This is a genomic window from Achromobacter sp. 1L-A-4-B-C2, assembly GCF_057291955.1.
The window spans coordinates 286,327-694,299 of record NZ_JBXAWP010000005.1 but is presented as its reverse complement, the minus strand read 5'-3'; the positions used below and the strand labels follow the sequence as shown (position 1 = coordinate 694,299).

347 protein-coding genes, 1 tRNA gene and 4 pseudogenes (1 of these 352 only partly in view) are annotated in these 407,973 nt (G+C 64.1%); 198 read left to right on the top strand and 154 right to left on the bottom strand.

Annotated features, from left to right (window positions below):
* From AC0Z35_RS25115 to AC0Z35_RS25095, 5 genes are all read right to left on the bottom strand, one after another.
* A partial coding sequence (locus AC0Z35_RS25115; protein WP_485132725.1) for a toxin VasX occupies positions 1 to 329 on the bottom strand: 329 nt, incomplete at its 3' end.
* Positions 326 to 1,222, bottom strand: a complete 897-nt coding sequence (locus AC0Z35_RS25110) for a DUF4123 domain-containing protein (protein WP_485132726.1) — start codon at positions 1,220 to 1,222, stop codon at positions 326 to 328. The genes AC0Z35_RS25110 and AC0Z35_RS25115, both read right to left, overlap by 4 nt.
* Positions 1,223 to 1,274: 52 nt before the next feature.
* Positions 1,275 to 3,332 (bottom strand): type VI secretion system Vgr family protein, encoded by a 2,058-nt coding sequence (locus tag AC0Z35_RS25105; protein ID WP_485132727.1) that lies wholly within the window; start codon positions 3,330 to 3,332, stop codon positions 1,275 to 1,277.
* A gap of 286 nt (positions 3,333 to 3,618) precedes the next feature.
* Positions 3,619 to 4,302 (bottom strand): GntR family transcriptional regulator, encoded by a 684-nt coding sequence (locus AC0Z35_RS25100; RefSeq protein WP_485132728.1) that lies wholly within the window; start codon positions 4,300 to 4,302, stop codon positions 3,619 to 3,621.
* Between the two features lie 80 nt (positions 4,303 to 4,382).
* A complete protein-coding gene (locus AC0Z35_RS25095; RefSeq protein ID WP_162941188.1) occupies positions 4,383 to 6,158 on the bottom strand; it encodes an IlvD/Edd family dehydratase in 1,776 nt (591 codons plus the stop codon).
* 221 nt (positions 6,159 to 6,379) lie between these two features.
* On the opposite strand from AC0Z35_RS25095, the gene AC0Z35_RS25090 reads away from it, so the two are divergent.
* Both AC0Z35_RS25090 and pdeR read left to right on the top strand, forming a co-directional pair.
* A complete protein-coding gene (locus tag AC0Z35_RS25090; RefSeq protein ID WP_104144889.1) occupies positions 6,380 to 7,375 on the top strand; it encodes a Bug family tripartite tricarboxylate transporter substrate binding protein in 996 nt (331 codons plus the stop codon).
* Between the two features lie 311 nt (positions 7,376 to 7,686).
* On the top strand, positions 7,687 to 9,684 hold the full coding sequence (pdeR, locus tag AC0Z35_RS25085) for a cyclic di-GMP phosphodiesterase (RefSeq protein ID WP_046807875.1): 1,998 nt from the start codon (positions 7,687 to 7,689) through the stop codon (positions 9,682 to 9,684).
* A gap of 48 nt (positions 9,685 to 9,732) precedes the next feature.
* Here pdeR and AC0Z35_RS25080 read toward each other — a convergent pair whose 3' ends face one another.
* Both AC0Z35_RS25080 and AC0Z35_RS25075 read right to left on the bottom strand, forming a co-directional pair.
* Positions 9,733 to 10,617, bottom strand: a complete 885-nt coding sequence (locus AC0Z35_RS25080; RefSeq protein WP_104144890.1) for a crotonase/enoyl-CoA hydratase family protein — start codon at positions 10,615 to 10,617, stop codon at positions 9,733 to 9,735.
* 694 nt (positions 10,618 to 11,311) lie between these two features.
* Positions 11,312 to 12,067 carry an SDR family oxidoreductase gene (locus AC0Z35_RS25075; RefSeq protein ID WP_485132729.1) on the bottom strand — a complete coding sequence of 252 codons (756 nt, stop codon included), beginning with the start codon at positions 12,065 to 12,067 and terminating at the stop codon, positions 11,312 to 11,314.
* A 144-nt stretch (positions 12,068 to 12,211) separates the two neighbouring features.
* On the opposite strand from AC0Z35_RS25075, the gene AC0Z35_RS25070 reads away from it, so the two are divergent.
* Entirely contained in the window at positions 12,212 to 13,123 is a 912-nt protein-coding gene (locus AC0Z35_RS25070) for a LysR family transcriptional regulator (RefSeq protein ID WP_219990478.1), read from the top strand.
* Here the strand turns inward: AC0Z35_RS25070 and AC0Z35_RS25065 are convergent.
* From AC0Z35_RS25065 to AC0Z35_RS25040, 6 genes are all read right to left on the bottom strand, one after another.
* Positions 13,102 to 14,496, bottom strand: a complete 1,395-nt coding sequence (locus tag AC0Z35_RS25065) for a GntP family permease (RefSeq protein WP_104144893.1) — start codon at positions 14,494 to 14,496, stop codon at positions 13,102 to 13,104. The genes AC0Z35_RS25070 and AC0Z35_RS25065 overlap by 22 nt on opposite strands.
* A gap of 246 nt (positions 14,497 to 14,742) precedes the next feature.
* Positions 14,743 to 15,156 (bottom strand): NUDIX hydrolase, encoded by a 414-nt coding sequence (locus tag AC0Z35_RS25060; RefSeq protein ID WP_046807877.1) that lies wholly within the window; start codon positions 15,154 to 15,156, stop codon positions 14,743 to 14,745.
* A gap of 242 nt (positions 15,157 to 15,398) precedes the next feature.
* Positions 15,399 to 16,661: an ABC transporter substrate-binding protein gene (locus tag AC0Z35_RS25055; protein ID WP_485132730.1), complete on the bottom strand. Its 1,263-nt coding sequence runs from the start codon at positions 16,659 to 16,661 to the stop codon at positions 15,399 to 15,401.
* Positions 16,662 to 16,820: 159 nt separating this feature from the next.
* A complete protein-coding gene (locus tag AC0Z35_RS25050) occupies positions 16,821 to 17,564 on the bottom strand; it encodes a GntR family transcriptional regulator (RefSeq protein WP_046804777.1) in 744 nt (247 codons plus the stop codon).
* 4 nt (positions 17,565 to 17,568) lie between these two features.
* Positions 17,569 to 19,188: an AMP-binding protein gene (locus tag AC0Z35_RS25045; RefSeq protein WP_485132731.1), complete on the bottom strand. Its 1,620-nt coding sequence runs from the start codon at positions 19,186 to 19,188 to the stop codon at positions 17,569 to 17,571.
* Between the two features lie 3 nt (positions 19,189 to 19,191).
* A complete protein-coding gene (locus AC0Z35_RS25040; RefSeq protein WP_485132732.1) occupies positions 19,192 to 20,232 on the bottom strand; it encodes a cyclase family protein in 1,041 nt (346 codons plus the stop codon).
* Between the two features lie 146 nt (positions 20,233 to 20,378).
* Between AC0Z35_RS25040 and AC0Z35_RS25035 the strand changes: the two genes are divergently transcribed.
* Both AC0Z35_RS25035 and AC0Z35_RS25030 read left to right on the top strand, forming a co-directional pair.
* Positions 20,379 to 21,374: a Bug family tripartite tricarboxylate transporter substrate binding protein gene (locus AC0Z35_RS25035; protein ID WP_485132733.1), complete on the top strand. Its 996-nt coding sequence runs from the start codon at positions 20,379 to 20,381 to the stop codon at positions 21,372 to 21,374.
* Complete coding sequence (locus tag AC0Z35_RS25030) at positions 21,371 to 22,093, top strand: SDR family oxidoreductase (RefSeq protein WP_485132734.1); 723 nt, start codon at positions 21,371 to 21,373, stop codon at positions 22,091 to 22,093. The genes AC0Z35_RS25035 and AC0Z35_RS25030 overlap by 4 nt, the downstream gene beginning before the upstream one ends.
* A gap of 68 nt (positions 22,094 to 22,161) precedes the next feature.
* On the opposite strand, the gene AC0Z35_RS25025 is transcribed toward AC0Z35_RS25030, so the two are convergent.
* Both AC0Z35_RS25025 and AC0Z35_RS25020 read right to left on the bottom strand, forming a co-directional pair.
* On the bottom strand, positions 22,162 to 22,608 hold the full coding sequence (locus AC0Z35_RS25025; RefSeq protein ID WP_485132735.1) for a hypothetical protein: 447 nt from the start codon (positions 22,606 to 22,608) through the stop codon (positions 22,162 to 22,164).
* Entirely contained in the window at positions 22,605 to 23,492 is an 888-nt protein-coding gene (locus AC0Z35_RS25020) for a GlxA family transcriptional regulator (protein ID WP_485133021.1), read from the bottom strand. Before AC0Z35_RS25020 ends, AC0Z35_RS25025 begins: the two co-directional genes overlap by 4 nt.
* Before the next feature lie 90 nt (positions 23,493 to 23,582).
* On the opposite strand from AC0Z35_RS25020, the gene AC0Z35_RS25015 reads away from it, so the two are divergent.
* Positions 23,583 to 24,260, top strand: a complete 678-nt coding sequence (locus AC0Z35_RS25015) for a DJ-1/PfpI family protein (protein WP_485132736.1) — start codon at positions 23,583 to 23,585, stop codon at positions 24,258 to 24,260.
* A gap of 12 nt (positions 24,261 to 24,272) precedes the next feature.
* Here the strand turns inward: AC0Z35_RS25015 and AC0Z35_RS25010 are convergent, their stop codons facing one another.
* Complete coding sequence (locus tag AC0Z35_RS25010; RefSeq protein WP_046804771.1) at positions 24,273 to 24,755, bottom strand: Lrp/AsnC family transcriptional regulator; 483 nt, start codon at positions 24,753 to 24,755, stop codon at positions 24,273 to 24,275.
* Positions 24,756 to 24,897: 142 nt separating this feature from the next.
* On the opposite strand from AC0Z35_RS25010, the gene AC0Z35_RS25005 reads away from it, so the two are divergent.
* A complete protein-coding gene (locus tag AC0Z35_RS25005; RefSeq protein WP_240434072.1) occupies positions 24,898 to 25,521 on the top strand; it encodes a LysE family translocator in 624 nt (207 codons plus the stop codon).
* Between the two features lie 69 nt (positions 25,522 to 25,590).
* Here AC0Z35_RS25005 and AC0Z35_RS25000 read toward each other — a convergent pair whose 3' ends face one another.
* Positions 25,591 to 27,489 (bottom strand): ABC transporter ATP-binding protein, encoded by a 1,899-nt coding sequence (locus AC0Z35_RS25000; protein WP_046804769.1) that lies wholly within the window; start codon positions 27,487 to 27,489, stop codon positions 25,591 to 25,593.
* Between the two features lie 353 nt (positions 27,490 to 27,842).
* Positions 27,843 to 28,775, bottom strand: coding sequence for a LysR family transcriptional regulator (locus AC0Z35_RS24995; RefSeq protein WP_485132737.1), 933 nt, complete (start codon positions 28,773 to 28,775; stop codon positions 27,843 to 27,845).
* 153 nt (positions 28,776 to 28,928) lie between these two features.
* On the opposite strand from AC0Z35_RS24995, the gene AC0Z35_RS24990 reads away from it, so the two are divergent.
* On the top strand, positions 28,929 to 31,580 hold the full coding sequence (locus AC0Z35_RS24990) for a penicillin G acylase (protein WP_485132738.1): 2,652 nt from the start codon (positions 28,929 to 28,931) through the stop codon (positions 31,578 to 31,580).
* Here AC0Z35_RS24990 and AC0Z35_RS24985 read toward each other — a convergent pair.
* Positions 31,552 to 35,307 carry an ABC transporter ATP-binding protein/permease gene (locus tag AC0Z35_RS24985; protein ID WP_485132739.1) on the bottom strand — a complete coding sequence of 1,252 codons (3,756 nt, stop codon included), beginning with the start codon at positions 35,305 to 35,307 and terminating at the stop codon, positions 31,552 to 31,554. The two genes, AC0Z35_RS24990 and AC0Z35_RS24985, sit on opposite strands and share 29 nt — an antisense overlap.
* A 93-nt stretch (positions 35,308 to 35,400) precedes the next feature.
* On the opposite strand from AC0Z35_RS24985, the gene AC0Z35_RS24980 reads away from it, so the two are divergent.
* Complete coding sequence (locus tag AC0Z35_RS24980; RefSeq protein ID WP_485132740.1) at positions 35,401 to 36,405, top strand: LysR substrate-binding domain-containing protein; 1,005 nt, start codon at positions 35,401 to 35,403, stop codon at positions 36,403 to 36,405.
* Between the two features lie 107 nt (positions 36,406 to 36,512).
* On the top strand, positions 36,513 to 37,037 hold the full coding sequence (locus AC0Z35_RS24975) for a DUF4952 domain-containing protein (RefSeq protein WP_485132741.1): 525 nt from the start codon (positions 36,513 to 36,515) through the stop codon (positions 37,035 to 37,037).
* A gap of 138 nt (positions 37,038 to 37,175) precedes the next feature.
* Here the strand turns inward: AC0Z35_RS24975 and hutG are convergent, their stop codons facing one another.
* A complete protein-coding gene (gene hutG / locus AC0Z35_RS24970; protein ID WP_485132742.1) occupies positions 37,176 to 37,979 on the bottom strand; it encodes an N-formylglutamate deformylase in 804 nt (267 codons plus the stop codon).
* A 397-nt stretch (positions 37,980 to 38,376) separates the two neighbouring features.
* Between hutG and AC0Z35_RS24965 the strand changes: the two genes are divergently transcribed.
* Both AC0Z35_RS24965 and AC0Z35_RS24960 read left to right on the top strand, forming a co-directional pair.
* Positions 38,377 to 39,060 (top strand): MarC family NAAT transporter, encoded by a 684-nt coding sequence (locus AC0Z35_RS24965; protein WP_046804762.1) that lies wholly within the window; start codon positions 38,377 to 38,379, stop codon positions 39,058 to 39,060.
* Between the two features lie 25 nt (positions 39,061 to 39,085).
* Complete coding sequence (locus AC0Z35_RS24960; protein WP_485132743.1) at positions 39,086 to 40,057, top strand: Lnb N-terminal periplasmic domain-containing protein; 972 nt, start codon at positions 39,086 to 39,088, stop codon at positions 40,055 to 40,057.
* Positions 40,058 to 40,582: 525 nt separating this feature from the next.
* On the opposite strand, the pseudogene AC0Z35_RS24955 reads toward AC0Z35_RS24960, so the two are convergent.
* Positions 40,583 to 40,837 (bottom strand): annotated as a pseudogene (locus tag AC0Z35_RS24955) (porin); the annotation flags it as partial.
* Positions 40,838 to 41,234: 397 nt separating this feature from the next.
* On the opposite strand from AC0Z35_RS24955, the gene AC0Z35_RS24950 reads away from it, so the two are divergent.
* The 3 genes from AC0Z35_RS24950 to AC0Z35_RS24940 all read left to right on the top strand — a co-directional run bounded on the left by AC0Z35_RS24950 (position 41,235) and on the right by AC0Z35_RS24940 (position 43,641).
* Entirely contained in the window at positions 41,235 to 42,488 is a 1,254-nt protein-coding gene (locus AC0Z35_RS24950; protein WP_046804759.1) for an Hsp70 family protein, read from the top strand.
* A 201-nt stretch (positions 42,489 to 42,689) separates the two neighbouring features.
* Positions 42,690 to 43,286 carry an NUDIX domain-containing protein gene (locus tag AC0Z35_RS24945; protein WP_104144388.1) on the top strand — a complete coding sequence of 199 codons (597 nt, stop codon included), beginning with the start codon at positions 42,690 to 42,692 and terminating at the stop codon, positions 43,284 to 43,286.
* Between the two features lie 22 nt (positions 43,287 to 43,308).
* Positions 43,309 to 43,641, top strand: coding sequence for a 2Fe-2S iron-sulfur cluster-binding protein (locus AC0Z35_RS24940; RefSeq protein WP_485132744.1), 333 nt, complete (start codon positions 43,309 to 43,311; stop codon positions 43,639 to 43,641).
* 214 nt (positions 43,642 to 43,855) lie between these two features.
* Here the strand turns inward: AC0Z35_RS24940 and AC0Z35_RS24935 are convergent, their stop codons facing one another.
* The 8 genes and pseudogenes from AC0Z35_RS24935 to AC0Z35_RS24900 all read right to left on the bottom strand — a co-directional run bounded on the left by AC0Z35_RS24935 (position 43,856) and on the right by AC0Z35_RS24900 (position 50,092).
* Entirely contained in the window at positions 43,856 to 44,239 is a 384-nt protein-coding gene (locus AC0Z35_RS24935) for a hypothetical protein (protein WP_485132745.1), read from the bottom strand.
* Between the two features lie 52 nt (positions 44,240 to 44,291).
* Positions 44,292 to 44,990: a DUF899 domain-containing protein gene (locus tag AC0Z35_RS24930; RefSeq protein ID WP_485132746.1), complete on the bottom strand. Its 699-nt coding sequence runs from the start codon at positions 44,988 to 44,990 to the stop codon at positions 44,292 to 44,294.
* Positions 44,991 to 45,040: 50 nt separating this feature from the next.
* Positions 45,041 to 45,403, bottom strand: a pseudogene (locus AC0Z35_RS24925) (SRPBCC family protein); the annotation flags it as partial.
* Positions 45,391 to 45,909: an ArsR/SmtB family transcription factor gene (locus tag AC0Z35_RS24920; RefSeq protein WP_485132747.1), complete on the bottom strand. Its 519-nt coding sequence runs from the start codon at positions 45,907 to 45,909 to the stop codon at positions 45,391 to 45,393. The pseudogene AC0Z35_RS24925 and the gene AC0Z35_RS24920, both read right to left, overlap by 13 nt.
* Positions 45,910 to 45,975: 66 nt before the next feature.
* Positions 45,976 to 47,286 (bottom strand): MFS transporter, encoded by a 1,311-nt coding sequence (locus tag AC0Z35_RS24915; RefSeq protein WP_485132748.1) that lies wholly within the window; start codon positions 47,284 to 47,286, stop codon positions 45,976 to 45,978.
* A 287-nt stretch (positions 47,287 to 47,573) separates the two neighbouring features.
* Entirely contained in the window at positions 47,574 to 48,812 is a 1,239-nt protein-coding gene (locus AC0Z35_RS24910) for a hypothetical protein (protein ID WP_485132749.1), read from the bottom strand.
* Positions 48,813 to 48,826: 14 nt separating this feature from the next.
* Positions 48,827 to 49,555 carry a helix-turn-helix domain-containing protein gene (locus tag AC0Z35_RS24905; RefSeq protein ID WP_046804751.1) on the bottom strand — a complete coding sequence of 243 codons (729 nt, stop codon included), beginning with the start codon at positions 49,553 to 49,555 and terminating at the stop codon, positions 48,827 to 48,829.
* A 99-nt stretch (positions 49,556 to 49,654) separates the two neighbouring features.
* Positions 49,655 to 50,092, bottom strand: a complete 438-nt coding sequence (locus AC0Z35_RS24900; RefSeq protein WP_314358714.1) for a gamma-glutamylcyclotransferase family protein — start codon at positions 50,090 to 50,092, stop codon at positions 49,655 to 49,657.
* Between the two features lie 136 nt (positions 50,093 to 50,228).
* Between AC0Z35_RS24900 and clpB the strand changes: the two genes are divergently transcribed.
* Entirely contained in the window at positions 50,229 to 52,835 is a 2,607-nt protein-coding gene (gene clpB, locus AC0Z35_RS24895) for an ATP-dependent chaperone ClpB (protein ID WP_046804749.1), read from the top strand.
* Between the two features lie 74 nt (positions 52,836 to 52,909).
* On the opposite strand, the gene AC0Z35_RS24890 is transcribed toward clpB, so the two are convergent.
* Together AC0Z35_RS24890 and AC0Z35_RS24885 are read right to left on the bottom strand one after the other, a co-directional pair.
* Positions 52,910 to 54,571 (bottom strand): CehA/McbA family metallohydrolase domain-containing protein, encoded by a 1,662-nt coding sequence (locus AC0Z35_RS24890; RefSeq protein WP_485132750.1) that lies wholly within the window; start codon positions 54,569 to 54,571, stop codon positions 52,910 to 52,912.
* Between the two features lie 112 nt (positions 54,572 to 54,683).
* Positions 54,684 to 55,385: a TetR/AcrR family transcriptional regulator gene (locus AC0Z35_RS24885; protein ID WP_240434156.1), complete on the bottom strand. Its 702-nt coding sequence runs from the start codon at positions 55,383 to 55,385 to the stop codon at positions 54,684 to 54,686.
* Positions 55,386 to 55,550: 165 nt separating this feature from the next.
* Between AC0Z35_RS24885 and AC0Z35_RS24880 the strand changes: the two genes are divergently transcribed.
* The 3 genes from AC0Z35_RS24880 to AC0Z35_RS24870 are packed head-to-tail and all read left to right on the top strand — an operon-like array spanning position 55,551 to position 58,122.
* Positions 55,551 to 56,765 (top strand): Tm-1-like ATP-binding domain-containing protein, encoded by a 1,215-nt coding sequence (locus tag AC0Z35_RS24880; RefSeq protein WP_485132751.1) that lies wholly within the window; start codon positions 55,551 to 55,553, stop codon positions 56,763 to 56,765.
* 42 nt (positions 56,766 to 56,807) lie between these two features.
* Complete coding sequence (locus AC0Z35_RS24875) at positions 56,808 to 57,638, top strand: phosphoenolpyruvate hydrolase family protein (RefSeq protein ID WP_046804745.1); 831 nt, start codon at positions 56,808 to 56,810, stop codon at positions 57,636 to 57,638.
* Between the two features lie 7 nt (positions 57,639 to 57,645).
* Complete coding sequence (locus tag AC0Z35_RS24870) at positions 57,646 to 58,122, top strand: SRPBCC family protein (RefSeq protein ID WP_485132752.1); 477 nt, start codon at positions 57,646 to 57,648, stop codon at positions 58,120 to 58,122.
* 21 nt (positions 58,123 to 58,143) lie between these two features.
* Here AC0Z35_RS24870 and AC0Z35_RS24865 read toward each other — a convergent pair whose 3' ends face one another.
* On the bottom strand, positions 58,144 to 59,157 hold the full coding sequence (locus AC0Z35_RS24865; RefSeq protein WP_485132753.1) for a LysR family transcriptional regulator: 1,014 nt from the start codon (positions 59,155 to 59,157) through the stop codon (positions 58,144 to 58,146).
* Positions 59,158 to 59,246: 89 nt separating this feature from the next.
* On the opposite strand from AC0Z35_RS24865, the gene AC0Z35_RS24860 reads away from it, so the two are divergent.
* On the top strand, positions 59,247 to 60,719 hold the full coding sequence (locus AC0Z35_RS24860; protein WP_485132754.1) for an N-acyl-D-amino-acid deacylase family protein: 1,473 nt from the start codon (positions 59,247 to 59,249) through the stop codon (positions 60,717 to 60,719).
* A complete protein-coding gene (locus tag AC0Z35_RS24855; RefSeq protein WP_162941235.1) occupies positions 60,716 to 61,675 on the top strand; it encodes a tripartite tricarboxylate transporter substrate binding protein BugE in 960 nt (319 codons plus the stop codon). Before AC0Z35_RS24860 ends, AC0Z35_RS24855 begins: the two co-directional genes overlap by 4 nt.
* A gap of 189 nt (positions 61,676 to 61,864) precedes the next feature.
* On the opposite strand, the gene AC0Z35_RS24850 is transcribed toward AC0Z35_RS24855, so the two are convergent.
* The 5 genes from AC0Z35_RS24850 to AC0Z35_RS24830 form a co-directional block, all read right to left on the bottom strand.
* A complete protein-coding gene (locus AC0Z35_RS24850) occupies positions 61,865 to 63,262 on the bottom strand; it encodes a sulfite reductase subunit alpha (protein ID WP_485132755.1) in 1,398 nt (465 codons plus the stop codon).
* Between the two features lie 4 nt (positions 63,263 to 63,266).
* Positions 63,267 to 64,274 carry an FAD:protein FMN transferase gene (locus AC0Z35_RS24845; RefSeq protein ID WP_485132756.1) on the bottom strand — a complete coding sequence of 336 codons (1,008 nt, stop codon included), beginning with the start codon at positions 64,272 to 64,274 and terminating at the stop codon, positions 63,267 to 63,269.
* 180 nt (positions 64,275 to 64,454) lie between these two features.
* On the bottom strand, positions 64,455 to 65,255 hold the full coding sequence (locus AC0Z35_RS24840; protein WP_485132757.1) for a DUF4198 domain-containing protein: 801 nt from the start codon (positions 65,253 to 65,255) through the stop codon (positions 64,455 to 64,457).
* Positions 65,256 to 65,284: 29 nt separating this feature from the next.
* Complete coding sequence (locus AC0Z35_RS24835) at positions 65,285 to 65,800, bottom strand: DUF2271 domain-containing protein (RefSeq protein WP_046804739.1); 516 nt, start codon at positions 65,798 to 65,800, stop codon at positions 65,285 to 65,287.
* Between the two features lie 42 nt (positions 65,801 to 65,842).
* Positions 65,843 to 66,469: a PepSY-associated TM helix domain-containing protein gene (locus AC0Z35_RS24830; RefSeq protein ID WP_046804738.1), complete on the bottom strand. Its 627-nt coding sequence runs from the start codon at positions 66,467 to 66,469 to the stop codon at positions 65,843 to 65,845.
* 269 nt (positions 66,470 to 66,738) lie between these two features.
* On the opposite strand from AC0Z35_RS24830, the gene crcB reads away from it, so the two are divergent.
* Positions 66,739 to 67,131: a fluoride efflux transporter CrcB gene (gene crcB, locus AC0Z35_RS24825; RefSeq protein WP_485132758.1), complete on the top strand. Its 393-nt coding sequence runs from the start codon at positions 66,739 to 66,741 to the stop codon at positions 67,129 to 67,131.
* Positions 67,132 to 67,335: 204 nt separating this feature from the next.
* Here crcB and hpnE read toward each other — a convergent pair whose 3' ends face one another.
* The 3 genes from hpnE to hpnC are packed head-to-tail and all read right to left on the bottom strand — an operon-like array spanning position 67,336 to position 70,365.
* Positions 67,336 to 68,658: a hydroxysqualene dehydroxylase HpnE gene (gene hpnE, locus AC0Z35_RS24820; protein WP_485132759.1), complete on the bottom strand. Its 1,323-nt coding sequence runs from the start codon at positions 68,656 to 68,658 to the stop codon at positions 67,336 to 67,338.
* Positions 68,655 to 69,518 carry a presqualene diphosphate synthase HpnD gene (hpnD, locus tag AC0Z35_RS24815; RefSeq protein ID WP_046804735.1) on the bottom strand — a complete coding sequence of 288 codons (864 nt, stop codon included), beginning with the start codon at positions 69,516 to 69,518 and terminating at the stop codon, positions 68,655 to 68,657. Before hpnD ends, hpnE begins: the two co-directional genes overlap by 4 nt.
* 16 nt (positions 69,519 to 69,534) lie before the next feature.
* Positions 69,535 to 70,365 (bottom strand): squalene synthase HpnC, encoded by an 831-nt coding sequence (gene hpnC / locus AC0Z35_RS24810; protein ID WP_046804734.1) that lies wholly within the window; start codon positions 70,363 to 70,365, stop codon positions 69,535 to 69,537.
* Positions 70,366 to 70,516: 151 nt separating this feature from the next.
* Here hpnC and alr point away from each other — a divergent pair, with 151 nt between their 5' ends.
* Both alr and AC0Z35_RS24800 read left to right on the top strand, forming a co-directional pair.
* Positions 70,517 to 71,644 (top strand): alanine racemase, encoded by a 1,128-nt coding sequence (alr, locus tag AC0Z35_RS24805; protein WP_046804733.1) that lies wholly within the window; start codon positions 70,517 to 70,519, stop codon positions 71,642 to 71,644.
* Between the two features lie 161 nt (positions 71,645 to 71,805).
* Positions 71,806 to 72,525, top strand: a complete 720-nt coding sequence (locus tag AC0Z35_RS24800) for an SDR family oxidoreductase (RefSeq protein ID WP_046804732.1) — start codon at positions 71,806 to 71,808, stop codon at positions 72,523 to 72,525.
* A gap of 78 nt (positions 72,526 to 72,603) precedes the next feature.
* Here the strand turns inward: AC0Z35_RS24800 and hpaI are convergent, their stop codons facing one another.
* The 4 genes from hpaI to AC0Z35_RS24780 are packed head-to-tail and all read right to left on the bottom strand — an operon-like array spanning position 72,604 to position 76,054.
* Positions 72,604 to 73,404, bottom strand: a complete 801-nt coding sequence (hpaI, locus tag AC0Z35_RS24795; protein WP_046804731.1) for a 4-hydroxy-2-oxoheptanedioate aldolase — start codon at positions 73,402 to 73,404, stop codon at positions 72,604 to 72,606.
* A gap of 15 nt (positions 73,405 to 73,419) precedes the next feature.
* Positions 73,420 to 74,223: a 2-oxo-hept-4-ene-1,7-dioate hydratase gene (gene hpaH, locus AC0Z35_RS24790; RefSeq protein ID WP_046804730.1), complete on the bottom strand. Its 804-nt coding sequence runs from the start codon at positions 74,221 to 74,223 to the stop codon at positions 73,420 to 73,422.
* A gap of 18 nt (positions 74,224 to 74,241) precedes the next feature.
* Positions 74,242 to 74,997: a fumarylacetoacetate hydrolase family protein gene (locus tag AC0Z35_RS24785; RefSeq protein ID WP_104144404.1), complete on the bottom strand. Its 756-nt coding sequence runs from the start codon at positions 74,995 to 74,997 to the stop codon at positions 74,242 to 74,244.
* A 10-nt stretch (positions 74,998 to 75,007) separates the two neighbouring features.
* On the bottom strand, positions 75,008 to 76,054 hold the full coding sequence (locus AC0Z35_RS24780) for a fumarylacetoacetate hydrolase family protein (protein WP_485132760.1): 1,047 nt from the start codon (positions 76,052 to 76,054) through the stop codon (positions 75,008 to 75,010).
* 186 nt (positions 76,055 to 76,240) lie between these two features.
* Between AC0Z35_RS24780 and hpaE the strand changes: the two genes are divergently transcribed.
* Positions 76,241 to 77,707, top strand: coding sequence for a 5-carboxymethyl-2-hydroxymuconate semialdehyde dehydrogenase (gene hpaE / locus AC0Z35_RS24775; protein WP_485132761.1), 1,467 nt, complete (start codon positions 76,241 to 76,243; stop codon positions 77,705 to 77,707).
* Between the two features lie 22 nt (positions 77,708 to 77,729).
* Positions 77,730 to 78,581 (top strand): 3,4-dihydroxyphenylacetate 2,3-dioxygenase, encoded by an 852-nt coding sequence (gene hpaD / locus AC0Z35_RS24770; protein ID WP_046804726.1) that lies wholly within the window; start codon positions 77,730 to 77,732, stop codon positions 78,579 to 78,581.
* A gap of 27 nt (positions 78,582 to 78,608) precedes the next feature.
* Here the strand turns inward: hpaD and hpaR are convergent, their stop codons facing one another.
* Both hpaR and AC0Z35_RS24760 read right to left on the bottom strand, forming a co-directional pair.
* Complete coding sequence (gene hpaR / locus AC0Z35_RS24765) at positions 78,609 to 79,079, bottom strand: homoprotocatechuate degradation operon regulator HpaR (RefSeq protein WP_104144408.1); 471 nt, start codon at positions 79,077 to 79,079, stop codon at positions 78,609 to 78,611.
* Positions 79,080 to 79,221: 142 nt separating this feature from the next.
* Positions 79,222 to 79,851 carry a hypothetical protein gene (locus tag AC0Z35_RS24760; RefSeq protein ID WP_319305386.1) on the bottom strand — a complete coding sequence of 210 codons (630 nt, stop codon included), beginning with the start codon at positions 79,849 to 79,851 and terminating at the stop codon, positions 79,222 to 79,224.
* 351 nt (positions 79,852 to 80,202) lie between these two features.
* Between AC0Z35_RS24760 and radA the strand changes: the two genes are divergently transcribed.
* The 3 genes from radA (at position 80,203) to AC0Z35_RS24745 (ending at position 82,889) form a co-directional block, all read left to right on the top strand.
* Complete coding sequence (gene radA / locus AC0Z35_RS24755) at positions 80,203 to 81,564, top strand: DNA repair protein RadA (protein WP_046804723.1); 1,362 nt, start codon at positions 80,203 to 80,205, stop codon at positions 81,562 to 81,564.
* Between the two features lie 48 nt (positions 81,565 to 81,612).
* Positions 81,613 to 82,452, top strand: a complete 840-nt coding sequence (locus AC0Z35_RS24750; protein ID WP_485132762.1) for a sulfite exporter TauE/SafE family protein — start codon at positions 81,613 to 81,615, stop codon at positions 82,450 to 82,452.
* Positions 82,453 to 82,652: 200 nt separating this feature from the next.
* A complete protein-coding gene (locus AC0Z35_RS24745; RefSeq protein WP_046804722.1) occupies positions 82,653 to 82,889 on the top strand; it encodes a hypothetical protein in 237 nt (78 codons plus the stop codon).
* A 172-nt stretch (positions 82,890 to 83,061) separates the two neighbouring features.
* Here AC0Z35_RS24745 and AC0Z35_RS24740 read toward each other — a convergent pair whose 3' ends face one another.
* The 3 genes from AC0Z35_RS24740 to AC0Z35_RS24730 all read right to left on the bottom strand — a co-directional run bounded on the left by AC0Z35_RS24740 (position 83,062) and on the right by AC0Z35_RS24730 (position 86,224).
* Entirely contained in the window at positions 83,062 to 84,018 is a 957-nt protein-coding gene (locus tag AC0Z35_RS24740) for a 2-hydroxyacid dehydrogenase (RefSeq protein ID WP_485132763.1), read from the bottom strand.
* Between the two features lie 158 nt (positions 84,019 to 84,176).
* Positions 84,177 to 85,148, bottom strand: a complete 972-nt coding sequence (locus AC0Z35_RS24735; protein ID WP_104144410.1) for a Bug family tripartite tricarboxylate transporter substrate binding protein — start codon at positions 85,146 to 85,148, stop codon at positions 84,177 to 84,179.
* Positions 85,149 to 85,222: 74 nt separating this feature from the next.
* Complete coding sequence (locus AC0Z35_RS24730) at positions 85,223 to 86,224, bottom strand: Bug family tripartite tricarboxylate transporter substrate binding protein (RefSeq protein WP_046804719.1); 1,002 nt, start codon at positions 86,222 to 86,224, stop codon at positions 85,223 to 85,225.
* Positions 86,225 to 86,390: 166 nt separating this feature from the next.
* On the opposite strand from AC0Z35_RS24730, the gene AC0Z35_RS24725 reads away from it, so the two are divergent.
* The 5 genes from AC0Z35_RS24725 to garL all read left to right on the top strand — a co-directional run bounded on the left by AC0Z35_RS24725 (position 86,391) and on the right by garL (position 91,318).
* Positions 86,391 to 87,320 carry a dihydrodipicolinate synthase family protein gene (locus AC0Z35_RS24725; RefSeq protein ID WP_046804718.1) on the top strand — a complete coding sequence of 310 codons (930 nt, stop codon included), beginning with the start codon at positions 86,391 to 86,393 and terminating at the stop codon, positions 87,318 to 87,320.
* Between the two features lie 104 nt (positions 87,321 to 87,424).
* The gene (locus tag AC0Z35_RS24720; protein WP_485132764.1) at positions 87,425 to 88,198 is read left to right on the top strand and encodes a FadR/GntR family transcriptional regulator; all 774 of its coding nucleotides are present in this window, start codon (positions 87,425 to 87,427) and stop codon (positions 88,196 to 88,198) included.
* A gap of 53 nt (positions 88,199 to 88,251) precedes the next feature.
* Entirely contained in the window at positions 88,252 to 89,364 is a 1,113-nt protein-coding gene (locus AC0Z35_RS24715) for an Ldh family oxidoreductase (RefSeq protein WP_485132765.1), read from the top strand.
* Positions 89,365 to 89,461: 97 nt separating this feature from the next.
* Entirely contained in the window at positions 89,462 to 90,460 is a 999-nt protein-coding gene (locus AC0Z35_RS24710) for a Bug family tripartite tricarboxylate transporter substrate binding protein (protein ID WP_162941234.1), read from the top strand.
* 90 nt (positions 90,461 to 90,550) lie between these two features.
* Complete coding sequence (garL, locus tag AC0Z35_RS24705; RefSeq protein ID WP_485132766.1) at positions 90,551 to 91,318, top strand: 2-dehydro-3-deoxyglucarate aldolase; 768 nt, start codon at positions 90,551 to 90,553, stop codon at positions 91,316 to 91,318.
* A gap of 180 nt (positions 91,319 to 91,498) precedes the next feature.
* Here garL and lysA read toward each other — a convergent pair whose 3' ends face one another.
* Complete coding sequence (gene lysA, locus AC0Z35_RS24700; RefSeq protein ID WP_485132767.1) at positions 91,499 to 92,731, bottom strand: diaminopimelate decarboxylase; 1,233 nt, start codon at positions 92,729 to 92,731, stop codon at positions 91,499 to 91,501.
* A 114-nt stretch (positions 92,732 to 92,845) separates the two neighbouring features.
* On the opposite strand from lysA, the gene AC0Z35_RS24695 reads away from it, so the two are divergent.
* On the top strand, positions 92,846 to 93,754 hold the full coding sequence (locus AC0Z35_RS24695; RefSeq protein ID WP_046804783.1) for a LysR family transcriptional regulator: 909 nt from the start codon (positions 92,846 to 92,848) through the stop codon (positions 93,752 to 93,754).
* 180 nt (positions 93,755 to 93,934) lie between these two features.
* On the opposite strand, the gene rpsT is transcribed toward AC0Z35_RS24695, so the two are convergent.
* From rpsT to AC0Z35_RS24645, 10 genes are all read right to left on the bottom strand, one after another.
* Positions 93,935 to 94,198 (bottom strand): 30S ribosomal protein S20, encoded by a 264-nt coding sequence (gene rpsT, locus AC0Z35_RS24690; protein WP_025135824.1) that lies wholly within the window; start codon positions 94,196 to 94,198, stop codon positions 93,935 to 93,937.
* A gap of 289 nt (positions 94,199 to 94,487) precedes the next feature.
* On the bottom strand, positions 94,488 to 95,459 hold the full coding sequence (locus AC0Z35_RS24685; protein WP_046804712.1) for a FecR family protein: 972 nt from the start codon (positions 95,457 to 95,459) through the stop codon (positions 94,488 to 94,490).
* Between the two features lie 193 nt (positions 95,460 to 95,652).
* Positions 95,653 to 97,212: a murein biosynthesis integral membrane protein MurJ gene (gene murJ / locus AC0Z35_RS24680; protein WP_485132768.1), complete on the bottom strand. Its 1,560-nt coding sequence runs from the start codon at positions 97,210 to 97,212 to the stop codon at positions 95,653 to 95,655.
* Between the two features lie 184 nt (positions 97,213 to 97,396).
* Positions 97,397 to 98,155: a 3-hydroxyacyl-CoA dehydrogenase gene (locus tag AC0Z35_RS24675; RefSeq protein WP_485132769.1), complete on the bottom strand. Its 759-nt coding sequence runs from the start codon at positions 98,153 to 98,155 to the stop codon at positions 97,397 to 97,399.
* A 135-nt stretch (positions 98,156 to 98,290) separates the two neighbouring features.
* Complete coding sequence (adk, locus tag AC0Z35_RS24670; protein ID WP_046804709.1) at positions 98,291 to 98,947, bottom strand: adenylate kinase; 657 nt, start codon at positions 98,945 to 98,947, stop codon at positions 98,291 to 98,293.
* 91 nt (positions 98,948 to 99,038) lie between these two features.
* Positions 99,039 to 99,803, bottom strand: coding sequence for a 3-deoxy-manno-octulosonate cytidylyltransferase (kdsB, locus tag AC0Z35_RS24665; RefSeq protein ID WP_104144415.1), 765 nt, complete (start codon positions 99,801 to 99,803; stop codon positions 99,039 to 99,041).
* A 10-nt stretch (positions 99,804 to 99,813) separates the two neighbouring features.
* Positions 99,814 to 99,993 (bottom strand): Trm112 family protein, encoded by a 180-nt coding sequence (locus tag AC0Z35_RS24660; RefSeq protein ID WP_120156251.1) that lies wholly within the window; start codon positions 99,991 to 99,993, stop codon positions 99,814 to 99,816.
* Positions 99,994 to 100,057: 64 nt separating this feature from the next.
* Positions 100,058 to 101,161 carry a tetraacyldisaccharide 4'-kinase gene (gene lpxK, locus AC0Z35_RS24655; protein ID WP_485132770.1) on the bottom strand — a complete coding sequence of 368 codons (1,104 nt, stop codon included), beginning with the start codon at positions 101,159 to 101,161 and terminating at the stop codon, positions 100,058 to 100,060.
* Positions 101,158 to 101,571 carry an ExbD/TolR family protein gene (locus AC0Z35_RS24650; RefSeq protein ID WP_046804705.1) on the bottom strand — a complete coding sequence of 138 codons (414 nt, stop codon included), beginning with the start codon at positions 101,569 to 101,571 and terminating at the stop codon, positions 101,158 to 101,160. The genes lpxK and AC0Z35_RS24650 overlap by 4 nt, the downstream gene beginning before the upstream one ends.
* A complete protein-coding gene (locus tag AC0Z35_RS24645) occupies positions 101,568 to 102,233 on the bottom strand; it encodes a MotA/TolQ/ExbB proton channel family protein (RefSeq protein WP_046804704.1) in 666 nt (221 codons plus the stop codon). The genes AC0Z35_RS24650 and AC0Z35_RS24645 overlap by 4 nt, the downstream gene beginning before the upstream one ends.
* 353 nt (positions 102,234 to 102,586) lie before the next feature.
* Between AC0Z35_RS24645 and xseA the strand changes: the two genes are divergently transcribed.
* The 6 genes from xseA to pcaF all read left to right on the top strand — a co-directional run bounded on the left by xseA (position 102,587) and on the right by pcaF (position 112,932).
* Positions 102,587 to 103,954, top strand: coding sequence for an exodeoxyribonuclease VII large subunit (xseA, locus tag AC0Z35_RS24640; protein WP_219990442.1), 1,368 nt, complete (start codon positions 102,587 to 102,589; stop codon positions 103,952 to 103,954).
* A gap of 94 nt (positions 103,955 to 104,048) precedes the next feature.
* Entirely contained in the window at positions 104,049 to 107,240 is a 3,192-nt protein-coding gene (locus AC0Z35_RS24635) for an ankyrin repeat domain-containing protein (RefSeq protein ID WP_485132771.1), read from the top strand.
* A gap of 162 nt (positions 107,241 to 107,402) precedes the next feature.
* Positions 107,403 to 107,981 (top strand): superoxide dismutase [Fe], encoded by a 579-nt coding sequence (gene sodB / locus AC0Z35_RS24630; RefSeq protein WP_046804702.1) that lies wholly within the window; start codon positions 107,403 to 107,405, stop codon positions 107,979 to 107,981.
* 279 nt (positions 107,982 to 108,260) lie between these two features.
* Complete coding sequence (locus AC0Z35_RS24625; RefSeq protein ID WP_485132772.1) at positions 108,261 to 109,973, top strand: methyl-accepting chemotaxis protein; 1,713 nt, start codon at positions 108,261 to 108,263, stop codon at positions 109,971 to 109,973.
* Between the two features lie 178 nt (positions 109,974 to 110,151).
* A complete protein-coding gene (locus tag AC0Z35_RS24620) occupies positions 110,152 to 111,579 on the top strand; it encodes a chloride channel protein (protein ID WP_485132773.1) in 1,428 nt (475 codons plus the stop codon).
* Between the two features lie 147 nt (positions 111,580 to 111,726).
* The gene (gene pcaF / locus AC0Z35_RS24615; RefSeq protein ID WP_046804699.1) at positions 111,727 to 112,932 is read left to right on the top strand and encodes a 3-oxoadipyl-CoA thiolase; all 1,206 of its coding nucleotides are present in this window, start codon (positions 111,727 to 111,729) and stop codon (positions 112,930 to 112,932) included.
* 134 nt (positions 112,933 to 113,066) lie between these two features.
* Here pcaF and AC0Z35_RS24610 read toward each other — a convergent pair whose 3' ends face one another.
* Positions 113,067 to 113,522, bottom strand: coding sequence for a DUF192 domain-containing protein (locus AC0Z35_RS24610; protein WP_223264891.1), 456 nt, complete (start codon positions 113,520 to 113,522; stop codon positions 113,067 to 113,069).
* Positions 113,523 to 113,669: 147 nt separating this feature from the next.
* Positions 113,670 to 113,915 carry a cold-shock protein gene (locus AC0Z35_RS24605; protein ID WP_006220277.1) on the bottom strand — a complete coding sequence of 82 codons (246 nt, stop codon included), beginning with the start codon at positions 113,913 to 113,915 and terminating at the stop codon, positions 113,670 to 113,672.
* 227 nt (positions 113,916 to 114,142) lie between these two features.
* Between AC0Z35_RS24605 and clpS the strand changes: the two genes are divergently transcribed.
* The 13 genes from clpS (at position 114,143) to AC0Z35_RS24540 (ending at position 137,236) form a co-directional block, all read left to right on the top strand.
* Positions 114,143 to 114,457: an ATP-dependent Clp protease adapter ClpS gene (gene clpS, locus AC0Z35_RS24600; protein ID WP_006220276.1), complete on the top strand. Its 315-nt coding sequence runs from the start codon at positions 114,143 to 114,145 to the stop codon at positions 114,455 to 114,457.
* Positions 114,458 to 114,608: 151 nt separating this feature from the next.
* Positions 114,609 to 119,837, top strand: a complete 5,229-nt coding sequence (locus AC0Z35_RS24595) for an alpha-2-macroglobulin family protein (protein ID WP_485132774.1) — start codon at positions 114,609 to 114,611, stop codon at positions 119,835 to 119,837.
* Complete coding sequence (gene pbpC / locus AC0Z35_RS24590) at positions 119,834 to 122,053, top strand: penicillin-binding protein 1C (RefSeq protein WP_046804780.1); 2,220 nt, start codon at positions 119,834 to 119,836, stop codon at positions 122,051 to 122,053. Before AC0Z35_RS24595 ends, pbpC begins: the two co-directional genes overlap by 4 nt.
* A gap of 55 nt (positions 122,054 to 122,108) precedes the next feature.
* The gene (gene clpA, locus AC0Z35_RS24585; protein WP_039884291.1) at positions 122,109 to 124,421 is read left to right on the top strand and encodes an ATP-dependent Clp protease ATP-binding subunit ClpA; all 2,313 of its coding nucleotides are present in this window, start codon (positions 122,109 to 122,111) and stop codon (positions 124,419 to 124,421) included.
* Positions 124,421 to 125,764 (top strand): paraquat-inducible protein A, encoded by a 1,344-nt coding sequence (locus AC0Z35_RS24580; protein ID WP_104144422.1) that lies wholly within the window; start codon positions 124,421 to 124,423, stop codon positions 125,762 to 125,764. Before clpA ends, AC0Z35_RS24580 begins: the two co-directional genes overlap by 1 nt.
* A gap of 41 nt (positions 125,765 to 125,805) precedes the next feature.
* Positions 125,806 to 127,470 carry a PqiB family protein gene (locus tag AC0Z35_RS24575; protein WP_485132775.1) on the top strand — a complete coding sequence of 555 codons (1,665 nt, stop codon included), beginning with the start codon at positions 125,806 to 125,808 and terminating at the stop codon, positions 127,468 to 127,470.
* Positions 127,471 to 127,476: 6 nt separating this feature from the next.
* Complete coding sequence (locus tag AC0Z35_RS24570) at positions 127,477 to 128,142, top strand: PqiC family protein (RefSeq protein WP_485132776.1); 666 nt, start codon at positions 127,477 to 127,479, stop codon at positions 128,140 to 128,142.
* Positions 128,143 to 128,302: 160 nt separating this feature from the next.
* A complete protein-coding gene (gene putA, locus AC0Z35_RS24565) occupies positions 128,303 to 132,124 on the top strand; it encodes a trifunctional transcriptional regulator/proline dehydrogenase/L-glutamate gamma-semialdehyde dehydrogenase (RefSeq protein WP_485132777.1) in 3,822 nt (1,273 codons plus the stop codon).
* A gap of 256 nt (positions 132,125 to 132,380) precedes the next feature.
* Entirely contained in the window at positions 132,381 to 133,526 is a 1,146-nt protein-coding gene (locus AC0Z35_RS24560; protein WP_485132778.1) for a branched-chain amino acid ABC transporter substrate-binding protein, read from the top strand.
* Between the two features lie 158 nt (positions 133,527 to 133,684).
* The gene (locus AC0Z35_RS24555) at positions 133,685 to 134,614 is read left to right on the top strand and encodes a branched-chain amino acid ABC transporter permease (protein ID WP_006220267.1); all 930 of its coding nucleotides are present in this window, start codon (positions 133,685 to 133,687) and stop codon (positions 134,612 to 134,614) included.
* Positions 134,611 to 135,699, top strand: coding sequence for an ABC transporter permease subunit (locus tag AC0Z35_RS24550; RefSeq protein ID WP_485132779.1), 1,089 nt, complete (start codon positions 134,611 to 134,613; stop codon positions 135,697 to 135,699). Before AC0Z35_RS24555 ends, AC0Z35_RS24550 begins: the two co-directional genes overlap by 4 nt.
* Entirely contained in the window at positions 135,696 to 136,499 is an 804-nt protein-coding gene (locus AC0Z35_RS24545; RefSeq protein WP_046804691.1) for an ABC transporter ATP-binding protein, read from the top strand. The genes AC0Z35_RS24550 and AC0Z35_RS24545 overlap by 4 nt, the downstream gene beginning before the upstream one ends.
* The gene (locus AC0Z35_RS24540; protein WP_219990435.1) at positions 136,496 to 137,236 is read left to right on the top strand and encodes an ABC transporter ATP-binding protein; all 741 of its coding nucleotides are present in this window, start codon (positions 136,496 to 136,498) and stop codon (positions 137,234 to 137,236) included. Before AC0Z35_RS24545 ends, AC0Z35_RS24540 begins: the two co-directional genes overlap by 4 nt.
* Before the next feature lie 115 nt (positions 137,237 to 137,351).
* On the opposite strand, the gene AC0Z35_RS24535 is transcribed toward AC0Z35_RS24540, so the two are convergent.
* Positions 137,352 to 138,635: an MFS transporter gene (locus tag AC0Z35_RS24535; RefSeq protein ID WP_046804689.1), complete on the bottom strand. Its 1,284-nt coding sequence runs from the start codon at positions 138,633 to 138,635 to the stop codon at positions 137,352 to 137,354.
* A gap of 155 nt (positions 138,636 to 138,790) precedes the next feature.
* On the opposite strand from AC0Z35_RS24535, the gene AC0Z35_RS24530 reads away from it, so the two are divergent.
* Entirely contained in the window at positions 138,791 to 139,408 is a 618-nt protein-coding gene (locus AC0Z35_RS24530) for a TetR/AcrR family transcriptional regulator (RefSeq protein ID WP_485132780.1), read from the top strand.
* Between the two features lie 181 nt (positions 139,409 to 139,589).
* Positions 139,590 to 139,811, top strand: coding sequence for an XRE family transcriptional regulator (locus AC0Z35_RS24525; protein WP_104144431.1), 222 nt, complete (start codon positions 139,590 to 139,592; stop codon positions 139,809 to 139,811).
* 66 nt (positions 139,812 to 139,877) lie between these two features.
* On the opposite strand, the gene AC0Z35_RS24520 is transcribed toward AC0Z35_RS24525, so the two are convergent.
* Entirely contained in the window at positions 139,878 to 141,167 is a 1,290-nt protein-coding gene (locus AC0Z35_RS24520; protein WP_104144432.1) for an Nramp family divalent metal transporter, read from the bottom strand.
* A 133-nt stretch (positions 141,168 to 141,300) separates the two neighbouring features.
* Complete coding sequence (locus tag AC0Z35_RS24515) at positions 141,301 to 141,726, bottom strand: OsmC family protein (protein WP_046804685.1); 426 nt, start codon at positions 141,724 to 141,726, stop codon at positions 141,301 to 141,303.
* Positions 141,727 to 141,949: 223 nt separating this feature from the next.
* On the opposite strand from AC0Z35_RS24515, the gene AC0Z35_RS24510 reads away from it, so the two are divergent.
* The 6 genes from AC0Z35_RS24510 (at position 141,950) to AC0Z35_RS24485 (ending at position 147,510) form a co-directional block, all read left to right on the top strand.
* Entirely contained in the window at positions 141,950 to 143,104 is a 1,155-nt protein-coding gene (locus tag AC0Z35_RS24510; protein WP_104144433.1) for an ABC transporter substrate-binding protein, read from the top strand.
* Positions 143,105 to 143,282: 178 nt separating this feature from the next.
* Positions 143,283 to 144,197 carry an ectoine/hydroxyectoine ABC transporter substrate-binding protein EhuB gene (ehuB, locus tag AC0Z35_RS24505; protein WP_104144434.1) on the top strand — a complete coding sequence of 305 codons (915 nt, stop codon included), beginning with the start codon at positions 143,283 to 143,285 and terminating at the stop codon, positions 144,195 to 144,197.
* A gap of 9 nt (positions 144,198 to 144,206) precedes the next feature.
* A complete protein-coding gene (ehuC, locus tag AC0Z35_RS24500; RefSeq protein WP_485132781.1) occupies positions 144,207 to 144,860 on the top strand; it encodes an ectoine/hydroxyectoine ABC transporter permease subunit EhuC in 654 nt (217 codons plus the stop codon).
* Positions 144,857 to 145,528, top strand: coding sequence for an ectoine/hydroxyectoine ABC transporter permease subunit EhuD (gene ehuD, locus AC0Z35_RS24495; RefSeq protein WP_046804682.1), 672 nt, complete (start codon positions 144,857 to 144,859; stop codon positions 145,526 to 145,528). The genes ehuC and ehuD overlap by 4 nt, the downstream gene beginning before the upstream one ends.
* The gene (gene ehuA / locus AC0Z35_RS24490; RefSeq protein WP_104144436.1) at positions 145,525 to 146,295 is read left to right on the top strand and encodes an ectoine/hydroxyectoine ABC transporter ATP-binding protein EhuA; all 771 of its coding nucleotides are present in this window, start codon (positions 145,525 to 145,527) and stop codon (positions 146,293 to 146,295) included. Before ehuD ends, ehuA begins: the two co-directional genes overlap by 4 nt.
* Positions 146,296 to 146,397: 102 nt before the next feature.
* Complete coding sequence (locus AC0Z35_RS24485; protein ID WP_485132782.1) at positions 146,398 to 147,510, top strand: NADH:flavin oxidoreductase/NADH oxidase; 1,113 nt, start codon at positions 146,398 to 146,400, stop codon at positions 147,508 to 147,510.
* 77 nt (positions 147,511 to 147,587) lie between these two features.
* Here the strand turns inward: AC0Z35_RS24485 and AC0Z35_RS24480 are convergent, their stop codons facing one another.
* The 3 genes from AC0Z35_RS24480 to AC0Z35_RS24470 form a co-directional block, all read right to left on the bottom strand.
* Entirely contained in the window at positions 147,588 to 148,241 is a 654-nt protein-coding gene (locus tag AC0Z35_RS24480) for a dUTPase (protein WP_104144437.1), read from the bottom strand.
* A 97-nt stretch (positions 148,242 to 148,338) separates the two neighbouring features.
* Positions 148,339 to 148,854: a hypothetical protein gene (locus tag AC0Z35_RS24475; protein WP_120156233.1), complete on the bottom strand. Its 516-nt coding sequence runs from the start codon at positions 148,852 to 148,854 to the stop codon at positions 148,339 to 148,341.
* Positions 148,855 to 148,867: 13 nt separating this feature from the next.
* Positions 148,868 to 149,506, bottom strand: a complete 639-nt coding sequence (locus AC0Z35_RS24470; protein ID WP_104144439.1) for a DedA family protein — start codon at positions 149,504 to 149,506, stop codon at positions 148,868 to 148,870.
* 121 nt (positions 149,507 to 149,627) lie between these two features.
* Between AC0Z35_RS24470 and AC0Z35_RS24465 the strand changes: the two genes are divergently transcribed.
* The 6 genes from AC0Z35_RS24465 (at position 149,628) to AC0Z35_RS24440 (ending at position 155,062) form a co-directional block, all read left to right on the top strand.
* Positions 149,628 to 150,668 carry a metal-dependent hydrolase gene (locus AC0Z35_RS24465; RefSeq protein ID WP_319305289.1) on the top strand — a complete coding sequence of 347 codons (1,041 nt, stop codon included), beginning with the start codon at positions 149,628 to 149,630 and terminating at the stop codon, positions 150,666 to 150,668.
* Positions 150,669 to 150,821: 153 nt separating this feature from the next.
* The gene (locus AC0Z35_RS24460; protein ID WP_046804675.1) at positions 150,822 to 151,589 is read left to right on the top strand and encodes an IclR family transcriptional regulator; all 768 of its coding nucleotides are present in this window, start codon (positions 150,822 to 150,824) and stop codon (positions 151,587 to 151,589) included.
* A 35-nt stretch (positions 151,590 to 151,624) separates the two neighbouring features.
* The gene (gene pepE / locus AC0Z35_RS24455) at positions 151,625 to 152,329 is read left to right on the top strand and encodes a dipeptidase PepE (RefSeq protein WP_104144442.1); all 705 of its coding nucleotides are present in this window, start codon (positions 151,625 to 151,627) and stop codon (positions 152,327 to 152,329) included.
* Positions 152,326 to 153,255: a DUF1177 domain-containing protein gene (locus AC0Z35_RS24450; RefSeq protein WP_485132783.1), complete on the top strand. Its 930-nt coding sequence runs from the start codon at positions 152,326 to 152,328 to the stop codon at positions 153,253 to 153,255. The genes pepE and AC0Z35_RS24450 overlap by 4 nt, the downstream gene beginning before the upstream one ends.
* The gene (locus AC0Z35_RS24445) at positions 153,252 to 153,941 is read left to right on the top strand and encodes an AroM family protein (protein ID WP_219990427.1); all 690 of its coding nucleotides are present in this window, start codon (positions 153,252 to 153,254) and stop codon (positions 153,939 to 153,941) included. Before AC0Z35_RS24450 ends, AC0Z35_RS24445 begins: the two co-directional genes overlap by 4 nt.
* Before the next feature lie 116 nt (positions 153,942 to 154,057).
* Positions 154,058 to 155,062 (top strand): Bug family tripartite tricarboxylate transporter substrate binding protein, encoded by a 1,005-nt coding sequence (locus AC0Z35_RS24440; protein ID WP_219990426.1) that lies wholly within the window; start codon positions 154,058 to 154,060, stop codon positions 155,060 to 155,062.
* 89 nt (positions 155,063 to 155,151) lie between these two features.
* Here the strand turns inward: AC0Z35_RS24440 and coaBC are convergent, their stop codons facing one another.
* From coaBC to AC0Z35_RS24420, 4 genes are all read right to left on the bottom strand, one after another.
* The gene (gene coaBC / locus AC0Z35_RS24435) at positions 155,152 to 156,348 is read right to left on the bottom strand and encodes a bifunctional phosphopantothenoylcysteine decarboxylase/phosphopantothenate--cysteine ligase CoaBC (protein ID WP_485132784.1); all 1,197 of its coding nucleotides are present in this window, start codon (positions 156,346 to 156,348) and stop codon (positions 155,152 to 155,154) included.
* A 163-nt stretch (positions 156,349 to 156,511) separates the two neighbouring features.
* Positions 156,512 to 157,045, bottom strand: coding sequence for a signal peptidase II (gene lspA / locus AC0Z35_RS24430; protein ID WP_046804669.1), 534 nt, complete (start codon positions 157,043 to 157,045; stop codon positions 156,512 to 156,514).
* A gap of 2 nt (positions 157,046 to 157,047) precedes the next feature.
* Positions 157,048 to 159,909 (bottom strand): isoleucine--tRNA ligase, encoded by a 2,862-nt coding sequence (gene ileS, locus AC0Z35_RS24425; RefSeq protein ID WP_485132785.1) that lies wholly within the window; start codon positions 159,907 to 159,909, stop codon positions 157,048 to 157,050.
* On the bottom strand, positions 159,899 to 160,864 hold the full coding sequence (locus AC0Z35_RS24420; RefSeq protein WP_046804667.1) for a bifunctional riboflavin kinase/FAD synthetase: 966 nt from the start codon (positions 160,862 to 160,864) through the stop codon (positions 159,899 to 159,901). The genes ileS and AC0Z35_RS24420 overlap by 11 nt, the downstream gene beginning before the upstream one ends.
* Positions 160,865 to 161,027: 163 nt before the next feature.
* Between AC0Z35_RS24420 and purN the strand changes: the two genes are divergently transcribed.
* Together purN and AC0Z35_RS24410 are read left to right on the top strand one after the other, a co-directional pair.
* Positions 161,028 to 161,693: a phosphoribosylglycinamide formyltransferase gene (gene purN / locus AC0Z35_RS24415; protein ID WP_120157530.1), complete on the top strand. Its 666-nt coding sequence runs from the start codon at positions 161,028 to 161,030 to the stop codon at positions 161,691 to 161,693.
* Between the two features lie 1,234 nt (positions 161,694 to 162,927).
* Positions 162,928 to 164,403 (top strand): RsmB/NOP family class I SAM-dependent RNA methyltransferase, encoded by a 1,476-nt coding sequence (locus AC0Z35_RS24410; RefSeq protein WP_485133022.1) that lies wholly within the window; start codon positions 162,928 to 162,930, stop codon positions 164,401 to 164,403.
* 78 nt (positions 164,404 to 164,481) lie between these two features.
* Here the strand turns inward: AC0Z35_RS24410 and AC0Z35_RS24405 are convergent, their stop codons facing one another.
* Positions 164,482 to 164,877 carry a hypothetical protein gene (locus AC0Z35_RS24405; RefSeq protein ID WP_046804664.1) on the bottom strand — a complete coding sequence of 132 codons (396 nt, stop codon included), beginning with the start codon at positions 164,875 to 164,877 and terminating at the stop codon, positions 164,482 to 164,484.
* Between the two features lie 358 nt (positions 164,878 to 165,235).
* On the opposite strand from AC0Z35_RS24405, the gene AC0Z35_RS24400 reads away from it, so the two are divergent.
* The 3 genes from AC0Z35_RS24400 to AC0Z35_RS24390 are packed head-to-tail and all read left to right on the top strand — an operon-like array spanning position 165,236 to position 169,043.
* Positions 165,236 to 166,444, top strand: coding sequence for a DesA family fatty acid desaturase (locus AC0Z35_RS24400; protein WP_485132786.1), 1,209 nt, complete (start codon positions 165,236 to 165,238; stop codon positions 166,442 to 166,444).
* Positions 166,441 to 168,735, top strand: a complete 2,295-nt coding sequence (locus AC0Z35_RS24395) for a UvrD-helicase domain-containing protein (protein WP_104144452.1) — start codon at positions 166,441 to 166,443, stop codon at positions 168,733 to 168,735. The genes AC0Z35_RS24400 and AC0Z35_RS24395 overlap by 4 nt, the downstream gene beginning before the upstream one ends.
* 2 nt (positions 168,736 to 168,737) lie before the next feature.
* Positions 168,738 to 169,043 (top strand): chorismate mutase, encoded by a 306-nt coding sequence (locus tag AC0Z35_RS24390; protein WP_046804661.1) that lies wholly within the window; start codon positions 168,738 to 168,740, stop codon positions 169,041 to 169,043.
* Between the two features lie 107 nt (positions 169,044 to 169,150).
* Here AC0Z35_RS24390 and AC0Z35_RS24385 read toward each other — a convergent pair whose 3' ends face one another.
* The 5 genes from AC0Z35_RS24385 to dapC all read right to left on the bottom strand — a co-directional run bounded on the left by AC0Z35_RS24385 (position 169,151) and on the right by dapC (position 175,259).
* Positions 169,151 to 171,085 carry an ABC-F family ATP-binding cassette domain-containing protein gene (locus AC0Z35_RS24385; protein WP_104144453.1) on the bottom strand — a complete coding sequence of 645 codons (1,935 nt, stop codon included), beginning with the start codon at positions 171,083 to 171,085 and terminating at the stop codon, positions 169,151 to 169,153.
* Positions 171,082 to 171,978: a 50S ribosomal protein L3 N(5)-glutamine methyltransferase gene (prmB, locus tag AC0Z35_RS24380; protein ID WP_104144454.1), complete on the bottom strand. Its 897-nt coding sequence runs from the start codon at positions 171,976 to 171,978 to the stop codon at positions 171,082 to 171,084. Before prmB ends, AC0Z35_RS24385 begins: the two co-directional genes overlap by 4 nt.
* Before the next feature lie 102 nt (positions 171,979 to 172,080).
* Positions 172,081 to 173,217, bottom strand: a complete 1,137-nt coding sequence (gene dapE, locus AC0Z35_RS24375) for a succinyl-diaminopimelate desuccinylase (RefSeq protein ID WP_046804658.1) — start codon at positions 173,215 to 173,217, stop codon at positions 172,081 to 172,083.
* Complete coding sequence (gene dapD, locus AC0Z35_RS24370) at positions 173,217 to 174,038, bottom strand: 2,3,4,5-tetrahydropyridine-2,6-dicarboxylate N-succinyltransferase (protein ID WP_314359129.1); 822 nt, start codon at positions 174,036 to 174,038, stop codon at positions 173,217 to 173,219. The genes dapE and dapD overlap by 1 nt, the downstream gene beginning before the upstream one ends.
* 24 nt (positions 174,039 to 174,062) lie before the next feature.
* On the bottom strand, positions 174,063 to 175,259 hold the full coding sequence (dapC, locus tag AC0Z35_RS24365) for a succinyldiaminopimelate transaminase (protein ID WP_046804656.1): 1,197 nt from the start codon (positions 175,257 to 175,259) through the stop codon (positions 174,063 to 174,065).
* A gap of 47 nt (positions 175,260 to 175,306) precedes the next feature.
* On the opposite strand from dapC, the gene AC0Z35_RS24360 reads away from it, so the two are divergent.
* Positions 175,307 to 175,393, top strand: a tRNA-Leu gene (locus AC0Z35_RS24360).
* A gap of 267 nt (positions 175,394 to 175,660) precedes the next feature.
* On the opposite strand, the gene AC0Z35_RS24355 is transcribed toward AC0Z35_RS24360, so the two are convergent.
* Positions 175,661 to 175,897 carry a hypothetical protein gene (locus AC0Z35_RS24355; protein WP_046804655.1) on the bottom strand — a complete coding sequence of 79 codons (237 nt, stop codon included), beginning with the start codon at positions 175,895 to 175,897 and terminating at the stop codon, positions 175,661 to 175,663.
* A 490-nt stretch (positions 175,898 to 176,387) separates the two neighbouring features.
* Here AC0Z35_RS24355 and AC0Z35_RS24350 point away from each other — a divergent pair, with 490 nt between their 5' ends.
* Genes AC0Z35_RS24350 through AC0Z35_RS24330 form a run of 5 tightly spaced genes read left to right on the top strand, consistent with a single transcriptional unit; the run spans position 176,388 to position 183,205 of the window.
* Entirely contained in the window at positions 176,388 to 177,845 is a 1,458-nt protein-coding gene (locus tag AC0Z35_RS24350; RefSeq protein ID WP_485132787.1) for an MFS transporter, read from the top strand.
* On the top strand, positions 177,842 to 179,383 hold the full coding sequence (locus tag AC0Z35_RS24345) for an FGGY-family carbohydrate kinase (RefSeq protein ID WP_485132788.1): 1,542 nt from the start codon (positions 177,842 to 177,844) through the stop codon (positions 179,381 to 179,383). Before AC0Z35_RS24350 ends, AC0Z35_RS24345 begins: the two co-directional genes overlap by 4 nt.
* Positions 179,380 to 181,059, top strand: coding sequence for a glycerol-3-phosphate dehydrogenase/oxidase (locus AC0Z35_RS24340; protein ID WP_104145003.1), 1,680 nt, complete (start codon positions 179,380 to 179,382; stop codon positions 181,057 to 181,059). Before AC0Z35_RS24345 ends, AC0Z35_RS24340 begins: the two co-directional genes overlap by 4 nt.
* A complete protein-coding gene (locus AC0Z35_RS24335; RefSeq protein ID WP_485132789.1) occupies positions 181,056 to 182,618 on the top strand; it encodes an FAD-binding oxidoreductase in 1,563 nt (520 codons plus the stop codon). The genes AC0Z35_RS24340 and AC0Z35_RS24335 overlap by 4 nt, the downstream gene beginning before the upstream one ends.
* Before the next feature lie 2 nt (positions 182,619 to 182,620).
* Positions 182,621 to 183,205, top strand: a complete 585-nt coding sequence (locus tag AC0Z35_RS24330; RefSeq protein WP_104145005.1) for a glycerol-3-phosphate responsive antiterminator — start codon at positions 182,621 to 182,623, stop codon at positions 183,203 to 183,205.
* Positions 183,206 to 183,230: 25 nt separating this feature from the next.
* Here AC0Z35_RS24330 and AC0Z35_RS24325 read toward each other — a convergent pair whose 3' ends face one another.
* Positions 183,231 to 184,448 (bottom strand): DUF1444 domain-containing protein, encoded by a 1,218-nt coding sequence (locus AC0Z35_RS24325; protein ID WP_485132790.1) that lies wholly within the window; start codon positions 184,446 to 184,448, stop codon positions 183,231 to 183,233.
* A gap of 177 nt (positions 184,449 to 184,625) precedes the next feature.
* Here AC0Z35_RS24325 and AC0Z35_RS24320 point away from each other — a divergent pair, with 177 nt between their 5' ends.
* The 3 genes from AC0Z35_RS24320 to AC0Z35_RS24310 all read left to right on the top strand — a co-directional run bounded on the left by AC0Z35_RS24320 (position 184,626) and on the right by AC0Z35_RS24310 (position 186,524).
* On the top strand, positions 184,626 to 185,189 hold the full coding sequence (locus AC0Z35_RS24320; RefSeq protein ID WP_485132791.1) for a cytochrome b: 564 nt from the start codon (positions 184,626 to 184,628) through the stop codon (positions 185,187 to 185,189).
* A gap of 99 nt (positions 185,190 to 185,288) precedes the next feature.
* Complete coding sequence (kdsA, locus tag AC0Z35_RS24315; protein WP_485132792.1) at positions 185,289 to 186,146, top strand: 3-deoxy-8-phosphooctulonate synthase; 858 nt, start codon at positions 185,289 to 185,291, stop codon at positions 186,144 to 186,146.
* A 69-nt stretch (positions 186,147 to 186,215) separates the two neighbouring features.
* Positions 186,216 to 186,524, top strand: coding sequence for a carbohydrate isomerase (locus AC0Z35_RS24310; protein ID WP_485132793.1), 309 nt, complete (start codon positions 186,216 to 186,218; stop codon positions 186,522 to 186,524).
* On the opposite strand, the gene AC0Z35_RS24305 is transcribed toward AC0Z35_RS24310, so the two are convergent.
* Positions 186,521 to 187,015: a GNAT family N-acetyltransferase gene (locus tag AC0Z35_RS24305; RefSeq protein ID WP_046805839.1), complete on the bottom strand. Its 495-nt coding sequence runs from the start codon at positions 187,013 to 187,015 to the stop codon at positions 186,521 to 186,523. The two genes, AC0Z35_RS24310 and AC0Z35_RS24305, sit on opposite strands and share 4 nt — an antisense overlap.
* 98 nt (positions 187,016 to 187,113) lie before the next feature.
* Here AC0Z35_RS24305 and AC0Z35_RS24300 point away from each other — a divergent pair, with 98 nt between their 5' ends.
* Both AC0Z35_RS24300 and AC0Z35_RS24295 read left to right on the top strand, forming a co-directional pair.
* A complete protein-coding gene (locus tag AC0Z35_RS24300; protein ID WP_485132794.1) occupies positions 187,114 to 188,745 on the top strand; it encodes a PqiB family protein in 1,632 nt (543 codons plus the stop codon).
* A 106-nt stretch (positions 188,746 to 188,851) separates the two neighbouring features.
* The gene (locus AC0Z35_RS24295) at positions 188,852 to 189,109 is read left to right on the top strand and encodes a hypothetical protein (RefSeq protein ID WP_046805812.1); all 258 of its coding nucleotides are present in this window, start codon (positions 188,852 to 188,854) and stop codon (positions 189,107 to 189,109) included.
* Between the two features lie 46 nt (positions 189,110 to 189,155).
* On the opposite strand, the gene AC0Z35_RS24290 is transcribed toward AC0Z35_RS24295, so the two are convergent.
* The 3 genes from AC0Z35_RS24290 to AC0Z35_RS24280 all read right to left on the bottom strand — a co-directional run bounded on the left by AC0Z35_RS24290 (position 189,156) and on the right by AC0Z35_RS24280 (position 191,792).
* On the bottom strand, positions 189,156 to 189,599 hold the full coding sequence (locus tag AC0Z35_RS24290) for a hypothetical protein (RefSeq protein WP_255593212.1): 444 nt from the start codon (positions 189,597 to 189,599) through the stop codon (positions 189,156 to 189,158).
* 6 nt (positions 189,600 to 189,605) lie between these two features.
* Entirely contained in the window at positions 189,606 to 191,054 is a 1,449-nt protein-coding gene (locus AC0Z35_RS24285; protein WP_485132795.1) for an MFS transporter, read from the bottom strand.
* A 150-nt stretch (positions 191,055 to 191,204) separates the two neighbouring features.
* A complete protein-coding gene (locus AC0Z35_RS24280; RefSeq protein WP_104145008.1) occupies positions 191,205 to 191,792 on the bottom strand; it encodes a TetR/AcrR family transcriptional regulator in 588 nt (195 codons plus the stop codon).
* Between the two features lie 96 nt (positions 191,793 to 191,888).
* Between AC0Z35_RS24280 and AC0Z35_RS24275 the strand changes: the two genes are divergently transcribed.
* Both AC0Z35_RS24275 and AC0Z35_RS24270 read left to right on the top strand, forming a co-directional pair.
* Positions 191,889 to 193,079 (top strand): MFS transporter, encoded by a 1,191-nt coding sequence (locus AC0Z35_RS24275; protein WP_485132796.1) that lies wholly within the window; start codon positions 191,889 to 191,891, stop codon positions 193,077 to 193,079.
* A gap of 65 nt (positions 193,080 to 193,144) precedes the next feature.
* A complete protein-coding gene (locus AC0Z35_RS24270) occupies positions 193,145 to 193,543 on the top strand; it encodes a RidA family protein (protein WP_485132797.1) in 399 nt (132 codons plus the stop codon).
* A gap of 12 nt (positions 193,544 to 193,555) precedes the next feature.
* Here AC0Z35_RS24270 and AC0Z35_RS24265 read toward each other — a convergent pair whose 3' ends face one another.
* A complete protein-coding gene (locus AC0Z35_RS24265; RefSeq protein ID WP_104145011.1) occupies positions 193,556 to 194,467 on the bottom strand; it encodes a LysR family transcriptional regulator in 912 nt (303 codons plus the stop codon).
* Positions 194,468 to 194,588: 121 nt separating this feature from the next.
* On the opposite strand from AC0Z35_RS24265, the gene AC0Z35_RS24260 reads away from it, so the two are divergent.
* Positions 194,589 to 195,743 carry a DSD1 family PLP-dependent enzyme gene (locus AC0Z35_RS24260; protein WP_485132798.1) on the top strand — a complete coding sequence of 385 codons (1,155 nt, stop codon included), beginning with the start codon at positions 194,589 to 194,591 and terminating at the stop codon, positions 195,741 to 195,743.
* A gap of 65 nt (positions 195,744 to 195,808) precedes the next feature.
* Positions 195,809 to 196,081 carry a hypothetical protein gene (locus AC0Z35_RS24255; protein ID WP_485132799.1) on the top strand — a complete coding sequence of 91 codons (273 nt, stop codon included), beginning with the start codon at positions 195,809 to 195,811 and terminating at the stop codon, positions 196,079 to 196,081.
* Between the two features lie 22 nt (positions 196,082 to 196,103).
* Here the strand turns inward: AC0Z35_RS24255 and AC0Z35_RS24250 are convergent, their stop codons facing one another.
* The gene (locus tag AC0Z35_RS24250) at positions 196,104 to 196,406 is read right to left on the bottom strand and encodes a DUF2513 domain-containing protein (RefSeq protein ID WP_046805836.1); all 303 of its coding nucleotides are present in this window, start codon (positions 196,404 to 196,406) and stop codon (positions 196,104 to 196,106) included.
* A gap of 124 nt (positions 196,407 to 196,530) precedes the next feature.
* Here AC0Z35_RS24250 and AC0Z35_RS24245 point away from each other — a divergent pair, with 124 nt between their 5' ends.
* The 5 genes from AC0Z35_RS24245 to AC0Z35_RS24225 all read left to right on the top strand — a co-directional run bounded on the left by AC0Z35_RS24245 (position 196,531) and on the right by AC0Z35_RS24225 (position 199,124).
* Positions 196,531 to 196,929: a hypothetical protein gene (locus AC0Z35_RS24245; protein ID WP_046805805.1), complete on the top strand. Its 399-nt coding sequence runs from the start codon at positions 196,531 to 196,533 to the stop codon at positions 196,927 to 196,929.
* Between the two features lie 95 nt (positions 196,930 to 197,024).
* Complete coding sequence (locus AC0Z35_RS24240) at positions 197,025 to 197,345, top strand: hypothetical protein (RefSeq protein WP_485133320.1); 321 nt, start codon at positions 197,025 to 197,027, stop codon at positions 197,343 to 197,345.
* A gap of 370 nt (positions 197,346 to 197,715) precedes the next feature.
* The gene (locus AC0Z35_RS24235; protein ID WP_006220190.1) at positions 197,716 to 197,919 is read left to right on the top strand and encodes a cold-shock protein; all 204 of its coding nucleotides are present in this window, start codon (positions 197,716 to 197,718) and stop codon (positions 197,917 to 197,919) included.
* A 131-nt stretch (positions 197,920 to 198,050) separates the two neighbouring features.
* Positions 198,051 to 198,614: a DUF924 family protein gene (locus tag AC0Z35_RS24230; RefSeq protein WP_104145014.1), complete on the top strand. Its 564-nt coding sequence runs from the start codon at positions 198,051 to 198,053 to the stop codon at positions 198,612 to 198,614.
* Between the two features lie 303 nt (positions 198,615 to 198,917).
* Positions 198,918 to 199,124 (top strand): cold-shock protein, encoded by a 207-nt coding sequence (locus tag AC0Z35_RS24225; protein WP_046805802.1) that lies wholly within the window; start codon positions 198,918 to 198,920, stop codon positions 199,122 to 199,124.
* 138 nt (positions 199,125 to 199,262) lie between these two features.
* Here AC0Z35_RS24225 and AC0Z35_RS24220 read toward each other — a convergent pair whose 3' ends face one another.
* Positions 199,263 to 199,808 (bottom strand): TIGR00645 family protein, encoded by a 546-nt coding sequence (locus AC0Z35_RS24220; protein WP_104145016.1) that lies wholly within the window; start codon positions 199,806 to 199,808, stop codon positions 199,263 to 199,265.
* A gap of 263 nt (positions 199,809 to 200,071) precedes the next feature.
* Between AC0Z35_RS24220 and loiP the strand changes: the two genes are divergently transcribed.
* The 5 genes from loiP (at position 200,072) to lon (ending at position 207,020) form a co-directional block, all read left to right on the top strand.
* Positions 200,072 to 200,827 (top strand): metalloprotease LoiP, encoded by a 756-nt coding sequence (gene loiP / locus AC0Z35_RS24215; RefSeq protein WP_006220185.1) that lies wholly within the window; start codon positions 200,072 to 200,074, stop codon positions 200,825 to 200,827.
* Between the two features lie 164 nt (positions 200,828 to 200,991).
* The gene (gene tig / locus AC0Z35_RS24210; RefSeq protein ID WP_046805800.1) at positions 200,992 to 202,302 is read left to right on the top strand and encodes a trigger factor; all 1,311 of its coding nucleotides are present in this window, start codon (positions 200,992 to 200,994) and stop codon (positions 202,300 to 202,302) included.
* 4 nt (positions 202,303 to 202,306) lie between these two features.
* Positions 202,307 to 202,960: an ATP-dependent Clp endopeptidase proteolytic subunit ClpP gene (gene clpP, locus AC0Z35_RS24205; protein WP_006220183.1), complete on the top strand. Its 654-nt coding sequence runs from the start codon at positions 202,307 to 202,309 to the stop codon at positions 202,958 to 202,960.
* Between the two features lie 101 nt (positions 202,961 to 203,061).
* Entirely contained in the window at positions 203,062 to 204,360 is a 1,299-nt protein-coding gene (clpX, locus tag AC0Z35_RS24200; protein WP_046805799.1) for an ATP-dependent Clp protease ATP-binding subunit ClpX, read from the top strand.
* 209 nt (positions 204,361 to 204,569) lie between these two features.
* Positions 204,570 to 207,020 (top strand): endopeptidase La, encoded by a 2,451-nt coding sequence (gene lon, locus AC0Z35_RS24195; protein ID WP_485132800.1) that lies wholly within the window; start codon positions 204,570 to 204,572, stop codon positions 207,018 to 207,020.
* A 176-nt stretch (positions 207,021 to 207,196) separates the two neighbouring features.
* On the opposite strand, the gene lexA is transcribed toward lon, so the two are convergent.
* Both lexA and AC0Z35_RS24185 read right to left on the bottom strand, forming a co-directional pair.
* Positions 207,197 to 207,844, bottom strand: a complete 648-nt coding sequence (gene lexA, locus AC0Z35_RS24190) for a transcriptional repressor LexA (protein ID WP_046805797.1) — start codon at positions 207,842 to 207,844, stop codon at positions 207,197 to 207,199.
* Between the two features lie 157 nt (positions 207,845 to 208,001).
* Positions 208,002 to 209,201: an amino acid aminotransferase gene (locus AC0Z35_RS24185; RefSeq protein ID WP_104145018.1), complete on the bottom strand. Its 1,200-nt coding sequence runs from the start codon at positions 209,199 to 209,201 to the stop codon at positions 208,002 to 208,004.
* A 76-nt stretch (positions 209,202 to 209,277) separates the two neighbouring features.
* On the opposite strand from AC0Z35_RS24185, the gene uvrB reads away from it, so the two are divergent.
* From uvrB to AC0Z35_RS24130, 11 genes are all read left to right on the top strand, one after another.
* Complete coding sequence (uvrB, locus tag AC0Z35_RS24180) at positions 209,278 to 211,407, top strand: excinuclease ABC subunit UvrB (protein WP_319305195.1); 2,130 nt, start codon at positions 209,278 to 209,280, stop codon at positions 211,405 to 211,407.
* A 264-nt stretch (positions 211,408 to 211,671) separates the two neighbouring features.
* The gene (locus AC0Z35_RS24175) at positions 211,672 to 212,163 is read left to right on the top strand and encodes a low molecular weight protein-tyrosine-phosphatase (protein ID WP_485132801.1); all 492 of its coding nucleotides are present in this window, start codon (positions 211,672 to 211,674) and stop codon (positions 212,161 to 212,163) included.
* Between the two features lie 192 nt (positions 212,164 to 212,355).
* The gene (iscR, locus tag AC0Z35_RS24170) at positions 212,356 to 212,898 is read left to right on the top strand and encodes a Fe-S cluster assembly transcriptional regulator IscR (RefSeq protein WP_006220176.1); all 543 of its coding nucleotides are present in this window, start codon (positions 212,356 to 212,358) and stop codon (positions 212,896 to 212,898) included.
* A 21-nt stretch (positions 212,899 to 212,919) separates the two neighbouring features.
* Positions 212,920 to 214,131, top strand: coding sequence for an IscS subfamily cysteine desulfurase (locus AC0Z35_RS24165; RefSeq protein ID WP_046805794.1), 1,212 nt, complete (start codon positions 212,920 to 212,922; stop codon positions 214,129 to 214,131).
* Between the two features lie 33 nt (positions 214,132 to 214,164).
* Entirely contained in the window at positions 214,165 to 214,569 is a 405-nt protein-coding gene (iscU, locus tag AC0Z35_RS24160; RefSeq protein ID WP_006220174.1) for a Fe-S cluster assembly scaffold IscU, read from the top strand.
* 2 nt (positions 214,570 to 214,571) lie between these two features.
* On the top strand, positions 214,572 to 214,895 hold the full coding sequence (gene iscA, locus AC0Z35_RS24155) for an iron-sulfur cluster assembly protein IscA (RefSeq protein WP_314358940.1): 324 nt from the start codon (positions 214,572 to 214,574) through the stop codon (positions 214,893 to 214,895).
* Between the two features lie 3 nt (positions 214,896 to 214,898).
* Entirely contained in the window at positions 214,899 to 215,411 is a 513-nt protein-coding gene (gene hscB, locus AC0Z35_RS24150) for a Fe-S protein assembly co-chaperone HscB (protein WP_104145020.1), read from the top strand.
* Positions 215,412 to 215,483: 72 nt separating this feature from the next.
* Positions 215,484 to 217,346, top strand: coding sequence for a Fe-S protein assembly chaperone HscA (gene hscA, locus AC0Z35_RS24145; protein ID WP_485132802.1), 1,863 nt, complete (start codon positions 215,484 to 215,486; stop codon positions 217,344 to 217,346).
* Between the two features lie 9 nt (positions 217,347 to 217,355).
* Positions 217,356 to 217,697: an ISC system 2Fe-2S type ferredoxin gene (fdx, locus tag AC0Z35_RS24140; protein WP_046805791.1), complete on the top strand. Its 342-nt coding sequence runs from the start codon at positions 217,356 to 217,358 to the stop codon at positions 217,695 to 217,697.
* Entirely contained in the window at positions 217,697 to 217,891 is a 195-nt protein-coding gene (gene iscX, locus AC0Z35_RS24135; protein WP_046805790.1) for a Fe-S cluster assembly protein IscX, read from the top strand. Before fdx ends, iscX begins: the two co-directional genes overlap by 1 nt.
* A gap of 132 nt (positions 217,892 to 218,023) precedes the next feature.
* The gene (locus AC0Z35_RS24130) at positions 218,024 to 218,914 is read left to right on the top strand and encodes a methylglyoxal synthase (protein ID WP_104145022.1); all 891 of its coding nucleotides are present in this window, start codon (positions 218,024 to 218,026) and stop codon (positions 218,912 to 218,914) included.
* A gap of 8 nt (positions 218,915 to 218,922) precedes the next feature.
* Here the strand turns inward: AC0Z35_RS24130 and AC0Z35_RS24125 are convergent, their stop codons facing one another.
* On the bottom strand, positions 218,923 to 219,858 hold the full coding sequence (locus AC0Z35_RS24125) for a LysR family transcriptional regulator (protein WP_485132803.1): 936 nt from the start codon (positions 219,856 to 219,858) through the stop codon (positions 218,923 to 218,925).
* 128 nt (positions 219,859 to 219,986) lie between these two features.
* Between AC0Z35_RS24125 and AC0Z35_RS24120 the strand changes: the two genes are divergently transcribed.
* The 3 genes from AC0Z35_RS24120 to AC0Z35_RS24110 are packed head-to-tail and all read left to right on the top strand — an operon-like array spanning position 219,987 to position 223,005.
* Positions 219,987 to 220,958 carry a Bug family tripartite tricarboxylate transporter substrate binding protein gene (locus AC0Z35_RS24120; protein WP_104145023.1) on the top strand — a complete coding sequence of 324 codons (972 nt, stop codon included), beginning with the start codon at positions 219,987 to 219,989 and terminating at the stop codon, positions 220,956 to 220,958.
* 5 nt (positions 220,959 to 220,963) lie between these two features.
* Positions 220,964 to 222,235 carry a CaiB/BaiF CoA transferase family protein gene (locus AC0Z35_RS24115; RefSeq protein ID WP_485132804.1) on the top strand — a complete coding sequence of 424 codons (1,272 nt, stop codon included), beginning with the start codon at positions 220,964 to 220,966 and terminating at the stop codon, positions 222,233 to 222,235.
* Entirely contained in the window at positions 222,232 to 223,005 is a 774-nt protein-coding gene (locus tag AC0Z35_RS24110) for an enoyl-CoA hydratase/isomerase family protein (RefSeq protein WP_485132805.1), read from the top strand. The genes AC0Z35_RS24115 and AC0Z35_RS24110 overlap by 4 nt, the downstream gene beginning before the upstream one ends.
* 74 nt (positions 223,006 to 223,079) lie before the next feature.
* On the opposite strand, the gene AC0Z35_RS24105 is transcribed toward AC0Z35_RS24110, so the two are convergent.
* Positions 223,080 to 223,880: an enoyl-CoA hydratase/isomerase family protein gene (locus tag AC0Z35_RS24105; protein ID WP_485132806.1), complete on the bottom strand. Its 801-nt coding sequence runs from the start codon at positions 223,878 to 223,880 to the stop codon at positions 223,080 to 223,082.
* Between the two features lie 283 nt (positions 223,881 to 224,163).
* Here AC0Z35_RS24105 and AC0Z35_RS24100 point away from each other — a divergent pair, with 283 nt between their 5' ends.
* The 8 genes from AC0Z35_RS24100 (at position 224,164) to AC0Z35_RS24065 (ending at position 232,652) form a co-directional block, all read left to right on the top strand.
* On the top strand, positions 224,164 to 224,988 hold the full coding sequence (locus AC0Z35_RS24100) for an ABC transporter ATP-binding protein (protein WP_162941222.1): 825 nt from the start codon (positions 224,164 to 224,166) through the stop codon (positions 224,986 to 224,988).
* Positions 224,988 to 225,866, top strand: coding sequence for a branched-chain amino acid ABC transporter permease (locus AC0Z35_RS24095; protein WP_046805786.1), 879 nt, complete (start codon positions 224,988 to 224,990; stop codon positions 225,864 to 225,866). Before AC0Z35_RS24100 ends, AC0Z35_RS24095 begins: the two co-directional genes overlap by 1 nt.
* Before the next feature lie 3 nt (positions 225,867 to 225,869).
* A complete protein-coding gene (locus AC0Z35_RS24090) occupies positions 225,870 to 226,907 on the top strand; it encodes a branched-chain amino acid ABC transporter permease (protein WP_485132807.1) in 1,038 nt (345 codons plus the stop codon).
* Between the two features lie 49 nt (positions 226,908 to 226,956).
* Positions 226,957 to 228,138, top strand: a complete 1,182-nt coding sequence (locus AC0Z35_RS24085; protein WP_485132808.1) for an ABC transporter substrate-binding protein — start codon at positions 226,957 to 226,959, stop codon at positions 228,136 to 228,138.
* Positions 228,139 to 228,202: 64 nt separating this feature from the next.
* Positions 228,203 to 228,997, top strand: coding sequence for an ABC transporter ATP-binding protein (locus AC0Z35_RS24080; protein ID WP_485133023.1), 795 nt, complete (start codon positions 228,203 to 228,205; stop codon positions 228,995 to 228,997).
* Positions 228,998 to 229,008: 11 nt separating this feature from the next.
* Positions 229,009 to 230,850, top strand: a complete 1,842-nt coding sequence (locus AC0Z35_RS24075; RefSeq protein WP_485132809.1) for an AMP-dependent synthetase/ligase — start codon at positions 229,009 to 229,011, stop codon at positions 230,848 to 230,850.
* On the top strand, positions 230,847 to 232,001 hold the full coding sequence (locus AC0Z35_RS24070) for a thiolase family protein (protein ID WP_046805783.1): 1,155 nt from the start codon (positions 230,847 to 230,849) through the stop codon (positions 231,999 to 232,001). Before AC0Z35_RS24075 ends, AC0Z35_RS24070 begins: the two co-directional genes overlap by 4 nt.
* 6 nt (positions 232,002 to 232,007) lie before the next feature.
* A complete protein-coding gene (locus tag AC0Z35_RS24065) occupies positions 232,008 to 232,652 on the top strand; it encodes a TetR/AcrR family transcriptional regulator (protein WP_219990404.1) in 645 nt (214 codons plus the stop codon).
* Here AC0Z35_RS24065 and AC0Z35_RS24060 read toward each other — a convergent pair.
* The 6 genes from AC0Z35_RS24060 to AC0Z35_RS24035 all read right to left on the bottom strand — a co-directional run bounded on the left by AC0Z35_RS24060 (position 232,649) and on the right by AC0Z35_RS24035 (position 239,210).
* The gene (locus AC0Z35_RS24060; RefSeq protein ID WP_104145032.1) at positions 232,649 to 232,969 is read right to left on the bottom strand and encodes a preprotein translocase subunit TatB; all 321 of its coding nucleotides are present in this window, start codon (positions 232,967 to 232,969) and stop codon (positions 232,649 to 232,651) included. The two genes, AC0Z35_RS24065 and AC0Z35_RS24060, sit on opposite strands and share 4 nt — an antisense overlap.
* A 36-nt stretch (positions 232,970 to 233,005) precedes the next feature.
* Positions 233,006 to 234,529, bottom strand: coding sequence for a lysine--tRNA ligase (gene lysS / locus AC0Z35_RS24055; RefSeq protein WP_120156156.1), 1,524 nt, complete (start codon positions 234,527 to 234,529; stop codon positions 233,006 to 233,008).
* Positions 234,530 to 234,539: 10 nt separating this feature from the next.
* The gene (locus tag AC0Z35_RS24050; RefSeq protein ID WP_104145033.1) at positions 234,540 to 235,295 is read right to left on the bottom strand and encodes an SDR family oxidoreductase; all 756 of its coding nucleotides are present in this window, start codon (positions 235,293 to 235,295) and stop codon (positions 234,540 to 234,542) included.
* Between the two features lie 43 nt (positions 235,296 to 235,338).
* A protein-coding gene (prfB, locus tag AC0Z35_RS24045) for a peptide chain release factor 2 (RefSeq protein ID WP_100856261.1) occupies positions 235,339 to 236,443 on the bottom strand; the annotation gives its coding sequence in 2 pieces (ribosomal slippage) (positions 235,339 to 236,361 and positions 236,363 to 236,443; 1,104 coding nt in all).
* A gap of 140 nt (positions 236,444 to 236,583) precedes the next feature.
* Complete coding sequence (recJ, locus tag AC0Z35_RS24040; RefSeq protein WP_046805778.1) at positions 236,584 to 238,284, bottom strand: single-stranded-DNA-specific exonuclease RecJ; 1,701 nt, start codon at positions 238,282 to 238,284, stop codon at positions 236,584 to 236,586.
* Complete coding sequence (locus AC0Z35_RS24035) at positions 238,266 to 239,210, bottom strand: hypothetical protein (RefSeq protein ID WP_319301891.1); 945 nt, start codon at positions 239,208 to 239,210, stop codon at positions 238,266 to 238,268. The genes recJ and AC0Z35_RS24035 overlap by 19 nt, the downstream gene beginning before the upstream one ends.
* Positions 239,211 to 239,388: 178 nt before the next feature.
* Here AC0Z35_RS24035 and AC0Z35_RS24030 point away from each other — a divergent pair, with 178 nt between their 5' ends.
* The 4 genes from AC0Z35_RS24030 to AC0Z35_RS24015 all read left to right on the top strand — a co-directional run bounded on the left by AC0Z35_RS24030 (position 239,389) and on the right by AC0Z35_RS24015 (position 244,674).
* Entirely contained in the window at positions 239,389 to 240,621 is a 1,233-nt protein-coding gene (locus AC0Z35_RS24030) for a lipoprotein-releasing ABC transporter permease subunit (protein WP_046805776.1), read from the top strand.
* Positions 240,614 to 241,318, top strand: a complete 705-nt coding sequence (locus AC0Z35_RS24025) for an ABC transporter ATP-binding protein (protein ID WP_485132810.1) — start codon at positions 240,614 to 240,616, stop codon at positions 241,316 to 241,318. The genes AC0Z35_RS24030 and AC0Z35_RS24025 overlap by 8 nt, the downstream gene beginning before the upstream one ends.
* Positions 241,319 to 241,366: 48 nt before the next feature.
* Positions 241,367 to 242,185 (top strand): TatD family hydrolase, encoded by an 819-nt coding sequence (locus tag AC0Z35_RS24020; protein ID WP_485132811.1) that lies wholly within the window; start codon positions 241,367 to 241,369, stop codon positions 242,183 to 242,185.
* A 209-nt stretch (positions 242,186 to 242,394) separates the two neighbouring features.
* Positions 242,395 to 244,674: a TonB-dependent receptor domain-containing protein gene (locus tag AC0Z35_RS24015; RefSeq protein WP_485132812.1), complete on the top strand. Its 2,280-nt coding sequence runs from the start codon at positions 242,395 to 242,397 to the stop codon at positions 244,672 to 244,674.
* On the opposite strand, the gene AC0Z35_RS24010 is transcribed toward AC0Z35_RS24015, so the two are convergent.
* Both AC0Z35_RS24010 and AC0Z35_RS24005 read right to left on the bottom strand, forming a co-directional pair.
* Positions 244,664 to 246,106, bottom strand: coding sequence for a sensor histidine kinase (locus tag AC0Z35_RS24010; protein ID WP_485132813.1), 1,443 nt, complete (start codon positions 246,104 to 246,106; stop codon positions 244,664 to 244,666). The genes AC0Z35_RS24015 and AC0Z35_RS24010 overlap by 11 nt on opposite strands.
* Positions 246,106 to 246,819 carry a response regulator transcription factor gene (locus tag AC0Z35_RS24005; RefSeq protein WP_104145039.1) on the bottom strand — a complete coding sequence of 238 codons (714 nt, stop codon included), beginning with the start codon at positions 246,817 to 246,819 and terminating at the stop codon, positions 246,106 to 246,108. The genes AC0Z35_RS24010 and AC0Z35_RS24005 overlap by 1 nt, the downstream gene beginning before the upstream one ends.
* Before the next feature lie 211 nt (positions 246,820 to 247,030).
* Between AC0Z35_RS24005 and AC0Z35_RS24000 the strand changes: the two genes are divergently transcribed.
* The 5 genes from AC0Z35_RS24000 (at position 247,031) to AC0Z35_RS23980 (ending at position 252,828) form a co-directional block, all read left to right on the top strand.
* Complete coding sequence (locus AC0Z35_RS24000; RefSeq protein WP_485132814.1) at positions 247,031 to 249,052, top strand: ligand-gated channel protein; 2,022 nt, start codon at positions 247,031 to 247,033, stop codon at positions 249,050 to 249,052.
* A gap of 61 nt (positions 249,053 to 249,113) precedes the next feature.
* Positions 249,114 to 250,064 (top strand): siderophore ABC transporter substrate-binding protein, encoded by a 951-nt coding sequence (locus AC0Z35_RS23995; protein ID WP_485132815.1) that lies wholly within the window; start codon positions 249,114 to 249,116, stop codon positions 250,062 to 250,064.
* Positions 250,065 to 250,095: 31 nt separating this feature from the next.
* Positions 250,096 to 251,088: an ABC transporter permease gene (locus tag AC0Z35_RS23990; protein ID WP_046805768.1), complete on the top strand. Its 993-nt coding sequence runs from the start codon at positions 250,096 to 250,098 to the stop codon at positions 251,086 to 251,088.
* Positions 251,089 to 251,113: 25 nt separating this feature from the next.
* Positions 251,114 to 252,073 (top strand): iron chelate uptake ABC transporter family permease subunit, encoded by a 960-nt coding sequence (locus AC0Z35_RS23985; protein WP_485133024.1) that lies wholly within the window; start codon positions 251,114 to 251,116, stop codon positions 252,071 to 252,073.
* Positions 252,070 to 252,828 (top strand): iron ABC transporter ATP-binding protein, encoded by a 759-nt coding sequence (locus AC0Z35_RS23980; RefSeq protein ID WP_485132816.1) that lies wholly within the window; start codon positions 252,070 to 252,072, stop codon positions 252,826 to 252,828. Before AC0Z35_RS23985 ends, AC0Z35_RS23980 begins: the two co-directional genes overlap by 4 nt.
* 27 nt (positions 252,829 to 252,855) lie before the next feature.
* On the opposite strand, the gene AC0Z35_RS23975 is transcribed toward AC0Z35_RS23980, so the two are convergent.
* From AC0Z35_RS23975 to AC0Z35_RS23950, 6 genes are all read right to left on the bottom strand, one after another.
* Complete coding sequence (locus AC0Z35_RS23975) at positions 252,856 to 254,073, bottom strand: MFS transporter (protein WP_046805766.1); 1,218 nt, start codon at positions 254,071 to 254,073, stop codon at positions 252,856 to 252,858.
* A gap of 88 nt (positions 254,074 to 254,161) precedes the next feature.
* Positions 254,162 to 256,288 (bottom strand): 5'-nucleotidase C-terminal domain-containing protein, encoded by a 2,127-nt coding sequence (locus AC0Z35_RS23970; RefSeq protein ID WP_485132817.1) that lies wholly within the window; start codon positions 256,286 to 256,288, stop codon positions 254,162 to 254,164.
* Positions 256,289 to 256,493: 205 nt separating this feature from the next.
* Positions 256,494 to 257,321: a hydroxyethylthiazole kinase gene (gene thiM / locus AC0Z35_RS23965; protein WP_485132818.1), complete on the bottom strand. Its 828-nt coding sequence runs from the start codon at positions 257,319 to 257,321 to the stop codon at positions 256,494 to 256,496.
* A gap of 97 nt (positions 257,322 to 257,418) precedes the next feature.
* Positions 257,419 to 258,135, bottom strand: a complete 717-nt coding sequence (locus AC0Z35_RS23960; RefSeq protein WP_485132819.1) for an IclR family transcriptional regulator — start codon at positions 258,133 to 258,135, stop codon at positions 257,419 to 257,421.
* Between the two features lie 17 nt (positions 258,136 to 258,152).
* The gene (locus AC0Z35_RS23955; protein WP_485132820.1) at positions 258,153 to 259,049 is read right to left on the bottom strand and encodes an NAD(P)-dependent oxidoreductase; all 897 of its coding nucleotides are present in this window, start codon (positions 259,047 to 259,049) and stop codon (positions 258,153 to 258,155) included.
* A 69-nt stretch (positions 259,050 to 259,118) separates the two neighbouring features.
* A complete protein-coding gene (locus tag AC0Z35_RS23950) occupies positions 259,119 to 260,573 on the bottom strand; it encodes an aldehyde dehydrogenase (protein WP_485132821.1) in 1,455 nt (484 codons plus the stop codon).
* A gap of 171 nt (positions 260,574 to 260,744) precedes the next feature.
* Here AC0Z35_RS23950 and AC0Z35_RS23945 point away from each other — a divergent pair, with 171 nt between their 5' ends.
* From AC0Z35_RS23945 to AC0Z35_RS23820, 26 genes are all read left to right on the top strand, one after another.
* Positions 260,745 to 261,713: a tripartite tricarboxylate transporter substrate binding protein gene (locus AC0Z35_RS23945; RefSeq protein WP_046805761.1), complete on the top strand. Its 969-nt coding sequence runs from the start codon at positions 260,745 to 260,747 to the stop codon at positions 261,711 to 261,713.
* A 99-nt stretch (positions 261,714 to 261,812) separates the two neighbouring features.
* Positions 261,813 to 262,793 carry a Bug family tripartite tricarboxylate transporter substrate binding protein gene (locus AC0Z35_RS23940; RefSeq protein ID WP_485132822.1) on the top strand — a complete coding sequence of 327 codons (981 nt, stop codon included), beginning with the start codon at positions 261,813 to 261,815 and terminating at the stop codon, positions 262,791 to 262,793.
* Positions 262,794 to 262,838: 45 nt separating this feature from the next.
* A complete protein-coding gene (locus tag AC0Z35_RS23935) occupies positions 262,839 to 264,386 on the top strand; it encodes an acyl-CoA carboxylase subunit beta (RefSeq protein WP_485132823.1) in 1,548 nt (515 codons plus the stop codon).
* Positions 264,383 to 265,768, top strand: coding sequence for an acetyl-CoA carboxylase biotin carboxylase subunit (locus AC0Z35_RS23930; RefSeq protein WP_485132824.1), 1,386 nt, complete (start codon positions 264,383 to 264,385; stop codon positions 265,766 to 265,768). Before AC0Z35_RS23935 ends, AC0Z35_RS23930 begins: the two co-directional genes overlap by 4 nt.
* 72 nt (positions 265,769 to 265,840) lie before the next feature.
* Positions 265,841 to 266,053, top strand: a complete 213-nt coding sequence (locus AC0Z35_RS23925; RefSeq protein WP_104145050.1) for an acyl-CoA carboxylase biotin carboxyl carrier protein subunit — start codon at positions 265,841 to 265,843, stop codon at positions 266,051 to 266,053.
* A gap of 7 nt (positions 266,054 to 266,060) precedes the next feature.
* Positions 266,061 to 268,148, top strand: coding sequence for a 3-hydroxyacyl-CoA dehydrogenase NAD-binding domain-containing protein (locus tag AC0Z35_RS23920; RefSeq protein ID WP_485132825.1), 2,088 nt, complete (start codon positions 266,061 to 266,063; stop codon positions 268,146 to 268,148).
* 64 nt (positions 268,149 to 268,212) lie between these two features.
* Positions 268,213 to 268,611 carry a Zn-ribbon domain-containing OB-fold protein gene (locus AC0Z35_RS23915; RefSeq protein ID WP_485132826.1) on the top strand — a complete coding sequence of 133 codons (399 nt, stop codon included), beginning with the start codon at positions 268,213 to 268,215 and terminating at the stop codon, positions 268,609 to 268,611.
* Positions 268,611 to 269,783: a thiolase gene (locus AC0Z35_RS23910; protein WP_485133025.1), complete on the top strand. Its 1,173-nt coding sequence runs from the start codon at positions 268,611 to 268,613 to the stop codon at positions 269,781 to 269,783. The genes AC0Z35_RS23915 and AC0Z35_RS23910 overlap by 1 nt, the downstream gene beginning before the upstream one ends.
* Positions 269,784 to 269,819: 36 nt before the next feature.
* Positions 269,820 to 270,512 carry a 3-oxoacid CoA-transferase subunit A gene (locus AC0Z35_RS23905; protein WP_485132827.1) on the top strand — a complete coding sequence of 231 codons (693 nt, stop codon included), beginning with the start codon at positions 269,820 to 269,822 and terminating at the stop codon, positions 270,510 to 270,512.
* The gene (locus tag AC0Z35_RS23900; protein ID WP_120156136.1) at positions 270,502 to 271,173 is read left to right on the top strand and encodes a 3-oxoacid CoA-transferase subunit B; all 672 of its coding nucleotides are present in this window, start codon (positions 270,502 to 270,504) and stop codon (positions 271,171 to 271,173) included. The genes AC0Z35_RS23905 and AC0Z35_RS23900 overlap by 11 nt, the downstream gene beginning before the upstream one ends.
* A 111-nt stretch (positions 271,174 to 271,284) precedes the next feature.
* Positions 271,285 to 271,680 (top strand): hypothetical protein, encoded by a 396-nt coding sequence (locus AC0Z35_RS23895; RefSeq protein WP_219990386.1) that lies wholly within the window; start codon positions 271,285 to 271,287, stop codon positions 271,678 to 271,680.
* Positions 271,677 to 272,525 (top strand): alpha/beta fold hydrolase, encoded by an 849-nt coding sequence (locus AC0Z35_RS23890; RefSeq protein WP_046805753.1) that lies wholly within the window; start codon positions 271,677 to 271,679, stop codon positions 272,523 to 272,525. Before AC0Z35_RS23895 ends, AC0Z35_RS23890 begins: the two co-directional genes overlap by 4 nt.
* Before the next feature lie 48 nt (positions 272,526 to 272,573).
* Positions 272,574 to 273,746, top strand: a complete 1,173-nt coding sequence (locus AC0Z35_RS23885) for an ABC transporter substrate-binding protein (protein ID WP_314358844.1) — start codon at positions 272,574 to 272,576, stop codon at positions 273,744 to 273,746.
* 18 nt (positions 273,747 to 273,764) lie between these two features.
* Positions 273,765 to 274,634: a branched-chain amino acid ABC transporter permease gene (locus AC0Z35_RS23880; RefSeq protein WP_104145056.1), complete on the top strand. Its 870-nt coding sequence runs from the start codon at positions 273,765 to 273,767 to the stop codon at positions 274,632 to 274,634.
* Between the two features lie 3 nt (positions 274,635 to 274,637).
* A complete protein-coding gene (locus AC0Z35_RS23875) occupies positions 274,638 to 275,612 on the top strand; it encodes a branched-chain amino acid ABC transporter permease (protein ID WP_485132828.1) in 975 nt (324 codons plus the stop codon).
* A complete protein-coding gene (locus AC0Z35_RS23870) occupies positions 275,609 to 276,391 on the top strand; it encodes an ABC transporter ATP-binding protein (RefSeq protein WP_485132829.1) in 783 nt (260 codons plus the stop codon). The genes AC0Z35_RS23875 and AC0Z35_RS23870 overlap by 4 nt, the downstream gene beginning before the upstream one ends.
* A complete protein-coding gene (locus AC0Z35_RS23865) occupies positions 276,378 to 277,091 on the top strand; it encodes an ABC transporter ATP-binding protein (RefSeq protein WP_104145059.1) in 714 nt (237 codons plus the stop codon). Before AC0Z35_RS23870 ends, AC0Z35_RS23865 begins: the two co-directional genes overlap by 14 nt.
* A gap of 14 nt (positions 277,092 to 277,105) precedes the next feature.
* Complete coding sequence (locus AC0Z35_RS23860; RefSeq protein ID WP_046805824.1) at positions 277,106 to 277,921, top strand: N-acyl homoserine lactonase family protein; 816 nt, start codon at positions 277,106 to 277,108, stop codon at positions 277,919 to 277,921.
* Positions 277,922 to 278,102: 181 nt separating this feature from the next.
* Positions 278,103 to 278,543: a nuclear transport factor 2 family protein gene (locus AC0Z35_RS23855; RefSeq protein WP_104145061.1), complete on the top strand. Its 441-nt coding sequence runs from the start codon at positions 278,103 to 278,105 to the stop codon at positions 278,541 to 278,543.
* A gap of 129 nt (positions 278,544 to 278,672) precedes the next feature.
* Positions 278,673 to 279,632, top strand: a complete 960-nt coding sequence (locus tag AC0Z35_RS23850; RefSeq protein ID WP_104145062.1) for a Bug family tripartite tricarboxylate transporter substrate binding protein — start codon at positions 278,673 to 278,675, stop codon at positions 279,630 to 279,632.
* A 59-nt stretch (positions 279,633 to 279,691) separates the two neighbouring features.
* Positions 279,692 to 280,456, top strand: a complete 765-nt coding sequence (locus AC0Z35_RS23845) for an SDR family NAD(P)-dependent oxidoreductase (RefSeq protein WP_485132830.1) — start codon at positions 279,692 to 279,694, stop codon at positions 280,454 to 280,456.
* A gap of 9 nt (positions 280,457 to 280,465) precedes the next feature.
* Complete coding sequence (locus tag AC0Z35_RS23840; RefSeq protein WP_485132831.1) at positions 280,466 to 280,996, top strand: VOC family protein; 531 nt, start codon at positions 280,466 to 280,468, stop codon at positions 280,994 to 280,996.
* A gap of 60 nt (positions 280,997 to 281,056) precedes the next feature.
* Positions 281,057 to 282,085 carry a LacI family DNA-binding transcriptional regulator gene (locus AC0Z35_RS23835; RefSeq protein ID WP_485132832.1) on the top strand — a complete coding sequence of 343 codons (1,029 nt, stop codon included), beginning with the start codon at positions 281,057 to 281,059 and terminating at the stop codon, positions 282,083 to 282,085.
* Positions 282,086 to 282,110: 25 nt separating this feature from the next.
* Positions 282,111 to 282,617 carry a 2,4'-dihydroxyacetophenone dioxygenase family protein gene (locus AC0Z35_RS23830; RefSeq protein WP_046805743.1) on the top strand — a complete coding sequence of 169 codons (507 nt, stop codon included), beginning with the start codon at positions 282,111 to 282,113 and terminating at the stop codon, positions 282,615 to 282,617.
* Positions 282,618 to 282,633: 16 nt separating this feature from the next.
* Positions 282,634 to 283,428 (top strand): SDR family NAD(P)-dependent oxidoreductase, encoded by a 795-nt coding sequence (locus AC0Z35_RS23825; protein WP_120156128.1) that lies wholly within the window; start codon positions 282,634 to 282,636, stop codon positions 283,426 to 283,428.
* Between the two features lie 65 nt (positions 283,429 to 283,493).
* Positions 283,494 to 284,426, top strand: a complete 933-nt coding sequence (locus AC0Z35_RS23820) for a ComEC/Rec2 family competence protein (RefSeq protein ID WP_485132833.1) — start codon at positions 283,494 to 283,496, stop codon at positions 284,424 to 284,426.
* Positions 284,427 to 285,126: 700 nt separating this feature from the next.
* Here the strand turns inward: AC0Z35_RS23820 and AC0Z35_RS23815 are convergent.
* Together AC0Z35_RS23815 and AC0Z35_RS23810 are read right to left on the bottom strand one after the other, a co-directional pair.
* Positions 285,127 to 289,914 carry a hypothetical protein gene (locus tag AC0Z35_RS23815; RefSeq protein WP_485132834.1) on the bottom strand — a complete coding sequence of 1,596 codons (4,788 nt, stop codon included), beginning with the start codon at positions 289,912 to 289,914 and terminating at the stop codon, positions 285,127 to 285,129.
* Positions 289,911 to 296,648, bottom strand: coding sequence for a hypothetical protein (locus AC0Z35_RS23810; RefSeq protein ID WP_485132835.1), 6,738 nt, complete (start codon positions 296,646 to 296,648; stop codon positions 289,911 to 289,913). Before AC0Z35_RS23810 ends, AC0Z35_RS23815 begins: the two co-directional genes overlap by 4 nt.
* A gap of 508 nt (positions 296,649 to 297,156) precedes the next feature.
* Between AC0Z35_RS23810 and AC0Z35_RS23805 the strand changes: the two genes are divergently transcribed.
* Complete coding sequence (locus AC0Z35_RS23805; protein WP_485133321.1) at positions 297,157 to 297,408, top strand: integrase core domain-containing protein; 252 nt, start codon at positions 297,157 to 297,159, stop codon at positions 297,406 to 297,408.
* A 446-nt stretch (positions 297,409 to 297,854) separates the two neighbouring features.
* Here the strand turns inward: AC0Z35_RS23805 and AC0Z35_RS23800 are convergent, their stop codons facing one another.
* Both AC0Z35_RS23800 and AC0Z35_RS23795 read right to left on the bottom strand, forming a co-directional pair.
* Positions 297,855 to 298,196 carry a DDE-type integrase/transposase/recombinase gene (locus AC0Z35_RS23800; RefSeq protein WP_485133319.1) on the bottom strand — a complete coding sequence of 114 codons (342 nt, stop codon included), beginning with the start codon at positions 298,194 to 298,196 and terminating at the stop codon, positions 297,855 to 297,857.
* A 414-nt stretch (positions 298,197 to 298,610) separates the two neighbouring features.
* Positions 298,611 to 299,243, bottom strand: a complete 633-nt coding sequence (locus tag AC0Z35_RS23795) for a hypothetical protein (RefSeq protein ID WP_485132837.1) — start codon at positions 299,241 to 299,243, stop codon at positions 298,611 to 298,613.
* Positions 299,244 to 299,808: 565 nt separating this feature from the next.
* Between AC0Z35_RS23795 and AC0Z35_RS23790 the strand changes: the two genes are divergently transcribed.
* On the top strand, positions 299,809 to 301,167 hold the full coding sequence (locus AC0Z35_RS23790; RefSeq protein ID WP_485132838.1) for a hypothetical protein: 1,359 nt from the start codon (positions 299,809 to 299,811) through the stop codon (positions 301,165 to 301,167).
* Positions 301,168 to 301,302: 135 nt separating this feature from the next.
* Positions 301,303 to 302,268, top strand: coding sequence for a hypothetical protein (locus AC0Z35_RS23785; RefSeq protein WP_485132839.1), 966 nt, complete (start codon positions 301,303 to 301,305; stop codon positions 302,266 to 302,268).
* 224 nt (positions 302,269 to 302,492) lie between these two features.
* On the opposite strand, the gene AC0Z35_RS23780 is transcribed toward AC0Z35_RS23785, so the two are convergent.
* A protein-coding gene (locus AC0Z35_RS23780; RefSeq protein WP_485132840.1) for an IS3 family transposase occupies positions 302,493 to 303,634 on the bottom strand; the annotation gives its coding sequence in 2 pieces (ribosomal slippage) (positions 302,493 to 303,382 and positions 303,382 to 303,634; 1,143 coding nt in all).
* Positions 303,635 to 303,939: 305 nt separating this feature from the next.
* On the opposite strand from AC0Z35_RS23780, the gene AC0Z35_RS23775 reads away from it, so the two are divergent.
* The 5 genes and pseudogenes from AC0Z35_RS23775 to AC0Z35_RS23755 form a co-directional block, all read left to right on the top strand.
* The gene (locus AC0Z35_RS23775) at positions 303,940 to 306,522 is read left to right on the top strand and encodes a hypothetical protein (protein WP_485132841.1); all 2,583 of its coding nucleotides are present in this window, start codon (positions 303,940 to 303,942) and stop codon (positions 306,520 to 306,522) included.
* A 1-nt stretch (position 306,523) separates the two neighbouring features.
* A complete protein-coding gene (locus tag AC0Z35_RS23770; RefSeq protein WP_485132842.1) occupies positions 306,524 to 307,552 on the top strand; it encodes a ComEC/Rec2 family competence protein in 1,029 nt (342 codons plus the stop codon).
* A gap of 163 nt (positions 307,553 to 307,715) precedes the next feature.
* Positions 307,716 to 309,047 (top strand): hypothetical protein, encoded by a 1,332-nt coding sequence (locus AC0Z35_RS23765; RefSeq protein WP_485132843.1) that lies wholly within the window; start codon positions 307,716 to 307,718, stop codon positions 309,045 to 309,047.
* A 296-nt stretch (positions 309,048 to 309,343) separates the two neighbouring features.
* Entirely contained in the window at positions 309,344 to 310,993 is a 1,650-nt protein-coding gene (locus tag AC0Z35_RS23760) for a hypothetical protein (RefSeq protein ID WP_485132844.1), read from the top strand.
* Between the two features lie 277 nt (positions 310,994 to 311,270).
* Positions 311,271 to 311,963: pseudogene (locus AC0Z35_RS23755) on the top strand (transposase); the annotation flags it as partial.
* A gap of 364 nt (positions 311,964 to 312,327) precedes the next feature.
* On the opposite strand, the gene AC0Z35_RS23750 reads toward AC0Z35_RS23755, so the two are convergent.
* Genes AC0Z35_RS23750 through AC0Z35_RS23725 form a run of 6 tightly spaced genes read right to left on the bottom strand, consistent with a single transcriptional unit; the run spans position 312,328 to position 317,035 of the window.
* On the bottom strand, positions 312,328 to 313,125 hold the full coding sequence (locus tag AC0Z35_RS23750; protein ID WP_485132845.1) for a TIGR02391 family protein: 798 nt from the start codon (positions 313,123 to 313,125) through the stop codon (positions 312,328 to 312,330).
* 5 nt (positions 313,126 to 313,130) lie between these two features.
* On the bottom strand, positions 313,131 to 313,946 hold the full coding sequence (locus AC0Z35_RS23745; protein ID WP_485132846.1) for a hypothetical protein: 816 nt from the start codon (positions 313,944 to 313,946) through the stop codon (positions 313,131 to 313,133).
* 45 nt (positions 313,947 to 313,991) lie between these two features.
* A complete protein-coding gene (locus AC0Z35_RS23740; protein WP_485132847.1) occupies positions 313,992 to 315,737 on the bottom strand; it encodes a DUF2326 domain-containing protein in 1,746 nt (581 codons plus the stop codon).
* Positions 315,734 to 315,961 (bottom strand): ABC-three component system middle component 6, encoded by a 228-nt coding sequence (locus tag AC0Z35_RS23735; protein ID WP_485132848.1) that lies wholly within the window; start codon positions 315,959 to 315,961, stop codon positions 315,734 to 315,736. The genes AC0Z35_RS23740 and AC0Z35_RS23735 overlap by 4 nt, the downstream gene beginning before the upstream one ends.
* Positions 315,958 to 316,701: an HNH endonuclease gene (locus AC0Z35_RS23730; RefSeq protein WP_485132849.1), complete on the bottom strand. Its 744-nt coding sequence runs from the start codon at positions 316,699 to 316,701 to the stop codon at positions 315,958 to 315,960. The genes AC0Z35_RS23735 and AC0Z35_RS23730 overlap by 4 nt, the downstream gene beginning before the upstream one ends.
* Positions 316,691 to 317,035, bottom strand: coding sequence for an XRE family transcriptional regulator (locus tag AC0Z35_RS23725; RefSeq protein ID WP_485132850.1), 345 nt, complete (start codon positions 317,033 to 317,035; stop codon positions 316,691 to 316,693). Before AC0Z35_RS23725 ends, AC0Z35_RS23730 begins: the two co-directional genes overlap by 11 nt.
* Before the next feature lie 622 nt (positions 317,036 to 317,657).
* Between AC0Z35_RS23725 and AC0Z35_RS23720 the strand changes: the two genes are divergently transcribed.
* Together AC0Z35_RS23720 and AC0Z35_RS23715 are read left to right on the top strand one after the other, a co-directional pair.
* Positions 317,658 to 321,041 carry a DEAD/DEAH box helicase gene (locus tag AC0Z35_RS23720; protein WP_485132851.1) on the top strand — a complete coding sequence of 1,128 codons (3,384 nt, stop codon included), beginning with the start codon at positions 317,658 to 317,660 and terminating at the stop codon, positions 321,039 to 321,041.
* Positions 321,042 to 321,543: 502 nt separating this feature from the next.
* Positions 321,544 to 321,876 (top strand): hypothetical protein, encoded by a 333-nt coding sequence (locus AC0Z35_RS23715; RefSeq protein WP_485132852.1) that lies wholly within the window; start codon positions 321,544 to 321,546, stop codon positions 321,874 to 321,876.
* Positions 321,877 to 323,311: 1,435 nt separating this feature from the next.
* Here AC0Z35_RS23715 and AC0Z35_RS23710 read toward each other — a convergent pair.
* The 5 genes from AC0Z35_RS23710 to AC0Z35_RS23690 form a co-directional block, all read right to left on the bottom strand.
* Positions 323,312 to 324,418, bottom strand: coding sequence for a TniQ family protein (locus tag AC0Z35_RS23710; RefSeq protein ID WP_485132853.1), 1,107 nt, complete (start codon positions 324,416 to 324,418; stop codon positions 323,312 to 323,314).
* Positions 324,419 to 324,420: 2 nt separating this feature from the next.
* Entirely contained in the window at positions 324,421 to 325,851 is a 1,431-nt protein-coding gene (locus AC0Z35_RS23705) for a TniB family NTP-binding protein (RefSeq protein ID WP_485132854.1), read from the bottom strand.
* Between the two features lie 56 nt (positions 325,852 to 325,907).
* Positions 325,908 to 328,001, bottom strand: coding sequence for a hypothetical protein (locus tag AC0Z35_RS23700; protein ID WP_485132855.1), 2,094 nt, complete (start codon positions 327,999 to 328,001; stop codon positions 325,908 to 325,910).
* A complete protein-coding gene (locus tag AC0Z35_RS23695; RefSeq protein ID WP_485132856.1) occupies positions 327,998 to 328,822 on the bottom strand; it encodes a TnsA endonuclease N-terminal domain-containing protein in 825 nt (274 codons plus the stop codon). The genes AC0Z35_RS23700 and AC0Z35_RS23695 overlap by 4 nt, the downstream gene beginning before the upstream one ends.
* Before the next feature lie 562 nt (positions 328,823 to 329,384).
* On the bottom strand, positions 329,385 to 330,656 hold the full coding sequence (locus AC0Z35_RS23690) for an AAA family ATPase (RefSeq protein WP_485132857.1): 1,272 nt from the start codon (positions 330,654 to 330,656) through the stop codon (positions 329,385 to 329,387).
* 824 nt (positions 330,657 to 331,480) lie between these two features.
* Between AC0Z35_RS23690 and AC0Z35_RS23685 the strand changes: the two are divergent.
* Positions 331,481 to 333,430: pseudogene (locus AC0Z35_RS23685) on the top strand (ComEC/Rec2 family competence protein); the annotation flags it as partial.
* Between the two features lie 76 nt (positions 333,431 to 333,506).
* Here AC0Z35_RS23685 and AC0Z35_RS23680 read toward each other — a convergent pair.
* The 5 genes from AC0Z35_RS23680 to AC0Z35_RS23660 form a co-directional block, all read right to left on the bottom strand.
* The gene (locus AC0Z35_RS23680; RefSeq protein ID WP_485132858.1) at positions 333,507 to 335,090 is read right to left on the bottom strand and encodes a four-carbon acid sugar kinase family protein; all 1,584 of its coding nucleotides are present in this window, start codon (positions 335,088 to 335,090) and stop codon (positions 333,507 to 333,509) included.
* On the bottom strand, positions 335,087 to 336,364 hold the full coding sequence (locus AC0Z35_RS23675; protein WP_485132859.1) for a ribulose-bisphosphate carboxylase large subunit family protein: 1,278 nt from the start codon (positions 336,362 to 336,364) through the stop codon (positions 335,087 to 335,089). The genes AC0Z35_RS23680 and AC0Z35_RS23675 overlap by 4 nt, the downstream gene beginning before the upstream one ends.
* Before the next feature lie 151 nt (positions 336,365 to 336,515).
* Positions 336,516 to 337,055: a VOC family protein gene (locus AC0Z35_RS23670; RefSeq protein ID WP_046807840.1), complete on the bottom strand. Its 540-nt coding sequence runs from the start codon at positions 337,053 to 337,055 to the stop codon at positions 336,516 to 336,518.
* A 74-nt stretch (positions 337,056 to 337,129) separates the two neighbouring features.
* Positions 337,130 to 339,010 carry a TRAP transporter large permease gene (locus tag AC0Z35_RS23665; RefSeq protein ID WP_485132860.1) on the bottom strand — a complete coding sequence of 627 codons (1,881 nt, stop codon included), beginning with the start codon at positions 339,008 to 339,010 and terminating at the stop codon, positions 337,130 to 337,132.
* A gap of 9 nt (positions 339,011 to 339,019) precedes the next feature.
* A complete protein-coding gene (locus tag AC0Z35_RS23660; RefSeq protein ID WP_046807842.1) occupies positions 339,020 to 340,039 on the bottom strand; it encodes a TRAP transporter substrate-binding protein in 1,020 nt (339 codons plus the stop codon).
* A gap of 112 nt (positions 340,040 to 340,151) precedes the next feature.
* Between AC0Z35_RS23660 and AC0Z35_RS23655 the strand changes: the two genes are divergently transcribed.
* From AC0Z35_RS23655 to AC0Z35_RS23645, 3 genes are all read left to right on the top strand, one after another.
* Positions 340,152 to 341,213, top strand: a complete 1,062-nt coding sequence (locus tag AC0Z35_RS23655) for a LacI family DNA-binding transcriptional regulator (RefSeq protein WP_485132861.1) — start codon at positions 340,152 to 340,154, stop codon at positions 341,211 to 341,213.
* A gap of 113 nt (positions 341,214 to 341,326) precedes the next feature.
* A complete protein-coding gene (locus tag AC0Z35_RS23650; RefSeq protein ID WP_046807844.1) occupies positions 341,327 to 341,788 on the top strand; it encodes a MarR family winged helix-turn-helix transcriptional regulator in 462 nt (153 codons plus the stop codon).
* Between the two features lie 157 nt (positions 341,789 to 341,945).
* On the top strand, positions 341,946 to 343,496 hold the full coding sequence (locus AC0Z35_RS23645) for an MFS transporter (RefSeq protein WP_485132862.1): 1,551 nt from the start codon (positions 341,946 to 341,948) through the stop codon (positions 343,494 to 343,496).
* Between the two features lie 201 nt (positions 343,497 to 343,697).
* On the opposite strand, the gene AC0Z35_RS23640 is transcribed toward AC0Z35_RS23645, so the two are convergent.
* The 9 genes from AC0Z35_RS23640 to AC0Z35_RS23600 all read right to left on the bottom strand — a co-directional run bounded on the left by AC0Z35_RS23640 (position 343,698) and on the right by AC0Z35_RS23600 (position 354,189).
* Positions 343,698 to 344,975, bottom strand: a complete 1,278-nt coding sequence (locus AC0Z35_RS23640; RefSeq protein ID WP_485132863.1) for a nitrate- and nitrite sensing domain-containing protein — start codon at positions 344,973 to 344,975, stop codon at positions 343,698 to 343,700.
* A 16-nt stretch (positions 344,976 to 344,991) separates the two neighbouring features.
* The gene (gene cobA, locus AC0Z35_RS23635; RefSeq protein ID WP_485132864.1) at positions 344,992 to 345,765 is read right to left on the bottom strand and encodes a uroporphyrinogen-III C-methyltransferase; all 774 of its coding nucleotides are present in this window, start codon (positions 345,763 to 345,765) and stop codon (positions 344,992 to 344,994) included.
* A 25-nt stretch (positions 345,766 to 345,790) separates the two neighbouring features.
* On the bottom strand, positions 345,791 to 347,554 hold the full coding sequence (locus AC0Z35_RS23630; protein WP_485132865.1) for a bifunctional protein-serine/threonine kinase/phosphatase: 1,764 nt from the start codon (positions 347,552 to 347,554) through the stop codon (positions 345,791 to 345,793).
* 24 nt (positions 347,555 to 347,578) lie between these two features.
* Positions 347,579 to 348,391, bottom strand: coding sequence for a formate/nitrite transporter family protein (locus AC0Z35_RS23625; protein WP_046807848.1), 813 nt, complete (start codon positions 348,389 to 348,391; stop codon positions 347,579 to 347,581).
* 43 nt (positions 348,392 to 348,434) lie between these two features.
* On the bottom strand, positions 348,435 to 348,821 hold the full coding sequence (gene nirD, locus AC0Z35_RS23620; RefSeq protein ID WP_485132866.1) for a nitrite reductase small subunit NirD: 387 nt from the start codon (positions 348,819 to 348,821) through the stop codon (positions 348,435 to 348,437).
* Positions 348,821 to 351,394: a nitrite reductase large subunit NirB gene (nirB, locus tag AC0Z35_RS23615; RefSeq protein WP_219990371.1), complete on the bottom strand. Its 2,574-nt coding sequence runs from the start codon at positions 351,392 to 351,394 to the stop codon at positions 348,821 to 348,823. Before nirB ends, nirD begins: the two co-directional genes overlap by 1 nt.
* A gap of 339 nt (positions 351,395 to 351,733) precedes the next feature.
* A complete protein-coding gene (locus AC0Z35_RS23610) occupies positions 351,734 to 352,357 on the bottom strand; it encodes a low affinity iron permease family protein (RefSeq protein ID WP_485132867.1) in 624 nt (207 codons plus the stop codon).
* 61 nt (positions 352,358 to 352,418) lie between these two features.
* On the bottom strand, positions 352,419 to 353,501 hold the full coding sequence (locus AC0Z35_RS23605; RefSeq protein ID WP_485132868.1) for a flavodoxin family protein: 1,083 nt from the start codon (positions 353,499 to 353,501) through the stop codon (positions 352,419 to 352,421).
* 52 nt (positions 353,502 to 353,553) lie between these two features.
* Positions 353,554 to 354,189 carry a helix-turn-helix domain-containing protein gene (locus AC0Z35_RS23600; protein ID WP_104145077.1) on the bottom strand — a complete coding sequence of 212 codons (636 nt, stop codon included), beginning with the start codon at positions 354,187 to 354,189 and terminating at the stop codon, positions 353,554 to 353,556.
* 139 nt (positions 354,190 to 354,328) lie between these two features.
* On the opposite strand from AC0Z35_RS23600, the gene AC0Z35_RS23595 reads away from it, so the two are divergent.
* Entirely contained in the window at positions 354,329 to 355,492 is a 1,164-nt protein-coding gene (locus tag AC0Z35_RS23595; RefSeq protein WP_485132869.1) for an NAD(P)/FAD-dependent oxidoreductase, read from the top strand.
* A gap of 97 nt (positions 355,493 to 355,589) precedes the next feature.
* Here AC0Z35_RS23595 and AC0Z35_RS23590 read toward each other — a convergent pair whose 3' ends face one another.
* On the bottom strand, positions 355,590 to 356,477 hold the full coding sequence (locus tag AC0Z35_RS23590; RefSeq protein ID WP_485132870.1) for a LysR family transcriptional regulator: 888 nt from the start codon (positions 356,475 to 356,477) through the stop codon (positions 355,590 to 355,592).
* 187 nt (positions 356,478 to 356,664) lie between these two features.
* Between AC0Z35_RS23590 and AC0Z35_RS23585 the strand changes: the two genes are divergently transcribed.
* On the top strand, positions 356,665 to 358,323 hold the full coding sequence (locus AC0Z35_RS23585; RefSeq protein ID WP_485132871.1) for a GMC family oxidoreductase: 1,659 nt from the start codon (positions 356,665 to 356,667) through the stop codon (positions 358,321 to 358,323).
* A 19-nt stretch (positions 358,324 to 358,342) separates the two neighbouring features.
* Here AC0Z35_RS23585 and cfa read toward each other — a convergent pair whose 3' ends face one another.
* Positions 358,343 to 359,530, bottom strand: coding sequence for a cyclopropane fatty acyl phospholipid synthase (cfa, locus tag AC0Z35_RS23580; RefSeq protein ID WP_104145080.1), 1,188 nt, complete (start codon positions 359,528 to 359,530; stop codon positions 358,343 to 358,345).
* Positions 359,531 to 359,861: 331 nt separating this feature from the next.
* Between cfa and AC0Z35_RS23575 the strand changes: the two genes are divergently transcribed.
* The 3 genes from AC0Z35_RS23575 (at position 359,862) to greB (ending at position 362,343) form a co-directional block, all read left to right on the top strand.
* Positions 359,862 to 360,797 carry an alpha/beta fold hydrolase gene (locus AC0Z35_RS23575; protein ID WP_219990366.1) on the top strand — a complete coding sequence of 312 codons (936 nt, stop codon included), beginning with the start codon at positions 359,862 to 359,864 and terminating at the stop codon, positions 360,795 to 360,797.
* Positions 360,798 to 360,867: 70 nt separating this feature from the next.
* Entirely contained in the window at positions 360,868 to 361,713 is an 846-nt protein-coding gene (locus tag AC0Z35_RS23570) for a 3',5'-nucleoside bisphosphate phosphatase (protein WP_046806948.1), read from the top strand.
* An 81-nt stretch (positions 361,714 to 361,794) separates the two neighbouring features.
* Entirely contained in the window at positions 361,795 to 362,343 is a 549-nt protein-coding gene (gene greB / locus AC0Z35_RS23565) for a transcription elongation factor GreB (protein ID WP_046806947.1), read from the top strand.
* Between the two features lie 305 nt (positions 362,344 to 362,648).
* Here greB and AC0Z35_RS23560 read toward each other — a convergent pair whose 3' ends face one another.
* From AC0Z35_RS23560 to AC0Z35_RS23550, 3 genes are all read right to left on the bottom strand, one after another.
* Positions 362,649 to 363,677: a DctP family TRAP transporter solute-binding subunit gene (locus AC0Z35_RS23560; RefSeq protein ID WP_219990365.1), complete on the bottom strand. Its 1,029-nt coding sequence runs from the start codon at positions 363,675 to 363,677 to the stop codon at positions 362,649 to 362,651.
* Positions 363,678 to 363,763: 86 nt separating this feature from the next.
* A complete protein-coding gene (locus AC0Z35_RS23555) occupies positions 363,764 to 365,062 on the bottom strand; it encodes a TRAP transporter large permease (RefSeq protein ID WP_046806945.1) in 1,299 nt (432 codons plus the stop codon).
* The gene (locus tag AC0Z35_RS23550) at positions 365,059 to 365,592 is read right to left on the bottom strand and encodes a TRAP transporter small permease (RefSeq protein WP_104145083.1); all 534 of its coding nucleotides are present in this window, start codon (positions 365,590 to 365,592) and stop codon (positions 365,059 to 365,061) included. The genes AC0Z35_RS23555 and AC0Z35_RS23550 overlap by 4 nt, the downstream gene beginning before the upstream one ends.
* A gap of 363 nt (positions 365,593 to 365,955) precedes the next feature.
* On the opposite strand from AC0Z35_RS23550, the gene purL reads away from it, so the two are divergent.
* Positions 365,956 to 370,005 (top strand): phosphoribosylformylglycinamidine synthase, encoded by a 4,050-nt coding sequence (purL, locus tag AC0Z35_RS23545; protein WP_485132872.1) that lies wholly within the window; start codon positions 365,956 to 365,958, stop codon positions 370,003 to 370,005.
* A 122-nt stretch (positions 370,006 to 370,127) separates the two neighbouring features.
* On the opposite strand, the gene AC0Z35_RS23540 is transcribed toward purL, so the two are convergent.
* Positions 370,128 to 371,036: a LysR substrate-binding domain-containing protein gene (locus AC0Z35_RS23540; RefSeq protein WP_485132873.1), complete on the bottom strand. Its 909-nt coding sequence runs from the start codon at positions 371,034 to 371,036 to the stop codon at positions 370,128 to 370,130.
* Between the two features lie 285 nt (positions 371,037 to 371,321).
* Between AC0Z35_RS23540 and AC0Z35_RS23535 the strand changes: the two genes are divergently transcribed.
* Complete coding sequence (locus AC0Z35_RS23535; RefSeq protein WP_046806942.1) at positions 371,322 to 372,950, top strand: methyl-accepting chemotaxis protein; 1,629 nt, start codon at positions 371,322 to 371,324, stop codon at positions 372,948 to 372,950.
* Between the two features lie 132 nt (positions 372,951 to 373,082).
* Here the strand turns inward: AC0Z35_RS23535 and AC0Z35_RS23530 are convergent, their stop codons facing one another.
* Both AC0Z35_RS23530 and AC0Z35_RS23525 read right to left on the bottom strand, forming a co-directional pair.
* Positions 373,083 to 374,069: a Bug family tripartite tricarboxylate transporter substrate binding protein gene (locus AC0Z35_RS23530; protein WP_485132874.1), complete on the bottom strand. Its 987-nt coding sequence runs from the start codon at positions 374,067 to 374,069 to the stop codon at positions 373,083 to 373,085.
* Between the two features lie 19 nt (positions 374,070 to 374,088).
* Positions 374,089 to 375,042 carry an alpha/beta hydrolase gene (locus AC0Z35_RS23525; protein ID WP_485132875.1) on the bottom strand — a complete coding sequence of 318 codons (954 nt, stop codon included), beginning with the start codon at positions 375,040 to 375,042 and terminating at the stop codon, positions 374,089 to 374,091.
* Between the two features lie 121 nt (positions 375,043 to 375,163).
* Between AC0Z35_RS23525 and AC0Z35_RS23520 the strand changes: the two genes are divergently transcribed.
* From AC0Z35_RS23520 to AC0Z35_RS23460, 13 genes are all read left to right on the top strand, one after another.
* Positions 375,164 to 376,081, top strand: coding sequence for a LysR family transcriptional regulator (locus AC0Z35_RS23520; protein ID WP_485132876.1), 918 nt, complete (start codon positions 375,164 to 375,166; stop codon positions 376,079 to 376,081).
* A gap of 155 nt (positions 376,082 to 376,236) precedes the next feature.
* Positions 376,237 to 377,706: a M20 family metallopeptidase gene (locus tag AC0Z35_RS23515; RefSeq protein ID WP_485132877.1), complete on the top strand. Its 1,470-nt coding sequence runs from the start codon at positions 376,237 to 376,239 to the stop codon at positions 377,704 to 377,706.
* Positions 377,703 to 378,260, top strand: a complete 558-nt coding sequence (locus tag AC0Z35_RS23510) for a DUF1415 domain-containing protein (protein ID WP_104145087.1) — start codon at positions 377,703 to 377,705, stop codon at positions 378,258 to 378,260. The genes AC0Z35_RS23515 and AC0Z35_RS23510 overlap by 4 nt, the downstream gene beginning before the upstream one ends.
* 131 nt (positions 378,261 to 378,391) lie before the next feature.
* A complete protein-coding gene (locus tag AC0Z35_RS23505) occupies positions 378,392 to 379,285 on the top strand; it encodes an alpha/beta hydrolase (RefSeq protein ID WP_104145088.1) in 894 nt (297 codons plus the stop codon).
* A 166-nt stretch (positions 379,286 to 379,451) separates the two neighbouring features.
* Entirely contained in the window at positions 379,452 to 380,750 is a 1,299-nt protein-coding gene (locus AC0Z35_RS23500; protein ID WP_485132878.1) for a class I SAM-dependent methyltransferase, read from the top strand.
* The gene (locus AC0Z35_RS23495; protein ID WP_485132879.1) at positions 380,747 to 381,580 is read left to right on the top strand and encodes a DUF1295 domain-containing protein; all 834 of its coding nucleotides are present in this window, start codon (positions 380,747 to 380,749) and stop codon (positions 381,578 to 381,580) included. The genes AC0Z35_RS23500 and AC0Z35_RS23495 overlap by 4 nt, the downstream gene beginning before the upstream one ends.
* A 2-nt stretch (positions 381,581 to 381,582) precedes the next feature.
* A complete protein-coding gene (locus AC0Z35_RS23490) occupies positions 381,583 to 382,668 on the top strand; it encodes an SAM-dependent methyltransferase (protein WP_120156106.1) in 1,086 nt (361 codons plus the stop codon).
* 15 nt (positions 382,669 to 382,683) lie between these two features.
* A complete protein-coding gene (locus tag AC0Z35_RS23485; protein WP_485132880.1) occupies positions 382,684 to 383,256 on the top strand; it encodes a lipocalin family protein in 573 nt (190 codons plus the stop codon).
* Positions 383,257 to 383,647: 391 nt separating this feature from the next.
* Complete coding sequence (locus tag AC0Z35_RS23480) at positions 383,648 to 384,742, top strand: TRAP transporter substrate-binding protein (RefSeq protein WP_046806934.1); 1,095 nt, start codon at positions 383,648 to 383,650, stop codon at positions 384,740 to 384,742.
* Positions 384,743 to 384,894: 152 nt separating this feature from the next.
* The gene (locus tag AC0Z35_RS23475; protein WP_104145092.1) at positions 384,895 to 385,557 is read left to right on the top strand and encodes a TRAP transporter small permease subunit; all 663 of its coding nucleotides are present in this window, start codon (positions 384,895 to 384,897) and stop codon (positions 385,555 to 385,557) included.
* A gap of 2 nt (positions 385,558 to 385,559) precedes the next feature.
* Positions 385,560 to 387,221, top strand: a complete 1,662-nt coding sequence (locus tag AC0Z35_RS23470) for a TRAP transporter large permease (RefSeq protein WP_485132881.1) — start codon at positions 385,560 to 385,562, stop codon at positions 387,219 to 387,221.
* A 229-nt stretch (positions 387,222 to 387,450) separates the two neighbouring features.
* Positions 387,451 to 388,446, top strand: coding sequence for a Bug family tripartite tricarboxylate transporter substrate binding protein (locus AC0Z35_RS23465; RefSeq protein ID WP_485132882.1), 996 nt, complete (start codon positions 387,451 to 387,453; stop codon positions 388,444 to 388,446).
* Between the two features lie 9 nt (positions 388,447 to 388,455).
* A complete protein-coding gene (locus AC0Z35_RS23460) occupies positions 388,456 to 389,763 on the top strand; it encodes an acyl-CoA thioester hydrolase/BAAT C-terminal domain-containing protein (protein ID WP_485132883.1) in 1,308 nt (435 codons plus the stop codon).
* 19 nt (positions 389,764 to 389,782) lie between these two features.
* Here AC0Z35_RS23460 and AC0Z35_RS23455 read toward each other — a convergent pair whose 3' ends face one another.
* Positions 389,783 to 391,084 (bottom strand): UDP-N-acetylglucosamine 1-carboxyvinyltransferase, encoded by a 1,302-nt coding sequence (locus AC0Z35_RS23455; RefSeq protein WP_046806929.1) that lies wholly within the window; start codon positions 391,082 to 391,084, stop codon positions 389,783 to 389,785.
* Between the two features lie 207 nt (positions 391,085 to 391,291).
* A complete protein-coding gene (locus AC0Z35_RS23450) occupies positions 391,292 to 392,437 on the bottom strand; it encodes an MFS transporter (RefSeq protein WP_485133027.1) in 1,146 nt (381 codons plus the stop codon).
* Positions 392,438 to 392,742: 305 nt separating this feature from the next.
* On the opposite strand from AC0Z35_RS23450, the gene AC0Z35_RS23445 reads away from it, so the two are divergent.
* The gene (locus AC0Z35_RS23445; protein ID WP_104145095.1) at positions 392,743 to 393,363 is read left to right on the top strand and encodes a TetR/AcrR family transcriptional regulator; all 621 of its coding nucleotides are present in this window, start codon (positions 392,743 to 392,745) and stop codon (positions 393,361 to 393,363) included.
* Between the two features lie 121 nt (positions 393,364 to 393,484).
* Here the strand turns inward: AC0Z35_RS23445 and AC0Z35_RS23440 are convergent, their stop codons facing one another.
* The 4 genes from AC0Z35_RS23440 to AC0Z35_RS23425 all read right to left on the bottom strand — a co-directional run bounded on the left by AC0Z35_RS23440 (position 393,485) and on the right by AC0Z35_RS23425 (position 397,472).
* Positions 393,485 to 395,605 carry a DUF4034 domain-containing protein gene (locus tag AC0Z35_RS23440; protein ID WP_485132884.1) on the bottom strand — a complete coding sequence of 707 codons (2,121 nt, stop codon included), beginning with the start codon at positions 395,603 to 395,605 and terminating at the stop codon, positions 393,485 to 393,487.
* Positions 395,606 to 395,711: 106 nt separating this feature from the next.
* On the bottom strand, positions 395,712 to 396,188 hold the full coding sequence (locus AC0Z35_RS23435; RefSeq protein WP_104145097.1) for a hypothetical protein: 477 nt from the start codon (positions 396,186 to 396,188) through the stop codon (positions 395,712 to 395,714).
* Positions 396,189 to 396,259: 71 nt separating this feature from the next.
* Positions 396,260 to 396,742, bottom strand: a complete 483-nt coding sequence (locus tag AC0Z35_RS23430; protein ID WP_314355728.1) for a nucleoside deaminase — start codon at positions 396,740 to 396,742, stop codon at positions 396,260 to 396,262.
* Positions 396,743 to 396,842: 100 nt separating this feature from the next.
* On the bottom strand, positions 396,843 to 397,472 hold the full coding sequence (locus tag AC0Z35_RS23425) for a hypothetical protein (RefSeq protein WP_485132885.1): 630 nt from the start codon (positions 397,470 to 397,472) through the stop codon (positions 396,843 to 396,845).
* A 264-nt stretch (positions 397,473 to 397,736) separates the two neighbouring features.
* Between AC0Z35_RS23425 and AC0Z35_RS23420 the strand changes: the two genes are divergently transcribed.
* Positions 397,737 to 398,378: a glutathione S-transferase family protein gene (locus AC0Z35_RS23420; RefSeq protein ID WP_485132886.1), complete on the top strand. Its 642-nt coding sequence runs from the start codon at positions 397,737 to 397,739 to the stop codon at positions 398,376 to 398,378.
* A 120-nt stretch (positions 398,379 to 398,498) separates the two neighbouring features.
* Here the strand turns inward: AC0Z35_RS23420 and AC0Z35_RS23415 are convergent, their stop codons facing one another.
* Positions 398,499 to 399,092, bottom strand: a complete 594-nt coding sequence (locus tag AC0Z35_RS23415) for a BPSL1445 family SYLF domain-containing lipoprotein (RefSeq protein ID WP_104145100.1) — start codon at positions 399,090 to 399,092, stop codon at positions 398,499 to 398,501.
* A 145-nt stretch (positions 399,093 to 399,237) separates the two neighbouring features.
* Between AC0Z35_RS23415 and AC0Z35_RS23410 the strand changes: the two genes are divergently transcribed.
* Positions 399,238 to 399,507, top strand: coding sequence for a hypothetical protein (locus AC0Z35_RS23410; protein ID WP_104145101.1), 270 nt, complete (start codon positions 399,238 to 399,240; stop codon positions 399,505 to 399,507).
* A gap of 235 nt (positions 399,508 to 399,742) precedes the next feature.
* Here AC0Z35_RS23410 and AC0Z35_RS23405 read toward each other — a convergent pair whose 3' ends face one another.
* Entirely contained in the window at positions 399,743 to 400,960 is a 1,218-nt protein-coding gene (locus tag AC0Z35_RS23405) for an MFS transporter (protein ID WP_485132887.1), read from the bottom strand.
* A 111-nt stretch (positions 400,961 to 401,071) separates the two neighbouring features.
* Here AC0Z35_RS23405 and AC0Z35_RS23400 point away from each other — a divergent pair, with 111 nt between their 5' ends.
* The 3 genes from AC0Z35_RS23400 to AC0Z35_RS23390 all read left to right on the top strand — a co-directional run bounded on the left by AC0Z35_RS23400 (position 401,072) and on the right by AC0Z35_RS23390 (position 404,198).
* Positions 401,072 to 402,016, top strand: coding sequence for a GlxA family transcriptional regulator (locus AC0Z35_RS23400; RefSeq protein WP_046807794.1), 945 nt, complete (start codon positions 401,072 to 401,074; stop codon positions 402,014 to 402,016).
* A 142-nt stretch (positions 402,017 to 402,158) separates the two neighbouring features.
* Positions 402,159 to 402,917, top strand: coding sequence for an SDR family oxidoreductase (locus tag AC0Z35_RS23395; protein WP_104145319.1), 759 nt, complete (start codon positions 402,159 to 402,161; stop codon positions 402,915 to 402,917).
* A 72-nt stretch (positions 402,918 to 402,989) separates the two neighbouring features.
* Entirely contained in the window at positions 402,990 to 404,198 is a 1,209-nt protein-coding gene (locus AC0Z35_RS23390; protein ID WP_485132888.1) for an MFS transporter, read from the top strand.
* 74 nt (positions 404,199 to 404,272) lie between these two features.
* Here AC0Z35_RS23390 and AC0Z35_RS23385 read toward each other — a convergent pair whose 3' ends face one another.
* Both AC0Z35_RS23385 and AC0Z35_RS23380 read right to left on the bottom strand, forming a co-directional pair.
* The gene (locus tag AC0Z35_RS23385; protein ID WP_104145317.1) at positions 404,273 to 404,602 is read right to left on the bottom strand and encodes a YciI family protein; all 330 of its coding nucleotides are present in this window, start codon (positions 404,600 to 404,602) and stop codon (positions 404,273 to 404,275) included.
* Positions 404,603 to 404,789: 187 nt separating this feature from the next.
* Positions 404,790 to 405,290: a hypothetical protein gene (locus AC0Z35_RS23380; RefSeq protein ID WP_104145316.1), complete on the bottom strand. Its 501-nt coding sequence runs from the start codon at positions 405,288 to 405,290 to the stop codon at positions 404,790 to 404,792.
* Between the two features lie 269 nt (positions 405,291 to 405,559).
* Here AC0Z35_RS23380 and AC0Z35_RS23375 point away from each other — a divergent pair, with 269 nt between their 5' ends.
* The 3 genes from AC0Z35_RS23375 (at position 405,560) to AC0Z35_RS23365 (ending at position 407,493) form a co-directional block, all read left to right on the top strand.
* The gene (locus tag AC0Z35_RS23375; protein WP_485132889.1) at positions 405,560 to 406,147 is read left to right on the top strand and encodes a TetR/AcrR family transcriptional regulator; all 588 of its coding nucleotides are present in this window, start codon (positions 405,560 to 405,562) and stop codon (positions 406,145 to 406,147) included.
* A 137-nt stretch (positions 406,148 to 406,284) separates the two neighbouring features.
* Positions 406,285 to 406,800 (top strand): hypothetical protein, encoded by a 516-nt coding sequence (locus AC0Z35_RS23370; RefSeq protein ID WP_485132890.1) that lies wholly within the window; start codon positions 406,285 to 406,287, stop codon positions 406,798 to 406,800.
* A 66-nt stretch (positions 406,801 to 406,866) separates the two neighbouring features.
* The gene (locus AC0Z35_RS23365) at positions 406,867 to 407,493 is read left to right on the top strand and encodes a hypothetical protein (RefSeq protein WP_485132891.1); all 627 of its coding nucleotides are present in this window, start codon (positions 406,867 to 406,869) and stop codon (positions 407,491 to 407,493) included.
* Between the two features lie 23 nt (positions 407,494 to 407,516).
* On the opposite strand, the gene AC0Z35_RS23360 is transcribed toward AC0Z35_RS23365, so the two are convergent.
* On the bottom strand, positions 407,517 to 407,973 hold the 3' portion of the coding sequence (locus AC0Z35_RS23360; RefSeq protein WP_485132892.1) for a LysR family transcriptional regulator. 443 nt of this gene lie beyond the right edge of the window; only the last 457 of its 900 coding nucleotides appear in the window; its start codon lies beyond the right edge, outside the window — the gene reads right to left on this strand; the stop codon is at positions 407,517 to 407,519.

Genomic DNA, 407,973 nt, shown 5'->3' with positions numbered 1-407,973 from the left:
GTGTCATAGGTGCGATAGGCACTTTCGCAGAACCAGTCCTTCATGTAGCGCTTCGTGAACAGGTACAGATAGCCTCTGCGCATCGTGCGTACGGCATAGCGCGCGTGCTTGCCCTGTAGCGGCGGAAAATCGGCGCCAAGGTGGGACGGTAGCGCAGGCGCCAAGGTATCCAGGCCCGGGCCGGCGTCGGTCACAACGGCATAGCGCAGGGGCAGGATGGCGACTTCGCTCTTGCACGCGACCACGGCGCTGGGGCCCGCGTCGCAGCGCGTCTGATCAGCGATGCGGAGAATTTCCGGCACCAGGGACGCAAGGGTCGGCATCGTCATCGGGAAGTCCTGTTGCGCGGAGTAGGGATCGAGGTGGCGACGGCTAGGGGTGTTCCTCCAGCGACGGCATGCTGCAGCGCCTGCTGCCATGCGCGGTCGGCGTGAAGGCTGGCGGCCGGCCGCGACAAGGCCGTGAATACGAAGGCGATCAAATCGTCATGGCGGCGCAGCCCGATCTGATGGGCCGACGCAAGGTGGGTCCGAATATGCGCCAAACGCACCCCGCGGCATGGGGAAGAGAACAGGTCAGCCGAGGCTCGTTCGAGCGCGTCAAGCAAGCGGTGCTCAAGCGGATCCGCCGCCAGGGCCGTCCACAGCGCCTCCGTCAACACCAGGGGCGTGGGCGGACGGCATTGGGCATTTGCACCGCCCGGAATGCGGTGCCATTGCGGATGCTTGAGATCGGCACCGGTAAACCACCATGAAATGATGGGTGCAAACAAGCCGTCTACCCAGGCAGCGTCGGCTTGCCTGTGCAAAACGGGGGTGATCAACGGGTCGTAGAAGCGCAGCAGGTAACGTTCGCCGTTTTGATCGACCGCGAAGCTGGCCTGGCTTAAATGGACGGCCAGGTCGGCCGGACTGAGGGTGCTGGTGATCCAGGCTTGGGCGATGTCGGTGTCGTAGGGGCTCGCTACGGATACCAAACCGTTTAGCGAAGAAAGACCGCCTTCGCCCGGGCCAGCCAGCATCGCGCCCAGCGGCCGTAAGACCGCGAACTCATGGTCCAGCAACAGCGGATGGAGCTTGCCAGCCATGTCGCGCTGGACCTTGTCGCGTTGCGCGTCGGATAACGCCGCCATATCGATCAACACCATCGAATAACGCGCGTGCCCGGGCGGTGCGCCGTGTATGTCTTCCGCCAGAGCCCGTTGCAGTTGGGACGGAATCATGGGCTTACCTTCATCAGCGCGGTGCGCTCTTTCGCCGCTTTGAGCCAGCAGCTTAGGCAAATGGGTTCGTCGGCGTTTGGCGTGCCGTCAATGTTGAGCGCGACGCCCGCGCCCCCGAGCCTCGCTGATTAAGCGGGCCCTTGATATTGACGGCGACACCGTCCAGCGTGATGCCGCCTTCATCAAGCGTGATCGAGCCACCGGGGCTTTGCAATACGATCCGCTCGCGGGTTTGAAGGCGGTAGACGGTGGTGGCGCGTTCAATCGCCTGCCCGGCTTCGATGCGGTGATGCCCTTGAATCCGGTGTTCGACGTGACCGCCGGTTTCAATCCAGTGATGGGCAAACGTCTTGTCGCGACGATTGTTCCCCACTTCGTCTGTTCGGTCCTTGCCAGTGATGATGCTGTGGTCCCGTACGACTTCCAGCACCTCGTCCTGGCCGATCCGGTGCCGGCGATCCCGGCCAATGTCGGCGCGTTCATCGTTGCCCACCGTTTCCTCGCGGTCATGGCCGATCACGATGGTTTCGTCGTTTTCCACTTTTTCGCTGCGGTCATGGCCGACAAACGTGTTCTCGTCGTGGTTGACGTGAATGTTCTGGTCCTTCTGCGCGTGGACGTATATCTCTTCTTGGTCCCGCTCATCTTCAAATCGCAGTTCGTTGTAGCCCTGGCCCTTGTGGGTCTGGCTCTTGATCGTCATGCGTGTCTTGTGGCGGGGCAGCTCATACGGCGGCAGCTGCAGCGCCATGTGCGTTCTGCCGGTGATGACCGGCTGGTCCGCATCGCCGTCCAGATAGTTCACGATGACTTCCTGTCCGATCCTGGGTATTGCCATGTGACCCCCCGTGGCGCCCGCCCAGTTTTGCGATACCCGGATCCAGCATGAGCTGTGCTCGTCATGCTTGCCCAGGCGGTCCCAGGGGAATTGCACTTTGACCCGTCCGTAGTTGTCGCAATAGATCTCCTCGCCTGCGGGGCCCGTCACCGTGGCGACCTGCGGCCCGTCGATCCGAGGCTTGGGCAACGGTTCGGCTCGCCATTCGGCGTGCTTTGACACGAGTTCCGCGGTGTAGCGGTATTGCGTGCCGCGTTGCGCATCGGCGCCGTCTTCTTGTTGGCTGGTGTGCTGGACGCCATGATGGCGCATGCGTATCGGACGCCAGCCTTGGTTCAAGTCGTTGCGCGGATGGCCGACCAGTTCGAACGAAAGTCCTGGCTCCAGGCGAGGGTCGTCGCCCTCGACAGTTGCGACGCGCGCGTCACGCCGCAGGCCGCGCAACCGGTTTTCTGTGTAGGGTTTGCCCGCTTCGTCGCGCTTGTAGCGACCGGGGTAGTCGTAGCGTTCGTAATGGGCGTGCTGATGTTGCAGGTCGCTGCCGTCGTGACTGTGTTCCTGGGCGTATCGCGGATGGGTGTAGGTGTAGTCGCGCTGGGTTTGCCGGGCGGTACGGACTTGTTCGGCATAAGAGAACCGGCGCAGCGCGGGTTCAGTTTGGTCACCCCCGGGTGCCGGTTGATAAAGCACGGGATTCCCGTCGATACGGCCGTGTATGTGCAGGCGGTCGCTGTGTATCAGCCGGTGACCCTTGGCGTGGTGGTGAAAGGCGTAGAAGAATCCTTCTTCTCGGGCCAGACGTTCAACAAAGTGCAGGTCCGTGTCGCCGGCCTGTACACAGTATTCACGTGTCAGGTGCTCGTGCGTGATCGTCTGCTCGTAATCAAGGATGCCGTGCTCTTTCAGGACGCTTTGCAGAATTTCGGGCACGGACAGGTGCTGGAAGATGCGCCAATCGGAACACAGGCCCGCGCGGGCCAGCTGCGGTTCGACGGTGGCGCGGTAGCGCGTGCGGCGAAAGCCGGTCGTGCCTTGTTCGAAACGGGACACGACGCCGTGGATGTACCGCAACGGGGCATCGTCGCGCCAAATGGTCAGCAGCGCGGGTTGATCCAGGATTCGGGCAAAGTCGATCGACGCATCGGCGCTGGCCAGTTCCAGCTCCAGGCGAAACGGTTCGGAAAGCGCTTCGTCAAACGTGAACTCGACAAGCTCGAAATCCAAGCCGCCAACGACGCCAAAGGTAAAGCGCAGGTCGCACAGATGAGTCACGATAGCCCCCCGGGACGCGAGATGCCGACATGGTCGGCCACATCGCCGGGACGGGGCTATAGGACGATTACGAAAAGCGCATTGCCTTTCAGACAGTGGCTATAGGGCGAATAGGAAAGTCAGCGGACTGGTTTCTGAACCTTACCCTTGGGCATCATGGATAGACTTCTTATCCGTATATCCAAAGAGGGCTTGCGATGCGAGTCGCCAAATTGGGTAACAGTCAGGCCGCGCGTCCTGGCCGAACCCGGGGCTTTTGCCGCATCGGCCCTGCCTGCGGCGCGCATCACGCCCGCAGCCGCGTTTGTTCCGACGCCAGATACGCGTCGCGCGAAGGCAGCAAATGGTCCCGGCAGACTGTCATCAAGGCCTTGCGATCGCCGTCGCGCAGTGCGTGGATCATGGCCCAGTGTTCTTGTCTGGCGCGTTCGCGAGGGCCGGCGGCGACCAGGGTGCCGAAGCGGATCGGGTGGGTGCGGCGGGCGTATTCCTCGATGGCCTGGCCCAGCACCGCGTTGTCCAGCAGGCCGAAGAATTCGCGGTGAAAGCGTTGGTTGCTGCGGAACACGCGGCGTGCGTCGCCGTCGGCCACGGCGGCGTCGTGTTCGCGTTGGACCGTGATCAACGCCGCCAGCCGCGCTTCGGCAACGGGTAGCGGCATCTGGCTGGCGGCGTGGACTTCCAGCACCTCGCGCAACGCGTACAGCTCCACGACTTCACGTGCGGAAAATGTCCGCACCACGGCGCCGACGTTGCGCTTTTTTTCGACCACGCCCAACAGTTCCAGCTCGGTAAGCACCTGGCGCACCGCATGGCGCTTCATGGAAAAGCGCGCCATCAGCTCGTCTTCGGTCAGGCGTTCGCGCGGGTGCAGCCGGCCGAAGACGATGTCTTCTTCCAGGGCTGCCACCGCGGATTGCGTGGCGTCGGGGGCCTCTGCTTGCAGGGCGTCGGGCGTGATGGCGTTCATGTCGGAAGGTTGCCGGGTCGGTTTGCTTTACGGCGATCTACGCCAGGGGTTTCAAGCCAGGTAATTGACGCCGGGCCCACTTATTTCTTCGGCACGGTGTCATGCGTAACGCCGGCGCGCAGGAAGTCGAAATCCACGCCCTGGTCGGCCTGCGTTACGGTTTGCAGGAACAGCTTGCGGTAGCCGCGGTCGGCGGTGGGCCGGGTGATGGGCTTTTCCGCCGCGCGGCGCGCCAGTTCGGCATCGTCCACCAGCAGCGCGATTTCGCGGTTGGCCACCGACAGGCGGATGCGGTCGCCATTTTGCACGTAAGCCAGCGGGCCGCCGATCGCGGACTCGGGCGTGACGTGCAACACGATGGTGCCGGCCGCCGTGCCGCTCATGCGGCCGTCCGAAATGCGCACCATGTCTTTGACGCCGGCGCGCGCCAGCTTTTTGGGGATCGGCATGTAGCCGGCTTCCGGCATGCCCGGCGCGCCGGTGGGCCCAATGCGCTTGAGCACCAGGATGTCGTCAGCGGTCACGTCCAGCGCGTCGTCGTCGATGCGGCGCGCCATGTCCTCGGCGTCTTCGAACACCACGGCGCGGCCTTCGTGTTCCATCAGCTTGGGGTTGGCGGCCGACTGCTTGATGATGGCGCCGCCCGGGGCCAGGTTGCCGCGCAGCACGGCCAGGCCGCCCACCGGGTAGATGGGGGCAGCCGCCGTGCGGATCACGTCCTGCTTGAAGGGCGCCGGCGCGTCATCCAGTTCCTGGCCCAGCGTGCGGCCGGATACCGTCATCACGTCCAGGTGCAGGAATGGACGCAACTCGCGCAGCAGCGCCAGCATGCCGCCGGCGTCGTGGAAGTCTTCCATATAGTGCTGGCCCGACGGCTTCAGGTCGACCAGCACGGGGGTTTCGCGGCTGATGCGGTCCAGCCCGGCCAGGTCGATGTCGATACCCAGGCGGCCGGCGATGGCGGTCAGGTGCACGATGCCGTTGGTGGACCCGCCGATCGACAGCAGCACGCGCAAGGCGTTTTCGATGGACTTGCCGTTGATGATCTGGTCGGGCGTCAGGCGCGATGCGGCCATGGCCACGGCGGTGGCGCCGGTGCGTTCCGCCACGCGTACGCGGTCGGCGGTCACGGCGGGGGCCGACGCGCCGCCCGCCACCATCATGCCCAGCGCTTCGGTGATGCAGGCCATGGTGCTGGCCGTGCCCATTACGGAACAGGTGCCCACACTGGCCACCAGCTGGTTGTTGACGTCGGCGATTTCCGGCGCGTCGATCTCATCGGCGCGGTAGCGGCCCCAGTAGCGGCGGCAGTCGGTGCAGGCGCCGACCCGTTCGCCACGGTGCGAGCCAGTCAGCATCGACCCCGTGACCAATTGAATGGCGGGCACGCCGGCCGAGGCCGCGCCCATCAGCTGCGCGGGCACGGTCTTGTCGCAGCCGCCGATCAGCACCACGGCGTCCATGGGCTGCGCGCGGATCATTTCCTCGGTGTCCATCGACATCAGGTTGCGCAGGTACATGCTGGTGGGCTGCGAGAAGCTTTCGTGCACCGAGATGGTCGGGAAGTCCATCGGCAGGCCGCCCGCCAGCATGACGCCGCGCTTGACCGCTTCGATCAGTTGCGGGGCGTTGCCGTGGCACGGGTTGTAGCTGCTGCCGGTGTTGACGATGCCGATGATGGGACGAGCCAGTGCGTCATCCGACAGGCCGGCGCCCTTGATGAAGGCCTTGCGCAAGAACAGCGAGAAACCCTTGTCGCCGTAGTTGGTGAGCCCGCGCGCCACGCCCTGCGCGGTGGCGCTGTCGCTGTCAAAAGGGCCCATCACGGGCTTGGCGCCCTTGGTCTCGTCCGTCATTTTCAGTCCCGATAATATTATTGATAATCCAGGTCCAAGATCATAGCCAGCCTTTGAAAGGGGCTGCAAGCGGTTTTCGCGCCGACGAATATTGATCGTTATTAGCGATCAGTCGATAGAAAAATTCTGATTCTTCAATCAAGTTTCGGCTCCTACACTGGCGCGGTTGACGAGCCGGGCGTCCGTCCATTCCTATACTCATCCCGGCTGGAGAGACCTATATGTCAGACCTGCGTCTGCGGCCGCGCCGTGCCGTCCTGTTTTCCCTGCTGGCTCTGTGCGCCGGCGTGTCCGCCCCGGCTCTGTCCGCCGATGCCTATCCCGACAAGCCCATCCGCCTGATCGTGCCGTACCCGCCCGGAGGCGCCACCGACGTGATCGGCCGCGTGCTGGCTCAGGAACTGACGGGCGCGCTGGGCCAATCGGTCATCGTGGAAAACCGCGCGGGCGCGGCGGGCAACATCGGCGCGGACCAGGTTGCCAAGGCGCAACCCGACGGCTACACGCTGCTGATGGGCGCGCTGACCAGCCACTCCATCAATGCCGCGCTGTATCGCGGCCGCGTCACGTATGACGTGGAAAAGAGCTTTGCGCCGGTGTCCATCGTGGGCACCGTGCCGCTGGTGTTCGTGGTGAACCCGTCGGTGCAGGCCAAGACGCTGTCCGAATTCATCGCGCTGGCCAAGTCCAAGCCCGGCTACATCACCATGGCCTCGGCCGGTAACGGATCGCCGCAGCATCTGGCCGGCGAAATGTTCAAGCGCACGGCGGGCGTCGACATCCTGCACGTGCCGTACAAGGGCAGCGGCCCCGCCATGACCGACCTGATGGGCGGGCAGGTGCTGAGCATGATCGAAACCGTGCCCGCCGCGCAGGCCAACATCAAGGCGGGCAAGCTGCGCGCGTTGGCGGTGACCTCGCCCAAGCGCGTGGACGCGCTGCCCGACGTGCCGACCGCCGCTGAAGCCGGCTTGAAGGACTTCGAAGTCAGTTCCATGTTCGGCATCGTCGCGCCCGCCAATACGCCGGCGCCGGTCATCGACCGTCTGAATGGCGAACTGAAGAAGATCCTGGCCAAGCCGCAGGTGCAGGCCTCGTTGCTGAACCAGGGCGCCATCGCCACCTGGACCACGCCGGCCGATGCCGGGGCCCGGATCTCGGCCGAACTGGCCCGCTGGACCAAGGTCATCGACGAGGCAGGTGTGAAGGGGGACTGATCCCGCTTCATAGACCGGGACATTGACCTGGTGTCGCCTTACTGTTTTTGATCGCACGCCGAAGATTCTCGCGAATCTTCGGCGAAATTTTTTGTGCAACGCCACCCGGCCTCGCGCAACAACACGTTCGTGGAAGGGGGAAAGCACGCATTAATTCCGGGCGGGAAGTCCTTCGTGCGCCGTGCCGCCGGAAAAGCCGATGCAATAATTCGCAATACAGGATTTGTGCGCTGCACCCGGGTATTGACCCTGTTCGGACTAGGCCGTAATGTTCTTTGCGGTCCAGCCTAGGACAGTGGGGGGATACCACGATGACAGAGAATCAAGACGAAAAGTCGATCCTGTACACGCACTTCGGTACGCACAGCCCTTATTGGCGCGTGTCGGCCGATAGCGACGCCATGGAATTGGCCGCCATCAAGGGGGCGACGAATGTCGCGATGGCGCTCAGGCCGGATCAGGCCGACATGATTCGGTCGCTGACGGGGATTACCTCCAGCGTGCGCATCGACATTTCGCTATACGGTGATCTGCTGCGCCTGCACCTGGTAGGGCGCAAGATCAATCCGAATGAATGGGCCGGTACCGCGTCCGCCCATTCCGATACCGAGTCGGTAGCCAAGGACCTGGTTGAAGGCTTGTCGTTTGCCGAAACCGTGGTGTCCGAGGCCAATTCGGTGATCGTCATCGTGGACCAGAACGGCCGCGTGCAGCGCTTTAACAAGCTTAGCGAGGAATACACGGGCAAGCGCGAACAGGACATCGTCGGACGCAGCGTGTTCGAAATGTTCATGACGCGCGAAGAGGCCATTGCCTCGCGTCGCAATATCGCCGAGTTCTACAAGCGCGGGCAGTCTTACGAAGTGGAACGCCTGATCAACACGGTCAAGGGTCCGCGCCTGTTCCTGTTCCGCAATAAATTCGTCACCAGCGGCAGCGGTGAAAAACGCGTCTACCTGATCTGCTCTGGCACCGACATCACCGAAGAACGCGCGGCGCAGGAACGCCTGCGCGTGCTGGCCAACACCGACATGCTGACCAACCTGCCCAACCGCCACGCGATCACCGCGCGCCTGAAGGCGGCGTTGGCGGCGGGGCAAGAGGGGCGTGGCGGCGTGCTGTTCCTGGACCTGGATAACTTCAAGCGTATCAACGACCACTACGGCCATGGCTTTGGCGACCGCCTGCTCAAGGCGGTATCGGTGGCGATTTCCACCTGCCTGTCACCCGGCCAGACGCTGGCCCGGCTGGGGGGCGACGAGTTCATCGTGTTGCAGGAACAGGCGCAGGCCTGGGAACTGGAATCCACCGCCGAGCGCATCATCGAACGCTTGCGCGAGCCCTTCCGGCAAGGCCTGATCGAGGTCTACACCAGCTGCTCGATCGGTATCGCGATGTACCCGGACCACGGCGCCGATCTGGACAGCGTGGTGCGCAGCGCCGACATCGCCATGTACGTGGCCAAGGAAGCGGGGCGCCACACCTACCGTGTGTTCCAACCCGACATGGACCGGCGCAACGCCGACTACGTGTGGCTGGACACCAACCTGCGCAAGGCCTTGGCCGAAAATCATCTGATGCTGTACTACCAGCCCAAGCTGGTCGGCCGCACCGGCGAAGTGCACAGCGTTGAAGCCTTGCTGCGCTGGCGCTCGCCCGAGCGCGGCATGGTCTGCCCGGGCACCTTCATCCCTTACGCCGAGGAATCCGGCCTGATCTCGCCGTTGGGCGTGTGGGTGATGCGCGAAGCGGCGCGTCAGGCCGCGGCGTGGAAACGCGACGGCTTGAACATCCGCATCGCCATCAACATGTCGGCCCGCCAGCTGGATGACAAGGGCGTGGTCAGCGACTTCATGCGCGCGATCGGCGACGCGGGGCTGGACCCGTGCATGCTGGATATCGAGCTTACCGAAAGCTGCCTGATTGAAGACGAGGGCGCCGCCATCGACCTGATCAAGCAGTTCCGGCAACTGGGCGCGCGCGTGCACCTGGACGACTTCGGCACGGGCTATTCGTCGCTGTCGCAGCTGGCGCGCATACCGCTTGATGCCATCAAGCTGGACGCCAGCTTTGTGCGCGGCGTGAACGAAAACCCGGTGTCGCAGGCCTTGGCCCGCGCCATCGTGGCGGTGGCGCGCACGCTGGAACTGAAGGTGATCGCCGAAGGCGTGGAAACCGCCGAAGAGGCCGGTTTCCTGGACACGCTGGGCGTGGACGCCAAGCAGGGTTATCTGTACGCCAAGCCCATGCCCGCGTCCGAATTCGTCACCTGGCTGGCCCAACGGCGCCGGCTGCATCTGATCGCCTGATGCGGCCCGCGCCGGGAGCAGGCTTGCCGGGTCCGTGGGCAGCCGCGCTCAGTGCATGGTGGCTTCCTGCGCGGCGTCGCTGCTGACGGCGCTGCGACGGTTCTGCGCCAGCACCAGGCGTTCCATGTAGGCACGGTCCTTCGGGTCGATCGAGAATGCGGCTTCGACCCAGTCTTCGGTAATGTCCATCAATTCGGAACGCGACAGGTTCAGCACGCGCTGGCGGGCGCGCAACATGGCGCGCATGCCGTTCAGCTTGGGTCGCATCACATCGATGAACGTGCGGGTGGCGCGATACGCCTCGCCCGGCTCGAACAGCGTGTCCACCAGCCCCTTGCCGTGGAACCATTCAGCCGTGTGCGATTCGCCCGAACTGATCAGCTCTTCGGCCAGCTTCATGCCGGACCGGCGCGCCACCAGCGAATAGCCACCCATGCCCGGAAACAGGTTGAACGCCATTTCTGGAAAGCCCATGCGCGCATTGTTCTGCGCCAGCACAAAGTGGTGCGCCAGCGCGGCTTCAAAGCCACCGCCAAGCGCCGTGCCTTCGATCATGGCCAGCGAGATCGCGCCGGTGTCGAAACCGCGCGAGGCGGCGTGTACGCAGTCCACGCAGGCTCGGGCGTAGGCACGCAGCGCTTCGCGCTTGCCGGTGCGGATGGCCTCGGCAAAGAAGTTCAGGTCGCCGCCCACGTTGTAGATCTGCGGCACCAGCGAGCCCGTGACCCAGAAGTCGATCGGCAGCCCGGAGTCCTTGGCGGCGCGCGCCAGGGTCATGATTTCGTCGATAAGTTCGTGGTTGAAGCACGGCCGCGGTTGCGCACGCAGCATCATCCACATGACTCGGCGTCCCTCCTCATAAAAGGCGGATATCTGCTTCATGTTTCCCGCGGCGGTGAAGGGATGGCAGTCTGTATGAATGAGTTGATTCATTTGCTTTCGTCCAATCGATCAAGGTGAGTCGGAGTACTGCCGGGTCAGCCTAAACCAGACCTTCCGGGTGCCGTCTCATGCAAATCTCGTCCGGCTGGCCAGACTTGGCCGTAGGTCGAACTCCCGAGTGAAGAAAGCAAAATCCACAACAACGCATGGTTGGTCTCGCCCTCACGGGCGAGGGCCCGCATCGCCGCAACGGATGAGCAAGCTCGCAAATTCGCGACGTTCCGGGCGGTGCGGGGCGGGGGCGTGTCGGCGTCGTGCGTCATGCAGACGGATGAGCTGGTTGCCTTTGGGCAACGGAAAATAATTCTTATTGGTAAATGAAATCGATGCTCGACAGCATCGGCTTTCGTCAACCTGAATCGAACAAGGGCTTTGCGATGTATCCGCCGTTTATCCCCGCCGCCTGTCCTGGGCACTTGCCTTAGCCCTGTCATCCGCCTTGCCGCAGGCCCTAGCCCAGACGGCGCAAGGTCGAAAATGTGCAGAAACCGCGTCAGCAACGTGGCGCGGCGCAACGGCAGCGTGTTCCTGACCTACAAGCCGGCCGACGGTCGCGACCGCGCAGTGTCGGTTCTGAAAGGCACGGTTCTGAAAAGGCACGGTTGGCGCGGGGCAGGGCGGCCATATATCGGCGCGCGCATCATGACGATGCACGCGCCTGACCACCGCCCGCGCAGGCGCATCGCTATGCCAGCCCGCCGTTGGCGCGCAGGACCTGCCCGTTGATCCAGCCGCTATCCGGGCCGGCCAGGAACGACACGATGCCTGAAATGTCGTCCGGCTGGCCCAGCCGTTCCAGCGGCGGCATCTTGGCAAAGTGCTCGATCAATTCGGGGCTTTTGCCTTTCAGGAACAGCTCGGTGGCAACGGGGCCGGGGGCCACGGCGTTGACCGTGATGCGGCGGCCGCGCAGTTCCTTGGAGAACACGCGCGTCAGGCTTTCGACTGCCGCCTTGCTGGCGATGTAGATGGCGTAACCCGGCAGGTTGGTTGCCACGGTGGTGCTGGACACGTTGATGACGCTGCCGCCGTCCGCCAACCGCGTGGCGGCTTCGCGCAGCGTGTTGAAGGTGCCGCGCGTGTTGATGTCGAACGTCTGGTCGTAGGCCTCGTCGGTGGTTTCCGCCAGCGGCTGCACCGTCAACACCCCGGCGCAATTGACCAGCGCGTGTACCGTGCCCAGCTCGGCTTCCACTTTGTCGTACATCGCGCGCACCTGGTCGGCGCGCGCCACGTCCGCCTGCACCGCCAACGCGCGCCCGCCGGCCTGGCGAATCTCGCTGACCAGGGTGTCGGCGTGCGCCGCGCTGGAGGCATAGTTGATGGCCACGGCGTACCCGTCGGCGGCCAGGCGGCGCACGATGGCGGCGCCAATGCCGCGCGACCCGCCAGTAACCAGGGCGACGCGTTGCGATGCTTGTTCGGGGGCTTGCTTGTTCATTGGGAATCTCCGGTTCAAAAAGGGCGTAGGGCGCAGGCCGCAGGGCGTACGGCTTGAGACGAATCATGAACTATTCCAAACCGAAAATAATTACCCGATAATCGCTAACATCATTTCATTTGCATTAACAATCTCCGCCTAGGCATGGACCGATTCCAGGAAATGCAGGTGTTCGTGCGCATCGCCGAGCGGCGCAGCTTTTCACAGGCGGCCGAAGACCTGCGCATCCCGCGCGCCACCGTCACCAACCTGATCAAGCGCATGGAACAGCGGCTGGGCGCGCGGCTGCTGGAACGCACCACGCGGCAGGTCCGGCTGACGCACGACGGCGAGGCTTACTACCAGCGTTGCGTGCGCCTTTTGGCCGACCTGGAAGAGGCCGACGGCGCGTTCCTGAACACCGCGCCCAAGGGCTTGCTGCGGGTCAATGCGCAGGGCACGCTGGCCAAGTATTTCGTGATGCCGGGGCTACCCGGCTTTCTGGAACGCTATCCCGATATCGTGCTTCACCTGGGCGAAGACGACCGTCTGGTGGACTTGGTGCGCGAAGGCGTGGACTGCGTGCTGCGCGCGGGCGCCTTGCAGGATTCTTCGCTGGCGGGCCGCCAGATTGCGCTGATGCCGCAGGTAACCGTGGCCAGCCCGGCCTACCTGGCGCGCTTTGGCACACCCGCCGGCCTGGACGATCTGGCGCACCACCGCGCGGTGGATTACGTGTCCAGCGCCAGCGGGCGGGCCATTGCGCTGGATTTCATGGTGGACGGGCGCAACGTCACGGCGCGCCCGGCGTCGGTGGTCAGTGTGACGGGTGCCGAGCTCTACACCAGCGCGGCGCTGGCCGGGCTGGGCTTGGTGCAGGTGCCGCGCTATCGCGTCGAGCGCGAACTGGCGGCCGGCCATCTGCGCATCGTGCTGCCGCATCTGCCGCCCGCGCCCATGCCGGTGTCGGTGCTGTATCCGCAGAACCGGCAGGTGTCCGCGCGGGTGCGCGTCTTCACGCAGTGGCTGGTCCAGGTGTTCGCCACCGCGTTCGATCAGACGATGCCGGTCAGGTAGTACACCGCAATCACTACGAACACCGACATCGTAGATATCAGCGTGATGGCGAAGATGTCGCCGTACGACTGGCGGTGCGTCAGGCCGGTAACCGCCAGCAACGTGATGACGGCGCCGTTGTGCGGCAAGGTGTCCATGCCGCCGCTGGCCATTGCGGCAACGCGATGCAGCACGTCCATGGGGATGCCGGCGGCCACCGCGCCATCGATAAACGTCTGCGCCATGGCGGCCAGCGCGATGCTCATGCCCCCCGAGGCGGACCCGGTGATGCCCGCCAGCGACGTCACCGCCACGGCTTCGCCCACCAGCGGATCGGGGATGGCCTTGAGCGCATCGGCCACCAGCAAGAAACCCGGCAGCGCCGCGATGACGCCACCAAAGCCGTATTCGGCGGCCGTGTTCATGGACGCCAGCAGCGCGCCGGACACGGCGCTTTTGCTGCCTTCGGCAAAATGCGCCTTGATGGTCGAAAACGAGAACAGCAGGATGGTGGCAATGCCGGCTATCAGCGCACCCATGACGGCCCATAGCGCCACCTGGTCATCGGCGTTGACGGGCATGGGCTTGGCCAGGCCGGGCAGGTCCACTTCGGAACCGGCGGGATACCAGCCCGGAATCCAGCGCGTCAGGAGGAAGTTCATTACCCCCACGACCACCAGCGGCAGCAACGCGATCAGCGGGTGGTGGTTGCGTTCCGTGGCCGGGGTGGCGGGTTCGTTGCGCAGTTCGGTGCCATAGGTTTCCCCGGCCGCCGCCGCGCGCTTGCGGCGCCATTCCAGATACGTCACGCCCACCGTCAGCGTGAAGGCAGCGCCGATCAGCCCCAGCCATGGCGCGGCCCACGTCGTGGTTTCAAAGAAGGTGGTGGGAATGATGTTCTGGATCTGCGGCGTGCCCGGCAGCGCGGTCATCGTAAAGGTGAACGCGCCCAGCGCGATGGCGCCCGGCATCAGGCGCTTGGGGATGCCGCCCTGGCGGAACATCTCGGCCGCGAACGGGTAAACGGCAAACACCACCACAAACAGCGATACGCCGCCGTAGGTCAGCACCGCGCAGACCAGCACGATGGCAATGATGGCGCGTTCGGCCCCGATCATGCGCAGCACGGCCTGCACGATGGCGCGCGAAAAGCCCGAGAGCTCGATCAGCTTGCCGAACACCGCGCCCAGCAGGAACACGGGGAAATACAGCTTGGCAAACCCCGCCATGCGCTCCATGAAGATGCCCGAAAACACCGGGGCCAGCGCGGAAGGGTCCGTCAACAGCACCGCGCCCATGGCCGCGATGGGCGCGCACAAAATGACGCTATAGCCTCGATACGCCGCCAGCATCAGAAACGCCAGCGCCGCCACCACGATAAACAATCCGGTCATTCAGGACTCCAGGAATGAAGAGATAAGGGGTGAAGGGCATACACCTTACCCGATCATCCCGGCCGGCATGTGACGCGGGCGCGGTTCAGGCGCGCAGCAGCGCGTGGGCCTGGTGGGCGATGTTCAGGTCGACCGCCGCGTCGTCACCGTCGGCCAGATACCACGCGGCAGACAAGCCGCACCACGCCACCACCCATTGCAGCAAGCGGCGCCGGTCCAGCCAGCATCGGCATGGACACCCCGGGGTCACAACATAGACATCAATGCCGCCGCGTTGCGTGCCAGCCGCGCCACGCCGAAGCTGGTGGCCAGGCGGTGGCCTTCCAGGTCCGACAGCGGGACCCAGCGCGCGTCGCGTGCGTCGTCGCCCGCGACGGGTTCGCCGGACTGCCAGCGGCACAGCATGGCGATCAAAATGAAATGGCGGCGCAGCACGCCGGCGTCGTCGCGATCGAAGACGTCGACGGCGTCGAACACGTGCAGCGGCTCGGCCACCACGCCGGTTTCTTCCAGCAGTTCGCGGGCGGTGGCGATTTCCAATGGCTCGCCGGCGTGGATCTTGCCGCCGGGGAAAGCCCAGCAATTTTCGTCGGGCGGGTTGGCGCGGCGCACCAGCAGCACGTGGCCATCTCGGATGACGGCGGCGATGGTGGCGGCGATCGGGCCGCGCGCCGGCTCGGGCGCAGCGGCGGCGGGATCGGATGGCGTGGTCGCCGTGGATGACTCCGAGGCCGCGCTTGCACGCTTGGCAGCGGATGAAGGCGGGGCGGCGTTGGAAGGGAAGTCGGGGGGCGGCGCGGCGGTGGGCATGCGGAAATCTCCAAGCGGTGGCGCTCATCCTAGCGTATTCGGATGCGGCACCGCCTGGAGCGGGTTTGCTACTTCGTTTGCTACTTTGTTTGCTACTTCTTCACCAGCGGGCAGGTCGACTTCGACAAGGGCATGAACGCCTGATCCCCCGGCAGCGTTGCGACCAGCTTGTAGTAGTCCCACGGCCGCTTGGATTCCGACGGCTGCTTGACCTCGAACAGGTACATGTCGTGCACCATTCGCCCGTCCTCGCGGATGCGGCCATTGGTGGCGAAGAAGTCGTTGATGGGCATGGACTTCATCTGCTTCATCACGGCTTCCGGCGCGTCGGTGCCAGCCGCCTGCACTGCCTTCAGGTAGTGCATCACCGACGAATACGTGCCCGCCTGGCTCATGTTGGGCATCTTCTTGAGCTTGTCGTAATAGCGCTGCGACCAGGCGCGCGTCTGGTCGTTCATGTCCCAGTAGAACGCCTCGGTCAAGGTCAGGCCGGCGGCAGCGTCCAGGCCGATGGCGTGGATGTCGTTGATGTACAGCAGCAGGCCGGCCATTTTCTGGCCGCCCCTGGTCAGGCCGAATTCGCTGGCCGCCTTGATGGCGTTGACCGTGTCGCCGCCCGCGTTCGCCAGCCCGATCACCTGTGCCTTGCTGGCCTGCGCTTGCAGCAGATACGACGCAAAATCGCTGGAGCCCAAGGGGTGGCGTGACGCGCCCAGGACCGTGCCGCCGTTGGCCTTGACCACCTCGGTGGCGGACGCTTGCAGCGTGTGGCCGAAGGCGTAGTCGGCCGTCAGGAAGTACCAGCTCTTGCCGCCTTTCTCGACAGTGGCGCGCGCCGTGGTGTTGGCCAGGGACCAGGTGTCGTAGGTGTAGTGCACCGAATAGGGCGAGCACAAATCGTTGGTGATGCGTTCGGTGCCAGGGCCGCTGAACACCACGATCTTCTTCTTTTCCCGGGCCACTTCCAGCACCGCCAACGCGGGCGCGGACCCCGCCACGTCCATGATGGCGTCCATTTTCTGCGTGTCGTACCACTCGCGCGCCTTGGCGGCGGCGATGTCGGCCTTGTTCTGGTGGTCCACCACCATCAGGTCGATCTTTTTGCCCAGCACCGTGCCACCGAAGTCGTCGATGGCCATCTGGGCGGCGGTGGCGCTGCCCTTGCCGGTCACGTCGGCGTAGACGCCGCTCATGTCCAGGATCAGGCCCAGCCTGACGATATCGTCAGAGATGGCGGCCGGCTGCTGCGCCCAGGCAGGGGTGGCGGCGGCCGCTGCCAGGGCGGAAGCGGCAAATAAACGGGTAATCGTGCTGCGGCATTGCATGGAAATCCGGGGCATCTTGGCGTAAGCCATGGTTTGTCTCCTCTTGTGCCGGATCATGTGAAAACCTGCTGGCGCCTTGATGGCGCTCTGGCTTTTTGGGGCGGGCCGCGAAAGTGGCGTGGACGGGGATGGGCTCCTTGGGCGATGGGGCGGGGGCGGGGTGGTCGTGGGCGTGGGGGCGTTGACCCGTCAGCGCTGGGCCAGCAAATCGAATTCCATCCGCACCTTGCGAAACGGAAATTCCAGCCGCGCGAAATACACCACGCGGCCGTCGATGCAGGCGTAGCGACGCAGCTCCGCCACCGGGGACGACACGGGAATCTGCAAGGATTCGGCCGACTCCTGGCCGGCTTCAATCACGTTCAACACCTGGCGCGCTTCGGTGATGCGGGTGCCGTAGAACTGGTCCAGCACGGGCGCCACGGTGCTTTTCTGAATGCGGGTGCGATGCTTGCGAAACAGTCCGCTTTCCAGGAACACCTCGCTGTAGCAAAAGGGGCCGGCATCCGTCGTGTGCACGCGCCGCAAATACTGGAACAGCCCGCCGCGGTCGGCCTCGCAAGGCATGCCCAGCGTGTCGGGCAGTGGCGAGTCGGCGCTGGATTCCACCAGCGACACCGTGCCCAGCTGGTTGCTCAGTTCCACGGTTTCGGCCCAGGTCTTGGGTATCAGCAGCGTGGGCGTTTCCGGTAGTTCGGCGTTGACGAAAGTGCCCGAGCCGCGTGAACGCCGGATCAACCCGTCCTGCTCCAGCAGGCCGAACGCCTGCCGGATGGTCGCCCGCGAAATGCCATAGGTTTCCATCAGCGATTCCAGCGGTGGAATCTGTTGGCCCGGCCGCCAGGTTCGATTCTGGATATGGCTGCGAAACAGCGCCGCCGCTTGCAGGTAAAGCGGCTGGGGGCTGCGCGAAAAAAGCTTGCGGGCGGGCATGGGGTCAGGGCGCGGGCGGTGAGGAAGGATCCGAGAGCATAGCGTTTGCCATGTCGCGCAGCCGATGTTTCTGGATCTTGACCGAATTGGCGCTTTCCACCGAGGGAAAGGCGTCCAGCACCGTGTAGCCCACCGGCACCTTGAAGCCGGCCATCGCCGCCTTGCAGGCAGCGGTCCAGGCGGCGGGATCGGCGTGCGCGCCGTCTTGCAGCAGCACAAAGGCGTAGGGCACGAACTTGCCGTGGCGCGTGGCGCCCACCACCTGGCACGCGCGCACGCCGGGCAGCGTTTCAACCACCTGTTCGATTTCCACCGGGTTCACCAGAAAGCCCGATAGCCGCAGCGAATCGCCCATGCGGGTCTGGAACACAAACTGGCGCTCGGTCAGGGTGTAGCCCAGGTCGCCCGTCTTGAAATAGCCGTCGACGGTGACGGCGTTGCGCGTTGCATCCGGGTTGTCCAGATAGCCTTGCATCAGGCTGGGCGACAGGATTTCGATCTCGCCCGATTGGCCGTGCGGCAACACCTGGCCGCTGTCGGGGTCGCGGGCGCGCACGCGGGCGTCCCGATAGATCAGGGTGCCGCCGGGCTGATGCCGCGCGGCCACGTCGCCTTCGGCCGGATCGCGGGGCTGGCCCGCCACCAGCGCGATCAGCTCGCTGGAACCGTACAGGCCGGTCAGCGGCACGCCCGCCTGGCGCGCCAGGTCCAGCATGTTGTCCAGCGCGGGGGTAAAGCTGGCAAAGCCGAACAGCCGCGCGGACGTGAAAGCGCTGGCCGGCGCCGCCTGCATCATGCCCACCAGCGCCTCGTTGTTGGCATAGGTGTGCGTGACGGCATGGCGCGCGATGGCGTCGGCCGATTCGGCCGCGTTGAACACGGGCGCGCACACGACCGGCACGCCGCGCGCCAGGCCGCCCACCAGCGTGGCAAAGCCGAACGCGCCGCAGAACGGTGCGCTGGCCAGGATGCAGCTTTCGTCGTCGTATTCGAAAGCGTCGGCCACCGTCGCGCCGTGGCGCAGCAACGTTTGCTGGTCGTGCAAAACAAATTTGGGTTTGGACGTGGTGCCGGACGTGGTGAAGCAAAGCACCCCGGCGTTGCCGTGCGGGCAAGGGAGCGGGGCCTGGGTGGCGAGCAGGTCGGCATAGCGATGCGCGGGCTTGCCGTGCAGGGACGCCGAGCGGGCGCCCGCGTCGGATTCGGCAATGGCCACGACCCCTTGCAGGCGCGTCAATTCCTGTGGGGGCACATCGGCCAGAATGCCCGCGAAATCGATGCCCTTGAATCCCGGCCAGAACACCAGCCAGTCGGCCTGGCCTCGTCCCAATATGTCGGCCACTTCCAGCGCGCGAAAGCGCGTGTTGACGGCCAGCACCAGCGCGCCCAGATGCGCGCACGCCAGGAAGGACTCTACCCAGGCGGCGCAGTTGGGCAACCACACCGCCACCCGGTGGCCGGGGCGCACGCCGATATGCGCCAAGCCCGCCGCCAACGCGCGGCTTTGATCGCGTAGCTGGCGCGCGCTGATTGGCACGTTCTGGTCGATCAGCAGTGGGGACTCGGGGCGGCTGCCAACCAGCGCGTCCAGGTGCGCGGCAAAGGTCGAAAAAGGCGGCGTCATGGCTTACACCGTGGCAATGGGCGTCACCGGCGAGCCCACCGCGCCGGGCATGCGCAGCGGCGGGGCGGTCAGCAGGAAACGGTTGCGCCCGTTGGCGTGCAGCCAGTCGGCCAGGTCCTTCAAGTACCAGAGCTCGGCCAGCGGTACGCCAAGCTTGAAGAGGCAATGGTGATGCAGCGGCAGGATGGAATGGCCGGGGCCGGACGTGCGCGCCGGATACGATTCCACGGCGTAGTTGTCGGCGCAGATGGCGGCTACGCCGCTGGCGCTGATCCAGTCCAGCAAGGCGCTGTCGGTGCCGTCCAGCACCGCGCCGGTCTGTTCCAGCGCGTGCGGGTCGGGCTGGCCGTTCATCTCGATTAAACGGTCGGCAAAACCGGTGCGCAGCACCAGCATGTCGCCCGTTTCCACCTGCACCTTTTGTTCGCGCATGGCCGCTTGCAGCTGCTCATGGCCGACCAAGGTGCGACCCGGGCCGAACGCGCGTTCCAGGTCCACCAGCACGCCACGCCCCTGCATGCCCTTTTCGGCATAGCGGCTGACGCTGAGCTTGCGCGCAAACGAGCCGCCCGGCGGGCAGCAGGCATCGGCAGCCGTATCCGGGTCAGCGCCGCCAAACACGTCTACGCCCGCGGCGTAGCCGTTGTAGTAGACGCGGCGCGCTTCGCCGTCGCCCTGGATGTCGAACAGCGCGCCGACGTGGCACAGGCCATCCCACTGCGTGGAATATTGCATCGACAGCGTGACCTGGTCGTCGGACAGCACGTCGACGGCCTCGGGCTGCAACTGCGACATCGCAAAGTTCAGGTACGGCGTGCCTTCACGGAACGTGGGTTTCAGCGTGGGCGCATGGCGGCGGGGATTGAGCACGTTGCCGCCGGGCAGGTCCAGCGGCAGCGACAGGCAGAACACCTTGCCCGCGCGCACTTCGCGCACCGCCTGCAAGACCTTTTCCTCGGTCAGCAGGTTCAGCCGACCCAGCTCGTCGTCCGGGCCGAAGTCGCCCCAGGTGGATCCTTCCGGGCGTTGCGTCCAACGTTTCATTGCTTGTCTCCTATCCGATTTCTATGTTTTTATAACTATAGTACGTATTTACGTACTTTGAGCAGGCGCCGTCACTAGCTGCCGTTTTCGCCGCCGTTCAATTCAAAAGAAATCCGCAAACAGCGGGTTCGACAGGAGACAAGTTCATGACCCAATCCGCTTCCCCGCGCGCCGGGCGGCGCCGTCTGGCGCTGGCCGCCCTGGCGTTGTTGGCGTTGCCCGTGGCGCATGCCGCCGGCTATCCCGACCACCCCGTGACCGTGGTGGTGCCGTATCCCCCGGGCGGCGGCGCCGATATCTTCGGCCGTGCCATCGCCAACGCCTTGCAGCCCGGGTTGAAGCAGACAGTGCTGGTGGAAAACAAGCCCGGCGCGGGCGGCAACATCGGCATGGCTCATGTGGCGCGCGCCAAGCCCGACGGCTATACGCTGGGCCTGGGCACCATCGGCACGCAGACCATCAACCAGTTCCTGTACAGCAACATGGCGTTCGATCCGGAGCGCGACCTGGTGCCGATTGCCCTGGTGTCCACTACGCCCAATGTGATTGCCGTCAGCGCAAAGTCGCCTTACAAGACGGTGGCTGACGTTATCCGCGCCGCCAAGCAATCGCCCGACAAAAAGCTGACCTACGCATCGCCGGGCATCGGCTCGTCGGTGCACCTGACCGGCGCCTATTTCGAAGCGATGGCGGGCGTGACGATGTTGCACGTGCCGTTCAAGGGCACGTCGGCGTCGCTGCCGGCCGTGGCGGGCGGGCAGGTGGACCTGCTGTTCGACAACCTGCCCGGCGCGCTGGCGCAGATCAAGGACGGCAACCTGGTGCGCGGCGTGGCCGTGACGTCGGCCGAACGCGACGCGTCGGTGCCTGATCTGCCGACCGTTGCCGAATCCGGCCTGCCCGGTTTCGACGTGACGGCGTGGTTCGCCTTGTATGCCCCGCGCGACACACCGGCGCCGGTGGTCAAGCAGCTGATCGAGGCCGCGCGCAGCGGATTGCAAAGCGCGGCCGTGGCCACGAATTTCGCCACCATGGGCGCAAAACCCGGTACGCTTTTCGGCGCCGACCTGGCCGCCTTCGAACGCGCCGAGCGCAAGAAATGGGGCGGGCTTATCAAAGACCAAGGAATCACCGCGCAATGAACACGCCCATCGCACTTGTCACCGGCGGTAGCCGCGGCATCGGCCGCGCCATCGTGGCCCGCCTCCTTAATGACGGGTATCAGGTCGTCAATTTCAGCCGCCGTCCGCCCGATGCGGTGCTGCCGGGCGAGACTTTCCGTTCGGTCGACCTGGGCGATGCGGCCGCCACGCGCCAGGCCGCGCAAGCGCTTGCGGCCGAGCGCCGCGTGCTGCATCTGGTGAACAACGCCGGCATGATCCAGGTGGCGGATATCGCGGACGTGACCGAGGCCGATCTCCAGCGCACCCTGGCCTTGAACCTGACCGCGCCCGTGCTGCTGCTACAGGCGCTGCTGCCCGCGATGCGCCAGGCGAAGTACGGGCGCGTGGTCAATATCGGCAGCCGCGCGGCGCTGGGCAAGGGCGGGCGCACGGTCTATGGCGCGTCCAAGGCCGGGCTGGCCGGCATGACGCGCACCTGGGCACTGGAGCTGGCGGCCGACGGCATCACGGTCAACACGGTGGCGCCCGGGCCGATCGCCACCGAATTGTTCAACCAGTCCAACCCCCCGGGGGCGCCGAAGACGCTGGCCCTGCAAGCCTCCATTCCCGTGCAGCGGGTGGGCCAGCCGGAAGAGGTCGCGCACAGCGTCGCGATGTTCCTGGATCGGCAGGCCGGGTTCATGACCGGGCAACTGCTGTATGTCTGCGGCGGGATGTCGGTGGGCCTGGCGGGCTGACGCGGGTCGGGACGTCGGGGCCGTCGGGGTCGCGACGCTGCGCGGCATCCGGCAGCGGTGCGCGCAGCCTACTGCGGCTTCCATACGCGGCCATCCGTGGAACGGAAGCGGCCGCCGGTGGCGCAGCATCCGCCCGCGCCCATCGCCATTTCGCCGATCTCGGCTTCCACCATCTTGCCCACGCGGCTTAACGACTGCCGCTGGCAGTCCATGAACGATGGGTAGAACTCGGGTTCCAGCACCTTGGTCCAGCGGCGCCCGCCGGATGCACTTTCCGGATCGGCTTCGTTCAGGTAGACCTCGCAATCGTTGACGATCAGGTGCACCGGCTGGCCGTTAAGGTCGCCCTTGAACTCGCGGTTGGGCGTCAGGTCTTTGAACAGGCGCTGTTCCAGGGTCAGCTTGGGCGGGCCGGCGGGGTCGTCGCAACCGGCCAGCAGCGGCAGGGCAAGGCCCACGGCCAACAGCGCAAGGGCACGACGCAAGGGCTTGCAAGGGACAGCGGGTGTGGTCATGGAGCGGGCCTGTTGTGGAGTGGCCCGACAAATCGTCGGACCGATTTTTTCGACATCTTACCGGTCGCCTGCAACGCGTCGGCGCGCTCTTGGCGCAGCCGCCGCAGCACTTCGGTGGGCGCCACGCCGAAGTGCGCGGCAAATTTTCGCTGGAACGTGCGGCGCGACATATGGCAGGCATCGGCCATGTCGTCCACCGTCCAGCGCGCCGACAGCTTTGCCTCGATCTTCTCGACCAGGTCCCGGAACGGCGCGGACACGCGATCCTGCAAGCGCAGCGTTTGGCTGTATTGGCGCTGATCGCCATCGCGCCGCATGAAGACGACCAGGCGGCGGGCCACTTGCTGCGATAGCGCGGCGCCAAAGTCGCGTTCGATCAGCGCCAGCGCCAGGTCGATACCCGCCGTCACCCCCGCCGACGTCCAGTACTTGCCGCTTTCGATAAAGATGCGGTCGTCTTGCACGCGCAACGCGGGGTACATCAGCCGGAGCCGGTCCGCGGATCGCCAATGCGTGGTGACCGCGCGGCCATTGAGCAGGCCGGCGGCGGCCAGCACGAAGGCGCCCGTGCAAACGCTGCACGTACGCGGGGCAAGGGCGTCGCGGCGTCGCAGCCAGGCCATGGTTTCGGCGTGCGCGCTGGCGCGATCCACCCCCGGGCCGCCCGGCACGAACATCATGTCGATCGGTGCATCGGCATCGTGTTCGAAGGTGCCGTCCACCTGCATGCGCAGCCCCTGTTCCCAGGTGGCGACCACCGGCGTTGCCGCGATGGTGCGCAGTTGGTAGAGCGGTTTGCCGGCCTCTTCGTTGGCGGACGTGAATGCCTGCCACGGGCCGGCCAGGTCCAGCGGCTGAAAGCCGTCGTACAGCAGGAACAACACGCGTTGTGGCGCAAATTCATCCGCTTCTGGCGCACCGGCGCGGGCGCGTCCGCCTATGCTGGACGCTGGCGTTTTCAAGGGAGCATCGTCATGCATGTGAATTTTCTCTTGTTCGAAGGGCTGACCCAGCTGGATATGACCGGGCCCTACGAGGTCTTGGCGAACGCGCCGGGCTTCACGGTGGATTTTGTCGCAAAAACGCGTGATCCGGTACGGTGCGATCGCGGCTTGCAGTTCGTGCCCACGCAAACGCTGGCGTCGGCGCGGCAATGCGATCTGCTGGTGGTGCCGGGCGGGCCGGGCACGGATGATGCCATCGTGGACGCCGATTGGGTGGCCTTCACGCGGCGGCAGGGCTTGGCGGCGCGCTATGTATTCGGCATCTGCACCGGTTCGTTGTTGCTGGGCGCGGCGGGGTTGCTGCGCGGCAAGCGGGCGTCCAGCCATTGGCGCGCGCGCGAACTGCTGTCGCGGTTTGGCTCGATTCCCAGCGAAGAACGTCTGTGCGTGGACGGCAACACCTATACGGCCGGTGGCGTCACGTCGGGCATCGACATGGGCTTGAAGGTGGTGGCGGCGCTATGCGGCGAAGACGTCGCCAAGCTGATCCAGTTGCAAATCGAGTACGACCCCAAGCCGCCGTTTCCCGGCGGCACGCCAGCCACCTCCGAGCCCGCCGTGGTCCAGCGTTATTTGTCGATGTCGCAGGCGCGCTTTGACCGTCGCGCCGCCCGGGTGGATCAGGCGGCGGCGAACATGCCGCCGTGAAAACAGGCGGGGCTACTTGCTCAGGTGGTCCAGCGGAAGCGGGCTTTGCGGTTTAACGGTTTGAATGGCGAAGTTGCTGCGGATGTCTTTCACGCCGGTCAGCTTCAATAGCGTGCCCAGCAAAAAGCGCTCGTAGCCGCGCAGGTCCGGCACCACCACTTGCAGCAGGAAGTCGGACTCGCCCGATACCAGGTGCGCCGCAATGACTTCGGGCAGGGCGCTGACTTCCTTGCGGAACTGCTCGGCGTCGCGCTCGTGGTGTCGCTCGACCTTCACCCCGACGAACACCGTCAGGCCCAGGCCCACTTCGTCAGGCGCCAGCCGCGCTTCGTAGCCCTGAATGACGCCTGATTCTTCCAGCATGCGCACGCGCCGCAGGCAGGGCGATGGCGACAGGCCAATCTGCTCGGCCAGCTCTACATTGGTCAGGCGGCCGTTCTTCTGCAAGGCCTCTAGAATGCGGCGGTCGTAAGCGTCCAGTTCGTGTTTTGGCATAGGTGATGGAAATGGGGGGACGTATTGGCTTGATATGCCAATCATCATAATTCCCTTGGCATGAATCGCAAGCACATGCCAGCCCGATTTCCCTAGAATCACCGCGTTAAACAGCATGCGTGGGAGCGCGGATATGGCCGATATGGCGTTGTTTCTTGGGGCTTTGCTGGTTGTATACGTGGTGCCCGGCCCGGACATGATCCTGTTGCTGGAAACCGGCGTGCTGCGCGGGCGCGGGCAGGCGCTGGCGGTGGCGGTCGGGCTGGCCATTGCACGCGCCGCGCACGTTACCTTGGCCGCGCTGGGCCTGGCGGCCTTGTTCAAGACCCATCCCTGGGCCTTCGACGCCGCGCGCACGGTGGGCGGGTGTTATCTCATGTGGCTGGGCGTGAAGCTGTTGCGGGCCAAGCCGGTCGTGCTTGACGCCACTGGCCCGCAGGCGGCGCGCGGCAAGGGCCTGGGCGCCGCCTTGCTAAGCGGCGTGTTGACCAATGTGCTCAACCCGAAGGCCCTGCTGTTTTGCTCGGTGCTGTTGCCGCAATTCGTGTCGCCCGCGCAGGGGTCCATCGGGCAACAATTTGCGGTGCTGGGCGTCATTCTCGTCAGCTTGGGGCTGACGTTCGATGTGATCTGCGCCTTGGCGGGCGGGGCGGTGGGGCGCTGGATGTCTGCCAGCCCCCGCGCCCAGAAAGTGCAAAGCGTGGTCTTCGGCACGGCGCTGATCGCCTTCGGCCTGCGCCTGACCTTCGCGCAGCGCCCGGCGTGATGCCGGCAGGGGCGGACGCCAGGCATTGGCCAGACGCCCATCCCCAACCGCACGCCGCGTCCTGCTCGTTTACTTGCCGAACGCAAACTCCCCGGCGTCCACGTCGTCGTTGTCCACCTGCTCTTTCACGGGCGGGGGCGTGGCGCCGTCTTGCAGCATTTCGGCCGGCGTCATGCCCTTGGTCAGTTCCAGGGCCTGGCGTTCGAACAGGCGCCGGTACAGGCCACCCTTCAAGCGGATCAGCTGGTCATGGCTGCCTTCTTCAATGATGCGGCCATGGTCCATCACCAGCAGTCGGTCCAGCGCGCGCACCGTCGACAACCGGTGCGCCACCACCAGCGTGGTGCGGCCCACCATCAGGCGGTCCATGGCCTGCTGGATCAGTACCTCGCTTTCGCTATCCAGGCTGGAGGTGGCTTCGTCTAGGATCAGGATGGGCGAATCCGCCAGGAAGGCCCGCGCAATGGCCACGCGCTGGCGCTCGCCACCCGACAGCTTCACGCCGCGCTCGCCCACCAGCGTGTCGTAACCCTTGGGCAGCGACATGATGAAATCATGCGCGCTGGCCAAGCGGGCGGCCTTCTCGATCTCGGCCTGCGTGGCGCCCGGGCGGGCATAGGCGATGTTTTCGGCCAAGGTGCGGTGAAACAGTACCGGGTCCTGCTGCACGATCGCGATCTGGCTGCGCAGCGACGCCTGCTTCACTTGGGCAATGTCTTGCCCGTCGATCGTGATGCGGCCTTCGTTGACGTCATACAGGCGCTGGATCAGCTTGATGAACGTGGTCTTGCCCGACCCGGAATGCCCCACCAGCCCGACGCGTTCACCCGGCGCGATGCGCGCCGAGAACTTGTCGTACAGCGGCGTGTTGTGCGCGCCATAGCGGAACGTCACATCCTCAAAGCGGATCTCGCCCGCGCTGACGCGGATGGCGCCCGCGCCCGGCCGGTCGGCCACGCCCAGGGGCTGGCGTTCCATCGCCACCAGTTCTTCCATGTCGTTGACCGAGCGTTGCAGGTTGCGGATGTGCATGCCCACGTCGCGCAGATAGCCTTGCAGCACGAAGAACATCGTGAGCGTGAACGTGATGTCGCCCACCGTGGCCTGGTTGCGCGACCACAGCAGCAAGGAGGCGCCCAGGATAGCTGCCTGCATCGCCACCAGCATCGCGCCCTGGATGCCGCCGTTCAGCGTGGCGCGTACCCAGGTGCGGCGCGTGCGGTTGCGCCACTTGTTCACCACGCGGTCCAGGCGTACTTCTTCGCGCGTTTCGGCGCCGAATGCCTTGACCACCGCGTTGCAGCTGACGGCGTCCGCCAGCGCGCCGCCCATGCGCGTGTCCCAGGCGTTGCCCAGGCGCGCGGCCGGCGCCACATAGCCCAACGACAGCGCCACGGTAACGGCGATGTACAGCACCGAGCCCAGCCCAACCACCAGCCCCATCACCGGCCAGTGCGCGCCCAGCAACGCCGTTGCCCCCACCAGCATCACCACCGACGGCAACAGCGCGATCAGCAGCGTGTCGTTCAGGATGTCCACGGCCCACATGCCGCGCGTGATCTTGCGCACGGTGGAACCCGCGAAGCTGTTGGCGTGCCAATCCGTCGAGAAGCGCTGTACCCGATAAAAGGCGTTGGACACGATGCCGTTCATCATCTTCAACGTAAACGTGATGATGTTCTGGAACACCGCCTGACGCAGCAGCGTGCCGCCCACGCCCAGCGCCACCAGCAGCCAGAAGGCGGTGATGGCGGCGCTCCAGGCCAGCGCATCGCCGGACGAGCCGGACGCCACGGCGTCGACCAGGCGGCCGGCATACATCGGCGTCAGGATGTCGGCGACGGCCGACAGCAAGGCCAGCAGCACGATGACCAGCGTGCGCCACGGCTGGAAGGCCCAATGCCGAAAGGTAAAGCCCAGGACGTCCTTGAAGGCCTGTCCTCGTAAGTCGATTTTTTTTCTAGCCATAACAATGGCCTGGCGGCACAAGACACGCCAGGATGTCCTTGTGATGAAAGCGGGGATGACATGCCGGGCGCAATGAGCGCCGGCGACTGCGTTTATGTTTTTGGGGCGGGCACGGAGGACCAGTCGCTAGGTAACGGTCTAGCGATGGGTCCGCGCGGGCGACGACTTAATGGCGTCGCGGGGACACGCGCGGGACGGCGTACGGCATGGGGTGATACATCATGCGGCCTCCCTGGCGGTAAGTGAAGTGAGTGAAAAAGAAATGGGCAAACGCCCGAATTGCTGATTCTATAGAGATGAGTTAAGGGAATCAACGGGGCGCCGCGCGCGCGGGCCGCCGATGTGGGTTTTTTTCAACGCGGGCGGCTGCGTGGCCGGAAGGAGGCGAAGCCGGCCCAGCATTGCTGCGTGAAGTCGTACAGCGCATCTTGCGCCGTCAACGGCGTGCGCCCGGCCAGGCGCGCCAGCACGTAATGGCCTTGGCGCTGCGGGTCGGACGGCAAGGTCACTTCGACAAGCCGCCCGGCCTCTTGCTCGCGCTGCGTCACGCAGATCACGCCCAGCAGCAGCGTGTCGGTATGCAGCGCCAGATCCACCAGCGGCTCCAGGTTTTCGCAACGCAAGGTGACCATCTGCTCGGGCGCGCCACCCGGACCCAGCGTCTCCGCTAGTCGCAGCGAGACCTCGGGGCTCAGCGTGCTGGACGCCACCGGGTACTGCCGCACGTGCTCGATACCAACCTGCTTGTGCGCCAGGATGGGGTGGCCGGGGCGGCACACCATGCCGGCGCGCAGCGGCGCCAGCGGGCGGGTGTCGATGTCGGCGGCGTCATACAGCATGCGCGCATCGCACACCATGGCGTCGATGCGTTCCCCGCGCAGCATGTCCAGCAACGCGGCGGTGGCGCCCAGTTCGACACCGACGCGCACCTGCGGGCGATTGGCCGCCATGTGCGCCAGAAAAGGCGCCAGCAGCAACGAGGCCGGCGTGGGGCTGAGCCCGATGGTCAACGTGCCGGAATCGCCACTGTGCAGCGCCTTGAGTTCGCGTTGCAGCTCGGCTTCTTCGAAGCGCATGCGACGCGCGCGTTCGGCCACGCAAGCGCCATAGGGCGTCAGGTGGACCTGGCGGGTGCCCCGGTCCAGTAGCGGCAAGCCCAGCTCGGCCTCCAGCGCCTGGATGCTGCGGCTTAAGGCGGGCTGCGACAAGTTCACCTTTTGCGCCGCCAGCGAAAAAGTGCCGTATTCCACCACCGCCAGCAGGTGTTTAAGCTTTTGAAAATCCATAACCTTTCCGCATCAAAGTCATGACATAAATGCATTGGCATTATAAGTAATGCCTTCTTATCATGGTCCCCGACGGCGCCCGACAGAGGCGCCGCGTCCCGCGCCTGGGCACTCGCACGATGGGCGCGGCTTATCAATTCGGAGACAGATTCAATGAAGCAGCATTTGTTGTCGGCCGCCATCCTGGCGGCCTGCGCCAGCGTGGGCGCGGCCCCGGCCCTGGCCTTGGAAACATCCCGGAACGCGAATTCCGCCCAGCCTGCCATGCAAGGCTCGGCGCCCGTATCCGCCACCGGCGGCCAGGCGTCCCCGGCTGCATCCAAGGCCGTCACCATCCGCCGCGATGGCTACGGCATGCCCCACGTGTACGCCGACACGGTCTACGGCCTGTTCTATGGCTACGGCTACGCGGTGGCGCAAGACCGCTTGTTCCAGATGGAGATGGCGCGCCGCAGCACGCAGGGGCAGGTCGCTGAAGTGCTGGGCGAAAAAATGGTGGCGTTCGACAAGTCCATACGCGGCAATTTTTCGCCCGAACGCATCCAGCGCCAGCTGGCCGCGCTGCCCGATTCCGAACGCCAGATTCTGGACGGCTATGCCGCCGGCATGAACGCGTGGATCGCGCGCGTGCGCGCCCAGCCCGACACGCTGATGCCCAAGGAATTCAACGACCTGCAATTTCAGCCGATCAACTGGACAGCCTATGACGTGGCCATGGTGTTCGTGGGCACCATGGCCAACCGGTTTTCGGATGCCAACAGCGAGGTCGACAACCTGGCCCTGCTGACCGCCTTGAAGGACAGGCACGGCGAGGCGCGCGCGATGCAGATCTTCAACCAGCTGCGCTGGATGACCGATAGCCGCGCGCCTACCACCGTGCCCGAAGAAGAGGGCGTGTATCGGCCGGGAGCCCCGTCGGCCTCGGCGCCGGCACCGGCCAAGCTGTCGTATGCCTTGCCGCGCTACGACGGCACACCGCCCATGCTCGAACGCGTGGCGCGCGACCCGCAGACGCGCGGTGTGCTGTCCGATACGCCCACCGACAACGCCACCGACCCCGCCGCCGATGCACCTGCCCGCATGCTGGCGCAGTTCGCCGAATCAGGCCAACCCGGCATCGCCGGCTTTCCCACCACCAGCAATATGTGGATCGTGGGTCGCGAGCACGCCAAGGACGCCAGGTCCATCTTGCTGAACGGCCCGCAATTCGGCTGGTGGAACCCCGCCTACACCTACGGCATCGGCCTGCACGGCGCCGGGTTCGACGTGGTGGGCAACACCCCGTTCGCCTATCCCAGCATCCTGTTCGGCCACAACGCCCATGTCACCTGGGGCTCGACGGCCGGCTTTGGCGACGACGTGGACGTCTACGCCGAAAAGCTCGACCCCGCCGACCGCACCCGTTATTTCCATGACGGCCAGTGGAAGACGATGGAAAAGCGCACCGAGCTGATCCCGGTCAAGGGCGGCCAGCCGGTGCTGATGGACGTGTACCGCACGGTGCACGGCATCGTCACCAAGTTCGACGACAAGCAGCATGTGGCCTACGCCAAGGCGCGCGCGTGGGAAGGGTACGAGCTGCAATCGCTGATGGCCTGGACGCACAAGGCGCAGGTGCGCAACTGGGACGAATGGAAGCAGCAGGCCGCGCGCCACGCGTTGACCATCAACTGGTACTACGCCGACGATCGCGGCAATATCGGCTACGCCCACACCGGCTTTTATCCCAAGCGCAAACCCGGCCACGACCCGCGCCTGCCCGTGCCGGGCACCGGCGAAATGGACTGGGACGGCATGCTGCCGTTTGCCACCAATCCGCAGGTCTACAACCCGCGCCAAGGCTTCATCGGCAACTGGAACAACCAGCCCATGCGCGGCTATCCGTCCACCGACCTGTTCGCCATCGTGTGGGGCCAGGCCGACCGCTACGCCGAAATCGAAACGCGTCTGATGGCCATGACGGCCAACGGCGGCAAGGTCAGCGCGCAGCAGATGTGGGACCTGATCCGCACCACCAGCTACGCCGACGTGAACCGCCGCCATTTCCTGCCATTCCTGCAACGCGCGGTGGCGGGCCTGCCGGCCGATGATGCCCGCGCCAAACTGGTGGCAGGGCTGACCGCCTGGGACGGCATGGGCACCAGCGATAAGCAGCCGGGTTACTACGACAACGTCGGCCCGGCGGTGATGGACGCGTGGCTGCGCGCCATGCTGCGCGCGACCTTGGCCGACGACATGCCGGCCGATTTCTTCAAGTGGTACAGCGCCACCGGCTATCCCACACCGGCCGCGCCGGCCGTGGGTTCGCTGAACCTGACGGTGGGCGTGAAGGTGTTGTTCAACGCGCTGGCCGGCCCCGATGCCGGCGTGCCGCAAACGTACGACTTCTTCAACGGCAAGCGCCCCGAATCCGTCACGCTGGCCGCGCTGGACGATGCCCTGGCCACCTTGCAAAAGACCTATGGCCAGGACCCAGCCGCGTGGCGCATTCCGGCCGCGCCGATGGTGTTTGCGCCCAAGAACTTCCTGGGCGTGCCGCAGGCGGATGACAAGGCGGTGCTGAGCTTTCCGTCCACCCAGAACCGGGGCACCGAGAACAACATGACGGTGTTCGACGGCAAGGGCGTGCGCGCGGTGGATGTGGTGGCGCCGGGGCAAAGCGGCTTTGTCGCCCCGGACGGCACAGCGTCCGTCCACTCGCGCGACCAGTTCGACATGTACCGGGACTTCGGCAGCAAGCGTGTCTGGTTCACGCCCGCCGAAGTGCGCGCCAACGCTAAGTCGGTAGAGACGTTGCGCTACTGACCGCGTAGCCGCCCTGGTGGCTGGCCAGGCGCGCATAAGCCCCTTGCCTGGCAAGCAATTGGTCGTGCGTGCCGGCCTCAGCCAGCGTGCCCCGGTCCAGTACCAGGATCAGGTCGGCGTTGCGGATGGTGGACAGGCGGTGCGCGATGACCAGTGTCGTGCGGTGCTGCATCAGCGCATCCAGCGCGCCTCGCACCTGTAGCTCGGACAAGGTGTCCAGGTGCGAGGTCGCTTCGTCCAGAATCAGCACGGGCGCATTCTTCAAAAAGGCGCGCGCAATCGAGATGCGCTGGCGCTGGCCGCCGGATAACTGCATGCCGCGCTCGCCGACGGGCGTTGCCAGGCCGTCGGGCAGTTGCTTCACGAAGTCGGTCAGCGCCGCCTGGTCCAGCGCGCGCGCTACCTCGTCGGGCGTGGCCTCGGGGCGCGCCAACCGGATGTTTGCCTCCAGCGTGTCGTTAAACAAATACGTGTCCTGCGTGACCAGCGCCACGCGTTCGCGCAGGCCGTCCAGTTGCAGTTGGCGCACGTCGATGCCGTCCAGCTTGACCGCGCCCAGGCGGGGGTCCCAGAAGCGCAGCAACAGGCTGGCCACCGTGCTTTTGCCCGCGCCCGATGCGCCCACGATGGCCACCGTGGCGCCGGCCGGCACCTTGAAGCTAAGGTCGTTCAGCGTGTCTTCCTCTTTGCCCGGATACGCGAAGGTCACGTGTTCAAACGCCAGCGCCAGACCGTGCGTGGCCACGGGCGGCGACAGCGGTCCGTCGGTCACGGGCTCGGGTTCGTTGCTGACCACATGCAGCCGGCGCGTGGCCGCGATGGTGTCCGCCAACTGGCGGCTGACTTGCGAAATTTCGGAAACGGGCAGGAAGGTCGCCATGGCGATCAGCACCAGCAGGGGCAGCATCCCGGCCGACAAGGCGCCGGCCGACACCTGCAACGCGCCCACCACCGCAACCGCCAAGCCGCCCAGCCCCATCGCCACTTCAAACCAGGCGTTCTGCTTGGATAGGTCGCGCAGGATGGCAAGGCGCCGGACGCGGTAGGCGTCGGCCACTTTCAGGAATTCTCCACGGCGGCGGCCGGTGGCCTGGAACGCGGTCAGGTCGGCCAGCCCCTGGATGGTGTCCGTGGCGTGCGCGCTCATTTCGCCCAAGGCCTGGCGCGCCTTGTCGCCCAGGGCGTCCACATGACGGCGGCCGCGCACGGGCGAGACCAGCGCGTACGCCAGAAAGGGCAGCAGCGCCAGCGCCACGGGCCAGCTGTAGACGGCCAAAAAGCCCAGCACCGACAGCGGCACCAGCACCGACACGATGGCCGGGGCGATGGTGTGCGCGTAGAAGTACTCGACCATTTCGACGTCCTGCGTCGCCAGCGCTACCAGGTCGCCAGAACGGCGCTGCAACAGATAGGCGGGCGCCAGCCGTTCCAGCTTGTCGAAAAGCTTGACGCGCATGTCGGCCAGCAACTGATACGCCATCGCATGCGCCAACCACGACTCCAGCCAGTGGAACAGCGCGGCCAGCGGCGCGCAGACCAGCAGGCCGGCGACCAGGCCGCCAATATCGCGGCCATCGCGGATAGCGGCCACGATCAGGGCGCTGAATACGCCGACGCCAATAAAGGCCGCCACGCGCGCCACGCCCAGCAAGATGGTGGCGGTCAAGGTGCCACGCCATGGCCGGACCACGGACAACAAGGTGCCCAGCGTGGCGCGCCAGCCGACCTGTTCGGCGTCGGCGTCCAGCGGGCGCAGGGCAGGGCCCTGGGCGCGGTCGTCGTTGTCTTGCAGGGATTTGGCGGCGTCGGCCGTGCGGGTGTTGGTGGCGTCGACGGGGGCGTCAGCGGGTGCGTTGATGGATGCGTCGTTCAGCGCGTTGAGGGGCGTGTTGAGCGATGCCACCGCCACCCCGGCCGACGGATTCTCATGCGCTTCGGCCTGTTCGTGCATCAGCCGGTAATACAGCCCGCGCTGCTGCATCAACTGCGCGTGTGGGCCGGCTTCGACAATGCGCCCGTGGTCCAGCACCAGGTTGCGATCGGCCCCGATCACGCTGGCCAGCCGATGCGCCAGGATCAGCGTGGTGCGGCCCGCCATCAGGCGGTCCAGCGCCTGTTGGATCAGCGCTTCGTTTTCGGTGTCCACCGACGACAGCGCTTCGTCCAGGATCAGGATGGGCGCGTCGCGCAGCAGGGCGCGGGCAATGGCCACGCGCTGGCGCTGGCCGCCCGACAATTGCAGGCCGCGCTCGCCGATGCGCGTGGCATATCCGGCGGGCAGCGCCATGATGAAGTCATCGATATTGGCGGCGCGGGCGGCGGCGCGCACCTGTTCATGCGTGGCGTCCGGCCGACCCAGCCGCAGGTTGTCGTCGATGGTGCCGTGAAACAGCGTGATGTCCTGGCTGACCAGCGCGATCTGCGACAGCAGCGTTTGCGTGTCCAGCGTGTTCACGTCGTGCCCGCCGACGCGGATAACGCCCGCCTGCGGCACGCATTCGCGCAGCAGCAGGCGCACGATAGTGGACTTGCCCGCGCCGCTTGGACCGACCACGCCAACGCGTTCGCCCGCCGCGATGGTGAACGCCAGCCCCTGATGCGCGCGGCGTTCGGGCGTGTAGGCAAACGCCACGTTGTCGAATTCGATGGTGGGCGCCAGCTTGCCGGATGTGGGCGGCGCGGCAACAGCGTGGCCACCTTGTGCGCCGTCTCGGGCCACGGACGCGGGCACGGAAGCCGACACGGAAGCCGACACGGACACAGGCACGGGCGTAAGCGGTTGCGCATCCATCAGCGCATGGATGCTGACGGCGGCGGATTGGCCCAGCATGCCGCGATGCAAGACCGAGCGCAGGTCACGCAACGGCCGGAAGATCTCGGTGCCGGCCATCAGCACGATCAGCAGCGCTTCCACGCTCATGTCGCCAGCGGCCACGCGCCACGCGCCCAGGGTCAGCGCCAGCGCGGCGCCCAGCGCCACGCCCAGATCGCTGATGCCGCGCGTCAGCAAGCTGACGGACAACACCCAGAATGTGTTGTCGGACAAGCTGCGGGCGCGCGCGGCCAAACGCCGGCCCCACGCCTTGCCCTGACCATAGGACTTCAAGGTGGGCAGGCCTTGCACCGCATCCAGGAAGTCTTCGCCGAACGCATTCAGCGCGCGGGTGCGCGCCTGGCTGGCGCGCCGGTCCAGCATGTGCACGGCCATGGGGCCGAACAGGGCGAACAGCGCCGCCGCCAGAAACACCAGCGCCGTGGGCACGTCCCAGAATGCAATCACCGCAAAGATCGCGAAGGGTGCGACGGCCGCGATGGCCACTTGCGGCAGGTACTGGCCGAAAAACGTTTGCAGCTGCTCGACGCCATCGACCACCGTCAGCATGACGCCGCCGGTGCGCTGGTTGGCAAACCACGCGGGTCCGAGCGCGACGATACGGTCATACAGCTTGCCGCGCAGGCTTTGCTGGATCCGGGCCGATGTGTGGTTGGCCTGCACGGTGCGCCAGTGGTCGAACAGCGCGCGCAGCAGCACCATCGCGCCCACGCACAGCGCGGGCGTGATCCAGTCTTGCCAAGGGGCGCCGTTGAACACGCGGGCCAGCAGTTGGCCCAGGAAGACATAACGGGCAATGCCCGCGCCCAGCGCCAACAGGCCCAGGAAAATGCCGCCCGCCATGCCGGCGCGCAACCCCGCCGTCATTCGCCACAATCGAGAGTCGAAATACATATCAGTGCTCCATCCAGAGCCAGCATGGTCGCTGATCCGACGGCTTCGCGATAGCGAGTGTTTTTCAATCATGGGTTGAGATAAACTCAACCGATGCCCGATCAGCCCAGCCACACGCCACCCCTGGCGGCCCTGCGCGCCTTTGAAGCCGTTGCCCGCCTGGGCAGCCTGAGCCGCGCCGCCGCCGAACTGCATGTCACCAAGAGCGCGGTCAGCCATCAGCTGCGGTCATTGGAGGCGGATCTGGGCGTGCCGCTGTTGCGACGGGGTGGCACCGTGCGCCGCGCTGAAACCACCCCGGCGGGCAGCGAGCTTCTGGTTTCCGTACAACAGGCCTTGACCCTATTGGACTCCGCCTGCCGCCAGGTTCGCGCCACGGCGCGAGGCAAGCGCCGCTACACGCTGAACGTGTCGGCCAACCCGTCGCTGGCGGCGCTGTGGCTCGCGCCGCGCATCGGCCGCTTCATCGAACTGCACCCGGACATCGGCGTGCAGGTCTATCTGCACGCCAGCCAGGATCCCGCCTGGAAAAGCCAGGATATCGACCTGGCTTTTCTACACGTGCGCACCGGCGGCCCGCATGTGGCCGAGACCGGCGACATCGCGCTGATGACCGAAACCGTGGTGCCCGTGTGCAGCCCGGCCCTGATCCCCGAAGCCGACCGCAACGACCCGCGCGTGTTCCTGCGGCATCGCTGGCTGGAGGAAAAGCACATCGATAGCCCGGAAACAGACTGGCGAACCTGGAGCCCGCGCCTGGGGCTGGCTGATTCCGATTGGCAGGAACCGATGGTGCTAAGCGGGCTGAGCACCGTCGTGGCCGCCGCCGCCGCGGGCGTGGGCATCGCCTTGGGACGCGCGCCGCTGATCGACGAAGACCTGGCCAGTGGCCGGCTGGTGCCGCTGGTGCCGCAATTGCGGATGCCGGGGTCGTGGGGCTATGTCATGCGCGTGCACGCCAACCGTCCCATGGACGCATCGCTACCCGCGCTGGTGGAATTCCTGGCCGAGGAAGGACGCGGCAAGGTGGACGCGCAGAATCATGGTGTTCCGCCCGGCTCGCGTGCGGGGGATGTGGCGGACGCCGCAAGGACATGACGATGAGATGGAATGGGTATGGGACCGGGCCGGGTCGCGCGGGTGTGGCAGGCGTGGGTCTGGGGTTATGGCTGAGCGTTACGGCGGGCGGGGCAATGGCTGCGGGGGTGACGGCTGCCGCAGCATCGGCTGCCGCAGCGTCGGCTGCCGCAGCATCGGCTGCCGCAGCACCGGCTGCCGCAGCATCGGCTGCCGCAGCATCGACCGCGGGGGCTTCCGGGGCCACGCTGGCACGGTGGGAAGCCGATGACCGGGCTGCCGGCATCGCGCCACCCGACACGCCGTGCCAGGACTTTCTGCAAACCCTGGGCAGAAAGCCCGACTATCTTGAGTACCTGGGCTGCGAGCAGGACGACGATTCTTACATCCAGCCGATGCGGGCGAACTACCGCGTCAGCGGTTCATCCGCCGTCAAACTGGAAGCCTATCTGATGCACGAATTCGGCATGCCCGCGCTGGAATACGTCTGCTGCGGCTGGGCCAGCCCGGCGCCGTTCGCCTGGCGCGCGGGACGCGGCGGCGTTGCCTACGACATCGGCATGGGCGTCGAAACGCCACGCTTGCCGCGCGCACAGTGGGACCAGATTCCCAGCTTCAACGTCAGCGTCGGCATCGTCCGCAAAAGCCCCTAACGCCGGTCCGACGTCGGCGTCAGGCGCGCGCACCCCGCGGCGCCACATCCCGTGCATGGGATGGGCCGGCTGCGCACGCCGGCCAGGCGCGCGGGCCGGGGCTGATTGCGCTGCTTTAGTTAGTAGGGCTCTTGGGGCTCATCCCCGGCGCGCCGTCGTCTGCTTGAGCGCAGCGCCGACCATCGCCTGCACCACCGGGATGACCTTGTCGGCCAGATCCGGGCGGTAGCCGTAGGGGTACGTTTCGTCCATGTAGGTGGACTGGCACATTTCCAGTTGGATGGCATGCACGTTGTCGGCCGGCGAACCGTAGCGGCGCGTGATGTACCCGCCCTTGAAGCGGCCGTTCACCGCCCAGGTGTAGTCCTTGCAGGTGTCCAGTTGCGCCTGCACGGCGGCCAGGATGTCGGGCGCGCAGGCCGCGCCGTCGGACGTGCCGATGTTCAGGTCCGGCAGCTTGCCTTCGAACAGGCGCGGCAGCACGCTGGCGATGGAATGCGCTTCCCACAGCAGCACGGTGCCGTGCTCGGCCTTGATGCGATCCAGCTCGCTGCGCAGCTGGGCGTGATACGGCTGCCAATAGGCTTGCAGGCGGTGTGCGCGTTCGGCGTCGGTCAGCACGCCGTCGTTCTGGTACAGCGCTTCGCCGCGAAAGGTCTGCGTCGGGCACAGGCCGGTTTTGGTCTGGCCGGGATACAGGCTTTCATCGTTGGGCGGGCGGTTCAGGTCCACCACGTAGCGCGAATAACGCGCGCCCAGCACCGACGCACCCAGCGCCTGGGCAAATTGGTACAGCGTGTCCAGATGCCAGTCGGTGTCGCCGGACTGCAAGGCCAGCGGCGTCATCTGCGGGCGCTGCGCGTCGGGAATCTGGCTGCCAAGGTGGGGAATGGAGATCAGCAGCGGGGCGGTGCCACGGCTGAAATGGAAAAGATCGCTCAAGGGAAAACTCCGGGTCACAAAATAAAGGTGCGGCAAATGCGTCGGCCGCGGCGTGGCGCCTATATGCAGGGCGCTTTGGTGTGGCGCCCTTGCGTTGCGCCTGTGTTCAGCGCCTGTGTTCAGCCCATGTGTTTAGCGCCTGTTTAGCGCCTGTATCCTGGGCAACGCACGCCACCGCGACAATTGCAGCAGTTTAATAGACGTTGATAATCAGAAAGTCGTGAAGCAGATCGGTGTGAGGCGGGCTGCCATCGCGCCCGGCATTGCGCCCGGCATCGCGCCTGGCATCGCGCCGAACGCGGCAGGAAGTGTGTAAGGTAGCGGGCATTGCATGATTGAACCGTCGCGCCCGGCAAGGCGCCTGTCGCGAATTGCGCGTCCTTTTATCGGGAGTTCCATGATTGATGACCTGATCCAACTGGGCAAGCTAATCAGCCTGGGTCTGGCGCTGATGCTGCCGTTGGCCAATCCGCTGACTTCCATGACGCTGCTGCTGTCGCTGGGCGCGCAGATTCCCTACAAGGAACGCGAACGCCAGGTTACGCAAGCGGCGTTTTACGTGGTGGGCGTGATGCTGGTCACCTACTACGCCGGCGCGTGGATCATGCATACCTTTGGAATTTCGATTCCCGGATTGCGCATCGCGGGCGGGCTGATCGTGGTCAGTATCGGCTTCAGCATGCTGTTTCCGCCCGCTGAGCCGCGCACGCTGGCCGCCGAAGCCGCTGCCGACGCACAGACACGGCAGACGCCCAACATCGCCTTCGTGCCGCTGGCCTTGCCGGGCACGGCGGGGCCCGGCACCATCGCCATGATCATCAGCGGCGCGGCCTCGGTGGACGCAACCATCACGCCGCAATACGCGCCGTGGGTCGTTGCCGTGACGCCGGTCATCGTGTTCGCGCTGCTGGGCCTGTTGTTCTGGGTGTGCCTGCGATCAGCGGGCCGTATCGTCGCCGTGATCGGGCAAAGCGGCGTTGAGGCCATTTCGCGCGTCATGGGCTTTTTGCTGGTGTGCATGGGCGTGCAATTCGTCATCAACGGCGTTATGGAAATCGTGGGCGTTCATGCCGGTGGCTAAGAGGGCGGTGCGCAGGGCGGCGGCCATGGCGGGACGTGTGTTGCTGACCTTGCTGTTGGCGGGGTCAGCGTTGTGGGGATGCCTGGCGCTGGCCTATCAGGCGCCCGGCGGCAACTGGGGCAAGGGCGCTGCGGGCGTCGCATGGACGGCGCTTTGCGTGATGGCGATGGTGGCCGTGTGGCGGGCAGCACCGTGGCGACGGCGCGCGGGCTGGGCCTACGTAGTGGGGCTGGCGTTGCTGTGCGCCTGGTGGCAAACGCTGGCACCCTCCAACGACCGCATCTGGGCCGACGACGTGGCCCGCATGTTGCGCGGGTCCGTGCAAGGTTCCGTCGTCACCCTGCAAAACGTCCGTAATTTCGATTGGCGCGCGGACGACGACTACACCGTCCGCTGGGAAACGCGCCAATACGATCTGGACCAGCTGGTGTCCGTTGACATGGTGCTGTCGTACTGGGACGGCCCGACCATTGCCCATACGCTGGTGTCCTTCGGCTTTGCCGACGGCCGCCATGTTGTTTTCTCGGTTGAAATCCGCAAAGAACGCGGCGAGCAATTCTCGGAAATCGGCGGCTTCTTCAAGCAGTTCGAACTCAGCGTCGTGGCCGCCGAAGAACGCGACATCCTGTATGTCCGCGCCGGGCCGCGTGGCGAAAACGTCTACCTGTACCCGGTCCACATGCCCCCGGACGCCATGCGCCGGCTGTTCCTGTCCTACGTGGACACGGCCAACTCCCTGACCACCACGCCGCGCTTCTATCACACGGTCACCGCCAACTGCACCACGCTGGTCTATCACATGGTCAACGCCATCGTGCCCGGCCTGCCACTGGATTACCGCCTGCTGCTGTCGGGCTACCTGCCCGAATACCTGTACGAACAGGGCGGCCTGGACACCAGTGTGCCGCTGGACGCGCTGCGCAAGCGGGCGGCGGTGGGGGCGCTGACGACGCCGGAGGAGGATCCGGTGGCGTTTTCCAGGCGGATTCGGCGCTGAGCCGCTGGCTGCAACCAGAACGATCACTTTCCCGGCAGATGTTTCCCAGCGTTACGGAACAGTGTTTTCCATCCCCCATTTCACGTTTACTTCACGGTTCGTGCGGTACATTTGCTTCCGAGTGTTATTTTCTGCATGCAGTTTTTCATCCGGTTTCCGTGCCGGAGCGTCTTATAAGGAGGGCGTCAGATGTTTTGGCTGGCCCTGTTCATGGCGGTTGTTTTGGTCTTTCTTGGCGCGGTCCTGCTGCGCCAGCCCGGCGTGGCACTTTACGACTGGGCTGCCACGCGCCGAGCTGTTCGTCGTTCTGTCGCCGCTGCGCCTGTCCCGCGCGCGCATGCTCCTGCCGTCAAGCATCCCGCCGCAGCCACATTGAGCGGTTAAACGCTTTCTTTGCGCCGCACCGGTGCTTGTTGCCGTCGATGTGATCTGCCACAGAAGTCGAAAAAAAACGCCACCCTTTAAAGGATGGCGTGAATAAAGGCAGCCGCCCGACTCTGCTCAGTTGGGCGGCCCGCAGCCCGCTTAGAAGCGGTGGCGAATGCCAGCGCCCACGGTGCTGATCTTGTTGCCATTGATAAAGGCGGCGCCGTCGGCGTAGGAAGCCAAGGCGTACAAGTTCGTGCGCTTAGACAAGTCGTAGGTGTAGCCGACGCTGTAGATGTCCATCGCGTACAAGTTCTTGTTCGGGTCAGCGCGCTGCCACGAAGCGAAGATGTTGCTGGCAGCGCCGATCGGAGCGCTTACACCAACCATGTACGAGTTGATGCGCAACCCATCCCACGTGAAGCGGCCGTTGGTGAAACCCTGGCCTTGCGCGGAGCCGTGAAAGCAGCCCCGGCATCAACAATAGGCAAGACCGTCCGGATAGATCAAACTGAAAACGACGTAATGGTTCCAGATATACAAATAAGGGCCATATTCGACAGTCTCCCCGGGACGAGGCTAGGATTTTTCAAATATTCGGTTACCCGAGACACATATAAAAACTCACGTTTTATTGCTGCCGTACAACAGTTTCCTGCTTGAAGGCGCGATCGACGGCAGCGGGCGGTGTGGGCAGACGCAGGTGGCACCAGCAGTCGAATGGACCAAGATAGGGACGGACCATGACCGCTGCGTCCGGGCGAAGCGAGTACACTTGTCCGCCGTTTTGCTTTCAGCCCCAGAATTCTCCATGATCTCCACCGCATGCGGCGTCGACTTCGGTACGTCTAACTCCACCGTCGGCTGGAGCCGCCCCGATCAGCGCGCGCTTCTCGCCCTGGAAGACGGCAAGACCACCTTGCCGTCGGCCATTTTCTTCCATGACGAAGATGCCGAGGTCAGCTACGGCCGCGCGGCGATTTCCGATTATCTGGCGGGTTACGACGGACGCTTGATGCGTTCGATGAAAAGCTTGCTGGGCAGTTCGCTGATCGACGGGTCCACGGAAGTGCAGGGGCGTTCCATTCCGTTCCGCGTGCTGCTGACGCGCTTTATCGCCGAGCTGAAGCGGCGCGCCGAAACGGCTGCCGGCCGGGACTTCACGCGCGCCGTGCTGGGCCGGCCGGTGTTCTTTGTTGATGACAACACCACCGCCGACCAGACCGCGCAGGATACGCTGGGCGAGATCGCGCGCAGCGTCGGGTTCACCGATATCGAATTCCAGTTTGAGCCGCTGGCCGCCGCGTTCGACTACGAATCGCAGATTGACCGCGAAGAGCTGGTGCTGGTCATCGACATCGGCGGCGGTACGTCCGACTTTTCCTTGATCCGCCTGGGTCCGGGCCGCGCCGCCAAGGCGGACCGGCGCGAAGATATCCTGGCGTACGGCGGCGTGCATATCGGCGGGGTGGATTTCGACAAGCAACTGAGTCTGGCGCACGTGATGCCCTTGCTGGGGCTGGGCAGCCAGTTGCGTAGCGGCAAGGATGTGCCGTCGACCCAATACGGCAACCTGGCCTGCTGGCACACCATCAACCAGGCCTACACGCGCAAGGCGGCAGAGCACTTTGCGTACATCCGTGCCGAAGCCGGCGACCGTGACAAGATCGACCTGCTGTTGAACCTGGTGAAGCAGCGTGCCGGCCACTGGGTGGCGGTGCAGGTGGAAGAGGCCAAGATCGCGCTGTCTGAAAATCCGGCCGCGCGCATTGATCTGTCGCGCGTGGCCCCGGACTTGGGCGTGGACGTGACGCGGGCCTCGTTTGACGCCTGCGTCAGCCGCCTGATTGAAAAGGTGGAAATCACCGTTGGGGCCTTGCTGCGCGACGCGGGCGTGGCCACGGCCGATGTGGACACGGTGTTTTTTACTGGCGGCTCCAGCCGGGTGCCGCGCTTGCGCGAGACCGTGTCGGCCCTGGTGCCGGGCGCGCGCAGCGTGGAAGGCGACCTGTTCGGCAGCATCGGCGCCGGCCTGGCGCTGGACGCCAGGCGCAAGTTCGACTAAGCCTCTTGCCGTTGCTGGACGCCGGGGGCAGGGATGCCTTGCTTCAGTCCGGCGCTGCACGCCTGAGACAGGCGCGTTCAAGCGCGGGCGCAACCCGCGGGCGCAACCCGTTAATGCGCCGCGCCCGTCGGCGATGGTAAGCTGCAAAGCTTGCCCGGGGCGGCACGCCGCCCGCTTGTTTCAACAGACCCAGTTGCCGTCATGACCCGCCCATCTTCCGTTAGCGATACGCATCTTGTCGAAACGCTGGTGACCAGCGAAGCGCCGTTCGAAGGCAGCTTTTTGAAGGTTCGCCGCGATACCGTCAGCCTGCCCAACGGCCACACCGCCACCCGCGAATACATCGTGCATCCGGGCGCTGTCGTGGTGATTCCGTTGCTGGACGACGGCCGGGTTCTGCTTGAACGCCAGTTCCGCTACCCGATCGGTCGCGTCATGACGGAATTCCCCGCCGGCAAGCTTGACCCGGGCGAAGACCCGCTGGTGTGCGGCAAACGCGAATTGCTTGAAGAAACCGGCTATACCGCCGACCAGTGGGCGCATGCCGGCGCGTTGCATCTGGCGATTGCCTATTCCACCGAGATCATCCACATCTTTTTTGCGCGCGGCCTGCGCGCCGGCGACAGGCAACTGGACCAGGACGAATTCCTGGATGTGATCAGCGCCGAACCCAGCGAACTTCTGGCTGCATGCAGCCGTGGCGAAGTCACCGACGCCAAGACCTTGACGTGCGTGTTGTGGATGCAAAACGTCTTGTCGGGCGCGTGGAAGCTGGACTGGCAAGACAACGCCGCCTAGCCGTCACGGCAAGCCAGTCGCCATGGCCGCATTCCCTGTCCTGATCCAGCCGTCCGGCCTGCGTTTCGATGCCGAGGCGGACAGCTCGGTGCTGTTGGCGGCCCAGGCGGCCGGCATCAAGCTGCCCAGTTCGTGCCGCAACGGCACGTGCCGGGCCTGCATGTGCCTGATGCTGGATGGCTCGGTGACGTACGCGGTCCAGTGGCCCGGGTTGTCGCGGGACGAAAAGGAAGAGGGTTGGATCCTGCCATGCGTGGCCCGCGCGACCTCGGCGCTTGAGATCCAGGCCCCGCTTGCCGAGCCGCTTGCGCCCACGGCGCTGGTCGCGCGCCCGTTGACGGGGGCGCGGCGCTGAAGGCGGCCCAGGAAGCCCGAGCGCCCTGAGCCCGTCTATACGCGCCCTAAGTCCGTCTCTGCGCGCCTTAAGCCCGTCTCTGCACGCCCTAAACCCATCTCTGCTCGCGCTAAGCCCGTCTCTGCGTGCCCTAAACCCATCTCTACTCGCGCTAAGCCCGTCTCTGCGCGCCCTAAACCCATCTCTGCACCCCCTAAGCCCCTCTCTGCACGCCCTAAGCCCATCTTTGCGCGGCCAAAGGCAGTACCGCCATCGCCATGCCTGCCGCCATGCCCAGCACCAAGCCTGCAAACGGCGCGGCGCCTGCCGCTAGCGCCATCCCCACGCCCAGCCGTGCGCCGACCACCATGCCGGCAGCCATCAGCGCGGCGCACAACATACGCGCCGCGGCCGACGGCGCGCCGGGCCAGGGTGCCAGCGCCGCCAGTGCCATCGCGACGCTGGTGGCGGGCATCAGGACGGCATGCCGCCACGCCAACTCCCACCAGGTGCCCGGCGCGCCGCATTCGCTGGCGAGCAAGGGCGCGGGCGTCTGGCGTGTGTCGATGGCCAGCCCGATGAGCATGGCCGCCACGCAAGCCAGCCATAGCCATGCCATGGCGCGCGCTGCCCGCGTAGCCGCCCGCGCCGTGCTAGCCGCCCGCGCCGCGCTAGCCGCACGCGTGGCAGGCCGACGGGGCGTTGTCGTACCGGTCATGGTGGCGCACCCAGTCGCCCAGGTTGAAGTGCGGGCCGGATTCGTTGCGGCCCAGTGGCGCGAATTCCAGGTAGTTGTAGGCGCCCGCCAGGCGTTCCACGCCGCGTTCGAACGTTGAATAGGTGTGGAAAATCTCACCGTCCGGGTCACGGAAAAACGCGCTGATGCCTGATCGCTCTTGCACGCTGCCGTCAGCCTGGGCCACCGAGGCCTGCATGTCGAAGTTAAAGTCGCAACCTTCGGACGACACCCATGGAAACTGCCAGCCCATCCGTTGCTTGAACGCTTGCAGCTTGCCCAGCGGCGCGCGCGATACGGCAACTACCGACACGTCGTGATGGCGCAGATGCATCAATGCCGCCTCCAGATGGTCGACCAGGAACGAGCAACCTACGCAGCCTTCCTGCCAATCCGGGCCATACATGAAGTGGTAGACCAGCAACTGGCTGTTGCTGGCGAACAGATCGGCCAAGCCCATCGGCCCGTGCTCGCCTTGAAACTGGTAGCGTTTGTCCACCTGTACCCAGGGCAGCTCAAGGCGTTCGCGGGCCAGCGCGTCCTGGTTGCGGGTCAGTGCTTTTTCGCGGGCCAGCAGCGCCAGGCGCGCGGCTTCCCATTCGGGGCGTGATACGACGGCGTGATTTGTATGCATGATGCGGCTCCTGATGGCGGGCCGGTCCGGCCCGCGGGCGGCAAGGCAACTCAGACGGCGCTTGCCAGGTGATCCGCCAGCCGATCCATGGCGCCCGCCCAGCCGGCTTCGTGGCCGTCTCGGGTTGGCTGATCGACAAACGGGGTTTGCAGGAAGGCCAGTTCGGTGCCGCCCTGCGCGGGGGTGAATTCAAGGGTGATCAATGAGGTTTCGTCGGGCGTGTCGCGCCATGCCCAGGTGAACACCAGGCGGCGCTGCGGTTCGACTTCCTGGTACACGCCGCTGGCGTAATGCGCCTGGCCGTCCGCGGTCACAAAGCCCACTTCATAGGCGCCGCCTACGCGCACGTCGGTGTCGGCCTGCAACACGCGCTGCGTGCCGGCCGGGCCGAACCATTGCATTAGCGCTTGCGGGTCGGTCCACGCGCGCCAGAGGCGTTCGGCCGACGCGGTGAAGCGTCGGGTGAGTCGGAGTTCAAGCGGGGCGCTGGCGTTGTCGTCGCGGTCGGCGCTGCGGCGTTGGTCGCGGCCGGAAGTTGCGGCGTTGTCGCCGGGCTTGTTTGGGGTGGGGTCGGGGGGCATGGGTGGATCTCCTCGTCGTGATACAGGTATCGGGCCAGTGAATCCAGTTGCCCGGTCCAGAACTTCTCGTAGCGCGCCAGCCAGTCGGATGCGGCCCGCATCGGCTCGGGCGACAAGGTGCAGCTGACCACGCGCCCGTCCTTGGCCCGTGCGATCAGCCCCGCGTCTTGCAGCACCCGCAGATGCTTCAGGAAGGCGGGCAAAGACATTGCGTGCGGGCGCGCCAGTTCGCTGACGGACGCGGTGCCGTGTTCCAGGTCGGCCAGCACCCGGCGCCGCGTGCCGTCGGCCAGGGCGGAAAAGACGCTGTCCAGCGTGTCATCGTTTAAGTTAACCATAAGGTTAAGTATCCGCCCGGAAAAAAGCCGGCGTCAAGCCGGCGGTGATTGGGAATTTCCCTGACGTCAATCGTGGCGGTGCATGGCGGATTGATGCTTGGTGTCTCGCATCGAGGCATACACCAGCAGGGACACGAAGATCACGCCCGCCAAGTAGTAGTAGAACCATTGCTCGTGGCCTTGCTGCTTGAAGAACAGCGCGATGGCCGGCGCCGTGCCGCCGAAGATCGACACGGTAATGGCGTAGGGCACGGCCACGCCCGTGGCGCGGATGTTGGTGGGAAACAATTCCGCCTTCACGACGGCGTTGATCGATGTGTAGCCCGCCGTGAAAACCCAGGCGCCGCAGATCAGCAGGAACGCGATGAAAGGGGACCGGGTGTGCGACAGGGTCATCAAAATGGGCACGGTCAGCGCCGCGCCCGCAACGCCGAAGAAAATCAGCAGCGGCTTGCGGCCTACCTTGTCGGACAGCGCGCCATACAGTGGCTGAAGGATCAAGGCAAAGATCAACGAGCCGGCGATGATGTAGGTGGTGGTGATGTCGGTAAAGCCCGCCGTCTGGCGAACAAAGGTCTGCATATACGTGGTGAACGTGTAGAACGCAGCCGTGCCGCCGGCTGTCAGGCCAACCACGATGGCGACCTCGCGCGGGTACTTTGTCAGGCCGCGCTGCAAACTCGTTCTGGGCTTGGCTTTTTGTGCCTCTTGCGCCGCTTTATACGAATCGGTTTCCGGCATGTCGCGCCGCATCAGCGCCGTCACGATGGCCAGCAATGCGCCGATCACGAACGGAATGCGCCAACCCCATTGCACCAGTTCTTCATGCGTCAGGAACACGTTCTGCAACAGCAGCAATACCAGGATGGCGCAAAGCTGGCCGCCGATCAGCGTGACGTATTGGAAGCTGGAATAAAAGCCGCGATGTTCGGGGTCGGCAATTTCGGTCAGGTAGGTAGCGCTGGCGCCATACTCGCCGCCCAGGCTCAGGCCTTCGACCACGCGTGCCAGCGCCAGCAGGGCGGGCGCGGCCAAGCCGATCGTGGCGTAGGTGGGCGTCAGCGCGATGATCAGCGAGCCCACGCACATCATCCCCACCGATACCATCAACGACAGGCGCCGCCCGTGCCGGTCTGCAAGGTGGCCGAACAGCCAACCGCCCAATGGCCGCACGATGAAGCCGGCCGCGAACAGCGTGGCCGCATTCAGCTGCTGGACGACGGGATCGTGCGAAGGAAAAAAGGCGGGCGCGAAATACAGCGCAAAGGCGGTGTAGGCGTAGAAGTCGTACCACTCGACCAAGTTGCCCATAGACCCGATGAAGATGGCCTTGATGCGGCGTTTTGCGTCGGGCATGGCCAGATACGTTTGCGTCATGACTGTTCTCAAGGTGAGCTTGTCGGGGAGTCGCCGGACACGCGAGCGCGCCTAGTCCTCGCCCGTCAAAATCGCAAGGTCAGCCGCGAAATGGAACACGCATGGGCAATATCTTGCGCCTGGCCGCCGCGAAATGCACGCGTCGGCAAGGGCGCTTCTTTAAGGATGTAGTCAGGTGTGCCGCTTGCGGCCAAGGCACATTCCGCCCCATTGCCGTGCATCGGTACGCATCGCACAGCGCGGCGGCAGGCACGCTATAGAGGCTGTTGGCCGCCTCTGTTTGCCACCTATTTGCCGCGCGGCTTGATGATGTCGCACGCGGCGGCGCGATCGTCCGTCTGGGCGTCGCTGCCCAGCAACGCCTGGGCGCCGCAGACCGATGTGAACATGCCCTTGTTGTCATGCCCGACGCCGCCCACCTCGAAGCTGCTGCGATGCAAAGGCACGGGTTTCGGGCCACGGCCGGCCAGCACATATTCGTATTGGATATAGCCCGTGCCACGGGCCAGGCGCGTGGCGCCCTGCGCTTCGGCGCCGCAGGTCTTGTCCAGCAGCCGGTGTTCGGGGTTGTTGTCGGCGCCGCCCAACAGATAGGTGACGTCGCGCGCCGCGTAGCGCACGAACAGCCGGGTATCGTCGGTTTCGCGGGCGTAGGCGGGCAGCTTGTCGGTGCCGTACTTGTACTGGTTGTAGGTGGGGCAGATGCCGCGTTCGTAGGGCGCGTAGCCCTTGCCGTCGGCGCGGGGGCGCTCGTTGGTCAGGTACAGGTAGGACGACGGGTTGGCGATGACGTAGCGCAACGCCAGGCCATCGCGCCGCAGCGCGCCGTCAACGTTGTTCAGGATGGCGTAGCGTTGCACCAGCTGCGCACCGGCGGAGTGGCCGGCCAGCACGATGCCTGCCAAGGCGGGCAGGCGCTTGCGGTCGTCCAGGCTGCGCAGCAGGTCGTCCAGCACCTGGAACGAGGCCACCGGCGCGGGGCGGCCGCTGGCCTGGATGCTGTCTTCGCCGTCTTCCCAGCTGGATTTGCGCCACGCGGCCATGCCGCCAAATCCCGAGTCGATCGACCCCGAAAACCGGGGCGCCAGAATCAAGGTGTCGCGGGCGCGGTCGGGGTTGTGCGACAGCAGCTGCGCGGCGGTGTCGTAGTAGCGGTCGGCGTCGCGCTTGACGCCGTGCACCACGATCAACACCTGCTTGATGTCGCGCAGGTCGTCCTTGGTCAGGTTGCGGTTGGCGTAGACGGGAATCTTGTAGCGATGGCCCGGCTTGCCCAGTTCAACGGGCTGCCAACGCACGGGTGCGACGCGTTTGGGCGCGGGCACCGTTTCGTCGTAGTCGTAGGGGTCGGGCAAGGGGGTCTGCGCGGGGGCAAGCCTTGGCGCAAGCAAGGCAGCCAGGGCCAGCGACACGCCCAGCGCTACCCCAAGCGCCCGCCAGGAGGCGGGGCGCGTGGTGGAGCCGACGGCGGCACGAACGCTGGCGAGCGCGGCGTGGGCAGCGGAAGGGGCAGGCGCGCATCGCATGGCGCGGCGGGCGTTCAGCAGGCCTCGTGGCCCAGCAGTTGCTTCAGGGCGGGCAGGTCCAGGATGCGGACCTCGCGCTGGTTGATCTTGATCAGGCCTTCGCGCGCGAATCGGGAGAACAATCGGCTGACGGTTTCCAAGGTCAAGCCCAGGAAGTTGCCGATTTCTTCGCGGCTCATGCGCAGCACGAACTCGGTCGACGAATAGCCCAGCGAGGCATAGCGTTGCGACAGATTCAACAGGAAGGCGGCCAGGCGCTGCTCGGAACGCATCGAACCCAACGAGGCCAGCATCTGGTGCGACCGCGTGATCTCGCGGCTCATCAGGCGGCGAAACTGCTGTTGCAGCGAGGGCAGGTGCGCAGCCACGCGATCCACTTCGTTCAGGCGGATGACGCAAACCTCGGAGTCTTCCAGCGCGACGGCGGCGGACACGTGCTTGCCTTCAAGCATGCCGTCCATGCCGACGATTTCGCCCGGCAGGTGAAAGCCGGTGATCTGGATCTGGCCGGTGGCGTCTTCCAGCTGCGTCTTGATGCTGCCAAAGCGCACGCCATAGACAGCATCAAGCGGGTGGTCCAGCGAGTACAGCATCTTGCCTTTCTCAAGGCGTACGCGTTCTTGCACCAGCTCGTCCAGCTTTTCCACTTCGGCGGCTGCCATGCCCACGGGCACACACACGTGGCCCAACATACACGTGGAACAGTGGGCGGCATCCGGGGCGACGGGAACCCGTTTTTGCATACGATGACCTTTATAGTGCCCGCCGCGCCAGGAATGGCGCGTACGGGTGTACAAGCGTGAAGACAAAAAGCATTGTAGTCGGTTGTTACTACGGGCGTCTTACGTGCCCTTGGTTGCCGGACGCGATTGCCGATAGGCGATCCAGTCGTCTGCCGGGATATCCACGGCCAACGCTCGCAGCGACGGATCAATGGGATAGTACTGGCAGTGCACGTCCCGCGCGCCGTTCAGGGGCGAATCCAGGCGCGCGATGGTCTCCCGGCGCACGAAACAGCAGGCTTGCCCCGGTACGTATTCCTCGATCTCGTCCATCAGCGCGATCAGCGCCGGGTCGACCCGATACACGTCGCCGCGCACCCGCCGCCCGTCATCCACCGGGATTAGACCGGGCCATGAGCCGAAGTCGACCAGCATGCCGGGCACCGTGGCCGGGCCTACCCAATGGGCCTCGGGCAGGCCGCGCCGGGCGGCGGCTTGCGCCAGATCATTGATTTCGCCCGTGCGTAGGGTGCCGTAGACGAAAACGTATATGCTCATAAATCGGTTTATCTCGCACGTCGAAGCAGTGAAGTGGGCGGCAGGGTGTTGAAATTTTGTCATCCGGCCACATATTCAGGGTATCGAGCCAGCCGGCACGTATCGGTCAGGCTCTCCAACAAGCCAAACGACCATTATGCGATTCGACAAACTAACCACCAAGTTCCAGCAAGCCCTGGCCGACGCCCAAAGTCTGGCCGCGCGCAACGACCACCCCTATATCGAGCCCGTGCACGTGCTGTCGGCGCTGCTATCCGACCCGGACAGCGGCGCGGGCAGCCTGCTGGCGCGAGCGGGCGTGGCGGTCAACCGCCTGACCCCCGCGCTTGAAGCAGCGATGAAGTCGTTGCCGCAGGTGCAGGGCGACGACAACGTGCAAGTGGGCCGCGACCTGAACGCGGTGCTGACCCGCACCGACAAGGAAGCCGCGCGCCGTGGCGACACCTACATTGCCAGCGAGCTGTTCCTGCTGGCGCTGGCCGAAGACAAAGGCGAGGCCGGCCGCATCCTGCGCGAAGCGGGGTTGCAGAAGAAAGCCCTGGAAGCCGCCATCGACGCCGTGCGCGGGGGCGAAAACGTGTCCGGCGCCGAAGGCGAATCCAACCGCGAAGCCCTGTCCAAGTACACCCTGGACCTGACCGAGCGCGCGCGCCAGGGCAAGCTGGATCCCGTGATCGGCCGCGATGATGAAATCCGCCGCACCATCCAGATCCTGCAACGCCGCACCAAGAACAACCCCGTGCTGATCGGCGAACCCGGCGTGGGCAAGACCGCCATCGTCGAAGGCCTGGCGCAGCGCATCGTCAACGACGAAGTGCCCGAAAGCCTGCGCGGCAAGCGCGTGCTGTCGCTCGACCTGGCGGCGCTTTTGGCCGGCGCCAAGTTCCGTGGCGAATTCGAAGAACGCCTGAAGGCCGTGCTCAAGGAATTGGGCCAGGACGACGGCAGCAACATCGTCTTCATCGACGAGCTGCACACCATGGTCGGCGCGGGCAAGGCCGAGGGCGCGATGGACGCGGGCAACATGCTCAAGCCCGCGTTGGCACGCGGCGAGCTGCACTGCATTGGCGCGACCACACTGGACGAATACCGCAAGTACATCGAAAAGGATGCCGCGCTTGAACGCCGCTTCCAGAAGGTGCTGGTGGACGAGCCCGACGTGGAATCCACCATCGCCATCCTGCGCGGCCTGCAAGAGCGCTACGAGATACACCACGGTGTTGAAATCACCGACCCGGCCATCGTCGCGGCCGCCGAGCTGTCGCACCGCTACATCACCGACCGCTTCCTGCCCGACAAGGCCATCGACCTGATCGACGAAGCCGGCGCGCGCATCCGCATGGAAATCGATTCCAAGCCGGAAGTGATGGACAAGCTTGACCGTCGCATCATCCAGCTGAAGATCGAGCGCGAAGCCGTCAAGAAGGAAACCGACGACGCCTCCAAGCGACGCCTGGGCGTCATCGAAGACGAGCTGGAAAAGCTGCAACGCGAATACAACGACTTCGAGGAAATCTGGAAGGCCGAGAAGGCCGCCGTGCAAGGCACGCAGGCCATCAAGGAAGAGATCGACAGCGTGCGCGCCGAAATGGCGGAATTGCAGCGCAAGGGCCAATTCGACAAGCTGGCCGAACTGCAATACGGCAAGCTGCCTGACCTGGAATCGCGCCTGAAGGCCGCCGAAGTGGGCGCCGCGCAGGCCGCGGAAAACGCCGAGGGCGACAATGGCCGTCCGCGTCTGTTGCGCACGCGTGTGGGGGCGGAAGAAATCGCCGAAGTCGTCTCGCGCGCCACCGGTATTCCGGTGTCCAAGATGATGCAGGGCGAACGCGAAAAGCTGCTGCACATGGAGGAATTCCTGCACAAGCGCGTGGTCGGCCAGGACGAGGCCGTGCGCCTGGTGTCGGACGCCATCCGCCGTTCGCGTGCGGGCTTGGCGGACCCGGCTCGGCCTTATGGATCGTTCCTGTTCCTGGGCCCCACCGGGGTAGGCAAGACCGAACTGACGCGTGCGCTGGCCGAGTTCATGTTCGACTCTGAAGAGCACCTGATCCGCATCGACATGAGCGAGTTCATGGAGAAGCATTCGGTGGCGCGGCTGATCGGTGCGCCGCCCGGATATGTGGGCTACGAAGAGGGCGGCTACCTGACCGAAGCCGTGCGTCGCAAGCCGTACAGCGTGGTGCTGCTGGATGAAGTCGAAAAGGCGCATCCGGACGTGTTCAACGTGCTGCTGCAAGTGCTGGACGACGGTCGCCTGACCGATGGCCAGGGCCGCACGGTGGACTTCCGCAACACGGTGATCGTGATGACGTCCAACCTGGGTTCGCATCACATCCAGAGCCTGGCGGGCCAGCCGTACGACGTGGTCAAGGAAGTGGTGTGGGGCGAGCTCAAGCAGACCCTGCGTCCTGAGTTCCTGAACCGTATCGACGAAGTGGTGGTGTTCCATGGGCTGGAAGCGCAGCACATCGAGTCCATCGCCCGGATCCAGTTGCGCCGCCTTGGCGCCCGGCTGGAAAAGCAGGAGATGCGGCTGGAAGTCACCGAGGCCGCGCTGGCGGAACTGGCGCGTTCCGGCTTCGATCCGGTGTTTGGCGCACGCCCCTTGAAGCGTGCCATCCAGCAGCAGATCGAAAACCCGGTCGCGCGCCTGATCCTGGAAGGCAAGTTCGGGCCGCGCGATGTCGTGCCGGTGGATTGGCGCGACGGGGAATTCGTGTTCACCCGCACGTTGCAGTAAACCGGTAGCGTTGCGGTAAACAAAAAGCCTGGCATTGAAAAATGCCAGGCTTTTTTTTACGCTCTGTGCAGGACTTACTGCGCAACCGTCACGAACACCGGGTTCGAATAGAACCACAGGTCGTTGTAGTTGCGCGCGTTGATCGCGTTAAAGCGCGCGACGTTGTCGGCCAGGTCCACCTTGGCGTCGGGCAGCGGTTCACCGGCCGCCGTCTCGCCGGTAACGTCAACGCCAAGATTGGTGCCGCGCAAACGCAGGTACTGGCTCTTGTCTGCCGTGATCGTGGTCTTGATGACGTTGTAGCCGTCGGCGTCCACCGTCCAGTCGGCGCGTGTGTAGCGGGCCAGCACACGGGTGGACGGGTTGGTGTCGGCGTCATATCCCGGGGTGCCGACGGCGGCGCGTGCCCCGACGTCGCCCACGATCAGGTCCACGTGGTTGACGGTGGGCTTGACGTAGGTGGGGTTGCCGCTTTCGATCGGGTATTCGTAATGGTTGCTGTCCGGGCTGCGAAAGCGGATGGTGACTTCCACCTTTTCGCCCTTCGTGGCTTGCAGTTCGCCGCCCATGTGCACGACGCCGGCCGCGCCTTGCGCCTGGAAGTCCAGCGCATCGATCAGGTCGCCGAACACGCCGAAGACCCGGCCGCTTTTCAAGCCGGCCACCACCGCCTTCATGTCGTCGCCGTCCTTCCACACATGCGTCTTGGCGTATTCGCCCGGCGCGTAGCCCGAGCTGTACAGCCCTGAGGCGGTGCGGAAGTGGAAGTCGGAATCGGCCACCGTCCAGATGCGTCGGCCTTCGCCCAGCAGCGCGTCCCAGGTGCCGCCCAGGTGCGCCACCAGATAGTCCACGCCGCCGTACGTGCGGTTGGGCAGGAACGCGTTGGTGTAGGTCGTGGCGTAGCCGCCGCGATCCGGTTCCATCTGGTTGCCGACCATGCCTTCGATGGCGAAGAAGATGCCGGGCGCCAGGTCGTTCATTTCGCGCAGCTGCGCGGCGGTGTACTTGCCCGCGTAACGCGACGGGTGGTTCAGCAGCATGTAGCTGTCGGGATGCTTGTCGCGCAGCCACGCCAACGCCGCCAGCGAATCGGCATGCGTGGTGTAGGCGCGCGTCTGGCCCGCCAGGCGCGACACCAGCAAGGGGTCGAACAGGGCAGGGGCGCGGTTGGTGAACAGGTATTCGAATTCGGCCACGGCTTGCAGCGACTTGTCCGACAGCGGGTCGTCGGTGCCGATGCCGATGTTCACGTGGTCATGCGTCGGCATGTCCCATTCGAACGACGAGAAGATGATCTTGTCGGCATAGCGCCCGGCGGCCTGCGCGGTCTTGATGAACGGCACTTCATACTGCGCCATGCCGGTGGAAAACGGGATGGCGCCGCCTGCCAGCGTAGTGCCGGTATGGTCGCGTCCCGAAAGCCGTAGGTGGTTTGAAATGGCCGCCCAGTCCAGCTTGTAGCGGTCAAAGGCCTGGTCCAGCGCGCTTTCCAGGCTGACCTGCGCGTCGTCGGACTGATAGGTGTGCACGTGCAGGTCGCCCGTGGTCCAGGCGCCGGTTTCGACGGGCTTGGTGGGCTCGACCGGCGGGGCCGGCTCGGTGACCACAGGCGGGGTGGGGGGCGCGATGGGTTCATCGTCGTCGTCGCTGCCACCGCAAGCGCTCAACAAGGTGACGCAAGCCAGCGACAGGGGCAAGATGGCCCGCCGCACGCGGGATACTTCGAACTGCATGGACACACTCCAACGTCTGGCGACCCGCAACGGCGGGCCGCAAAACGCCGAACTATGCCCACGACGAGTGACGCGGGCATGACAGCAGGCCACCGCGATACGACGCGGGTGCCTAACGCTTGCGCGTGCTGCCGCCCTTGGCCTTGCCCACGCCCGAGCCCGCGCCGGTGCCCGCGCCGGTGCCCGCTTCGGCGAGCGCCTGCGTGATGATGGCGTTGGCCGTCCAGCGCACCACGTCCGTGACGGCGGGCAGGTCCAGTTGCCAGATGTCTTTCAACACCAGGAACACTTCGGTGCCATACACCAGCGAAAGCGCTTGCGCCACGCGGTCCTGTTGCGCGGATGTCAATGTCTGCGCCAGCGGCGCGATGGCGCGCTTGAGGATGTCGACGCGATGGCCGCGCACCAGTCGAGGCTCGGCGGCGTCCTTGCCGGCGCTGGCTTGCGCATGCTGCTGTAGCGACACCATGATGGCCGCGCGCAGCGGCGCTTCGTGGGACGCCAGCCGGGGGTAGGCAAAGCGCAGCAGTTCGTCGACACGGGCGGCTGCGTCGGACGAGTCGGAATCCCAGGCGAGGATGGGGCCCAGGCTTTCGTCCACCACGGCCGCGATCAACGCGCTTTGGCTGGGAAAGTAGCGGTATGCGGTTGCGCGCGACACCTTGGCATGTTCCGCCAATTCCGCTACCGACGGGGTGATGCCCTGGGCCATCAGCTGTTGCGCTGCGTCCAGCAAGGTCTTGCGCATGCGGGCGCGCGGCCCGTGCGGCGGTTCGCCGCTGGCCTCGGCCTGGCGGCTGGCGGGCGCGATCAGCCGGGCTGTGCCGCTCGTGGCCGAACGGCTGGCCGGGACGGCGGGAGTTTGACGTGAGACAGGCGTCTCAGTATGATTCTTTCGTCTCATTTCTTGATTCTACACAGGCCTTCAGGGCCTCACATATCGAGGCGCGCACCGAGTGTAGCCGCCCGCGGAGGAGCCATGACGCATTCGAACCGGCGGGTATTTGTTGCCGCCACCTATGACACCAAGGGCCAGGAAGCCGAGTACGTGGTGGACCTGCTGCGCCGCGACGGCGTGGACGTGGTGTCGGTGGACGTGTCCACCACGGGCGCGCCCAGTGCCGCGCAGATTCAGGCGCGCGACGTCGCCGCCAGCCACCCGGGCGGGGCGGACGCCGTGTTCACCGGCGATCGCGGCACGGCCATCGCCGCCATGGCGCTGGCGTTCGAGCGTTACGTGGCGGGCCACGCCGGCATCGGCGCGCTGTTGGGCCTGGGCGGCTCCGGCGGCACGGCGCTGATCGCGCCGGCCATGCGCGCGCTGCCTATCGGTACGCCCAAGCTGATGGTGTCCACGATGGCATCGGGCAACGTCGCGCCCTATGTCGGCCCGTCCGACATCGCGATGATGTATTCCGTGACGGACGTGGCCGGGCTGAACCGCATTTCGCGCCGCGTGCTGGCCAATGCGGCGGGCGCCATTGCCGGCGCGCATCGCATGGCCGCGGCCAGCGCCACCGCCGATGATGGCCGCCCCGCCGCGGGCATCACCATGTTCGGCGTCACGACGGCCTGCGTGCAGCAGGTGACCCCGCTGCTGGAATCGCGCTATGACTGCCTGGTGTTCCACGCCACGGGCACGGGCGGGCAGTCGATGGAAAAGCTGTTGGACAGCGGCTTGCTGGCCGGCGTGCTGGACCTGACGACCACCGAAGTCTGCGACTTTCTTTTTGGCGGCGTGCTGGCCTGCACGCAAGACCGCTTCGGCGCCGTGGCTCGCACGGGCGCGCCCTATGTGGGGTCTTGCGGCGCGCTGGATATGGTCAATTTTGGCGGCATGGATACCGTTCCTGAACGCTATCAGGGCCGCCAGTTCTATCCGCACAATCCGCAGGTGACGCTGATGCGCACCACGGTCGAGGAAAATCGACGGCAGGGCGAGTGGATCGCCGAGAAGCTGAACCAATGCAATGGACCCGTGCGCTTCTTGATACCGGAAGGCGGCGTATCAGCGCTGGATGCACCGGGCCAGGCGTTCTGGAACCCCGAGGCCGACGCCGCCTTGTTCGCGGCGCTTGAGGCCAATGTGGTGCAGACCGCCGACCGCCGCCTGGTGCGCGTGCCGTGCCATATCAACGACCCGCTGTTCGCCAGGACGGCGGTGGACCAATTTCTTGACATCGCTACCCGTTGAATTCGCTATCCGTTGAATTCGCTACCCATTAAGGAAGGCCCCATGCCGCGTTTTGACCGTAACGAACTGCTGGACAAGTTTCGCGCCATGGTGCGCGCCCGCACGCCTATCGTCGGCGGTGGCGCGGGCACGGGCTTGTCGGCCAAGTGCGAGGAAGCGGGTGGCATCGACTTGATCGTCATCTATAACTCGGGCCGCTATCGCATGGCGGGACGCGGCTCGCTGGCCGGCTTGCTGGCCTACGGCAACGCCAACGAGATCGTGGTCGACATGGGCCGCGAAGTGCTGCCGGTGGTCAAGAAGACGCCCGTGCTGGCCGGCGTGAACGGCACCGATCCGTTCTGCGATTTCGATGTGTTCCTGGATGACCTGACACGCCAGGGCTTTGCCGGCGTGCAGAACTTTCCCACCGTCGGGCTGATCGACGGCACGTTCCGCGCCAACCTTGAAGAAACCGGCATGGGCTACGCGCTGGAAGTCGACATGATCCGCCTGGCCCATCAAAAGGGCATGCTGACCACGCCGTACGTTTTCAACGAGGACGACGCCGTCGCCATGTCGAAAGCGGGCGCGGACATCATCGTGGCCCATATGGGCCTGACGACGGGCGGGTCCATCGGCGCGGAAACGTCGCAGACGCTGGACGATTGCGTTGCCGCCATCGACCGCATTGCCGATGCCGCGCTGGCGGTGCGTCCGGATATCATCGTGCTATGCCACGGCGGGCCCATCGCCACCCCCGAGGACGCCGCTTACGTGCTGCGCCACTGCAAGCAATGCCATGGTTTCTACGGCGCCAGTTCGATGGAACGCCTGCCCACGGAACTGGCCTTGACCGCCGCCACCCGCGAATTCAAAAACCTGACCTTCTGAGGTGCTCATGTCGCATACCGTCTTCGTCAGTGCCGTTATCCACGCACCGCTTGAACAGGTGTGGCCGTGCTTTCGCGATTTCAACGGCCTGGCCGCCTGGCATCCGGGCGTGGCGCAAAGCCGCCTGGAAGCGGACGGGCGCCATGACGCGGTGGGCAGCGTGCGGTATCTGGCGCTTGAACCATCGGGCTTTGTGCGCGAACAGTTGTTGATGCTGGACGACCCCAACGCGGCGCTGCGCTATTCGATCATTGAAACCGACCTGCCCATGCGCGACTACACGGCGGGCGTGTCCTTGCATCGCATCACGCAGTCTGAGCAGGCATCGGGGCAGCCATCGGGCGAACACACGCTGGTGCAATGGTGGGCGGACTTCCGTGTCGAAGGCGCGGAGCTTGCCGATGTGGCCCATGCCGTGGGGCAGAATGTGTTCGCGGCGGGCCTGGCGGCGCTGGACGAAAAGCTGCGCGCCGGCCAGGCATAGCGGATAGCGCAGTCGCCTCCGCTAGGTCAGCGGCATCTCGGTCAGCGGCATGTAGGTCAGCGGCATTTCGGCCAGCGTCTTGCGGCTTGCCGGCACGCGCTTGCAACCGGCGGGCAGTGGCGCGCCGCGCAGGTAATCGTGGATCGCGCGGATCAACGCCTGCGCCGCCGGGCTTGTCGGGTATTCCTTATGGCGGATGACGCACACCGTGCGCACCACCGTCGGGCGCGCCAGCAGCGCATAGGCCAAGCCGGGTTCCTGTACCCGGGCGGCGGCCAGCGCCGGCAACAGCGCCACGCCCAGCCCGGCCTTGACCAGCGCCGCCTGCGACGTGGTGCTGGACGCTTCGTAGAACGGTGCGCCGGCCTCGATCGGCAAGTCGGCGCGGGCGCGCAGCAGCGCCATGATGCCGGTTTCGTCCACCACCCCCACCAATTTGCGCCCCGCCAGATCCGACCAGCGCATCGTTCCGTCCCGCCCCGGCTTCAGATGCGGGTCATCGGCCCGGTACAACACGCCGAAGCGGTCTTCCAGCAAGGGTTCAAAGTGCAGACCGGGCGCATCGGCCCACCGGCTGGTCAAGCCGAAGTCCACTTCGCGCGCCGCCACCTTGCGCTGGATGCGGCCGGAATTGTCGTCGCTCAGGTATAGGCGCACGGCGGGATATTGGGCTGCGAATGCGGCCGCCGCCGGCGCGATGATTTCGGTGATGGCCGATGGCGCGGCGGCCACGCCCACGCGCCCGCGCTCCAGCGCGCCATAGCGCACCACGTCTTCGATCACGCCATCAAAATCGGCCAGCAAGCGCATCACGCGCGGCAAAAATTCTTCGCCCGCCGCGGTCAGCAGCACGCGCCGGCTGGTGCGCGCGAACAGCTGCGTGGCCAGCGCGTCTTCCAGCTGGCGCACCAGGCTGGTCACGGACGATTGGGTCTGGAACAGCCGCTTGGCGGCGTGCGTGAAGCTGGATTCCTGGGCCACCGCGACAAACGCGGTCAGGTGTTTCAAGGTGACATGCTTGGGCAGGCGATTCATTTCAAACCACGATAGATGGATCAATAAAAACAATTTTTCCAGATTGATCGGCCGGACGATACTAGGGGCTTCATCCAGGCAGGACGAACATGCAACACGGAAAATTGGATCTGATCATTGAAGGCGGCTGGGTCATCGATGGCCTGGGCGGCCCGCGACGGCTGGCGGACGTAGGGGTGAAAGACGAACGCGTGGCGGCCATCGGCGAGCTGGCCCAGGTCCAGGCCACGCGCCGCATCGATGCGCGCGGCAAGATCGTGGCGCCCGGGTTCATCGATTCGCACGGTCACGATGACTTGATGTTCGTGGAAAAGCCCGGCTTGCCGTGGAAGACCAGCCAGGGCATTACGTCGGTGGTGGTGGGCAATTGCGGTGTCAGCGGCGCGCCCGCGCCCTTGCCGGGCAATACGGCGGCGGCCTTGGCGCTGCTGGGTGAAACGCCGCTGTTTGCCGACATGCACGCCTATTTCGATACCCTGCGCGCGCAGCAACCCATGATCAACGTCGCGGCGCTGGTGGGCCACGCCAACCTGCGCCTGGCCGCCATGCGCGACCCGACCGCCACGCCAACGCCGGATGAGCAGGACACCATGCAGCGCATGCTGGACGATGCGTTGACGGCCGGCGCGGTGGGTTTCAGCACCGGGCTGGCCTACCAGCCGGGCGGCGCCGCGCAACAAGATGAACTGGACGGCCTGGCCCGCGTGGCGGCCGCGCACGGCGCGCTGCACACCAGCCACATCCGCAACGAAGGCGACGAGGTTGAAGCCGCCGTGGACGAGGTGCTTTCCGTCGGGCGCAACACGGGCTGCGCCACGGTGCTGTCGCACCACAAGTGCATGATGCCGCGCAACTGGGGCAAAAGCCGCGTCACGCTGGCCAACATCGACCGCGCGCGCGCCGAGGGCATCGACGTGGCGCTGGACATCTACCCGTATCCCGGCAGCTCGACGATCCTGATTCCCGAACGCGCAGACAGCATCGACGACATCCGCATTACGTGGTCGGTACCGCATCCGGAATGCAGCGGCGAATCGCTGGCCGACATTGCCGCGCGCTGGGGCTGCGACAAGACGCAGGCCGCACAGCGGCTGTGCCCGGCAGGCGCCATTTACTTCGCTATGGACGAGACCGAAGTGCAGCGCATCTTTCAACACGAATGCTGCATGGTCGGGTCGGACGGCTTGCCCAATGATGCGCACCCGCATCCGCGCCTGTGGGGCAGCTTCACGCGGGTGCTGGGCCGCTATGTGCGCGAGGCCGAATTGCTGACGCTTGAAGCCGCCGTGGCCAAGATGACGGCGTTGCCCGCGCGCGTGTTCGGGCTGTCCGGGCGCGGCCAGCTCAGCGTGGGCGCCTGGGCGGACATCGTGGTGTTCGACGCGGACACCGTGGCCGATTGCGCCACCTGGGACGCGCCGACGCTGCCGTCCATTGGCGTTGAACACGTGCTGGTCAATGGCCAACCGGTATTCCCGGAAACGCCGGGCATGAACCGCCCCGGCAAGATCTTGCGGCGCGAAGCCACATACAAAAACCCCAAGGAGACAAACCCATCATGATGCAAAAGACATTGATTGCCCTGGCGCTGGCGGCGCTGTTGCCCACCGCCCACGCCGCGTTCCCGGACCATCCCATCACCCTTATCGTGCCGTTCCCGGCGGGTGGCCCCACCGACATCGTCGGCCGTGTCGCAGCGGCCAAGGCGGGCGAGATCCTGGGCCAGCAGATCGTGGTGGAAAACCGTACCGGCGCGTCCGGCACCATCGGCATGGCGGCCACGGCGCGCGCCAAACCCGACGGCTACACCGTGGGCCTGGCCACCGTCAGCACGCACGGCACCGCGCCGCACTTGTTCCCCAACCTGGCCTACGACCCGGTCAAGGATTTCACGCCGATCAGCAACCTGGTCACCAGCCCCAATATTCTTAGCGTCAACCCGAGCTATCCGGCACGGACGCTGGCCGATTTTGTGGCGCACGTGCGCGCCAATCCGAACAAGGACGGCTACGCCAACGCGGGCGCGGGCGGGGTGAACGACTTGGGCATGATCTGGTTCTTGCAGATCATCGGCGGCAAGATGAACAGTATTTCGTACCGGGGCTCGGCGCCGGCGTTAACCGATACGGTGGGCGGCGTGGTGCCGGTCATCTTCGATAATTTCCCGTCGTCGCTGCCGTACGTGAAAAGCAAGCATCTGCACGCGCTGGCCATCACGGGCACCGAGCGCAACCCGCGCCTGCCCGATGTGCCGACGTTCGCCGAGCAGGGTTACAAGGACTACGACGTCACGGCCTGGTACGGCGTGGTGGGCCCGGCCGGCATGCCCGCCGATGTGCGCGACAAGCTGGCCCAGGCGTTTGCGCAAGCCGTGCGCGACCCGGCCACGGCGGCGAAGATGGAGGAAACGGGCGCCTTTGCACTGGGCAATACGCCAGCGGAATTCGCGGAACAAATTCGCACGGAACGCGACCGCTGGAAGACGGTGATCGACCGCGCGCAGATCAAGCTGCAATGAGATCTGGCTGTGATGCGGGCCGGCTGTGATGCGATCAAGCTGCGATGCGATCAAGCTGCGATGCGATCAAGCCGCGATGCGATCAAGCCGCGATGAGATCGATCCGCGCGAGATCAAGCCGCAATCAGCAACTGGGGCCGGGCTGCGGCAGGTCCCGGCTGCGATAGTGTCGGGCGCAGCGCCGTAGCCTTAGTACACGTCGCGCCGGTAACGGCCGGCGTGCAGCAACGCCTGCAAGGCGTTGTCGCCCAGCACGTCTTGCAGTGCCGCGTCTACCCCGGACGCCATGCCTTGCAGGCTGCCGCAGACGTAGATGGCGGCGCCGTCCGCCACCCAGGCGCGTAACGCATCGGCTTGCTCGCGCAGCACGTGTTGCACGTAGCGGCGCTGGGCTTGGTCGCGCGAATAAACGGTGTCCACGCGTTCCAGCGTGCCGTCGGCTTTCCAGACGTCGATGTCGGCGCGGCAAAATGCATCGTGCGCGGCGTTGCGTTCGCCGAAGATCAGCCAGTTGCGTCGATGCCCCGCCGCGCGTCGCGCCTTGATCAGCGCGCGCAGCCCGGCCAGCCCGGTGCCGTTACCCACCAATATCATCGGACGGCCATCGTCCGGCGCATGGAAGTTGCGATTGGTGCGTACGCGCAGATCGATCTGATCGCCCTCCTGCGCCACCTGTGTCAGCCAGCCGCTACCTACGCCCAGGCCGCCGTCTGCCCCGGGCATCTGGCGCACCAGCAGGTCGATGGCCCCCTCTTCCGGCAACGACGCAATGGAATATTCGCGGTGTGCTTGCAGCGGCCCGTCGCGTTCCAGCCGGGGGCCGATTTCCGCGATATCGCCAGCCAGCCAACTTGGCTTGCCGTGGGCCGGCGGGGTTAGCGTCAACAGGTAGCATGGACCGCCCGCGCTGCCGGGGTTTTGCAGCGTGCGCGCTGCGAGCCGCCACGGTTCGTAGTCCGGCGCCTGCCAATCGGGCAGGTCGCTGCGGCCGGTCAACAGGCTCAGGTGATGTTGCCAGTGGCGCAGCGCAGCGGGGTCGCCGTTGTCCACTTCCACCATGTCGAACAAGGGGGTGGCGCCCTGGGCGTGCAGCCAGTCGTTCAGCCGATGCCCAAAACCGCAGAACCGCGTGTATTCGCTATCGCCCAGCGCCAGCACCGCAACCTGCACACCGGCCAATGCCCGCGAGGGCGCGGCCTGCATCTGGCTGGCAAAGGCGGCCGCGGCGTCGGGCGGATCGCCTTCGCCATAGGTGCTGACCACGAACAGCACGCGGCGGTAGGCGGGCGATTGTCCCGACAAGCGCGCCACATCCAGCTGCCCCAGCGACGCCACATGCACCGTCAGGCCGCCCGCGCGCAGTGATTGCGCGGTTTGTTCGGCCAGGGCCTCCGCATAGCCGGTCTGGCTGGCATATGCGATCAGCACGGCATCGGAATCAGAACCCCCGTCGGCGTTCAGGCTCAAGGCGGCCAGCGCCCGCGCCTGGCTGGCCTGATGCCGCCGCGCGCGGCGCCACGCCCACAGGCACAGCAGTAGCCACACTGCCACCACGCACGCTGCGGCAAACAATCGGGTAGGGCTCATCGGGTCAGGAAGTTTGGGCCAGCGCCTGAAACGCCGGGGTGGCGACGACGCGGTAATCGTGGGCGTCGCGCAGGATGAACAGGGCCGCCAGGTCGTGGCGGCGGGCGTAGGCCAGGCCGTCGGCCTCGCCCAGCACCGTCAAGACCGTGGCCAGCGCGTCCGCCTGCATGCATTCGGCGTGCAGCACGGACACGGACGCCACGTTGTTGCGCACCGGCTGCCCGCTACGCGGATCGATGGTGTGGGCATAGCGTGCGTCGCCGCTGCCAGCGTGTCGCCGATAGTCGCCGGACGTGGCGATGCAAAGGTCTTGCAGGGGCAAGGCCAGCGCGTGCTTGTCGCTGGCATCCGGCACCTCGATCGCGACGCGCCAGGCTTGGCCATCGGGCCGCCTGCCGCGCGCGCGCAGCTCGCCGCCCACTTCCACCAGGTATTGCGAGATACCGAGCGCGTCCAGCGCCAAGGCCGCGCGGTCCACGCCATGGCCTTTGGCAATGGAAGACAGATCCAGGTACGTGCCGCCGGGCTGCATCGCGGCTTGCCGTGCCACGTCCAGCGGCACGCGGCGCCAACCGCAACGCGCGCGCGCCGCGTCGATGGCGGCAGGCGAGGGTGGTTCAAACGCGCGCTGGTGCGGGCCAAAGCCCCAGGCGTTGACCAGCGGCCCCACCGTGGGGTCATACGCGCCGCCGCTGTCCTCGGCCAAGGCCAGGGCATGGCGCAGCACGTAGAAAAAGCCGTCGGGCAGCACCTGCCAGCCTTCTGGGGCCCGGTTGAACCGCGTGATATCGGAGGCCGATTCCCAGGTACTCATCTGCGCCACGACGTCGTCCAGCGCCGCCTGGATAGCGCGGCGCGCGGCGTCACTGTCGATGCCGGCCGGCAGCGCCATGCGTGCGGACCACGTTGTGCCCATGGTCGCGCCCGCCAACGCCGCCAGCGCGGGCAGTGCGGGCGGGGCAGGCAGCGCGGTCGGCGCGGACCACGTGGCCACGGCGGGCGACGCTGACAAGGCTGGCAATGCTGACAAGGCTGACAAGGCTGGCAATGCTGACAAGGCTGGCAACGCTGACAACGCTGACAACGCTGGCGATGCGGGGCGCGCCGCCGGCATGGCGCCATAGCTCACGCGCACGGCGGGGGGCGCCGTGCCGCGAGGCGCATAGGACCGGGCTGCCGACACGCGCGCGCCTCAGGGTTGCAGCACTTCGACGGTGCCGGCGTAGGACAGGCGGCGCTTGGTTGCCTTCGGCACGCTGACCTTGGCGTCTTCCATGCCGGCCTCGATCCAGTACAGGCCGGGCTGCGGCCACTTGACCGAGAACTTGCCGTCCTTGTCGGTGGTCAGCTTGATCTCGCCGACCTTGTCGCGATAGCGGCTGCCGCCGGGCACCACGTTCACTTCCAGGTTGGCGGCGGGCTGGCCGTCCAGCAGCATCTGGAAGCTGGCCGCTTCGTCCGTGAATAAATCGTTCGGGTGCGTGACCGGCGCCAGCTCCAGGCCACGGCCCACCGGCTTGATGGTCGACGGCTTGCCCGCCGTCACGAACGTTTCGACTCGGCCCAGGCTTTGGGACACTTCCAGTTCTTGCGCGTTGGCGGGTACCGCCTGCGCCATGCCTTCGACCTTGCCGAAGTAGCGCTTGTTCTTGCCGTCTTCCTTCCAGCGCGCAAACACGCCGTCGTTGACCACGGCCACGCGATACGTGCCGCTTTGCTTCAGTTGCAGGTCGAACGTGCTGCGCAGCTTGCCACGGTTCAGGTTTTCGGCTTCGGCAAGGTTGCCGTCCGGCGCGATGACGGCCAGGCCGTCCAGGCGCATCGGCGCATGGTTGAAGTAGAACTTGTCGTTGCCGACGGCGGCGTCAACGGTGATCCAGCTGTCGGTGCCCGACAGCACGGTGGACGACGGCACGATCCACACGTCATGCGCGTGGGCGGCAAAGGGCAGGCACAGCGCCAGGGCGGCGGCCAGTTTGGCGGCGGATTTCATGGTTGCGGTCCTTGAAGGCATGCGGGGCATCAGGGTTTGAGGTTGAGCGCGATGGCGCCCAGTTCGTGTTCGCCTTGCGCGGTCAGTTGTTCGGCCTTTTGCGCGGGCCACTGGAAGGGAATGCGCACCAATTCACGGCCGCCGACTTCACGCGCCGCTTCCACCACGACCGCGTACTGGCCGGGTTTGAGCGATGCCAAGGGCTTGGAGGCCGCGTCAAAGCTCAGCGTGTGCTTGCCCACGGGCTTGGTCGCGCCGCTGACCCCGTCCACCGGGAACTGCTGGTTGCGGCCGCTGCGGCGCCACCATTGGCGCATGTCCTTGAGCCACTCGGTGCCTTCGTTGTTCTTCTTGGCCACGTCGTACCAGACGGCCAGGTCGGCGGCCACGCTCTGGTCGGGGTTTTCGATCCAGATCGCGACGTACGGGCGGTGGTATTCGGCCACATCCAGGCGCGGCACCTCGATGGACAGGCCGATGTCGGCCGCATTGGCCGTTCGGGCGATCGCGCCGGCCAAGAGGGCCGACAACAACAGTTTGCGCATGGAAATCTCCAGGGGCGGATCGAAGGAATCAGGGGACGAGCATCAGTGGATGAAGAGCAGCGCCAGGACGACGGGAATCACGACGCCCAGCCCCACCATGGGCCAGGTGGCGCTGCGGTTGCCGGCGTGCATCTTCAGCAGCACCAGCCCGGTCAGCGAAAAGACCAGACAGGCAACGGCGAAGATGTCCAGGAACCAGCTCCAGGCCAGGCCGGTGTTGCGGCCCTTGTGCAAATCGTTCAGGTAAGACACCCATCCGCGATCGGTGCGCTCGTATTCGACATCGCCGCTGGCGCGGTCGATGGACAGCCAGGCGTCGCCGCCCGCGCGGGGCAATGACAGGTAGACCTCGTCGGCGGACCATTCGGCGGCCTTGCCCGCGGCCCCGGCATCCAGCGTATCGTCCAGCCACCGTGCGACAGGGGCCGGCAACGGCGCCTTTTTCTGGCCGGACGGCGCGGTCAGTTGCTTAAGGACGGGGCCGGGCAATTGCGCTTGCCGGCTCGTTACCACCGCACGGGATTCGATGTGCGACGCGTTGTTCAGCGTGAGGCCGGTGACGGCAAACAGCAGCATGCCCAGCAGGCATAGCGCCGAGCTGATCCAATGCCATTGATGCAGCGTCTTGAGCCAGTAGGCCCGGCGCCGTGGAGTGGGTTGACTGTCCATGCGGGATTCGGTTTGAAGCGGCGGATTCTAACATTTAATGAGAATTACTCGTATAAAAGACCGGGCGGTTCACGGACGCTGATTTCAATCGATTTCGAAGGCGGCGCGGGGGCAAAGCGGGTGGCGCGTTGACGGTTCCCACGCGCCGGCGCGTTCACGATCCCTACGCCGCTGCGCGTTGACGGTTGTTGCGCGGCTGCGCCTTGGGCGCGTTATGCTGCTGCTGGTCTTTTGCCTTGCGCGCCGGCCGATGTCAGGCGCCCCGACTTATGTCTGCCTATCAAACCCTGATCCCGTTGAATTTCCTGGCCGTGGGCCTGGGCGCCGTGCTGGGTGCCTGGACGCGTTGGCTGGTCAGCCTGTGGCTGAACGTCGAGTCGTGGCCCTGGGGCACGTTCACGGTGAATCTGGCGGGCGGTTATTTCGTGGGCGTGGCGCTGGCGCTGGTGGCCGGGCACCCCGAATGGCCGACGTGGATCCGGCTGGGCGCCATCACCGGGTTCATGGGAGGCTTGACGACGTTTTCCACCTTCTCGTCGGAAACCGTATCGATGCTTGAACGCGGCGCTTATGGTACGGCCCTGGGCTATGCGGGGGTGAGTCTGGCGGGGTCCTTGGCGCTGACGGCGGCGGGCATCGCCACGGTGCACTGGCTGCGCTAGGGGCAAGGCGCGATGCGCGAGGCGCAAGGCGTCAGGCGTTAGGCGTAAGGCGGTAGGCGTCAGGCGCCACGTTTAACTGCCGCGGCAAAACGCTGGGGTTAGGTGCTACGGCCAAGCGCTACGGTCAAGCGCTACGGCCAAGTGCTACGGCCAAGCCCTGCCGCTACGCGCGGGCGGCGGGCTTGCGCCCGCCGCGTTCACGCGTTAATCGGCGCGGGGGTTCAACACGCGAGCGGCTTGCAGGCCGCTGCGCACCGCGCCTTCCAGCACGCCGGGGTAACCGGTATCGGTCCAGTCGCCCGCCAGGGCCAGCGTGCGCCATGGGGTGGTGTTCAGCGGGCGCGTCACGCCCGGCACCGCCGCGAAAGTGGCGCGCTTTTCAATGAGCAGTTCGGCCGCCGTCACTTCCGGCATGGCGGGCAAACGCGCGGGATGGCGCGCCGCCTGTTCGGCCACCTGGTCGATCAGCGCTTCGATCACCTGGCGCCGGTTGCGTTCGGCGATGCTGGTGGCGGCGCTGGCCACCACGGCAAATTCGCCCGCCTTGGCGTCACCCGCCAATTGCGCACGGTCAAAAACCCATTGCCCCACATGCCCGCGCGCGGCTTCCTCGCGCAGCATCATCATGGGTTCGGGCAGCCGCCAGGGTTCGGCCAGCCGCACGTTCAGGGTGGCGATGGGCAGGTAGTCAAAGGCCTTCAGCGCTTCCAGCAGGCCGGTCGCGCCGGCTTGGCGCAAGGGCGCGTCCAGCAAGCGAGCCGCGTACGTCGGGGGCACGGCCAGCACGGCGGCGTCAAAGCGTTCCTGGTTGACCACAATGCCGTCGTCCGACGGATGCAGCTGGCGCACCGTGTTGCCGTAGCGCATGGTGACCTGGCGCGCCGCGGCGTCGGGCCACAGCGCCGACAGGTCGGTGCACGGCAGCAGCAGATCGCTGTCTTCGCGCGTGCCAGCCAGGCTGTCGCGCAACACGCGCGCAAACAGCGTGGCGCTGGCGGTGGCGCATGGGGTGTTCAGCGCCGCCAGGCACAGCGGTTCCCAAAGCTGCCGGATCAGCGCATCGGACTGCGCGTGATAGTGCAGCAGATGCAGCACCGTCCAGTCGCGCGGCGGTGACCAGGACATGGCTTTCAAACCGCGCATCAGGCGCAGCGACGCATAGCGGTCGGCCCAGCTCAGGCCGCGTGCAAACAGCAAGGCGGCGGCCATGTGCAGGGGCGCGGGCAGCCGGGGCGCGGACAGGCGAAAGCGCCCGTCCAGGCTGGCCAGCCGCAGCGGCCGGCGCATCAGCAGCGCATCGGGGTTGCGGCCCACGCGGCGCATCAGCGCCAGCGTATGCCGGTAGGCGCCCGACAAAACGTGCTGGCCGTTGTCCAGCGGCGCTTCAAACGATTCATGGAAGACGCGGCGCGCGCGGCCGCCGGGCGTGTGGCCGGCTTCAAACACCGTGACCTTGGCGCCGGCTTCGCGCAGCGCGATGCTGGCCGCCAAGCCGGCCCAGCCCGCGCCGATTACCGCCGCCTTCACCGCGCCAGCCGGCGGACCAGTCCGCGTCCGCCGCCCACCCACGTTTTCCAGGCCAGCCACAGCTTGCGCAGTGGCGTCAGCGAGATGCGCTGGTGCAGCACCTGCCAGTTGTCGCGCTCGATTTCATCAAGCAGCGCGTAATAGATGGCCGCCATCATCAAGCCCGGCCGCTGCGAACGGCGGTCGACCTCGGGCAGGTTGCTCATGGCTTCGCGATAGAGTTCGCGGGCGCGATCGGCCTGGAACTTCATCAGCGCGCTGAAGCGTTCGGAGTATTCGCCATTCAGGATGTCCGAGGCCTTGACCTCGAATTGCTGCATGTCGTTGACTGGGATGTAGATGCGGCCCCGGCGCGCGTCGTCGCCGACGTCGCGGATGATGTTCGTCATCTGGAACGCCAGGCCCAGCTTTTCGGCATAGACCAGCGTCTTGGGATCGCTATAGCCGAACACGCCGGCGGACAATTCGCCCACCACGCCGGCCGCGTGCCAGCAGTATTTGCGCAGGCCGGGCCAGTCCAGGTAGCGCGTCTGGTCCAGGTCCATTTCCATGCCGTCCACCACGGCCAGCAAGCGTTCGCGGGTGATGGAACAGGTTTGCAGGTGCGGTTGCAGCGCGCGCGTCACGGGGTGATCGGGCTTGCCGTCGAACATCTGGTCGACCTGCGTGCGCCACCAGGCCAGCTTGATGCGGGCCAGCGACGGGTCGGTGCATTCGTCGACCACGTCGTCCACTTCGCGGCAGTAGGCGTAAAGCGCAGTGATCGCGCGGCGGCGTTCGGGCGGCAGGAACAGGAATGAGTAGTAGAAGCTGGAACCGCTTTTGGCGGCTTTCTCCTGGCAATATTCGTCAGGGGTCATAGATAGGCAGGGCCTGTTACTTGATAGAGCGCCACAGCATGATGGCCCAGTCTTTGGCGCCCAATTCGGGGCGGTTCATGAATACATCGTAGCCGCTCGCCTCGATACGCTCCAGCACGCGCAGCCCGCCTTGTACCACCAGGCGCAGCTCCAGGCCGATGCGGCCGGGCAGGCGGCGCGCCAGCGGAGCGCCGAAGTGTAGCAGTGCACGCGTGCGTTCGACCTCGAAGGCCATCAGCTCGCGCCATTGCGGGGTCAGCCGGCACGCCGCCAGGTCTTCTTCGGTAATGCCGTGGCGGCGCAGGTCTTCTTGCGGCAGGTACACGCGCTGCTTGTGCCAATCGACCCGCACGTCCTGCCAAAAGTTCACCAGCTGCAAGCCGGTGCAGATGGCGTCGCTTTCGGCCACGTCCTGGGGGCTGCACGCGTCGAACAGATGCAGCATCAGGCGGCCCACCGGGTTGGCCGAGCGCGTGCAGTAGTCGGCAAGCGTGGCGTAGTCTTCGTAGCGCTTGACGGTGATGTCCTGCTCGAATGCGGACAGCAGGTCGTAGAACGGCGTGATGGGCAGTTGATGGCGCGCGATGGTCTTGGCCAGCGGCGTAAAGATGTCGGCCAGCGGCGGCAAGCCCGGCGCGGGCGTCACGCCCGGTTCGGCGCCGATGCGGTGCAGTTCGGTGCGGAAAGCCGCCAGTTGCGCCAGCCGTTCTTCGTCGGACGCGCTGCCTTCATCGGCAATATCGTCCGCGGCGCGGGCAAACCGGTAGATATCGGTCACGGCGCCGCGCAGCCTGCGCGGCAACAGCAGCGAGGCGACGGGAAAGTTCTCGTAGTGATCGATGGACATGGATAACGGTACAGAGGGCGGTCCCGGGACGGGATCGCACCATTTTAGAGTAGTCGCCTTTGGGGGCGCGATGCCATCAGAGATGTCATTGCAGATGCCCTCCCTCTCGGGCGGCGATCAGTTAGACTTAAGCGCCACAGGATCCCACACCATGCCGCGCCCCATATCCGCCACCGTCTCCGTCTCCGCGCTTGCGCACAATCTAGCCACCGTGCGCCACCATCTTGAACAGACCGCCGCCGCCGCGGGCGGGTTGCCGCCGTCCATCTGGGCAGTCATCAAGGCCAATGCCTACGGCCATGGCATCGAGCAGGCAGTGACGGGGTTTTCCAAGGCGCAGGGCCTGGCCATGCTGGACCTGGACGAGGCCGTGCGCTGCCGCGAGGCCGGTTGGGGCGGCCCGATCCTGCTGCTGGAAGGGTTCTTCAAACCCGCCGACCTGGATCTGGTCGACCGCTATCACCTGAGCACCACGGTACACAATCGCGAGCAGCTGGACATGCTGTCGCGCGCCCGTTTCACCCGGCGCGTGGATGTCATGCTCAAGCTCAACAGCGGCATGAACCGCCTGGGTTTCAGCCCGGCTTCCTACCCCGCTGCCCATGAACGCGCCATGTTGCTACAGCAGCAGGGCACGCTGGGGTCGGTGGGCAAGATGACGCACTTTGCCTGCGCCGACGGCCCCCAGGGCGTGAGCGAGCAGCTGGCCCTGTTTAATTCGGTGACGCATAAGATGCCCGGCACCATCAGCGTCTGCAACTCGGCCGCCACGCTGCGCTTTGCCGACATCGCCGTTAGCTCGCCCACGCAGACCCATTGGGTGCGCCCGGGCATCTGCCTGTACGGCGCGTCGCCGTTCGCGGATGCCGAAGCCGCATCCTTCGGCCTGAAGCCGGCCATGACGCTGGCCTCTGAAATCATCGCCGTGCAGGAACTGAAGGCGGGCGATTCCGTGGGCTACGGTGCGATTTTCCGCGCCGAACGCGCCATGCGGATCGGCATCGTCGCCTGCGGCTACGCCGACGGCTACCCGCGCCACGCCACCACCGGCACGCCCGTGGTCGTGGCGGGCATCCGTACGCAATTGGTCGGCCGCGTGTCGATGGACATGCTGATCGTCGACCTGGACCCGATTCCCGCCGCCGGTGTCGGCGCGCCCGTCGTGTTGTGGGGCGAAGACGGCCCCTCGGTGGACGAAGTGGCACAGGCCGCCGGCACCATCGGCTACGAATTGCTCTGCGCCCTGGCGCCACGCGTGCCGGTCAGCCGCGACGCCTGAGCGTATCGCCGCCCGACCTGGCCGATTTTGGCCGGGTGTCCGGTGGGCAGAAATTGCTACGCAATTTACAAGACAGCCATCCCCGGATGGTGTCTACTTGGAACACCGGGCGCCCACGCGCCCGTTTTTGACCCAGCAATCTGACGACGAGGTTTCAATCCATGAAGGACAAATGTGTGCTCATTACGGGCGCCACCAAGGGCATAGGCTGGGCGCTGACGCAGCGTCTGTCCGACATGGGCTGTCATGTGGTAGGCATTGCGCGCAACACCACCGACGTGGACTTTCCCGGCTATCTGTATGCCTGTGACCTGGCTGACGCCGGCCGCACCGAGGAAGTGCTGCGCGAAATCCGCGAGAAGTTTCCCGTGGACGCCGTGGTCAACAACGTGGGCATTGCGTCGCCGCAGCCGCTGGGCGAAATCGACCTGGCCACGCTGTACAACGTGCTGGACCTGAATGTGCGCGTGGCGGTGCAGGTCACCCAGGCGTTCATCGAATCCATGAAGGTGCGCCGCGCCGGCCGCATCGTCAACGTGGTCAGCCGCGCCATCCATGGCGGGTTGGACCGTACGGCGTACTCGGCCGCCAAGAGCGCACTGGTGGGCTGCACCCGCACGTGGGCCCTTGAACTGGCCGAATACGGCGTGACCGCCAACGCGGTCGCGCCCGGCCCGATTGAAACGGAAATGTTCCGCGCCACCCGCCCGGCAGGTAGCGATGGCGAAAAGCGCGCGCTGGCCTCCGTGCCCATGAAGCGCCTGGGCACGCCGGCCGAAGTGGCGGCCGCCATTGCCTTCCTGCTGTCGGACGACGCGGGGTTCATTACCGGCCAGGTGCTGGGCGTGGACGGCGGCGGCAGCGTGGCCGGCCGATCCTGATCACGGTCAGGCCCAAACAAAAAGCGCACCGGAATTAGTCGGTGCGCTTTTTTTCTGCCCGTTTGATGCGTCGCGGATTCAGTAGGGGCCTTTGCCCGCCGCCACCGGCCGCACGTCCTTGAATTCGCCGGCCAGGTTTTCCGCCGCGCGCGCCAGCAACACGGCATCCACGCCGACTGCCACGAAGGTCGCGCCCAACGACAGGTAGTGCTTGGCCTGCGCCACGCCGCTGTGCAGGATGCCCGCGGCCTTGCCAGACCGCACGATGCGCGCAATGGCCTGGTCGATGGTTGCCAGCACCTCGGGGTGATCCGGCTGCCCCAAAAAGCCCATGCCCGCGGACAAATCGGCCGGGCCGATGAAGGCCCCGTCCACGCCATCCACCGCCAGGATGTCGTCCAGCGCGTCGATGCCGGCCGGCGTTTCAATCTGCACCAGCACGCACATCTGATCGTTGGCGCGTTCCAGGTAGTTGGGGATGCGGTTCCAGCGCGACGATCGCGCCAGCGCGCTGCCCACGCCCCGGATGCCGGCCGGCGGATAGCGCACCGCCGCCACGGCCGCGCGCGCTTCGTCGGCGGACTGGATCATCGGCACCAGCAAGGTCTGCGCGCCGGTGTCCAGGATCTGCTTGATCTGCACCGGGTCGTTCCACGCCGGGCGCACCACGGGCGCCACCGGATAGGCGGCCACGGATTGCAATTGCGACAAGGTGGTCTGCAAGGTGTTCGGCGCATGTTCGCCGTCGATCAGCAGCCAGTCGAAGCCGGCCCCCGCAATGATTTCAGATGTGTAGGCGCTGGCCAGGCCAGCCCACAGGCCGATCTGGGGTTGGCGGTCGCGCAAGGCTTGCTTGAAGGTATTGGTCAGGATGTCCATGGACGGCGTGCCGTGTTAGTTGAAATGACAGTTGACGGAACCCAGCGCCCCGTAATCGACGTGGAAGGTGTCGCCCGGCCGGGCGGCAACGGGGCGGGTGAAGGAACCCGACAGAATGATCTCGCCCGCTTCAAGCGCCACGTCGTGGGCGGCCAGCTTGTTAGCCAGCCATACTACGCCATTGGCCGGGTGATTCAAGACGCCCGCCGCAACGCCGGTTTCTTCGATCACGGCGTTGCGCGACAAAATCGCGCCGACCCAGCGCAGGTCGAAATCGCCCATCTTTATAGGCCGCCCGCCCATCACCACGCCTGCGTTCGCCGCATTGTCGGCGATGGTGTCGAATACCTTGCGCGGCCGCTTGGTATCGGGGTCGATGCCGTGCGAGCGCGCGTCGATGATCTCCAGCGCGGGGATCACGTAGTCCACCGCGTCATACACCTGGAACAGCGTCACGCGCGGGCCTTGCAGCCGCTTGCCCAGCACGAAGGCCAGCTCGACTTCCAGACGCGGCAGGATGAAGCGGCCGGCGGGAATGGTGCCGCCGTCCTCGAAGAACATGTCGTCCAGCAGCATGCCGAAATCGGGCTCGTCGATCTGCGATGACTGCTGCATCGCGCGGGACGTGAGACCGATCTTGTGACCGCGCCGGGTGCGGCCTTCGGCCAGCTTGATGTCCATCCAGGCGCGCTGGACGGCGTAGGCGTCGGCGATATCGATGTCGGGATGGTCCAGCGAAATCTGGCGGATCTGCGTCCGCGTGCGTTCTGCTTCATGCAGGCGCGCGGCGATGCTGCGTACGGTTTGGGTGTCTAGCATGGAAGGTCCGGATTAGGGTTAAGACGGGAAGGGCGCCAGCGTGTTGACCAGCCTTCCGACGCCTTCGATTTCCGTCACGACCACGTCGCCGGGCATGACGTTGACGATGCCGTCCGGCGTGCCGGTCAGGATCAGGTCGCCGGGGGACAAGGTCATGAAACTGCTGAAATATTCAATCAGCGCGGGCACGTCGAACACCATGTCGCGCGTGTTGCCAAGCTGGGTCTGAACGCCGTTGACCGTGGTGCGCAGCGTCAGGTTCATGGGGTCGGGCACATCGTCGCGGTCCACCAGCCAGGGGCCCAGCGGCGTGCAGGTATCGCGGTTTTTCACGCGCAGGTTGGGGCGATACCAATTTTCAAGGTAGTCGCGCAGCGCATAGTCGTTGGCCACCGTGTAGCCCGCGACATAGTCGTACGCCTGCCCGCGCGTGACGTTGCGCGCCGTCTTGCCGATGACCACGGCCAGCTCGCACTCGTAGTGCATGAAGGCCACGTCGGCCGGGCGCAGCGTGTGCGCGCGATGGCCCACGAACGTGTTGGCGGCTTTCAGAAAACCCAGCGGCTCGTCGGGCGCCTTGAACGCCAGTTCCTTGGCGTGATCCGCGTAATTGATGGCCAGTGTGAAGGTGGTGCGCGGTTCGATGGGCGGCAACCATGTCACCGCGTCTTCGGCCAGGACGCGCCCGTCCGGCAGCCGTACGCTGCCCGGCGCGCCGTCGGCTTCGGTGACGGAGTGGATGACGCCTTCGTAAGCGATGCGTGCGTGTTTCATGGTGATGTCCTCAGGTTGCGGCCAACGTGTTGCCCAGCGTGCCGACCTGCGCGATGCGGATGTCATAGCGTTGCCCCGCGCGCACGCGTGGCGTATCGTGCGGCGTACCCACCAGCAGGATGTCGCCGGCGTCAAAGCTCATGAATTCGGTCACATCGGCGATCAGCCGCGCAACGGGGCGGAACAGGTCGGCCGTGCTGGCGCGCTGCCTGACGACGCCGTCCACCAGCACTTCGATGTCCAACGCATCCGGATTGATTGCCGGCGATACCGGCGCCAGCGTGTCGCCGATGGGGCAGAACCCATCGCGGCACTGTTGTTTGAGGGCGGGCCGGAAATAGCTGTCGTGCGGCACGCAAAGGTCCGCCACCACGCGATAGCCCGCCACGTAGTCCAGCGCATCCGCCTGGCTGACACGGCTGGCGCGGCGCGCGAACACCACGCCCAGGCAGGCGCCTACCTGCACCTCTTGCACATCGGCGGGCAGCGTGATGGTGTCGCCGTCGAGCGCATAGGTGTTGGCGGGCTTGATGTACAGCACGGGTGCGCGCGGGGCGGCCTTGTAGGGCGGCGCGTTGACGGCGTCGCCCAATGCGTCAAGCGACTGGCGCGTGTTGAGCGCCACGCCGACCACGGTGCGCGGCGGCTGCGCCAAGGCCGCGCTGGCCGCTTCGGCGCGCTGCGCAAGATAGTGGCGGTAGTTGTTGTGCTTGTAGTTCAGCACCGGGTCCGCTTCTTCGATCTGCATCGAAATGCCCAAGGGCCGCATCGCCAGGTGCGGCGCCAGCGCGGTGTTCAGCGCCAGGAACACCCGCTCGCCCAACGCGGCCTTTTGCGCGTCGGTGCGGCCGTGGCCGATGCGCAGCACCACGTGCACGAACGCGTTGTCGGGGTGGCCGTCCACGATCAGGCAGTCGTCCACACGCAGTGCCCGGGTGCGGGCGCCTGCCAGCGGAAACAAGCTGCCGTCGCCGACGGCGGCGCCTTGCACCGCGCGCATCAGCGCACGGGTATCCAGGGCAAGGTTGCCTGAATACTCGATCCAGATATGGGGCATGGTGTCTCCGCCAAAATAGTTAGCATGTTAATTAGAATAGCGGGAAAGCGGATCGACGGCAATGCGCCAGACGCGCGATGCGACCCGGGAATCCCGCCGTTGACAGCGCCATCCCGGCAGCATAAAGTTAACGTGTTAATTAAATGGGGCGACGCATTGCGCCGCGATAAGAACGAGGAGCCGCACGTGAGCATCAAGCATTGGATCAACGGCCAGCAGGTCGATAGCGCTGACCGCTTCGTCACCTACAACCCCGCCACGGGCGAGGCCATTGCCGAAGTGGCGGCGGGCGGGCAGAAAGAAATCGACGCGGCCGTGGCGGCGGCGGCGGACGCGTTTCCCAAGTGGGCCAGCACGCCCGCCAAGGAGCGCGCGCGGTTGATGCGCCGCCTGGGCGAACTTATCGACGCCAACGTACCGCACCTGGCCGAACTGGAAACGCAGGACACGGGCCTGCCCATTTCGCAAACGCGCAAACAGCTGATTCCGCGCGCGTCCGAGAACTTCAATTTCTTTGCCGAAGTCTGCACCCGCATGAACGGCCACACCTATCCGGTGGACGATCAAATGCTGAACTACACGCTGTATCAGCCGGTGGGCGTGTGCGCGCTGGTGTCACCGTGGAACGTGCCTTTCATGACGGCCACGTGGAAGACGGCGCCGTGCCTGGCGCTGGGCAATACCGCCGTGTTGAAGATGTCTGAATTGTCCCCGCTGACCGCCGACCAATTGGGCCGGCTGGCGCTTGAAGCCGGCATTCCCGCCGGCGTGCTGAACGTGGTGCAGGGCTATGGCGCGGACGCGGGCGATGCGCTGGTGCGGCACCCGGGCGTGCGCGCCATCTCGTTCACCGGCGGCACGGTCACCGGCAAGAAAATCATGGCCAACGCGGGCGGCATCAAGAAATATTCGATGGAGCTGGGCGGCAAATCGCCCGTGCTGATTTTTGACGACGCTGATGTCGACCGCGCGCTGGACGCGGCGCTCTTCACGATTTTTTCGCTGAACGGCGAACGCTGCACCGCGGGTTCGCGCATCTTCGTGCAGCAATCCATCTACGACGATTTCGTGCGAAAGTTCGCCGCGCGCGCCCAGCGCCTGGTGGTCGGCGACCCTGCTGATGAGGCCACCCACGTGGGCGCGATGATCACGCGTCAGCATTGGGAAAAGGTTACCGGCTACATTCAGCTGGCCGAACAGGAAGGGGCGCGTATCCTGGCGGGCGGCGCGGGCAAGCCGGAAGGGTTGCCCGCCCATCTGGCGCGCGGCAATTTCGTGCGGCCCACGGTGCTGGCCGACGTGGACAACCGCATGCGTTGCGCGCAGGAAGAAATTTTCGGGCCGGTCGCCTGCCTGATCCCGTTCAAGGACGAAGCCCACGGGCTGGCGCTGGCCAACGATGTCAAATACGGCCTGGCCTCGTACATCTGGACGAGCGACATCGGCCGCGCGCACCGCTTGGCGCGCGGCATCGAAGCAGGCATGGTGTTCATCAACAGCCAAAACGTACGCGATCTGCGCCAGCCGTTCGGCGGCACCAAGGAATCCGGCACGGGACGCGAAGGCGGGGAATACAGCTACGAGGTGTTCGCCGAAATCAAGAACGTGTGCGTGTCGATGGGCAGCCACCACATCCCCAGATGGGGCGTGTGAATGCAACAAGGAGACAACCATCATGGGTAAGCTTGCACTGGCCGCCAAGGTGACCCACGTGCCGTCGATGTACTTGTCGGAGCTTCCCGGCAAGCATCACGGTTGCCGCGAAGCCGCCATCGAGGGCCACCGCATCATCGGCCAACGCTGCCGCGAGCTGGACGTGGACACGATCGTGGTGCTGGACGTGCATTGGCTGGTGAACGCGGGGTATCACGTCAACGCCAACCGCGCCTTCAAGGGCTGCTACACCAGCAACGAACTGCCGCATTTCATCAAGGACATGCACTACGCGTACGACGGCAACCCCGACCTGGGTCGCCGCATCGCCGAAAGCGCCAACGCGGCGGGCGTGGGCACGCGCAGCCACGAAATCGACAGCCTGGAACTGGAATACGGCACGCTGGTGCCCATGCGCTACATGAACGCCGATGGCCGCTTCAAGGTGGTGTCGGTAGCGGCATGGTGCGCCTGGCACGGCCTGGACGAAAGCCGGCGCTTCGGCGCGGCGTTGGGCCAAGCCATCCAGGCCAGCGACAGCCGCGTTGCCGTGTTGGCCAGCGGGTCGTTGTCGCATCGCTTTAACGACAACAACAGCCCCGAAGCCGCGATGCACCAGATCAGCCGCGAATTTTTCAAGCAGGTGGACTTGCGCGTCGTCGATCTATGGCGCCAGGGCGACTGGAAGACGTTTTGCGCCATGCTGCCCGAATACGCCGATTTGTGCGTGGGCGAGGGCGGCATGCACGACACCGCCATGCTGCTGGGCCTGCTGGGGTGGGACGGCTACGACAGGCCGGTGGAAATCGTCACTGACTACTTCACCAGTTCGGGCACGGGGCAGATCAACGCGATCTTTCCGGTGCCGGACTAAGTTCCGGCAGGTGGCGGGCCGATGCTGCTACGCGTCGGCCGTTTCCTTGGCGTCGGCCGGGGGCGGGTCACGGCGTATCAGCTCGACCATTGTGTCCACGTCCTGATACAGGCGGTCGAGCAATTCCTTGCCGATCTTGGCCTCGATTTCCTGATACTTCGCGTCCACCTGCGGGCGCATGCGGTCGATCAGCTTGTGGCTTTTGGGCGTCAGGGATATTTCCTGGCGACGCTGGTCCGCGCTGGAGCGGGCGCGCTTGATCAGGCCCTGTTCTTCCATGCCGGCCAGCATCCGGGTCAGGCTGGGGCTGAGGATCTGGCAACTGCGCGCAATCTGGTTGGGCTCCATCGCGCCCGTTTCGCTAAGGGTGCGCAACACCCGCCATTGTTGTTCGGTGACGCCGGCCGCGTGCAGCACGGGGCGGAAATGCGCCATCAGGGTTTCGCGCGCGTATAGCAGCAGGTGGGGAAGATTGCGGTGGTGGAAGCTGGGACTCATGGCGGCTATGTTAGCAAGAAGCCGCCCATTTTTTGACCACAAATTTTGATGCGTCATGCGCGCAACACCGCCGCCGGCGGCGCCTGATGGGCGCGGCGGGCGGCGGTGCGGGCAAGCAGTGCGGCGTCGCTATGCCCTGCCGTCAGGCGGGATTCTGCTGCGCCAATTCCTGCAAGTCGTCGGGCAAGGTCAGGTCGGGCGCGCCTTGTTGCAGTTCGTGCAAGGCCTGCACGGCATCGGCTTGCTGGTCGTCTTGCACCAACTGCCGGATGTGCGCCACGCGGGCTTCGATATCGGCTTCGCTGAACGCCACGACCTCGGTGGCGGTGGCGTCGCCTTCCTGTGCAACGCCCGCGGGGGCGGCTTGCGGTTGCGGTTCGGCGGTCGCTGCCGGTAGCGGCGGGACAGCGGCAGGTTCGTTTTGGGGGGCAGAGACGCGTTGGGCCACAGTGGCCGACTTGCCCACCAGTGCTTCCGTCAATGCAATGGGGGCGGGGTTGCGGTCGGTGCTGCTGTCATGGGAGGCGGTCAGCGGCGAATTCTGCTCGTGCATGTCCGCGGCTTCGCGCATGTCCGTCCAGGCGAACAAGCCGGCGACCATGGCGGCGCAGGCGGCGGCTGCCCAGCCGGGGTGCCAGCTGTGGCCGGGGTGCCAGGCACGACGTACCGCCGCGTCCAGTTCGGGACTGCTGCCGGGGCCGGGCTTGCGGTACAGGGCGCGCAGATCCCGTTCGTCGTCTTCGTCGAAGGGGGGCCGATAGGTAATGCTCATGCGCGTACTCCTCGCGACGGCGTCTGGTGGCAAGACGCCTACGCGTTTGACCTTGCTGGGCGCCGCGCCGGTGGTCCGGCGGTCTCGTCGTGGCTAGGGTCGTGTTCCGGTTTATGCGGCCAGGGCCGCAGGGCGAATGCGCCGCGATTCCCGTTGCCGCGCCCTGAGGGGCGTTCGGCGCCGGGTATGCCGCCCTGGGCTGGGCGGTTCGACAATGCGCTGCACTGGACGATTATGCGCGATTTGCGCGATTCCGGGCGGGGTTTTCTTGCACGGTGGCGATGTTATTTTGGCCCGGCCCTGTTATTGAAAGCGGATTGAAATCTTGCGCTTGCCGGTACACTTTCGCGCATGGCCAAATCCCGAACCGTATATGTGTGCGCCGACTGCGGCGGCACCACCCCGAAGTGGCAGGGTAAATGCCCGCATTGCAACGCCTGGAACACGCTGGAAGAAACCGTCGAGTCCTCGACGCCCGCCGCCGCCGCGCACCGTTACGCGCCGCTGGCCTCTGCCAGCCCGGTGCGCAGCCTGTCTGAAATCGAAGCCCGCGAAACACCACGCCAGCCCACCGGGCTGGACGAATTCGACCGCGTCCTGGGCGGCGGCCTGGTCGCCGGCGCCGTGGTGCTGATCGGCGGCGATCCGGGGATCGGCAAATCCACGCTGTTGTTGCAGGCGCTGGCCTCGCTGTCCGAAACCACCAACGTGCTGTATGTGACGGGCGAGGAATCGGCCGAACAGGTCGCCTTGCGCGCACGCCGGCTGGACTTGCAGACGGGCAACGTGAACTTGCTGGCCGAGATCCGCCTGGAAGCGATCCAGGCCGCCGTGTCCGAACAAAAGCCTACCGTGGCCGTCATCGACTCCATCCAGACCCTGTACAGCGGCGAACTCAGCGCCGCGCCGGGGTCGGTGTCGCAGGTGCGCGAATGCGCGGCGCAATTGACGCGCCTGGCCAAGCAGACCGGCATCGCGATCGTCATGATCGGCCATGTCACCAAGGACGGCGCGCTGGCCGGCCCGCGCGTGCTGGAGCACATTGTGGACACCGTGCTGTATTTCGAAGGCGACACGCATTCCTCGTTCCGGCTGGTGCGCGCATTCAAGAACCGCTTTGGCGCCGTCAACGAGCTGGGCGTTTTTGCGATGACCGACCGTGGCCTGCGCGGCGTGGCCAACCCGTCCGCGCTGTTCCTGTCGCAGCACGAGCAGCAGGTGGCCGGGTCCTGCGTGATGGCCACGCAAGAGGGCACGCGCCCGCTGCTGGTTGAAATCCAGGCTTTGGTCGACAGTTCGCATTCGCCCAATCCGCGCCGCCTGACGGTGGGCCTTGAAGGCAACCGGCTGGCCATGTTGCTGGCGGTGATGCACCGGCACGCGGGTGTCACCACGTTTGACCAGGACGTGTTCGTCAACGCCGTGGGCGGCGTGCGCATCACCGAACCGGCCGCCGACTTGCCGGTGCTGCTGGCCATCATGTCTTCGTTGCGAGACAAGCCCTTGCCGCGCGGCCTGATCGCGTTCGGCGAAGTTGGTCTGGCCGGCGAGATCCGTCCCGCGCCGCGCGGCCAGGAACGCTTGCGCGAAGCCGCCAAGCTGGGTTTTTCAATTGCGCTGATCCCCAAGGCCAACGCACCGCGCCAACCCATTGAAGGGTTGGAGATCTGGGCGGTGGACCGGCTGGACGCCGCGTTGGACAAGTTGCGCTGACGCGCTGTTTTCCCCTTGCCGCGCAGGCAAGGGCTGTTGGAGCAAGACGTGAGTCTGTTAGTGATTGCCGCGTGCCTGGCCGCGGGTAGCCTGATTGGTTTCATGGGCGGCGTGCTGGGCATCGGGGGCGGGCTCATCGCCATTCCGGCGCTGGTGCTGTTGATGGGCATGTCGCAGCAGTTGGCGCAGGGCACCGCGCTGATCATGGTGCTGCCCGCCATCACCATGGCGGTGCGGAAATACAACCAGCAAACGCGCATCGACAAGCGCGTGGCGGCTGCCGGGGCGGCCGGCGCGGTGGTGTTCACGTGGGTGGGCGCGCGGCTGGCGCTGGGCATTGATTCCAGCGTGCTGCGTCGAAGCTTCGCCGTGTTCCTGTTCTTTATCGCGCTGTTCTACGTCTGGCAGACCTGGCGTGCGGGCCGCCTTGCCGCGCGCCGTGCAGCAGGGCAAGCGCCGTCCAAAGCGCAGTCCGACCACAAGCCGCAGTCCGACCAGAAGCCGCACTCCGACCACAGGCGTGCGCCGGTCTTCACCCCGCGCCGCGCCAGCGTGCTGGGTATGCTGTGCGGCACGTTGGGTGGCTTCTTCGGCGTGGGCGGTGCGGTGCTGGCCGTGCCCATCATCACCACGGTGTTCCGCTTGCCGCAGACGGTGGCGCAGGCCTTGGCCCTAAGCATGGTGATCCCCGGATCGACCATCGCGCTGATCACGTATGCATGGGCCGGCCAGGCGGACTGGACGGTGGGCGTGCCCTTGGCCATCGGCAGCCTGCTGTTCGTGCCGGTCGGTGTGCGCCTGGCCTACAAGCTGCCTGAACGCAAGCTGAGAGTCTGCTTTGCGTTGATGCTGTTCGCCACCGTGGCCTTGCTGGCGTTTGAGTCGTAGGCATAACCGTAGGCATAACTTCAAGCCATATCCTTAAGCCATATCCTCAAGCCATATTTCCAAGCGTTAGCAGCCGAAATTTTCTGGTTCCGCGTTGAACCTTCGCAGCCGGTGAACTTCAAACGGAGTACGGGGTAAGCGGCGATGTTGCCGCCCCGTGTCGGTTAGGCTTCGGCCTTGCACATTCAGGAGTTCATGTAATGACGACTCACTCCCGTATCGCTGCGTTCTTATCCACCTCGGCCTTGTGCCTCGGTCTTGCTGCTGCGCCTTCGGCGTTCGCGGCGGGCGCCGATGCCACGACCAAGGCGGGTGATACCAAGACCCACGCGCAGCATAAGCATCACAAGTCTGACAAAACGTCCGCCAAACCGGCGGCCGCGAAATCAGGCGCATCAAAGATGGACCATTCCGGCGCCACGACGCCGGCGAAGTAGGCAGGGGGCTGAAAAGCCCGATGTAGTTCCTTTGCAGGAAGACTACCGACCTCTTGGGGCCGGAAAGTCGAAAGCCTCTCGGTATGGGCACCGAGAGGCTTTTTCATTTTTGCTTTCTGTTTTTTGCTTTCTTTTTTGCTATCTGCTTGGCCGCGCCATCGCGCGGCCGCGTTCATTCCACCGGCGTAATCACGCGGCCCGTGTCGAAGTACGCCTTCAGGTTGTCCAGCATCAGGTTTTCCATGGCCAGGCGGGTCTCCAGCGTGGCGCTGCCGATGTGCGGCAGCACGACGGCGTTGTCGCTGGTCTTCAGCGCGTCCGGCACCTTGGGTTCGTGCTCGAACACGTCCAGCGCCGCGCAGCCCAGCTTGCCCGCTTCCAGTGCGGCCACCAGCGCGGCCTCGTCAATGACCGGCCCGCGCGCGATATTGACGATGATGCCCTTGGGACCCAACGCTTCCAGCACGGCCTGGTTGACCAGATGGCGCGTGCTGGGCCCGCCCACGGTGGCGACCACCAGGAAGTCCGCCCACGCGGCCAGGTCCACCAGCGATGCTTCGTAGCCGTACGCGATGTCGTCGCGCTTTCTGCGGTTGTGATAGCGCACGTCCATGTCGAAACCCGTGCCACGCTTGGCGATGGCTTCGCCGATGCGGCCCAGGCCCACGATGCCCAGCTTCTTGCCGCTGACGCGCTGGCCCAGCGGGATGCTGCCGTGCACCTGACCCCATTGGCCGGCGCGCACAAAGCGTTCGCCCTGGCCCATGCGGCGCGCACCCGCGATCAACAAGCCCCAGGCCAGATCCGCGACGCAGTCCGTCAGCACGTCCGGCGTGTTGCTGACCTGCACGCCACGTTTTTTGGCGGCGTCCACGTCGATGGTTTCATAGCCCACGCCCCAGCTGCAAATGGCTTTCAGGTCGGGCAGCGCGTTGATCAGTTCGGCGTCCGCGCCAAAGTTGGCCGACGTGACGACGGCAGCGATGCCCTTGCCATGTTCAGCCAAGGCCGCCTTGCGGTCGGGGAATTTCCATAGCTCCACGACGTCATAGCGCTCGGCTAGGTTCTTGTTGGCGGAAGGCGAGCCGGCCAGCGAGCCGACCTGGATGATGCGATGCTTGGTGGTCATGTTGTCGTACGGATGGGTGGCAAAACGGTCATGCTACTTGATTCGACCTTGAAAACCGCTGAGGGGATGCCCGTAGGCATCCCCTCGCGGTTGCCTGGCCCTGGCCCTGGTCCTGGCCTTGGCGCTGGCCTTGGCCTTGATCAGGCGTGGCGGCTTTTTCACTCCAGCTGGATGTTCGCCTTCTGGATGACGTCCTTCCAACGCTTGACCTCGCCTTGCTGGAAGGCGGTGAACTGCTGCGGAGTATTCGCCACGACTTCAAAGCCCAGGCCTTGCAGCGTCTGCTCGGTCTTCGGGTCGCGCAGCGCCGTCTGCAAAGCCTTGGACAACTGTTCAACGACTGCCGGCGGCGTGTTCTTGGGCACGGCAAAGCCTTGCCACGAATACACCACCATGTCCTTGATGCCGGCTTCGGCCAAGGTCGGCACGTTGGGCAGGTCGGTCGCTCGGGCATCGCCGGTGATGGCCAGCGCCTTGAGCTTGCCGGCCTTGATGTGGTTTTGCACCGCGCCCAGGTTCTGGAACGACACGTTCACCTGTCCGCCGATCAGGTCCGCGATGGCAGCGCCGCCGCCCTTGTAGGGCACGTCCACGCCCGTGCTGTCCGTGCGCTGGCGAAACAGCACCGCCGACAGGTGGTCGGACGACCCGGTGCCGGACGACGCGTACGACACGCTGCCCGGATTCTTCTTGGCATAGGCCACCAGTTCGGCCACCGTGCTGGCGGGAAAGTTGGGAGACGCGACCAGCACATTGGGGTTGCGCACCGCCTGCGTCAGGTAAGCAAAGTCCTTGCTGGGGTTGTAGGACAGGTTCTTGTACAGCGCCTCGTTGATGGCGAAGGTGCCGATCGAGCCCACCATCATCGTGTAGCCGTCGGGCGTGCTGCGGGCCAGCGCCTGTGCACCGATGGCGCTGTTGGCGCCGGGCTTGTTCTCGACCACGAAGGTCTGGCCCAGGATCTTGGTCAGCGCGGGCGTGACCGAGCGCGCGGTGATGTCGGACGAGCCGCCCGGCACGAAGGGCACGATCATGGTGACCGGCTTTTCCGGATAACCGGCGGCCTGCGCCGCGGGTCCGGCAAGTAGAACGGCGCCCGCCGCGGCAGCCGCGCAGAACAGTTTATTCATGTTGTCTCCTGGTTCGCGTGGTGATGAAAAGCCCGGCGCTCACGCGTTGCGCACGGGCCTGAATCTGCGTTGGTTCAGTCGACTTTCGCGCCCGAGGCTTTCACCACCTCGGCCCACTTGACGGTCTCTTGCGCCATGAACTGTTTGAACTGCGTAGGCGTGTTGCCCGACGGCGTGGCCCCTTGCGCCTGCAACTGCGCGCGCACCGGCTCTTGCTGCAAGGCCGCGGCCACGTCGCGCTGGATTTTTTCCACGATGGCGGGCGGCGTGCCGGCAGGCGCCAACAGGCCAAACCAGCTGGATGCCTCGTAGCCCTTCACGCCGGCTTCGGCCATCGTGGGCACGTCGGGCAGCGCGGGTGAGCGGGCCGCCGTGGTGACGGCCAGCGGGCGCAGCTTGCCGCCCTTGATGTAGCCCATGGACGAAGGCAGGTTGTCGAAGATCAGGTCGGCCGAACCGCCCATCACGTCGGTCAGCGCGGGGCTGCTGCCCTTGTAGGGCACGTGCGTCATGCGCGTGCCCGTCATTGTCTGGAACAGTTCGCCCGACAAGTGCGTGGACGTGCCGTTGCCGGTGGACGCCATGTTGACGCTGTCGGGATTGGCCTTCAGGTATTTGATCAGGTCCGCCACCGTGCGGATGCCATGCTTGTCCGCGAATTTGGGATTCAGTTCAAGAATGTTCGGCACCGGGATGACCAGCGTGACCGGTACGAAGTCCTTCACCGGGTCGTACGGCAGCTTGCTGTAGACGGACTGGTTGATGGCGTGCGTGCTGACGGTGCCCATCAGCAAGGTGTAGCCGTCGGCCGTGGCGCGCGCGGCTTCGGCCGTGCCCACGTTGCCGCCCGCGCCGGCCTTGTTGTCGACCACCACTGATTTGTTCCAGCTTTTGCCCAGTTCCGCAGCCACCACGCGCGCGGCGATGTCGGCGGTGCCGCCGGCAGGGAAGGGCACGATGATCTTCACGTCGCGTTCGGGATAGTCGGCGTGGGCCTGCGCGGCGGGCAAGGTCAAGGCGATGGCCGTGAGGCTGGCGGCAGCGAGCAGCCGGCGTCGCGCGAATAGGGCATGCATGGTGTTGTCTCCTCGGTGTGCGCGTGGCCGCGCATCGTTTGTGGGATGTTCTGGTGATGCCGTTTCACTTGTCAAACAAATATAGGTATTGAGAATATGCTTGTCAACCAAGTATACTTTTTTCACCTTACTTATCTGACAACTGGATCAGCCAGGAGCCCCGTCCATGAAAACTTCCCCGGTCACCGCGCAGGACTTGCAACGCTCGGTCATTGCCGTGCCGCCTCTGGCGCGCCACGACGATCTTTCGCTGAACGAAGCCGCCAACAAGGCCCTGCTTGGCCATCTGGAAGCAGGCGGCGTGCGCAACGTCATGTACGGCGGCAACGCCAATTTCTACAACGTGGGCGTCAGCGAATACGCGCGCATCGTGGACATGCTGGCCGGCCTGGCCGGCGCGGACACATGGATCCTGCCCTCGGTCGGCCCTGACTACGGCAAGATGATGGACCAGGCCGCCATCCTGCGTTCGCGCGCGTTTCCCACCGCCATGCTGTTGCCGATGTCGTTCCCGTACACGGACGCCGGCCTGGCCGACGGCGTGCGCCGCTTTACCGATGCGCTGGGCAAGCCGGCCGTGGTCTATATCAAGTCGGCCGACTACCTGGCCCCCGAGACCGCCGCGCGCTTGATCGAAGAAGGCCGCATCGCCGCGTTCAAGTACGCGGTGGTGCGCGATGAACCGGCCAAGGACGCGTACCTGTCGTCGATGCTGCAAGCGGTGGACGCGCGCTGGATCGTCAGCGGCATCGGCGAACGCCCCGCCATCGTGCACTATCGCGATTTCGGCTTGAAGAGCTTCACGTCGGGCTCGGTCTGCATCGCCCCGCGCGGGTCCATGCGCTTGCTGCATCTGCTGCGCGATGGCCGCTACGACGAAGCGGAATCCGTGCGCCAACATTATCTGGGCCTGGAAGACTGCCGCGACGGCATCAGCCCGATCCGCGTGCTGCACGACGCGGTGACCTTGTCCGGCGTGGCGAACATGGGCCCCATGTTGCCGCTGCTGACCGGCATTTCCAGCGCCGAACGCGAACGCGTGGCGCCCGTCGCGCGCGAGTTGGCGGCCTGGGACCGGGAAGCCGTGGCGGCCTGAACGTGAACGGCTCGGCCGCGCATCGCCCGTCTTGCCGCCGGTTGGCGGTACGATGGGCGCTGTCCGCGTAAAGGCGGGCAGGCCTTACGCATTCAGGAGGTTTCGTGGCCCGATCCAAAGCAACAACATCATCCGAACCGCAGGCGCCGGCCGAGGCCGAAACCGTCGGTTCCCATGTGCTTGAACGGGGACACCGGGTGCGGCTGGCGGACCAGGTCTACGGGCAAATCTTCGAACAAATCGTGTCGGGCGGGCTCAATGTCGGCGACAAGCTGCCGTCCGAAAACGAGATATCGGAACGCTTCGGGGTCTCGCGGCCGGTGGTGCGCGAAGCGCTGCTGCGGCTGCGCGCCGATGGCCTGATCACCGCGCATCAGGGGCTGGGCACCTTCGTCAGCCACCAGCCCGCGCCACGCCTGAAAACGTTCAACGATGTGCAGAACGTCAGCGCGTACCTGCGCGCACAAGAGGTGCGCGTGGCGCTGGAAGGCGATGCCGCGCGGTTGGCGGCGTTGCGCCGCACCGACGAACAGCTCAAGAAGATCACTGACGCGCACGCGGCCTTTGCGGACAGCCTGACGCATGGCCAGGTCTCGCCCGAGGCCGACCTGGCTTTCCACGCCAGCATCGCCGAAGCCAGCGGCAATGATTTTTATCTGGGCGTGCTGGAAAGCATCCACGAATCCATCAACGGTTTCATGCGCCTGACGTTGAGCCTGACCCGCACCGGCTCGCGCCAGCGCGCGCAGCGTGTCGTGGACGAGCACGCCACCATCCTGGACGCCATCCGCGAACAGGACAGCGAGCGCGCCCGCGTCGCCATGCAGTTTCACCTGGGGCAGGCGCGCCATCGGCTGGTGGACCGCGAACGCGACTGATCCATCCCGCGTGGCGCGCCGCCGCCCTTCACCACATCAAACGGAGACAACCCGTGCAAGGCAATGGAGCAACAGCGAGAAACGTGCCGGTAGAGCAGGTGCTTGAACAGATATTGCAGGTCTTGCAAGCGTGGGGCATGGACGAAGACCTGGCCCACACCACCGCCGGCCTGATGGCGGGGACGGATCTGCTGGGAATTGATTCGCATGGCATTTCGATGCTGCCTTCGTACGAGGAAAAGTGGCGTGCCGGGTCGTTGCGGCTGGATGCCCGCGCGCGCGTGGTGCGCGACAGCGGCGCCAGTGCACTGATCGACGGCATGGGCGGGCTGGGCTATCCGGTGGCGGCGCAGGCCATGCATCTGGCCGTGGACAAGGCGCTGGAACACGGGGTGGGCGCGGTGTCCGTCTGCAATTCGCATCACTTCGGCGCGGCCGGCGTTTACGCGCGCATCGCGGTGGAACGCGGCGTGGTCGGCCTGGTGACCAGCAGCGCCAACGGCATCATCATGGTGCCCACGCGCGGCGCCATGCCCATGCTGGGCACCAACCCCATTGCGTTCGGCGCCCCGGCCGCGCACAACGAGCCTTTCGTGCTGGACATGGCCACCACGACAGTGGCCGCGAACAAGGTCAAGGTGTATGACTTTTTGGGCAAGCCCTTGCCGCCCGGCTGGGCGGTGGACGGGCAGGGCGCGGCGGTGACCGATGCCGACGCGGCCATGCAGTACATCTTCAAGCAGCCCGAAGGCGGGCTGACTCCCTTGGGCGGCACACCCGCAATGAGCAGCCATAAGGGCTACGGCCTGGCCATGATGGCGCAGATTCTGGGCGGCACGCTTAGCGGCAGCGCGTTTGCCGCGCGCCGCGCGCCTACGCGCAAGGCCGGTGAACCGGATGACGTGGGCCACTTCTTCCTGGCGCTTAACCCCGATGCGTTCCGCGCGGCGGGCTCGTTCGAATCCGATATGGACGACATGATCGACGCGCTGCACGACACGCCGCCCGCCAATCCCGACGAACCCGTGCTGGTGGCGGGCGAGCCCGAAGCGGCCGAGCGCGCGCGTCGGTTGCGCGCGGGCATACCCATTTCGGCAGCCCTGGCCGAACGCCTGCGCGGCATCTGCGAGCGCGCGGGCACGCCCTATCTGCTGGACGATATCTGATCGCACGGCGCTTGTTGCACTGATTTTGTTGTACCCAAAACAGCAGACCCGGCCACCGGGCTCATTCCCCAAGAAAAACCATACGGAAGAGACAACCATGCAACAACCCAAACCTTCGGCGCGCAGACGCCTTGCCGTGCTCGCGGCGGCCACGCTTGGTGCCCTGACGCTATTGCCCGGGGCGGCCATGGCGCAGGCGGCCTGGCCCGCCAAGCCGGTCAAGCTGATCGTGCCTTTCCCGGCCGGCGGCAGCACCGATTCGGTCGGCCGACTGCTGGCCGCCGAGCTGTCCAAAGAGCTGGGCCAAAGCGTCATCGTCGAGAACAAGGGCGGCGCCAACGGCAACATCGGATCGGACGTCGTGGCCAAGGCAGAGCCTGACGGCTATACCTTGCTGCTATCGGGCGTGGGCTCCAACGCCATCAGCTACGCGGTCTACCAGAACATGCCGTATCGCAACAGCGACTTCGCGCATATCTCCTTGCTGGCCACCGGGCCCAATGTGCTGGTGGCCAACATGGAATTTCCCGGCAAGACGTTCGCCGATTTCATCAAGTTGGCGCGCGAAAATCCGGGAAAGTACACGCATGCGAGTTCGGGTAGCGGCTCGTCCGGCCATCTGGCCATGGAGATGCTCAAGCAAGACGCCAAGATTGATTTGGTGCACGTGCCCTACAAAGGCGGCGCGGCCGCGATTACCGACATGATCGGCGGGCGTGTGTCAGTGATGTTCTTGAATCAGGACACGCTGCTGCCGCAAGTCAGGTCGGGCAAGCTGCGCGCGTTGGCCGTGGCCAGTGCCAAGCGCAACCCCGCTTATCCCGACACGCCCACGGTGGCGGAATCGGGCTATCCCGGTTTTTCGGCTGAATCGTGGTTCGGCTTGTCGGCGCCCGCCAAGACACCGCCTGCCGTGATCCAGCGCTTGAACCAGGCGACGGTAAAGGCCCTGGCGTCGCCCGAGATCCGTCAAAAGCTCGAAAGCGTGGGCTTTGTGGTGGTGGGCGACGACCCGAAGTCGTTCTCGGCGTTTGTCGATAACGAAATCGCCAAATGGGGCAAGGCGGCCAAGGCATCGGGCGCGCGCATGGATTAATACGGGCGCGCGCATGGATTAATACGGGCGCGCCGGGTCATGGCCCGGCGCGTTGTTTCTGGTTTTTATTTTGCGACATTGGACGTGGCAATGAACTCACCTTTACCCAACCGTTTCCGCCAACGCATCCTGGCGCGCGAGCGGCTCATCGGCTTTTGGATGTGTATGTCCAGCCACATCACGGCAGAGCTCGTCGGCCTGGCGGATTTTGACTGGCTGCTGCTGGATGGCGAACATTCGCCCAACGAAGTGCCGATGTTCCTGCAGCAGCTACAGGCGTTGCAGGGCAGCGCCAGCGCGGCCGTCGGCCGTCCGTCGTGGAACGACCCGGTGCAGATCAAGCGCTTGCTGGATATCGGCTTCTACAACCTGCTGATCCCGTTCATTGAATCGGAAGCGGACGCGCGTCTGGCCGTGGCCGCCACCCGTTATCCGCCCGAGGGCATACGCGGGGTGGCCGGCGCGCAGCGCAGCAACCGTTACGGCACGGTGCCCGATTACCTGCAAACCATCAACGACAACATCTGCGTGCTGCTGCAAATTGAAAGCCGTCCGGGCATCGATGCGGTGGACGAGATTGCGGCGGTGGAAGGCGTGGACGGCGTGTTCATCGGCCCGTCGGACCTGGCGGCCGCGTTGGGCCACATCGGCAACCCGAGCCACCCCGAAGTGCAAGAGGTCATTCGGCATCTGCACGAACGCGTGTCGGCCCAGGGCAAGGCCGTCGGAATCCTGTCGCCGGTGCAGGCGGACGCGCGCCGCTATCTGGACATGGGCATGCACTTTGTAGCGGTGGGCACGGACCTGGGCGTGTTCAAGCAGGCCACGTTTGCCTTGCGGGAAACCTTTCCCAGCTGATTGCGCCGGCCGGCGTTGATATGCAAAAACGCCCCGCGACGATGCGGGGCGATTTGCATTGCGCGCGCTGTTTGCAGTGCTTTGTTGGTGGTGCGTTGCGTTCAGTGCTTTGCTTTCAGTGCTTTGCTTTCAGTGCTCTGGTGTGGCGCTTTGAGCGTTGTGCCGGGTGTTGCCCGGCGGTCAGTCTTCCAGCGCCAGCAGTTCGCCCACCGTCTGGCGGCGACGGATCAGCCGCGCCTGGCCGTTGTCCAGCAACACTTCCGGCGCCAGCGGCCGGCTGTTGTAGTTCGATGACATCGACGAACCGTACGCGCCCGCGTTGTGCAACACCATGAAGTCGCCAATGCGCGGCTGCGGCAGCAGCTGGTCCGACATCACGCCGCCTTCTTCCTGCGTGAACACGTCACCCGATTCGCACAACGGCCCGGCGACGGCAATGCGCGTTTGGGGCGCGCCCTGCGGGTCGGAACCGTCCGGCGCATGCACGGAAATGCGGTGGTAGCTGCCGTACATGGCCGGGCGCATCAAGTCATTGAAGCCCGCATCCACCAGCGCGAAGTCGCGCTCGGGGCGGTGGTTGACGGCGTGCACTTCGGTTACCAGCACGCCGGCCTCGGCGACCAGGAAGCGTCCGGGTTCGATCTCCAGGCGGATCGGGTGTTGCAGAAACTGTTCGATGCGCTTGCGGGCCGCGTCCCATTGTTCGAAGTAGTGGTCGCAGTCGATGCGCGGCTCGCCATCGCGGTAGGGAATCGACAGGCCGCCGCCGGCCGAGATCGCTTCGATGTCGTGGTCCAGCGAGCGCACCACGTCGACCATGGCGTCGCAGACGCTGGACAGGTGGCCGTAGTCCACCCCCGAACCGATGTGCATGTGAATGCCGACCAGCTTCAGGCCGTGGCGGCGCACGATGGATACGGCCCGGGCCACGTCGTCGATCCAGATGCCGTGCTTGCTTTGCGGGCCGCCGGTGTTGGTCTTGTTGCTGTGGCCATGGCCGAAGCCGGGGTTGATGCGCAGCCAAACGCGGTGGCCGCGCGAGGCCTGGCCCACGCGGTCCAACATGTCCAGCGAGCCGGCGTTCACGGTGATGCCGTGCCGAAGTACGGTGGCCAGCGTGGCGTGGTCGATCAGGTCGGCCGTGAAGACCATGCCTTCCGGTTCACCCTTGGGGTCGAATCCGGCGGCCAGGCTGCGCTCGATCTCGCCTAGCGACACGGCGTCGACCACCGCGCCTTCCTCGCGCATCAGGCGCAGGATGTGCAGGTTCGAGCACGCTTTCTGCGCGTAGCGGATGGTGTCGAAGCGGCGCAGCTGCGCGATGCGTTCGCGGATGACGCTGGCGTCGTACACCCACAGCGGCGTGCCATGTTGCGTGGCGAGTTCGGTAAGTTGGCGCGGATCAAAAGCCATGAAGCATGAACCTTGAAAAAGGAAAGGAAACCAGGCGGCATGATGCCGGGTTCGTGTCATCCAGTAAAATGCTTATATGTTGAAGGGTCATTCATTCCTGATATGGAGCGCACCGTGTTGACGCATCGCCATATCGAAGTATTCCGCGCGGTGATGATCGCGGGCAGCGTCACGCGCGCGGCGCAGCTCTTGAGCACGTCGCAACCGACCGTCAGCCGTGAATTGGCGCGGATGGAGCAGGGCATCGGCTTTGCCTTGTTTGAACGCGTGCATGGGCGTTTACGGCCCACCATGCCGGCGCTGGCGCTGTATGACGAGATCCGGCAATCGTATGCGGGGCTGGAGCGCGTTGTGTCGGCGGCGGCCCGCTTGCGCGAATTCCGGGGCGGGCAGCTGTCCGTGATCGCTTTGCCGGCGTTCTCGCATTCCATCTTGCCGGATGCGTTTCGGCGTTTTCACGATCTTCATCCTGGCGTCAGCCTGTCCGTGGAGACGCAAGAATCGCCCTTCCTTGAAGAGTGGCTGACGGCCCAACGCTACGATCTTGGGTTGACCGAGCGGGATGCCGCGCCGGCCGGCACGCGCTTGCAGCTGTTGCTGCAAGTGGACGAGGTCTGCGTGTTGCCCGATGGGCATCCGCTCTTGGCGCGCCAGGAAATCGATCTTGCTGATTTCGAAGGGCATGCCTTTGTCAGCCTGTCCGCCCACGATCCCTACCGGGTACAGATTGACGAAGCCTTTGCTGAAGTCGGCGTGTTGCGGCGCTCGGTGGTCGAAACGCCCACCGCCGTGTCGGTCTGCACTTTTGTCAGGCAAGGGCTGGGGCTGGCCATCGTGAACCCGCTGACGGCGCTGGACTTCGTCGGCAGGGGCCTGCATATCCGCCCGCTGCGGCGTTCGCTGCCCTTTCGCGTGAATGCAGTCTTTCCTGAACACCGGCCCGCCAATCCCTTGGTGCAAGCGTTCGTGGCATCCTTGACCGACGCCGCCAAAGCGATCAAGGCCCGGCTGGCCGGCGGATGATGGCTCTGCTTGTTCTATCGTTCAGGCAGCGAAACGACTCAGGCAGCCCGACTCAGGCAGCCCGACTCAGGCAGCCCGACTCAGGCAGCCGATCCGTTCAGGCAACAAAAAAGGATGCCCGAGGGCATCCTTCTTTATTTGCCGTATTCATGACGCCCCAGAAAGCGGGGCGGCAGAATCTTAGGCCAGCGCCTTGATAGCGGCAGCCAGGCGGCTCTTGTGGCGAGCAGCCTTGTTCTTGTGGATGATGTTCTTGTCAGCCACGCGATCGATCACGCTCGAGGCCTTCTGGAACACGTCGCCAGCCGCAGCTTTGTCGCCAGCGGCGATAGATTGGCGAACGCGCTTGATGGCGGTGCGCAGCATCGAGCGCAGGCTGGAATTGTGCTTGTTGCGCTCAACGGATTGGCGAGCGCGCTTGCGGGCTTGGGCGGTATTGGCCATGTTGCTATATAAGTTGAATTCGGCAAAGTCGAACATTGTAGCAAGTCCCGATGGGATTGCAAGCTTTTAATGTCAGATCTGTCGATGGAGCGCCCGTCAACCGGGCGGGGGGCGCTGGGGGGAAATGTTCCCGGGCTAAAGAGCCCTGGCTAGAGAACCCTTTCGGATGATCCCCTGCTAAAGCCTGAAACACAGCCTTGAGGAAAACCCGCGGCGCCTACTGGATAAAAACACGGTGCTGAGTATACAACGAAGCGGGCGCCAGGCACAGGCGCGCGGCATAGCGTTGTCAGGTCGCGACGTTGATAGAGACAAACCACGGGGTAAAGCGGCGGACATGGATGGGCATCATCTCTTGCAACGTGTCCAGCGCGGCGTTGGTGTCGTCCAGGGGGAAATGCCCCGAGACGGGCAGGCCGCCGGCCGCCATCGATACGCGCAGCGTACCCGTGCGATAGGGGCGCAGCGCCGCAATCACTTCCGCCAGGGGGCGGCCCCGGGCGTCGACCCAGCCGGATTCCCATGCGGCTTCCGCCATCAGCTCGGCGCGCGGGATATCCATGCGTGACACGTCGAACCGCGCGCCCGTTCCCGCACGGACGGTGCCGTGCGCGCCGGCCATCGTTTCGACTTCGACCTCGTGTTCATGCACCACGACCACGGTGCGCTGCGCTTGCTGGCGCACCATGTACCGGGTGCCCAATGCGCGCACGGTGCCTTCGGCGGTCTGTACCAGGAAGGGGCGGCGCGCGTCGGGCGCCACCGAGACTGTTACGGCGCCGTCCAGCAGGCGAACCTGTCGGTAGGCGGGCGTGAAATCCAGGTTGACGCGGCTGCGGGCGTCCAGCAGCAATTGGCTGCCGTCGGACAGCAGGTAGCGGCGGCGTTCGCCGGTGGCCGTGGCCGCATCGGCGGCAACGTTGCTCAGCGGATAGAAGGCGTTGCCGACATAGGCGGCGCCGGCTGCCGTACTGGCGAGCGCCAGCGAGCCGGCCAGAAATCGGCGGCGTGGCGGCACGATGGCCGGGGGCGGAGGGATCAGCGGCTGCGACGTGGGGGCGGCTCCGGCGGCGTACCCGGCTGCGGGATAAGCGTCGCCTAACCGTCCAAACGTCGAACCTGCCAATGAGCCCGTCAGCTGTTGCCAGGCGTTCTCATGGACAGGGTCAGCCGCACGCCACGCCAGGAAGTCGTTGTAGTCCTGCGCTGTCGCTTTACCTGAGCGCAGCAGTAGCAACCAATTGATCACCTGGTCCGCCATGGGTTGTCCTTGGGCGTACTTCACTTCATGTTCCCGCCCGTGAATCGGCGGGGGTTCCTCTTGATGGCAATTTGTAAATAATAAAGGTTTTTTACCAAAGATTACCGGGCTGTTGGCATTTCTTGACGAATCTAGTGCAAAAAGCCGGCGGGAAGCCGGCTTTTTGGTGGGATTGTCTGCGCAACGGCCGAAATCAGACTTTTGGCCGACGTCCAAAGTCTTTAAGCCGGAAGCCAAAGAGTAACAACGTTCCGAAGTACACCACCCCGCTTGCCACCAAAACGCCACCCAGCAAGCCGGCGCGCTGTCCCGCATGGGCCTGCATGCCGAGCCAGTCGATTTTGCCGTCGGCGTACCACAGCAATGCGGCCAACGCCGCCAGGGCCGGCAGCAGGCGCAGCACGAACACGGTCCAGCCCGGCCCCGGCTGGTACACGCCCCGGCGGCGCAAGCCGATCAGAAGCGCCAAGGCGTTCAGGCAGGCGCCCAGGCCAATGGCCAGCGCCAGGCCGGCATGCGCCATGAACGGTACCAGCACCAGGTTCATCAACTGTGTCAAAACCAGCACGCCGATGGCGATTTTGACGGGCGTGCGGATGTCTTGCTTGGCATAGAACCCCGGGGCAAGAATCTTGACGGCCAACAGGCCGATCAAGCCGGCGGAGTACGACATGACGGCCAGGCGCGTTTGCAGCACGTCTTGCGCGGCGAAGGCGCCATAGTGGAACAGGGTGGCTACCAGGCCGTCCGACAGCAGCGCCATGCCCACCGCGGCGGGCACGCCCAGCAGCAGCACTAGACGCAAGCCCCAATCCAGCAGGCCGCTGTAGCCGCCGTGGTCATCGCGGGCGTGGGCGGCGGACAGGCTGGGCAGCAGCACGGTGCCTAGCGCCACGCCCAGCAAGGCGGTGGGAAACTCCATCAGCCGGTCGGCGAAGGACAGCCACGTGACGCTGCCCGGCGTGAGCCAGGTGGCGATGTTGGTGTTGATCAGCAGGGATATCTGCGCCACCGACACACCCAGCGTGGCGGGCGCCATTTGCTTGAGGATGCGCTGCACGGTGGGGTCGGCCCAGGCTTGGCGAAAGCGCAGCGAAAAGCGCGGAGTCAGCCCCAGGCGGGCCAGGGCCACCCATTGCACGGCCAGTTGCGCCACGCCGCCGATCATCACGCCGACGGCCAGTGCGTAAACGGGCACATCCATGCGCGGCGCCAGCCAAATGCACGCGGCGATCATCGACAGGTTGAGCAGCACGGGGGTGAAGGCCGGCACGGCGAAGCGGCGCCAGGTGTTCAGCACGCCGGAGGCGAACGCAATCAGAGACATGCAGAAGATGTAGGGAAACATCATCCGCGTCATCCAGACGGCAGCGCCGAACTCGGTATCGCGGGCAGCGCCACGCAGGCCACTGGCCATGGCCGACACCACCCAGGGCGCGGCGACGATGCCGATCAACGTGATCAGCATCAGCGTGGCGGTCAGCAGCAGCGCCACGCGGTCCAGCAAGATGCGGACTTCTTCTTCAGACCGCTTGTTGCGCGCGGCGCCGAGTATGGGCACGAACGCCTGGGCAAACGCGCCCTCGGCGAACAAGCGGCGCAGCAGGTTGGGAATGCGGAAGGCGACCCAGAAGGCGTCGGTGATAGGGCCGGCGCCAAAGGCGCGCGCGACCAGGATGTCGCGAATCAGACCGGAAATGCGGGACAGCAGGGTGAAGCTGCTGACGGTGGCCGCCGAACGAAACAGGCTCATGGATGGGACTACGAAAAATTGGGGCGGACTGGCCCCGCAAACACAACGCCTGTTGAAAGGACCGGTGCGCTCCCCGCCCACGCACTACGCAAGAATGCCCTTTCCCCGCCGGGCCGCCCCAAGGGGAAAGACGCCCCCTCGGGGGGCAGCAAGCGTGCGAAGCATGCGCGGCGTGGGGGCATTCTTACTTCGGCGGCATGCGGATGGCGCCGTCCAGGCGGATGGTTTCGCCGTTCAGCATGTCGTTCGTGATGATGCTGTAGACCAGCTTGGCGTAGTCCTCCGGACGGCCCAGGCGGGCGGGGAAGGGGATGCTGGCGGCCAGCGAATCCTGCACTTCCTGCGGCATGCCGAAGATCATCGGCGTGCCGAAAATGCCCGGGGCGATGGTCATGCAGCGGATGCCGGTCTTGGCCAAATCGCGCGCGATCGGCAGGGTCATGCCTGCCACGCCCGCCTTCGATGCCGCGTAGGCAGCCTGGCCGATCTGGCCGTCGAAGGCGGCAACGGACGCCGTGTTGATCATGACGCCACGTTCGCCCGTGGGTTCCGGGGTATTGGCGCTCATGGCTTCGGCGGCCAGGCGCATCATGTTGAAGCTGCCGATCAGGTTGATCGACACGACCTTCTGGAACAGTTCCAGCGGGTGCGCGCCGTTCTTGCCGACGATCTTTGCGGCAGGCGCGACGCCCGCGCAGTTCACCAGCCCAAACAACGCACCCAGTTCCAGCGCGGCCGCCACGGCGCTTTTGCCGTCGGCTTCCTGCGTGACGTCGCAATGCACGTAGCGCTGGCCCAATTCCTTGGCCAGGGCCTGGCCCGGCTCGTCCTGCACGTCAGCGATGACGACCTGGGCGCCGTTTTCCACCAGCATGCGCACGGTGCCCGCGCCCAGTCCCGATGCGCCACCCGTAACGATGAATACCTTGTTCGCGATTTCCATGTCTCTACCACCAGTTCAATTCAAAGGGGATGAAAGCGGCGCGGCAGGCGCCGAATGCGACAAGGCCTTCGGGCCGATGCTGGAGCGCAGTGCGTCCAGCCGGCGCCGAAGGCCTTTGGGCCGACCAAGCGCCTATCAGCTGTTGACAGCCTCGAACAGGCGCGACTTGATTTCGTCGACGGCGCCCACGCCCGAGATCTTCCGGTACTTCGGGGCTTCGGCGGCGTTCTGCTGTGCCCAGGTCGAGTAGTAATCAACCAGCGGACGGGTCTGTTCGCGGTACACGGACAGGCGATGGCGCACCGTTTCCTCGCGATCGTCGTCGCGCTGGATCAGTTCTTCGCCGGTGAGGTCGTCGCGGCCTTCAACCTTGGGCGGGTTAAAGCGCACGTGGTAGCTGCGGCCGCTGGGCTGGTGCACGCGGCGCCCGCTCATGCGTTCGATGATGTCCTCTTCGGGCACTTCGATTTCCACCACGTAGTCCAGCTTGACGCCGGCGCTTTTCAGCGCGTCGGCTTGCGGGATGGTGCGGGGGAAACCGTCGAACAGGTAGCCGCCGGCGCAGTCGGGCTGCTTCAGGCGGTCCTGGACCAGGCCGATGATGATCTCGTCGGAAACCAGACCGCCGGCGTCCATGACCTTTTTGGCTTCAATACCCAAGGGCGTGCCCGCCTTCACCGCGGCTCGCAGCATGTCGCCGGTGGAGATCTGGGGAATGCCGAAGTGTTGGGTGAGAAACGCGGCCTGGGTGCCTTTGCCGGCGCCGGGAGGTCCGAGCAAGATGAGACGCATGAGTGCTCCTGATGGGGTTTATTTTTTGTGATCCGGGGGATTATGCCGCAACGCAGCAGCCAATGCGGGGCTGCGCCATGGGAAATAACCCTTACATCTGTTTGCTGTAGACCAAGCGCACGCGTTCCAGATCCGCCGGGGTATCTACGCCCGCTGCGGGAGGGTTGAGCGTACGGTGTACGACGATTTGATGGCCATGTTCCATGGCGCGCAGCTGTTCCAGCGCCTCGAAGCGTTCCAGCATGCCTTGCGGCAGCGTCGGGAAGCGGCGCAGGAACGACACGCGGTAGGCGTACAGGCCGATGTGATGCCAGGCGGGCAGCCCGTCGGCCAGCACACGTTCGCCGCTGGCGAGCGCATCGCGCGCCCAGGGAATCGGGGCGCGCGAGAAATACAGGGCGCGATCGTCGGCGGTGCACACGACTTTCACGACATTCGGGTTGAACAGCGCCTCGGCGTCGGCCAGCGGGCAGGCGGCGGTGGCGATATCGGCGTGGGGGCAGGCTTGCAGCTTGGCCGCCACGGCGTCGATCAGTTCGGGTTCGATCAGCGGTTCATCGCCTTGCACGTTCACGACGATGGCGTCGTCCGGCAAGCCCAGTTGCTGGACGGCTTCGGCCAGCCGGTCCGTGCCCGTGGGATGGTCGCCGCGCGTCATCAGGGCGGTCAGGCCATGGGCCTGCACGGCCGCCTGCACGCGCGCGTCGTCCGTGGCGATGTACAGCCGGGATGCGCCGGACAGCGCGGCGCGGTCGGCGGTGCGCACGACCATCGGCTTGCCGGCGATATCGGCAAGGGGCTTGTCGGGCAGGCGGGTCGAGGCGGCGCGCGCCGGGATCAAGGCGATGAAACTCACGGTGCGGCGGTCAGGTGGGGGCGGTTTCGTCCAGCACTCGGGCTTCCGACTCAAGCATGACGGGGATGCCGTCGCGAATCGGGAAAGCCAGGCGGTCGGCGCGGCAAACGAGTTCGGCGTGCTGCCGGTCGTTTTCAAGGCGCCCCTTGCACAGGGGGCAGACGAGGATGTCGAGAAGTCGGGATTCCATGACCGGGATTCTAAAACAGTTTGCGGCGGGCAAGGCCCGGCGGGCCCGGGCGAGAGTCAGATTTTCAAGTCGGCGGCCGCGCTTGGGCGACTGCCGATGTCGAGTTTGGAGCGAGACGTTGGTGTAGCGTTTGTGCCAGCCAGTCAAACAACCGGGCGTCGGAAAAAGCCGCCGTGACGGGGACTTCCCACAGGCGCGCGTCGTGCAGCGCGGCACATTTGATGGCGTCCTTGGACGTCACCAGGATCGCGTCGGCCATCAGGCCCTGGAAGGGCGAATCGGCGTAGTCGTGATGGTCGGGCAAGGGCAGCGTCGCGTCCGGTTCGATTCCGGCCGCGCGCAGTGTCGAGAAGAAGCGTTCCGGGTTGCCGATGCCCGCGGCGGCCGCCACGCGCGGCTGGCCCGCAAAGGCAGAAAGCGGGCGCGTTGCGCCGTCTTCGATGTGGCGGGCGTCGCCCGGTTCCAGCCACATCCGCACCGGACGCGGGCGGCGGGCGGGAACAGCGTCGGCGTTGGCGTTAGCCTGGACCCCGGGGCCGACCGGCGTGCCGATGTTGGTGACGACCACATCCACGTCCTGCAAGCGATGCGCGGGTTCGCGTAGTGGGCCGGCGGGCAGCAGCCTGCCGTTGCCCACGCCGCGCGCGTCCTGCACCACGATTTCGACGTCACGCGCCAGCGCCAGATGTTGCAGGCCGTCGTCCGAGACAATCACGTCCACATCGGGATGCGCCTGGAGCAGCGCACGGGCGGCCAACGCGCGTTTCGGGTGCACGGATACCGGGGCGCCCGTGGCGCGCGCGATCAACGCGGGCTCGTCGCCAAAGCGATCAGCCGCCAATGCACCGACGCCGACCCGGGCTTCGCGGCCGATCTTCACGCCATAGCCGCGGCTGACCACGCCCGGGGTGAACCCGCGCGCCCGCAAGCCTTGCACCGTGGCGATCACCATGGGGGTCTTGCCGGTGCCTCCGACGTAGATGTTGCCCACCACCACGACCGGCACCGGCGCGCGGTAGCTGGGCTTGGCGCCGCTGAGGTAGGCGGCGCGCTTTCTGGCCACCGCCCACTCGGTCAGCGCAGCCAGGGGCGACAGCAGGGTCGACAGCCAGCCGCCATGCTGCCACTGGCGGGCCAGCAGCGAAGGAGACGAACGCGGGGTGCTCACCGTGAGGTCTGGGCGGCGAAGTTGACGCGCCCGATGCCGGCCAGGCGGGCGGCTTCCATGATGTTGATCACGGATTGGTGGGTGGCTTGGGCGTCGGCGTTGATGATGACCAGCGGCTCGGTCTTGCCGGCAGCCGCCTGACGCAGTACGTCGGCGATTTCAGGAGGCGTGGAGACGTCGATCAGCGTACCGTTCAGCGCATAGCGCCCATCCTGGCTGACGGCCACTTCCAGCGCCGGCGGCGTGTCCTGCTCGGACGACGCCTGCGGCAGGGTCACCTTCAACTGCGTGAAGCGGGTGAACGACGTGGTGGCGGCCAGGAAAATCAGGATGACCAGCAAGACGTCGATCAGCGGGATCAGGTTGATGTCCAGCTCGTCGCGATCGCCCCGGGAACCGCGGAAATTCATGAACGCCCCTCGCGTGCGGGGTAGGCCGCGGGGTGGGCTGCGGGATGGGTGGAAGGGGCCGGCGGCACGGGCGACACGGCGCGGACCAGGCGCGAGGCGGATTGCTCCATGGCGCTGAGATAGCCGTCGACCCGACCGCGCAGGTAGCGGTGGGCAATCATGGCGGGAATGGCGATCAGGATGCCGAAGCCGGTGTTGTACAGCGCGATGGAGATGCCGCGCGCCAGTTGGGCGGGGTCACCGCCGCCGGGCGTGTACGACCCGAAGATCTCGATCATGCCGACCACGGTGCCGAACAGCCCCATCAAGGGCGCGACGACGGCGATGGTGCCGATGGCGGGGATGTAGCGGCTGAGGTCATGCGCCACGGCCCGGCCGGTGTCTTCGACCACGTTGCGCAGTTCTTCGCGGGGCAGATGGCGGTGACGCATCACTTCGGCCAGCACCCGGCCCAGCGGCGAGTTTCGTTCCAGGCGGTTGATGGCTTCGGGCGTGTCCTGGCGGTTGCGCAGCATGTCCACGACCTGTTCGTTCAGGCCGCGGGGCAGGATAAGGCTGCGGCGCAGGGAGAGGAAGCGCTCGAAAATCAGCGCCAGTCCCAGCACGGATGTCGCCAGCAGGGGCCAGATGGGCCAGCCGGCCTCGCGCAAAATGGAAAGCAAAGCGTTCAACTCCCGGGGGCCATAGGGCGGCAACAGTGCGTGCGCCGTGGCATCAGATCAAGCCGAAACTGTAACGGTGCGGCGGGTTTGTGGCAAGGCGGGAAGGCCCGCGATTTATCCACAGAAATTGTGGATAATTCTGTGCAAAACTTCGCCGGAACGCTTGTGGGCACAGGGCTTGCGCTTGTTTGCTTCAAATTAGCGCAATCGAGTTTTTATAATTTATATATAAAAATCAATAACTTGCACGGAGTTTGCTGGCTTTCGGGCCTGCCGCTGCAAAAATCTGTGGACGCGGTATCATTGCGCCCCGCTACGTATGCCCTGTGGACAGGTACGCATCGGAAAGCCTCATGACAATTGAATTTGCAGTCACAAACAACGCATTCACGCGGGATATCCTGACAGTTGCCCAGCTAAACCAAGCAGTGGGGCAGTTGTTGGAGCGCAGCATCCCGGCTTTATGGGTGCGCGGAGAGATTTCGAACTTCACGCAGGCGGCATCCGGGCATTGGTACTTCACGCTCAAGGACAGCCGGGCCTCGGTGCGGGCTGTCATGTTCCGAAGCCGCGCCAGCGCGGTCGGTTTTGTCCCAAAGGCGGGCGACCAGGTCGAAATCCGTGCGCGGGTGTCCCTGTACGAGCCGCGCGGCGACTACCAGTTGCAGGCCGACGCCATGCGCCGGGCCGGTCTGGGCAATCTGTATGAAGCGTTTCTACGGCTGAAAGAGCAATTGGCCTCGGAAGGCCTGTTCGATCCGGCCCGCAAGCGCGAGCCCGCCCGCTTGCCGCGCGCAATCGGGGTCATTACGTCGCTGCACGCAGCGGCGCTGCGCGATGTGCTGTCGGCGCTTGCCAGGCGCGCGCCGCAAGTGCCCGTCATCATCTATCCGGCCCCGGTTCAGGGCGCCGATGCCGCCAGCCGCCTGGCCGCCCAAGTGCGCTTGGCCAACGCCCGCGCCGAGGTCGACACCTTGCTGCTGGTGCGCGGCGGGGGCAGCATCGAAGATCTGTGGAGCTTCAACGACGAAGACCTGGCGCGGCAGGTCGCGGTCAGCGAAATTCCGGTGATCAGCGGCGTGGGGCATGAAACCGACTTCACCATCGTGGACTTTGTGGCCGATGTGCGCGCGCCCACGCCCACGGCCGCCGCCGAATTGGCCTGCGTGCCACGTTCCGAATTGATGGGCCGCGTCATGCAGTCGGCCCAAGCCATGGTTCGGGGCCAGCAACGGCGGCTGGAACGCGCCGCGCAGCGCCTGGATCGTGCGTCCGGGCAGTTGGTGTCGCCGTCGCAACGGCTTGAGCACCAGCAAGAACGCCTGAACAGCCTGCGCTTCCGGCTTGCGTCCGCGTGGTCGGGCCCACAAGCCCGGCGCACCGCGCGCGTCAATCTGCTGACGCAACGCCTGGCGCATCGCGTGCCCGATACCGGGCGCGCCGCCGACCGCCTGGCAGGCGCCGTGCGTCAGCTGGGCCAGGCGCATGCGCGTCTGCTCGTGCAGGGTCGCAACCGGTTGGCGGCGGCCACGGCGCAGTTGCGCGCGCTGGACCCGGGCAATACCTTGTCGCGCGGCTACGCCATCGCGCGGGACGCCGATGGCCGCATCGTGCGGGATGCCGCAAGTCTGGCGGCCGGGCAGGCGCTGGACCTGAGCTTTGCACAGGGCGGGGCGCAGGTGCAGGTGCAGCAAACCCGCAATAGCCGCGACGCCGGTTAAGCAGAAACGATCCGCCGGCCGGCAGCGCCCACGCATTCGGCGGGGGCGCCGGCGGGGTGGTGCACGACAGGTTGACGCACTCTGAGGCGATGCAATGCGGCACAACGAAAGCATGGGTTGGATGGCCGGTGTGTTGGCCGGAACGGTCATGGCGCTGGGGCATGTAGCGCTAGTGGAAGCGGCAGAGGCCACACCAGTGCCGGTATCAGCGCAGGCAACATCGCCGGAATCAGCACAAGGACCGGCACGGGTATCAGCGCAGGAATCAACGCAGGTACCGGCTCAGACCCCGGCTCAGACCCCGGCCCAGACCTCGGCCCAGACCTCGGCCCAGACCCCGGCCCAGACCCCGGCCCAGACCTCGGCCCAGACACCGCCTCAGGCCGCAAGCCAGCCCCCCGCCGCCAACTGCGATTGCCAGTCGCCCTACCGCGACTACAAAGAGGCCGACACCCCCGACACCCGGGCACTGTTTGCCGCCGTACGCAACAACGATCCGGACGCCTTTGCCTCTGCATTGGCGCAGGTCCGGCAGCCCGGCGACTACGCGCTGGACGGCGTGCCGCTGCTGCACGCGCTGCTCAAGCCGCCGCGCGAATTGCGCGCCCAGAACGTGTACTGGGGCATTTCAACCGAGGATGCCGATCGCATACGCCAAGCTCACCAGGCCACGCTGCCTGCGCGCACGCGCATGCTGGCCGCGCTGCTGGCCACCCGGCCTCCGCTGAACGACGTCACCTACGAATCGCGTCGTCCGCCGCTGCATCTGGCGCTGCTGTATGGCACGCCCGAACTCATGGACATGCTGCTGGCGGCCGGTGCCCACGCCAATCAGCGCGGCGATGAACACCGCACCCCACTTGAATTCCTGTTGAATCGCGATTTTGAATTCGCGGTGCGCATGACGTACCTTCCGCGTCTGGTCGACCGCCCATCAATGACACACATGGTGCTGGCTTTGTTCAAGGCCGGCGCCGCCAAGCCCTATGCCGACGCGGGCGCCGACGTGGCGGATTACCTGGCGTGGTCGCCCATGGTTGAACTGACCGAGGGCGCGGCACCGTTGCAGGCGCTGGCCGCCACCGGCACCAAGCCGGCGTATGAAGACGGGCTGACGGCCTTGGCGCTGGCCGCCTACCTGGGCAATGCCGGCGCGGTGCCCGTGTTGAAGGAACTTGGGCCGCGCCAAATCCCCAACACCGGCTACGGCCAGACCGGCCAATACGACCTCTGGCTGGACGCCGCGCAGGCGGCGGTGCAGGGCGGCCATCCCGATATTGCGGCGCAGTTGGTGCAAAAGAACATGCCGTTCGCGCAACGCGGCCCACAAACGGGTTCCAGCGCGGCGCTGTTCACCAAAGTGGAGTCCGACGCCCAGCCCATCATGAACCTGGCGGCGCGCCGTGGCGACGTGCAAACGCTGCAACGTTTGCTGGCGCTGGGGGCGCCAGTCGATGGCGACCCGCAAGATCAAAACGGCAACACGCCGCTTGCCGATGCGGTACAGGCCCGCAAACCGCAAGCCATCAAGCTGCTATTGGCCGCGGGCGCCGACCCCCGCGCCAAGCGTGAAGGCTATGACGTGAAATCGCCCGTCGATGTCGCGGTGCAATCGGGCGATGCCGCAACGCTGCGCCTGTTTGCCGATGCGGGCTTCGACCTGAAGGCGCTGGGCACGGGGGCGATCCGGCGCGCGCTGGAAAACCGCGATACGTCATTGGCGTTGATGCTGATCGAAGCTGGCGTGCCCACGGAAGTGAAGGCGGGGGACGCGGACAGCGGCGACGGCGCGCCGCTGTTGCTGCTGGCCGCAGCGTCGGGGCAAGTGCCCGTCGTTGACGCCTTGCTGGCCAAGGGCGCGGACCCGGTCGGCCTGGCGACCGATGGCGAAAGCGCGCTGTACTGGCTGATCGGCAGGCAAGACGCCGCGATGCTGGAACGGCTGCTGCGGGCGGGCGCCAAGTTGGACGATCCACGCCTGCCCCGCGCCCCGGCTTCGTACGCGCTGTTGAACGCGGCCGTGGCCTCGGGCGACATCGCGCTGGTGCGCCGCATCAGCAAAGCCACCGGCCAACCCGTGGCGCAAGCCTGCGTGCCCGAACGCGGCGAAGCCAGCCTGATCGAAGCGCCGGGCTATATCGCGGCATTGCAGGCGGCGGGTTTTACCGGCAAGCCCTCGACCTGCGCGCCCGACGCCGCGCCGCTGTCGCGACGCATCGTGGTTCAGTTGCTTCATAGCCGGCAGTGGTACGTGGCCCGGCAGGGCGAACTTGTGCAGCTGCTGCGGTTCGTGAACGCCACCGGGGGGTCGCTGGACGCCGCACTGGACGACGGCGCGACGCCCTTGAACACCGCAATCGAACTGGGCCGCGAAGACCTGGTCCGCGCCATGCTCACGGCCGGCGCGCGTCCCGACCAGGCCGACGCCATGGGCCGCGGGCCGGCGTGGGTGGCGTTGCAATCCGGCCAGCCCGCCATGCTGTCATTGCTGGCGCGCCACGGTGCGCGTTTTGACAAGGTCGCCGCACCGCCTGGCCAGTCCTTCGCCCACACGCTGGCATGCCAGTCCGCACCCGCGTTCCAGCGTGTCGTCCAAGCGGCCGGTGCATCCCCGCCGGCCACTTGCCCGTCCCCCGCGCCGTCCAGGCGAGGGGCCGCCAAGGTGGCCAGCAAATCCGCCGACTCCGCGGGCTTGGCGGGCCTGTATGTGCTGAACGGTGTGCGTGAAGTCGGTAGCCAATTGCTGTTGTCGCCGGACGGCAGCTTTGACTACATGCTGAGCTACGGCGCCGTCGACATCGCGGCGCGCGGCGCCTGGCGCAGCGACGGCAAACAGGTGTTTCTGGACACGCCGCCGATCCAGCCGTATTCGCCTGTCCACGACGTGCGTGCTGATACCCGGCCCGCACGCCCCACCCAGCCCGGCTTTTTGTCCGTGCGCGTTTTCTACCGCGATCGCCCGGTGAAAGTTGACGTGGCGATGTCGTCGGCGGATGCCGATCACGGGGGCGGTCCGCGCCCGTCCGAAGGTGAAGACGGCATCAGCGCACCCATCGAGCCGGGCGCTTTGAAAACACTGGCCGTGTTTGTGCCGCTGCCCTCGGGCGCGCGCTGGCATCAGGTAGACATCAGCAAACTGGACGCCGGCACGCGCGCGATACGCGTGGACCTGGACGTACCGGAAGAAGCCGCCGGCGCACCGCTGCACAAGACATTCGCCGTGCACAAAGACGGCACGCTGGTGGAGTCGGAAGGCGGCAGGGAACTGCGATACGAGAAAGAGTAGCGTTTACAAAAACCCAGTGCGACACGCCGTGCGTCGGCGTGAATGCGCATATGCTCATGCGCGCCGTTAACCCCGCGCGGACGCGGGGTTAACGCGGTATCCTCATTAGTTGCCGATACAATTGACCGGCTTGATCGTGCACTCAACAGAAGGAACCAACACATGGCACATACTCTTCCCCCCCTGCCTTACGAACTCGACGCCCTGGCCCCGCACATTTCCAAGGAAACGCTGGAGTTCCACTACGGCAAGCATCACCAGACTTACGTCACGAACCTGAACAACCTGATCCCGGGTACGGAATTCGAAACGCTGTCGCTGGAAGACATCGTGAAGAAGTCCTCGGGTGGCATTTTCAACAACGCCGCTCAAGTCTGGAACCACACGTTCTACTGGAACAGCCTGGCCCCCAAGGCCGGCGGCGCACCCACCGGCAAGCTGGCTGATGCCATCAACGCCAAGTGGGGCAGCTTCGACGCTTTCAAGGAAGCGTTCAACAAGTCGGCAGCCGGCAACTTCGGTTCGGGCTGGACCTGGCTGGTCAAGAAGGCCGACGGTTCGGTTGACATCGTCAACACCAGCAACGCCGCCACGCCGCTGACCACCGCCGACAAGCCGCTGTTGACCTGTGATGTCTGGGAACACGCGTACTACATCGACTACCGCAACGCGCGTCCCAAGTACCTGGAAAATTTCTGGGCACTGGCCAACTGGGATTTCGCCGCCAAGAACTTTGCCTGATCGGTAAAGACAAGCCGGGCCGCACACGTGGCCCGCAAGAAAAAACCCCTGGTGCCTTGCGCAGGGGTTTTTTTTATTCCATTTCAGGAAGAATTCAGCTGACATAACCCTGTCGATTGTCGATTTCATTCCAGGGAAATGACAAAGAAACAACCTTTTCTTTAGGGTTATCCCTAGGAATCCCGACCGCTATTGTTGCCAGTGGTCAGGGCTGAACCACGGGGCCAACGGATCGCGGCATGCCCGCTTACAACCGGGGTAACTACAGGGAAGGGAAGCATGTTTCGCTTATTTTCAGGCTTGCGCATTGGGGCGCGCCTGTCGGGCGCGTTTTTGCTCGTGGCGGTAATCGGCGGTGCCATCGGGGCCTTTGGTGTTTGGGGGCTGTCGCGCATCAACGAATTGAATGACCGGCTGTACGACACCGAGCTGCGTGGCATCTCGGATTTGAAAGAATCCAATCTGAATCTGATCTACGCGGGCCGCGCCCGCAGCGGCTACCTGGCCGCCAGCACCGATCAGGATCGCCAGGCGTTGAAAAAGCAGTTTGACGACGCCGTCAAGAACATGGACGTGCTTCGCGACAAGGCCGCGAAGAATTTCCACGAAGAAGAGGGCAAGCGCCTGCTGGCGCAGTTTGTCGAAACCGAACAGGTGTGGAAGCGGGAGTCGGAAGCGTTCTTCACGGCGGCGAAGTCGCAGTCGTTGACGCAAACCGATCCGCGTGTGGCCGAGATCGAAAAGCGGGTTATCGCCTCGTCGCAAAAGCTTGACGACCTGATGACCAACCTGGCCGTGGGCAAGGAAAAAGCCACCGCGCAATCGGTGGACGAAGCCACCGACCTGTACGACACCGTGCGCGCCGTGATGATCATCCTGGCCGTGGCCGGCGTGGTGATCGGCATGCTGTTGGGCTGGCTGGTCACGCGCGGCATCGTGCGTCCGCTGGAACAGGCGGTGAAAGCCGCGCGCCAGGTCGCCGCGGGCGATCTGACCACCGACATCCAGGTGGCCACGCGTGACGAAACGGGCGACTTGATGACGGCACTGAAGGCCATGAACGAAAGCCTGGCGCGCATCGTCGCGGACGTGCGCGATGGCTGTGAAAGCATCGCCTCGGCGTCCTCGCAGATCGCGCAAGGCAACTCCGACCTGTCGCAACGTACTGAAGAGCAAGCCTCGTCGCTGGAGCAGACGGCCGCGTCGATGGAAGAGCTGACCAGCACCGTGCAGCAAAACGCCAACAACGCCAGCGAGGCCGATCGTCTGGTGACGCAGGCGTCAACCGTGGCAGTGCGCGGGGGCGAAGTGGTGGAAGGCGTGGTGCAGACCATGAGCGCCATTTCGGACAGCTCGCGCCGCATCGCCGATATCACGGGTGTGATCGACGGTATTGCCTTCCAGACCAACATCCTGGCGCTGAACGCCGCCGTGGAAGCGGCGCGCGCGGGCGAGCAGGGCCGGGGCTTTGCCGTGGTCGCGGGTGAAGTGCGCACCTTGGCGCAACGCTCGGCGGTGGCCGCCAAGGAAATCAAGGCGCTGATCGACGAATCCGCCGCGCGTGTGCAGGGCGGTACGCGCCAGGTGGACGAGGCAGGCCGCACCATGCGCGAAGTGGTCGACAGCGTGCGTCAGGTAGCAACGCTGGTGCGGGAAATTGCCAGCGCATCCGAAGAGCAATCGTCCGGCATCGGCCAGGTCAACCAGGCCGTGGCGCAGATGGATACCGTGACGCAGCAGAACGCCGCGCTGGTTGAAGAAGCCGCCGCCGCGGCCGCCAGCATGCAAGAGCAGGCCGGCCGCCTGGCGCAGGAGGTTCGCCGCTTCAAGGTGGACGCCGCCGCGGGTTCCGGGCGTGGCGCCGAGGCGCGTTTGCTTACGCCCACGCCCGCGTCCCTGGCCGCGCGCAAGCCGGCAGCGACCGTGACGCGCGCCAGCCAGGCGCGGCCGGCGCTGGCGCACGCGTCGGACGACGACTGGTCCTCGTTCTAAGCAGCCGCCGGGCGCTGCCGCGCGGGATTGCGCGGTAGCGCCCGGGCGGTAAGTCCGTGGACGGCGGAATCGTGGTCGGCGAAGTTGTGGTCGGCGAAGTTGTGGGCTGCGAAGTTGTGGGCTGCGAGTCAGGTGGGAATGTTAAGGTTAGCGACTTTCCGCCGCATGCCAGCAGCCCATGAGCCTGACTGAACCTTTCCGCCGGACCTCCGCCGCCACCCGCCGCCTGATGCGGCGCAAAGTGCGTCAGATCAACCGTCTGTCGCGCAAGAGCCTGCAAATGGCACTGCTGTTGGGCGGGGCCGGCCTGGTCGCGCTGATGTCGCTCGGTTTTGCGTATCTGGCCGACAAAGCGTTGGACTGGAACCGCGAATGGGTGGGCCACAACGGCTGGCTTGCCTTGCTGGTGCTGCCGTTCAGCCTGGCCGGCTTGCGCTGGCTGACGCTGCGGTTTGCGCCCAACGCGGCCGGTAGCGGCATTCCCCAAGTCATCGGCGCGCTGTCATTGCCGCCGGGGGCCAGCCAGACCAGCCTGGTGTCGCTGGCGCAAACCCTCTGGAAAATTCCCCTGGCATTCTTCGGCATGCTGGCCGGCGCATCGATCGGCCGCGAAGGCCCGTCGGTGCAGGTGGGCGCCGCGCTCATGCTGGCATGGGGGGATTTCTGGAAGCGTCGTGGCGTCAAGCTGCGGGGCTTTCACGCCAATGAACTGATCGCGGCCGGCGCGGCCGGCGGCCTTGCCGCCGCCTTCAACGCGCCGCTTGCCGGTGTGATCTTCGCCATTGAAGAGCTGGGCCGAGGCACGGTGCTGCGCTGGCAGCGCCTGGTGCTGATCGGCGTGCTGGCAGCGGGGTTTCTGGTGGTCGCGGTGCAAGGCAACAACCCGTATTTCGGCGTGTTCGGCGGTGCGCCGCTGGCCCACGGCATGGTGATGTGGATTGTCATCTGCGGCGCGATCAACGGCGCATTGGGCGGTATTTTCGCGCGGCTGCTGGGCAAGGGCGCGGCAGGCGCGGCGCCCGCGGCCTGGCGCGCCTGGATCCGCGCGCATCCTATCTGGACGGCTTTCATCATGGGCCTGGTGCTGGCCGTGATTGGCCTGTGCACGGCCGGCAGCGTGTACGGCACGGGCTATGGGGTGGCGGCCGATCTGCTGTCGGGCAACGACACCGCGCCGGTCGGCTTCGGGCTGGCCAAGCTGGCCGCTACCGTCGCGTCGTATTGGGCGGGCATCCCGGGCGGGATCTTCACCCCCGCACTGACCACGGGCGCCGGCATCGGCCAACACATCTGGGAACTGGCGGGCGAGGGCGTGGACCAGCGTGTGCTGGTGCTGGTGTCGATGGCCGCCTTTCTGGCCGCCGCCACGCAGGCGCCGTTGACGGCCAGCGTGGTGGTCATGGAAATGACGGGCAGCCAGCCGATGTTGTTCTGGTTGCTGGTGGGGTCGCTGCTGGCCTCGGGCGTGTCGCGGCAGTTCTGCCCGCAGCCGTTCTATCACCTGGCTGCGGGGCGCTTTCGGCGGCAAGCCATCGTCGAGGCGGGTCGCGCCGCGCAGTCCGGGGCGGGCGCCGCAACGGCGCCTTCCAAGCCCGCGTCGCTCTGAAAGCCTGCGGCCGGCTTGGCGATCAGGGTGAACACCTACCGGACACTGTCCATGAGACGGACACCCCAGGTGTGCACCAACTTGGCGCTAAATGCGGTGCGCTAAGATCGTCCGATCCCGAATTTTTCACTTCACTCCGAGCTTCCCATGACCGTGAATGCCTTTATTTGTGATGCGATCCGCACCCCCTTCGGCCGCTACGGCGGTGCGCTGGCCAGCGTGCGTCCTGATGACCTCGCCGCCGTCGCCATCAAGGCGCTGGTAGCGCGCAACCCCGGCGTGCGCTGGGAAGAACTGGACGACGCCATCATGGGCTGCGCCAACCAGGCCGGTGAAGACAACCGCAACGTGGCCCGCATGGCCACGCTGCTGGCCGGCCTGCCCATCGAAGTCCCCGGCGCCACGGTCAACCGCCTGTGCGGTTCCGGCCTGGACGCCATTGGCACCGCCGCCCGCGCCATCCGCGCCGGCGAAGCCGGGCTGATGCTGGCCGGCGGCGTTGAAAGCATGAGCCGCGCGCCCTTCGTCATGGGCAAGGCCGACAGCGCGTTCTCGCGCAATGCCGCCATTTTCGACACCACCATCGGCTGGCGCTTCGTCAACAAGCTGATGAAGGCGCAATACGGCGTCGATTCGATGCCCGAAACGGCCGAAAACGTCGCTGACGACTTCAACATCAGCCGCGAAGACCAAGACCTGTTTGCGCTGGCCAGCCAGCAAAAGACGGCTCGCGCGCAGAAAGAAGGCGTGTTCGACGCCGAAATCGTGCCGGTTTCGATTGCGCAGAAAAAGGGCGATGCCATCATCGTCTCCAAGGACGAGCATCCGCGTGAAACCAGCCTGGAATCGTTGGCCAAGCTCAAGGGTGTGGTCCGCGAAGGCGGCACCGTCACGGCCGGCAACGCGTCGGGCGTGAACGACGGCGCCGCCGCGTTGCTGTTGGCTGACGAAAAGGCGGCCGCCCGCCACGGCTTGACCCCGCGCGCTCGCGTGGTCGGCATGGCTACCGCCGGCGTCGCGCCGCGCATCATGGGTATCGGCCCGGCCCCGGCCACGCTGAAGGTGTTGGCCCAGACCGGCCTGACGCTGGACCAGATGGACGTCATCGAGCTGAACGAAGCCTTTGCCGCGCAGGGCTTGGCCGTGCTGCGCCAACTGGGCATTGCCGACAACGACCCGCGCGTGAACCCCAACGGCGGCGCAATCGCCCTGGGTCACCCGCTGGGCGCATCCGGCGCCCGCCTGGCTACCACCGCGATCAACCAGCTGCACCGCACCGGCGGCCGCTATGCGCTGTGCACGATGTGCATCGGCGTGGGCCAGGGCATCGCGCTCATCATCGAACGCGTCTGAGCTTGCGGCTTCAAGCCTGAAACCTGAAGTGTTGTTTTTTCCGCCGCGCGGTTCGCGGCGGAATCAAAAAAGGGAGCCTCTCGGGGCTCCCTTTCTACATCCGACTGGCGCACTGGCGCCCCGGGGCGCCCGGCTCAGGGCAGACCGTCTATTTTCCGGCCCGCCTTGATGCCATGCTCGTCGAACCAACCTTGGGTCATTTCCAGGGCGTAGCGCACGGGCTTGCGGGCGCAATGCGGGTCTTCGGTCTGCGGCGCCATGTCGTCGATGTTGACGATCGTGCCGTCGTCGGCGATAAAGGCAATCGAGAGCGGCAAAAGCGTGTTGCGCATCCAGAAGCACTGCACGTCGGGCCGCTCGAAGACGAACAGCATGCCATCGTTGCCGGGCAGTTCTTTGCGGAACATCAGGCCGGCTTGGCGCGTGGCGTCGGTGTTGGCAACTTCGGCGCGGATAATATGGATGCCGGCTGACAGTTGCGTGGTGGGCAAGGGCGGTTGCGGCCCGGTTTGCGCATGGGCGCCCGCGCCCAGCATCAATGCCGCGCTTGCCAGTGCCGCCGATACGGCTTTAAGGAACGCGGGTTTCATGAACGCCGTCTTGAACAACGTAGGAGTGGCAGGTAATAACTTCGCATTCTTCAGCATGACTGGCGCAGTAAAAAGAAAATAATAAGGCGGGGCCCGAAAGCCCCGCCTGGATAATGGTGCAACCTTACCGCTGCACTTTATAGGGTGTTAGGCGGCCGTGATATTAAGCGCCTGCTTGCCCTTAGGCCCCTGGATGATTTCGAAAGCCACTTTCTGGCCTTCCTTCAGGGTTTTAAAACCATTCATCTGTATGGACGAGAAGTGGGCGAACAGATCTTCACCGCCGTCGTCGGGCGTAATGAAGCCAAACCCCTTTGCATCGTTGAACCATTTGACGGTACCCGTCGATTTGGGATTGTCCCCTTGGACGGCGGTTGCGGTCGTATCAGACATGCGGACTGCCTCATTGAATCGTATGTTGACAGAAGGGCATCGCGGTCTAGACCTCTGTCCCCCCCTCCGGCTTCCTGGCAGATTTTCGATGAGTTGAAAACCCCAGAATGCGGTGATAATGCGCCGCTTTTCTTTGTGTCGTCAAGTATGGAAACTACGTATTTCCGCGTGTAATTTTAAGTAAGTTGCACGTTAGGCGTCCCCAGTTTAAATAGAATAGCCGCCCTATGAGTTCTACCTTGGATACCCAGCATGATTTGGCCGTCGAGAAGGCACCGGCACGCGCCGCGCCGCCTCCGATGTATCAGGTTCTGCTGTTGAACGATGACTACACGCCGATGGAATTCGTCGTGAAAGTCCTGCAAAAATTCTTCAATAAAAATCATGAAGAGGCCACGCGGATCATGTTGCAAGTGCATCACGAAGGGCGCGGAGTTTGCGGGGTGTACCCCCGTGACCTCGCCGCCACCCGCATCGCCCAGGTAGGACAGTATGCGCGGGCGCGCCAGCACCCGCTGCAATGTGTGATGGAACCCGTTTAATACCAAGAATGAAGACGCCGCCCTCGAAGGCGGCGTTCTGCTGTGCGCCAATGGCACGGCAATGTCCGCGTTTGGGGAAGCGCGCGGATCCGGATGGTCGGCAGCTCCGCCGCTAAGGAGCGTTGTATTCGAGTAGGCGGAGGGGTTTGCCGTGAGTGGAAAGGTTAGTAAGACCTGGCTGGCGGTTGCCGGCGTTGTGGTGTTGGCCGGCGCCATAGGCGTGGGCTGGTGGATGGGCAAGGACAAGCAGGCGGCGGCTCCGGGTGCGGCCCCTGCGGTGTCCGCCCCGGCTCAAAGCCCCGCGGCGGCCCCGCCGGGCGAGGCAAAACCCACGCTGGGCGCCAGCGCCACGGTCGGCGCGCCCGATCCGTTCGCCGCACTGACCTGCCAACCACGCCAATATAACGACGCGCTGTCGTTGTCCGTCACGTTCACCCAGCCGGTGGATGCCAAGGGCAAGCTGGATGACTTCCTTCAGGTCACCGATCTGGGCGCCTCGTCGGGCAAAGCCGACCAGGACAGCGAAACGGCCTCCAACGCCGGCGACCAGCCCGCCTCGGTGAAGCCGGGCGACTCCGCCCCGCAAGGCAAGATCGTCAAAGGCAGCTGGATTGTGGGTGACAACCCGCGCATGGTGTATTTCCCGTATATCCAGCCGCAACGCAAGTACGCCATCACCGTGCGCTCCGGTTTGCCGGGCGTGGGTGACAAGGTCGTGCTGGCGCAATCGTCCAACTGCGAAGTGAACACGCAGGCGATGCCGCCGTCGTTCTATTTCGCCAGCCGTGGCGTGGTGCTGCCGGCCGGCCAGAACGGCGGTTTGCCCGTGGCTACCGTCAACGTGCCGGAAGTGGACGTGCAATTCCTGCGTGTCGCGCCCGACCGCGTGCCGGAACTGTTCGAAACGGTGCTGGGCATTGGCCGCAACACCGCGCAGGCGTCCGATGACGAAGAAGAGGGCGGCTACAACGAAGAAGACAGTTGGCGCTATTCCGACAACCGTGGCCTGAAGGGTTCGGTCAGCAACTGGGATCTGGACCGCCTGAATTCGCTGACCACCAGCGTCTATCAAGGCCGCTTCATCACCGACGACAAGCCGAACCGCCGCCACGTTACCTTCCTGCCCGTTGAAGGCGTGAAGGAACTGCAAGAGCCCGGCATCTATATCGCGGTCATGAGCCAGCCCGGCCGTTTCCGCTACGAATACCAGGTCACGTACTTCTACGTCAGCGATATCGGCCTGCACGCGCGCCGCTACAGCGACCGCGTGGAAGCCTATTCCGTGTCGCTGAAGTCCGGCCAGGCCATCTCCGGCGCAGTCTTTGAACTGGTCGACGGCGCCGGCAAGACGCTGGCCAAGGCCGCCGCCGATGGGCAAGGTCATGTGCGCTTTGATGGCAGCTTCACCAACGCGCGCGTCATCCGTGCATCGCGCGACAAGGAAATGACGGTATTGGCATTGGCCGAGCCCGCGCTGGATCTGTCGGAGTTCGATACGGGCGGCCATGTGTCGCGCCCGAATAACTTGTTCATTTACGCCGGCCGCAACCTGTATCGCCCTGGCGAAACGTTCAACGTGTCGGTGCTGCCGCGCGACCTGGACGGCCGCATGCTGACGCCCGCGCCGCTGACGGCCACCATCAAGCGCCCCGATGGCCGCGTGGTGCAGAACACGCTGTGGCAGCCCAACAAGGATCTGGTCGGCTATGTCGAGCGCGCAATCGAATTGCCGCTGGATGCGCAGACCGGCTCGTGGCTGCTGGAACTGCGTGTTGACCCGGCCTCGCGCGCGCCCGATGCGTCGTGGAAGTTCCAGGTCGAGGAATTCCTGCCTGAACGTATGAAGATGGCGCTGACCTCTGAGCAAGAGGTGCTGTCGCCGGACGAGGAACTGCTTGTCGATGTGCAGGGCGATTACCTTTACGGCGCACCCGCCGCCGGCAACCGCCTGCTGTCCACCTTCCAGGTCAAGCGCGACCGTTTCGCGCAGGCCCAGAAATGGCCGGGCTTCATCTTCGGCGACGTCGCCGATGACACGCGCCGCACGTTTGGCGAACTGCCCGAAGAGGCGCTGGACGACAAGGGTGCTGCTCAGATCAGCGTCAACCCCAACGCGGCAGGCACGCATTCGCCGATGAAGGTGCGCGTGTCGGCCAGTCTGCTGGAATCGGGCGGCCGCCCGGTGGTGCGTTCCATCGAGCGCAGCGTCTGGCCCGCCGACAAACTGATCGCCGTGCGGCCCCAGTTCGATAGCGACGTGGCGCGCGAGAGCGCACCCGCCGGATTCGAAGTGATCCGCGTCAACGCCCAGGGCGAGATCCAGCCCCTGGCTCAGGCCCAGATGCGTTTGTTCCGCGAAGAACGCCAATACTATTGGCGCTTTGACGACCAGCGCGGCTGGAACAGCGGCTACACCGAAACCGAAGAACTGATCGATTCGCGCGAAGTGGCGCTGAACGACCGCGCCCAGTTGACCGTGCCGGTCAAGTGGGGCCGTTACCGCCTTGAAATCGCCGACCCGGAAACGGGCGAGACGATGCGCTACCGCTTCTATGCCGGCTGGAACGCGCAGGACGCCGACGCGATGGGCAACCGCCCCGATCGCGTGCAGATGAAGCTGGAAGGCGTGCCGGCCAAGCCGGGCGACACCGTCAAGGTCACTTTGACGCCGCCGCACGACGGCCAGGCGCTGGTCACCGTCGAAGGCGACCGCATGTTGTGGTCCACCTGGGTGGCCGTGAAGGCAACGGGCACCGTGGTCGAGATCCCGGTCAGCAAGGACTGGAAGCGCCACGATCTGTACGTGGCCGCCGCCGTGTTCCGCCCGGGCAGTGAAGGCGACCGCGTGACGCCGGCCCGTGCGCTGGGCCTGGCATTCCTGCCGATTGCCAGCACCGATCGCAAGCTGGATGTAAAGCTGACGGCCGCGCCCAAGGCCGTGCCCGAAACCAAGACGACGGTGCGCGTCAAGGTCGACGGCGCTCAGGGCAAGCAAGCCACGGTCACGCTGTCCGCGGTGGACGTGGGCATCTTGAACATCAACCAGTACGCCACGCCTGACCCGCTGGACTACTTCTTCGGCAAGCACCGCTACGCGCCCGAACTGTTGGACATGTACGGCAAGCTGATCGAAAAAATGGACGGCACCAAGGGCAAGCTGAAGTGGGGCGGTGACGCCGCCATGCGCGGCGACAGCAAGAGCCTGCCCAAGAAGGTCAAGCTGGTCGACCTGTTCTCGGGCCCGGTCACGCTGAACGCGCAAGGCGAAGCGGACATCCCGCTGGACCTGCCCGATTTCAACGGCACCTTGCGCCTGATGGCGGTGGCGTTCACGGCCGACAACTACGGCAGCACCGACACCGAAATGGTGGTGGCCGCGCCGATCGTCGCCGAATTGAACACGCCGCGCTTCATCACGCCGGGCGACCAGGCCGCCATTGCGCTGGACCTGACCAACCTGAGCGGCGCCGAGCAAAAGATCAGCATCAAGCTGGAAGCCCTGGACCCGCTGGCCATTACGGACGGCGTGCGCACGGTGACGCTGAAGGACAAGCAGCGCACCACCTTGCGCTTTAACGCCACCACGACCGGCTCGTATGGCCTGGGCCTGATGCGCCTGACCATCGACGGGCAGGGCGGCGCCAAGCCGGTGCACATCGTGCGTGAATCGGTGTTGCAAGTGCAGCCGGCCTACGCAGGCGAACGCCAGGTGCGTCGCCTGCGCCTGAACCCGGGTGAAACCAATGCGGCGCAGGCCTCGTGGGTGTCGTCTTACTACCCGGATTCGGCGCTGGTCAGCCTGACCGTGTCGAATCGCCCGCCGTTCAACGTGAACAAGCTGGTTGAGGGGTTGCTGGCGTATCCGTATGGCTGCGCCGAGCAGACCATCAGCCGCGCCTTGCCGTGGGTGTTGATCGATGACGCCGTTGCCAAGCAGTTCGGCCTGAAGCCGCATTCGCAGGTGGAACGCGCCGCGCAGGTGTCCGGCGCCATCGGCCGCCTGTCCGGCATGCGCAACGCGGTAGGTTCGTACAACCTCTGGAGCGGTTCCAGCTCGCGCGATGTGTGGCTGACGGCCTATGCCGTCGGCTTCCTGCAAGACGCGCGCGACCAGGGCTTTGAAGTGCCCGAAGCCACGCTGGACCGTTCGCGCCAATGGTTGCTGGAGCAAGTGCAGCAGACGTCGAACACCTTTGGCACGTGGTCGGTGAATCTGCGCCGCAACGTTGAAGCCGGCCGCATCGACGGCAGCGATGCCAACGTCCTGCGCGAAGACCACCGCCGTTTTGCCGGCTTGTCGACCGCCGTGCTGGCGTTGGCTCGCGACAAGAAGGCGCCGTTGTCGACGGTGCGCCAGCTGTTCGACAACTATCAAGAGCGCGCGCGTTCGCCGTTGCCCCTGATCCAGCTGGCAGCCGCGTTCAAGCTGATGGGCGACGAAGGGCGCATGAAGTCCGCGCTGGACGCCGCGATGACGCGCGAATACGGTTTCCCGCGCCGCAATTACAACGGCTACTACGACGAATGGCTGGGCGACTACGGCAGCAGCGTGCGCGATTACGCGTTGTCGTACGCGCTGGCCAACCAGTACGGCCTGAAGCACGAGCGCCTGGAAAATCTGCTGACGCAACTGACTTCGCGCCTGGGCAACCGTTCGTACCTGTCCACGCAGGAACGCATGGCGCTGTTGATGGCGGCACGCGCCATCGGTGGCGACAAGGGCACCCCGTGGGAAGCCGCGCTGACCGTCAATGGCGTGCGCAAGCCGCTGGACGGCGGCAAGACCGACCAGACCGTCGGCCTGACGGCGGCCGATCTGGCCAACACGCAAATCCTTAACACGGGTGCGCAGTCCTTGTTCCTGGAATACGACATCCAGGGCAGCCCGACGGTTGCGCCCAAGCCGCGCAACGACGTGATCCAGCTCAAGCGTGGCTGGTATCGCCCGGACGGCAAGCCTTGGGATGGCGGCACGCTGCAAAGCGGCGACATGCTGGTGGTGTGGGTGCAGGCCAGCGCCAACCAGAACATTCCGGATGCGCTGATCGAGGACCGTGTGCCGGCGGGTTTTGAAGTCGAAAACCTGAACCTGTCGCAAAGCCCCGAGATGCAGGAATGGACTATTGGCGGGCGCCGCGTGGCCGAAGCCATGGCCGATTCCAACATCAAGCATCGTGAGTTCCGCGATGACCGTTACGTGGCCGCCGTGTCCCTGGGTCGTGGCAAGGTGGACGTGTTCTATCTGGTGCGCGTCGTGACGCCGGGCCGCTATGCGGTGCCCTCGACCGTGGCGGAAGATATGTATCGCCCGGAAATCCGCGGCGTGGGTGAGCAATGGAGCACGGTCGAAATCCGCGATCGCGGCGCCAAGCGTCCTTGACCGCCGCCGCCACCCCCACGGCGGGCGCCTTGCGCGCTCGCCGGTGGCGGCGGCGCGGCATCATCGCGGCCAGCGTGTTGTTTACGCTGGCCGCGTTGTTATTCGTGCTTGACCGCCTTTACCCGCTGCCGCCTGTCGATTCCGGCGGCGCCGCCGTCGTCGTGGCCGCCGACGGCACGCCGCTGCGCAACTACCCCAGCCGCGACGGCATCTGGCGCTATCCGGTCACGCCGGACCAGGTGTCTCCGCGCTACCTGGAAACGCTGCTCACGTACGAGGACCGCTGGTTCTACTGGCATCCCGGCGTCAACCCGGTGGCGTTCGCGCGGGCCGGCTGGCAATGGGCCACGAACCGCCGCATTGTTTCGGGGGGATCAACCCTGACGATGCAGGTCGCCCGCCTGATTGACCCCCAACTGGCGGGCAAGCCCTCGCGCTCCATGTCGGCCAAATTGCGACAGGCGTGGCGCGCGGTGCAACTGGAAATGCACTACAGCAAGGATGAAATTCTGTCCTTGTACCTGACCCACGCGCCCATGGGCGGCATCGTGGAAGGCGTGGAAATGGGTTCGCGGCTGTGGCTGGGCAAGGCTGCCCGTGATCTCGGCCCCGCCGAGGCCGCGATGCTGACCGCGTTGCCGCAAGCCCCCTCGCGCCTGCGTCCCGACCGCCACCCCGAGGCCGCGCAGGCTGCGCGCGACAAGGTGCTGGACCGCATGGCCGAACTGGGCCGCTGGACCCCGGCGGAAGTTGCCGATGCCAAGATCGAAAACGTAATCGCGCCGCCGCTACGCGCACGTTGGCTTGCGCCCCTGGCCGCACAGCGCCTGTTGCAGGAAGCCGGTACCAAAACCACCGCAAGGCGGCCGGGCCAGCGCCCGCCGCTGGTCGCATCGACGCTGGATGCTGACATGCAGGCATCGGTGGAACGAATGTTGCTGGACCGTGTCGATAATTTGCCGCCCAAGGTTTCCATGGCGGTGCTGGTGATGGATAACGATACGCTGGAGGTCAAGGCTTACGCGGGGTCCGCCGATTTTTCCGACGATACCCGTTATGCCCACGTGGATATGGTGCGTGGCGTGCGCTCGCCGGGTTCTACTCTTAAACCGTTTCTGTATGCGCAGGCGCTGGACGAAGGGCTGATTCATTCGGAAAGCCTGCTGATCGATGCGCCCATGTCATTCGGCGGTTATGCACCCGGCAATTTCCAGGCCGCTTTTTCGGGCCCGGTCAGTGTGGCGCAGGCGTTGCAGCGGTCGTTGAATGTGCCCGCGGTGGACTTGCTGGACCGTGTCGGCCCCGCCAGTTTTGCGTCGGTTATGCTGACTGGCGGCGTGCGGTTACGAATGCCGGCCGGGGCTGCCCCAAATTTAAGCTTGATTTTGGGCGGGGGTGGCACCACATTGGAAGAACTGGTCGGCGCTTACCGGGCTTTGGCCCGCGATGGCGTCTCGGGACGGCCCCGCCTTCGGACGGAGCAGCCTCGAATCGAGTCCCGTATGATGAGCCCTGGAGCCGCCTGGATCGTTCGCGATATTCTTGAAGGCGGCGGGCATCCCGACCGGCCTTTCTACCAGTCGGGCAGCCCGACCCGGCGGCTGGCCTGGAAAACCGGGACCAGCTTTGGTTTCCGGGACGCCTGGGCAATCGGGGTGACCGACAGATGGACGCTAGGCGTCTGGGTAGGTCGCCCGGACGGCACGCCGAACCCCGGTTTTTTCGGGGCGAATGTGGCGGCGCCGTTACTGCAAGATATTGTGGCCGCGTTGCCGGAAGGCGCGCAGCAGGTCCGTAGCCGGCCCGAAACGGTGCAGGCGGCGGTCACATGTTGGCCACTGGGTTATCGGTTGGGCAGCGTGCCGTCGGGGCAATGTCCCGAACAGCGCGCCGCGTGGCTGTTGAACGACACGGCGCCGCCGTCATTTGCCGGTTACGCCGACGCTACCCAAGGGCCGTTGCGCGTGGGTGGCGTGGCCAGCGGTTCGGTCCTTCGGCCCGTGCCGGGCAGCCGGCAAGTGGCGCTGGATGTAGATGTGCAAGGCGCCGAAGGAGAAGTATGGTGGATGCTTGATGGCCGCGTGGTGAATCACGGCGCGTCGAGTCATCCGTTTAAATTAGTGCTGGCGCAAGACGGCCGGTATACGCTAACCGTCATGGACACGCTAGGCCGCCACGATAGAGTGGTTTTTGAAATCGCTGGCGTTACGCCATGATCGGCATAGAATATGAATCGTGTATTTGACCGCTTCGATGCAATACGGAGGAAGCGTGATTTCTCAAGAGCTTGAAGTCAGCCTGCATATGGCTTTCGTCGAGGCCCGTTCGGCCCGGCACGAATTTATTACCGTCGAGCACCTGCTGCTGTCGCTGCTCGACAACGCTTCGGCAGTCGAGGTTCTGCGCGCATGCGCGGCCAACCTCGACGACTTGCGCCGCAACCTCCGTCAGTTCGTTTCGGAAAACACCCCGGTGATTCCAAGCGGCGCCGAGGTCGACACGCAACCGACGCTGGGCTTTCAGCGCGTGATTCAACGCGCAATCATGCATGTTTCCGCAGGCGGCACCGGCAAGAAACCGGTGACGGGCGCAAACGTGCTGGTGGCCATTTTTGGGGAAAAGGACTCGCATGCCGTGTACTACCTGCAACAGCAGGGCGTCACGCGCCTGGACGTGGTCAATTTCCTGTCGCATGGCATTACCAAACAGCCCCAGGTGGAGTCCGCCGCCGTGCAGAAAGAGCAGCAGACCAACGGTGAAGAGCAGGGCGAATCGCGTCAGTCGCCGCTTGACCAATACGCCACGGACCTGAACGCCGCCGCGCTGGCGGGCCGCATCGATCCCCTGATCGGACGCGAGCACGAAGTCGAGCGCGTCATTCAGGTGTTGTGCCGACGCCGCAAAAACAACCCGCTGCTGGTCGGTGAGGCCGGCGTGGGCAAGACCGCCATTGCCGAAGGCCTGGCCTGGCGCATCACGCGCGGCGAAGTGCCCGAAATCTTGCAAGCCGCCCAGGTCTTTTCGCTGGACATGGGCGCGCTGCTGGCGGGTACCAAGTACCGCGGTGATTTCGAACAGCGCCTGAAGGGCGTGCTCAAGCAGATCCGCGGCAACCCCGACGCGATCCTGTTCATCGATGAAATCCATACGCTGATCGGCGCCGGATCGGCCTCGGGCGGCACGTTGGATGCGTCCAATCTGCTCAAGCCGGCCCTGTCTTCGGGTCAGCTCAAGTGCATCGGCGCCACCACGTATACCGAATATCGCGGCGTCTTTGAAAAAGACCACGCGCTGTCGCGTCGCTTCCAGAAGATTGACGTGCCGGAGCCCAGCGTCGAGCAAACCGTGCAGATCCTGCGCGGCTTGAAGAGCCGTTTTGAAGAACACCACAGCGTGCGCTATTCCGCTGCCGCATTGTCGGCGGCCGCTGAGTTGTCAGCCCGCTTCATCAATGACCGCCATCTGCCCGACAAGGCGATTGACGTTATCGACGAAGCCGGCGCGGCCCAGCGCCTGCTGCCGCGCTCGCGCCAGAAGAAGGTGATCGGCAAGGTGGACATCGAGAACATCGTGTCCAAGATCGCCCGCATTCCGCCGCAGTCCGTCTCCAACGACGACCGCAGCAAGCTGGCCACGCTGGACCGCGATTTGAAAACCGTCGTGTTCGGCCAGGACGGCGCTATCGATGCCTTGTCCGCCGCCATCAAGATGGCGCGCTCGGGCTTGGGCAAGCCGGAAAAGCCTATCGGCGCTTTCCTGTTGTCCGGTCCCACCGGCGTGGGCAAGACCGAAGTGGCGCGTCAACTGGCGTTCACGCTGGGGGTCGAGCTGCTGCGTTTCGACATGTCGGAATACATGGAACGCCACGCGGTGTCGCGCCTGATCGGTGCGCCTCCGGGATACGTCGGGTTCGACCAGGGTGGCCTCTTGACCGAAGCCATCACCAAGCAGCCGCACTGCGTGCTGCTGCTGGACGAAATCGAAAAGGCGCACCCGGATGTGTTCAACATCCTGCTGCAGGTCATGGACCACGGCACGCTGACCGACAACAACGGCCGCAAGGCGGACTTCCGCAACGTCATCCTCATCATGACGACGAACGCGGGTGCCGAGACCTTGAACCGTCCGTCGATCGGGTTTGCCAATTCGCGGATGCTGGGCGACGAAATGGCGGAAATCCGCCGCATGTTCACGCCCGAATTCCGCAACCGCCTGGACGCAATCATCCCGTTTGCCGCGTTGGACCGCGAGGTCATCCTGCGCGTGGTGGACAAGTTCCTCATGCAGCTGGAAGATCAGCTGCACGAGCGCCGCGTGGAAGCCGTGTTCACCACGAAACTGCGCGAACACCTTGCCAAGGAGGGGTTCGACCCGCTGATGGGCGCGCGTCCCATGCAACGTCTTATCCAGGACACCATCCGCCGCGCGCTGGCCGACGAGCTGCTGTTCGGCAAGCTGGTGGACGGCGGTTCGGTTACGGTGGATCTGGACGACACGGGCAAGGTGACGCTGGACTTCGACGACAACGGGAAACCGCCGTCTTCGGATGCGCCGGACAAGCAGGAAGTTGAACTAATCGATTGATGACCGCGGACAGCCAGCCGCTGATCGAGTGCGAACATTGCGCAAGCGTTTATCGCCGACATCAGCTTGAACCTGGCGAGACCGCCAATTGCGCCCGCTGCGGGGCCACGTTGTGGCGCTACAGCGGGCTTACTTTGTCCAATTGGCTGGCGCTTGCCATCACGGCCCTGATCGTTTTCGGGGTGGCTAACGCCTACCCGGTCGCTTCCATGTCCGTGCAGGGCATGGTGCAAGAAGCGTCCCTGCTGGACGCCATTTCCATTACGTGGCGCCAAGGCCACTGGGTGGTCGCCGTGATGACGGGGCTGGCCGGTTTTGCCTTGCCGTTGCTGCAACTGACCGTATTGCTGTGGGTGCTTGGCCCCTTGTCCCGGGGCCACGAGCCCGTCGGGTTCCGTGGCGCCATGCGTCTGCTGGGCTTCCTCTCGCCGTGGTGCATGGTGCCGGTGTTTTTGCTGGGCGTGCTGGTCGCGGTGGTCAAGCTGGCGGGCATGGCGGCGGTGCAACCGGGTATCGGCCTGGGCGCCTTCGGCCTGCTGACTGTTTTCCTGACGATGCTGGGGCGCTTGTCGCCGCACGTACTGTGGCGTTACGCCGAAACGGCGGGCGTGGCCCCCGTGCATATTCCCGAAAGCGGTCCGGAAACCGTGCTGGCCGGCTGCCATGTCTGCGGCCAGGTGCAGGCCCTGCCGCGCGATGCCGATCCCGAAGAAGAACATCACTGCGTGCGTTGTGACGCCATCGTGCATTACCGCAAGCCGGATCACCTGGCGCGCACCTGGGCGCTGCTGCTTGCCGCGGTCGTGTTCTATATCCCGGCTAACGTCCTGCCCGTCATGCAGGTCAGTTCGGTGTTGGGCGACAGCGCCCATACCATCCTTGGCGGCGTTGTCGAGCTCTGGCAGATGGGGTCCTGGGATATTGCGCTGATCGTGTTTATCGCCAGTGTGGCCGTGCCGCTGACCAAGCTGTTGGCGCTGATCCTCTTGCTGCTGACCGAGCAATGGCGCAGCACCACCAATCTGCGGCCGCGTACCCGCTTGTATCAGATGGTCGAGTTCATAGGCCAATGGTCGATGCTGGATGTTTTTGTCGTTATATTGCTGGCGGCGCTGGCCGATTTCCAAGGGCTGATGGAGATCAGCGCCGGCGCGGGGGCGGCGGCGTTTGGCGTCGTTGTGATCCTGACCATGCTGGCGGCCATGAGCTTCGATCTGCGCCGCAGTTGGGATCTTGAAGGCGAGGTCGACGTCGACTTCGACGCGCCCGAGATCGAGGGCCGGGCGCATCCGGCCCAGGCGGCGCATCATGCGCCGTCCGTGACAAGCAGGGAAGTGGGCTAGCAACAACCGTGGTTCCCGCTCAAGAAGAAAAAGGAAAGTAGATGTCCGACCAAGCACCCGGCGGCGGTGAAGAGAAGATCAAATCGCCGACCATCTCGCGCAAGCAGAAACGCCGGATTTCATGGATATGGCTGGTGCCCATCGTGGCTGCGCTGATGGGCATGTCGCTTGTCATACGCACCTGGATGCAGGCCGGCCCGGATATCTCGATCTCGTTCAATACGGCCGAAGGGCTGGAAGTGGGCAAGACGCAGCTGCGCTACAAAGACGTGAACATCGGCACGGTGAAGTCCATCGGCTTTAATTCCGACCGCAGCAAAGTGGTGGTGAAGGCCGAGCTGGCCAAGGAAGTGTCGGACCTGGCGCGTGAAGGCACCAACTTCTGGGTGGTGCGTCCGCGTCTGGACGTCAGCGGCGTATCGGGCCTGGGTACCTTGTTGTCGGGCGCCTACATTGGCGTGGACGCGGTGGAAGGCAAGAACGGCGAGGAAAAGGCCACCAAGTTCAGCTTTGAAGGGCTGGAAATCCCGCCTGCCGTCACGCACGACCGGGCCGGCAAGCGCTTCATGCTAAAGGCGTCGGACCTGGGGTCCCTGGACATCGGCTCGCCGGTCTATTTCCGTCGCATCAATGTGGGCCGCGTCATCGGCTACGAGCTCGACAAGACCGGCACGGCGGTCAACGTCGAAGTGTTTGTCGACGCGCCCAATGATAAGTTCGTCACCAACGGCACGCGCTTCTGGAACGCCAGTGGCGTGGACTTCAGCGTCAACGCCGATGGCCTGAAGGTACGCACGCAGTCGCTGGTGTCGATGGCGGTGGGCGGCGTGGCATTCGAATCGGTGCAAAGCGTGCGCGATGGCAGCGCCGCCGCGCCGGCCGACGCGCACTTCGATCTTTACCCCACCGAGGCCGCCGCCAAGGCCAACCCCGATGGCGAAGCCTTCCCGATCCGCATGCGCTTCGATCAGTCGATTCGCGGCCTGACCGTCGGTGCGCCCATCGACTTCAACGGCATCACGCTGGGCAACGTTACGCAGATCAATCTGGACTTCGACCCCGCCACCAAGCGCTTCTATTCCATCGTGGACGCCACGCTGTACCCGGAACGCCTGGGCCGCGTGTACGAAGAAGTGCGCGAACGCGCGCTCAAGGACGGCGACGAGGCCGGCAACCGCCTGCTGGGCGTGATGATCAAGTACGGGCTGCGCGCGCAGCTGCGCACGTCGAACCTGCTGACGGGCCAGCTGTACGTGGTGCTGGATAACTTCCCGAATGCCAAGCCGGTGGAATTCACCCCGTCCGACCCCGCCGTGATTCCTACTATCCCGGGCAACCTGGATCAGTTGCAGCAGCAGGTCAGCAACATCGTTGCCAAGATCGAGAAAATTCCGTTCGACAAGATTGGCGAGGATCTGCGCACCACCCTGGCCAGCACGTCCAAGCTGATGAACCGGCTGGACAAGCAGGTGGCGCCGGAGGCGCAAGGCATGCTCAAGCAGGCCCGCGAATCCATGGCGAACATCAACTCGATGCTGGCTTCCGACGCGTCGCTGCCGGTCAATACCGAAAAGGCCATGCAGGAACTGAGCCGCGCCGCGCGCTCGTTGCGGGCATTGGCCGATTTCCTGCAATCGAACCCCGAAGCCTTGCTGCGCGGCCGTGGCAAAGACCCGATTCCCGGCTCCGGCCCTGTCAGGAACTAAAGAATCATGACTTTATCTTCCCTGCGTCCTGTCCTGTCCTTGCTGGTGCTGAGCGCCGCCCTGGCCGGCTGCGGCTCGTCGCCGCCCGTGCACTACTACACGCTGCAAGGGCCCACCGCGCCGTCCACCGCCGCGCCCGCCGGTTCCGCGGACTTTTTGATCGAGGTACAACCGGTCAGCCTGTCCACACAAGCCGACCAGCCTCAGTTGATGGTGCGCACGGGCGACGGCAGCGTATCGGCACTGTATTCCGAGCGTTGGAGTTCGCCGCTGGGCGACGAGGTGCGTGGCGCCTTGTCCGATGCCCTGAAGGGCGAACTGGGCGCGCTGGACGTGCAGATGGTCAAGCCTGGCCCGGGCGCGCCCGTGTGGCGGGTGCAAACCGACGTCCAACGCTTCGAGCTGGTCTCGGGCAGCATGGCGCAGCTGGACGCCACGTGGCGCGTCCGGCCCGTCAATGCCAAGGGCACGGGCTTGCTGTGCCGCAGCGTCGTAACCGAAAAGGTGTCCGAGACGGGCATTCCGGCGCTGATCGCGGCCCAACAGCACGCCGTCGTGGCGCTAGCCGGTGTCATGGCGTCCGCCATACGCGGTCAAACCCCAGCGGGCTCGGCGTCCGTGCAGATGCTGGGATGTTCGCCCCTGAAGGACGCGCCGAAAGACCAGGACTGACATGGGCGCTTCCCGGTAAACCTGCGCCAAGTCAATCGGTTAACCTAGGGTTAACCTTAATACAAGCCGGGTTGCAACCTGTTTAGCATACGGTCCTACCCATACTGGGTTTCGTTCGAGTCCAGTATCACCTTTGCCATGCGACAGGAAGCAATCTCTTATGGCCAGCACGACCCTCGGCGTCAAAGTTGACGACGCACTGCGCGACCGCCTGAAGGCGGCCGCGAACAAGCTCAACTGCACGCCCCACTGGCTGCATAAGCAGGCAATCCTTTCTTATCTGGACAAGATCGAGCGTGGCCATCTGCCCGCCGAAATGTCGCACCTGGGCGTGGACGCCGGCACGGAAGACGACACGGGCGATGCGCCCGCCGCGCCCACGCCGCCGTTCTACGAGTTTGGGCAGGACGTGCAGCCGCAGTCCGTGCTGCGCGCCGCGATTACCGCTGCGTATCGCCGCCCCGAGCCCGAATGCGTGCCGCTGTTGCTGGGCCAGGCCCGTGTGCCCAATCTTGAAAAAGTGCACGCGATGGCCTCCGACCTGGTCAGGAAGCTGCGCGGCAAGCGCAGTGGTGGTGGCGTTGAAGGGCTGATCCAGGAATTTTCGCTGTCTAGCCAGGAAGGCGTGGCGCTGATGTGCCTGGCCGAAGCGCTGCTGCGCATTCCCGACCGCGCCACGCGCGACGCGTTGATCCGCGACAAGGTCGCCCGTGGCGACTGGAAGTCGCACATGGGCGGCTCGCAATCGCTGTTCGTCAACGCCGCCACCTGGGGCTTGATGATCACCGGCAAGCTGGTGGCCGTCAGCAGCGAACAATCGCTGTCCAAGGCGCTGACCCGCTTGATCGGCAAGGGCGGGGAACCCCTGGTGCGCAAGGGCGTGAACATGGCCATGCGCATGATGGGCGAACAGTTCGTCTCGGGCCAGACCATCTCTGAAGCCCTGGCCAACAACCGCAAGATGGAAGCCCGCGGCTTCCGCTATTCCTACGACATGCTGGGCGAAGCGGCCACCACGGCCGAAGACGCCGAGCGCTATTACGCGTCGTATGAGCAGGCCATCCACGCTATCGGCAAGGCCGCGGCCGGCCGTGGCATCTATGAAGGCCCTGGCATCTCGATCAAGCTGTCCGCACTGCACCCGCGCTATTCGCGCAGCCAGCGCGAACGCGTCATTGCTGAACTGCTGCCGCGCGTGAAGGCACTGACGGCACTGGCCCGCAGCTACGACATCGGCCTGAACATCGACGCCGAAGAAGCCGACCGCCTGGAAATCTCGCTGGATCTGCTGGAAGCGCTTTGCTTTGCGCCCGAACTCGAAGGCTGGAACGGCATCGGTTTCGTCATCCAGGCTTATCAAAAGCGCGCGCCGTTCGTGATCGACTACGTGATCGACCTGGCCCGCCGCAGCCGCCATCGCATCATGGTGCGCCTGGTCAAGGGCGCCTACTGGGACAGCGAAATCAAGCGCGCCCAGGTCGACGGCCTGGAAGGCTACCCCGTCTACACCCGCAAGCTGTACACCGACGTCGCCTACCTGGCCTGCGCGCGCAAGCTGCTGGGCGCACCCGAAGCGGTGTACCCGCAGTTCGCCACGCACAACGCATACACGCTGGCCGCCATCTACCAGCTGGCCGGCCAGAACTACTACCCCGGCCAATACGAATTCCAGTGCCTGCACGGCATGGGCGAGCCCCTGTACGACGAAGTGGTCGGCCCGCTGGCGCAAGGCAAGCTGAACCGGCCGTGCCGCATCTATGCGCCGGTCGGCACGCACGAAACGCTGCTGGCTTACCTGGTGCGCCGCCTGCTGGAAAACGGCGCCAACACCTCGTTCGTCAACCTGATCGGCGACGACAGCATTCCGGTGGAAACGCTGGTGGCCGACCCGGTGGACGCGGCGTCGCGCATTGTGCCGCTGGGTGCGCCGCACGAAAAGATTCCGCTGCCGCGCGAGCTCTACGGCAATCTGCAACAAGGGGCGCGCGCCAACTCGGCCGGCCTGGACCTCACCAACGAACACCGTCTGGGCTCGTTGTCGGCCGCGTTGCTGGCCAGCGCGGGTACGCCGTGGCGCGCCGGCCCCATGTTGGGCGAAGGCGAACAGGCTTGGGACGCGGCGCGCGCCGTTGAAGTGCGCAACCCGTCCAACCTGCGCGATGTCGTTGGCCACGTGATCGAAGCGCAAGCGGACGAGGCCGACGCCGCCTTGCGCGCCGCCGCCAATACCGCGCCCATCTGGCAATCCACGCCCGTGGCGGAACGCGCGCAGTGCCTGCGCCGCGCCGCCCAATTGCTGGAAGAGCAGATGCAGATGCTGCTGGGCCTGATCGTGCGCGAGGCCGGCAAGTCGCTGCCGAACGCCATCGCCGAAGTGCGCGAAGCGGTGGACTTCCTGCGCTACTACGCGGACCAGGCCGAACGCGAATTCAGCAACGACACGCACCGCCCGCTGGGCACCGTGTTGTGCATCAGCCCGTGGAATTTCCCGCTGGCCATCTTTACCGGCCAGGTCGCGGCCGCGCTGGCCGCCGGCAACACGGTCGTGGCCAAGCCCGCCGAACAAACGCCCTTGATCGCGGCGCAAGCCGTGGCCATTCTGCGCGCCGCCGGCGTGCCGGCTGGCGCCGTGCAGTTGCTGCCGGGCCGTGGCGAAACCGTGGGCGCGCAGCTGGTTGCCAGCCCCGCCGTGCGCGGCGTGATGTTCACCGGGTCGACCGACGTGGCGCGCATCATTGCGCGCACGCTGGCCGACCGCCTGGACGACGACGGCCACACCATTCCGCTGATCGCCGAAACCGGTGGCCAGAACGCCATGGTGGTGGATTCGTCCGCGCTGTCCGAACAAGTGGTGTTCGACGTGTTGAGCTCGGCCTTCGATTCGGCCGGCCAACGTTGTTCTGCGCTGCGGGTGCTGTGCGTGCAGGAAGACAACGCCGATCACGTGCTGACGATGCTGCGCGGCGCGATGCGCGAGCTGTCCGTGGGCAACCCTGACCGCCTGTCGGTGGACGTCGGGCCGGTGATCGACACCGACGCCCGCAACGGCATCCAGCGCCACATCGAGACGATGCGCACCGCCGGCCATCGCGTGGACCAGGTAGAACTGAACGGCGAATGCCGCCACGGCACCTTCGTTCCGCCCACCATCATCGAAATCGACCACATCAGCGAATTGACGCGCGAAGTGTTCGGGCCGGTGCTGCACGTGGTGCGCTATAAGCGTGACGAACTGGATGCCTTGCTGGATGCCATCAACGGCACCGGCTATGGCCTGACGTTTGGCGTGCACACCCGCATCGACGAAACCATCGCGCACGTGACGGGGCAGGTGCATGCCGGCAACGTCTACGTCAACCGCAACATCGTGGGCGCGGTCGTGGGCGTGCAGCCGTTTGGCGGCGAATGCCTGTCGGGCACCGGCCCCAAGGCGGGCGGCCCGCTGTATATGTACCGCTTGCTGGGCACGCGCCCGGCCGGCCTGCCACCGGCGCTGGACGCCGCCGCGCCGCTGCCCCAGCGCATCGCGCTGCCGGGCCCCACGGGTGAAACCAACACCTATATGGTCGAACCGCGTGGCGCCGTGTATTGCGTGGCCGCCACCGAAGCCGGTGCGCGGGCGCAGTGGTCGGTTGCCCGTCTGACCGGCAACCACGCCTGGTTTGCGGACACGCCCGCTGCCCAGGCGCTGCTGGCCACGCTGGACGCCGAGCAACAAGGGCAAGCCGGCATCCTGGCTGACGATGAGGTCGATCAGGCCGACTACCAGGCGGTTCTGTTCGAAGGCGATGGCGACGCGCTGCAAGCGCTGAACCAGCGCATCGCGCAGCGCCCGGGCGCCATCCTGTCGGTGCATGGCCTGACGTCCGACGCCTTGGCGGCCGGCGCCAGCTACGTGCCGGAGCGCCTCTTGACCGAGCGTTCCATCAGCGTCAATACGGCCGCCGCCGGGGGCAACGCCAGCCTCATGACGATCGGCTAAGGGTGACCGAGGGGTAACCCTCGATGACCGAGGGTTATCTCCAATATCGGGCAGGTTGCACTGGAACGAAAATCCGGTCGCACTTCAAGTCCGGATGTCGCAACCCGACATCCGGACTTTGCAGAAAATGCATACGCGGGACCGGGCCACAGCCCGGCTCGCGGTAGTAGAAAAAACCAAAAGCCTGGCTAAAAGCTCAGGTATAACAAGGCCTTAAGACCAAGGCCAACTGTCCCGATACCCGGAGGGTTTTCCCATGAAGTTCCGCACCACTTTGAAGCTTCTCGCCGCCAGCATCGCCGCTGCGGGCATGACGGCCGCCGCGCAGGCCGCCGACATCAAGCTTGGCTTTGCCGCCCCCCTGACCGGTCCGCAATCGCACTACGGCGAAGACATGCAGAACGGGCTGAACCTGGCTTTGGAAGAAGCCAACAAGAAGGGCATCAAGGTCGATGGCCAGCCCGCCAAGTTCGTGCTGGTGTCGCGTGATGACCAGGCCGACCCGCGCGTGGGCGTGCAGGTGGCGCAGCAGCTGGTCGACCAGGATGTCGTGGGCATTCTGGGCCACTTCAATTCGGGCACCACCATTCCCGCGTCGCGCGTCTACCATGAGGCCGGTCTGCCGCAGATCGCCATGGCGACCTCGCCGGAATACACCAAGCAAGGCTACGAAACCACGTTCCGCATGATGACCAGCGACACCCAGCAGGGCGCCGCGGTCGGCAAGTTCATGGTGCAGAACCTGAAGGCCAAGAAGGTCGCCATCATCGACGACCGCACGGCTTACGGCCAGGGCCTGGCCGATGAAGTGGAAAAGGCCGTCAAGGCCGCCGGTGGCGAAGTGGTCCGCCGCGAATACACCACCGACAAGGCCAACGACTTCACCGCCATCCTGACCAACATCAAGGGCGCGGCGCCCGACGCCATTTTCTACGGCGGCCTGGACGCGCAGTCCGGACCGATGAAGCGCCAGTTGGCCACGCTGGGCCTGAAGGCGCCGCTGGTCTCGGGCGAAATGACCCGCAGCGACACCTTCATCAAGCTGGCCGGCGACGCCGCCAACGGCACCTTCGCCTCGCTGGCCGGCGTGCCGCTGGACAAGATGACCGCGGGCAAGGACTTCGAACAGCGCTATCAGGCGCGCTTCAAGAAGGCGCCGGGCGTGTACGCGCCGTACGCCTATGACGGCGCCTGGAACATGATCACGGCCATCGAACAGGCGGGTTCGTCCAAGCCCGAGAAGTACCTGCCGGTGCTGGCCAAGCTGGACCGCAAGGGCGCCACCAGCGAGCACATTTCCTACGACGCCAAGGGCGACCTGAAGGAAATCTCGGTCACCATCTACGAAGTCAAGAACGGCAAGTGGGAGATGGTTGAAACGATGGTCAGCCAAGCCAACTAAGGCCGGCTGAACCCGTAGGGCGGACGTGCCGGCGCTGCCGGCGTCCGCCAACGCTTTGCGCACACGCCGCTCGGCGTGTCGCCGCGAGCGCCGCGTTCCATGCATCATGGCGCGGGCCGCTGCAGCGCGATTTTTCCAGGCTTATTTTCGCGGCCCCTATGGATATCTTCATTCAACAACTGATTAACGGCGTCACGCTAGGCAGCGTGTACGCCCTGGTCGCCCTTGGCTACACCATGGTGTACGGCATCATCGGGCTGATCAACTTCGCGCATGGCGACGTCGTCATGATCGGCGCCATGGCGGCCACCACAATCGCCATTTCACTGGTGGGCGGCGACCCTGGCGTGTCGGCGTTCGTGGTGCTGGGCGTGGGCCTGCTGGTGTCCGTGCCGCTGTGCATGGCGGTGGGCTGGACGGCCGAACGCGTCGCCTACCGGCCGCTGCGACGCGCGCCCCGGCTGGCTGCGCTGATCACCGCCATCGGCGTGTCCATCATTCTGCAGAACGTGGCCATGATGGCCTGGGGCCGCAACTACTTGAACTTCCCGCAGGTGCTGTCGCCGCGCGTGTTCGAGTTTGCCGGCGCGCGCATGAGCACGCTACAGATCGCCATCGTGGTGATCGCGGCGCTGATCATGGGCGGCCTGCTGGCCATCGTGCACAAGACGCGCCTGGGCACGGCGATGCGCGCCACCGCGCAGAACCGCGAGGTGGCGGGGCTGATGGGCGTGAACATCAACACCGTGATTTCTGCCGCATTCCTGATCGGCTCGGCGTTGGCCGCCGTGGCGGGCATGATGGTGGCCACCTATTACGGCGTGTCGCAATACACCATGGGCTTCATGCTGGGCCTGAAGGCGTTTACCGCCGCGGTGCTGGGCGGCATCGGCAGCATGGTGGGCGCGATGGTCGGCGGCCTGTTGCTGGGCGTGATCGAATCGCTGGGCGCGGGATACATCGGCGACATCACGGGCGGCTTCCTGGGCAGCCATTACCAGGACGTGTTTGCGTTCTTCGTGTTGGTGCTGGTGCTGATCTTCCGCCCCTCGGGCCTCTTGGGCGAACGCGTGGGAGACCGGGCATGAATACCTCCTTGAAACACAGCGGGCTGTCGACCCGCAACCTGATCGGCATTGCGCTGATCGGTGTCGTGCTGGCGGTGCTGCCCTTTGTGATCGGCATGGCCGGCCAAAGCTGGGTGCGCATCCTGAACTTCGCGTTGCTGTACGTGATGCTGTCGCTGGGCCTGAACATCGTGGTGGGCTTTGCCGGGCTGCTGGACCTGGGCTATATCGCGTTCTACGCGGTGGGCGCCTACACATGGGCGCTGCTGGCGTCGCCGCATTTCGGGCTGCACCTGCCGTTCTGGGCGATTCTGCCGATTGCGCTGGCGGTGGCCTGCCTGTTCGGCGTACTGCTGGGGGCGCCCACCTTGAAGCTGCGGGGCGATTACCTGGCTATCGTGACGCTGGGGTTTGGCGAGATCATCCGCATCTTTCTGAACAATTTGAATGCGCCGGTCAACATCACCAACGGGCCGCAGGGCATCAACCGTATTGATCCGTTCAAGGTCGGTGAATTCACGTTCGGGCGTACCGAGACCTTGATGGGCATCCGCTTCACCGGGCCGGAAAAGTACTACTACCTGCTGCTGGCGCTGACGCTGATCATCATCGTGGTATGCGTGCGTTTGCAGAATTCGCGTATCGGCCGCGCCTGGGAAGCCATCCGCGAAGACGAAATCGCGGCCAAGGCCATGGGCATCAATACGCGCAACATCAAGCTGCTGGCGTTTGCAATGGGGGCGTCTTTTGGCGGCGTGGCCGGTGCGTTGTTCGCGTCGATGCAAGGCTTTGTCAGCCCCGAAAGTTTCTCGCTGATGGAGTCGATTTCGATTCTGTGCATGGTGGTGCTGGGCGGTATGGGCCACATCCCGGGCGTGATCCTGGGCGCGCTGATCCTGGCGGCCTTGCCGGAGTTCCTGCGGGCTGTGGTGGAACCCTTCCAGCACATGGTGTTCGGCGCGGTGGTGCTGGACCCTGAAGGCATCCGCATGCTGTTGTTCGGCCTGGCGATGGTCTGCGTCATGCTGTTCCGCCCGGCCGGCCTGTGGCCGTCGGCGGTGCGCAAGCGTGAACTGTCCACCAAGACGCAAGGGGGCCCGGCATGAGCAAACTGCTGCAAGCCCAGGGGCTGGGCAAACGCTTTGGCGGCCTGCAAGCGCTGTCCGACGTCAGCTTCGATATCGAGCAGGGCGAAATCTATGGCCTGATCGGCCCGAACGGCGCGGGCAAGACCACGCTGTTCAATGTGCTGACCGGCCTGTACATCCCGGAAGACGGCAGCTGCACGTTCAACGGCCAGTCGATGTCGGGCAAGAAGCCGCACGAAGTCGCCCACGCGGGCCTGGCGCGCACGTTTCAGAACATCCGGCTGTTCGCGAATTTGTCGGCAATTGAAAACGTGATGATCGGCCGGCACCTGCGCACGAAGGCGGGTGTGTTCGGCGCGGTGCTGCGCACACGCCGCACGCGCGCTGAAGAAGCGGCCATCGAGGCGCGGGCGCAGGAACTGCTGGACTACGTGGGCATCGGCCATCGCGCCAACGACGTTGCGCGTTCGCTGCCGTATGGCGACCAGCGCCGTCTGGAAATCGCCCGCGCCCTGGCCACGGACCCGAAGCTGCTGGCGTTGGACGAACCGGCGGCCGGCATGAACGCGTCGGAAACGGTGGTGCTGCGCAAGCTGGTCGAAAAGATCCGCAACGACGGCGTCACGGTGCTGCTGATCGAGCACGACATGAAGCTGGTGATGGGCCTGTGCGACCGAGTGCTGGTGCTGGAATACGGCAAGGTGCTGGCCATGGGCAAGCCCGCTCAGGTGCAGCGCGACCCCAAGGTCATTGAAGCGTATCTGGGCGCGGGCGCCGCGCAAGACCCGCAGATTCACAAGGAGAGCCCGGCATCATGACGGCATCCCAACCCTTATTGGAATTGCGCGGCCTGCAAGTCGCGTATGGCGGCATCCGTGCCGTGCGCGGCATCGACCTGCGCGTGGACGCAGGCGAACTCGTGTGCCTGATCGGCGCCAACGGCGCGGGTAAAAGCACGACGCTGCGCGCCATCTGCGGCCTGGTGCCGCTGGCGGGCGGCGAAATCGTCTACGACGGGCAGTCCATCGGTGGCCAGAAGTCGCACGAGCTGGTGCGTCGCGGGCTGGTCATGGTGCCCGAAGGTCGGGGCATCTTCGGCCAGCTGACCATTGAAGAAAACCTGGCCATGGGCGCGTACATTCGCCGCGACGCCGCGCAGGTCAGGCAAGACACCGACCGCGTGTTCACGCTGTTTCCGCGTCTTGCCGAACGCCGCAAGCAGGCGGCCGGCACCTTGTCGGGCGGCGAGCAGCAGATGGTGGCCATGGGCCGCGCCATGATCGCGCGCCCCAAGCTGTTGCTGCTGGACGAGCCCTCGATGGGCCTGGCGCCCTTGATGGTCGAGAAGGTGTTCGAGGTGGTGCGCACCATCGCCAGCGAGGGCGTCACGATTCTGCTGATCGAGCAGAACGCGCGCCTGGCGCTGGAGAACAGCCATCGCGGCTATGTGATGGAATCGGGCGAGATCATCCTGTCCGGGCCGGCCAACCAGATGCTGCACGACCCCAAGGTCAGGGCGGCGTATCTGGGCGAAGTCGAGGACGCTCCGGCCTGACGGCGACGCGCGCTTTGCCGTGCGCAACAAAAAAAGCCCGGCATGTGAATGCCGGGCTTTTTTTTGCGGATGCGAATTGACGCGCCTAGGTGGGCTTAAGCGGGCCTAAGGGATCTTAAGCGGGCACAGGCACCACCCGCTTCTTGCCGATTCGCAGTGCAATCACCGCGGCGATCAGGCCCGTGGCGCCGGAAATCAAAAAGGCCATCATGTAGCTGCCCTGGGCTTCCCGGATCGCGCCGGCCATCCAGGCGGCGCTGGCCGCGCCCAGCTGGTGGCCCGCGACAATCCATCCGAACACAATGCCGGCGTCGCGTTCGCCGAAGGCTTCCGTCGTCAGCCGCAAGGTGGGCGGCACGGTGGCAATCCAGTCCAGGCCGAAGAAAATGGCGAAGATCGACAGGCTGTAGAACGAGAAATCGGAATAGGGCAGGTAGATCAGCGACAGGCCGCGCAGGGCGTAGTAGACAAACAGCAGCTTGCGCGGGTCGTAGCGGTCGGTCAGCCAGCCGGATGCCGTGGTGCCGACCAGATCGAACACGCCCATCAGCGCCAGCAGGCCGGCGGCTTGCACTTCCAGCATGCCGTGGTCGCCGCAAAGGGCGATCAGATGCGTGCCGACCAGGCCGTTGGTGGTGAACCCGCAAATGAAGAACGTGGCGAACAAGAACCAGAATGTGGGGGTCTTCGAGGCCCGGGCCAGAGCGCCGAAGGTGGCGGCCAACATGCCGGTGCGCGGCGCGACGGGGGCGGGCGGCGCGTCGGGGTCGCTGCCGAACGGCGTCAGGCCGACGTTGGCCGGGCGGTCGGGCACCAACCACCACGCCAGCGGCACCATGGCGGCAGCGGCGGCTGCAACCGTCCACACCACGCGCGTCCAATCCCCGGACGAGGCCAGCGTGGCCAGCACGGGCAGGAAGACCAGCGTGCCGCTAGCGGTGCTGGCGGTCAGCAAGCCCATTACCAGACCCCGATGCTTGGTGAACCAGCGGTTCACGATGGTGGCGCCCAGCACCGAGGCCACCGCTCCGGAACTCAGGCCCGAGAACACGCCCCACGTCATCAGCAGGTGCCAGGGCTCGGTCATGTAGGCGCTGACGGCGCTTGAGGCCGACATCAGCACCAGGGCGCTGATCAGCACCCGGCGCAGGCCGAAGCGTTCCATCGCGGCGGCGGCGAAGGGGCCGACCAAGCCATACAAAAAGATGCCAGCCGCCGCCGCGAACGAGATCGAGCTGCGGCTCCAGCCGAAGGCTTCCTCTAGTGGCACCAGCAGCACGCTGGGCGTAGAGCGCAAACCGGCGGAAACCAGCAAGGCCAGGAAAATGACGGCCACCACGACAAAGGCGTACTTTTGTCCGGCGCGCTGAAAGGGAAGCGGAGGTTGGGCTATACTCATGTTACTGACCGGTACGTATCTGGTTTGGGATCAGCGAATAGTACGTACCGGTCAGTAACATCGTCAAGCGATTTTTCGGCGATTTGTTTTTTGAAGGCGCGGCCGTCCGCTCGTGTTGCGGGAACGCCATCCGCCTTCCGTTTCAGGAGTCCAGCATGGCCAGCAAGCCTTCCAATGCCTCAGGCGCCACCGCAAAAGCCGGCCCCAAGCCGCTACTGGCGGCAGACCGCATCCGCAAGACGGCGCGCGAAATGTTCTACCGCGACGGCATCCGCGCCGTGGGCGTTGATGCCATCGTCAACCGGGCCGGCGTGACCAAACCCAGCCTGTACCGCAGCTTTTCGTCCAAGGATGAATTGGCGGCGGCCTATCTGCGCGACTACGACGCCGAATTCTGGGCCCGCTTCGACGCCGCCTGCGCCGCGCATCCCGGCGATCCGCGCGCACAGCTGCTGGATTATCTGTCGGGGCTGGCGACGCGCGCCGTGGCAAACGGGTATCGCGGCTGCGGCCTGACCAATGCCGCCGTTGAATACCCTGAACCCGAACACCCCGCGCGCGCAGTGGCCGTCGAGCACAAGCTGCAATTGCGCCGGCGCCTGAACGAGATGGCGTTGGGCATGGGCGCCCGAGACCCCGCGGCCCTGGCGGACGGCCTGCTGCTGTTGATTGAGGGCGCGTTTGTCTCTAGCCAGCTGTTTGGCGAAGGAGGCCCGGCGGCGCGGGTCGCCGACATGGCCGACAAGCTGATCCAGGCGCATCGGGCCGGCTGAATGGAGGAGGGCGCTGCACAAGACTAGTGCTTAATGTGGTGCCGCATGCACCGTAATGGTGGTGTTTGTCCCCATTGCGCAACGATTAAAAAAATGCTTGAAGTTTTTATTGCGACGCAACAAACGCGGATCTAACATGAAGTTGTGTTGTTCCACATCGCGCTTTCTCAAGGAGAGAATCATGAGCGATACCGCGTTGAAAAATGCCCGTATGTCGGATGCGCTGGAGCGGTCCTTGATCCGCGAGGCCGTCAAAGCGGAAACCTTGTCCGGCCCCTTCAACCGCGGTCTGTGGCTGCGCCTGAAGGTGCGCATGGCCTCGTTGGGCGGCGCGGTCGGCGAAATCCTGCACGACATGGACGCCGGCCGACAGCAGCATCCGGTGATCTCCGCCCGCCACTGAAGCGCCCGGGGCCAGCTAAAAAAACGCCAGCATATGCTGGCGTTTTTTTTTGGGGGCAAGCCCGCTTCAAGCCATCATGTCGATCAGCAGATAGCCATCAAGAATGACGATGCCGACGGTGGCGCCGACGGCGGCCCAGGCCCAGGCGCCGCGCAGCGCGTATGCGCCCATCACCTGTTTGCGGCAGGCCAGCACCACCAGCGGTCCCAACGCAAAGGGCAGCGCCAGGCTCAGGATGACCTGGCTTAACACCAGCAGTTCGTCGGGGTCCTTGCCACCGGTGAAGATCAACAGGCCGACGGCCGCCGCGCCGGCGATCAAGCGCGTGGCCAGCGCCCGGCGCCGGTCCGACCAGTTGCTGCGAATCTGAAACCCCTTGGACAGGATGCGCCCGGCCAGCACGCCGGTAATCGTCGAACTTTGGCCCGCCGCATACAAGGCAACGGCAAAGACGATGGCGGCGCCCACGCCCAGCGTGTGGCCGATGACGGCATGCGCGTCGTCCAGGCTGGATACGATCAGGCCGGATCCGGACAGCGATGCCGCCGCCACGATCATGATGGCCGAGTTGATCAGCATGGCCACGCCCAGCGACACGATGGTGTCGTTGCGCGCCACGCGCATGGCCATGTCGCGCGCCGAAGCTGGCAGGGACTGCGCGCGTTCGGCCAACGAGCCGGAATGCAGGTAGAGGTTATGCGGCATCAACGTGGCGCCAAGGATGCCCAGCGCGATCAGGAAACCTTGGGGGTCGCGCAGCGCCTGGCCGGTCTGCGTCATGCCGTGCGCCACGGCGGTCCACGCGGGGTTCGCCTTGAACAGCAGGAAAACGAATGACGCGGCCACCACGCCCAGCAACACCGCGATGACGCGTTCGTGGCGGTCGGCATTGCCGCGCGTCAGCGCCAACACCGCGAACGTACCGACGCCGGTCACCGCCACGCCGGCGATCAAGGGCAGGCCGAACAGCAGGCGCAGCGCAATGGCGCCGCCGATGAGTTCGGCGAGGGCGGTAGCCAGGATGGCGGCCTCGCCAGCCAGCCAGGCCGCCTTGGACCAGCGCGGCGACAGGTGGCGGGCAGTCAGCGTAGCCAGGTCTTGGCCGGTGGCCAGCGCCAGGCGCGATACCAGGATTTGAAAACCCAGCGCCAGGAATGCGGAGCAGATGACGACCATCAACAGGCCGTATCCAAAGCCGCTGCCGCCCGCGATGTCGGTGGCCCAGTTGCCCGGATCGATGTAGCCCACGGCCACCAGAATGCCCGAGCCGACCATGCGCCGCAGGTTGGCCGACACGCGCGCGTCCTGAGCCAAGGCGGCCTTGCCGCCAGAAATTGCGTAGATGAATCCGGTCATGCGGCACTCCTGAGAATGGTTCTCATTTTCTTGAAGTGCTGGAAGACCGTCAAATTGATTTTGCCCAAGCCCGGGATAGGGCCGACCAATGGCGCGGCCCGGGACAGGACGCGCCATTGGCCAGGCGCAGCGCTTAGGACTTGAGCTTGGCGTCCATGGTGATCTTGGCGTTCAAGACCTTGGACACCGGGCAGCCCTTTTCAGCCTTGCGGGCGGCGTCTTCGAACGCCTGCGCGGTGGCTCCCGGGATGACGGCTTCCACGGTCAGGTGCACGGCGGTGATGGAAAAGCCGTCGTCGACTTTGTCCAGCGTCACTTCCGCCTTGGTGTCCAGGCTGGTGGCCACCAGGCCGGACTCGGACAGGATGTTGGACAAGGCCATCGTGAAGCAGCCTGCGTGCGCCGCGCCCAGCAGCTCTTCGGGGTTGGTGCCCGGCGTGTCGCCAAAGCGCGTGTTGAAGCCATAGGGCTGGGCCTTGAGCGCGCCGCTTTGCGTGGAGATCGTGCCTTTGCCCGTCTTCAAGTCGCCCGACCAGGCGGCGGATGCGGTTTTCTTCATAGTGACTCCTGTAGAGGGGGCGCGCGCGTGGTGGCGCGGCCGGTGCAAAAAACGACCGCCGGTGACGGCGGTGTGCGTTGCCTTGCAAGGCATGAACGATGATACGGCGATGCCGGGGGGCGGACGCGGAATCCACCGGTGCGCAACGGCAAGCCGATGTAACGGCCCACGGCCATCAGGCAAAATAGCGGCATCCGTTTCAACCGTCCCAAGAGCTGCTGTCATGTCTCGCACTTTTCTACGCTATGCCTGCGCCGTTGCGCTGGCGCTGCCCGCCTTGTCCGCCCATGCCGAAATCGTGATTGGCGTGGATGTGTCCACGACCGGCCCCGCCGCCGCCATCGGCATCCAGACCAATAACGCCATCCGCCTGTGGCCGCAGACGCTGGGCGGCGAACCGGCGCGCTATGTGGTGCTGGACGATGGCACCGACGTCAGCCGCGCGGTGAAGAACATGCGCAAGCTGACGTCCGAAGACAAGGTCGACGCCATCGTCGGCCCCAACACCACGGCGGCTGCCCTGGCCGCGCTGGACGTGCTGGCTGAAACCAAGACACCCATGATTGCGCTGGCCGCCTCAAGCGTCATCGTGGAACCTTTGTCCGACCCCAAGCGCGCCTGGGCGTTCAAGATGCCCCAGAACGATTCATTGATGGCCACCGTGCTGGTGGACGACATGAAGAAGAAAGGGTTCAAGAACGTGGCCTTCATCGGCTTCGCGGATTCCTACGGCGACAGCTGGTGGAAGGAATTCACCGCGGCGGCCGGCACCGACCTGAAGATCGTGGCGCAGGAACGCTTCCAGCGCACGGACGCGTCGGTGGTGGGGCAGGCGTTGAAGGTGATTGCCGCCAAGCCGGACGCAGTGCTGATCGCAGGCGCGGGCACGCCGTCGGCCCTGCCGCAAAAGACGCTGCTGGAACGCGGTTACACCGGCGCCATCTACCAGACGCACGGCATCGGCACGCTGGAATTCCTGCAAGTGGGCGGCCGCGATGTGGAAGGCACGCTGTTCCCGACCGGCCCCGGCGTCGTGGCGCGCGAACTGCCGGACAGCAACCCGGTCAAGAAGGTTGCTGTGGAATTTGCCGACAAGTATGAAGGCCAGTACGGCGCCAACACGTTGACGCAATTCGCGGGCGACGCCTATGGCGCCTGGATGCTGCTGGATTCGGCAGTGGGCCGGGCACTGAAAACGGGCGCCAAGCCCGGCACGCCGGAATTCCGGGGCGCCTTGCGCGACGCCCTGGAAAACACCCGCGACTTGATCGTTCCCAATGGGGTCCTGAACATTTCCAAGGACAACCACCAGGGCTTCGACGAGCGGGCACGAGTGATGGGCGTGGTCAAGAACGGGCGCTTCTCGTACGCCCAGTAGCCGCCGCCACGGATTTCTACGTACCGTAACGTTTGCTAACGCTTCATAGGGCAACGGACGCTAAAAGCGGGCTTAGGCCCGCTTTTTTACGCCCATATGATTAGTGTCGAAATCATTTAATAGCGTATTATTTTTAGCGAAGCCATGCACCTAGAAATAGATTCGGGAGAAATCATTCATGACCTTGCTGCAATCCAAACGCTTGCTGTTGGCCCTGGGCCTTGGCGTGTTGGCCGCGTGTTCGGACTCGGGCGGAGACAAGCCCGCGTCCGCTGCCGGCGGCGCGCCGGCTACCGCAACCAGCACGCTTGACGCCGCCAAGGCCGCCGGCAAGATCCGTATCGGCTATGCCAACGAGGCGCCGTTTGCGTACATGGACAGCAAGGAAGCCAAAGTCACCGGCGAATCGGTCGAGATTGCGCGCGTGGTGCTCAAGCGCATGGGCATCAATGAAGTGGAAGGCGTGCTGACGGAATTCGGCTCGTTAATTCCCGGCCTGGCCGCCAAGCGTTTCGACATCATTGCCGCCGGCATGTACGTCACCCCCGAACGCTGCCAGCAGGTCGCGTTTTCCGACCCCACCTACGGCGTGGGCGAGGCCTTCCTGGTCAAAGAGGGCAACCCCAAGAACCTGCACAGCTATGAAGACGTGGTGAAGAACCCCGACGCCAAACTGGGCGTTGTCGTGGGCGCCATCGAAGGCGAGTACGCCGAAAAAGTGAAGGTGCCCGCCGGCCAGGTGGTGGTCTTCCCCGACGCCGTCAGCGCCTTGTCCGGCGTGCAGGCGGGCCGCGCGGACGCCTACGCGGCCACGGCGCTGACCATCAACGACCTGATGGGCAAGACACAAGCGGGCAGCGGCCTGGAAAAGGCGGAGCCCTTCACCGACCCGGTGATCGATGGCAAGGGTGTGCGCGGCTATGGCGCGTATGCCTTCCGCACCGACGACAAGGCCTTTGCCGATGCCTTCAACGCCGAACTCGCCAAATTCATCGGCACCGACGAGCACAAGAAACTGGTGGCGCCGTTTGGCTTCACCGATCAGGAACTGCCGCAGGGTGTGACGGCCGCCAAGCTCTGCGCCGGCCAGTAAGGAGCGCCGATGCAAGTCGTTTCCGAACACATCGCGACACTCGTGCCGCCCTTGCTTGAGGGGCTGGTGGTGACGCTGCAAATCATGGGGGGCGCCGTCGTATTGGCGGTGCCGCTGGCCCTGGCATCGGGCGTCGGGCGCTTGTCGCCCGTGCGGCCATTGCGGTGGCTGTCGTCCGTGTACGTTGAAGTCTTCCGGGGCACGTCGGCCCTGGTCCAGCTGTTCTGGTTCTATTTCGTGCTGCCGCTGTTTGGCGTGCAACTGCCGGCCATGCTGGTGGGCATCGTGGTGCTGGCCCTGAACGCGGGCGCCTATGGGGCCGAAGTCGTGCGCGGCGCGATCCGTGCCGTGCCGCCCGGCCAGCGCGAGGCGGGCGTGGCCCTGAACCTGACTCGCGCGCAGATCCTGCGGCGCATCGTGGTGCCGCAAGCGATTCCGGCCATGCTGCCGCCCGCCGGCAACCTGCTGATCGAACTGATGAAGAACACCGCGCTGGTCTCGCTCATCACCATCACGGACCTGACCTTCCGCGGCCAGCTGTTGCGCAGCGAAACCCTGCGCACGACCGAGATCTTTACCTTGATGCTGCTGATGTACTTTGCCGTCGCCCTGGTGATCACGGCCGGCGTGCGCGCCCTTGAGCGGAGGGTCCGAGTCCGATGACACCGATATTCGATTGGGCTTTCGCGCTGGAGATCCTGCCTACGCTCGGTTCGGCGCTCATCATCACGATCGAGGCCACGGTGCTGGGCATGCTGGTGGCCGTCACCCTGGGTCTGGTCCTGGCGATGATGCGGCGTTCGCGCCTGCGCATCGTGTCGCTGCCTACCGCCTTCGTGATCGAGTTCATCCGCAGCACGCCGCTGCTGGTGCAGATGTATTTCCTGTTCTATGTGCTGCCGCTGACGGGGGCGCAGATGTCGCCGCTGGCCACCGGCATTGTGGCGCTGGGGCTGCATTACGCCACGTATTGCGCCGAGGTCTACCGCGCCGGCATCGAAGCGGTGCCGCGTGGGCAGTGGGAAGCGGCCACGGCGCTGAACATGTCGCGCTGGCGCACGGCGGTGGGCGTGGTGTTGCCGCAGGCGATTCCGCCCGTGGTGCCGGCGCTGGGCAACTACCTGGTTGCCATGTTCAAGGACACGCCGCTGCTGTCGGCCATCACGGTGGTTGAACTGCTGCAACAAAGCAAGATGATCGGGTCGGCCACGTTCCGCTACACCGAACCGCTGACGCTGGTGGGCGTGCTGTTCCTGGCGTTGAGCCTGGTGGCGGCATGGGGTGTGCGCGGCCTGGAGGCCCGCCTGCAACGATATGGAGGAAAGCGATGAGCGCCAGCTTGACCATCAAGAATCTGCACAAGCGTTACGGAGAGCTGGAGGTGCTGCGCGGCATCAACCTGGAAATTCCAGCGGGCCAGACGGTGGCCGTGATCGGGCCGTCCGGTTCGGGAAAATCCACCTTGCTGCGGGTGCTGATGACGCTGGACCAACCCACCAGCGGCGACATTGAAATCGACGGGCAGCCGATGTGGACCGATGATCAGGGCCGGCCGGTGGGCGTCAATTCCGAATACCTGCGGCGCGTGCGCGGCAAGATCGGCATGGTGTTCCAGCACTTCAATCTGTTCCCGCACATGACGGCGCTGGGCAACACGATGGAAGCGCCGGTGCATGTGCTGGGCATGACGAAGGACCAGGCGCGTGAACGCGCCGTGGAATACCTGGACATGGTGGGGCTGGGCGACAAGCTGGACGTTTACCCCGCGCAGTTATCCGGCGGCCAGAAGCAGCGCGTGGGCATCGCGCGCGCGCTGGCGATGTGCCCGGAAATCATGCTGTTCGACGAAGTGACCTCGGCGCTGGACCCCGAGCTGGTTGGCGGCATCCTGGAGATCCTGCGCAAGCTGTCGGCCCGCCGCAGCATGACGATGATCATCGTGACGCACCAGATGAAGTTTGCCGAACGCAGCTCGGATCGCACGCTGTTCTTCGACCAGGGCAACATCGTCGAGGACGCTGAATCGTCCGTGCTGTTCAGCCAGCCGAAAGAAGCGCGCACGCGTCAATTCCTGGATTCGGTGATCGAAGGGCAATAGGGGCAGCGACCGCACGCATTTAACCCTGACGGGGGCGATGGGATTGCGGCCGGTGTCATGGCCGGGGCGCTATGCTTTCGCATCCCAAGCCCGGAGGCCTACATGAGTCACCTGTTCAGTCCCACGTCGGTTGGCAACGTCCAGCTGTCCAATCGCATCGTCATCGCGCCGATGTGCGAATACTCGGCCGAAAATGGCTGTGCCAACGACTGGCACATGATCCACCTGGGTCACCTGGCCCTGTCCGGTGCGGCGCTGCTGTTTACGGAAGCCACCGCCGTCGAGTCCGACGGCCGGATTTCGCCGGGGGATCTGGGCCTGTGGTCTGACGAAACGGAAGCGGCACTGGGCCGCGTGGTGGCGGCGGTGCGGCGCTATTCGCCCATCAAGCTGGGCATCCAGCTGGGCCACGCGGGGCGCAAGGCGTCCAGCGACGCGCCCTGGAACGGCGGCCAGTTGGTGCCGCCGTCGGCAGGCGGCTGGCAAGGCTGGGCGCCATCGGCCATCGCGCACAAGGCCTCCGAGCCGCCGCCCCATGCGCTGGACGAAGCCGGGCTGGCGCGCGTGCGCAACGCCTTCGTGGACAGCGCGCGGCGCGCCATCAGGCTGGGCTTTGACGCCATCGAAGTGCATGCCGCGCACGGCTATCTGCTGCATCAATTCCTGTCGCCGGTAGCCAACCAGCGCGACGATGCCTATGGCGGTTCGCTTGAAAACCGCATGCGCTTTCCGCTGGAAGTCTTCCAGGCGCTGCGTGAAGTCGTGCCGGCGTCGATGGCTTTGGGCGTGCGCGTGTCGGCCACCGATTGGGTCGAGGGCGGTTGGGACCTGGACCAGACCATTGCGTTCGCGCATCGGCTGAAGGCGCTGGGATGCGAGTTCATCGACGTGTCCAGCGGCGGCGTATCGTCGCAGCAGCAGATTCCCGTGGCGCCGAACTACCAGGTGCCGTTCGCGGCCGAGATCAAGCGGCAGGTTGGCATGCCCACGATCACGGTGGGCCTGATCACCGAGGCGCAGCAGGCCGAGGACATCCTGGCGCAAGGGCAGGCCGACATGGTCGCGCTGGCGCGCGGCATGCTGTATGACCCGCGCTGGCCGTGGCATGCGGCCGCGCAACTGGGCGGCCAGGTCGCCGCGCCGCATCAGTACTGGCGTTCGCAGCCGCGTGAATTCAAGGAACTGTTCGGCGAAACGCGCTTCGGCCAACGCTGACATCCCGGCTGACCGGGACACAAAAAAATCGCCGCGTATCGCGGCGATTTTTTTGTCCGAACGAGGATGGCTCCGGATTACTTCAGGCCTGCGTAGGCCTGTTCCAACTCGCGCGCCATCGCATCGGCAAAATCAGCGCTGGTCGGGTCCAGTTGCGACAGCAGGCGCGCCAGCACCACGTTGTCTTCTTCGCCGTTCCAGATCTTGATGTACGTGCCTTCCTTGTAGCCATGTTGCTGGCGGAAGATGTTCAGCACGTTCTTGGACACGTACTGGGTGTAGGCGTCGTTCCAGCTCATTTCGCACGCCGTCATGGTCTGTTCCAGCACCTTGTAGCTGGCGCGGCCGCAAACGGCCAGGCCGCCGATCAGCTCCAGCAGTTCCGGCACCGGCAGGCCGTCCAGCGCGTAGGCGCGGCCATCAAGCGTGACGGAGGCGGGCGTGGCCAGGTCTGCCATCAGCGCGCTGGCCGCCTCGGCTTGCTGGCCGCCGGCCTGGACGATGGTGTGCGACAGGTAAAAGTGCAGGATGTCGACCAGTTCCATTTGCACCTGGGGCAGGTCGATGGTCTGCTTTTTCCACCATTTCCAGCCGTAGTGCTCAAGCGCCTCGGCCGATTCGACGAAGGCGGCGCGCAGGAAGCGCGAACCGCCGTTGACCCAGTCAGGATTGATCATGCTGTTCAAGTGGTCTTGCAACTTCAGCATCGTGGCCGCCTGGGCCTGGTTCAATCCGACAACGTTATTCACTTTCACTCCGTAATTCTTCAAGGGTCTTTGCGACAGCGGCGGAAATGTTAGCACCATTGCCATGCGCGTCCGCCCGGCTTCAGCTGTCCTTGCGATACGAAGACGTCTTCAAGGGCGGCAGCTTGCCCGGCGACATACCGCGCGGCTTGCGCGCGCTGCCGGCCGCCTTGAGCAGCATGAAGGCGAAGAAGGCCAGGAACACGGCGGGCATCAGCTGATCAAGCTCGAAATGCGAAGCCCGCAGGGCGCGGAACGCGATGTTGACCGCCGCCCAACCGGCCAACACGCCGCCGATGGTCAGGATGATGCCGACCTTGCGCTGGCGGGCGCGCCCCGCCAGCGATGCATCGGCCGCGTCCGACGGGGCAGTGGCGCCCGGCGCGCCGGCGGACGAGCGCGGCGATGCGGTATTGCCCCAAGGGGCGGTGGACAAGGAATCGCCCGTGGCGGGCGCGGGCACGGCTACCGTGGCTGTCGCCTGAGCGGACGCACGGCGCTTTTCGGGCACCTTGCCTGGCGTGACGCCGCCCGCCTGCGACAGGTTTTCGATGTAGCGCGCGAAATCGCCGTCTTTGGGCTCCAGGTCTATCGCCATGCCAATTCTCCGATCAGTTGCTGCGCCGTTGCCGCGCCGGCTGGCGGCGCTTGCGCACCATCGCCAGCAGAAGCCCGCATCCTAGCAGCACTGAGAGGCCCGCGCCGATCATCATGGCGATCTGCTGCGCATTTTCCGCGGTACCCAGACTGCGCGCGGTGATGTAGCCCGGCGCCAGCATCAGCGGCATCCAGAGCAGGGCCGACATGACGTTGGCCAATTGGAAGCGGTGATGCGCCATGCCCATCACACCGGCCACCGTCGGGATGGTCGAGCGAATCGGGCCGAGGAAACGGCCTATCAGTACCGACGCAAAGCCATAGCGGTAGAAGAACAGCCGCGCACGCGCCACGCCGGTGCGTTGCTGCTTGAGCGGCCAGCGGCGCAACACGCCCGGGCCGGCCCAGCGCCCCAGCCAGTAGGAAATTGCATCGCCGACGATGGCGCCCGCGATGCCCCACGCGATGACGCCCCAGGGGTCCAGCGTGCCGGCGCCGATCAAGCCGCCGGTCAGCAACATCAGGGCCGTGGCGGGGATGAACAGGCCCACCAACACCAGCGATTCCCCAAGCGTCAGCAGGAAGGTGATGGGGCCGGCCCACACCTGGTTGGCCTCGATGAACAGCCCGATTTTGTCGATATATTGATCCATGAAGGCGAAGTCTGAAAATTAGCTGAAAGCAATCGGGTATCTTAACGCCTACCTGGATGGCCAAATGTTATCTAGGCTGTCTGATTGATGCGGTGCGACTGACGGGGTTGATTGGGAAGCTATGGATTCGGTAACACAAGCGGTGCTGGGCGCGGGCATACAGGGCGTCATGCTGGGGCGGTTTCAGGGGCGCCGGGCGTTGGTGTACGGGGCGGCGCTGGCAACGGTGCCCGACCTGGACGTGCTGATGCGCTATCCCGACCCGGTGTCGCTGATGACCTACCACCGTGGCTTTTCCCATTCGATATTCGTGCTGACCGGGCTGGCGCTGTTGCTTGCCTGGCTGATACGCAAATATTGGCCGCAGGCGCCGTATAGCGGCAGGCGGCTGTTCCTGACCTTATGGCTGGTGCTGGTGACGCACCCGGTGCTGGACGCCTTCACCGTGTATGGCACTCAGCTTTTCTGGCCACTGACGCCCGTTCCCGAAAGCTGGTCGGCAATCTTCATTATTGACCCGGTCTATACCGTGCCCTTGCTGCTGGCGGTGCTCTTCGCCATCGCCGTCGGCATGACGGGCCGCGCGCGGCGCCTGATGGCCGGCGCGCTGATCTTCAGCACGGCGTACCTGGGTTTCGGCCTGGCCAGCCGCATGGTGGCCGAAGACCGCGTACGCGACGCGATGCGCCAGGAAGGCATTGCCGTGACCGAGCTGCGGGCCGTGTCGATGCCGTTCAACACCCTGGTGTGGCGGGTCATCGCCAAGACGGCGGACGGCAATTATTACGAAGCCGTCAGCAGCCTGTTTGATCGCGACCGGCCGGAATGGCTGCGTCAGCCGCTGAACCTGGACCTGGCCCGGGTGCTGGACGATGTGCCCTTGCACCAACGCCTGCGCTGGTTTACCGATGATTGGCTGCGCTATGACGCCATTGGCGACGCGCTGGTCGTCAGTGACCTGCGCATGGGCATGGCGGGCCATTACACCTTTCGCTTCAAGATGGCCGAGCGCACGCCCGGCGGCGGCTGGACGCCGGTGACGCCGTCCACCTGGCCCAGCGAGCGGGGCGGTTGGGCGGAATTGAAGCTGGTGCTGGCGCGCATCCTGCATGCGCAGCCGCCGTTGCCGCTGGCGCAGTGGTCCACGCTTGCCGACCGCTAATCCTCCGCGCTGAAACCCACGCGGTCCCAGCCTCCAGCCCCCGGCACCCCGGGGGCTTTTTCTTTGCGGCAACGATCGGTATTGACCGCGTTCCGCGCCCGCCTTATTCTTGTTCTCTATTAAGGAACCCAGGTTCCGTTTTATGGAACAAGCATGAGCATTCTCGATGGAGTCCAGCGCGTCCTGTCGCTCTACGCGGACGGCGCCATGGAGCTGAGCTTTACCGACGTCGCGGCGCGCCTGGCCATGCCCAAGAGCACGGCATCGCGCCTGCTGAACCATATGCAGCGTTACGGCATGCTGGATCAGGACCCCGCCACGCGCCGCTATCGGCCTGGCGCCTTGCTGGCGCAGGCGGTACGCGCCGGCATGGCCGCCACCCCGCTGGACGAAGCCTGCCGCGATGTGCTGGTACGGCTGTCCGAAGACAGCGGGCTGACCGCCTACCTGTCCACCTTGAACCAGCGCGAAACCGTGGTGCTGCAACGTTTGAACGGGTCCCATCCCGTGCAGGTGCTGTCGCCGCCCGGTTCCCGCCGCAACGCGTCGGGCACCGCGATGGGCCGCGCACTGCTGTCGCGCTTGAGCGATGCCGAATTCCAGGCGCTTTATGGCGCCGACCCCGCGCAGCCGCTGCCCACTGAAGGCCGCGATTGCCCCGCTACCGTGGGCGACTTGGCGCGGCTGGTCGAGCAGACGCGCGCCGATCACTACGGCGTCGCCATCGACCAGGCCATGCCCGGCATCGGCGCCGTGGCCGCCGCCGTGCGCGACCCGGCCACCGGCGAATTGCGCGGCCTGTGCCTGTCGTTCGTGTCGTTTCAGGCCGATGCCGAGCGCGTCGCGCGCTTGCGTGAATTGGTCCTGACGCAAGTGGCCGGCCTGGGCCGCAAGTTGAACGACCCCTACTGGCTGACCTGAATTCTTCCCTTTGCCTTGTTGATGGAATCTTCCCCATGAACCTTTTGCTACTCAGCAATTCCAGCAGCGACGCCGGCTACCTGGTGCACGCCATGCCCGATATCCGCGAGCTGATCGAATCCTTGCCGCAAGGCGCGCCCGCCGTCTTTGTGCCATTCGCCGGCGTCACGCGTGACTGGGACGACTACACCGCGCTGGTGGTATCCGCGCTGGCGGACACCGGCCTTGCCATCGAAGGCCTGCACCGCGCGCAAGACCCGGTAGCGGCGCTGGAAAAGGCCGCCGTCATCATCGTGGGCGGCGGCAACACCTTCAACCTGCTGGGCCAGCTGCGCCGTCAAGGCCTGCTGGACGTGGTGAAGCGCCGCGTGCGCGAGGGCGCGGCGTATCTGGGCTGGAGCGCGGGCTCCAACCTGACGTGCCCCACCATCTGCACCACCAACGACATGCCCATTACCGACCCGGGTGGTTTCGACGGCCTGGGCCTGATCACGTTCCAGATCAACCCGCACTACACCAACGCGCATCCTCCCGGCCACCGAGGCGAAACGCGGGCCCAACGCCTGGCCGAGTTCTGCACCCTGAATCCCGACATGCCGGTGCTGGGGCTGCCCGAAGGCGCGGGGCTGCGCGTGCGCGGCGCCAAGGTGGCGCTGGTCGGCCCGCATGATGCGCCGCTGTTCCTGGGTCACACCGAGCCGCGCGTGTTCCGCCCCGGCCCGTTGGAGATCGCGGCATGAAGCAGGTGATAGACACCATCGAACTCCTGTCCTCGGCGCACATCACCGGCGAGGAGGTGGCGCGGGTGTTGCGCGACGCGGGCGATTGCGAGGTGCAAGTCACGCGCCTGGAACGCGACGGCGCGGCGACCGATTTTCTGTCCATCGTCATTCCGGGCCTGGATGCGTCCGCGCCGCAACTGGGCATAGTCGGCCGCCTGGGCGGCATCGGCGCGCGGCCCGCCGTGACCGGCCTGGTGTCCGATAGCGACGGGGCGGTGGTGGCGATTGCCGCGGCGCTCAAGTTGATGGCCATGGCGCGCCAGGGCGACGTGATGCCGGGCACCGTGCGCATCCGCACGCACATCTGCCCGCGCGCCGGCACGCGTCCGCATCATCCCGTGCCGATGATGCGCTCGCCTTTTCCCATGCGCGAAATGATGTCGCACGAGGTGGACCCGCGCATGGACGCCATCCTGTCCGTGGACACCACGCGCGGCAACCGCCTGGTGAACAAGCGCGGCGTGGCGCTGACGCCGGTGGCCAAACAGGGCTATCTGCTGCGCATTCCCGAAACGATGCTGGACGTGATGGGCTGGGTCAGCGGCGAACTTCCCGTGACGCTGCCTTTGACGACGCAGGACATCACGCCCTACGAAAACGGCCTGTGGCACGTGAACTCGCTGATGCAACCGGCGATCGTCACCGACGCGCCTGTCGTTGGCGTGGCGCTGACGGCGCAAACCACCGTGCCCGGCTGCGCCACCGGCGTGACCAACGCGGTGGATGCCGACGTAGCGATGCGTTTCTGCATCGAAATTGCCAAGCTGTATGGCCAGCGCACGATGACGTTCTTCGATGACGCGGAATGGCGCGCGCTGCAAGCGCGATACGGATCCATGGCGCACTTGCAAACCGTTGGGCATGACGATGGCGGTGCGGCATGAGCGCCGCCGTGACACGCCGCGTGGCGTTCTTCACCATCGGCCAATCGCCGCGCAGCGACGTCGTGCCCGAGATGGCTCGCTTGCTGGGCGAGGCCGTACACATCGATGAATTTGGCGCCTTGGATGGCTTGGACGCGGCCGCGCTGGCTGCGATGGCCCCGCGCGACGGGGAATATCGCTTTGCCACCCGCATGCGCGACGGCACGCAGATCGAGCTGGACGCCGCCGCCGCCGAAGCCCGGTTGGCCCAGGTGATGCGGCAGGCGGACGACGCCGGTTACGACGCGCTGGTGCCCCTGTGCACGGGCACCGCCATCGCGCCCATGCGCACCTTGGTGGTTGAGCCGCAGCAGGTCGTCGACCACCTGGTCGCGGGCTTGTCGCAGCATTGCCGCAACGTGGGGCTGGTTGTGCCCCTGGCTGAACAGGTCGACTTCTTTCACCTGGCGGTGCCGCTGGCCTGCGGCACGCAGATCGTGCATGCGTCGCCCTATGAAGCCGATGCGCTGCGGGCCGCGCAAAACTTCGCCCAAGCCGGGCAGGCCTTGGCATCGTGCGACCTGATCGTCATGCATTGCATGGGCTATGGGCAGCGGATGCGCGACGCGGTGGCCCAAGCCTCCGGCCGGCCGGTGCTGTTGTCCAACCGCATCGTGGCGCAGGCCTTGTCGCAATTATTGGAATAAAGCCGCCGATGTTTCAGCACGGCGTGGCGGTGGCATTTTCACGCCGCCGCCATGCCGGATGAGCGGCATGGGGAGACGAAGCTGTCTTCGTCAATTTATTGTTGGGAGTTGTTTTCATGTTCAGCCGTACCTTGCACCGCGCCGTTGGCGCCTTGTCCGCCGTTACTGTCTTGACGGTCTTGCCCGCGCTGTTGGCGCCCGCCCACGCCGCCGACGCGTGGAAGCCCACCAAGCCCGTGCGGCTGCTGGTGGGCTTTGCGCCCGGCGGCTCGGCCGACACCTTGGCGCGTCTGCTTGCCGATCCGCTGTCCAAGCGCCTGGGGCAGTCCGTTGTGGTTGAAAACCTGGCCGGCGCAGGCGGCAACATCATGGCGTACCGCCTGTCGCAAGCGCCTGCCGACGGCTACACGATCGGCATCGCGGCCGCCGGTTCCATGGCCATCACGCACGTCCTGAATCCCAAGGGCACGAACTACAAGCCGTCGGACTTCACGCCGATCACGCTGGCTGCCGTGCAACCCAACGTGGTCATCGTCAACAAGGATGTGCCGGCCAATAATCTGGCCGAGTTGAAAGCGTATTTTCAGAAGACGCCAACGGCCACCTACGGCACGGCGGGCGTGGGCATTTCCAACCACCTGATCGCCGAGACCATGCTGTACAAGTTGGGCGTGAAGGTGCCGCACGCGGCCTATCGTGGCGCGGCGCCGGTCATCACGGATTTGCTGGGCGGGCACATCGCCATGACAATGGACAACATCTCGACTGCCGCGCCGCTGGCCGCGCAAGGCAAGGTCAAGGCGATTGCCGTGGCCTCGCTCAAGCGCGCGCCGCAGTTGCCCAATGTGCCGACGCTGGATGAGCAAGGCCTGAAGGGCTTCGACATGCCAACGTGGCAGGGCGTGTTCGCACCCGCGGGTTTGCCGGCCGACGTGCTGGCTGCCTATTACGCCGCGCTGCAAGACGTGCTGAAAGACCCGGCGCTGGTTGAAAAGATGGCGGGCCTGGGTTCCGAGCCGGTTACGGAAATGACGCCGGAGAAGACGGCGCAGTTTCTTGAGAAGGATCGGCAGCAATGGGCCGATATCGTGAAGGCCGCGAACATCAGCCTGGAGCAGTAAAGCAGAAGGGCCCGTAAGGGCCCTTCTTTTTTTGCTGGGATATCCGGTCGGAAAAGATCCGGCCGAAACCAATCAGGCCAGAAAATATACTAGTCCGGTACGCGCGCCGCGATTTCAGCGATCAGGCGGCGGGCCGCTTCCAGCTTGTCGCCCGCCGGTAGCGGATGCGCGCCTTGCTCGTCGAACAGCACCAGTTCGGTGGTGTCGGCGTCCATGACCTTGTGCGCCAGGTTGCCCACCAGCAGCGGGATGCCCTTGCGCTGGCGCTTGGCTTCGGCATGTTCGGCCAGCTTTTCGGTCTCGGCCGCAAAGCCCACGCACCACGGGCCGTTTTCCAGCTTGGCCACTTCAGCCAGGATGTCCGGATTCGGTTCGAATTCCATCATCGGCGCGCCGCCGCCTTCGCTCGTCTTTTTCAGCTTTTGCGTGCTGACGTTCTTCACGCGCCAGTCGGCCACTGCGGCCACGGCGATGAAGATGTCGGCGTCCGCCGCGCTGGCCATGACCGCGTCGTGCATCTGGCGCGCCGTCATGACGGACAGCGCCGTCACGCCGCGCGGCACGGGCAGGAACGTGGCACCGGTAATCAAGGTGACGCGAGCGCCCGCTTCACGCGCGGCGCGGGCCAGCGCGTAGCCGGTCTTGCCCGACGAACGGTTGCTAAGCACGCGCACCGGGTCCACGGGTTCGGACGTGGGGCCGGCGGTCAACAACACATGGCGCCCGGCCAGCAGCTTGGGCTGAAAGAAAGCAATCAGATCGGTCAGAAGCTCGTGCGCTTCCAGCATGCGGCCGTCGCCCGTTTCGCCGCAAGCCTGCTCGCCAGCGGACGGCCCCAACACGCTGACGCCATCCGCGCGCAGTTGCTGCACATTGCGCTGCGTGGCCGGGTTGGCCCACATCTCGCGGTTCATGGCGGGCGCCACCAGCAACGGGCAGGCGCGCGCCAGGCATAGCGTGGACAGCAGATCGTCGGCCATGCCGTGCGCCAGCTTGGCCATGAAGTCGGCGCTGGCGGGCGCGATCAGCACGGCGTCGGCGCCGCGCGTCAGGTCGATGTGCGCCATGTTGTTGGGCACGCGCGCGTCCCAGGCGTCCACAAAAACCGGGCGGCCCGACAGGGCCTGCATCGTCACGGGGGTGATGAAGTGCGTGGCCGCCTCGGTCATCACCACATCGACGGTGGCGCCTTGTTCGGTCATGCGCCGCACCAGCTCGGCGATTTTGTAGCAGGCGATGCCCCCGGTCAGACCGAGGACGATGCGTTTGCGGGCGAGATCGAGCATGAGGGCGTGGCGGCGGGTTCAGCGCCGTGAAATCGAGGAATGGAGGGTGATTTTATTCTGCATTGCGGCATTGCGCCGTTCGTCATGCATTCAGGGGGTATCAAGCGAGGCAAAAGCCGGGTGGAGCAGGGGCGGCCGGGGCAGAACGCCCCGGCGCGAGGCGTCAGGCCTGAGGCTTCTTACGGGCGCGGAGCAACTCGTCCAGCACCAGCAGCACGGCGCCGCAGCTGATACCCACGTCGGCCAGATTGAAGGCCGGAAAGTAGGACTCGTTCCAGTAGAACAGCAGGAAGTCCACCACGTGGCCATAAGCAACGCGATCAATGACGTTGCCGATGGCGCCGCCCAGGATCAACGTCAGCGCCAGGCTGAAGCGCGGCTGGCCATGCGTGCGACGCAGGATGATCGTGATGACCACGGCGGCCACGCAGCCCAGGCCGGTGAACAGCCAGCGCTGCCAGCCTTCCTCGGACGCCAGGAAGCTGAACGCCGCGCCGCGGTTGTACATCAGCGTGAAGTCGAACACCGGCAGCACGTTGACGCGTTCGCCATACTGAAACGAGGTGTTGAAGTACACCTTGGTCAGTTGGTCCAGCACAATGATCAGCAGCGCCAGCGCCAGCCAGCCGCCCACGCGCGCGGGCGCGGCGCGGGTAGAGGTGGCGACCGAGGCTCCGGCGTCAGAGGGGCGGGCCATGTTCATGCCTTGTCGCGCGCTTCGCCCGAACCGAACAGGTTCGACACGCAACGGCCGCAGATCTCGGGGTGGTCCGCGTCCTGGCCAACGTCCAGGCGCCAATGCCAGCATCGTTCGCACTTTTTGTGCGTCGACGGCGTGACTTCGATGCGCGTCTCGCCTTCACCCGCGTGCACGGTGGCGCGCGACACGATCAGCACAAAGCGCAGGTCGTCGCCCAGGCTGGCCAGCAGTTGCTGGTCGTCGCCGCTGGCGTAAAGATCCACTTCGGCCTGCAACGACGAACCGATATCACCCGCCGTGCGCACCTCTTCCAGCTTGCGCTGGACTTCGGCACGAATGGCGCGCAGGCGCGACCACTTTGTCGACAGCGCATCGGCGTCGGCAAACGGCGGCAACGCGTGATAGACCTCGGTGAAGATGGTCGTGCGCGCGGCGTCGGCCTGGTGCTTGAGTGCCGAGCCGACCAGTTCCTTCCAGGCTTCTTCGGCCGTAAAGGACAGGATCGGGGCCATCAGCTTGAGCAGCGTCTGGGTGATATCCAGCAACGCCGTCTGCGCCGAGCGGCGCGCCACGCTGCCCGGGGCCGACGTGTACAGGCGGTCTTTCAGGATGTCCAGGTAGAACGCGCCCAGGTCTTCCGAGCAGAACGTCTGCAAGCGCGAGACCGCAGGGTGGAAGTCGTAGCGTTCGTAGTTGGCCTGCACTTCGGCCTGCATCTGCGCCGTCATGGCCAGCGCGTAGCGGTCGATTTCGAACAGGTCGCCGTAGGGCACGGCTTGCGACACCGCGTCGAAGTCGGCCACATTGGCCAGCAGGAAGCGCAGCGTGTTGCGGATGCGGCGGTAGCCTTCGACCACGCGCTTCAGGATTTCGTCCGAGATGGACAGCTCGCCCGAATAGTCGGTAGAGGCCACCCACAAGCGCAGGATTTCCGCGCCCAGCGAGTCGGACACCTTTTGCGGGGCGATCACGTTGCCCACCGACTTGCTCATCTTGCGGCCTTGGCCGTCAACGACGAAACCGTGCGTCAGCAGCGCCTTGTACGGCGGTTGGCCGTACAGCATGCAGCCGGTCAGCAGCGACGAATGGAACCAGCCGCGATGCTGGTCCGAGCCTTCCAGGTACAGGTCGGCGGGCCAGCCCAGTTCGGCGCCGTGCGAGCCGGCGAAGTCGCCGTCCTTGCCGCCCAACACCGTGGCGTGCGTGCTGCCGGAATCGAACCAGACATCAAGCGTGTCGCGGTTCTTTTCGTATTGGTCGGCTTCGTCGCCAAGCAGGTCGCGCGGTTCAAGCGCTTGCCAGGCTTCAATGCCGCCTTGCTCAACGCGCTGCGCCACCTGTTCCAGCAATTCGGTCGTGCGCGGATGCAGCTCGCCGGTTTCCTTGTGCACGAAGAAGGCCATCGGCACGCCCCACTGGCGCTGACGCGACAGGGTCCAGTCCGGGCGGTTCGCGATCATGGCGTGCAGGCGGGCGCGGCCCCAGGCCGGGTAGAAGGCCGTGGCGTCGATACCGGCCAGCGCCGATTCGCGCAGGGTCGGGCCGCCGTCTTTCGGGGCGACGGCCATGCCGGCGAACCATTGGCTGGTGGCGCGATAGATGATCGGCGTCTTGTGGCGCCAGCAGTGCATGTAGCTGTGCTTGTGCTTTTCCACGTGCATCAGCGCGCCGGCTTCGGTCAGCGCTTCGACGATCTTGGGGTTGGCGTCCCAGATGGACAGGCCGCCGAACAGCGCCAGGCTGTCCACGTACTTGCCGTCGCCCATGACGGGGCTGATGAAGTCGGTGTCTTTCATGCCGTGCGCCTTGCACGACACAAAGTCTTCAATGCCGTAGGCCGGGGCCGAGTGCACGACGCCCGTGCCCGAGTCGGCCGTGACGTAGTCGCCCAGGTAGACGGGGGCGCGGCGATCGTAGGCCGGGTTGAACTGCGCCAGCGGATGGCGGAATTCGATTTCGGACAGCGCTTGGCCGGGCGCCGTGGCGATGATTTCGCCTTCCAGGTTCCACGACTTCAGGCACGCTTCTACGCGGTCTTTGGCCACCAGCAGCAGCGGGCCGAACTTGGGCGCGGGCGATACACGCACCAGCGCATATTCGATTTCGGGGTGCACGTTCAGCGCCTGGTTGGACGGGATGGTCCAGGGCGTGGTCGTCCAGATGACGATCGCGCCGTTGTCCACCGAGTCCAGCCCGAAAGCCGCCGCCAGCTTGGCCGGTTCCGCGAACGGGAAGGCCACGTCAACGGCAGGGTCGACGCGGTCGGCGTATTCGACTTCGGCTTCGGCCAGTGCCGAACCGCAGTCAAAACACCAGTTCACGGGCTTCAGGCCACGGAACACATAGCCCTTGTCCAGGATGCGGCCCAGTGCGCGGATTTCGTCGGCTTCATTGCTGAAGTTCATCGTCATGTACGGGCGATCCCATTCGCCCAGCACACCCAGACGCTTGAAATCCTTACGCTGGCGGTCGATCTGCTCAAGCGCGTAAGCGCGAGCCTTCGACTGCACTTCGGCCACGGGCAGGTGCTTGCCGTATTTCTTTTCGATCTGGATTTCGATCGGCATGCCGTGGCAATCCCAGCCGGGCACGTAATGCGCGTCATAGCCGGCCATGTTGCGGCTTTTGACGATGATGTCCTTCAGGATCTTGTTGACCGCGTGGCCGATGTGAATGTCGCCGTTCGCATAGGGCGGGCCGTCGTGCAGCACGAAACGCGGCCGGCCGCGGCTGGCCGCACGAATCGCCTGGTAGACGTGGTTTTCCTCCCACTGCGAAATCCAGGCGGGCTCGCGCTTGGCAAGGTCGCCCCGCATGGGGAAGGGGGTATCGGGCAGGTTGAGGGTCTTTTTATAGTCCATGAACGGCAAAATAGGCGCGCGCGTTTCGCGCGTCTTCGGCGATGGCGGCAGTCAGGGAAGGGAGGTCAGGAAATTTTTCTTCGTCCCGCAGCTTGTGCAGGAATTCGACGCGTACGAGTTTACCGTAAGCGTTGACGGTGTCGTCGAGCAGGTGTGACTCAAGTAGCACTCGGCCACGGTCTTCAACGGTTGGGCGCACGCCCAGGCTGGCCACGGCGGGCAACGGCCGGTCGGCCAGGCCATAAACCTGCACCACATAAATGCCCGAGCGCGCGGCGCAGCGTTCGGCCACGCGCAGATTCATCGTGGGGTAGCCCAGCGTGCGGCCCAGTTTCTGGCCGTGGATGACGTGGCCGCTGATATGGTACGGATGGCCCAGCAGATGGCGCGCACGGTCCAGATCGCCTACGGCCAAGGCCGTGCGGACTTCGGAACTGGAAATGCGATGACCTTGTTGGTCGGTGACGTCGGCAAGCGTCTGCACCTCGAATCCGTGGTGCATGCCGGCTTCACGCAGCAGGTCGATATCGCCGCTGCGTTTATGGCCAAAGCGGAAATCCTCGCCCACCAGCAGCCACTTGGTTTGCAGGCCCTGCACCAGCAGGTTTTCGATGAAGGCGTTGGCCGACATCTCGGCCAGCCGGGCGTTAAAGCGCTGCACCACGACTTGGGAAACGCCGTAGCGCGCCAGCGCCGACAGCTTGTCGCGCAGCCCGGAAACCCGGGTTGGCGCCAGTTCGGGGCGTTGGTTCAAGGTGGCGAAGTACTCCCGCGGATGCGGTTCGAACGTCATCACGGAAGGGGTAAGCCCGCGCTCGCGGGCGGCTTCGCAGACGCGCGCCAGCATGGCTTGATGCCCGCGATGGACGCCGTCGAAATTGCCGATCGTCAGCGCGCAAGGAGCGCGCCGGTCGGGCGGAGGCAGGGATCGGTAGATACGCAGCGATGGTTTCACGAGCGAGAGTTTACAATTTTGGATTCCGGGTTTGTTCCAATCCCCCCAATCGTTCACGCGCCGACCGGTTTTCATGGCGTGGGAAGAGGGCGGACAAGCCCGCTGCGCCAAGCGAACCGCGTCCCAGCCGGGCGCGTTGGGGGCCATCTTTGGATTCTTTATCTTGCCGGAAACACAACTTTCTAAGCGCCGCCTTGTCATCCTGATTTCAGGGCGGGGCAGCAACATGCAGGCGCTGGCCGAGGCCTGCCGAAATGAGGGCTGGCCGGCTGACATTGCCGCCGTCATCGCCAGCCGCCCTGACGCGGGCGGCCTGGAATGGGCGGCCGCCCAGGGCATTCCCACCGCGGCCCTGTATCACAAGGACTACGCCAGCCGGGATGCTTTCGATGCCGCGCTGGCCGCCGAAATCGACCGCTATGCGCCCGATTACGTCATCCTGGCCGGCTTCATGCGCGTGCTGACGCCGGGCTTCGTCAACCATTACGCCGGTCGGCTGGTCAACATTCACCCGTCGTTGCTTCCGGCGTTTCCCGGCCTGCATACCCACGCGCAAGCGCTGGCCACGGGCGTGCGGGTGCACGGTTGCACGGTGCATTTCGTGACCCCGGTGCTGGATCACGGCCCGATCATTGCGCAGGGCTGTGTGCCGGTTCTGGCCGGTGATACGCCCGAACTGCTGGCCAACCGCGTGCTGGCAGTAGAACATCAGGCTTTTCCGGCCGCCGTGCGCTGGCTGGCCGAAGGCCGGGTTACCCTGACAACCGACCATCGAGTGGACGTGCAGGGGGATCCCGCACGCCTTTTCACCTGGTCGCCGGCTGCCTGAGCGGCCCCGAATCGCTTTTACCGGGCGGAACTCCTCCGCCCCACTGGAACACACCATGACTAAACCCCAATCTCCGCGTTCTCGTCCGGCAGGCTCCCCGAGGGCCGCTTCCGAAGGGCGCGACGGTCGGTCCTTTTTCTCGCGTCCGAAGGGCGAAGCCCGCGAGGCGCCCGCGCGCGAGCAGCGCACCGAGCGTGGGCGCGATGAGCGTCCCGCCCGCGATGCGGGCCGCCCGGCGCCGCGCGCGTCGTTTGACGCCCAACGTGGCGAAGGGCGCGGCGAAGGCCGTGCCGGGGCGCGCGGCGATCGCGGCTCCTTTGGCGGCGATCGCGGCTCGTTCGGAGGTGACCGCCGGGAAGGGCAAGGCCAGGGCCGCCCGGCCCCCCGCCCGTCCTACGACGCCCCGCGCGGTGAAAACCGTGGCGGCGAGCGCGGTTCCTACAGCGCGGAGCGCCGTGGTGGCCAAGGACAAGGCCAAGGCCGCCCGGATTCGCGTCCGTCCTATGGCAACGGCCCGCGTGGCGAGAATCGTGGCGGCGAACGTGCTTCCTATGGTTCGGAACGTCGTGGTGAACAAGGGCAAGGCCAAGGCCGCCCGGATTCCCGTTCGTCCTACGGCAACGGCCCGCGTGGCGAGAATCGTGGCGGCGAACGCGCGTCCTATGGTTCGGACCGTCGTGGTGAACACGGCCAGGGCCAAGGCCGCCCGGATTCCCGTCCGTCGTACGGCAACGGCCCGCGTGGCGAGAATCGTGGCGGCGAACGCGGGTCCTATGGTTCGGAACGTCGTGGTGAACACGGCCAGGGCCAAGGCCGCCCGGATTCCCGTCCGTCGTACGGCAACGGCCCGCGTGGCGAGAATCGTGGCGGCGAACGTGCTTCCTATGGTTCGGAACGTCGTGGTGAACACGGGCAAGGCCAAGGCCGCCCGGATTCTCGTCCGTCCTATAACAATGGTCCCCGTGGTGAAAGCCGTGGCGGCGAACGCGGTTCCTACGGGGCCGAGCACCGTGGGGGTGAACGCGGTTCCTCCTATGGCGCCGAGCGCCATGAACGTCAGCCGCGCCCGTCCTACGACGGCCCCCGTGGGGATGACCGTGGCGAACGCGGCCAGTATGCCGGCCCGCGCGGCGGTGACGCCGGGCAGGGCAATCGCGAACAGTCGTCGCAAAAGCCGCAGTTCAACCGTCCGCGCCAATCGTATGCGGCCATCCGCATCGATCAAGTCCAACGCGTGCTGGGCGAAATTCTGCAATGGACCTATCCGGCCGACGCCGCGCTGTCGCACTGGCTGCGCCACCACCCGAACCTGGGCGCGCGCGATCGCTCCGAGGTCGCCGAAGCTGTTTACGACGTGCTGCGTCACCTGCGTCGCTACCGCCAATTCGGCGAAAGCGGCGTGGGTCCCGCGTCGCGTCGCCTGGCTATTCTTGGTTTGAACGCCACCCTGGGCGCCGAAGCGCTGGAAGAGGGCCTGGATGCCGCCGAAGCCGAATGGCTCAAGCGCGTGTCGCAGATCGATTTGTCCACGTTGCCGCGCGCCGTGCGGGGAAGCATCCCTGATTGGCTCGACGAGCGCCTGGCGCTGATGGACAGCCCGGACACGCTGGTCGAAGCGCTGAACCGTCAGGCCAGCCTGGATCTGCGCGTCAACCCGCTTAAGGTCGAACGCGACGCCATGCTGACGGAACTGCAACAAAGTGCAGGCCGCTACGAGCCCGTCGCCATGCCGTTTTCGCCCTGGGGCATCCGCATGGAAGGGCGTCCGGCGATCAACCGCTGGCCGCAATTCGAAAACGGCAGCATCGAGGTTCAGGACGAAGGCAGCCAGTTGCTGGCCCTGCTGGTCGCGCCGCGCCGTGGCGAAATGATCATCGATTTCTGCGCGGGCGCCGGCGGCAAGACGCTGCTGCTGGGCGCGCTGATGCGCTCCACCGGCCGCCTGTACGCGTTTGATGTGTCGGCCGCGCGCCTGGCCCGTGCCAAGCCGCGCTTTGCGCGCAGCGGTCTGTCGAACGTGGTGCCGGTTGTGATCGACAGCGAGAACGACGCCCGCGTAAAGCGCCTGGCCGGCAAGGCGCAACGCGTGCTGGTGGACGCCCCGTGCAGCGGTATTGGCACCTTGCGCCGCAATCCCGACCTGAAGTGGCGCCAGCACCCGCAGGCACTGGCCGAACTGGGTCAGTTGCAGGAGCGCATTCTGAACAGCGCCGCGCGATGCGTGGCGCCGGGCGGACGCCTGGTGTACGCCACGTGCAGCCTGCTGGCCGAAGAAAACGAAGTACAGGCCGAGCGCTTCCTGGCCAGCCATCCCGACTTTGAACGCGTGGACGCGGCCGAGATCCTGGCTTCGCGTTGCGAAAACCTGAAGCTGGAAGGCCCGTATCTGCAACTGCGTCCTGACGTGCACGGCACGGACGGCTTCTTCGCGGCGGTATTCGAGCGCAAAAAGAAGGGCGCGGCCACCGACACGGCAGCGGGTGCGGACGCCGTTGTGGCAGCGGAAGCGGCCGACGCCGATCTGCTGGAAGATGGCATCCCTGACGAGCAATCGGGTCTGGAACTGGAAACGGCGACCGCGACGGCCACCCCGCCGGCAGCCGTTGATTCCGAGGCTGGGGACGATGCCCAGCTGATTCCTGAGTCGGCAGCGTCTGAGGCGGTATCCGATCCGGCAGCCGACGCCGGTAAGCAGGACAAACCCGCCTGACGCTCCGGGCGGGCGGCGACACCGGTCGGTGGGCGGGTCCTGCGATCTTCGGATTGCTCCCCGCTTGCCGGGCCGAGCCTACCGGGCCGGCGCCACGCCGATGGTCGCGCTATAGCGCCGGGTGCCCAGCGTCTTGTTCTGGTATTTCACTTCCCAGGCCAGGGTGTCGGCGCCCGGTTGATCCGCGGCGTACACCACCTGCGATACCGGCACGGCCTTGTAAGCGCACCGCCCGCTGTCACTGGACTGGCCGCGCGTCTGCACGATGCTGGCCTTGCCCAGCGTCGGGTTTTGCGTGATCACCACTCGTGGCGCCCGCAGCGCCAGGCAGTCAGACCCTCGTATCTCGTAGTACGACGCCAGCACGGTCACATCGCCGGACTTCAAGTTCTGCGCTAGCGCGGGTGTGTGGGCGGTAAGCGTCATCATCGCCAAGGCCGCGAAAAATAAGGGACGGGGTTTTCTGTACAGCATGAGTGGGGCAAAAGAGACAGTTTTGGACCGCATTGAGCGCAACAAACGGGCATCGCAAAGCGCCTCGGCGGGCGGAACGCTGTTTGCTGACAGGAACTTTAGTACCGGAATGTAGCCAAAACCTGGTGTCTTTGCGAATACCCCCCACATAGAAGGGGTAGCCGGCCCTGAAGGCCGTCTATTGGCGAGACCAGCCTCGCGATCGGCCTGAAGCGGTCGCGAGAGAGGTTTTTTGTGCTCTGAAATCGGGGCTTAGTCCTTGATTTCGCTCAAAAACTATTTTGAAACTCCCTTGTCATAAGTCGGCAAAGGTAAGCTAAACTTCAGGCACTTAACAAGCGAGGCTCATAACAGCTTTATGGATTACATCCTCTCCTTCATTGCCGGTGGTCTGACCCAAGCCTCTTGGTGGCAGATCGTCGTATTCACCTTGGTCGTGACGCACATCACGATTGTTGCGGTCACCGTCTTTCTCCATCGCAGCCAAGCGCACCGCGGTCTGGATCTCCATCCTGCCGTCATGCATTTCTTCCGCTTCTGGCTCTGGATGACGACCGGTATGGTCACCAAGGAATGGGTTGCCATTCACCGCAAGCACCACGCCAAGTGCGAAAAGGAAGGCGATCCTCACTCGCCCATGTTGTTCGGTATCTGGAAGGTGCTGTTCCGCGGCGCGGAGCTGTATCGCGAAGAATCGAACAACAAGGAAACCATGGCCAAGTTCGGCCACGGTACGCCTGACGACTGGCTCGAACGCAACGTCTACAGCAAGCACAGCTTGTGGGGCGTGCTGTCCATGCTCGCCATCGACGTCGCCCTGTTCGGCGCGGTCGGCGTGACGGTGTGGGCGGTTCAGATGGCCTGGATTCCCTTCTGGGCAGCCGGCGTCGTCAACGGTATTGGCCACTATTGGGGCTACCGCAACTACAACAGCCCGGACACCAGCACCAACGTGTTCCCCTGGGGCATCGTGATTGGCGGCGAAGAGCTGCACAACAACCACCACGCCCACGGCACGTCGGCCAAGTTCTCGGCCAAGTGGTACGAATTCGACATCGGCTGGTGCTACATCAACATCCTGAAGTTCTTTGGCCTGGCCAAGATCAAGAAGGTTGCGCCCAAGCTCAAGCTGGATGACAGCCGTACCGGCATCGACCTGCGCACGTTGCAAGGCGTGATCACGCACCGCTACGAAGTCATGGCCCGCTACGCGGACGTGATCAAGAGCGCCGCTCGCGAAGAGATGAACAAGTTGAAGGCCTCGCGCCAGGAAGGCAACGCGGATTGCGGCTATACCAAGCTGCGTCAGGTGCGTAGTGCCCTCCACCGCAACGAGGACATTCTCCAGCCGGAAACCCTGGCTGCCGTGGACAGCGCCATTGCCCAGAACAAGTCGCTGTCGACGCTGGTGCAGATGCGTCGTGAACTCGGCCGCATCTGGGAAAGCTCCAGCGCCAGCAGCGAACAGCTTCTTCATGACCTGCAGGCCTGGTGCCAGCGCGCCCAGCAAAGCGGCATCGCCGGGCTCGAGCAATTCGCTCAACATCTGCGCCGCTACGCGGCATGATGCTAGAGAAGCTCAACCCTGAACAACGCGCCGCAGTAACGTTAGAACCGCAGCACGCCCTGGTCTTGGCCGGGGCGGGCAGCGGCAAGACCCGGGTACTGACTACCCGCATGGCCTGGCTGATTCAAACCGGCCAGGCTTCGCCTTTTGGGCTTCTGGCGGTTACGTTCACCAATAAGGCCGCGCGTGAAATGCTGGCGCGTATGTCGGCGATCTTGCCGATCGATACGCGCGGCTTGTGGATCGGCACGTTTCACGGCCTTTGCAACCGCATGCTGCGCGCGCATCACCGCGATGCCGGCTTGCCGCAAAGCTTCCAGATCCTGGACGTGACGGACCAGCTTGCCGCCATCAAGCGCCTGATGAAGGCCAATGGCGTCGACGACGAAAAGTATCCGCCCCGGGACGTCCAGCGCTTCATCAACGGCGCCAAGGAAGAAGGCCTTCGTCCGCAAGACGTCGAGGCCTATGACGCCCATCGCCGCCGCCTGATCGAGATCTATCAGCTGTACGAAGCCCAGTGCCAACGCGAAGGCGTGGTCGACTTCGCCGAGTTGCTGCTGCGCGCCTACGAATTGCTGTCGCGCAATGCGCCGGTACGCGAGCACTACCAGCGCCGCTTCCGCCATATTCTGGTCGACGAGTTCCAAGACACCAACACGCTCCAATACAAGTGGCTGCGCCTGCTGGCCGGCGGTGGCGCGGCCATCTTTGCCGTGGGCGACGACGACCAATCCATCTATGCGTTCCGTGGCGCGAACGTCGGCAATATGTCCGACTTCGAACGCGACTACGCGCACGGCACCGTCATCCGCCTTGAGCAGAATTACCGCTCGTTCGGCCACATCCTGGATTCCGCCAACGCGCTGATCGGCCATAACAGTGGCCGCCTGGGCAAGAATCTTTGGACGGATCAGGGCGAAGGCGAACCGGTGCGCGTCATCGAACAGCCCTCCGACGGCATGGAAGCCCAATGGATCGTGGACGAAATCCGTTCGCTGATCCACGACGGCAGCCTGCGCCGCGAGATCGCCGTGCTGTATCGCAGCAACGCGCAGTCGCGCGTGATTGAGCACGCCATCTTCTCGGCCGGTATTCCGTACAAGGTCTATGGCGGCCTGCGCTTTTTCGAGCGCCAGGAAATCAAGCACGCCCTGGCGTACTTGCGCTTGATGGCCAATCCGCATGACGACACGTCGTGGATGCGCGTGGTCAATTTCCCGACGCGCGGCATAGGCGCGCGCACGCTAGAGCAACTGGCTGACGCGGCCCGCGCGCACGACACCAGCCTGTACGGCGCGGTGGCCCTGGTGGCCGGCAAGGGTGGTTCCAACCTGGCACAGTTTGCCCAGCTGATCCACCGCCTTATCGAAGAAACGCGCGATCTGCCGCTGCCGGAAATGGTCGAGCACATGCTCGAAACCAGTGGCCTGAACGCTCACTACAAGGCGGAGCGCGAAGGCGCCGAACGGCTGGAAAACTTGAACGAATTGATCACGGCTGCAGCCGTGTTCGCGTCGGAAGAAAACTACGATGGCATGCCTGCCGGCGTGGTGCCCGACCAGGCCACGTCGTCAACGCTGATGCCGGGCGTCGTCGACGCGCCCATCGTGGCCTCTGACGGGCTGACGCCGTTGGCGGCGTTCCTGTCGCATGCCGCGCTTGAAGCCGGCGATAACCAGGCCCAACAAGGCCAGGACGCCGTCCAGCTCATGACGGTGCACGCCGCCAAGGGCCTGGAGTTCGACGCGGTTTTCATCACCGGTCTTGAAGAAGGCCTGTTCCCGCACGAGAACAGCATCCTTGAGCAGTCCGGGCTGGAAGAAGAGCGGCGCCTGATGTACGTGGCGATTACCCGCGCACGGCAGCGTTTGTACATCAGCCTGGCACAAAGCCGGATGCTGCATGGCCAGACGCGCTACGCGATGCGCTCACGCTTCCTTGACGAGATTCCCGAAGAGCATCTGAAGTGGCTGTCGCCCAAGGCCGGCTTGGCGCCGGTCAGCAGCACGGGCGCCGGCTGGGGCGGCGGCAATCGGGGTGATGCGTTCGGCCGCAAAGCCACCAATACCATTGCGCCGCGTCAACCTCGCGGCATCGCAAGCGGTGTCACGGTGGGCGACAAGCAGTATCGTGTGGGTCAGGGCGTGCATCACGCGCGGTTTGGCGATGGCACGATTATTGGCTTGAGCGGCGCTGGACAGGACGCCCAGGCGGAAATCCAGTTTCGTGACGTGGGCGCCAAAACCTTGGCGCTGGGTATCGCGAAGCTTGATATTGTTCAGGGTTAAACATGGCCAACAACGAGTCTCCGAAAGCCGAGCTGGCGTCCCTGCGTGCCGAGGTCGATGAAATCGACCAGCAGATCATGCTGCTGTTGGGCGTGCGGTTTCGCTGCACGGACATGATTGGTGAATTGAAAACCAATCACGGAATGGACCTGGTGGACCCGCAACGGGAAAGCCAACAGGTCGAGCGCATTCGACGCCTGGCGGAAGAGGCCGGCGTGCCGCCCGCGTTGGCCGAGACCATCCTGCGCGAGGTGATCGACACCGTGATCGATCACCACACCCGCCTGCGCGAACGTCCTTACTCGTAATAAAAGAAGCGGGGGGCCAATCGGCCCCCCGTTTTCCATCCGCAATCCAAGCTGTGCCGCTGTGCCGCTGTTGCGGATCTTGCAGCGGTTGCAGCCGTGCGTTTGGATCATCCCTCGCTTTGGTCGATTTCTTCCAGCGAACCCTGGATTTCCAGCCATTGCTCTTCCAGCTCGTCCATGCGCTTGCCGTGTTCGCCGTGCTCGGCCATGACCTTTTGGCGCTCGGCGCGGCGGGCGTCTGAATACAGGTCGGCGTCGGCAATGATGGCGTCCAGCGCGTGCAATTTGACGCGCAGCTTTTCCATCTCGGCCTCGACCTTGGCCAACTTCGACTCCAGCGGTTTGCGCAGTGCGGATAGGCGTTGGCGCTGTTCGGCTTCAGCGCGGCGTTGCGCCTTGCGGTCCACGACGGGTTCGCTGCCGTCGGCATTTTCGCGCGCGGCTTCGGCGCGTTCGCCGGCGTTGCGGGCGGCCAGCCAGTCGCGGTAGTCCTCCAGGTCGCCATCGAATTCGCGCACCGCGCCATCCGCGACAATCCAGAAGCTGTCCACGGTAGTACGCAGCAGGTGCCGGTCGTGCGATACCAGCAGCATGCTGCCGCCGAAGTCGGCAAGCGCGGCGGCCAGGGCTTCGCGCGTTTCGACATCCAAGTGGTTGCTGGGTTCGTCCAGCAGCAGCAGGTTGGGCTTTTGCCAAACGATCAAGGACAACGCAAGGCGTGCTTTTTCGCCACCGGACATCGGGCCGACTTTGCTGGTGACCGTGTCGCCCGAAAAGCCGAAGCCGCCCAGGTAATTGCGCAGCTCTTGTTCGCGCGTGTCCGGCGCCAGCCGTGCCAGATGGGCGATAGGCGTGCTGTCCACGTCCAGCATATCCAGCTGATGCTGGTGAAAGTAGCCAATCGCCAAGCCACGCGAGGCACGCCGTTCGCCTGCTTGCACGGGGATCTCTTCGGCCAGCGTCTTGATCAGGGTACTTTTGCCGGCGCCGTTGGCCCCCAGCACGCCGACACGGCTGCCCGCGCGAACCATCAACGTCACATCGCGCAGAATCGGAATGGCGTTGCCTGCCGCGTCGGTATACCCGGCCGACAGGTGTTCCAGCGTCAACAGCGGGTCCGGCACCTGGTCGGGGGAGGGGATGCGGATGTCGATGCCGGCTTCAGCGTGCAGCGGCGCCAGCACCTGCATGCGCGCCAGCGCCTTGACGCGGCTTTGCGCCTGCTTCGCCTTGGAAGCCTTGGCTTTGAAGCGGTCGATAAACCCTTGCAGGCGGGCCGTCTCGCGCGTCTGGCGTTCGTAGGCGATGTTGGTCTGGCGCAGGCGCTCGGCGCGTTGCGTCAGGAAATCACCGTAGCCACCGCGATACCGCACCAGTTTGGCGTGGTCGAAATGCAGGATGGACTTGGCAACCGCGTCCAGGAATTCCGTGTCGTGGGAAATCAGCATGACGGTGCCCGGATAGGCCCCCAGCCATTTCTCCAGCCACAGCATCGCGTCCAGATCCAGGTGGTTCGTGGGTTCGTCCAGCAGCAGCAATTCGGAAGGGGCCATCAGCGCGCTGGCCAGTGCCAGGCGCATGCGCCAGCCGCCCGAGAAGCTTTCGACGGGCAGCATCCATTCGTTGGGCTTGAAGCCCAGGCCGGCCAGCAACTGCTCTGCGCGCGAGGCGGCGCTCCAGGCGCCGGCTTCGATCAGCGCCGCTTCCACTTCGGCGATTTGCGTGCCTTGGTCGTCCGTCAGTTCGGCGCGGCGCGCCTGCAATTCGCGCAGGTGCGTGTCGCCGTCGATGACAAATTCACGAGCCGGGCGGTCGTCGGCGTCCAACTCTTGCTTGACGCTGGCAATGCGCCAGCCCGCCGGCAGGTTCACGGTGCCGGCATCCAGGTCCAGCGCGCCGGTCAGCAGCGCGAACAGCGAGGACTTGCCCGCGCCGTTCTTGCCAACGATGCCGACGCGCTCGCCGGGGTGTACGACAAATTCAGCGCTATCTAACAGCACTTTCGTGCCGCGGCGCAGGGTCAATCCAGTGGCGCGTATCACAGGCTGAGTTGCTCTCGGGTAAGCAGCAGGATCTGGTCCGACGCTTCTTCCGTGTCCAGCCAGACGGGCGAGAGCTGCGGGAAGGCGGCTTCGAAGAAGTCACGCTCGTGACCGATCTCAAGCACGATCACGCCTTCAGGTGCCAGGTACTGTGGCGCCGACGCCAGGATGCGCCGCACCAGGTCCATGCCGTCGTCGCCACCCGCCAAGGCCAGCTGCGGCTCATGACGGTATTCCTGGGGCAGCACGTCCATCGAACCGCTGTTCACATAGGGCGGATTGCAGATGATGACGTCGTACTGGCAAGCCGGCAGATTGTCGAAGAGGTTGCTGGCATGCAGGTCCAGACGGTCGGCCAGGCCGTAGTCGTCGACGTTGCGGCGGGCAACTTCCAACGCATCGGCCGACACGTCCACCGCGTCAACGTGGGCATTGGGGAAGGCCATGGCCGACAGGATGGCCAGGCAACCCGACCCGGTGCACATGTCCAGCACATTTTCCACGGCGTAAGGGTCCTGGACCCACGGCGACAGCCCTGCGTCCAGCAGTTCGGCAATGGGCGAACGCGGCACGATGACGCGCTGGTCCACGTAGAAGCGGTGGCCGCGCAGCCAGGCCTCGTTGGTCAGGTAGGCCGCGGGCACGCGCTCGGTCACGCGGCGTTCCAGCAGGTCCAGCACGCGGTCGCGTTCTTCACGGACCACGCGGGCGTCCAGGAACGGTTCAAGCGTGTCCAGCGGCAGGTGCAGCGCGTGCAGCGTCAGATAGACGGCCTCGTCCCAGGCGTTATCGCTGCCGTGCCCCAGCGCCACCTGGGCGCTGTTCAGGCGCGACACACCATAGCGGATCAGGTCGCGCAGCGTCAGCAATTCTTGGCGGGCGGATTGATACATAACAGGCCTTATATCCCCGTCCAGCATGCCGAACCGGGAAAAAACACGCCCCCTGTGAAGGGGGCAGAGCGCTTGCGCAGCGTGCGAAGCGCGGGGGTCTCTTTATTTCAGCAGCAGATTTTCCAGCGTGCGGCGATAGATGTTCTTCAGCGGTTCCAGCGAAGCCACTTCGACGCGCTCATTCACCTTGTGGATCGTGGCGTTGCCGGGACCGAACTCGATCACCTGCGGGCAAATCTTGGCGATGAAGCGGCCATCGGACGTGCCACCCGTGGTGGACAGTTCGGCGGTCACGCCGGTTTCGCTGTGAATCGCCTGCACCAGCGCATCGGTCAACGAGCCGCGCGGGGTCAGGAAGGGCTCGCCGCCCAAGTCCCAGTCCAGCTCGTATTCCAGGCCGTGCTTGTCCAGCACGGCGTGCACGCGCGCCTTCAGGCTTTCAGGCGTGCTGGCCGTGGAGAAACGGAAGTTGAACAACGCAACCGCTTCGCCGGGGACCACGTTGGTGGCGCCGGTGCCCGAGTTCAGATTCGACACCTGGAACGTCGTGGGCGGGAAATACTCGTTGCCCTGGTCCCATTCAATCGAGACGATTTCGGCCAACGCGGGCGACAACTGGTGCACGGGGTTGCGCGCCAGATGCGGGTAGGCGACGTGGCCCTGGATGCCCTTGACCGTCAACTTGCCCGACAACGAGCCGCGGCGACCATTCTTGCAGGTGTCGCCCAGCACGTCGCCGGAAGTCGGTTCGCCGACGATGCAGTAATCCAGCTTTTCGCCGCGCGCCTTCAATGCGTCGCAAACGATGGCGGTGCCGTCGATGGACGGGCCTTCTTCGTCGGACGTGATCAGCAGCGCGATCGAACCGTCATGCTGCGGGTGGGCCGCCACGAATTCCTCGGCCGCCACCACGAAGGCAGCAATCGAGCTTTTCATGTCGGCCGCCCCACGGCCGTACAGCCAGCCGTCGCGTTCAGTGGGCACGAACGGGTCGCTATCCCACTTTTCGCGTGGACCCGGAGGCACCACATCGGTGTGACCGGCAAACACGGTCAGCGGCGCGGCGCTACCGCGACGGGCCCACAGATTGGTGACGCCGCCCTGTGCGATGGTTTCGCACGTGAAGCCGATGCGCTCGAGCCGGGCGGCCAACGCCGCCTGGCAGTCTTCATCCGCCGGCGTGACCGACGGGCGGGCGATCAGGTCCTTGACCAGATCCAGTACGGCTGACGTGCTCATTACGCCCTCAGCAGATCATTGATGCTGGTCTTGGCGCGCGTTTGCGCGTCGACACGCTTGACGATGACGGCGCAAGCCAGGCTGTGCGAGCCGTCGGCCGACGGCAGCGAGCCCGGCACCACGACGGAACCCGACGGCACGCGGCCGTAGGTGATCTTGCCCGTGGCGCGATCAAAAATCTTGGTGCTTTGCGACAGGAACACGCCCATGGCCAAGACCGAGTTTTCTTCCACGATCACGCCTTCGACGACTTCCGAGCGGGCGCCGATGAAGCAGTTGTCTTCGATGATGGTGGGGTTGGCTTGCAGGGGTTCCAGCACGCCGCCGATGCCCACGCCACCCGACAGGTGCACGTTCTTGCCGATCTGCGCGCAAGAGCCGACGGTGGCCCAGGTGTCAACCATGGTGCCTTCGTCAACGTAGGCGCCGATGTTCACATAGGAGGGCATCAGCACGACGTTGCGGCCGATGAACGAGCCGCGGCGCGCGACAGCGGGCGGCACCACGCGGTAGCCGCCTTGCTTGAAGGCGTTGTCGCCGTATTCCGAGAACTTGAGCGGCACCTTGTCGTAGAACTGCAGCGGCGCCTGGCCCATGATGGCGTTCTCGTTCAGGCGGAACGACAGCAACACGGCCTTTTTGATCCACTGGTGCACGACCCAGTCGTCGTTGATTTTCTCAGCCACGCGCAGGCGGCCCAGATCCAGCCCGTCGATGGTGTGTTCCACCGCTTCGCGCACTTCGGCGCTGGCGTCGGAGGGAGTCAGGTTGGTCCGGTCGTCCCAGGCTTTTTCGATGGTGGTCTGCAGGTCGAGAGTCATAGCGGCTCAGCTTTTAAAGGTTGATCAAACAGAAGTATGTACAAAATGGGCGATGCGTTCGGCTGCTTGCACGCAATCAGCCAAAGGCGCCACCAACGCAATACGGATGCGGCCGTGGCCGGGATTGACGCCATGCGCTTCCCGCGCCAGGAAACTGCCCGGCAGAACGGTAACACCGGTACGGCCATAAAGGTCGCGCACAAACGCCGTATCCGAGCCCGGCGTGGCCGCCCATAGGTAGAAAGAGGCTTTCGGGCGTGACACATCCAGCACGTTTTCAAGTATGGGGACGACCGCGTCGAATTTTTCGCGATACAGGCGGCGGTTGTCTTTCACATGCGCCTCGTCGGCCCAGGCCGCGATGCTGGCCGCCGACACCAGGGGGCTCATGGCACTGCCATGATACGTGCGATACAAAAGGAACCGGCCGATCAGCGCGGCGTCGCCCGCCACAAAACCCGACCGCAAGCCTGGCACGTTGGACCGCTTGGACAGGCTGGAAAACGCCACCAGATTGCGGTAGTCGTCCCGGCCCAGGCGGCGCGCCGCCTGCAGGCTGCCCAGGGGGGCATCGCCTTCGTCCAGATAGATCTCGGAATAGCATTCGTCCGACGCAATCACAAAGCCGTAACGGTCGGACAGCTTGAAGAGGACTTCCCATTCATCCAGCGACATGACGTTACCGGCGGGGTTGCCCGGCGAGCACACGAACACCAGCCGGGTCTTCTTCCAGACGGCGTCAGGCACCTGATTCCAGTCGCTGGAAAAATTGCGCAACGGATCGGCGTTGACGAAGTAGGGCGTGGCGCCGGCTAGCAGCGTCGCACCTTCGTAGATTTGGTAGAACGGGTTGGGGCAGATCACGACAGACCCAGCGGACGGGTCAATCACGGTCTGGGTAAAAGCGAACAGCGCTTCGCGCGAACCCAGGGCGGGCAAGACCTGCGTGTCGGCGTCTGGGGCGGGAATGCTGTAACGGCGCGCCAGCCAGGCAGAAATCGCCTGGCGCAGCGCGGGATCGCCCTTGGTGGACGGGTACACGGAAAGCCCATCCATATGCCCGCGAATGGCGTCCGCCACGCATTCGGGCGCGGCGTGCTTGGGCTCGCCAATCGACAAGTTGATAGGCGTCAGACCGTTCTGCTGCGCGGCGGCGCAAGCCAGCAACGCGCGCAATTTTTCGAACGGGTAGGGGTGTAAAGCATCGAGGCGCGGATTCATGACGCAAGATTTTAACAAGCAAGCTACAATAGCGGGCTTGACCTTTAGCGAAGGTGGCGAAATTGGTAGACGCACCAGGTTTAGGTCCTGACGCCGTAACAGGTGTAGGGGTTCGAGTCCCCTCCTTCGCACCATACAACTGAAAGCCGTTGCTTGGCCCCCAGGGGCCGTGCTGAGTGCCCGCAAGGCGCTTTTGAATCAACGGCTTAGCGGGAATGGTGGGTGCCGATTGACTGCCCATAACAACTAGAATTTGCAGTCTTTCAGCCCCATCTTGGCCGCATTCCTCCGCACACAATAGATGGCCTGGCGTCGGCGCCGTTGGTGCCCCGGTTAGCTAACTACCCGAATGCAGCCCAGGGATGCATCCCCGGGGTGCACCAACGGCGTTCAATCCGCTATCAGTTCTTGACCTTGATACGGTCGCGACGCTTTTCGGTTCTGGGTTCGACATCGCGGCCCAATTCCACGTCCATCAGGATGGCGGCATGGACTTTGGCGCGGCTGGCTTCGATGCGCGGCACGCATGCCCAGCCTCGATCGGCGGCCACCGACAATTTCTTGTCCAGTTCTTGATGGCGACGACGCTTGTTTTCCGTCGACATATTGCTGAGTTCTTGATCGGTGATTAAGCGCATGGGTTTCTCCTTGGTGAAACGATGTGGTTGCGATGGACATGGGTATTGCGAACAGGCGTGCGCCTGCATGGCGCGCGTGTACGCCACGTCGCGCCACGATGTGTTTTTGTTATTCGGGAATCGGGCGGGGGGGGGGCGGGGCCGGGAATCGGCGGGCCCGCACGGTGAAGCCAAGATCAAAGAGCGGGCGTAGTTTGACAGCTTAAATATTTATTGCAAGTCATTGAAAAATAAGAAGAAAAAGATATAAAAACCCCGCGTTCCATATACTTTTCCAGCGCTTTGGATACTTTCCCAACGCCTGCGTTAATCAAGCCCGATATGCCGCGCGGAACAGGGTTTATCCTGATGCCCGCAAGGCTTGACACCCCTCTGCCCAGCCCATAAAGTCACCGCACAGATTTAGATAAAAGACCATCTGTAGGGTGGTCTTTTATTGCGCGCAGTTTGCGTCGACCTCTTACAGAAATAATTCCAAGAGGAGACGACTGTGCAATCATCGACCGTAAAAATACGTGGCATCGACGATGTCATCGCTTTTATCGACTCACGCCCCGGTATCACCGGGCGGGCAGGCCTGATCTGGTGGCTGGCCCTGGGTGGACTGTTCCTGGATGCGTTTGCCAACTCCGCGTTAAGCGCGGGGCTGGGGCCCATGACGCGCGACCTGGGCCTTGCGGCCGGTCAGGTCGCGCTAATGACCTCGTTTGCCGCGTGGGTGGCCATTGCGTTCAATCCCATCGGCGGCTGGATGGCGGATCGTTGGGGCCGGATCCGGCCCTTGGTCATCGCAAAATTCCTGGCCGTCATCGGCGCGCTGCTGGTGATGTTTGCACCCAGCTTCGAAGTCATTCTGGCCGGCCGGTTTTTCGTAGGCGCCGCCTACGGGATCGACTTCGCCATCGCGATGGCCGTCCTGGCCGAATTCACCCCGCTTAAATTCAAAAGCCGCCTTAATACCTGGCAGGGCATGTGGTACACGGCCGTGTGCACGAACCTGCTGCTGGCGCTGTTGTTTTTCTCGTGGGACGTGGGCGATTCCATCTGGCGTTATTCGGTTGCGGCTACCGCCGTCTTCGCGGTCGTGATCCTGCTGCTGCAAATGCGCTACATGGTGGAAAGCCCGATCTGGCTGGCCCGCAAAGAGCGTGTCGAGCAGGCGGCGCGCGCCATGACGCGTATCTACGGGCAGCCGTTCGCGGCGGCGCCGATGCACGAGCGTGTGCCGGTGGTCAACCAGGCCAGGCGCGGCATTGCCAACGTGCTGTTGATCTTTCGTGGCGTTTACTTGCCGCGCACCATCCTGGCGGCAACGGTCCAGATCGGCCAGTCGATCCAGTACTTCGCCGTGGGCTGGTATTTGCCCTTGATCAGCGCCGCGCTGTTCGGCAAGGACTTCGTCTTCGCCACCATCGGCGCGCTGGTGTTCAACGTGTTCGGCATCTTCGGCGGCTTTCTGTCGCCGTACATCGGCCGCAAGCTGGGCCTGCGCCGCGCGTCGGCATTCGGCTTTGCCGCGGTGTTTCTGATGCTGCTGATCCTCGGTACGTTCCACGGCAAGATGCCGCTGTGGCTGGCCGTTGTGGTGCCGTCGCTGTTCATCCTGTTCCATTCGGGCGGGCCGGGGGCCAACGGCAAGAGCCTGTCGTCACTGTCGTTCCGCAGCGAACTTCGCGCGGGCGCCAACGGCATCATCGGCGCGCTGGGCTCCACGGGGGCCGCGATCGGACTGCTGGTGTTTCCGCTGTTTCGCGAAAACTACGGCCTTGAAAGGACCTTCCTGATTCTCTCCATCGTGCCGCTGATCGCCAGCATCATCTGCTTCACGATCAAGTGGGACCCCACCCGCACCCCCATCAACCCGGACAACGAAGCCGACGCGCCCCAGTTCAAGGACGACGCCGTGCTGCCTGCCCTGGACCCCGCCATTGGGAAAGCCTCGCGATGACAAACAACAAAGTGATTCTGGCCATAGACGAGGGCACGTCCGGCACGCGGGCGGCCACGGTGTCTCAGGACGGCCATGTATCTTGCCTGCAATACGTGGCGCTGCATGTCGACTCGCCCCGGCCGGGTGTTGTGGAGCAGGACGCTAACGACATCCTGGACCGCACCGTCCAGGTCTGCCGGGATGCCATCGCACAAGCGGTCGCCGAGGGGCAGGAAATTGCTGCGCTGGCGCTGGCCACGCAACGGGCCACGGCCGTGCTGTGGGACACGCAGACAGGGCGTGCGCTGGTCCCGGCCATGGTCTGGCAAGACACACGCTTTGTCGACGAACTGGACCAACTGGCGCCGGAATGGGACGTCCGGTTGCGAGAGCGCGTCGGTCGGCCGGTGGGGGTGCGCTCGTTGTATCTCTGGGCGGCGCGTCACCTGCGCGATTCACCGCTTGTTGCCCAGGCGTGGCGCGACAAGCGCTTGGCCTTCGGCACCGTGGACACGTGGTTGCTGTGGCATTTTTCACAGCGGCGCGAATGCGTGACCACGCCCACGAACGCGACCTCCGCCGGCGCCTACGTGCTTGCCGGCCATCGTTACTACCTGGAGTGGATTCAGGAGCTTGGCTTTCCGCACGAGCTGCTGCCGACCCTGCGCCAGGACGCGGATGATTTTGGTAGGACTCGTCCGGAGCTCTTGGGTATCGACGTGCCAATCCTGGCGTCGGCCGGCGACCAGCACGCGGGCGCCATCGGCCTGGGATGCCTGAACCGGGGACAGGCGATGTGTGTGCATGGCACGGGCAGCTTCGTGGACCTGGTCATCGGCACCGAACCTCCCTTGGAAGCTCGCATGTCCGACGGGTCGTTGACCATGACGGCCCGGCGTCAGTCAGGCGTGTCGCACTTCGCGGTCGAAACCTTTGTGGCAACAACCGGGTCGGCATTGAACTGGGTCTGCGAAAAGCTGAAATGGTTCAAGGACGCCCACGAGATCAGCGCGTTGGCCGACACGGTGAACGCGTCGAACGGCGTGACCTTCGTGCCGGCCTTGACCGGGCTGCGCGTACCCCGGATGGAAGCCGCGGCCCGCGCGTCGCTGACGGGCGTATCGATGGCCACGACGCAGGCCGAAGTGGCCTACGCCATTCTGGAGGGCATCGCGCATTCGGTGGCCAGCTGCATCGAAGCGGACGAGCAAGCCTCCGGCGTGCGGGTGTCCGAACTGGTCGTGGGCGGCGGCCTGTCGCGCAGCGACCCCTTGTTGCAGATTCAAGCGGACTTGATCGGCATTCCCATTCGTCGCATGCAAGAGGCCGATCGCGCCAGCTTGCGCGGCATCGCGTATCTGGCGGGCTCGGCGGGCTTGCTGTGGCCGTCATTGCACGAGGCCTGCAAAACCATCGTGACCGACGCCGTGTTTCGGCCCGCCGTTGACGCCGACGAACGTCGTCGCCGCCGCGCCTTGTGGCACGCCCGGGTGGGGTCGGAATTGGGCCACGTCAAACAGTTCAAGCAAGACAACCAGGAGGCATTGCACAAATGATCGGGTGGCTATCCAGAAAGCCCAGGAAGGACCGGGCCGACATGACCAGCACCGAACCCCTGCGCCTGAACCGGCACGAACAGCTGGATCGGTTGGGCAGCGAGCAGTTCGACATCCTGATCGTGGGGGGCGGTATCACCGGCGCCTATGCCGCGCTGGACGCCGCCTTGCGCGGCTATCGCGTGGCGTTGATCGAAAAGGACGACTTCGCCTCGGGCACTTCGTCCAAGTCCTCGAAGATGGTGCACGGGGGCTTGCGCTATATCGAACAGGGCAACCTGGGCTTGGTGCGCCATTCCCTGCATGAACGCCAACGGCTGCGGCGCAACGCGCGGCATCTGGTGCAGCGTCTGCCGTTTTTGTTTCCCATCCTGGAACGCGACGGGGTGTTCGACAAGCGCCTGTCCAAGGCATTTGAAAGCCTGCTGTGGACGTATGACGTGGCGGGCGGATGGCGCGAGGGCATCCTGCACCAGAAGCTGACGGCGGCCGAAGTGCTGTCGCATTGCCCAACGTTCAAGCAAGACGGCCTGCTGGGCGGTTTCCTGTATTACGACGCCCGCGTCGACGATGCGCGCCTGACGCTGACGGTGGCGCGTACCGCCGCCTTTCACGGCGCGGCGGTGACCAATCATGCGAAGGCGGTAGAGGTCACGCGTGACACGCACGGCAAGGTGGACGGCGCGATCATTCACGCGGACAACAAAGAAATCCGCGCGCGCGCCCGGGTCGTCATCATGGCGACAGGCGTCTGGCTGCGCGATTGGACCGGCGCGAAAAAAGGCGATGAACCCGTGTTGCACGTGCGCCCGGCCAAGGGCGTGCACGTGGCGGTGCCCTGGATCAAGGTCCGCAACGATTGCACGGTGACCATTCCCGTGCCCGGTCGCAGCCGGCGCGCCACGATCACGCGCTGGGGCGACGTGTCTTACCTGGGTACCACCGACGAAGACTACGAAGGAAATCTGGACGACGTGTATTGCACGCGGCGCGAACTGGACTTCCTGCTGGAAGGCGCGCGCTCGGCGCTCAAGACCGATCTGCAAGCCGAAGACGTGGTGGGCAGCATCGCCGGCTGTCGCCCGCTGGTGGCGCCGCCCGGGGGCAAAACGCTGGAGATCAAGCGCAACCACGAAATCCGCGTGTCCGGCGACGGGCTGGTCACGATAGTGGGCGGCAAGCTGACCACGTCGCGACATATGGCGGAACAGACCATCGACGCCGCGCAACAGGTGCTGGGGCAGCGCAATGCCTGCCAGACCAAGAAGGCCTATCTGCTGGGCGCCGCCGGATACGATCCGCAAGCCATCGTGGCGTCCGGCGGCATGTCGGCGCATCTGGGCGAGCGCTATGGCACCGAGGCGCGCTTTGTCAGCGACTTGATGCAGGCGTCGCCGGCTTTGCTGACGCCGATTGTCGACGGCTTGCCTTACACCGAAGCCGAGGTGCTTTACGCCGTGCGCCATGAAATGGCCGGCACCGTTGAAGACGTGCTGGCCAGGCGCATGCGCACGCGCCTGATGGCGCGCGACGCCTCCGCGCTTGCCGCCGGCCGCGTCGGACAGATCTTGCAGGCGGAACTTGGTTTGCCGCCCGCCACCATCGCGCAGCAGGTGAACGACTACCTGGCTGCCATCAAGCACGAAAAATCCATACTCATGGGAGACGAACAATGATCAGCAAAGAAGCCATCAAGCGCGGCTACAACCGTGGCAATTACGTCGTGGGCGCACACACGCCGCCTGCCTATGCCGCCACCTTGACCGACGAAGGCGCTGCCACCGAACCCGGCCTGCAACGCGACCCCGTGCGCGTCAGCGATGCGCAGGTCGATGCCCTGCGGCACGTGGCCGACAACGTCATGACGGCCACGGCTGACGTCGTCGCCTGGACGCGCGATTGGTGGGCGGGGTCCATGGTGTCGGAAACCGGCGGCAAGCCTGCTACGCCGCAGGCGGTGATCGTGACGGTGTCATCGGTGCAGCAGGTGCAGGCGGTCATGCGTTACGCCAACGCCGAAGCCATCCCGGTCACGGTGTCGGCGGGGCGCAGCAATGTCACCGGGGCCGCCTTGCCGGTGCGCGGTGGCATCGTGCTGGACGTCTGCCAGCTCAACCAGCTGATCGGCGTGGACCGCGAAAGCCAGATCGTGGAAGTGGAAGCGGGCATGTTTGGCGACGTCTTTGAACAGACCATCCAGAATGAATACGGGCTGACGATGGGCCATTGGCCGTCGTCGTTCGGCATCAGCACGGTGGGAGGCTGGGCGGCTTGCCGGGGGGCAGGGCAGTTGTCCACGCGCTACGGCAAGATCGAAGACATGGTGTTCGGTATGGACGTTGTACTGGCCGACGGCAGCCTGATCACGGTGGGCGGCTATTCCCGCGCGGCGGTGGGCTCGGACCTGCAACAGTTGTTCATCGGCTCTGAAGGCACGCTGGGCGTGATCGTGCGGTTGCGCCTCAAGCTGCATCGCCTGCCCGATTACGGCCGCACCATAGCGTACGGTTTCAAGACATTCGCCATCGGCCTGGACGCGTGCCGCGAGATCATGCAGCGCGGCGCCAACCCGGCTGCGTTGCGGCTGTATGACGAACTGGAAAGCGGGGTGCAGTTCAATCGACCCGACCTTAACGTGCTGCTGGTGGCCGACGAGGGCGCACGCCAGATTGTGGACGCCGTCATGCAGATCAGCGAAGGCGTCTGCGAAGAACTGGGCGAAAAGCTGGACGGCGACGCCATCTTTGAACGCTGGCTGGAAACGCGCTATCTGACGGGCAAGAGCGCCGAGGGCTTCAAGCGCAGCCCGGGGTTCGTGGCCGACACGCTTGAAATGTCGGGCCGCTGGAGCGACCTGTCCGCCATTTACAGTGAAGTGGTGGCGGCGGTGAACGCGGTGCCCGGCACGTTGGCGGGTTCCGCGCACCAGTCGCATGCTTACGTCGACGGGGCCTGCCTGTATTTTTCGTTGCGCGGCGACGTCGAGGTGGAGCGGCGCGCCCAGTGGTATCGCGCCGCATGGGATGCCGCCAACGCCGTGCTGATTAAATACAATGCGGCGCTCAGCCATCATCACGGCGTGGGCCTGCTGCGGGCGCCGTACATGCAGGAATCGCTGGGTAGCGCTTTTAACGTGCTGCTTGCGGTCAAGCGCCAGTTGGACCCGCAGAACATTCTTAATCCCGGCAAGCTGGGCTTGAGCGATCAACGCCATTATGGTCAGGAAAGTCGATAACCATGGATAGGTCATTTGGGGCATGCCTGGCGCGTCATCCAGTCATTGCGACGCTGTATGGGCTTGAGCAAATCAACACGTTCGTGGGCAGCGTGGCCGAGATCGGCATCGTGGCCAACGTTGAGTTGCGCAAGCTGGCGCCGGTCATCGCCACCTTGAACCGCGCGGGCAAATTCGCGATCGTCAATATCGACAGCTGCGAAGGCCTGTCGCAGGACAAGGGCGGGGTGGAATACCTGGCTGATATCGGCGTGGCCAGCCTGGTTTCAACCCGCGTGGCCACCATTCAGCGAGCCAACCGTGCCGGTATGGTCACGATGCAAAAAGTGTTTGTGACCGACCGTTCCACCTGGCCGCGCAGCGTCAAGGCGCTGGAACAAAGCGACCCCAACCTGGTTCAGTTGATGCCGGCGCCGATGCTGGCGCACATGGCCCCCCAAGACCTGAAAGCCCTGCCGCCCATCGTGGCGTCGGGCTTTGTCTGCAACCAGGCGGACATTGCCACGGCCATGAGGCACGGCGCAGTGGGGGTGTCGACCAGCGATCCGCAACTGTGGAGCCTGGAAGGGCGGCAGCTTAAGGGCTGAAAACGGGTAATCCAGCCCGCCGCCCCTACGGCACTTCGTCCAGTTGCGCGATCTTCGCGTCTTCCGGGAAGCCCTGCGTGCGGTAGCGCGCCGGGTAGCCCTTTTCACGCGCCAGCAGCGGTTGCAGCAGGTGCGCGGCCTGTTCCCATGACACGACGCGCACTTCGCCGATGTTGTCCTCGGCGTCTGGGCGCACCAGCGCAAGACGGTCCACCTTGGGCAGCGACGTGTCCACGCCGCGCGTCCAGGACGCCAGCGAAAACGACATGACGGGCTCTTCGTCGCTGGTGAAGAGGTTGTAGTTGGCCACGAAAATGTCCTGGCCCTGTTCTTCGTGGATATGGTCCAGCGCCTCTTTCTGCGCGTCGTATTCGGATTTGTCCAGCAGGCGCTCCAGATGCGCAAGCCGCTGCGCCAGCGCAGGGTTGCTCGGCACGTATCGAAGCGGTTGCCGATCTTCGTAGTGGTACATATGCGCGCTGACCGACCGCCCTTGCATGAGCGCTTGGTGCGCCAGTTCCACCATGTTCGCCAAGCCAACGTCATCGTTGTCGCCGGCCACCAACAGCACGTCGCGTGTAGGCACCATGAACACCGGCCGGCCCCGCACCGGCACACGTTCGATCATGTCGGGCAGCAGGGCCCGGCTGATGTCGTAGCCGTCTGCCCAGGCGCCCCGATAGACGCCGGCAGCAATCTCGGCAAAGTCGTCCGGCGCGTCGCGCAGGTTGTCGATGGCAACCGCCAAGGCCTGGTCGAACGTCAATTGCCAAGCGGCCTCGGGGCCGTTGGTCAGGGTGGAGATGGCGTCTGGGTGGTCCAGCGCCAGCAGCACCACGCAATCCTCGCCAAAGGGCAGGTAGGCGGGATGGAACGCGGAATCGTCGCCTTCGGTGCGCACATGGTGCAGGCGCACGTCTTCCAGGGCGGTGCGGCTGCGGATAACGGCCCTCAGCATGGGGCGCGCCACCGTGGCCTGTTGCGGCGTTGATTGCTTGCTGCTGGCCAAGGCCGAGACGAAACCCTGCAAGGCGCGCTGTTGCTGCGCGCCCCGGGTGTTGTAGTAAGCGTGATAAGCGTTGTGCAGGTTGAAGAACGAACCTTCGCCCAGCAGCAAGCGGAATTCATCGGCCTTGTAAGTCAGGTCGCCCTCGAAGCCTTGCTTGCGAGCCGCCGCCACGAACAGTTTGGCAAATTGATCCGGCGTAGGCCTGCGCCGGAACAGCGTGTCGAAAAAACCCATGTGCCCGCCTTAAATCAGATGCTGGACGGCGCTTTGACCGTCCACGACGGGTCATTGTGGCCACGGTTCCGGGCCGCGTCCAGTGATAACGCCGCGGGGATGCGGCGCGCTTGCTCAGGACACCGTAAGTCGGAACTCAATACGCTGACGAGTTACCTTCAGGCTCAAATCCCTACGATGACGACGTCACCCTTGCAGGCGAATTACCCCGGCCCATCGCACTATGACCGCATGACGATTGCGTTGCATTGGTTGACGGCGTTTCTGGTCGTGGGCTTGTTTGCCCTGGCGGAAATCTGGAGCTTCCTGCCGCGCGGCACGCCGACCCGTCGGCTGCTGCAATCGCTGCACATTTCGTTCGGCTTGCTGTTCACCGCGGTGTTCGTGCTGCGCGTCGTGTGGCGGTCCACCGGTGGCCGGCGCCTGCCGCCCGCTGCCACCGGCTTGATGGGCCTGGCTAGTACAGGCGTACACGGGCTGCTGTACCTGTTGATGGCCGCGCAGATCGTGCTGGGCTTTCTGTTTCGCTGGGCGCAGGGCGAACCGTTTGCTTTCTTCGGGTTGTTCGACGTGCCCCGGTGGATTGCGATCGACCGCGAACAGCGCCACTTCATTGGTGGGCTGCACGACACGGTGGCGTGGACGATCATCGTGTTGGCCTTGCTGCATGCGCTGGCGGCGTTGGTTCACCATTACGCCTTGCACGATGGGGTGTTGCGCCGGATGCTGCGCAGCCGCTGAGGGCGGTGGGGAAAAATCGGCGCATGAGGTGAAATCGGGGCGGGGCAGGTTGTACATTACGCACTGTCACCTGCCTTATTCCTACAGGATTTTCCCATCATGACCGCCCCAGAAGTCGTAATTTCCTCGTCGATCCACTGCGCCAATGACCGCCCCTTCGTGCTGTTTGGCGGCATCAACGTGCTGGAATCCCTGGATCTGGCGCTGCGCGCGTGCGAAGAATATCAACGCGTGACCCAAAAGCTGGGCATTCCGTACGTGTTCAAGGCGTCGTTCGACAAGGCCAACCGATCTTCCATCCATTCCTACCGGGGTCCCGGCCTGGAAGAGGGAATGAAGATCTTCGAAGCCGTCAAGAAAGAGTTCGGCGTGCCGGTCATTACCGACGTGCACGAACCCTGGCAGGCGGCGCCCGTTGCTGAAGTGGTGGACATCCTGCAATTGCCCGCCTTCCTGGCGCGTCAGACGGATCTGGTGGTGGCGCTGGCCAAGACGCAGCGCATCGTCAATATCAAGAAGCCGCAGTTTCTCAGCCCGACCCAGATGCTGAACATCGTTGAAAAGTTCACCGAAGCGGGCAACGACAAGCTGATCCTGTGCGATCGCGGCACCAGCTTCGGCTACGACAACCTGGTGGTCGACATGCTGGGTTTCGGCGTGATGAAAAAGGTGTCCGGCAACCGGCCCTTGATTTTCGACGTGACCCACGCGTTGCAGCAGCGTTCCGCCTTGGACGCCGCCTCGGGCGGTCGCCGCGAGCAGGTTGCCGAACTGGCGCGCGCGGGCATGGCGGTGGGCCTGGCGGGGCTGTTTCTAGAGGCTCACCCCGACCCGAAGAACGCCAAGTGCGATGGACCCAGCGCGTTGCCGCTGGACAAACTGGAACCCTTCCTGACCCAGCTCAAGCGGCTGGACGATCTGGTGAAATCCTTTGCGGACATCGATATCGAACCCTGACGCGCGCGGGCATGCCATCGACGGCAGCTTGCTATACGATCCAGGCCACACCACTACAGGGAGGCCCGGATGTCTTTTTACGTAATCGTCGCTGTTCGAAAAGAGCCCATCAGCGGGCACATTGCCTATGTGCGCTGGGGCCAGGCCGAGCGGGGCGTGCCAGGGTGGGTCACCGAGCCGGTCACGGCCTCGGCGTCCGAGGTGATGGACGTGATCAAGGAGGGGGCCGACGTGGAAACCGCCATCAGCGTGGACGGCACCAGCGTGGCGCTGCGCCCCGTGCGCGTGCTGACCACCGACGACGGCCACGAACTGCTGGCGTCCGTGCCGGTGCCTAGCTCGACCTTGCACACGCTGTTCGACCTACCCGAGTTCTAGGCGGCTTGGCGGCGGCCTTCGGCGAAGCTTTTCAGCGCGTCGTCGGTCAGGCGGTAGCGGACCCACTCATCCAGCGGCACCGCGCCGATCGATACGTAGAAGTCGATTGCCGGCTTGTTCCAGTCCAGCACGCTCCATTCCAGCCGGCCACAGCCGTTGGCCACCGCTTCTTGCGCCAGGTGGCGCAGCAGGTCGCGTCCGGCCCCGATGCCGCGATGCTCGGGCGTGATGTACAGGTCTTCCAGGTAAATACCGTTCTTGCCGAGCCAGGTGGAATAGCTGTAGAAATAGACCGCGTACCCGATAGGTTTGCCATCCGCCAGGCACATCAGCGCCTTGGCGGGCGCCTGCGGGGCAAAAAGGGTACGGGCGACGTCGTCTGCGCTGGCGATCACTTCGTGCGCGGCGCGCTCGTACACGGCCAGTTCAGTAATGAAGGCATAGATCTGGGCCGCATCCGAGGGGATGGCGGGGCGGATGGCGATATTCACGTTGACTTCCTCCAAATAGGAGGGCCATGCTACCCGCTATTCCAGGCGCTTGCTGACGGGCGATCCGGTCTGACGCGTACACGAAGGAGACATCCTCGATGGCTGAGTCTGGTTCTGCCGCAGCTCGCACGCCGCCGCGCAAGGGGCGCCGCGTTTCCTGGATCTGGCTGGTCCCGGTAGTGGCCGTCATCGGCGGATTGCTGCTGGTGGTGCAGGCCTGGCTGAATGCAGGGCCCACGGCTACCGTCCACTTCCAGACCGCCGAGGGCCTGGAAGCGGGCAAGACGCAGGTCCGCTACAAAGAAGTCAATGTCGGCCTGGTTGAACGCGTCAACCTGAACCAGGACCGCACGGGCGTGGTGGTCACGATCCGCGTGGACAAGGACGCGGCCAACCTGTTGCGCGACGGCACGGTATTTTGGGTGGTGCGCCCGCGGCTGACGCTCAGCGGGGTGTCGGGCCTGGGTACGCTGTTGTCGGGCTCGTATATTGGCCTGGACCCAGCGGGCGTCCCGGGCAAGGGCAGCGCCCGCAGCGAGCGTAAAAGCGAATTCACCGGTCTGGAAGTGCCGCCCGAGGTTGCGCAGGACCGGGCCGGAAAGCGCTTCACGCTACACGCCAACGATCTGGGCTCGCTGGATGTCGGCTCACCCGTGTACTACCGCCGCATTGCCGTGGGGCAGGTGGTGAACTACCGGTTGGCCAAGGACGGCGATGGGGTCGATGTGCAGGTGTTCGTCGACGCGCCGAACGATTCCTACGTCAATGAGAGCACGCGCTTCTGGAACGCCAGCGGCGTCGACTTCAGCGTGGATGCGCGCGGTTTGCAGATGCGGTCCCAGTCCCTGGTTTCCGTAATCGTGGGTGGCGTGGCATTCGACACCCTGGAACGGGCGGCCAGCCAGCCCGCGGCGGCGGGCGCGGCGTTCCCGCTTTTCTCCAGCGAAGAGTCGGCCCGGGCCGAACCGGACGGCGCGCCGCTGCACGTGCGCATGCGTTTCGATCAATCGGTGCGGGGGCTGGTGGTGGGGGCGCCTGTCGACGCGTATGGCGTCACGGTCGGCAAGGTGGACGCCATCGACCTGGACTTTGACCAGACGGCCAAACAGTTCTACGCGCTGGTTTCCGCCACGCTGTACCCGGAGCGGCTGGGCGACAAAACGTTCCACCAGATCAAGAACTTCGCGGGCCCGGATGTCAAACACCCCAGCGGCAGGTTGATGACTGCCTTGGTCGCGCGCGGCACCCGGGCGCAGTTGCGCATCGGCAACTTGTTGACCGGCCAGTTGTATGTGGCGCTAGCGGAATTTCCTGATGCGCCCGCCGCCACTTTCAAGATGGAAGATCGACCGTTCATCCCCACCGTGCGCAATAACCTGGACCAGCTGCAACAGCAGTTGAACAGCATCCTGACCAAGGTCGACAAGGTGCCATTCGATGCCATCGGTACGGAACTGGCCGGGGCGCTTCGGGGCGCCTCGCGTCTGGTCAAGCGGCTGGATACGCACCTGGCGCCAGAGGCGCAGGCCGTGCTGAGGCAAGCAAACCAATCGTTGGCGGCCGTGGGCGCGTTGCTGGCCCCCGAGTCCGCGTTGCCGCTAAATACCGATACGGCGCTGCGTGAGTTGGGTCGCGCGGCGCGTTCGTTGCGGCAGTTGGCGGATTATCTTCAGGCCCATCCCGACGCGCTGTTGCGGGGCAGGGCGCCGGATGCGGCGCCCGGGCGGTAGGTAGACACCGGCGTGCACGGTTTTGGGCATGACACTTGCTGGAAGCTTTCTACGAACGGTTGCAGCACTGCGGCCGGCGGTGCGGTATCCGAGGGGGGACCACCGAATGGATCATAGTGAAATGATGGTGCGCATGATTTCCCAGCCGGTCGCGCCGGACCAGCTGGACGGCTGGGACGGCGTGTTGTCCGCGTATGCGGACTGCCTGTTGCAGGTGCAGGGCAAGCTGACCGACGCGGACGTGAGCCGCTTCCTGGATGTAGGCGCCTTGGTTTTTCGTTCGTGTTGCCAGGACGAAGCACGCCTGCGGTGGACAGCTGAGGAACTGGCTGCTTTTCACCGCAAGCCGGAATGCGGCGCGTAGGCTTGGCAACAACGCGCTGACAATAAACGCCTGGAAGAAAGAGCGTTCAGTACAAGCATTGGCTAAGCGCGAATTTACGGCCAAATGCATGGACCTCGTCACCGTCCACCGCCGCCGCCACATCCCAGTGGCCGCCGCGCGTCACCAAAAACGATTGCCCGGTCAGCGCATGCCGTAATGCAAAGCGCCAAAAGGCCGGTTCGGAGCCGATGGGCTCCAGGTCGTGGGGCCCGATCATCAGCCGGGTGGGGCGGGGGGTGGCGCCCAGCGACCATCGCACCGCAATCGCCAGGAAGGCGAACCGCGCGGACATCGACGACGGTTGAACGCAAAGGACTCGAATCTTGTTGCTCATGGGCGCCACCTTTTGCAGGTGCTTCTGAGCGTAGCAAAGACCCGCGTGACGTTCCATACCGCCTTTGCTGTATTTCGGTCCCAATGGTCTGACGATTGGCAGCATCGCGTGGACTTGCGTGATGCCGCCAATCAAGGCGCGTTACGCATCCGGCCCCGGCGCCACAGCCCGCGTCACGCGAGGCAGCAGGATCAGCGCCAGTGCCGGCATCAATGCAAACGCCGCGAACAGCCAGCCCGCGGCATGCCGAGCCCCTTCGACACCGCCGGGGTCGGCAAGCCCCGCGCTATTGACGACCACGCCGGCCAGTGCCGCCGTTACCGCCGCCGCATAGAGCTGCACGGTGGTAATCGACGAAGACGTCAGCGTCTCTTCGCCCTTGGGCGCCGCGTTGAACACTTTGGTCAGCAGATGCGGCCAGGCCAGCCCGATGCCGAATCCCACCCCCGCCAACGCAACGATGTACGCGCCCAGGCCCGCCGGGGTGGCAAGCAGTGACGCCTGCGGTGTCATGATGCCCAGACCGATCAGCGACCCCAGGATCACGATGGGGCTGATGCGTATCAGCCGGTCGGCGTCGCGGCCCGTCCGGGTGGCGCTGGGCATGGCGGCCAGCGTCCAGCCGGCGCCCATGGCAGCGGTCAGGTAGCCCGCCTTCAGCGGCGGCATGCCGTGGATGACTTGCAGGAAATAGGGCACGAATATCTCGGTGGCGATAGCGGCCACCACCAGGCACATCGTCGCGTACAACGCGCCCAGCGGCGCGCGCAGGCTATAAGCGCCGGTGGGCAGCAGGCGATGGCGAGCGCGCGCGTCGACCCGCGCGATAAGCAGGGCGATGATGAGCCCCGTCCCAATGCCCGCCACGTTCCACACTAGCTGCGTCGACAGGCTGGCCAGCGTGACGGCGATTACGGAGGCGACCAGCAAGGCCAATGTGCGCAGCGGCAGCACCGAGCGCGGCGCAGGCGGTACCGACGCCCGTCCGCCCACCTTGAGTGCGACGATCAACGCCAGCACGGCGGCAACCGGTAACAGGGCCCAGAACGCCAGCCGCCAGTTTCCCGATTGCGCGAATATCCCGCCGATGGCGGGCCCGGACAGTGTTGCAACGCCCCACATGCAAGACACCAAGGCCATGGCGCGGGACCACAACGGGGCGTCGAACACCAGCCGGATCAATGCGTAGCTCAACGCGAAAAGAATGCCGCCGCCCAGCCCTTGCACGCTGCGTCCCGCCAGCAGCACCGGCATGCCCGGGGCCATCGCGCAGATAACGGCTCCGGCGCTGAAGACGGCCACGGCGAACAGGTAGGCGCTGCGCGGTCCTAGTGTTTCGATCAGCTTGGCCGACAGCGCGGATCCGATGATGGACGTCACCACGAACAGCGTCGTGTTCCAGGCGTAGTACTCCAGGCCGCCTATGTCCTCGATCACCGTGGGCAGGATGGTGGTGACGATATAAACGTTGATGGCGTGCAGCGCGACGCCGCCCGCCAGGGCAATCGACCGCAGGGCATTGGCGCCTTGAAGCAGGTCGGCCCACGAAGCGCTGGGGGCGGCGGGCTCAAGGGTGGGGCTGGGGGGCACAGGCGCTCCGATAATTTAAACAAGTAAATGCTTTGATAATACGTGCGTTGCAGAAAGCGCACAACGCGGGCGCGGGAGGTTCCTTGTGGCGTGTCTCGATCCAGCTCCTGACCGGGTCCAGACTCCGACCCCGACCCAAGCCGGACCCGATCAAGGCCTGCGTCGCAAGCCACGAAGCATCAAGTCCAGGGTGTGCAGCGCATCATCAAGGCGATCCGATTCGCCGGCCGAACCGGCGATCCATAACGCGCTGTCCGTCAGCCCGCCATTGATGAAATTGGCGATGGCCCGGGGGTCGGCGGTTTCAATGAGCCCGTCGTCGATCAGTTGCTTCAGCAACGCCGCCATGGAGGCAATGCACTGCGACTGCGCCGCGTTCGGCCCCGCGCCCAGCACCGCCGGCGCGTCTTGCAACACAATCCGCCGAATGGCCGGTTCGGTTGCCATTCGCAAATACGCGCGGCAGCGTTCGCGCAGCGCCGTCCACGCGTCCGGGGCTTGATCCGAAATATCCTTCAAGCGCCGGTCCATATCGTCGTCGATCTGTTGGACTACCGCGGCAAGCAAGCCTTGTTTGTCATTGAAATGGTGATACAAGGCTCCTCGCGTCAACCCGACTCGGGCGGTCAGATCGTCCATGGACGTGGCGGCATAACCCACGTGTTCGAACGCGTGACGGGCGGTGGCAAGCAGCTTGGCGCGAGTCGCCTCGATCATTTCCGCGCGGGTGCGGGGCATGTGCGTCTCCCATGACATACAGTGCGCAGGTTAATTGACATACGGAATGTATGTGAATAGGATCCGCCTGTCCACCCAATCAGCAAAAGGTCTTCGGTGTCCAATCCGTATCGTGAGTTATTCAACGCGCCAGGCGCCCTTGGTTTCGTCTTGGCCGGCGCCATCGCGCGCTTGCCGTTGCCGATGATCGGCATCGGCATCATCACGATGCTGTCGGAAGTGCGCGGCGCTTACGGCATGGCGGGCGCCGTTGCCGCCACGTTTGCGTTGGCGACCGCGTTGCTGGCACCGCGCATTTCGCGGCTGGTGGACCGTCATGGGCAAGGACGCGTGCTGCCGGTCGCTGCGGGGATCTGCGTGGCCGCATTGCTTGGTTTATCGGCCTGCGTAGAGTGGAATGCGCCGGACTGGACGCTGTTCCTGTTTGCCGCGCTGGCGGGCACGTTGCCCAGCATGCCCGCGATGATCCGTGCGCGTTGGACCGAGATCTTTCGCGACCAGCCGCAACTGCGTACCGCCTATGCGCTGGAGTCGGTCGCTGACGAGGTCAGCTTCATCCTGGGTCCGCCCTTGGCCGTGGGTCTTAGCGTGGCGTTGTTTCCGCAAGCGGGGCCGCTGGTTGCCGCGTTGCTGTTGGCGGTGGGTGTGACGGCTTTCGTCTTGCAGCCCGCCACGGCGCCCAGGGTGCAGGCCGTCCCGGCCGGGCGGCAGGCGTCGGTGTTGCGCATGCCGTCGATGTTCGCGCTGGTGGCCATGATGGCGGCCATGGGCGTCATCGTGGGCACCATCGACGTCTTGAGCGTGGCCTTCGCCCGCGCTCAGGGCGTGCCGGCGGGGGCGAGCCTTGTGCTGTCCACCTACGCGTTGGGTTCGTGCGTGGCGGGGCTGGTGTTCGGTGTCATGAAATTCCAGATGCCGCTGGCCCGCCTGCTATCGATCGCGGCGGCCGTGACGGCATTCACGACGTTGCCGCTGCTGCTGGTGAACGACCTGGTGACCTTGGCGTTGGGCGTGTTGCTGGCCGGCCTGTCCTTCGCGCCCACCATGATCATCGCGATGGCATTGGTGGAAAGCAGCGTGCCCGGCCAGCGTCTGACGGAGGGGCTGACCTGGCTGGTCACCGGGCTGGGGGCCGGCGTTGCGGCGGGCGCGGCGATAGCGGGCTGGGTCGTGGACCACCATGGCGTGCAAGCCGGATTCTGGACTGCCACGGTAGCTGGCGCGATCGTGTTGCTGGTGGCGTTGCCCGGCGCGCGCCGGCAGGGGGTGGCGCGCGTCTCGCTGTAAAGCAAGGCATCGCTAGAATGGCGGCTCCGGCGTGCTGTGGGGGCGCGCCGTTCACAGGAGCACGCATGTCCAGAACCGTTGTCAATCCCGATACCGTTTTCAACACCGTCCAGTACGGCTTCAGCCAGGCGCTGATCGTTACCGGGCAGCGCAGAATGCTGTTGTCTGGCCAGGTCGGTGTCGACATTGACGAACGCACCGTTGGCCCCGGGCTGCAAGAACAAACCCAGGCGGCACTGGACAATATCGAACGTGTGCTGGCCGCCGGGGGGGCCAACCTGGCCCAGGTCATCATGCTGCGCATCTACATCTGCGAGACCGCGCGAGAGGATCAGGAAGTGATCGCCCAGGCGCTGCGCGATCGCTTTCCAAAAGACCCGCCGCCGTCCTCATGGATCATCGTCAGCGGCCTGTCACTGCCGGAATGGCTGGTGGAGATCGAAGCGGAAGCCATGCTGGATTGACATGGGCTTTGGCTAGGGCTTGTCGCGCCAGGGCGTCGAGGCGAAGGCTTCGCGCAGATGCGCCAGGAAACCGGCGGTGCGGGCCGATTGCTCCTGGCGCGACTTGACCAGCGCCACGACGTTGGCATCTGGCAAGCTCCACCCCGCCAGCAGCGGCACCAGCGCGCGCGCCTTTAGATGTTCCGCCACGTCCCATTCCGAACGCGCAACGATGCCGTGCCCGGCCAAGGCCCACTGCACGGCGGCCGCGCCGGTGTTGCTGGATAGCACCGGCGATACGCGTACGCCCACGGCGGGGCCTCGGCCGCGCTTGAATCGCCATAAGGTCACGTCTTCGTCGTTTTCGCGCAGCGCGATGCAGTCATGGTCGCGCAGGTCTTCCGGTTTGGCGGGCGCGCCATGGCGGGCCAGGTACGCCGGCGACGCGCACAAGATGCGGCGGTTGGGCGCCAGGGGGTAGGCCACCAACGTCGAGTCGCGCAGCTCTCCTATGTGGATCATGACGTCCCAGTTGTCCGTGGCCAAGCGGGGAGGGCCATCGGACAGCGTCAGGCTTGCGGTGATGTTGCCGCTGGTTTTTCGGAATTCCGCCACCAGCGCGGCAACGTAGCGTTGCCCGAAGCCCAGCGGCGCCACGACGCGCAAATGCCCCGCCACCACACCCCGGCGGCCGGCCAATTCGTCGGCCAGATCGCCGAGTTCGCCGCAGATCTGGCCGGCGCGCAATGCCAATAGACGGCCTTCGTCGGTCAGTGCGGTGCCTTTGCCGGATCGGTTTACCAGCCGGACGCCCAGACGCTTTTCCAGTGCATGCAGCCGTTGCGTAACGGCCGGGGGCGTCACGTCCAGCGCCCGGGCGGCCTGCGCAAGCGAGGGCGTCGCCGCGAGACTCAGGAAAAATCGCAGGTCGTCCGTTGTGATCATTCAGTTTCGACTTAATGAAAAATTAAGCTGACATTAAACACGTGCGCGTTGCGTCACGCCATACTTGGACCGACCAAATCAGAATATTCCGCATTGTCTTCGCCTTTTTCGAGACCCGCTCATGACTCCCGCCACCCTTGCCGCCACCGTGGACAGCCTTGAAACCCCATGCCTGCTGCTGGACGAAACGCGCATGACGCGCAATATCCAACGGCTGGCCACCCTGATGGCCAAGCACGGCGTGCAACTGCGCCCACACCTGAAAACGCCCAAGTCGATCGAGGTGGCGCGCCGGGTGATGAGCGGCCCCCACGGGCCGGCCGCTGTTTCGACCTTGCAGGAAGCAGAGCAATTTGCGGCCGCCGGCGTCACCGATCTGCTCTACGCGGTGGGCGTGTCGCCGGGCAAGCTGCCGCGTGTGCTGGCGCTGCGCCAGCGCGGCGTGGACCTGACGGTGGTTGTCGACAGCCTGGACGCGGCGCGCGCGGTAGCGGCGCAGGCGCAGACCAGCGGCGGCGGGATACCCGCGTTGATCGAAATCGATTGCGACGGCCACCGGGCAGGGGTGCAGCCGGGTAACGCCGAGCAATTGCTGGCCATTGCGCGGGTGCTGCACGCGGCCGACAGCCTGCGCGGCGTCATGACGCACGCCGGCGAATCCTATGGCTGCCGCAGCGTCGACGCCATCGCCGACATGGCCGAGCAAGAGCGCGCCGCTGCGGTCGGCTGCGCCCAGGCCATCCGCGCGGCTGGGCTGCCGTGCCCGGTTGTGAGTGTGGGGTCGACACCCACCGCCCATTTCGCCCGCAACCTGGACGGCGTGACGGAAGTGCGCGCGGGCGTGTATGTGTTTTTCGACTTGGTGATGGCGGGCCTGGGCGTCTGCTCAATGGACGACATCGCCGCCTCGGTGCTCACCACGGTGATCGGACACCAGCCGGATAAGGGCTGGATACTGGTTGACGCCGGGTGGATGGCCATGTCGCGCGACCGCGGCACCGCCAAGCAGGCCGTCGACCAGTTGTACGGCGTGGTCTGCGACGTAAAGGGAAACGTCTACCCCGATCTGCTGTTGGCCGAAACCAACCAGGAGCAGGGCATCATCAAACTGCGCGCGGGCAGCACTGCCCGCCTGCCGGACCTCCCCCTGGGTACCAAGCTGCGCATTCTGCCCAACCACGCGTGCGCAACGTGTGCCCAGCACGAGGCCTACGAAGTCGTTCGACCCGGCGAGCCCGGCGTGGTGGCGCACTGGGAACGGTTTCGCGGCTGGTGAATCGGCGCCCCGCAGGGGGCCGCCTATAATGCGCACGCCTCAACGATTACGGGGGAGACGTTCGCATGCAGTACGAATATTTGTTCTGGTCCATGGCCGCGATGGTGGCGGCCGCGCTGATCGGCGGTTCGCTTTGTGGCCGCCTGCGCTCGGTCAAGCAAGTGCTGCTGGGCGTGCTGGCCCTGGCCGGGGCCATCTGCGCTGCCGTTGTGCTGCTATCTCACCAAGGCGGCTTTGGCGACTTGTCGGCGATGCTGTCCATCGCCGCCTTCATGTTCAGCCTGGTGATCGGCACCGCGGCATCCTTGCTCACGCGGCGCATCCTGCAACGCCGCTGAGCCTTTATCTGTAGCCTTTACATCACTCTTCGGCGTCGAATTCCTCGGCGTCGTCCTCGTCGTCCTCATCCTGCTCCAGCGCGTCGTATCCCTTCCAGGTGATACGCCAGCGCGCGGCACCGGCATTGGCGGCGGTTTCGCTCACTTGCTTGACCAGGCCAGCATCGGCCAACAGGTCCAGATGATGCGCAATGACCTGCAAGCCCTGTTCTTCGGGGTGCGGCGCCAAAGCGGCGTTCTTGATGTCGTGCGTGCTCAGGTTGGGGCCGGGCGCGTCGCGCAGGGCGCCAAGAATCGTGACGACCAAGTCGAAATCGCGTTGCATGATGTTCACCGTAAGAAAAATAGTAGGCTGACGATAGCAGAGTTCCGTGGCGTGAATGCGACGGTGCGCAAGGCCGGGTTACAGTCGATGGTTCTCGACAACCGACACTTACCTACAGAACTTTATGAAGAAACCCGCTGAACGCGATTGCCTTGCGGTGATCCCCGGTTATTCGGGCCAGGCCGCCAAGCTTTACCTGACGCGTGGCGAAGACGAGCGCATCGAAGGCGTGACGATTTTCGACCTGCTTGGCCACGTCAAGCAACAAGGCGACGCCGACGCGGCCGCCGCCTGGATCGGCGAATGGCTGGCCCAGGAAGCCGACAACCGCAGGGCGCGCCGCACGCAGCTGCAGGCGCAGATGTTCATCTGCAAGCTCACCGGCGATGACAAGGGTGCGTTCCTGGCCGCCCAGAAGCCGCTGATCCGCGTGCTGACCGATGCAGGGGTGCGCTGCCGTAGCGTAGCGGCCACGTCTGGGGCCGCTCGCCAGTCGCTGGGCCCAAATGTCAAAAAACATTAGGCGAAGGCTGTTATAGTCGCGCCTGGGCGTGAGATTGCACCTTCACGGTGCGTGCGTCCAAGCGGGCCCAGCCCGCTGATCAAGGAAGATTGAACATGGAAATAGTAAGTCGGCACCTTGCCGACGTAGAGGGCGGCGTCGAGCTGCTCACGACGCTGGATGGCGAGCCCATCAGCGTCTACGTGGTGGTGGGCGTAACCGATCTCACTGCGATCGCTGACATCGTCCCCATCGAAAAAGTCGAGGCCGGAGCGGATATACACGCTTCAAATGTCGACAATGTTGATAATGCGCAAGAACAAATCGACCAGGTCCTGGAAAATATGAATCCCGGCGACGTGGCGGTTTTCCTTTGCTCGGGATCCGATGCTTTTGGCGCGGCTCTCGATCTGTTGGGTTTACCTATCGACCAGTAAGCCTGACGGCAAACCAAAGTGCTGATCCGAATGACGTATGAAAGACGTATGCGTTAAGACAGCATTTATATAAGCCCCGATTGTTTTTTTATGTTGTATGGGTGTTTACACCTATGCAGGGACAAGTTTTGCCTATGAAAACGTGCAAATTTTCAACGCAGTTTCTCTTTGTTGCATTATTGGCACGTATTTTTTAGGATTATGTTGACTTGTGAGGGGAACATAACGATAGTGTCGGCACACGATCACAAGCGTTGCGATTTTCGTTCAGTGCCGTGCCTTTTCCGGCTCAGCGTTATTGTTCTACTGTCCCCTCCTTGATTGATTCGTGACCTCCGGGCATTTGCCCATTATCTCTAGGAAATACAGTATGGAAACCGGCGTCGTTAAGTGGTTCAATTCGGAAAAAGGCTATGGCTTCATCACCCCGGAAGCGGGTGGTAAGGATCTGTTCGCTCACTTCTCCGAAATCCAGGGTTCTGGCTTCAAGTCTCTGGAAGAGAACCAGCGCGTCAGCTTTGTGACGGCCAATGGCCCCAAGGGCCCGCAAGCCACGAAGATTCAGGTCCTGTAAAGGTCTGAGTTTTCGCAAAAAAGCCCCTTCGGGGGCTTTTTTTGTTTTTGCGGCGCGCTATTCTGCACCTGCCAGCACGGCCACAGCGCCGCGCTAGCCTGTACCGCTTCAATGCCTTCAGGACGGCTTCCATGACTGCTTCTTCGCCAATGGCCCTAACCACGCAAGCGACCGACGTCGTGGCCTTCTGGGCCGATGCAGGGCCGCAGCAGTGGTATCGCAAAAGCGATGCGTTCGACGCCGAGTTCCGGCAGCGCTTCGAAACGGCGCATTGGGCAGCCGCATCGCGGCAGCTAGACGCCTGGCAAGAAGATGCTGATGGCGCGCTGGCCCTGATGATTTTGCTGGATCAGTTTCCTCGCAACGCGTATCGCGGCACGGCGCATATGTTCGCCACCGACCCATTGGCGCAGTATTTCGCCGAACGGGCTATCGCGGCAGGGCACGATCTGGCGGTGCAGCCGGTGATGCGGCAGTTCTTCTACATGCCGTTCGAGCATTCGGAAAGCCTGGTCATGCAAAACCGTGGGGTTGCGCTGATGGAGCCGCTGGAGCCGGATACGCTGCGCTGGGCCATCTTGCATCGGGACATCATCAAGCGCTTTGGTCGCTTCCCGCATCGCAATGCCGTGTTGGGACGACAGACCACTCAGGCCGAACATGAGTTCCTGGCTGCCGGCGGATTTGCCGGCTGACCGAGCTTGCACCCCATGCGCTGACGCGAAGCCAGTGGGTATCGGCATGTATCTTTTCATACCAATGTGAAAATATTCGTCTTTATATGGCCCGCGCTTGCCGACAAGCTTCGCGCGTGCGTCGACCATTCGCATATTTGACGTTTTTCCGGGTTCACCAATACACTGAGTTCAGCGAGATTTTCAAGCGACGCGGTCTGCGTCAACTTGTCGCCGTCAGTGGTGCTGCGGTTGCTTCCTCTCCCATCCTTGATGATCTGGCGCCCCGCGAGAAATCGCATCTTTTAGGTTCAAGGACAATCCATGGCAACCGGCATCGTTAAGTGGTTCAACGCCGAAAAGGGTTACGGCTTCATCATGCCCGACGACGGCAGCAAAGACCTTTTCGCCCATTACTCCGAAATCCGCAGCGAAGGCTATAAGTCCCTGCAGGAAAACCAGCGCGTCACCTTCGAGGTTGGTACCGGTCCCAAGGGTCCCAGCGCCAAGAACATCAAGGTCGCGTCCTGACGCTTTGCGGGTAGCGCCCCGGGTGCGCCCGGTGTTCGGCCCATAAAAAAGCCCCCACACGCAATGTGTGGAGGCTTTTTTTTACGACAAACGCAACGCGTTGGCGCGCGCGTCTTAATGCCTAGGTGTCTTAGTGCCTTAGTGCTTGTGCATGGCCGGAGTCGACAGCTTGTCGACCAGCGCGATACCCAATGCGGACAGTATGAACAACGCGTGGATGATTGTTTGCCACATGACGCCGGCTTCGGTGAAACGCGCGTTCGGCGTGCCAATCGTGCCGGCTTCGATGAACGTGCGCAGCAAGTGTATGGACGAGATGCCGATGATCGCCATCGCCAGTTTCACCTTCAGCACGCTGGCGTTCACGTGGCTTAGCCATTCCGGTTGATCCGGATGATTCTGCAAGCGCAGTCGTGACACGAAGGTTTCGTATCCGCCGACGATCACCATGACAAGCAGGTTCGAGATCATGACCACGTCGATCAAGCCCAACACCAGCAGCATGATTTCCATTTCGCCAAAGCTGTTGGCGTGGGTCAGCAGGTGCCATAGCTCTTTCAGGAACAGCATGACGTAGACGCCTTGCGCCACGATCAGCCCAAGGTACAGCGGCAATTGCAGCCAGCGCGAACTGAAGATCAAACTGGGCAATAGGCCCAGGCGGGGAGGGGAGGGTTCAATCATGTTGGGTGCGAGCCATTTGTTGTTTGCGATAAAAGCGCGGCGGCAATTCTAACAACGCCAAGACGACGCCGGCAGCAGATTTTTATGACAAAGCCGCGTCATGTCGTCACGGCCCGCTAGCACTTCCGCACAGGGTTTGCCCGACTTTTATGTAAGCGAAACTGCCATTTGCGAAACTCTGTGGCGAAACGCTTGGAGCGCTTTCGGCATATATAGAATTGCCGCCTCGCTCGCATAGAGTCAGTCAAGAGGAGTTTGTTCCCATGAAGATCCGCTACACCGTTGCCGCGTTGACCGTCGCGCTTGCCCCTTATTCCGCGTCGCATGCCTTCGACATCGGCGGCCTGGTGGGCGCCGGCAGCAAGGTTGTGCAAGCTGCCACCTTGAGCGACGCCGAAATCAAGACCTTGTCGGACAAGGCGTGCGCGCAAAGCGATTCCCAAGAAAAGATTGCCGCGCCGGGCAGCAAGTACGATGCGCGTCTGCAAAAGATCGCCAAGGCGCTGGGCGGCACTGTCAATGGTCAAAAGGCCAACTACAAGGTCTACATCACCAAGGACGTCAATGCCTGGGCCATGGCCAACGGCTGCATCCGCGTCTATAGCGGCTTGATGGACATGATGACGGACGACGAAGTCATGGGCGTGGTCGGCCACGAAATCGGCCACGTTGCGCTGGGCCATAGCAAGAAGGCCATGCAAACTGCCTACACCGTGTCCGCCGCGCGCGATGCCGCCGGTGCCGCGGGTGGCGCCACGGTCGCAGCTCTGAATTCGTCGCAACTGGGCGACCTGACCGAAAAGTTCATCAACGCACAGTTCTCGCAATCGCAGGAAAGCGCCGCGGACGACTATTCGTTCGATCAGTTGCAGGCCAAGAAGCTCAATACGCGGGGCTTGGTCACGGCTTTCCAGAAGCTTGCCGAGCTTGATGGCGGCAAGAGCGATATGATGAGCTCGCACCCGTCCTCGGCCAAGCGCGCTCAACACATCGAAGACCGCATCGCCAAGGCCAAATAAGGCGTCAAAGCGACGTTCGCCCTCCCTTTTCGGGCGGAAAACGGGGCGCGAGTATCCGGGCAATTCCGGGGCTCGCGCCCCTTTGCGTCAGGGTTCCGGAAGTTTCCGGTAAAATGGCGCGTTTATCCGCCCGTAATCTCATCTCTCGGAAAATAGGTCTTTTAATGCAGCCTGTGGTTGAAACCCTCTCCGGCCTGGAGCGCCGTGTTGATCTGGCCGTCTCGGTGGCCGACGTCGAAAAGGAAGTCCAGGCGCAATTAAAGCGCGTGGCTCGCACCGCCAAGGTCCCCGGCTTCCGCCCGGGTAAAGCTCCGCTCGCCATGCTCGAGCGTAGCCATGGCCCCAGCATTCGCTACGACGTGATCAATAGCCAAGTTGGCCGTGCCTTCGAACAAGCCATCGACGGCGCCAAGCTGCGCGTCGCTGGCGCCCCGAACCTCGAACCCAAGACTGAAGGCGTTACCGACGACACGCTGGCGTTCACCGCCACGTTCGAGGTCTACCCCGAAGTTGCCGTGCCGGATCTGTCGGCGCTGGCTGTCACGCGCTACGAAACCGCCGTCACCGACGCCGAAGTTCAACAAACCCTGGACGTTCTGCGCAAGCAGCGCGCCACGTTCGAAGCCCGTGAAGGCCGCGCCGCGCAAGATGGCGACCGCGTCACGCTGGACTTCGCCGGCACCATCGACGGCGTGCCGTTCGAAGGCGGCAAGGCCGAAGACTTCCCGTTCGTGCTCGGCCAAGGCCGCATGCTGCCGGAATTCGAAGAAGCCGCTCGCGGCCTGAAGGCTGGCGAAACCAAGGTCTTCGAACTGAAGTTCCCGGATGACTACCAAGGCGTGGAAGTCGCCGGCAAGACCGCCGAATTCACCATTACCGTCAAGGAAGTGGCTGAAGGCGTTCTGCCCGAACTGAACAGCGAATTCGCCAAGTCCCTCGGCCAAGCCGAAGGCGACGTCGAAAAGCTGAAGGCCGACATCCGCAGCAACATCGAACGCGAAGTCAAGGTCCGTTCGGCTGGCCGCACCAAGTCCAGCGTCATGGACGCCTTGGTCGAAGCCGGCAAGTTCGACGTGCCGAAGGCGCTGGTCGACAACGACGTTCAAGGCCGTGTCGCAGCTGCCCGCGAAGAGCTCAAGCAGCGTGGCATCCCCAACGCCGAGTCCGTGCCGATCCCGGCTGAAGCTTTCTCGACCGAATCCGAACGCCGTGTCCGCCTGGGCCTGCTGGTGTCGGAACTGGTCAAGCAAGCCCAGTTGCAAGCCAAGCCCGAGCAAGTTCGTGCGCGCATTGAAGAATTCGCGGAAAACTACGAACAACCCGCTCAGGTTGTCAGCTATTACCTGGCTGACCGCCAGCGTCGTGCTGAAATCGAGGCTATCGTGCTGGAAGACAATGTCGTCGCGCACGTTCTGGAAAAAGCTAAGGTCACCGAAGAAAAGGTGCCTTTCGATCAGTTGATGGGGATGGCGTAACACTATGCAGAGATTCACCGATTTCTATGCGGCAATGAATGGCGGGTCTTCGGTGACCCCCACCGGCCTGGGCTACATTCCCATGGTTATCGAGCAGTCGGGGCGCGGCGAGCGCGCCTACGACATCTATTCGCGTCTGCTCCGCGAACGGCTCATTTTCCTGGTGGGTCCGGTCAATGACGCAACGGCCAACCTGGTTGTGGCGCAGTTGCTGTTCCTGGAATCGGAGAATCCTGACAAGGACATTTCCCTGTACATCAACTCGCCTGGCGGGTCGGTGTATGCGGGAATGGCCATTTTTGACACCATGCAGTTCATCAAGCCGGACGTATCGACCCTGTGCACCGGCCTGGCGGCCAGCATGGGCGCGTTCCTGCTGGCGGCTGGCAAGAAGGGCAAGCGCTTCACGCTGCCCAACTCCCGGATCATGATCCACCAGCCGTCGGGCGGCGCCCAGGGCCAAGCGTCCGACATCCAGATCCAGGCTCGCGAGATCCTGGACCTGCGCGAACGTCTTAACCGGATCCTGGCCGACAATACTGGCCAGTCGATGGAGCGAATCGGTCTGGACACGGAACGTGACAACTTCATGTCCGCCGAAGATGCGGTATCGTATGGCTTGGTGGACAAGGTGATGAGCTCCCGCTCGGAAGGCTGACTTCCAGGTTGATCCGAACCCGCTGCCACCAAGTTTGAGTAAGCGCATGCGCTGGACCCGTTATCGGTCTGGCGCATCTTTACCTGAGATACGAAACAAATATGCCTGAAAAAAAGGGATCGGCAGACGCAAAAGTGCTGCATTGCTCGTTTTGCAATAAAAGCCAGCATGAAGTCCGCAAGCTGATCGCGGGTCCGTCGGTGTTCATCTGTGATGAATGCATAGATCTGTGCAACGACATCATCCGCGAGGAAGCGCAAGCGACCGCGCGCGCGGCGATTCGTTCCGAGCTGCCCACTCCGGCCGAAATCAAGACCTTCCTCGACCAGTACGTCATTGGGCAGAACTCGCCCAAGCGCATGCTGGCCGTGGCGGTTTACAACCATTACAAGCGCATTCGTCACGGCGAGATCAAGGGTGACGAAGTCGAGCTCTCCAAGAGCAACATCATGCTGATCGGGCCCACGGGTTCGGGCAAGACGCTGTTGGCGCAGACCTTGGCGCGCATGCTGAATGTGCCTTTCGTCATGGCTGACGCCACGACGCTGACCGAAGCCGGCTACGTCGGCGAAGACGTCGAGAACATCATTCAGAAGTTGCTGCAAAACTGCAACTACGAAGTCGAGAAAGCGCAACGCGCCATTATCTACATCGACGAAATCGATAAGATTTCCCGCAAGTCGGACAACCCGTCCATTACGCGCGACGTTTCCGGCGAAGGCGTGCAGCAGGCGCTGCTCAAGCTGATCGAAGGTACGGTTGCCTCGGTACCCCCGCAAGGCGGACGCAAGCATCCGAACCAGGACTTCGTGCAAGTGGACACGACCAACATCCTGTTCATCGTGGGCGGCGCCTTCGACGGACTGGAAAAGGTCATCCGTGACCGTACCGAAAAGTCCGGCATCGGGTTCTCGGCCTCGGTGCGTGCCAAATCCGAACGCGGTGTAGGCGAGCTGTTCTCGGAAGTCGAACCCGAAGATCTGATCAAGTTCGGCTTGATCCCGGAACTGGTGGGTCGTCTGCCCGTGGTCGCCACGCTGGACGAGCTTGACGAAGCGGCATTGGTTCAGATCCTTACCGAGCCGAAAAACGCTTTGCTCAAGCAATTCCAGAAGCTGTTCGCCATGGAAGGCGCCGAGCTGGACCTGCGTCCCGCAGCGTTGAAGGCGATCGCCCGCAAGGCGCTCAAGCGTAAGACGGGTGCCCGGGGCTTGCGTTCGATCATCGAACAAACGCTGTTGGACACCATGTATGAGTTGCCTTCGCAGGGCAACGTAAAGCGTGTGGTCGTCGACGAGAACGCAATCGAAGGCGAGGGCAAGCCCTTGCTTATCTATGCGGACGAAGCCGGCGAATCCGACAAGCCGGAGCGTGGAGAAGTCCGCGACGCTGCAGCCTGATATTTCAAAAAAGCCCGTTCCTGTAACGGGTTTTTTTGCCGTAGGAGTGCCCTCCGGGGCATTTTTTTTTGCCTTTTGCCTATCCGGCAGCCGGGATCTTGAATTTTCGGCTATTGTTCCCATAACAGACGTAACTGACGCGGATAGCCCGGGTACTCTCTCCCAGGCTCCCCGTCCCCGATACGCCGAGTCATACCGAGGAACCTCCTATGTCTGCCAGCCAGACCCTGCCTTCCGACCCGATCGACCTGCCTTTGCTCCCACTTCGCGACGTCGTGGTGTTTCCGCACATGGTCATCCCGCTGTTCGTCGGCCGTCCGCGCTCTATTCGCGCGCTCGAGGTTGCGATGGAAGCGGGCAAAAGCATCATGCTGGTGGCCCAAAAATCCGCCGGCAAGGATGATCCCACCCCCGAAGACGTCTACGAGATCGGCTGCGTTGCCGGCATCCTCCAGATGCTCAAATTGCCCGACGGCACCGTTAAGGTTCTGGTCGAAGGCACTCAGCGTGCCCGCATCAACAGCATCGAAGATGCCGATTCGCATTTCACCTGCCAGGTGACGCCGATCGAGCCGGACGCCATGCAGGGCTCCGAAACCGAGGCTCTGCGCCGCGCGATCGTTGCCCAGTTCGAACAGTACGTAAAGCTCAACAAGAAGATCCCTCCGGAGATCCTGACCTCGTTGGCCGGCATCGACGATGCGGGTCGCCTGGCTGACACGATCGCCGCGCATCTTCCGCTGAAGCTCGAGCAGAAGCAAAAAATGCTCGAGATCGTCGGCACGTCCGAGCGCCTTGAAGGTCTGCTTACCCAGCTGGAAACCGAAATCGACATTCTTCAGGTCGAAAAGCGGATTCGCGGCCGCGTGAAGAAGCAGATGGAAAAGAGCCAGCGCGACTACTACTTGAATGAGCAGGTCAAAGCCATTCAGAAGGAGTTGGGCGAGGGCGAAGAGGGCGCGGACATCGAAGAGCTTGAAAAGAAGATCATCGCTGCCCACATGCCCAAAGAGGCGCGTAAAAAGGCCGATGCCGAGCTCAAGAAGCTCAAGCTCATGTCGCCCATGTCGGCCGAAGCCACCGTGGTGCGCAACTACATCGATACGCTCATCAACCTCCCCTGGAGGAAGAAGAGCAAGATCAACAACTCGATCGCCAACGCCGAGACGGTGCTGGACAACGACCATTACGGTCTGGAAAAGGTCAAGGAACGCATTCTCGAATATCTTGCCGTGCAACAGCGCGTAGACAAGGTCAAGGCACCGATCCTGTGCCTGGTCGGCCCCCCGGGCGTCGGCAAGACCTCGCTGGGCCAGTCCATTGCCAAGGCCACGAACCGCAAGTTCGTGCGTATGGCGCTGGGCGGCGTGCGTGACGAGGCCGAGATCCGAGGCCATCGCCGTACTTACATCGGTTCCATGCCCGGCAAGATCGTGCAGAACATGTCGAAGGTCGGCGTGCGCAATCCCTTGTTCCTGCTTGATGAAATCGACAAGCTGGGCATGGACTTCCGCGGCGATCCTTCTTCAGCGTTGCTTGAAGTGCTGGACCCGGAGCAAAACCACACGTTCCAGGACCACTACATCGAAGTCGACTTCGATTTGTCCGACGTCATGTTCGTGGCCACCAGCAACACGCTGAACATCCCGCCGGCTCTGTTGGACCGTATGGAAGTGATCCGCCTGTCCGGTTACACGGAAGAGGAAAAGATCCATATTGCTCGCGACCATCTGCTGCCCAAGCTGATGCAGAACAACGGCGTGAAGGACAACGAACTGACGGTCGATGACAGCGCGCTGCGCGATATCGTTCGCTATTACACCCGGGAAGCCGGGGTGCGCGCCCTTGAACGCGAAGTGGGCAAGATCTGCCGCAAGGTCATCAAGCAATTGCTGACCCAGAATGATCGCGCCAAGGCGGAAGGCAAGACCCTCGAGGTCAAGCCGGTCAACGTCACGGGCGACAATCTGAGCGACTACCTGGGCGTGCGCCGCTATACCTTCGGCATGGCCGAGAAGGAAAACCAGATTGGTCAGGTGACCGGTCTGGCCTGGACCGAGGTCGGTGGCGATCTGCTGACGATCGAAGTGGCGGACATGCCGGGTAAGGGCGTGATCCAGCGTACGGGTTCGCTTGGCGACGTGATGAAGGAATCGGTGGAAGCGGCTCGCACGGTGGTGCGGTCCCGCGCTCGCCGCCTGGGCTTTGCCGACAGCGTCTTCGAGAAGCACGACATGCACGTCCACGTGCCGGAAGGTGCGACGCCCAAGGACGGCCCGTCCGCGGGTATCGCGATCACGACGGCCATGGTTTCGGCGTTGTCGCGCATTCCGGTGCGCGCCAATGTTGCCATGACCGGTGAGATCACGCTGCGCGGCGAAGTGCTGCCTATCGGTGGCCTGAAGGAAAAGCTGCTGGCGGCCCACCGTGGCGGTATCAAGACGGTCTTGATTCCCGAGGAAAACGTCAAGGACTTGGCGGAGATCCCCGATAACGTCAAGAACCAACTTGAGATCGTGCCGGTCCGCTGGATCGACAAGGTGCTGGAATTAGCGTTGGAGCGTCTGCCGGAGCCTCTGGCCGAGGAAGAAGCCGTCAAAGACGCGCTGGTGACCAAGCCTGCCGAGCCCGGCTCGACGGACCCGGTTCTGAAGCACTGATCAGCTGGTATGGCTGGGCGCCCGAAGTATGGGCGCCCAACAAAAACCCCGCCACATGTGGCGGGGTTTTTTATGGCCATCGTTTTGGCCATCGCGGTGACTTTGGCTATGGCCGTTGCCGGGCGAACGCTACGGCAAGTCTAGGCAGACCGTGCCTGATCTACCCCCGTGCCGCGTCAGTGCAACGCGTGCGTACGGATTAAACCGACGGCGATGCCTTCCAGCGCGAACTCTTGGTCTGCTTCAACGATGATTGTTTGAAAGTCCGGATTTTCCGGCAGCAGTTCGATGTGCCCGTTGGTGCGTTGCAGGCGCTTGACCGTCACGTCGTCGCCCAAACGTGCCACGACGATCTGGCCGTTGCGCGCTTCAGAGGCCTTCTTCACCGCAAGCAAGTCACCTTCCAGAATGCCCGCGTCCCGCATGCTCATGCCGCGCACCTTCAGCAGGTAATCGGGCGCTTGGGCAAAAAGATGGGGGTCCACGCCAACCTCGCGTTCGACGTGTTCGGCCGCAAGGATGGGGCTGCCTGCCGCAACGCGCCCGACCAACGGCAGCAGCAACTGCGCTAACGAAGGTATGGCCAGGGAGGTCTGAGACTGGGAGGGCCCGTCTTTCAAGCGTATGCCGCGCGAGGCGCCGGCGGTGAGCTCGATAGCACCCTTGCGGGCTAATGCCTTAAGGTGGTCTTCTGCCGCATTCGGTGAGCGGAAACCAAGGGCCTGGGCGATTTCGGCACGCGTCGGCGGAAAGCCTGTGCGCGTGACGGTCTGCCGGATGAGGTCCAGGATTTGTTGCTGGCGGTCGGTGAGTTTGCTGGCCATGGCGATGATCCGGTATGAGCGGACTGTACATATATACAGCGCCATTCTGGGGGACGTAGCGGAAAAAAGCAAGCCGGCGGCGGGCCCGAAAGCAAAACGGAGCCGCAGGGCTCCGTTTCGTCATAACAGGGCCGCGGACGGCCCGTACAGGCAGGCGTTACAGCACGGCGGCGATGCCGGCAGCTACCTTGTCAATGTTGCCGCTGTTCAGCGCGGCCACGCAGATGCGGCCGCTGGACACCGCGTACACGCCATGCTCTTCGCGCAGGCGATCCACTTGAGCCGACGTCAGGCCCGAGTACGAGAACATGCCGCGTTGCTGCAGGACAAAGCTGAAGTCCTGCTTGGCGCCGTGTTCCTTGATCTTTTCCACCAATTGCTTGCGCATCAGGCGGATGCGGTCGCGCATGCCGGCAAGTTCTTCTTCCCACATGGCGAACAGTTCCGGCGTGTTCAGCACCGTCGACACCACCGTGCCGCCGTGGGTCGGCGGGTTGGAATAGTTGGTGCGAATGACGCGCTTGAGCTGGCTCAGGACGCGGCCCGCCGCTTCCTTGCTGCCAGCGACGATCGTCAGTGCGCCCACGCGTTCACCGTAAAGCGAGAACGACTTCGAGAACGACGAGCTGATGAACATGGTCATGTCCAGATCGGCGAACATGCGCACGACGGCGGCGTCCTCGGTCAGACCCTCGCCAAAGCCCTGGTAGGCGATGTCCAGGAACGGAACCAGGTTGTTTTCCTTCACAACCGCGGCGATCTGCTTCCATTGCTCCGGCGTGGGGTCCACACCGGTCGGATTGTGGCAGCACGCGTGCAGCACGACGACGGTCTGCGCCGGGGCTGCCTTCAAGTCCGCCAGCATGGCTTCGAAGTTCAGGCCGCGGGTGGAAGCGTCATAGTACGAATACGTGCCGACCTCAAAGCCGGCGCGCTCGAACAGCGCACGGTGGTTTTCCCAGCTGGGGTTGCTGATCAACACCTTGGACGAGGGCAGCAATTGGCGCAGGAAGTCGGCGCCGATCTTAAGCGCGCCGGTGCCGCCCAGCGCTTGGGTGGTCAACACGCGACCGGCTGCGGCCAACGCGGAATCCTTACCCAGCAACAGGGCTTGAGCGCCCTGGTTGTAGCCGGCAATGCCTTCGATGGGCAAATAGCCGCGAGCGGCGGCCGCTTCGATGCGGGCGGTTTCGGCCTTGCGAACGGCGCCCAACAGGGGGATCCGTCCCTGGTCGTCGTAGTACACGCCCACGCCCAGGTTGACTTTACCCGGACGCGTGTCCGCGTTGAATTGTTCGTTCAGACCAAGAATGGGGTCGCGCGGCGCGAGTTCGACGGAATCGAAAAGGTTGCTCATGGGACTCTGATGAGGATGGGTGGACGCAGTACGAGGTGCTGTGGATAATGGGGGGTTTACCCTGGAACAGTCTAGCATGCCAAACAGCCCAATAGACCCGAGCGGCGCGGGAGATCTGGCCCAGAATCTCGCTGGAAATGCCGTGGTACCAGTATCGGCTGACGCACCGCCCGTTGCTGGCGCGGAACCGCGCTTTGTGGAATATCCCGGTAGCCCGTTCCAACTGTTCCAGCCCTATCCTCCGGCCGGCGATCAGCCCACCGCGATCAACGGGTTGACCCAGGGTATCGAAGACGGCCTGATGTTCCAGACGCTGCTGGGCGTGACGGGCTCGGGCAAGACCTACACCATGGCGAACGTGATCGCGCGGCTGGGACGCCCTGCGCTGGTGTTGGCGCCCAACAAAACGCTTGCGGCGCAGCTATATGCCGAAATGCGGGAGTTCTTTCCGAAGAACGCGGTCGAGTATTTCGTTTCGTACTACGACTATTACCAGCCCGAGGCCTATGTCCCGACGCGCGACCTGTTCATTGAAAAGGATTCGTCCATCAATGAGCACATCGAACAAATGCGTCTATCGGCTACCAAGAGCCTGCTTGAACGCCGGGACACTATTATTGTCGGCACGGTGTCTTGCATCTACGGTATTGGTAATCCCGGCGACTACCACGCGATGGTTTTGATTCTGCGCAGCGGTGACCAGATCTCGCGGCGGGAAATCCTGGCGCGTCTGGTTGCCATGCAATACACCCGCAATGACGCCGAATTCACGCGGGGGGCGTTCCGGGTCCGTGGCGAAACCATCGACATCTTCCCGGCAGAAAGCCCCGAGCTGGCGCTGCGCCTGACGCTTTTTGATGACGAGATCGAAAGCCTGGAGTTGTTTGATCCCCTGACGGGCCGCATTCGGCAAAAGCTGCCACGGTTTACCGTGTATCCCGGGTCGCATTACGTCACCCCGCGCGATACGGTTCTGCGCGCGATTGAAACGATCAAGGTGGAACTGCGAGAGCGTGTCAAACGCTTCGTGGACGACGGTCATCTGGTCGAAGCCCAGCGTCTGGAACAGCGCACGCGGTTCGATCTGGAAATGCTGCAGGAGTTAGGCTTTTGCAAGGGGATCGAAAACTACTCCCGCCACCTGTCCGGCGCCGCACCAGGCGAGCCGCCACCCACGTTGATCGATTACCTGCCGTCCGACGCGCTGATGTTCATCGACGAAAGCCACGTGACCATTGGCCAGCTCAGCGCCATGTATCGCGGCGACCGGTCGCGCAAGGAAACGTTGGTGCAATATGGGTTCCGGTTGCCCTCCGCGATGGACAATCGGCCCCTCAAGCTTGAAGAATTCGAGGCGCGGATGCGCCAATGCGTGTTCGTGTCGGCCACGCCAGCGGCTTACGAGAAAGAACACGCTGACAACGTCGTTGAGCAGGTCGTTCGGCCCACCGGCTTGGTCGATCCTTTGGTCGAGGTATTGCCAGCTCGCACCCAGGTGGACGATTTGTTGGGCCAAATCAAGGCACGGGTTTCGGTGGGCGAGCGGGTGCTGGTCACCACCCTGACCAAACGCATGGCCGAGGATTTGACGGATTTCCTTAGCGAACACGGCGTCAAGGTGCGCTACTTGCACTCCGACATTGATACCGTCGAGCGCGTGGAAATCCTGCGCGACCTGCGCCTGGGCACCTTTGATGTGTTGGTGGGCATCAACCTGCTGCGCGAGGGGCTGGATATTCCCGAGGTTTCGCTCGTGGCAATTCTTGACGCCGACAAGGAAGGCTTCCTCCGATCCGAGCGCAGCTTGATCCAGACGATTGGCCGCGCGGCCCGCAACCTGAACGGCCACGCCATTCTCTATGCAGACCGTATTACGGATTCGATGCAGCGCGCGATGGAGGAAACCAGCCGTCGGCGCGCGAAGCAACTGCAGTTCAATATCGACAATGGCATTACGGCGCGCGGCGTCCGCAAGGCCGTGCGTGAGCTGATCGACGGCATCGTCGCGCCAGTGCAGCACGACGCCCTCGAAGCCGCCGTGCCGGCCGAGTTCCTCAAGGACGAGAAGGCCTTGGCTCGCGAGTTGAAGCGCTTGGAGAAGCTGATGATGGACCATGCTCGAAACCTGGAGTTCGAACAGGCCGCTGCCGCACGCGATGCGCTTACCGCGCTGAAGCAACGTGTTCTTCTTGATGGGGCCGTATAAGCGCTCGCGCCGCGCCGCGCAGCGCGTCGGTATGGGCTGACAGGTAGCTGACATAATGCTGAAAATGGTGCGCAGGACGATCGATATGCGCGCCGAGCAGGAAAGGGCGCCTGGCGCCCACTGGGAGTGGAGGGGTGACGTTCAAATATCCCGATAACCCGTTGATATTAAAGGGGCTTGTGAACGCCCCGGCCGACCTTTACTCATTTGTTTCTTTGCAAAAAAAGCTTGCCTTATCTCGGGTTTTCCCTCACACTTACTCCCATGATGACCAAGGTACTTTTCGTTTGCATGGGCAATATCTGTCGCTCGCCGAGCGCAGAGGGCGTGTTTCGCCATTTGGTGAATGACGCGGGGTTGAGCGACGTTGTTCGCATTGACTCTGCGGGCACGCATGCGTTTCATATCGGCGAGGCGCCTGATGCCCGGGCGCAGGCTGCGGCGCGTAAACGCGGCTACGAGATCACGCACTGTGAGGCCCGTCAGGTCACCGCAGAGGATTTCTGCGACTTCGATCTTATCCTCGCCATGGATTGGGACAACCTGTCTGCGATGCAGCAGCAGTGCCCCAAGACCTATCAGCACAAGCTGATGCTGCTGATGCGCTTCGCCAATGAGTTTGAAGAGGCCACTGTGCCCGATCCTTACTACGGCGGCGCGGATGGTTTTGGCAAGGTTCTCGATTACTTGGAAGACGCCTGCCAAGGTGTCCTGGAATTGGTCCGCAAGCGCGCTACCCAGTACCAAGCGGCCTGACCGCTTTTCCGTAGAGCCGCCCACAGTGCGGCTCTTGGGGTACATGGCAACGAAAAAACCGCGCAACAGCGCGGTTTTTTCTGGCCAGGAGCCATACCAAATTAGTCGGGAATAGGCTATACTTGACCCAATTACTCGGGTATTGACCGCCGGATTCGCTGGCGGCCATTGCCGAATCACAGGGAACCCACCATGCGGCTAACTACCAAAGGGCGTTTCGCCGTGACTGCCATGATCGATCTCGCGATGCGCCAGCACAGCGGCCCGGTCACTCTTGCGGCCATCAGCCAGCGTCAAAACATCTCGCTTTCCTATCTGGAACAGCTGTTCGGGAAACTGCGTCGCCACGAACTCGTGGACAGCGTGCGCGGCCCGGGCGGCGGTTATTCGCTTGCGCGCCTTGCACGCAATGTGACCGTCGCGGACATCATCTTTGCAGTGGACGAGCCGCTGGACGCCACCAGCTGTGGCGGCAAGCGCGACTGTACAAGCGGCAATGACGGCAAGCCCGGCAAGTGCATGACGCACGAACTCTGGGCGACGTTGAACCGCAAGATGGTCGATTACCTGGATTCGGTGTCCCTGCAAGATCTGGTCGATCAGCAGCGCGTGCGCCAGTTGCAGGAAGCCAGCAATCAAGCGCAGGCCTGCGCAGTACGTGTCAATCGGGTGGGCGGCGCCAATGCCGCTGCCAATTCCCCGACCACGACCGTCGCGGCTAACGCCACCGTATAAGCAGTATCAGGAGTTGTAGACATGACCACCCGTCCGATTTATTTTGATTATTCGGCCACCACCCCCGTCGACCCGCGCGTCGTGGACAAGATGGTGCCGTGGCTGTACGAGAACTTCGGCAATCCGGCCTCCCGTAGCCATGCGTATGGTTGGGATTCGGAAGAAGCCGTCGAACGCGCCCGCGAAGAAGTCGCCAAGCTGGTCAACGCCGACCCGCGAGAGATCGTCTGGACTTCTGGCGCGACCGAGTCCAATAACCTGGCCATCAAGGGCGCTGCGAATTTCTACGCGGAACGCGGCAAGCACGTCATCACCGTCAAGACCGAGCACAAAGCAGTGCTTGACACCTGTCGCGAGCTGGAACGCCAGGGTTTTGAAGTCACCTACCTGAACGTGAAGGACGACGGTCTGATCGACCTGGACACGTTCAAAGCCGCGCTGCGCCCTGATACGGTGCTGGTGTCGGTGATGATGGTGAACAACGAAATCGGCGTTATCCAGGACATCGAATCGCTGGGCGAAATCTGCCGCGAAAAGGGCATCATTTTCCACGTCGACGCCGCTCAGGCGACTGGCAAGGTGGAAATCGACCTGCAAAAGCTGAAGGTTGATCTGATGTCGTTTTCGGCGCACAAGACGTACGGCCCGAAGGGTATCGGCGCGCTGTATGTGCGTCGCAAGCCGCGCATCCGTATCGAAGCGCAAATGCACGGTGGCGGCCACGAGCGCGGTTTCCGCTCGGGCACGCTGGCTACGCACCAGATTGTCGGCATGGGCGAGGCTTTCCGCCTGGCGCGCGAAGAAATGGGTACCGAGAACGAGCGCATCCGCATGCTGCGTGATCGGCTGTGGAATGGCCTGTCGCAGATCGAAGAGGTCTATCTGAACGGCGACATGGACCAGCGTGTACCGCACAACTTGAACGTCAGCTTCAACTATGTCGAAGGCGAGTCCCTGATCATGGCGATCAAGGAACTGGCCGTTTCCAGCGGCTCGGCTTGCACGTCTGCCAGCTTGGAACCGTCGTACGTGTTGCGTGCCCTGGGCCGCAATGACGAACTGGCGCACAGTTCGATCCGTTTCACGCTCGGCCGCTTCACGACCGAAAAGGAAGTGGACTACGCGATCGAATTGCTCAAGAGCCGCGTTGGCAAGCTGCGCGATATGTCGCCGCTGTGGGAAATGGCCAAGGAAGGCATTGACTTGAACACCGTGCAGTGGGCCGCGCACTAAGCGCCCGCGCCAAGAAATACGTGGAGAAATAACATGTCTTACAGCACCAAAGTTCTGGATCACTACGAAAACCCGCGCAACGTCGGTTCGTTCGACAAGTCGGACGAATCGGTTGGCACCGGCATGGTCGGCGCGCCCGCCTGTGGCGACGTCATGAAGCTGCAGATCAAGGTCAATGAAGCCGGCGTGATCGAAGACGCGCGTTTCAAGACCTACGGCTGCGGCTCCGCCATTGCGTCCAGCTCGCTCGTGACCGAATGGGTCAAGGGCAAGACGCTGGATCAAGCGATGAACATCCGCAACACGCAGATCGCCGAAGAATTGGCGCTGCCGCCGGTGAAGGTGCACTGTTCCATCCTGGCCGAAGACGCTATCAAGGCTGCGGTGCAGAACTACAAAGAGAAGCATTCGGCCCCGGCCGAAGCGGTGGCAGGCTGATCATGTCCGTTACCCTGACCCAACAGGCTGCCACCCACATCGGCCGCTACTTGCAAAAGCGCGGAAAGGGTATCGGCTTGCGGCTCGGCGTTAGGACGACGGGCTGTTCCGGCATGGCCTACAAGTTGGAATATGTGGACGACTCGACGCCGGAAGACGTCGTGTTCGAAAGCTTCGGCGTAAAGGTCTTCATTGACCCCAAAAGCCTGGCTTACCTGGACGGAACCGAGCTTGATTACGCCCGGGAAGGCCTGAACGAAGGCTTCAAGTTCCGCAACCCCAACGAGAAGGCGACCTGCGGCTGCGGCGAGTCGTTCACGGTGTAAGTCTTGGCTGTAGACGACCACTTCAGCCTGTTCGGCTTGCCGGCCCGCTTTGACCTGGATGCGCAAGCACTGGAAACGTCGTGGCGAGCTGTCGCGGCGCAGGTGCATCCCGATCGCTATGCCACCGCCAGCCCCGCCGAGCGCCGTGTCGCCATGCAATGGGCCGCACGAGCCAACGAGGCGTATCGCGTTTTGCGCGATCCCTTGCTGCGGGCCCGCTATCTGTGCGAACAGGCGGGCGTGGACCTGCAGACCGAGAGCAACACGTCCATGGACACGGCGTTCCTGATGCAGCAGATGACGTGGCGCGAAATGCTGGACGACGCGCGTGACGACGCTGACGCGCTGGCGACCCTGCGCACGGAACTGGACGAGGCTCGCGTGTCGATGCGCGCCACGCTCAAGCGCCTGCTGGACGATGAGCACGACCATGCCGCCGCGGGCCTTAAGGTACGCGAATGGATGTTCGTGGAAAAACTGGCGCAAGAGCTGGCGCACGCCCAGCCCGCTGGATAGCCAACGCTGCGTTGTGGCGCCCGAGCACCGGGTGCCTGCACATCGCCGCCAACTGACCAGAAAAAATAGATCATGGCCTTATTGCAGATATCCGAGCCCGGTGAATCGCCCGCGCCGCACCAGCGCAAGCTGGCGGTGGGCATCGATCTGGGCACTACCAATTCCCTCGTTGCGGCAGTGCGCAGCAGCGTGGCTGAAGTGCTGCCCGATGCGCAGGGCCATGCCCTGCTGCCGTCGGCGGTGCGCTACCTGCCGGGTGGCAAAGTCACAACGGGCCGCGAGCCCCTTGCGCAGCAAGCCGAAGACCCCTTGAATACCGTAGTTTCCGTGAAGCGATTCATGGGTCGTTCGCTGGAAGAGGCGCGTGCCACGCGTGCGCCTTATGAATTCGTGGACGCGCCCGGCATGGTCCGGATCCGCACGGTGCAGGGCGATTTGAGCCCTGTTGAAGTGTCGGCCCAGATTCTGGCGGTGCTGCGTCAGCGCGCCGAAGACGTATTGGGCGATGACTTGGTGGGCGCGGTGATTACCGTGCCCGCTTACTTTGACGACGCCCAGCGCCAGGCAACGCGCGACGCCGCGCGGCTGGCCGGGCTGAACGTACTGCGCCTTCTGAACGAACCGACCGCTGCCGCCATCGCCTATGGCTTGGACCACGCATCGGAAGGCGTTTACGCCGTCTATGACCTGGGCGGCGGCACCTTTGATATTTCCATCTTGCGGCTGACGCAGGGCGTATTCGAAGTGATTTCCACCGGCGGCGACACGGCGCTGGGGGGTGACGATTTTGATGCGTTGATTGTCGATCACGCCGTGGCCAAGCTGGCGGCCGGCGAGTTTTCTGCCGCTGACCGGCGCGGTTTGTTGATGGCTGCGCGCGCCGCGCGTGAAGCCTTGTCCAGCGCGGACAGCGCGACGCTGAAGCTGGCGCTGGCCGACGGCCGCAACGTGGATCTGGTACTGACCCGCGCCGAATTCGAAACCTTGGCCCAGCCGCTTATCGAACGCACGCTGGATTGCGCGCGCCGCGCGCTGCGCGATGCGTCTTTGAAGCCGGCGGACGTGAAAGGCGTGGTGATGGTGGGTGGCGCGACGCGCATGCCTGTCGTGCGGGCCGCAGTGGGCAAGGTGTTTGGCACGGAGCCCCTGACCGACCTGGACCCGGATCAAGTCGTCGCGCTGGGCGCGGCGTTGCAGGCGAATCTGCTGGCCGGTAATCGCGCACCGGGTGAAGATTGGCTGCTGCTGGACGTGATTCCGCTGTCGCTGGGTCTGGAAACCATGGGCGGGCTGGTTGAACGGGTGATCCCGCGCAACAGCACCATTCCCGTGGCGCGCGCCCAGGAGTTCACCACGTTCAAGGACGGCCAGACCGCCATGAGCATTCATGTGGTGCAAGGCGAACGCGACCTGGTGGCGGACTCCCGTCCCCTGGCTCGCTTCGAACTGCGCGGCATTCCGCCGATGGTGGCGGGCGCCGCGCGCATCCGCGTGACGTTCCAGGTGGATGCCGACGGCTTGCTCAGCGTGACTGCGCGCGAGCAAAGCACGGGCGTCGAGGCCGCCGTGTCGGTCAAGCCGTCTTACGGATTAAGCGACGACGAAATTGCCCAGATGCTGGCCGACAGCGTGGCGCAAGCCGATACCGACGCCCGCGCCCGCATGTTGCGCGAGCAGCAAGTGGACGCGCGCCAGTTGGTGGAGTCCGTACAAGCCGCGCTGGCGGTTGACGGCGACCTTCTGGACGCCGACGAGCGCCGCCGCGTTGATGAATGCCTGCAAGCCGCCATCGACGCCCAAGCTGCCGACGATGTGGACACCGTGAAGGGCGCCGTGCAGGCCTTGTCGGCCGCAACCGACGACTTCGCCGCGCGCCGCATGGACCGCAGCATTCGCGCCGCCTTGGCGGGTCGAAAACTTGATGAGATTGCCTGATAAGACGCTATGCCGAAACTGACTGTATTGCCTCATCCCGACTACTGCCCTGAAGGCGCCGTAATCGAGGACGCGCCCAAGGGCGTGTCGATCTGCCGCATTTTGCTGGACAACCATATCGACATCGAACACGCCTGCGAACTATCGTGTGCGTGCACGACCTGTCATGTGGTCATCAAGCAGGGCTATTCCGCACTGGAAGACGCGACGGACGACGAAGAGGACTTGCTGGACAAGGCTTGGGGCTTGACGCCCACGTCGCGCCTGTCGTGCCAGGCGCTGGTGACCGATGCTGACCTGACGGTTGAAATTCCCAAGTACACCATCAACCATGCCAAAGAGGGCCATTGATGAAGTGGACCGATACCTACGACGTTGCGGCCGCCCTGGTCGACGCGCATCCTGACGTGGACCCCAAAACGCTGCGCTTCACGCAACTGCGTGAATGGGTCATGGCCTTGCCCGGTTTCAACGACGACCCCGCGCACTGTGGCGAAAAAATCCTTGAAGCCATCCAGATGGCCTGGATCGACGAAGCGGACTGACCGCATCAACGAATACGCTCCCGGATGGGGGCGTTTTTGTTTGCGCGGCCGTCGTGCCGTCGTGCCGCCGTCAAGCGGCCAAGTTATCATCAAGGATCCGTACGTTGTGTTCCACCTTGTCCGAGTCTACTGATGCCCGCTGCTCCATTGCGCTTTGGCCTGGCCGCCAACCGGCTGCACCACGAAACCCCCGATGCCGCTTTGTTCACCTGGTTGCGCGCGTGCTCGTCCACGATACGCGAGCTGGGAGTCCAACTGCACACCGTCGGCCGCACCCATGACGCCATCGTGCGCGAAGGGATGTTGCAGGGCTACAGCGGGCTGATCCGGTATCCCTACGGGCGCGAAGGCGGACTGATGAAGCTGGTGGCGCGCGTGACCGAAGGGCGCGACGGGCAGGCGCCGTTCGACGGCGCTATCTATCTGATCGACCCGGTGGATCCGTCGTCGATTTTCCCGGAAGCCTTGGCGTTAAAGCGTCAGTGCATCACGCATGGCCGGCCGTTTATTTCAACGGTGGCCGGTGCCATCGAATGGATGGAAGTGGAACGCGTGCATGCCGGGTTGGCGCCTGATGCGTCCGTGTCGCGCCTGTTCAACTTCACGGGCCAGACGCTGGCCATGATCGCGCACGATGCGCTCAAAGACGAGATGGTGGCCTTTGCCAGCGAGCATTTCGACGTGTTGTCGCAGTTTGCCCGGCGCGTGGCGACAGGCACCACAGGCGGCCGGCTGAACGAATTGGCATGGTCGCGCGGGTGGCCCAAGGATACGCCGTGGGTGCATCGCTACCTGAGCGGTCCGCTGGGCGGCGACGCGCAGATTGCCGAACTGGTGCTTGAGCATCAGTGCCAGCGCGTGATCTTCTTCGAAGACCCGCATGTGGCGCGCCAGCACGAGGCCGACATTCAACTGCTTGAACGCGCCGTGCGCGTGGTGACGGACTCCGCCACCTGCGCAACCTCGCCGACCGTGGCGCGGCGCTGGGCGCAGGCGGTCGAGAAGCGCGTGGGCCTGATCTGACGCCTGTGCTAGCCGGGCAAGCCGCCATCGATGATGATCCGGCTTACCCGGTCCGCCACGGCGGTGGCCGCCATGGACAGCGGCAGCACGTCCGAACGGCATAAGAATACCGGCCGCGTCAGGCGCGGCGCTTTTATCCGGCGCAGCGACACCTCGCCGCGCATCGCCTCTTTGCGCACGGCTTCGTAGGACAGGATCGTGTGCGCCAGCCCGGCGCGAACCAGTTCTATCAATTGCGGGATCGCGTTGGCTTCTGCAATGACGCGAAACGCCGTGCGTTCCTGCTGCTGATAATTGTCCAGCAGCCGCCGCAAACTATGTGGATTGCCGGGCAGAACCAGCGGTAGTTTGGCCAGGGCGCCTATCCCCATCTTGGGTAACGCGGCCAACTGCCCGGACCACGCTTTTGCACCACCGCGTGCTGCCGGTGGCGACACCACCACCAGTTCTTCATCGATCAAATGCTGAAAACGCAGGTCCACGGCCGCGTCGTCGCTGAACGTCAGGCCCAGGTCGGCGTGTCCCGAACTGACGAAACCTGGGATGTATCCGGTGCTGGATTCGATGATCTTCAAATAGACGTCGGGCCAGGTTTGCAGGCTGAATCGCAGCAGCGGTACGGCCACAAGCTTGGCCATGGACATTGACATGGCCAAGGACACCGTGCCGCGCGGGGCGACCAGGTCTTCGCGCACATCGGCGCGCGCCGCGTCGATGCGGCCCAGTATCTCGCGGGCGTGAGACAACAGTCGTGCCCCAGCGGCGGTGGCGGTGACGCCGCGCGATGTCCGGTGCAGCAGCACCACGCCCAAATCTTCTTCGAGGTTGCGGATCAACAGGCTAAGCGCGGGCTGCGCGACATGCAGCGCGGCCGCCGCACGGCTGATCGAGCCGGTTGAAACCACCGCAACAAAGCACTGCATTGCACGAATCGACATCGACATTGAAAGGTCCTGGTCGGGATTGCCTATAACAACTTTATGATAGCCCGTATATAAAAACGGTATTTCTCATATAACTACCCGCTTTGCATAATGCAGCCGCCACCATCGAAAAAACACAAGGAGACATCATGGCGCTGATGAAAGCACTGGCCACCGCGATTGCCGCGGCGGTTCTGGCCACGCCCGCGGTCGCGGATACCTGGCCGTCCAAACCCATTACGTTGCTGGTGCCGTTTTCCGCGGGCGGCCCCACGGATTTCATCGCACGCCTGGTGGCTGATCCGCTGTCGCGCGAGTTGGGCCAGCAAGTCATCGTGCAGAACAAGCCGGGCGCCAGCGGCAACGTCGGCTATCAAAGTGTGCTGAATGGGCCCGCCGACGGCTACACGCTGATGCACAACACCGTTGGCATGCAGGCCATCAACCCGTTGATGTATCCCAGCGCCAACATGCAGCCGCTGACCGACTATGTGCCGGTTGGCACAACCGGCGCCATGCCGAACCTGCTGGTCGTCAACCCGGAGCGCACGCCGGTCAAGACGCTGGCTCAGCTGGTGGAGCGTGGCCGCGCAGCCTCTCATGGCCTGAGCTACGCCACGTTTGGGCCGGGCAGTTCGCCGCACGTGTATGGCGCGCTGTTGCAGAAGCTGGCGAAGTTTGACGCCGTGGGCGTGGCATACAAGGGCAGCGCCAACGCCGTGACCGATGTGATCGGCGGCCAGGTCGATTTTCTGTTCGACAGCATGTCGACCAGCATCGGGCAGGTGCAGGCGGGCAGGCTGCGGGCCCTGGCCATCACGTCGGGCGTGCGGTCGCCGCTGCTGCCGGATGTGCCCACCTTGAAAGAGGCCGGCTACGCGGGACTGGACCTGAAATTCTGGTTCTCGCTGCAAGTGCCGGCCGGCACGCCGCCCGAGGTCGTGGCAAAGCTGCGCACGGCCGTGGCCAATGTGGTGGCCAGTGAAGCGTATCGCAAGGCCATGCAGGAACGTGGCGCCGAAGCGTTGTCCGTGCCGCCGGCCGAGCTTGACGCGTTCTTCAAGCGTGAAACGGCTCAATGGACCCATGCCGCCCACACCGTCGGATTGAAGGCTGAATGATGAACATGCCGACTCCTACGCGCATGGCGCCACTGAAAGACATTACGGTGCTGGATCTGAGCAAGGTGCTGGCCGGCCCGTTGTGCGGCCAGTATCTGGGCGAGCTGGGCGCGCGCGTCATCAAGGTTGAGCCCGTGGGCACCGGCGACGACACGCGCGCCTGGTTGCCGCAGGACGCCGGGCAATCCGCCACGTTCCTGGCCGTCAACCACAACAAGCGCAGCCTGGCCGTCGACTTGAAATCCGACGCGGGCAGGGCAGTGGTGCATCGGCTGGCCCAGCAGGCGGATGTGGTGTTGCAGGGGTTCGGCGGCAAGACCGCCGCGCGGCTCGGTGTTGACTACGACACGCTGGCCCGCCTGAATCCGACGCTGATCTATTGCGAAATTTCCGGGTATGGCCGCGAAGGGCCGATGGGTGACGAGCCCGGTTATGACGTGATGCTGCAAGCCTTCAGCGGCATGATCAGCACCATGGGCGAGCCGGGCGGCAACTTCGCCCGCGCCAGCTTTTCGCCGGTGGACCTGGGCACGGGGTCGTTTGCGTTGAGTGGCATTCTGGCGGCACTGCTTCAGCGTGCGCAGACGGGGCAAGGCCAGTATCTGGATGTGTCTTTACTGGATACCTCATTGGGCTTGATGTCGTACATGGCGCAGAATTATTGGCGCACTGGCCAGATTCCGCGTCGCATGGGCACGGGCCACCCGGCGATGTGCCCGTATCAGGCGTTTCGCGCGGCGGATGGCGACCTGATGCTGGGCGTGGGCAATGACGCACAATGGCAGCGCTTTTGTGCCGTCGCCGGTTTGCTGGACAAGGTGAACGATCCGGAATTCGCCAGCAACGCGGCGCGCGTGCGCAACTTTGACGCGACCGTGGCATTGGTGCAGGCGCGGATTGCGACGCGAACGGTGGCCGACTGGATCGCCACGCTCAAGCCCGCCGGCATTGCCTGTTCGGCCATACACACGCTGGACCAGGCGCTGTCGCACCCGCAGGTGGCGGCACGCGAACTCATCGTCAGCAGCCAGCATCCAGTGCTGGGTACGGTTCAGAACGTGGGCTTGCCCGTGCGGTTCGGCAAGCAGCCGCGCCAAGCCGCCATGCCTGCGCCGCTGCTTGGACAGCACAGCCGCGAGATTCTGGCAGACTTGGGCTACACGCCCGACGACATCGACGCCTTGCTTGCCGCCGGCAGCGTGCAGGAAGCACCCCAGCAAGCACCCCAACAAGCACCCCAAGCGTCGCCCCACACAGCACCCGGAGAACCATCTTGACCTATCTACGCTACGAAGTGCGCGACCGGATCGCCGAGATTCACCTGTGCCATGCGCCGGTCAATGCACTGGATGTGGACATGCTGGATGCGTTGATTGCCGCGCTGGAGCGCGCCAATGCCGATACGGCCGTGCACGCGGTGCTGCTGGCCAGCGATCTTCCCGGCCGCTTCTGCGCCGGGTTGGATATGAAGAAACTGATGGCCAGTTCAGCCGGCGAAATCCATGCGCTGTTGTCCCGGCTGTACGTCAAGCTCTACGACGCGCAATTCAACCTGACCAAGCCGTCGATATCCGTGGTGTCGGGCGCCGTGCGCGGCGGCGGCATGACGGTGGCCATTTCCAGCGACATGATCGTGGCCGCCAGCAACGCCACGTTCGGGTATCCCGAGATTGATGTTGGTGTGCTGCCGGCCATTCACTACGCGCATCTGCCTGCCATCGTGGGCAAGCATCGCGCGTTTGATCTGCTCTTTACCGGCCGCACATTCAGTGCGCAGGAAGCGCACGCGCTGGGCCTGGTGGCGCGCGTTGAAGAAGAAGCGCAGTTGTTGGCGCAGGCGCGCCAGTTGGCGCAATCGTTGGCAAGCAAGCCGCCACAGGTGCTGGCCATGGGCCGCCGCGCGTTCGTGTTTGCCAACGATAACGACTACCGCCGCAAGCTGGCGACCGCTGTCGAGGTGTTTTGCAACGCTGCCGCCACGCTGGATGCCGCTGAGGGACTGTCGGCGTTCGTGGAAAAGCGTGCACCGGTGTGGAAGCAAGCGTAGGGAACAGCAACGGCGGGGAGGGTCCATGAAGGCCGCGCGCCGCTCACGAACCCCTAACGCCCCCGCCCGCGCTATTACCCCTTGAACTGCGGCGCGCGTTTTTCGCGGAACGCGCGCACGCCCTCGGCAAAGTCCGCCCGACCCGCGGAATCCAAAAAGCGCGCCGTCTCCTCGGCCAGTTGCGTCTCCAAGGTGGCGTGCTGCGCGCTGCGCAGCAAAGCCTTCGCGCCCGCAATACCATGCGGCGCATGGCGGGCCAGTTCCTGGGCGTAGCGTGCACCCGCCTCAGCCAGATCCGAAGCGGGCACGCTGCGGTTAAGAATGCCCCATGCCAACGCATCGCTTGCCGTGAAGGCATCGTGTCGCAGCAGCAGGTCCAGCGCGCGCCGTGCGCCCAGCACGCGAACCAGCCCGTGCGTCATACCCGCGTCGGGCGTTGCGCCCAGCTTCAAGTACGCAGTCATGAAGCGTGTGTCGTTATCGGCAATGGCCAGATCGCAGGCCAGCACCAGCGACAAGCCTGCGCCCGCCGCGACGCCATGCGCTTGTGCCAACCAGATCTTGTCCATGCGTGCGATGCGCGCGATGAAATCATTCAGCGGCGTGAACAGGTCCAGCAAGGTCGCGCGCACTTGCGCCGCTTCGCCGGTGAACATGCTGATGTCGCCGCCGGCGCAAAACGCCTTGCCCGCCGCACGCAACCGAACGACCCGAATATCCTTCTGCGTTTCCAGCCATTGCGCGGCGCGTTGCAGGTCGCGCGCCATGGCGACGTCGATGGCGTTAAGCGTGTCGGGGCGGTTCAGCGTGACGGTGGCCAGCGTGCAGTCCGCCTCCAGCAGCACGGAATCGAACGTGGGAAGTTCCTGGGTCATGGCGTGTCTCCGTTATCGGGTAAGTACCAACTGTCGATCCAAAAACCGCGATGCTATGGTCTGAACCGAGCGCTTGCTTGGTTTTGTTTTAAGCAGGCCTAGCGTAACGCATAGCACTGCCGCATAGCACTGTCGCATTGAACGATTTTCCGGCGCTGGATTGGCGTAGGTAAAAGACAGGTTCGTTGCATCGCCTGCCTGGCGGGTCGCCCGATTCATCGCCCAAAAAAAATGTCCGCCACAAGGCGGCAAATAACTTCGCGATCAATCAGCGAGGAGACAAATGGTGGATCAGTCCGAACACGCTCCCTTGCTGGAGGTGGATGGCGTTACCTTGGCTTTTGGCGGCGTAAAAGCGCTGACGGGCGTGGGCTTCCGGGTGGCGCCCGGCACCATCACCACCGTCATCGGCCCCAACGGCGCAGGCAAGACGTCGCTGTTCAACACCATTTCCGGCTTCTACAAGCCGGCTGCCGGCCAGATCCGATTTGAAGGCCGCGACATCAGTCGCGTGGCGGCGCCCGAGCGCGCGCGGATGGGCCTGGCGCGCAGCTTTCAGAACATCGCGCTGTTTCGCGGCATGACGGTGCTGGACAACATCAAGCTGGGGCGCCACGCGCACCTGCGCACCAACGTGCTGGATGCGCTGCTGTACCTGGGCCGCGCGCGCCGCGAAGAAATGGCGCTGCGGGCCGACATCGAAGAACGCATCATCGACTTTCTTGAAATCGACCACATCCGCCATGCGCCCGTGGCGGCGTTGTCCTATGGGTTGCAAAAGCGCGTGGAACTGGCCCGCGCGCTGGCCATGCAGCCCAAGGTGCTGATGCTGGACGAACCCGTGGCCGGCATGAATCGCGAAGAAACCGACGACATGGCGCGCTTCATCCTGGATGCGCGCACCGAGTGGGGCGTGACGGTGCTGATGGTTGAGCACGACATGGGCATGGTGATGGACCTGTCGGATCACGTCGTGGTGCTGAACTTTGGCCAGGTGATTGCCGATGGCACGCCCGCCGAGGTGCAAGCCAACCCCGAGGTCATCAAAGCCTATCTGGGCGCGGGGGACGTGGGCGACCTGCGCCGCCGCCTGCGGGAGGCCGCGTGATGGATGCGCTGTTCTTCCTGGAAGTAACCCTGGCGGGACTGGGCAGTGGCGGCCTGTACGCGCTGGCTGCCCTGGCGTTCGTCATCGTCTACAAGGCCACGCGCGTCGTGAACATCGCCATCGGTGAATTCCTGATGCTGGGCGCCTATGTGTTCTACGCGTTTGCCACCGGCATGCAGTGGCCGATCTGGCTGGCCATTGTGGGTGCTGTCGTCGTGTCGGGCGCGTTGGGCGCGCTGGTCGAACGGCTGACGATACGGCCGATGCTGGGCGAAGCGCCCATCTCGGTATTCATGGTGACCGTGGGCCTGGCCTCGATTCTGGTGGGGGTGGTGGAACTGATCTGGACAGCGGATCAACGGCGCTTGCCGGAATTCATGCCGCGCTCGCCCGTGATGATCGGCGAGGCGTTTGTTGCCCCCAAGGTGTTCTACGGATTCTGGGTGGCGGTGGTGCTGGCGTTGCTGGTGCTGGTGGTGTTTCGCTACTGGCGCGGCGGCGTGGCCTTGCGCGCCACGGCGTCCGATCAGGGCGCGGCCTATGCGATGGGCATCAACGTGCCGCGCGTGTTCTCGTTGGCCTGGGTCGCGGCGGGCGCGCTGGCGGCGGTGTCGGGCGTGATCGTGGGCGCCATCGGCGGCATCTCTTCGTCGATGGGCGTGTTCGGCCTGTCGGTGTTGGTGGTGGTGATCGTGGGCGGCTTGGACAGCGTGGCGGGGGCGCTGGTGGGCGGTGTGTTCATCGGCTTGCTGGAAGCCTGGGCAGGCGCCTATCTGGGTGGCGAATTCAAGCTGCTGGCCACTTTCATCGTGCTGGTCGTGGTGCTGATGGTCAGGCCCTACGGCCTGTTCGGCACCCGTGAAATCGAGAGGCTCTGACCCATGCGCATCGCGACCGCGAAACAGACTTACCTGGCGGACGAGGCCCTGTTCGATACGTGCACCCAGCACGTGTGGCTCGCCTTGCTGGCGGCTTCGCTGGTGTTGTTCCCATTCGTGGCCGACGCGTACTGGTTGTACCTGGCCTGCCTGGTCGCCATCAATATCGCCAGTGCCACGGGCTTGAATATCCTGACGGGCTACACCGGGCTGGTCAGCCTGGGGCAAGCCGCGTTCATGGGGCTGGGCGCGTACACGGTGGCGGTGATGGAACTGCGCCTGGGTACGCCGGTGCTGGTCAATTTGCTGGGGGGCGGCGTGGTGGCCATGCTGGGCGGGCTGCTGGTGGGCATCCCGTCGTTGCGGGTGAAGGGCTTGTACCTGGCCATCGCCACCATCGCCGCGTCGTTCATCGCGCATTTCATCTTTGCCAACTGGCAATTCACCGGCGGCACCACAGGTTTGCAGGTGCCCCCCGCGCGCTTGCTGGGCGTGGACCTGGACACGTCGTTCAAGATCTATTGGCTGATCGTGCCCGTGACGATCCTGATGGTGCTGGGCGCTGCCAACCTGTTTCGCACCCGCATCGGCCGCGCCTTCATCGCCATCCGCGACCGCGATATCTCGGCCGAAGTGCTGGGCATCCACCTGCTGCGCTACAAGCTGCTGTCGTTCGGGCTGTCGTCTTTTTATGCGGGCGTGGCGGGCGGCTTGTGGGCGTACTTTTTTCGCGTCGTCACACCCGAGAGCTTTCCACTGATCATGTCGATTTTTTTCCTGGCTGCGATCATCGTGGGTGGCATGGGCTCGATTCTGGGGGCCATCCTGGGCGCGGTCTTTATGACGATGGTGCCGGAACTGCTCAAGCTGATCGTCGGTTGGCTGCCCGTAGGGGGCGACGCGCTGCGCTTGGTATCGCCGGTGCGCACCATTGTTTTCGGCCTGCTGATCGTGGGCTTCCTGATCTTCGAGCCGCATGGGCTCGCGGAAATCTGGCGGCGCGTGCGTCGCTTCTTCCACCTGTGGCCATTCCGGACCTGAACGCGGTTTGGCCGATTGCATGATCCAAAAAGACCCAAGGAGACACACCATGAAGCGCATCCGGATAGGCAGCGGTTTATCGAGGTTGTTGGCCCCGCTGGGCCTGGCGGCGGCAATAGCGGCGGCGCCCGCCGCGCACGCTGCCGAGGACCTGGTGCTGGGCGGGTCGATTCCCTTGAGCGGCGTGTTCGCGTTCGCGGGCCAGGGCATCCACGCCGGCATCACGGACTACGTGAAGATCATCAACGACCAGGGCGGCATCAAGGGGCGCAAGCTGCGCTACGTGCCGGAAGACACGGCGTACAAGGTCGATGCGTCGGTGGCCGCCTTCAAGAAGATCACCAGCCAGAACAAGGTGAATTTCTACTACGGCGATTCCACGGGGTTTTCAAAGACCATCAACGCTGAATTGAACCGCACGGGCGACATCCTGATGACGGGCGCGTCGTTCGCCACCGAGCTGAACGACCCCGCCAAGTATCCGGCGCAGTTCATGCTGGGGCCCGACTACACCGAAATGTTCGGCATCCTGCTGCGCTACATCGCCAAGGAGCAGCCTGGTGCGAAAGTCGCGTTCGTGTATTCCGACACGGAGTTCGGCCGCGACCCCATTGCCAGTTCGCGCGCGGTCGCGGAAAAGCTGGGCCTGAAGGTCGCTACCGAGATCATGACGCCGCCGGGCAGCGTGGACGTGTCCACCGAAGTCATCAAGCTGCGCCGCGCCGACCCTGACTTCACGATCTTCCACGGCTATGTGCTGGCGCCCATTCCCGAATTCGTGGGGCAGGGCAAGCGCATGGGCTTGAAGACGCGCTACATGGGCACGTTCTGGACGATGGACAACTCCACCGTGATGCAGATGGGCGAAGACGCCGAGGGCTTCATGGGCGTGATGCCGTATCGCTACTACTACGACACCGAGGGCGATGCGCCGATGCTCAAGAAGATTCGCGAGATGCGTCCGCAATATCAAAGCACGGGCTATATGCAGGGCTTCCTGGCCGCGATGCTGTTTTCCGAAGTGGCCAAGCGCACGCTGGACGCCGGCAAGGATTTGACCAGCGCCAACATGAAAGCCGCGCTGGATGGCATCAAGGACTTCGACACGGGTGGGCTGATCGGCGTGCCCATCACCATCAAGGGCAACTCCATTCCGGTGGGCCGGATCTATCGCGCCGATGTGAAGCAAAAGCAGATGGTGCCGGCGTCCGACTGGATCGTGCTCAAGTGAGGCGCCTGTGACGTTCGCCCCTGACGCGCACGCGGCATCGACCGGCACCGCCACGCCCGCGGCGGTGCTGGACATCAACAATATCGAAGTCGTCTACAACAAGGCGGTGCAGGTGCTGCGCGGGCTGTCCCTGTCGGTGCCGGCCGGCAACATCGTGGCGCTCTTGGGCAGCAACGGCGCGGGCAAGTCCACCACGCTCAAGGCCGTGTCGGGTCTGCTGGACCTGGAAGACGGGGCACTGGTGCGCGGCCACATCGTGTTCAACGGCGGCGACACTCGCGGCGCCAAGCCGCAGAACCTGGTGCGATCGGGCCTTGCGCACGTGATGGAAGGGCGCCGCGTATTTGAAGACCTGACCGTGGAAGAAAACCTGGTGGCCGCCAGCTACGCGCTGACGGGCAGGCCCGGCGCGCGGGTGGACTTCGACCTGGTCTACGGCTACTTTCCGCGCCTGTTCGAGCGGCGGCGCGGCCTGGCGGGCTATCTGTCTGGCGGTGAACAGCAGATGCTGGCCATCGGCCGCGCGTTGATCGCGCAGCCGCGCCTGATGCTGCTGGACGAGCCCTCGCTGGGCTTGTCGCCGATGCTGGTCGAAAACATTTTTTCCATCATCGCGCGCATCAACGCCGAGCAGGGCGTGTCGATGTTGCTGGTTGAGCAGAACGCCTCGGTGGCGCTGGCCGTGGCGCACTACGGCTACATCATGGAAACCGGCAAGGTGGTGATCGACGGCTCGGCCGACAAGCTGGCCGCCGACCCCGACGTGCGCGAATTCTATCTGGGCGTGGGCGGCACGGGCGAGGCGCGCGGCTTTCGCGATATCAAGCATTACAAGCGCCGCAAGCGCTGGCTGTCATGAAGGACAAGGCCATGGTTGCGTTGATTGATCCCGCCGTCTGGCCCGAGCTGACCCTGCCGCAGATGTTGCGCGAGCAGGCGCGGCGCAAACCCACGGCCATCGCCATCCGGCAAAAAGACTTTGGCATCTGGAAGCCGCTGTCGTGGGCGGACTACTGGCAGCGCGCCTGCCGCGTGGGCCTGGGGTTGCGTGCCCTGGGCTTGGGTGCAGGCGGGCGCGTGGCCATCGTGTCGGAAAACCGCGTGGAATGGCTGCTGACGCAGCTGGGGGCGGGCACGGTGGGCGGCGTGGCGGTGGGTGTGTATTCGACCAGCCCGGCCGAGGAAATGGGTTATGTGCTGGAGCATGCCGACGTCGAACTGGTGGTGTGCGAAGACCAGGAGCAGACCGACAAGGTGCTGCAAGTGGCCCACCGGCTGCCCTTGCTGCGCCGCATTGTGATGATGGAGACCAAAGGCCTGCGGTCATACCCGCCCGCCGATCGCACGCGCATCGTCACCTTTGCCGAAGTCGAAGCCGACGGCGCGCGTCGCGAGGCCGTCGAGTTTCCCGCGCTGAACGCCGCGCTGGATACGCAGCGGCTGGATGACACGGGGCTGATGATTTATACGTCGGGCTCCACCGGCAAGCCCAAGGGCGCCATGCTCAGCTACCGCAACATGCGCGGCGTGGCGCCGGGCATCGCGGACCGGCTGTCGATGGATGCGGCCAGCGTGCACCTGTCGTATCTGCCGTTATGCCATGTGGCCGAGCAAATGCTGTCCACCTTCGTGCCCCTGTACCTGGGGTCGCAGGTGAACTTTGGGGAATCCATTCGCACCGTGCAGGAGGACCTGCGTGAAGTGGCGCCGACGATTTTCCTGGGCGTGCCTCGCATCTGGGAAAAGTTGCACGCGTCGATCTCGATCAAGATGCAGGAGGCGGGGCGGCTGCAACAGTGGTTGTACTGGCGGGCGCTGGCGCGTTGTGCGCCGTTTCTTGAAAAGTCGCCTGCGCAATACAGCGCGCGCGAACGGCTGACGCATGCGCTGTGGTACTGGCTGGTGCTGCGCGCCTTGCAGAACTTCATCGGCTTGCGGCGCGTGCGCGTCGCGATGACGGGCGCCGCGCCGATACCGCCCGATGTGGTCCGCTACTTTCGCAATTTGGGCGTGCCGCTGCTGGAAGTCTATGGGCTGACCGAGTCCGCCGGCATGATCTTCGGCCAACACCCCGATCGCGTAAAGGTAGGCACGGTGGGTGAACCGATCCTGGGCGTGGAATGGAAGATGGGCGAGGCGGGTGAATTGCTGGTGCGCGGCGACATGGTGTTCCAGGGCTATTACAAGAACCCGGACGCCACCGCCGACACGGTGCGCGACGGCTGGCTGCATACGGGCGACGTGGTGGCGGAACAGGACGGCCGCGTGCGCATCGTGGATCGCCTGAAAGACATCATGATCACGGCCGGTGGCAAGAACCTGACGCCGTCCGAAATCGAAAACGCCGTCAAGGGCAGCCCGTATGTGAAGGAATGCATCGTGATCGCGGATGGGCGCAAGTTCGTGTCGGCGCTGATCCAGCTTGAATTCGACACGGTGGGCAAGTGGGCCGAGTCGCGCCGCATTGCGTTCACGCATTTCCGGTCGCTGGCGGAATCGCCCGAGGTGCGCGAGCTGGTGCAGCAAGAAGTGTCGCGCGCCAACGCCGGGCTGGCCCCGGTGTCGCAGATCAAGCGCTTTCACCTGTTGACCAAGGAACTGGACCACGATGATGGCGAGGTCACGGCCACCATGAAAGTGCGCCGGGCCAGCATCTATCGCACGTACGCGAACGAAATCGAAAGGCTCTACGTTGAGGAGACGATGGCATGAATGACGCCGTGATCGTGGAGGCGGTTCGCACGCCGTTTGGTCGGCGTGGCGGATGGTGGGCCGATACGCGGCCCGATACGTTGCTGGCGCAGACGGTGGATGGCTTGCTGGCGCGTGCCGGCTTGCCGGGCGACAAGGTCGAGGACCTGATCGCGGGCTGCGTCAGCCAGGCGGGTGAGCAGGGCGCAAACGTGGGGCGGCTGGCGGCACTGCTGTCCGGCGTGCCGGCAACCGTTCCGGGCGTAACACTGAACCGCATGTGCGGCTCCAGCCAGCAGGCGGTGCATTTTGGCGCGCAAGCCATCGCGGCGGGCGATATGCGCTACGTGGTCGCGGGCGGCGTCGAAAGCATGAGCCGCGTGCCGATGTTCCTGGACGTGACCTTGGGGCAGGGCGAATTCAAGGGTTTTGAATCCTTGAACCCGGCGCTGTTGGAACGCCATGCGCTAGTGCATCAGATTGAAAGCGCCGAGCGCATCGCCGACCACTGGAAACTGTCGCAGGCGGACATGGACGATTGGGCGCGTGAAAGCCACGCACGCGCCTGGGCCGCCGCGCGGGCCGGCCTGCATGCCGAACTGCTGCCCGGCCCGCAAGACGCCGCGCATCGGGACGAAGGTATCAGGGAGAAGACCGACGCGGCGCGTATGGCTGCCATGGCGCCGGCAATGCGGCCCGCTGGCCAGGGCGGCGTTACCGCCGCCAACGCCAGCCAGCTGGCAGACGGGGCGGCGGCGGTGTTGCTGGCGGATCGCGACACCGCGCTGTCCGACGGGCTGCGGCCTCGGGCGCGCTTCCTGGCGCGGGTGGTCGTGGGGTCCGACCCGGTGATGCAGCTGACGGGCGTGATCCCGGCGGCGCGTCAGGCCTTGGCGCGTGCCGGGTTGGCGCTGGAAGACATCGACTGGATCGAAATCAACGAAGCCTTCGCCAGCGTGGTGTTGGCGTGGCAGCGCGAGCTTGATGCGAAGCCCGCGCGCGTGAATCCCTGGGGCGGCGCCATCGCGCACGGCCACCCTTTGGGTGCGACCGGTGCCGGGCTGATGGCCAAGATGCTGGCGGGGCTGGAGGCAACCGAAGGCGAAATCGGCATGCAGCTGATGTGCATCGGCCATGGCATGGCCACGGCCACCATCATTCAAAGGCTGTGATCGGCCATGACCAAGACCGCGGCCCTTGTGCCGCGCGAAGAGGGCGCTGATTCCGAACGCCGGCGCGAACTGGTTCTGACGGCCGGCAGGCTGTTCTGCAAGCACGGCTACGAACGGACCACGGTGCGCGAATTGGCGCGCGCCGTGGGCTTGCAGTCGGGCAGCCTGTTCCATCACTTTCGCAGCAAGGAAGAGATCCTGGTGGCGGTGATGAACAACGGCATCCAGGAAGTGATTGACGGCGGCGAACGCGCGCTGGCGCACTACGATGCGCCGGCGGATCGGCTTGCCGCGCTGTTTCGCGTGCACATGTGGAGCATGCTGCAAGGCGCGGGCGGCGATGCAATGAATGCGCTGGTCTACGAATGGCGCAGCTTGTCCGCGCCCAGCCAGTCGGCGGTCAAGGCGCTAAGCGATCGCTACGAAGCGATGTGGCAGTCGGTGGTAGCGGATGCCGTTCAGGCGGGACTGATCCAGGGCGACGCGCGCGTCATCAAGCGCTGCGTGCTGGGGGCGATGAACCTGACGGTGCAGTGGTACAAGCCTGGCGGGCGTCTGGCGCCGGCGGCTTTCATCGATGCGATGTTGTTGGCGTCGTTGCCGGCGTTGCCGGAAGGGGCGGGCGCGTGGCCGCTGGATGCCGCCGCCTAGCCGCGACGCTTCAGGAATGCCGCCACGGCGCACGCCACGCCCAAGGCCAGCAGGCAACCGGAGACAGGCAGCAGGAAGTCGGCTTCGCCGTGATAGCCGCCGCCGGTGACGCCGCCGGCCACGCCACCCATCCACAACAGCGCCGTCAAGATCGCGGCCACCACGGAGATGGCGGTGGCAATGCATAGCGCAATGAACACCGGGCGGCGTGGCCGCGCGGGCGCGTAGGTCGCACCCGGCAGGACGCGGCGGGGTTGTTTGATCCAATAGACCAGCCCCGCCACGATCAGCAGCAGCATCAGGATCTTGAAGATCACGACGCTGCTCCGGCGCTCGCCTGCGCTGCTGCGACCTTAGTCTTCACGACGCAGGTGCGGGAACAGGATGACGTCGCGGATGCTGGGGCTGTCGGTCAGCAGCATGACCAGGCGGTCGATGCCGATGCCGCACCCGCCCGTCGGAGGCATGCCGTATTCCAGCGCGCGGATGTAGTCCGCGTCGTAGAACATGGCTTCTTCGTCGCCGGCGTCCTTGGCTTCGACTTGCGAGCGGAAGCGTTCGGCCTGGTCTTCGGGGTCGTTCAATTCCGAGAAGCCGTTGGCGATTTCGCGGCCGGTCATGAACAGCTCGAAGCGCTCGGTGATGCCGTCGCGTGTGTCCGAGGCTCGTGCCAGCGGCGACACTTCAACCGGGTAGTCGATGATGTACGTGGGGTTCCAGAGCTTGGCTTCGGCCGTCTCTTCGAACAGCGCCAGTTGCAGCGCGCCCAGGCCGGCGCGCGACAGCACGGGGCCGTCAGCGTCCGCGCCCAGCTTCTTGAGTTCAGCGCGCACGAAGACCGGGTCGTCCAGCTGTGCCTGCGTGTAGCCCGGCGCGTACTTCAGGATGGCTTCGCAGATGGTCAGGCGGTCGAACGGCTTGGACAGATCAAGCTCGCGCTCCTGATACGTCAGCACGGCGCTGCCGGTGGCCGAGATGGCGGCCTGGCGGATCAGTTCTTCCGTGAAGTCCATCAGCCAGCGGTATTCCGCATAGGCCGCGTAGAACTCCATCATCGTGAATTCAGGGTTGTGACGCGGGCTGACGCCTTCGTTGCGGAAGTTGCGGTTGACTTCGAACACGCGTTCGAAGCCGCCGACGATCAGGCGCTTCAGGTAGAGTTCGGGCGCGATGCGCAGGTACATTTCCATGTCCAGCGCATTGTGGTGCGTGACGAACGGCTTGGCCGCCGCGCCGCCCGGAATCGGGTGCAGCATGGGCGTTTCCACTTCCAGGAAACCGGCGTTCAGCATGAACTGGCGGATGCTGCCCACGGCCTTGCTGCGCGCTTCGAACGTGCGGCGCGTGGCGTCCGTCATGATCAGGTCAACGTAGCGCTGGCGGTAGCGCAGTTCCTGGTCGGCCACGCCGTGGAACTTGTCGGGCAGCGGACGCAGCGACTTGGACAGCAGGCGGGCGGTGGCGGCGTGCACCGACAATTCGCCCTTGTTGGTCTTGAAGACCGACCCTTCGATCGCGATGATGTCGCCGATGTCCCATTGCTTGAACGCGGCGTAGTTGTCTTCGCCCAGCGTGCCCCGGTCCAGGTAGATCTGGATGCGGCCGGTGCTGTCTTGCAGGGTGGCGAAGCTGGCCTTGCCCATGACGCGCTTGAGCATCATGCGGCCGGCCACCTTGACGGTGACGCCGGCGGCGGCCAGGGCTTCCTGTTCCTCGCCGTCGTACTTGTCGTGCAGCGCGGCGGCGCGGGCGTCCGGAACAAAGTCGTTCGGGTACGCAACCCCGGTTTCGCGCAGTTTGGCCAGCTTGGCGCGCCGTTCGGCGATCAAGCGGTTTTCATCCTGGGCGGGTGCCGGAGCGGTCGAGTGGTCGGTCATGGTAAGGGGATCAGTCGTAATTGCGGATGTCGTCGATGTCGGTTGTGCCGAAATCTTCGCGATCCAGGTAGGCAAGGATGCGGGCAGCCACATTGGCGGGCGAAGCGAGCTTGCCCGTGGCGTGGAAGTCCTGGAACTTGGCCAGCGCGGGGAAGCTGTCGGGGTCGCTGGAACGGATGGCGACCTGCATGTCGGTGTCGACAATGCCGGGGGCCAGCGCGACGATGCGCGCGCCGTCGGCGCCTTGTTCCTGCTTGACCACGCGCGTGTACATGTCCAGCGCGGCCTTGGTGGCGCAGTAGACGCCCCAGCCGGCGTTCGGGTTGCGGCCCGCGCCGGAGGAAATGTTCAGCACGCGGCGGTCAGCGTTAAGGCCTTCGACGGCGGCCAGAAAGCGCGCGGTCAGCAGCATGACGGCGGTGACGTTCAGGTTGAAGGCGGCGGTAATGGCCGCGCTGTCGATCAGGGCGTCGGTGCCGGCGACGGGGTGCACCGTGCCCGCATTGTTGATAAGCAGATAGCGCTTGGCATCGCGCGGCAGGGCCGAGCAGATGCGTTCGGCCGCGGTTTCAGCCGCCTTCAAGTCCGAGAGGTCCACGGACAGTTGTTCCAGCTGCACATCCCGCGACTGCGCGTAGGCGGCCAGTTCGGGGTCTTCGCGGCGCGCCAGCGTGATCAGGCGGGTGCCCGGTTTGGCCAGGCCGCGCGCCATGGCGGCGCCGATGCCGCGCGAGGCGCCGGTAAGGATTGCGATGGTGTCAGACATTCGTGGACCTCTGGGTACGGTTAGCGGAAGTATCGCGACAGACTTAAACGCCTTGCTTCAGGCTGGCCTGGATGAAGGGATCCAGGTCGCCGTCCAGCACTTTCTGCGTGTTGGAGATTTCAACGTTCGTACGCAGGTCCTTGATGCGGCTTTGGTCCAGCACGTACGAACGAATCTGGTGGCCCCAGCCCACATCGGTCTTGGAGTCTTCCAGCTTCTGCTGTTCGGCCATGCGGTTGCGCATTTCCAGTTCGTAGAGCTTGGACTTCAGCATCTGCATGGCTTCGGCGCGGTTGCGATGCTGCGAGCGGTCGTTCTGGCACTGCACCACGATGCCCGTCGGGATGTGCGTCAGGCGCACGGCGGAATCGGTCTTGTTGATGTGCTGACCGCCCGCGCCGGACGCGCGGTAGGTGTCCACGCGCAGGTCGGCGGGGTTCACTTCAACTTCAAACGATTCATCGACTTCGGGGTACACGAAGACGCTGGCGAACGAGGTGTGGCGGCCGCCGGACGAATCGAACGGGCTCTTGCGAACCAGGCGATGCACGCCGGTTTCGGTACGCAGGTAGCCGAAAGCGTATTCGCCTTCCATCTTGATGGTGGCCGACTTGATACCCGCGACGTCGCCTTCGGATTCTTCCAGGACTTCGACCTTGAAGCCCTTGCGCTCGGCGTACTTGAGGTACTGGCGCAGCAGCATCGATGCCCAATCCTGGGCTTCCGTGCCGCCCGCGCCCGCCTGGATGTCCAGGAAGCAGTTCAGCGGGTCGGCCGGGTTGGAGAACATGCGGCGGAATTCCAGGTTTTCCAGCTTTTCCTGGAACGCGTCGGCGTCCTTTTCGATGGATTCGAGCGTGGAATCGTCGTCGTCGGCCTCGGCCAGTTCAAACAATTCGTTGGCGTCGGCCAGGCCCGTGCCAAGACCGGTGAGCGTTTCCACCACGTCTTCCAGGGCTTTCTTTTCACGGCCCAGGTCCTGGGCGTGCTTGGGGTCGTTCCAGACCGCCGGGTCTTCGAGCTCGGCGTTTACAACGTGCAGGCGTTCAGCTTTGGCATCGTAGTCAAAGATACCTCCGTAGAGCCTGTTCGCGCTCCGCGTAATCGGCGAGGCGGGCTGCGAGCTGGTTCTGACGTTCGGCTTCCATGATGATCCTGTCCTGATGACTTTTGTGCGAAACCTGGCATTTTACCGTGGTTGGGGCAACTACGCGGGCGCGTGTTGCAACAGGGGGGACGGATCGCTGGTTGGGAAGCGATCGTGCCGGCGTCGGCTTCCCCCAAGGCTTTACCCCGCGTGCTCGATCACCAGCTGCACGGACACCATGCCGTTCCAGACGTTCTGTTCCAGGCGGTACGCGGCCTGGATGTGTTCGGGCAGCGACTGGTCGTGGCCGAACCAGATGGCGTCAAAGCGCTGGTGGCCGCGTTCCAGCGACAGCTTCAAGTGCTTTTCGCCGACCAGGCGCTGGTTGCGTACGGTGAATTCGTCCAGGAACAGGGGGGCGGCAAAGCCCGCGCCCCAGACCTGTTGCTGCAACATGCCGGCGATTTCGGCGTTGGCGTAGCCGGTTTCCAGCGACCCGTCGGTTTCAATGACCGGTTCGAAGGTGTCGCGGCCGGTCAGCTCGCGCACGGCGGCGTCGAACGCGGGCGCGAAGGCGGGAAAGTCCGCGCGGCCCAGCGTCAGGCCGGCCGCCATGGCGTGGCCGCCGAACTTGCGGATCAGGTTGGGGTGCCGCTTGGACACGAGGTCCAGCGCATCGCGCAGATGCACGTCGGGAATGGAGCGGCCCGAGCCACGGATTTCGTCATCGCCCGCCGGCGCGAAGGCCAGCGTGGGACGCCAGAATTTTTCTTTCAGGCGCGATGCCACCAGCCCCACCACGCCCTGGTGCCAGCCGGGGTCGAACACGCAGACCGTGGCGCCCGCCGCCGCATTGGGCGCTTCCATGGCGGCCAGTGCCTGTTCGCGCATTTCGGCTTCGATCGTGCGGCGTTCGCGGTTGATGTTGTCGAGCTCGCGCGCCATTTCCAGCGCTTGCGCTTCGTCATCCGTCGTCAGGCAGGCGATGCCCAGGCTCATGTCGGCCAGGCGGCCCGCCGCGTTGATGCGCGGGCCCAGCGCAAAGCCCAGGTCGAACCCATTGGCGCTGCGCGGTTCGCGGCCCGCCACGGCAAACAGCGCGCGCAGGCCCGGTTGCAGCCGGCCGCTGCGCATGCGCTGCAAGCCCTGCGTGACCAGCAGGCGGTTGTTGGCATCCAGCTTGACCACGTCGGCAACGGTGCCCAGCGCCACCAGGTCGGACAGCGCGTCCAGGCGCGGGCCGCCATCGGCGGGGTAGACACCACGGCGACGCAACTCGGCGCGCAGCGCCAGCATCATGTAGAAGATCACGCCCACGCCGGCCAGGTTCTTGGACGGGAAGCCGCAGCCGGGCTGGTTCGGGTTCACGATGGCCAGCGCGTCGGGCAGGGTGTCGCCGGGCAAGTGGTGGTCGGTGATGACCACGCCGATGCCGGCGTCGTTGGCGGCGGCCACGCCGTCCACGCTGGCGATGCCGTTGTCCACGGTGATGATGATGTCGGGCTTGCCGCTGCGGTGGCGCACGGCCAGCTCGACCACGGCGGGCGACAGGCCATAGCCGGTTTCAAAGCGGTTGGGCACCAGGAAGTCGACGTCGGCGCCCATGGCCGACAAGGCGCGCAGCCCGACCGCGCAGGCGGTGGCGCCGTCGCAATCGTAGTCGGCCACGATCAAGAGCTTTTTGCCGGCCTGGATGGCATCGGCCAGCACGCCGGCGGCGTGAGCGGAATGGGTCAGGCCGGCGGGCGGCAACAACGATGGCCAGGCCAGCTTGGTCTGATCAGGATGCGTGACGCCGCGCGCGGCCCACAGGCGGGCCAGCAAGGGATGGATGCCCGACGCTTCCAGGACGCGGCAGGCGTCCAGGTCGGCGGGGCGAGTCGTTAAGCGGGGTGAGACCACCAGGCGCTCCAGTTTTTCTTGGGCGCGGGCAGCAAGCCCAGCAGGCCCCCGCGCGGTTTCAGGGTCAGGGCGACTTGGCGGTCGTCGCCCAGCAGCAGCAGTTCGGCGGGCCTGTCGGGCACGCCCTGCTTGCCCGCCAGGGGGCGCAAATGCTGCGTATCGAGTTCGGTCAGGGCATCAAGCCAGGCGGCCCAATCGCCCGCGCGCTGGGGCGCGTCAAGGCCGGTCAGCACGCGTTCCGGGCCGGGCGCGGCCACCGGCCAGGGCGTGCCGCCGCCGTACAGCCATAGCGCATTGACGGGCGGCAGGCCGCGCGCGGCGCGGTCGTCGTTGACGGGGTGTTCGTGCCACGCCATCTGTATTTCATTCAGCAAGCGCCGCCACGGCCGCGTTTCCGCGTCCTGGCGCCACCATTCATTCAAGCGATGCCCCGCCACGACCAGCGGCGACGCCGTCTGCGGACGCAGGCCGTCAGGCAAGGTCAGCCGCCAGCGCTGCGGGGACAGGGGCTGGACCGTAAAACCGGTACCGTCGAACAAGGGCTGCGCCGTGTCCAGCAAGGCGGCGGATTCTTCGGGGCGCAGATCCATCTGGCCCGGGTCCAGCAGATTGGCCTGGTCCGCGCCCAGGGCCAGATGGACCAGCTCGGCCAGCCACACGGCTTGCCCGGACGGGGCCTGCTCATCGGCCAGCAACGGACCGAGGCCCGCGCCTTGCAGCAGGCCGGGCTCGGTTCGGTAGCCCGCGCGGGTCAGTTGCCAGGATTCGAAAGCCGTGCACCCGGCGGCACGTACATCGAAGGGGGCGGCCCGGGCGGCGCCGGCCAGCAACCAGCGGTGCAGCGTGGGGGCGCGTTCAGGCAGCAGCTTGGCCAGTTCGGCGGCAACGGGAAGGGCGGGCAGGGCGCCCGGAATGACGATCAGCATGGCCGCGATTGTAGTCCGCCCGGGCGGCGGGAACTAAGCGGCGGTGGCGGCTGCCATAGGTTGACACGGCTGGTCGTGGAACCGCACATCCGCGGCGCGATTTCCAGGCCGTTAATGCCATAATGCGCACGTGCTGAAAATACCCTACGAACTCTGGATAGGCGCCCGCTATGCCGGGATGGCCCGAATCCGCCAGCGACGCGGGCGCCGCGATCGCTTCATCTCCTTCATCGCCGCCAGCTCCATGGCGGGCATCGCGCTGGGCGTTGCCGCCCTGATCGTAGTGCTGTCCGTGATGAACGGTTTCCAAAAAGAAGTGCGCGACCGCATGTTGTCGGTACTGCCGCACATCGAACTCTATATTCCCGGCGCCTTGCCCGAACAGGTGCTTGAGCGCTGGCAGCAGTTCGCCACCGCCGCCGAGCAAAACCCCCAGGTCAAGGCCGGCGCGCCCTTCGTGGCGGCGCAGGGCATGCTGGTGCGGGGGCAGGCGTTGCGTGGTGTGCAGGTACGGGGCATCGACCCGGCCACCGAAGGCAACGTGTCGGACCTGCCGCGCCAGATGGTGTCGGGCAAGCTAACCGATCTGAAAGCGGGTGGCTTTGGCGTGGTGCTGGGCAATGAACTGGCCGACGGGCTGGGCGTGAAAGTGGGCGACACGCTGTTGATGATGGCGCCGCAAGGCTCGATCAGCCCGGCCGGCTTTGCGCCGCGCATGCGCCAGTTCACCGTGGTCGGCGTGTTCTCGTCGGGCCACTATGAATACGATTCGTCGCTGGCGTTTGTCGATAACCAGGACGCTGCCCGCGTGTTCCGTGAAAGCGGCACGGCCGGTGTGCGGCTGCGCATTGCCGACATGCAAAAAGCGCCCGAAGTCGCCAATGAACTGAAGAAGGTGCTGCCGCCTTACGTGATGGCCAGCGACTGGTCGCGCAACAACCGCACCTGGTTCGCCGCCGTGCAAACCGAAAAGCGCATGATGTTCCTGATCCTGGCGCTGATCGTCGCCGTGGCAGCGTTCAACCTGCTGTCGTCGCTGGTGATGGCCGTGAAGGACAAGCAGTCGGACATCGCCATCTTGCGCACGCTGGGCGCGGGGCCGGGCGAAGTCGCGCGCATCTTCCTGGTGCAAGGCGCGATGATCGGCGTCATCGGCACCTTGCTGGGCGTGGTGGGAGGCATTGCCATTGCCTACAACGTGGATGTGATCGTGCCGTTCATCGAGCGCATGCTGGGCGTGCATTTTCTGCCGCGCGAAGTCTATTTCATAAGCGCGTTGCCGTCCGACCCGCAAATGGGCGACATCGCCACCATCGGCCTGACGTCGCTGGTGCTGTCGTTGCTGGCGACGCTGTATCCCAGCTGGCGCGCCTCGCGTCTGCAACCGGCACAGGTGCTGCGCCATGATTAAGATTCCAAACGCAGACGCCCTGACGCCCGCGTTGCAGGCCGAGAACATCGTCAAGTACTACGACGAAGGCCCCGCCCGCATCGACGTGCTCAGCAACGTCAGCCTGTCGGTGGAGCGCGGTGAAATGGTTGCGATCGTGGGCGCTTCCGGCTCGGGCAAGAGCACCTTGCTGCACATCCTGGGCTTGCTTGACGTGCCCACCAGCGGCACGGTGTCGGTGGACGGCAAACTGGCCGTGGGCTTGTCCGAGGCCAAGAAAAGCGCCGTGCGCAACAGCAGCCTGGGCTTTGTCTATCAGTTTCATCATCTGCTGCCGGAATTTTCCGCGCTGGATAACGTGGCCATGCCGCTGATCGTGCGCCGCGAGACCCGCGACAAGGCTCGCGCCGCCGCGCGCGAAGTGTTGGCGCTGGTGGGCCTGGCCGCGCGCGAGGACCATTTCCCGGGGCAGTTGTCGGGCGGTGAACGCCAGCGTGTGGCGCTGGCGCGCGCGCTGGTCACGCGGCCCGTTTGCGTGCTGGCCGACGAACCCACCGGCAACCTGGACCGCAACACCGCGCACAAGATGTTTGAATTGTTGACGCGCGTGAACCAGGAATCGGGCACGGCATTCGCCATCGTCACGCATGATCCCGAACTGGCCGCCCGCGCCGACCGCCAACTGCTGATGGAAAACGGCCGGCTGGTGTCGGGGTAGCAGGGCCATGCCGGCGGCGAGCATAATGGCGCCAAGGAGACCCCGCCCATGCTGATCGACACCCACTGCCATCTGGACGCCGCCGAGTTCAACGCCGACCGCCAGCAGGTAGCCGACCACGCATGCGAAGCCGGCGTGGGGTCCATCGTGATCCCCGCCGTCGAACGCGCCAACTTTTCCGTAGTGCAGGCGCTGGCCGGGCAGATCGCCGGCGGCGCCTACGCGCTGGGCATCCATCCGCTGTACGTGCAGCGCGCCGACGATGCCGACCTGGACGTCCTGCGCGACACCGTCAAGCAATGCCTGGGCGACCCCCGCTTTGTCGCCATCGGCGAAATCGGCCTGGATTTCTTCGTGCCCGAGATTGCCACGGGTGAACCGCGCGAACGCCAGGAACGCTTCTATGCCGCGCAGCTGGCCATGGCCGCCGAGTTCAAGCTGCCGGTGCTGCTGCACGTGCGCCGTTCGCAAGACATCCTGCTCAAGTACCTGCGCCGCCATGGTCGCATCGGCGGCATTGCGCATGCCTTCAACGGCAGCGCGCAGCAGGCGCAGGCGTTTATCGACCACGGTTTTGCCTTGGGCATGGGGGGCGCGATGACCTATGAACGCGCCTTGCAGATCCGTCGCCATGCGGTGGATGTGGACTTGTCCCATCTGGTGCTGGAGACGGACGCGCCCGATATCCCGCCCGCCTGGCTGCACCCGCCGCAGCGCCGCAACCGGCCAGGCGAACTGCCGCGCATTGCCGCCGTGCTGGCCGAGCTGCGCGGCATCACGCCCGCCCAGGTGGCGCACGCCACTACCGCCAACGCCATGCGCGTCCTGCCGCGTTTGCCCGCCGCCATTCTGGCCGGCGACGACTGAATCCGTCCCCGCATGATGCCGCCGGAAGGCGGCATTTTGTCGTCTGGATACATCAGAGATCCGAGAAATTTCTTAAAACTTTCTAAAAACTGAATTAAAGCTGACAAAAAGTTGAATCACATATTGGGAATGCCTATCATTGCCGTTCATTGAAATTCCCAATCAGCGCACTGCGCGCCGCCCGCCTCGGGTGGTTGTCCCGATTCCCCATGTCGACTCAGAAAAGCACTAAAGACCTCGACCTCGTCGCGTCCCGTCCTTCCCCTCGCGTTCCTCGTCTTGCCCGCCGTCCTCGCTTCCGTCTGTTGCCGCTGGCGCTGGCCATTACCGCGTCATGCGCGGCGCATGCGCAACACACGGCCGGCGCCATGGAAGACACCATGGGCGTGGCGCAACTGGACACCGTGGTGGTAACGGCCGCCGGCTTCGAACAGGAAATCAAGAACGCGCCTGCGTCCATTTCGGTCATCACGCGTGAGCAGCTGGAGACGCGCCCGTTTCACAACCTGGCCGATGCGGTTGCCGACGTCGAAGGCGTGACGGTCGAGCGGGGCGGCAAGGCGGGTGGCATGAACATCAGCATCCGTGGCCTGCCCAGCGACTACACGTTGGTGCTGGTCGACGGCAAGCGCCTGAACCAGAACAGCTCGGGCGCGCGGCCCAACGGCTTTGGCGACGTCGACACCAACTTCATCCCCCCGATGGCCGCCATTGAACGCATCGAAGTCGTGCGCGGCCCCATGTCCACGCTGTACGGGTCGGATGCCATGGGTGGCGTCATCAACATCATCACGCGCAAGGTCAGTCAGGACTGGACCGGCCAGATCACGCTGGACGGCACCGCGCAAGGTGACAACACCTACGGCAACAACTATGGCGCGGCCTTCTACCTTAGCGGCCCCATCAAGACCGACAAGCTGGGTCTGACGCTGCGTGGCGGCCACTACCGCCGGCTTGGCGCCAACGGCAGCTACCCGGTCAACCAGGCCGAATACAACAGCGGCAACTACACCGGCGACATCGCCAGCTTTTCCGGCCTGGGCGACAGCACCCAACAGAACGTGGGCCTGCGCCTGGCGCTCACGCCCAACCGCAACCACGACGTGCTGTTCGACGTGGACAGCAACTGGCAAACCTATGACAACGGCAACGGCGAGCTGGGCACGCTGAACACCAGCATTGCGCCCAATCGCCAGGGCGGCGGCTACGACCCGGAAATGGAGTTCAACCGCCAGCGCTATGCGTTGACGCACCTGGGCCGCTACGGCGGGTCGGTCAGTTCCGATACCAGCTTGGTCTATGACACGACCGAGACCATCGGCCGCACCAACCCGATGAACGCGCCGCGCCGCCCGACCGACGGCGACAAGCGCGATCTGGAATACGACAACTGGGTGTTCGACACCAAGTGGACGATGCCGCTGCTCAATGAACGCCACAACCTGACGGTGGGCGGCCAGTGGCGCGAACAGCACTTCAAGGACACGCTGGTGTCCGCGCCGCTGGACCAGCGCCAGTATCAATGGGCATTGTTCGCCGAAGACGAATGGCGCATCGTGGACGACCTGGCCCTGACGGCGGGTGCGCGTTATGACCGCAACGAGCAATTCGGCGGCAAGTGGAGCCCGCGCGGCTACCTGGTCTGGAACGCAACGCCGATGTGGACGGTGAAGGGCGGGGTCAGCAAGGGCTACAAGACGCCCGACATCAATCTGATGACCGACGGCATCATCGGCCTGGGCGCCCAAGGCACCATGCCGCTGTTGGGCAATTCGCAGCTGAAGCCGGAAAGCAGCACCGCGTCCGAATTGGGCCTGCTGTTTGACGATGGGGAAGGCCTGTCGGGCAACCTGACGGCATTCCACACCAAGTTCAAGGACAAGATCGACAGCCAGAACGTGCCCAACTGCCTGGCGGCAGGTGGCCCGGCCGCAGGCTGCCTGGACCTGGGCGTATGGGAACGCAACGGCATCCCGGTGGCCAATTTCTCGCAACGCGTGAACGTCGATACCGCAACCATCCAGGGTTTCGAGCTGGGTGGACGCGTGCCGCTGGGCGGCGGCGTGTCGTTCAACGGCAACTACACCCTGACCGCCAGCGAAGTGACTTCGGGCGCCAAGCAGGGCCAACCGCTGGGTTCGCAACCGCGCCACGCGCTGAACCTGGGCTTGAACTGGCGCATCAACGACCAGTTCAACGTGTGGGCGCGCGGCGAATACCGCGCCAAGCAGTTCAACGACATGGACTGGGAAAAAGAGCAGGTGTTCTACAACCCGTACTGGCTGGCCAGCACGGGCGGTTCATACGTGGTCAACAAGAACGTGACCTTGTCGGCGTCGGTGTTCAACCTGTTCGACAAGAACTTCGTGAACTACGGCCCGACCAAGGTAGGCGCCACGACGCCAGCTGCTAACGCCAACTGGACCAATTCCTACCGGCAGGTGCTGGAAGGGCGCCGCTTGTGGGTGTCGGCCAACATCACGTTCTGATCGGGGGCGGGGAGCCTGGCGGCGGAACAGGCAGCGGAACAGGCAACGGATGTGGCACTTCAATGCGCACCGCCAGCCCGTGCGGCGACACGTTCCGTGCCGCTATCCGCCCCTTGTGCGCGGCCACGGCGGCCTGGGCAATCGACAGGCCCAGGCCCGCTCCGGAGCCCGGTGTCTTGGCGCCCGAGGCCGCGCGAAAGAAGGGTTCGAACAATGATTCCAGATCATTCGGCGACACGCCGGGCCCTCGGTCTTCAATTTCCACGCAGGCGTAATTCGCGTTCTGTATCAGCCGCACGCGGATGGCGCTGTGCGCCGGCGCGAAACGCAGCGCGTTGCGCATGACGTTTTCAATGGCGCTGGACAGGCTGTCGCGCTCGCCTGTGATCAGCACCGGCGGGGGCGGTTCCCAGGCGATGCGCACTTGCAACGTGGTCGCTTCAAAGCGGGCGTCTTCGACCACGGCGTTGACGATGTCGCCAAGGTCTAGCGTGTCGTTCGGCTCGGGCAGCGCGCCCAGCCGCGCCAGCCGCAGCGTGCTGCCCACCAGCGCATCCAGCCGTTCGCATTCACGTTCGATACGGTCCAGCTGCACGTCCTGGCGTTCATCCTTGCGCCGCGCCAGCTCGCTGGCCAAACGCAGCCGCGCCAGCGGCGAACGCAATTCATGCGCGATGTTGTGCAGCAGTTGTTCACGCGTGTCGACCACCGCTTTCAGGCGGTCGGCCATGGCGTTGAAGTCGCGCGCCAACAGCCCAAGTTCGTCCTTGCGCCCGGCCAGCTTGGCCGGCGTGTGCGCGCCCAGATGGCCCGCCGCCAGCGCCTGCGTGGTGTGACGCAGCTGCGTCAAGGGCGCCGTCACGTGACGGGTCAGCGCCCAGCAGAACGGCGCCGTCACCGCCAGCGCGAACAGCAGCAAGGCCAGCGCCACGGGCGACAGCCCCAACACTTCCCAGTGCGACGAGTCGAACGGCAGGAACAGCATCAGCAGCTCGGCGCCATCCGGTAGCACCAGCAGCTGCGGCTGCCACCACGACACGCGTTGCACAGAGGGGTCCGGCTGCGCCGGGTCCGCTGGCACGGGCCGGTCGGGCGCCGCGCGGTAAGCGCTTAGCCAATCGTGCATGCGGGCCGGCAGCGTGCGGCCCAGGATCTCGCGGTCGTCCGTATCCAGGATGTAGATCTTCAGCGCGGAATAGCGCTGGTCCATCGCTTGCACCCAGCGTTCCAGGCCCTCCTTGCCGTGGATGCGCGCCACTTGGGCGGCGTCATGCGTCAGGCTGCCCGGGTTCAGCCCGTCCAGCGAATTGATGCGATACCAGGCCACGGCCGCCGTGAACAGCATGCCGCACACCAGGATGATGGCCATGGCGGACCAGAAGGTCAGGAACGCGCGCCAGAACAGCGAGCGCGTCGGCAATAGCCAGCGCATCAGGCCGCGCCCGCCAGCACGTAACCCAGGCCGCGCAGATTGCGGATCGACAGCGTGCCGTTGGCCTGATCCAGCCGCAGCTTCTTGCGCAGCGCGCTGATGTGCGTGTCGATACTGCGGTCATAGCGGTCGGGCCGCCGGCCCAGCGCATACATGCCGATCTGTTCGCGCGCCACGACCTGGCCCGGCGCGCGCATCAGCAGTTCCAGGATGCGCTGTTCGGCGCCGGTCAGCAGCACCTCTTCGGCGTCCAGGCAGGCTCGCCCCGAGGCCGGGTCCAGCGACAGCGCGCCCAGCGTCAGGCTGGGCTTGGTGGTTTCAGGCACCTCTTCAAAGCGCCGCAGCACGGCGGTGATGCGGGCCTTGAGTTCGCGCGGGCTGAAGGGCTTGGCCAGGTAATCGTCGGCGCCGAATTCCAGCCCCAGCACGCGGTCGGTTTCGCCGCCGTGCGCCGTGAACATGATGACGGGGCGGCGCGAGCGTTGCCGGTATTGCTTGAGCAGGTCCAGGCCGCTGCCGTCCGGCAGCATCAGATCCAACAGGATCAGGTCGTAGTCGTCCTGCGCCAGCAGGGCCAGCCCGTGCGTGCCCGTATGCGCCAGGGTCAGCACGCAATGGTTGGGTTCAAGGTATTCACGCAGCATCTGTGCCAGTTCGACGTCGTCGTCGATAAGCAGGATGCGGCGCGCGACCGCTGATTGGGAGAAGAGCATCCGTAGTGTGTTCCGCACCCGGCAGTGTGGCCGATGGCCGCCCGCCGAAGTGTCAAGAAGTCTGAAGAAGATAAAAGTTGCGGAAAGGTGTTTGCCCGGTTCCGAAAGCCTCAATTCTAATATGAGAATAGTTTTCATTAAGAAATAAGAGGCAGCGCCGAGGCCGCACGCGGGGTGCGGCAGGGCGCTGGTACGGGAGAAAACAAGCATCATGAGCAGCAACGATCTGGCCTTGGGCGGCCGTGTTTTGACATCGCGCACGCAGCTGGCGGCGGCATTGTGCGCGGCCGGCCTGGGCATGGCGCCGGCGGCGTCGTGGGCGCAGGCCGCAAGCGAGGCCAAGACGCTGGACACCGTGGTGGTCACGGCCAGCGGCTTCGAACAGCAGATCCAGGACGCGCCGGCTTCCATCAGCGTCATCACCCGCGAAGACCTGGACAAGAAGTTCTACCGCGACGTGAATGACGCGCTGATCGACGTGCCGGGCGTCATCGTTACCGGCGGTGGCGACCGCCAGGACATCAGCCTGCGCGGCATGGGCCCGCAGTACACGCTGATCCTGATCGACGGCAAGCGCCAAAGCTCGCGCGAGACCCGCACCAATTCCGACTCCGCCGGGGTCGAAGGCGGCTGGACGCCGCCGCTTGCCGCCATCGAACGTATTGAAGTCGTGCGCGGCCCGATGTCGTCGCTGTACGGCTCGGACGCCATGGGCGGCGTCATCAACATCATCACCCGCAAGGTGCCCAAGGAATGGCACGGTGAAATCCGCATGGATACCACCATCCAGGAAAGCAGCAAGTCGGGCGATATCTACCAGGGCAACTTCTACCTGGCCGGCCCCATCAAGAGCGACCTGCTGGGCCTGCAAATCTACGGCCAGGCCTCGCAGCGCGACGAAGACAATATCGTTGACGGATTTCGCAAGCGCAATTCCGACAGCGTCACGGCCAAGCTGGCGCTGACGCCCAACCGCGACCATGACATCGTGCTGGAAGCCACCACGATGCGTCAGAAAATCCAGGAAACGCTGGGCAAGACGGTCGCGCCGCTGGCGCCGGGCGAGGCGTGCGCGCGCACCGGTTGCCCCGCGTCGGCGCAGAACGACTACCGCAGCAACAAGTGGGCGCTGTCGCATACCGGGCGCTGGGGCTGGGCGGTGTCGGACAGCTATGTGCAGGAAGAAGAATTCGACAACCGCTCGCGCCAGATGAAGGTCAAGAACCTGAACCTGCAAACCAGCTGGACCCTGCCGCTGGGCTCGCACATGCTGACGCTGGGCGGCACCTACCTGAGCCAGCGCCTGAACGACCAGACCGGCAACCAGCTGTCCGGCGGCCCCAACAAGATCGACCGCTACCAGTGGGCGTTGTTCGCTGAAGACGAATGGCGCCTGACCGAGCAGTTTGCCGTCACTGCCGGCCTGCGCATGGACGAAGACGAAAACTCCGGCACGCACTTCAGCCCGCGTCTGTACGGCGTGTGGCATTTCGCCGACCGCTGGACCCTGAAGGGCGGCGTGTCCACCGGTTTTCGCGCGCCGGACCTGCGCCAGACGGTGGCCGGCTGGGGGCAGGTCAGCCGGGGCGGCAACATGTACGGCAACCCGGACCTGACGCCCGAGAAGTCCGTCACGGAAGAAATTGGCCTGCTGTATGACGACGGCGAAGGCTTTAACGCGGGCGTCACGCTGTTCAACAACGACTTCAAGGACAAGATCACGCGCGTGGCGTGCCCCTTGTCCCAGTGCACCGAAGGCCCCAACCAGTTCGGCTCCAACCCCACCACCTACATGAACGTGGACAAGGCCGTGTCGCGCGGCGTGGAAGCCAGCATGAAGTTGCCGCTGGCGCGCGACTGGTCGCTGACCAGCAGCTACACGTTTACCAAGTCGGAACAGAAGTCGGGCCAGTACAAGGGCGAACCGCTGAACCAATTGCCCAAGCACCTGTTCACCACCACGGTGGACTGGCAGGCGTCCGACGCGCTGCAAGCGTGGGCGCGCGTGAACTATCGCGGCAAGGAAAGCCAGCCGATCACGGGCGCATCGTCGTCGTCGGTGGTGGCGCCGTCCTACACCTTCGTGGACATGGGCGCGTCGTACGCGGTGAACAAGACCGTGTCGGTGTATGCCGGCATCTACAACCTGTTCGACAAACAGGTCACGTATGACGATTACGAATACGTCGAAGACGGCCGCCGTTACTGGCTGGGCGTCGGCGTGAAATTCTGATCGGGATGAATGAACTGGGGGGGGGCGATTCCTGCTTCCCCGCGAAGCCAAAGAGGTACGTATGACGATGCAGCAAAACACCGGCCATGGCCGACGCCGACTGATCCAGGCAGGCGCCGCGCTGGCCCTGTCGGCCGCCTTTGGCGTGTGCATGGCGCAAGCCACCGTGCCGGTCAAACACGCACGCGGGCAGACGAGCGTGCCGGCCAATCCCACCAAAACCATCGTGATGGACATGGCGGTGCTGGACACCCTGCACGCGCTGGACGTGGAAGTGGCCGGCGTGCCCACGGCGGCCAAGCTGCCGCCGCAGCTGGCGCAATATGCCGAGCCGCGCTACCTGAAAGTGGGTTCGCTGTTCGAGCCCAACTACGAAGTGATCCACGCCGCGCAGCCGCAGGTGATTATCGTCGCCGGCCGGTCGGCGCCGAAGTACGACGAACTGTCCAAGCTGGCGCCCACCATCGACCTGACCGTCGACCCGCGCGACCTGGTCGGCAGCGTCACCCGCAACACCGAAACGTTGGCCGCCATCTACGGCAAACAGGCGCAAGCGCGCCAGAAGCTGGACGCCTTGCGTGCATCGATTTCCGCGCTGCAAGGCCAGGCCGCCATGGCCGGCACGGCGCTGGTCATCCTGACCACGGGCGGCAAGATGAGCGCCTACGGCCCGGGTTCGCGCTTTGGCGTCATTCACGATGCGTTCGGCCTCAAGCCCGCGGCCAAGGGCCTGAACGTGTCCAACCACGGCCAGGCCATCTCGTTTGAATTCATTGCCGAGACGAACCCCGACTGGCTCTTCGTGATTGACCGCGATGCCGCAATCGGTCGCGAAGGCGTATCGGCCCAGCGCATGCTGGACAACGACCTGGTGCGCGCCACGGCCGCGTGGAAGAACAAGCGCGTGGTCTATCTGAACGGCTTTAACTGGTACCTGCTGGGCAGCGCCGGGCTGACGGCCATGCAGCAGAACGTGGACGACATCGCGGCCGCGCTGGCGCCGCGAAAGTAAGCGGCATGACTGGGGCAAGGGAAGGCCGCCGATGACCTGGCGGCGCACGATAAGCGGGTGGGGCGGCCTGACGCTGGCGGTGATGGTGCTGTTGGCGCTGTGCGCGGCCAGTGTCAGCCTGGGCGCGGGCACCTTGTCCGTCTCGGCGCTGTGGGGCAGCGGCGAAGAGGCCGAGCGCGCCTGGCGCCTGTTGATGGTCAGCCGCGTGCCTCGCACGCTGGCCTTGCTGCTGGCCGGCATGGCGCTGGCGGTGGCGGGGTTGATCATGCAGATGCTGGTGCGCAACCGCTTTGTGGAACCCACCACGGCCGGCACCGTCGAATCTGCCACGCTGGGCATTCTTGTTATTACCTTGCTGGCGCCCGATACGCCGGTAATCGGCAAGATGATGACGGCCACGGCTTTTGCGCTGGCCGGCACCTTGCTGTTTTTGGCCTTGCTGCGCCGCGTGCCGCTACGCACGCCGTTCATCGTGCCGCTGATCGGCCTGATCCTGGGCGGGGTCATCCACGCGGCCACTACCTTCATTGCCTTTCGTTTTGACCTGCTGCAATCGCTGCACGCCTGGACCACCGGTGATTTCTCGGGCGTGCTGCGCGGCCGCTATGAATTGCTGTGGATCGGCTTCGCACTGGCCTGCGCCGCCTATGTAGCGGCGGATCGCTATACGGTCGCGGGCATGGGCCGCGAGTTCGCGTCCAACCTGGGCTTGAACCACGCGCGCCTGACGTTCGTGGGCCTGCTTATCGTGTCGGCCATTTCAGCCGTGGTGGTGGTCACGGCGGGCGGCATACCCTTCCTGGGCCTGATCGTGCCCAACGCCGTCAGCCTGGTGCTGGGCGACAACATGCGCCGCTCCATCCCGTGGGTAGCCTTGCTGGGCGGCGTCTTCGTGCTGGCCTGCGACATCATCGGGCGGCTGGTGATCCACCCCTACGAAATCCCGATCGGCACCGTGGTGGGCGTGGTCGGCAGCATTCTGTTCCTGTGCCTGCTGCGTTTGAAAAGGACTCGTCTTGGTTGATCCGGCTATCTTGCCCGCCGTGCAGATGCGCGCGCGTTCGCCGCAGCGCGCGCGGCTGCTATGGCTGTCCGCCGTGGCGCTGGCCTGCGTGGCGGCGTATATGAGCCTGGGCGCCAATGGCCAGTGGTCGTTCGTGATCCCGTTTCGGGGCGGCAAGCTGGTGGCGATGGTGCTGGTGGCGTATGCCGTGGCCGTGTCGTCCGTGCTGTTCCAGACCATCACGCACAACCGCATCCTGACGCCCGCCATCATGGGCTTCGATGCGCTGTACCTGTTGATCCAGGCGGTGGTGGTGTTCGGCTTCGGCCAGGCCGCCACGGCGGCCCAGCATCCCGTAGCGGCCTTCATGCTGGAGGTATGCGCGATGACGGCGTTTGCCTGTCTGCTGTTCCGATGGCTGTTTTCGGATGCGGTGCGCAGCCTGCACCTGATGATGCTGGTGGGCATTGTCTTCGGCCTGCTGTTTCGCAGCCTGTCCAATTTTGTCGTGCGCTTGATCGACCCCAACGAATTCCTGGTGCTGCAAGACCGCATGTTCGCCAGCTTCAATGCCGTGCGCGTGTCGCTGTTGCCCATCTCCCTGGCGGCGGTATGCGCGGCCACGCTGGTGATCTGGCGGCTGCGCCACCGCTACGACGTGTTGGCGCTGGGGCGGGACATTGCCGTGAACCTGGGCGTGGACTATCGCCGCAGCCTGCTGCTGACGCTGGGCGCTATCGCGGTGCTGGTGTCGGTGTCCACCGCGCTGGTCGGCCCCGTCACCTTCTTCGGCCTGCTGGTCAGCAACCTGGCATACCAGGCGATGGGGTCCGACAAGCACCGCTACACCGTGCCGGCCGCCACCTTGCTGGGCGTCATCTTCCTGGTGGGCGGGCAAACACTGCTGGAACGCGTGCTGGGCTTGAACACCACCGTCAGCGTGGTGATCGAATTTGTGGGCGGCGTGATGTTCCTCGCCCTGATCCTGCGCAAGGGGCGCCGATGATAGAAATAGACAAGGTCAGCAAGCACTACGGCGACAGCGTGGTGGTGGATGACGTCGCGCTGCAACTGCCCGCCAACGGTGTCACCGCCATCATCGGACCCAACGGCGCGGGCAAGTCCACGCTGCTGTCCATGGTGAGCCGGCTGCTGCCCGCATCCACCGGGCGCATCCATGTGGACGGCCTGGACGTGATGTGCGCGGACAGCCGCGAGCTGGCGCGCCGCCTGTCCATCCTGCGGCAAGACAACCACCTGCCGCTGCGCCTGACCGTCCGCGACCTGGTCGCGTTCGGCCGCTATCCGCATACGGGCGGGCGGCTGACCGTGGACGACAAGACCCACATCGACCGCGCCCTGGCGTATCTGAACCTGCAACCCCTGGCCGGGCGCTATCTGGATGAGATGTCTGGCGGCCAGCGCCAGCGCGCTTTCGTTGCGATGGTGCTGTGCCAGGACACGCGCTACGTGCTGTTGGACGAACCGCTGAACAGCCTGGACATGAAGCACGCGGTGGCCATGATGGGCACCTTGCGCCGCGCCGCCGATGAGCTGGGCAAGACGGTGGTACTGGTGCTGCACGACATCAATTTCGCGTCCAGCTACGCCGACCGCATCGTGGCCATGCGGCAGGGGCGCGTGGCGTATCAAGGCACCCCGGCCGAACTGATCCGGCCCGAGGTGCTGAGCCCGCTGTATGAATTGCCGATCGACGTGCACGAGATCGGCGGCAAGCGCATCTGCGTGTATTACCGCTAAGGAAAGTCGTGCGGCGCGCCACAACCTCTACGCTGATTCGGCGCTGGCGGTAAGCCCGGCCTGCCGCCTGGCGCGATGGCGGCGTTCCAGCATCACCGCCCACAGCCACAAGGGCATGCTGCCGATGGCCAGCAAACTGCCCACCCAACCCGTCGACGTCCAGCCGTAGCCCGCCGCGATGGCCAGGCCGCCCAGGAATGGCCCTAGCGCATTGGCGGTATTGAAGGCGGAATGGTTCAGCGCGGCGGCCAGGCCCTGGGCGTCGCCCGCCACGTCCATCAGGCGCGTCTGCAACACGGTGCCCAGCGCGCCGCCCACGCCCACCAGGAACACGTTCAGCGTGATCAGCCAGACGTTGTGCGCCATCAACGGAAATAGCGCCAGCACCACGGCCGACCACACCAGCAGCAGCCCGGCCGTGCGCATCACGGCGCGGTCGGCAAACACCGGCACCACCATGTTGCCCACCGTCAGCCCCACGCCGAACGCGCTGAGCACAAAGGGCACGGTGGTGGGCGCTACCTGCGTCACGGCGGTCAGCGTGTCGGCCAGGTAGGTGTAGATGGAGAACAGGCCGCCAAAGCCCACCGCGCCGATCGCCAGCGTGATCCAGACCTGACCTCGGCCCAGTGCGCTCAGCTCGCGCAGCGGGCTGGCCTTGTGGTCGGCGGGCGTATCCGGCGCGTAGATGGCCACGCTGATCATCGTCAGCACCGCCAGCAGCGACACCAGCCCGAAGCTCCAGCGCCACCCGATCACCTGACCCAGCCAGTTGGCCAGCGGTACGCCGACGATGGTGGCCACCGTCAGCCCCAGGAACACGCGCCCGACGGCCATGGTGCGGCGATTGGCCGGCACCAGCGAACTGGCCACCAGCGACGCAATGCCAAAGTACGCACCATGCGGCAGCCCGCTAAGAAAGCGGAAAAACAGCATCCAGTGATAATCCGGCGCAATGGCGCTCAGGCCGTTGCCAACGGCAAACAAGCCCATCAACGCAATCAGCAGGCGGCGGCGCGGCATTCTGGCGCCCAGCACGGCCAGGATCGGCGCGCCAACCACCACGCCCAGCGCATAGGCGCTGATGACGTGGCCGGCGGTGGGGGCGTCGATTCCTAGGGATTGGGAAAAATAGGGCAGCAGGCTCATCGTGGCGAACTCGGTGGTTCCGATGGCGAAGCTGCCCACGGCAAGGGCAAGCAGCACCAGCGCGGGGCGGTGCTGCAAGGAAGCAGGGTGAGACATGGGGATGGCTAGGGGTGATTCGAGGAATGTTGCAACGCAACAGCCGTATTGTAAGCACCCCTGGCTGTCATCCACATGTCTACGCGACCTACTGGGTCAGATCCACCGCATAGCGCGACAACTGCGTCGTAGCGTCCGGGGTGGCGTCATACACGCTGACATTGGTCACGCCGTGCGCCGCCGCCATCGGCAGGGTGCCGGGCACCGACCAGAACACCACGGGGCCGGCCAGCCCGCTTAGCGGCTTGAAGCGCCAGCTGCGGTCCAGGCCGTAGGTGGCCAGGTCCAGCGTCGGGTTCTTTTTGATAAAGCTGATCAGCACGTCGCGGCTGGCGTCCGGGGCTTGCAGCACGATGTCGCCCTTGCCGCCGGCCAGGCCAGGAAAGTCACCGCCACCGCTGGCGCGGTAGTTGTTGGTGACCACCAGGAACTGCGCGGCCAGATCCAGCGGCGCACCTTGGTAGGTCAGGTTCGAGATACGCGTACCCTTGGGCTGGCTGACATCAATTTCGTACTTCAGCGCATTGCCCGGGGCATAGAGCACATCGAAATTGAACGTGGGGAAGGTCGTGTCGACCAGGTCTTGCGGTGCGACCTGGGCGGGGTCGATCTGCTTGAACTGTTCGGCCGTCTTCTCCAGCCACTGGCGGACCGTATCGCCCGTGACGCGCACCACCTGCAAGGTGTTCGGGTACAGGTACAGGTCGGCCGCGTTGTTGATGGCCACGTTGCCTTGTTTGACGAACGTGAAGTCGCCCGGCCCGTTGCGCCCGCCCTTGAACGGCGCGGCGGCCGACAGGATGGGCAGGGCGCCGTAAGCCGGATTGTTCTTGGCGATATAGTCCTTCAGGTAATCGATCTGCGCCATGTTCACGATTTGCAGCGCCGACACGTCGCCCGTCAGCGCGTAGTAGGTTGCCATGTCGAACTGGCTTTGGCCGATTGGCGTCTTCACGTAGTCGATGGTGGCGGCATGCTCGCCTTGCACCAGCTGCTGCACGGCGGTGTCCGGCGCCACGTAGGTGGCCGGCGTCGAGCCGCTTTGCGCGGTCAGGCGCGTGGAAATGCGCTGCACCGTGGTCGCGTCCTGTTGCACGCGCCAGCCCTTGTCATACGACAGCTTCAATGTGATCTGGCCCAGGTTGTTGCCCCACTGGCCCGCCTGCACGGCCGGCACGCCGTTGACCAGGCCACGCACCGGGTCCACGCCCGGCTGCCCGACGAACGGGGACGTGGCGCTGGTGTCCGGAAACAGCAAGTGCTGGTGGCCCGTGATCAGCGCGTCGATGCCCGGCACCTGGCTCAGGTACCCGGCGCCGTTCTCCATTGCCGGGTCGTACGCTGTCTTCATGTCGATGCCGCCGTGCGCCAGCGCCACGATGATGTCCGCGCCCGCCGCCTTCATCTCGGGCACGTAGCGCTGCGCGGTTTCCTTCCAGCCCGTGACCTGCACGTGGCCTTCCAGATTGGCCTTGTCCCATTGCAAGATCGGCGGCGGGGCAAACCCGATCACGCCCACCTTGAACGGCACATCTATCGTCTTGCCACCCGCGTCCGTCGCCTTGAAAGTCTTGTCCAGCAACACCCAGGGCTTGAAGATGGGTTGCTTGCTGGCGGCCGACACCACGTTGGACGACACGAAGGGGAAGGCCGGCGCGGCGCAGTTCGTGGCGCCGGTGGGATTGGTCTTGTCCGTGCCTTTGCCGATGCCGGCCAAGCCGAAGTCCACATTCGTGATCTGCGACAGATAAGGCAGGCCGTAGTTGAATTCGTGATTGCCCATCGTGCCCGCGTCGTAGGCCAGCAGGTTCATCTGCTTGTAGATGGCGATCATGTCCGCGCACTGCACCGGCGCCACCAGCGCCTGGTAGTCGGACAGCGCGGTGCCCTGGATGGTGTCGCCGTTGTCGAACAACAGCGTGTTGGCGTGCTGCTTGCGCGCGTTGGCGATCAGCGTCGCGCTGCGGTCCACGCCATAGCTCTTGTCTTCGGCCAGCTTGTAGTAGTCGTAGCCCAGCACATTGGCGTGCAGGTCGGTGGTGGCCAGGATCGCCACGTCCAGCGCGGCGCCTTGCGGCACGCTGGCGACGGGCGGGGTGACTGCGCCGGTGTCATCATCATCATCGTCATCGCCGCCGCAGGCGGTCAGGCCCGCCAAGAGCGCAACGCTGGCCGATACCGCGAATAGTTTTCGTACGTGGGGCTTCACCGTCATTCCTCCGTGTCATGAAGGAATCCGAGTGTGAGGACGGTGTGTGACCTGGGCGTGACACGGATGATGCCGGGTATGCAAGCCGGGGTATGCAAGCCGGGGTATGCAAGCGGGGTGTGCCCGCCGGGGTATGCAAGCGGGGTATGCAAGCCGGGGTGTGCAGGCCGGGGTATGCAAGCCGGGGTGTGCAAGCCGGGTAAGCGGCGTCCTACCGCAGCGGTGATGCTCTTGTCAGGCTGTCGGGTTCCAGCGCCGCCAGCGCATCCAGGAAGCGCCACGCGAATGAGCCCGGGCCTTCCGCCAGCGCGCCCGCGCGTTCGCCTGCGATGGCAAAGCAGGACAGGGCGGCAACGGCCGCGATGTACGGGTCGTCTTTGGACACGGCGGCAAAAGCGCCCACCACTGCCGTCAACGCGCAGCCCGTGGCCGTGACGCGCGGCATCAGCGGCGAGCCGCCCGTGATGTGCACTGAACGCTGGCCATCGGTGACGTAATCGGTTTCGCCCGTCACGGCCACCACGGTGCCATGGGCAGCAGCAATGGCGCGTGCCGATTGTTCTGCCTGCGCCACGGCGTCGCGCGCATCCACGCCCTTGCCGGCGCTGTGGCCGCCCGCCAACGCAATGATTTCCGACGCGTTGCCGCGCACGATAGTCGGTTGCAAGGCCAGCAATTGCCGCACGGCGTCGCGCCGGAAAGCGGTGGCGTGGTGCGCCACCGGGTCCAGCACCCACGGCACGCCGGCCTGCCGCGCCGACGCCGCCGTCAACAGCATGCTTTCCAACCAGGGCGCGGACAGCGTGCCGATATTGATGACCACCGCCCCGGCCATGCGCGCAAACTCCGGCGCTTCTTCGGTGGCGTGCACCATGGCGGGCGATGCGCCGATTGCCAGCAGCACATTGGCCGCGATGTTCATGGACACGAAATTGGTCAGGCACTGCACCAGCGGTGCATCCTGCCGCAGCGCCGTGTACCGGTCTTGGCACGCGCGCGCCAAGTCGGCGGTGTCGAGGTCGATGGAAGATTCAGCCATGCCTAAAGGTCCTTGCTACGCGTTCCGATGGATCGGCGTATGTTCTGGTGTTGCCCGGCACGCTGTCAATCGAGTCTGGCCGCGACCGTTCGTCACCTTACTTCGCGGACGGCCAGCGTCCGCCCAGGGCGCGCGTGGCGTCGGCCGCCGCTTCCTGCACCAGCTTGGCCATTTTCTTGACGGCCGCGGGCGAATAACGTTCTTTAGGGCCAGACAAGGAAATCGCCCCGCAGATGTCGCCGTCGGGGCCGAATACCGGGCTGGCCACCGCCGCGCAGTTCGGGTCGCGTTCGCCCATGGACGTCAGCATCAGGCCGAATTCGGCGGGGGACTTGCCGTCGACCAGATACGCGGTCAGCAGCCTGCCCGCCGCTCCCTTGTCCAGCGGCAGCAGGTCGCCGACACGAATACGGTCCAGCGTGGAATGGTGCGAATCCACGCGCAGCACGCAGGCGCGTGAATTGGCATCGTGGTAGACGTGGAACGACGCGCTTTCGGTGCCCTTATCGACCAGGGCTTGCAGCAGCGGCAGGATGGTTTCGGTCAGGCGGTAGGTGGCTTCGTACGCGCGCCCGAGGTGATGCGCGTAAGGCCCCAGGGAATAGCGGCCGTCGGCGCGGCGCACCACCAGCGCCACTTTTTCAAGCGAGGCAATCAGCCGCAACAAGGTGCTTTTGTAGAACCCCGTGGCCCGGGAAAGGTCGGCAAGCGTGATGGGCTCGGTGCGTTGCGCAACGGCCCCGACGATGGTCAGGGCGCGTTCGACGGCGGCGACGCCGTCAGTGGAATTGTCCTGAGTAGGGGTGCGACTCATTGGAATGGTAGGGATGATTAGGCATGGGTTCCCGACTCCGGATCGATCACCCGGCTGATGACCGGGAAATAGCGGTTGCCATGGCCCTGGGCCAACGCGGCGCTGAACCAGTGGTCAACGTTGCGGGCGCCCAGCGCTTGTACGCCGGTTTGTTCCGCCAACGCCAGCGCGTAGCGCAGGTCTTTGCGGGCATAGTCCACGGGGAAGGCTTTTTCGGGAAATTCACCGGGCAGAATAGCCTTTAAGCCGTGGTTGCGCAACGCGAAGCTATCCGCCGAACCGCGCGTGAAAGTCTCCAGCAATACCTGCGGATCCACGCCGGAACGCCGCGCAATTGCACGCGCTTCCGACAACGCCACCACGGTTTCGAACAGCACCATATTGTTCAGGATCTTCACCACCTGGCCGCTGCCGACCGGGCCGCAATAGGTGATTTCGTTGGCGAAGGTGGACACCAGCGGCTTGACCCGCTCAAACGTCGCGGTCTCGCCGCCGATCATCACGGACAGCGTGCCGGCCTCGGCGGCGGCGCGGGTGCGGGCAACCGGGGCGTCGATGAACGTTGCGCCCTTGGCGGCAAATTCACCGGCCAGCTCGCGCGTCACATCAACGGGCGACGTGCTCAGGTCCACGATCAACTGGCCGCTGCGTGTATTGGCCAGCAAACCATCGGCGGCGCGCGCCAGCTGCGCCACGACTTCGCCGGACGGCAGCGACAGGAACACCACGTCGCAGTCGCGCATGATCTGCTGGGCCGTCGCGGTCTGGACGCCATGTGGGGCCAGACGCTGCAAGGGTGCCGCGTCGGTGTCGCAGCCCAGCACGGGCAGGCCGCCCTTGGTGGCCAGGTTGCGGCAGATGGGTTCGCCCATGACGCCCAGGCCGATGAAGCCGGCTCGTTGAAATTCAGACATGTGGATAGTCTCCGAAGAAGGGGGGCCGTCGTCGCGGCCCTGGAAAGAATGCGTACAGGCTCCTGCGGCCTACATGCCGAAGTAGATGCCCTTGGATTGTTGGTACAGACGCAGCCCGCTGACGCCTTTTTCGCGCCCGATGCCGCTTTGCTTGAAGCCGCCGAACGGCGTGGATATCGACAATTGCTTATACGTGTTGATCCACACGCTGCCGGCTTCCAGGCGCCTGGCCACGCGCCACGCGCGCCGGTAGTCCGCCGTCCATACGCCGGATGCCAGGCCGTAGACGCTGTCGTTGGCCTGGTCGATCAAATCGTCTTCGTCCTCGAAGGTCAGCGCGCACAGGACCGGGCCGAAGATTTCTTCGCGCACCACGTGGGCATCGCGAGACAGCCCGCCCAGGATGGTGGGCTGGTAGAACGCGCCCGCTTGCAGCGCGTCGTCGTCGGGCCGCTGCGCGCCCAGCAACACTTGCGCGCCGTCGCGCTTGGCGGATTCCACCATGCCTTCAATCTTGTCGCGATGGCCAAAGGACGCGATCGGGCCCATCTGGGCGCCGGTGGCGTCGGGCAGGTTGACATTGAGCCGTGCGGCACGCGCCACAAGTTTTTCGATAAACGCTTCTGCGATACCGCGCTGCACGTACAGCCGCGATCCGGCAACGCAGGATTGCCCGCTGCCTTCAAAAATGCCGCCGATCACGCCGTCTATCGCCGCGTCCTGGTCCGCGTCGTCAAACACGATGTGCGGGGACTTGCCACCCAGTTCCAGTGCCACGGGCATTAGCTTTTCAGCGGCGGCATGGGCGATGGCCCGACCGCTGGCGGTGCCTCCGGTGAACGACACCATGCGCACGCCCGGATGCTCCACCAAGCGACGGCCCACGGTGGCGCCCAGGCCGGTGACCACGTTGAGGATGCCAGGCGGCAAGCCGGCTTCCTGCGCGATGCGGCCCAGCGCCAGGGCGGGCGACGAGGTCACCTCCGACGGCTTGAGGATCACGGCGTTGCCGGCGGCCAGCGCGGGCGCCACCTTCTGCGCTTCCATCGTCAGCGGCGAGTTCCACGGCGTGATCGCCACGACCACGCCATACGGCTCGTAGTGCGTCATGGACAGGTAGTTGCCGCGCGCCGGCGTGACTTCCGCGCCCAGCGTTTCGCACACGCCCGCGTAATAGCGGAAGGTGGCCGCCGCGCTGGCGACCTGCGTCTTGCATTCCGCCCAGACCTTGCCGTTTTCAATCATCTGCAAGCGTGCCAGCAGTTCCGAATGCTGTTCGATGCCATCGGCGATGCGGCGCAGGATCGCGGCGCGCTGGTGCGGCAGCATGTCGCGCCAGGCAGCCTGGCGAACTGCCTTCCAGGCGGTATCCACGGCCTGGTCAACCTGCGCGTCCGACGCTGCGCTGACCAAGTAGTTCTGCGCGCCCGTGGCCGGGTTGGTGGACGCGAATGCCGCCTCTTGCCGGGCGATCCATTCACCGCCGATCAGCATGGATTTAAGGGTTTCCGATGATTCGGACATGACGTGATGTTCCTCTCTTGATGGGATTTTCCGGCGCGTCCGATGGCGGCCGGTATGCATTTATTCGTTGACAGTCGCTGGCCGAAAAAATATAAAATAGAATAAGCGTTCTGTCTACAGGAACGGTAAGAATAAACAAACCGTCATTCAAAGACAAGAGGAGACAACTCGATGCACCGCAATGTCTTGTGCGCGCTGGCATGTGCCACGGCGTTGTTCGCGGGAACGGCGCAGGCCGATTCCTACCCTTCAAAACCCGTGTCGATGATCGTGCCGTATCCGGCCGGCGGCGCCACCGATGTGGTGGCGCGCGCCGTCGCTGAAAAGCTGACGCAGTCGTGGGGCCAGTCCGTCATCGTTGAAAACCGCGCGGGCGCCGGCACCACCATCGGCGCCAGTTCGGTGGCGCGGGCGCCGGGCGATGGCTACACGCTGTTCATGACCACGTCTGCCCACACGATCAGCGGCCATCTGTACAGCAAGCTGAACTACGACCCGGTCAAAGACTTTGCCCCCATCACGCTGGTCACCAAGGTGCCGCTGGTGCTGGTGGTCAACCCCGCCATCCCGGCCAAGACATTGCAGGAATTTTTGGCCTACCTGAAGCAGAACAGCGGCTCGGTCAACTTTGCGTCTCCGGGCAACGGCACCGCGCAGCACCTTAGCGGTGAGCTGTTCAAGATCGCCACGCAGTCCAGCATCACGCACGTGCCTTATCGGGGTGACGCGCCGGCCTTCACGGACCTGGCGGGCGGCCAGGTGCAGATGATGCTGGCCACGATTACGTCGGCGCTGCCCTTGATTGAATCCGGCAAGCTGCGCGCGCTGGCCGTGGCCAACGGCACGCGCGTGCAGGCGCTGCGCAATGTGCCGACCTTTGCCGAAGCCGGCATGCCCGGCTTCGAGGCCGCAACGTGGTTCGGGCTGCTGGCCCCCGCATCGCTGCCACCGGCGCAGGCGCAACGCATCTACGAGGACGTGTCCAAGATCGTGGCCACGCCCGCGATGCAGGCGCGCATCGAGAGCCTGGGCGGCGAAGTGGTCAACAGCACCCCGCAGGCGTTCGCCGCGTTCATGTCCAGCGAGCAGGACAAGTGGGGCCGCGCGGTCAAGGCATCCGGCGCCGTCGCCGCGCAGTAATCACAACGCCAGGCACATAGCCAGGCACAGCAACGGCCCGGAGTCGCGCGCCGATGCAGCGCAAGGCACGGGTTCAGGCAACCACGGAGGAGACACATCATGACAGTTTCAAAATGGCTGGCAGCAAGCGTGTTCGTGTTGTCAACGGCAGCGCCCCTTGAGGCAAGCGCTGCCGACTACCCCAGTGCACCGGTGAAGTTCGTGGTGGGCTTCAGCCCCGGCAGCACTATCGACACGGTGGCGCGCATCGTCGGCGAGGCGCTGTCCGCGCGGATGAAGCAGACCTTCGTCGTGGACAACAAGACGGGCGCCAACGGCATGATTGCGGCACGCGCCGTCGCGCAGGCCAAGGCGGACGGCTACACCATCCTGGTCAGCAATTCCAGTTCGATCACCGTCAATCCCTTGCTCTACAAGGATCTGCAATACGACCCCTTGAAGGATTTTGCCCCGGTCACCACGGTGATGTCGGTGCCCTTCATCCTGACCATCAACGCCGAGAACCCCCGTGTGGCGGGTGTGACCGACGTCAAATCGCTGGTGGCGCTGGCCAAGCGCAATCCCAATACGGTCAGCTATGGCTCGGCCGGCAACGGCAACCTGATGCATCTGGCGGGCGCGCAGCTTGCCGCCATGTCCAACGTGCAGATGCTGCACGTGCCGTACCGGGGCGCCGCGCCGATGGAAGCCGGGCTGCTGTCCAAAGAGGTCGACTTCGGCTTTGACACCTTGTCCGGCGTACCGCTTATCAAGTCGGGCAAGTTGCGTGCGCTGGCGGTGTCGTCCGCCGACCGCTGGCACGACCTGCCGGACGTGCCCGCCGTGTCCGAGCTGGGCTACCCCGGGTTCGACATCTCGTTCTGGGTCGGCATCTTTGCGCCCGCGGGCACGCCGCAGACGGTGGTGGACCGGCTTAATCGGGAAATCGCAGCGGTAACCCAGGACCCCGAGGTGCGCGCACGGCTGGCGGCGCAGGGCAATCCGCTGACGCAGTCGCCGCAGGCTTTCCGCCAGAAGATCGCAGAAGAACTTACGCAAAACGAAGCGCTGATCAAGCGCGCCAACATCAAGATCGATTGACCGGGCGGCAACCGCCGCATCGGCAACGGGCAGGGAGGAGCACACGTGTCCTGGGACAAAGAACTGCAAGAACTGGCGCTGCGCAAAGAACTGGCGCAGCGCATGGGGGGCGAGGCCAAGGTGCGCCGGCATCGAGAGGGCGGCAAGCTGCCGGTGCGCGAACGCATTGCGCACATGGTCGATGTGGGATCGTTTCGCGAGGTGGGCGCGCTGGCGGGCAGCGGGGAATACGATGCCGAAGGTCGCTTGACGGATCTGACGCCGTCGAACTTGCTGATCGGCCGCGCCAAGGTCGACGGCCGGCCGGTGGTGGTGGCGGCCGACGACTTCACGGTGCGTGGCGGCGCCAACGACGGCGCGGTGGGCGATAAGCTGGTCGAGGCCGAACGCATGGCGCATGACCTGAGGCTGCCGCTATTGCGGCTGGTGGATGGCACGGGCGGCGGCGGGTCGGTGCGCAATATCGAAATCAAGGGCCACACCTTGCTGCCCAAGCTGCGCATGTGGCCGTTGATGGCACAGAACCTGGCCACCGTGCCCGTGGTGTCGCTGGCCCTGGGGTCGGTGGCGGGCCTGGGCGCCGCGCGCGTGGCTGCCAGCCATTACGCCATCATGGTGCGCGAGACCTCGCAGCTGTTCATCGCCGGCCCGCCGGTCGTGGCGCGCATCGGCCAGACGCTGGACAAGAATGAACTGGGCGGCAGCGACATCCATACCCGCAACGGCGTGGTGGACGACGAAGCTGATTCGGAAGCCGACGCCTTTGCCATGGCGCGGCGCTTCCTGTCTTATCTGCCGCGTTCGGTGCACGAATTGCCGCCCCGCGCGACTGGCACCGCCGTCGCGTCGGCTGACCAGGATTGGCTGCGCAAGGCCATCCCCGCCGACCCGCGTGCCGTCTACAAGATGCGACCCATCGTGTCGGCCTTGATGGACGAAGGCTCGTTCATGGAGATCGGCAGGCGCTGGGGCAAGGCGGTCATCACGGGGCTGGCGCGCATCGACGGCTGGCCGGTGGCGGTGTTTGCCAGCGACCCCTATCACTACGGCGGCGGCTGGGACGGCCCGGCCGCCGAGAAGTTCACCCGCTTGCTCGACCTGGCCGAAACGTTTCACTTGCCGGTCGTGAACCTGGTGGATGTGCCCGGCTTTCAGATCGGCCTGAACGCCGAGAAGGCCGGCGCCATGCGCTACGGCGTACGCGCGCTGACGGCGGTGGCGCAGTCCACCGTGCCCTGGTGCTCGATCATTGTACGCAAGGCCTTTGGCGTGGCGGGCGGCGGCCACCAAAGCGCGGGCCGCTTCAATTTCCGCTATGCGTGGCCGTCTGCCCAATGGGGATCGTTGCCGGTTGAAGGCGGCCTGGAAGTGGCCTACAAGGCCGAGATCGAAGCCGCCGCCGACCCCCAGGCCAAGATGCGTGAAATTGAAGCGCGCGTGCGCGGCCTGACCTCTCCGTTTCGCAGCGCCGAAGCTTTCGTCGTGGAAGACATCATCGACCCGGCCACCACGCGGCAGGTGCTGGAAGAGTTCGTGGAAGTGGTTGCGCCGCTGCGCGAACCCGGCCCGCGCGCCTTTGGGTATCGGCCATGACGGCGGGCTTGGAGCGCAATATTAAAAGAGTCATCGTCGCCAACCGGGGCGCTGTCGCCCGACGGGTCATCCGAGCCTTGCGCGCGCTTGGCCTGGAATCGGTTGCCGTGTATTCCGAGGCGGATCGCGATCTTCCTTATCTGCGTGAAGCGGACGTGGCCGTTCCCATCGGGCCGGCGCCCGCCGCGCAAAGCTATCTGAACCGCGACACGCTGCTACGCGTGGCGCGCGAGACGGGCGCCGATGCATTGCATCCCGGTTATGGCTTCCTGTCCGAGAACGCGGACTTTGCCCAGGCGGTGGAATCGGCCGGCATGATCTTCGTCGGCCCGTCGCCGCGCTGGATACGAATGCTGGGGCACAAGACGCGGGCGCGCGATGCGATGCGGGCGCTTGGCATGCCGATGGCCGCCAGCAGCGCCGTGTTGGGCGCCGACCTTGACGCTGTGCGCCATGCCGCCCAGGACCTGGGCTACCCGGTGCTGATCAAGCCGGCCTCGGGTGGCGGCGGCATCGGCATGATTCCGCTGCACGGCCCGCAGGAGGTGGAACCCGAATGGGCGCGGGCGCGGCAGATCGCCGAGCGCAGCTTTGGCGGATCGGACCTGTATCTGGAAAAGCTCCTGGTCAACCCGCGCCATGTGGAATTCCAGTTCCTGGCGGACCGCCATGGGCAAGTGCGCTGCCTGTATGAACGCGACTGCTCTACGCAGCGGCGGCACCAGAAGGTATTGGAAGAGGCGCCCGCGCCGGGGCTGGACCGAGACTTGGTGGCCGACATGGCGGCAAAGCTGGAAGGCATGTTGTCGACGTTGGGCTACGACGTGATTGGCACCGTTGAAATGCTGTACACGCCCGAGTCCGGCTTTTCGTTCCTGGAAATCAACACCCGCCTGCAAGTTGAACACGCCGTGACGGAAGCGGTTACGGGCATCGACATCGTGGCCGCTCAACTGAGGCTGGCGGCGGGCGAACGGATGGGCAGCGTGTTGGCGCGGGTGCCGCCTTTGCAAGGGCATGCGCTGGAGGCGCGCGTCTACGCGGAAGATCCTGTGCGTTTTCTGCCGTCCCCCGGTGTGCTGCAAGTCTTTGCGCCGCCCGTGCTGCCCGGCGTGCGCGTGGAGACGGGCTACGCGGAAGGTTGCCGCGTGTCCAGCCATTACGACCCGATGCTGGCCAAGGTGATCGCGCATGCCGCCACGCGCGACCAGGCGTTGCTGTTGTTAAAGCAGGCGCTGACGCAGTTTCGGGTGGACGGCGTCAAGACCAACATTCCCTTCATGTTGCGCGTGCTGGACGACGAGGGCTTTGGCGCGGGCCAGGTGTCCACCGGCATGGTGGCCCGCATTCTGGACGCGACGCGCGCGGTGCAGGCAGCGTGAATAGCTAATCAGCAGCCAGGCGTTGACCGCCTTGGCATCGTGGACTGAACCGAAGTATCCAAGGAGACAACAATGTTCAAAGTAGAAACCCCGGTTGTGGGCCGAGTGGTTGCCGTCAGTGTGCGTCCGGGCCAGCGTGTCGACGCTGGCGATAGCGTCATCAAGGTCGAGTCTATGAAGATGGAAATCCCTGTCGAGTCCGAACGCGCGGGCATCGTCGCACGCGTGCTGGTGGGCGAAGGCGACGAGGTGGACGAAGGCCAGGTTGTGGTCGAGCTGGAGTAACGCCGCCATGCTGATCCATACGGAACGAACCGAGGCGGGCCGGGTCGCGATGCTGCGGTTGCGCAACCCGCCGGTCAATAGCTTGAGCTCGGACTTGCGCAGCGAATTGCAAGCGAGCATCAAGGACGCGCTACAGGACCCGGAAGTTCGCGCACTGGTCTTGATCGGGGACGGCGGCTTCTTTTGTTGCGGGGCCGAGATCCGGGAATTCAATACCCCTATGTCGACGCGCGAACCGACACTGCGGTCCCTGATCGCGTTGATCGAAGGCGCATCCAAACCCGTCGTTGCGGCAATACATGGCGCCGCCTTGGGCGGTGGGCTGGAGCTGGCGCTGGGTTGTCATTACCGGATCGCGCTGCAAGGCGCGTCGCTGGGTCTGCCCGAGGTGAAGCTGGGCGTGCTGCCCGGCGCGGGCGGCACGCAGCGACTGCCCAGACTCGTCGGCGTCGAGCGCGCGCTGACGATGATTGCGCAGGGCGACCCCATCGACACCGCAACCGGCCTGGACTGGGGCCTGCTTGATGCAGTCGTGGCCGACAATCTGCCCGAGCGCGCCGCTGCCTATGCGCGGGCGAAGGCCGACGCGCCACTGGCCGGGCGCAACGTGGGCGCGCGGCAGGTGCCTGCGCCGCAAGATTCGGGCGTGTACGAGCGTGCCCGCGAACAGGCCGCCCGCCGTTATCGTGGCTGCGTGGCGCCGCTGGCGTGCATCGATTGCGTGAAAGCTGCCACCCACAGCACGCTGGAAGACGGCCTGGCGTTTGAACGCGAGCACTTTCTGGACCTCGTCAACGGTAGCCAGTCCAAGGCGCAGCGTCACCTGTTCTTTGCCGAACGCGCCGCCGTCAAATTGCCGAAGGAGTGGGCGGCCACAGCCGGCATCACGACCGTGGGCGTGGTCGGCGCGGGCACGATGGGCGGCGGTATCGCGATGAGCCTGGCCAACGCCGGGCTGGACGTCGTGCTGGTCGAACGCGATGCGCAGGCGCTGGAACGCGGCTGGTCGGCCATCCGCAAGAACTACGCCGCGACGGCGGCGAAGGGCAAGCTGACGGCGGCGCAGGTGGACGAACGGCAGGCGCGCATCCGCCCGTCACTGGATATGGACGATCTGCGCGATGTCGATCTGGCGATCGAAGCCGCGTTCGAGGACATGGACGTCAAGCGCCAGATCTTCACCGCGCTGGACGCGGTGTGCAAGCCGTTGGCGATTCTGGCCTCGAACACGTCGCGTCTGGATATCGACAAGATCGCCGGCTTTACGCGTCGGCCCGCCCAGGTGTTAGGCATGCACTTCTTCAGCCCGGCCCACGTCATGCGCTTGCTGGAAGTGGTCAAGGGTGGCCAGACGGATGGTAACGTCATCGCCTCGGTGTTCCAGCTGGCGCGCCGCATGGAAAAGTTGCCGGTGCTGGTGGGCGTATGCGACGGATTCGTCGGCAACCGCATGGTCAGCCCTTACACGCGCGAGGCGCATTTTCTGCTGGAAGAGGGCGCGTCGCCGTCGCAGGTGGACGGCGCCTTGCAGCGTTTTGGGCTGGCCATGGGGCCGCTGCGCATGGCGGACATGGCGGGTCTGGACATCAGCTGGGCGTTTCGCAAGCGCACCGCATCGACCCGGCCGGCGCACCTGCGCTATTCGCGCGTGGCCGACAGCCTGTGCGAACAAGGGCGCTTTGGGCAGAAGACGGGCGCCGGCTTTTATCGCTACGCAGCGGGCAGCCGTGAGCCGTTGGAAGACGCGCGGGTGTTGGCGTTGATCGAGGCATGCGCGCGCCAGGACGGCATCGTGCGACGCGACATCACCGACGAGGAAATCGTGCAGCGCACGATGTGCGCGCTGGTGAACGAAGGCGCGCGCATCCTGGAAGAGGGCATCGCCCGCCGCGCGTCGGATATCGACGTCATCTACGTCAACGGCTACGGCTTTCCGGGGCATCGGGGCGGCCCGCTGTTTTATGCCGACCAGCAAGGCTTGCCGAATGTGCTGGCCACGATCCGGCGCTTTCACGATCGACACGGCGAACTTTGGCAGCCCGCCCCGTTATTGGAACGCCTGGTGGCGCAGGGCAAGCGCTTTGCGGACTTGTAAATCGTTGGCCCGCCGCGCCGTGACATCGGGCGCGGCGACTCAGAACAAATAGAAGGAGACCGCAATGCATACGGAACAAGTCGAGGCCCTGTCGCGGGGGCCACAGGAACAGTACTTTGCCGCGTTGGCCAAAGGCCGTTTTCAAATTCAGCGCTGCGCGGCATGCGAACGGCATCAGTTCTTTCCCCGCACGCTGTGCGTGCACTGCGGCGCGACCGACCTGGCGTGGACGGACCCCGCCGGCACCGGCACGGTCTATTCGTTCAGCATCGTGCGGCGCAAGCCGGAAGCGGGCGGCGACTACAACGTGGCGCTGATCGATCTGGACGAGGGCGCGCGCATGATGAGCCGGGTGGACGGCGTGCCGTTGGAACGGCTGCGGATCGGCATGCCGGTCAAGGCGCGGGTGTTGTTGGATGCGGCCCAGCCGCTGGTGGTGTTCCAGCCTGTGGAGGCCGCATGATGACGCTGGAATCACTGCGCGGCCGGGTCGCCATTGCCGGGGTCGGGCACGCGGGCCTGGGCGAAGCGCACGGCTACACCGAAATGGAAGTGCTGGCCCAGGCCGCGTCGCGGGCAGTGGCCGATGCCGGGCTGACCATGAAGGATATCGACGGGCTGGCCACATGCAGTTCATCGGCCACGATGTGGAGCATGCCCGTTGCCGAATACCTGGGCCTGCGTCCTCGGTATATCGAAGCCACGATGCTGGGTGGGTCCAGCTTTGTCTCGCACCTGCTGCCCTCGGTGATGGCATTGGCATCCGGGCAATGCAATGCGGTGCTGGTCTGCTATGGCAGCACGCAAAAGACCGCCACGTTCGGCCGCAAGGAAGGCATCAAGGCGCGTACGTTGCTGGACCCCCAACCATTCGAACATCCGTATTCGCCGCTACAGCCCGTGACGTCCTACGCGTTGGCCGCCGCCCGCCACATGCATCAATACGGCACAACCCGCGAACAGCTGGCCGAAGTGGCCGTCGCGGCGCGCGCTTGGGCGGCGCTGAACCCCGAGGCCGCGATGCGCGACCCCTTATCGATCGAGGACGTGCTGCGTTCGCGCCCGGTCTCGGATCCATTGACGGTGCGCGACTGCTGCCTGGTCAGCGACGGTGGCGGCGCCTACGTGATGGTGCGCGCCGACCGCGCCCGCCAGCTGCCGCAGCCTCCCGTGTACGTGCTGGGCAGCGCCACGGCGGTGTGGAACCGCCAGATATCGTCCATGGAAGACCTGACCGTGACGGCGGCGGCGGAATCCGGCAAGCGCGCGCTGGCCATGGCTGGTTTGAACGTGGCGGACGTGGACGTGGCCGAGCTTTATGACGCCTTCACGATCAACACGCTGCTGTTCCTGGAAGACCTGGGCTTTTGCAAAAAGGGCGAAGGCGGCGCCTTTGTTCAGGGCGGCGGCATTGCGCCCGGTGGGCGTCTGCCGGTGAACACGAACGGCGGCGGCTTGTCGTGCGTGCATCCCGGCATGTACGGCATTTTCCTGGTGATAGAAGCCGTGCGTCAGCTGCGGGCTCAGGCGGGCGAACGACAGGTGGCGGGCGCGGATATTGCGCTGGTACACGGCAACGGCGGCACCTTGTCCAGCCAGTCCACCGCCATCCTGGGCGGCCCGTCCACGCGCTGACGCCGGCCTTGCGCCTTCCTTAGAAAAGGGATTTTCATGCTGGACAAAACAGTCGATACGCTGGCCGCCGCGGTGGCCGGCGTGCAAGACGGCGCGGTGATTCTGATCGGCGGCTTTGGCGCCTCGGGCGTACCTACCGAACTGGTTTGCGCGCTGCTTGACCAAGGCGCGCGCGACCTGACCATCGTCAATAACAACGCCGGCAATGGCGAACGTGGCCTGAGCCAATTGGTGCGAGCAGGCCGGGTGCGCAAGATGGTCTGCTCGTTTGCGCGTTCGTCGGATCGCAAGAACCCAAACGCCGCCGCCTTCGCCGAGGCCTATCACGCGGGAAAAATCGAGCTGGAATGCGTGCCGCAGGGCACGATGGCCGAGCGCATGCGCGCGGCGGGCGCGGGGCTGGGGCCGTTTTTCACGCCGACCGCCTTTGGTACGCCCTTGGCGAAAGGCAAGGAGACGCGCGTGATAGACGGCGTTGGGTACGTCCTGGAAGCCCCGTTGAAGGGCGACTTTGCTTTCGTCAAGGCGCGCACGGCAGACCGCTGGGGCAATCTCGTGTACCGCTATGCCGGGCGCAATTTCGCGCCGGTCATGTGCATGGCGGCCACCTCCACGGTGGCGCAGGTGGACAGCATCGTGGACCTGGGCGCCATCCCGCCCGAATACGTCATGACGCCGGGAATTTTCGTTAAACGAGTGGTGCAGGTGGAGCGCGATCATGGAATATGAAAAGCTGAATCGACGCCAGATTGCACGCCTGGTGGCCCAGGACATTCCGGATGGCGCCTATGTGAACCTGGGCATCGGCATACCGACGCTGGTATCTGCCTTTTTACCGGCCGACCGCGATGTGATCCTGCACACCGAAAACGGCATCGTCGGCATGGGGCCGGGCGATCCCGACGCGCCGCTGGACCTGGACCTGATCAACGCCAGCAAAGAAGCGGTCACCTTGTTGCCGGGCGCATCCATTACCGACCACGTGGTGTCGTTTGCCATGATGCGCGGCGGCCATCTGGACCTGACGGTGCTGGGCGCATTCCAGGTGTCCGCGCGCGGCGACCTGGCCAACTGGGACACCGGTGCGCCGGGCACGATTCCGGCCGTGGGCGGCGCGATGGACCTGGTGGCCGGCGCGCGCCAGGTCTACATCACGATGGACCACGTGACCAAGGATGGGCGGCCCAAGATCGTGCGCGAATGCACTTATCCACTGACTGGCGCGGGCGTGGTCGACCGCATCTATTCTGATCTGGCCATCATCGATGTGCTGCCGGATGGCATGCGAGTGATCGCGATGGTGGCGGGGCTGCGCTTTGACGCCTTGCAGGACCTGACGGATTGCCCGCTGACGCTGGCGGGCGATTGGCGGGTGTTGTCGCCTGAATAGCCTTCGGCTCGTACTTCCCCGTGTTGACAGGGGAAGTTTTCGATACTTAGAATGTTCTTATAGAAAGAATATACGTTCTGCACATAAGAACAACATAAGCGGGAAGAGACAATGGAAAACCACGCCACGCCAGCGCAACACGCGTCGGACGCGCAGCTTGCGCATCGATTCCGTAGCCGCGCGTTGTCGTTCTCGCGGCCGCGCCAGGTCGATATGGACCTGCTGGTGCGGGTCGGCGATGCGCCGCTGCTTGTACGCATTCGCGACGGCCGGGTCACCAGCGCCGACGCGCCCGCTGCGCCGCTGCCTTCCTGCGACGTATCGCTGCGCGCCTCTGCCGCCGCTTGGTCGCGCTTCTGGCAAGCCGTGCCGGATGCGGGCTGGCATGACATCTTTGCGCTGAGCAAGCGCGGCGAACTGGCTATCGAAGGCAACTTGCAACCCTTGATGGCGCACTTGCAGTTCGTCAAGGATCTGCTGGCCAGGGGCCGCGAGGTGCACGCATGAACGCCGCCCTGGAACCCATCGTTGGCCGTTATGTGCACATCGACATCGGCGGCAAGCCTTGCCGTGTTTACTTCGAAGAAGCGGGCGAGGGCATCCCGCTGGTCTGCCTGCACACCGCCGGCGCCGACAGCCGCCAGTACCGCCACATGCTGTGCGATGCGGACATCACGTCGCGCTATCGCGTCATTGCTTTCGACATGCCATGGCACGGCAAGTCCTACCCGCCGGCCGGCTGGCAGGACGAGGAATATCGCTTGTCCACCGAACGTTATGTGGAAACGGTCATGGCGTTCTGCCAGGCGTTGGCGCTGGATCGCCCCGCGCTGATCGGCTGCTCGATCGGCGGACGCATCGTGTTGCAGCTGGCGCATCAGCACACCGAACGTTTTCGCGCGTTGATCGGAGTCGAAGCGGCTGATTTCCAGCAGCCCTGGTACGACACCTCGTGGCTGCATCGCGGCGACGTCCATGGCGGCGAGGTCTGCGCGGCCTTGGTATCGGGCTTGGTGGCGCCGCAGTCGCCGGACGTCTATCGCCACGAAACCTTGTGGCAATACATGCAGGGCGGCCCCGGCGTGTTTCGCGGCGACCTGTATTTCTACCGTGTCGACGGCGATTTGCGGGGCCGGCTGGACGGCATCCGCACCGAGCGTTGTCCGCTATTTCTGTTGACGGGGGAGTACGACTTTTCGTGCACGCCCGAAGACACCTTGCGCACCGCCGCCGGTATTCCCGGTGCGCAGGTCACCATCATGCGCGAATTGGGGCATTTCCCCATGAGCGAGAACCCACAGCAGTTTCGCGGCTACATATTGCCGGTGCTGGACGCCATCGCCCGCCTATAGCGCGGCAACAACGACGGGCGGCATTGCCCGCGACTCACAGGAGGCATCATGCGTTATCCGATCATTCTGGCCGGCATCTTTGCGCTGGCCGCGGTTCCCGCCGTCAAGGCGCAAGAGGCACAAGGCACACTCAAGCTTGGCGCCTTGGTCACGCTGTCCGGCGCCGGTGCCGCCTGGGGGCAGGGCATGAAAAATGCCGCCGAGATTGCGGCGGACCAGGTGAACGAGGCGGGCGGACTGGAGGTGGACGGCAAGAAGTATCGCGTGCAGGTGGTGGCCTATGACGACAAGTACCAGGCCAACGAAGCCGTCACCGTGGCCAACCGCCTGGTGTTCGAGGACAAGGTGCGCTATGTGATCGGCCCGGTGGGATCGGCGCCGGTGCTGGCCATCCAGCCCATGACGGAAAAGAACAAAGTGATCGTCATGACGCTGGGCTTTACCGCCAAGGCGCTGGCCGCGGACAAGCCCTATACGTTCCGTCCCAACGTCACCACGGCCGAGGTGTCGCAGCCGCAGATCGACTGGCTGGTCAAATCGCAAGGCCTGCGCAAGGTGGGGGCGCTGTTCCCCAACGACGAAACCGGGCAGCAGATTGCGCTGGACCTGGAAGCTGCCTACAAGAAGGCGGGCGCGGCCTTGTCCGTCAAGGAATTCTTCGAACGCGACCGGGTCGACTTCGTGCCCGTGCTGACGCGCATGATGGCGCGCGGCATCGACGCCATCGAACTGGACGGCAATTCGCCCACCACCGCCGGCTTGATCGTGAAGCAGGCGCGCGAACTGGGCTTTGAAGGACGCATCGTGCGTACTGGCGGCCCGGCCACGCAGGAAATCGTCAACGTGGCCGGCAAGGCGGCTACCGAGGGCATGTTCGTCCATACGCCGATCGATCCCGAGCTGCCCGCTACAAAGGCCTACGCCCAGCGGTATGCCGCCAAGTACAAGCACGCGATGAACGGCTTCAGCCCCGCGTTTTATGACGGCACCAACATGCTGTTCGAAGCCATGCGCCGCGCCGGCACGGTGGAAGACACGGACCGCGTGCGCGTCGAACTGGAAAAGCTGGAAGGCTTTGACGGATCACTGGGCAAGCTCAGCTGGACGGGCAAGGCCATGTACGGCATCAACCATCAGTTGAACGCGCCGTTCTACGTGGCCGAGGTCAAGGATGGCCGCGAGGTGATCCGCGCGCGCTGCACCGTCGAGGGATGCCGCTAGCGCGGCGGGGGATGCCACGTGGATTGGAGCATTTTGCTGACGCAGGCCACGATCAACGGCTTGATCGTGGGATTGCTGTATCTGTTGATGGCGGTGGGCTTCACGCTGGTGTTCGGCGTGATGCGGATGGTGAACTTTGCCCACGGCGAGTTCTACATGCTGGGCGCTTTTGGCGCCTACTACCTGACGACCCAGGCGGGCTTCTCGTTTCTGCCTGCCGTGGCGCTGACCTTTGCGTTGTCGGTGGTCGGCGGCGCGGTGCTGGAATGGGGCGTGCTCAAGCCGTTTCGCCGGGACGAACTGAACGGCATGATCGCCACCATCGGCCTGGCGATGATCCTGCAAAACCTGGCCTTGATGTTCTTCGGCCCCGACCCCTTGTCCATGCCCGCCGTGGCGCAGGGCACCGCCCGCATGGGCAAGCTGGTCGTGCCCTTGTCGCGCGTGTACGTGGTGGTGTTCGCCTTGCTGGCGCTGGCCTTGCTGTATGGCTTCCTGCGTCACTCGCGGCCGGGCCGCGCGCTGCGCGCCGTGGTCGAGGACTTTGAGATTGCCGGCATCCAGGGTATCCGCTCGCGCATCTATTACCCGCTGGGTTTTGGCCTGGGGGTAGGGCTGGCAGCGGTGGCCGGCGCGCTGATGGCGCCGCTGTTCTCGGTGTCGCCATTCGTGGGCGCCACGCCGCTGCTCAAGGCGTTCATCGTCGTGATCCTGGGTGGGCTGGGCAGCATCCCGGGCGCGGCTTTCGCGGGCCTGGCGCTGGGCCTGGCGGAAAGCTATGGCAGCCTGCTGTTCGACAGCAGCACGGCGGACATGCTGATTTTCGCCGTCGTAATCGTGATGTTGGTCGTGCGGCCCAAGGGCTTGCTGGGCCGAGGGGAAGCATAAACCATGACGGACCTTTCACTTGATGCCGCCGTGACGCGGCCCGCGCCATTACGCTGGCTGTTGTGGGCCGCGTTGGCCGTGGCCGCTTTCACGCCGTGGTTTGCCGGGCCGTTCGCCCAGCATCTGGCGGTGCTGACCTGCCTGAACGTGCTGATCGTCAACGGCTTGGCGCTGATTGCACGCTGCGGGCAATTGTCGTTGGGACACGCGGCCTTCGTCGCGCTGGGCGCCTACGGCTCGGTGCTGGGCGCCCGCTACCTGGGCTGGGGCTTTTTGCCGTCCACCTTGGTGGGGGTCGCGTTGACGGCGGGTGTGGCGCTGATATTGGGCGCGATCATCCTGCGCTTGAAAGGCGTTTATTTCGTGCTGGTAACGTTTGCGTTCGGGGAACTGGTGCGGCTGATTTTGCTGGACGGGTCGTCCTGGTCGGGTGGCGCGAACGGAGTCGCCAGCATCCCGCCGGCCGCGCTGGCCGGTATCGTGTTCGATACGCGGGCCAGCTTTTACGGCCTGGCGCTGTGCGTGGCCCTGGGCTCCGTCGCGCTGTTGAGCGCGGTGGCAAGGCAGCCATTCGGCCACGCCATCGACGCCGTGGCCGAGAACCCGGCCCTGGCCGAATCCACCGGCCTTAGCGTGCACCGGATTCAGCTGTGCGCATTTGTGGCCGGTTGCGCGCTGGCGGCAGTGGGCGGCGCCTTGCAGGCGCGCTACGTGGGGTACGTGTCGCCCGAATCATTCAACGCCAGCATTTCCATCGGCTTCATCATCATGCTGGTCATCGGCGGCCGCCGCTCAGTATGGGGCGGGCTGATCGGCGCCATGGTGCTGACGCCGCTGCCCGAGCTGTTTCGCGGGGCGGTGCAAACGCAGCACATTTTTTACGGCGCGGCGCTGATCCTGATCCTGCGTTTTCTGCCGGCGGGCCTGGCCGGCTTGCCGGGGCCGTGGCAATCGCGTCGGCACAAGGAGTCCGCATGAACACACCTTTATTGCAGGTGCAGGGCCTGTCGCGCAGCTTCGGCGGCTTGGCAGCCTTGCGCAACGTCAGCTTCGCCATCGCGCCGGGCGAAATCGTGGGCTTGATCGGCCCCAACGGCGCGGGCAAGACAACGGCCTTCAACGTCATCAGCGGCACGATGCCGCCGTCGTCGGGCTCCGTGCATTTCGATGGCCGTGATATTTCCGGCGGCCCGCCCAGCCGTGTCGTGGTGCGAGGGCTGGCTCGTACGTTTCAATCCACCTCGACCTATCCCGAGGCCACCGTGGCCGAGAACATCCGGCGCGGCATGCTGTCGCGCATTCAGCATTCCTGGCTGCGTCGTCTGGCCGGGCGTAACCAGGATCTGTTGCCGGCGTCGGAAGTGACGCGGGAGGTCGACCGGCTGCTGGTCCTGCTAGACCTGCAAGGCTGGCGCGACGCGGCGGCCGGATCGCTCGCCTACGGCTTGCAGAAAAAGCTGGGCATCGCCGTTGCGCTGGCCTGCCGGCCGCGCATGTTGTTGTTGGACGAGCCGGCGGCGGGGCTGAACCATGAAGAATGCAACGAGCTGGGGCGGTTGCTGCGCCGCCTGCAATCCGAGGAAGGGCTGACGATGCTGCTGGTGGAACATCACATGGCGCTGGTCATGGAACTTTGCCATCGCATCGTGGTGCTGGTGCAGGGAGAAAAAATCGCCGAGGGCACGCCGCAAGCCATCCGCGACAACCCCGCCGTGATCGAAGCCTATCTGGGAGCGCCCGACTATGCCCATGCTTGACGTCCAGGACCTGAAGGTTCGCTACGGGCCGCTGGAGGCGGTGCGCGGCATCAGCTTTACGGTTGAACAAGGCCAGATCGTTGCGCTGGTCGGCTCCAACGGCGCAGGCAAAAGCTCTACCTTGAAAGCGCTGATCGGCCTGGCGCCGGCCGCGGGCGGGCGCATTGTGTTTGACGGGAAAGACATCGCGGGGCTGGCTTCGGCGGCGCGCGTATCGGCCGGCTTGTCCTTGTCGCCGGAGGGGCGGCGCTTGTTCGGCCGCATGACCGTGCTGGATAACCTGATGGCCGGCGCGCATGGGGTGAGGTCGCGCAGCCGCGTTCGCGCGCGGCTGGACGAGGTCTACACGCTGTTTCCGCGTGTGCAGGAACGGCGTGCACAGTTGGCGGGCTCGTTGTCCGGTGGCGAGCAGCAGATGGTGGCCATCGGCCGCGCGCTGATGGCACAACCCCGCTTGTTGATGCTGGATGAACCGTCGTTGGGCATCGCGCCCAAGGTCGTGGCCGAAATCGCGGACGCCATTCAGCGCATCAACCGCGACAGCGGCATCGCCATTGTGCTGGTGGAGCAAAACGCGCGGCTGGCGCTGCGCCTGGCGCATCATGCCTATGCGTTCGAACATGGCGAGGTGGTGCGCAGCGGCAAGGGCGCCGACCTGCTGGCCGACCCCTTCGTGCAGAAAGCCTATCTGGGCATATGAAGAGAGCCTTGGCGATGCAGAACGTTCTTCCCGAATACGAAATCTACGCCATCCGCTACGCCCGCATGCCGCGCCAGCGACGCGACAACTTCTTGGGCGGCGATCCGCATGATGGCGACATGCCCATGGACTTCTACGTGTGGCTAATACGCGGCGCGGGCCGCGTTGTTCTGGTCGACACGGGGTTCAATGCGGACATGGCGCGGGTGCGGCGGCGTGAGCTGATCCAGTGCCCGATCTCGGCCCTGGCCCAACTGGGCGTGCAGCCAGAAGACGTGCAGCACGTGGTGCTGACCCATCTGCATTACGACCATGCGGGTAACCTGGACTTGTTGCCGCAGGCGCGCTTTCACGTGCAAGACGATGAGCTTGACTACGCTACCGGCCGTTGCATGTGCTTTGAACCGCTGCGGCATGCCTACGCGGTGGAAGACGTGGTCACGCTGGTGCGGCGCGTGTACGACGGCCGGGTGCAGTTTCATGACGGCGACGGCACGTTGTTGCCGGGCCTGGAACTGCTGCATATCGGCGGCCACACGAAAGGCCTGCAAGCGGTGCGCGTGCATACCGAACGCGGCTGGGTAGTGCTGGCGTCCGACGCCAGCCACTACTACGAAAACATGGGGCAGGGCAGGCCGTTTCCCATCGTCTACAACACGGCCCAGATGCTGTCGGGATACGCCAAGCTGTTTGGCGCGGCGCAGTCCGAGCAGCATGTCGTGCCGGGGCATGATCCGTTGGTGCTGGATCGGTATCCAAAGTGGCAGGAGTCGGCGCACGTGGTGATGCTGCATCGCGAACTTCTGCCTGACGGTGCGCAGCAGCCGTAACAACGATTCCCCTTACCGCCCCAACCGTTCAAGCCCGCCCTCACGCGCAGCCCGGTCCCGAGCGCCGCCTCGTCGGACCGGGCTGCGTTATCGTTTCCACTAATTATCGTAATCCCTAGCTTTTTATGGACCTACAGCGCGTCCATAATTTGCGGAAACGTTTCCACAAAAAGGGATTCCCATGAGTACCGAGTTGCAGGCTGCACGCGTCAAAACCGTCGTTGACCACATGGCGCTGGAATGCGTTCAGGAGTGGGACAAGGTCATCGACACCTTCGAACATCCCCGATACGAGATGCACTCCAGTGGTGCGGTTTTTGACGGTGAGAGCGAAGTCATGGGCTATTTCCAGTCGTCGCGGGCCTCGTTTCCCGACTTGAAGAACGAGATCATCGCGGTGGCCGCCGCCGAGGGCACGGACATCGTCCTGGTGGAGTTCTGGCTTTCCGGCACGCATGCCGGCCCGTTCACTGTTGACGGCAAGACGTACGAGCCGACGGGACGCCAGTTTCGCGTTCGCATGGCGGCCACGTTCGAATTCGCGCCGAACTCGGCCAAGGTGATCTGCGAGCGTCCGTACACCTGTCAGAACGCCAAGCTGCGTTCGCTCGGGTTGCTGTAGGGATAGCGGTAGCGGTAGCGGTTGTTCCGTTCAGGAGGCGGGCAACCTGGTTGGGCCAATGCGTTCTACAGAAAAAACCGGGCAGGCCGGTCAGGCGCTGCACCCGGAGATAAATCCGAGGAGACAACAATGAAGAAGCTGTCCGTTGCAGCCGCGCTGCTGACCTTGCTGGGCATGGGCGCGGCCCATGCCGACGACTACCCGAATCGCCCGATTCGCATGCTGTTGCCGTTCTCGGCCGGCGGCGGTGGCGACACCTTGGGTCGGATCCTGGCAGAGCGGTTTTCGGCCGAACTGAAGCAGCCCGTCATCGTCGAGAACAAGCCCGGCGCAGGCGGCACGATCGGCATCGCCGCCGTGGCCCGCTCGGCGCCGGACGGCTACACGATCACCATCGGGGGGATGACCACGCACATCCTGTCTCCGTCGGTCTACAAGGACCTGCCGTATGACCCGATCAAGAGCTTTACGTCGCTGGGCGCCATCGGCAATTCGGCCATCATGGTGGTCGCGAACAACAACTTCCCGGCCAACGATATTGAAGGGCTGAAGAAACTGGCGGAATCCCGCAAGGACCCCATCCAGTACGCAAGCTGGGGCATCGGCTCAACGGGGCACTTCTGCGGCGAAGTCATGGTGCAGAAGGGCAACCTGAAGATGCAGCACGTGCCCTACAAGGGCACCACGCAGATCATGACGGACATCATGGGCGGGCATATCGACCTGGGTTTTGTCGACATGGCCACCGCCACGCCGATGGTCACGCAGCACAAGGTGAAGGGGCTGGCCGTCTGTACCAAGCGGTCGCCCAGCGTGCCGGAAGTTCGCAGCTACAAGGAACAGGGCATCGACTTTGACCGCGACCTGAATTGGGCGATGTACGTGCCCGCCGGCACGCCCCAGCCCATCGTCGATCGCCTGTCCGGCACCTTGGAAAAGGTGCTGAAGGAACAGGAAGTGATCGACAAGTTGCTTGGCCTTGGCATTTCGGCTCGGTACGTTGCCGGGCCCGCGCATCAAAAGGCAAACATGGCCGACATCGAAGCGTGGCGCGTGGTGGCGAAAGAAGCCGGCATTACGCCGCAATAGACGGTTTCTTGGTTGTGGCAACGAACCGTCGCGTTGCCCCCTTTCCTGCACGAGACACTATGAAACTGCTTCAAGACCGCGTGGCCGTCATCTCGGGGGCCGCGCACCCCAAAGGCATCGGTAAAGCCACCGCAAAGCTCTTTCTTGAGCATGGCGCGCGCGTCGCGATCCTGGACGTTGACGAGGCACGCATACAGGAAAGCGCGGCGGACCTGGGCGCCCCGGCGGCTCAGCTGCTTGCGCTGGCTTGCGACGTGGGCAGCGACGAGCAATGTCGCGCTGCCATCGACAAGGTGGCCGCCTGGTCCGGCGGCGTCGTCGACGTGCTGGTCAACAACGCGGCGATCACGCAGAAAGCCACGTTCCGGGACATCACCCCCGCCGACTTCGAACGCATCCTGCGGGTCAACCTGACCGGCGTTTTCAACCTGAGCCAAGCGGTCATCCCGTTCATGGTTCAGCGCGCCGGGGGAAGCATCATTTCCATTTCGTCGCTGTCGGCGCAAAACGGCGGCGGCATCTTCGGCGGCGCCCATTACTGCGCCGCCAAGGCGGGCGTGCAGGGCATTACCCGCGCCATGGCCAAGGAATTCGGCGAACACAAGATCCGCGCCAACGCGATTGCGCCAGGCCTGATCACAACGGACTTTTCGCGTACCGGACGCTCGGATGAAAGCAAGGACGACGCTGCGCAAGCCTGGCCGCTGCGTCGCGCCGGACGCCCACACGAAATCGCGGGCGGCTGCCTGTTCCTGGCCAGCGACCTTTCCAGCTATATCACCGGCACGACGTTGGATATCAACGGCGGCGCCCACATGAATTAAGGAACATCAATGAGCAAGATTTTTGGCGGCGTCCGGCAAGTGGGCTATGTAGTCCGCGATATCGAAAAGGCCATGCGCCACTGGTCCGAGGTGCTTGGCGTCGGGCCCTGGTTCTACAAGGAAGAGGTGGGGACCACGGAATTCCGATATCGCGGCCAGGTCTCGCAACCGCCGCGCTTGTCGATTGCATTGGCCAATTCCGGCGACCTGCAAATCGAGCTGATCCAGCAACGAGACGATGCGCCATCGCTCTATCTGGATTCCCTGCGTGCAAGCGGGGAATGCGCGCAGCACGTGGCGTTCTGGACGCTGGATAACTTCGACGAGTTTTGCGACCGGCTGCGTGGCAGTGGCTACGAAGAAGGGCACGGCGGAAGAATGGGCCTGCGCGGTCGCTTTGCGTACTTCGTGCATCCTGATTTGCCCAGCGGCATGATCGAAGTGTCTGAAATGAAAGGCGGCAAGGGCGAATATTTCGACGAGATCAGAAGGGCGGCTGAAGCCTGGGATGGGTCCGCGCCGATACGCCCGCGCACCTAGCCGGCCCGGTGCCGAAGACGGTGTATGTTAGCCACTTCCGGCACAGACAAAACCAACATCATGAAAGACCGAAGCACCCGAATCACCATACGCGACGTCGCCAAGAAAGCGGGGGTATCCCTGGGCACGGCGTCGCGCGCGCTGAACCGCACCGGCCGTGTCAGCGAAGCCGCCATCGCGGCGGTCGAGCAGGCGGTACGCAGCCTGGACTATCGCCCGGACGCCGTGGCCAGAAGCCTGCGCACAAAGTCCTCGGGCGTGATCGGGCTGCTGGTGTCCGACCTGGCCAACCCGCTGTACGCGCGCATCATCACGGCCACCGAGACCGCGCTACAGGCCGAAGGCTATTCGTTGCTGGTGGCCAGCACGCATAACGAAAGGCGTCGCGAAGCGTCGCTGATCGACATCTTTCGCGGCCGCCGCGTTGACGCGTTGATTCTGGGCCCGTGCGAAAAAGAATCCGCCGAGCTGATCGACAAGCTGTCTCAAGAAGTTCCCGTTGTGGCGCTGGACCGGGAGTTTGGCGACGTGTCCGTCGGCGTCCATGTGGATCATGCAGCGGGGGCGTTCCAGGCCACCCAGTATCTGCTGAACCTGGGCCACACACGGATTGCGCTGTTGACGCCGGGTACGGATTTGCGCACCGGCAAAGAGCGTATCGCGGGCTTTCGCCAGGCGTTCAAAGAGCGCGGCATGGTTCCTGACCCGGCGCTGATTCGGGCGGAACAGTCCGCAATGCAGTTTGCGTTTTCGGAGGCGATGTCGATGCTGTCGCACGCGAATCGACCCACCGCGTTTGTATGCCTGGGAACCAGAATTTTGTCCGGCGTGCTGCAAGCCCTGCGTCATACCGGAGACGCGGTGCCCAACGATATCAGCGTGATCAGTATTGGCGACACCGATCTGTCTCAGCTGTTCAGCCCGGCCATCACCTCGCTTAGTTGGGACCTTGAGGCGGTGGGCACTTGCGCGGCCCAACTGGTCCTAAAGCAACTTGATCGCCAGAGCGCGCCCGCGCAAGGCGATCGCATCGTTATCAAGACGCAGCTGATATTGCGCGAATCGTGCGCGCCCGCAGCGCCGTCTTGACCCTACACCCTAATCAGGAACGCTCATGACACTACCGTACACCGTCACCCATCAAGATCGCCTGCTGACCGTCAACATCGAAGACGGCGTCCAGCTGCCAGGCGCCGCCCCGGGCTCGTCGATCATTCCGTTGTTCCTGGATCGGGAAAACGGCGTGTGGGTGCTGTACGGCAAGTTCGCGCCGGGCACCCGCCTGCCCACGCACTTTCATACGGGCGTCGTCCACTTCTACACCACCAAGGGGCAGTGGAACTACCTGGAATATCCCAACGACGTGCAGACGGCCGGCAGCTATCTGTACGAGCCGGGCGGGTCCGTTCACACCTTTTCAGTACCCGAGGACGCCAAGGAGCCGGCCGAAGGATTCATGGTCGTTTTCGGCGCCAACATCAACTTCATCGACGGCCAGTTCGCCAACATCCGCGATGCCGGCGCCATCGAGGACTCGATTATCGACGCGGCCAAGAAGGCCGGCTTGCCCATCCCCCGCTATATCCGCCCCAAGGGCGGCGCCGAGTTCACGCGCGACTGAGCGCAGGAGTCGGATCATGCGTCTGGCATCAAAAGTGGCGCTGGTAGCGGGCGCCGGAACGTTAAGAAATTCGTTTTCCGCCGCCGACCAGGTCGGCAATGGCGCAGCCTGTGCGATTCGCTTCGCCCGAGAGGGGGCGGCGGTCATCTGCACCGACCGGTCCTTGGCCGCCGCGCAAGAGACCGCCCGGCAGATCCGGTCGGAAGGCGGCGTGGCGGAGGCTATCGAGCTCGACGTTACCGACTCGGCGCAAATCGCGCGGGTGGCGCAAGACGTGGCATCGCGCTTTGGCGGCATCGATATCCTGCACAACAACGTCGGCATCGAAATCCAGGGCGACCTGCTCGCCGTGCAGGACGACGAGTGGGACCGCGTCATGACAGTCAACGTGCGCGGCTCCATGGCAATGGCGCGCGCCTTTCTGCCGCAAATGAAGGCGCGCGGCGGCGGGGCCATCATCAACGTGTCGTCAACCGCAAGCCTGAAATGGAGCCCGATGCAATTCCTGTCGTACAGCACGGCAAAAGCGGCGGTCAACCACATGACGCGGGTCATCGCCCGTCAGTACGCGGCGGATCAGGTGCGGTGCAACTGCATCATCCCCGGCATGATCCGCACGCCGCATGCCGACGCGCTGTATGCAAGCAGTGAGGCGGCGCAAGAAGGGCATAAGGCTCGGGACGCCAGGTGCCCGATGGGACGCCAGGGCAGCCCGTGGGATATTGCGAACGCGGCGCTGTTTCTGGCGTCTGACGAGTCGGCTTATGTCACAGGGTGTTTGATGGTGGTGGATGGCGGGTCAAGTTTGTGAGCGGCTTGCGTGGCAGGGCGCCCGCTTGCGGCAAACCGAGGTGGATAAAAACGTTCATTCGGTGAGTGCCCTACGGCCGGCTTGTTCTACGCTTCTGGTTTCAGGAGGCGGACATCACTGGTCGTTCTTTTTGCCTGGCGTTCGTGGGCGGCGCGGCGTGGGTGCAGTGCTTCCCGGTATTGCCCGGCGCCTTCGTTCTGTCGCTGACAGGCATAGCGGGGGGCGTTGCTGCCGTCGTTGTGGTCGTCGTTGCGGCCGTCGTTTCGGCCGGCGTTTTGGCCGGCGTTTTGGCCGGCGTTTCGGCCGGCGTTGCGGCTGCGGATCGCCTGCGATGCCGCGCCGGTTCTTTGCGCGTTGTCTGTGCTCTTGTGCTGGGCCTTTGCGCCGGCACGCTTAACGCGTGCCTTCAAGCGCACCTGCGCCTTGGAGATTCACTGGCGGACTTGCATCAGGACCAAGTCTCCCGCCTGACCTTGCGCGTAGCCGAGCTGCCGGACGGCGATGGCCGGCATCATCGCTTCATTGCCGAACGAGCCGAGCCCGCGCGCCCGGGCATTCCGTCTCGCATCCAGGTCACATGGCAAGCGCCGCCCGGTGCGACCGTGCCACTGCCCGCACTGCTGCCGGGCCAGATCTGGCGCATGGCGCTTGTGTTGCGGCGGCCGCATGGCGTACTGAACCCGGCAGGGCCGGACGCGGAAGGGCGCATGTTCGCGCGGGGCTTGCGGGCGGTGGGCACGGTGCGTGGGCGGCCGCAGTTGTTGGATGACAAGCCTTGGGCGTCGGCAGGGGTGGCCATCGAACGGGCGCGACACCACGTGCGCGTGGGTTTGCGGCGGGCATTGGGGGAACACCGTTATGCGCCGGTGCTGATTGCTTTGGCCATTGGCGACCAAGCGGGCGTGGCGCGTGTTGCAGACCAAAACAACTCTGAACCGGCTTCCTCAGGTAGACCTTTGATTCCTAAGAGAAATGTGGAGTCAAGGCAATTTATCTGACCAATTCGTTCATGAACCGACGGTGGTTTCAAACTCAGCAGCACAGACAATTTGAGCTTGAAGTCGCGCGATTATCACGCCATGTTAGAAAGAACCAAGTGCACTCTGATGCCCGGTAGGTAAAAAGTCGCTTGGTTAAGGGTAGATGTCATGCGAGTACAGCGTTCGCTGCTGGGGAGCGCTCAACCTCCTCCGGTCAGTCGCTCCGAGTGATCAGGTGTACCAAAGGCTGACCCGCCCGCATGCTTTCTGCGGTCGGCTGGCTGCCGTAACTAGCTCCAAACGATTATCGTCTGCTTCCGGACAATCGGCGCCATTGAAAGGCAAGGCTTGAGCGGCCGCTTTAAGCTTGTGGACACCCGTTCGAGCGAGGGTGGCGCGCGTTCGAAAAATCGTGCGAAGCAGTTCCCTGACCGAACTTTGTCGTGCAGAGCGAAAAGAAACTTGCGCCGCGCAACGAATGAGATTCAAGGGAAGGTGACATGGCGGACGTCCCGCGCCTTCTTGAACGCGTTCAAGAGCGTGTCGGGCATCATCATGCCTTCTGATGTGTCCGGAAAGGGGAGGCAATGCCTCAGACGATCGCCAGGAACGCGAACAATTGGTCGGGCAGACGCTAGAGACTTTGGCGCTCAAGCGGTTTGTTCGGGCCGCCACCGACGGCTGGCTGGATGTCATGATGTCTGGGGGGCAATTCAGTCTATTTGATTCCCACGCGCATCTGCACAACGATTGGTTCAGGCAGGTAGATCAATTCACCGTCTAGCGCCGATGGCTGGAACGCGGCACCGTCTCTGCCGACTCCCACCCCGGTCGGTCTCCGATGGCGGGCCTGCGAGTTCGCGTGAGCGGACGACAGACCCACCCTCACCGCGAGGCCTTTGCCGGCATCCTCTGGCGGAATTGCCAGCGAGAGCGTCCAGCGCGACATCATCACCGAATTGTGAAACGACTCAACCGGTTCGGGTACGCGCTGCGGTCGCACGCCCAGACTGGTAGCTGCTACAACGAGGCCGCCGTTCATCACCGGAAGCGGTCCATACCCGTGTGGATCCAGCCTCTCGAGTTCAGCGACTATGAGCGGGGTATACGGCAAATCATCTGTCGGGAGCGGGCGCACCTCCCCGACTAGATCGGAGAGAACCCTTGTGCTGTGGCCTTCGGAGACGCCATCCATTTTGTCAAGCATTGGCGCTCGCCCGCGGTAGGCGGGGCCGGTGACCGTGACTTCGATGGTCGAGCCTTTCCGCAGGGCTGAGAAGCGCCAGGGCTGGTGGATCATCACGGCGTCTATCTGGACTGTTCTCGACAGGGCCCGGCCGGCCAGCGAGTCCTTCTGGTAGCGCGCTAGGACCAGCTTCACGGCCGCCTTGTAGGCACCCGTGGGCTTCAGCTCGATGTCGCAATACCAGCGGCCGTACCCCGCGTGAAACCTTGGCTCAATGCAGGCGACCGCGACCTGGGCAGTGTCGTTCGAGTCCGTCTCATTCTTCCGCATGACCGTCTGGTCCGTCCAGGCGCCGCCAATCTGGCTGGCGGAGAGGTAGGACGCTTCGTCCTCGGCCAGGCCGTTCTGCATCCAAAGCTTGTGGCCGGGAACGCTCGCCCCGTCCCCGCCCCAGCGGCTGACCTGTGCGTCGGCCCAGCCGGGCAGCGGGGCGGCTCCGGGTTGGCGGCACACGATGGCGAGCTTCTCCCCGGGCCCGGACGCGAACCAGTCGCCGTCAAGCCAGCACCGGTAGACGTGGACGAGCGAAGTCTCCGATCCGTCCGCAGAGGTGCGGAGGACGCGCTGGTAAAGCGTTCCCTTGTCCCTGGTGACGTAGGGCGCGGGCGGACGCCGCGTGGCGGGCATGTTGATCCGGAAGACGCCAATGGTGTCCCAGTTGCCGCGCTCGACGGCGGCACGGCAGGCGTCCCGAGAGGCGGACGACGTCAGGTATGTCGAGTCTTCGGGCGTCTCCTCCGGGGCCGGCGTAGCTGTGGCACCCAGCGGAGCAGTCGTGCCAGCTTGAGGGGAAGGCTCGGCGGGGGCGTCGGGGGGCGCAAATCGCGAACGAGCCACCAAGCGCACCGCAAGGATTCGATGCTGGTCGCAGTCGAAGTCCGCACTGAGGAAGCGCGGGTTCCTCGGCACCGAAGGGCCGCCGGGCGGCGGTGGCGGCCGGTCCTGCAGAAGTAGGTCGATCTCGTTGATCCGACGCAGGTAGTCCTCCCCGGTCTCGCCGTCTCCGATCGCGGGCAGTTCGAGCGACCTGATCGAGAATAGCCTGCGGGACAGGGTCGGCGTGTTCCGTTCGAAAAGGTCTTTCTGCTCGACGCGGCCGGGCGTCTCGGCTGTCTTGTTGCGGAAGACGCGGTCCTTCGACGCGACCTCGACCCAGAACGCCTCCGCCCACACCTCGCCTGTCGACTTGCGATCCACACGAATGCGGCCGGTGGAGTAGACCTTCGCGGCGTCGGGGACGTCGCGCCCATTGCTAATGCAGACGACGGCTTCCCACGACTTCGCGTCGGTCGCGCGGAACGCCGCGAGCGTTGAGGTGACCCCGGGACGCTCCAGCGGCTTCGGTACCGGGTGCTCAATCGTGATCGCGGCGACGTCGCTGAGCGACGCGACCCGCTGGTTGCGGACGAATGTCGCATAGAGGTCGTGGCTGCGGTTGCTGCCCGGATCGAGCAGGGAGTCGATTCCCAGCATGGTTGATCGGGAGCCCTCCGTCGCTGCGGCCACGGTCGGGTTCGCCTGGAACGCCTCCAGCGTTCGGTTGGACCAGATTTCCAGCTTCAGTGAATCCGCTGGCGCCACATCGACGCAGATGGTCGGGCAATCAACCCTCCGGCCTGCCGGTCCGGGCAGCTCGAGCGCGAACAGCTCCCCCATACGGATCGTGCTCACGCCACCCGGTCCAAGCGCGGTCACCTCGAGACGGATCGGCACGACCGACCCAAGGTCAAGGCCGCGCGGCGCCGCTGGCGCGAAAAATGCGGGATCCCATGCGAGCGTGGAGGAGGCAATCGCTTCGGACGGCGTCGACTTGTCACCCATTAGTTTGGCGCCGACCGTGCGCAGCGTTCCGTCGACAAAATAGGGAGTCTTGGGGTTGTCCACCGGTGGGCGCGTGGTCTGCATGACGAGCGCAACAGTCGCAGGACCGGCCTTGATCGTCGGGAAGGCTCCCGTTGCAGGGTCGTGGACCAAGTAGCGATATGCGCCGAACTTCGCCCACTCCGCTGCCTTGTCTCGGTCAGTCCTGGATGCGGACAGCGGGTCGAATTGACCCTGCATCTCAGCGAGGTCGAAACCGACCAGCGGCGACACCAGCCAGCGTACCTTCTTCTCCGTTGATCCCGTCCTGACGATGATCCTGCCAACGTTCTCGCGGTCTGCCGGATCGACGCCCTCGTGGCCAACGAAGCCATCCGGGACGAGCAGCGTGGGCGCCGGCGCCTTCTCGACAATGCCGAACTGGTAGCCGGGATCGTTTGCGTTCCGGCTGGTGCTCATCAGCCGCCCCAGCTTGTCGTCCTCGCTCCCAAGCGCGAAGTCGCCGACCCGCGAGGCGTCGCTCGCCACGCTGGAACCATTGAGTTTCCGGGCCCGCAGCATGAACCGATAGTGGCCGAACATGCGGAGGATGGGTCCTTTCCGGGCGTTGTCGAAGTCGTATTCGGCACCGAGGTCAGGGTGCTCGCCGGTTGCCTTCTGCGCCTCGGCAATCTCCCCGGACGGCAGTCCGAGCGGACGCCCGGTCCACGTGAAAACCACCTGTGACACGGACAGGTGCCTGTCCGGTTTGGCCGGGTCGTCTGACGGAGCGGTCCAGGACCTCGCCAGCGGCGTCACGAATCCGTCGTTGCGTGGATTCCGGTAGGCCTGTCGCAGGTTCTCCTTCAGGGCGTCAAACGCGTGATACTCGACTGTCCGCGCGCACGCTTGGAAGACAGTGCCGTTTGGCGCGACGATGTCCACGCGGTAGCCGTCAACGAGATCTTCGGCAAATAGCACGCGGTCAATTTCGATTGCTCGCTGCCGCTTCTCGGCAGCCTCGGTCATCTTCTGCGCGCCTAGGTCGAGCAGCATCAGTCCGCGCGTCCTGAACCCGGTCGGCTCGCTCGGCACGCTGCTCGCGAGTGCGCCGCGGAGGTACGCCTTGCGCGTCGCGTCCTCCGAGCACCTGCGCGAGTAGTATGCGGCGATCGCGTCAATCGAGGCAATCTGGAACCGTCGTGTCGCGCCATAGACTTGGGGTTCGACGAAGCCGTCCTTCAACGGGAGCGCGGTGCCGATCGCGGTGGTCGGGCGCGCGGCGTCCTCGAATTCGGCCTCGGGACATGGCTCGAAGAGCGCGGCTCCCGCCGAGCCCAGTTTGAAAGCCGTGAACAGGGCGGTCGGTGACGGGGCGACAGGAGCGGTTCCCCCGGGTGCGGCAGCCTCGACGGCGATGATTCCCTTGAGGTCTCCCGCGACGGCGGGGAACGCCGCGCGCAGCACGCCCGCATCGAGCGAGATGTCGGCGATCTGCCGAGCGAACTTGCGCAGCGCCGGGTGCGCCTGCAGCGCGCCAATGACTTGGTGCACGTATCCGAGCTTGGGATCCAGCGCGTCCGGATTGGCGCCCTCTGCTAGCAGGTCCTCGTCGTTGCGCATCGCACGCTCGAAGTCGCCGTCATTTGTTTCGGCCGTGGTCCCTATCGTCGGCGGGTCTGAGCGGAACGCGCCGAGCCCGCCTACCCTCAGCACGACTTCTGGCGTTTGGGGATCGAGCGCCCGTGCGAAATCAGCGTCGAGCGTGGCTCCGCTGGCCATTCCCCGGGGCGGCGGCTCGACGACGCTTTCGGCGAGGTTCTCGTCCGTGGGGACGATAGTCTCGACGGTTGTAGCAGGATCCGAGATCGGGGGTGAACTTAAGGCCTTCCACTTCAGCGCGCGGGCGATTCGGACAAGCGGGTCGTTGGGGTCACGCGCGGCGCGCAGGGCGAGGCCGCTGAATTCCTTCGTCAGGTCCTTGCCCTTCTGGCGAACCGAGTGGGCTACGAAGGCGGCAGCAAACTCCTCTAGCGACCTGTCGATGGCGCCCTGGTGGAGGCGCGAGTAGTCGTAACCCTCCACCTTGGTGTCCGATCCGCTCGCGGGCGCGTTCAGGAGTGAAAGGTAGCCTTCGAGATCGTCCGGGTTCTGCCAGAGGCCGCTCCACCAACTCTGGGCATGCGGGGAGATACTGGCCGTCAGGTCGTCCTCGAACGCAGTTCCCGCCGAGATGGCCCCAACCAGCTGCAAGGCGGACTTCGACGGCCCGGCCCAGACATTGAAGTTGAGTCCGGGCACTTGCGTCGGCCACTGTTCGAGGTCGATGGACGGCCCAGTCGCAGGATCGGCGGGATCGTGGGTGACCGGCCGGAGGATCACGCTCAAGCGCAGCTTTGTGCCGTCGGCGCTCGTGAAGCCATCGGGTACGGAGGTGCATTCGACGCTGCAGTTGTTCATAGTCCGGGCCAATCCGATACGAAGTGGTCGCGATAGCAGAGCCATTCGCGGGTTTTGTCGGGCAACGGTGGGCAGTGGCCCTGGGTGAGCAGCCATGGACGCGACGGCGAGGTGAACGCGCGCGCGCCATCTTTCCCGAAGGCGTATGTCGCTGTCACGCCGTAGCTGACCTTTACGAAGCCGACGCGGAAGCTGAAGCGGTAGGTCGCGGTGCCGGTGACGGTTCCGCTGCTCTCGTGGACGACCTTCACCTCGAAATTCACGCTGATGCCGAAGCACGCGATATTTCCCTCGCCGACCGCGTGGACGAAGCCCTCAAGCCGCGTCTTGCTCACGTCCGGAGTTGTCGCGTGCATCAGGTAGATGCCGGCGGATACACTGGCGTGGCCCTTGAGTGGCCCGAACTGAAGGGCGCGCGCTGCCCCGAACTCGAGCTGGATTTCGAAGGCGACGACGGATTCGGCCGTTGTCGTGAGCGATACGAAACCGGCACCGTAGTACGCCGGAGCGATGATCAGTCCGCAGGGAGCGTCCCGGCTCGCCACTGCGAACCTGGCCTCGGCCTCTCGCCGATCGAAGAACATGGAGAGCGATGCGTCGAAGCCGAAGTTGGTGATCTGGACGCCGCCGAAATCGATCAGCTCCTTGCTAAACCGATATCCGGCCTTGAAACCTTCGAGCGCGCCGATGGGCTCGAAGTAAATCTTGTTTTCGTCGTCGCCGAGCAGGCTGGACAGCTTGTCCATGAACGCCAGGGCCGTGCCTGGCCTCACCTTCGTGATTCTGGTGTCAAATTTCGGCACGCCGCCGGAGAAGGTGAACTTGGTGTCGCCGAACTCGATGGTGACAAGGTCCGGCGACCCGAAGAGGTTGAGCGCGAACCGGTCGACGCTGCCCGTCACTGCAACCTTGCGGTCCGACGGGTCGAGCAGGTCGACCAATATGCGGCTGCTCAGCTTAAGCTTTTTGTCACCGCGCGGCTCGAAAATCGAGTGTTCCTTGAGATCGCCCGTCCAGTCGTAGGTCAGGTTTACCTTGGTCGGGATGAACTGGCGGATCGCCTCTTCGGCAGCTTGCCGCATAGCGGCAAGGTCAAAGATGCTGCCGATCTGTCCGGTCATGATGGCATTGAAGAAGTCGAGGATCAGATTGACGGCCTCGGACAGTCCGAATTGCCCGCTCCGCCATCGCTGCATGAGCTTGTCGAAGTCCGGAGTCCCGTTCGCCGTAGAGAGGTTCTTGAGGACCGCGAGATCGGCTTGGATCAAATCGCGCGCAGCGAGGAGGCGCTTGTAGACCTTCTGCGTGAACTGCTTGACTAGGTCCGGAGCGGCGTCGAACACACCTATGGCCTTGTTCGCGAGGTCGAGCGCCTTCTGGTTCAGCGCGATCAGCGGGGTGGCCACGCCGGTGATGAGGTCGTCGCGCACCTTGGCGATGTCGTCGACGAGTTCAGTGGTGAGGCTCGAGAAGTCACTTGCAAGGTTCAGCAGCCTTCGTTCAGCGTCGGCAAGTTGCTGTGATGCCTTGGTCGTCGCGATGACGTCCGCCAGCGTCGCGTTGACCGCATCGTCGGCTTGCTTCCGCAGATCCGCCGCGGCGGCGACCACCTCGGTTTTCAGCGTGGTGACCCGGGGGCCGATGACGGGGACCGTTTCGAGCCAAACGAGGCGTTGGCCAAGCGTGGCGACCCGCGCCCAAGTCAGGTCGGCAGCCATAAGCACTAGCCTCCGCCGCAGGTCTGCAAGGGCCGCGAGCGCGTCCGTTAGTTCGCCCTGCGGTAGCGCCGCGTAGGTCGCGACGAGGTCGCGGACAACGTCCACGCACGACTGCAGTGCTGGGACAAGCTCCTCGCGGGCGCCGGAGATGCGCGCAATGAGGGTCGCGATCTGCTGTGGCTGTCCGCGGCAGATGTCGTCGAGCCTCAAAGCGGCGATGTCGCTGCGCGTCGCGTTGAACGTGGCGAACGCGGTCTCGACGCCGGTCACCGCCCTCCGGAGCCGCGCACTCGCCTGGCGAGCTGCCGCCGCTGCCGGAGAGGCCGGAAGTCCGGGGACGTCGAGTTCGGGCCATGCCTCCCAGATTGCCGTGAACGTCACGGCCATATCGGTGGAGGAAGGCACGAGTTCAAGTGCCAGCTTGCAGAGATCCTCCAGCCGGAAGACGCCGTCCGCGGCCAGGCAAGCGGCGGTCGCGTTCTGGCGTGCCGCCGCGATGAGTGTGTCCAGCTCGACCATCGCCTCTGCGACATTCCGCGACAGCGCGGCCGCAGCGCGTGCGGCCGCCTCGATCGCGGCTCCCTCGAGTTCGGTTGCGCTGTCGACGATCGCCTTGACCGAGGCCACCACCCTGCGGAGCGGGACGTTGAGCGCCATTCCGAGGACGGATCGGGCGATTTCGGGCGCGGCGGCGCCCGGCGATTGCAGGATGGCCTTCACTCTGGGCACAAGCGTGGCGGCTGTGTCAGTGGGAAGGGGAGGAACTCCCGCGACCGCCTCGAAAAACCATGGCGACTTAAGCTGCCCCGACTGGTCGAAGCAGGCCGCCGCGATGTCCAGGGCCAGCTTCTCGACCGCGCCCTCGACAAGAGCTCTGGCGGCGTCCCTTAGGGCGTTGTGCAGATTCTTTCCGAACACCGATTGGAGGTCGTCGAGGTAGCCGCGCAACTCGGCCATTCCCGCACGCAGCGGTTCTGGCGAGGGGTTCGCGATGACCGCGTCCACGGCCGCCTTCACGGTGCGCCACTGCCCGACGAGTTTAGTTGCCCAGACGAGTGGGTCCTTCCCCTTCTGGTCCTCCTGCAGCGCGATCGCGAACTCCGTTAGCTGCTTGTGGAGTTCGGGGTAGAAGCGCTCGATCGTCACGTTGTCCGGCGCCGGTCCGCCCATCACGCCTTCGAATATCCTTTTCAGGTTCGCTTCCGCTTCCTCAATCGCGGCGTTGATAAGAGACGCAACATTGGTGGCAGCGATCTGCAGCGCGGTCAGCGCGGAATCGTCCCCGAGCGCGTAGTCGTAGACCTCCTTCAGTTGCGGCTGCGTGTCGATCCCGGCAACCTCGACCACACGCGCCAGGTCCACAACGCCGAGTAGCTTCGCGCCGTTGAAGAAGCTGCGGGGGTCGAACTTGCCGGCGGTGACGGAGGCGAAGTTCCACGGGGCATGGCCATCGGTGCCCACCGGCGGGTCACCGCCCGGCGCCGCGCTCGCCTTCGCGGTGCTCAAACTCCGCCTCGACATGGCGCCGAGGACGGCATTGTCGCGCGTCACGCCGGATATGTTTGTCGGCGTCCGCAGAACGCCGCCGGAGACCCGGCCGTCGCCGCCGATGTCCATCAGGCTCTCGTCAAGATAGTTCAGGTAGAGCTCGGCGGGGTTCAGCCCCTTGTGGAAGCCGTGGCGGACGTAGGTGCTGTTATAGCCGACGCGCTTGAGGCCCTGGGGGGAGCCCATGATCCGGTCGAGCGGCGGCACCGTGATGCTGGCCTCTTCCATTACCGGGTAGAAGGGAGGCTCGTCCGCGCCGTTCATATAGGCGTCGAGAATGTATGGCGCGTCGTCGTCTGCCGGCTGTCCGCCCGGATCCTCGGGCAGCATCCGCGCCCGGGCTTTGAGGACGATGTGGTCGGTCTCGAAGCTCGTGCTGCCTAGTCCGTTCTCCGCGTTTGTGCCACTAGCCGTCGTCTTCGGCGGAGCAAAGATCGTCATCGCGCGATGGTGGTCCTCGGTGCGGTCGGTCGCGGCGAGCGAGTTGTAGTAGTCGATGACCGCACGGACGCTGCCCGGCAGGTTCGCGTCGAAGTTCGAGACGAACAGCATCGGCAGCGTGCGCGGCGTAGCCTGATCGTCCGCGGAAAACTCGAACCTCAGCCGTCCCCCGGTCCTGAGCATCGGCCAAAACACGCGCGGCGGCTGCTCGTCGTCGTCCGGGAACGGGCAGTAGGGTGGCTTGGGGCTTATCGTCAGCGGCGGCAGCTTCATGTCCGCCGGCGGCTTCATCTGAGTGCCGTCCAGTTCCGGCGTCCGTTCCCCGAGGAGCCTTGCGCTTGATAGCGGGACCTCGCGGCCGCCGAACGGCTGGTAGATGCCGGGATATGCCTTGACGACGGGCTTGGGAATGAGGTAGTGGCGCGTGATCAGCGGCATCATTGCGCCGGATTCGTCGAGGACCATCGGTTCCCGCGTGGTGATCTTCACTAGCGCGACGCGGAAGCCGTATGGGAACAGGAAGCCCTTGTGGACGACCTGGGCCAAGACGTCGCTGCCCAGCCGGGTCCGGTGCAGATAGCGCTCGACGGAGAAAGCGTTCTGGAAGAACGGGTCGGGCCCACTCGGCCGCCTGTAAGGTGCGACCGGTTCAGCCTGCCACTCGGCGTCCATGTCGGCGCCGAAGCCGGTGAGGCGGGCCTTGAAGCCCTTGAACGGCGCCGGCGAGAAGACGCCCTCTTGGACAAGTAGCGGCCCGTCAGAAGGACCGCCGGGAGCGGGCAGACCTTCGTGGTCGATGAAATTCCAGCTGCGGTCGACGCGCCGGACGCGGCTGTTTGGGACGTCAACGCCCTGCACCGTTATCGCGCGGAGCCCGGCGAGGCCGAACGTGGAGGACTGCAGCGCGATCTCGATGCGGTCCTGTCGTGTCGTCGACGCAGTAAATGGCGCAGGAGCCGGGCACGTGCCGCCGAACAGGAAGCCAGGCTCCAGGCCGTTGGCCCATACCGCGCGGACGACTGCCGACCTCGCCGTGGTCTGGGGGGGCTCCTGCGCGAAGACGTCCGACATCGGGACAGTGTCCAGCTCGGCGGTCCATAGCGCGGGCGGTGACTCAGACCCGGTGCTCGTGCGGAATCGGGCGGTGTCGTCTGGAGCGAAGTAGAGGCCGGTTACCAGTTCGAGCGAAGTCTCGTCCGCGAAGGGTTGGACGAGCGACTTCGTCACGAGCTCGCGTGCCTCGGCGCGCGTCGTCCCGGTCTGCTGCTCCGTTTCCCTCTTTATGCCGACGAGTGCGAGCTGCTCCTCGACGGCTCGCTCGTCGATAGCCCGGGGCGGTACAACCAGCTTGAGCGCGCTCCAGTCAGTTAGCGCGTCTGCGTCGAGTTGAATGGTACGCGCGGGCTCTGGCTGAAAAACGACACGGCTCGCGCCTGCGACCTGCGTGCGGGCGATCAAAGTGGGTGGACCGCCGGGGAACCACGTCGAGTTCTCGCTGGATCTGAAGGGCCTCCGCGTGAACGGCGTGATCGTCGTGGTTGCCATGTCCGTTTCCAGCGGCGGCGAGAAGCACTCCTCCTCGATATGCTGCGGGTTGAATCGTATCCCGCGCTGCGCGCCAGCAATGGCGATGAGCTCGGAAGTGGCGCCGACGTCGAGCCTGAAGTTATAGAACATTACCCCCAGGTCGAGCGCGTCGGCGCTGCGCCTCAAGCGCAGGATCGGGGTGTCGACCCTTATGCCGGTGGCTCCCTCTCGGTGCAACCAAATGCTGGCCGAGTCGTCCTCCCCTAAGTGGATGCGGTTAGTGTCGTCGGCCGGGCGGCTGATGCCGATAGTCAGGCTCGCCTTTACCCCAACGGTCCCTTCGGTGCTCCAGATAGGTGCGGAGCGGTTCAGCCCCGGTTCGCCGACTTCGGCCCCCTTCGAGTCCCACGTCACCGACCGGAAATCGGCCTCGAAGCGAGTGCTTCCACCGCCGCGGACATGGAGGACGAAAAGTTCGACCGGTAAGTCGATATGTTTCTGGCCATGGAAGTCGGGAAAATAGCGGTCGTCGCGCAGTCTAACCGCCGCTGCGAAACGTTCCGCCTCCACGTAAAAGGGCCTTGGCCCTCCCTCCACCTTCAGTCCACGGGGCTTGGAGAAGCCGTTCAGGACCTCGAGAAGCTCCGTTCCAGCGACGTGGATGTCGCGGCCGAACGTCTCGTCACCATAGCGGATGCGGGCACCGCTGCCGACGGATGTCGCCCGGCGGCGTAGCACCCAGCGAGTAGAGCCAAGGATCACTTGGTCCAAGACGACGCTGCCCGACCCTTGAGGGAAAAACAGCCGCAGTATGCGCTTGCCGACGCTGCCAAGCTTCCAGCCTTCTACGGGCCTTTTAAGCTCGACGCGATCGAGCTTAAGCCGGGAGATCGGGCGGGCGCCCTTTAGGAGCTCACCGACCTCTGGGTCCAAGCCGGCATCGTCGCGCATCGCCTCGAATGCGACGTTCGCAGCACGTCCGTCCCCGGATTCACTACCAGAATACAAAAAATCGGCCTCGACGTGAAAGGCGAATGGCGCTAAGAGCGTGGCCTCGAATGAGCTAGTCGACCGCTCAAGCCGCAAATATGCGTCACGGTGGTTGGCGAGTCGGAACTCAAGGCCAACACCATCCACACTTCCGCTCCAGTTATCGATGGAGATGGTCTGCTTGCCGCTTCCAAATGACGAGAACTCGAGGTTGGCGCCATTGATCGAGATAGAGAGGTGCACCTCGATATTGGTGCCGGCGAGAAGGCCTTTCACGCTTAAGCGTTGGCCGTTATTTTCTACTCTGATCCGTCCTCGCTCAGTAAGGTCGAAAAGACGTTCATCGATGCGCCATAACTTCGCTGTGCCACGCTTTAGCTCGTAGCTGCCACCTGACTTGATAAAACTGACCGGGACGAGGGCGGTAAGTGGGGACTGCGACAGTGCGCCGCCATCGCTGGGCGTTGCGGCACCCGTCCCGGCGGCCAAGTTTCGACGCGTCAGCTCCATGCCTGACTTCGACCGCGAATTGCGACTGTTGAGACTCCGTTTGCGCACGCTGACGTCCCCCAAAAGTAAAGCCAACACATACTCATGCTGCGAAACACTGGCCGCTCTTGAACGGACGCGCGCCTAGAAGGCCACAGGCACTACCACTTACTGGTGTTCTTTAGCTGTAATGTTGCGCGGTCGGCTTGTCCTAATACACTGCGGAATCGCTGCGAATCAGTGCTGGTCGATGAATTTTTTGGCCGACCCCCTAGCCTAAGGCGGGGGCTCAGATGTCCGAACATCGTCGATCACCACATGCGAAAGTGCCTTTCCATAGAGGTCGATACGTGACCGCCAGGATTGCGGGTGACACAGGTGCTGCGACGACATGCGCAAATGCGCGGTCTATCTCGGTCGATCCCCGTGGACAACGGACCTGAGTTTGCCGGCAGGGCCCTGGATGCGTGGGCTTATCAAGTCGGAGTAAAGCTGTCGTTTATCAGACAGGAAAACCCGTGGAAAACGCCTGCATCTAGATGCTTCAACAAAAATATTCCGGGATGAATACCTGAACGAGCAATGGTTTCTGTCGTTGCGCCAAGTCAAATCCTTGATCGAGGACTGGCGCATCGAGTACAAAGCCGAGCGGCCATATGGCGCGCCTGGATATGTAACTCCCGAGCAGTTCGCGCAGGCCCATCGGCAACAACAGCTTTTAACCTTGGACTCTACGTCGGAACAGGACGAAATTCGGGGGTCAGGTCACTCGACGACATAGCCACTGATTTATTGTCCATTGTTTGCGGACATGCTCCCATGGTGAATTTTGGGTATTGTCAGTACGCGTGAAATTCCCAGGTACATAAATCAGATGGCTACCAGGGTTAAACGCGCATGTGCAGGCGGAAGCATGGCAACGCTGTATCCTCGGCCCGAAGTCGGAGTGATCGCATTACTTCCTCGAGTTTGGCTATCAACGGCAGAGTAAGGCCCATCTCCTGCGCAGTGGTGCGGTATGTCGCGACGCGGGGCAAGGCGCACGATGTCCAGGTCGAGCCTGCTCTACCGCGCGCGTAAGCCCTCTGTCAAGTAGACATTCGCAGATAGTCGATGGAGCAAAGGTTGACCGAGGCATGAACTGCACCGGGGGAGGCACCCAGCGACTCGCGTGGGCGGTATTCGTTGGAATCAACGAACCATCGATCGGTAATCGCTTGGACCTGCTCAAGGTTGGCGAAAAGATGTGTAATCAAGTACTCCGGAGCGATAGGTGCGATTGAACCGCTCGATAAAGGCATTTTGATTCGGCTTGCCAGGTTGGACATAACGGATCGAGATGCCTTTCGCGGCAGCCCATTCGGTAAAGGCGTCGGAAATCATCTCCGGACCGTTGTTCAAGCGTATAGCGTGGGAAGGCCCATAGCAATCGATCAAGTGACTTAGGACGCGAATCAGTCGAGCCGAAGGGATGGACATACCCACCTCGATGGCCAAGCATTCGCGATTCGCTTCGTCGATCACGTTCAGCTTCCGGAATCGTCGGCCACAATAGAGTGCGTCATGCATGAAGTCCATCGCCCAACAGCGATTGGGCTCCGTGGCCAGATCCAGCGGCTGTCGAGGCCGTTCCGGTAGCCGCCTTTTTGCAGCGCCGAGGCAAATTCAAGCCCATGTCGCAGTACACCCAATGAACGCGCTTTTGATTCCAGGAGCGGTCGTCGAGCCGCAGCCGGGTAAAGCACTTCCAGAATTCCCACCGCCCATACCGCGTGACAATGGGCTTGAGGGCATCAATGACCTGGGCATCTCGTTCAAATGCTGGCGTTGGCCGGGACAAAGTGGCGGCCGAGCTAAATGCTTGTCCCAGAAAGACGTTGGGCTTCAAGACTCCAGGTGAAGAGCTCGACGAGATGTTGCACTGACCGCTTAAAACCCCACTAACGCTTTTGCGAGGGGATTACGGTAGCGCAGCCCCCAATCTCAACCGCTCCGCTTGCGCTTCATCGCGCCTGTCTTCAGTTTTAGTTTGGCAGCATCCTTGCCTTTGCCCTTGCCTTTATCGACGGTCTGGAGCAGCGCCATTTCGGTGGTGGGAACCTTCACACCTCGTAGCTCGTCGACCAGGCGCGATACGGCAAATACCGATGGGAGGGTCTGAACGTCGCGCGAGAAGTAGTGAATCTTGCGGTCCCTGGCGACCTGTGCACCGAATGTCTCCGAGACACGCTTGCGCTGCACGCGGGCTGCAGGGTTGAGGCTCCCCGCATAGCAAATCGGGACCCGCACGTTGCCCGACATCTCACCGTCATCGCCAACCACTATTGCAAGGTGACCATTTGTGCTCTCCAGTTCTGTTGAGGTCATTCCCGCCACAACGAACTGTCCCCCCTTTGCATTAGCTATGGCTTGATCGTGCGACGTACCCAGTCGGGTCCAGTCCGCGGATTCGCTCAACAACTTTACGATCGTATCTGCGTTCATACCCGGTCCGGTAAAGAGATCCGGGTCGAAGAACGGAGCAGAAACCGCCTTCACATACTTGTTGCAGTCCTCAGAGTTAGTGCCGAATGCGAGGGCACATTCGGCGAGGATTTCATCGCGCGTATCGGGCATGTCTTGTCCTCCTCTTTATGTAAGATGGTAGCGCAAGACGCAGCGCTTGATGCACGTATTTTCCCGGACTCTGAAAGAGATGTTGCCTTATTTCAAGCAGCGCGAATTCACGTTCGCCCTACTGGGTCTATCTAGAGGCGCTGCAATTAATGCCGGCGCTGCCCGGTGTGGTGGCGCGTGCGACGGCGGCTTGCGTCGTGGCGCTGGCCGGGGAGCGTCGTCGGGCATTGCGCCGCCGTCTACACTGCTGTTGACCTTCGGTAGTGGGTAGAGCGTGTTGCCTTTGGTCTAGGCTTCATGCTGTAGTGCATTGCTCCTGAGTGGCTGGCATATGAATCGCAAAGCGATATCCTGTGTGACCACTGCATTTCACATGGTGTGCATAAATTGATGGTCGTTGCCGCACTTGGAGGATGGGTTTCAGTTGAATACAAGACGTGATATTGCATTGCATGCTAAAGAATGATATTTGTATGCAATCAGTGATAGTAATGATAAGAACGTCCCAAGGTTCCTCAACCTCCGAACTGAAACGTTAAATATGAATTCCTTGAAAACCCGGTCAATGATCGACCAATTGGAATTCCCACCTGATTTCTTCGATCCTCCTAATCCTCGTCCCGCTGAATGGCCGGACAACCCCCAACTGCGTCGAGCTGTCGACTGGTTCAAGAGCTTCATGCCTCCTCAGCAATGGATAGAGCGCAGGGAGAAAGCCGCGCGCAGGTTATACGCCGGTGCCCTGGGGATCCAGGTCTCGGATGGCCGTTTTTTCGATTCTAAGGATGGGTTTGGCTGGTACCTGTTTCTTGCCGAAGCTATGCTAGATCACATCGGAAACTACGACTATCTATATGGTGCAAGGGTGGTCCCGATATTTTTAGCCATCGGGCGAGATCTGGATCTGCTAAAAGAGGTTGAAGGAGTTGAGTCGCGCGTCGATCGTATGGTCGGGAAAGAACGCGGACAACCTAACGGCGGCTTATTTGAATTACTGGTTGCCTCCTGCTATGCCCGGGTTGGAGCTAAAGTTGCATTCGCTGAGGAGCGACCGGGTCAGGCGCAGACTTACGACATGGACGTCACGCTTAATGGCTGCACTTGGGCCGTTGAATGCAAGCGCATGGAGGTGGGAGAGTACAGCGATAGTGAACGGCTGCAGATTGGGCGGCTTTGGTCCGCCTGCTCAATGCAGTTGGGAATCCTAAAGCAAAACACGCTGTGTAAAGTAAGCTTTAAGACCGAACTTAAGGCAGTAGCTAACGACTACCTCATGAAAAGGGTAATTGAGTGGTTGGAATCTGGATTTAAGGATATCGAGTGGAGTGATGCAACTGCGGATGGCAGTATTTCCATCCTCGATTTGCGTCCATTAAGGCAGGTGCTGGCCACGGACATGGTCCTGGGAAGTAGTCATCGAATTACGGAGCTTCTGACTGGCAGTTATGTTAGAAATGCCCACTATCAAACTAAGCTCAGGATAAAGCGGGGAGATAATCCCCGTTATGTCGATGATTGTGATCTGGCCATTGTGTTGCAATGGGAGAGTTTGAGCGATGCAGCAATAGCTAGTAAAGCCCGAGATGTTCGCAAGAAGTTATCGGAAGCGACAGCGCAGCTTCCCGAGGGCCGCCCTAGCATAATTCATGTCGGATTCGAGGCGGTTGAGGGCGACAAGGTCGAGCGCGTGCGCCATTCCAAAATCCTCGCGACAGCGAGAAAGTTCGATCCTGGCGAAAAGCAACTTGAGTACGTCTATTGCCACTATTTTGTGCCGGAGAGTCCTCCTGACGAGAGTTGGGCATTTGATGAGACTACGCAATGGTGTGGAATTCGCCGTTCCCGACCGAAACCCCTAGAAAAATGCTTTTTAGTCCTCTCTCCAGACGCCCAGACGCGATCGGGACCTCATTGGCAGGCATAGAGGTAGAGATGTAAATCAATACGTTGAGCATGCATGCTTCTTCATGTCATGAGCGCACGAGAGCATTTTATATAGAGTAACTGAAATTCGTCGCATTTTTTCGATATGTGGCAGGCATTGGGATTGAGGTGGTTGATGAATTACAAGAATTTTAAAAAAATAGATGGTCTTGAACTCAAGATGCTTAAGGCCATTGGGATCCTTGTCCAGCAGAGAGTCGCGTTTGATATCGACAATAATCCAAATTACGACATTTCTAGTTATGATCGTTATAATATGGAGACGTATTTCTTTTCGGATTGTCATGAGTTTCCTTTGGGTCTAAGTTTCCTTATCCATATTGATATAGAGGCAGAGGGAATTCTTGCAGACGAAGAGCTCGAAGATTATCGAAAAGAATTAAATTTGGGCGAGGTTCAGGGGCGCGGGGAAACTCTGACGGAAATTTTGGCTGTCAATCCCGATGTCAATTTATCTGTCGAAGGGGTGGGGTACTTTGAGCTGCATGGTATAGATAAACCTGCTGTGGATAATATTGAGAAAACGATCAAATTTATCGGTGGGTATAAGGCGAGTTATTCTGGCATTCAGCCGGAAGGGTTTGGAATATACGCGATTTGTGACGTTTTGGGTCTGAATGGTTATGACGATGGGGGTAATGTCAGCCTGGAAATCCTTGGCGAAGGCATCGCCGTGATGCTCAGAAAGGATTACAAGATTGCATCGTTTCTATTCTACTGCGCGCTGGAATCCTTCATTAACTATCGCCTTAACTCGAATTCTGATGAGCAGAGACTGTCTGAAAAGCTCAAGCGATTGTTTGTAGGGGCGTTTGGTGGCAAAGATTTGGAAAAACATCAAATATATACGTCAATTATTCTTGACTTTGATCAGCTCACCGGATTGAGGAATGCAATTGCGCATGGAACAAAAGCCATCTCAGTCGCCAAAGAAAGTGCTGTGTCCTATCTGATTCTTGCCCTCACAGTGATCCTATCCGTGGATAAGGTGCTTGCCGACTTTGAATCAATCGCCGCGATTTTAAAAAATTGTGAGCTATCACAAACTTCTTCCAATTCTTGGTCGTTTTGGCGGGAATGAGCGTGAGATCAGTTGGCAAGATAGATGGGCCTTGAGTCGCTCCGACTAGGCGACTCTTAGGCAAGTCTGGGCTTGCCCCGGATCTCCGGACAGATTGGGTAACCTAAGAAGCGACTGCTTCGAAGCTTACAAAGACCAGCGTTGAGTGCTGCCGACGAGGTTGTAGAACCGTTTGATGCAGTCGAACGCGTCGGCCCGGCATTGATCGTGACCCTAACCCCGAATTAGTCCGGATCAGAAGTAGAGATTTCCGGCTCATTGAGGTTAGTACTTTGGCCGCTGGCCAAGTGCTGGCGCGCGTATTCAGCAGGTGCCTGCCACTTCAGCGCGGAGTGGGGACGAACCTCGTTATAGTACGTCCGCCAGGCGTCGATTTTCTCCTTGGCGTCGGCAAATGACAAGAACCAGTGGCTGTTCAGGCATTCCTGACGGAAGCGGCCATTGAAGGATTCGCACTGCGCATTGTCCGTCGGCTTGCCGGGCCGGCTGAAGTCGATTTCCACCCCATTTTCGTATGCCCATTTGTCCATGGCTTTGGAGATGAACTCGCTGCCGTTATCGGTTTTGATGACGCGCGGCAAGCCGCGCAGTGCGCATATGCGACCGAGCGTCGCCACCACATCGTCACCCCGCAGGTTTTGCCCAATGTCGATGGCCAGACACTCTCTGGTGTAATTGTCGACCAGAGTCAACGCACGCAGGCGGCGACCATCGAACAATTGGTCCATGACGAAGTCCATGCTCCAGATGTCATTGATGGCTTGCGCGACCGCTTTGGGTTGGCGACGTTGCGCCGACTTATTGCGCTTGGGGCGCTTGTGCCGCAACGACAAGCCTTGTTCTCGATACAAACGGTAGACCCGTTTGTGATTGTCTCGATAGCCTTCGCGGCGCAGCATCACGTGTACACGCCGGTATCCGTAGTGAACGCGCGTATGCGCTATCTCGTGGATTCGCATGATCAGCGCGCCACTGTCGCGTCGGCACGATTCGTAGCGATACAACGACCGGGAAATCATGACTGCGGCGCATGCCTTGGTCACGCCGACGCCGTAGCGCTTCATCAGATCATCCACGAGTACGCGGCGCCGCGAAGGCTTCAGAGCTTTTTTGCCAGAACGTCCTGCAACATTGCCTTGTCCAGCGACAGGTCCGCGACCAGGCGCTTAAGGCGATTGCACTCCTCTTCAAGCTGGCGCAGCCGTCGCAACTCCGAGGGGCCGAGCCCGCCGAATTTCTTCTTCCAGTTGTAGAAGGTCGCTTCGCTCACGCCCATCTTGCGGCAGACCTCGGGTACGGCCGTTCCCAGTTCGGCCTGCTTCAGCGCAAAGGCGATTTGCTCTTCGGTGTATTTCGATCTCTTCACGGCATGGCTCCTATTCCATATGGTGAAATCATGCCGGATTTCTCTAATTTAGATCGGTACTAAAAACTGGGTTAGGGTCACACTGCGGCAGCTTAGCGGGAAAATATAAGCGCTGCGCCGTGTTACATTTTGATTGTTTTCCGTTCGGCTGTTTAGCTAAGTTGAGTGAACGTGCTCCTCCAGCGGAACGATCCACGAATTTTTTTGCGGAGGTCTGCCCCTGGAGAGTACCCGGTCTGGAAAAAAAAGCATCCGGGGAACGTGCAGTAGTGGATGGCTGACAATAATTTTGAATAGGTATATCGATGTTTGCCGATACAGAATGGTTAGGTAGAGATGCACATCTTGCCTCTCGTGTTCGAACAAGTCTAGGAATACTGGTAGCTAATGGCATTCGCACTCTGCCAACTGATCCGACCCAGATTCGTTCCCTCCTTGAAAGTTCAATTCCAGGTCATGGCATCGCCCTGTGGGATCCGGAAAGTCAAGTTCTGAACGTAGATCGTTGGCTTGAACCAAGGCTAGCATTAACTATCGCTCAAGTATTCGATTATATAAGTTTACGGAGAAAAATTAGACTGCGAGTGAGCCGTAATATTTGGGAAAAATCAGAGGAGGTCAGAACGGAAGTAATTGCCGACCTCGCAAAAGTGGTTGGCTCTGAGCGGGTATTTCCAGAGTGGCCCGGACGAGCTGGTGTACCCATGCCTCGTGTAGCTAGAGCGCATCCTGAACAGCCTATTATTCACGTCTCCGACGCGCTGAGAATTGGATATTCGACGCCCCTAGTTGAGCCGCGAAAGGATTTAACGCACGACGCAATGCAGTCAGTCGATATTTTCCTTACGACGTCATCCGATGCTCTCGAGGTCAGCAGACGAACTGTTGTTGCTATTCTATTAGGCTCTGTGTCAGACAGCGAAATGTCTCGCATTGTGCAGTCTCGCGAAGAACATCGAGCTCGATGTCTTATACATGTTCCTACACAATATGATGAAGGGCTTGCTTGGGCCGAGATGTTCTTAGCGGCATGGCAAAGATCACGGATATCCGTTGATGAGGTAATTAGCACAGTTAACGACGCAAGCGGAATACAAGCAAGTATTGTCGCTACAACTCAGAAATTTATATTGGATAGTGATCGGTTTTTACATTCCAAAGCCAGCGATTTTGAGGAAACCAATGGCTTGGCTGGCTATTATGTTGATGAGTATCCAAGTTTAAATTCAAATTTCTTCTCCTCTCATGCATCGTCCTCCAGCGTTCGGGAAACGTTAAATACCCAGTATCTGGTGGAATCAAAGGAACCCCCAGAATGTCAGGCTAGAGTGATTGATGCTTGCATAACTCTGAATTCACAAGTAATCCGACGTCTGCCGGCTTTTGGAGCTGTAGATATCCTTGTAAAAATTCGACCGAAGGCCGAATTCGATGACTTTCGACCAATATTTCCAGACGAAGAAGTGGAGTGGACCGGCTCTTCGAAAAAAATACAAATTCATATGTTTGAAGTGGGTGCGCTTCCTGTAACGAAAGAGCTAGAGATACCAAAATATGGCCCGTCTACTGCGGCCAAATTTACTTATCATCTAACAAAAAAAATGGACCTTCGTTTTATTATTAGCGATGGGGCGAGGCTCATTCAAACCGCAAGAATCAAAGGCGAGCTCAGCGGATGGGTGAGTTTCGAGGTAGAAAGTATCGTCGGATCCATTGGCGCTCAAAAAAAAGAATTCGATCTTGCGCTATTGGTAAACGATAGCTTAGGCGGTGTGTCTAGCCTTACGTCTCTTACCTCAGAGGGAGTAGATCTTTCGGTCCTAAACGATACCCAAGTAGATAGAATACGTATTGAAATGCTGGAGATCCTAGAGAAGGCGGTCATAAATCCGCATGAGCCGACGGCCAAGATCCTCTTACGGCTTGCGGGGCGAGGGCGTGAGCTATTAGCGTACTTAAGGGATAATGTGAAGGGCTGGCCTGCTCACATTGATCGAATGCAGCTTACCAGCCAAGATGACGCATTTCTCCCTTTGGAATATCTTTACGATGGGAATATTCCGACAAATTCCAAGTACGGAATGTGCAGTGATAGTGAATTGTGTCTATCCGCGGGAGTCGCTCGTCCCAATTGTCCGATCCGATCTGAAGCAAAGCAATTTTGTCCAATGGGTTTTCTTGGGCTTACTGCAATCATTGAGAGGCAGGTTTGGCGACCTGGCAGTTCCCCGGGTATCTGGTTAGCGGCACCAAAAGATCTAGCAGAGCGGGATAGGATTGCTGGGGTAGAGCCTATACTTTTTTCCGCTAGTAAGGAAGCCGATCAATTTAGTGGCAGTGACGGGGCAAAAGAGACCGCACAAGTCCGCACGTCGGATATTGTTAGGGAGCTAGGTTGTTCCAGGCCAAATTCGTGGGATGAGTGGTGTTCCCATGTTAAAGAACTTCAGCCTCACTTATTGATCCTTGTGGTTCATATAGCAGAAGATGAAATGCATCTCGGAGACGATGATACATTGCTAATCGCAGCTCTTTCAAAAGCTCATATTGGGCCCTCAGAGCCAATTGTAATTGCGATGGGTTGTTCTTCTGGCTACGGTCGAATGGTTGGAGCGAGCCTTTCTACGAAGCTAATGAAAGAGGGAGCCCGCGTTGTTGTTGCCGCTATGACTGACGTGCTAGGAAGGCACGCAAATCGTGTTGCTCTCGAATTCTCCTTAGCACTCCGTCGGTCGGTATCTCCAGATAACAAGGAAGTCACTTCGATCGGAGAGTTGATGAATTCAATTCGACGAAAGCTTCTTGTCTCTGATATTGCTTTAGGGCTCTCTCTTGTTGCATTCGGAGATGCCGATATCTCACTGGGCTTGAGCAAAGAGGGAAATTGATATGTTTCGCTTAACTGCAGTGCAAGCCGAGCACGGGGATTCCTTTTTAGTTACCTACGGAGAAAGCCATGCGCCCCGGCACATACTTATCGACGGAGGTCCCAGTGGGACTTTGCGTAATTTGATCAACGTGCTCGAGCTAAGCAAAACCGACGGCCGTCTCCGGCTGGAGGCGCTCGTAGTTACTCACTACGATCTCGATCACATTGATGGAATTATAGATCTATTGAAGCATAAGCCCCACTGGCTAGAGATCAATGATATTTGGTTTAATGGGTACAGACACCTTTATGAGGAAACAGATCGATTAGGGCCAAGAGAAGGTGATGAGCTTACGTCGTTGATATCGGGGCATTACTACTGGAATAGAGCGCACGAATTTAAAGCTATCGTACAAGCGGAAAAGCCAATTGAGCTAAGTGGCGGCCTTAAGGTTTATGTAGTATCGCCGGATCAAGAACGACTAGAAGCGCTACGAAAGGACTGGAAAGATTCTTGCGATCCTCCCTCCCTTGAAGCCCCGAGCGACCTCCTTGGAAATCGAGATCCTTGGCCTCCCGGAAATCTTACATCACTAATTTCTAAAGACAAATTCGTAACTGATAGATCAATTGCAAACGGAAGTAGTATCGCTCTTCTTCTCGAGTTTCGAGGAAGACGGGCTCTATTGGGTGCTGATGCTTTCTCTGATGTGGTGGCGGCGGGGTTGAATCGATGTCTCGCGCCAGGCATTCCAATTCACCTGCTTAAGGTCTCTCATCATGGAAGTAAGGCCAACACGAGTACGGCGTTGCTTAAGATACTAAATTGCCATCGATTTCTAATTAGTACGAGTGGCAAAGGACATGGGCATCCAGATAACCAGCTTATCGCACGTTTGGCTGCGTTCTCTGGAAATAGAATGCAGATATACTTCAATTATTATAATGAGCGGACGGCTCGCTGGAAAGACAAGCTCTATTTGAATTGGCCGGCTTTTGAAGCAAAATTTCCGGAGGCGCATCAAGTATTTTTGAATGTAGATGTTTAAGAGAGTTTGTGCATAAGCCTGCCTTATATATTATTTTAATAAAATAGGGCTGTCCGTGTTGGTTGTGTGGGAGCCTTGAAAATGATCGATATTCTAGGTTGCTTGAAACTGGGGGTTTATTGGTTGCGTCAAGGCTCTACTGCGGTTTTTAGGGTAGGTAAAGATGGATTTAAATCTCTCATCTTCAGAGTTTTTTGATCGGGTGCAGGGGGCTTATACGCCACTCCTTTTAAAGATACACTTAAGTTCTCGTCACGCGCGCGGTGCTGATGATCAGGAATTCGCTTGTGAATTTAGCGAGATGGAAATCCCCACTTTTTTCCATGAGTTCTTGCACCACATTCAAAATATATCCAGTGTCCCCGGGCTGTCCTATCTGAATTCGGTGATCTCTCTTTGGCAAAATATAAGGACAGCCGTTTGTATAGAAAACACTGAATCTAATAATTTTCAGATACGCAAGGCAATAGAAAACGTTGTTTATTACCTTCCCAACCAAGATCTCTCCTTCCCCGGCAAAGAGTTGGATATATTGTCCATAGAAAGTAGGGCTACGCCTGATCTGGCGCCCTTGGAAATAAAGTGCTTAGTGGACGGCGCAGATGTTGATGTGGCGTTTGGGATTTGGGAGTTTTTCGAAAGTGCAGCGCATGTTCTTGAAAGAATTTTCTGTCAAGAAACAGGTTTGTTGGGCGCTGGCAAGGTGACGCCATTTGTACCATACAAGCTTGGAGAGGCTATTGCTAGGCACTATGATCCTGGGTGTAGTGACACTAGGCTTGCTCTACTTCTGCTTTCGTCGATGCAATCCGCTAGTCCCCATGTAGATTTCGCATATAGGGCACTAGACATTGCGTCGCGTGGTTGGAATGATGATGAAGTTCGATCTCATCTAAATGAACTGGCTAAGTGCCATATTGAGAGAAATAAGAAATGGATGGAGGATGTTCTAGAGACAGTAAGAGAGGGGTTTCGCCATAGCGATCCCGATTTTGGAGATTTAATAGTTAAATTGTTTTCTTCTTCGCTTGAGTATTTGAAGCGCAGGATGCATTCGCCAATGCCAGAATTAGATTTCTTGGAGAGTTTCCAGGCTGAAGATCAGTTGGAGATGAAGTTGAACAAGTTCGTGGGGGAGTTTGGTGGTTGCCTGGTGACGAAAGATGTCGGGATCTCTCCTAGCGGACCGGCAAAACGTAGCTTTGTGTTCGGTGGGAAGGATTCGGTGTTTCTTGAGTGGGATGTCTTTCAGGCGGGTGTCCACTATGCAACGGCTCATATAAAGGGTAATCCTAAGAGCTTCACGATCTCAGCCCCAAGGCCTGTAAGTTGTCCTTTGATTGGCGAGTGCAAACATAATAACAATACCATTGCTAGAAGTAAGTGTGAGTGTCGGCCTTGGTCGCACGCTAAGGCTGTGATGGGGGGGGATAATTGTGCTTATCAAATCGCAGCTTATCAATTTGATCCGAGAAATCGACAAGAAAGAAATTGACCCTAACCCCGATTTAGTCTGTGTACTAAAAACGGGTTAGGGTTAACACTCACGCGGGCTGACCGCCTGCGCCCCAAAAGCTGACTACGTCGGTAGAGCAGGAGACGTACGGCTATTTCCGAGGCGAAGCGGTCTTAACTCCGTCGATGAAGTTGTGATGGGGGTGTGTCCTACTCCAACAGGTCTGCGGTGCTGCGGCGGCAAGTTGTACGCGGTGTTGGTCAGCTGATACGCCGGTCAGTGGTCGCCGGTAAAGTGCTGCACTATACAAAGAAACAAATAAATTGAAGATGAACATGACTGCGCTACGTCCTGACCTACTGCTCGCTGACTACAGGGGGGGCTCAAAGGGTAGTGAATTTGGGGCGACCACATCTGCCAGCGGCCTATATAACACGCAACAGTTCGTATTGCGTCTCTCGCCATTGGTACACCAGAGATTGGCAAGCGTAGTACCGGGAATTGAAGTGCAGTTCGATTTCGAGATTAGGCAGGCAATGTCCACCTACTTGCACGAGACGATACATTGGTGGCAGCACATCGGATCGACGTATGGATTTATTCTTGGCTTGAACTATCCGGTCCAAACGCACTGCACCCATCATGACTTGCTTCGCCTCGTACAAGTTGACGGCTTCAAGAAGTCCGTCCTACTTCAATCATCCAAGCTAGGCAAAAAAGGACCGACTGGATACGGAACGCCATCAGGAATGGCCAACACCATTGTTAACAACCATTTCGACCTATTTGCGTATCGCGCAATCACCCTGGGCCCAGAAACGGCCAGGCGGATTATCGAAAGTAATCTATTTGAAAACATAGGCCATTCGTTTCGCTTCACGTATACGCACACGATAAACACGCTCGCCTCTACAGTCGATCCAGAGTTTAAAGTATTGCCTCATCCGCGTGAATGGGAGGACGCATTCAAAGATCTAAGATCTCGCAAGGTAAACGGATATTATTATGGGTCCCCGGTCGGTCTCTACCCGATCGGTGCTTACGAAATATTTGAAGGGCAGGCGAGCTTTTCTCAAATGCAGTTCATTTCCCGCACGTGTGCCCACCCCCCGAGCTGGGATGATTTCAAGGGCATTGGCATGTTACACGGAGTATATATTCTTGCCTTCGATGCGTTCCTGAAGTGCACCGAATCGGATTGGCCTGGCAATGCCGATAGTCCCCTTGTTAGTCTATTTCTATTGGTATGTGATTTATCGATAAATCCGGGAAGCGGATTTCCTTTTTCAATATCTCCGAACTTTGATTCCTTTATTGATGATGTTAACCCGGGCTCACGTTTTATTTTGTTTTGTCGTCTTATTGCAACTCGTTTTCCACACTTCAAAAAATTGATAATAAGGCATGATAAAAATGAGTACGAGGAAATTGTCAGTCAACTCTGCCATGCTGCTAAGGAACCTGATCCACTGAAGATTGCCACTAAATTCTCCAGTTGGTTCAACGCTACTGGTCCGTTGTCAAGCCTGCTCGAGCAATACAAAAAGTACGAATTTGATCCCCGCAATTTCGTAATCGGACATTTATTCGCACACTTTCTGGCGTTCCAAACTGACAAAGCTAGGCGTCCTGAATTCTTTTGCTGGCCGGCCGCACACATGGTGGGCAAAGACATATCGATCGAAAATCAGGAGTTGTTTGAGCGACATAGTGCTTTGTTTGTCGATAAAGCAGACAATGACAGTATTTTTCCGCGCATACAAAAAAATCGAGACGCCTCTATTGTCAAAAAGACATTTGATGATTTTTATCACACTGCAGCATTATTTGATCTCACTCACCAGTGGATTGCTAAAAAGGGACCATTTCAATACAACATGGAGTGGTTGATCGCCTCGGCTTCGAAAGATGAGATGCGGCGTTGGCTACAAGGTCAATTCATCAACGCAGTGGGCCTCGACCCCGAGACCGCAATCCTTTTATGATCGGTACTCTAGACGAAATACGTCGTCCCTCATCGAGTCGTCCACGCCATTTCGCGCCATGCCGGACAAGATCCGAGATGATTGAATTGCGACATGATCGCTGGGCGGCAGTGCAGCACCCGCAGCGCATGAACAACCGGCCCATGGCCGGCGTCGATCTGTCGTCAACTGTCGGTAGCGGTCTGGTAGTCCCCCGCATAAGCGATGAGGTCAGAAGTAGAATTTTCTCGTTGAGGAGTTCTACCGCGGGGAGACGTCGAGATTTACGGATAGCAAGATCATTGAAGCCATCAAGCGCGTGTAGGCTGGTTTTGCCGTTCCTGAGCTGTGCCGAGAGCTGGGCATCAACTCTGCTACGTTCTACAAGTGGCGTTCCAAGTACGGCGGCATGGACGTATCGCTGATGGCGCGCATGAAGGAGCTGGAGGCTGAGAACGCTCGGCTGTGCAAGATGTACATCGAGGAGAAGCTCAAGGCCGAGATCTTGACGGAGCTTCTATAAAAAAGTGGTGAGGCCATGTCGCCGTCGCGGGATGGCCCAACGTGCCCTGCAGGATCGCGGCGTATCGATACGGATAGCCTGCGAGGCGTTCAGAGTCAGCCAGACTTGTTATCGATTCCTCACCAAGAAGGACGCCGAGAATGAGAAGACCGCCGAGTGGCTGCAATGTCTCACTGACAACGACCGCAACTGCGGCTTTGGTCTGTGCTTCCTGTATCTGCGCAGTGTTCGAGGCTTCGGCTGGAACCATAAGCGTGTGTACCGGATCTATCGCGGATCAAGCCGCGCAAACGGCTGGTTCCTCAGACGCCTGAGCCACTGACCGTGCCGCCCAACGTGAACCAGGGCGGGTCGAGGGCCTTCATGCATGACCAGCTTGCCGATGGGCGCAGCATTCGCGTATTCAATATGCTGGACGACTTCAAGTGCGAGGCACTGGGCATTGAGGTTGACTTTTCCCTGCCGTTCTAGCGCGTGATCCGCCCGCTCAAGCAGATCATCGGCTGGCGGGGAAAGCCCTCTGGGAGGGCTTTCACGCAGCAGCACATGGCGCTATCGTAGGCAGACACTCTTCACCTGCGATGTCGGATGCGACCGGACTATATTTGATGTCGACGGGAAAGCCGGCACAGGGGGTACATGGAAAGCCAGCTCGGCTGCGTCCTTTGCACGCGGAGGAAGGTGAAAGCGAAGGCCTCGCGTTACGCGAGGCCCCGTAGTCCGATAACCCAATTACCCGCTTTTGACGTACCGACATGGTCGGAGGGCAATGCGCAGGCCAACGCGATCGGGTTCTAGGTCTTCTAACGTTCAAATTTCGAACTTTTGATCATCACACGCGTGGAGGCATGTGGGCCGCGTCGAGGCGTCGATGAATCAACGAAACGATCGACAACAGATCTTCCGCGTCTTCCTTCGACATAGTCCAATGTATTCGGGCCTCATGAGCGGTCGGATTGCGGAACATGCCGAACGTGCCGCGGACGAGATTGGCGAAGCCGCTTTGCTCGCTGCGTTCGCTGGCCGTTGATAGAGAATTCACCGCAAGAAGAGGCGGGTTGCCGGAGAGGACACGGTCGACAAGAGTAGTTCCGTCATCGGTCAGGCCGGTACGGGTGCGCATCTTATCGGCGACGCTTTTGACCGCTTCTTGCACTGCGTGAAAATAATTGTCGGCAAGAAGCTCGGCGCGACAGAACTTCAGGACGTCAGGATGCACGCCGCGACCTTCAAGGTCTGCTCGCAAGTCTCTAGCCCGTCGCTGTGCATCTGGCAGGGTGTGGGCAACATCCGCCGACTTCAGTTCACCGGACTCATCGACCACAAGCCCTGCGAATGCCAGCGCCAGGTTTAGGCGAGCCCGCATAGGCTCGTAGCGGTGAGGTTCGCGGCTGTAACGCGCGGGCTTCATGGCGAGCCGTATGAACTCGAGGATGTTGGTGCGGTTTCGTTTCGTGTTCTGGCATTCCGCGAAGGCGTTATAGATGCGGACGCGCTTCGTCGTAGGCCCCGGATCTGCAATCTTGCACGACGCAAGCAGATGTACGATCTCTGGCACGGTCAGACCCTCTGAGGTGTCGCCGAGCGCGCCAGCTATCGCTTCTAATTGATCCTGCGAAAAGAACGCCATGGCTATCACCGACCGTTTGACAGGCGGCGCAGGAAAGTCCTGGCCGTGACGAGCACGACATGCAGCCGGAAGGTGCTGTGGTCCTCGTCGGACAGACCGGGATGGGAACCTTCGGTGTGTAGCATCTTGAAGAGACCGTTGATGTAGTTCTTTCCGTCCTGCGTCCACTCGTTGCGATCCTTGGCAAGGAAGCTGATTTCTGCGAGCAAGGCGCGCCGGCTTTCGGAGCTGGGCCGTTGACCCGCTTCCTGCGGTCGCACGTTACGAGCGATGTCGTCGAACAGGCTTTCCAGGAAAGTGCGGAGCTGGCTGTTGCAAGCCGCCCAATCGCCGCGCGTGTGCGCTTCGACGGCCTGGTCGAGATGACCGAGAGGGGTTGTGAAGCTGAAGGACTTGAGAAGCTGGTGCACCTCGTGATCCGTTTCCGGGAGCTGGATTTCGCCGGGCAATGACGCGCGGATCGAGGCGTTTTGCCCGTGTTCGTCCCACGTCAAAACGTATCCGTCACGCGCAAGGCCGCGTGCGAAGGCCGTTTGCAGAGCGTGCGTAGCGTCTTTTTGAGCTAGCTGTGCGGCGTGCCGTATCACTGCCTCGCCAAGGGTCATGCTGCCTTCAAGCGTATCGAGCACTGCCTCGCCTCGTTGTATGACAAGCCGGCCCAATAAAGCGCACTTGTTGGCGACGCTGAGAGATGTGCTGGACGAAATCTCGTCCTCCAGGCCAAGGCGGAGGACCATCTGGTTGAATCGTGCCTGGCTGTGTTGCTCCAGTACCTCAACGGCGGCGATCAGCGTGGGGCGAGTGAACGGCACAGATCTCATGCGAGAGGCGCCTTATGTTCAAGATCGTAATTCATGTTCCCCCGCTCAATAACGGCACCCAAGGAGGCTTCCGGTCGGGTCAGAATCGGTGAGCCGGAGGCGGACGAGGCTCTCATAATCAAAGCCTGACGTAAAGTCGGCCACTGGAACCATATCGGTGTTGAGTGTGCAGATGTACTGGAAGCCGTGTTTTGCAGCCATCGCGGCGGCAAGTTCCAACGCGTGGGCGCGCTGTCGCGGGTCAACGCCGTCGAAAATTGTGCTGTCGTGGATGAGGAAGTCGATTCCGAGACCACGCTGGCGCGCGAACGAGATCAGCATGAGATCGTAGCAAAAGATCTTCATCTTGCTGATGCCCTCACTCGGGCTGCCCGCGATCTCGACATCGAATTTGTAGCCGGTGTCGTCGATATCGATGACCAGGCGGCCGGGCGATTTATAGAGGTTCTCCGAGAACTCTGAAAAGAGGCCGAGTGCCTGTGACCACAGCGCACGCCGCTCTTCATAGTCGAGGGTTGTCGCGCGCTTCAACTCAACGGTCTCGACCTTGATCGTGTCGGCCTTCGTGCTCATCTGACGAAGCTGGCTGATCCTGTTTGTCAATTCGTCGACTTTCAGCCGGGTGGCTGCATGCAGCTCCTGCAGTTGGGTGAGTTCTTCCAGCGCGCCCTGTCCGGCAAGCGCGCTAAGGTAGCCGGCACGGCGATCCGTGAGGGTCGCAATGTCGGTCTCGCCCTGACTGACGGCAGCTTCGAGCGTGGCAATCTCGCTGGCGATGAACTGACGGCGATTGGAGATGATCTGCGCATTGAATGCCCGCGCATCCTCCAGCGTCTTTTTGACGGCGCCAGGCAGCGCGATGCCGGCCTCGCCGTAAAGGGCTTCGAGACGGTCTCCCGTCGGGGCGTCTTCGCTCACCAACGAGTCGCGGTAGCGATCGAGCCGACGCTTATTCACGATATTGGCGTTGACCAGGCCATGGATTTCCCTGGTCAGGAGGTTGGCCTGACTCTCGATTTCACGGTATTGAGGAAGAACGCGAAAATTCGACAGAGCCTCGCGTTCACGTTCAAGCTGGGTTGTAAGGCGCAGGCGTTCGGCTTCGAGTTCACCGAGTGTTGCCAGCTCGCCGTCGATGGCTCCAGTCTTGATCGCCTGTTTGAGCGCATCGAGCGCGTTTTTTTGATCTTTGAGCTGCTGCCAGGTCGCGGCCTTCTCCCAGTTCAACCCCAGAAGAAACGCATTGTGGAGCTGAATGTCCCAGGTTTTCTGATTGTCAAAGTACTTGAAGGGAGTGTTGTAGGCGGCTGTCTGGTTACGCACGAAATAGGAGAGCAGCGACCGCGCGGAGGGCTTGTAGCCGGATTCTGCTGACAGCTCGCTGATACCGAATAGCGCCCAGGCGAGAACGGCTCGCCATCTCTTGGCGTCGAGACCCGGGGCGCCTTCCTTGTTCGGCGTCGGCCGGACAGGCCAGTCGTCGGTGGCTCCTTCGATCGCGAAAAACCCCGGTGTATTGACCGCTCGCGTCACAGTAACGTCGTGGCCCTGCAAGGAAAGCTCGAGCGTGAAAGCCCACCCCTGCAAAGCCTCGATGCGAAGTCCTTTTCCGGGTGAGGTATTGCTGGCAAGGCAGAAATCGATGATTTCGATGAGCGTCGATTTGCCTAGGGCGTTTGTCGTGTCCTTGTCCCCGGCAGAGGTGGAGCGGTCCGCCAAGATAAGATTGACCCCCGACTTTAGCAACGCGGTGTGGAAGCCCTTTCGGTTGGCGCGAACAGCTCTGATCATGAGGCGGTCCTGAAAATAAGGCCGTCTCGGATATCGATGGCGCCGATCAGATAGAGGAGGTTCGAGGCCAGCACGAACCGCTCGAAGGTCCCGACGTTCGGTTCCGTGCGCAGACGCTCCCAAAGGCTTGAAACGGTCATGGGCGTGCTGAGCCGCGCCAGCAGCGTGGCACCGACACCGATCAGCGCCTCGTTCTGCGGGATATGTTTGGTCGGAAGAATCATTTCTCAAACACGTCGCAGATTTCGAAGAGATAGATCAGAACGGCGATGCCTGCGATCTTGTCAGCCTGCCGACGCAGACCACGCTGGGCAAAAGCGCACATTAACTCGAAAAGATCTTCACCCTTATGGCCCTCTTTCCGATGAGCGTAATATTCTTCAAGGAAGCCAGCTTTCAGTCGCTCAGGAAAGTCAGGATCGAGCTGCGCTTCGGCCCCGACATACTCGCCAACGGTGGCTCGCGAGGTCAGGCCGGCAGCGATGATGTGACGGGATCCATTCGAAAGCGCGTTCTTTTTGATCTTCTCGTCTGGTGCGAGAAGATCAAAAGAACCATCTGGAGCCGGCGCTTGGCTAGCAACCCAAGAAACGGCGTTCTGCAATTCGGGAAAGGCAACATCCGCAAAGGCCTCTTCCATGGCTTGCCGGACCTGCTTTTCGTGGCTTTCCTTCAGTTGCAAAAGGGCCGCGGTCGGCCAATCGGCCTCGACTTTGTCGATGATCGTATGGTGATCGGTGCAGAGATAGATGAGGTTACGGACGTTATCGCGCTCATCATCGGTCATCAAGGCGTCATAGCGGGCCGCGGTCGGCTTCTCGCCACGGATGTGCGCCGCCTCGCCAACATAGGTGTCGTTTCCCACCTGAGCGTCGTAGGTGAGATGCTTGCCGCACTTCGGGAAAGCACAGACGCCGCCGCTTCGAAACGCCAGGATGATCCTCGTTGGATAACTAGCGCCCACGGCTACCGCCGATCTGCGCGCGTGTGTGACGGCTACGGGCGCCCGCCTGCGGAGGGGCGTCGACGTAGCCTAGTTGGTGAATCCGTAAGGTGGGCCGTTTCGGCAGCTTGACCGTCAGTTCGAGTTCTCCCCCCACGGCCTCGACATAGCTGCGAAGCGTGGAGAGATACATATCGGTTTGCCGCTCGATCTGAGAAACCGAGGGTTGCTTGATGTTGAGGGCGGAGGCGATCTCCGCCTGAGCCTTGCCAGCGATCTGCCGCAGCTCGCGTAGGCCTTCCACCTCCTGCTTGAGGTCCTGGCAACTAGCTTCCATTGCTTCCTGCTCGTCCACTTGAAGCGCTCCGATAGTCTCAGTCAGGCTACGGCCCATTTCAGTTGTCCGTCCTTCTCAAAAGCTTCGCACATGCGAGCGGCGCGATGCGAATGTCGCCCTCGATGCAGTATGTGGATCGAACCGTGATTTATTATAGGTTGGAACCTATGCGCGTTCAACTGAAGGTGTATGGACGTCCGCTTTTCGTCCAGATCTCCATGCCGCCTGTCGCAGCGCATGGGCGTTGGGATACATGCGATAGTGGGGTAAGTCCGCACTCATCACACTTCGTTTAAATTTGCGCATTTTTTGCATGGTATTTGTCGGGGCATTGCCGAAGAGGCCTAGATTAAGATACTGTTTTTGAAAGATATTATTTGGCTAGCAATAATCGAGTGGAGTCAAAGCTCAAGCTTCAGGACAAGCTATACAAGGAAGATAGTGCAAGCCGCCGTTCGTTTAAGCACCGCCAATAATCACATCTGGTGGAAACCGCCAGTCAACTTTCTGTCGTCGATTCACTGTTAAGCAGACGACAGCAAGATCTGATCTGAGATAATGCGAAAAGTGTTTGGCCAAGAGCGCCCAGCATACATTTATTCATTTCCCGACAGCGGGGTGTGAAATCGGAGTGAACTGAGTGAGCTCGAACCTTGCCCACCATGGTCGGAACACGACCTTCGACGTGCCTGACGCCTTTAAGTTCGATGGTGTCGCCTATGCCGCAGACATCAAGGTCCTCGAAGACCTTCCTGTGTGGACCAGAACTCCGAACGGCCTATCCCTCTGGCAGAACCAGAAGGAGGCAATAGCTCTCGGCGCCGCCTACGTCCGCGTCTCGCAACAAACGGGCGAACGCGAAGGCGCCCTCGTCAAGATGCCGACGGGTAGCGGAAAATCGGGGGTTATCGCCGTGCTGACGCGATGCCTCCCCAACGTTCGCCGCGCGCTGGTGCTAACGCCAAGGGAAGGCCTGGTTCAGCAAATGTACGCCGACATTCGGCGCCGGTTTTGGGCGAACATGGGATGCGCCGAGCCGGGCGACGAGATCTGGTCGGACTCTAGCGTCGAGCCGGCGTCGATCGGGATTCTGCTGCCGAACGGGACTCGAACGGAACAGATTTGCAACAGGGCGGAAGGTAGCGACCGAATCGTCCTTGTCGGCACCCTCCAAGCTCTCGACAAGATCCGGACGGATCGAGACAAGTTGAGGCGCCAGGCGGCCGGCGTTCCGTTGGAGGACACAAAGGTGGCGGAACTCGCCCGGCTGGACCGCATCCTTGATCTGCTGCGCACGTTCGATCTCGTCGTCGTGGACGAGGGGCACTATGAGCCGGCGCCGTCGTGGAGCCGGAGCGTCAGAGAACTTGCGCTGCCAACTATCCTGCTTAGCGCTACCCCCTTCCGCAACGACTACAAGCTTTTCACCGTGCGCGGCTCGTTCGCCTACAACTTCCCGTTTCCGAAGGCGGCCGACGCCAAGATCGTGAGGGACGTGTGCTTCGCCACGCTGGACTCGCAGAACGGCAGCGCGACGGCCATCAACTCCTCTAACGAGGATACTGACAAGACGTTAACCGACGGCGACGCATCGGCCGTCAAGACCTTTGCAGGCCAACTGCTCGAACTTGCACCCTTGCTCACTAAGGACCGCCCGGCCGGATCCAAAATCATCGTGCGGGCTGCATCATGGAGCGCGCTCGCGACGTTGCAGCCACTCCTCGCGGGGAGCGAACAGACGGACGCGGTGCTGATCCATGACCAGGTGGGCAAGGGTGATAACCGCAAATTGCATCCGCTTCGCTTCGTCACGGTAAGGGAGGCGCAGAACAAAGCCGGAGGAGCGACCTTTTGGCTGCACCAGACAAAACTGCTCGAAGGCATCGACGATCCGATGTTCGTCGCGGTCGCCATTTTGGACGGTTTCACGAACGACCGCCAGCTCGTGCAACAGATCGGCCGGGTTCTGCGCTCGACCGATGCGAAGCGCCAGCAGATCCAGACGGCGACGGTGGTCGCACGTAACGCCGAGCAGCTCGCGCGCCTCAAGACTAGTTGGGCACAATACCTGGCCTTCGAAGCCGCAGGAGAGGAGAACCTAGCCAGCATCATCCCCGGCGAGGCCTATCTGCCGGAGAGGATCATCCCGGCGATGCCGGATCAACAGTACGTCGACGGGAGCTTCCGCCAGAGACTCCCTGTAACGGGTCCGCTGCACCGTGATGATCTTCTGGTCCCCCGCCGCGCCGCGATCTTCGCCATCGGTCCGGACTTCGACGCGACTCTCGCGGAAACCGAGGCCCTCGAGGGCATCGTCGCCCGCAATCGCTTTGTGGTCCATCCCGTCGCCGATTTGCCGGAAGGAGTCTGGGGCTGGACCTTCTTCACCGTCGACGAAAGCCCCTACCTCAGCCGCCACTTCGTTACTGAATGGCAATTTGGGGTCACGCTGATGGTGCGGATCAACGACCGACTGTTCGTGTTCGATACCGACGGTGTGCCGTTCGACGCCAGCAAGATCGGCGTCACGCGTCTGGACAGGCAGATCCTCGTCCGGCTCTTCGGCCCGAGCAGCAACGACCGGAAGGTCCGCATCACCAAGCTGGCAGCCGCGTCGCTCGAAATGGCGGACCGCGCGATCCGGACGACGACGACCAGCACCGCATCCTTCGAGGACACGTTTACGGACTTGCTGGATGCGGTGCTCCTTCCGACCAACGTCGCGGGATACGTCGGCGGCACCGCCCGCTACCTAGGCCTGAGCCGCTCCAAGGTCACCGACGCGAGCGTCCGCCGCGTCGGCGTCGATGACTACGTGAGATGGGCCACCGACATCGACCGCGAGCTCACCGCTGCGACGGCGGGCAACCGGGTGTTCGATCGTTTCGCGCAGCTCACAACACCGGACCCCGACAAGGCGAAGGAGCCCAGGAATATCCTGCTCGATCTGCAGCCGCTTGACGACTTTGGTGTGTTCATCGCCGACCGCGAGGGGCAGCCGTCGACGCCGAAGGCGCCGTCCGTGCTCGACCTCTGCGCCGATATCGACGCCGGCCAATTCCAGGTGACGATGATCGACGGTAACAAGGTGGGCTGCTCGATCACATACAACCCCAAGTCCGGCCGCTACGCGATCTCAAGCGACGAACTCAACGCCATTTTCCAGCAAGGCCTATCGGCGTCGGGTACGGTCATGACGCTAACCGAGCGAATCAACGCCGAGCAGGCGTTTCGCGTCCTCACCGACGAGGCCGACAAGGTTTACATGCATGGTAAATGGGCCAAGGCGCGGGAGATCGTGTCGGACGGGCGTGTCCCGGCGCTCGATGTCGCCGTTGCCGTGCCGGCGCTGAGGGACACGTTCGTGGAGAAGGGAGAGGCCGCATGGGCGACCGGCAACGTCACCAAGTGGCACAAGGAGTCGATTTTCGGACTGACTCACAAATACATCGGCCTCACCGGCCTGGCGCCCGACGCCTATGCCGAGGCGCTGCGGGAGTTCCCCCTTGTCCTGCTTGACGACGACGGCCAGGAGATGGCCGACTTCATTCTTGTCTCAGACAGCAAGGTGGTGCTGCTCCACGCAAAGGCTCTGGGGAACGACGACGGTGACGAAAGCGCCTCCGTGACGGCCATCCAGGAGGTTGGGCGCCAAGTGGCTGCATCGCTGGGGTTCTTCCTGACCTCGTCGCCTCAAATCGAGAACAGCCGATGGCAGCGCGCCTACACCGCGAACAAGACCACCATCCCCGCGCCAGCGTCGGGAAGCATCCGCATTTTCCGCAACAGTGGAGGGCTCGCTTCCGGTGACGTTGCTGGAGTGGTACGCGCGGCGTTGCGTGATCGCCGCATTGCCAAGGAGGTCTGGCTCGTCGCAGGCCGGTTGCTAAACATTGAGACTGCGCGCGAACGTGCGTTGGCGAACAGGTTGACCAACCGGACGCGGCAGCTGATCATGTACATCGACGGCCTGTCGACGACATGCGGGCGCGCGAACGCTAGGCTGAGGATCTTCGCGCATTAGGGTAACCGAGCGTCCGCTTATCGCCTCTGGGCGCCCTGAAAGCGCCATTCAGTAGGAAGCCCAATCTCTGTCGTTGTCTGGTTCAGTTCTTGCAGAAGCCGGATGTCCGCTACTGGCCGATTCTGTTGAAAAACTCGATGTCCGTGCGCCATCGCTCCGAGATCGAAAAATCGACCTCTCAGATCGCCCCTGGATCAACGATCTCATCTTGGGTAAGGGGTGAAGCACCCTCAAGAACACGGTCGAATGTCATCTGGAGGAGTTTTTCAACAGAATCGGCCGGAAGCGGCCGGTGGCAAAGGGTCGCCCGCGACCCGTTGCTGGCCGTCCGGGCCCCGTCAACAGGTGTTTGCTACGCAGAGGTTCCCGTCTGCGGGGGATTGCCGATTGGCAGAGCGCTGGCCTGCTTGAAATGGGTAGGAGAAGGGCGTTGACCGGCGCAGCATGCCCACTAGGCTTGGAAGGGGTACTCCGCCGAGGCTTGATATGCGAAAATAAGCCCATGGCAACCGTTCGCAAACGCCCATCCACGACCAGTGGGGACTTACCTATAGTCCGCTACGTCGTCCAAACCGGCACGCCGACCCCGAAGAGCAAAGCTCCTCGGAAGCAAGCAGGCAAACCGGTGCGCGCCGCAAAGAAGGTAGCAGATCCTAAGCCAGCTTCTAAGAGGGCCAAAAAAGCCCATGCCCAGCCGGAGTCGGTTACCTATACGGCGCTGACGGCACCAAAACGCACCAATCCGTTTTTGGTAGGCCGTAAAACGGCCATTGAGATTGCCAAGCGCGCAGGGATTCTCGACGAGGCCGGCAACCTCCAATCGTTCTACCGGTGAACGCAGGACATCTGATTGTCGGTTACCACGGTGGCGATGTAGTAGTTCGTGACGAACTGGTCAGCCGACGACTGGCATTCCTCGATCAGAGTCGCAATGACTACGACTGGCGAGGTCCGGCGTCTACTTTTTCGAGAACGACGCGTAGCGAGCTCAATTCTGGTTTCCGTGAGGATAGACCCGTTCACATCAAAGTCCTTGCGGTGGGCCGAACTCTTTGGACGGTGTCGAGCAGCGCAGACGTAGACCTGGCCACACCCCCGCGAGAAACGACGAGCGACACGAATGCTTCCACCAAGGGTTGAGCTGACGGTAGGCATCTCGTCGAACTCACGACCGACTGCCTAGGGGCGAGGGCCTGAACGTCTCTTCATGGCCGGCAGCCCCCATTCATCATAATTCACAGCCGTCGCTCTAAGCTCGGTGTGGAGATCATCCGTACCATTCATGGGATCGGCTACCTGTTAGGTCCGGCGTAGCCTACTGGCTAGCCAAGGGTGAATTCCCGCTTGATGCCGCGGCGGAAAAACATGCAAATCCGATCACATCTACCTTCAACTCAACTTAAGCTGGGCCCCTGGCGCGAATCCGTAATTCTCGATCTGTGTGGTGTTCGGGACCGTAGCGTACCGCCTAAATAGCCCCACCTTGGAGCTCTGGATTCCCCATTCGCGTCGGACCCCATCGGGGACATAACCAGAAGGTGGCTCGAGGGCCCATAGCTTTCTCACGTTCACGGTATCGACGAGTATGGACCTGCCGTCTGAATAGCCGGCAAGTCGCATGTAGCCTCTCGCCGCGGGCAACTTCAGGGCAATGCGGCCTTGTCTAGCGCTCTGGGTAACTGATCGCCACATGCGCATGGCGGTGGGAAAGCGAGTGACCCAGGCAATGGCGAGGGAGGCGGCCGAGCCGGGGGTCACCCGATGTGGGCCAAATCGTAGGTCGCCCTTCCGTGGCCATTCAGCAGGTGGGTTGCAGAGCTCGTAAGGCGAGTGGCCACGGAAAACTGCAGGCAGGAAGTCGCTAATTGGGAGCAGTGCCGCGATTAGGCAACTGGCAGGAATCGTGACCTTGAAGTAAGCCGGCTCGCCGTCCGGCCAGGTATAACGGCATATCGTCGTGCTCCAAACTTGATGGCTACATGAGTTCAACGCTGCAAGCCCGTCGGGCTCAAGGAATTTGTGAGCCTCGCTTTCTTCTAAGTGTCGAAGATCAACCTCTGCGCCAATGCTGACATAGGATCCCACGTGGGGTAAGCGATAGGTATTCCCAAATGTTTCTGACGTTAGCGGTAACGTTTTCTCGCCCAATGGGGACACGAAATTGAGATGAGGCGTGTGGGTTTTCCAACTTATCTTGTCCAACCAATAGGGGTGTAGGGTGCTACGAATATTCTGCATCAGTACTGCTAATTTTTTTGTTTGCGTGGGCCTTAGTTGCGCCGACCGATCTGTCGCTCGGACTGATCTGAATGACGAAACCGTTCTATGAGGGCTCGAGTAAGCGGGAAGGATGTGGGTTGGTGCCGATACAGACAGGAGTACGAAAGTCGCGTCATTAGCGATCGGACTGTAGCCCGCTTGCTTTCGGCACGTAGCTCAGCCCACAGACGGGTGATGATCTCCACGCCATCGAGATCCAATGCGTGGCAATCCCTGGGTGCCGGTCCGGGCGCGGGGTATTGAAAATTTGCGCGGTCGATATCCTCGGCGTTCAGGAAGCTTGCCATGCAGATATGCTTAGGCGCCGCTAAGCGGCCTGCAGGCAATTGCTTGCGCAGGAGCAACGCCGGCCAGCTGGCCCTTGCGCTATCGTTAGGGAGCGCGTTGATGGTGGCGAGGAATGAGCGTCCGAAAGCATTGATCAAATCTTGGGATAGAGCGGCTGATGCTATCTGGCGATCCTTATAGATATAGCCGCGTTCGAGTGCCTTTTGTCTGTAGAGGTCATGCCAGTTATCCCGCAGGCTCCAGTCGGCACTCAAGGTGCTGACGGATATGGAAATCCATGATTCAAGTAGTTGGGGGCTGTAGCCTGGATCGGTCTCGAGAGTAAGGACGCATAAGTGAGGCATTGCAAAGTCCATGGCTGCTGCGCATGAGTGAGGAGCGCCACTCTTTGCCCGCAGCAGCTGCTCGTTGTGAATTGGGCAGCGTGTGACGCCCGGGAGCATGTGTGAGCGATGCCAGTAGCTTTCCTTGAGTTCTTTCAGTTCCGTCTCCATGCAGCTTGCGCAAGCGCGGAAACAGTTCGACTCTTGTGCATGTCTAGAGAAGAAAAATGGTGACTGCAGGCGCGTGCTCGCGTCGGCGAATGCCGCGCAATACGGAAGCATGGTGTGTTCTTGCAGCAGAGCCTCAGGCGTTGATCCAAGCCAATTTGCGATTGACTGAATAGAGTTTGGCAAAAAATAGGATGTTTGCGCCGACTTCCGGATGACGCGCTTGAAGAGCTGCGTCGGACGCAGCCCATACCAAATGCACGCTCTCGCGAGCGTGCTTCCAAGAACCTCGTCTGGGTAGGGAGTCGGCGCGAACATGATCAATCCACAGGTATGAAAGCCTCGGCGTTAGCGACAAATCCCAGCCGTTCAAACTCCTTCAAGATGGGCCGCTTCGATTTGACCGCAAGCTCGTACGCCTCAAGATAGCCCGTTACCGGCGGCTTGGCACCTGAAGATCGTTTGGGGCGAATAGCGGTGGCCGGTGGTGGCGGCGAGACGACCTGGCCGGGTTCTTGTGGGCTTGGGTTCGAGGCCTTTGCCTTGGATGAAGGCAGCTTGGCCGAACGCGAAAGTTGTTCAAGTTTCACTTGATCCGCAAACGGAGCGGCGTCGCTGTAACGTCCCAGAATTCGGGTGTCATTGACAGACAGTGCTCCGATGACTTCGTGAAGGATCTTGAAGTCAACCTCATAGACGTGATCGAACCATTCCAACGTCAACTCGTCAGCGCCCGCGGAGATTGTTCGAATCTGAGCGAACTGGAAGAGCTTGATCGTGAGCGCTAGGATGCCTTGGGTGTAGCCGTAGATGATTCGAAGAACTTCACTGTCGAACTCGAGAGGCTTCTTGACCCATTGATACTTCGAAAGCGCCATCGTGAACTCAGCCCACTCGCTCAAGCTGTCCGGCCCTGCATCGTCATATAGTGGCATGCGTTCCCATTTGGACAGTGCAAGCCCAGTCGCTCGTCGCGCAATACGGAAATCCCGGCCCAGCACCTTCATCGCAGCGGGAGTTCCGACAAACAAGATAGGGACGTTGAGGATATTACACAGCGTCGTCAGCTCCGTCATAACGCGAGCAGCACCAGAGGGCGAGTTGTTAAGGTTCTGCGTCTCGTCCACGACCAACATGCCGACGTAATGGATCGCCATCAGGCGGCCGACGGTTTGTAGCAGCATTTCGCCCGTTTGCCGCGTGCCAAGATACAAGTCGGCATAGCCGAACTGAGGTAACAACGCATCGATCTGAAGGATGATCGCGTAAGCAAGCGCCTTCACCGAACTTCCCGCTGAAGACATTTCGATGTAGATGTAGGGAAGCTGAAGTATGTCCAGTTCTTCGTGCTCGATGGCGGGAGGATATATGCTCAGCCAACGCTTAAGCGTCACCGTTTTACCCATCCCTGAAACGCCAAGTAACGCTCCACATTCCGAGGTCATGCGTACTGAGTGGCGTTGCGAGTAGATCCCACCGTTCTTCTGCGCGTTATAAAGCTCCCCCAGTGCTTCAACATGAGTCTTTTGGGCAGGGCACCTCCCGACATAGCCCTCACGAATCGTGGTCTGGATCGCGCCCGAGAGTTCAATATGTAGCCCCAGCGGATACATGAAGTTGGAAAGAGCTAGGATTTCCTGAATGCGATCTTGGTCGCTCCACTGTCTCTGGACCAGGTCAAAGTGGGGAACGAGGGCCAAGCTTTGTGCAATGTGGGAATCAGGGACAAGCGGAGGAAGCGCTTCAATCATGGGATTTCCCTGCATTCGAGGGTTGGTTTGTGGCGTATACCGGGCTTTTACTGATCTCATGTTTGACTCCAGAACTTCATGTGACGCGCCTTATTCGCTAGGCCGGACGCCAAGCGGCGGGCAGTGGAAGGGGACGTCGAAGGTTGGTCTGCCGGCATGGTGTTGGCCTCCTGTACCGACGCAGTGTCAACGGGGCAGTTTTCGGCTACGGCGCCGTGCCGTTCCCTAGCCAGTTCAGTACGGCGATCTGCGGGCAAGTTCTTCCTGCCGGCGCTCTTGGACTTCCCCTTCTTCGCCAGCTTGGCCAAGGCTATGGCGGGTTCCGTCGTCTTCTGGCTCTCGTGGCGGAATCTGATTCGTTCCTGTTGCTGCCTATGCCGGACGACCTTAAGCAACTGCGCCTCAGCTTTGCGGAAGCTAAGGGTCTCTTCGCGTGACAGACCGCGATACTGGCTGCTGCGTGGCGCGAGGGTCGCCGCTACGAGTCTGCCATCGATGACAACGTGGATTACATCGACTTGATTGCGATGCGCATAGCACTCGACCGGATAAGTTGGCGTGCCTGTGCGAGCAAACTTTGAATGGAGAGCCTCGTCTACTGGGACGTAGTAGAGACTTCCTTGGCGCAACCCGTATTTCGTCACCCACGCTTCAAGCCGAGGCAGCAATGCGGTCCGAAGCTTTTGCTCAGAGACACGCGCAAGGCGTCCTGCATTCGTCTGAATCTCGTGGTTCCAGACGTTGATCGGGGTAGCCATGAACTTCTCTGAGATCTGCCTAACCGTGAGACGATAGTTGTCGCGAGGGCTGTTGTTGTGGCGGATGATGTCTAGAAGAATGAGTCGCTGAAGCTCACGCAAGGTCAAGGCTGCGCTATCGCTTCCATCAGATTTCTGACGCGCGTCCCGGTCCTTTGCGGGACTATATCCAGGCGCTAAGTCGGCGATCGCGACGTGTGTAGTTCGAAACTTCTGTTCAACGAGTGGCTTCCAATCAGGACGGCACGACGGCAGATTCATGACGGTCACGGACAGCGCGTCTGAAAGACGAGTGGCCTCTCGGCTCATGGCTTCGCCCCGATCGGCGTGGAATTCGACGGGTAGGATTTGGTGGGCAGGCCAGTCAGCTTCGTTGTAATCGACGCGCAGGGCTTCGCACATCTTTCGCTTGTCTTCAGAGATACTGAAGATCGCGTGTAGGGCTGCATCCCAGCTTGCGTTTTCCAGGCCAAGGTACCAACCAACGATCAGCCTCGTTCTGACCTCGATGATGTAGATCAACGTCGGTCGACCGATGATCCTGGACCGATCGTCCGAGAAAACGAGCGTGACGTCGATAATGGTCGCATCAATTTCATAGACTTGACCGGCGTATTTCGCCTTCTGTTCTACCGAGCCGAGGATGGGGCGGTGCATGAGTGGAAACAGCTTGGGGCCCGCTCGCAGCCGCAAGACGAATTCCTTCTCGTAACGCGTCCGAAGGTAGTGCGCAAATTGCCGTCTGGTGGGCATCTGCCCAAGGTCTCGATACAGCACCCGTCCCTCTGCATCCACGCGCTTGTAATGTCTGACTTCAAGTGAGTCGTAGGCGGCGCTGACCGTAACTTTATCGCTGGCGAGATAGACCGTCCGAATGATGTCCTCGAAGTTCCTTCGGTCGTCGTCCGTCAAAACATAACCCGGGTAGCCTTCGGGTTTCCGTCCGCGGAAGGCATCTTTGGGCTGAGCATCTGAGGTGCTGCGCCGAGTCACCAAGGCAGCAATGCACTGGCCCATTTGCCAGTACTTCTTGAGGTATGAGGCGATCGTGTTTTTGCAGTTTTTTACCTCGTGTGCGCGCTCAGTGATCAATTCCCATCGCGAGCCTCGTCGCAGAATCGCGTCATCCTTGACTAACGGCTCAATGATCGACCAGCGTGCGTGTGCGAGATCGAGCTCAGCGTCGCTGCATTGACGGTGAGCTTCGAGGTTCTCGGCGTCCACGCCGATCAAACGAACGTTGCGAAGCGCATCGGTCTCAACTTTCAGTGGCCAGGCTCGCATGTCGTGCGCTCGAATGACGTACGAGTATGCAGGTTCTTTCGCATCACAAAAGTGGATGAATCGATTACCTTCCAGGTCAATGAATTGGTCATTTCTGAACAAGATCATGGCAGGTCCCCAGGAGCTGTGAATTCTGCGAGAGGCGTATCGAGGATCTCAGTCGCCGTGAGCGGCGCGCTGACTCTCCGTTCGATCAGGAGGCGCTTCAGAAGTCGGATCGATGTTCCCGCCTCCAGCGAACGAGCGGCATCAAAGGACTCGCACATCGTTCTGGCGATAGTGAGTCCATCAGCGTCTCTGAGTTGTTGTTCAAAGTCGTCCAAGTGCGCCTCGACGATTTCGCCGTTCTCGGTGGTTTCGTCATCACATGAGCGAGCGCTGTAGATCCACTCGATGTTTTCTACCGCACGATTGGGAAGCTTCGTGTCGAGAATGAGATGGTGTGGAATGCCCATGTCCTGGAGCGTCGTGCGGGCAATCTCCAGTTTGGCCACGGAACGCTTGCTCTGCAGTTCCGCGGAGGTCTTCACTGCAAACGCCTCTACGCTCCGCTTGCCGTCGCGAATGAAGTCCACCAAGAAGTCGACGGTCATGACAACCGGAACTTCCGAATGAGGATAGACAGGATGCTTCAAACCGAGTCGGCGAGCGACCTCTAACGTTTGATCGCGGTCCAGAGGGTACTGTTCACGAATGTCGACAACCTCTTTGGACCGCTCGAGCAGCAAGAAAACGCGATATTCCAGTCCACTCAGCAGGTGGAGCGTGCGGCCAACTTTGATTGATGGGACGCGACGAGATTGGCCGATTGACGACAAGTCGAAAACCGTAATGAACGATCGGTAATCTGGGCCATGCCCGGAACCGCGTCCTTCGTTGAAGAGTTGACGAAGCTTAGTTTCCGTCATTGGGGTGTGTTTGGTCGCCATTATTCCCTCGAGTAAAAGACGAGTGGGAGCAGCCCAGGCCTTATGGCTTGGGCAGGAATAAATCAGTGATAACGGAGGCTCGATATGAGAATCCGTTACTGAATCGGCTAGGTTGAGATACTGCGCATGTTGAATCCTCGGTTTAATAATTGGAGTCGAGGAAGCACGGGACTTAGCTAGGCACGAGTGTGCCCAGCGGCACGCTTGACGCGCCGCTTGAGATCCTTTAGGATCGTGCGAAGGTATGTTCTGCCTAACGCACAGTCCCGAGCCGTCATTCCTGCTCTAACAGGAATGACGGCTTTTGTGCTTTCACGATGGGAAACGGTGGGAAATATGTTGCGATGAGTTCTGTCCTTATTTTTTTTGGGGATCGAATTCTGCCGTATTTCGTCAGAAATTCAAACTCATCGGACATCTGCAGTTGCGACTGTCACGGTTCGCGGTTATATTGCGTATGCGCTCTTTCTTCACTAGATAAAATAAAAAAATAAATGTGAAAAATTTACGGCGTTAGCTCTTCCATTTGCAATAGGTTTTGCACAGTCGGTATTAATCATTATTAATGTCGGACACCTTTCGGCGCCTCTCGAAGTAATAGTTTGTAAATTATTTTTTGGGTCGCGCGCATGTCGACCCCTTCGATCTGAGAGAGGTGCGCACGAGCGGAAGTGGAAAGCTGCAGGGTGTCGCGAGGAAGGTTCCACCACTCCTCAATGTCTCTGAGAATCAGATCTGTGATTCGATCCAGGTCTTGCGATCTCGGCGGCGGGAAGTGAAGCAACTCGAACCTACTGAGCAATGGCTCAGGTAGCGCAATAAGCGAATTTGCGGTGCCGACGTATAGGCAATGTGAGAGGTTGCACTCCGTCATTAGAAAAACGTCGCTGTAGCGGGCCGCACTGAGCGGCTCGAGGAGATCCAGCAACGCGTCGTGGGGTCTGCCCCCTTGCGCTTCTACAGCGACTTGAGCTTTGTCCAACTCATCAAGGATCACTAATGGGTTCGCAAGGCGATGCTGCAGCATGAATTCCACGACCCGTGAGGCTCTGCTGCCAGCCCAGCCTCGCGTCTGGCCTTTGAGCAACTTCGCATCACTCATACCGGCCATGTTGATGATCAGACCTCTGATTTCAAGCAGTTCGGCCAGCCGGCGTGCATATCGCGTCTTACCGCAGCCGGGTGTGCCCGCAAGAAGTATCGGTCGCCAGCCTAGTCGTGTGCTTCCCCAGCGGGACCTCGCTAGCAGTGCATCGACAATGAACCTCGAGACTCCTGAGGCCCACGGAAACTCTTCCTCTAGCGCTTGGAGAATGGCGTATAGCTTCGTCTCGCTAGGGAGGGAAACCAAGGGTGTGTCTTCCTTGAGCGCCTCATAGGTGGTGAGGCAGTCAGCCTCATGTGGATCGGAGGATTTCGGTATCTCCCCGAGAAGAATGGGAGTCGCGTGATTTCTGCCGTGTGGTACGTGCGCGGCTTGGGGCAGGCACCGTGGGCCAGGTGTAGAGATCGCGAGATGTCGGGGTTGAGGGACTCGAAAGACGTGTGCTTCGATTTCGTTCTGAATGACGGTATAGCGTTGATGGTGGAGCTCATCATCCTGGGTGCCTTGGGAGGCACCAGCAACGAGCAGCGGCCAGCAGTCCGCGATACGCGACCACTCCATCGCGCGCCAGTTTTGCGGCATAGATTGCTCACCTTCGGCGCATATTGGCAGCGTCAGCCAACACGCGATGAGGTCCAGTGCGACTGAGAACTCTCTGGCGGTCCAGCCAAGAAATAGCTGAGGCCTAGCCTTGTGGATGGCGGCAGCGCCAAGGGTCCAGGCGGACATAGTGTCTAGGTCGGCCGCTACCACGGCGCCTCGTCTGATGTTTCCTGTCTTCGTTGTGAGCTGTGGCAGTGGGAGGCATAGGCTTCGATGGCAGCGCAGATCGCGTAACCGGAGGCATTGCGACGCCAATGCGGCGCAACCCTGCACGTCTCCCAGCCTCGCGCTTAGCTGATACCAAGCCCGAGCTTCATTCGGCGCGCAACCCAACCGTAGGGCTGCTTCTGTATCCAAGGTTTGACCAACATCCCGTGCTGCGAGGGCGCGCTTACGCGGTAGAAGCGTGAGGTCCAGTGCGATTCGTATGCTTTCCACAAGTGCGAGCCCGACTTCGGTGGGCAGTCGTTTTGCCGCGGCTTGCAGGTCGCAGCATTCCTTATGTATTAGCGGACTTTCCAGAGTCATGGCCGCGCTCCCGGAGGCGTTTCTCAACGGTTTTTCTCACACTACGACCTCTTCAGGTAGCTGCCTATCCGAGGTCGTGGAAGGTGTGCCGGCGCCGGTTCAAGAAAAATTGTTCGCAGTTCAATTTGTTCAACTCGAATTGTTCTGCGGATCACGTAAGTCCTTGATTCCTCATTGCACGCGCCATCGTGCCTTAGAGCTGCGCGAGGTGGCGAGAGGCGTCTGCGAAGATTGGCTGGGCGGTGACAGAGACGGTGCTTTGCTGACAAATCCGGCGTAGAGAGTGGGCAAGCCGATGAAATGACTGAGCTATTCGCTCGATGAGCACCTGAAGTGAGCCGCTGAAAGAATTTTTTTGTTCAGTCGTCCAGGCCTTTGTTGGGATAGTTCAAGAAAATTGTTCAGGTTCAGTGGTGAATTGAGCGGAAACAGCGCGCGATGACTGGCGCATCTTCAACCGCAGCGGCATTACGCATTTGGTGTCGATCAGTGGCATGCACGTGACGTCTATCGCGGGTATCGCGGGCGTGCTGGTGGCGGCGGGGTGGCGGCGGGCGCGATGGCGCGGGACGGGCTTGCCGGAATTCGTGCCGTCGCGTGTGGCCGGCGGCGCGGCGGCGGCCGTGGTGGCGCTGCTGTATTGCCTGCTGGCGGGATGGGGCGTGCCGGCCCGGCGCACGTTCTTCATGTTGTCGGTGGTGCTGGCGGCGGTGATGTCGCGGCTGCCGCTCACGGCGGGCAGGGTGTTGGCGTGCGCTGGGGCGGGCGTGGTGGCGTTGGACCCGTGGGCGCCGTTGTCGGCAGGGTTCTGGTTGTCTTTCGGCGCGGTGGCGATATTGCTGCGCATTGCCGAGCTGCCGTTTGATGCCGAGGCGGGCTGGCGCCGCCGTTGGGCAAGCCGGTTGGCGCAAGCGACGCGTTTGCAGCTGCTGGTCACACTGGGCTTGACGCCGCTGCTGGCGTTTCTGGTGTATCAGGTATCGGTCGGATCGCCCCTGGCCAATGCCGTGGCAATTCCGTCGGTAACGTTCATCGTCACGCCCTTGGCGTTGCTGTGCGCGGCGCTGTCCGTGGTGCCCGGTGCGCAGGCGGTGGCCGCGTGGGTCGGCCAGGTGGGGTTGGCGGCGTTTGATTACACGATGGCCCCGGTGGCGTGGGTAGGTAATGCTGATTGGGCCAGCTTTGCCGTGGCTGCGGCGCCTTGGCCTTGGCTGCTGGTCGCGGTATCCGGCATGGTCTGGGCCTTGCAGGTGCGCGGGTGGCCGGCCCGCCAACTTGGCTGGGTCTGCATGCTGCCCCTGCTGTGCTGGCGGCCGGACAAGCCCGAACCCGGCCATTGGCGCATGACGGCCCTGGACGTGGGGCAGGGCAGCGCCATCCTGGTCGAAACGGCAACGCAGACCCTGCTGTTCGATGCCGGCCCGCGCCATTACGGCGGCAGCGACGCGGGCGATCGAGTCGTGGCGCCGTTCATGCAGGCGCGCGGTATCGATGTGCTGGATGTGCTGGTGCTGTCCCACGCCGACCAGGACCACGTCGGCGGCGCGCGGGCGGTGATGGCGGCGGTACCGGTGCGGCGTAGTTATGCGTCATTTGATGTGGCGGCGTTTGTACGGCGGGATGCCAGTGTGTGGCCGGCGGTGGGGGCGATGGGCGGGACGGCAGGTGGGGCGCGAGGTTGGACGGTAGGCGGGACGGCGGGAGGGACGGCAGGAGGGGCGGTAGGTGGGACGGTAGGCGGGACGGTAGGCGGGACGGCGGGAGGGACGCGGGGTTGGACGGTAGGAGGGATGGCGGGAGGGACGGTAGGCGGGGCGGGGGGAGGGACGGCGTCGGGTGCGGCGTCGAGCCAAGCGGCGCCCGGCACGCCGTCCACGCTGCCCGATCGTATGTTGCGCTGCCGTCGCGACGACTCGTGGGAGGCGGACGGCGTGCGGTTCACCTTTCTGCATCCTGGCGACGGCGGCGGCGCCGAACCGGTGGACCGGAACGCGGACAGCTGTGTGCTTTTCGTAGAAGGAGCCAGCCATTCGCTATTGCTGACAGGCGACATCGGCGTGGCGCAGGAGCGCGAACTGGTCGCACGCGGGGTGCCTGAAACCGATGTGGTGCTGGCCCCGCACCACGGCTCAGCATCGTCATCCGGGCGCGACTGGGTACGCGCCGTGCAAGCCACTCATGCCATTGCGCAAGCGGGCCATCTAAACCGTTTCCGCCATCCCGCCCCGGCGGTGGAGCGGCGTTGGCTAGCGGCGGGGGCGGTGTTCTGGCGTAGTGACCGGGACGGCGCGGTGATGGCTTTATCCACTGCAAACGGTCTGTCGGTTTGGTCGCAGCGTGATGACGGTGCGCGCTACTGGCATGGGCGATGACTGTCGGCTAAGGCGCGATAGGCAAGCGCTTGGGGACGGTTAGACGCGGACCGCAGCCAGTCTAGCCGCCGCTGTGCTACCCCACACCCATCACCAACCGATCGAACAAATCGTCCCCGCCCATCTGTCCGCCCTTAAGCATCAACTCCACACCATCAACCACAGGGTCGTCGCTGCGCGCAACGCTGACGGTGACGCCGGGCGCTAACACGCACCGGAATGCCAACCCCCACAAACCCAGCGCCAGCGTGGCTTGGCTTGAAGTGTCGCCGCCGGCGATGCCGACCCGTGCAAGCCGGGTTCCCGCTTGCGCACTGGCGGTGATGATGGCGGCGGCAAGCTGTGCGGTGGCGCGGGCGGTGGAGGCCGCTTCGTCCGAGGTGACGGCCTGTTCGGGGCGGTCGGTGTGGACGAGCACGTTGTGGCCTTGCGCCAAGGCGGCGACCGCCGATTGGATTTGTTCGGCTACGTAGGCGGGTGACGCCAACAGCGCCTGTACTTGCAGGGGCTGATGCTTGTAGCGGGTGCTGGCAGAGATTTGCCGAGCGGTGACGGGTGACAGGCTGCCGGCCATGACCAGCACGGGGCCAGAGGCCGGGGCAAGCGGGACTACGCCACTGAGTAAAGAGGTAGCGGCATCACGCGCAGCCATCTTGCCGCCGTGCGCGGCCGCGTGCCCGTCTGGGCCAGCCGCCGCTTTGTCACGCTGAAACACGCTTGCGTCGCGCGCGAACGCCGCCGCGCGCGCCAGCGCCTGCTGTACGCTGCTTGGGCCAACCGCCAACAACGGCGCACTTGCCGCCGCGCGCCAGATCAGGCGGCCAATCACGGCGAGCTGCTCGTCGTCCGTCACGTCGAACAGGACCGGGCCGTCACTGGTGCTGATCAGGTCGTCGATCCAGGCGTCCAGCTGGGCGACGTCGTTCGCACCCACCGCACTCGACGCACAGGGCGCACCCGACGCACCTACATCCCCAGCACCCCGCAATCGCGGGTACGCAATATGCGGCACCGACCGAATCCCCTCCAGCCCCTGCGCGGCCAGATGCCGTCGCAAATCTGCCTCATGCATCGGCGTGACCGGGTGCTGGCTCATCACCGGATGCCGGTCGATGCGATACACCTCCGGCGCGGCCCCAGCGCGGGCGAACAATTGGGCAAAGCTGCAATAGCGTCCGATGCTGGGTTGCCCGCCCACAATCGGTACCAGCCGGTTCGGCATGTGGCGCCGCAGTTCGCGGATGGCGACGCCGATGCTGCCGACGTGCGGGGCGCTGTCGAAGGTGGAACAGCACTTGTAATGCAGCACGCGTGTGCCGGTGCCGGCCATGAAGCGGCCGACAGAACGTAGTTCCGTTTCCATATCGGCGGGGGACATGGCGCGCGCGGCGCCCGCGATGCCGATGGCGTCCAGCGGGCCGGCGCGGCGCAGTTGTTCGGGCGTGGGCACGCCAAGGAACAGCAAGCCGCGCAGGCCGGCGCGCGCGACTTCGGCCAGCGTGTCGGTGGCGCCGGTGAAATCGTCGCCGTACCAGCAGATGCTTGGTGCGGTCAGGCTGACTGCGGCATTTGCGCTGCTCGCGTCATCGGCATGGCCTGGGCCGTCGTGATCTTTGGCGCTGCCCGCCTCACCGCCAGCGCTACCGACCCCCGCAGTCATGCCCGCCCACCAAAAAATTCCAATGCCCGCTGCAACTCGGGCGCATTCCGCGCAAAGTCTTCCGGGGCCTGTCCATCGCGCACCGCCTGCCACGCTTGCCGAATGCTCTGGACGCCCGCTGCCGGCCCATCCGGGTGCGCCAAAATCCCGCCGCCGGACATGAACATCAGATCGTCAGTACGCACAGCTGCCCACGTGGCGGGCACGGTGCCGGCCCATTGGCCGGAAGAGAACGCGGGCATGACCGGGTCGTCGATGCCGGGCGTGAGCGAGGCCAGGCAGTCGCGCGCCGATTCGACGACTTCGCTGTCTTCCTGTGCGAACTTGCCTTGCAGGCCGTGCACGTGCATATGGTCCACGCCGGCCAGGCGCCACAGCGTTTGATACGCCTGAAAGCCGATGCCCAGCAAGGGCGCGCGCGACAAGGCGCCGAAGCCGTTGCGATGCCCGTGCAAGGCCAGCGGCGTGCTGCGGCGCAGGGTCTGGATGGCGGAAAAGCCGCACCAGTTCAGGCTGGCCATGACGCAGGTGCCGCCTTCGCGTTCGATCAGGTCGGCGTGGCGGCGCATGGCGTCGGTTTCGTCGCTGATGTTGAACGCCACCATCACCTGGCGGCCGGTGCGTTCGCGGTGGGCGCGCACCACCGCCATGACGGCGGCGACGCGTTGCGCCAGCGGCGCGTGCGCGGGGTTGGCGCACACCTCGTCGTCCTTGATGAAGTCCACGCCAGCCGCGCACAGCTGGGCGACCAGATGCGCGGTTTGCTCGGGCGACAGGCCCACATTGGGCTTGATGATCGTGCCTACCAGCGGCCCCGTTGCCACGCCTGTCAATTGCCGAGTGCCGGCGATGCCCACTTGCGGCATGTCGAACTGGGCGCGGTAGTTGGCGGGCAGCTCCATGCTTTCCAGGCGCAGGCCGGTGACTTCGCCCAGGTCGTACAGGTTGCCGCCGACGGTGGCTGCCAGCGTGGGCAGGTTGGCGCCCACGTTGGCCACGGGAAAGGCGATGCGGACGCGAGCGCGCTGGTACTTGCCAGGCATGCCGCCCGCTTGGCGCGCCAGCCAGGCGTTGGGCAGGCTGGGCGTGTCGGTGGTGTCCAGCAGGTCGATAGATTCAATGCGCGCGCGGGCCCGGGCGCGCAGCTCGTCAGTTTCGCCTTGCACGCGGGTGAAGGTGCCGCAGGACTGCTCGCCCGCCATCACTTCGGCGACCCGCGCGGGGTCCATCGGGGTTTCGATCAGGTAGGTCGCGCTAAAGGACTGGGAATTCATAGGCTTGGGAATTCAAAGGGGGCGGCGGGCGGCAATGTTGGGTCAGCAAGGGACAGCGGGCGGCAGTAGCGATCAGCATGCGACAGAGGCATCAGCGGGCACTAAGCACGCACTAAGCAGGCACCAGCAGGCACCAGCAGGCGTCAGCAGTTCAAAGGCGCGACAAATCCGGGAACGGGCGGACCGGGTCCTTGCCGTCCCAGCCGTTGGCGCTTTCTCGGATCAGGTCGAACAATCGGCCCTTGGGGCCGGCCACTTCCGACAGTTCGATGACGGTGCCCGGGTGGTATTCGGTGTCGAAATAAATGAAGCGGCCTTTCTCGCCGACTTCGCCGCTCATCTTGGGCTTGAAGCCCTGGGCCAGCAGGCGTTCCAGGTCGGCGTCGTAGCTTTCGGTCCAGTAGGCCACGTGTTGCAGGCCGGTGCGGCCGGCTTGCAGGAAGTCGCGGTACATCGACGGCACGTCGTTGCGCGTCTGGATCAGTTCAACCTGCACGAAGCCGGAGTTGGCCAGCGCCACGGAATTGTGCGGTTGGTGGCTTTCGCCGTCGTACTGGTAATTGACGATTGGCACGCGCGGGTTGTAGTACCACGGGCCTACGCCCAGCGTGGTGCTCCAGTACTCCATGGCGGCTTCGATGTCGTGCACCACATAACCGAGTTGGCGGATTTCGCCCAGGAAACGACTCATGATGGATCTTTATAAAAGGAAGACGAAGATGGGGGGGAGGCGGCCCGACGCGGATCTGCGCGGGCCGCGTCGGGTCACAGGAAGCCGATGGAGAACCAGGGAAAGGCCGCCACGATGATCAGGCCGATCAACAGCGCCGCAACGTAACCCCAGATGGGGCCGATGCCCTCGTTGGGGTCGACGCGGCTGATGGCGCAGGCGCCGTAGTAGCCCACGCCGAAGGGCGGCGCGAACAGGCCGATGCCCATGGCGAAGATGACGACCATTGCGTAATGCACTTCATGCACGCCGGCCTGCACCGCGATCGGGAACAGCAAGGGGCCGAACAGCACGATGGCGGGTATGCCTTCCAGCACGCTGCCCAGGATGATGAACGCCACGATGGACACGGCCAAAAAGCCGTAGCTGCCGCCGGGCATGCCGGCCATCAACTTGGCCAGATCGCCCGAGAAGCCGGACTGCGTCAACGCCCACGCCATGGCCGTGGCGCAACCCACGATCAGCATGATGGCGCCGGACAGCGAGGCGGTTTCGATCAGCATGGGGCGCAGGCGCGCCCAGTCGAAGCGGCGGTAGATCAGGATGCCGATCAGCGCGGAATACACGATGCCGATGGTGGACACTTCGGTGGCGGTGGCCACGCCTTCGACCACCGCCGCGCGGATGACAAACGGCAGGGCCACGGCGGGCAGGGCGATCACGAAAAAGCGGCCGATCTCTTTGAAGCTGAAACGTTGCACCAGGCTCAGGTCTTCACGGCGATAGCGCCACCACACCACCGAGCACAGCGCCAGGCCCAGCACCACAGCGGGCAGCAGGCCGCCCGTGAACAGCGCGGCAATCGACACGCCGGTAACCGAGCCGATGGTGATCAGCACAATCGACGGCGGTATGGTCTCGGTCTGCGCGCCGGTGGCCGACAGCAGCGCCACCAGGTCGCCCGGCTTGGCGCCGCGCTTGCGCATTTCCGGGAACAGCACGGGGGCGATGGCCGCCATGTCGGCGATCTTCGAGCCCGAGATGCCCGACACCAGATACATCGCGCCGATCAGCACGTACGACAAGCCGCCGCGCACGTGGCCCAGCAGGCTGGCCAGGAACTGGATCATGGCGCGTGCCATGCCGGTCATCTCGATCAAGGATCCCAGGAAGATGAACAGCGGCACGGCCAGCAGCATCAGGTGCGACATGCCTTCGTCCAGCCGGCCCACCATGACTTCCATGGGCGTGTTGGTCGTCAACGCCAGGTACGAAAACGTGGCCAGCGCGAACGAGAACGCAATCGGCACGCCCGAGAACACGGTGGCCGCGACGATGCCCAGGAAGAAGATCACCAGGTTCAGCTTGCCCAGCCCCTTGAACATGGGCTGCGCCAACCAGAACAGGGCAACCACCACGGCCACGCCGGCCAACGCCACGAGCACATGGCGCAGGGGTTGCGTGCGCAACAGCCGCAGCAAGGCCACCACGCCCATCAGCGCCATGCCCACGGGAATGGCGGCGGCGCGCCAGGCGTTGGACAGTTCCAGTGCGGGCGTGATGATGAAGTGTTCTTCGTGCGCGTATTCGATCGCGGGCGACAGGATCAACACCAGGAACGCCAGTGACGCGGCCAGCGCCGCCGTTTCGAGCTGCGCGCGCCGGGCCGGGCTGACGTTGTTGACCAGCGCCGTCATGCGCATGTGTTCACCGCGCCGCAGCGCAACCACGGCGCCCAGCATCGACAGCCACAGGAACAGGATGGAAGCCAGTTCGTCGGACCAGACCAAGGGGCTGTGGAAGGCGTAGCGCGCGACGACACCCGCGAACAGCACGCAGATCTCGACCAGCACGATGGCGGCCGCAACGTGCTCGACCACGCCGCCCAGCACGCTGTCCAGCGCGTTGGCGGCGCGCCGCAAGGGGTTGGCCGGCAGCACCGGGGCGGCGGCGTGGGGGGCGGACAAGGAAGACATGGCGCGACCTCAGGCCAGCTTGCCGACGCTTTGTTCCAGCAGCGACCAGGCTTCGTTGCCGAAGCGGCCCTGCCATTCCTTGTAGAAGCCGGCGGTGCGCAGCGCCTGGCGGAAGGTGTCCGGGGCCGGCTGGTTGAATTTCAGGCCCTTGGCTTCCAGGTCGGACTGCACCGACGCGTTCAGCTTCTTGATGTCTTCACGCTGTGCCAGGCCGGCTTCATTGATGCCGCGCGCAACGATGGTCTTCAGGTCTTGCGGCAGGCCTTCCCACATGCGGCCGTTGGCGATGAACCAGTAGCCGTCCCAGATGTGGTTGGTCAGCGAACAATACTTCTGCACTTCGTACAGCTTGGCCACCTGGATGATGGGCAGGGGGTTTTCCTGGGCGTCGACCACTTTGGTCTGCAACGACGAATACACCTCGCTGAACTGCAAGCTGGCGGGCGCGGCGCCCAAGCCCTTGAACATTGAGATGGGCAGCGAGCTGACCGGCACGCGGATCTTCAAGCCGTCCATGTCCGCGGCCGTGGTCACGGGCGCCTTGCTGCTGGTGGTTTGGCGGAAACCGTTGTCCCACATCTTTTCAAACGCGTAGAGCTTGCGCTGCGCGATGGCGGCGCGCACGTGCGCACCCAGCGCGCCGTCCATGGCGCCCCAGACCTGGCTGTAGTCCTTGAACGCGAAGCCCACGGCGTTGATGGCGGCCACCGGCACCAGGGTGGCGATAACCAGCGCCGACGGGGTGAAGAAGTCGATGCCGCCCGAGCGCACTTGCGCCAGCATGTCGGTATCGCCGCCCAGTTGGTTGTTCGGGAAAATCTTGATGTCGACGCGGCCGTTGCTTTCTTTCAGGATGCGGTCCGCGGCTTCTTGCGCGCGGATGTTCAGCGGGTGCGTCACCGGCAGGTTGTTGCCGTACTTGAGCGTGTAGTCGGCCGCGCGGGCGATCAGCGGGAATCCGCCGGCCAGGGCAACGGCGGGCACCGCGCAAAGGCGGCGCAGAACACTACGGCGTGTCAGCAGCTTCATGGTTGTCTCCAAAATCGGTTTTATGATGTTTTTTGATGTGCCACAAAAGCGCCATAACCATGCGGCAGACTGGACAATAGTGAATTGACGCTATCATCGTCAAACCTTATTCATGATGGTTTTTGATGTGAATAGAATGTCGCCCGACCGCAAGCTAGCCCGTTTGGCCGATGTGGCCGCACGCGCCGGCGTGTCTACCGCCACCGCCGATCGTGTGTTGAATCGCCGGCCCGGCGTGCGCGCCAACACCGCCCAGAAGGTGTTGAAGGCCGCCATGGAACTGGACTATCTGCCCGAACAGGAACTGGCCGCCGCCTTGCCGGCCGAGCCGATGCGGCTGGTGTTCTTGCTGCCGCGTGGCAGCAACCGGTACTTGCGCATGCTGGGCGACACCGTCAGCTATGCGCATGAACACTTCGGTCCGCTGAACGCCAAGTGCCAGATCGAATACGTTGAAAGCTTCAACCCCGACGCGCTGGCCCAGGCGCTGGTCAAGCACGGCAAGCGCGCCGACGGCATTGCCTTCATGGCGCTGGAACATCCGGTGGTGCGCGAAGCCGTCAACACGCTGGCGCAACAGGGCGTGCCCACGGTGACGCTGATTTCGGACCTGGCCAACAGCGCGCGCACGGCTTACGTGGGGCTGGACAATCGCGCCGCCGGGCGCACGGCGGGTTACCTGATCGCGCGCTTTGTCGGCCCGCGCGCGGCGCACGTGGCGCTGATTGCGGGCTCGCGCCATTACCGCGCGCACGAGGAACGCGAAAGCGGCTTCTTGCAGTTGTATGCCGAACAGTTCCAGGCGATGCAGGTGGTGGATCTGCGTGAAGGCTATGACGATGCGCAGCGCAACTACGAGCAGACGCGGCAGTTGCTTGAGCAATATCCCAATCTGGCGGGCATCTACAACATCGGGGGGGCGTCGGACGGCGTGGCGCGCGCGTTGAAAGAGGCCGGCTTGCAGCATCGCGTGGTGTTCATCGGCCACGGGCTGACGCCGGACACGCGCTCGCTGTTGATTGACGGCACCATGGACGCCGTGATTACGCAAAGCCCGATGGAGGCGCTGATGAGCTGTGTGCGCATCTTCAGCAATCTGCGCGACAAGCGCAGCCCGATGAACGGCGTGGAACTGGCGCGCAGCCAGGTGATTTTTCGCGAAAACCTGCCCTGAGGGAAGTTTGCTTCAACATGCTTGCTATTTAACTGCCTAGGCAGATAAAATCCGCTATCGGCAATCGCCATCGCGGTCGCCATCGCCATCGCCATCCACCCCACGAGACAACCATGGCCACTGCCAAACCCGCCGTGCTGGACCGCTTCTACACCGGTGAGCTCGGTTTCATGATCACGTCCGTGCGCGGCAGCATTCATGATGCGCTGGAGCGCGAACTGGCGCCGTTTGACCTGACGACCCCGCAGTACGTGGTGCTGAACTGCCTGGCCAAGGGGTGGGGCCGCACGCTTAGCGATTTTTGCCGGGTGCTGGCGTATGACTCGGGCGCGATGACGCGGCTGCTGGATCGCATTGTGGCCAAGGGCTATATCCGCCGCGTGGAGAACGAAGCGGATCGGCGCAGCTACCTGATCGAATTGACCGAACAGGGGCAAGCCGCATTGCCGCAGGCGCTGGCCGCCACGGAAGTCGCCATGCGCCGGCTGCTGGCCGGCTTTTCTGAAGCGGACGCTGAGACGCTGCACAAGCTGCTGTCGCGCGTGTTGATGAATGCGCAGGCGGACGAGGCGTAGGCCCCCGTAGACGGCGACCCGTAACCGCGACCCGTACGCAGCGACCCGTACGCAGCGACCCGTACGCAGCGACCCGCAGGCCCTTTTCCCCTGCATTTTTTTTATCCATTTACCTGCCTAGGCATATACAGCCTGGGCATAAAAATAAGCCAAAGCCATGCAAGCCTTTTCCAGCGACGCCCCAGCCACACCCCGAATCCCCCCCGCCTTGCTCGCCACCATCGGCGCGCTGACGTTCATCGACTTCCTGCAAAACGGCATGGTCACGTTTGCCGCCACGCCCATCATGGGAGAAATCGGCGCCAGCCCCGAGGAATACACCTCCGTTGCCGTCATCTACGCCTGCGTCGCCGTGGTGATGATTGCGTTGCAAGGCTGGCTGGTGCATCACCTGGGCCTGCGCCGTTATCTGCTGGCGTCGCTGGGCGCGGCCGCAGCGGGCGCGGTGGTGTGCGCGATGTCTCGGGGTGAGGCCGGCTTTCTGACGGGCCGGGTGATGATGGCGATGGGGTGCGCGGCCATGCTGACGTCGTCCCGTTTGACGGTAAACCTGATCGCGCCGGGGCCAGCGCGCTTTCATGGCATCAAGGCGCTTGCCACGGGCCTGTGCACCGGCACGGCGCTGGGGCCGTTGCTGGCATCGGCGGCGGTGGACCACGATGGCTGGCCGCTGATGTTCTGGTTGGTGGCCGGGCTGTCGCTGCTGGCGATGTGGCCGGTGGCGCGCGCCATGCCGGGCAAGCAGGCGGGCGCCACGGTGGCCGGGCAGGCACGCCTGGCGCCGATTGCGGCGTTGGGCGTGGGCAGCTTTCTGCTGCTGCATGCGTTGCAGCGGTCCTACTACGACTTTTTCAGCGACCGCCATCGTCTGGTGCTGTTCGCCCTGGCCGGCCTGCTGGCGCTGGCGTATTTCATCCGCGCCGAGACGCGCAACGGCGCGCCGCTGCTCAAGCTGGGCGGCATGAACGAGGTGCGCTTTCTGTGCGGCCTGGCGTTGTTCATGTTTTGTTATTTGATGTTGGGCGCCAACGGCTACCTGGTGCCGCAGATGCTGCAACGCGCGCTGGGCCTGTCGTGGGCCAACACGGGGATGTTCTTCGCGATGGGGTTGGGGGCGGGCGTGCTGACTTTTGCGGTCATGGCCCAGCTGCTGCCGCGTTGGCCGTCGCCCCGCAAGTTCTTCGTGGCCGGGTTTGTGGCGCTGGCGGCGTTCAGCGTGCTGATGGCTCGGCTGACGCCGATGGCCGATCCCTGGGCCGATGTGCTGCCCGCGTTGGCTTGCTATGGCGTCTTCATCATGATCTTGATGCCGGCCACCGCCATGAACACGTTCACGGGGCTGACGCATGACCCGGCGGTGTTTGCGCATGCGCAGCAGGTCAAGAACATGCTGGCGCAGGTGGGGCAGGCGCTGGGCATCATGGCGGCCACCGTGGGGCAGCAATGGTTGACATCCAAGCACTACAACGTGCTGCAAGCGGGCGTGACGCAGGGCAACGTCAATGTCGAAGCCGCGAAGGCCGCGCTAAGCGGCGTGTATGCCGCGGTGGCCGATCCGGTGCAGGCGCAGCGCATGGCGCTGGCGCGCATCGCGCAGCTGGTGAATCAGCAGTCGGCGCTGCTGGCCAATCTGGATCACTTTCGCGCCCTGGCTGTGTTGGCAGTGGCCGGCGTGCTGATCAGCTGGACGCAGCGGGTGTTCCGGTAGCGTGGCCGTGCCGGTAGCGCATGTTCCGATACCGCGCATGTTCCGGTACCGCGCCTGTTTCGAACCCGCTGCCACCCGAACCCGCAGCCACCCGAACCCGCAGCCACCCGAACCCGCAGCCACCCGAACCCGCACCCACCCGAACCCGCAGCCACCCGAACCCGCAGCCACCCGAACCCGCAGCCGCGCCGACACTGCCCCTCAGTTCGGCCCCAGCTGCCCGATCACCTGCCGCGCCACATCGGCCAGGGACAGGCCGCCGTCCATGGCCGCGCGTTGCAGGCGTTCATGGGCGGCCTGCTCGGTCAGGCCGTATTGGTTGATCAGCAGCCGCTTGGCGCGGTCGATGCGCTTTCTTTCTTCCAGCGCGACGCGCACCGTGTTCAAGGCGTCGTCGGTGCGCTGCATGTGCAACGTCTGCTCGCGCATCATTTCAAGAATGGACCGCTCCAGCACGCTGCCCACGCCATCGGCGGGCGGCGTGTCCAGGGGCCGGCTTTGCACGCTGAACACCATGCTGGGCGCGCGGCCGCTGGCATGGTCGGCGTAGCGCGACAGCAGCAGTTGTCGGTCGTCCAGCTCCTGGCGGGTCTCGACGATGCGGCGTTCGCATTGCCGCGCCAGCGCCTGCGCCAACAGGCTTTCAACGTCGCGCATGGCGTCGATGCGGGCCGTGCACAGCTCGAACCACAACTCGGCCAGCGTGCCGTCCACGCGCTGGTCGGCGGACGTGCGTTGCGCCATGTCGCGTAGCCGTTCGACCGGCTGGCCTTGTTGCTGGATGCTCTCCCAGCGTTGCAGCGCGGCGTCTTCGGCATATTGCGCATAGATGTCGAAGCTGCGGGCCTGGTGCGCGGCCAGGCCCAGCATGCGGGCCTTCTGCGGGTCGGTGAAGAAACCGTTGGTGAAGCCGATGACGCCGGTGGCGCGTTCCTGGCCGCTGAGTTCCTTGCCCTGCATGAAGTTCAGCAGCGCGACCAGCAGGCGCGTCACGCCGGGGTCCAGCGCGGAATCGGCGGCTTCGAACACCACGGCCAGCAGGCTGCTGATGATTTGCGTGTAGCGGGCATCGGCGTCTTCGGCGGGCACGGACACATCACGCACCTGGCGGCGCAGCGCCGGCAATTCGTCCAGCCGAAACAGCGCGAAGGCAATGCAGTTAAGCAGGCGCGCCTTGTTGCCGGCGTGCGGGGCGGTGGCCGCCAGCCCGTCAAGAAAACGGCGGACGTCGGCCTCGACGCGGGCGGATTCCTGAGCCAGCCCGCTCAGCGTCTGGGCCTTGCCGTCTTGCGGCACGCCGTTCTGTGCGCTGCACAGCGTCAGGTTGGAATAGCCGCGTTCTTTTTGCAGCGCGTGCACCAGCGCGCTGACGTGCACGGCCAGTTCGCACGTGACAGCCAGGCTTTCCAGGCCGTGCAGTTCACTGCGCCGCGCGGCAAGCAGGAAACGCAGCGGGGGTGGGATGTGGCGTTCGACCATAAGGGCAAGGGGAGGATCAGGCGCTGCGGCGCATCAGCGGTTCGGCGGCTTGCGGCCGGGGGGTATCAACCCTGTCAAGCACGTGGCATGCCGCGACGTCGCCGATGACCAGCACGGCGGGGCTGCGCAGCTGAAAGGCGGCGGCGTCGGACGTCATGCCGGACAGCGTCGAGCGGCATTCACGTTGATCCGCCAGCGAGGCGCGTTCGATCATCGCCACGGGCGTGTCGGGCGCCATGCCGGCCGCCAGCAACTGGCTGCTCATGTCGTGCAATTTGGCTACCCCCATGTAGACCACCAGCGTCGTGCCGCTTTGCGCCAGCCCCGTCCAGTCGGGCGTGGCGCCGTCCTGGGAATGGGCGGTGATCAGTGTAACGCCCTGGGCCATGCCGCGTTGGGTCAATGGGATGCCGCAAGCGGTGGCGGCGGCCAGCCCGGCCGTGATGCCGTTGACGACTTCACAGGCCACCCCGTGGTCGCTCAGCCATTGGGCTTCTTCGCCACCGCGTCCGAAGATGCAGGGGTCGCCGCCCTTTAGCCGCGCCACGCGCAGCCCTTGGCGGGCATAGCGCAGCATCAGCCGCTGGATGAATTCCTGCGGGGTTGAACGGCAGCCACCGCGCTTGCCCACATAGACCAGCCGCGCCTGCGGGCAGTAGTCCAGCACTTGCGGGTTGACCAGGTCATCGACCAGGACGACGTCGGCTTGTCCCAACGCCCGCACGGCTTTGATCGTGAGCAGTTCGGGGTCGCCGGGGCCGGCGCCGATCAGCCAGACGGAAGGGTTCATGATGGGCTCCAGGGGATGCAGGGGATCAGCGATCAAGCAAAAGAAAAACTACCACCACGAACTGGACCAGGCACAGGCCTTTCCAGAACGCCAAAGGGTTGCGTTCCAGCAGCGGCAGCCGTTCGCCCCGGTGCGTGGCCTCGGGCGGATGGCGCAGCGCGTGCGTGAATTCCGATAGCTCGGCGGTGCGCAGCGCGGGGTCGGGGTGCAGCGCCCGGCTCAGGACTCCGTCAACCCACGCGGGCAGCTCGCGCTCGCGGTCCAGCACCGACACATACGTCAGCCGCATCTGCGCGGCGCGGCTGCGCGCGCGCGCCACGTCGGCGCCATAGGGCAGCCGGCCGGACAGCATCTGGTAAAGCATGGCGGCCAGGGAATACAGGTCGGATCGCGGCGTGCCGGCTTCGCCCAGAAAGTATTCGGGCGCGGCGTATTGGGCGGTGCCCAGCATGGCGGGCGGCTCGTCGCCCTGCGCGGCGGCGTCCCACAGCCCGGCCGCCTGGGTCGAGCCCAGGTCGATGATGCGCGCCACGCCGTCGTCACCGATCAGCACGTTGTCGGGCCGCAGGTCCTGGTGCACGATATCCAGGCGATGAAACGCTTGCAGGCCACGGGCAACCTGTTCAATCAGCGTCACCGCCTGCGCCAGCGTGGGGCGGGGGTTTTGCGCCATCCAGCGCGTCAGCGTGCGCCCGGGCAGGTATTCGCTGACGGTGTACAGCGTGCGGCGCTCGCGCGGCATGGGCCAGGCGCGCACGACGTGGCGGCTGTCGATGCGGCGGGCGATCCATTCCTCGGTCAGCAGGCGTTCCAGATACGCGGGGTCATGCCGCAGGTCCAGCGACGGAATCTTGATGACCACCGCGTCGCCGCTGTCGATGTCATGCGCCAGATAGACGTGGCTGCGGTGGCTGGCGTGCAACTCGTCCTGGATGCGAAAGCCCTCGAATTCCATGCCGGCCGCCAGCAGCGGCGGGCAAGGCAGGTTCAGGCTGTATTGCGCCAGTTCAAAGGCGCGGCGCGCAGGCAGGGCGTCGATGCGGACGATTTGCGCGGTCAGGTTGTCGGTGCTGCCGCGTTCCAGCGCCCGCTGCGCCAGGCGGCGCGCCGCCGCGTCCAGTGCGTCGGGGTGGGCCGCGATGGCCTGGGCGACGTCGTCCGCATTGATATGTTCGTAGACGCCATCGGTAGCCAGCAAGAAGACGTCGCCGGCTTCCAGCGGCTGCGTGTGGTAGTCCACTTCCAGGTGCGGCGCCAGGCCCAGCGCGCGGCCCAGATAGCTTTTGTCTTGCGATATCCAGACGCGATGGTCGTCGGTCAGCTGCTCCATCACGCCCGCGCGCAAACGGTAGATGCGCGCGTCGCCAATGTGCAGGATGTGCGCGGTAGTGGCTTTCAGCACCATCACCGTCATGGTGCAGACATAACCCCGATCCGCATCGCGCGGCTGGTCGGCGTGATGGCGTTGGCGCGTTTGCCCGTGCAGCCAGCTGTTGGCCGCGCTTAATACCTTGTGCGCCGACTTTTTCACCGACCAGGTTTCGGGCGTGCAGTAATAGTCTTCCAGAAAGCTTGCCACCGCCGTTTCGCTGGCGATGTGGCTGACCTGGCTGCTGCTGATGCCATCGGCCAGCGCAACTGCGATGCCCTTGGTGTGCAGCAAGGGCTCGCCGGGCACGCACAGGCCGTGAAAATCCTGGTTGACGGGTTTGACGCCCGGCTCGGTGTGCTGGCCCACCGCCACCCGCAACGTAGCGGCGGTGCTGGGGCCGGGTTCGCGGCGGTCCATTGCGGTGGGCGTCCCGATGCGCAATCAGTTGAAGCGGCGCTTGGGCGCGGTCTTCATGTGCGTGGTGTACAGCGTCAGGCCGGTCAGCGAGATGCCGCCGATCAGGTTGCCCAGCACCACGGGAATTTCGTTCCAGATCATGTAGTCCATGATCGAGAACTTGCCGCCCATGATCATCGCCGACGGGAACAGGAACATGTTCACGATGGAATGCTCAAAGCCCATCGCAAAGAACAGCATCACGGGCATCCACATGGCGATGACCTTGCCGCTGACCGACGTCGAAATCATGGCGCCGACCACGCCCAGCGACACCATCCAGTTGCACAACACGCCTCGGATGAAGATCGTCAGCATGCCGCCCGCGCCATATTCCTTGTAGCCCAGCGTGCGGTTTTCACCGATGTGCGCAATGACTTCACCGACCTTGTTGGGCGGTACGGAAAAGCCGTAGGTGAACACAATCGACATCAACACGGCCACCGTCAACGCACCCAGGAAATTGCCCACGAAGACAACGCCCCAGTGCTTGAGGATGGCCTTCGCGGTCACGCCCGGGCGCTTGTCGAAGAGCGCCAGCGGCGTCAGCACGAACACGCCGGTCAACAGGTCAAAGCCCATCAGGTACAGGATGCAAAAACCCACGGGGAACAGCGCCGCGCCCAGGATGGGCGAGCCGGTCTGCACCGTGACGGTCACCGCGAACACGGCGGCAATGGCCAGGATGGCGCCCGCCATGAAGGCGCGGATCAGAACGTCGCGCGTCGCCATGTAGATTTTGGATTCGCCGGCGTCCACCATCTTGGTGACGAATTCGGAAGGGACCAGGTAGGACATGATTTACCTTTTGCGTTGGTGACAGTGATAAGGGGAGCGGGCGTCAGGCAATTTCAACGGTGTCGCCGTTGAAGCGGGCCTGCCAGGTGCGCAATTGCTGTTCGGGGTACTGCACGCAGCTGCCGTCGGCCAGACGGAAGTGCTGCTTGTACAGCGGCGAGGCCACGACCAGATCGCCGCCCAGATGGGCAAGCAGGCCGCGCCCGATAACGTTGGCGCCGGATTTGGGATCGCGGTTTTCAATCGCGTATAAGGCCGGGCCGTCGGCGTCGGGCAGGTAGAACAAGGCAATCTGCTGGCCATCCAGCAAGACGACCACGCCAGAGTCGGCAACGAGGTCATCGCGGGTGCAGACCGCGCGCCAGGTCGATGCGCGGGAGGCGGGGGCGGCAGTGCGGGCGCCAGTGGAGGCGGGGGCCAGGGCGTTCATCAGACGATCTCCTCGGCGATGGGGATGACGCGCGCCGCCGGGCGTGCAGGCGAGGGGGCCGGGGCGGGCCGGGGTTGGCCGCGTTCTTGAACGAACTGAATGTCCGGGTCGCCGCCACGCTCGTTGACGAAAGTGCGGAAGCGCTTGAGCTTTTCCGGGCTGCTGACGGTGTTGGCCCATTCGCATTCATAGCGGTCCACCACCAACTGCATTTGCGCTTCCAGCTCGGCGCCCAGGCCCAGGCTGTCGTTCAGCACCACGTCCTTCAGATAGTCCAGCCCGCCTTCCAGTGACTCGCGCCAGACGGACGTGCGTTGCAGCTTGTCGGCGGTGCGGATGTAGAACATCAACACGCGGTCGATCATGCGGATCAGCGTGGCGTCGTCCAGGTCGGTGGCGAATAGTTCGGCGTGGCGTGGGCGCATGCCGCCGTTGCCGCACACGTACAGGTTCCAGCCGTTTTCGGTGGCGATGACGCCGATGTCCTTGCTTTGCGCCTCGGCACATTCACGGGTGCAGCCGGACACCGCGAACTTCAGCTTGTGCGGCGACCGCAGGCCCTTGTAGCGGTGTTCGATGTCCAGCGCCATGCGCACGCTGTCCTGCACGCCGTAGCGGCACCACGTGCTGCCCACGCAGGACTTCACCGTGCGGGTGGACTTGCCGTAGGCATGGCCGGTTTCAAAACCGGCGGCGATCAGCTCGCTCCAGATGTCGGGCAGTTCGTGCAGCTGCGCGCCGAACAGGTCGATGCGCTGGCCGCCCGTGATCTTGGTGTACAGCTTGTATTTCTTGGCGACGGCGCCGATGGCGATCAGGCCGTCGGGCGTGATCTCGCCGGCCGGTATGCGCGGCACCACCGAATAGGTGCCGTTCTTTTGCATGTTCGCCATGAAGGTGTCGTTGGTGTCTTGCAGCGGCACCAGGCGCGGTTCCTGAATGGGGCGGTTCCAGCACGACGCCAGAATTGACCCCACGGCGGGCTTGCAGATGTCGCAGCCGACGTGGCCCTTGCCATGGCTGGCCAACAGTTCTTCAAACGTTTCGATGCCGCCGACGCGCACGATGGCGTAGAGCTCCTGGCGGGTATAGGCAAAGTGTTCGCACAGGCTTTTGTCGACGGCGACGCCGCGACTGGCCAGTTCGTGTTCCACCACCTGCTTGAGCAGCGCGGCGCAACCGCCGCAGCCCGAGGCCGCCTTGGTGCAGCTTTTTACGCCGGCCAGGTCGGTGCAGCCGCCGTCGATGGCGGCGCTGACGGCGCCTTTGCTGACGTTGTGACAGGAGCAGATCGTGGCAGTGGCGGGCAAGGCATCGACGCCCAGCGCGGGCGCGGCGCTGCTGGCGGGCAGGATCAGGCTGGCGGGGTCGGCAGGCGGCGCGATGCCGTTCTGCGCGTATTGCAGCAAGGTGTCGTAGTAGCGGTTGTCGCCCACCAGCACCGCGCCCAACACGCGCTTGCCGTCTGCCGACACGACCAGGCGGCGATAGCTGGCGCCGGCTTCGTCGATGTAGCGGTAGCTGCGCGCGCCGGGCGTCGTGCCATGGGCGTCGCCGATGGAACCCACGTCCACGCCCAACAGCTTGAGCTTGGTGGACATGTCGGCGCCGGTAAAGGGCTGTTCCGGCACGCCGCACAGCTCGGCGGCGGCGATGCGCGCCATCTGGTAGCCCGGCGCCACCAGGCCGAACACGCTGCCGTTCCAGGCAGCGCATTCGCCAATGGCGTAGATGTTTTCATCGCTGCTGCGGCAATGGTCGTCGATGGCCACGCCGCCGCGTTCGGCCAGCGCCAGCCCGGCGCGGCGTGCCAGCGACACCTGCGGGCGGATGCCGGCCGAAAACACGATCAGGTCGGTTTCCAGCGGCGCGCCTTCGGCAAAGCGCATGCGATAGCGGTACTGCGTGCCGGGCTTGATGTCTTGCGTGGCGCGCGACAGGTGCACGCCCACGCCCAGCGCCTCGATGCGCGCCTTGAGCGCGGCGCCGCCTTCCTCGTCCAACTGCACCGGCATCAGGCGCGGCGCGAATTCCACCACGTGCGCTTCCAGGTTCAGCGACTTCAAGGCGTTGGCCGCCTCCAGCCCCAGCAGGCCGCCGCCGACCACGACGCCACGGCGCGCGCCTTGGGCGGCCGCGCGGATGAGGTCCAGGTCGTCGATGCTGCGATACACCAGGCGCGACGCGCCCTCGGCGCCGGCAATGGGCGGCACGAACGGGTAAGAGCCCGTGGCCAGCACCAGCTTGTCGTAGCCGACGCGGCCGTTGGCCGTGACCACTTCGCGCGCGTGGCGGTCGATGTCCAGCACCGGTTCGCCCAGATGCAGGGTCAGGCCGTCGCGGTCATAAAAGGCGGCCTCGCTCATCGACATCGATTCGGCGTCGCGGCCATTCAGGTATTCGGACAGATGCACGCGGTCGTAAGCGCGGCGCGTTTCCTCGCCATAGACATGGATGCGATAGCGCTCCAGCGCGCCGCGTGCAATCAACTGTTCGACGCAATGGTGGCCCACCATGCCGTTGCCGATGACAACCAAGGTCCGCAAGGAGGCGGGAGTGGCCGTTGCTTTCATGAATTTCCCCAGGCTTGTGGTTTGGGTTTCAAAAGACAAAAAGCGCCCTGGACCTGTCGGTCGGGGCGCCTTTGCCGGTACTGCTTAAATTGTGCCGCGGGCCTGTTGGGGCCTGCATGAACACTTAAGCAAAGACCATGCCAGGTTGGAAAAGGACGGCCGCGCGGGGCGGGGTTGCGCGCGGCGTCATAGGGAAAAGGGCGGAACGCGTGGGGACATCAGGCGACACACGCGGCCGCCAGGCGGGCCGCGCGGTGCGTCAAAGCGGTGCAAGTTGTTGTGCGGCGCGCACTGCTTTGGCGCGGCGCAGCATGGTGGGGCGGCGCGGCAGGGTTGCCGTCAGGGGTGGGCGCCTTTGCCCGCGCGGAACGCGCCGCGTCGTACCCGCAGGCTGCTACGGACGGTGGTCTTGCTGCCCCTGACCGACTTCGATCGGCGTGACTTGGTCCCCTTGGAGCGGTCGCTGCGTGCCTTGGCGCGAGCGCGTGCCGTGCACGCCGCTGCCAGCGCCAGCAGTTTGTCTTCGTCCAGTTGTTCGGCGTCCACCAGTTGTTCGTCCGCGCCTTTCAAGGCGATCAGCAGTTCGTCCAGCTTCAGGTGCAGCGCCCGGCCGTCCTTGTTCTGACTTTGCTGAATCAAGAACACCATCAGGAACGTGACGATGGTGGTGCCGGTGTTGATGACCAGCTGCCAGGTTTCCGAATAACCGAAGAAGGGGCCGGTGACGGCCCACACGATCACGGCGCACAAGGCCGAGCCGAACGCGATGGGGGAGCCCGCCCAATGCGTGACGCGCGCGGCAAAATGGTCGAAGAATTTTGTGAAGGCATTCGACTTCGGCACGGGTTGCGGCTGCTTGCCTTGCTTGTCGGCCGGCGTGTCGCCCGGCTTGTCGGCTGGTTTATCGCCCGGCTTGTCGCCGTGCTGTTGCGCCGTCTTCTTTGCTTCCACATCGTTCTTCATGAGCATCACCTGCTAATCCTCATCCTCTGATTGCATTGCATCTACAAAGCCACCGTCCCGGCTACTTGGGCCGCGGGTCGTGCAGCCCCGCATCGGGCGGGGTCAATTCACCGGCGCGCAGGCGCGGCAGGCAGTTCGCCATGGCGCGCGCAACGTTGCGCACCTCTTCCTGCACCGCCGTGTCCAGGTCCAGGTCGGCGTGGCTGGTGGCGTAGGGCTTGTAGTAGCCGATGTACCGCTCCAGCCGGGCCATCGACCCGGCATCAATCAGGCCCATCCAGTCCAGCCAATCGCTCAGCGCGCGCCGCTGGCCCTCGATACCCGCCACGTCGCCGTGCACCACCAGGCCGTAAGCCCGGCCCGCCAGGTGTTTCGGATAGGGCCAGCCGTCCAGTTCAATGGCCTTGGCCTTGGCCGCGTCCTTGCCGGACGTGGTGGTCGGGTCCGGGTTGCCGCCGTCGGCGCACACCAGCCGGTCGATCATCAGCTTGAGCGGGCTGGGCGACTGATACCAATAGGTGGGCGCCAGCAGGATCACGCCGTGCGCCGCCACCCACTGCTCGTAGATGTCGTTCATGGCGTCGTTGTCCTGGCCCAGCGAATGGTTGGGATAGCAGCTGCACGGCCAGTGGCAAAGCGGCATGGCGGTGGACACGCAGCCTTTGCACGGATGGATCTGATATTGGTATTCGGACGTGAGCCGGCTCAGGTCCAGCAGGTCGGCCTGGACGTGGGCGGCCTCCAGCTCGGCGCACACGATCTGCGCCAGACGCCACGTTTTGGACACCTCGCCCGGACAGGTGCCGTCGTTGCGCGAAGCGCCCACCACCACCAGTACGCGCGACGGCGTATCCGGGCGGCGCTGCTTCTGTGCGGCTTGCGCCAGGCGGTCGTTGGCGTCTTTCCATTCCACCGACAAGTCGTAGTCGGGATCGGCGTAGGCCGCGCCGGCCTTGACGGTGATGGGCGCTTTGCGGCCGCCCTGGTAGGCGTCCCACGCAATGGCTTCCAGCCGGTCCAGCGCGGCTTGTTCGGCCTGGAAGGCGGGGTCATAGAAGCGGCGCATGAAGCGCAGCCGGAAGGTGTCGCGCGAAAGTGGTCCGGAATATTGGCCGGTGCGCACATCGGGCTTGGGTGCGGTCATGAAGCTCTGCCTGCGAACAGTGACGCATCGCAAGCAGCAAGCCGCGTGCCCGTCAGTTGCCGCCCGTCATCACCACCATGATCTCGGCTGGCCGGGCGCTGCGCGTTAAATAGATGTGCCCCACGCCGCTGTCGAAATAGGCCGTCTCGTGCTTGGCCAGCACCAGCGATTCCCCGTTTTCAAAGCGAATTTCGATTTCGCCTTCCAGCACCACCAGGAATTCCTGGCCGGCGTGGCGCATGTAGTCATCGAATTCCGACGCGTCGCGCGCCAGGATGCGGCCGTACATGGGCGTCATGCTGCGCTGGGGATACTGGCCGGCCAACAGTTTGTAGTCGTAGGCGCCGGTCATGTAGCCGGGCGATTCGGCCAGGGTGCAGCGCAGGGCGGCCGGGGCGGGGCGGCCGTTTTCCGCGGGGGTGACGGGGCCGAACAGGTGGGCAATATCGACTTCAAGCGCACGCGCCACGGCGGCGAACTTGGCGTAGCTGATCGACACCTGGCCCAGTTCCATCTTCGATAGCGTGGACAGCGCCACGCCGGTCAAGGCCGACAGTTCCTTTAACGTCATCGAGCGCGCCCGGCGCAGGCCCCGCAATCGGACGCCCAGGCTGGTCCGGTCGGCCAGGATGTTGCTGGCGGGCGAGGCGGCGGGGGGCGTAGAGGCGGGCGGTCGGATGATGGGCATGTCGGTGCTTTCCCTAGGCGTCAGGGGCAAGCGCTAGGCTGGCCGGTTTTTTTCGTTGACGGATATTTTGTCATATCCGAGAATTCTCAAATCCGAGAAATATCTGGCTCGTACATTCACACGTACGTTGGGACTGCAAGTGGAACACGCATCGAAAGCGCAGCAATTTGACGTGGTGATTGTAGGCGCGGGCATTGCTGGCGCGTCGTTGGCGTATCGCCTGACCGCCGAAAAACCGGGACAGACGCGGGTCATCTTGCTGGAACGCGAGTCGCAGCCTGGCTACCACTCCACCGGCCGCTCGGCCGCGATGTTCATGGAAACCTATGGCACGGCGCAGATCCAGGCGCTGACGCGCGCCAGCCGCGCTTTCTATGAGAACCCGCCCGCCGGTTTCACCGAACACCCTTTGCTGCAGGAACGCGGCTGCCTGTATATCGCCAGTGCCGAGCAGCGCGACCAGCTGATGCAAGGCTATGAGGCGGCGACGGCGCAGGCGGGCAACGTGCAGTTGCTGGATGCCGCCCAGGCCATGGTGCGTGTGCCGTGTATCCGCCCCGAAGCGGTGGCGGGCGGCGCCTTGTTTGAAGCAGACGCGCGCGACCTGGACGTGCATGCGTTGCACCAGGGCTTTCTGGCGGCAGCGCGGCGGCAGGGGGCGGTCGTGCATTGCAATGCCGAGGTGGAATCCGGCCAACGGTCGGACGACGGCGTGTGGACGTTGCGGTTGACGGACGGCGCCACACTGCACGCAGGCGTGGTGGTCAACGCGGCGGGCGCGTGGGCCGACGACCTGGCCGGGCGCTGCGGCGTGGCGCCCGTGGGCTTGCAGCCCTGCCGGCGCAGCGCCTTCATTTTTGCGCCGCCCGGCGGCGTGGATTGCAGCGCCTGGCCTGCCGTGGTCGGCATCGACGAAAGCTTCTACTTCAAGCCGGACGCGGGTCAGTTGCTGGGCTCGCCCGCCAACGCGGACCCGGTTGCCCCGCACGATGTGGTGGCCGAAGAACTGGACGTGGCCACCGGCATCTATCACATCGAATCCGCCACCACGCTGACCATCCGGCGGCCGTCCCACGTGTGGGCCGGGCTGCGTTCGTTCGTGCCGGACGGCGACATGGTGGTGGGCTATGACGTGGCCCAGCCCGGGTTTTTCTGGCTGGCGGCGCAAGGCGGCTACGGCATTCAATCGGCGGCAGGCGTGTCGGCGATGGCGGCGGCGTTGCTGGCCCAACAGCCGCTGCCAACGTGGCTGGTGGACGAGGGCGTTGCGCCGTCTCTGATGGCACCGGGCCGGCTGCGCTAGCGTGGACGGCCGGCGGCCGGGGTGCGGCCGGGAGTTGCGGCGGGACTTGCGGCGGGACTTGCGGCCGGCGTTGGCTGGGCAGCTACTTTGCTGCCGACTACCCGAACGCGGCCCTGACTGCCGTGAAGGCCGCCGCGACCAGAGGATCGGCGCGGCGGGTGGCTAGCGTGATAAACGACAGTTCCGCCTGGATAGCCAGCCCGGGCAGCAACAGCAGCCCGTTCGCCTGGGACTCACGCAGCGCGATGGAATCGCGCACCAGCGACAGCCCCACGCCCGACCGCACCAAGTCCAGCATCGAGGCTTCCTGATCCACCTGCGCCACCGCGTTCGGCGTGACGCCCAGCGTATCGAACCGGGCGGCCAGCAGCCGATGGTGCACGGAATCCGGCGGCGTCCAGATCCATGGCAGCGCGGCAATGTCCTGCCATCCACGCCCGGCCACCTGCGCGCCCCATCCCTTGGGCGCCACCACGTAGTAGGTGAACGTGGCCAGCGGCAACACGTCCAGCAGCGGTGGGCCGCCCGTGCCCCCGGCCGGACCCAGGAAGAACCCCACATCCAGCTCGCCCGCCCGCACCTGGCGGCCGACCGACCCGGACATGCCGTGGCGCAGCGTGGGGCGGATTTTCGGATAGTGCTCCATCAGGTGTTGCAGCGTGGCCCCCAGCCGCAGGAACTCCGGGTCCAGGATCGTGCCCATGCGCAGTTCGCCCTGCACGGTGTCGCGCAAGGCGCTGATGGCGCGCTGGAAGTCTTCCATGGCGTCCAGCACGCGCTGCGCGGCGGGCAGCAGGGCGCGTCCGTCGGCATTGGGCGCCAGGCCCTGGGCGCTGCGTGCAAACAGCGTCAGGTCCAGCGATTCCTGAAAGTTCTTCAGTTGCAGGCTTAACGCCGGTTGCGTCAGGTGCAGATGTTCGGCCGCGCGGGTCAGGTTGCCTTCGCGCGCCACGGCGGCAAAGGTGCGTAGATGCTTGAGGTCCATGGCACCGTCCGAAATGGGGTGAGCATTATTAAAGATGCTTATAAACGGATTTTCAACATTTCATTGGACAGCGGCGGCCTGCTGCGCCAGAGTCACGCCAGATGCCCGGCGTGCGTGGCAACGCCGAAGCCGGGTCGGCTCAATGTGGCGGCAGGTGTAAACCCCGCCAAGCAGATAAGAAGAGCTTATGGAGACATACGACTTCGTCATCGTGGGCGCGGGCTCGGCCGGCTGCGTGCTGGCCAACCGGCTCAGTCAGGACCCCGGTATCCGGGTGCTGCTGCTGGAGGCAGGCGGCCGCGACAACTACCACTGGATTCATATCCCGGTGGGCTATCTGTATTGCATCGGCAACCCGCGCACCGACTGGATGTACCGCACCGTGAAAGAACCGGGGCTGGGCGGCCGGTCCCTGATCTACCCGCGCGGCCGGGTGCTGGGCGGGTGTTCGTCCATCAACGGCATGATCTACATGCGCGGCCAGCGTGAAGACTATGAAGACTGGGCCGCGCTGTCGGGCGACCCGGCCTGGGGCTGGGACCAGGTGCTGCCGGTGTTCAAGCGCAGCGAAGACCACCACCGGGGCGCCAACGAATTTCACGGCGCCGGGGGCGAATGGCGGGTCGAGGCGCAGCGCTTGCGGTGGGACATCCTGGAAGCCTTCGCGCAAGCGGCCGAACAGGAAGGCATCCCGCGCGTGCAGGACTTCAACCGGGGCGACAACTTCGGCAGCGGCTATTTTGAAGTGAACCAGCGCAGCGGCTGGCGCTGGAATACGGCCAAGGCGTTTTTGCGCCCGATTCGAAAGCGGCCCAACCTGCATGTGATGACGGGGGCGCAGGCCGAGCAGCTGGTGTTTGAAGGCAAGCGCTGCGTGGGCGTGCAGGTGCGCATCCAAAGCCAGGGGCAGGGCAAAGGGCAGGGCAAGGGCGAGCCGCGCCTTGTCACCGTGCGCGCGCGACGCGAGGTGGTGATGGCGGCCGGCGCGGTCAACACGCCGCATCTGCTTGAACAGTCTGGCATCGGCGAACCCGCGCGCTTGCGCGAAAGCGGCATCGCGCTGCGCCATGCCTTGCCGGGCGTGGGCGAAAACCTGCAAGACCATCTGCAATTGCGCGTGATCCTGAAGGTCAATGGCGTGAAGACGCTGAACCGGATCGCGGGATCTTGGTTGGGCAAGGCGGGCATCGGGCTGGAATACCTGCTGCGCCGTAGCGGCCCGATGAGCATGGCGCCGTCGCAGCTGGGGGCGTTTGCCAAGTCTGACCCGGGCCAGGCGCGCGCGAATGTAGAGTTTCATGTGCAGCCCTTGTCGCTGGGCGCGTTTGGCGAACCGCTGCACGCCTTCGACGCCTTCACGGCCAGCGTGTGCAACCTGCGGCCGACGTCGCGCGGCAGCGTGCATGCGCAGGGCGCGGCGGGCACGCCCGCTGGCGCGGCGCCGGTCATTGCCGCCAATTACCTCAGTACCGAGGCCGACATCCAGGTGGCGGCCGATTCCATCCGATTGGTCCGCCGCATTGCCGCCGCGCCGGCGTTGCAACGCTATCGCCCAGAGGAATGGTTGCCGGGGCCGGACTACCAGACGGACGCGCAACTGCGCGAGGCCGCCGGCAAGATCGGCACCACGATCTTTCACCCGGTGGGCACGTGCGCGATGGGCAAGAGCGCGGACAGCGGCGCCGTGGTGGATGCGCGCCTGCGCGTGTTCGGGCTGGAGGGGTTGCGCATCGCCGACGCGTCGGTGATGCCGCTTATCACGTCGGGCAACACCAATTCGCCCACCATCATGATCGCGGAGCGCGCCGCCGACATGATCCGCGAGGACGCCGACATGCGGCGTTAGGTGGGCGAATGGCGCCGCGTCAGCGCAGCGAGCGGTACACGTCCTGGCGCTGCGGGTGCGTCAGGATGACTTGCCACAGCTGTCCTTCGCGTGACCGGAAGAACCCGGCGCAACACATCAAATAGTATTTCCACATGCGGTAGAAGCGCGTGCCGTAACGCGCTTGCAGCGACGGCCACGCGCGTTCAAAGCGGTCCCACCAGGCCATCAGCGTGCGGTCGTAGTCGGTGCCGAAGTTGTGCCAGTCTTCGATGATGAAGCGGTGTTCGACGGCGCCGGCGATTTCGCGCGCGGACGGCAGCTTGCCGTTCGGGAACACATAGCGGTCGATCCACGGGTCGGTGCTTTGGCTGGTGGCCGCGATGCCGATGGTGTGCAGCAGAAAGATGCCGTCCGGCGACATCAAACGCTGCACGTTGCTGAAGTACGTGTCGTAGTTCTTCGGCCCCACATGTTCAAACATGCCCACCGACACGACCTTGTCGAAGTTGCCTTGCAGGTCGCGGTAGTCTTGCAGCAGCAGCTGTACCGGCAGACCCTTGACGCGATCCTGCGCCAGCGCCAGCTGCTCTTTCGATACCGTCACGCCGGTGACCGACACGCCGTAGTTTTCAGCCGCGAACTTGGCCAGCCCGCCCCAGCCGCAGCCGATATCCAGCAGCGTTTCACCGGGCTTGAGTTGCAGCTTGCGGCAGATCATGTCCAGCTTGGCCAACTGCGCTTCTTCCAGCGTCTGGGCGTTTTCCCAGTAGGCGCAGGAATAGATCATGCGACTGTCCAGCATGGCTTCGAACACGTCGTTGCCGGCGTCGTAATGCTGTTCGCCCACTTCAAAGGCGCGATGCTTCGATTGCAGGTTGAACAGCTTGTGCCGCAGGTGTTCGGCAATCAGCTTGATGCGCGCGACCCCTAGCGCGGCCGAGCCCATGTCGGCGCGCAGCAGTCGGGTGAACAGCTCGTCGAGCCGTTCGCAGTCCCATTCGCCGTCCATATAGGATTCGCCCAGCCCCAGCGACCAGCTGGCGAAGACGCGTTCGTACATATGTTTGTCATGTACCTGGATGTCCCACGGGCGCGTGCCGTTGATCTGCACGTCGGCGCGAGACAACACGTCTTGAAGCACTTTTGGCGGTTCGGGGGGCGGGGGGCTGACGTCGGGCGAAGAATGGTCGGCGGTCAGCGGAGAGACAGGACTGCTTTGCTGCATACGGACTCCATATCAATTTTGGGATGACTGATCTGGCAATGCCTGAAGCTCATAACTCTGGCCCCAACGAACGGCCGATTCCAATTTAATGAATGGATCGGCTTGATAGCCAACGGCAATTTACCTGCCGTGCAAACCGGGGGCGCCAGTGAGAATGGGGTGATCGTAGCGAGGCGCGGGCGCAGTGTCCAGCCTGCGGCACGCGGGCGAATTCAGAGTGGGCGGCCGCGCAACTGTCGTGCGTTTGTCCGGCTGGCGCGATTACACTAGTCCGCCTTGGTGAACCGCCGTTTCGGCGCGCGCCGATCCGTTCGATACGTGGAGCCTTTACATGGTGGACGCCAGCCTGCAACCCCGTTTGGAATTCGTCACCTGCGCCAGCCCGGCGGGCTTGCACCGGATGGCGTATTGGGAGTGGGGCGACCCGGCCAATGACCAAGTGCTGGTCTGCGTGCACGGCCTGACGCGTAGCGGCCGGGATTTCGACGTGCTGGCCCGCCGCCTGGCGTCGCGCTACCGCGTCGTGTGCCCCGACGTGGTGGGCCGTGGCCGGTCGGACTGGCTGGCCAACCCCGCGTTCTACACCGTGCCGCAGTACGTGTCCGACATGGTCACGCTGCTTGCGCGGCTGGCCCCGGCCCGGCTGGCCTGGGTGGGCACGTCGATGGGCGGCTTGATCGGGCTGGCGCTGTCGGGCGCCGCGGTATTCGCCGGCGCCATGCAGGCGATGCGGCCCCACGCGGGCATGCTGCCGCCCGGTCAGGGCATCCAGCTGGACAAGCTGGTGCTGAACGACGTGGGCCCGCGCCTGGAAACGGGCGCCTTGTCGCGCATCGGCCAATACGTCGGTCAGCCGGGCGAATTCGCCACGTTCGAAGAAGCGGTGGCCACCATGCGCGCCAATTCCGAAACCTTCGGCCCGCACACCGACGCGCAATGGACCGAGCTGGCCCGGTTCCTTTACCCGGAGTTCGGTGGCAAATGGGTCAAGCACTACGACCTGGCGCTGGCCCAGGCATTGGCCGCGCAAACGCCGGACGAACTGGCCGCCGGCGAACAGATCCTGTGGCGCTCGTATGACGCCACGCCGTGCCCGATCCTGATCGTGCGGGGCGAGAAGTCCGATCTGCTGACCCGCGCCACGGTTGACGAAATGCTGAAACGCAATCCGCGCGCGCAGGCGCTGGAAGTGCCGGGCGTGGGACACGCGCCTACCCTGATCGCCGATAGCCAGGTGGAACCCGTGGCGGCGTTCCTGTTGGCTTGAATGTCCGCCGTGCGATTACGGGGACGGCACGGCGCTATTCAGCGCGGCGGGCCTTCTCTACAATAGCCCGATGACATCGCCCACCCTGAACATCGATCTGCATTGCCATTCCACTGTGTCCGACGGCGCGCTGGCGCCTCGCGACGTGGCGCAGCGCGCGCACGCCAACGGCGTCGACGTCTGGGCATTGACGGATCACGACGAGGTAGGCGGGCTGGCCGAAGCGGCCAGCGCGGCCCAGGACCTGGGCATGCGGTTTTCCACCGGCGTTGAAATTTCGGTCACGTGGGCGGGCTTGACGGTGCACATCGTGGGCTTGCAGTTCGACCCGAACAACGCCGACTTGGTGGCCGGCCTGCGCCAGACCCGCTCGGGCCGCGCCGAACGCGCCAAGCGCATCGGCGACCGGCTGGCCGACATGGGCATGCCGGGCGCCTACGAAGGCGCGCTGCCGTTTGCCGGCAACCCCGAACTGATCAGCCGCACGCACTTTGCGCGCTACCTGGTCGAAGCGGGCTACTGCCCCGACGTGCAAACCGTATTCACCAAACACCTGGGCGACGACCGCCCCGGCCATGTGCCCATGCAATGGGCCACGCTGGCCGAAGCCGTGGGCTGGATCCGCGGCGCGGGCGGACGCGCGGTCATCGCGCACCCGGGCCGCTATAAGTACACGCCGCTGCAATTCGCCGCGCTGTTCGACGAATTCCTGCAATTGGGCGGCGAGGGCATCGAAGTCACCACCGGCAGCCACACCGTCGAAGAAGCGCGCCAGTATGCCGAGGTCGCGCGCCGCTACGGCTTCCTGGCATCGCGCGGGTCTGACTTTCACAGCCCCAAGGAAAGCCGGATCGACCTTGGCCGCCTGCCATCGCTGCCGTCCGACCTGAAGCCGGTCTGGCACGATTGGTTTTGACGCGGGCGGCCCGCGCCGCCCCGCCTGCCAGCCCCGACTAATGTGATTGCGCCGTCACGGCGCCAGTGCTTGAGCATCGCCATGAATAAAGCCTTTGTTAAAGAGTCCGACAACGAGGACGACGACGACCTGCCGCAAGCCCAGGCTTTGCCCGTGGGCACCAAGAACTACATGACCCCCGAGGGCTACGAACGCCTGCGCGCCGAACTGACGCATCTGATGAACGTCGAGCGTCCGTCGGTGGTGCAAGTGGTGTCGTGGGCGGCGTCCAACGGCGACCGCTCGGAAAACGGCGACTACCTCTACGGCAAGAAACGCCTGCGGGAAATCGACCGCCGCATGCGCTTTTTGACCAAGCGGCTGGACATCGCCGAAGTGGTGGACCCGGCCTTGCAGCCCAACCGCGACCAGGTCTTTTTCGGCGCCACGGTGCTGTATAGCGACAAGGCCGGCGAAGACCACACCGTCACCATTGTGGGCGTGGACGAGGCCGAGCCGCTGGCCGGCAAGATCAGCTGGATTTCGCCGGTGGCGCGCGCGCTGATCAAGGCCAGGGAAGGGGACACGGTGGTGTTGCGCACGCCGGGTGGCATCGAAGAGCTGGATATTCTGGAAGTGCGCTACCCGTAGGCGCGACGGGGAAAAAGGCAAAAGCGGCAACAGGGGCAAAAGGGCAAAAGCGGGAAAAAGGGCAGAAGGGCAAAAGCGCAACAGTGTCCGCGCGCAAACCCGAACATTGCCCGCCGCCCAAAAAGGAAACAGGCGCCAGCTTTTGACTGGCGCCTGTTTGGTTGGGAGGGCTCTGACGTCCCTGCCTCGGTTTGGCGGCTTGCGCCGTCGTTCCCCTGGGGCTTGCTGCTTAAATCGATGCGTAGGTGTCGGTGTCGGTGTCGGCGTTGGCGTTGGCGTTGGCGTTGACGTTCAACGAGCCGGCCTTACTTCTTGCGCGCGGCGATGGACTTTTCGGCCATATTGACCAGGTCTTCGCCGATCTGCTTCTTCCACTTGTCGTACACGGGTTGCGTGACCTTGGCGAAGGCGTCGTGTTCGGCCTTGGACAAGGACGTCACGGTCACGCCGTGGCCTTCAATTTCCTTCAGCAGCGACGGGTCTTCGGGCGTGACGCCCTTGCGCGCAATCACGATCTGCTGCTTGCCGGCATCCAGCGCGGCCTGGCGCACGATGTCGCGATCCTTTTCCGACCACGAATTCCACACTTCGCGGTTCACCACGAAAATCAGCGGATCCGCCACGTAGTTCCACAGCGTCAGGTATTTCTGGCCCACCGTGTACAGCTTGGAACCCGTGTAGATCGACAGCGGATTTTCCTGCCCGTCAACCGCGCCGCTGGCCAGCGCCGGTTGCGCATCGGCCCAGCTCATCTGCGTGGGGTTGGCGCCCAGCGCGGTGAACGTGTCGATGTACAGGGGCGATCCCACCACGCGCAGCTTCATGCCCTTCATGTCTTCGGGCTTCTTGATGTCGCGTTTGGAATTGCTGAGCTGGCGATAGCCGTTTTCGCCCCATGCCAGCGGCACGACGCCGGCCTTTTCAATCAGCTTGAACATTTCGCGGCCCACGTCGCCTTGCACCAGCGCGTCGATGGCGGCGTAGTCGGGCATCAGGAAGGGCAGCGAGAACAGGTTCAGCTGCTTGACCTGCGGCGACCAGTTGATGGTGGACCCCACGGCCATGTCGATCACGCCCTGGCGGATGGCGGTGAATTCGCGCGTCTGGTCGCCCTGCACCAGCGACGTGCCCGGGTACACCTTGATGTTGATGCGGCCATCGGTGCGTTCGCGCACCAGCTTGGACCAGATCTCGGCGCCCTGGCCCCACGGGAAGGTCGTGCCCACCACGATGGACAGCTTGTATTCGGGTTTGTAGTTCTGCGCGTGCGCCGGCGTCATGCCGACCACGGCGGCGGCGCACAGCGCGGCGCCGATCAGGTTGCGGAATTTCATGCGGTGTCTCCTCTCTCTGAGTGTGTCTGTTGTTGTTGTCGGTTGTTTGTTGTCGGTCGTTGATGGTTGTGCTGCAACCTGCCCTTTCAATAGCCCAGCTTTTTCGGCAACCACAGCGCCAGCTGCGGAAACACCAGCACCGCCACCAGCACCAGGAACATGGCGCCCAATAGCCACACCACCCAGCGCACCGTGGATTCCATCGGCACGCGCGCAATGCGGCACGACACCATCAGGTTCACGGCAAGCGGCGGGGTGAACTGGCCCAGCGCCACCTTCAAGGTCAGGATCACGCCGAACCACACCGGGTCCCAGCCGTAGGCATTGGCAATGGGCATCAGCAACGGCACGAAGATCAGGAAGATCGAAATGCCGTCCAGGAACATGCCCACCGTCATCAGCAGCAGAATCAGCAGCGACAGCACGCCCCATTCGCCCAGGCCGGAATTGACGATGGCGTTGGTGATCGGGTCAATCACGCTAAGCGTGGACAAGGCCCAGGCGAAGATGCCCGCCAGCGTCACCACCAGCATGATCACGGCGGACAGCTCGGCCGCCTCGCGCAAGATGGTGTACAGGTCGCGCAGCTTGATGGTGCGGTGGATGAAGCCGCCCACGAACAAGCCGTAGAACACCGCCACGACCGCCGCCTCGGTGGGCGTGAACCAGCCCAGGCGCATGCCGCCCAAAATCAGCACCGGCGCGGCCAGGCCCCATGACGCTTCGCGCAGGCTTGCCCAGAAGGGCGGGCGCGGCAGGTGAGCTTCCAGCGCGCCCATCTTGTATTTGCGCGACAGCCAGACGGCCGGAATGATCAGCGCGAAACCGGCCAGGATGCCGGGGATCATGCCCGCCGCGAACAGCGCCGGCACCGACGCGCCGGGCACCAGCACGGAATAGATGATGAAGGCGACGGACGGCGGAATCAGGATGTCGGTGGCGGCGCCGGCTGCAACGACGGCCGCCGAGAACGAACCCGGGTAGCCGGCGCGCGACATGGCCGCAATCATCACCGCGCCCACCGCCGCCGCGCATGCCGGGCCCGAACCCGAAATGCCGCCCAGGAACATGGCCACCGCAATCGACACCAGCGGCAGCATGCCCGGGCCCCGGCCCACAATGGCAATCGCAAAGTCCACCAGCCGCTTGGCCACGCCCGAACGGTCAAAGATGGAACCCACCAGCACGAACATGGGGATGGCCAGCAGCGGGTACTTGGCCAGCCCCGCGTAGAAGTTCTGCGGCACGGTCAACAGGCCATACCAGGGCGTGTCCAGGTTGGACAGCACGATGGCGACGGTGCCGCCGATGCCCAGCGCCACGCCCACGGGCACGCCGATCAGCATCAGCACAATGAAGACAACGAAGAGCAGGGTGGCGATCATTTCGTGTCGGCGCCCCGGGCGATGCGGCGGATGGTGCCCAGCGTGCGCAGCGAGATCGCCGCGGCCATCACGGGCAGCCAGATCGAATACCACCAGGTAGGCACGCCAATGGCCGGCGACGTTTCTTCGTAGATGAATTCGTCGGACACCAGCTTGACCGACAGCACGGTCAGCAGCACGAAAAAGGCCAGCACGCAGCCGTTGGAGATCAAGGCCAGGATGCGCTGGCGGCGGGGCGAGCCGCTGTCCGCCAGGATTTCGATGCGGATGTGGTGGTTGCGCACGAACGCCACGCTGCCGCCCGCCATGGTCAGCACGATCAACAGGAACACCGAGATTTCTTCGGTCCAGGCGAATGACTGGTCGGTGAAGTAGCGCACCAGCACGTTGGCGAAGGTGATCAGCGCCAGCGTCGCCAGCAGGATGACGGCCAGCCAGTCTTCGATGGCAAGCGGCACCTTGACGGCGGGTTCGGATTCAACGGGGATGATCGGTTCGACGGGTTCGGCGGGGGCTTCAGGGCGGGACATGGGTGCGGCGACGGCAGGGCGCTTGGCGCGTTCTAGTCATGGGGTCGCTGCATCCTACCGTCGGCCCGCAGGCGCCGGTCTTCGTGTTTTCCCGTGGTGCGGGGCGGCAACAACATGCTGCGTTGCGTCAGAGTCGGCCGTGCCTTCCGGGCCGCACGGCGCCTGTCGCCAGCGACAGGGCGCGATGACACCAAGGCTTTACCGCGATATTGCCGTGCACCATTTTTGTGCGGCGGCGTTGGAATTCTTTTGTAACATCGGCCGAAATGGCCGCTTGGCTAGCTTCTTGAACAACAGCTCCGGGAAAACCCCCTAAACAGGTAAAATCACTTTTTGCACCCATCCTTATACGGCGCCCGCATCGTGTCCCTAGTTCAGCATCTGCCTGGTTCCTCCGTCCTGTCCTCCTTTCGTCGCGATCGCCTGTTGGCGCAATTGAAGGAAGCCGGCCTGCCGGTGGCCGACATCTCCGCTCGCTACGAGCACTTCGTCAGCACCGACGCCGCCTTGACGGCCGAACAGCAGCAACACCTGACCCAACTGCTGGATTACGGCACCCCCAGCACAGCCGACGCCCCGGCCAAGAGCCTGTCGCTGCTGGTCATTCCGCGCCTGGGCACCATTTCCCCGTGGGCCAGCAAGGCCACCGACATCGCCCACAATTGCGGCCTGTCGTCGGTGCACCGCATCGAGCGCGGCGTGCGCTATGTCATCACCCCCGAACGTGGCCTGCTTGGCACCAAGTCGTTTGACGACGCCATGCTGGCGCGCGCGGCCGACTGCCTGCACGACCGCATGACCGAAACCGTGGTCGACGCCAACTTCGACGGCCAGGCGCTGTTCCAGACGCTGGCCGGCAAGCCGATGCGCACGGTTGGCGTGCAGGCAGATGGCGTCAAGGCGCTGGCCGGAGCCAACGTGTCCTTGGGCCTGGCCCTGTCAGAAGACGAAATCGAATACCTGGCCAAGTCCTTCACCGACCTGGGGCGCGACCCCACCGACGTGGAACTGATGATGTTCGCGCAGGCCAACAGCGAACACTGCCGCCACAAGATCTTCAACGCCGAATGGGTCATCGACGGCCAATCGCAACCGAACACGCTGTTCGGCATGATTCGCGCCACGCACAAGGCGCAGCCGGAAGGCACGGTCGTGGCGTATTCGGACAACGCCGCCATCATGGAAGGCGGCCCCGCGCAGCGCTTCCAGGCCGGCGTGCCCGGCGTCACGGGGCAGGGCGCTGACGGCGCCAGGTACATCCGCCGCGACACCACCGTGCACACCTTGATGAAGGTGGAAACGCACAACCACCCGACCGCGATTGCCCCGTTCCCGGGCGCATCCACCGGCGCGGGCGGCGAAATCCGCGACGAAGGCGCCACCGGTAGGGGCTCCAAGCCCAAGGCCGGCCTGACCGGTTTTACCGTGTCGCACCTGCGTTTCGACGACGCGCTGCAACCCTGGGAAGCCGACCACCACGGCCTGCCCGAGCGCATCGCCTCGCCGCTGTCCATCATGATCGACGGCCCCATCGGCGGCGCGGCGTTCAACAACGAATTCGGCCGTCCCAACCTCTTGGGCTACTTCCGTTCGTTCGAGCAGACGGCAGGCGGCACGCGCTGGGGCTATCACAAGCCCATCATGATCGCGGGCGGCCTGGGCAGCATCGACGCCGGCCTGACCCATAAAGACGTGATTCCCCCCGGCGCGCTGCTGATCCAGCTGGGCGGCCCGGGCTTCCGTATCGGCATGGGCGGCGGCGCCGCATCCAGCATCAGCATGGGCAGCAACTCCGCCGAACTGGACTTTGATTCCGTCCAGCGCGGCAACCCGGAAATCGAACGCCGCGCGCAAGAAGTCATCGACCGCTGCTGGCAGCAGGCCGAGAACAACCCCATCATCGCCATCCACGACGTGGGCGCGGGCGGCTTGTCCAATGCCTTCCCGGAATTGGTCAACGACGCCGGCCGTGGCGCCATCTTCGACTTGAAGCGCGTGCCGCTGGAAGAGTCGGGCTTGTCGCCCGCTGAAATCTGGAGCAATGAATCGCAGGAACGCTATGTCCTGTCGATTCTGCCGAAAGACCTGGAACGCTTTGACGCCATCGCCCGCCGCGAACGTTGCCCGTATGCGGTGGTGGGCGTGGCCACTGAAGAACGCCAGCTGCGCGTGGTGGACGGCGAGGGCCTGCCCGGCCTGGACACGATCCGCCCGCAAGGCGAGGCCGAAGTGCGCCCCGTGGACGTGCCGATCGACGTCATCCTGGGCAAGCCGCCGCGCATGACGCGCGACGTGCGCCGCCTGCCGGGCGTGTCCGCGCCGCTGGATCTGGCCGGCATCGACCTGACGGAAGCGGCCTACCGCGTGCTGCGTCACCCCACCGTTGCCAACAAGTCCTTCCTGATCACCATTGGCGACCGTACCGTGGGCGGGCTGTCCAGCCGCGACCAGATGGTTGGCCCGTGGCAGGTGCCGGTGGCGGACTGCGCCGTGACGCTGGCCGATTACGAAGGCTTCCGTGGCGAAGCCATGTCGATGGGTGAACGTACCCCCATCGCCATGCTGGACGCCCCGGCGTCCGGCCGCATGGCCGTGGCCGAAGCGTTGACCAACCTGGCTGCCGCCGACGTGGCGCGCCTGGAAGACATCAAGCTGTCCGCCAACTGGATGGCCGCTTGCGGCGTCGATGGCCAGGACGCCGCGCTGTATGACACCGTGTCCGCCGTCAGCGAACTGTGCCAGGCCACCGGCCTGTCCATCCCCGTGGGCAAGGATTCGCTGTCCATGAAAACGTCCTGGGAACAGGACGGCGAGCAGCGCCAGGTGGTCGCGCCCGTGTCGCTGGTGGTCACGGCGTTTGCGCCGGTGGCCGACGTGCGCGCCAGCCTGACCCCGCAACTGCGTACCGACGCCGGCGACAGCGTGCTGATCCTGATCGACCTGGGCCGTGGCCGTCACCGCATGGGTGGCTCGATCCTGGCGCAGACGTACAACCAAGTCGGCGAAACCGTGCCGGACATCGACGCGCCGCAAGACCTGCGCGCGTTCTTCATCACCATCCGCACGCTGGCCGAAGCCGGCACCATCCTGGCCTACCACGACCGTTCCGACGGCGGCCTGTTCGCCACGTTGACCGAAATGGCCTTCGCCGGCCGCACCGGTATTTCCGTGAACCTGGACATGCTGACGTTCGATCCGCAATCGGCGGACTGGGGCGACTACAAGATCCGCCCGGACCAGGTGAAGGTGCAGCGCGAAGAACTGACGCTGAAGGCGCTGTTCTCGGAAGAAGCCGGCGCCGTCATCCAGGTGCCCGCCGCGCAACGCGACGCGGTCATGCAAGTGCTGCGCGGCGCGGGCCTGTCGGCTCACTCGCACGTCATCGGCGGCCTGAACGGCGCCGACGAAGTCGAGTTCTACCGCGACGGCAAGAAGGTCTGGGGCCAGCCGCGCGCTGAACTCGGCCGCGCCTGGAGCGAAGTGTCCTACCGCATCATGGCCCGCCGCGACAACCCGGCTTGCGCGCAAGCCGAACTGGACGTCTGGAACGATACGACCGACCCGGGCATGAGCCCGAACGTGTCGTTCGACCCGCAAGAAGACATCGCCGCGCCGTTCATCAACACCGGCAAGCGTCCGCGCGTGGCCATCCTGCGCGAGCAGGGTTGCAACAGCCAGGTGGAAATGGCCTGGGCGTTCGACACTTCGGGCTTCGAAGCCATCGACGTCCACATGACCGACCTCTTGGCCGGCCGCGTGGACCTGGCGCAGATGCAGGGCCTGGTGGCCGTAGGCGGGTTCAGCTACGGCGACGTGCTGGGCGCCGGCGAAGGCTGGGCGCGCACCATCCGCTTCAACAGCCAGTTGTCGGATCAGTTCGCCGCGTACTTCGCGCGTCCTGATACGTTTGCGCTGGGCGTGTGCAACGGCTGCCAGATGATGGCGGCGTTGGCTCCGATGATTCCGGGCGCCGAGCACTGGCCGCGCTTCACGCGCAACCAGTCGGAAAAGTACGAAGCACGCCTGTCGATGGTGGAACTGGCCAAGTCGCCGTCCATCTTCTTTGCCGGCATGGAAGGCGCCCGCATCCCGGTCGCGGTTGCGCACGGCGAAGGCTTTGCCGACTTTTCCCAGCAGGGCGATGCCGGCCGCGTGCTGACCGCCGCGCGCTACATCGACAACCGTGGACTGGCCACCGAAGCCTACCCGTTCAACCCGAACGGCAGCCCGGGCGGCCTGACTTCCGTCACCACCGCCGATGGCCGCTTCACGGTGATGATGCCGCACCCGGAACGCGTGACCCGCAACGTCATGATGTCGTGGGCGCCCGAGAAATGGGGCAGCGCCGACCAGGGCGGCACGTACAGCCCTTGGATGCGCATCTTCCGCAATGCGCGCGTCTGGCTGAAGTAAGCCCGGGGGCGGCAATGCCGCCGCCGTATGACAAAAAGGACGGGCCACGGCCCGTCCTTTTTTTGTTGTTGCCGGACGGGCGTTGCCCGTCCTTTTTGTTGTCACTGCGTCCGCTGTGACGCTTAACTGGCAGCCGCCCGCAGCGTTCCCGCTTCGCGTTCAAACTGGCTGGCCAGCTCTTCCGCCGCGGGTGTCAACGGCTGCGATGTGCGTTGCAGCAGCCCGATCACGTAGTCGGGCAGCGGGTCGGTGATGGGCACGATGTCGAGCTGTTCGCGCAGCATCCCGGTGGCGATCAACGTGGTCGGCAGCAACGCCATGCGGTCGCTGTTGGCCACCAGCGCCGCCGTGTCGATCACCCCGTCCGTGTGCATGTCCACGCGCGGCGTGCCCAGGCCGGCCTGCAAGAACACGTCGTACACCGACGCGCCGGGCTGGCCGGGCGGCCCCGCCACCGCGAACACCACGTCGCGCAGTTCCTGCAACGCCTGGGCTTGCCGCAAAGGGTGGTTGCGGCGCGCCGCGACCACCAAGGGGCAGGTCAGCAAGGCGCGCGCGGTCAGGTTCTGGTCGGCTTGGTCCGTGTTGACGGGGCAGATGGCGAAATCCAGTTGCCCATCGCGCAGCAGCGGCATCAGGGAATGGTAAAGGCCGCTGCGGCAGTGCAGTTCAACCTCGGGGTAGCGCTGCCGAAAGCGCTGAATCGCCGTGGGCGCCAGCAGCACCGAGGCCGCCGCCGAAATGCCGTATTGAACGGTACCCAGCCGTTCGCCCCGCATCTGCGCCATGGTGTCGCGGGCGCGCTTGGTTTCGTGAACCAGGTATTGCGCGTGCGGCAAGAAGCGCTTGCCGTAGTCGTTGGGCCGCATCCCCTTGGCGTGCCGGTCGAATAACGACAAGCCCAGCGTGCGTTCAAGACGCCGCAGGGACTTGGTCATTGCCGGTTGGGTTTGTCCGGTGGCGCGGGCTGCCGCGTGCACGCTGCCATGTTGCGTGACGGCAAGAAAATCGAATACCTGCTGCAACTTCATGTTGATGCCCCCCTATTGCTCAGTCGAGCTTGCTGAAAGGTCCCCGGCTACTCATCCAAAGTGCTGACCGACCGTAGTTCATTAGCTGTCAAGGTAGCAAGCAAGGGCAGGGCGCCGCAGCCGTGTCCAGCGCATGCGGATTCAACACTGGCGCGGCTTGCAGGCCGATTGGGGCTTGCGAGGCATCGCTCGCTGACAATCTTTTGTAACGTAATGAGATATTTAACTTTTCGTTGCAACCTGCCGTAAACCCGTAGAGCGTAATGCAACCCGGAGTGGCTTTTCATGTTCAAGAACCTAAGTATTCGCGCAATCCTGACGACCGCCTTGGGCGTCTTTTTCGCGCTTTTCCTATTGACCGGCGTGGCCGTCTATCAACAATTGACCTCCAACCGCACCTCGATCGAAGTGCTGCTGGACACCAACCTCGTCCGCGCCAACGCGGTGGATGGCGCGGGCGCCGAACTGCTGCGCGCCCGCTTGGTGCTGCTGGCCGCGCAGAGCGCGCTGCTGGAAGGCAAGTCCATCGACAACATGGCCAGCATGCAGCGCCTGGATGGCTATACCAAGAAGGCGTCTGACTTGATCGACGCCGCGCGCAAGCTTCCAGAAACCACGGAAGTGGGTAAGCCGTTGTTCGACGGCGCGCTGGCCGCCTACGACGTCTATGTGCGCGACGCCATTGCGCCGATGGTGGCGGCCATTCGCGCGGGCAAGCCGCAGGACGCCAGCCGCCTGAACCTGGAAAAGGTCACGCCGCTGGGCATCCTGTTCACGCAGGCTATCCAGAAGTACGTGGATTACGCCGACGACGTGGGCCAGCGTGTGGCGCGCGAGGCGTCCACGCGCATCAACGGCGCGATCGTCGTGCTGATCTGTTTGCTGGTGGTGGTGGCGGTGTTGGTGGTCAGCCTGTACGCGATCTTTGCGCGTTCGGTGTTCCGTCCGCTGCACGAGGCCGGCCGCTTGTTTGACCGCATTGCCGGCGGCGACCTCAGCAACCGCATCGAGCAGCGTGGCAATAACGAAATCGGCGTGCTGTATGCCGCCGTCAAGCGCATGCAGGACAGCTTGTCGCGCACCGTGTCGGCCGTGCGCCTGGGCGTGGAAGAAATCCACACCGGGTCGCGCGAGATCGCGGCGGGCAACATCGACCTGTCTTCCCGCACCGAGCAGCAGGCCGCGTCGCTGGAAGAAACGGCCGCCAGCATGGACGAGCTGTCGTCCACGGTGAAGAACAATGCCGACAGCTCGCGCAGCGCTTCGCAATTGGCGTCGGCGGCTTCGGAAGTGGCCACGCGCGGCGGCAAGGCCGTGGGCGACGTGGTGGGCACGATGCGCGGCATTGCGGATAGCTCCAAGCGCATCGCCGATATCGTGGGCGTGATCGACGGCATCGCCTTCCAGACCAACATCCTGGCGCTGAACGCGGCGGTGGAAGCGGCGCGCGCGGGCGAGCAGGGCAAGGGCTTTGCGGTGGTGGCCAGCGAAGTGCGCGCCTTGGCGCAGCGCAGCGGCCAGGCGGCCAAGGAAATCAAGGGCTTGATCGACGAGTCGGTGCAAAAGGTGTCGATCGGTTCGGACCAGGTGGAAGCCGCGGGCGCCACCATGCAGGAGATCGTGACGTCGGTGCGCCGCGTGACGGACATCATCAACGAAATCTCCAGCGCGTCGGAAGAGCAGTCGCAAGGCATTCAGCAGGTGAACCAGGCGGTGTCGCAGATGGACAGCGTGACGCAGCAAAACGCCGCGCTGGTCGAGCAGGCGGCCGCATCCGCCGCATCGCTGGAAGCCCAGGCGCAACGCCTGCGTGAAGCGGTGGCGGTGTTCAAGCTGCAAGCCGGCGGACAGGTGATCGATGCCGACGCCGCTGCCTTGGGCCGCAATGGCGAACCGGCGCTGCTGGGCGCCTGAGCCGGGGCGTCTTAGCCGGGTCCCCGACCGGGGAGCCGCAACCCAGCCTTTCCCAGCCTGCCCTGGGCCGATCGCGACACCGCCGTCGGCCAAAAAGAAAAGCGCCCCTCGGGGCGCTTTTCTTATTCCGTCTTACTGGTCCAGCTGAATATTGGCGTCGGCGGCGACGTTCTTCCACTTCTTCACGTCGCTGGCGATCACTTGCTGGAATGCGTCCGACGAACCGGCCACCACCGTGCCGCCCAGGCTGGCCAGCTTGGCCTTCACTTCCGGCGTGTTCAGGGCGTTGACCGACGCGTCGTGCAGCGCCTTCTTCACGTCATCCGGCAACCCCTTGGGCGCCAGCAAACCGTTCCAGGCGTTGGCTTCGTAGCGCGGCAGGCCGGCTTCCTTGAAGGTGGGCGTGTCGGGCAGTTCGGGCGAACGCGCGTCGGCCGCGATGGCGATGGGCCGGATCTGGCCGCCCTTGATGTACGGCAGCGACGCCGGCACCGGTTCCCAGATCATCGACACCTGGCCGCTGATCACGTCGGTGAACGCCGGGCCCGCGCCACGGTAGGCGATGTGCATCAGCTTGGCGCCCGTCATCGACTTCATCAGTTCCATCGCCAGGTTGCCCAGCCCGCCCGCGCCGGACGAGGCGTAGGTGAACTTGTCGGGGTTGGCCTTGGACGCGGCGATCAGCGCGTTCAGGTCGGTGGCGGGAAAGTCCTTGGTCACGCTCAGCACGCCCGGCACCGTCACCAGCTGCGTGATGGCGGTGAAGTCCTGCACGGGGTCATACGTCAGCGACTTGTACACCGCCGGGTTGGTGCCGTGCGTGCTGGACGAAGCCAGCAGCAGGATGTAGCCGTCGGGCGCGGAGTCCGCCACGAAGCGCGTGCCGATCGAACCGCCCGCGCCGGCCTTGTTTTCAACGACCACGGTGGCGCCCAGCTCGGTGCCCAGCTGCGCGGCGAACACGCGGCCGATGATGTCGGCGGTGCCGCCCGGTGCAAACGGCACGATCAGGCGCACAGGCTTGGCGGGGTAGGCGGCTTGCTGGGCCGACGCGGCGCCGGCGGCCAGCGTGGCGCCGGTCAGCAGTGCCAGCGCGATGGTGGTTTTCTTGAAAGTCATCAGTGTCTCCAGGCGAAGGTTAGTCGAGGCTGCGGGCGAGCCAATCGACGATCAATTCGGCGATCTGGTCGCTATTGCGGTCCAGCATGCAGAAATGGGAATTGCCGGCGATGCCGGTGGCGGGCAGGTCCAGCACGTCGGCGCGCTGGCCGGCCGCGCGCAGCGCCGCCCAGTACGCATCGGTTTGCGCGCGGTAGCGCTGCCAGGTGTCGTCGGCGCCAAAGTGGTCGCCCCATACCAGCAATTGCGGGGGCAGGCCGGGGGCGGCGGCGGCGGGCGTGCCGGTGGGTTCCAGCGCCGCCACGGCGCGTACCGTGCTGGCGTATTCCTGGGCCAACAGCGTGGCGTAGCCGCCGCCCTGGCTGTGTCCGACCACGATGCACGGGCCGGTAAGGTCGAGCAGGGCGCGGTAGGCGTCCAGCGCCATCTCGCCATGCGTCAGCCAGCGCGGTACGAACTGCTTGGCGAACGTGTCGAAGGCCTCTACCGGGAATTGCTGCGCGGGATAGGCGCGGCGCGGCTGACCGGCCGGTGCATAGCCGGCTTCCGAGCCGATGCGGAACAGGCGCCACGCCTCTTCCTTGGAGCGAAAGATGGGCGCGCTGTCGTACACCTGCGGGTACATGGCCCAGGACGCGCGGCCCCGTTCGGGCGCGTCGGATACGAAAACGTCATAGCCCGATTGCAGCAGCCGCCACAGCCAGCCCTGGCGTCCGTCCGGCGTGCTTTCCCATTGCGCGCCCGTCATGCCGCCGCCGTGCCAAAGCAGCACGGGGTAGGGGTGGCGCGGTTGTGCCAGCCGGTATTCCTGCACGTACAACTGCCCGACGGGGTAGCCGCCGTTCATGTCGATCAGGCGGGGCGCGTTGTCAACGACCTGCATTTGCTGCATGGGCACGCCGCCGGCCACGGCCTCGGCACCGCCCACGAAATGGCTGCGGATGGACTTGAGCAACACGGGGGAGTCGGGCATCAGGGTTTTCCAGAAGTCGATGCCGGGATGTTAGTTGCCAGATGTTTCTGGCTTGTGCAAAATGCGCAATGCCTGTGCCGAATCGGCACAGATGAACCAGGGCTGGGACGGAGCAATACCGATGGACACGAAATGGCTGGAGGACTTCGTCGCGCTGTCGAAGTCGCGCAATATGTTCCAGGCGGCCGAGGCGCGCAGCGTGACGCACCCGGCGTTCGGGCGCCGCATCAAGGCGCTGGAGGAATGGGCGGGCGTGCCGCTGGTGGAACGCGGCCATCAGGTGTCGACGCTGAACGCGGCCGGGCGCAGCATGCTGGCGGCGGCGATCGATGTGCTGGATATCCTGCGCGACACGCGCCAGGCCCTGCAAAAGCCCGAGCAGGAACGCAATCGGAAAATCACCATCGCGTCGGGCAAGACGCTGGCGCATTCGGTGCTGCCCGGCGTGATGGCGCGCGTGCAGCAGGGCATGGCGCCGTTTCAGCTCAAGGTGGTCACCACCACGCTGAACTACGGCGTGGACATGCTGGCCGATGGCGAAGTGGACTTTCTGCTGTGCCACGCGCACGAGCCGCTGTACGCAAAGATCGACAACCCCGGCTACCGGTGGCGCCGCGTGGGCGCCGACAAGCTGGTGGCTGTCAGCGCCCCGGTGGCGGCGGGCGGGCGGCATCCGCGCTACGCCGTGCCCAAGCTGCCGTCCGATCCGCCCGTGCCTTTTTTGGCCTATGCCGACAGCATGTCGCTGGGGCGCATCCTGGACGATCGGCTGCGCGGCTTGTGCCTGATCGGGCAGTTGCAGACGATGTACGAGTCGGACCTGGCCGACGCGCTACACGCCATGGCGCGCCAAGGGTTCGGGCTGGCCTGGCTGCCGCACACATTGATCGAACCGGATCTGCGCGCAGGCACCCTGGTGCGCGCCGACAGCGCCCGCAATGACATCCATATGGAAATTCGGATTTATCAATCGGTAGACAACGCCAAACCCCTGGCGCGCGATGTGTGGGGGCGTATCGAAGCGTACGCGGCTCGATGACGCACTTGCGTGGGGCGACGCCGGCTGGGGCTGCCATAAATGACGGCGAGCCGAAGCCGCCGACGCCGCGCCCGCGCCCCGCGATGGCGGCCACGGGCATAAAATACCGGATTACCCCAATCCCGCCCCCCACGCACCCTACAGGATTCCGCGCCATGAACGCCCGTATCCCCGACGACGCCCTGCCGCCCACCCTTGATCCCGACGCCCTCCAGGCGCTTGTCGACGACAAGTGGGACAACGAAATCATCCCCGCGCTGACCGACTACATCGCCATCCCGGCCAAGAGCCCGGCGTTTGACGCCGACTGGGAAAAGAACGCGTTCATCGAACGCGTGGTGCGCGATGCCGCCGCCTGGGTCGAAGCGCAAAAGGTGTCCGGCCTGAAGCTGGAAGTGGTGCGCCTGCCTGGCCGCACGCCCGTCATCTTCTTTGACGCGCCCGCCACGCGTAGCGACAACGGCGACACCGTGCTGCTGTACGGCCACCTGGACAAGCAGCCGGAATTTTCGGGCTGGCGCGCGGGCCTGGGCCCCTGGACTCCCAAGTATGAAGACGGCAAGCTTTATGGCCGTGGCGGCGCGGACGACGGCTATGCCGTGTACGCCTCGCTGACCGCCATCATGGCGCTGGACAAGCAGGGCATCCCGCGCCCGCGCTGCGTGGGCATCGTGGAAACCTGTGAAGAATCGGGCAGCTACGACTTGCTGCCGTACGTGGACGCGCTGCGCGACCGCCTGGGCAACGTCGCCCTGGTGGTGTGCCTGGATTCGGGCGCGGGCAACTACGACCAGCTCTGGATGACGACCTCGCTGCGCGGCATGGTGTCGGGCACGCTGGAAGTGCAGGTGCTGGACGAAGGCGTGCATTCGGGCGATTCCAGCGGCGTGGTGCCGTCGTCGTTCCGCATCCTGCGCCATCTGCTGGACCGCCTTGAAGACAGCGCCACCGGCCGCCTGCTGCCGCAAAGCCTGCATTGCGAAATTCCCGCCGAACGCGTTGAACAAGTGGCCGCCACCGCGCGCATTCTGGGCGACGAAGTGTGGCGCCGTTTCCCCTGGAGCTGCGGCGCCGAAGGCGGCTTTGTGCTGCCGATGACGACCGAGCCCGAACAAGCGCTGCTGAACCGCACGTGGCGCCCGACCTTGTCGGTGACCGGCGCCGAAGGCCTGCCGCCGCTGTCCAGCGCCGGTAACGTGCTGCGTCCGCGCACCGCGTTCAAGCTGTCGCTGCGCCTGCCGCCGCTGATCGACGCCGTGGCCGCCTCGCAGGAAATCAAGGAACTGCTGGAAGCCGACGCCCCCTACAACGCCAAGGTCATCTTCAAGGCCAACGAAGGCGCCGCCACCGGCTGGAACGCACCGGCTTCCGTGCCGTGGCTGACGCAGGCGCTGGACGCAGCGTCCCAGCAGTACTACGGCCAGCCTTGCGGCTATATCGGCCAGGGCGGCACGATTCCGCTGATGAGCATCCTGCAAAAGGGCTTTCCGAAGGCGCAGTTCATGGTGTGCGGCGTGTTGGGCCCCAAGTCGAACGCGCACGGCCCCAATGAATTCCTGCACGTGCCTTATGGCAAGAAGCTGACGGCCGCCGTTGCGCAAACCATGGCGGCCATGCCGGCATGATTTCGACTTCCGACGCTTATGCCAACGTGGTGGCTGAAACCCGCCACTGGCTGAATCAGGCCGTGATCGGCCTGAACCTTTGCCCGTTCGCCAAGGCGGTTCAGGTCAAGGACCAGATCCGCTTTGCCGTCAGCGACGCCACCGACGCCGAAGGGGTGCTGACCGACTTGCAGGACGAGCTTGCTCTGCTGGCCGAGACCGACCCCGAGAAGATCGACACCACCTTGTTGATCATTCCCGACGCGCTGGACGACTTCCTGGATTTCAACGATTTCGAGGACCTGTCCGACCGCCTGCTCAAGCGCATGCGGTTGGTGGGCGAATTGCAGGTGGCCACGTTCCACCCGCAATTCCAGTTTGCCGACACGCAGCCGGACGACATCGAGAACTACACCAACCGCGCGCCGTACCCAATCCTGCACTTGCTGCGGGAAGACAGCATCGACCGCGCGGTGGAGTCGTTTCCGGACGCCTCGGACATCTATGAAAAGAACATCGACACGATGAAAAAGCTGGGCCTGGAAGGCTGGAAAAAACTGATGACCCGGCCCTAGGCATCCATTTCGCCGTTTGCTTCGTATATGGGATGACACCCCGCGGGCTGCCCCCGCCGGGTAGACCCTTCCCACGACGCGACAGGAGACGGCGGTGCCACACTTTTCACTGATCGCGCGGGCGCGCGGCGATGCGTAGCGTGCCCGTGGCGTCTTTGCTGGCGTTGCTGCTGGCCGGCTTGCTGATCCTGGGCTTGACGGCCTGCTCGCCGCTGACGGTGCTTAACGGCGCGGTGCCCGACAACGCCAGCCGCATCGTCACCGATGTGGCCTATGGCGACGACCCGCGCCAACGCGTCGATATCTACGCGCCACCCGGGGTGCGGAACCCGCCCGTGGTGGTTTTCTTCTATGGCGGCAGTTGGCGCAATGGCTCGCGCGCCGACTACAAATTCGTGGGCGACGCGCTGGCCTCGCGCGGCATCCTGGCCGTGATCGCCGATTACCGCCTATACCCCGACGCCGCCTATCCCGACTTCCTGGACGATTGCGCGCGCGCCGTCGCGTGGACGCTGCGCCACGTGGCCGACTACGGCGGCGACCCCGCGCGCGTCTTCGTGGCGGGCCACAGCGCGGGGGGCTACAACGCCGCCATGATCGCGCTGGACCCGCGCTGGCTACAGCGCCAGGGCGCCTCACCGTCGATGCTGCGCGGGTGGATCGGCATGGCCGGCCCCTATGACTTCCTGCCGATCGTGGCGGCCAGCCTGAAGCCGGTCTTCCATTTTCCGGGCACGCCGCCCGACTCCCAGCCGATTACCCACGTCACGGCCCACGCGCCGCCCACCTTGCTGATGGCCGGCATGGCGGACACCACGGTCGACCCGCATCGCAACACCGAAGGCCTGGCCGCCGCCTTGCAGGCCGCCCATGTGCCCGTGACGCTGGTGCGTTACGACGGCCTGGGGCACGCGCTGCTGGCCGGCGCGCTGGCGCGTCCCTTGCGCTGGCGGGCGCCGGTTCTGGACGACTTGGCGGGTTTTGTCTTGGATGCGTCGGGCGGGCCGCTGCGGGCCGACCCATAGCGCGTTCAAGTAGCGCATGGGTCGCATATCGGCCCGGTGCTACGGGTTTTCCCCGATGAATCCAATGCATCCGGGCGTACGTATATACGGCATCCACACGCGCAGCCGGGAATTCCGACGCCCACCGAAACCCTTGCGCTTAACCCTCCGAACCAGGAGAAGACCGATGAGATCTCCCTCTGACTCCGAACGCCTGGCGCTGGACAAGGCTTGCGCGCCTCAGGCCGCGCAGCCCCTGTCGCTGACCGAGCGCCTGTTGCGTCGGCGCTTGCTGGGACAACTGGCGCAATTGCAAGGCGGACGGTTGGTGATTGACGACGCAATGGGCAGCGTTGAACTGGGCGGGCAGGGCGCTACAGCGGCCCGGCTGTTGCGCCTGCGGGTGCGAGATCCCGCCTTCTACCGCGCCATTGCCGCCAACGGCAGCGTGGGCGGGGGCGAGTCCTATGGCGACGGCCATTGGCACTGCGACGACCTGACTGGCTTGATCCGGCTGCTGGTGCGCAACCGCGATCTGCTTGACGGCATGGAGCGTGGCGTGGCGCGGTTGGGCGGCGTGGCGATGCGCGCCTTGCATGCGTGCCGCCGCAACACGCGCGCCGGCAGCCGCCGCAACATTGCCGCCCACTACGATCTGGGTAACGACTTTTTCGGCCTGTTCCTGTCGCAAGACATGATGTATTCGTCCGCCATGTGGGCGGGCGAGGACGACACGCTGGAGCAGGCGTCCACCCGCAAGCTGGATGTGATCTGCCGCAAGCTGGACCTGCAACCCGGCCAGCATGTGGTCGAGATCGGCACGGGGTGGGGCGGTTTTGCGCTGCACGCGGCGCGCCACTACGGCTGCCGCGTTACCACCACGACGATTTCGCGCGAGCAGCACGCGCTGGCCACCGAACGCATCCGCCGCGCCGGCCTGCAATACCGCGTGGACGTGCTGCTGCAAGACTATCGCGACCTGCACGGCCAGTTCGACAAGCTCGTGTCCATAGAAATGATCGAGGCGATCGGGGCCGACTACCTGCCCACGTATTTCGGCAAGGTGGGCCAGCTGCTCAAGCCCGATGGGATGGCGCTGATCCAGGCCATCACCATCGAAGACCATCGTTATGCGCAGGCGCTCAAGGCGGTGGACTACATCAAGCGGCATATCTTTCCCGGCAGCTTCATGCCGTCGATCCAGGCGATGCTGCAAGCCAAGACGCGCGCCAGCGACCTGAGCCTGGTGCATCTGGAGGACTTTGGCCTGTCTTACGCGCGCACGCTGGCAGCGTGGCGCGAGCGCTTCATGGCGAACGTGGACGCGGTGCGCGGGCAGGGCTTTGACGACCGCTTCATCCGCCTGTGGGAGTTTTACCTGGCCTACTGCGAAGGCGGCTTTCGCGAACGCGCCATCGGCGTGTCGCATCTGTTGTTGGCGCGGCCCGGGGCCACGCCGGCAGCGGCGCGGTGGGCGGCGCCATGACGCCCGACATGACGCCCATCATGCAAGCCCTGATGGTGGCCGCCGTGGCCGCGTTGCTGATGGCTGGCGGCTGGCTGTGGCAGCGGCGCCATCACAACGCGGGCATCGTCGACGCGATGTGGGCATCCGGCATGGCCGTGGCCGCCGTCCTGCTGGCCTGGACCGGCCCGGGCGCGGCCACCCCGCGTGTGCTGCTGGCCGTGTTGGGCGGCGTCTGGGCGGGACGGCTGGCGCTGCACATCTGGAAGCGCGTGCGCCACGGCGAAGAAGACGGCCGCTACCGTGCCCTGCGCGCGCACTGGAACGGCAGCCAGGGCAAATTCGCGCTGTTCTTCCTGGCGCAGGCGGGGCTGGTCGTCTTCATGTCCTTGCCGTTCATTGCCGTGGCCGCCAACCCCGTGCCCGGCATGACGCCTTGGGCCTGGCTGGGCGTGCTGGTGTGGGCGGTGTCGGTGGCGGGCGAAACCGTGGCTGACCGGCAATTGGACGCCTTTCGCGCAGACCCCGCCAACCGTGGTCGCACCTGCCGTGCCGGCCTGTGGCGCGTATCGCGGCATCCCAATTATTTCTTCGAATGGTTGCACTGGTTCAGCTACGTGGCGCTGGCGGCGGGCAGCGGCTTGGCCTGGCTGGCGTGGGTGGGCCCCATTGCCATGTACATCTTCCTGCGCTGGATCAGCGGCATTCCCTACACCGAGGCGCAAGCGCTGCGCAGCCGGGGCGAAGACTATCGCCAGTATCAACGCACTACGCCGATGCTGTTTCCGTGGTTTCCGAAGCGCGATTGCGCCGGATCACCGCATCACCGCACCCCGACGCCTGAGGACTAATCATGAACGCTGCCACGTTGACTGAATCGCGCCTGGCTTCCGACCGGGCCGCGCCCGGCCTGCTGGGGCTGGCTGAACGCGGCCTGGTGCCCGACGCGCTTTTGCGCCTGGGCATCCGGCGCCTGTGCGCACAACGCCTGCGCGACGAAAGCGCCGGTGGCCCCGCCGCCCAGGCGCGGCGCTACCAACATTTGATCGATGAACTGCGCGCCAGCCCCGTGGCCATACACACCGACGACGCCAACGCCCAGCACTACGAACTGCCCGCGGAATTCTTCACGTTGTGCCTCGGCCGTCAATTGAAGTATTCCGGCTGCTATTACGCCACGGGGCGGGAAACGCTGGACCAGGCCGAAGCCGCCATGCTGGAGCTATATGGCGTGCGCGCCGAACTGGCGGACGGCCAGCGCATTCTGGAACTGGGTTGCGGCTGGGGCTCGTTGACCCTGTGGATGGCCGAACGCTATCCGACGGCGCGCATCACCGCCGTGTCGAACTCCGCCTCGCAGCGCCAGCACATCCAGGCGCAATGCCGCGCGCGCGGGCTGGACAACGTCGAGGTCATCACCTGCGACGTCAACACGCTGCAACTGCATCCGCAGACCTTCGACCGCTGCGTGTCCGTGGAAATGTTCGAGCACATGCGCAATTACCAGGCGCTGCTGGCGCGGATCGGGTCATGGCTGCGTCCGGGCGGCAAGCTGTTCGTGCACCTGTTTGCGCACCGCAGCCTGATGTACCCCTTCGAGACCGAGGGCGACGACAACTGGATGGGCCGGCATTTCTTCACGGGCGGCCTCATGCCGTCGGCAGACACCTTGCTGTGGTTTCAGGGCGACCTGCGCATCGAAGCGCGCTGGCTGGTTGACGGCAGCCACTACCAACGCACCGCGAACCACTGGCTGGCCAACCAGGACGCCCATCGCGCCCAGGTGCTGACAGTGCTGGAAAAGGCCTACGGCGCGCCGCTGGCCCGCCTGTGGTTCAACCGCTGGCGCATGTTCTGGATGGCGTGCGCCGAGTTGTTCGGCTACCAGAACGGGCAGGCCTGGATGGTGGCCCACTACCGCTTTGCGCGGCCAGACTAAAGGAGGGCACTGCCCATGCGCAAGACCTTACGCGTTGCCGGCTTGGCGTTGCTTGCCGCCTTGACGGGCTGCGGCAGCCCCACGCCCATGCCGCCCGTGGCGCAGGTGGACATCCCGCGCTTCATGGGCGATTGGTACGTCATCGCTGGCATTCCGACCTGGCCCGAGCGCGCGTCGTTCAACGCGGTGGAAACCTACGCCTTGCTGCCCGACGGGGGCATTCAGACCACGTTCCGCTATCGCCACGGCGGTTTTGACGCCAAGGTGAAAACGATGCGGCCCGAAGGCACGGTGCAACCCGGCACCGGCAACGCGGTGTGGGGCATGCAGTTCATCTGGCCGATCCAGGCGGAATACGTCATTGCCTATGTGGACGACGCCTATCAGCAGACGATCATCGGCCGCAGCAAGCGCGACTACGTCTGGATCATGGCGCGCACGCCCACCTTGCCGGATGCCGACTATGCGCGCCTGGTCGACAAGGTGCGCGAGCTGGGCTACGACCCGGCATTGCTGCGCCGCGTGCCGCAGCAGTGGCCCGAACAAGGGCCGGACCCGCGCACCTACCCTGAAGCTGGCAAGCGCTAGGGGCTTGAGGGGCAGCGCAAGAGCAAGGGCAAGGGCCAGGGCAGGGCGTCGGAATGCGACGCGCGCTAAATATTTTTTGGTTATATAAACCGGCGTTTTTATTTGCCGGTCGAATCCGGCATCGCGCCATCTGATCCGGTCCCCATACCCGTGCAGAAGGCAATGACGCGGCCCTGAAAGCGGGGCTGGTCATACCAGTGCCGTGACGCACAAAAATTTCACGAAACTTACGGCAAGGGTTTTCCCGCTACGTACGGCGTTTATTTTTCCCATAGCATCGCACCCAAAATCAAAAGCGCGACCATTTGTTACCCATGGGATCGCGCCCACGGGGCTCCACCAATTCGCCCCAGGACCCGGAAAAGAACTTTATCCAAGTTGGGAGACTTGCATGCAACGCCGTTCGTTTTTGAAGAAAGCCACTTTGGGAGCCGCTGCCGGCGGCGCCACCCTGGCGGTGCCCGCCATCGCGCAGGAAGCCCCCACGCTGAACTGGCGCCTGGCCTCCAGCTTCCCCCGCAGTGCCGACGCCATTTTCTCGGGCGGCGAAAGCGTCGCCAAGTACGTGTCGGAAGCCACGGGCGGCAAGTTTTCCATCCGCGTGTTCCCGGCCGGTGAAATCGTTCCGGCGCTGCAAGTGCTGGACGGCGTGCAAAACGGCACGATCGAATGCGGCCACAGCGCCTCGTACTACTACTACGGCAAGGACCCGGTCCTGAGCTTTGACGCCGCCGTGCCGTTCGGCCTGAACACCCGCCAGATGAATTCGTGGATGCGCCACGGCGACGGCCTGTCGCTGCTGCGTGACGTCTTCAAGACCTACAACATCGTCAACTTCCCCTGCGGCTATACCGGCACGCAGATGGGCGGCTGGTTCCGCAAGGAAATCAAGACGGTGGACGACCTGAAGGGCCTGAAGTTCCGAGTCAGCGCGTTCGCGGGCGCGGTGCTGTCGCGCCTGGGCGTGGTGCCGCAGCAGATCGCCGGCGGCGACATCTACCCGGCGCTGGAAAAGGGCACCATCGACGCGGCGGAATGGATCGGCCCCTACGACGATGAAAAGCTGGGCTTCAACAAGGTGGCCCCGCACTACTACTACCCGGGCTGGTGGGAAGGCACGCTGCAAGTGTCGCTGTACGTCAACCAGGACGCCTACAACAAGCTGCCCAAGCACTACCAGGCCATCCTGGCGCAGGCATCGGCCGCGGCGACCAACGACATGATCGCCAAGTACGACGCCGAGAACCCCGCCGCGCTGCGCCGCCTGATCGCCCAGGGCGCCAAGCTGCAATCGTTCCCCAAGCCCGTCATGGACGCGTGCTTTGCGGAATCGGTCAAGCTGTACGACGAAATGAGCGCCAAGAATCCGGTGTTCAAGAAGGTCTACGAAAGCATGAAGAACTTCCGCGACAACGAACTGCCCTGGTTCCGTGTTGCCGAAGGCAGCTATGACAGCTACATGGGCACGATCAACCGCGGCAAGTAAGCCCCGGCCAGTGCCCAAGGCGCGCGGGGATGTGCCGCATCCCCGCGCGCCTGCTGGATTTTTGCCGCTGTTTTTTCGCCTCTGTCCTGTCTGTCTCTCCTCAAGTTGCACATTGACCGCGCGTAAGTCCCGCGCCGGTCCGGATATCCAACATGAATGCCCTCTTAGCCCTATCCCGTTTGATCGATGCGATCAACACGGTGGTCGGCCGGTGCGTGACGTGGTTGACGCTGGTCGTCGTCCTGGTCAGCGCCGGCAACGCCGTCGTGCGCAAGGTCTTCCAGATCAGCTCCAACGCCTGGCTTGAAATGCAGTGGTACCTGTTCGGCGCCATCTTTCTGTTGGCCGCCGGGTACACGCTGCTGCGCAACGAACACGTGCGCGTGGACGTGCTGTCCTCGCGCCTGTCGCGGCGCAAGCAGATCTACATCGACATCTTCGGCGTCATCTTCTTCCTGATGCCCGCCTGCCTGCTCATCACCTACCTGTCCTGGCCGGTGTTCATGGATTCGTTCGTGACGAATGAACAGTCGTCCAATACCGGCGGCCTGGTGCGCTGGCCGGTCAAGCTGCTGATTCCTGTTGGCTTTGCCTTGCTGGTGTTGGCGGGCCTGTCGCACTTGATCAAGTGCGTGGGCTTCCTGATGGGCAAGTGCCCGGACCCCGGCGCGCGCGCCACCGAGATTTCCGCCGAGGAAGCCCTGGCGCTGGAAATCGCCGAAGAAGCGCGCGTGCGTGAAGAACGCGCGTTGGCGGCGCAAGGTGGGAAGCCGCCCGGCGGCGCCGGCGATCAACACGGACAGGACGGACGCTGACCATGGAATTCTTGACTGCAAACATGGCTCCCATCATGTTCGCCACCTTGGTGGTGTTCTTGCTGATGGGCTTTCCCGTGGCCTTCGCGCTGGCGGCCAACGGCATTCTTTTTGCGTTGATCGGCATTGAACTGGGCCTTTTGAACGCGGCGTTGTTCCAGGCCTTGCCGCAACGCATCTTCGGCATCATCTCCAACGATACCTTGCTGGCGGTGCCATTCTTTACCTTGATGGGGTTGGTGCTTGAACGATCAGGCATGGCCGAGGACCTGCTGGAAACCATCGGCCAGTTGTTCGGCACCGTGCGCGGGGGCCTGGCCATCGCGGTGGTGTTCGTGGGCGCGATGCTGGCCGCCACCACCGGCGTGGTGTCGGCCTCGGTCATCTCGATGGGCCTGATCTCGCTGCCGATCATGCTGCGCTATGGCTACGACCGCAGGCTGGCCAGCGGCATCATCGCCGCGTCGGGCACGCTGTCGCAGATCATCCCGCCGTCGCTGGTGCTGATCATCCTGGCCGACCAGCTGGGCCGTTCGATCGGCGACATGTACCGTGGCGCCATCGTGCCCGGCTTCATGTTGGCCGGCACCTACGTGTTGTTCGTCATCATCAAGTCGTACCTGAAGCCGGATTCAGCGCCGGCGCTGCCTGAAGAAGCACGGTCGTTTCACGAAGCCAACGGCACGCGCGGCGGTCGTTCGCTGCTGGTGCTGATGGTGATCTCGGCGTTGTCCGCATACTTTGTCGGCCAATACATCGAAGCCGATACGGCGCCGGTGGACGAGCAGATTGTGCTGTCGCTGCTGATCTGGGGGCTGACCGCCTTCATCATTGCCGGCGTCAACAAGGTCTTCAAGATCGGCCTGCTGTCGGCTCTTGCCGAACGGGTCACCTTCGTGATGATCCCGCCGCTATTCCTGATCTTCCTGGTGCTGGGCACCATCTTCATCGGCGTGGCGACGCCGACCGAAGGCGGCGCCATGGGCGCGGTGGGCGCCATCATCATGGCGCTGATCCGTGGCCGCCTGACGCTGAACCTGATGAAGCAGGCCATGGACACCACCACCAAGCTGTCCACCTTCGTGGTGTTCATCCTGGTGGGCTCGACGGTGTTCGGCCTGACCTTCCGGGGCGTCAACGGCGATTTGTGGGTGGAACACCTGCTGATCAGCCTGCCGGGCGGCGAGCTGGGCTTCTTGATTGCCGTCAGCGTGCTGACCTTCGTGCTGGCCTTCTTCCTGGACTTCTTCGAATTGGCCTTCATCATCGTGCCGTTGCTGGGGCCGGTGGCCGACAAGCTGGGCATCGACCTGATCTGGTTCGGCGTGCTGCTGGCGGTCAACATGCAGACCTCGTTCATGCACCCGCCGTTTGGGTTTGCGCTGTTCTACCTGAGATCGGTGGCGCCCAAGGACCGGTACAAGGACAAGGTCACGGGCAGGATGATCGAACCCGTCACCACGGGCCAGATCTATCGCGGCTCCGTTCCGTTCATCGTGATTCAGCTGGCGATGGTGGCGGCGGTGATGGCGTTTCCCGGCCTGGTCATGCACTACAAGAGCGACGAGGCGCAGGTGGATTCCAGCAAGGTGAAGATCGAGGTCGATACGTCCTACGGCACCAGCACCTATGGCGGTGACGATCCGGGGGCGGACTTCAAGTAGCGGACCAGAATGCCGGCAGCGATGCCGGCATTTTTCTTTTGGGGATATCCCTAAATGGCGGTCCAAAGGTATTGCATACAAGATACCGTCATTGTGACCGCCGCTGTTCGGCGTGCGGCCTGTGCGTCTTTCCCCATTTCCTGTGTCCGGCCACGCGGCGTCTTGTCATGGCACGCGCGGACGGTGCCGCATTGCCTTGTCTTTGCCCTTGCCCCCGCTGGAGAGTCGTATGAATGTGTCCCGCCGCCATGCCCTGGCCGCGCTTGCCGCGCTGCCCCTGATGCCGCTCACCTCGCGCCTTGCGTGGGCGCAGACCGCATTTCCGACGCGCCCCGTGCGCCTGCTGGTGGGCTTTGCGCCCGGCGGCCTGACGGACATTGCGGCCCGCGCGCTGGCCGAGCGCATGGGCAAAACCCTGAAGCAGAACGTGGTGGTGGAAAACCGGCCGGGCGGCCAGGCCATCATCGCCACCGTGGCGGTGGCGCGCGCCGAACCCGACGGCTACACGCTGGGCTTTGCCGGCACCAACGGCATGATCCTGAACCCCTTGCTATACAACAACCTGCCGTACCAGCAGTCGGACTTCAAGCAGCTGGGGTCAATGGGCAAATCGCCCATGCTGTTGATCGTGCACCCCGACCTGGGCGTGAATACCGTGCAGGAATTCATTGCGCTGGCCAAGAAAAAGCCCGGTGACATCACCTGCGCCCATGCCGGGCGAGGCGTTATCAACCACCTGGCGTTGCTGCATTTCCAGTCCAAGACCGGCACGCAGTTTCAAGACGTGCCGTACAAGGGCAGCGGCCCCGCGCTGCTGGACCTGATGGCCGGCACGGTGCAAAGCACGTTCGACTTTCCCACGTCGGCCTTGGCCAACATCAAGTCGGGCAAGCTGAAGGTGCTGGCCGTGACCGCCGACAAGCGCCTGTCCAGCCTGCCCGATGTGCCCACCATGAAAGAGGCGGGCGTGGATGGCTTCGAGCTGTACACGCGCATGATGATTTCCGGCCCCGCCGCCATGCCGGCGGACGTGGTGAAGGTGCTTGAGAACGCCGTGCGCGAAGGCACGCGCGACCCTGGCCTGATCCAGCAATTCGCCGAGCAGGGCGTGGCCGTTGAGTTCACGTCGTCGGCGGACCTGGACAAGGTCATTGCCGACGAATCCGCCATGTGGGCCGAGGTCATCAAGGCCAACGGCGTGCCCAAGACCGATCTGAAAGCGTAAGGACGCACCGTGACCGACCAAGCCCGCATTACCGTCAGCCCCGAAATCGCCCTGATCGACGTCGCCCGCGACATCCGCATCGAAGGCTTTCCGGCCTATGCCTTCATCACCGTCCGGGCCAGCATGCAGATGTGCGGCGCGCCGTGGCGCTCGCAAGCCGTGTTCGTGGCGGGCCACGACGGTAGCCTGGACCTGGGGCGCGACAGCCCCGTGTCCGGCAGCTACGCCGAGCCGTCCGCCATGGGCCTGGTGTGGTCCATGGTGTGCGAAGACATGAGCCGCGTGGTGTTTCCGCCCGATCGCACCGAGCCGCTGGTGGTCCAGATTGACGCGACGGACGGGACGCAGCACGCGTCGGCGCAACTGGTGCAGGATTTTCTGGAAGAGGGCGTCACGCATCGCGCGGTGCGCGAACAAGTCGGCGGCATGACCGTTTCGGGCGAACTGTATACGCCGGCGGGGCCGGGGCCGCATCCGCTGGTCATCTACATGAACGGCTCGTCGGGCGGCGTCAACGCGCCGCGCGCCGCGCTGTTTGCCGCGCGCGGTTTCCAGTGCCTGGGGCTGGCCATCTTCAACTACGACGGCCGTCCGAAGTACCTGAACGACATGCCGCTGGAGTATTTTGAACACGCGCTGCGCTGGGCGCATGCCGAGCTGGCGCCGCGCGACGGCTTCGTGGCACTGTCAGGCATCAGCCGGGGCGGCGAGACCTCGCTGCTGGTGGCCTCGCACTATCCCGATTTGGTCAGCGCGGTGGCCGCCTACGTGCCGTCGCCCGTCATGCACGGCGTGGTCAGCGCGGGCTCGCCCGGCACGGGCCGCGATGCGCAGGTGTGGACGAAAAACGGCGAGCCGCTACCGCATCTGTGGCAGAACAACGCCAGTGCCGATTGGGAAGCGGCCTACGCGTCCGAGCCGCCGTATCGGCAAACCCACGCCTTTCTAAGCGCCACGCGCGATGCGGCGGCGGTGGAGCGCGCACGCATTCCGGTCGAGAAATATCCCGGCCCGGTCATGCTGATCAGCGCGTCCGATGACGGCTTCTGGCCCAGCACCGCGTATTCCGAAATGGTGATGCGCCAGCGCCAGGCGCATGGGCTGCCCACGTTCCACCACGTGTGCATGGGGGCGGGGCATCACGTGCACTACCCGTACCTGCCGGCCACGCTGATCAGCAAGCCGCACGCAATGTCGGGCCTCCTGCTGGACGCGGGGGGTACGCCAGCCGCGAATGCGGCGGGCAACGAGGGGTCTTACCTGGCGGTGCTGGAATTCTTGAACCGGGCAGCGGGTACGCCGGCCGACGGCTTGTGAGCCATGGGAGCCGGGGCCACTATTCCTCGGTAGCCCATTCCACCTGCACGCCCAGGCTGCGCAGGTTTTCCACGAACTGCGGATGCGCGCGGCGAATCGGCGTTGCGTTGCGGATTTCGGAACGCCCCTTGATGCTGCTGGCGACCATGAACAGCGCGATCGCCACGCGGATGATGTAGGGGCTTTCCACCACGGCCGGCGTCAGCGGCATGCCGCCGAACGTCACCACGCGGTGCGGGTCCGAAGAAAACACGTGCGCGCCGAATTTGGACAGCTCGCCCGTCCAGCCCAGCGCGCCGTCATAGACCTTGTTCCAGAACATGGCGTTGCCTTCGGCGCACACGCCCAACGCGATGAAGATGGGCAGCAGGTCCACCGGAAAGTATGGCCACGGCGCGGCTTCCACCTTGGTCAGCACGTTGCTGGTGAAGGGCGTTTGCACCTTCAGCGGGCCGGTGCGCAGCGCGCGCGACCAGCCGTCCTTGTGCTCGATCGTGACGCCGAACTTGGCGAAGGTGCGGTCGATCAGCGGGAAGTTGCCCGGCGTGCGGTTGCGCACCACGACATCGCCGCCGGTGATCGCACCGAGCGCGAGGAACGTGGTGATTTCGTGGAAATCTTCTTCAAAGGTGAACTCGCCGCCGCCCAGTGTTGCGCCACCGCGCACGGTCAGGCGCGACGTGCCGATGCCGTCGATGTCCGCGCCCATCATCACCATGAAGCGGCAGAACTCCTGCACGTGCGGCTCGGACGCGGCGTTGGTCAGCGTGGATTCGCCTTGCGCGGCGGCCGCGCACAGCACGAAATTCTCGGTGGTGGTGACCGACGCGTAATCCAGCCAGTGATGCGTGGCCGTCAACGGCCCGCTGCTGCGCACCAGCAACGACCCGCTGGCGCGTTCCACCTGCCCGCCGAACGAACGGAAAATGTCCACGTGCGGATCGATTTCGCGCACGCCCAGCGTGCACCCCTTGACGTTGTCTTCCAGCCGCGCCACACCGAAGCGCGCCAGCAACGGCGGCACCAGCATGATCGACGAGCGCATCTCTTCGGGCAGGCGGTGCGCGGTGGCGTCGAACGCGGTGTGCCGATGATGCAGCGCCAGCGTGCGCGTGGCTTCATCCAGCTGTACCTCGCTGCCCAAGGTGCGGAAGATGTCCAGGATCTTGCGCACGTCGGTAATGTCCGGCACGCCATGCAGGGTCAGCGGCTGGTCGGTCAACAACGTGGCGCACAGAATTGGCAGCACCGCGTTCTTGTTGGCCGAGGGAATGACGCGGCCGCGCAGGGGCGTGCCGCCGTGGACGATAAGGTTGGACATGGGGAAAGGGCGGCCGAAGCGCGGACCAGAAGCAAGAAGTGGCGGGAATTGTACTGGTACGCCTCGAGGTGGGCCCGCCCGCCGGGTGAACAAACGTATCAAACTGCAATCGACACGGCGCGGCACAGGGCGGGGCATACGGCGGAGAATACGGCGGGGAATACGGCGGGGAATACGGCGGGGCACCCGGTGAGGTACGCGGCGATGCTAATGGCCCGCCACCAGCGCGCCGGACATGCGTAATCCGGGCCGGAACGCATGGGCTTGCGCGCCCCACGCAATCAGGAAGGCGACGCCGACCAAGGCCAGCAGCACCCAGGGGAACGCGGCAACGCCCCAGGCCCCAAGCAGCATGCCGCCCACCACGCCGGCCAAGGCGATTGCCCCGTTCCAGGCCACCACGTTCATGGACAGCGCCACATCGGCGCCGTTGCCCGCCGCGTCGGCCAGCGCGGTTTGCAACAGGGTGGCGGCGCCGCCGAAGCTTACGCCCCACACCGCCACGCCCAGGTAAACAATAGCGGGGGTAACGGGCGCCACGCCAAACACCAGCGCGGTCACGCCGAACGCGCCCAGGCTGGCCAACACGGTGGCGCGCAAATGGCGGTCCACCAGTTTGCCGGTCACCCAGATGCCCGCCAGGGCGGCCGTGCCGAACACCAGCAACACCAGGTCCACGCGCTTGCCCAGCCCGGCCCGCGCCACAAACGGCGCGATGTAGGTATAGAGGATGTTGTGCGCCAGCATCCATGCGATCACCACGGCCAACACCGGGCGCACGCCCGGCGTCAGGAACACGCGGCGCAGCGGCATGCGTTCGTGCGACGACTGGCCCGGGTAGTCGGGCACCTTGGCCAGCACCCAGGCAATCAGCACCAGGGTCAGCGCGGACATGATCCAGAACGCCATGCGCCAACCCACCGTGGCCCCCAACAAGGTGCCCAGCGGTACCCCGAGCGACAGCGCGATGGGCGTGCCCACCATCGCCAACGCCAGTGCGCGCCCCTGTTGCCACGGCGCCACCATGCGCCGCGCATAGCCTGCGATCAGGCTCCATGCCAGCCCGGCCGCCACGCCGGCGAAGAACCGTGCGACCAGCGTCAGCCAATAATTCGTCGACAGCGCGGTGGCGGAGTTGAAGACCAGGAAGCCGATGATGGTCATCAGCAGCACGGTGCGGCGGCGCCAGCCGCGCGTGGCGATCGTCAGCGGGATGGCGGCCAGTAATGATCCCAATGCGTAGGCGGTCACCATCTGCCCGGCCCATGCCTGGCTTACGCCCAGCCCGGCACTGACCTGGGGCAGCAGCCCGGCGGGCAGGGTTTCGGTGACGATGCAGATAAAGCCGGTCATGGCCAGCGCCAGCAGCCCCGCGATGGGCAGGCGGTCGGGCGCGGTTGGCGCGGGGGTCAGGGTAGGGGATGTCACACGAAATCCTTTTCTTGCCCGGGCAGGCAAGCTGTTGCGGTGCTCGGGAGATGCCCGGGCGGTGATTGTTCTGGTGGGCCGTCAGGGCGACGGTGTTTCCGAATTCGACGGTACATGTGTACCGATTGATATAAATGTAGAGGCGAGGCTTTCGCGTTGTCAACGACTTTTGTATCGATTAGTATTGATGTCGCGAATTTCGAGTCGCTGATTTCAACGGAGGCACCGGCATGGCGCAAATGGGCAGGCCACGCGCGTTCGACCGCGAACAGGCGGTGGATCAGGCGCTGCATTTATTTTGGGAACAAGGCTATGAATCAACGTCGCTGAGCCAGCTGAAAGCGGGCATCGGCGGCGGCATTTCCGCGCCCAGCTTCTATGCGGCGTTCGGCTCGAAAGAGGCGCTGTACCAAGAGGCCGTTCAGCGCTACCTGGACACGTACGCGCGCGTCACGGAGAGCCTGTGGGACGATGCCCTGCCTCCGGCACAGGCTATTGAGCTGGCGTTGCGCCGCTCGACCAAAATGCAGTGCGAACGCCACCATCCCAAAGGGTGCATGGTGGCACTGGGCGTCATGAGTGCGCCCACCCCCGAGCACACCGCCGTGACGCAGCCCTTGACGCAGTCGCGCCAGCGCACGTATGCGGGTTTTATCCGCTGCGTGGAACGCGGCATCGCCAGCGGCGAACTGGACCCCGCCACGGATGCCAAGGCGCTGGCCACGGTGTTCAACAGCTTTCTGTTGGGCGTGTCCATCGCGGCGCGCGACGGCGTGCGCCACGCGGTATTCGACGCCGCCATCACGCAGCTGATGCGCCAGTGGGACGTGGCGCGTGCGCAGGCGGGCTGAGCCGAGGGAAGCGGTCTGGGGCGAGCTGAATCGGTTCGAAGCGGCCTGAAGCGACCTGAAGCGACCTCAAGCCACCCGGACGTAAGACGATGCGCCCATCGCTGACCGTCGCACCCGTCGCCTAGCCGGCGTTGGCAGCGCTGCCGCTTTTGCCGTCACCCTCGCCGTCATCGCCCGCAAACGTCAGTTCGCGGGCGCGTTCGTCCATGCCGGCGCGGTCGCGGGCCAGGCGGCGGCGCAAGCGCCATCCGCCAAACCAGCCGCCGGCGTCGTTGATCTCGGCGCTAAGGCGTTGCAGGTATTCGTTATCGGGCGACAAGGCCAGCGCGCGGGCAATCCATACGTGGGCCAGATAGGCGTTGGCCTCGCAGCCACGGCCTTCCATGAAGGCGATGGCGTAGCTGCGGGCGGCGGTTTCGCGGTCGCCGTCGTGGTCCTGGTTCCACAGCCAGGGCAGCACGCTGTCCAGCGCGGCGCGCTGGTCTTCTTCCGACCCGCTGTGCATCAGCATCAGCCAGCTCAGGTTGCGCGCCGCCATGGCTTCCATGCGCGAGCCCCGGTCGGCCAGGCGCCAATTGTTTTCCAGCCAGCCTCGGTACGTCTGGTATTCATGCGCCGCAATGTCGCGGCCTTCGTCGATGGCGGCGTAGGCCAGGTTGTTGCGCGCAATCAGGTCGCCCGCTTCGGCGGCCTGCGTCAGGAAATTTCTTGCGGCGGCCTTGTCGATGCCCGGATAGTTGGCGTCGATCTTGCCGGCATACAGCTCGCTAAGCGACATCAGCGCGTCGGCGCGCTGGCGCCGGGCGCCTTCCTGCCACAGGAACAGCGCGGCCTCGGGCGACACGTCGCCCCACAGGTTGCGGCCCAGCTGCGCCAGGTTGAAAGAGCGGTCCTTGCCGTCCAGCGCAAAGCCGCGTTCAAGCAAGGCCTGGGTGTCCAGCTCGTCCACCTGCAAGCCGAACAGGCCAAACTTGCTGCCCACCGCCGCCAGCAAGACGGCTTCCACATCGTCGCCCCAGTGCGCGCCGCGCGTCAGAACCAGCGGGAACAGGCGCTGTGCGTCCGGCATGCCCTGAAACCACACGCAGGCCTGCAAGGTGAACAGCACGCCGGGGTAAGCGTCGTCCGCCAGGTCGATGTTGGCGGGCGCCACGGCGCATGCGCGCGTCAACAACGCGTAGGCGTGCTGCAACAGCCCGGCGTTCCAGTGCACGTCGCCGTCGTCGTCTTCACGGCGGGCGCGCGCTGTCTGGAAGTTGGCGTAGTGGCACAGCGCGCGGCATTGCAATTCGGCGGACACATCCAGCGTCAGCCATTGCTCGAAGGCGTCGCAAAACGCCGCGTTACGTTCGTCGTCGTCCACTTCCGGGTAGAAGGCGGGGTAGCCCAGATAATCCAGCTCTTTGTAAAACCGCAGCTCTTCGCGCTGTGCGTCGGTCAGCCCGGCGCAGATCGGGCCGTCGATGAAAGCCTGCATGTCGGCATGGCTGCCGTTCCATCGCGGGTACAGGAAGTACAGGTAGCTGATCAGCGCGCTCAGGTCGTTCGGGCGCAGCGCCAGCGACGTGCGCAGCCAATAGGTCTTGGGGTCGTCCTTGTCCTGGGGCGTGCGCGGGGGCAGGCCGTCGGGCCGCGAGGCCGGTAGTTCGGCCAGCCCCATGCCGCTGCGTTCGTCCAGCAGGCGCAGCGCCTGTTCCCAGACGTCGGGCGACCAGCTTGCCTGCAAGCCGTCGTGCGACGCGGCCACGCCATGTTCCAGCAAGTCGGCCAGCCAGTCGGGCTCGTCCAGGTACGCGCACACGCGCATGGTGCGCTGCACGGCTACCACGGGGCGTTCGTGCAAGGCCATGGCGTGCAGGAATGCCGCCACGGCGTGGTCGCGGGCCATCATCGCGCCGGCCCACTGGGCATCGTTTACGTAGTCGGCAGTGTTGCTGCTGCGTATGAGGCCGGCGATGCTTTCCCATTGGTTGCCGTAGGCCAGGTGGGCGTGATACGACGCCGGGCGCGCATCGCGCCAGGCGCGCACGCGGGCCAGGTTGTCGGCGGGCGCACGTTGCGGATCGCTGATGACGTCCAGCATCCACCGATACCCATGGCTTTCTCCGTCGCTGTCCAGCCAGCGCAAGGCGGCCGCTTCCAATAGGGCGTCCAGGTCGTCGTATTGGCCGGCGTCAAGCCATTCGCGCAGTTGCGCGCGGCGCGCGAGCAGGGTGTCGATCGTGTCGTTGGATGGGGTCATTCGCTACGGCAAGGTGGGTTCAGGGAACGGCGAACCCGGCGCGGCCGCGCGGAGGGCATGGCGCTTCGGGGCCGCTGTCTTTAACAACGGCAGCTTGGCCGGATAGTTAAATGGTGGGGGTGGCGGGCGCGGCGGGCTCGCGGCTTTTGCGGATCAGCACCGCGCCCAGGATGGTCAGCGCCAGGCCGCCGCCGACATAGGGCAGCCCGAATATCAGGGCCCAGAAAAACAGCGCGGTGTTGGCGTCGTTGGCTGCTTGCGCGCCCGCCGTGGCTGCCTGGTGCGCACTGAAATCCATGGTCAACATCGTAGCGGGGATGGTCAGCATCAACGCCACGCCCAGCACCACGAAACCCCAGCCAATCAGGCGGCGCAGGTCGGCAATGCGGGCCAGCAATACCGCGGCCACCACGGTGATCAGCAGCCAGACCCCGGTGCCGACGTACATCATTGTGTCGCCGTCCGCCGCGTCAGGATCAGGCAGGCCGGCCAGCAAAAGCGGAAGCAGCACGCCATAGCTGACCTTGCCGATAAGCAGCCCCAACACAATGCTGACGATCCATTTGACGCTGTTAGAGGGCATGCGGGATTCCTTCGGTTTCGGTGTGGGGCGGGTGTGCTTGTGCCCGCTACGCAGTGCAGGGTGCCGCGCTACTACGCGCGGCGACGCAGCTTTTCCTGATGCAGCTGCTTGACCTGTTCTGCGAATTCGGCCACCGGGCCATCGACGGCCACGCCGTCAATAACGTCCTGAATGGCCAAGGGTTTCACACGCGACGGCGCCACGCCCCATTCCTGCATCCATTGCCGATATTGCTGCGACGAGCTGGCATAGACGATGCGGCCCAGCCCCACCCAGCCATGCGCGGCGGAACACATCGGGCAATGTTCGCCCGACGTGTAGACGGTGCAGGAGGCGCGTTCGGCAGGCGGCACGTTGTTGGCCGCCCAGCGCGCGATCTCGAACTCGGGATGCTGCGTGTGGTCGCCGCCCGCAACGTGGTTGTGGTCTTCAAACAGCACCTCGCCTTGGGCGGACACCAGCACCGAGCCAAAGGGCTCGTCGCCAGATTCCAGCGCCTGTCGCGCCAGCGCCACGCAACGCGCCAGATGCTGCTTGTCGTGTTCATCGATCATGCGAAACCTCGTTGGTGTGCGGAGCCGGGGGCGGCAGATGCCGGAATGTCGGGGCACGCTGAAGCGTCAATAGCCCGTCGCGTCAATCGCGTCAATCGCGTCAATAGTAGATATCGACGTAATCGGTCAGGCGGCCGCAGCTTTCCATCTGCTGCAAGCGCCAGTACTTGCGCTTGCCGGCGGCGCGGAATTCATAGTCGCCCGTGCGTTCGCAGCGGCGGCCTTTCTCGGGCGCGTCCAGAATCAGGATGGTGCCGCGAAAGACAAAGCGGTCGCTGTCGATGGACACGATCTCGCCGTTGATCTTCAGGGTGCCTTCGAAGTTGGCCTGCGTGCCGTCGATGCGCACGACGTCATTGACGTCCTTGGCGCTGAGCTGGCCCCGATCGGCCGACCACAGCCACTGCACGGTGACGCCGCTATTGTTCATCAGGCGCTCGTAGGCGGCCTGGTTGCGTATGTCCGTCTTGGTGACCGGCGCCAGGGCCGTCGCGCTGTTTTGCTGCGTGGGCGCCGGTGCCCGCGCCGGGGTTTGGATCTGTGTCTGGGGCTGGGCCGCCGCACCGTTTTGCTGCGCCGGCGAATGGGCGCGCACGGGGTCGCTTTGCGCCGCGATCATCGGCGACGCCGCGGCCAGGGCCAGGCCGAACGCCAGCGGCACGATGCGGGATAGGCGTTGATTGCGCTTGGCGGGGTTCATATCGCGAGCAGGCGTCTTATGCATGTTCATCAAAAGTAGGGGCCTTTGGACGGCCGCCACGGACGTGGGCGGTTACGGGCGCCTAAATTAGCACGCTGATTGCATCTGGTAATTGCTGACCTTGCGCGTTATGTATCTATCCGTTAACAAGCTGCGCGAAAGGTGTAGCGACCCGGTGCCGCGCGGGGTTTTGGCGCGGGTTCGGCGCGTGGACGGCGGCGATGCCGATGTGGGCAAAGCGGCGTAGAGTGGCAACGTTGCTTTCCCGGCGCTACCCCTTTCTAAAGGACTTTCATGCTGACCGTGCACCATCTGGGTAAATCGCAGTCCGAACGTATTGTGTGGCTATGCGAAGAACTTGCCATCCCGTACAACCTGAAGGTCTACGACCGGGACGCCAACACGCGTCTGGCGCCGCCGGAATACAAGGCCCTGCACCCGCTGGGCACCGCCCCGATCATCACCGACGGCGACACCGTGCTGGCCGAATCCACGGCTATCGTCGAATACATCCTCGCCCGGTATGGCGATGGCCAACTGACCGTGCCACCCAGCGACCCCGCCTATGCCGACTACCTGTATTGGTTCCACTTCGCCAACGGCTCGCTGCAACCGGCGCTGATGCGCAACATGGTGCTGGCCCGCGCCGAGGTGCCCGCCGACAAACCCGTGGCGCAGTTTGCCGACGCGCGCCGCCAGCAGGCGCTGGCGCTGGTCGACAAGCAATTGGGCAACACGCATTACCTGGCGGGTAATGTGCTGACGGCGGCCGACATTGTCGCGGTGTTTTCACTGACGACGATGCGGCTGTTCTATCCCTACGACTTGTCGCCGTATCCGAACATCCTGGCGTACCTTCAGCGCATCGGCGCGCGCGACGCGTATCGCCACGCCATGAAGAAAGGCGATCCCGACATGGAGCCGATGTTGGCCTGAAAAGGGAAAGGCGATGGCGACGGGCGCGTAAGCCAGGCGCCGCGCCATCGCAGGGCAGTAGATGAGTGAACCCTGGCCGCCGATGCCGTTCAACACAGCGGCAGGCGGCCAGTCATGCAATTACAGCGTCAGCGGCGATATCTTGCTGCCGTCGATAGACACGCCCGCCATCAGACCGCCATTGTTCAGCACAAAGCCGACGATGGGCTGCTGGGCGGTGTACGAATCAAGCGCTCCGTTGGCGGCCAGCTTCGCGACGGCAACGGTGGCGTCCGCCCCGATCGTCCAGCCGCTACTGGCGCGGAACTTGGCCAAGGCGTCATCCGTCATGAAAAGCAGCACCATGGCCTTGGACTGCGCGCCCGCCTGAAAGCCGATCGACCCCCCCGTGATGCTGTAGTAGTTGGTGTCCTGGCCATTCACGCGCAGCACGCCCGAGCCATGTTCCGCGCCCACGATGAAGCTGGCGCTGAGCACGGCGGGAAACACCAGCACGCCGCGGGCGCGCTGTACCAGCTGCTTGGATTGCGGGGACGCTGCGTACAGCTGGGTCAGCGTGGCGTTGGCGGCGGTATTGAGTTCCTGCCGTTTTTCGGCGGAGGTCGGGGTCGCCTTGGGGCCATTCGTCGTGCACCCCGCGAACAGCACGCTTGCCACGCCCAACGTTACCGCCGCCAGCGTGGTCCTACGCCATGTTGAAGAGATCTTGTTCATTTGCGCTTCCTTTTTAGGTTGCATACGGGTTTGCGGACGCGTTTGCCAACGCGCTGCAAGGTTCCTGACGAACTTCTGACCACTCACATCGGGATGTCTCCCTGGCAGCAGATTACTCTCGTTAGGCGCGGTTTAACATCGCGATATGTTCCTGCTTATTCTTCTTTGGGTCGTGCTGGCGGTGGTGGTGGGCGTCATGGCCGCCGGCCGTGGCCGTCGCGGCATCGGCTGGACGGTGCTGGCCGTCCTGATCAGCCCGCCGCTGGCGGGTGCTTTTCTGCTGACGCTTCCGGACCGCTCACCCCGTGCGCGTGTACCGGTTGCGCCAACGCATGTCGATTGCCCGCGCTGCGCGGGGCGCATTCTTCGCGACGCAAGGGTGTGCCGGCATTGCGGGGGAAGGGTGGGGGGTTAGGGCTGGCGGCGGCACGTCCGTTTTCAGGTCCGAGATTCCGCGTCCATGTCGGCCGGCCGTGATGCAACGTCCATGCCACGGAACACGCGCCAAAAAATAGACCAGGCCGATCAATGGCTTACACGCTAAATGGCTACCCGGGTGCTGCATGGGTTGCACCGTCGCCCAGAAAAACCCCCGTTTTCCACAACAAAGCGAGCCAGATATGACTCGATTCCAAAGAACCCGCGTCTTATCAACGGCTTACGGCGGGCCAGATTTGGCCCGGTTGCAGGTTTCGCCGCAAGCGCTCCGCATACACGACCAGCGGAATTGCGCAGGCCGCGCAGGCCGCCATGACCATGAAGCCGCCCGGCGCATAACTGCGATACAGCGCGCCGCCCAATTGGATGCTGGCAAACATGAACACTCCGCCGGACAACAGCGCGTACAGGGCGATTGCCGACGTCTTGTGCGCGGCGGGCACGTGTCGCGTGATGTACCACATGATGGCTGCGTTGTTGCCGGCCAGCGTGAAGCACTGCAACAGCTGCAAGGCGCCGATCAGCGTCGGGTCCGTGGTGACGGACAAGCCCGCCCAGCGGATGGCCGACATGAACGCCGACGCCAGGATCAGCCACTGGGCGCCGCTGCGCGCCAGGATCTTGGGCGCCAGGAAGAAGAACAGCACTTCGCTGCCCACGCCAACGACCCAAAGCAATGAGATCAATGCGGTCGACAGGCCGCTGGCCGTCCAGTAGAGCGTGGAATAGGAATACAGGAAACCATTGCTGGCCTGCACCAGCGAGGCAGCGCCGATACACATCAGCAAGGGCCGATCACGCACGACCTCCAGCATGGGCAGGCGCGCGCGGGGTGCGGCCATGGCCTGCGTCGGCGTCCCGGACCCGGGCTGCGCCGCTTGGGGCAGCAGCCGAACACACGCCAGGCACGCCACGATCAGCAGGATCGACAGCCACATCACCCAGTTGGCATCGAAAGTCTTGATCAGATAGCCGCCTGCCACCGTCACCGTCGCAAAACCCAGCGATCCGCACGCCCGCATGATGGTGTACGAATTGCCCTGCGCGCGGCCGCTGGCAATGGCCATGCGGTCCATTAACGGCAGCACCGCGGGAAACACCGCGTTCAGTACCAACGTGACGCCCAGCAACCAGCCCGGCGCGTGCATGAACGGATAGCAGATGAACAACACCAGCGAGGCCGCCAGCGCGGACGCAATCAAGGCGTGCGCGCGGCCGGTCTGGTCGGCCACGTGCGCGACAACCGGTGTGGACAGGATCTTCGGCAGGAACGACGTGGCGACGATCAGGCCGATCATCGCCGGGTCCAGGCCACGGCTGGCCAGCCAAAGGGGAAGAAAGGGGATGCTGACGCCCTGCAAGCCGTAATACAGGAAATAGAATCCGTGCAACGCGATGGCGCCTTGTCTGGCGTCGGGATTGCCGCGCATAGCGATGGGTGAATCTGGCGGGGAGAAGCGGCGTAGGATACTCCTTTCGGAATGTGTCTGATCGCGGCGCTACAGGCGGATACGCGACGCGTTTTTTTGAAGGGAAGCATCATGCGGCAGGTGGGTTTGATCCTTGAAGACGGATTCCAGCTGATGGGCCTGGCGGCGCTGTCGGCGTTTGAACTGGCCAATGCCGAGTTGGGCGATGACGGATACCGGTTGACGGTGTTGTCCGAGCAGGGCGGCACCATTCGGTCGTCGATGAATGCGGGCATTGAAACGACGCCGTTCGGGGTCATACCGGACACGCTGATGGTGGCGGGGCAACTGGTGCCTCAGGAAATTTCGCCCGGCGTGCGGGCGTATGTGGCGCGGGCGGGCATAGACGCCCGGCGGGTTGCCGGGGTCTGCACGGGCGCGTTTGTGCTGGCGCAAGCCGGCTTGCTGGATGGCCGCGCCGCCACCACCCATTGGGCTCACGCGCGCACGCTACAGGCGCGCTTTCCAAAGGTGCGGGTGGATGAAGATCGCATCTTCGTTCGTGATGGCAACGTCTGGACATCGGCGGGCATGTCGTCGGCCATCGACCTGACGCTGGCGTTGATCGAGGAAGACCACGGGTCGACTCTGTCCCGCCTGCTGGCTCGCAAGCTGGTCGTGTACCACCGCCGCCACGGCGGTCAGTCGCAATTTTCGGCGCTGTTGGCGCTGGAGCCTCGCTCTGATCGGGTCAAGCGCGCGCTGGCCTATGCCCGCGAAAACCTGCGCAACGCCCTGTCTGTCGAGGAACTGGCCGAAGCGGCCAGCTTGTCGCCGCGTCAGTTCAGCCGCGTATTTCGGGAAGAGACGGGGCGGTCGCCGGCCAAAGCGGTGGAGATGCTGCGGCTGGAGGCCGCGCGCGTCATGCTGGAAGACGGGCGGTACCCGCTGGAAGTCGTCGCGCGCGACACCGGGTTTGCTGACCGCGACCGGATGCGGCGCGCGTTCCTGCGCAACCTGGGCCAGCCGCCGGCCAGCGTCAAGCGCGGCCTGGCGCTGATGCAGGATGCCGCCTGACCGCCCGAGCGCATCAGCGCGTGGGGGTGGGCCACGGTCGCCATGTCCGTAAATGCCGGATCTACGACATTTGAGACTACGCCCGAACCGCGCATAGTTCGTCCATGGAAGGCGCCATCCAGGTGCCACTCAAGGACAAATCATGCAAATGACGGGCAATACGATCTTCATCACCGGCGGCACCTCGGGCATTGGCCGCGCGCTGGCGGAACAGTTTCATTCGCTGGGCAACAAGGTCATCGTCGCCGGGCGGCGCCAGGCGCTGCTTGACGAAGTGGCCGCCGCCAACCCCGGGATCGATGGCGTGGCGCTGGACATTTCAGACGCCGCCGATATCGAACGCGTGGCCGCGCAACTGATCCGCGACTATCCCACGCTGAACGTCGTGATCAACAACGCGGGCATCATGCCGTTTGACGATCCCTCGGGCCGGATCGACGACGCCGTCTCGCGCCAGATCCTGGACACGAACCTGCTTGGGCCAATCCGACTGACCTCGGCACTGGTCGAGCATCTGAAGGCCCAGCCGCGCGCCACCATCATCCACAACACCTCGGTGCTGGCCTACGTGCCCATCGCCACCAACGCGGTCTACTCGGCGTCCAAGGCGGCGTTGCATTCGTACGCGCTGTCGCAACGCTTCATGCTGCGCGACACCAGCGTCACCGTGCAGGAAATTGCGCCGCCGTGGGTCGATACCGACCTGATCAAAAAGAGCGGCGACCCGCGCGCCATGCCGCTGGACGCCTTCATCGCCGAAACGATGACCGGGCTGGCAACGGATGCGCCGGAAGTGTTCGTCGAGGCAATCCGCGCCTTGCGCGACAACCCCGGCCTGGGCGAACACGCGTTGGTGCACGGCTTCAACGCCGAAATCGCCGCCAATCCCATTCCCGTCTAAGGCAAGGCATGTCTGCTGCCGGGGCCGCGTTTGCGCGACTCCGGCGGCAGCGCCTATCAGGAGCACCGCGTTATGTCCGCGTCACTTGCGCAAGACTCGCGCGCCGTCTTGCTGCCCGCCGGCTTCCTGGCCCTGGGCACATTCGCCATCGGCACCGAAGGCTTCATGATCGCGCCGCTGCTGCCGGTCATGGCGCAGGACTTTGCGCTGCCCGTGCCCACCGTCGCCTTGCTGGTCATCATCTTCACATTGGTGCTGGCCTTGTCATCGCCCGTGGCCACGGTGGCAACCGGGCGTATGGCGCGCAAGCAGGTGCTGCTGGCCGCCATGAGCTTGTTCGCCATTGGCAACGTTGTGGCCGCGCTGTCGTCGTCGTTCGCCGTGCTGATGCTGGCGCGCGTGCTGATGGCGATTGCGGCGGGGCTGTATGTGCCGGCCGCCAACGGGCTGGCCGGCGTCATCGTGCCGGTGGCGATGCGCGGGCGCGCCCTTGCCATCGTCAGTGCAGGGCAGACGCTGGCCATTGCGCTGGGTCTGCCTCTGGGTGGGCTGATCGGGCATGCCTTCGGCTGGCGCGCCACCTTCCTGCTGGTGGGCGCGATGAGCGTCGTGGCAATCGCGGGCATCCTGACCGGCATCGAGCGCGACGCGGGGCAGGGCATCGCGGTGGCAAGCCTGCGTCAGCGCGTGTCCGTGGTGCGCCAACCCGCCGTGCTGCGTTTGCTGGCGGTGAGCTTGTTCTGGTCCATCGGCGCGTTTACCGCCTATCCGTACCTTGCCGAATACTTGAACGCCGTGTTGGGCTTCGGGCCGTTGGAGATCACCGCGTCGGTGTCGTTGTGGGGGCTGTCGGCGGCAGCCGGTGTCATGACGGGTGGGGTCCTGAACGACCGCTTCGGACCAGGCCGCGTGGTGCGCGTATCGCTGATGTTGCTGGGGTTGGCGTTTGTGGTGCTGGCGATGGTGGCGTTGCCGATGGCGACGGCGTTGTCCAGGGGCGTCTCGCTGGGCCTGGTGCTGCTTGCCGTCGCTTTGTGGGGCTTCACCGTGTGGTCGTTCTTTCCGGCGCAGATGGCAAGGCTGATCGGGGCGGGCATGCCGTCGCAAGCGCCTGTCGCGTTGGCGCTTAACACTTCGACCATGTACTTCGGGTTTTCGGTGGGCAGCGCTTTGGGCGCGGCGGTGTTGGGCGCCGGCTCCATCTGGGCGATTGGGGCGGTGGCGGCCCTGGCCGAAACGATCGCCTTGGGCGTGAACGCAGCGCTAGGCCGCAAGGCTTGATGGCATCCGATCCGGTGCGTGGCTGCCGGCAAGAGGCCGTTGCCGTGAACAAGCTCCGCCTGGCGGGCGATGCGCTAGGCGTGTTCCAGCGGCCAGACTTCGACCACGCCGTGCGCCACCGCGCATGGCGTTTGCGAGACGATGGCGATGGCCTGGGCGAGGTCCGTGGCTTCGATGATGGCAAAGCCGGCCACGGGCAAGGGCGACTGCAAGTAGGGGCCGTCCGTGGTTTCCACCCCGGCCGCGCCGGTGTTGCGCACCTGCACGGGCGTGCCCGCAATGCCCATCAGCACACCTTCTTTCTGCAATTGCGCGTCGTGCGCGTGCGCGGCGTCTCGAAGGGCGACCGGGGTGCGGTCGTAACCTGCCTGGTCGCCATATCCTATCGTCACGAATTTAGGCATGAGAAGTCCTTTGCAGAGGGGGGATGAGACGCCGAACCGCTAATCGCCGAAGCGCGGGTACGCCGATACGCCGAATCGCCGGACCGCCGGATCGCCGGACCGCCAGAACGCCAGATCGCCAGAACGCCAGATCGCCAGAACGCCAGATCGCCGGACCGCCTGATCGCCGGACCGCCGGTACGACCCTTCAGCCCTGTTTGCCGAAACCGCCGCTGGCCCATTCCGATGCGCGCTGCACGGTCAGCTTGTACGTCGGCGGCACGTTGACCTGGGCCAGTTGTTCGCCGGATTCATCGTACGCGCTTAGCACGGCGTAAGGCTCGTCTTCGTCGGGCACGATGTCCAGCTTGACGGTCAAGCGGCCCGCCTCGGCGTCGATCTTCACGCTTTTGTGCAGCGTGGCATGCAGCTGCTGTTCGTGGCGGCGCAGCACTTCGTTGGCGGTCTTGACCAGGGTGATGAAGGCGGGCGAATCAAGCGGCTTGGGGTTTTTCTTGTCGCGGCCCATGGTCCATGGCCCGACCAAGGCCGGCTCGGATTGCCCGTCCATCGTCATTTCGACAGCCCAGCCGTCGTCTTCTTCGTTCTTGATGATCCGGGCGGTCCAGCCGTCATCGCGCCAAAGCCTGGGCTCCTGTTCCTTGCGGTCTTCGGGGCTGTCAGGATCGGGTAGGCGGGTGTCGTTCACTGCGGTGTTTCTCCAGGATTTCGGGGCTCGACGTCCAAAATTTTGTCGGCCCCCCGGCACTGTAGCCTAACGAACCCGCGCGGTCCTGCCGGGTGGGATGTTTGAAGCACCCCGGGCATGGAAGGCGCGCGGTGCCCAATCGCTTGCTGACATGAGTCCATCAGCACGAAATTGTTGACTCGCAACCGACCAACTAGTAGATTGGCTGCCATGCGCGGCCCTGCCGAATATTCCAGTAGGGGCCAACTCGTAAACCGACCTGGAAATCCATGAGTTTGGAACTCTCGCCCAGAGCCCTTGAAATCGTCGAGCAGACGCGATTGCTGCTTGCCGCCGGCGGCTATCACGGGTTCAGCTATGCCGATGTGTCGGAAAAGGTGCACATCGGCAAACCCAGCATCCACCATCATTTCCCCACCAAGGAAGACCTGGTCCTGAGTGTGGTGACCGTGCACCGTGAACAAGCGCGCCAGGGGCTGGCCAAGCTTGACCAGCACGTTGAAGATCCGCAAGCCCGCTTGACCGCCTACACGGAATACTGGGCCAAGTGCATCCGCGAGGGCACCATGCCCATGTGCATATGCGCCATGCTGGCTGCCGAGGCGCCCTTGATTCCCAGCGCCGTCGCCGCTGAGGTCCGCGCATATTTTGCCGAGCTGGTAGCGTGGATCGGTTCCGTGCTGGCCAGCGGGGCGGCCAAGGGCCAGTTCCAATTGCGCGACAAGGTCGAGGCCGAAGCGCAGGCGTTCATGTCGATGGTGCACGGCGCGATGTTGACCGCGCGCGCGTTTGGCGACCCCAAGGTATTCGAATCGATTTCACGCGCCGCCATCAAGCAGTTGAGCGCGGCGGGCTGACAGTGGAATGCGCGCACCTCGGGGTGCGCGCCGTTGACCGTTAACACCCCCGCATTTGCAGTGCCGCTTTATCCCGCTTTTTTTTGCCCTGATGGCCGACCAACTAGTCGGTTTGTTTCCTGTCTGGAGTCCTTGCCATGCCACATCCTATTTCCACCTTGGGCGCCGCCCACACCCTCATCAGCCTTGTCCCTGCCGTTGTCGGCCTGTACAGCTTTGCGCGGTATCGAGGCATCGACCCCGCAACGCGCACGGGCAAGCTTTATCTGGGCGGGCTGATATTGGCGGTGCTGACGTCGTTCGGGCTGTCCAGCTCTGGTGGCTTCAATGCCGGGCATGCGTTGGGAATCCTGGCGTTGCTGGCGGTGTCGGGGGCGTTGCTGGCGCCGCGCCTGTCTTGGTTGTCGCGGTCGCGTCCCTATCTGTCGCAACTGGGGTTTTCGTTCAGCTTTTTCTTGATGTGGGTGCCCGGCATTGCCGAAACGCTGACGCGCCTGCCCGTTTCCCATCCGCTTGCCGACGGCCCGCAATCGCCCCTGGTGCGCGGTGCGCTAGGGGTGTGGTTGGCGATTTTCGTGGTGGGGTCGACGGCGCAGTTGCTGTGGATGGCAGCCCAACGCCGCATGCCCGCCAAAGCCGCCGGGCGACTGTAGCGGTGCAACCGAAGCCGACATTTCCGGGGCACGACCCGTCGCCCACGCATCACCAAGGAGGCCGCCATGACTGCCCGCGCTATTGATCCGACCGGCCAGGTCCGTATCGCCGATATTCAGCGTCCATACGTTCAAGACCGCTACATTCATGACCCTTACCGCAGCGAACGCGTGCGGGCGCCAACGCGTGCCGCGCCTTCGACGCAACTGCGTCCGTCGCCCTACGCGCGGATTCAAGCCGCGCGGGAACTGGTTGCCAAGTCGGCTGCGGTGGTGCCCGCCGCGCCCGACGCCCATCGACCCGCAGGCGTTGATACCGCCGAGGCCCCCATTTCCGTCGACGCGATGCGGGACCAATACACCGCCCATTGCCTTAAAAACGCCATCCAGGCCTACCACGATCAGCAAGCCCGGCTGGATGCGCGTTCCGTCGCGGCCAATCGCCAGCTGCGCGACGAGCAAACCGCCTTGCAAGCGCGGGCCGACGCGGCGCATGACCTGGGCACGATTCAAGGCCTGCTGCCGTACCAGGCCTATCGATTTTCCGCTGGCGTGGCGGCCGTGCTGCCGCCGCCTTTTACGGCGGCAGCGGGCATGCCGCCGTTGAGGGTCGGGCCGGTCGGTACCGCCGCAAAACCGCGCCACAGTACCGACGACGCGTCCGGGGGCGCGGCTCCCTATCCAAGTTCGTGAGGGGTGCTCATTTCAGGTTTGCGCTACCAGCGCACGGTTTGGACGAAGTCGACGAAAGCGCGCAGCGGCGCCGGCAGATAGCGGCGCCCCGGGAAGTAGAGCGACGGGCCGTTGAAGCCGGGCCACCAGCGTTCCAGCACGGGCGCGAGCTCGCCACGATCGATGTAGGGTTGCAGCCATTCCTCAAAAAGGTAAACCACGCCGGTGCCCGCAACGGCCGCATCCACGGCAAGGTCGGCTGCTGCGCCCAGGCCCACGATCAAGGGGCCCGTCACGTCCACCGTGGCGGTTTTTCCCTGTTGCTCGAAGTCCCACGAGGGCATGGCGCCACTGGAAAAGCGGCCGCGCAGGCAGATGTGCTTGCGCAGATCTTCAGGGCGACGCGGGCGCCCATGCTTGGCCAGATACGCGGGCGACGCCGCGACGGCCATGCGCTGGCGCTTGGGGCCGATCGGAATCGCCACCATGCCCTGGTCCATG

Bases quoted from the DNA above. Each gene is read 5' to 3' on its own strand.
- AC0Z35_RS25110 (WP_485132726.1), bottom strand. From the start codon at position 1,222: ATGATTCCGTCCCAACTGCAACGGGCTCTGGCGGAAGACATACACGGC.
- AC0Z35_RS25100 (WP_485132728.1), bottom strand. From the start codon at position 4,302: ATGAACGCCATCACGCCCGACGCCCTGCAAGCAGAGGCCCCCGACGCC.
- AC0Z35_RS25095 (WP_162941188.1), bottom strand. From the start codon at position 6,158: ATGACGGACGAGACCAAGGGCGCCAAGCCCGTGATGGGCCCTTTTGAC.
- AC0Z35_RS25090 (WP_104144889.1), top strand. From the start codon at position 6,380: ATGTCAGACCTGCGTCTGCGGCCGCGCCGTGCCGTCCTGTTTTCCCTG.
- pdeR (WP_046807875.1), top strand. From the start codon at position 7,687: ATGACAGAGAATCAAGACGAAAAGTCGATCCTGTACACGCACTTCGGT.
- AC0Z35_RS25080 (WP_104144890.1), bottom strand. From the start codon at position 10,617: ATGAATCAACTCATTCATACAGACTGCCATCCCTTCACCGCCGCGGGA.
- AC0Z35_RS25075 (WP_485132729.1), bottom strand. From the start codon at position 12,067: ATGAACAAGCAAGCCCCCGAACAAGCATCGCAACGCGTCGCCCTGGTT.
- AC0Z35_RS25070 (WP_219990478.1), top strand. From the start codon at position 12,212: ATGGACCGATTCCAGGAAATGCAGGTGTTCGTGCGCATCGCCGAGCGG.
- AC0Z35_RS25065 (WP_104144893.1), bottom strand. From the start codon at position 14,496: ATGACCGGATTGTTTATCGTGGTGGCGGCGCTGGCGTTTCTGATGCTG.
- AC0Z35_RS25055 (WP_485132730.1), bottom strand. From the start codon at position 16,661: ATGGCTTACGCCAAGATGCCCCGGATTTCCATGCAATGCCGCAGCACG.
- AC0Z35_RS25050 (WP_046804777.1), bottom strand. From the start codon at position 17,564: ATGCCCGCCCGCAAGCTTTTTTCGCGCAGCCCCCAGCCGCTTTACCTG.
- AC0Z35_RS25045 (WP_485132731.1), bottom strand. From the start codon at position 19,188: ATGACGCCGCCTTTTTCGACCTTTGCCGCGCACCTGGACGCGCTGGTT.
- AC0Z35_RS25040 (WP_485132732.1), bottom strand. From the start codon at position 20,232: ATGAAACGTTGGACGCAACGCCCGGAAGGATCCACCTGGGGCGACTTC.
- AC0Z35_RS25035 (WP_485132733.1), top strand. From the start codon at position 20,379: ATGACCCAATCCGCTTCCCCGCGCGCCGGGCGGCGCCGTCTGGCGCTG.
- AC0Z35_RS25030 (WP_485132734.1), top strand. From the start codon at position 21,371: ATGAACACGCCCATCGCACTTGTCACCGGCGGTAGCCGCGGCATCGGC.
- AC0Z35_RS25025 (WP_485132735.1), bottom strand. From the start codon at position 22,608: ATGACCACACCCGCTGTCCCTTGCAAGCCCTTGCGTCGTGCCCTTGCG.
- AC0Z35_RS25015 (WP_485132736.1), top strand. From the start codon at position 23,583: ATGCATGTGAATTTTCTCTTGTTCGAAGGGCTGACCCAGCTGGATATG.
- AC0Z35_RS25010 (WP_046804771.1), bottom strand. From the start codon at position 24,755: ATGCCAAAACACGAACTGGACGCTTACGACCGCCGCATTCTAGAGGCC.
- AC0Z35_RS25005 (WP_240434072.1), top strand. From the start codon at position 24,898: ATGGCGTTGTTTCTTGGGGCTTTGCTGGTTGTATACGTGGTGCCCGGC.
- AC0Z35_RS25000 (WP_046804769.1), bottom strand. From the start codon at position 27,489: ATGGCTAGAAAAAAAATCGACTTACGAGGACAGGCCTTCAAGGACGTC.
- AC0Z35_RS24995 (WP_485132737.1), bottom strand. From the start codon at position 28,775: ATGGATTTTCAAAAGCTTAAACACCTGCTGGCGGTGGTGGAATACGGC.
- AC0Z35_RS24990 (WP_485132738.1), top strand. From the start codon at position 28,929: ATGAAGCAGCATTTGTTGTCGGCCGCCATCCTGGCGGCCTGCGCCAGC.
- AC0Z35_RS24985 (WP_485132739.1), bottom strand. From the start codon at position 35,307: ATGTATTTCGACTCTCGATTGTGGCGAATGACGGCGGGGTTGCGCGCC.
- AC0Z35_RS24980 (WP_485132740.1), top strand. From the start codon at position 35,401: ATGCCCGATCAGCCCAGCCACACGCCACCCCTGGCGGCCCTGCGCGCC.
- AC0Z35_RS24965 (WP_046804762.1), top strand. From the start codon at position 38,377: ATGATTGATGACCTGATCCAACTGGGCAAGCTAATCAGCCTGGGTCTG.
- AC0Z35_RS24960 (WP_485132743.1), top strand. From the start codon at position 39,086: ATGGCGGGACGTGTGTTGCTGACCTTGCTGTTGGCGGGGTCAGCGTTG.
- AC0Z35_RS24950 (WP_046804759.1), top strand. From the start codon at position 41,235: ATGATCTCCACCGCATGCGGCGTCGACTTCGGTACGTCTAACTCCACC.
- AC0Z35_RS24945 (WP_104144388.1), top strand. From the start codon at position 42,690: ATGACCCGCCCATCTTCCGTTAGCGATACGCATCTTGTCGAAACGCTG.
- AC0Z35_RS24940 (WP_485132744.1), top strand. From the start codon at position 43,309: ATGGCCGCATTCCCTGTCCTGATCCAGCCGTCCGGCCTGCGTTTCGAT.
- AC0Z35_RS24935 (WP_485132745.1), bottom strand. From the start codon at position 44,239: ATGGCATGGCTATGGCTGGCTTGCGTGGCGGCCATGCTCATCGGGCTG.
- AC0Z35_RS24930 (WP_485132746.1), bottom strand. From the start codon at position 44,990: ATGCATACAAATCACGCCGTCGTATCACGCCCCGAATGGGAAGCCGCG.
- AC0Z35_RS24920 (WP_485132747.1), bottom strand. From the start codon at position 45,909: ATGGTTAACTTAAACGATGACACGCTGGACAGCGTCTTTTCCGCCCTG.
- AC0Z35_RS24915 (WP_485132748.1), bottom strand. From the start codon at position 47,286: ATGACGCAAACGTATCTGGCCATGCCCGACGCAAAACGCCGCATCAAG.
- AC0Z35_RS24910 (WP_485132749.1), bottom strand. From the start codon at position 48,812: ATGCGATGCGCGCCTGCCCCTTCCGCTGCCCACGCCGCGCTCGCCAGC.
- AC0Z35_RS24905 (WP_046804751.1), bottom strand. From the start codon at position 49,555: ATGCAAAAACGGGTTCCCGTCGCCCCGGATGCCGCCCACTGTTCCACG.
- AC0Z35_RS24900 (WP_314358714.1), bottom strand. From the start codon at position 50,092: ATGAGCATATACGTTTTCGTCTACGGCACCCTACGCACGGGCGAAATC.
- clpB (WP_046804749.1), top strand. From the start codon at position 50,229: ATGCGATTCGACAAACTAACCACCAAGTTCCAGCAAGCCCTGGCCGAC.
- AC0Z35_RS24890 (WP_485132750.1), bottom strand. From the start codon at position 54,571: ATGCAGTTCGAAGTATCCCGCGTGCGGCGGGCCATCTTGCCCCTGTCG.
- AC0Z35_RS24880 (WP_485132751.1), top strand. From the start codon at position 55,551: ATGACGCATTCGAACCGGCGGGTATTTGTTGCCGCCACCTATGACACC.
- AC0Z35_RS24875 (WP_046804745.1), top strand. From the start codon at position 56,808: ATGCCGCGTTTTGACCGTAACGAACTGCTGGACAAGTTTCGCGCCATG.
- AC0Z35_RS24870 (WP_485132752.1), top strand. From the start codon at position 57,646: ATGTCGCATACCGTCTTCGTCAGTGCCGTTATCCACGCACCGCTTGAA.
- AC0Z35_RS24865 (WP_485132753.1), bottom strand. From the start codon at position 59,157: ATGAATCGCCTGCCCAAGCATGTCACCTTGAAACACCTGACCGCGTTT.
- AC0Z35_RS24860 (WP_485132754.1), top strand. From the start codon at position 59,247: ATGCAACACGGAAAATTGGATCTGATCATTGAAGGCGGCTGGGTCATC.
- AC0Z35_RS24855 (WP_162941235.1), top strand. From the start codon at position 60,716: ATGATGCAAAAGACATTGATTGCCCTGGCGCTGGCGGCGCTGTTGCCC.
- AC0Z35_RS24850 (WP_485132755.1), bottom strand. From the start codon at position 63,262: ATGAGCCCTACCCGATTGTTTGCCGCAGCGTGCGTGGTGGCAGTGTGG.
- AC0Z35_RS24840 (WP_485132757.1), bottom strand. From the start codon at position 65,255: ATGAAATCCGCCGCCAAACTGGCCGCCGCCCTGGCGCTGTGCCTGCCC.
- AC0Z35_RS24835 (WP_046804739.1), bottom strand. From the start codon at position 65,800: ATGCGCAAACTGTTGTTGTCGGCCCTCTTGGCCGGCGCGATCGCCCGA.
- AC0Z35_RS24830 (WP_046804738.1), bottom strand. From the start codon at position 66,469: ATGGACAGTCAACCCACTCCACGGCGCCGGGCCTACTGGCTCAAGACG.
- crcB (WP_485132758.1), top strand. From the start codon at position 66,739: ATGTCTGCCTATCAAACCCTGATCCCGTTGAATTTCCTGGCCGTGGGC.
- hpnD (WP_046804735.1), bottom strand. From the start codon at position 69,518: ATGACCCCTGACGAATATTGCCAGGAGAAAGCCGCCAAAAGCGGTTCC.
- hpnC (WP_046804734.1), bottom strand. From the start codon at position 70,365: ATGTCCATCGATCACTACGAGAACTTTCCCGTCGCCTCGCTGCTGTTG.
- alr (WP_046804733.1), top strand. From the start codon at position 70,517: ATGCCGCGCCCCATATCCGCCACCGTCTCCGTCTCCGCGCTTGCGCAC.
- AC0Z35_RS24800 (WP_046804732.1), top strand. From the start codon at position 71,806: ATGAAGGACAAATGTGTGCTCATTACGGGCGCCACCAAGGGCATAGGC.
- hpaI (WP_046804731.1), bottom strand. From the start codon at position 73,404: ATGGACATCCTGACCAATACCTTCAAGCAAGCCTTGCGCGACCGCCAA.
- hpaH (WP_046804730.1), bottom strand. From the start codon at position 74,223: ATGCTAGACACCCAAACCGTACGCAGCATCGCCGCGCGCCTGCATGAA.
- AC0Z35_RS24785 (WP_104144404.1), bottom strand. From the start codon at position 74,997: ATGAAACACGCACGCATCGCTTACGAAGGCGTCATCCACTCCGTCACC.
- AC0Z35_RS24780 (WP_485132760.1), bottom strand. From the start codon at position 76,054: ATGCCCCATATCTGGATCGAGTATTCAGGCAACCTTGCCCTGGATACC.
- hpaD (WP_046804726.1), top strand. From the start codon at position 77,730: ATGGGTAAGCTTGCACTGGCCGCCAAGGTGACCCACGTGCCGTCGATG.
- hpaR (WP_104144408.1), bottom strand. From the start codon at position 79,079: ATGAGTCCCAGCTTCCACCACCGCAATCTTCCCCACCTGCTGCTATAC.
- AC0Z35_RS24760 (WP_319305386.1), bottom strand. From the start codon at position 79,851: ATGAGCATTACCTATCGGCCCCCCTTCGACGAAGACGACGAACGGGAT.
- radA (WP_046804723.1), top strand. From the start codon at position 80,203: ATGGCCAAATCCCGAACCGTATATGTGTGCGCCGACTGCGGCGGCACC.
- AC0Z35_RS24745 (WP_046804722.1), top strand. From the start codon at position 82,653: ATGACGACTCACTCCCGTATCGCTGCGTTCTTATCCACCTCGGCCTTG.
- AC0Z35_RS24740 (WP_485132763.1), bottom strand. From the start codon at position 84,018: ATGACCACCAAGCATCGCATCATCCAGGTCGGCTCGCTGGCCGGCTCG.
- AC0Z35_RS24735 (WP_104144410.1), bottom strand. From the start codon at position 85,148: ATGAATAAACTGTTCTGCGCGGCTGCCGCGGCGGGCGCCGTTCTACTT.
- AC0Z35_RS24730 (WP_046804719.1), bottom strand. From the start codon at position 86,224: ATGCATGCCCTATTCGCGCGACGCCGGCTGCTCGCTGCCGCCAGCCTC.
- AC0Z35_RS24725 (WP_046804718.1), top strand. From the start codon at position 86,391: ATGAAAACTTCCCCGGTCACCGCGCAGGACTTGCAACGCTCGGTCATT.
- AC0Z35_RS24710 (WP_162941234.1), top strand. From the start codon at position 89,462: ATGCAACAACCCAAACCTTCGGCGCGCAGACGCCTTGCCGTGCTCGCG.
- garL (WP_485132766.1), top strand. From the start codon at position 90,551: ATGAACTCACCTTTACCCAACCGTTTCCGCCAACGCATCCTGGCGCGC.
- lysA (WP_485132767.1), bottom strand. From the start codon at position 92,731: ATGGCTTTTGATCCGCGCCAACTTACCGAACTCGCCACGCAACATGGC.
- rpsT (WP_025135824.1), bottom strand. From the start codon at position 94,198: ATGGCCAATACCGCCCAAGCCCGCAAGCGCGCTCGCCAATCCGTTGAG.
- AC0Z35_RS24685 (WP_046804712.1), bottom strand. From the start codon at position 95,459: ATGGCGGACCAGGTGATCAATTGGTTGCTACTGCTGCGCTCAGGTAAA.
- murJ (WP_485132768.1), bottom strand. From the start codon at position 97,212: ATGAGCCTGTTTCGTTCGGCGGCCACCGTCAGCAGCTTCACCCTGCTG.
- AC0Z35_RS24675 (WP_485132769.1), bottom strand. From the start codon at position 98,155: ATGGAAATCGCGAACAAGGTATTCATCGTTACGGGTGGCGCATCGGGA.
- adk (WP_046804709.1), bottom strand. From the start codon at position 98,947: ATGCGTCTCATCTTGCTCGGACCTCCCGGCGCCGGCAAAGGCACCCAG.
- AC0Z35_RS24660 (WP_120156251.1), bottom strand. From the start codon at position 99,993: ATGGAATCCCGACTTCTCGACATCCTCGTCTGCCCCCTGTGCAAGGGG.
- AC0Z35_RS24650 (WP_046804705.1), bottom strand. From the start codon at position 101,571: ATGAATTTCCGCGGTTCCCGGGGCGATCGCGACGAGCTGGACATCAAC.
- xseA (WP_219990442.1), top strand. From the start codon at position 102,587: ATGACAATTGAATTTGCAGTCACAAACAACGCATTCACGCGGGATATC.
- AC0Z35_RS24635 (WP_485132771.1), top strand. From the start codon at position 104,049: ATGCGGCACAACGAAAGCATGGGTTGGATGGCCGGTGTGTTGGCCGGA.
- sodB (WP_046804702.1), top strand. From the start codon at position 107,403: ATGGCACATACTCTTCCCCCCCTGCCTTACGAACTCGACGCCCTGGCC.
- AC0Z35_RS24625 (WP_485132772.1), top strand. From the start codon at position 108,261: ATGTTTCGCTTATTTTCAGGCTTGCGCATTGGGGCGCGCCTGTCGGGC.
- AC0Z35_RS24620 (WP_485132773.1), top strand. From the start codon at position 110,152: ATGAGCCTGACTGAACCTTTCCGCCGGACCTCCGCCGCCACCCGCCGC.
- pcaF (WP_046804699.1), top strand. From the start codon at position 111,727: ATGACCGTGAATGCCTTTATTTGTGATGCGATCCGCACCCCCTTCGGC.
- AC0Z35_RS24610 (WP_223264891.1), bottom strand. From the start codon at position 113,522: ATGAAACCCGCGTTCCTTAAAGCCGTATCGGCGGCACTGGCAAGCGCG.
- AC0Z35_RS24605 (WP_006220277.1), bottom strand. From the start codon at position 113,915: ATGTCTGATACGACCGCAACCGCCGTCCAAGGGGACAATCCCAAATCG.
- clpS (WP_006220276.1), top strand. From the start codon at position 114,143: ATGAGTTCTACCTTGGATACCCAGCATGATTTGGCCGTCGAGAAGGCA.
- AC0Z35_RS24580 (WP_104144422.1), top strand. From the start codon at position 124,421: ATGACCGCGGACAGCCAGCCGCTGATCGAGTGCGAACATTGCGCAAGC.
- AC0Z35_RS24575 (WP_485132775.1), top strand. From the start codon at position 125,806: ATGTCCGACCAAGCACCCGGCGGCGGTGAAGAGAAGATCAAATCGCCG.
- AC0Z35_RS24570 (WP_485132776.1), top strand. From the start codon at position 127,477: ATGACTTTATCTTCCCTGCGTCCTGTCCTGTCCTTGCTGGTGCTGAGC.
- putA (WP_485132777.1), top strand. From the start codon at position 128,303: ATGGCCAGCACGACCCTCGGCGTCAAAGTTGACGACGCACTGCGCGAC.
- AC0Z35_RS24560 (WP_485132778.1), top strand. From the start codon at position 132,381: ATGAAGTTCCGCACCACTTTGAAGCTTCTCGCCGCCAGCATCGCCGCT.
- AC0Z35_RS24555 (WP_006220267.1), top strand. From the start codon at position 133,685: ATGGATATCTTCATTCAACAACTGATTAACGGCGTCACGCTAGGCAGC.
- AC0Z35_RS24550 (WP_485132779.1), top strand. From the start codon at position 134,611: ATGAATACCTCCTTGAAACACAGCGGGCTGTCGACCCGCAACCTGATC.
- AC0Z35_RS24545 (WP_046804691.1), top strand. From the start codon at position 135,696: ATGAGCAAACTGCTGCAAGCCCAGGGGCTGGGCAAACGCTTTGGCGGC.
- AC0Z35_RS24540 (WP_219990435.1), top strand. From the start codon at position 136,496: ATGACGGCATCCCAACCCTTATTGGAATTGCGCGGCCTGCAAGTCGCG.
- AC0Z35_RS24535 (WP_046804689.1), bottom strand. From the start codon at position 138,635: ATGAGTATAGCCCAACCTCCGCTTCCCTTTCAGCGCGCCGGACAAAAG.
- AC0Z35_RS24530 (WP_485132780.1), top strand. From the start codon at position 138,791: ATGGCCAGCAAGCCTTCCAATGCCTCAGGCGCCACCGCAAAAGCCGGC.
- AC0Z35_RS24525 (WP_104144431.1), top strand. From the start codon at position 139,590: ATGAGCGATACCGCGTTGAAAAATGCCCGTATGTCGGATGCGCTGGAG.
- AC0Z35_RS24520 (WP_104144432.1), bottom strand. From the start codon at position 141,167: ATGACCGGATTCATCTACGCAATTTCTGGCGGCAAGGCCGCCTTGGCT.
- AC0Z35_RS24515 (WP_046804685.1), bottom strand. From the start codon at position 141,726: ATGAAGAAAACCGCATCCGCCGCCTGGTCGGGCGACTTGAAGACGGGC.
- AC0Z35_RS24510 (WP_104144433.1), top strand. From the start codon at position 141,950: ATGTCTCGCACTTTTCTACGCTATGCCTGCGCCGTTGCGCTGGCGCTG.
- ehuB (WP_104144434.1), top strand. From the start codon at position 143,283: ATGACCTTGCTGCAATCCAAACGCTTGCTGTTGGCCCTGGGCCTTGGC.
- ehuC (WP_485132781.1), top strand. From the start codon at position 144,207: ATGCAAGTCGTTTCCGAACACATCGCGACACTCGTGCCGCCCTTGCTT.
- ehuD (WP_046804682.1), top strand. From the start codon at position 144,857: ATGACACCGATATTCGATTGGGCTTTCGCGCTGGAGATCCTGCCTACG.
- ehuA (WP_104144436.1), top strand. From the start codon at position 145,525: ATGAGCGCCAGCTTGACCATCAAGAATCTGCACAAGCGTTACGGAGAG.
- AC0Z35_RS24485 (WP_485132782.1), top strand. From the start codon at position 146,398: ATGAGTCACCTGTTCAGTCCCACGTCGGTTGGCAACGTCCAGCTGTCC.
- AC0Z35_RS24475 (WP_120156233.1), bottom strand. From the start codon at position 148,854: ATGGCGATAGACCTGGAGCCCAAAGACGGCGATTTCGCGCGCTACATC.
- AC0Z35_RS24470 (WP_104144439.1), bottom strand. From the start codon at position 149,506: ATGGATCAATATATCGACAAAATCGGGCTGTTCATCGAGGCCAACCAG.
- AC0Z35_RS24465 (WP_319305289.1), top strand. From the start codon at position 149,628: ATGGATTCGGTAACACAAGCGGTGCTGGGCGCGGGCATACAGGGCGTC.
- AC0Z35_RS24460 (WP_046804675.1), top strand. From the start codon at position 150,822: ATGAGCATTCTCGATGGAGTCCAGCGCGTCCTGTCGCTCTACGCGGAC.
- pepE (WP_104144442.1), top strand. From the start codon at position 151,625: ATGAACCTTTTGCTACTCAGCAATTCCAGCAGCGACGCCGGCTACCTG.
- AC0Z35_RS24450 (WP_485132783.1), top strand. From the start codon at position 152,326: ATGAAGCAGGTGATAGACACCATCGAACTCCTGTCCTCGGCGCACATC.
- AC0Z35_RS24445 (WP_219990427.1), top strand. From the start codon at position 153,252: ATGAGCGCCGCCGTGACACGCCGCGTGGCGTTCTTCACCATCGGCCAA.
- AC0Z35_RS24440 (WP_219990426.1), top strand. From the start codon at position 154,058: ATGTTCAGCCGTACCTTGCACCGCGCCGTTGGCGCCTTGTCCGCCGTT.
- coaBC (WP_485132784.1), bottom strand. From the start codon at position 156,348: ATGCTCGATCTCGCCCGCAAACGCATCGTCCTCGGTCTGACCGGGGGC.
- lspA (WP_046804669.1), bottom strand. From the start codon at position 157,045: ATGGCCCGCCCCTCTGACGCCGGAGCCTCGGTCGCCACCTCTACCCGC.
- ileS (WP_485132785.1), bottom strand. From the start codon at position 159,909: ATGGACTATAAAAAGACCCTCAACCTGCCCGATACCCCCTTCCCCATG.
- AC0Z35_RS24405 (WP_046804664.1), bottom strand. From the start codon at position 164,877: ATGCTGTACAGAAAACCCCGTCCCTTATTTTTCGCGGCCTTGGCGATG.
- AC0Z35_RS24400 (WP_485132786.1), top strand. From the start codon at position 165,236: ATGGATTACATCCTCTCCTTCATTGCCGGTGGTCTGACCCAAGCCTCT.
- AC0Z35_RS24395 (WP_104144452.1), top strand. From the start codon at position 166,441: ATGATGCTAGAGAAGCTCAACCCTGAACAACGCGCCGCAGTAACGTTA.
- AC0Z35_RS24390 (WP_046804661.1), top strand. From the start codon at position 168,738: ATGGCCAACAACGAGTCTCCGAAAGCCGAGCTGGCGTCCCTGCGTGCC.
- prmB (WP_104144454.1), bottom strand. From the start codon at position 171,978: ATGTATCAATCCGCCCGCCAAGAATTGCTGACGCTGCGCGACCTGATC.
- dapE (WP_046804658.1), bottom strand. From the start codon at position 173,217: ATGAGCACGTCAGCCGTACTGGATCTGGTCAAGGACCTGATCGCCCGC.
- dapD (WP_314359129.1), bottom strand. From the start codon at position 174,038: ATGACTCTCGACCTGCAGACCACCATCGAAAAAGCCTGGGACGACCGG.
- dapC (WP_046804656.1), bottom strand. From the start codon at position 175,259: ATGAATCCGCGCCTCGATGCTTTACACCCCTACCCGTTCGAAAAATTG.
- AC0Z35_RS24355 (WP_046804655.1), bottom strand. From the start codon at position 175,897: ATGCGCTTAATCACCGATCAAGAACTCAGCAATATGTCGACGGAAAAC.
- AC0Z35_RS24345 (WP_485132788.1), top strand. From the start codon at position 177,842: ATGACAAACAACAAAGTGATTCTGGCCATAGACGAGGGCACGTCCGGC.
- AC0Z35_RS24340 (WP_104145003.1), top strand. From the start codon at position 179,380: ATGATCGGGTGGCTATCCAGAAAGCCCAGGAAGGACCGGGCCGACATG.
- AC0Z35_RS24335 (WP_485132789.1), top strand. From the start codon at position 181,056: ATGATCAGCAAAGAAGCCATCAAGCGCGGCTACAACCGTGGCAATTAC.
- AC0Z35_RS24330 (WP_104145005.1), top strand. From the start codon at position 182,621: ATGGATAGGTCATTTGGGGCATGCCTGGCGCGTCATCCAGTCATTGCG.
- AC0Z35_RS24325 (WP_485132790.1), bottom strand. From the start codon at position 184,448: ATGGGTTTTTTCGACACGCTGTTCCGGCGCAGGCCTACGCCGGATCAA.
- AC0Z35_RS24320 (WP_485132791.1), top strand. From the start codon at position 184,626: ATGACGACGTCACCCTTGCAGGCGAATTACCCCGGCCCATCGCACTAT.
- kdsA (WP_485132792.1), top strand. From the start codon at position 185,289: ATGACCGCCCCAGAAGTCGTAATTTCCTCGTCGATCCACTGCGCCAAT.
- AC0Z35_RS24310 (WP_485132793.1), top strand. From the start codon at position 186,216: ATGTCTTTTTACGTAATCGTCGCTGTTCGAAAAGAGCCCATCAGCGGG.
- AC0Z35_RS24300 (WP_485132794.1), top strand. From the start codon at position 187,114: ATGGCTGAGTCTGGTTCTGCCGCAGCTCGCACGCCGCCGCGCAAGGGG.
- AC0Z35_RS24295 (WP_046805812.1), top strand. From the start codon at position 188,852: ATGGATCATAGTGAAATGATGGTGCGCATGATTTCCCAGCCGGTCGCG.
- AC0Z35_RS24280 (WP_104145008.1), bottom strand. From the start codon at position 191,792: ATGCCCCGCACCCGCGCGGAAATGATCGAGGCGACTCGCGCCAAGCTG.
- AC0Z35_RS24270 (WP_485132797.1), top strand. From the start codon at position 193,145: ATGTCCAGAACCGTTGTCAATCCCGATACCGTTTTCAACACCGTCCAG.
- AC0Z35_RS24265 (WP_104145011.1), bottom strand. From the start codon at position 194,467: ATGATCACAACGGACGACCTGCGATTTTTCCTGAGTCTCGCGGCGACG.
- AC0Z35_RS24260 (WP_485132798.1), top strand. From the start codon at position 194,589: ATGACTCCCGCCACCCTTGCCGCCACCGTGGACAGCCTTGAAACCCCA.
- AC0Z35_RS24255 (WP_485132799.1), top strand. From the start codon at position 195,809: ATGCAGTACGAATATTTGTTCTGGTCCATGGCCGCGATGGTGGCGGCC.
- AC0Z35_RS24250 (WP_046805836.1), bottom strand. From the start codon at position 196,406: ATGCAACGCGATTTCGACTTGGTCGTCACGATTCTTGGCGCCCTGCGC.
- AC0Z35_RS24245 (WP_046805805.1), top strand. From the start codon at position 196,531: ATGAAGAAACCCGCTGAACGCGATTGCCTTGCGGTGATCCCCGGTTAT.
- AC0Z35_RS24240 (WP_485133320.1), top strand. From the start codon at position 197,025: ATGGAAATAGTAAGTCGGCACCTTGCCGACGTAGAGGGCGGCGTCGAG.
- AC0Z35_RS24235 (WP_006220190.1), top strand. From the start codon at position 197,716: ATGGAAACCGGCGTCGTTAAGTGGTTCAATTCGGAAAAAGGCTATGGC.
- AC0Z35_RS24230 (WP_104145014.1), top strand. From the start codon at position 198,051: ATGACTGCTTCTTCGCCAATGGCCCTAACCACGCAAGCGACCGACGTC.
- AC0Z35_RS24225 (WP_046805802.1), top strand. From the start codon at position 198,918: ATGGCAACCGGCATCGTTAAGTGGTTCAACGCCGAAAAGGGTTACGGC.
- AC0Z35_RS24220 (WP_104145016.1), bottom strand. From the start codon at position 199,808: ATGATTGAACCCTCCCCTCCCCGCCTGGGCCTATTGCCCAGTTTGATC.
- loiP (WP_006220185.1), top strand. From the start codon at position 200,072: ATGAAGATCCGCTACACCGTTGCCGCGTTGACCGTCGCGCTTGCCCCT.
- tig (WP_046805800.1), top strand. From the start codon at position 200,992: ATGCAGCCTGTGGTTGAAACCCTCTCCGGCCTGGAGCGCCGTGTTGAT.
- clpP (WP_006220183.1), top strand. From the start codon at position 202,307: ATGCAGAGATTCACCGATTTCTATGCGGCAATGAATGGCGGGTCTTCG.
- clpX (WP_046805799.1), top strand. From the start codon at position 203,062: ATGCCTGAAAAAAAGGGATCGGCAGACGCAAAAGTGCTGCATTGCTCG.
- lon (WP_485132800.1), top strand. From the start codon at position 204,570: ATGTCTGCCAGCCAGACCCTGCCTTCCGACCCGATCGACCTGCCTTTG.
- lexA (WP_046805797.1), bottom strand. From the start codon at position 207,844: ATGGCCAGCAAACTCACCGACCGCCAGCAACAAATCCTGGACCTCATC.
- AC0Z35_RS24185 (WP_104145018.1), bottom strand. From the start codon at position 209,201: ATGAGCAACCTTTTCGATTCCGTCGAACTCGCGCCGCGCGACCCCATT.
- uvrB (WP_319305195.1), top strand. From the start codon at position 209,278: ATGCCAAACAGCCCAATAGACCCGAGCGGCGCGGGAGATCTGGCCCAG.
- AC0Z35_RS24175 (WP_485132801.1), top strand. From the start codon at position 211,672: ATGATGACCAAGGTACTTTTCGTTTGCATGGGCAATATCTGTCGCTCG.
- iscR (WP_006220176.1), top strand. From the start codon at position 212,356: ATGCGGCTAACTACCAAAGGGCGTTTCGCCGTGACTGCCATGATCGAT.
- AC0Z35_RS24165 (WP_046805794.1), top strand. From the start codon at position 212,920: ATGACCACCCGTCCGATTTATTTTGATTATTCGGCCACCACCCCCGTC.
- iscU (WP_006220174.1), top strand. From the start codon at position 214,165: ATGTCTTACAGCACCAAAGTTCTGGATCACTACGAAAACCCGCGCAAC.
- iscA (WP_314358940.1), top strand. From the start codon at position 214,572: ATGTCCGTTACCCTGACCCAACAGGCTGCCACCCACATCGGCCGCTAC.
- hscA (WP_485132802.1), top strand. From the start codon at position 215,484: ATGGCCTTATTGCAGATATCCGAGCCCGGTGAATCGCCCGCGCCGCAC.
- fdx (WP_046805791.1), top strand. From the start codon at position 217,356: ATGCCGAAACTGACTGTATTGCCTCATCCCGACTACTGCCCTGAAGGC.
- iscX (WP_046805790.1), top strand. From the start codon at position 217,697: ATGAAGTGGACCGATACCTACGACGTTGCGGCCGCCCTGGTCGACGCG.
- AC0Z35_RS24130 (WP_104145022.1), top strand. From the start codon at position 218,024: ATGCCCGCTGCTCCATTGCGCTTTGGCCTGGCCGCCAACCGGCTGCAC.
- AC0Z35_RS24125 (WP_485132803.1), bottom strand. From the start codon at position 219,858: ATGTCGATGTCGATTCGTGCAATGCAGTGCTTTGTTGCGGTGGTTTCA.
- AC0Z35_RS24120 (WP_104145023.1), top strand. From the start codon at position 219,987: ATGGCGCTGATGAAAGCACTGGCCACCGCGATTGCCGCGGCGGTTCTG.
- AC0Z35_RS24115 (WP_485132804.1), top strand. From the start codon at position 220,964: ATGCCGACTCCTACGCGCATGGCGCCACTGAAAGACATTACGGTGCTG.
- AC0Z35_RS24105 (WP_485132806.1), bottom strand. From the start codon at position 223,880: ATGACCCAGGAACTTCCCACGTTCGATTCCGTGCTGCTGGAGGCGGAC.
- AC0Z35_RS24100 (WP_162941222.1), top strand. From the start codon at position 224,164: ATGGTGGATCAGTCCGAACACGCTCCCTTGCTGGAGGTGGATGGCGTT.
- AC0Z35_RS24095 (WP_046805786.1), top strand. From the start codon at position 224,988: ATGGATGCGCTGTTCTTCCTGGAAGTAACCCTGGCGGGACTGGGCAGT.
- AC0Z35_RS24090 (WP_485132807.1), top strand. From the start codon at position 225,870: ATGCGCATCGCGACCGCGAAACAGACTTACCTGGCGGACGAGGCCCTG.
- AC0Z35_RS24085 (WP_485132808.1), top strand. From the start codon at position 226,957: ATGAAGCGCATCCGGATAGGCAGCGGTTTATCGAGGTTGTTGGCCCCG.
- AC0Z35_RS24075 (WP_485132809.1), top strand. From the start codon at position 229,009: ATGGTTGCGTTGATTGATCCCGCCGTCTGGCCCGAGCTGACCCTGCCG.
- AC0Z35_RS24070 (WP_046805783.1), top strand. From the start codon at position 230,847: ATGAATGACGCCGTGATCGTGGAGGCGGTTCGCACGCCGTTTGGTCGG.
- AC0Z35_RS24065 (WP_219990404.1), top strand. From the start codon at position 232,008: ATGACCAAGACCGCGGCCCTTGTGCCGCGCGAAGAGGGCGCTGATTCC.
- lysS (WP_120156156.1), bottom strand. From the start codon at position 234,529: ATGACCGACCACTCGACCGCTCCGGCACCCGCCCAGGATGAAAACCGC.
- AC0Z35_RS24050 (WP_104145033.1), bottom strand. From the start codon at position 235,295: ATGTCTGACACCATCGCAATCCTTACCGGCGCCTCGCGCGGCATCGGC.
- AC0Z35_RS24035 (WP_319301891.1), bottom strand. From the start codon at position 239,210: ATGCTGATCGTCATTCCGGGCGCCCTGCCCGCCCTTCCCGTTGCCGCC.
- AC0Z35_RS24030 (WP_046805776.1), top strand. From the start codon at position 239,389: ATGGCCCGAATCCGCCAGCGACGCGGGCGCCGCGATCGCTTCATCTCC.
- AC0Z35_RS24025 (WP_485132810.1), top strand. From the start codon at position 240,614: ATGATTAAGATTCCAAACGCAGACGCCCTGACGCCCGCGTTGCAGGCC.
- AC0Z35_RS24020 (WP_485132811.1), top strand. From the start codon at position 241,367: ATGCTGATCGACACCCACTGCCATCTGGACGCCGCCGAGTTCAACGCC.
- AC0Z35_RS24015 (WP_485132812.1), top strand. From the start codon at position 242,395: ATGTCGACTCAGAAAAGCACTAAAGACCTCGACCTCGTCGCGTCCCGT.
- AC0Z35_RS24010 (WP_485132813.1), bottom strand. From the start codon at position 246,106: ATGCGCTGGCTATTGCCGACGCGCTCGCTGTTCTGGCGCGCGTTCCTG.
- AC0Z35_RS24005 (WP_104145039.1), bottom strand. From the start codon at position 246,819: ATGCTCTTCTCCCAATCAGCGGTCGCGCGCCGCATCCTGCTTATCGAC.
- AC0Z35_RS24000 (WP_485132814.1), top strand. From the start codon at position 247,031: ATGAGCAGCAACGATCTGGCCTTGGGCGGCCGTGTTTTGACATCGCGC.
- AC0Z35_RS23995 (WP_485132815.1), top strand. From the start codon at position 249,114: ATGACGATGCAGCAAAACACCGGCCATGGCCGACGCCGACTGATCCAG.
- AC0Z35_RS23990 (WP_046805768.1), top strand. From the start codon at position 250,096: ATGACCTGGCGGCGCACGATAAGCGGGTGGGGCGGCCTGACGCTGGCG.
- AC0Z35_RS23985 (WP_485133024.1), top strand. From the start codon at position 251,114: ATGCGCGCGCGTTCGCCGCAGCGCGCGCGGCTGCTATGGCTGTCCGCC.
- AC0Z35_RS23980 (WP_485132816.1), top strand. From the start codon at position 252,070: ATGATAGAAATAGACAAGGTCAGCAAGCACTACGGCGACAGCGTGGTG.
- AC0Z35_RS23975 (WP_046805766.1), bottom strand. From the start codon at position 254,073: ATGTCTCACCCTGCTTCCTTGCAGCACCGCCCCGCGCTGGTGCTGCTT.
- AC0Z35_RS23970 (WP_485132817.1), bottom strand. From the start codon at position 256,288: ATGACGGTGAAGCCCCACGTACGAAAACTATTCGCGGTATCGGCCAGC.
- thiM (WP_485132818.1), bottom strand. From the start codon at position 257,321: ATGGCTGAATCTTCCATCGACCTCGACACCGCCGACTTGGCGCGCGCG.
- AC0Z35_RS23960 (WP_485132819.1), bottom strand. From the start codon at position 258,135: ATGAGTCGCACCCCTACTCAGGACAATTCCACTGACGGCGTCGCCGCC.
- AC0Z35_RS23955 (WP_485132820.1), bottom strand. From the start codon at position 259,049: ATGTCTGAATTTCAACGAGCCGGCTTCATCGGCCTGGGCGTCATGGGC.
- AC0Z35_RS23950 (WP_485132821.1), bottom strand. From the start codon at position 260,573: ATGTCCGAATCATCGGAAACCCTTAAATCCATGCTGATCGGCGGTGAA.
- AC0Z35_RS23945 (WP_046805761.1), top strand. From the start codon at position 260,745: ATGCACCGCAATGTCTTGTGCGCGCTGGCATGTGCCACGGCGTTGTTC.
- AC0Z35_RS23940 (WP_485132822.1), top strand. From the start codon at position 261,813: ATGACAGTTTCAAAATGGCTGGCAGCAAGCGTGTTCGTGTTGTCAACG.
- AC0Z35_RS23930 (WP_485132824.1), top strand. From the start codon at position 264,383: ATGACGGCGGGCTTGGAGCGCAATATTAAAAGAGTCATCGTCGCCAAC.
- AC0Z35_RS23925 (WP_104145050.1), top strand. From the start codon at position 265,841: ATGTTCAAAGTAGAAACCCCGGTTGTGGGCCGAGTGGTTGCCGTCAGT.
- AC0Z35_RS23920 (WP_485132825.1), top strand. From the start codon at position 266,061: ATGCTGATCCATACGGAACGAACCGAGGCGGGCCGGGTCGCGATGCTG.
- AC0Z35_RS23915 (WP_485132826.1), top strand. From the start codon at position 268,213: ATGCATACGGAACAAGTCGAGGCCCTGTCGCGGGGGCCACAGGAACAG.
- AC0Z35_RS23910 (WP_485133025.1), top strand. From the start codon at position 268,611: ATGACGCTGGAATCACTGCGCGGCCGGGTCGCCATTGCCGGGGTCGGG.
- AC0Z35_RS23905 (WP_485132827.1), top strand. From the start codon at position 269,820: ATGCTGGACAAAACAGTCGATACGCTGGCCGCCGCGGTGGCCGGCGTG.
- AC0Z35_RS23900 (WP_120156136.1), top strand. From the start codon at position 270,502: ATGGAATATGAAAAGCTGAATCGACGCCAGATTGCACGCCTGGTGGCC.
- AC0Z35_RS23895 (WP_219990386.1), top strand. From the start codon at position 271,285: ATGGAAAACCACGCCACGCCAGCGCAACACGCGTCGGACGCGCAGCTT.
- AC0Z35_RS23890 (WP_046805753.1), top strand. From the start codon at position 271,677: ATGAACGCCGCCCTGGAACCCATCGTTGGCCGTTATGTGCACATCGAC.
- AC0Z35_RS23885 (WP_314358844.1), top strand. From the start codon at position 272,574: ATGCGTTATCCGATCATTCTGGCCGGCATCTTTGCGCTGGCCGCGGTT.
- AC0Z35_RS23875 (WP_485132828.1), top strand. From the start codon at position 274,638: ATGACGGACCTTTCACTTGATGCCGCCGTGACGCGGCCCGCGCCATTA.
- AC0Z35_RS23870 (WP_485132829.1), top strand. From the start codon at position 275,609: ATGAACACACCTTTATTGCAGGTGCAGGGCCTGTCGCGCAGCTTCGGC.
- AC0Z35_RS23865 (WP_104145059.1), top strand. From the start codon at position 276,378: ATGCCCATGCTTGACGTCCAGGACCTGAAGGTTCGCTACGGGCCGCTG.
- AC0Z35_RS23860 (WP_046805824.1), top strand. From the start codon at position 277,106: ATGCAGAACGTTCTTCCCGAATACGAAATCTACGCCATCCGCTACGCC.
- AC0Z35_RS23855 (WP_104145061.1), top strand. From the start codon at position 278,103: ATGAGTACCGAGTTGCAGGCTGCACGCGTCAAAACCGTCGTTGACCAC.
- AC0Z35_RS23850 (WP_104145062.1), top strand. From the start codon at position 278,673: ATGAAGAAGCTGTCCGTTGCAGCCGCGCTGCTGACCTTGCTGGGCATG.
- AC0Z35_RS23845 (WP_485132830.1), top strand. From the start codon at position 279,692: ATGAAACTGCTTCAAGACCGCGTGGCCGTCATCTCGGGGGCCGCGCAC.
- AC0Z35_RS23840 (WP_485132831.1), top strand. From the start codon at position 280,466: ATGAGCAAGATTTTTGGCGGCGTCCGGCAAGTGGGCTATGTAGTCCGC.
- AC0Z35_RS23835 (WP_485132832.1), top strand. From the start codon at position 281,057: ATGAAAGACCGAAGCACCCGAATCACCATACGCGACGTCGCCAAGAAA.
- AC0Z35_RS23830 (WP_046805743.1), top strand. From the start codon at position 282,111: ATGACACTACCGTACACCGTCACCCATCAAGATCGCCTGCTGACCGTC.
- AC0Z35_RS23825 (WP_120156128.1), top strand. From the start codon at position 282,634: ATGCGTCTGGCATCAAAAGTGGCGCTGGTAGCGGGCGCCGGAACGTTA.
- AC0Z35_RS23815 (WP_485132834.1), bottom strand. From the start codon at position 289,914: ATGAACAACTGCAGCGTCGAATGCACCTCCGTACCCGATGGCTTCACG.
- AC0Z35_RS23810 (WP_485132835.1), bottom strand. From the start codon at position 296,648: ATGGAGCTGACGCGTCGAAACTTGGCCGCCGGGACGGGTGCCGCAACG.
- AC0Z35_RS23800 (WP_485133319.1), bottom strand. From the start codon at position 298,196: ATGCATGACGCACTCTATTGTGGCCGACGATTCCGGAAGCTGAACGTG.
- AC0Z35_RS23795 (WP_485132837.1), bottom strand. From the start codon at position 299,243: ATGCCCGATACGCGCGATGAAATCCTCGCCGAATGTGCCCTCGCATTC.
- AC0Z35_RS23790 (WP_485132838.1), top strand. From the start codon at position 299,809: ATGATCGACCAATTGGAATTCCCACCTGATTTCTTCGATCCTCCTAAT.
- AC0Z35_RS23785 (WP_485132839.1), top strand. From the start codon at position 301,303: ATGAATTACAAGAATTTTAAAAAAATAGATGGTCTTGAACTCAAGATG.
- AC0Z35_RS23775 (WP_485132841.1), top strand. From the start codon at position 303,940: ATGTTTGCCGATACAGAATGGTTAGGTAGAGATGCACATCTTGCCTCT.
- AC0Z35_RS23770 (WP_485132842.1), top strand. From the start codon at position 306,524: ATGTTTCGCTTAACTGCAGTGCAAGCCGAGCACGGGGATTCCTTTTTA.
- AC0Z35_RS23765 (WP_485132843.1), top strand. From the start codon at position 307,716: ATGGATTTAAATCTCTCATCTTCAGAGTTTTTTGATCGGGTGCAGGGG.
- AC0Z35_RS23760 (WP_485132844.1), top strand. From the start codon at position 309,344: ATGACTGCGCTACGTCCTGACCTACTGCTCGCTGACTACAGGGGGGGC.
- AC0Z35_RS23750 (WP_485132845.1), bottom strand. From the start codon at position 313,125: ATGGCGTTCTTTTCGCAGGATCAATTAGAAGCGATAGCTGGCGCGCTC.
- AC0Z35_RS23745 (WP_485132846.1), bottom strand. From the start codon at position 313,946: ATGAGATCTGTGCCGTTCACTCGCCCCACGCTGATCGCCGCCGTTGAG.
- AC0Z35_RS23740 (WP_485132847.1), bottom strand. From the start codon at position 315,737: ATGATCAGAGCTGTTCGCGCCAACCGAAAGGGCTTCCACACCGCGTTG.
- AC0Z35_RS23735 (WP_485132848.1), bottom strand. From the start codon at position 315,961: ATGATTCTTCCGACCAAACATATCCCGCAGAACGAGGCGCTGATCGGT.
- AC0Z35_RS23715 (WP_485132852.1), top strand. From the start codon at position 321,544: ATGGCAACCGTTCGCAAACGCCCATCCACGACCAGTGGGGACTTACCT.
- AC0Z35_RS23710 (WP_485132853.1), bottom strand. From the start codon at position 324,418: ATGTTCGCGCCGACTCCCTACCCAGACGAGGTTCTTGGAAGCACGCTC.
- AC0Z35_RS23705 (WP_485132854.1), bottom strand. From the start codon at position 325,851: ATGATTGAAGCGCTTCCTCCGCTTGTCCCTGATTCCCACATTGCACAA.
- AC0Z35_RS23700 (WP_485132855.1), bottom strand. From the start codon at position 328,001: ATGATCTTGTTCAGAAATGACCAATTCATTGACCTGGAAGGTAATCGA.
- AC0Z35_RS23695 (WP_485132856.1), bottom strand. From the start codon at position 328,822: ATGGCGACCAAACACACCCCAATGACGGAAACTAAGCTTCGTCAACTC.
- AC0Z35_RS23690 (WP_485132857.1), bottom strand. From the start codon at position 330,656: ATGTCCGCCTGGACCCTTGGCGCTGCCGCCATCCACAAGGCTAGGCCT.
- AC0Z35_RS23680 (WP_485132858.1), bottom strand. From the start codon at position 335,090: ATGACTGCGGGGGTCGGTAGCGCTGGCGGTGAGGCGGGCAGCGCCAAA.
- AC0Z35_RS23675 (WP_485132859.1), bottom strand. From the start codon at position 336,364: ATGAATTCCCAGTCCTTTAGCGCGACCTACCTGATCGAAACCCCGATG.
- AC0Z35_RS23670 (WP_046807840.1), bottom strand. From the start codon at position 337,055: ATGAGTCGTTTCCTGGGCGAAATCCGCCAACTCGGTTATGTGGTGCAC.
- AC0Z35_RS23665 (WP_485132860.1), bottom strand. From the start codon at position 339,010: ATGTCTTCCTTGTCCGCCCCCCACGCCGCCGCCCCGGTGCTGCCGGCC.
- AC0Z35_RS23660 (WP_046807842.1), bottom strand. From the start codon at position 340,039: ATGAAGCTGCTGACACGCCGTAGTGTTCTGCGCCGCCTTTGCGCGGTG.
- AC0Z35_RS23655 (WP_485132861.1), top strand. From the start codon at position 340,152: ATGATGGTTTTTGATGTGAATAGAATGTCGCCCGACCGCAAGCTAGCC.
- AC0Z35_RS23650 (WP_046807844.1), top strand. From the start codon at position 341,327: ATGGCCACTGCCAAACCCGCCGTGCTGGACCGCTTCTACACCGGTGAG.
- AC0Z35_RS23645 (WP_485132862.1), top strand. From the start codon at position 341,946: ATGCAAGCCTTTTCCAGCGACGCCCCAGCCACACCCCGAATCCCCCCC.
- AC0Z35_RS23640 (WP_485132863.1), bottom strand. From the start codon at position 344,975: ATGGTCGAACGCCACATCCCACCCCCGCTGCGTTTCCTGCTTGCCGCG.
- cobA (WP_485132864.1), bottom strand. From the start codon at position 345,765: ATGAACCCTTCCGTCTGGCTGATCGGCGCCGGCCCCGGCGACCCCGAA.
- AC0Z35_RS23630 (WP_485132865.1), bottom strand. From the start codon at position 347,554: ATGGACCGCCGCGAACCCGGCCCCAGCACCGCCGCTACGTTGCGGGTG.
- AC0Z35_RS23625 (WP_046807848.1), bottom strand. From the start codon at position 348,391: ATGTCCTACCTGGTCCCTTCCGAATTCGTCACCAAGATGGTGGACGCC.
- nirD (WP_485132866.1), bottom strand. From the start codon at position 348,821: ATGAACGCCCTGGCCCCCGCCTCCACTGGCGCCCGCACTGCCGCCCCC.
- nirB (WP_219990371.1), bottom strand. From the start codon at position 351,394: ATGAAAGCAACGGCCACTCCCGCCTCCTTGCGGACCTTGGTTGTCATC.
- AC0Z35_RS23610 (WP_485132867.1), bottom strand. From the start codon at position 352,357: ATGAAGAACGATGTGGAAGCAAAGAAGACGGCGCAACAGCACGGCGAC.
- AC0Z35_RS23605 (WP_485132868.1), bottom strand. From the start codon at position 353,501: ATGACCGCACCCAAGCCCGATGTGCGCACCGGCCAATATTCCGGACCA.
- AC0Z35_RS23600 (WP_104145077.1), bottom strand. From the start codon at position 354,189: ATGCCCATCATCCGACCGCCCGCCTCTACGCCCCCCGCCGCCTCGCCC.
- AC0Z35_RS23590 (WP_485132870.1), bottom strand. From the start codon at position 356,477: ATGGACCTCAAGCATCTACGCACCTTTGCCGCCGTGGCGCGCGAAGGC.
- AC0Z35_RS23585 (WP_485132871.1), top strand. From the start codon at position 356,665: ATGGAGACATACGACTTCGTCATCGTGGGCGCGGGCTCGGCCGGCTGC.
- cfa (WP_104145080.1), bottom strand. From the start codon at position 359,530: ATGCAGCAAAGCAGTCCTGTCTCTCCGCTGACCGCCGACCATTCTTCG.
- AC0Z35_RS23575 (WP_219990366.1), top strand. From the start codon at position 359,862: ATGGTGGACGCCAGCCTGCAACCCCGTTTGGAATTCGTCACCTGCGCC.
- AC0Z35_RS23570 (WP_046806948.1), top strand. From the start codon at position 360,868: ATGACATCGCCCACCCTGAACATCGATCTGCATTGCCATTCCACTGTG.
- greB (WP_046806947.1), top strand. From the start codon at position 361,795: ATGAATAAAGCCTTTGTTAAAGAGTCCGACAACGAGGACGACGACGAC.
- AC0Z35_RS23560 (WP_219990365.1), bottom strand. From the start codon at position 363,677: ATGAAATTCCGCAACCTGATCGGCGCCGCGCTGTGCGCCGCCGCCGTG.
- AC0Z35_RS23555 (WP_046806945.1), bottom strand. From the start codon at position 365,062: ATGATCGCCACCCTGCTCTTCGTTGTCTTCATTGTGCTGATGCTGATC.
- AC0Z35_RS23550 (WP_104145083.1), bottom strand. From the start codon at position 365,592: ATGTCCCGCCCTGAAGCCCCCGCCGAACCCGTCGAACCGATCATCCCC.
- AC0Z35_RS23540 (WP_485132873.1), bottom strand. From the start codon at position 371,036: ATGAAGTTGCAGCAGGTATTCGATTTTCTTGCCGTCACGCAACATGGC.
- AC0Z35_RS23535 (WP_046806942.1), top strand. From the start codon at position 371,322: ATGTTCAAGAACCTAAGTATTCGCGCAATCCTGACGACCGCCTTGGGC.
- AC0Z35_RS23530 (WP_485132874.1), bottom strand. From the start codon at position 374,069: ATGACTTTCAAGAAAACCACCATCGCGCTGGCACTGCTGACCGGCGCC.
- AC0Z35_RS23525 (WP_485132875.1), bottom strand. From the start codon at position 375,042: ATGCCCGACTCCCCCGTGTTGCTCAAGTCCATCCGCAGCCATTTCGTG.
- AC0Z35_RS23520 (WP_485132876.1), top strand. From the start codon at position 375,164: ATGGACACGAAATGGCTGGAGGACTTCGTCGCGCTGTCGAAGTCGCGC.
- AC0Z35_RS23515 (WP_485132877.1), top strand. From the start codon at position 376,237: ATGAACGCCCGTATCCCCGACGACGCCCTGCCGCCCACCCTTGATCCC.
- AC0Z35_RS23510 (WP_104145087.1), top strand. From the start codon at position 377,703: ATGATTTCGACTTCCGACGCTTATGCCAACGTGGTGGCTGAAACCCGC.
- AC0Z35_RS23505 (WP_104145088.1), top strand. From the start codon at position 378,392: ATGCGTAGCGTGCCCGTGGCGTCTTTGCTGGCGTTGCTGCTGGCCGGC.
- AC0Z35_RS23500 (WP_485132878.1), top strand. From the start codon at position 379,452: ATGAGATCTCCCTCTGACTCCGAACGCCTGGCGCTGGACAAGGCTTGC.
- AC0Z35_RS23495 (WP_485132879.1), top strand. From the start codon at position 380,747: ATGACGCCCGACATGACGCCCATCATGCAAGCCCTGATGGTGGCCGCC.
- AC0Z35_RS23490 (WP_120156106.1), top strand. From the start codon at position 381,583: ATGAACGCTGCCACGTTGACTGAATCGCGCCTGGCTTCCGACCGGGCC.
- AC0Z35_RS23485 (WP_485132880.1), top strand. From the start codon at position 382,684: ATGCGCAAGACCTTACGCGTTGCCGGCTTGGCGTTGCTTGCCGCCTTG.
- AC0Z35_RS23480 (WP_046806934.1), top strand. From the start codon at position 383,648: ATGCAACGCCGTTCGTTTTTGAAGAAAGCCACTTTGGGAGCCGCTGCC.
- AC0Z35_RS23475 (WP_104145092.1), top strand. From the start codon at position 384,895: ATGAATGCCCTCTTAGCCCTATCCCGTTTGATCGATGCGATCAACACG.
- AC0Z35_RS23470 (WP_485132881.1), top strand. From the start codon at position 385,560: ATGGAATTCTTGACTGCAAACATGGCTCCCATCATGTTCGCCACCTTG.
- AC0Z35_RS23465 (WP_485132882.1), top strand. From the start codon at position 387,451: ATGAATGTGTCCCGCCGCCATGCCCTGGCCGCGCTTGCCGCGCTGCCC.
- AC0Z35_RS23455 (WP_046806929.1), bottom strand. From the start codon at position 391,084: ATGTCCAACCTTATCGTCCACGGCGGCACGCCCCTGCGCGGCCGCGTC.
- AC0Z35_RS23450 (WP_485133027.1), bottom strand. From the start codon at position 392,437: ATGACCGGCTTTATCTGCATCGTCACCGAAACCCTGCCCGCCGGGCTG.
- AC0Z35_RS23445 (WP_104145095.1), top strand. From the start codon at position 392,743: ATGGCGCAAATGGGCAGGCCACGCGCGTTCGACCGCGAACAGGCGGTG.
- AC0Z35_RS23440 (WP_485132884.1), bottom strand. From the start codon at position 395,605: ATGACCCCATCCAACGACACGATCGACACCCTGCTCGCGCGCCGCGCG.
- AC0Z35_RS23435 (WP_104145097.1), bottom strand. From the start codon at position 396,188: ATGCCCTCTAACAGCGTCAAATGGATCGTCAGCATTGTGTTGGGGCTG.
- AC0Z35_RS23430 (WP_314355728.1), bottom strand. From the start codon at position 396,742: ATGATCGATGAACACGACAAGCAGCATCTGGCGCGTTGCGTGGCGCTG.
- AC0Z35_RS23425 (WP_485132885.1), bottom strand. From the start codon at position 397,472: ATGAACATGCATAAGACGCCTGCTCGCGATATGAACCCCGCCAAGCGC.
- AC0Z35_RS23420 (WP_485132886.1), top strand. From the start codon at position 397,737: ATGCTGACCGTGCACCATCTGGGTAAATCGCAGTCCGAACGTATTGTG.
- AC0Z35_RS23415 (WP_104145100.1), bottom strand. From the start codon at position 399,092: ATGAACAAGATCTCTTCAACATGGCGTAGGACCACGCTGGCGGCGGTA.
- AC0Z35_RS23410 (WP_104145101.1), top strand. From the start codon at position 399,238: ATGTTCCTGCTTATTCTTCTTTGGGTCGTGCTGGCGGTGGTGGTGGGC.
- AC0Z35_RS23405 (WP_485132887.1), bottom strand. From the start codon at position 400,960: ATGCGCGGCAATCCCGACGCCAGACAAGGCGCCATCGCGTTGCACGGA.
- AC0Z35_RS23400 (WP_046807794.1), top strand. From the start codon at position 401,072: ATGCGGCAGGTGGGTTTGATCCTTGAAGACGGATTCCAGCTGATGGGC.
- AC0Z35_RS23395 (WP_104145319.1), top strand. From the start codon at position 402,159: ATGCAAATGACGGGCAATACGATCTTCATCACCGGCGGCACCTCGGGC.
- AC0Z35_RS23390 (WP_485132888.1), top strand. From the start codon at position 402,990: ATGTCCGCGTCACTTGCGCAAGACTCGCGCGCCGTCTTGCTGCCCGCC.
- AC0Z35_RS23385 (WP_104145317.1), bottom strand. From the start codon at position 404,602: ATGCCTAAATTCGTGACGATAGGATATGGCGACCAGGCAGGTTACGAC.
- AC0Z35_RS23375 (WP_485132889.1), top strand. From the start codon at position 405,560: ATGAGTTTGGAACTCTCGCCCAGAGCCCTTGAAATCGTCGAGCAGACG.
- AC0Z35_RS23370 (WP_485132890.1), top strand. From the start codon at position 406,285: ATGCCACATCCTATTTCCACCTTGGGCGCCGCCCACACCCTCATCAGC.
- AC0Z35_RS23365 (WP_485132891.1), top strand. From the start codon at position 406,867: ATGACTGCCCGCGCTATTGATCCGACCGGCCAGGTCCGTATCGCCGAT.